We start from the raw sequence: 456,449 nt of genomic DNA, 5'->3' as shown, positions 1-456,449 counted from the left end.
CACCGAGATCACGGCGTCGAGCGGTCCGCCCGCAGTGACGGCGCCGGCATCGGGGTCGTCGTCGAAGGACTCGTCCGACGTGCGCACGGCTTGCCAGCCCCAGAAGCAGAACAATGCTCGGAAGCGCTTGCCGCCGCTGAGAAAATCCCTTGAGAACCCTGCGACGGGAGCGAGCTCGTCAGCGATGGAGACGAGAATGGACGCACGTGCATCGAAGAATCCATCGATTCTTGACTGGATGAGGTCGACGAATCGGATGCTTTCTGACACACGCCTAGCCTAGCCAGACCGGCGAGGCTAGAATCAGGCTCACCAAGCCTCGAACCCGCCAGAAAGAGGGGGAATCGGATGCCGCTTTCGGAACATGAGCAGCGCCTCCTCGAAGAGATGGAACGCAGTCTCTATCAGAACGATGCAGACTTCGTCGCAAAGGTCGGCGGGAAGCGGGCACGGCCGGCATACCGGTCGATCGTCCTCGGCATCTTGCTCGCCGTCGTCGGCGTCGGCGTGCTCGTGGTCGGCGTCTATTTCCAGCAGCCGCTTGTGGGCATCCTGGGCTTCGTGGTGATGTTCGTCGGTGTTCTCGTCGCGATCGCACCGGGCAAGCGCGTCGCCGTCGAGCCGGGCGCTCCGGATCAGAAGGGCGCGAAGGTCCGTGGCGGCAAGTCCGGCTTCATGGACCGCATGAACGACCGCTGGGAGAAGCGTAACGACGGCGGCGAGAGCTAGCCTCCACTCCGCTCCACCAGCACTCAGACGTAGGGCCGATCTTCGGATCGGCCCTTTTTTCTTGCCTTCCTGGCTTCCCCGGTACTCCATTTTCCTCCACCCGTGAGATCGGCGTGATCTCGGGGGTGAACGTACCCATTTCGGGGCAATAGCGGTCGATTGCGCGACATTGTGGATGAGAGTGGAGTAAAGTGGAGGCACACCGCAACCTGGGCCGGAGAGTGGGGGTGGCAGCCGATGTTCCTCGGTACGCATGCCCCGAAGCTCGACGAGAAGGGGCGCATCATCCTTCCGGCCAAGTTCCGGGACGAGCTCGCGTCCGGGCTCGTCCTGACCCGCGGCCAAGAGCACTGCGTCTACGTCTTCTCGCAGCGCGAGTTCGAAGCGCTGCACGAGAAGATCCGCCAGGCGCCGGTGACGAGCAAGCAAGCCCGTGACTATCTGCGCGTCTTCCTCTCGGGGGCGAGCGCCGAGGTCCCGGACAAGCAGAATCGCGTGACCGTCCCCGCCGCGCTCCGGTCCTACGCGGGACTGGATCGCGACCTGGTCGTGATCGGCGCGGGCAGCCGCGCGGAGATCTGGGACGCCAGCGCCTGGGAGACCTACCTGACCGAGCAGGAAGCCGCATTCGCGAACACGGAGGAGGAGGTGATCCCGGGACTCTTCTGAGCCGCTGAGTCCCTGACGCCGGACTCCCAGCCATACGCCCTGACACCACTTCCCCGGTGTCAGGTCGGAATGGATGGGGATCCGGAACCAGGGGCGGCGGCCGGTCCCGAACAGTTATGGCCGACGACAACTCCCGCATCCACACTCCGGTCCTTCTCGAGCGCTGCATCGAATTGCTGGGCCCCGCCCTGCTTCGGCCGGGCGCTGTCTTCGTCGACGCCACGCTCGGGATGGGCGGTCATTCCGCCGGCATCCTGGAGCGGTTCCCGGAGGCCACACTGGTCGGCCTCGACCGCGACCCGGAGGCGCTGGCGATCGCGGGGGAGCGCCTGGAGCGCTTCGGCGACCGCGTGCACCTCGTGCACACGGTCTACGACGGTATCCGCGAGGCAGTGGAGGGCCTCGGGTTCGAGACGGTCGACGGCGTGCTGTTCGACCTGGGCGTCTCGTCTCTGCAGCTCGACCGCGTCGAGCGCGGGTTCTCGTACTCGAAGGACGCCCCCCTCGACATGCGGATGGACTCCACCAGTGAGCTGACCGCCGAGACGGTGCTCGCCGAGTACTCCGAGGCCGACCTCCGCCGCATCTTCCGCGAATACGGCGAGGAGAAGCTCGCCGGCCGCTACGCGTCGCGGATCGTGGAGGCGCGCGAGCAGGAGCCGCTGACGCGCTCCGGTCAGCTCGTCGACCTCATCACCAAGGCGACCCCGGTCGCGGTGCAGCGCCAGGGGCACCCGGCGAAGCGGGTCTTCCAGGCCCTCCGCATCGAGGTGAACCAGGAGCTCGCTGTACTGCAGCGCGCCATCCCCGCGGCGATCGACGCGCTCAACGTGGGCGGCCGGATCGTCGTCGAGGCGTACCAGTCGCTCGAGGACCGCATCGTGAAGCGCGAACTCCAGGCGCGATCCACGTCGAGCGCCCCGGCCGGGCTGCCGGTGGAGCTGCCGGAGCACCGGCCCGAACTGAAGCTTCTGATCCGCGGCGCCGAGCTCGCGGACGACGACGAGAAGGCCGCGAACCCGCGGGCCACTCCGGTGCGCCTGCGGGCGGCCGAGCGGGTGCGTCCCGCGAACACCGGCAACAAGACCGCCACCACCACCGATCAGACGAGGAGGCGCCCATGAGCACCAACCTGGCAGCAGCCGTTGCGGCGCCGAACCGCAGGCGCCCCGCCGCGTTCTGGAGCGGCGGTGCACTCCCGGCGCCGGTCGAGGAGCCGAAGCGGACGCACCTCGAAGTCGTGCCGACCCGGTCGCAGCGCCGGGCGCGCCCGCGGGCGCTGTACGCGGCGATCTCCGTCGGCGCGCTCCTCGCGATCGTGGTGGCCCAGCTCCTCCTGAGCATCGGGATCTCGCAGGGCGCCTACCAACTGAACTCCCTGCAGGCGCAGCAGACGCAACTCCAGCGGTCCTACCAGGCCGTCTCGGAAGACCTCAACCGGGTGTCATCGCCGCAGAACCTGGCGGCGAACGCCAACGCGCTCGGGATGGTCAGCAACAGCAGTCCCGCCTACCTGCGTCTATCGGACGGCGCTGTGCTCGGCGCTCCGCTGCCCGCCAACGGGGCGGCCGGAACGGTGACGGGAACCCAGGGCAACCTGGTGCCGAACGCCTTGCTCGCGGGTGTCCCGCTGGTCACGCAGACGCAGCAGCAGGCGGCCGCTGCGGCTGCCGCCGCGGCTGCCGCGAAGACGGCGCAATCTGGGAATTCCGCAAGCGCGGGTGCGGCTTCCGCGCCCACGACCGCGCCGACCGTACCGTTGCAGGGAGCGTTGCCGACCCCGGTGACGCACTGACGACGGAACGGGCGCGGGCATGGTAGCCAAGAAGATGCTGCGGCGGAGGACCGCCGTGACGGTTCTCGCAGTCGCCGCGACCGTCGCGATCCTGGGCGCCAAACTCGTCGACATCCAGGTGGTCCGCGCAGACGACCTGCAACGCGAGTCGGTGAAGGCCAAAGAGGTGTCCAGCCCGCTGCTGGGCAACCGCGGCGACATCGTGGACGCCGACGGCACGGTCATGGCGACCACGATCTACACCTACACGGCCGCTGCCTCCCCGTCGGACGCCGTCGCCGGCGGCCGAGACAAGATGGTCGAGGCTGCAGCGAAGATCGGCGCCGTCACCGGCCAGGGCGGCGACGCCGTCGTGGCGCTGCTCGACGGCGCACTCAAGGACAATCCGAAGTCGAAGTACGTCCTCATCAAGTCGGGGATGGATGTTGCCGCCTTCGACAAGCTCGACAAGCTCCCATATCCCTGGCTCACCTTCACAAAGAAGCAGGCGCGCAGCTACCCGAACGGTGCGGTCGCCGGCAGCCTGCTCGGCTTCCTCTCCGAGGGCGGCAAGGCGGGCCTGGAGGAGAGCGAGAACGGCTGTCTGGCCGGGGTGGACGGCGAGGAGACTTACCAGCGCGGAGCCGACGGCGTCGCCATTCCGGGCAGCACCGTCGTCCAGAAGCAGGCGAAGGACGGCGGCACGCTCAAGCTGACGCTCGACGGCGACCTGCAGTGGTTCTCCGAGCAGACCCTGGCCCAGCAGGTCAGTGCGACCGGGTCGAAGTTCGGCTTCGTCACGGTGGCGGAGGCCAAGACGGGCAAGATCAAGGCGATCGCCCAATGGCCGCCGCTCGACCCCAACAACATCGGTGCGTCCGACCCGTCCGATTGGGGTCTGAAGCCGTTCACGACCCCGTACGAGCCCGGCTCGACGTTCAAGGCGCTCACCGCGGCGATGCTCGTCGACCAGGGGAAGGCGTCCCCGACGTCGCAGGTCGTCGCGCCCTACTCCTGGCAATCGGGCAACGGCGCCGACCTGCACGACTCCGGATATCACGCGCCTCTGCGGCTGACCCTCACCGGTGTGCTCATGATGTCGTCCAACACCGGTATGTCGCAGCTCGGACGCGCCCTCACCGACCAGACCCGCTACGACTACCTCCAGAAGTTCGGGATCGGCGAGCCGTCCGGCCTGCCCTACCCCGGGCAATCCGACGGCCTCCTGAACCCCGTGAAGGACTGGGACGACCAGACCAAGTACGCCACCATGTTCGGCCAGGGCGTCTCGGCGACCCAGTTGCAGATGGTGGATGCGTACCAGGCTCTGGCGAACGGCGGCACGCGCATCCCGCTGTCGATCGTGGAGGGCTGCGAGCACCCGGACGGCTCCGTCACGGACATCCCGAGCGGCAAGCCGACTCAGGTCGTCTCGGCGACGGCCGCCGGTACGACGCTCGGGATGATGGAGTCGATCGTGACCAGCGGCGAGCTCAAGAAGCAGCTTCAGATCCCCGGCTACCGCATCGCCGCGAAGACCGGAACCGCCCAGCAGCCGGACGGGAAGGGCGGCTATCTGCCCTCGTACTACGTCTCCGTGATGGGCGTCGCTCCGGTGGACGACCCGCAGTACGTCGTTTCGGTCAACCTCGGGTTCCCGACTACCATTACTTCGTCGGCTGCCGCCGCTCCACTGTTCCACACGATCATGAGTCAGGTGCTGAAGACCTACCGGGTGAAGCCCTCGACGTCGAGCCCGGCCGACTATCCCCCCTACTACTGAAACCCGTCTACGGAAAGTGAGCCTCGTGACAGGACCGGCGCCCTCCTCTCTGCGCCCTGAGCATCCCGTCGCCCGCCCGCTCGCCCAGCTGGTCGCGGAGTTCGGGCTGGATTGCCGCGGCGACCTCGACGGCGTCGAGGTGACCGGCGCTGCGCTGGCGAGCTCCGCCGTCGAGCCCGGCGATCTGTACGTCGGCGTTCCCGGTCGAAACTCCCACGGTGCGAGCTATTCCGCTGCCGCCGCCGAGGCGGGAGCGGTCGCCGTGCTCACCGACGAGGAGGGCGCGACGCTCGCGGCCGACTCCGGGCTGCCGGTCATCGTCACTCCGGACCCCCGCGCCGCGCTCGGCGCCGTCTCCGCCTGGATCTACCGCACCGACGAGAATTCGGCCACCCTGTTCGGCGTCACGGGCACCAACGGCAAGACCAGCGTCGTGTACCTGCTCAACGCCATCCTCGGCCAGCTGGGCGTCGTCTCGGGGCTGAGCTCGACTGCCGAGCGCCGCATCGGCGACACGGTGATCACGAGCAAGCTCACGACGCCGGAGGCGAGCGAGCTGCACGCCCTGCTGGCGCGCATGCGCGAGGAGGGTGTCCGCGCCGCCGCAATCGAGGTGTCCGCGCAGGCTCTCAGCCGTCACCGCGTCGACGGGATCGTCTTCGACGTCGTCGGGTTCACCAACCTGAGCCACGACCACCTGGACGACTACGCGGCGATGGACGACTACTTCGCAGCGAAGCTGGAGCTGTTCCAGCCCGACCGCGCCCGCCGCGGTGTCGTCACCGTCGACTCCGACTGGGGGAGGCAGCTCGTCGAGCAGTCGCGCATCCCGGTCGCCACGCTCACCAGCTCTCCCGGCACCGATGCCGAGTGGATGCTGACCGTGCTCGAGGAGTCGCTGGAGCAGACCTCGTTCGCGCTGGAAGGCCCCGACGGTCGTCGGCTCGAGACGAGCATCCCGCTCCTCGGCGCCTACAACGCCGCGAACGCGGCCCTCGCGATCGTCATGCTGGTGGAGTCGGGCTACGACCTGGACGCGATCGGTGCGGCCTTGGAGCGCGACGGCGGCATCGACGCCTACATCCCCGGACGCGCTGAGCGCCTCTCCGGTGACCGCGGCCCGGTCGTCTTCATCGACTACGGTCACAGCCCGGATGCCTTCCTCTCGATGCTGAGCGCGCTACGCAAGGTGACCGACGGGCGCATCGTGATGGTGTTCGGCGCCGACGGCGATCGGGACACCACCAAGCGCACCGATATGGGTGCGATCGCGGCCCGCGGCTCGGATGCCGTGGTCATCACCGACTTCCACCCGCGCTGGGAGGACCCGGCCACCATCCGGGCCGCGCTTCTGGAGGGCGCACGCGCCGCCGTACCGGAGCTGGAGCTGTACGAGGTCCCGGACCCGCGCGCAGCCTTCCGCACCGCGCTGTCCCTGGCGGGCGAGGGTGACGTCGTCCTCTACGCCGGCCCCGGACACGAGGACTACCAGGAGGTCGCCGGCCAGCGCCTGCCGTACTCCGCCCGGGAAGACGTGCGCCTCGCGTTGCGAGAGGCCGGGTGGCTCTGATGATCGCCCTCACCCTTGCCGAGGTCGCGGCCGCCACGCGCGGAACGCTGCTCCTCGACGGAACCGGCGCCACGCCCGAGACCGCCGTGTCCGGGCTGTCCACCACCGACTCGCGGGAGGTCGTCCCCGGCACCATCTTCTTCGCGAAGCCCGGCGAGGCCACCGACGGTCACCTGTTCGCCCCGCAGGCCGTGGAGGCGGGGGCCGCGCTCGTCGTGGTCGACCATCCCCTCGACCTCGCGGTGCCGCAGCTGCTGGTCGAGGACACCGTGGTCGCGCTCGGCGATCTGGCAACCGAGGTCATCGCTCGTGTGCGCGCCCTCGGGCGGCTGAAGATCGTCGGAATCACGGGCTCCAACGGCAAGACGACCACCAAGAATCTGCTGCGTGCCGTGCTCGAGCAGGTCGGCCCGACCATCGCGCCCCGCGCCTCCTTCAACAACGAGGTCGGTGCGCCGGTGACCATGCTGCAGGTGACCGAGGAGACGCAGTTCCTCGTCGCCGAGATGGGCGCCAGCGGCATCGGCGAGATCGCCCGCCTGGTGCGGATGGCGCGACCGGATGTCGGCGTGGTGCTCAAGGTCGGACTTGCCCACGCGGGCGAGTTCGGCGGCATCGAGAAGACGCTGCAGGCGAAGACCGAGATGGTCACCGACCTGCTGGAGTCGGATGTCGCGGTGCTCAACCTGGACGACCCGCGCGTGGTGACGATGGCGGACAAGACCGCCGCCCGCGTGCTGTGGTTCGGCCTCGACGAGCGCGCCGACGTCCGTGCCACCGACGTGGTCTCCGACCGCCGCGGCACCTCGTTCACGCTCCACCTGCCGCCGCGCGACGGAAGCGACGGGCAGGGGTCGCAGACGCAGTCGCGCCCGGTCCGGTTCCAGGTGCTCGGCGAGCATCACGTCATGAACGCGCTGGCCGCCGCGGCGTCCGCGCATGTCCTCGACGTGGACATCGACACCATCGTGTCCGCCCTGCAGACCGTGAAAACGGCCGAGCGCTGGCGGATGGAGGTCCTCGGCAACGACGAGGTCACCGTCATCAACGACGCGTACAACGCGAGCCCGGACTCCATGGCGGCGGCCCTCAAGACGCTCGCGCAGATCAGGGAACCCGGGAGCCGCACGATCGCCGTTCTCGGCGAGATGAGCGAGCTCGGGGAGTTCTCGGGCGAGGAGCACGACCGCATCGGGCTGCTCGCCGTTCGTCTCGGCATCGACGAGCTCGTGATCGTGGGACCCGAGGCCCGCCGCATGCACATCACGGCGATCAACGAGGGCTCCTGGGACGGCGAATCCCTCTACTTCGAGACGCAGGACGCCGCGTTCGAGCACCTGCAGGGTGCCCTGCGCCCCGGCGACACCGTGCTCGTGAAGTCGTCGAACTCGGCCGGGCTGCGCTTCCTGGGCGACCGACTGGGAGAATCCTTCTCGTGAAAGCACTGCTGACCTCCGGTGCGCTGTCGATGGCGTTCACGCTGTTCCTGACCCCGCTGTTCATCCGGCTGTTCCGGCGACTGCAGTGGGGGCAGTTCATCCGCGACGACGGACCGCAGAGCCACCACGCCAAGCGCGGCACGGCCACCATGGGCGGCATCGTCGTCATCCTGGGCACGCTGTTCGGCTACTTCACCGCGCTGCTGCTGACCGGAGACGGGACGAGCGTCTCCGCGCTGCTCGTGCTGTTCCTGATGGTCGGGCTCGGCGTCGTCGGCTTCATCGACGACTTCCTGAAGACGCGGCGGGAGCGGAGTCTCGGCCTGACCGGCTGGGCGAAGGTGGCGGGCCAGGTGATCGTGGCCTCCGTCTGGGCTTTCCTGGCGATCCGGTTCCCGAACGGCAACGGCTACACGCCGGCGACCATGAGCGTCTCGCTCATCCGCGACCTGCCCGCCATCGACTTCGGATCGATCACGAAGTTCGGCGTGATCGGTGTGCTGGTCGGATACGGCCTCTACCTGATCTGGATCAACTTCCTGGTCGCCGCGACCTCCAACGGCGTCAACGTGACCGACGGCCTGGACGGGCTCGCCTCCGGAGCGTCGATCCTCGCCATCGGCGCGTACATCATCATCGGGTTCTGGCAGAACATCCAGTCGTGCTCGAGCCTCAAGCTGAGCGCCGAGAACGTGGCCAAGTGCTACGACGTGCGCGACCCGTTCGACCTGGCCATCGTCGCGACGGCGATCGTCGGCGCCGTGGTCGGCTTCCTCTGGTGGAACACCTCTCCCGCCCAGATCTTCCTCGGCGACACCGGTTCGCTCGCGCTCGGCGGCGCTGTCGCGGCCCTCGCCATCCTGAGCCGGACCGAGCTGCTGCTCGTCCTGGTCGGCGGCATCTTCGTCATCGAGGCCGGGTCGGTGATCGTGCAGCGGGCGTACTTCAAACTCACGCACGGCAGACGCATCTTCCTGATGAGTCCCATCCACCATCACTTCGAACTGAAGGGATGGGCCGAGGTGACGGTCGTCGTGCGCTTCTGGATCATCGGCGGGCTGCTGGTCGCCGCGGGCGTCGGCTCCTTCTACCTGGAGTGGCTGGCCACGTGACCGCGCTGCAGGAGCGCCTCGCCGGGCTGACGAGCTGGCACGCCGACTGGAGCGGGCTGCGGGTGGCCGTGTACGGCCTCGGCGTCACGGGCTTCTCGGTCGCCGACACGCTGGCCGAGCTGGGCGCGGAGGTGGTCGTCGTCGCCGCGAAAGCGGACGAGGAGCGGCGGATGCTGCTGGAGGTGATCGGCGCCGACCTGATCGAGCAGGCCGACCTTTCCACTCCGCCCGAGCGTCTCGCAGCATTCGATCCCGAGCTCGTGATCGCCTCGCCCGGCTTCCACTGGGACCACCCTCTGCTGCTCTGGGCGCAGGAACGCGGCACCGCGGTCTGGGGCGACATCGAGTTGGCGTGGCGCCTGCGCGACAAGGTCGCACGGCCGGACGGCGCCGATGGCCCGGCCGACTGGATCTGCGTCACCGGCACCAACGGCAAGACCACCACGGTGCAGCTGACCGCGACGATGATCCTCGCCGGCGGCAACCGCGTCGCTCCGTGCGGCAACATCGGTGTGCCGGTGCTCGACGCCATCCGCGACCCCGAAGGCTTCGATGTGCTGGTCGTGGAACTCTCCAGCTACCAGCTGCACTGGGTCAACCGGAACGCAGGCGGCCAGCTCTCTCCGTTCTCCGCCGCGTGCCTGAACATCGCCGACGACCACCTCGACTGGCACGGCTCGCTGGAGGCGTACATCGCGGCCAAGGCGAAGGTGTACGACAACGCGCAGGTCGCCTGCGTCTACAACAAGGCGGACGACAACACCCTCCGCATGGTCGAGGAGGCCGAGGTCATCGAGGGCGCCCGCGCCATCGGCTTCGGTCTGGGCGTTCCCGGCCCGAGCGACTTCGGGATAGTGGACGGCATCCTGTGCGACCGCGCCTTCCTGGAGGACCGCGCGAACTCGGCGATCGAGCTGACCACGCTCGACGAGCTGCACGAAGCCGGGCTCGATGCGCCGCACGTCGTCGCCAACATCCTGGCCGCCAGCGCCCTCGCGCGCTCGTACGGCGTCGCCCCGCAGGTGATCCGGGATGTGCTCACCGCCTTCCGGCTGGATGCCCACCGCATCGAGCTGGTGCGCGCACAGGCGGGCGTGAACTGGGTGGATGACTCCAAGGCGACCAACCCCCACGCGGCAGACGCCTCGCTCCGCGCCTACCCCTCGGTCGTCTGGCTGGTGGGCGGGCTGCTCAAGGGGGTGGATGTGGATGCCCTCGTCGGCAAGCACATCGGCCGCCTCCGCGGTGCCGTGCTGATCGGGGTGGACCGGGAGGCGCTGCTCGCGGCATTCCGGCGACACGCGCCCGAGCTTCCCGTGCTGGAGGTCGTCGCCGACGAGACTGATCAGGTCATGCCGACGGCGGTGCGGCTGGCCGGCGGTCTCGCCCGCGAGGGCGACACCGTGCTGCTGGCTCCGGCGGCGGCGTCGATGGACCAGTTCGCCGACTACGCAGAACGCGGCCGCCGTTTCCAGACGGCCGTCCACGAGTACTTGGGAGGTGAGGCGGATGACGACGAATCCGCCCCGCATCCCGACCCGCAGCAGGACTGATCGTCCGCCCGCGGACGAGCCCGCGGAGTCTCGTGCCGCCCTGCAGAACCGCCTGAGCGCGCTGACCACGCGCATCCAGCTGGGCCGTTCGATGACCTCCGAGTCGGCCAACTACTTCCTGCTGCTCGGCGTCACGCTGTTCATGGTCGTCTTCGGGCTCGTGATGGTGCTGTCGTCGTCGGCGGTGGAGTCGCACAACGACAGCGACAACTTCTTCTCCCGCTTCTGGTCGCAGGGGGCTTACACCCTCGTCGGCCTGCCGCTGATGTTCGTGGTGTCGCGCATCCCGCGCGGGTTCTGGAAGAAGTCGATCTGGTTCTTGCTCGCCGCCGCCTGCTTCCTGCAGGTCCTGGTGCTGCTCACCCCGCTCGGAATGGAGATCGGCGGCAACCGCAACTGGCTGAAGATCGGCTCGCTCACGGTGCAGCCGTCGGAGGCGATCAAGCTCGCCCTGGTGGTCTGGCTGGGCGTCGTCCTCGCGCGGAAGCGCGACGTCCTCGACCAGTGGAAGCACGTGGCGATCCCCGTCGTGCCGATCGCAGGCGGCGCTGTCGCCCTGGTGCTGCTCGGCGGCGACCTGGGCACGACCATGATCATGGCGGCGCTGATTCTGGGCGCCCTCTTCTTCGCCGGGGTGCGAATGCGCTTCCTCGTCACCGGGGTGGTCGTGGTCGGCGTGATGGCGTTCTTCGTCGCGATCTCCAGCGCCAGCAGGCTCGGTCGTATCGCGGCCCTGTTCGGCGGGGCGAGCGCGGCCAACCCCGACGTCAACTGGCAGATCGACAACGGCTTCTACGCGCTCGCGTCCGGCGGGGTGTTCGGCGTCGGCCTCGGCAACTCGCACTCCAAGTGGTCGTGGCTGCCCGCCGCCGACACCGACTTCATCTTCGCCATCATCGGCGAGGAACTCGGGCTGATCGGCGCGATCGTCGTGCTCCTCCTGTTCGTCATGTTGGCGGTCGTCTTCCTGCGCATCATCCACTCGTCGACCGACCCCTTCGCCCGGGTCACCACGGCCGCGATCATGGTCTGGCTGATCGGGCAGGCGTTCGTCAACATCGCGGTGGTGCTGGGCGTCATCCCGGTGCTCGGCGTCCCGCTCCCACTGATCTCTGCGGGAGGGACTGCGATGATCAGTTCCATGATCGCCATCGGAATCGTGCTCTCGTTCGCGCGGCAGTCCCATCGAGAGTCGCTGGCCGCGCCGGAGATCGCCCGGGCGGGTGCACGCCGGTGACGCGGTACCTGCTGGCCGGTGGGGGGACCGCCGGCCACGTCAATCCGTTGCTCGCCGTCGCCGACCGTCTTCGTCGTGACGACGTGGACGCCGAGGTGCTCGTGCTCGGTACCGCGGAGGGGCTGGAGGCACGGCTCGTGCCCCAGCGCGGCTATGAGCTGGCGACCATCCCGAAGCTTCCGTTCCCGCGCCGCCCGAACGGGGCCGCGCTGCGGTTCCCGGGCGAGTACCGGCGCTCGATCCAGACGGTGCGCGACCTGGTCCGCACGCGCGGGATCGACGCCGTGGTGGGCTTCGGCGGCTATGCCGCGGCGCCCGCGTACTCGGCCGCCCGCAAGGAGGGCGTACCGCTCGTGCTGCACGAGGCGAACGCCCGCCCGGGGCTCGCGAACCGGCTGGGGGCGCGGTACACGCCGTGGGTCGGTGTCGCCTTCGAGGGGACGCCGCTGCCGCACGCCACCTTCGTCGGCATGCCGCTGCGTGTGGAGATCGAGGAGCTCGACCGGGCTGCCGCGCGGCCCGAAGCTGCTGCCGAGTTCGGCCTGGCCGCCGACCGGCCGACGCTGCTGGTCACGGGAGGCTCGCTCGGCGCGCGCCGGATCAACGAGACGATCGCGGCGCGCGCCGCGGAACTGACCGCGGCGGGCTGGCAGGTGCTGCACATCCAGGGCGGTCGAGGCGAGCTCTCCGACCCGGGCATCGACGGCTACCGTCTGCTCGACTACTGCGACCGGATGGACCTCGCTCTCGCCATCGCCGACTTCTCCGTCGCCCGAGCCGGCGCCGCCACCGTGAGCGAATTCGCCGCGCTGGGGCTGCCCGCGGTGTACGTGCCGTTCCCGATCGGCAACGGCGAGCAGCGCTACAACGCCGCGGGCGTGATCCGTGCCGGGGGAGGACTGCTCGTCGACGACGCAGCCTTCGATCCGTCGTGGGTGGATGCATCCCTCCTGCCGTTGCTGTCCGACCGCGCCGCTGTGGACGACATGGGCCGCCGGGCGGCGTCCGCGGGAGTCCGCGACGGCTCCGACCGCATGGTCGCGCTCGTGCGGAGCGCCCTCGGCTGATCCGGACGTTCGCCGCGTAGCCTCATACTTGATGGAGACCTTCTCGCGTAACCGAAAGCTGCACCCGTGACGATCAAGCCCGACCTGTCCCTCGCCCTCCCGGAGGAGCTCGGAAAGCTCCACTTCGTCGGCATCGGCGGCTCCGGGATGAGCGGCATCGCCCGCCTGTTCCTGGAGGCCGGCTACCCCGTGACCGGCTCCGACGTCCGGCACTCGGCGAACATCGACACGCTGCGCGGCCTCGGCGCGACCATCGCGATCGGGCACGACGCGGCCAATGTCGGAGACGCCGACACGTTGGTCGTCACCGGCGCCCTGTGGCAGGACAACCCGGAGTACCAGCTCGCCCTCTCGAAGGGGATGCCGGTGTTGCACCGCTCGCAGGCCCTCGCCTGGCTGATCAACCGCTCGCGCCTGGTCGCGGTGGCCGGAGCTCACGGCAAGACCACGTCCACCGGCATGATCATCACCGGTCTCCTGGGCCTCGGCGAAGACCCGAGCTTCGTCAACGGCGGCGTGATCGCCTCCCTCGGCAAGAGCTCGCAGACCGGCAGCGGCGACCTGTTCGTGGTGGAGGCCGACGAGTCCGACGGCTCGTTCCTGCTGTACGACACGGCCGTCGCCCTCATCACCAACGTCGACCCGGATCACCTCGACCACTACGGCTCGCTGGAGGCGTTCGAGGATGCGTTCGTCACGTTCGCCCGCGAGTCCGACGAGTTCGTCGTCGTGTCCTCCGACGACGCCGGGGCGGTGCACGTCACCAACAGGTTGCGCGAGCAGGCGCCGGAGAAGCGCATCATCACGTTCGGCGAGGCAGAGGATGCGGAGGTGCGCGTCCACTCGATCGTCACCGACGGTCCGGTCGCCTTCGCTGTCCGCTACCAGGGCGCAGATTACACCGCCCGGCTGCGCGTGCCCGGCCGCCACAACGCCATCAACGCGGGCGGTGCGTTCGCCGTGCTGACCGGCCTCGGCTTCGACCCGGCCGCGGCACTTGCTGCCATCGCCGAGTTCGGTGGTACCGAGCGCCGCTTCGAGTTGCACGGGACCGTCAACGGCGTGAGCGTGTACGACGACTACGCCCACCACCCGACCGAGGTCGCCGCCGCTCTGTCCGCCGCGCGCACCGTGGTGGGCGATGGGCGCATCATCGCCGTGCACCAGCCCCACCTGTACAGCCGCACGCGTCTGTTCGCGAAGGAGTTCGCCGAGACGCTGGAGCAGTACGCCGACGAGACAGTGGTGCTCGACGTGTACGGAGCCCGCGAAGACCCGGAGCCCGGCGTCACCGGCGCCCTCGTGGCCGACCGCTTCGAGCATCCCGAGCACGTCGCGTTCATCGCCGACTGGCAGAAGGCGGCCGATCACACGGCGCAGATCGCGCGCGAGGGCGACTACGTCATCACCCTCGGCTGCGGCGATGTCTATCGCATCGTGCCGCAGCTGCTCGACGCGCTGCGCCGGGAGCACCCGGAGGGCGCCGAGGCGTCCGCAGCGGCGGCGGAGTGACGAGGGCACTCGGTGAAGCGTCCCCAGGGTTTCGACCGGTCGGCCGCGCCGGCCGGTCCTCCGCCGGCTGCCGCGCCGACGGGGTCGTCGTCGCGCGCTGATCCCGGCGGAGCAGAGTCGGCGGCACGCGAGTCCGCGCGCGCCGTCGGAACGGTGACGGCGCCGATCCCCGTGCAGATGCCGGAGACGCCGGCCGGGACCCGGATACCGGGCGACGCAGCGCGGACCGGCACGTCGCCCTACTCGCGGCTGCCGAGCAACCGCGAGATCGACAAGGCGCTGCGCGCCGCCCGGCGGGAGCGGAAGCGCCTGGAACGCGGAGAGGTGCGGCGGTTCACCAAGCGGTCACGCCGCCGGCGCTACGCGTGGCTGGGCGCTCTGGCAGTCGTCGCGGCTCTGGTGCTGGCCGTCGTGCTCGTGGCATTCTCGCCCCTGCTCGCGCTGAAGCACATCCAGGTGACCGGCACATCCCGGCTGGATGCGGCCGCTGTCGAGAAGAAGCTCTCCGACCAGCTCGGGACCCCGCTGCCGCTGCTCGACCAGGCCGGCATCTCGAGCGATCTGGCGGCCTTCCCGCTGATCCGCAGCTACACGGTGGAGAGTCACCCGCCCGACTCGATCGTCGTCCGCGTGGTGGAGCGGCAGCCGGTGGGCGTCATCCAGCGCGGCAGCGCGTTCACCCTGGTGGATGCCGCCAAGGTCCCGATCGCGAGCAGCGAGAAGCGGCCGGACGGCTTCCCCCTGATCGCGGCCGGCGGCGGTGCGGCCGACGTGGACGCGGACTCCGGGTTCGCGGCAGCGGCCAACGTGCTGAGCGCGCTGCCCGCCGACGTGCTGGCGCAGGTCGACACCATCTCGGCGAAGACGAAGGACGACGTGAGCTTCACCCTCCGGGGAAGCCGCGCAACGGTGGTGTGGGGGAGTGCGGAGGACTCGTCGCTGAAGGCGGCGGACCTCGCGGCACTGCTGAAAAGCGCGGCGGGTTCATCCCGCTACGACGTGTCCTCGCCGCACAGTGTGACGACGGGTTAGGCCCCGAATCGGCGGGACTTTTCCGACACGCCTGTCCGGTTCCAGGAGCCGGGCGCATGCGCACCTAACGTCGAATCAAGAATTGCATACTCAGCAAGACTTTAAGCCTCAACTTGAGGTTGAAGGTTCCCGTGGAGGCCGGACGTGACAGCACAACAGAACTACCTCGCCGTGATCAAGGTCGTCGGCATCGGCGGAGGCGGCGTCAACGCCGTGAACCGCATGATCGAACTCGGCCTCCGCGGCGTCGAGTTCATCGCCATCAACACGGACGCGCAGGCGCTGCTGATGAGCGACGCCGACGTCAAGCTCGACGTCGGCCGGGAGATCACTCGCGGCCTCGGCGCCGGGGCCGACCCCGAGGTCGGTCGACGCGCTGCCGAAGACCACGCTGAAGAGATCGAGGAGGCGCTCGCGGGCGCCGACATGGTCTTCGTGACCGCGGGCGAGGGCGGCGGCACCGGCACCGGCGGCGCACCCGTCGTCGCGCGGATCGCCAAGTCGATCGGGGCGCTCACCATCGGTGTCGTCACCAAGCCGTTCTCCTTCGAAGGCAAGCGCCGCCAGCAGCAGGCCGAGTCCGGCGTCCAGCGCCTGAAGGAAGAGGTCGACACCCTCATCGTCGTCCCGAACGACCGGTTGCTGGAGATCAGCGACCGCGGCATCAGCATGCTGGAGGCGTTCTCCACCGCCGACCAGGTGCTCCTCGCCGGTGTCCAGGGCATCACCGACCTGATCACGACCCCGGGACTGATCAACCTCGACTTCGCCGACGTCAAGTCGGTCATGCAGGGCGCGGGCTCCGCGCTCATGGGCATCGGCTCCTCGCGGGGCGCCGACCGTGCCATCAAGGCCGCGGAGCTGGCGGTCGCCTCACCGCTGCTGGAGGCATCCATCGACGGTGCGCACGGCGTGCTGCTCTCCATCCAGGGCGGATCGAACCTCGGCATCTTCGAGATCAACGACGCTGCGCGCCTGGTGCAGGAGGCGGTGCACCCGGAGGCCAACATCATCTTCGGTGCGGTCATCGACGACACGCTCGGCGACGAGGTGCGCGTGACCGTGATCGCGGCCGGCTTCGACGGCGGCGAGCCGAACTCGCGTCCGGTGACGGCGGACTCGCGACGCGCGAGCTTCGTCGAGGCCGGCTCCGAGCAGTCCCAGATCGCCTCCTCGGCCGAGGTTGAAGCGGGCGAGATCCCCGCTCCGGAGACCTCGACCTGGCAGACCGGCGAGAGCCCAGTCGCCGAGGCGGCCCCGCAGAAGGACCCGGCGTTCGACGACGAGAATGACGACCTCGACATCCCCGACTTCCTCAAGTAACGGGCTGGCCGAGCGGCTCGCCGCGGTCCGGGAAGGCGTCGCCGGCGCCGCCCGGGCCGCGGGCCGTTCGCCCGAGGAGCTCACGACCATCGTCGTGACGAAGTTCCATCCCGTGTCGCTGGTGCGCGAGCTCGCGCAGCTCGGCGTCACCGACGTGGGGGAGAACCGTCACCAGGAGGCCCAGGAGAAGGCGGCCGAACTCGCCGACCTCGACCTGACCTGGCACTTCGTCGGCCAGCTGCAGAGCAAGAAGGCGCGGCAGGCGCGGCGGTACGCCTCCGTGATCCACTCGATCGACCGTGTGTCGCTCGTGGATGCGCTGGCCTCCGATGAGAACTCCGTCGACGCGTTCGTGCAGCTCAACCTCACCGACGATCCCGGCCGCGGTGGCGTCACCGACCACGACCTCGAGCCGCTGGTGGAGCACGTCCTCTCGACGCCCGGCTTGCGGCTCCTGGGCGTGATGGCCGTCGCGCCTCTCGGCGAAGAGCCCGCGCGCGCCTTCGAACGCGTCAGGATCGCCTCGGACCGCGTCCGCTCGATCGCCCCCGACGCGCGCTTCATCTCCGCCGGGATGTCGCAGGACTACCGCGAAGCGATCGCGGCAGGCGCGACACACCTTCGGATCGGGACCGCCATTACCGGGAATCGGCCGGAGCTTCGTTAATCTCGAAACAAGAGTTCGAAACGCGTGGCGAGCGTCGACGCGCAGGTCTGTACGGAGGAACCATGGCCAACCCGCTGAAGAAGACGATGGTCTACCTGGGCCTCGCCGACGAGGAGCTGGAGTACGAGGAGCAGCAGGAGCAGGTCCAGCACCAGCCCCGCCGCGAGGCACCCGTCCACACGCCGGCCGCGTCGCCCGTCCAGGCCGTCCCCCACCCCGCACCGGTCGCCCCCGCGCCCGGCCGCGCTCCGGTCACACCGCTGCGCAAGACGTCATCAACCGCACGGAATGCATCGGTACAGGAAATGAACGAGATCCTCACGGTCCACCCCCGCCAGTACCGCGACGCCCAGGCGATCGCCGAGTCGTTCCGCGAGGGCATCCCGGTGATCATCAACCTCTCGCAGATGAGCGAGGGCGACGCCCGCCGCCTCATCGACTTCGCCAGCGGCCTCTCGCAGGGCCTCTACGGCAAGATCGAGCGGGTCACCCCGAAGGTGTTCCTGCTCTCGCCCAGCCACGTCGTCGTCTCCGGCGAGCACGGCGGGCAGGACGCGGAGGTCGACGCCTCCTTCTTCGCCCAGGCCTGACCGCCGGCCACTCGACGCTCGAAGCGCACCGGGTCCCCTCAGCATCCACTGTGATGGAGCGGGGAGCCGGTGCGCTTTCGTCCATACTGGGGGAGTGCTTGTCGTCTCCATCCTCGCGACCGTCCTCTATTACGGGCTCCTGATCTATTTCTTCGTGCTGTGGGCCCGTTTCGTGCTGGATCTGGTGCGCGTGTTCGCGCGGCAGTGGCGACCGCGCGGCTTCGGTCTCGTGCTCGCGGAGTCGACGTACGTGGTCACCGATCCGCCCATCCGGTTCTTCCGCCGCATCATTCCGCGGGTCTCGATGGGTCCGGTCGCGATCGACTTCGGTTGGAGCCTGACGATGCTCGTCGTCATCATCGGCTTGTACGTGACGCTGGGATTCCGCTGAGCGTCGTTCACCGTCCGGCGGGATGCGTCGTTGTATCGTTGACGAGCCGACGCGCCGAGGTGCGGCGGCGTGCGCGACCGACGCTCGCTTTGCTAGCGTTGGCCTGCACGCGTTCGAGTTCCAATTTCACGATCTAAGGTGGCTTGCCATGGCGCTGACTCCGGAAGATGTAGTCAACAAGCGGTTCCAGCCGACGAAGTTCCGCGAGGGCTACGACCAGGACGAAGTCGACGACTTCCTCGATGAGGTCGTCGTCGAGCTGCGTCGCCTGACTCAGGAGAACGACGAGCTCAAGCAGCGCCTCGTGGCCGCCGACTCGCGGATCGCCGAGCTGCAGCGCAGCGCGGGCCAGGGCGGCGCCCCGGTCGCGGCAGCTGCCGCGCAGGGCGACAACGCCGAGGCCGAGCGCCTCCAGCGCGAGAACGAGGAGCTCAAGCAGCGCCTCGCCCAGGCCCAGCAGGAGGCCGCACAGGCCAAGCAGCAGGCCGATCAGCAGGCGCAGGCCGCTCCCGCCGCCTACCAGGCGCCGGCTGACGACGCGAACGACCCCAACGCCACCAACAACCTGCTCCAGCTCGCCCGTCGCCTCCACGAGGAGCACGTGCGCGAGGGCGTGGAGAAGCGTGACCAGCTCATCGCCGAGGGGCACGCCACCGCCGCCCGCATCGTCGCCGAGGCCGAGTCGAAGCAGCGTGCGCAGATCAGCGCGCTCGACTCCGAGCGCACCGGCCTCGAGCGCCGCATCGACGAGCTGCGCACGTTCGAGCGTGACTACCGCAAGGGCCTCAAGACGTACATCGAGAGCCAGCTGCGCGACCTCGACGCACCCGTCCAGGGTGGCGCCGCAGGCCGCTCCGCCGCCCCGGTGAGCGCAGGCAACTCTGTCCCCGCCCCGGTTTCCGCCGGTGCCTCCGACGAGTCGAACAACCAGGGCCAGCCCCCGGTCTTCCCCGGTTTTGGAGGCTAGTCCCTCCCGCCCCAAGGTCAGCATCAAGGCCTTGGCGGTCCTGGCGGTGGTCGCGCTGTGCGTGTACCTCATCGATCAGGTCGCCAAGGTCTTGGTCGTCTCTAACCTGTATGAGGGCCAGCAGCTCGAAGTCCTCGGCCAGTTGCTTCAGTTCCATTTCGTCAAGAACGCGGGTGCAGCCTTCTCCATCGGGAGCGGCTCCACCTGGATCTTCTCCATCGTCGGAGTCGGTGTCCTCGGCTTCGTGATCTGGTACGCCCCGCGCATCCGCTCGACGGCCTGGGCGGTGCTGTTCGGTCTGCTCCTCGGCGGACTGCTGGGCAACCTGACGGACCGACTGTTCCGCGCGCCGGGCTTCGGCGTCGGTCATGTGGTCGACTTCCTGCAGATCCCGCTCCTTCCGGCCATCTTCAACCTGGCCGACGTGGCGATCGTGTCCAGCATGGTGCTGTTCCTCATCCTCACGCTCCGCGGGATCGGCCTGGACGGCCGGCACGGGGCGGACGAGGAGGACGTCGCAGTGGACGACGCGAACGTCGCCGACCAGCCGGCAGCCGATCAGCCGGCAGCCGATCAGCACGACAAGCCGCAGAGCTAGATGGAGTCGCGCAGCTTCCCGATCCCGGACGGGCTCGACGGCTCGCGGGTCGACGCCGGGCTCGCCAAGCTCCTGGGCTTCTCACGCAGCTTCGCCGCCGAGATCGCGGAGGCGGGTGGTGTCACCGTCGACGGGCGTGAGGCGGGCAAGTCCGACCGTCTGGGCGCCGGCTCCTGGCTCGAGGTCTCGTGGCAGCCGAAGTCGGACGTCGAGATCGTCCCCATCGCCGTTCCCGAGCTGACCATCGTTCACGACGACGATGACATCGTCGTGATCGACAAGCCGGTCGGCGTCGCGGCGCACCCCTCCGTCGGGTGGGAGGGCCCCACCGTGCTGGGCGCGCTGGCTGCCGCCGGCTTCCGTATCTCCACCTCCGGGGCCGCCGAGCGCGCGGGCATCGTGCACCGGCTCGACGCCGGCACCAGCGGTCTCATGGTCGTCGCAAAGTCGGAGCGCGCGTACACCGTGCTGAAGCGCGCGTTCCACGACCGCACGGTCGAGAAGATCTACCACGCGGTCGTGCAGGGCCACCCGGACCCGCTCACCGGGACCATCGATGCTCCGATCGGCCGGCATCCGCGCTCGGACTGGAAGTTCGCGGTGGTCGCGGGCGGCAAGCCGTCCGTCACCCATTACGAGACGATCGAAGCCTTCCCGTCCGCGAGCCTCCTGGAGGTGCACCTGGAAACGGGACGCACCCACCAGATCCGGGTCCACATGGCCGCACAGCGGCACCCGTGCGTCGGCGACGCCATGTACGGCGCAGATCCCACCCTGAGCGCCAAGCTCGGGCTCACGCGGCAGTGGCTGCACGCCGTCCAGCTGTCCTTCGACCACCCGGCCACGGGGGAGTGGGTCACCTTCACGACGACCTACCCGGCCGACCTGCAGAACGCCCTCGACATCCTCCGAGAGGCCTAGCCCGTCGTCGTGCCCCGGCGTCGAAAACGGAGGAATTCGGTCCCGCTCGTCGCACCCTCTCCTCCCTTCCCCACGACCTCACGGCGTGTCGCGGGCGACCTCCTCCGTTTCCCACAGGCACCCCGAGAGTCGGGCCTCGAACGTCGGCAGTGGGCTTTAGGCTGAAGGGGTCATGAGCGACTCTTTCGTCCACCTCCACGTCCACAGCGAGTACTCCATGCTCGACGGGGCCGCGCGCGTGAAACCGCTGGTCGAAGCGGCTGCCGCGCAGGGAATGCCCGGCGTCGCGATCACCGACCACGGCAACATGTTCGGTGCGTTCGACTTCTGGCGCACCGCGACCGATGCCGGCATCAAGCCGATCATCGGAACGGAGGCGTACCTCACGCCGGGCACGCACCGGACGGACAAGACCCGCATCCGCTGGGGCGACGGCGGGGGCGACGACGTCTCCGGCTCCGGCGCGTACACGCACATGACGCTGCTCGCGGCCACGACCGAGGGCATGCAGAACCTCTTCCGCCTGTCGTCGATCGCGTCGCGGGAGGGGTACTACTTCAAGCCGCGCATGGACCGCGAGATCCTGAGCACCTACGCGAAGGGCATCATCGCGACCACCGGATGCCCGTCCGGCGAGGTCCAGACGCGCCTCCGTCTCGGCCAGTACGAGGCGGCCCGCGCCGCAGCCGCTGACTACCGCGACATCTTCGGCAAGGAGAACTTCTTCGCCGAGATCATGGACCACGGACTCGGCATCGAGCGACGCATCATGTCCGACCTGATCCGGCTCGCGAAAGATCTGGGCCTGCCGCTGGTCGCGACCAACGACCTGCACTACACGCACGCCGAAGACGCCAAGAGCCACGCCGCCCTGCTGTGCGTGCAGTCCGGATCCACGCTCGACGACCCCAACCGGTTCAAGTTCGACGCAGACGAGTTCTACCTCAAGACTCCCGAGCAGATGCGGCAACTGTTCCGCGACTATCCCGATGCCTGCGACAACACGCTCGCCATCGCGGAGCGCTGCGACGTGCAGTTCGACACTGCCGCCAACTACATGCCGCGCTTCCCGGTGCCCGAGAACGAGACCGAGCAGACCTGGTTCGTCAAGGAGATCGAGAAGGGTCTTCAGGAGCGCTACCCGGAGGGCATCACCCCGGAGGTGCGCAAGCAGGCCGACTACGAGATCGGCGTGATCTCGCAGATGGGCTTCCCCGGCTACTTCCTCGTCGTCGCCGACTTCATCAACTGGTCCAAGAACAACGGCATCCGGGTCGGTCCGGGCCGCGGCTCCGGCGCGGGCTCGATGGCCGCCTACGCGATGCGGATCACCGACCTCGACCCGCTCCAGCACGGCCTCATCTTCGAGCGCTTCCTGAACCCCGACCGCGTCTCCATGCCCGACTTCGACGTCGACTTCGACGACCGCCGCCGTGGCGAGGTCATCAAGTACGTGACCGAGAAGTACGGCGAGGAGCGGGTCGCCCAGATCGTCACGTACGGCACGATCAAGGCCAAGCAGGCGCTGAAAGACTCCTCCCGCGTCCTCGGCTTCCCGTTCGGGATGGGCGAGAAGCTCACGAAGGCGATGCCCCCGCCCGTCATGGGCAAGGACATCCCGCTGACCGGGATCTTCGACAAGGACCATCCCCGGTACAAGGAGGCCGTCGACATCCGGGCGGTCGTCGAGAGCGACCCGGAGGCCAAGACGGTCTTCGACACAGCGCTCGGCCTCGAGAACCTGAAGCGCCAGTGGGGTGTGCACGCCGCCGGCGTCATCATGTCGTCCGACCCGCTGATCGACATCATCCCGATCATGAAGCGGGAGCAGGACGGCCAGATCGTCACGCAGTTCGACTACCCGGCCTGCGAGTCCCTCGGGCTCATCAAGATGGACTTCCTGGGGCTCCGCAACCTCACCATCATCAACGACGCGCTCGACAACATCCGCGACAACCGGGGTCAGAACCTGGTGCTCGAAGACCTCGAGCTCGACGATCGGCCCGCCTACGAGCTCCTGTCGCGCGGTGACACGCTGGGCGTCTTCCAGCTCGACGGCGGCCCCATGCGGTCGCTGCTGCGGCTGATGAAGCCGGACAACTTCGAGGACATCTCGGCGCTCATCGCGCTGTACCGGCCCGGCCCCATGGGCGCGAACTCGCACACCAACTACGCGCTCCGCAAGAACGGCCTCCAGCCGATCACGCCCATCCACCCGGAGCTCGCCGAGCCGCTCGCCGAGATCCTCTCCACCAGTTATGGCCTGATCATCTATCAGGAGCAGGTCATGGCGATCGCGCAGAAGGTCGCCGGATTCTCGCTCGGCCAAGCAGACATCCTGCGCCGCGCGATGGGCAAGAAGAAGAAGTCGGAGCTCGACAAGCAGTTCGAGGGCTTCTCGCAGGGGATGCAGGCCAACGGCTACTCGATGGACGCCGTCAACAAGCTGTGGGAGATCCTGCTCCCGTTCTCCGACTACGCGTTCAACAAAGCCCACTCCGCCGCGTACGGGGTGATCTCGTACTGGACCGCCTATCTGAAGGCGCACTACCCGGCGGAGTACATGGCGGCGCTGCTGACGAGCGTCGGCGACTCCAAAGACAAGATGGCTCTGTACCTGAACGAGTGCCGCCGAATGGGCATCAAGGTGCTCGCTCCCGACGTCAACGAGTCGAACCTCTACTTCGCCGCCGTCGGGTCGGACATCCGCTTCGGCATGGGCGCGGTGCGCAATGTCGGCGCGAACGTCGTCGAGGGCGTCCGCGAGGCGCGTGAGAGCAAGGGGCGGTTCGAGTCGTTCCACGACTTCCTGAACAAGGTCCCCATCCACGCGGCGAACAAGCGCACGGTCGAGTCGCTGATCAAGGCCGGTGCGTTCGACTCGCTCGGCCACACCCGCCGCGCCCTCGTCGAGGTGCACGAGGATGCGGTGGAGTCGGCGGTCAAGATCAAGCGCAACGAGGCCAACGGCGATGTCGGTTTCGACTTCGACAGCCTCTGGGGCGCGGACGAGCCGGGTCAGGCTCAGCACCACATCCCGACGCGACCGGAGTGGGCGAAGCGGGACAAGCTGGCGTTCGAGCGCGACATGCTCGGGCTTTACGTCTCCGACCATCCGCTCGCCGGGCTCGAACTTCCGCTGGCGAAGCTGGCCAGCACCGGCATCGCCGAGCTGGTCGGTTCGGAGAACATCCAGGACGGCGAGACGGTCACCATCGCGGGCCTCGTGACCAGCGTCCAGCACCGCGTGGCCAAGGCCTCCGGCAACCAGTACGGCATGATCCAGGTCGAAGACTTCGGCGGTGAGCTGACCGTCATGTTCATGGGCAAGGCGTACCAGGAGTACTCGCACGCCCTTCAGAGCGACGCGATCGTCGTGGTCCGGGGGCGCGTGAGCCTCCGGGACGACGGCATGAACCTGCACGCCTTCTCGCTGATGACTCCCGATCTCGGGCAGGCGAACGACACCGGACCGCTCCTCATCACCATGCCGGACCAGCGGGCGACGACCGATACGGTGACGTCCCTCAGCGAGGTGCTGGCGCGCCATCCCGGTGAGAGCGAGGTGCGGCTGCGCCTGGTGAAGGGCCAGGTGGCGCGGGTGTTCGAGGTGCCGAAGCCGGTCACGGTGAGTGCCGACCTCTACGGAGAACTGAAGGGCCTCCTCGGCCCCAACTGCCTGGTCTGAGCCGAGCTCAGAGTTCGGGGTTCAGACGGCGGTCCCGGGGCGCCAGTACGTGCGCTCGTGGTAGACGAGCGGAGCGTCGTCCTCGCCGAGGGCGCCCTGCTCGATCTGCACCACGACGAGCGCGCTGTTGTGCACCTGCACGCGCTCCAGGATGCGGCCGACCATCCACGCCGTCGTGTCCTTGATCACCGGGAGCCCGTGCGGGCCGCGGTACCAGTGGTCGCCGACGAAGCGCTGCTGGTTGTCGCCCGAGAGGATCTGCGCGACAGCGCGGTTGCGCACCCCGAGCGTGTGGATGACGACCCGCTCGGTCTCGGCGATCGCCGGCCAGCTGGAGGCCGACAGTGCCATGTTGAACGTCGCGAGCGGCGGCACGGCCGCCAGTGACGCCAGAGACGTGGCAGTGAATCCCACGGGGGTTCCGTCCGGACGCTGCGCGGTCACGACCGCGACCCCGGCCGCGTGGCGGCGGAACGTCTGCCGGAACGCTGCGAGGTCGGGAGTGGCGTCGGTGACCGGGCCGTCGGTGGGGTCGGGGGATGCGCTGTTCATACTGTGGTTACAAGCTCGGCTCTGCGTCAGTCATTCCGGTAGGCCATTCACGGAGAGAAGATCTCCAGCGGATAGGCTTGACGGGCCATGATCCAGACCATCGACCTCCGCGGCGTCCAGCCTACCCGGGCCGCCTTCCAGCGCCTCGTGCCCCGTCCTGTCGTCGATGTGCAGGTGGCGATGTCCGTGGCGGCCGACCTCATCTCCGACGTCCGCGAACGCGGCGTTGCGGCGCTCCGCGAGCAGGCGGTGCGGTTCGACGGCGGCGCCCCCGCCTCCCTGCGCGTGCCGACCGCCGACATCGACGCCGCCGTTTCGGCGCTGCCCGCCGAGGTGCGCGAAGCGCTGGAGGAGGCGATCGCTCGCGTGCGCGAGGCGACGGCCGCGCAGGTCCCGCCTGCGGCCGAGACCACCATTCGCCCGGGTGCGACCATCGTGCAGCGCTGGGAGCCGGTCGAGCGCGCCGGCCTCTACGTGCCGGGCGGCAAGGCCGTCTACCCGTCGAGCGTCGTCATGAATGCGGTGCCGGCACAGGTCGCCGGCGTCGCGTCGGTCGCACTCGTCAGCCCGCCGCAACGCGAGTTCGGGGGAGCGGTCCACCCCGTCATCCTGGGCGCCGCGGGGCTCCTCGGCATCGACGAGGTGTACGCGATGGGAGGTGCCGGCGCGATCGGTGCTCTCGCGTACGGCGTCGAGGAGCTGGGCCTGGACCCCGTGCAGGTCATCACCGGTCCCGGAAACATCTACGTCGCGGCCGCCAAGCGCGTGGTGCGCGGCCAGACCGGGATCGACTCGGAGGCCGGGACCACCGAGATCCTCGTCATCGCCGACGATTCGGCGGACGCGGGCTACGTCGCGGCCGACCTCATCAGCCAGGCCGAGCACGACGAGGCCGCCGCCTCCCTCCTGGTCACGGACAGCCCGGCGTTCGCCGAGCGGGTCGTCGCAGAATTGGATCGACTGGCGGCGGTGACGAAGCACGCCGAGCGCGTGCGTACGGCGCTCGGCGGTCCGCAGTCCGCCATTGTCCTGGTCGACGACCTGGCCGCGGCAGCCGCGTTCAGTGACGCCTACGGGCCGGAGCACCTCGAGCTGCAGACAGCCGATCCGGATGGGCTGCTCGCGTCCATCCACAACGCCGGCGCCATCTTCCTGGGGCCGACCTCCCCGGTCAGTCTCGGCGACTACCTCGCCGGGTCGAATCACGTCCTCCCGACCGGTGGCCAGGCGCGTTTCTCGCCGGGGCTCGGCGCCTACTCGTTCCTCCGGCCGCAACAGGTCGTGCGCTACGACCGGGATGCTCTGCAGGAGGTGGCTGACCGGATCGTGGCCCTCTCCACCGCGGAGGACCTCCCGGCCCACGGAGAAGCGGTCACTCAGCGGTTCCGCACTCGCTGAGCGATAGAATCGCAGCATGTTCTGCCCTTTCTGCCGCCACCCGGACTCCCGCGTCATCGACTCGCGGACCAGTGACGACGGGCTCTCCATCCGGCGTCGTCGGCAGTGCCCGGAGTGCGGTCGCCGTTTCTCGACGACCGAGACGGCCAGCCTCAGCGTGATCAAGCGCAGCGGCGTGGCGGAACCGTTCAGCCGCGAGAAGATCGTGCTCGGTGTCCGCAAGGCGTGCCAGGGCCGCCCGGTCACCGACTCCGACCTGGCCGTGCTGGCGGGGAAGGTCGAAGAGACCATCCGGTCGACCGGAGCGTCGCAGATCGAGGCGAACGACATCGGCTTGGCGATCCTGCCGGAGCTGCGAGAACTCGATGAGGTCGCGTACCTGCGCTTCGCGAGTGTCTACCAGGCCTTCGACTCGCTCGACGACTTCGAGTCGGCGATCCGATCGCTACGCCTGGCGCACCACCCCGAGCCGGTCGCGGCGAAGTGAGTTCTGGCGAACCTCTGTTGTAGGGCCGCTTCGCGCTGCTCTGAGCTCCAGCGCGCGGTATTCTCCAACCAGCATGTATCGCGTACTCTTCGACCTCGTCCTCTCCCGTCTCGACCCTGAGCGGGCCCATCACCTGGCGTTCGTGGTGATCCGTGCCCTCCCGGCCGTGGGTCTCGGCGGCCTCGCGCGCCGCTTCACCGCGCCCGACCCGTCGCTCGCGGTGAACGCGCTGGGGCTCCGCTTCGACTCTCCTTTCGGCGTCGCGGCCGGTTTCGACAAGGACGGAGAGGCGGTGCTGGGCTTGGGCGCGCTCGGCTTCGGTCACGTCGAGGTCGGTACGATCACCGCCCTCGCACAGCCCGGCAACGACAAGCCGCGGCTGTTCCGTCTCGTTCCCGACCGCGCGGTCATCAACCGGATGGGCTTCAACAACCACGGCGCGGGTGCCGCCGCGAACCGGCTGCTGCGCGTGCGCCGTGCCACGCGGCGTCCCGTGCTCGGGGTCAACATCGGCAAGTCGCGCGTCGTCGCCGTCGAGGACGCGACCGCCGACTATCTGACGAGTGCCCGCGCTCTCGCTCCGGTCGCCGACTACCTCGTCGTGAATGTCAGCTCGCCGAACACGCCGGGCCTGCGGGGGCTCCAGGAGCTCGAACTCCTCTCGCCGCTGCTGGCCGCGGTGAAGGACGTGGCGGGAACCGTCCCGCTGCTGGTGAAGATCGCTCCCGACCTGACGGATGAGCAGGTCGAGCGGATCGCGCGTCTGGCGGTCGAGCTCGAACTGGCCGGCATCATCGCCACCAACACCACCATCTCCCGCGACGGGCTGTCGACCGACGCGTCCGTGGTCGAAGCGGCCGGGGCCGGCGGACTCAGCGGTGCTCCGCTCGCCGCGCGCTCGCTCGAGGTGCTGCGGCTCATCCGCGCCGTCGTGCCGGCCGACCTGTGCGTCATCTCGGTCGGCGGCGTCGAGACCGCGGAGGACGTCCAGGAGCGACTGGATGCGGGAGCCACGCTGGTGCAGGGCTACACGGCATTCCTCTACCGCGGCCCGCTGTGGGCGCGGCAGATCAACCGCGGGCTGCTACGCCTCCGGCGTGCCCTGGTGGAAGCGTAGGCGCCAGCGTCCTGAACTGCGCACCCAGAGCGAGCTGCGCAGGGTCGCGCCGCGCGCATCCATCGTCCGGGCGGTGAGGAGAAGCGCGTCTCCGGCGACGCGGTCGACGCCGAGCACCTCGATACCTGCCGTGGGCGCTTCGTCGACCGCGAGCTCGGAGACCAGGGCGTCGCGGCCCCACAGCCGACCCGAGCGGCCGATCTCCTCGAAGGACGGATGCAGCAGCTCCGCCAGTCGGGACGCATCCGAACGGATGGACGGTTCCAGCAGTTCGCGTTCGAGGCGCGCGACCACCTCTTCGTCCGTCTCCTCGGGCGGGAGGGCGTCGAAGAGGTCGAACTCGAGCGGGGCGTCGGAGGGGGAGGCAGCCGTCGCGACCGCGAGCTCGGGGGCCGGCTCGGCGACGCGGGGGCTTGCGGGGGTGTCGGCTTCAGCGGGCGCGGTCACTCCAGCAGCAGCCGGGCCGTCGGGCCATCCGGGACCGATCGGGATGGCGTCGCCGTTCTGATACGCGGTCGCGGCGGCGCGGGCGCGATCGTCGGCGGCCTCGTTGAGGTCATGCCCGGCGTGGCCCTTCACCCACTCGAAGCGGTAGCCCCGACCCTGCAGGGCGCGATCGAGCCGCTCGAGCAGCTCACGGTTGAGGACCGGGGCGCCGTCGGCCTTGCGCCAGCCTTTGCGCTTCCAGCCCGGCATCCACTTGGTCACCGCGTTGATCACGTACTGGCTGTCGCAGAAGATGTGCAGGTCTTCACCCAGGTGCGCCGTCGCCTCCAGGAGGTCGATGACGGCCATGAGCTCGCCCTGATTGTTCGTGCCGTGCGGCCATCCACCGGCGGACCAGTGCTCGTCGTCCACGTACCAGGCCCAGCCGGCCGGGCCGGGGTTACCGAGGGCGGAGCCGTCCGCTGCCGCGACGATCGTCACGTCAGCTCGGGAACTGGCCGCGCTTGACCTGCGGCTTCGGGAGGCGCATGACGCGCAGCTGCAGCGCGCGCATCGCGCCGTACCAGCGCAGACCGCGCTCGACCTTCGTCGTGCCGAACTTCGCGCCGATGCGGCGCTGGATGAGGAAGCCAAGCACCACGCAGTCGATCACGGCGATGGCGAAGAAGCCCCACAGCGCGAACAGGCCGTACACCTGCATGGCCGGCCACGGCAGGAACGTCAGGATGATGACGATCAGCATGACGGGGATGAGGAACTCGCCGATCGAGAAGCGGGCGTCCACATAATCGCGGACCCAGCGCCGCTGCGGGCCACGGTCACGCGCGGTCAGATAGCGGTCATCGCCGGCGGCCATGCCGATGCGCGCCTTCTCGCGCGCCTCGGACTGCTTGGCGCGGGCGTTGCGGGCCGCCTCCTTGCGGTCGGTCGGCACCAGGGGACGCTTGCGGGCAGCCTCCTGCTCGCGGCGCGAGGGCGTCGGAGCGCCCTTGCCCTGCTTCAGCCGGGCGGCCGTCTCTTCGGGGGTCTCCGCCGCGGGCGTCTCCGCCTCGGACGGGTTCTGTCGCTTTGCCAACTTCGTGCCTTCGATCGGGGGTCCGTTTAAGATTACCCGTATGACAGACAGCCAGCAGACCCCTGTTCCGTCCAGTTCCTCGGAAGCCGAGGCTTCCGCAGCGGAGGGCGCCGAGCAGAAGGTGCGTACCGCGGTCGAGGCGGGGCTGCCGTCCGCCGTCGCCGACCTCTCTCAGCTCGTCCGCATCCCCTCGGTGTCCTGGTCGGCTTTCGACCCGGCAAACGTCCGTCGGAGCGCCGAGGCCGTCGCCGCCCTGCTGACCGACACCGGCGCGTTCGACTCCGTGGAGATCAAGCAGGCGCCCATCGGCTCCGGCGACACCCTGGGTCAGCCCGCCGTCCTCGCCACACGCGCCGCCCGCAATGGCCGCCCCACCGTCCTCCTGTACGCGCACCACGACGTGCAGCCGCAGGGCGACGACGCCGGTTGGAACACGCCGCCGTTCGAGCCGACCGTGCGCGGCGACCGCCTGTATGGCCGCGGCGCCGCGGACGACAAGGCGGGCGTGATGGCGCACGTCGCCAGCGTGCGGGCGCTGCGCGAGACGTTCGGGGACGACCTCGAACTGGGTCTCGCGGTGTTCATCGAAGGTGAGGAGGAGTTCGGCTCGCGGTCGTTCGCGAACTTCCTGGAGCAGAACACGGAGGCGCTGGCCGCCGACGTGATCGTCGTCGCCGACTCCGACAACGTCGACGTGAACACCCCAGCCCTCACCGTTTCGCTGCGCGGCAACGTGACGTTCCGCCTCACCGTCTCGACGCTCGAGCACGCCTCCCACTCGGGCATGTACGGGGGCGCCGCCCCGGATGCGATGCTCGCTCTGGTGAAGCTGCTCGCCACCCTGCACGACGAGAACGGAGCGGTCGCGGTGGAGGGCCTGACCTCGTACACGGCCGCCGAGGAGCCGCCCGCGTTCAGCGAGAAGCAGCTGGCCGAAGATGCCGCGTTCCTCGACGGCGTCACCAGCGTCGGGACGGGCCCGATCCTGTCCCGGATGTGGTCCCAGCCGACCATCACGGTCACCGGAATCGACGCGCCGACGGTCGCCAACGCGTCCAACACCCTGCTGCCGAGCGTCGCCGTCCGCATCAGCTCGCGCGTCGCCCCCGGGCAGCCCGCGCGCGAAGCGTACGAGGCGCTCGAACGGCACCTGCGGGCGCATGCCCCGTTCGGCGCGCACGTCGCGATCGACGACGTCGACCTCGGCGACCCGTTCTTGGTCGACACCGCCGGCTGGGCGGCCACCGAGGCCAAGCGCGCCATGACCGACGCGTGGGGCACGGAGGCGGTCGAGACGGGCATCGGCGGGTCCATCCCGTTCATCGCCGACCTGGTGCGCGAGTTCCCGGAGGCGCAGATCCTCGTCACCGGCGTGGAGGACCCCGACACGCGCGCGCACAGCCCCAACGAATCGCTGCACCTCGGCGTCTTCAAGCGCGCGGTCCTCTCCGAAGCGCTGCTGCTTGCGCGGCTGAACGCGCGCGGTGCACACTGAGCGAATTCTCGTCTGAGAGACGTACAATCGATCCAGATTTCGTTTCGAAGTCCGAAACATCTTCGTAAGGAGACCCATGACCGACACAACGCTGACCGCGACCAAGGCTCACGGAGTCGGCCTGACCGACACCGCGGCGTCCAAGGTCAGGAGCCTGCTCGAGCAGGAGGGCCGCGACGACCTGCGTCTGCGCGTCGCCGTCCAGCCCGGTGGATGCTCCGGTCTGATCTACCAGCTGTACTTCGACGAGCGCATGCTCGATGGCGACGCGACGGTCGATTTCGACGGCGTCGAGGTCATCGTCGACAAGATGAGCGTCCCGTATCTCGACGGTGCGTCCATCGACTTCGAGGACACCATCCAGAAGCAGGGCTTCACGATCGACAACCCCAACGCGACCGGTTCGTGCGCCTGCGGAGACTCGTTCCACTGAGCCATATAGCACACGATTCGACATGGAGCCGCCCCCTCGTGGGGCGGCTCTTTTGTTCGGATCAGGGTGTCAGTCGGAGTAGGGTGGAGACAGCCACATACAGTTACATGTGAACTGTCCCAGTAGTCACTCGAAAGGTCACCGGTGCGTCACAATCGCCGTCTCCGATGGGCTGCCATCCCGATTGCCGCGGCGCTCGTCGTAGCTCTCGCGGGCTGCACTCAGGCCCAGCTGCACGGATTCCTCCCGGGCTTCGTCGAGGGCGAGCCGCCCGTCACGAACCACACCGAGCGCATCAGCGGCCTGTGGGTGACCAGCTGGATCGTCCTCCTCATCGTCGGCATCGTCGTGTGGGGTCTGATCCTGTGGGCGGTCATCGTCTACCGCCGCCGGAAGGGCCAGACCGGCCTCCCGGTGCAGCTGCGTTACAACATGCCGATCGAGATCTTCTACACGATCGTGCCGCTCATCCTCGTGCTCGGATTCTTCGCCTTCACCGCGCGTGACCAGGCCGCGATCGAGAAGCCGTACGCCAACCCCGACCTCAAGATCCAGGTCTACGCGAAGCAGTGGGCGTGGGACTTCAATTACGTGACCGACAACGTCTACGACCCGGGAGTCCAGGTCCAGCCGGATGACAACAGCGCCACCCCCGGCTCGGTCCAGGAGGGCAAGGTCCCGACCCTGTACCTGCCCGAGAACAAGAAGATCACCATCCAGCTCGATTCGCGCGATGTGATCCACTCCTTCTGGGTGCCGGCGATGCTCTACAAGAAAGACGTCATCCCGGGCAAGACCAACTACCTCTACTTCGAGACGACGTCCCGCACCGGCACCTTCGTGGGCAAGTGCGCCGAACTCTGCGGCGAGTACCACTCGGCGATGCTCTTCAACGTGAAGATCGTGTCGCAGGACGAGTACGACGCCCACATCCAGAGCCTCAAGGACCAGGGATACGAGGGCCAGCTGGGCTCCGAGTACGACCGCAACCAGAACCTGCCGGGAAGGGGCGCCCCTTCGGGCCCCCAGGGCGGCAACGAGTAGGACGCACTGATGACGACGACAGCACCGGCGCCGGGAGCGACCACCGCCCCCAAGCCCACGCCAACGTTCCTCACCGCGAACGGTGTGGAGCGCAAGGGCAACATCCTCGTGAACTACATCACGTCGACGGACCACAAGACGATCGGGTACATGTACCTGATCTCGTCCTTCATCTACTTCCTGATCGGCGGCGTGATGGCGCTGATCATTCGCGCTCAGCTGTTCGAGCCGGGCCTCAACATCGTGGCGACGAAGGAGCAGTACAACCAGCTCTTCACGATGCACGGCACGATCATGCTGCTCATGTTCGCGACGCCGCTGTTCGCGGGCTTCGCCAACGTGCTCATGCCGCTGCAGATCGGTGCGCCTGACGTCGCCTTCCCGCGACTCAACGCACTGGCTTACTGGTTCTACTCGTTCGGTTCGCTGATCGCGGTCGCCGGCTTCCTCACCCCGCAGGGCGCCGCCTCGTTCGGGTGGTTCGCCTACGCCCCCCTCTCGAGCACGACGTTCTCACCGGGAATCGGCGGCAACCTCTGGGTGCTGGGCCTCGGGCTCTCGGGCTTCGGCACCATCCTCGGTGGCGTGAACTTCATCACGACGATCATCACTATGCGCGCTCCGGGCATGACCATGTTCCGCATGCCGATCTTCACCTGGAACACCCTGGTGACCTCGATCCTCGTGCTGATGGCCTTCCCGGTCCTCGCGGCCGCTCTGTTCGCCCTCGCCGCCGACCGCGTCTTCGACGCTCACATCTATGACGCCGCAAACGGCGGAGCCCTGCTCTGGCAGCATCTGTTCTGGTTCTTCGGGCATCCGGAGGTCTACATCATCGCGCTGCCGTTCTTCGGCATCGTGTCCGAGATCTTCCCGGTCTTCAGCCGGAAGCCGATCTTCGGGTACAAGACGCTGATCTACGCGACCATCTCGATCGCCGCCCTGTCGGTCACCGTGTGGGCCCACCACATGTACGTCACCGGTTCGGTGCTGCTGCCGTGGTTCTCGCTCATGACGATGCTGATCGCGGTCCCGACCGGTGTGAAGATCTTCAACTGGGTCGGAACGATGTGGCGCGGGTCGCTCACGTTCGAGTCGCCGATGCTGTGGTCCATCGGCTTCCTGATCACGTTCACCTTCGGTGGCCTGACCGGCGTGATCCTGGCGTCGCCGCCGCTCGACTTCCACGTGTCCGACACCTACTTCGTCGTCGCGCACTTCCACTACGTGGTGTTCGGCACCGTCGTCTTCGCGATGTTCGCCGGGTTCTACTTCTGGTGGCCCAAGTGGACCGGCAAGATGCTCAACGACCGGCTGGGCAAGTGGCACTTCTGGCTGCTGTTCATCGGTTTCCATACGACATTCCTGATCCAGCACTGGCTCGGTGTGGTGGGCATGCCGCGTCGGTACGCGACCTACCTGCCGTCCGACGGGTTCACCTGGATGAACCAGGTCTCGTCGATCGGCGCGGGCATCCTTGCGATCTCGATGATCCCGTTCTTCGTCAACGTCTATCTGACCGCGCGGAACGCGCCGAAGGTCACCGTGAACGACCCCTGGGGCTACGGCCGTTCGCTCGAGTGGGCGACCAGCTGCCCGCCACCGCGGCACAACTTCACGTCGATCCCGCGCATCCGTTCCGAGTCCCCGGCGTTCGACCTGAACCACCCCGAGGCGGGCATCCCGATCGGTGTGGGTCCGGCGAAGGACGCCCCCGACGCCCCCGTGCACGATGTCGCAAAGGACGAGGTGAAGTAACCATGCGCGCCAATGCCATCCTGTTCTGGATCCTCTCGGCCTTCTTCGTCCTCTCGGCCGTCGTCTACACGCTGTGGAACCTGCTCGACGAGTTCCACCGCAACGTGGAGTGGGTGGGGACGGTCGGTATGCTCCTCGCAGCCGTCCTCTCCGCGTTCATCGCCTTCTACGTGGGCCGATCGCACTCGGCTCAGGGCGGCGAGCTGCCGGAGGACCGCCTCGACGCCAACATCGACGACGGTGACGCCGAGCTCGGCCACTTCAGCCCGTGGAGCTGGTGGCCGTTCGCTCTGGCGCTCGGCGCCGGTCTGGTCATCCTCGGCCTCGCCGTGGGCATCTGGATCTGCTTCATCGGCGTCGCGTTCAGCCTCGTCTGTATCGTCGGCTGGGTCTACGAGTACTACCGCGGCTACTTCGCCCGCTGACCCACCCGCATCACCCACGCGAGAGGGCCGCTTCCCCCGGGGAGGCGGCCCTCTTGCCGTCTGGCCGGCGGTGGTGTTCGACCGTCGGCACTTCGCTGCATCCGGTGGTCCCAACATGCCGTTCTGACGCTTTCCAAGCGGCATGTCGGGACCAGTCGATGCCCGGCGGCAAGCGTGTGTAGCGGACGCGGCCGCGTCAGCGGCGCGTGAGGCGGAGGACGTCAACGGAGACGCGGGTTTCGTCCGGTCCAGCCGACTGTAGGCGGTCGGCGGCCGCATGGCGCGCCGACGGGCCCATGCCCACGAGGGCGTCGCGAAGGTCGGGCGTGAGCGGTAAGTCGTACGCGACCGATTCTCGGCTGTGGAGGGCGTACAGGGGCTCCGAGGTGCTGATCACGTCGTCCGCCTTGTCGGACGGGATGTCGAGCATCGCCCCGCCCGCCCGCAGCGAGCCGAGGTGGTCGGCGCGCGGCACGACCACGACGAGCTCGCCGTGCGGGCTGAGGACGCGGTGGAACTCCGGCAGGTTACGCGGCGCGAAGACGTCGAGAATCGTATCCGCTGTTCCCGATCGTGCAGGGAGCGGGCGCCAGGTGTCCGCGACCAGCCCGTCGACCCGCTGGGACGACCGCACGGCGCGCGTCACCGCTTGCGGTGACAGATCCATGGCGAGGCCCAGGGACGCACCGGCGGCTCCGAGAGCGGCGCGCAGGTAGTAGCCGGTGCCTGCGCCCGCGTCGAGGATGCGGTCGCCACGGGCAGCGGACGCGACCGCGGTGGCGATGGGGGAGTAGGCGCCGCTTTCCAGCACCAGTTCGCGCGCATCCAGCATGTCGGCGGTGTCGCCGAGGTGCTTCGTGCCTCCGCCCAGGAGCGAGACGAAGCCGCGCTTGTTGACGTCGTGGCGATGTCCGTTGGCGCACGCGAGTGTCAGCGGTGCGAACGGCTCCAGGTCGGCGGAGCAGACGGGACAGCGCAGCCAGGCAGCGAGCCGGGGGAGGTCGAGGGGCATGGCGGGAGGCCTCAGCTAAACGGGAGCGACGAGCAGCGGATGGTGGATACGCGAAAGCGCCGGCGCGAATGTTCGCACCGGCGCTTGTCGCGAGGTCGGGCCTCAGTGGTGGTCGTGACCGGACTCGAGCTCGCCACGGTTCGGCGGGACCAGGCGGTCCTCGAAGAACCAGCGGGACAGCCCCGCGCGCACCCGGTTGGCCGCCGTGATCTTGCCGCGACGGTTCGGGCGGAGCATCAGCGGCTCGTACGACTCGAACGAGACCAGGCGCCAGCGCTCGTAGTCGCTCAGCTGCTCGTGCACCTCGATGTACTCGCCGCCGGGCAGCTTCACGATGCGGCCGCTCTCGTACCCGTGCAGGGCGATCGAGCGGTCCTTCTTCTGCAGAGCAAGGCAGACGCGCTTCGTGACGACGTACGCGATGAGCGGGCCGATGAAGAGCAGCGCCTGGAGGGTGTGGATCACGCCCTCCATCGTCAGCTTAAAGTGCGTCGCGATGATGTCCGAGCTCGCCGCGGCCCAGAAGACCGCGTAGAACGTGACGCCGGCTGCACCCACCGCGGTGCGGGCTGCGGCATTGCGCGGGCGGTCCAGGATGTGGTGCTCGCGCTTGTCGCCGGTGATCCAGGCCTCAAGGAACGGGTAGAACATGACCGTCACGATGAAGACCCCGAGGATCGCGACCGGGACGATGATGTTGAACGACCAGGTGCGGTCCAGCCAGACGAACTCCCAGCCCGGCGGCACGAGACGCAGCGCGCCGTCCGCGAACCCGATGTACCAGTCCGGCTGGGTGCCGGCGGAGACGGGGGAGGGGTCGTACGGACCGTAGTTCCAGATCGGGTTGATGGTGAACAGCGACGCCATGAGCGCCACGACACCGAACACGATGAAGAAGAAGCCGCCGGCCTTGGCCGCGTACACCGGCAGCACCGGGTACCCGACGACGTTGCCCTGCGTGCGCCCCGGAGCCGCGTACTGCGTGTGCTTGTGGATGACCACGAACATCAGGTGCAGCGCGATGAACGCGACGACGAGCGCCGGCAGCAGCAGGATGTGCAGCGTGTAGAGGCGTCCGACGATCGCGGTTCCCGGGAACTCGCCGCCGAAGAGGAGGAAGGAGATCCAGGTGCCGACCACCGGCAGGCCCTTGATGAGGCCGTCGATGATGCGGAGGCCGTTGCCCGAGAGCAGGTCGTCCGGCAGCGAGTATCCCGTGAAGCCCTCGGCCATCGCGAGGATGAACAGCACGAAGCCGATCACCCAGTTCAGCTCACGCGGCTTGCGGAACGCGCCGGTGAAGAAGATGCGAAGCATGTGCAGGCCGATCGCGGCCACGAACAGCAGAGCCGCCCAGTGGTGGATCTGACGCACGAGCAGGCCGCCGCGGATCTCGAACGAGATGTTGAGCGTGGACTGCATCGCCGACGACATCTCGATGCCCTTGAGGGGCACGTACGAGCCGTTGTAGACGACCTCCGCCATGGAGGCCTGGAAGAAGAACGTGAGGAAGGTTCCCGACAGCAGGATCACGATGAAGCTGTAGAGCGCGACCTCGCCGAGGAGGAAGGACCAGTGATCGGGGAAGATCTTCCTGCCGAACTCCTTGACGGCGCCCGAGATGCTGGTGCGGTCTTCGAGGTAGTTCGCGGCTGCTGCCGTGAACCCGCCCTTCGAAGCCGTCGTCTGTGCCGCTGGTGGTGCGGCGGTCGTGGTGCTCAATGGCGCTCCCAGAAACTTGGGCCGACGGGCTCGTGGAAGTCGCTGCGGGCGACCAGGTAGCCATCGGCGTCAACGGTGATCGGCAGCTGCGGCAGGGGCCGCTTCGCCGGTCCGAAGATGACCTGCGCTTCGTGCGTGATGTCGAACTGCGACTGGTGGCACGGGCAGAGCAGGTGGTGCGTCTGCTGCTCGTAGAGCGCCACCGGGCACCCGACGTGCGTGCAGATCTTGGAGTAGGCGACGATGCCGTCGTAGTTCCAGTTCTCACGGCCCTTGGACACGTGCAGGTCCTCGGGCTTGAGGCGCATGAGGAGCACGGCCGCCTTGGCCTTCTCCTCAAGCATGTTGTCGGCCTCGTTGAGGCCCTCGGGGATGACGTGGAACGCGCTGCCGAGGGTGACGTCGGAGGCCTTGATGGGCGTACCGGTTGGGTCGCGGGTCAGGCGCACGTTCTTGGCCCACATGGTGTTGGCGAGCAGCTCCACCGGGTCTTCGTTCTGGGGAGCGAAGCCGCGGAACAGGATGACCGCGGGGAGCGGGAAGGCGATCAGCGCACCGATGAGACTGTTGCGCACCAGCGTGCGGCGGCTGAAGCCCGACTCCTCGTCGGCCTGGCGGAAGATCTCCGCGGCCCGCTCGGTCGTGCCCTCGCTGCCGCGCACGGGGTGCCGGAGGTCTACGCCCTCCTTCTCGTGCATGAGCGCCTTGCCCCAGTGGACGGCGCCGATACCGATGGCGAGGAGCGCGAGCGTGCTGCCGATTCCGATGAACAGGTTGTTCAAACGCACCGAGCCGGGATCGCCGTCGACGATCGGGAACGCCAGGTAGGCGGCGACCGCCCACACCGAGCCCACGATCGACAGGTAGAACAGCGTGTAGACGACGCGCTCGGCGCGCCGTTCCTTCCGCGGGTCGAGGTCGGTGACGCGCGGGCGGTGCGGCGGGAACCCGGGGTTCTCGACCGCATCGCGGATGACCACCGCGGTCCCGGGGTCTCCGGTCCGGTGCTCCTCAGGCGAACGGGCGGGCGTCAGCTCGTGACCACCGTTCTCGTCCTGTGCCATTGTTCTCCTTCTTACGCTGTGTTCGTGCCTGTGTGCCGGTGGTTGGGCCGTGCGCCTAGTTGGACTTCGCCGTGATCCACACGGTCAGGGCGACGATGGCGCCGAGACCGAAGATCCAGAGGAAGAGACCCTCGGCCACCGGGCCGAGCGAGCCGAGCTCGATACCGCCCGGGGACGGGTTGTTCTGGATGTATTTCAGGTACGTGATGATGTCGGCCTTGCCCTGCGGCGTGATGTTGAGGTCGTTGAACACGGGCATGTTCTGCGGACCGGTCACCATGGCCTCGTAGATGTGCTGAGCGCTGACGCCGGTGAGCGGCGGGGCGTACTTGCCCTCGGTGAGAGCGCCGCCGGCACCCGCCACGTTGTGGCACATGGCGCAGTTGATGCGGAACAACTCGGCTCCGTGGGCGGCGTCGCCCTTTCCTGCGAGGTACTTCTGCTCGGGGATGGACGGCCCCGGTGCCAGCGACGCGACGTAGTCGGCCAGCGCCTTCACCTGGTCGTCGGTGAACTGGACCGGCTTCTCCTGGGCCTGAGGACCCTGCATCTGCATCGGCATACGGCCGGTGCCCACCTGGAAGTCGACGGCGGCTGCGCCGACGCCGATGAGGCTCGGGGCGACGGAGCTGCCCTGCGCGCTGAGGCCGTGGCACGTGGCGCAGTTGGCCTGGAAGAGCTTCTTGCCCTCGTCGACCGTGCTCTGGCTGGCAGCGGCGACCTGTGGCTCGTCGGCGGACGCGGTGGTGGTGGTGAACGCGGCGTAGGCGCCGCCGGTCAGCCCCAGACCGATCGCGAGGAGCGCGACGGTGGCCAGCGGGTGACGACGGCCGGCCTTGCGAGAGGCCTTGGCTCGAGGGGCCGGCTTGGCCGTGCTGCGGTTTTTCGGACGCATGGGGTGAAGAACGCTCCTGTTTCCTTATCGGATGATGTAGATGACCGCGAACAGTCCGATCCACACGACGTCGACGAAGTGCCAGTAGTACGAGACGACGATGGCGCTGGTCGCCTCCTTGTGGCCGAAGATCTTGACCGCGAAGGCGCGGCCGATGACGAGGAGGAAGGCGATGAGGCCGCCCGTGACGTGCAGGGCGTGGAAGCCGGTCGTCAGGTAGAACGCCGAGCCGTAAGCGTTGGAGCTGAGGGAGATGCCCTCGGAGACGAGCGTCGCGTACTCGAGCACCTGGCCGGAGACGAAGATCGCGCCCATGAGGTAGGTGAGCGTGAACCACTCGACCATGCCCCAGCGCCAGAACTGGGCGACGCCGCCCGCACGACGGGGCTGCATGCGCTCGGCGGCGAAGACGCCGAACTGGCAGGTGACGGAGCTGAGCACCAGGATCAGCGTGTTCGTCGCCGCGTACGGGATGTTCAAGTGCTGGGTCTCCGCGGCCCACAGATCGGGGGACGTCGACTTGAGAGTGAAGTAGATCGCGAAGAGACCCGCGAAGAACATCACCTCGGAGCCGAGCCAGACGATCGTGCCGACGGCCACGACGTTGGGCCGGTTGATCGCCGGCGCACTCGTGGCAGGAGAAATTGAGGTGCTCGTCACGTAACCCATTATGGCTGAAAAGAAGCCATGGTTTTCCCACCCATGGGGCTTGAATCGGCCTGATTTCTGGTTAGGACAGCCTCATTTCGGGCTCATCGGCCGGTATCGCCGTGGCGTGTCGCCCGCCGATAGGATCGCTTCATGGTCCTCACGCAGTCCTGGTCGTCCGTGCTGACGGCTCTCCTCGCCGGAGAGCACCTGAGCGTGGCGGACGCGGCGTGGGCCATGGACCAGGTGATGAGCGGCGAAGCGACCGACGCCCAGCTGGCCGCATTCCTCATCGCGTTGCGTGCGAAGGGCGAGACCGTCGATGAGATCGTCGGCTTCCGCGACGCCATCCTCGACCACGCCATTCCGCTGCGGGTGGACCCGATGGCCCTCGACATCGTCGGCACGGGCGGCGACCGGTTCGGCACCGTGAACGTGTCCACCACCGCCTCGATCGTGGCCGCAGCTGCCGGGGTCCCGGTCATCAAGCACGGCAACCGTGCGGCGAGCTCCTCGTCGGGGTCGTCGGATGTGCTGGCCGCGCTCGGAATCGACCTGACCCTGTCGGCCGACCGCGTCGCCGAAGTGCTGCATGTCGCGGGCATCACCTTCGCCTTCGCGAGCGCGTTCCACCCCGGCTTCGCCAATGCCGGTCCGGTGCGCGCCCAGCTCGGCGTCCCCACCGTCTTCAACTACCTCGGACCGCTGTGCAACCCGGCGCGCCCCGAGGCGTCCGCGGTCGGAGTGGCGACGCTCGACCGCATCCCGCTCATCGTCGGCGTGTTCCAGACCCGTGGCGCGACCGCGCTGGTCTTCCGCGGAGACGACGGGCTCGACGAGCTGTCGACCACCGGTCACAGCCACGTCTGGGAGGTCTCCCGGGGCCTCGTCACCGAGCACGACATCGATCCGCGCGATCTGGGCATCCCCCGCGCACGGATCGACGACCTGCTCGGGAAGGACGCCGCGTACAACGCGGCGGTCGTGCGTGCCGTGCTCGCGGGAGAAGAAGGCCCCGTGCGCGACATCGTCCTGCTCAACGCGGCAGCCGGGCTCGTGTCCTACGAGCTCGCGTCCGACCCGTCGAGGGTCCAGGTGTCCATCCTGGATCGTTTCCGTTCGCAAATGGCGGTCGCTGCCCAGGCGATCGACTCCGGGGCCGCGGCCGCGAAGCTCGACCAGTGGGTGGCGGCGACGCACTGACAGCAGTGGATGCTCCACTGCACGTGGAAGGAAGGGTTTCGATGAAGAAGCTCATCAACGACGTACCCGACGTCGTGACCGAGTCCCTCGCGGGGTTCGGCAGGGCTCACGCGGACATCGTCCGTGTGTCGCAGGATCCGAAGTTCGTCGCACGAGCCGACGGCCCGGTGAAGGGCAAGGTCGGCTTGGTCAGCGGCGGTGGCAGCGGCCACGAGCCCCTCCACGCCGGTTTCGTCGGAAAGGGGATGCTGGACGCGGCTGTGCCGGGCGAAGTGTTCACCTCGCCGACTCCCATGCCGATCGTCGAGGCCACCAAGGCCGCTGACGGCGGCGCCGGCGTGCTCCACATCGTCAAGAACTACACGGGCGACGTGCTCAATTTCGAAACCGCGGCCGATCTGGTCGGCGCCGAGGGCATCTCCGTGCGCTCGGTCGTGATCAACGACGATGTCGCGGTCCAGGACTCCCTCTACACCGCGGGTCGCCGCGGCGTCGCCGGAACCGTCCTGGTCGAGAAGATCGCGGGCGCCGCCGCGGACCGCGGTGACGACCTGGACGCCGTCACGGCCATCGCCGAGAGGGTGAACGCCAACGTCCGCTCCATCGGCCTGGCGCTGACCGACGGCACCGTGCCGCATGCCGGCGAGCCCGGCTTCGTGCTGCCGGAGGACGAGATCGAATTCGGAGTCGGCATCCACGGCGAGCCGGGACGTGAGCGGATCAAGCTGGAGCCCGCCGACCGTCTGGTCGACCGGATGATGGACGCGATCCTCACCGACTTGTCGTTCGACGGTTCGCCGGTGCTCCTGTTCGTCAATGGGATGGGCGGAACCCCGCTGTCGGAGCTCTACATCCTGTTCCGGCGCGCCGCCGAAATCCTGGACGAGCGCGGCATCACGCTGAGCCGGTCGCTGGTGGGCAACTACGTCACCTCGCTGGAGATGCAGGGCGCATCCATCACGGTCCTGAAGCTGGACGACGAGTTCACTCAGCTGTGGGATGCGCCCGTCCACACCGCCGCGCTGCGCTGGGGACTGTAGAGAACCGGAACCGACGAAGAGGAGGAGGCGTCGATGACGCTGGACACGAACTGGGTGGTGGAGTGGATCTCCGCGGCCGCGGATTCCATCGGCGAGCACAAGCACGAGCTGAACACGCTCGATCGCGAGATCGGCGACGGCGACCACGGCGAGAACATGGACCGCGGGATGCGTGCGTCCGTCGCGGCGCTGGAGAAGCTCCCCGACGACGCGACCCCGAACGCGGCCCTGCGCTCGATCGCCATGACCCTGATCTCGACGGTCGGCGGAGCGTCCGGTCCGCTGTACGGGACGGCGTTCCTCAAGGCGGCGGATCCCGTGGGCGACGCTCCCGCGATCGACGAGAAGACGCTCGTGGCAGTCCTGGCGGCCGCCCGCGACGGCATCGTGTCCCGCGGCAAGGCCGAGTCCGGCGACAAGACGATGATCGACGCGTGGACGCCTGCGGTGGACGCGGCGCGCACGGCCCAGGAGTCCGGGGCCTCGGCCTCGGACATCCTGGCCGCCGCGGCGGACGCCGCGGAGAAGGGCGCTCAGGCGACTGAGCCCCTGGTGGCGAGGAAGGGCCGCGCGAGCTACCTCGGCGAGCGGTCGGCCGGGCACCGCGACCCGGGTGCGCAGTCGACCGCCCTGCTGTTGCGCGCGGCAGCCGGAGCGGCCGGATGAGCGGGAAGGTCGGGATCGTCTTCGTCTCGCACAGTCCGCAGATCGCGGCGGGGATGGTGGAGCTCGCCGGTCAGATGGCGGGCTCCGTCCGCTTGGTCGCCGCGGGCGGCACCGATGACGAGGGGATCGGGACCAGCTTCACGAAGGTCATGTCCGGCGTCGCGGAAGCGGACAGCGGCGACGGAGTCGTGGTCGTCAGCGACCTCGGGTCCGCCCTGCTGACCGCCGAGACCGTGCTCGACATGCTGGACGAGGAGCAGCGCAGCCGCGTCCGCGTGGTCGACGTGCCGTTCGTCGAAGGCGGCGTGGCCGCCGCGGTCGCCGCCGAGTCCGGGAGTCCGCTCGACGCGGTGGCCGCGGCGGCGCGGGGCGCGGTGGATGCGTGGGCGGGCGGGAGAGAGCAAGCCCCCGCTGAGCCGCAGACGGCGCCCGCGGGCGGCCCCTACGAGCGCGAGGTGCTGGTCCGCAACCCCGAGGGCCTGCACGCGCGCCCAGCGGCCGAGTTCGTCAAGCTGGCGAACACGTTCCCGGTGAAGGTGACGGTCAACGGAAAGGACGCCAAGAGCCTCCTGGGCATCATGTCGCTCGGCCTGACCGCCGGTTCGACCGCCCGGATCGCGTCCGAGGACGCCGACGGTCGAGCTGCGGTCGATGCGCTCGCCGACCTGGTCGACACCGGCTTCGGCGAGGTCTGACCGGTTCGTGTCGGAGCGCGCCTAGAAGCTCCGAAAGCGTTCCTCGGTGCGGGGGCGGCCGGCGGCAAGCGGGAGCGCCATCTCCCGCTCGTTCGCCGTGCGGTCCAGCGGATACGGCTGCGTCCGTCCCGTGAAGACGAAGCCACGGCGCAGGTACGAGCGGATGGCCGGCTCGTTGTCCTCGTGCACCTCGAGCAGGAGCCGATCGCTGCGTCCCTGGGCCCAGTCGATGACCGCGTCGAGGAGGGCATCCGTCACCCCCCGGTCGCGGCCGCGCCAGGCGGGCGTCACGTAGACGCCGACGAGGTAGGGGTCGTGGGACGTGGCGGACTGGAACCCGCCCATGCTGCCCAGCCAGCGTCCATTCTCCGCCACCGCCGCGAACAGTCGGGTGCTGCGGTTCACGTTGGATGCGCGCCGCTGCCAGTGCTCGTCGGGGTGCCGGCGGGCCTGCTCCAGCGTCTCAAGAAAAGCGATCGGCGCGTCCTCGAGCATCTCGAACCGGAGGGCGCGGTACGCCTTCCAGTCGTCCTCGGTGCTCGCGCGGACGACCCAGCCGCCCACGGTCAGTCCCGGTCGGCGAGCAGGGCCTCGGCCGAGGCGAGCAGGATCGCCGTGCACAGTCCGTCGAGCGCCGTCGTCAACTCACCCAGCGGCGGGAAGGTCGGCGCGATGCGGATGTTCGCGTCGCGCGGGTCGTCGCCGTACGGGAAGGTGGCTCCGGCGGGCGTGACCGCGATCCCGGCCTCCTTCGCGAGCTGCACGGCGCGCTTCGCCGCGCCGTCGGCGACGTCGAGGCTGACGAAGTATCCCCCGGCGGGCAGCGCCCACGACCCGGCGCCCCACGGCCGGAGGCGCTCGGTGAAGGCGGCATCCACCGCGGCGAATTTCGGCTCCAGGATGGCGCGGTGCTTCTCCATGTGGGCGGCGAGGCCGTCCGCGTCCTTCAGCAGTTCGACGTGGCGGAGCTGGTTGAGTTTGTCCGGACCGATGCTCTGGGCGGAGAGCTGGTGCAGCATCCACTCGACGTTCGCGGGTGAGGCACCGAAGAACGAGACGCCGGACCCCGGGTAGGTGACCTTCGAGGTGGAGGCGAAGACCAGCGGACGGTCGGGGTTGCCGGCCTCGGCGGCCAGCGCGAGCACGTCGAACGGCTCGGGGCGCTCGTCCGTCAGGTGGTGGACCGCGTACGCGTTGTCCCAGATCAGGCGGAAGTCGGGGGCAGCGGGCAGCGAGACGAGGGCGCGCACCACCTCCTCGGAGTAGACCGCGCCGGTCGGGTTCGAGTACACGGGGACGCAGAACATCCCGCGGATGCTGTCGTCGGTTTCGAGCAGGGAGGCCACGGCCTCGATGTCCGGGCCGTTCTTGTCCGTGGGCACCGGGATGAGCCTGATGCCGAACCGCTCCGCGATCGTGAAGTGACGGTCATAGCCGGGAACCGGCGCGAGGAACGAGATGCCTGTGCTGCTCCACGGCAACTCGCCGCCCGGGACGCCCTGCAGCAGCGCGAACGCGATGGTGTCGTGCATCAGCGTGAGGCTGGAGTTGCCGAGCGCGAGGAGCTGGTCGACCGGGACGCGCAACGCGTCCGAGAAGATCGCCCGCAGCTCCGGCAGTCCGGTCGCTCCGCCGTAGTTGCGGAGGTCGGTGCCTGCCGCGTCGCGGAAGCGGCCGTCCGGCAGGTGCAGCAGGTCGTTCGACAGATCCAGCTGCTCGGCGGACGGCTTGCCCCGCGTCAGGTCGAGCTTCAGGCCGGCGGCCTTCAGCTCGTCGTAAGCGCGCGCGAACGCGGAGTGCGCCTCACGGAGCGCGGCGGTGTCGAGGTCGGCCAGGGGCGAGGGCGAAACGGTAGCGGACGTCACGTCATCGATCGTACCGGCGTGCTGGCCGGGCCGCTCGGCCGACGTGTGCGAACATCCGAAGTGTGACCGACGAACTGAAGCGCCGCCGCGGGCGCACCCGCATCAAGATGTCGACGGCGCTCGCCGCAGGCCTGGTCGTCGGTGTGGGGGTCGGCATCCTCAACGCCTGGCATTACGCGATCATCGCGGGATGGGCGGCGGCCTGTCTGGTCTACGTCACCTGGGTGTGGGGCGCGGTCTGGCGCCTGGACGGCGAGTCGACCAAGAGCCACGCGACCCTGGAGGATCCGGGACGTCGCACGGCCGATCTCATCCTCATCCTCGCCGCTGCCGCCAGCGTGGTGGCCGTGGTCTACATCCTCGTCGACGCCAAGCACCTCAGCGGCGGGAAGCAGCTGGGCGTCGCTCTGCTCGCCGTCGTGTCGGTGGCTTTGTCGTGGACGCTGGTGCACACCCTGTACGCGCTGCGCTATGCCCGGCTGTTCTACCGTTCCGGAGGCGGGATCGACTTCAACCAGAAGGAGCTGCCGCAGTACAGCGACTTCGCCTACCTGTCGTTCACGCTCGGGATGACGTTCCAGGTGTCGGACACGGACATCTCCAGCTCGTACATCCGCCGCTCGATCCTGCACCACGTGCTGCTGTCGTACCTCTTCGGGACGGTCATCGTCGCGGCGACGGTGAACCTGGTGGCCGGCCTCGGCTGAGGGCGCTGAGGTCGGAATGCCGGGGCGGTCAGCGGGTGTAGGTGAGGAAGCGGTAGCGCAGGCCGTTGGCGGCAGTGCGCCATTCACCGGCGTCGATGCTCCAGCCGGGGCCGGGGTCGGGCGCCTGCGCGTCGCCTTCGACGGCGAGGTCGATCTCCGTGACCTCCAGCCGGTCGGCGATCGGCAGAGTCTGGCCGTAGAGCTCGGCGCCGCCGATCACCCAGACGATGGAGGTGTCACCTGCTGCCGCTCGAGCGTCGTCGACAGAATGCACGACGGTCGCGCCGGGGGCTTCCCAGTCCTGCTGGCGGGTGACCACCACGTTCTCGCGTCCCGGAAGGGGACGGTAGCGCTGAGGGAGCGATTCCCAGGTGCGACGCCCCATGATCACCGGATCGTTCCCGGTCAACGCGCGGAAGTGGCGGAGATCCTCTGTCAGGTGCCACGGCATCACGCCGTCCGCCCCGATGACGCGGTCGTGGGCCTGCGCCCAGATGAGCGCGAGCGTCATACGGCGACGGCGGCGCGGATCGCGGGATGGTGCTGGTAGTCCTCGACGACGAAGTCCTCGAAGCGGTAGTCGAAGATGCTGTCCGGCGTGCGGGCGAAACGCAGCGTCGGCGCGGGGAAGGGGTCGCGCGTGAGCTGTTCCGTGACCTGCTCCACGTGGTTGTCGTAGATGTGGACATCGCCGCCGGTCCAGACGAACTCGCCCGGTTCGAGGCCCACTTGCTGGGCGACCATGAGCGTCAGGAGCGCGTAGCTCGCGATATTGAACGGGACGCCGAGGAACATGTCGGCGCTGCGCTGGTACAGCTGGCACGAGAGCTTGCCGTCGGCGACGTAGAACTGGAAGAACGCGTGGCACGGCGCGAGGGCCATGTCGGGGATCTCGGCGACGTTCCAGGCCGAGACGATGATGCGGCGGGAGTCCGGGTCGGTGCGCAGAGTGTCGATGACCTGTTGGATCTGATCGATGTGGCGCCCATCCGGCGTCGGCCAGGAGCGCCACTGCACGCCGTAGACCGGGCCGAGTTCCCCATCCTGATCGGCCCATTCGTCCCAGATGGTCACGCCGTTGTCGCGCAGCCAGCCGACGTTGCTCTCGCCGCGGAGGAACCACAGCAGCTCATAGGCGATCGACTTGAAATGGACGCGCTTCGTCGTGATGAGCGGGAAGCCGTCCGCGAGGTCGAACCGCAGCTGGCGGCCGAAGACGCTGCGCGTGCCGGTCCCGGTGCGGTCGGATTTATGCGTGCCGTTCGCCAGAACGTCGCGCAGTAGGTCCTCGTACGGGGTGGGAATCTGGCTCACGTTCCGATGGTACTTCGCCGGGCAGGTCGCCTCTCCACCCGGGGGTGCGGCGCGTCGTAGTCTGGCGTCATGGACGGGGCAGCGCGCGAGCGGCACAGCGGTGAGCGGCACAGCGATGACCGGCACAGCGATGACCGGCACAGCGATGACGAGCTCGCCAGCGCGCTGGAGGAGGAGGTGGCACGGATCACGTCCGCCATTCCGATCGTCGTCCAGCGGGATCCCGTGACGGAACACGCGTCCGGGGAGGGGGAAGCACAGGATGCGGACGACGACGACGGGGACGGCAGGGGCGAGCCGTCGACCGGGTTGATCAGCTTCGACGACCTGCCGGTCAGGCGCGAGCAAACCGGGCCCGAACCGACGTTCAGTCCGTGGGTGGCGACCGCGGCGATCCCGATCCAGCGAGCGGAACCGGTCGCAGAGCCGGAGCCGGAGCCGGTGGAGCCGCCCACGTTCCAGCCCGTCGCCCGGGCGGAGCCCCTCGGCCTGGTGCCGCCGGAGCTGGCTCCACGCGACTCCGAACCCGTACCTCTGCTCCCCGTCGTCGCCCTGGAGACCCCGCCGCACGCGGAGTCGGTAACCGAAAGAGAATCTCCGGCCGCCGACCCGCCTCGCGCCGCCGACGACCCCGCGAAGACGTCCATCCCGCAATCCACTCCGCCCGCGCCCGCGCCGCCCTCCGACGCCCGCGAACCCCTCGGCGGTCGCCACGTCCGCCGGAGCATCTTCGCGCCCGAGTCGGCCGACCTCGAGCCCGCACCCCTGGAGCGCCGGGTGGGTCGCGCCTCGCGGATGTTCTGGCTCTGGTTCGCGGGCACCTCATCCCTCATCAGCGTCGGCGTCGGCGCCACCCTGTTCGTCCTGGGCCTCAGCCTGCGGCAGCTTCTGGTGGCGACGCTCGTCGGAGTAGCGCTGTCGTTCCTTCCACTCGGAGTCGGCACCCTGGCGGGCAAGTGGAGTGGTCAGCCCACCCTGGTCGCGTCGCGCGCGTTCTTCGGATTGCGGGGGAATGTCATCCCGACCGTCCTCGCCCTCGTCGTGAAGCTGTTCTGGGGCGCGGTGCTCCTCTGGCTGGCGGGGTCGGCGGCCGGTTCGCTCACCGAAGGGGAGCAGTGGCCCGGCAACGCGGTCGGCGCGACATCGGTCGCGCTCGCCGCGACCATCGTCGTGGCCGCCGCCATCGCGTTCGTCGGCTATGCGCTGGTCGCGCGGGTGCAGCTGGTGCTCACCATCGCGTCCGCCGTCCTGATAGTGCTGATGGTGATGGCGACCTGGCGGCATGTGGATGTGACGAGTGCTCTCGTCGCCCCTGACGCCATCTGGACCCACGTCGTCACCGGCGCCGTGCTGGTGTTCAGCTACGTCGGGCTGGCCTGGGCGATGAGCAGTTCGGAGGTGGCGCGCTACCAGCAACCGCTCTCGTCGGGCGGCGCCGCGATGCTGTGGGCGACGTTCGGTGCGGCGGTGCCGCCGTTCATTCTGGTCTCGTACGGCGGCCTGCTGGCGGCATCCAACCCAGAGCTGGCGGGAGAGCTGGCCCAGGATCCCGTCGCCGCTCTCGTCGATCTCGGGCTGCCCGGCTGGTATCCGGTTCCGCTCCTGCTCGCCGTCGGGTTGTCGCTCGTCAGCGCTCTCGTGCTGACGCTCTACTCGACCGGTTTCACGATCGACGCCCTCGGTGTGCGGCTCGGGCGGCGGTGGAGCACCCTCGCGGCAGGTGTGGCGGTCGCGATCGCGGGCGGGGTGCTGGCGGCGAGCGTGACCGATCTGTCCGCGGTGATCCGGGGCGTTCCGACGGCGCTGTCCGTGCCGGTGGCCGCCTGGGTGGGCGTCTTCTCGGGCGAGATGATGCTGCGGACGCGGCGCCTCCACCAGCAGTCGCTGCTGACGCGTGGCGGTGTGTACCCGGATTGGCGCTGGACGAATCTCGCGCTGCTCGTGGCCGGCACCGTGGTGGGATGGGGGACCATCAGCTCACGGCTGCCCTGGCTGCAGTGGGAGGGGTATCTCTTCCGCTGGGTGGGCATCGATCCGCAGGCCGGCATCGGCACGAGCAACATCGGAGTCGTGATCGCGCTCGTGATCGGTCTGTTCGGCGTGCTGGTCTCGGCGGCTCCCGCCGTCCGCCGACAGGAGCTGGCGGCGGATCGGGAGTTGTCCACAGCCTGACCGCCGTCCACAGAACCGATTCCGTCGGTCCTCGGCCGAGACCCATCCCGTAGGCTGATCGACGTGCCGAAAACTCTCGCCTCCGTCCGCGACACCGTGGAGCAGCTCTGGCCCCTCGCGGGTGCCGAGAGCTGGGATGCGCCGGGTCTCGTCACAGGCGATCCGGCGGCCGAGGTCGGGCGCATCCTGCTCGCGGTGGATGCGGTGGCCGCCACCGTCGACGAAGCGGTCGAGCTCCGCGCAGACCTGCTCATCGCGCACCATCCGCTCCTCCTGCGCGGGGTGACGAGCATCGCGGAAGACCGCTACAAGGGCGCCCTGCTCGCACGGTTGATCCGGGGCGGGGTCGCCCTGTACGCCGCCCACACCACGGCCGACGTCGTCGCCGACGGCACCAGCGACGTGCTGGCCGCCCGGCTCGGCCTGCGCAACACCCGTCCCATCGCGCCGTCGTCAGACGGCGTCACGGGGATCGGCCGGGTCGGCGATCTCCCTCAGCCCACGACTCTCGGGCTGCTGGCCCGCGCGCTCGCCGACATCCTCCCCGCCACCGCCGGCGGTGTCCGCGCGGCGGGCGATTACCACCAGCCGGTGACCCGCGTCGCCGTCTGCGGTGGCGCTGGCGACTCCCTGCTCAGCAATGAGGCCGTCCGCGGAGCCGACGTGTACATCACCGCCGACCTCCGGCATCATCCGGCATCCGAGGCGCGAGAACAGGCCACCCTCGGTGGTGGCCCCGCCCTCCTCGACGTGTCGCACTGGGCCAGTGAGTGGTTGTGGCTCGACACCGCGGCTGAGCAGCTGCGCGCGGCCCTCCCCGGCACCGAGGTCGTCGTGAGCGAGCTGCGCACCGACCCCTGGGATTTCGCCATCCTGCAATGACCACCCCGCACGAAGGAAGCACCGCATCGTGAAAGCCAGTCCCGCCGACCAGAACGAACTCCTACGCCTTCAGGCCGCCGATACCCGCCTGGCGCAGCTCGCGCACGCCCTCAAGAACCTCCCGCAGGCGGCAGAGCTGGCGAAACTGCAACCGGAGGTCGACGCCTTGCGCGCCCGGTGGATCGCCGCCACCGGTGAGCTGGAGGACGCCCGCGCCGAGCTGAAGCGGGTGGAGTCCGACGTCGAGATCGTCGAGGCGCGCGTGAAGCGCGACAGCGACCGCGTGCAGCAGACCTCCTCCGTGAAAGACGTCCAGGCGCTCGAGGCCGAACTCGCCTCGCTCGCCAAGCGCAAAGACGACCTCGAAGAGATCGAGTTGACCGTCATGGAACGCGTGGAGGGTCTCGAGGAGACGCTCGCGGCCGTGGAGGCGGAGCGCGCGGGACTGAACAGCCGGGTCGAAGCCCTGGAGGCGCAGCGCGCCGACGAGGGCGGCAAGGTCGAGGTGCAGCGCAAGGCGGTGGCGGCCGACCGTGCCACGATCGCCGATGCGCTCCCGGCCGACCTGGTGGAGCTGTACGAACGGCAGCGTGCCCGTTACGGTCTCGGGGCCGCGGCGCTGGTCCGCGGGGTGTCCCTCGGCTCCAACGTGAAGCTGACCGAGTCCGACCTCTCCGACATCCGTCGAGCGGCGCCCGACGACGTCGTGCTGTGCCCGGACAGCAGTGCGATCCTCGTCCGTGGAGAAGACTCCGGCCTCTGATCCGCACCGGGGGCGCCTGCGCTAGGGTTGAGCCCGGAATGGGTCGGCAAGACGGTCGCGTCGGTCCGCGTCAGCGGGCCGCCGAGGAACGTCCGGGCTCCGCAGAGCAGGGCGGTGGGTAACACCCACCCGGGGCAACCCGCGAGAAAGTGCAACAGAAAGTAGACCGCCGTGGGCTCACGCCCGCGGTAAGGGTGAAACGGTGGTGTAAGAGACCACCAGCGGCCGGGGTGACCCGGCCGGCTGGGTAAACCTCGCCCGGAGCAAGGTCGGACAGGGGACCATGAGGCTGCTCGTCTCGTCCCCGGGTAGACCGCTGGAGGGCGGCGGTAACGTCGTCCCGAGATAGATGGCCGTCCGCGGTGCACGCACCGCGACAGAACCCGGCGTATCAGCCGGCCCATTCCCTTCGCGTATCGATCGACGCCTCGCTCAGGCGGGGTCCGGCGAGAAGCGGTATCCCATCCCGGGCTCGGTGAGCAGGTACCGCGGCCGCGAGGGTTCCGGCTCCAGCTTCTTGCGCAGTTGCGCGAGGTAGAGCCGCAGGTACCCGGTGTCGCTGGTGTACTGGGGACCCCAGACCTGCGTGAGGACCGCCTGCCGGGTCACCAGGCGGTTGGGGTTGCGCAGCAGCACCTCGAGGATCGTCCACTCCGTGGGGGTCAGCCGCACGGTTTCGGTGCGCTCCCCGACCTTCCGGGTGACCTGGCGCGCCGCCAGGTCGACCGTCACGTCGCCGAAGGCGACGACCGGCTCATCCGCGACTGCCTGCTGACGACGGGTCAGCGCGCGGATGCGGGCGAGGAGCTCGTCGGCGGCGAACGGCTTGGTCACGTAGTCGTCCGCGCCGGCGTCGAGTGCGTCCACCTTGTCGCCGGAGCCGGTGCGGCCGGAGACGACGAGGATCGGGACGCTGGTCCAGCCCCGCAACCCCTCGATCACCTCGATGCCGTCGAGCTCCGGCATCCCGAGGTCGAGCATGACGAGGTCGGGGTGGTGTTCGACCGCCTGAGTCACGGCCTCCGCGCCGGTGCGCGCGGTCAGCACCTCGTATCCCCGAGCCGTCAGCAGGATGCGCAGCGCGCGAAGGATCTGCGCGTCGTCGTCGGCGATCAGCACCTTCATGCGACGTCCTCTCCGGATGCGGGGAGCGCGATCACCATGGTGAGGCCGCCGCCCGGGGTGTCCTCGGCTTCGAGCGAGCCGCCCATGCCCTCCACGAACCCTTTCGAGAGAGCGAGGCCGAGGCCGATCCCGCTCTCGTTGTCGGTGTCGCCGAGCCGCTGGAACGGCGCGAAGACGGCCTCCCTGCGCTCGATCGGGATGCCGGGGCCGTGGTCGATCACCCGCAGCTGCACAGTGCCGGCGAACTCGCTGGCCGCGAGCGCGGGACGCGTGCCCGCTGGGCTGAAACGGAGCGCGTTTCCCAGCAGGTTGACCACGACACGTTGCAGCAGGACGCCGTCCGCGAGGACCGACGACACGTTCTCCGGCAGGTCCAGTTCGACGTCGGCAGGGCCGATCCCCAATTCGTCGAGGGCGGGAAGGATGACGTCGTCGAGCTCGGTCGAATTCAGCGACACGGCGAGGACTCCGGCCTGGATCCTGCTCGCGTCGAGCAGAGCGGTGACGAGGCCGGCCAGCCCGTTGAGGCTGTCCTCCGCAGTTTCCAGCAGTGCTTCCCGATCGTCGGCATCGAGTCGGAGATCGGGCTGACGCAGGGTGGTGACGGCGGCCGTGGCTGCGGCGAGCGGCCTGCGGAGGTCATGCCCGACCGCGGCGAGCAGTGCTGTTCGCACGCGGTCGGCCTCCGCGAGTGGGCCCAGCTCGGATGCGGTGGCGGCGAGGTCGCGGTGCTCCAGCGCAGCGTCGAGTTGCGCCACGATGGCGGCCAGAAGCCTGCGATCGCCTGCCTCCAGATCGCGGCCCGCGAGTTCCAGCACGGCTCGCGTCCCCACCGGGAGCCGCTCGGTGCGTGATTCCTCCGCTTCCGCAGACTCTGCTTCCGCCGACTCCGCTTCCGCCGGCTCCCCGTCGGCCGCGAGCAGCTCGTCGCCGTCGACGGACCACAGTCGCACCGCGCTCAATCCGAACGCCTCCCGGGTGCGCGCCACGAGCGCGTGCACCGAATCCTCGCCGCGGATGACACCGCCGGCGACGGTCGCCAGCAGCTCCGCCTCCGCTGCGGCCCGCCGTGCCTCGCGTGACCGTCGGGCGGCGAGGTCGACGACCAGGCTCACCAGGGCGGCGATAACCACGTAGAGGATGAGCGCGATCAGGTGCAGGGGCTCGCCGACCGTGATCGTGTACAGCGGCTCGACGAAGAAGTAGTCGAGCGTGAGCCCGGACAGCAGCGCGGCGAACAGGGCCGGCCAGATGCCGCCGACGAGTGCGACCACCACGGTGAGCAGCTGGTAACCGAGCACGTCCGCCGTCATCGACTCCGGGGAGCGCGTGTTCGCCAGTACCAGCGTCAGCAGGGGGCCGCCGACCAGCGCGAGGGCGAATCCGTACACCCGGCGGCGCACGGTGAGTCCGCCGCGGGGCCGCGGCAGCGAGAAGCGGCCGCCGGCCCGGGCATGCGAGACGATGTGGACGTCGATGTCGCCGGATGCGCGGATGACCGTCGCTCCGATCCCCGGCCCGGTGAGGAGGGCCGCCAGCCGGCTGCGCCGGGACACCCCGATGACGAGCTGGGTCGCGTTCTCGCCGCGAGCGAACTCCACCAGTGCGCGCGGAATGTCGTCGCCGACGACCTGGTGGTAGCTGCCGCCGAGCTGCTCGACCAGCGCTCGCTGGGCGGCCAGGGCGCCGGGAGCCGCCTCGCGGAGGCCGTCCGGGCTGGTGACGTGCACCGCCAGCAGCTCGCCGCCGCCACTCCGCGCAGCGATCCGGGCGCCGCGCCGCAGCAGCGTTTCGCCCTCCGGGCCACCGGTGAGCGCCACCACGACCCGTTCGCGCGCCTCCCAGGTTCCCGCGATCCCATGTTCGGCGCGGTACCGCTGCAGCGCACTGTCCACCTCGTCGGCCAGCCAGAGCAGGGCCAGTTCGCGCAGGGCGGTCAGGTTGCCCAACCGGAAGTAGTTCGACAGAGCGGCGTCGATGCGCGCTGCCGGGTAGACGACGCCGTCGGCGAGCCGGTCGCGCAGCGCCTGCGGGGCCAGATCGACCACCTCGATCTGGTCCGCACGTCGGAGGACCGCGTCGGGGATCGTCTCGCGCTGTTGCACGCCGGTGATCTGCTGCACCACGTCGCCGAGCGACTCGATGTGCTGGATGTTGACCGTCGACATGACGTCGATCCCGGCGGCGAGCATGGCGTCCACATCCTGCCACCGCTTCTCGTTGCGCGAACCGGGAGCGTTGGTGTGCGCGAGCTCGTCAACCAGCGCGACCTGTGGGGAGCGCCGCAGCACGGCATCCAGGTCGAGTTCGTCCAGGGTGACACCCCGGTGCTCGGTCACCGCGCGGGGGATGACCTCCAGCCCGTCGAGCATCGCGGCCGTGGCGGCGCGGCCGTGCGTCTCTGCGACCGCGACCACCACATCCGTGCCGAGCGCTCTCAGCCGTCTGCCCTCTTCGAGCATCGCGTACGTCTTCCCGACGCCGGGGGCGGCGCCGAGCATCACCCTGAGGTGACCACGAGGCATGCGTCCGCCCTCTGCTATCGGTCCAGACGCGCCGCGTCAGGCGCCCGGAGCGGCGCCGGCGGGGGTGAGTGCGTCGTCCGGTGTGCCGACCTCGCCGCTGCGACCACGGTGCCCGGCGTCACGGCGCTCGCCGCGGACCGCGAGGGCTGCCGCGCCCAGGATGCCCGCGTTGTTGCGGTGCACCGCCGGAACGATCGGCGTCTTCAGCTTCAGCAGCGGGAGGAACTCCTGGTAATTCTTCGACACTCCACCGCCGACGATGAAGAGGTCGGGAGTGAACAGGAACTCGACGGTCGAGTAGTACTTCTGCAACCGCTTGGCCCACTTCTCCCAACTGAGGTCTTCGCGCTCCTTGGCGGAGTACGCGGCACGCGACTCGGCGTCGTGCCCGTCGACCTCGAGGTGGCCGAGCTCGGCGTTCGGGATGAGGATGCCGTCGTAGATGAGGGCTGAGCCGATCCCCGTGCCGAGTGTCGTCATGATGACCAGGCCGTCCTTGCCCTTCGCCGCACCGAAGCGGGTCTCGGCGTAGCCGGCAGCGTCCGCGTCATTGACGAAGTGGATGTCGCGACCGAGCGCCTTCTCGAACAGGTTCTCGGCGTGGAGCCCGATCCAGTCCTTGGCCACGTTCGCCGCGGAGAGCGTCACGCCGTGGCTGACGATCGCCGGGAAGCAGACGCCCACCGGCGCGTCCGGCTCCGCCTTCGCCAGCTGGTCGACGATCTCCTTGGTGGTCTCCACGATGTCGTCGGGCTTGCCCCCGTCCGGAGTGGGGAGCTTGACCCGGTCGCTGACCAGCTCACCGGTCGTCAGGTCGACCAGCCCTCCCTTGATCCCCGTACCGCCGATGTCGATGCCGATCGCGTGATTCTGCGAAGTCATGACACGAATCTACCGCGCATTGGAGGAGGTCAGGGGAGGGTGAGGATCTCCGCCCCGCGCTCGGTCACGACCAGCGTGTGCTCGAACTGGGCCGTGACACTGCGATCCCGCGTGACGACCGTCCAATCGTCCGGCCACATCTCCCACTCGTGCGTACCGAGGGTGAGCATCGGCTCGATGGTGAACACCATCCCGGGCTCCATCACGTCGTCGTGGCTGGGCGCCGCGTCGTAGTGCGGGATGATCAGCCCCGAGTGGAAAGCCGCCCCGACACCATGCCCGGTGAAGTCGCGGACCACGCCGTAGCCGAAGCGCTTGGCGTACGACTCGATCGCACGCCCGATGACGTTGACCTGGCGTCCCGGCGCGACCGCCTTGATGCCACGGTTCAGCGCCTCGCGGGTGCGGTCGACGAGCTGCGTGACCTCCGCCGAGGCCGTACCCGCGATGAAGGTCTGGTTGCTGTCCCCGTGGAAGCCGTTCTTGTACGCCGTGATGTCGATGTTGACGATGTCGCCGTCCTCGATCACCGTGTCGTCCGGGATGCCGTGGCACACCACCTCGTTGACCGAGCTGCAGATCGACTTGGTGTAGCCGCGGTAGCCGAGCGTGGAGGGATACGCGTCGTGCGCGAGCAGGAACCCGTGCCCGATGATGTCGAGCTCCTCGGTCGTCACGCCCGGTCGCACCGCCTCGCCGACCAACGCGATCGCCTGCGCGGCGATCCGCCCCGACTCGCGGATCAGCTCCACCTCGTCGGGGGTGTAGACGTCGCCCCGCGTGTACGGCGCCGGTCCCGGGCGGCCCACGTACTCCGGTCGCGGGATGCGGCTGGGGACCGGGCGCATCGCGCTGACGCGGCCCGGGATGAGGTGACCGGTGGAATCCTTGGGCATACGATCAACTCTATGACGAGCGACGAGTACGGCATCAAGCAGGACGCCGAGCACAAGTACTGGTACAACATGAAGACCGGCGAGGTCGAGCAGGGCTTCCTGTCTCCTGCGCCGAACCGCGTCGGCCCGTTCGACACCCGCGAGGAGGCCGAGCACGCGCTGGAGAAGCTCCGCGAGAACTCGGCCAAGTGGGCGGAAGAGGACGCCGAGGACAACCGCTAGAAGCTGTGCTCCTGGGTCGGGAACGACCCCTCCTGCACGTCCGCCTTGTAGGCGCGCGCGGCATCCGACAGCACCGTCTTGAGGTCGGCGTACTGCTTGACGAAGCGAGGGATGCGCCCGGTCGTGAACCCGGCCCAGTCCGTCCACACCAGCAGCTGCCCGTCGACGTGCGGACCTGCGCCGACCCCGACGGTCGGGATGCGGAGCTCGGCGGTGACCCGCTTCGCGGCCTCGGCCGGCACCATCTCGAGCACGACCGCGAACGCACCGGCCTCCTCGACCGCGTGGGCGTCGGCGAGCAGCTCCTCGACGCTGTCCCCGCGCCCCTGCACGAGGTGCCCGCCGAGGCCGTGCTCACTCTGCGGCGTGAAGCCGATGTGCGCCATGACGGGGATGCCCGCATCCACGATGCGCCGGATCTGCTCGGCGCTGCGCCGTCCGCCTTCGAGCTTCACCGCGTGGGCGCCGGTCTCCTTCATGAACCGCACTGCTGTGTGGAGCGCCTCCAGCGGCCCGGTCTCGTACGAACCGAACGGCATGTCCGCCACGACGAAGGCGCGCTTGACCGCCTTAGCGACCGCGCGCGTCAGCGGGATGAGGTCGTCGACCGTCACCGGCAGGGTCGTGTCGTAGCCGAGCACGTTGTTTCCGGCCGAGTCGCCGACGAGCAGGAAGTCGATCCCGGCCTCGTCGAAGATCTGCGCGGTCAGCATGTCGTAGCTGGTCAGTCCTGTGAACGGCGCCCCCTCTTCCTTCGCCGCCTGGAAGTGGCGAGTGCGCACCCGCTTCAGCGCCTGCATCGACGAGGTGGTGGGGTGGACGGAGGGCACCGGTGACTGCTCGCTCATGCGGTCAGTCTAGTGACGGAGCGGAAGTCCGGACTCAGACGGGCACTGGCTCGAGGAGTCCCCGTTCCGACGCGGCCGAAGCGAGTTGCGTGTCGAACGTGACCAGAGGGATGTCGTTGCCCACCGCTACAGCGAGGGCGCATGCGTCGGGCATGCGGAGGCCATGTTCGGCTCGGATGCGCGCGAGGATCAGTGGTTCGTTGGGGCCGAGCGTCGTCAGCGTGACGCCGAAGCGGCGAAGGTCCTCGAACGCCTCGAGGGCGTGGCCCTCCCGTTCCGGATTGATGAGGGCTTGGGCCACGTTGACCGGGTGCACCAGATACCGGGTTCCCACGGCGAATACTTCAGTCGCCGCTGCGTGGTGGATATCCCAAGGATCAAGAATTGCGATCAGGACCCCTGCGTCCACGGCGAGGGTCACTCGGGCCAACCTTCGCGGATCGAAGCGAGGCTCTCGGTGAACATGCCTGCGTATCGAGCGCTCATGCGCTCCAACTCGGCGCGGCGCTCGTCGATCTGTTGCGCGCGCTCCTCGCGGATGCGCTGCTCGCCCGCCTCGATGAGATGCAACAGGAGTCTGCTGTCCGAGTCGTCATGCCACCGCCGCTGTCCCACTAGTCTGGAACCGGCCGAGGAAAGGGGCAGGATGGACAAGCAGCGCGACTTCGTTCTTCGCACGATCGAGGAGCGTGGCGTCAAGTTCGTGAGGCTGTGGTTCACCGACGTGGTGGGCACGCTCAAGTCCGTCGCCATCGCTCCGGCCGAGGTCGAAGGGGCCTTCAGCGAGGGGCTCGGCTTCGACGGCTCCGCCATCGAAGGCCTGACGCGCAACTACGAGTCCGACCTCCTCGCGCTGCCGGATGCGACCACGTTCCAGATCCTGCCGTGGCGAGGCGAGATCGACCCGACCGCCCGCATGTTCTGCGACATCACGACGCCCGACGGCCAGCCCGCGGTGTCCGACCCCCGCAACGTGCTGAAGCGGACGCTCGAGAAGGCCGCTGACCGCGGCTTCACCTTCTACACGCATCCCGAGATCGAGTTCTACCTGCTGAAGTCGTCGTCGTTCGGCGAGGACGGCCCGGATCCCGTGGACTCGGCCGGCTACTTCGACAACGTGCCCGGCGGCACCGCACACGACTTCCGCCGCCGCTCCGTGCGCATGCTGGAAGACCTCGGGATCTCGGTCGAGTTCAGCCACCACGAGGCGGGCCCGGGGCAGAACGAGATCGACCTGCGGTATGCGGACGCTCTGACCACGGCGGACAACATCATGACGTTCCGCACGGTCATCAAAGAGGTCGCCATCGAGCAGGGCGTCTACGCGACATTCATGCCGAAGCCGCTCTCCGGGCACCCGGGATCCGGGATGCACACCCACATGTCGCTGTTCGAGGGCGACACCAACGCCTTCTTCGAGGCGGGCGCCCAGTACCAGCTGTCGAAGATCGGCCGCCAGTTCATCGCGGGCCTGCTGCGCCACGCGCCGGAGATCACCGCGGTCACCAACCAGTTCGTGAACTCCTACAAGCGCCTCTGGGGCGGTGACGAGGCGCCCAGCTTCGTCAGCTGGGGGCACAACAACCGCTCCGCACTGGTCCGCGTTCCGCTGTACAAGCCGAACAAGGGCCAGAGCTCGCGCGTCGAGTACCGCGCGATGGACTCCGCCGCCAACCCGTACCTCGCCTTCTCTCTGCTGCTCGCGGCCGGGCTCAAGGGCATCGAGGGGCAGTACGAGCTGCCGCCGGAGGCGGAGGACAACGTCTGGGCTCTCTCCGACGGGGAGCGCCGCGCGCTCGGCTACAACCAGCTGCCGGCAAGCCTCGATCACGCCATCTCGCTGATGGAGGATTCCGAGCTCGTCGCCGAGACGCTGGGGGAGCAGGCGTTCAACTACGTGCTCCTCAACAAGCGCCGTGAATGGGCGGAGTACCGGGCGCAGGTCACCCCGTACGAATTGCGCACCAACCTCGAGATCCTCTGACCGCTTCGTCGTGACCCGGCAGCAGCTCTCCCTCACGGCCCTGGCGCGTGCCGGGTTCGTGGGGCTGAGCTCTGTCCGGGCGGAGCTCGATGAACTCGCCGACCTGACCGGCCTGGCTCCCGAGCAGCTGACGAGCGCCATCTCCGTGGCCGCCGACCCCGACACGGCCCTCGCTTGGGCCCTCCGCTTGGTGCGACACGCGCCTGCACAGGCAGCGGAGTCGTTCCGGACCGAGGAGGACGCGCGGCGGCTGTTCCGCGTGATCGGGGCATCGGAGGGCGTCGCCGAGTTCTTCCTCCGGCAGCCGGACCAGCTGGATGCGTTGGCCCGGCCGGTCGGCGGCCTCCCGTCGGCGGACGAGTTGCGCGCGGATCTCCTCGACGCGGTCGGCGCGACCGACGGCGTCGCCGCCGACGCCGAGGAAACCGCATGGACCGCTCTGCGGATCCGCTACCGCCGCCGCCTCGTGCAGCTCGCGAGCGTCGACCTCGAGCAACCTGATCCCGTCGCCGGCTTCGACGCGGTGGCCGCCGCGCTCAGCGACCTGGCGGCGGCGGCACTGGAGGCATCCCTCGCCGTCGCACGACGCATGACGATGGGCGCAGGGCCGGGCCGCTACCCCGAGGAACAGGTGCGTGCCACGCCCTTCGCGGTGATCGGCATGGGTAAGGCGGGCGCGCGCGAGCTCAACTACCTCAGCGACGTCGACGTGATCTTCGTCACGGAGGGTGTCGAGAGCGCGGGTCTCGAGCCGGGCCGCGCCGTCGACATCGGGACCCGGCTCGCGATGCTGACGATGCGCGGGATCTACGAGCCCGCGGTCGAGCCGGGGCTGTGGGAGGTCGACCCCAACCTGCGACCGGAGGGCAAGGACGGCGCCCTCGTCCGCACGCTCGAGTCGCACGTCGCGTACTACGACCGCTGGGCGAAGGGATGGGAGTTCCAGGCCCTGCTCAAGGCGCGCCCCCTCGCCGGAGACCACGGACTGGGGCAGCGCTATGTCGACGCCCTCGCTCCCAAAGTCTGGAGCAGCGCATCCCGCGAGAACTTCGTCGAGTCGGTGCAGCGGATGCGCGTCCGCGTGACCGACAACATCCCGGACGATGAGGTGCACTACCAGCTGAAGCTCGGTCCGGGCGGACTGCGCGACGTCGAGTTCACCGTCCAGCTGCTGCAACTCGTCCACGGGCAGATCGACGAGCAGGTGCGCCAGCGTGACACCCTCTCCGCCCTGGATGCTCTGGCGGCGCAGGGATACATCGGCCGGGAGGAGTCCGCGGCCTTCTCCCACGACTACCGCTCCCTGCGCCTCATGGAGCATCGCCTGCAGCTGCGACGCCTCACGCGTACACACCTGATGCCCCGCGACGAAGCGGACGTCCGCATCCTCGCCCGCGCCACGGGGCTTGCGCCCAACGCCGACCAGCTGCTGGTCACCTGGAACGAGATCAAGCACCGCGTGCGCGGGCTGCACGAGCGGCTGTTCTATCGCCCTCTGCTCAGCGCCGTCGCGGCCACGTCCACCGAGGATGCCCGCCTCGCCGGGGGAGTCGGCCTGACCAGTGTGCAGGCCGAGGCCCGACTTGCAGCGATCGGCTTCCGCGACCCCCGCGGTGCTCTCGCCCACATCGGTGCGCTGACATCCGGCGTCTCGCGCCGCGCGACCATCCAGCGGCACCTGCTCCCCGTCATGCTGCAGTGGTTCGCGGACGGCCCCGACCCGGATTACGGGCTGCTGACCTTCCGCCGGCTGAGCGAGGAGCTCGGCGGCACCCACTGGTACCTCCGGATGCTCCGCGACTCCAGCGGCGCCGCCGAGCGTCTCACGCGCGTGCTGTCGGGATCACGGTTCGCCGGGGAGCTGCTGGGTCGCATCCCCGAGTCGGCGGCGTGGCTCGAGTCCGAGGACGAGCTGCGGCCACGACCGGCGGCGCTGCTGCGGGACGAGACCGCCGCGATCCTGGCGCGCCACGAGTCGGTGGACACGGCGGCCGCCGCGCTGCGCGCCATGCGCCGACGAGAAATCCTCCGGCTCGCGATCTCCGGCATCCTGGGCTTCGCCACGATCGAGCAGCTCGCGCACGGGTTGAGCGACGTCAGCGAGAACATCATCGGCGGCGTCCTTCAGGCGATCCGGTCGGCTCGCGGCGACGCCGACCAGCTGGAGTTCGCGGTGATCGGGATGGGGCGCTTCGGCGGGAGAGAGCTGGGGTTCGGCTCCGATGCGGACGTGATGTACGTGTTCCGCCCGCTCGCGGCGGATCAGGAGGCCGCGAACCGCAGCGCCCTGGCGATCGTCTCCGAGCTGAACCGACTGACGGAGGACAACCGCCTCCCGCTCGATCTGGACATCGGCCTGCGCCCGGAGGGCAAGAACGGTCCGCCCGTCCGCTCGCTCGAGTCGTACCGCGCCTACTACCGGCGCTGGTCGCTCACGTGGGAGGCGCAGGCGCTGCTGCGGGCCCGCGGCATCGCTGGGGACGCGGCACTCCTCGCCGACTTCGAGGAGCTCGCCGACGAGGTGCGCTACCCGCACGATATCGGCGAGCAGCAGATCCGGGAGGTCAAGCGCATCAAGGCCCGAGTCGAGAACGAGCGCCTGCCGCAGGGCGCCGACCCGTCCCGTCACCTCAAGCTGGGCCGTGGCTCGCTGAGCGACGTGGAGTGGTTTGTGCAGCTGATCCAGCTCCAGCACGCGGCCGACGTGCCCGGGCTGCGCACCCCATCCACTCTGGACGCCCTGGCTGCGGCAGCCGAGCATGGCTTCGTCGCCGACGAGGACGCGGCGCGGCTGCGCGAGGCCTGGATCTTCGCCTCCCGCACCCGCTCGGCGATGACGCTCTGGACGGACAAGACCGCCGACGTCCTGCCTTCCGACCGTGTCGCGCTCGACGGCGTCGCACGGCTGATGGAGTACCCGCCCGGCTCGGCTTCACGCCTGGAGGAGGACTACCTGGCGGTGACGCGGCGCGCCCGACAGGTTTTCGAGCGCGGGTTCTACGGCCCGCCGCAACGCCCCGTGCCGACCGGTTGAGCGGGTGCCGCGGGCACGACCTCGGCGTTTCAGGCAGGTAAATTCCGGACCGGAACCGTTGCAACCCTCCTCAGTGACCCCCACACTGGGGCCACCCGGTCCCCGACGATGTGGATGTGCCCCCTCCCGACCTGGAGGTCACTCATGTCGACCCGCGCACCCCGATTCTGGGCCCGCAGCAGAACCAACGCCCGTATCACCGCGGTCGCCGCAGCTGCCCTGACCGCCTGCCTCATCGCCGTGTCCTGGTTCGTCTGGTCGACGCCGGAGAACCCCGTGCGACGCGTGGCGGACAGCGTCATCGCCGCAACGAACCCCCTGGCTACGCAGAACATCCTGCTGAAGCGTCAGCTGACCGCGACCAGGGGCACGGTATCCGCGCAGAACACCAAGCTGAAAAGCCAGGCCGCCGCAGCAGCGACGGCTGCGGCCGCGCACGTCAAAGAGCTCGCCGCCGCCCAACAGCAGCTGGCGGCGGCGCAGGGGGAGATCGCGCAACTGAAGGCGCAGGGGACCGGCGGCGGACTATCCGGGTCCGGCGGCGCGGGCTCGTCGGCCGGAAGTACTCATCCCTCGCCCGGCGGCGGTTCCCCCGGCACGCAGCCCGCGGCGATCACCGCGCCGACGCGCGACAGCCTCCTCCACCCGGAGAAGCGCTACTTCGGGATGTACACGGAGCAGGCGCCATTCAACTGGGCGACGTTCGACGCCACCTCGAAGAAGGTCGGCGTGCAGCCGAACGTCGTCGGCTACTTCAGCGGGTGGGATGAGAACTTCCGGGCCAGTGCGGTCACCAGGGCCTGGCAGCAGGACCGACTGCCGCTGCTCACCTGGGAGTCGCGTCCCATCGCCGCCGGGAACAACTCCAACTCGGCGCCGGAGTACTCGCTGCCCACCATCATCGGCGGCGGCTTCGACGCCTACCTGCACCAGTACGCGAAGGACATCATCGCGACCGGGCTGCCGGTCGCAATCCGCCTCGACCACGAGATGAACGGAACCTGGTACCCCTGGTCGGAACGGAACGGCAGCAACAAGCCCATCAACGGCAACAACGTGGGCGATTATGTGAAGATGTGGCGCCACGTGCACGACATCTTCCAGCAGGAGGGCGCGAACAACCTCGTCATCTGGACGTGGGCGCCGAACATCATCAACAACATGCAACCGCCGTCGCACGCGACCCAGGAGTTTCTGGCCGGCTACTACCCGGGTGACGCCTACGTCGACTGGGTCGGGCTCTCGGGGTACCTGCGGCCACCGTGGCGCGCCGGCAACGATTTCACCTTCTCGTACACCTACGACTCCAGCCTGGCCCAGCTGCGCGCTCTCACCTCCAAGCCCATCCTGCTCGCCGAGGTTGGTGCCTCGGAGACCGACGGCCACAAGCCGGCCTGGGTGAAGGGCTTCTTCGACGGCTTCGCCGACCCGAAGAACGCGGACATCATCGGGTTCAGCTGGTTCAGTCTCGCGATCACGAGCTACGTCGGCGGGGAGCGCTCGACGAACGACTGGCGCATCGACTCCCGCTCCGACTCGCTCGCTGCCTTCTCCCGGGGCATCTCGCAACCGGGGGCGAACTTCGCCCTCATCCCGGCCGACTGATCCCCGGCCCGGATCGTCGGCGATTCGCAGTGCGCTTTAGTAACGTTTGACGTTAATCACGCCACGCGTTATTATCGCATATGCTCCACTCTTTCGCCGACCGCGACACCGAGGCGATCTGGCAGGGGATCGCCGTGAGGCGGTTCGGTCCCGACCTCAGACGGATCGCACGACGGAAACTCACCATGCTGAATGCGGCCGCCGATCTCAACGACTGCCGAGTGCCACCAGGCAACCGATTGGAGAAGCTCAGCGGTGACAGAAGCGGCCAGTTCAGCATCCGCATCAATGACCAGTTCCGCATCTGCTTCATCTGGACTCCAGGGGGTCCTGCGGATGTAGAGATCGTCGACTACCACTGAACCGTATTGACGATACGCACCACCGAGGAGGGCGCCATGAATGACTTCATCACACCTGGCGAGGTACTACACGAGGAGTTCATGCGGCCCCTTGGCCTCACCAAGTACGCCCTCGCCAAGGCGGTGCACGTGCCTGCCCAGCGCATCGGCGACATCGTTGCGGGCAAGAGGGCCATCACGCCGGACACCGCGCTGCGGTTCTCGCGGGCGTTCGGGACGACAGCAGAGTTCTGGCTGAACCTCCAGGCGCACTACGACCTCGAGCGGGCACTCGCTTTGCACGCCTCCGACTTCGACGAGATCCGGCCGCTGCAGGCCGGCTGACCAGTGGGGCCGCTACCGATGCTTAAGCGATTGACCACACGAACGTGATCCTAGCGCCGCCATGTAAACGTCCAGCGCGGCCCTCACCCCTCGCGAAGTCTGGCGGCCTTGTCCAGCAGCACCTGCCGCTGACGGTCGTTCGCGACCAGCGCGGCGGCCGTCGTGAGCTCAGAGACGGCCTCCTCCGTCCGTCCGAGGCGCGCCAGCAGCTCGCCGCGCACGCTCGGGAGCAGGTGCGAGCCTCGGAGTGCGCCCTGTGCGGCCAGTTCGTCCGTGATCCGCAGCGCGCTGGCCGGACCGGTCGCCATCGACACGGCGGCCGCCCGGTTCAGCTCGGCCACCGGGCTCGGCGCGATGCGTCCGAGCGCCTCGTAGAGGACGACGATGCGGTCCCAGTCGGTGTCCTCTACCGTCGGCGCGATGGCGTGGCACTCCGCAATCGCCGCCTGCAGAGCGTACGGACCGCGCCCCCGTCCGAGAGCGTCCGCCCGCGCGAGTGCGGCCCGACCGCGCACGATCTGCGAGCGGTCCCACCGGGTGCGGTCCTGATCGGCGAGCAGGATAGGGGCGCCATCGGGATGCGTGCGGGCGGCGAAGCGGGCCGCCTGCAACTCCATGAGCGCGACCAGGCCGTGCGCTTCAGGCTCTCGCGGGAGGAGCGCCGCAACCATCCGGCCGAGCCGCAGCGCTTCGTTGGCCAGGTCGGTGCGCATCCATTCGGACCCGGTCGTCGCCGCGTATCCCTCGGTGAACACCAGGTAGACGACCGCGAGAACGCCCGCGAGGCGCTCCTTCCATTCGGAGGGCTCCGGCGAGGCGAAAGGGATGCGCGCGGCCGCGATCGTCTTCTTCGCGCGGACGATCCGCTGCTGTACCGTCGCGACAGGCACGAAGTACATCCGCGCGATCTCCTCCGTGCTGAGCCCGGCGACGATGCGCAGAGTCAGCGCGACCTGCGCCTCACGCGAGAGGACGGGGTGGCATGCGGTGAAGACGAGCCGGAGGACGTCGTCGTCGATCGGCTCCCAGTCGGCGTCCGTCGACTCCTCGAGCGTGGCTGCTATCGCACGGTAGCGGTCATCGAGTCGGTCCCGTCGGCGCCACTGGTCGATCGCGCGCCGCTTGGCGACCGCGGTCAGCCAGCCGCCAGGGTTGTCCGGAACGCCATCCCTCGGCCACTGCCGCAACGCCTCCACGAGCGCTTCCTGCGCGAGATCCTCAGCCAGGCCGACGTCGCCGGTCATCTTGGCGAGCGTCGCCACGACGCGCGCGCCATCGATGCGCCAGACGGCGTCGACCCGGGCCGGGATCCCGTTCACCGGACTGCGTCCCCTCCTGCGGCGACCGTCACGCCTTCTCGGCGGCTGCGCGCCACTCGGCCTCCTTCTGGATGTACTCGTTGTCGGCGAACGCGGCGAAGTCGCTCTCATCGGTGACCCGGCGCACCTCCAGCTTGGACCCCGGCGTCAGCGGGCAGCGGCTCGCCCACTCGGCGGCCTCCTCCTTGGAGCTCACCTCGAGAATCCAGAACCCGTTGAACAACTCGTGCGTCTCTCCGTAGGGGCCATCGGTGATCGCGGGCGGCGTGGTCGAGAAGTCGACGACGAAACCGGTGGTCTCGACGTCATCCGCGAGGCCGTCGCCGGCCAGCAGTACGCCGGCGTTGATGAGCTGCTCGTTGTACTGGCCCATCTTGGTGATGACTTCGTTGAAGTCCATCCCCTCGTAGGCCTGCTTGGCAGCATCGTTCGAGCGCATGATCAGCATGTACTTCATGGGTGTCTCCCTCAACGTTCCGGGTGCGTTCCTCGCACCCTCCTATCTTCGTGTCGAACGGCACGAGCGGAGGTCGACATGGCTCCGGAATCTTTTTTCGGGAATGAGGCGGTAGACGGCAAAAGGGGCCGCCTTCCGAACGGAAAGCGGCCCCTCTGCGGTGCGTCTGGCGATCAGACCCCGTAGTACAGCTCGTACTCGAAGGGGTGCGGACGCTGTGCGAGCGGCTTGATCTCCTTCTCGCGCTTGTACTCGATCCAGGTCTCGATGAGCTCAGCGCTGAACACGCCGCCGGCGAGGAGGAAGTCGTGGTCGGCCTCGAGCGCGTCGAGGGCCTCGCCGAGCGACGCCGGAACCTGCGGGATGTTCTTGGCCTCCTCCGGGGGAAGCTCGTACAGGTCCTTGTCGACCGGCTCGTGCGGCTCGATGCGGTTCTTGATGCCATCGAGGCCGGCCATCAGCTGGGCGGCGAAGGCGAGGTACGGGTTGCCGGAGGCGTCGGGCGCACGGAACTCGATGCGCTTCGCCTTCGGGTTGCTGCCCGTGATCGGGATGCGGATCGACGCGGATCGGTTACCGGCCGAGTAGACCAGGTTGACCGGGGCCTCGAAGCCGGGGACCAGGCGGTGGAACGAGTTCACCGTCGGGTTCGTGAAGGCGAGGACGGCGGGGGCGTGCTTCAGCAGGCCGCCGATGTACCAGCGCGCAACGTCCGAAAGGCCGCCGTAGCCGGCCTCGTCGTAGAAGAGCGGCTTGCCGTCGCTCCACAGCGACTGGTGGGTGTGCATGCCCGAGCCGTTGTCGCCGAACAGCGGCTTCGGCATGAACGTCGCCGTCTTGCCCCACTCGTTCGCCGTGTTCTTGACGATGTACTTGAACTTGAGGATGTCGTCCGCCGCGTGGACCATCGTGTCGAAGCGGTAGTTGATCTCGGCCTGGCCGCCGGTGCCCACCTCGTGGTGCGCGCGCTCCAGGATGAGACCGGCGTCGATCAGCTTGAGCGAGATGTCGTCGCGCAGGTCGGCCTGCTTGTCGACGGGGCTGACGGGGAAGTAGCCGCCCTTGTAGGGGGTCTTGTTCGCGAGGTTGCCGCCCTCTTCGACGCGGCCGGAGTTCCAGGCGCCCTCCTCCGAGTCGACGGAGTAGAAGCTGGAGTTCTGCTTCACCTCGTAGCGCACGTCGTCGAAGATGTAGAACTCCGCCTCCGGAGCGAAGTACGCGGTGTCGGCGATGCCCGTCGACGCGAGGTACTTCTCGGCCTTCTTGGCCACCTGGCGCGGGTCCTTGGCGTAGATCTCGCCGTTCCGCGGGTTGTAGATGTCGAACACCATGATGAGCGTGCGCTCGGCGCGGAAGGGGTCGACGTAGGCCGTCGACACATCCGGGATGAGCTGCATGTCGGACTCGTGGATCGACGCGAATCCGCGGATCGAGGAGCCGTCGAAGAGCTGGCCGACGGAGAAGAACTCCTCGTCGACGGTCGCGGCGGGGATGTTGAAGTGCTGCTGCACACCGGGCAGGTCGGTGAAGCGGATATCAAGGAACTTGACGTCGGTGTCCTTGATGAACTTGAGCACCTCGGAAGAATCACGGAACATGCGGACGACTCCCAAATGGCTTTGTGCGGGTGAGGGACTGCGCGTGCAGTCCACGGGTCAACCGTACGGGGAGGCCGTTTCCCGGGGGTGACGCAAATGTTTCGAGCATGTTACGCGTACCCGGGCCGGGGATGGGCGTGCTCAGGATGGGTTCGGTCGCGCTCGGTAGACTCGGCGCGTGCCGCAGAACCCCGCCAACCGTCCCGCGAACGTCGCCCCCAGTCGCTACCCGGGGGAGCGTCTCGGTCTTCCCGAGACGGGTCCGCGCTCGGTGGGTCGGGTAGGTCGCCGCATCGGAGCGATCGTGGTGGACTGGGCGATCGCGTCGTTCCTGTCGTTTGCGTTCTTCCGCTACGACTCGTGGGCGACGATCGGCATCTTCGCCCTCCTGCAGATCGTCTTCGTCCCGACCATCGGCGGGAGCCTCGGGCACCGCATCTTCGGGATGCGCGTGGTCGCGGTCCGCGGCGGCTGGGTCGGGATCTGGCGTCCCGTCGTCCGCACGCTGCTCCTGTGCATCGCGATCCCCGCGCTCGTCTGGGACTCGGACCAGCGCGGCTTCCACGACAAGATCGCCGGGACCGTTCTCATCCGCGCCTGACGGGCGCCGAACCAGGGTCAGCGGGCGCGCTGCGCGCGAACCTTCATCGGGTCGATGCCCTTCGGGATCGGCATCTGGTTCTCGATCGACTGGAGCCGGTTGCTGATTGCCAGCACCTCGGCCTTGGTCAGTGTCGGCTTGATCCTCGCGAGGGTGCGCGGGACCTTGTGCAGCGCGACCGAGTTGGCATCCGGCCCGACGGAGATCACGGTCACGGGCACGTTCGGGAGGATGCGGTTCACCTTGCGGCGCTCCTCGTCGACCATGCGCTTGGTCCGCGTCACAGGGCCCTCACTGATGAGGACGACGCCGCCGCGGCCGGTCGCCCGGTAGACCGCATCCTGCGTCTTGCCGTTGACGGCCACGGGCATCTCGGAGCCGCGCCAGCTGCGCTTCAGCGACGACCGAAGAACGGCCCCGACCGCGCCAGGCTGGCCCTCGATCTGCGAGTAGGCGGCACGCTCGGCGCGTCGGCCCAGGATGATCAGTGCGATCAGGACACCGGCGAGCACGCCCGCGAGGATCCACAGCACCATCGTGAAGACGTTGCCGCCCGAGAAGAACACGGCGACGACGACGCCGACGATGATCGGAAGGACAGCCCCGAGGGCGATGTAGAGCACCGCGCGGTTGTCGTACCGGCGGGTCATCTGGAACACCTGCCACATCTGCTTCAGACGGCCGGGCTCCTTGGTGGACTTGTCCTTTGCCATAGGTCCAAGGATACCGGCTCTGCAGCGTTCCAGACGACCCGTTCGCTACGGGGGGAGGGCCCTCAGGAGACGGCCTGCGCGAAACCGAGCGACGCGTCCGCGAGGTGCTGGAGTTCGTCCGGGACAGGGCGACCTTTCGCCTGCATCGACTGTGCCCACAGCCGCCCCGCGCGGTACGACGAGCGGACCAGTGGGCCGGCGAGGACGCCGAGGAAGCCGATCTCCTCCGCCTCCTGCTTCAACTCCACGAACTCGTCAGGATGCACCCAGCGCGCAACGGGAAGGTGACGGGGACTCGGCCGCAGATACTGCGTGATGGTGATGATGTCGGTGCCCGCGTCGTGGAGGTCCCGGAGGGCCGTGCTCACCTCGTGACGCTCCTCGCCCATCCCGAGGATGAGGTTGGACTTGGTGATCAGCCCCGCCGCGCGTCCCTGCGTCAGGACGTCGAGAGACCGTTCGTAGCGGAAGGCCGGCCGGATCCGCTTGAAGATGCGGGGAACCGTCTCGACGTTGTGCGCGAACACCTCGGGAGCTGCCGAGAAGACCTCGCCGAGATGGGCCGGGTTGCCGGAGAAGTCGGGCACGAGGATCTCGACACCGGTTCCGGGGGACTGGCGGTGGATCTCGCGGATCGTCTCCGCGTACAGCCAGGATCCCTCGTCGGGCAGGTCGTCGCGCGCGACACCGGTGACGGTGGCGTAGCGGAGACCCATCCGCTGGACGGACTCCGCGACCCGCCGCGGCTCGTCGCGGTCGAAGTCCGCGGGCTTGCCGGTGTCGATCTGGCAGAAGTCGCAGCGACGAGTGCACTGCGAACCGCCGATGAGGAACGTCGCCTCCCGGTCCTCCCAGCACTCGTAGATGTTCGGGCAGCCGGCCTCCTGACAGACCGTGTGCAGCTCCTCCGACTTCACCAGGCTCTGCAGCTGGCGGTACTCGGGACCCATCTTCGCCTTCGTCTTGATCCACTCGGGCTTGCGCTCGATGGGGGTCTGGGCGTTGCGGACCTCGAGGCGCAGCATCCGGCGCCCCTCGGGTACGGCGCTCACGCGACGGCCTCGGCAGTGGTGAACTCCAGGTCGAACGCGTCCATCACGAGCGGCGCCACATCCTGAGGAGTCACCGTGCGGCCGAGAACGCGGGAGATCGTGGTCACTCCGGCGTCGCGGATGCCGCAGGCGACGATCCTCTCGTACGCGTCGAGACTGTTGGAGCAGTTCAGCGCGAAGCCATGCATGGTGACGCCCTCTGCGACACGGATGCCGATGGCGGCGATCTTCTCGTCGGTCCGGGCCCCCGGGTTGTGCGCGGGACGCATCCACACGCCCGAACGACCCTCGATCTGCTCACCGGTGATGCCCAACCGGGCGAGGACGTCGATGAGCACCCGTTCGAGCGCGCGGACGTAGCCGACGACGTCGATGGGGTCGTGGAGGCGGAGGATCGGGTACCCGACGAGCTGCCCCGGCCCGTGCCAGGTGATCTTGCCGCCCCGGTCGACGTCGACGACGGGGGTTCCGTCGGTCGGACGTTCGTCGGGGTCGGTTCGCTTGCCCGCGGTGTACACCGGCGGGTGCTCGAGGAGGATGACGGTATCGGGCGCCCGGCCTGCGACGACGGCGGCGTGCAGGGCACGCTGCTGTTGAAGGGCCTCGAGATACGGCACGGAGTTGGCGCTTAGCCCCGTGACGTCATACGTGGTCACAGCGCCAGTCTATGCGAGACCGCGTTCGTGCTCACAGGTGGGGCCACTGGCCGGTTCTGCACAGATCTGTCGGAGGCGCCGCGCGCGATCGCACTGTCGTCTGGAATGGGGTGCATGACCCGTACGTCGCGCTTCGCTCGCTCCCTCGTTCCGACTTCTACCGATCTCCGGCGCGCGGCGCGGTTCCACGCCGATGCCGAAGGATGGAAGCTGCTCGAACTCGGCGACGTGCGGCCGGGCGACGGCGGTGCGCCGGGCGAAGTGCGGGCTGTGGTCTCGGGGACCGGGTTACCCGGGCTATGCACACTGCGGGTGCGCGAGCGGCTCGGCGCGGATCCGCCGAGAGACGCACGCGTCCGACGCGACGCTGCCACCGAGCATGTGGTCGGAGTGGTGCGCGAGCTTCCCCCACGGCGCGTGCGGCAGCGGGAATGGGATGCCGTGCTCCTGCAACATGCGCCGATCGGACTCGACACACTCCTGCTGCGGCAGGGCGGGTTGCGCGGCGGGGAGGCTTCGACCATCCTCCTGGGGGTGGCTGCGGGTGTCGCGGCGCTCCACGCGAGCGGTTGGGCGCGCCCTGACTTGTCGGCTTCGGGTGTGGTGTTCGCGACCGACGGCTGCCCGGCGCTCGATGCGCTGGATGCGACGGTGTCCTGGGAGCCGGAGGCGGCCGTAGCCGACGCCGGCGCGTTCTACTCGCTCGCGCACCGGGTGTGTCTCACGGTGACGGACGGTTCCGGGATGCGGTTGCTCTCCGCGATTGAAGCGGGACTACGACGGGGAACGTGGCGTGCGCTGGAGGAGGCGGTGCTCGCGGTGGCCTCACCGGAGCCGGTCGCCCTGAGCGCTGCAGGCGGACAGCCGCTCAAGCCGCCCGTCGAGAATCGCCCAGGGGCGGTTTGGCTGTCGCCGAGTACCTGGCGGCGCACCTCGGATGCAACCGGCGGCGCTGCCCCCAGCCGTGCCGGGCGCGCGTCGGTGGGACGAGTGAAGGGGCGCGCTGCCGCTTCCGTTGCTGCGGCGATGGCCTTTTTGGATGGTGAGCCGGCTCGAGTCGTCGGCCGTCGGCTGGGTGTGTGGCTTCGGCGGCGACCAGCCGTGGTGATCGCCGGTCTGGTGCCGCTGGCGGCGGCATTGGCCGTTGTAGCGCTCGTGCCGGCCGCCCCCGCCGACAGCGCGACGGCAGCCGATCGGGCCGGCGACAGGTCAATGGGGGGCAGTCCGGCGGCGGGTGTGGCGAGCGGAGGAGGCGCGGTTGCGCCGCAGAGGTCGTCGGCGACGCCGTCGCCGTGGCCGTCGGTGCGGGCGGTCGACGGCCCGATTCCGTCATCCCCTCCCGCGCCTCCCACGAAACCCCCGGCCGCCGGTACGCCTGGTACCGGTCCGGATGCCGCGGTGGGAACGCAGGCAGACGACCCTGTGGTGGCGGCCGGTTCCCTCCTGGAGGCGCGGCATGCCTGCTTCACCGCCCGGCCGACCGCTGCCGAGTGCTTGTCGACGGTCCTCGATGGTGAGCCGGCCTTCATCGCGCAGGAGACGCAGGCGCTGAAATCGACGGGAGCGGCCGAGGCACGCGACTACGGGGGCGCGGCATTGAGCCTCGTCGAGCGATGGGGCGACGCGGCACTGATCGGAGTCGTGCCGGATCCGGCCCGCACCCCGCACAGCGAGCACGCCTCGTTTCTCCTGGTGGAGAGCGATTCGGGGTGGCGGCTACGGGCGGTGTTCCCCTGACGCGGCACCGATACCGGGTCGCGGGAACTCCACTGGTCACCGGCCGCGGAGTGCCGCATCGCTGACTCCCGGTTTCGGGCAGGCCGGAAACGGAGGAGATGCGGGCAGCGGCCCCCGTGATGTGCAGGAAACGGAGGAGGTTCGGACCCGCTGGAAGGCGCGAGGCCTCCGTTTCGCGTTGTCTCCTCCGCGGAGAACGCAGAAACCGTACGGAGCCCGCACAGCGAACCGGCCCCGCTGCTGGTCAGGAGCGGGGCCGGTTGACGACTGCGGGCGGTGTTCCCGCGACGGTCTAGAGACCGAGGTTGCCCTCGAAGTTGCCGCCCTCGAGACGGTTCTTGACCGCGACGAGGAAGCGGGCCGCGTCGGCGCCGTCCACGATGCGGTGATCGTAGGAGAGCGCCAGGTACACCGTCGAGCGGATCGCGATGGAGTCGGAGCCGTCAGCCGAAACGACGACCGGCTTCTTGGTGACGATGCCGGTTCCGAGGATCGCGACCTGCGGGAGGAAGACGAGCGGGGTGTCGAACAGCGCACCGCGCGAACCCGTGTTCGTCAGCGTGAACGTGCCACCGGCGAGCTCGTCCGGCTTGAGCCGGTTGTCGCGCGTGCGGCCGGCAAGGTCCGCGATCTGCTTGGCGAGGTCGACCAGGTTGAGCTCGGACGCGTTGCGCACCACGGGGGTGAGCAGGCCGCGCTCGGTGTCCACGGCGATCGAGATGTTCTCGTGGTCCGGGTAGACGATGCTGTCACCGTCGACCGTGGCGTTGATGACCGGGTAGGTCTTCAGGGCCTCGGCGGCAGCGAGCGCGAAGAACGGCAGGAAGGACAGCTTCACGCCCGTCTTCGCGACGAAGTCGCCCTTCACTCGGTCGCGGAACGCGGCCACCTTGGTGACATCGACCTCGACCACGCTGGTGAGCTGGGCGGTCGACTGCATCGACACGACGGCGCGCTCGGCGACCACCTTGCGAAGACGCGACATCGGCTGCGTCGTGCCGCGGAGCGGCGAGACCTCGGGGGCCGGTGCCGCAGCGGCGGGAGCGCCCGGCGCGGAAGCGGCCGGGGCCGCCGCCTGGAGGATGTCCTCCTTGCGGATGCGTCCACCGACGCCGGTGCCCGTAACGGTCGACAGGTCGACGCCCTGCTCGTTCGCAAGCTTGCGGACGATCGGGGTGACGTACCCAGCGTTGCCGGCGTGAGCGCCGCCCGATGAAGCAGGGGCAGCGGGGGCCGCCGCAGCGGGAGCCGGCGCGGCCGGAGCCGCCTGCGCGGGCGCGGCAGCCTGGGTGGGCGCAGCAGCCTGGGGGGCGGGGGTCTCCTGTGCCGGGGCAGCCTGTGCCGGCGCGGCAGGTGCCTGCGGGGCGGCCTGAGCCGGTGCAGCCTCCTGAGCGGGGGCGGCCTGGGCCGGTGCAGCCTCCTGAACGGGAGCCTCCTGAGCCGGAGCAGCCTCCTGAGCCGGTGCAGCTTCCTGAGCCGGTGCAGCCTCCTGAGCCGGAGCAGCCTCAGCCGGCGCAGCCTCCGCCGCGGGCGCGGCAGGCGCCTCGGCACCTGCACCGGACCCGTCGCCGATGGTCACGAGCGCCGTGCCCACCTCGACGGTCTCGTCCTCCTGCACCAGGATCGCCTCGATGACGCCGGCGACCGGCGACGGGATCTCGGTGTCGACTTTGTCGGTCGAGACTTCGAGCAAGGGCTCGTCCACCTCGACACGGTCGCCAACATTCTTCAGCCAGCGGGTGACCGTGCCTTCCGTGACGCTCTCTCCGAGCGCCGGGAGGCTGACGGATTCGCTCATGAGCTTCTCTCCTTCAAAACCTGATCGTTCAGTAGCTTATTGCAGGCGGGTCCGCGCACGGCGGACCCGCCTCGTGGTCTTAGAGCGTGTGCAGCGGCTTGCCCGCGAGGTACAGGAACGCCTCGCCGAGGGACTCGTTCTGCGTCGGGTGCGCGTGCACCAGCGGCGCGATGTCTTCCGGGTATGCCTCCCAGTTGACGACCAGCTGCGCCTCGCCGATCAGCTCTCCCACCCGAGCGCCGATCATGTGCACGCCGAGCACGGGACCGTCGTTCAGGCGGACGACCTTCACGCTTCCGTTGGTGCCGATGATCTCGCTGCGCGCGTTGCCCGCGAGGCTGTAGTCGTAGCTCGAGACGCTGTCGGCGCCGTACTTCTCGGCGGCCTTTGCCTCGGTCAGGCCGACCGACGCGACCTCGGGGTCGCAGTAGGTGACCTTCGGGATGTTGACGTCGGGGACGATGATCGGGTTCAGGCCCGCGATCTCCTCTGCCACGAAGATGCCCTGCTGGAAGCCGCGGTGCGCGAGCTGCAGGCCGGGGACGATGTCGCCGACGGCGTAGACGCCGGGGACGTTGGTGTGCAGACGCTCGTCGGTGATGACGAAGCCGCGGTCCATGGTCACACCGACCTCGTCGAAGCCGAGCCCCTGGGTCAGCGGGCCACGACCGACGGCGACGAGCAGCAGGTCGGCCTCGACGGTGTCACCGTTCTCGAGGGTGACGACCACGCCGTTCTCGTCCTGGGTGACGCCCTGGAAGCGGATGCCCAGACGGTAGTCGATGCCGCGGCGGCGGAATGCGCGCTCCAGCGACTTGCTGATCGACTCGTCCTCGTTCGGGACCAGGTGGGGGAGCGCCTCGATGATGGTGACGTCGGAGCCGAACGACTTCCAGACGCTGGCGAACTCCACGCCGATGACACCGCCGCCGAGGACGGCGACCTTCTTCGGCACGAAGTCGAGCTCGAGTGCCTGCTCGCTGGTGATCACGCGGCCGCCGATCTCGAGACCCGGGAGGGAGCGCGAGTAGGAGCCGGTGGCGAGGATGACGTTCTTGCCGACGATCTTGTCCTCGCCGACCTGAACGGTCGTGGGGGAGACCAGACGGCCCTCGCCCTCGATGACGGTGATGCCGCGCGCCTTGACCAGGCCCTGCAGGCCCTTGTACTTCTTGGCGACGATGCCCTGGCGGTACTGGGTCACGCCGTTGATGTCGACGCCCTGCAGCTCCGTGAGGATGCCGTACTTGGAGGATTCGCGCGAGTAGTCGGCGATCTCAGCCGCGTGGAGCAGCGCCTTCGTCGGGACGCAGCCGCGGTGCAGGCAGGTGCCGCCGACCTTGTCCTTCTCGATCATGCCGACGGTGAAGCCGAGCTCGGCCGCACGCAGCGCTGCTGCGTAGCCTCCGCTCCCACCGCCGAGCACCACAACGTCAAAGTTCTGCTCAGACACCCAGTTACTCCCTCGCGCATCAGGATCTTGTGACACGAAGCCGCCCAGAGGGGGATCACTGATGGGGATCGCTCCGGGAGACATGTTGATGGGCGGTTTTTTCCGCCCATACGACCCTACTACTTCCCGGAAATGGTCTCGGCCAGGCGGATGAGCGCCCTTACGCTGACGGCGGACGGTCCCTTCCCGGTGAACCCGTACGGCGCGGCCGGGCTCTTGGCCGGGCCGGCGATGTCGAGGTGCGCCCAGGGGATGCGCGGCGCGTCGTCCTCTTCGCCGGTGCGACCGACGAACTCCTGCAGGAAGACACCGGCCAGCAGGGCGCCACCCGCGGTGTTCCCCGGGTTCGCGTTCGCGATGTCCGCGACGTCGGAGTTGATGGTGGCGCGCAGCTCGCCCGGCAGGGGCATCGGCCAGAGCAGCTCGCCGGTCTCCTTGGCGGCGGTGAGCACCTCGTCCACCAGGGCGTCCGACCCCATGACCGCGGCGTACCGCGTGCCCAGCGCCACCATGGCGGCGCCGGTCAGCGTCGCCACGTCGACGATCGCGTCCGGCTGCTCCTCGCTGGCCGCGACGAGGCCGTCGGCGAGGACGAGCCGGCCCTCGGCGTCGGTGTTGAGCACCTCGACGGTGCGCCCTCCGCGGATGCGGAGCACGTCGTTGGGGCGGATGGCCGAGCCGGACGGCATGTTCTCGGCCAGGCAGAGCCACGCCGTGACGCGCACGGGCAGCGCAAGGCGCGCAGCTGCGAGCGCGACGGCGAGCACCGTCGCTGCGCCTGTCATGTCGTACTTCATGCCGACCATCCCGGTGGCGGGCTTGAGCGACAGGCCGCCCGAATCGAACGTGATGCCCTTCCCGACCAGCGCCAGGTGGCGCGCGGCCCCCTCCGGTGCGTACGTCACCTTCACCAGGCGCGGCGGGCGGGTGGAGCCCTGCCCGACGCCCAGGATGCCGCCGAAGCCGTCGGCCGCGAGCTTCTCCTCATCCCACACGGTCACCGTGACGGGCAGGTCGGAGGAGGCGGCGATCGCGCGCTCGGCGAACGTCTCGGGGTAGAGGTCGAGCGGCGGCATGTTGACCAGGTCCTTCACCAGCGAGGCCGCCTCCGCCACCGCGTTCGCCCGCGCGACCAGAGCGTCGGTATCGTCGTCCGAGGCCGCGCCGAGCACCTCGATCGAGCCGACCGGGTCCTTGGCCGCGGCGCGACTCTTCTCGCGGTACTCCGTGAAGGCGTACGCGCCGAGCGCAGCCCCTTCGAGCACCGCACCGAGCAGCGAGCCGCTGTCGGCGGGCAGGTCCAGCGCGACAGCCGCCGTACCCGCGAGTTGGCGCACCGCGCTGCCCGCGGCGTACCGCAGGGCGTCCTCGCCGCCCTCCGGCAGGCCGATCACCGCCAGTGCGGGTCCGTCGCCCTGCCCGGGAAGCCGCACCAGCTCGTCCTTGCCGCCCGCGAACCCGACGTCGCGCAGCTGCCGCGCAAGCTCGTCCGTGCGAGAACCGGAGAGCACGCTGATGCCGTCTCGTGCGACCCGCGCGGCGACCACCAGGACGTCGGGGGAGGTCGCAGGAGTGGTGGAATCGGTCACGGTCAGCGTGGGAAGGGTCATATCTCGACCCTAACGCGGCTGTTCGCTGTGGGCGTTGCCGCTGGCCGCCGTCGACCGGCGTCGTCCGGCGAGGTCCGCTCTAGAGTTGAATCATGCGTGACCCCCGCCAACTGTTCGAGCTCAATCCGGCACTCCCGGTGCCGGAGGGGCTTCCCCTGGTCGCGGGCCTGACCGGCTTCGCCGACGCCGGTTCGGGCGTGAGCCAGCTCGGCACCTACCTGCTCGGAACGCTCGACAGCGAGGTGGTCGCCACCTTCGATGCCGACATCCTGCTCGACTACCGCGCGCGCAGACCGATCATCTACTTCGATCAGGACCACCTGACCGACTACCAGCCGGCCACTCTGAAGCTGTACCTGGCGTACGACGAGCTGCGCCAGCCCTTCCTCCTCCTCTCGGGATTCGAGCCCGACTTCCGCTGGGAGGCGTTCACGGAGGCTGTGCTCGGCTTGATCGAGCAGTACAAGGTGAAGAGCATCACCTGGGTCCACTCCATCCCCATGCCAGTGCCCCACACGCGCCCGATCGGCGTGACCGTGAGCGGCAACCGGCAGGAACTGATCGACTCCATGTCCATCTGGAAGCCGAACACGCAGGTCCCCGCGAACGCACTGCACCTGCTGGAGTACCGGCTGCAGCAGCTGTCATACCCGATCGCGGGATTCATCCTGCTGATCCCGCACTACCTCGCCGACACCGAGTACCCGGCTGCGGCGGTCGCCGCTCTCGATTCGATCAGCGCGGCGACGGGTCTGATCTTCCCGACCGACCGGCTGCGTCAGGAGGACCGCGACTTCATCGCCAACATCGACGAGCAGGTCGCCGGGAACACCGAGCTGGGCCGGCTGGTCGGCACCCTGGAGGAGCGTCACGACTCCTACATGGAGGACACGCAGCTGCGCTCGCCGCTGACCGACAGCGACGGCGAGCTTCCGACCGCCGATGAGATCGCTGCCGAACTGGAGAACTTCCTGGCCTTCCGCCGTCACGGCGACGAGGAGAACGGGCGCGGCGACCGCTGAGCGCATACCGCGCGAGCCGTCGGCCAGTCGGGGTGCATAGCCAGGCGTAGGATCGTTCGGTGAATTCACGTCGCTCCTGGGTCGTCTACGGGATCGGCGTCTTCGCCTACCTGATCGCGGTCATGCAGCGCACGACGATCGGAGTCGCGGGAGTCGCGGCGACCGATCGCTTCCACGTCTCGGCGTCGGTTCTCTCGTCGCTGGCGGTCCTCCAGCTGATCGTCTATGCCGGCATGCAGGTCCCCGTCGGCGTCCTCATCGACCGCATCGGCTCCCGCGTGCTCATGCTCGTGGGGACGGCGTTGATGGTGGTCGGGCAGGTGGCTGTGGCATTCGCGCCGACCATCACTATCGCGATCGTCGGCCGCATCCTGGTCGGGGCCGGGGATGCGACCGTCTTCACCTCGCTGATGCGACTGGTGAACTCCTGGTTCCGCGGGCGCATCGTGCCCCAGCTGTCGCAGTGGATCGGCAACGTCGGTCAGCTCGGGCAGGTGCTGTCGGCCATCCCGTTCGCGCTCCTCCTGCACCTGTCGGGGTGGACCGTCGCCTTCCTGTCCGCCGCCGCCCTGTCGGTGGTCGCCCTGATCGGGATCGCGGTGGCCGTCTCCGACCGGCCGGTCGGTGCGACCGAGGGCCCGCGGCCGGCGACGTGGTCGGACTCGCTGCGCCAGCTGCGGATCAGCCTGGGCCGCCCGGGCACCCAGCTCGGCTTCTGGTCGCACTTCGTGACCCAGTCGTCCGGCACCGTCTTCAGCCTGATGTGGGGCATCCCGTTCCTCGTCTTCGCCCTGGGAATCGAACCGGCGGAGGCGTCGGCGCTGCTCACCGTGCTGGTCGGGGCCGGTCTCATCTCCGGTCCGATCCTCGGCATCCTGACCGCCCGTTTCCCGTTGCGGCGCAGCAACCTGGTGCTGGGCATCGTCGCCCTCATGGCGCTGGCGTGGTCGCTCGTGCTGCTCTGGCCGGGCACGCCCCCGCTCTGGACGGTGATCGTCCTCATCGCGGCGATCGGCATCGGCGGTCCGGGATCGCTGATCGGGTTCGACTTCGCGCGCACCTTCAACCCGCTGCACAGCCTCGGGTCGGCGAACGGCATCGTGAACGTGGGCGGGTTCCTGGCGAGCTTCGTGATGATGTTCCTGATCGGTGTCTCCCTCGATCTGCAAGCGCACGGCGGGGGCGGCGACGCCGAGCTCTACCAGTTGGACCACTTCCGCTGGGCGTTCGCCATCCAATATGTGATCGTCGGCATCGGCGTCGGGTTCCTCATCCGCTCGCGCCGCCGCACGCGCCGCCGTCTGCAGGAGGAAGAGGGAATAGAAGTGGCCCCGTTGTGGGTTGCACTTGTCGGAGCGTGGAGGAGGCGCCGCGGTCACGAAGCGCTGTAATGGGCGCGGAGGGCGACGACGCGGATCCGGATCCGAATGGCCGAACGTGGTCGGGGGCTGACCGGGAACGTGCAATAATTGGTGATTAGACCCTTTCATGTCCCTGGGTCGGAGCATTAGACGATGCCCGACGCCACCACCAGGACTTGACTTGGGTCTTAGTAGTGTCCGCACGCAACCCTGAGCCAGGCTCGGCCGTCAGGATCCCGGCCCCTCTGCTTGGTATGAAAGGTGTTCACATGGCAACCCGTGCAGCAACGAAGACCCGCGAAGCGGAGGTCGAGGTCGACGAGACCACGACCGTCGCCGCGGACGAGACGACGAAGCCCGCAGTAAAGAAGGCGGCAGCGAAGAAGACGACGACGGCGAAGGCCCCGGCCCAGGCGGCCGCGAAGAAGCCGACGGCGGCTGCGAAGAAGCAGACCTCCGCCAAGGGCAAGGGTCGCGCTGCGGACGATGACGACGCGGAGGTCGACGACGACGCCGAGGTCGAGATCGAGGCTGAAGAGGTCACCGAGGAGGCCGAGGCGACGGACGACACCGAGTCGGACGAGACCGAAGACTCCGACGGCGACACCGAGGGCAAGACGCCCGCGGTCGCCGCTCCCATCGGAGACCTGCCCCTGCCGACCGACGCGCTCGTGCTGCGCGCGGTCGACGAGGACGACGACATCCCCGTCTACTCCAGCACCATCACCGGAGCGACGGCGGACCCGGTCAAGGACTACCTGAAGCAGATCGGTAAGGTCCCCCTGCTGAACGCGGCCGAAGAGGTCGAGCTCGCCATGCGGATCGAGGCCGGACTCTTCGCCGAGGACAAGCTCGCGAACATCCCGAACCTCACCAAGGAGCTGGAGCGCGAGCTCAAGTGGGTCGCCCGCGACGGTCAGCGTGCGAAGAGCCACCTGCTGGGCGCCAACCTGCGACTCGTCGTCAGCCTCGCCAAGCGTTACACCGGTCGAGGGATGCAGTTCCTCGACCTGATCCAGGAGGGCAACCTGGGCCTGATCCGTGCCGTCGAGAAGTTCGACTACACGAAGGGCTTCAAGTTCTCCACCTACGCCACCTGGTGGATCCGTCAGGCGATCACGCGTGCGATGGCCGACCAGGCGCGGACCATCCGCATCCCGGTCCACATGGTCGAGGTCATCAACAAGCTGGCCCGGGTGCAGCGCCAGATGCTGCAGGATCTGGGTCGCGAGCCCACCCCCGAGGAGCTGTCGAAGGAACTCGACATGACTCCGGAGAAGGTCATCGAGGTCCAGAAGTACGGCCGCGAGCCCATCTCGCTCCACACCCCGCTGGGTGAGGATGGCGACAGTGAGTTCGGCGACCTGATCGAAGACACCGAGGCGGTCGTTCCGGCCGACGCCGTGGGCTTCACCATGCTGCAGAAGCAGCTGGAGAGCCTGCTCGACTCCCTGTCGGAGCGCGAGGCGGGCGTGATCCGCATGCGGTTCGGCCTCGGCGACGGGATGCCGAAGACCCTCGACCAGATCGGTGACACGTTCGGCGTGACGCGCGAGCGCATCCGGCAGATCGAGTCGAAGACGATGGCGAAGCTGCGTCACCCCTCGCGTTCGCAGTCGCTGCGCGACTACCTCGAGTAAATCGGTGCGCTACCGACTGGCGGTCATCGCCGGCCGCCTCGCCCGCTGGCTTCTGCGCTTGCGGGGAGGCGGCTCCGCGGTCCCCGGCCGTGTCGCGCTGGCGATCGCTCCGAAGTTCCTTGAGCGCGCGGTCAGCCGGCTTCCGCTCGGCGTCGTGTTCGTGTCCGGCTCGAACGGCAAGTCCACGACGACGAACATGCTCACGGCGATCCTGCGCGAGCACGGCCTGGATGTGTTCACCAACCCGTCCGGCGGCAACCTGCCGCAGGGCATCGCCTCCGCTCTGCTCGCCGACGTGCCCCTGGACGGCTTCGTTCGCGGCGACGTCGGCGTGATCGAGGTAGATGAGGCGTACGGCGTCGACCTGGCGCGGGTGCTCAAGCCGCGCGGGTCGCTGCTGCTCAACGTGCAGATCGACCAGCTGAACCGCTTCTTCGAGCCGACCCGGGTGATCGGGATGCTGCGCTCGATCGCCGAAGGATCGTCCGAGTTCGTCGTGGTGAACGCCGACGACGACAGTCTCGCCCGCGTCGGCGCGGAGCTGACGGCGCAGGGCCGCGACGTGACCACCTTCGCCGTGGCTCCCTCCCTCATCGAGGCGTCCCCGAACGGTCTTGCGAACGTCAAAGACCTGTCGGGCGTCGCCACAGGCAGCCTCCCGATCCCGTCGGTGTTCGTCAGCAAGCTCGAAGTTCAGAGTGCGCAGCTCACGATCGGCGGCGAGAGCGTCCGCATCGGCCTTCCCGCCAGGGGACTCCACTACGCGGTGGATGCGGCAGGAGCGACCGCGATGGCCCGCCGGCTCCTCGGCGACCGCTTCCAGCCGAACGGCGTGGTCGCAGCAATGGCGGCCCTCCGGACGGTCTACGGCCGCGGCGAGACGCTGCGAGTCGGGGATGAGGACGTCGAGATCATCATGATGAAGAACCCGCCGAGCCTCCAGCTCAACCTCGACTATCTGAGCGAATCGCCCGAGCAGGTCTTCGTGGCCGTCGACGAGGGCACGCCCGATCCCTCCTGGGTGTACGACATCGACCTGTCGAAGCTGACGCACGTCGACGTGGTCTCCGGGACCAAGGCGTGGCAGTTCGCAACCCGGTTCGCGTATGCGGGCATCGAGGTGGATCAGGTGCTCCCCGAGCTGAAGCCCGCGCTGCAGGCGTTTCTGGCCCTCCCGAAGCCGACGCGCGGCACCAAGACGATGATCGTGAACTACGAGCAGATGATGCTCATCCGGAAGCAGCTGGGCTTCCTCGACCTGGAGGGCGGCGAGCGATGACCGTCCTGCGCGTACTGCATCTGTACCCCGCCGAGCTCGGGATCAACGGCGACGCCGGCAACGTGCTCGCCCTGGCCGAGCGTGCTCGCTGGCGGGGAGTCGACGTCGAGGTCGTCGCTCACGCGAGCGGTGCCGAACTGCCCAAGAGCGTCGACATCGTGCACATCGGTTCCGGCCCGCTCTCGGGCCAGCGCGCCGTCCACGACGACGTGCTCCGTATCGCGCCACGCCTGCGGGAGTGGCGGGATGCCGGCGTGCCCTTCCTCGCGATCGCGGGTGGGTGGCAGCTGCTGGGCACAGGACTCGAGACGCCGGAAGGCGACCTCCTTGCCGGAGCGGGCGTGTTCCCGACCCGGGCTGCACTGGGGGCCAAGCGTCACGTCGGCGAGATCGTCGTGCGGCTCGCGGACGGTTCCTCGGTGGCCGGATTCGAGAACCATTCGGCGCGCACGGTGCTCGACGGCGCCGAGCCCCTGGGTCGTGTCGCCAGCGGGACGGGCAACGGCGACGGTACCGAGGGCGTGGTCGTCGGCTCGTCGATCGGCACGCACCTGCACGGTCCCGTGCTTCCGATGAACCCGGCGCTGGCCGACCGGCTGCTGAGCGCGGCCCTCCGCGGCGAGGTGCCGCCGATTCCCCAGACGGAGCGGGTCGACCGCTACGCCCTGAACGCGCGTCGCGCGATCGCCGACCGACTGGGCGTCTCGCTCTAGTTCCGCCGCAGTGCCGCGTCGCGCTCGGTCAGTTCACGTAGACGCGGGGGACGCGCGCGGCGACGCCGGTGACCATCTCGTCTGCGATCGTCTCGGCCCAGTCGGCATACTTTTCGGCGGTCGGTTCGCCGTCGGTGCCGGGTCCGAACAGGATGGCCGTGTCGCCGACCTCGACGCGGTGCGCCCCCGCGTCCACCAGCATCGTGTCCGCCTCCACCGCGATCACCGGGCAGCGCCGGCCGTTCAGTTGGATGGACGTCTTGGCGATCCCGAGCGTCGGCACGCCGTCTGCCCAGCCGATAGCGAGCCGCACCTGCGTGGTCCCGCCAACGTGCACCTCGGTGACGGGAGCCTCCAGCCGCATCGCCGGGATGAGGCCGAGTTCGGCGCCGGTCGAGTCGTCGAAGGGGGAGAAACCGTAGGCAGCGATCCCGAACCGCACGAACGAGAACCGCGCCTCCGGCATCCGGATGCCCGCTGAACTCGCGGCGAGGTGCAGGGCCTCGAACTGCGCGCCGAGCGCCTCCGCTTCGGCGACCGCGTCCCGGAACTCCGCCAGGGCTGCTTCGTCGTCGGCGATGGACGCGTCGGCGAGATGCGACCAGGCGGCGCGGATGCGGACGACACCGCGTTCTTCGAGCTCGAGCGCTGCCTGCACGAGTCCCGGCCACTCCTCACGGGTAGCGCCGTTGCGGCTGAGGCCGGTGTCGACTTTCAGGTGCACGATCGCCGGACGGTCGGCGCCTGCGGCGGCGATCGCCTCCAGCTGCCAGACGGCGGAGACGCCGAGCTCGATGTCAGACTCGATTCCGGCACGCCAGTCCGTCGCCTGGCCGTGCAGCCAGGCGAGGATCGGTACGGTCACGCCGGCATGCCGCAGTACCAGGCCGGCCGGGATTTCGAGTACGGCCAGGGAGGTCGCTCCCGCGGCCAGTCCCGCCTCGGCGACCGGGATGAGTCCGTGGCCGTAGGCGTCGGCCTTGACGGCCAGCATGGTCTGCGCCGGGGCGATGAGCCGGGTCAGATGGGCGACGTTGTGCCGCAGCGTGCCCAGGTCGATGACGGCGCGGGGGAGAGGCTCAGCGACGGCGTCCACGATGGTCATGCGGGCGTCCTCATCACGTGTATGTCCTCTCGATGCGGCGGCCGAGCCGGCTGGTGATGACCGGCGCCGCGACGCCGAGGGCGTCCGCCCAATCGAGAACGGTCGGCTCGCCGAGCGCGGGGTCGCCGAAGAGGACCACGGAGTCGCCGGGCGCGGCGGAGTCGTCGCCGATGTCGACGACGAACTGGTCCATCGCTATGCGGCCGGTGATGCGGCCGGTGGTGTCCCCGACCCTGACCGGAGCCTTGTTGGACGCGACGCGAAGGATGCCGTCGGCGTAGCCGAGCGCGACGAGCACCAGCGTGCTCGGCCGCGAGGTGCGGTAGGTGTAGCCGTATGACACGCCGCGGTCGGCTGGGACCCGCCTGACGGAGACGACCTCGCCTTCCAGGCGCATCGCCGGAGCGGTCGGATGCGTGGGGTCGAGACCGAAGAGCTCCGGTCCCAGATAGCCGTTCTCCTCGATGGACGACGCATTGTCGACGACCGCGAGGCGCACGGGGAGGCCTTCGTCAGCGATGCTGACCGCATCCTCCACCCGGGAGACGAGAAAACCGCCGACCCCCGCATCCGTCAGCGCACGAGCCACGGGGATGAGCCCGTGTCCGTACGCGTCGGCGCGGAGATCGGCGGTGCAGTCGGGGAGCACGGAAGCGGCTGATGCCGCCGTCGAGCGAATGGCGTCGAGATCGATGTGGACGCGTCGGCGCACACCCGTCCTCTTCACCATGCTCAGATCAGCTCGTCTCGGTCAGCTCGCGCTTCGCGACGCGGCCCGGGTCAGGCGCGCTGGTCTTCGAACAGGCGAGCGGTCTCGTCGTGCCAGCTGTGGGCGATCTGCGAGAGCTTCTCCTGGTGCTTCTTGCCGTGGTGGGCGCAGAACAGCAGCTCGCCGTTATTCACGACGACCCTGATGTAAGCCTGTGCCCCGCAGCTGTCGCAACGGTCCGCAGCAGTCAGTTGCGGCCCTGATGCGAGCTCGTCAACGGCCCCGTTCTCCGAGGTAAGTGTCGACATGTGATGCTCCTTCCGTCGCAACCGGTGAACTCGGTACGTCTATAGAACCACGGATACTCGGCAACGAGGCGCGTGTTGGCTGCTATTTCGCTCAACGCGTAGCCTCCGGGAGCCAGGGTGTCGGTGGCGTAGGGTCCGGCATCCGGCGCTTACGCTTGAGAGTGAGCATGCGCCTGCTGGGCGCCATCGATCCTGCAAGGAGCGCCCGTGGCGAGTTCGGACTATTCGGCCAGGCACCTCTCGGTGCTCGAGGGGCTCGAGGCCGTCCGCAAGCGACCGGGCATGTACATCGGCTCCACGGACTCCCGCGGGCTCATGCACTGCCTCTGGGAGATCATCGACAACTCGGTGGATGAGGCCCTCGCCGGGCACGGCGATGCGATCGACGTCATCCTGCACGCCGACGACAGTGTCGAGGTGCGCGACAGCGCACGCGGGATCCCGGTCGACATCGAGCCGAAGACCGGCCTGTCGGGTGTCGAGGTCGTGTTCACCAAGCTCCACGCCGGCGGCAAGTTCGGCAGCGGATCGTACGCCGCATCCGGCGGCCTGCACGGCGTCGGCGCGTCGGTGGTCAATGCGCTCTCCGAGCGACTCGACGTCGAGGTCGATCGCGACGGCAAGACGTGGGCGATGTCCTTCCACCGCGGTGAGCCCGGGATCTTCGACGACAAGGCCGGAGTACCGAGCCCGGACAGCACCTTCACGCCCTTCGTCAGCGGCAGTGAGCTGAGAGTCGTCGGCAAGGTGCGCAAGGGTGTCACCGGCACGCGCATCCGCTACTGGGCCGACCGGCAGATCTTCACCAAGGGTGCGGAGTTCTCCACGTCCGACCTCGTCGGCCGCGCCCGCCAGACCGCTTTTCTGGTGCCCGGGATCTCGATCTCGATCGACGACAAGCGCCCGGCAGCGGACGGCGCCGAGCCGAGCGGGCTCACGACCTTCCGCTACGAGGGCGGGATCTCGGAATTCGTCGACTTCCTCGCACCCGACAGCCCGATCACCGAGACCTGGCGTCTCACCGGTGCCGGACACTTCACCGAGACCGTGCCGGTGCTCTCCGATTCGGGCGCGATGGTACCGACCGAACTGAAGCGCGACTGCGAGGTCGACATCGCGCTGCGCTGGGGCACGGGCTACGACACCGTGATGCGCAGCTTCGTCAACATCATCGCAACGCCGAAGGGCGGCAGCCACCAGGCCGGGTTCGACCAGGGGATGCTCAAGTTCCTGCGGCAGCAGGTCGAGCAGAACGCACGCCGCCTCAAGGCGGGGAACGACAAGCTCGAGAAGGACGACGTCATGGCGGGCCTCACCGCCGTTCTCACCGTGCGCCTCCCCGAGCCGCAATTCGAGGGCCAGACGAAGGAGATCCTCGGAACGCCGGCCGTGCGGGCGATCGTCGCCAATGTGGTGCAGAAAGCGATGGCGGAGCGCTTCGGTTCGTCCAAGCGCGACGACAAGACGCAGTCGGCCCTCGTGCTCGACAAGGTCGTCGCCGAGATGAAGTCGCGGATCTCCGCGCGCGCCCACAAGGAGACGCAGCGCCGCAAGAACGCGCTGGAGACCTCATCCCTCCCCGCAAAGCTGGTCGACTGCCGATCCAACGACGTCGCCAACAGCGAACTGTTCATCGTCGAGGGCGACTCGGCGCTCGGCACCGCCCGGCGCGCCCGCGACAGCGAGTATCAGGCGCTGCTGCCCATCCGTGGCAAGATCCTGAACGTTCAGAAGGCATCCGTCTCGGACATGCTGTCCAACGCCGAGTGCGCGGCCATCATCCAGGTCATCGGCGCGGGCTCCGGCCGCAGCTTCGACCTGTCGACGGCCCGCTACGGCAAGGTCATCATCATGTCCGACGCGGATGTCGACGGCGCGCACATCCGGACGCTGCTCCTCACCCTCTTCTTCCGGTACATGCGGCCGATGATCGAGGAGGGTCGCGTGTTCGCCGCGGTGCCACCGCTGCATCGCGTCGTCGCGGTCAACCCGGGGTCCAAGCCGAACGAGACCATCTACACCTACTCGGAGGCCGAGCTGCAGGCCGTGCTCGCCGACCTGAAGAAGCGCGGCAAGCGGTACCAGGAGCCGATCCAGCGCTACAAGGGTCTCGGTGAGATGGATGCGGACCAGCTGGCGACCACCACGATGGATCGTGCCCACCGCACGCTGCGCCGGGTGCGCGTCCCCGACGCCGAGGCTGCCAACCGCGTCTTCGAGCTGCTCATGGGCAACGACGTCGCGCCGCGCAAGGAGTTCATCATCGCCGGCGCCGACGACCTGAGCCGGGCCCGCATCGACGCCTGACCTGAGCTTCGCGGGCTGCTGTCCGCGTCCCTCCTGAAAACGGAGGAGCTCGTCCTGAGCCGGTCCACGGGTGCCTCCGTTTCACGAGGGCAGGCGGCGTGTCGGCCGGAAGATCCTCCGTTTCCCGCAGCACGGGAAACGGAGGAGAAGTGGATGGAACCGTCCCGGATCCGCGGGAAACGGAGGAAGCCGTAGCCCGCGTCGCGCGAACGTCCTCCGTTTCAGATGCAGCGGGTCAGCCGACGCGGCGGCCGATCGAGCCGACGACCGTGTCGAGGGGTGTGCCGGAGCCGTCGCGGCGGGAGCCGCCTTCGGGCAACGTCCGGGCGGCGCCGTCGGGCGCGACGGCCAGCGCCGGACCTCGGCCCGCCCACGCGAGCACGAGTTCGCTCTCGCCCTTGAGAAACCGCTGGGCCCGCACGCCTCCGGTCGCCCGGCCCTTGGCCGGGTATTCGGCGTAGTCGCTCACCTTGGCCGTGCCCGGGTCTGCGCCCGGCAGCGTGGCGTCGCTGGCGGCGATGGTGGCGACGACAGCCTCCTCCGCGTCGGCGGCGGCGATGCTCCCGAAATAGACCACGCGCGCGTCCGCGCCGAGGTTGATTCCTGCCATGCCGCCCGCCGCGCGCCCCTGCGGGCGAACGCTGGAGGCCGCGAACCGCAGCAGCTGTGCGTCGCTGGCGATGAAGACCAGTTCGTCCTCATCCGTCACCGTCGTAGCCCCGACGACCTCGTCGCCCGGCTTGAGCGAGATGACCTCGAACTCGGGCTTGTTGGCCCAGTCGCCCGCGGTCACGCGCTTCACGACGCCCTGCTTCGTCCCGAGCGCGATCGTGCGATCGGAGTCGAGGGAGGCCAAGGCCAGGATGCGTTCCTTCTTGTCGGCGAGAGCCAGGTAGTCGCCGACCCGGACGCCCGCGCCGAGTTGGATGGAGTTGGCCGGCACACCGGGGAGGTCGACGGGGGAGAAGCGGATCAGCCGCCCCCGGTTCGTCACTGCACCGATCTCGCTGCGACTGGTCGTGTCCAGCTGGGACAGGATCGCGTCATGCTTGCTGCGCCGGACCGGCGGCTGGATGCGATCGAGTCCGCCCTCGGAGCCGTCGGCGCCGGGGACCGCGTCCACACGCAGGATCCGCCCCGTCGTCGAGAGGTAGACGCGCGTCGGCACGTCGGCGACCTCGAGCTGCACGCCCGCGGCCTTGCTGCGCGACGTTCCGGCGATGGACGGCTTCGCCTCGGTGAGGAGGGTGCGGCGCGGGGTCCCGAAGGTGGTGGCTACCCGCTCCAATTCGTCCGACACCGTGTCGTGGATGCGCTGGCGCGACGCCAGCAGCGCCTCCAGCTCCTCGATCTCCGCCCGCAGCTGGTCGCGCTCGGTCTCGAGCTCGATGCGGCTGAACTTGGTCAGTCGCCGCAGCCGCAGCTCCAGGATGTAGTCGGCCTGCAGCGTGCTCAGGTCGAAGACCTGCATCAGCCGGCCGCGCGCCTGCTCCGTGTCGTCGGAGGTGCGGATGACCTGGATGACCTCGTCGATGTCCAGGATGGCGACGAGCAGGCCTTCGACGAGGTGCAGTCGTTCCTTGCGTCGCGCCAGGCGGAACTGCGACCGTCGGGTGACCACGCTGATGCGGTGGTCGAGGTAGACCTGCAGCAGGTCGCGCAGGCCGAGCGTCTGCGGGCCGCCGGCGACGAGGGCGACGTTGTTGATCGCGAAGCCCTCCTCCAGCGGGGTGTGCCGGTAGAGCAGCTCGAGCACCGCGTCCGGGCTGAATCCGGTCTTGATCCCGATGACGAGACGCAGGCCGTGCTGGCGGTCGGAGAGGTCGGTGACGTCGGAGATTCCGTTCAGCTTCTTGGCGTTGACGCCGTCCTTGATCTTCTCGATCACCTTCTCGGGGCCGACGCCGTACGGGAGCTCAGTGACGACGAGCCCGCTCTTACGGGCCGTCACCGACTCCACCGCGACCTTGGCGCGCATCCGGAAGCTGCCGCGGCCGGTCGCGTACGCATCGCGCACGCCGGCCAGCCCGGCGATGGTACCGCCGCTGGGGAGGTCGGGACCGGGCACGTACGCCATCAGGTCGTCGAGGGTCGCCTCCGGGTTCTCGAGCAGGTGGCGGGCGGCGCCGACGACCTCGATGAGGTTGTGCGGCGCCATGTTGGTCGCCATGCCGACCGCGATGCCGCTCGCGCCGTTCACCAGGAGGTTGGGGAAGGCTGCGGGCAGCACATCCGGCTGCATGAGCTGGTTGTCGTAGTTGGGGACGAAGTCGACGACGTCCTCGTCGAGATCCTCCGTTATCGCCAGGGCCGCGGCGGCGAGGCGAGCCTCCGTGTAGCGGGCGGCGGCGGGGCCGTCGTCGAGGGAGCCGAAGTTGCCGTGCCCGTCGACCAGCGGCACGCGGAGCGTGAAGTCCTGCGCCATTCGGACCAGCGCGTCGTAGATGGCGCTGTCGCCGTGCGGGTGCAGCTTTCCCATCACCTCGCCCGTGACGCGCGCCGACTTGACGTGGCCGCGGTCGGGGCGCAGGCCCATCTCGGTCATCATGTACAGGATGCGGCGCTGCACCGGCTTCAGGCCGTCGCGGGCGTCCGGGAGGGCGCGCGAGTAGATCACCGAGTAGGCGTATTCGAGGAACGAGCCCTGCATCTCGGTGGTGACGTCGACGTCTTCGATGCGTTCCGTCGTTCCGGCGGGCTGGTCGTCTGCTGGTGTCATTGGTGCATTCTGTGCAGTGGGGCTCGGGTCGAGCGGAGGATCGGGCGAGCGTGGGGCGGCTCGGCCGGCCGCGTGAGTGCTGTGCCAGACTGGGCCGGATGCCACCCATGCTACCGGCCGCGTTCACCACCCGAGCGAGCCTCGCCACGGTTCTGCCGAGTTCGCTGGCCGCCCTGACCGGTGCGCCGAACGAGCTCGGGCTGCCGAAGCTGGAGCACGTGGTCGTCATCGTGGTGGACGGCCTGGGCGCTGCGGCATTGCGGGCGCGTTCCGGACATGCGCGGACGCTCGCGCCGCTGCTCGGCAAGGCGACGACGATCGACGCGGGCTTCCCGACGACGACGGCAGCCGCGCTGGCCACCCTCACCACCGGGACGACGCCCGGCGAGCACGGACTCGTCGGCTATCGGGTGCGCGACGATGCCGGTCGCCTCACCAACCAGCTCTCCGGCTGGGACGCGCGGATGGATCCCGCCACCTGGCAGCGATCCCGCACCGTATTCGAGACCGCGGCCGAGCAGGGCGTCCGTGCCCGTGCCATCGGCCTGCCGAAGTTCGAGGGCTCCGGCTTCACCGCGGCGGTGCTTCGCGGCGCGGAATTCATAGGCGTGCAGTCGCTGAGCGAGCGATTCGACGCAGCCGCGGAGATCGTGGCCGGTGCCGGGCCCGGACTCACCTACCTGTACGTCGCCGAGCTCGATCAGCTCGCGCATGCGCGCGGGTGGGAGTCCGCGGACTGGACAGCCGCGCTCGAGACGGTGGATGCCCTGGTCGCATCCTTCGCCCGTCGGTTGGGACCGGGACGCGGTGCCCTGCTCACCGCCGATCATGGCGTGGTGGATGTGCCCGAGAGCGGCCACATCCTGTACGACACCGCTCCCGAACTGCTCGACGGTGTGGCCGCGGTCGCGGGGGAGCCGCGGGTGCTGCATCTCTATCTCGACCCCGAAGCGGCCGGAAGCGCAGCGGCCGCGACCGGTGTCGCCGAGCGTTGGCGCACCGCCGAGGGCGACCGCTCTTGGGTGGCCACACAGGGCGAGGCGATCGACGCCGGCTGGTTCGGACCCTCGGTCGACGCTGCGGTCGCGCCACGGATCGGGGACGTGCTCGTCGCCGCCCGCAAGCGCATCGCGTACTACGACGGTCGCGACCCGCAGGGCACCGGCCGCAACATGATCGGCCAGCACGGTTCGCTCACGCCCGAGGAGACGCGGGTACCCCTTCTCCGATTCGGCGCGGCCGGCTGAACCCCGCCACGTGCGGGACGCCGGCTACGCCAGATCGTCGTCCGTGCGCGCGCCGAAGACGATCTCGTCCCAGCTCGGCATGGACGCTCGGCCCTTACGTCGTGTCGACGGCTGCGGTCCCGAGTCGTTCGACGACGAGGCCGGGGGAGCGGGCGGGGCCGGCACATCCAGCGGAAGCGACGGCTGCTCCGCGACCGGAGGACGCTCGTCGATCACCCGGAACGGCGACGGCGCGGACGGCGCCGGAGTGAGGTTCGCGGGCGTCGAGGCCTGGGGCGGGGTCACCGGGTGCTCCGCCGGGACGGGCCGCTCCGGAACGGTGGTGCGGTCCTCGTATGTAGCGGCCTCGCGTTCGCCGCGACGGCGGCGCAGTGCCTCCAGCAGGTCGGCGGTCTGGTGCAGGTCGCGCGGCGCGCCGTCGTCGGCCCGTTTGATGGCCGAGACCGCGATCGAATTGTTCGCGCCAGGTGCGCGTCCCTGCGGCAACGGCTCGATCGGCGTGGTGATCTCCGGTCCGAGGAGGTCGACCGAGGGCGCGGGGAAGGTGAAGGCTCCGCTGTCGAAGCGCGACGTGTCCGGCTCTCCTTCGTGCGGCAGTACCGCACGCAGCCGCGGGATCAGCGCTCCGCCGCGGAGTTCGCCGGCCTGGGAGAGCGTGGTCGCCTCCGAGTTGAGGGGCGCGAGGGAGTGCTTGCGGGCATCGTAGGACCAACGGGCGTCGTGGTCGATCGTGTCCGCGACGAACTCGAGCTTGACGATCCAGCCCGTCTCGCTGTCCTTCCAGCTCGCCCAGCGCTCGCCCGCCACACCGAGGGATGCCAGCCGGTCGCGGATGACCGTGCCGAACGTCTCACCCTCGACCAGCGGATCCACAGCGTCGGTGGTGTGCACGGGCACGCTCAGCGCACTCGCCACGATGTGCTCGCGCTCCGCGAGGATCGGCCCTTCGAACCGCTGGACGTACTCCAGCGGCGCGCCGGTGACCGCCGCGACGTCCTCCGCGGACATCCCGGAACGGATGTGCGCCTGGACTTCGCGCGGTGAGAGTTTGGGGGCGTCGGCCGGCGTCTCCTGACGCACCTGCCGCACTTTCGACTGCAACGCTTCGTCGACGGCGATGCGGAAACGCTCACCGTCGTCGCCGACGGCGACGAGTGCACCGTTCTCGACCCCGATGACCTTCAAATCCTGCATGTGGATTGCCTTCCGAGCTCGTTCGTACCGCCTCAGGATGCCACGCGCAGGAAGGCATTCCGGGGAATACGACGGGCGTGCCGGAAGTTGCACACCAAGCAATCGCTGAGAGGCTCCTGGGTGGTTTTGCTATTCGGGAGCGATTGATGCAAACTATGGCCGCCGATTGCGAGAATCGGCCGTTACGTACGAGAAGTGGATGGGCATGGCAACGGATTACGACGCACCGCGGAAGACCGAGGACGACTCCGAGTCGATCGAGGCCCTCAAGGAGCGTGTCCCGGACAAGATGTCGGGTGTCGTCGACGTTGAGGACGCGGATAATCCCGGGGGTTATGAGCTCCCTGGCGCCGACCTCTCAGACCTCGACCTCGACGTCGTGGTGCTCCCTCCCCAGGCTGATGAGTTCACCTGCGTGAACTGCTTCCTGGTGAAGCACCGCTCCCAGATCGACCACGACACCAAGCTCGGGCCGATCTGCGTGGAGTGCGCCGCTTAGGTCACGCAGAACGTCGAGCCTCACCGAGAACCCGGACCAATCGGTCCGGGTTTCTTGTTGAGAGCAGCCAGTAGGGTGCCGGGTCGTCCTGGTCGAGCAGTGGCACCTTCACGACCGGTTTGATCCAGCCGCGGATGAGCAGCCACGCGCGCGCGTCGAGCAGGCGGCCGCGCTCGAGCGTCGCATCCTCTCCCAGGTACGCGGTCGGGTCGCCGACTAGGGGCAATGGGATGCGCGCATGCCCGGCCACCAGCTCGTCCTCCGTCACGCGGATGACGGGCGCCGTCGTGACCAGGAAGACGGCCCACGCGACGTACACGACGATCGCCAGAAGCACCCCGACGGTGAGGTTGATCGGTGCGAAGACGAGCATGATCGCGGGGATGACGAGCAGTGTGGAGATGAACAGCCAGGGCGTCGCCCACAGCCGCTCTCGGTACAGGTCCATGACCCCTATTCGATCAGACTTCTGCACTACCCTCGACACGTGACCGATACCGTCGATGTCCCGATCATCGCCTCGTCCCCTCCCGCATACGCGCACCCGGGCGACGCCGGGGCCGACCTGAGCGCCGCCGAGGCCGTGGTCCTCGGGCCCGGGGAGCGGTTCACAATGCCGACCGGTGTCTCGATCGCCCTGCCCGACGGGTATGCCGCGTTCGTGGTCCCGCGCAGCGGGCTGGCCATGCGCCACGGCATCACCATCGTGAATGCGCCGGGCACTGTGGACGCGGGCTACCGCGGCGAGATCAAGGTCACCCTCCTCAATACCGACAGGTCGATGCCGTACGATATCGCCGTCGGCGACCGGATCGCCCAGCTGATCGTCATGCCGGTCACGCGAGCCCGGTTCATCCCCGTCGACACCCTCCCGGACAGCCACCGCGGCACAGCGGGCTTCGGCTCGTCCGGGTACACCGTCACCGAGGCAGGAGAACACGCGTGAGCGACATCAGCGACACCCCTCGCGGATCCGAGGAGGGCGCCGAGCTCGAACCGCAGGGCGACGACATCGAGTTCGACAAGTCTGCGCCGGAGGACCGCGAGACGGAGGGTCCGCTCGACGAGAGCGAGGCTAACCCGGTCCGGCCGTACGTCGATCTGGGTGGAGTGAAGATCCTGCCGCGCGAAGGCCTCCACCTGCGGCTGGAGGTCGAGGAGGAGTCGCAGCGCGTCGTCGCCGTCGGCCTCGACTACGCGAACTCGACCCTTCAGGTGCAGCCGTTCGCCGCTCCCCGGTCGAGCGGGCTGTGGCACGAGATCCGAGACCAGATCACCGACCAGATCCAGCGCCAGGGCGGCCGCGTGACGGAGCGCGACGGCGCTTTCGGACCGGAACTCGTCGCCGAGATCCCCGTGGCTGCCCCGCAGGGCGGTGCGGTCGAAACGCGCGTCGCGCGTTTCGTGGGAGTCGACGGGCCGCGCTGGTTCCTCCGCGGTGTGATCGCGGGAGACGCGGCGGTACAGCCGGAGGCCGCGGCGCTCGTCGAAGACCTCTTCCGCAGCATCGTCGTCGTTCGCGGTTCGGTGCCGATGCCGCCGCGCGACCTCATTCCGCTGCGGATGCCGGCCGCTCCAACGGTGGGCAACGAGAACGACTACTCCTCTCTTTAAGGCGCGCGCATGACCGATCAGGACCGCCCGGAGCCCCAGCCGGGCGCCGGCGCACCCGCGGGTGACGCCGCCCCAGAAGCCGATTCCGCTGCGCGCACGGCCGACGGCGTGCCGGCACCCGGTCTCGGCGAGAGCATTGCAGCGGCAGCCCGCCGCTCGGGTCTGGGCCAGCTGGCCGAGACCGAGACGTCCACCGGCGCCGCCCTGCTCGGCGCCCTCGGCGGTGTCCGAGGACTGTGCGAGACGATCCTCCCCGGCCTCGTCTTCCTCGTCCTCTTCACGTTCACGCAGAACGTCCCGCTCTCGATCGGGTGCTCGGTGGCAGTGGCCATCGTCTTCACGGTCGCGCGCATCATCGGCAAGACACCGGTCACGCAGGCACTGGCCGGTCTCATCGGTGTGGGCATCTCGGCCATTCTGGCGCTCATCACGGGCCGCGGGGAGGACAACTTCCTCCTCGGTATCTGGACGAACGCCGCATACGCGGCGGGCATCCTCATCTCGATGCTCGTGCGCTGGCCGGTCATCGGACTGGCCGCGGGGTACCTGATGGGCGACGGCGTCGCCTGGCGCCGCGACAAGCGGAAATTCCGCGTCATGCAGGCGCTGACCTTCTTCTGGTTCCTGCTGTTCGCCGCACGACTGGTGGTCCAAGTGCCGCTCTACCTGGCGCACACAGATGCCGCGACGAGCGCCCTGGCACTCACCAAGCTGCTGATGGGCGTGCCGCTGTACGCGCCGCTGCTGCTAGTGACGTGGTTCGTGGTGAAGGGACAATTTCCCCAGAAGCCCGTCACGAACGAGCCTCGAACCGCGTCTCACAAGTAGAAGCACATCGAGCTCACGGCGACGGAGGGGGACGGATGCTGGAGGCGGGGACACGCGAGGGGCTCACGCCCGCCCAAGTAGCCGAACGCGTCGAGGGCGGCCGGGTCAACACCCAGACGCAGCCCAGCTCGCGCTCGGTGGGCGACATCCTGCGCGAGAACATCTTCACGCTGTTCAACGGCATCCTCACCGTGTGCTTCATCGCGGTCCTCCTCCTCGGCGACCTGCGGGACGGCTTCTTCTTCGGGATCGTCATCGTCAACGCGCTGATCGGCATCGTGCAGGAGTATCGCGCCAAGCGCGTGCTCGACCGGGCGGCGCTGCTGGCGGCCCCGCACAGCCGTGTGCGGCGCGGCGGCGAAGTCGTGACGGTGGCGCTCGAAGACGTGGTGCTCGACGACCTGCTCGTGCTGCGTCCCGGAGACCAGGTGCCCGCCGATGCGGTCGTGGTGGAGAGCACAGGCCTCTCCCTCGACGAGTCGATGCTGACCGGCGAGTCCGATCCGATGTTCAAAGACGACGGTGCGCCGCTGCTCTCCGGCTCGCATGTGGTGACGGGCACCGGCCTGGCGACGGTGACGGCCGTGGGGGCAGACTCCTACGCGAGTCGGCTCACCAGCGAGATCCGCAAGCACTCGCTCGTCCGATCCGAGTTGCGGGAGGCGACCAACCGCATCCTCGTTTATCTGTCCTGGGTGCTCGGGCCGCTCATCCTCATCACCCTCGTCGGCCGCGTGCTGACCTACGGCGGGTTCACCGAGATTTTCGTCGACGACCGTTGGCGGCGGGCGCTTCTCGATGCTGTCGCGGCGGTCGTCGGCATGATCCCCGAAGGGCTCGTGCTGCTGACGAGCCTGGCTTTCGGCGTTGCCGCCATCCAGCTCGCCACAAGGAAGGTGCTGGTGCAGGAGCTCGCCGCCGTCGAAGTGCTCGCACGGGTCGACGTGCTGTGCCTGGACAAGACCGGGACCCTCACCACCGGCGAGCTCTCGCTGCACGACACCGAGTGGGTCGGTTCGGAAGACGGCGCCGGTGCTCGGGCGGAACTCGCGGAGATCGCGCTCGCCGCGTTCGGATCGGACGAAGCGGGCAACGCGACGTCCGGCATCCTCGGCTCGCGGTTCCGCAGCGACCGGTTCCGCGTGACGCGGCGCATCCCGTTCAGTTCGGCGACGAAGTACAGCGCCCTCGCCATGACTGTCGACGGCGACGAGAGTTCCTGGGTCCTGGGCGCGCCGGAGCGCGTGCTGGCGGCGCATCCCGACGCCCTGTCGCGGGCGACCGAACTCGCAGCGACGGGTCTTCGCACCCTTGCGCTGGCGCGGGCTGTCGATCCGTTGCCCGAGGGGGTGCACGTTCCGCTCGCCGGCACGCGCGTCGAGCCGGCGCTGCTGGTGCTGCTGGCCGAGACCCTGCGGCCGGAGGCGCGCGACACCCTCCGCTACTTCCGCGAGCAGGCGGTGCGGGTGGTCGTGATGTCGGGCGACAACCCGGTCACCGTCGCGGCCATGGCCCGGGAACTGCAGTTGGAGGGGGAGACCATCGATGCGTCCACCCTGACTACCGATGAGGAGCTCGCGGGAGCGCTGGAGACTGCTGGGGTCCTCGGGCGGGTCAGCCCGGATCAGAAGCGTGCAGCGGTCCGACTGCTCAAAGAGCGGGGGCGGACCGTCGCGATGACCGGCGACGGCGTCAACGATGCCATGGCCGTGAAAGACGCCGACCTCGGCATAGCGATGGGATCGGGCACCGCCGCGACCAAGGCGGTTTCCCGTGTCGTCCTGCTCGACGACCGGTTCGATCGGTTGCCCGATGTGCTCGCCTCCGGACGGCGCGTGATCGCCAACGTGGAGCGCGTCTCCAACATCTTCCTGGCCAAGACGACCTACGGCATCCTGCTCGCCCTGGTCAGTGCGGTGCTGCTGTGGCCGTTCCCGTTCCTCCCGCGCCAGCTGACGCTCGTCTCGACTCTCGCCATCGGCATCCCCTCGTTCTTCCTCGCCCTGGCGCCCAACAAGCGCATCTACACGCCCGGGGTGCTCGGCCGTGTGCTCAAGTACTCGGTGCCGACCGGCCTGATCGCGGGCGTCACCGCGATCGTCGCCTACGCGCCGCTCTATCGCAGCCTCCCGTTGCACGAAGCGCGCAGCGTCACCACGGTCGCGCTGTTCTGCGTCTCCCTCTGGATCCTGTGCGTGCTCACGAGGCCGCTGACCGGGGTGCGCTGGCTGCTGTTGGCTGCGGTCGCTGCAGCGTTCGTTCTGGTGTGCGTCATCCCGTTCACCGCGTCGTTCTTCGAGATGCATGTGCAGTTCGACGCAGCGCTCGCCTGGGGTGTGGCCGTCGGCGCGGTTGGCGCTGTCGGGGTCGAAGTGTTCTACCGCTTCGCCAAGCGCCGCGCGCTGGTGTTCGACCGGCTCTGAGCGTGATAGATTTATCTCGACGTCAAGATACTTTCCCGCACCGGCGATTTAGGCTTACCTTGCTGGAAAGGCGCTTCGACGGACGACGAAGATGGACGAGGCGTGCGTGAACATCGCCTGCCAACGAAGGAGAGGGCATTGTGACGGCTACGGAGAATTCGGGGCACGGCAGCTTCGGCGCGAAGAAGACCCTGACGGTCGGATCGCGCGACTACACGATCTTCGGGATCGACACCGTGGAGGGGTACGAGCGGCTCCCGTTCAGCCTCAAGGTGCTGCTCGAGAACCTGCTCCGCACGGAGGACGGCGCCAACATCACCGCCGACCACATCCGCGCACTCGGCAGCTGGGACCCGGCGTCCGAGCCGAACACGGAGATCCAGTTCACGCCTGCCCGCGTGATCATGCAGGACTTCACCGGCGTCCCCTGCATCGTCGACCTCGCCACGATGCGCGAGGCGGTGTCCGCTCTCGGCGGCGACCCCAAGAAGATCAACCCGCTCGCCCCGGCCGAGATGGTCATCGACCACTCCGTCATCGCCGACCTGTTCGGCCAGCCGGATGCGCTCGAGCGCAACACCGACATCGAGTACGAGCGCAACGGTGAGCGCTACCAGTTCCTGCGCTGGGGCCAGACCGCGTTCGACGACTTCAAGGTCGTCCCGCCGGGCACCGGCATCGTTCACCAGGTCAACATCGAGTACCTGGCGCGTGTCACCATGACCCGCGAGATCGACGGCGAGCTGCTCGCCTACCCGGACACCTGCGTCGGCACCGACTCGCACACCACCATGGTCAACGGCCTCGGCGTGCTGGGCTGGGGCGTCGGCGGCATCGAGGCCGAGGCGGCCATGCTCGGCCAGCCGGTCTCCATGCTCATCCCCAAGGTCGTCGGCTTCAAGCTGACCGGCGCCATCCCCACCGGTGTGACCGCGACGGATGTCGTCCTCACCATTACGCAGATCCTGCGCAAGCACGGCGTCGTCGGCAAGTTCGTCGAGTTCTACGGAGCCGGCGTCGCCCAGGTCCCGCTCGCGAACCGCGCCACCATCGGCAACATGAGCCCCGAGTTCGGCTCGACCGCAGCCATGTTCCCGATCGACGACGTCACCCTCGACTACCTGCGCCTCACCGGTCGTAGCGAGGAGCAGGTCCAGCTGGTCGAGGAGTACTCCAAGGCCCAGAGCCTGTGGCACGACCCGTCGGTCGAGCCGGTGTTCAGCGAGTACCTCGAACTCGACCTGTCGACCGTCGTCCCGTCGATCGCCGGCCCGAAGCGTCCCCAGGACCGCATCGAGCTCGACCACGCCAAGCAGCAGTTCGAGAAGGACCTCGTCGACTACGCCGACATCTCGCACGACCTGGTCGACCTGACCATCTCCGAGTCCTTCCCGGCGTCCGACCCGGGCGAGCTCCAGCCGGAGGACGACCGCAACACCCACGTGCACTCGCACCACAGCCACGCGCCGAAGACGGCTTCCAGCCCCACGCCGGTGACCCTGGCGGAGAGCGGCGAGAAGTTCGTCCTCGACCATGGCGCCGTCGCGATCGCGGCGATCACGTCGTGCACGAACACGTCGAACCCTTCGGTGATGCTCGCGGCGGGCCTCCTGGCCCGGAACGCGGCCAAGAAGGGCCTGAAGGCCAAGCCGTGGGTGAAGACCACGCTGGCTCCGGGATCGAAGGTCGTCACCGACTACTACGAGAAGGCGGGCCTCACCCAAGACCTCGAGGCGCTCGGCTTCTACACGGTCGGCTACGGCTGCACCACCTGCATCGGCAACTCTGGTCCGCTGATCGACGAGATCTCGCAGGCGGTCAACGACAACGACCTCGCCGTCACCGCGGTGCTCTCGGGCAACCGCAACTTCGAGGGCCGCATCAACCCCGACGTGAAGATGAACTACCTGGCGAGCCCGCCGCTGGTCATCGCCTACGCTCTCGCCGGCTCGATGAACTTCGACTTCGAGGTCGACCCGCTGGGGACCGACAGCGAGGGCAACGACGTCTTCCTCAAGGACATCTGGCCGGACGCCGCCGAGGTGCAGGAGACGATCGACTCCTCGATCAATGAGGGGATGTTCGTCCACCAGTACGCGTCTGTCTTCGAGGGCGACGAGCGCTGGAAGTCGCTTCCGACCCCGACCGGCTCGATCTTCGAGTGGGACGAGAAGTCGACCTACGTGCGGAAGCCTCCGTACTTCGAGGGCATGACGCTCGACACCACCCCGGTCAGCGACATCGTCGACGCACGCGCGCTTGCCAAGCTGGGCGACTCGGTGACCACCGACCACATCTCGCCCGCCGGCTCGATCAAGGCGGAGAGCCCCGCCGGCCAGTACCTGACCGAGCACGGGATCGACCGCAAGGACTTCAACTCCTACGGCTCGCGCCGTGGCAACCACGAGGTCATGATCCGCGGGACGTTCGCGAACATCCGCCTCAAGAACCAGCTGCTCAGCTCGTTCAACGACGGCAACGGCGTCGAGGGCGGCTACACCCGCGACTTCACCCAGCCCGACGCCCCGCAGGCCTTCATCTACGATGCGTCGCAGAAGTACCAGGCGCAGGGCACCCCGCTCGTCATCCTCGGTGGCAAGGAGTACGGCTCGGGCTCGTCACGCGACTGGGCGGCGAAGGGCACCAGCCTCCTCGGCGTCCGCGCGGTCATCACCGAGAGCTTCGAGCGCATCCACCGCTCGAACCTGATCGGCATGGGCGTCGTCCCGCTGCAGTTCCCGGCTGGGGAGTCCGCGGACTCTCTTGGGCTCGACGGCACCGAGGTCTTCTCGATCACCGGTCTCGAGGCGCTCAACGAAGGCACCACGCCGAAGACGGTGCACGTCATCGCATCGCCCAGCGAGCACTCGCCCGAGGGCAAGCAGACGGTCGAGTTCGACGCGGTCGTCCGGATCGACACCCCCGGTGAGGCCGACTACTACCGCAACGGCGGCATCCTGCAGTACGTGCTGCGGAGCCTCGTCTAAGCAGTCGCATGTCACGAGAGGCTCGGAATGGGAACGTTCCGAGCCTCTCTTGATATCCGCGAGCCTAGACTCGAATCCATGGGCATCCTCGAGACCATCCACGGTCCACGCGACCTCGACCGGCTGACGGACGGAGAGCTCGTCCAACTCGCCGCCGAGGTCCGTGCGTTCCTGGTCGCCAACGTGTCGAAGACGGGCGGGCACCTGGGCCCGAACCTCGGCGTGGTCGAGACGACCATCGCCATCCACCGGGTCTTCGACTCCCCGCGGGACGCCATCGTCTTCGATACCGGCCACCAGTCGTACGTGCACAAGCTGCTGACCGGCCGGCAGGACTTCTCGCAGCTGCGCCAGCGCGGCGGCATGGCGGGCTACCCGCAGCGCTCCGAGTCGGAGCACGACATCGTCGAGAGCTCGCACGCCTCGTCGTCGCTGTCGTGGGCGGACGGGATCTCGCGCGCCTTCCAGCTGACTGGGCAGACGGACCGCCACGTGATCGCGATGGTGGGCGACGGTGCCCTGACCGGCGGCATGACGTGGGAGGCGCTCAACAACATCTCCGACGACAACAACAGGAAGCTCATCATCGTCGTCAACGACAACGGGCGCTCGTACGCCCCGACCATCGGCGGCATGGCGCGCTTCCTCAACACGGTGCGGACCCGGAAGAGCTACCGCAGCCTGTACCTGACCTCGCAGCGCGCGTTCGACAAGCTCGGCACACCCGGCCGGTCGTTCTACCGCGGGGTGCGCGGCGGCCTGCACGGCTTCCTGAGCCGCTTCTCCAACAACGAGGCGCTCTACTCGAACCTCGACATCAAGTACATCGGCCCGATCCACGGGCACGACATCGAGGCGATGGAGGAGGCCCTCCGGCAGGCGAAGAACTACGGCGCGCCGGTCATCGTCCACACGATCACCCAGAAGGGGCGAGGCTACGAGCCGGCCCTGCGTGACGCGGCCGACCAGTTCCACTCGGTCGGCCAGATCGACCCCGAGACCGGCGAGCCGATGGCCGGGTCCAGCAAGCCAGCGTGGACGGATGTGTTCGCCGACGAGATCGTCCGGCTGGCCGAGAAGAACCCGAAGATCGTCGGCATCACCGCCGCGATGCTGCGCCCGACCGGGCTGCATAAGTTCGCTGAGCGCTTCCCGGACCGTGTTCACGACGTCGGCATCGCCGAGCAGCACGCCGCGACCAGCGCGGCCGGCCTCGCCTACGGCGGCCTGCATCCGGTCGTCGCCATCTATGCCACCTTCATGAATCGCGCCTTCGACCAGGTGCTGATGGATGTGGGCCTCCACAAGGCGGGCGTCACCTTCGTGCTCGACCGCGCAGGAGTGACCGGCCCGGACGGCCCCAGCCATCACGGGATCTGGGACCTCGCCATCCTGCAGGTGGTCCCGAACATCCGCTTGGCCGCGCCACGCGACGGCACCCGGTTCCGCGAGGAGCTGGGGGAGGCCGTGACGGTCGAGGACGCCCCGACCGTGCTGCGTTTCCCGAAGGGATCCGTTCAGCCGGACATCGACGCCGTGCGCCGCCTGGACGACGGTGTGGACGTGCTGCGCGAGGGCGACCGCAAGGACGTCCTGCTCGTCACTGTGGGACCCATGGCCGACCTGGGCCTGAAGGTCGCCGACCGCCTTGCCGCGCAGGGAATCGGCGCGACCGTCGTCGACCCGCGGTGGGTCGTCCCCGTGCCGAAGAGCATCCTCTCGCTGGCCACGGAGCACCGCATCGTGGTGACCATCGAGGACGGCATCCGGGTCGGCGGGATCGGCACGCGCGTCCGTCAGGACCTGCGCGAAGCCGGCATCGACACCGCCGTGGACGAACTGGGCCTGCCCGACGCGTTCATCGACCACGCGTCGCGCGAGCAGATCCTGGAGGACGCCGGGCTCACCCCGCAGAAGATCGCTCGCGACCTCGTCGCTCAAGTGTTGGGCAGCCGGGTCCCGATCGCGCGTCCTCTCCCGGACGACGCGACGGCCGACGACACGCCGGCCGACGGGGAGTCCCGCGCCAAGAAGCGCCGCGCCTAACCTGTCCCGTCCCGTCCCGTCGAGTGGTGACATGACGTCACCACTCGACCGGAATTCGAGCATCAACTCACTAGTCGCGCAGCCGCGAGCCGCCGAGGGTCAGCGGTTGAGCGGGGTCATGTCGGCGTAACGGTCGCCGACCGCCGCGGCCACCGCGTCGAGGCGTGCCAGCTGCTCGGGGCTGAGGTCGAGGTCGGCTGCCGCAACGTTCTGCTCCAGGTTCTCGACCTTCGTGGTGCCGGGGATGGGCGCGATGTCGTCGCCCTTCGATAGCAGCCACGCCAGGGCCACCTGCCCGGGCTTCGCGCCGGCCTCGCGCGCCACCGCATCCACCTGCTCCACGATGCGGATGTTCGCCTCCAGGTTGTCGCCGGCGAATCGCGGGTTGAAGCGGCGGAAGTCGTCCTCGGACAACTCGTCGAGTGATCGGATCGTGCCGGTGAGGAAGCCGCGGCCCAGCGGCGAGTAGGGCACGAAACCGATGCCGAGCTCGCGCACGGTCGGCAGCACAGCGGACTCGGGGTCGCGCGTCCACAGCGAGTACTCGGTCTGCACGGCCGTGACCGGATGAACGTCGTTCGCCCGCTTGATCGTCTCCGGCGCCGCCTCGGAGAGCCCGTAGTGACGCACCTTGCCCTCGTTGATGAGCTCCTTGAGGGCGCCGACGGTCTCCTCGATCGGCGTGCCCGGGTCCATCCGGTGCTGGTAGTAGAGGTCGATGTAGTCGGTCTGCAGACGTCGGAGGGAGCCCTCGACCGACAGACGGATGTTCTCGGGCGAGCCGTCGAGGCCGCGCTCGTCGTTCTGGCGGTGCAGGATGGTCCCGAACTTCGTCGCGACGACGACGCGTTCGCGGCGTCCGTCCGCCAGGGCTTTCGCCAGCAGCTCCTCGTTCGTGTAGGGACCGTAGATCTCGGCCGTGTCGAAGAACGTCACGCCCAGGTCGATGGCCCGGTGGATGGTGCGGATGGATCCCGCCTCGTCGGCGCCCGCCCCGGTGTAGAAGGCCGACATCCCCATGCAGCCGAGCCCGAGGCGCGACACCTCGAGCTTCTCGGTCCCCAGCGTGATCTTCTCCATGCGTTCCTCCTCGTTACGTCCCCGACACTCGCCACGATACGACCAGAAGGCCCGCCCCGGTGAACCGGGACGGGCCTTCTCGTACCTTTCAGGAGCGGGGATCAGCGGTCGCCGAGGATCGCTTGTGCGATCGAAACCGACGAAAGCGCTGCCCGAGGAAGTACACCCCGGGGCCACCCAGCGCCGTAGCGAGGACAGCTCTCGATGAGGCGTCGATCATCACGAGCACCGCGGCCATCGCGCCGCCTACCAAGACCGATACGAAGAAGTCCGCCACGAGGTTGTACAGCGAAGACTTCGGGTTCTCAGCACTTGACGTCATAGAGGAGTCCCGGTCCTACGTGGGGGATGTTGAGCTGCAAACAGCGTCCTGCTCGCAATGCGTTCACTGCGGCGTTTTTGACGATCTGAAAACCCAGATTCGCGGCGGTGGTGCATGCGGCGCCGGCAAGACCACCCACGATGCAGAGGTACGAGAACATTTGAGCGGTACCCGCGAAGTTCGCGACCTGCCTGGTCTCGGACGTGCTGTATTTGATTGTCCGCCCCCACCACAACCAGGTAACGGATGGGTCGGCGACCACGGGGAAAGCCGTGGCGGCCGTGAAGTCGACCACTTGAGTCAAAGTGTTGCCGCTGACCTCGAAGTGCGTCGACACCGCACGACCGTTGGCATCCTTAGCCCAGGGGACGGCCACAATCGCGCTGATGTTGCCGTCATCGTCCGTAACGATCGCCGCTCCGTTTGCCGTCAGCCGAAGGAGCTGGCCGCGAGGAACGTTGAGAGGATAGTCATAGCGTTTCGGCGCGGAAGCGTCGGATATGACGGTGTTGATCTGCAGCGTGCCATCGTTCAGGACGACTGGAACAGTGGCGGAACCGTTGTTGTTGTCGTAGGAAACCACTCCAGCCTTCTGCCTTGCGGCGTCGTCCGCATGTGACGCGAAAGGCAGCCCTACGGAAACGGCCTGCGTTCCAGTCCCCAGCACGATCCCTGCAGCTGGATCGACGGGTACTGTGACGTTCGTTCCGGCGACATTGGCGTCGATCGCGTGGACACCGGCATCCCTCGTCACGACGTTGGCCGCTGCGGCAACTGCTGACGGAGCCGCACTTTCGACTGCGGTCAAGGCTTCTGAATCTTGGCTGGCAGCGCTAGCCGGGCCAGCGCCCGTTAGAGACAGACTCGCAGCGAACGCGATTACCGTTCCCATCCCGACACGTTCTCGTAATCTCATTATTTCCGCTCTCGATCATCGTTGAGCGTCGTTGACTGCTAGCGTCCTCCACCCGGTAGACCGGAGAGGTCGATGTCATCGATCCGGAGGCAACAGGCCTCAACTACTCAGACGAGAGCCAGCCGCGATCATGACGAAGGCCCGCCCCGGTGAACCGGGGCGGGCCTTCTCGATGAACGGTCGGTGCGCGCTACGCGACGCCCCGGACCAGCGGGTGGTGGAACGTGTCGCCGAACACGCGGTCGGATGCCCCCACACGGTCGAGGTACGGCGTGATGCCGCCCATCTGGAAGGGGAAGCCGGCGCCGAGGATCATGCAGAGGTCGATGTCCTCTGGCGCCTCCACGACGTGGTCGTCCACCAGCATGCGGTGGATCTCATCGGCCAGGCCGTCCTCCAGCGTGCGGAGGATCTGCTCCTTCGTCCAGGGGTTCTTGCCTCCGGAGACGATCTTCGCCGCGCCCTTGTCGAGGCCCTTCACCCGGCCCTTGGCGTCCTTCTCCAGAAGCGTGCCGTACTCGGCCAGCTTGTGGAGGTTCTCGGAGCGGTAGAAGCGGTCAGGGAACGCCGCGTGGTGGGTGTCGAGCACGTGTGCGCCGACCTTCAGCCCGACCAGGTCGAGCAGAGCGGACGGTGCCATCGGGAGGCCGAGCGGCGCGATGGCCTCGTCGACGACCTCGAACGGGGTGCCGTCGTCCACCGCGTGCATCGCGTCCCCGAGGATCTTCGCCAGCACACGGTTGACGACGAATCCGGGGGTGTCGGCGGTGATGACCGCGTTCTTCTTGAGGGCGGCCGCGGTCACCATTGCGGTGGAGAGGGTCGCCTCGTCGGTCTGCGGGGTGTTGACCACCTCGATGAGCGGCATGACGGCGACCGGGGTGAAGAAGTGGAAGCCCACCAGGCGCTCCGGGTGCTTCAGCTTGGCGCCGATCTGCTCCACCGAAAGGGAGGAGGTGTTGGTCGCCAGCACGGCCTCGTCCGAGATGAACTGCTCGACCTGCTCGAACACGTCCTGCTTCACACCGAGTTCCTCGAAGACGGCTTCGATGACCCAGTCGCAGTCCGCGAAGTCGGCTTTGTCGGTGGTGCCGGTGACCAGCGCGCGCAGCCGGTTCGCCTCGTCGGGGGAGATGCGGTCCTTCTCCTGAAGCTTTCCGATCTCGTCGTGGATGTACGCGACACCCTTGTCGACGTGCGCCTGATCGAGGTCGGTGATGACCACCGGCACCCGGAGGCGGCGCACGAACAGCAGGGCGAACTGGCTGGCCATGTAACCGGCACCGATGACGCCGATCTTGGTGACCTTCTTCGCCAGCTTCTTGTCGGGGGCGCCGGCCGGGCGCTTGGCGCGCTTCTGCACCAGGTTGAACGCGTAGATGCTCGCCTGGAACTGGTCGCCCGCGATGAGTTCCGCGAGCGCGTCGTCCTCGAGCTCGAAACCGGCAGCGCGGTCGTTGGCCTTGGCTGCCTTCAGCAGGTCGAGCGCCTTGTACGGCGACTTCGGCACGGTGCCGATGCGGGACTCCAGCATCTTGCGGGCGATGCCGATGGCCGCGTCCCACTTGACCATCCGCTCGATCTTGCCCGGCTCGTTCGGTCGCTTCACGACCACGGCACCGGTGAGGACCTGGTCGGCCCACTTAAGCGAGTCCTCGAGGAAGTTCGCCGAGTCGAAGATCGCGTCCGCGATCCCGAGGTCGAACACCTCCTGGGCTTTCAGCATGCGGTTCTGCTTGAGCGGGTTCTCGACGATGACCTTGAGCGCGTTCTCGATGCCGATGAGGTTGGGCAGGATCGTCGCTCCGCCCCAGCCGGGGATGAGGCCGAGGAAGACCTCGGGCAGGGCGAAAGCGGCCGTGTTGCGGTCGATCGTGCGGTAGTCGGCGTTGAGGCCGATCTCCACGCCGCCGCCGAGCGCCAGGCCGTTCGTGAACACGAACGACGGGACGCCGAAGGTAGCCTGCTTGCCGAGGACGTAGTGGCCCAGCTGGGGGAGCAGCTTCGCCACCTCGACGCTCGGGATGTCGCTCACCCGGCTGAGATCGGCTCCCGCGGCGAGGATGAACGGCTTGCCGGTGACGGCGACCGCGTCGATCTCACCGCGACCCGCGCGCTCGGTGAGCTCGTCGAACACGCGGCCGAGCTCCAGCAGGGTGGCGGGGCCCAGGGTGTTCGGGCGGGTGTGGTCGCGGCCGTTGTCGAGCGTCACGAGGGCGATGGTCTTGCCGCTCGGCAGAGGCACATCCTTCACGAACGCGTGGGTGACCACCTCGTCGCCGGCGACGACCTCGAGTGGGCTGAAATCGATCTTGCTGTAATCCGTCACGGGTGACTCAGCCCTTCCGCGCAGCGCGCTTGTCGTAGTTGGGGTTCTCCCAGATCACGGTGCCGCCCTGGCCGAGGCCGACGCACATCGCGGTGATGCCGTACCGCACCTCGGGGTGCTCGGCGAACTGGGCGGCCAGCTGGATCATCAGCCGCACGCCGCTCGCTGCGAGCGGGTGACCCATCGCGATCGCGCCGCCCCACTGGTTGACCCGCGGGTCCTCGTCGGCGATCCCGAAGTGGTCGAGGAACGAGAGCACCTGGATGGCGAACGCCTCGTTCAGCTCGAACAGCCCGATGTCGTCGATGGTCAGGCCGGCCTTGCGCAGCGCCTTCTCCGTGGACGGGACAGGGCCGAGGCCCATGATCTCCGGCTCGACGCCGGCGAACGCGAAGCTCACCATCCGCATCTTCGGCGTGAGGCCGAGCTCCTTCACCGCGTCGTGCGACGCGAGGAGGGATGCGGTGGCGCCGTCGGTGAGCGGGGACGAGTTGCCCGCGGTGACGCGCCCGTGCGGACGGAACGGCGTCTTCAGCGTGGCGAGGCCCTCCATGGTGGTCTGCGGGCGCATCCCCTCGTCCTGCGAGGCGAGGCCCCAGCCGGACTCGGAGCGGATCGCGACCGGCACCAGATCCGGCTGGATCTTGCCCGCCTCGTAAGCGGCGGCCAGTTTGTGCTGGCTGCGCATCGCGAAGCGGTCCGAGCGCTCCTTGGTGAGCGCGGGGAACCGGTCGTGGATGCGTTCGGCCGTCATGCCCATGTTCAGGGCGTCCTCGGCCACCATCTTCTCGGAGAGGAAGCGCGGGTTCGGGTCGGCGCCGAAGCCCATCGGGTGGCGGCCCATGTGCTCGACGCCGCCGGCGATGACGAGGTCGTATGCGCCGAACGCGACTCCCGAGCCGAGCGTGGTGACGCTGGTCATGGCGCCGGCGCACATGCGGTCGATGGCGAACCCGGGGACCGACTTCGGCAGGCCCGCGAGGAGCGCGGCGGTGCGGCCGAGGGTCAGGCCCTGGTCGCCCTGCTGGGTGGTGGCGGCGATGGCGACATCGTCGATGCGGTCCTTCGGCACCTCGGGATTGCGCTCGAGCAGTCCGATCATCGCCTTCACGACGAGGTCGTCCGCGCGAGTGTTCCAGTACTGCCCTTTTTCGCCGGCTCGTCCGAACGGAGTGCGGACTCCGTCGACGAACACGACTTCGTTCTTCTCGGCCACAATGCCTCCCAAATCAAGGTCGGAAACGATCCTAGGTACACCGCTGTGCACGAACAGAATCGTTTGATCCTTCCTACGAAGCGGGCTCGGACCCCTCGTCGTCGCTTTGGGTACTTTCCACAAAGGCCTGGGCGATCACCTGTGAGGTAGCGGCAACCTGCCACGGCCGGGCGCCGTGCTCGGAAAGCGCTTCGCCGATCGACGCGGGCGTGATCTCCGTGGGCGGATTCCAGGCGACACGGCGCAGGGTGTCGGGCGTGAGGAGGTTCTCCAGGGGGATGGAGCGCTCCTCCGAGACCGCGGTCAGCGCCGTCCGCGCTGCTTTCAGTCGCGCGTCGGCTTCCGGATTCCGGTCCGACCACGCACGGGGCGGCGGGAGGCTGTCGCCGTTCCCGCGCAGCACGGGCAGGTCGGAGGTCTCACGACCGGCCTCGATGGCGGCCCACCAGCGATCGATCTCGGTGCGACTGGCACGGCCGGTGAACTCCCGCATGGCCGCAAGGGCGCGCTTGCTGTCCGGCATGGCCTTCGCGGCGGCGGTGAGGGACGCGTCGGGCACCAGGCGGCCGGGTGCCGTGTCGGTCTCGCGTGCGAGCGCATCCCGGCTCAGCCACAGCTCGCGGGCCACGGCGAGGTTGCGCAGTCCGCGGATCGAGTGGACGCCGGAGAGCCGCCGCCACGGTTCAGTGCGGACAGGAGTCAGCTCGCGGACCAGCTCGTCGGCGAACTCCTGCCGCGCGATGTCCAGCTTGCCCGCCTCGTCGAGCAGTGCGGCGATCGCGTCCCGCAGGTCCGGCAGCAGCTCGACGTCGAGCGCCGCGTAGTTCAGCCAGGGTTCGGGGAGGGGACGCGTCGACCAGTCGGCCGCGCTGTGCTCCTTCGCCAGGTGGATGCCGAGCAGCTCCTCGACGACCGTTCCGAGGCCGACGCGCGGCAACCCGAGCAGCCGTGCCGCCAGTTCGGTGTCGAAGATGATCGAGGGGTCGAGTCCGACCTCGCGCAGGCAGGTGAGGTCTTGGGTGGCCGCGTGCAGCACCCACTCGTCGTCGTGGATGGCCGCGTCCAGCTCGTCGAAGCGTCCGACCGCCGGCGGGTCGAACAGGAACGTCCCCGACCCGCGGCGGAACACCTGGATGAGGTAGGCGCGCTGTGAATATCGGAAGCCGCTGGCCCGCTCCGCGTCCACCGCGATGGGTCCGGTGCCTGCGGCGATGCGGTCGACAGCCGCCAGATAGCCGGCGCGCGTGTCGATGACGGTGTGTTCAGCCACGCGGTGTCCTTCGAGGCGAAGTCGACCGGGCGCTCAGCAGGCTGACCCCCTCGCCGGTCGGCGGCAGCCCGGCGAGCATGCAGAGCAGCTCGCCCCAGCCCTCGACGTGCGCCGAGACGTCCGACTCGAGGGGACTCCAGGATGCGCGCAGCTCGATCTGCGAGCCGTCGCCCTGCGCGGCCAGCTCGCCGAAGCCGGTCGAGATGATCTTGGTGGCCGTGCCGCTCGCGGCGGTGTAGCGCGCGTGGCGCGCATCCAGCGCATCCACCAGCCACGACCACGCCACGTCGGCGAGGAACGGGTCGAGCCCGATGTCGGTCTCGAGCGGCGCCTGAGCGAAGCAGACGATGCGGAACGGGCCACCCCATGCCTCGGGCTCGTCGGGGTCGTAGAGCAGGATGAAGCGCCCGGTCCCGAGGTCCGAATCGCTCCCGTGCCGTGCCGGCCGCACGTCGGCCGCGAGCGCGACGGAGTACGGCGCGAGCTGCGCGGGCGCGGGGATCTCCTCGATCACGAGCTCCGGACGCGACACTGCGGCTCGAATGGACTGCAGCGCCGTGGCGAACTCCGCCGGATGCTGCGGTGGGGATGTCGGTGTCGGCACGCTTCGAACATTAGAAGCCTTTGCCGGGTCCTGGCAGTAAGGCACGCCGCCTGAGGATGTCCTGAGGGCGCGCTCGGGCGGCCGCCGGTACGCTGCCACTATGGCGGAGAACGGCACGGGATCGGCGTTCGGCAAGGTACTCGGCACGGCGGGGGTCGTCGCCGGGGGACTGGTGCTGGCGGTCGCGGCGTGTGCCGCGTGGCTGACCACGCGCGTGGCGCGCACGGTCATCACCCCGGTGCGGCGTCGGCCGCAGAACCAGACCATCCACTCCTTCGACGAGGAGCTCGGCACCGTCACACTGCGGGCGACGCCGGACGCCTCGATGCCCGGCCGCTTCGGCCTGTGGTGGGGGAGCGAGACCAGCTTCGCCAAGGTCGGCGGACTGATCGAGCGCGGCGACGGTACGGTCACGCGCGAGCTGGAGCGCGTCGAGTTCGGAGAATTACGGACCGGACGTGCGCGGATCAGCGGCTACTACTATCTGCAGCCCGCCGAAATCGGGCTCCCGGTGACGAGTGTCGAGATCGAGACCGACCTCGGGGAGACTCCCGCGTGGATCTTCCCTGCACCCGACGACGCGGAGCCGGGGCGCTGGGTGATCCAGGTGCATGGCTGGGGCGCCTCCCGGCAGGAGGGGCTGCGGGCCGTCCGCACCTACCACGACTCCGGCTTCACCTGCCTGCTCGCCTCGTACCGCAACGACGGCGACGCCCCCGAGAGCGTCGACCGCCGCTACGGACTGGGCGGGACGGAGTGGCGCGACATCGAGGCGGCGATCGAGTACGCGGTGGCACACGGTGCCCGCTCGATCGTCCTGATGGGATGGTCCATGGGCGGCGCGGTCGTGCTGCAGACCATCACCCGGTCCCGCGTGCTCGAGCACGTGACCGGCATCGTGCTGGAGTCGCCCGTCATCGACTGGGTCGACACCCTCGAATACCAGGGCAACCTGCTCCGGCTGCCGGATGTGATGACGCGGGCAGCGATGCGCCTCATCGAAGCGGAGTGGAGCGGCCCGCTCACCGGCCAGGGCGCCCCGATCGACCTGCGCAGCATGGACTTCGTCGCTCGCGCCTCCGAGCTCAGCCTGCCCATGCTCATCCTGCACAGCGACGACGACGGCTTCGTGCCGTCGACCGGTTCCCGTGCGCTCGCCGCGGCGCGGAGCGACATCGTCACCCTCGTGTCGTTCGACGTCGCCCTCCACACGAAGCTGTGGAACTACGACGAGGCCAAGTGGACGGCCGCGATCGCGGGGTGGCTGTCCGAGCACATCCCGGCCGCCGCTCCAACGGATGCCGACGCCTCCGTCGGAGATCCGGCCGCCTGAACGGGCGCAGCCGCCGCAGCCGCTACTCGTCGTGGGGCGGCAGTTCGCCCGCGGTGAGCGCGATCATGCGCGAGGTGGAGCGCAGGTACTTCTTGCGGTAGCCGCCGCCGAGCATCTCGTCGTCGAAGACGTCGCTCAGCGGCACCCCGGTCTGCACGACCGGGATCTCGGCGTCGTAGACGCGGTCGATGAACGCGACCAGCCGCAGCGCGGCCATCTGGTCGTGCAGCACCTCCACACCGGTGAGGCCGATCACATCCACGCCGTCGAGCATCTTGATGTAGCGCGAGGGATGCACGGTCGCCAGATGGGCGATCAGGTCCTGGAACCCGTCGCTCGTCACCGTCTCCCCGCGCCCGGACATCGTCGCGACGATGCGCTCGTACGCTTCCGGCTCGACCGTGATCGCGCTGCCGGTGGTGTCGCGGCGGCGGTAGTCCAGCCCGTCGATCCGGATGGTCTCGAAGTTGGCGGACAGCGACTGGATCTCGCGCAGGAAGTCGCTCGCCGCGAAACGGCCCTCTCCGAGCGCGTTCGGCGGGGTGTTGCTGGTCGCGGCGATGCGGGTGCCTGAGGCGACGAGCTCGCCGAGCATCCGGGTCATCATCATGGTGTCGCCCGGGTCGTCCAGCTCGAATTCGTCGATGCAGATCAGGGTTGACCCGCGCAGCAGGTCGACGGCGCCCGCGTAGCCGAGCGCACCGACCAGCGCCGTGTACTCGATGAAGGTGCCGAAGTACTTCGGGCCCGGCGCTTCATGCCAGAGGGCGGCCAGGAGGTGCGTCTTGCCCACGCCGAAGCCGCCGTCGAGGTAGACGCCCGGCTTCATCGCCTCCACCTTCTTGCGGCTGCGGCTGAACAGACCGACCGGACGCTGCGGCTCCCACGTCTTCGCGAACAGCTTCAGCAGCGAGACCGCCTCCGCCTGCGAGGGGTAGTCGTGATCGGGCCGGTAGGAGTCGAAGGTCGCGTGCTCGAACTGAGACGGGGGCACCAGGCTGGCGGCGATCTCGGCGCCGGTGATCTGGGGCGAACGGTCGGCGAGGCGGGGAAGGGCGCCGGTCTGCTCGAGGGTCATGGCGGGGTGTGCACCTTTGTGTCGAAGTCTTACTGCTGCGGTTCGCGGCCGCCTACGCTGGACGTAGGTTCGCAGCAGTCGCAGGCCTCCCAGCCTAGCCCGCGACCCGCGCGGAATCCCTGGACGGACCCCCGAACAACGCCTGGAGGCACATCAGCATGACCATCGAGACCGACCCGTCGCCCGAGTTCGCCGGCTACGCGCATCCCGAGCGCCTGGTGAGCACGGACTGGCTCGCCGAACACCTCGGCGAACCGGGACTCGTGGTGGTGGAATCGGATGAGGACGTGCTGCTGTACGAGACCGGGCACATCCCCGGTTCGGTCAAGATCGACTGGCACACCGACCTCAATGACCCCGTCGTCCGCGACTACGTGAGCAGCGAGCGCTTCGCCGAGCTCCTCGGCTCGAAGGGCATCGCCCGCGACACCACGGTTGTCATCTACGGCGACAAGAACAACTGGTGGGCCGCCTACGCCCTCTGGGTGTTCACCCTGTTCGGCCATGAGGATGTGCGCCTGCTCGACGGCGGGCGCGACAAGTGGATCGCCGAGGGACGCGAACTCACCCGCGAGGCGGCGACCGTCACGCCGGCCGAGTACCCGGTGGTCGAGCGCGACGACACGGTGGTCCGTGCGTTCAAGGACGATGTGCTCGCCCACTTCGGCCAGCCCCTGATCGATGTGCGCTCGCCGGAGGAGTACAGCGGGGAGCGGACCGAGATCCCGGGCTACCCGACCGAGGGCGCCCTGCGCGCCGGGCACATCCCGTCGGCCCAGTCGGTGCCGTGGGCGAAGGCGGCTGCACCGGATGCGACCTTCAAGCGCCGCGCCGAACTCGAGCAGGTCTATCTCGAGGGCGCAGGGCTCAAGCCGGGCGACGAGGTCATCGCTTACTGCCGGATCGGCGAGCGCTCCAGCCACACCTGGTTCGTCCTCACTCACCTGCTGGGCTTCGAGAACGTGAAGAACTACGACGGCTCCTGGACGGAGTGGGGCTCCGCCGTGCGCGTCCCGATCGCGACCGGCGCAGAGCCGGGCGCGGTTCCCGAGCGCTGAGAGCTCGGTGCTGAGCCCCGAGCGCTGAGAGCTCGGTGCACGGCGTTCGGCGCGCATCCAAATCGACGTAGCCTTAAGAGATGATGACCGAACTGACGGGCGCGCTCGCCGAGATCCGCGACGACTTCCAGGCGCTGGAGCAGAACGACCGTCTCCAGCTGCTGCTCGAGTTCGCCGACGAGTTGCCGGAGCTGCCCGAGCGCTACCGCGACCACCCCGACCTGCTGGAGCGGGTGGAGGAGTGCCAGGCGCCGGTCTTCATCTTCGTCGAGGTGGATGCGCAGAGCGTCGTGCACCTGTTCGCCACCGCGCCGCGCGAGGCGCCGACGACGCGCGGCTTCGCGTCCATCCTCGTCCAGGGACTCGCCGGACTCACCGCCGACCAGGTGCTGGCCGTGCCCGACGACTACCCGCAGACCCTCGGGCTGGCGCAGGCCGTCTCGCCGCTGCGCCTCCGCGGAATGTCCGCCCTGCTCGGCCGCGCCAAGCGGCAGGTTCGCCAGAAGCTCGCCGCCTGACATTTCCGCGGCGACTCCCGAGCAGATCGGGAGCATCCCGAAACACAGTGTTTACACGCCGTGGGGATGCGTAACACTCGCGAAACACGAGCAACCCTCTGCCGAAACCTCTCCGTCTCAGACTGGCTGCACCCCGAAAGCGCCCCCCACCCGGATCGGGACGCGTCACCCGCGGGGCACAGCACAGAGAGGTAGACAATTCGCATGGTGCTCCACACAGCAGCGGAATACGCGGAGGCAGGGACGGTCAACGCCCTCTGGCTCCTGGTCGCCGCAGCCCTGGTCCTGCTGATGACTCCCGGTGTCGCCTTCTTCTACGGCGGCATGGTCCGGGCCAAGAGCGTCATCAGCATGATGATGATGAGCTTCGGAGCGATGGCCCTGGTCGGCGTCCTCTGGGTGCTCTACGGCTACGGTCTCTCGTTCGGCAAGCCGTCCATCCCGGGTCTCCTCGGTACTCCGGACTGGTTCCTCTCCAGCCTCATGGGCAAGGACGGCATCACCCCTGACCTCGGCGGCCTCGCGTTCGCGGGCTTCCAGGCCACCTTCGCGATCATCACCGTCGCCCTGATCTCGGGTGCGATCGCCGACCGCGCCAAGTTCAGCTCGTGGATGGTGTTCGCCGGAATCTGGGTCACCGTCGTCTACTTCCCGGTCGCTTTCTGGGTCTTCAACCTGTCCCAGGGCTGGATCGTCGCCGGGCTGCACGTGAACGACTTCGCCGGTGGTACGGCCGTCCACATCAACGCCGGTGCCGCAGGCCTGGCGCTGGCGCTCGTGCTCGGCAAGCGCGTCGGCTTCCAGAAGGGCATGAACAAGCCGCACAACGTGCCGCTGACGCTGCTCGGCGCCGCTCTCCTGTGGTTCGGCTGGTTCGGCTTCAACGCCGGCTCCGAGGCCGCAGTGGATGGCGTGGCCGCCCTCGCCTGGGTCAACACGCTCGCTGCTCCCGCTGCCGCGACGATCGGCTGGCTGGTCGTCGAGAAGATCAAGGACGGCAAGCCCACCTCCATCGGCGCTGCATCCGGAGCCGTCGCCGGCCTCGTCGCGATCACCCCGGCCTGTAACATCCTCACCCCCGGCTGGGCGATCGTCCTCGGCCTGGTCGCCGGTGCGGTCTGCGCCATCGCCATCGACCTGAAGTTCCGCCTCGGCTTCGACGACTCGCTCGACGTGGTCGGCATCCACCTCGTCGGCGGCATCATCGGAACGCTGTGGATCGGCTTCTTCGGCTTCACCCACGTGGACGGCGACGCCTCGAAGCCGTTCTCGAGCCTGCTGTACGGCGGCAGCTTCCAGCAGCTCGGAGTGCAGGCGCTGGGCGCCTTCTCCGTGCTGATCTACTCCTTCGTCCTGGCGTACGTCATCGGCTGGGCCATCCAGAAGACGATGGGATTCCGCATCAAGAACGAGGACGAGCTGGCCGGCGTCGACACCGTGGTGCACGGCGAAGAGGGTTACGCTCTCGAGACGGTCTGATCGGACTCCGACTCCCGACCCGGGACGGGGCGTCGCCTGCGGGCGGCGCCCCGTTCTGTCGTACGAGGCGGTCGTCCGGCACGAGCATCGCTAGGGTGAATGGGTGATTCCAGGGCGAGCGAGCACCATGGTGCAGGCGACTCCGGACCAAGTGGATGCGCTGCTGCTGTTCTTCTGCGGCGCGCTGGTGCTCCTGGCCGCTGTGGGGCTGGCCCTCTTCGCAGGCGGTCTCGCGGGCCGCGCCCGCGCCGCGCGCGCGTTCCGCTTCGTCCTGCTCGGCACCGCCGTCACCGTCCTCCTGGCCGTGCTCGGCGTGTACGGGATGATCGCGGGTGCTCCACTCGTTCCGCACCTGATCGGAACGCCCGACCCGAGTCTGGCGTCGCTCGGCGGGACCGATCCGGCCGGCGCGTCGCCGTATCCTGCAGCCCGAGCCGGCTACCTGATCGCCGTCCTCGTGCTGTGCACCGCCGTCGTCGCGGTGGCGGTCGCCTCGCGACTGACTCTGCGCGCCTGGATCGTGTTCTCGATCGTCTGGCTGGTCCTGGTCGTCTCCCCGGTGGCATACGGCGTGTTCTCGCTGGACGACGGGTGGGCGTCGGGCGCGCTCCAGGTCGTCGACTTCGGGGGGGCGCTGGTGGTGGTCGCCGCCGGCGGGAGCGCGGTCGGCGTTCTCCTCGCCTGCGGTCGCGGCGAGCACCAGCCGACGCGGCCGAGCCGTCCGGGACTGGTGGCGTTCGGCGGGGCGTCACTGTGGGTCGGCTGGCTCGGGCTGGTGGTCGGCTCCGAGGGGGCGCTCGACAGCTACGCTCCGCTGATGGCGGTCGGCGCCTTCGTCGCATCGGCTGCGGGCGTGCTGATGTGGATGCTGGTGGATGCGGTTCTCCTGCGCCGCCCGACCCTGAGCAGCGCGCTGTGGGGAGCCTTCGCGGGCCTCGTCGCGGTGACCGCGGCCTCCGGTGTCCTCACCCTCGGCTGGGCGATGCTGGCCGGCGCGTTGTCCGCGCTCGCGTGCGCCACGATGGTCGACCTGGCGGCGCGAGCCCGGTTCGGGCCGTCGCTCACTCTCTGCGTCGTCACGATCGTCGGCGGTCTGGTCGGTCTCCTGTTCCCGGGGCTGTTCGCCAGCGGGAGCGGTATGATCGACAGCGGCAATTTCGACCTCTTCATCGCACAGGGCGTCGCCGGTATGGCTGTACTGCTGTACGCGACGACGGTATCGCTGCTGCTCGCCCTCGCCCTGCGCTTCACGATGGGGCTGACGCGCATCCGCTATGGTGCCGATCGTGGCCTCCGTGAGAAGCGTCCTGTCCGCACTGACCGCGCTGTTCCGCCCGTCCGGGACGCGGACGGCGTCCCGAGCGCCGGCGCCATCCCGAGCGCCTCGGACGCCGGCTCCGCCCACTGAGCCCGGACGCGCCGGCGCCGGGGCGACTGTGGAGGTCGACCCGCGCGCGCTCGGACGCATCCGCACCTCCTACAACCCGAACCTCGGCGGCAACGCCGACCCGGGCGAGATCGTCTGGACCTGGGTGCCCTACCAGGAGGCGGACGGCCGGGGCAAGGACCGCCCGGTGCTCGTCGTCGCCACCGAGCCGTCCGGCTCCGTGCTCGCGGTCGCGCTGACCAGTCAGGAGCACCCCGGACGCCCGGAATACTTGCCGATCGGCTCGGGGGACTGGGACGGCCGGCACCGCCCCAGCTTCGCGCGGCTCGATCGGGTGTTCCGGGTGCAGCAGTCGGGAATGCGCCGCGAGGCGGCCGCACTCGACTCACGGCGCTTCGGCGCGGTGCGCGCGGCGCTCGCCGGCCGGTACGGGTGGCGCTGACGAGCTCGTGTCGGGCGCGTGAAAGGATTCTTCGGAAAAACCGTTGGTTTTCTCACCGACTTGGCAGCATGATGGTCCGGTGCCCGCAGAATCCGTCGTCACCGGCTCACTGATTCGAGAAGGACGGCCGTGACGACCGCGAGGAGCGTCTCGGCCGCGGTCGTCGCGGCGGCGGCCGTCGTGGCGGTTCTCGCCGGGTGCGTCCCGACCGCAGCGACCGCGGAGCGTCACTCACAGACGCCGACGGCGAGCCCCACCGTCCGCGCAACTCCGACGCCCTCACCGTCCGGTGCTGGAAGCGCGTCGCAGCCTCCGTCGCCGTCGCCGTCGCCGAGCTCGCCACCGCCGCCTGCGCCCTTCATCACACCCGTGCCGGCGGGGACGGTCGTCGCGGAGGGCGCCGTCGCCTCACCGAAGGGCAGCATCCACTTCCACTACCGGATGGTGTCGAACGGGGACGACACCTACTCCGCTGAGTACTCCGGCTTCACGAACACGGCTCCGGTCCCCGTGTCGGCGACGCTCATCGACATCCCTCCTCGGGTCGGAGACGGCCTCACTGATCACGGTGTCGGCGACCACCCGCTCGGCGGCCCGACCAGCTCAGCGACCGCCCCCTCGTCGGCGAACATCGGAACCGCGCCTTCGTACCTGGTCGCCCTCGTCACCTACTCGTCCGTTGCGAGCGCCGACGGTGTGCCGGTCGAGCTCGGCCCTGCCAAAGTTCTGGCCGTCAACACGGTCCACTGGTCGGTTCCCGCCCGGCAGACGAACGTCCGCCCCGCGGACGGGGGAGCACGACCGCTCGCCGGCGGCATGGTGACCGCGAACACACCCTCCGGCGCGCCCAAGAGCTACCGAGTCGGACACGGCGACCTGCCGGCGAATGTTGCGGAGCGATTCGGGATCACACTGCAGGACCTGCTGTGGCTGAACCCGGGCAGCGGCGCGTTCGACCAGCAGGGCAACCTCTACGAGGACGCGATCCTGAACCTGGACCCGCAGATCCTCTAGTCATACAAAAAACCCCCGGATAACCGGGGGTTTCTCTGGGGTGGGCGATACCAGACTCGAACTGATGACCTCTTCCGTGTGAAGGAAGCGCGCTACCAACTGCGCCAATCGCCCTCGTGCTTGCGAGATTCGATACTAGCCGACTCCGGGCCCGCGACGCACATCGACGCGACCCCGTCGACCGACACACCCGACAGGCGTCATCGGTTTTGTCTTGCGCGTATGGATCGGCTAGAGTCTTTCAAGTGCCGCAGGAAACTGCGGAACGAAATGCGGATGTAGCGCAGTTGGTAGCGCATCACCTTGCCAAGGTGAGGGTCGCGAGTTCGAGTCTCGTCATCCGCTCGAGTCGGCCCGGTCTTCGGATCGGGTCTCTCAGGTACGGTACGGTTTTCCGTGTTGTGGCGTTCGGTGGATTGGCCGAGAGGCGAGGCAGCGGCCTGCAAAGCCGTATACACGGGTTCGAATCCCGTATCCACCTCGATCCTGAGCTTCGCGTTCAGGCTCGGGCGATTGGCGCAGCGGTAGCGCGCTTCCCTGACACGGAAGAGGTCACTGGTTCGATCCCAGTATCGCCCACAGAAATAGCCCCGGTCCGCCGGGGTTTTCTCATGCCCGGGCGACGGTCGTGGGAGAGCGACCGCTTGCGACGGCGGTCGCCGACGCCCCCCCTCGCGACGTGACCGGCTTGTGCGCGAGGTATGCGCCGATGCGTGTAGCTCGCGACGACGCCCAGTCTTCACTCTCTATCTGTTCCCGGAACGTTCCCGCCATGTTCCCGGAACAGGGTCACAATCTGTTCCCGATGTTTCCGGGTCTTTAGCCCGGAACACGGAACAAGTGACGTTCGGCACGCGTCATGATCGTTACGGCGCAACGTCGTAAAGGACTCGATCCGACACGCCGCATCCCGTAGTTGTATCGACGAGCGGGATGCATGTTAATCTTCACTCGTCAGCTAGTCCGCCCGCCGCACCGCGGGGGCGGTCGGATCCAACGGAATCTGTAGGGCTGACAAATGGACACTCGCTCCGAACCTCTCGTCTCGATAGACGAACCCGCCGCTCGTCTGGGCGTCTCAACGAAGACAATCCGCCGTGGCATCTCTGACGGCACCCTCAAGGCCGTACGCATCGGCCCGCGTCTCATCCGCATCGACGCCGCGTCGCTCGCGTCCGCCGGTCGCCCGCTCACAGTCGCGAGGGCCGATCGATGAGTCCGATCCCTGCATCCGGTCCCGAGCGCTCAGCGCACTTCGCCGAGGTTGCCCGGGCGCGCTGGAATAAGCCGCGCACGACCGCCGCCGACAAGCGCGTGCGGACCTTCCCCGCTCGCGTATCTCGCCGCCGAGGCCGGGCGATGGCGTGCCCGGGTCGCGCGCGACGAGCACTTCGCACGTGAGCACTTGCGGTTCGTCGGGGCTGCCGAGAGCGAGCTCGCGGACCTCCTTTTCAAGCTCGGGCGGCTCTCGTAAACGTTGCAGGGCGCGCGACCTCACAGAGCTAACGATCGAGCGCGCGCTCAAGTACTATGGCGATTTGCTCGATCTGGTCGACGGCGCAGCGACGATGATCCCGACCGCCGCCCTTCCGCATCGGTCAGATACCGCCGCGCGTGCTCCCCGACCACGACGAGATCGTCGAAGCGCTTATCTTCCGCGCCGAGATCGGCGAGCAGGATCGCAAGAAGTGGGCGAAGAAGGCTCGCAAGCTACATGTTCGCGGGGTCGTCTTCTTCATCATCGGGCACCAGACGCCGACCGATGTCGTAGATCAGGCCGTTGATGCCCTTCGTCTGAGTTGCGAGCGACGTAAGCGATTCCGCGATCGTCTTCATCCTTCCGCGCATTGACGTGCTCGACACCGAGTAAGTCGTCAGCTTCATCGTGTCAGCGGATAGCGCGAATTGGTCGGAGTAGTAGCGAATGCGATTGCCTTTGTAGCGGACGCTGACAGTGACTTCGTCAGGAGTATTCAATCCATTCACGAGCTCGTTTCCGCCCGCCGCAACCCTGCCGCCCCACCATGTGTTGGAAAGCTCACTACCGGGAGGCAAGAGGGGGATCGTTCGGTCATAACGCCGCGCCACGAAATCCGTCCGCGTTTCTTGACGATCTTCCGCGCTAAGCGGTGGATCGAATGTGACGGACAACTCCCGCGCGGCGGACGCCCCGTAGTTCCGCACAACAAGCTCGAATGAGGTGTCGCTGTGTTCGGCTTGTCGGAACATTGCGAACACGAGCGGACGGCTCCGTTCACGGCTATCGTTCGCGGTGCTCCCAAGCGCGATCACGGCAATGATGGCTGTGACGACCGCCGCGAACGCCGCGATGACGTTCGCGTATGGCGCCAAGGCGACAGCGAGGCCCTTGAGCCACTCGACGACCGCATTGACGACGCTGACGATATCCACCATGCCGCGAGCCTAGCGGCGCGGTTTCGAGGGGTGGGTTAGCTACGCCCGGCCGTGATCCTCGCGAGCATCGCGTCGAGCTCTTCGTTGAGCGCGTCGTGCGTCCGCACATCGGCCACGACGGTCGTCGGGGCGTCGAGCCCGAGAAGGCGCGCCTCGCGGGCGTGAACGTCGAGCATGAGTCGCGCAGCGTCTTTGTCGATCCGTCAGCCGGCCGCAGCCTTCGCGAGTGCAGCTTGAGCCAGGCGGGAGAGCTCGTCGAGCTCGGCGATCTGTCGCTCTCGCGCCGTCACGGCGTTCGCCTCCAGATACGGCCGCATGCGCTCGCGGTAGCCGTCGAGCCGTTGCTTGATCAGGTGCTCGCTCAAGCCATAGCCGAGGCCGCCGTCGTCAGCGGCAAGCTTCGACCGGCGAGCCATCTCCCGATAGCTCAAGCGCTGACGCCACGCGCCATACGCCCATCCCTGCTCACGTAGAACGCGAATCGCGATGAGCTCGCTCTCTCTGCCCATAGGGCACCCCTCTCAAAGCCTTTCGGGGGGCGTGCTCAGCTTAACGGGATCGCGGCACTTAGGACGTTAGAAACAGCGATCCGACGCTCGCCGCAGTCGAAATGAGCAGACCGAAGGCCGCGACGACAAACTCGCGGCCTGTCGACTTGAGCACTACCCCCAGTAGCCGGCGAGACTCGTACGCGGCAATGAACGAAAGGTTGCCCCAGGACGCGCGCACGAGATCATGCTCGGTGAACTTTGCCGTCCACTCGGCATTCCGCTGATCAGCAGGTACTGCCCGTCGCGGATGGCTCGGATCCGCCGCTATCGCGTCGTTCTCAGCCTTCTCGGCCTCGCCGAGTTCCTTCATCTTGTCTATCCGCCGCTGTGCGTCCGCGTACTCGCGGCGAGCGCTGACCCATGCGGCGACGAGCCCCCCAAGGGTAATCAGGAAGCCGGCGATTGTTGCGACGACGAGCCATGCGCGAAGATCCACGGCGCGAGCCTAGCGAGCTACGCCGACGCGTCTCGCTTCGCCATGCGGGCGGCGATCTCGGCGTCGCGGTCGGTCGCGTGTTGATAGCGCATGGCGACGGTCATCGACGAGTGCCCGAGGCGACTCATCGTTTCGGCGAGCGTGGCGCCGTGCCGGGCGTATCGGGTGCCCGCGTAGTGCCTGAGAGCGTGAAAGGGCATGTCCGGGCGTCCCGCGGCCGTCCGGGAGTCGTTCCACGTCGGCGTGTGGAAGGTCGATTGCGACAGATGCGACACACCATCCGACGCGGGGAAGAGTAGCGGGTCGCCGAAGCGGGTTACGTGGGCGTCGAGATGGCGCACGATCGCGTCGGCAGCGTCGCCATAGACGTGGATCGAGCGCACGCACGCCTCGCTCTTCGTCGGGCCGCTCACGAAGCCGTCAGCCGTGCGCGTGACGGCGTGCGAGACGGTGACGCGCACGCGCCCATCTTCGACGACGAGATCGGAGCGACGCAGATCCGTCGCCTCGCCATAGCGGAGTCCAGCTTCGGCCGCGAGATAGACGAGCGCCCTGAAACGGTCGGGGATAGCGGCGACTCGTGGGATATCGTGTCCACTCGTGACTCAGCTTAGCGCGCCGAGATCCGCGGAATAGCGGGGGAAGCGCCGAGATCTCGCGGCTGCGGCGGCATCTCCCGTACTAAGTCGATCCCAGTATCGCCCACCAAAGAGAACTCTCGGTCATCCGGGGGTTTTTGCGTTTGAGTTGATCTTCAACCAGACCGCGTGCCACCTGCGAGCCATTTCGGACGCATGCGTGCACCCGCGAGGGTGTCATGTGCACCCGTGTCGGACGTCGCTCGTAAGGTTGCATGGTGCTCTTAGAACAGATTGTTCCGGTCAATTACGGCGAGATCTTTACTCGTAGCTGGGTAGTGGAGACGCTGCTCGACCTTGTGGGATATCGCGCCGATGCCGACCTTGTCAGCCTCAGGCTGCTGGAACCGTCGTGCGGGTCGGGAGCGTTCCTCGGTCCGGCCGTAGAACGCCTCGTCGCAAGCGCTCGCGAGCACGGACGACGGCTAGAAGAATTAGATGATGCGATCCGTGCATACGATTTGCAGGAGCAGCACGTCATCGTGAGTCGTCAGATGTGCGAGCAGATCTTGGAGGCCGCGGGAGTAGATTCAGCCGACGCGGTCCGACTGTCCTCGTCGTGGGTTCGACACGCTGACTTTCTTCTCGACGAGGTGGATGCGCGAGCGGCAGATGTAGTCGTGGGCAACCCGCCGTACATCCGCTATGACGATCTGTCTGCAGATACGGCAGCGGCCTACCGAGCGTCGTGGACCACGATGCGAGGTCGAGGCGACATCTACGTTGGATTCTTTGAGCGCTCGCTGGCCATGCTTACTCCGGGCGGAAAAGTAGGTTTCATTTGTGCAGATAGGTGGATGCGCAACCAGTACGGCGCTGAGCTTAGACGGCTCGTAGCCGCGCGGTATTCCGTCGACCACGTCTGGTCAATGCACGATGTGGACGCATTCGAGGCCGAGGTGTCCGCCTATCCTGCGATCACTGTCATCTCAAATCGCCCACAGGGCAAGGCGATCGCGGCTGACACGACAAGCGTTTTTGGACCCCAGGCCGCTGCCGCACTTGTGACCTGGGCAACAGCGGAAGCGAACGATGAGTTCAGTGCGGATGGGGTATCGGCACATCGTCTCCCACACTGGTTCGAGGGCAGCGAGTTGTGGCCTACGGGTTCCCCTGCGCGTCTCTCTCTCATCGAGCTGCTGAACGAGCGTTTCCCCCCGTTGCATGACCCGGATGCAACTCAGACACGAGTCTCAATCGGGATCGCAACAGGCGCGGACAAGGTCTATGTAACGAAGGATTCTTCGGTCGCCGAATCCGACCGTATGATGCCCCTTGCGATGCGAAGAGACCTCATGTCAGGGACCTTCGACTGGCAGGGGAACTATCTCGTCAATCCATGGCACGATGACGGGTCCCTCGTGTCTCTGGCGGACTACCCGCGCCTCGCTGCATATCTGGAAGGTCACCCGGCTCTTCGGAAACGACACATCGCAATGCGATCGCCGGCCACCTGGTATCGGACCATCGACAAGGCGTATCCCGGCCTCGCTGACAGGCCGAAGCTCCTGCTCCAAGACATGAAGGCGACGATCCATCCCGTGCTCGAGCCGGGTGGATACTACCCGCACCACAACCTGTACTACGTCGTTTCTGACACCTGGGACATGGAAGTGCTTGGGGGCATTCTTCTTTCGCGCATCGCGCAAGCGTTCATCGAGGCCTATTGCGTGCGGATGCGCGGCGGGACATTGCGGTTCCAAGCGCAGTACCTGAAGCGAATCCGCGTCCCAAGGCAGGAAGATCTCGCGGGACCAGTCGCCGAGAGCCTCCGAGCGGCATTCCGGGCACGCGATGTCGATGCAGCTACGCTTGCCGCCGGGAAGGCGTACGGCATTGACGTGCGCGATTACGAGCTAGTTGACAGGGAGATCCTGAATGCCGAGTAGCAGCGACATTGAACCATTGCTGGTCAACTGGTGGGCCGAACGCGGTGCGTCGTCGGCACGGCTTGACGCAGCCGGCCTTGGTAATAGCGGCGCGAATGCGCGGAATGCGCGCCACATGCAGAGCATCGCGGCGTTCGTGCGGCAGATGTTCATCGATGCGGGTCTGGAAGAGTCAGAGGTCACGCTCGACAGAGTGATCCCCGGCTACTATCGCCGTTCGAAGAATTGGGACGTAGTGGCCATACATAAGGGCCACCTCGTCGGGGTAGTCGAGCTCAAGTCACAGGAGAAGAGCCCCAGCAACAACGCGAACAATCGCATCGAGGAGGCGATCGGCAGCGCCCACGACGCACTTGCGGTGCAAGAAATCAGTGAGGCGTTCGGGAAACTCGGTGTTTGGGCCGCGTGGGGGATGACCTTCAACCGAGATTGCGAACCAGTCCGCAGGAACACCCCCAAGTCGCATAATTTTCCACTCGACTTAGCGTTCGTCCCCTTCACGTACGCGCGCCAATACTCGATCGCGATCGAGCGCATGGTGGCACGAAACGTCTACCAGGCAGGCTGGATGGTGGAGACCTGGCTCAACCCGGATCAGACCGTTGGGTTCGACGAGCCGGTGCCCTCTGCAACTGCCGACACCCTCCGGACTCTGATTCACGGACGGGTTCAGTTCGCTCTGACGGCACTGGCATAGACCAGCCTCACTACCAGTCGTGCTTGTCGAGGAGCCGCCGGAGCCCGTCGAGATCGACGTGCGTCCACGGCTCGGCGTTCGGCTGAGCAGCCCCGGTCACTACCCATCCGCATACCCCGCGCAGTTCTGGGTCCGCGGTGCCGCCACCGCGCAACCGGCGGTCGGAGGGACGTACGCGAGCAGCGCGCCAGCCAGTGGTCCGCAGTCGGATGGGAACGGGTCGCTGTGCGCGAGATGGCACGCCGGGCACAGGTGCACGTTCAGTCCGTCGGGGCCGGTGCCGCCCATGCTGCCCGGGGCGATCTTGTGCGCCGTCCACGCCTCCACGTACCGGGGGACCGTCACCGACCCGATGCCGCACCACACACACCCGCCCACCATGAAACCCCCGGAGTTCCGGGGGTTTTTGCGTTTCCGGCCTGGTCGAAGGCGATCGTCCCGGGTCGCGGGTTCCGTCATCGGCCCCGCGGTGAAGGGGCTTCGCCGAGGAGTCCCCGACGGAAACCCTCGGCGACCGCGGCCGCGCGGTCGGCCACACCGAGTTTCGAATAGACGTTCAGCAGGTGTGTCTTTATCGTGGCCTCGCTCACGTGCAGCCGGGCACTAGCCTCGCGGTTTGTCGTGCCCTCTGCCACGAGGGCGAGGACCTGGAGCTCGCGCGGGCTCAGCAGCGCCGTCTCCGGAGCGCGCACTCGGTCGACGAGCCGCGAGGCGACCGAAGTCGCCAGCGCGCTGTGCCCCTTGGCGGCCGCGTGCACGGCGCGCACCAGTTCGTCGCGCGGCGCGTCTTTCAGCAGGTAACCGGTCGCGCCGGCTTCGATCGCCGGTAAAACGTCGGCGTCCGCATCGTAGGTCGTCAGCACGACGACCCGGCTTGGCGACCCCAGGCGCCGAAGTTCCCGGATCGCGCTCACGCCGTCGATTCCGGGCATGCGGAGATCCATCAGAACGACGTCCGGCAGGAGTGCCCGAGCGAGGCCAACGGCCTCGCCGCCGTCCCGCGCCTCACCAACCACCTCGATGTCCGGGTCGGAGGCGACCATGCCGACGATCCCATCCCGGACCACCGGGTGATCGTCGACCACGAGGAGCCGCACGGGGCTCATCCGGGCACCTCGGCCACGACGGACGTGCCCTGCCCTGGGCCGGACACGATCACCACGTGGCCGGCGAGCGCTTCGATCCGTTCGCGCATGGCGATGAGCCCGTAGCCGCCGGCGGAGAAGGACGCTGGCGGCGCGTCGGGTCGGAAGCCGCGACCGTCGTCGCGGACTTCCAGGCGCGCACAACGGTCGTTCTGCCGGAGGGTGAGGGTGACCGTGCGGGCATGCGCGTGGCGTTCGATGTTGGCGAGTGCCTCCTGGGCGGTGCGCAGAAGTGCGACCTCGACCTCTGTCGGGAGCGCGTCGGTCGCATCCCCGATCCGTACGTCGACCGGAATGCCCGTGCGGTCCGACCAGCGCCGCGCCGTCGCCGCGACCGCTTCGGGAAGCGCGGCCGCATCAAGGGCGACGGGGCGCAAGGCCTGCACGGAACGCCGTGCCTCTGCCAGCCCCTCACGGGCGAGGGTGAGGGCGGCGTCCGAATGCCGCGCTCGTGTCTTCTCGTCCGGGGCATGTTCGGCGGCCTGGAGTTGCGTCACGATTCCAGCGAAACCCTGGGCCAGCGTGTCGTGGATCTCGCGGGCCAGCCGGGATCGCTCGGCCTCGGTCGCAGCCCGATCCGATTGTCTGCGCGTGAGTCGGAGCCCCCAGGAGAGGCCGCACATGACGACGATGTTGAGCGCCACCACGATCGCCCGGCCACCGAATCCGGCCGCATCGAGCCCGAAACTCGACGCCTGGGCAAGACCGGCGACCGCAGCGGTGGCCGCGACTGCCAGGAGCTCCCATGGCCAGCGCACGAGCGAGTAGGCCATCGAGAACGTCGCGATCGTGAGGAAAGCGAACCAGCTGTCGAGTTGAACGAGCACCAGGTTGATCACGACGACACCGGTCATCAGCACCGCAATCGCGGCAGGACGGCGATACCACGGGAACCGAAGATCCCGGAACACGACCACCCATGCGCCGTAGCCGACGCAGAGCGCAAGCTCTGAGACCAGCCGAGGCTGGTCGCCCCAGCGCGTGGCGATCGCGAACGCGGCCAGAGCCGCCAGCACCAGGTAGGGCGTGACCGTGAGTACAGTCCGCCACCGCGGATCGACCATATGCAGACCTTACGCGTCCTTCGGGAAGTGCGAGCGGATGTGCGGAAGGTTGACCAGAATCGCCACCGGCAGGACCAGAGCGCCGCAGACGGCCTGCTCGATCCGCACCCAATCGGGCAGGAAGCCGGGAATGGCGACGATGACCACCACCGCGGCGACGACGATCGGACTGATGATCCGGAGGCGCACTAGTGAGGGGCGGGAGCCCCGGGCGGCGCTGCCGGCGATCAGGAGCAGGATAATCGAGCTCGCCAGCACGAGCGAGCAGCGGATCCAGATCGCAATGCCCACGGGGGTTCCCGTCGCGGTCTGGATGACGAGCACCGCCTCCATCGCAGCGCTGACCACGACGAATGCGGTGAGGAGGATCAGGATGGGACGGAGGGCGATGTGGCGTTCCGAGTCGGCACGTGCGCGGACCGCTGCGGGAATGGACGTTTCTGTCATGCGTCCAGCGTCGCGAGCGGCAACGCTCATCGGATCAACCATTCGGCCTGAGACCGTCATCGATCGGTGGATACGTTGCCCGTGGGTCGGAAGGACGGCGTTCCCACTGAATCGCGTGATGCGGCTCTTCGAAGCCGGTTGTGCACATAATTAGCTTTAGCTAAACTTTATGCATGCCCAATCTCATCCAGGCCACCCGACAGCGGCTCGGGATATCGGGTGCCGCCCTTGCCCAGCGATTGGGTGTGACTCAGGGAGCGATATCGCAACTGGAGAAGTCGGAGCGGGAAGGGACCATCCGCGTGGAGTCACTCGAGCGCGCTCTGGCAGCGATGGGTGGTCATTTCGTGTACTCGGTCGTCGAAGAGCACCCGCTCGCACGCTATGGGGCTGAAGCAGTGACCGACGAGATCAACGCGGCGCTCGACTCCGGCAGCGAGGCGTACGCCTTCCGAGTGCTCACCCGCGCCGCGCAAGTCGTGAGGGAGAGTGGCGACGAATTCGGAGAACGCGAGCTGGCGCGCCAATCGGTGATCAAGGATCGCAAATGGGAGACCCTCTTCGCGGCGCTTTACGGACAGGCCATCCCGGTCAAGGAAAAACCTGCCTGGGCGACACCTCGAAAGCTGTCCCGACCCTGGTTCGTCTCTCAGTTCGAGCCGCTCCGCGAGCGCGCTAAGACGTCGACACCTCCCGAATTGAGAGATCTCAACATCTTCATCGACGCGCGATCGTTGACACGTTCGTGAGCCGGGCTCCGCGGCTGCAACTCGATCCCGCAAAGCTCCGTGCGCTGCTCGACGAGTTGGCACGCCGGCTCCGTGCGCGGGGCGTGCAAGGCCACATCCGCATCATTGGCGGCGCCGCCATGGCTCTGCGCTTCCCTGACGATCCGTCCATCAGAGTGACCGCGGACGTCGACGCCGTCTACCTGCCGAGGCCCGAAGTCGACGAGGTGATCGCCGAGCTGGCACAGGAGCACGGCCTTGAGGTCGACTGGGTCAACTCCAGGGGAGCATCGTGGCTGCGCGTTGATCCGCCTTCTCCGGACGGCGAAGACTTCCAGATCATCGTCGCATCGGCCGAGCAACTCATTGCAATGAAGCTCGCTGCGGCTCGGGAGCAAGACCTGCACGACCTCCGTGTGCTGGCACGTCACATCGGCATCGACGATCCGCAGCAACTCGTCGATATCGCGTTCCAGGTCTACGGCGAAGACTCCATCGAACTTCCCGACTCGCGGCAGTCGTATCTGTGGCTCGCCGAAGCGGTCCTCGCCGCGCGGTGAGGGGCACGTCACCAAGCTCTCCCCGTTAGGGCGCTCCGGGGAGACTCTCGCAAGCAATTCCATCGTGGTTTCCATCGAGGCGCGCGACGTCGCCGTAGTACGGGAAGTAGTGCTCGAACCACCATTGCGCGAGCGCCCAGTTGGGGAAGTCCTTGCAGTCGACCGTGTCGCCCGGGTTCGCCGGCGGGACCGGCGCAGGAGGCGGTGGCGGGGCGTCCGACACGCAGTTCGTCTTGTACGCCTGCGCGAAGAACACACGTCCATCCTGAACGGTGCGCAGCGCGAAGGTGTGCGTCGTGTCTTCGCCGGGGTTCAGGATCGCCGAGTTCGTCGATCCTGCCGGGACGCTGAAGGTGCGGTTGCTGCTGCCATCCACATCCACGGAGACGACGACGGGGAATGGGTTTGGGTTGTAGGCGCTCAGCGTCGTCTGGCTGGGGGAGCAGGACGGGTTAAGTGAGCCGCTCAGCGGGGTGATGCAGGGCGTCAGGGACTCCACGGCTGCGCTCACCGAGTTCGGCCCGCCGAGGATGGTCAGTTGCGCCGGATTCAGTGCCTTGATGTCAGCGAGCGTCGACTGCGGCACGCACGTCCCCGGCACCACGTACAGCGGGGCGTGCACGCGCGCCGCGAAGGCGCCACCGGCCAGCGCGTCGGGGAAGTTCAGCCCGGTCGCGACGAACACCTGGTTGGCGGCGGGGAAGGTGTCGTGGTTGATCGTCTGCGACGCCTCGAACCGGTCTGTTCCTGCGAGACGGAGGACTCCGCCCGGAGCGCCCAGCCCGTTGAGCGCCTGCTCGACACCCGCGGACACCGAGTTGGGACCGCCGGCGATCGCGATGTCATCCGGGTGAAGCGACCGGATGAGATCGGCCGCGGCGGGGTCGAGAGTCGCCGCAGCCCCGGGCACCTGAAGCACGGCGCCGCCGCGGGTTCCCGCCGCAGGGCTCGCGGAGAGGGCGTCCGGGTAGTTGGCGCCGGTCGTCACGTACACCCGCGAGGCTCCGGACTCACCGAAGGCGTACTGCACGAGGGCTCGTGACACCGCATAGCGGTCGCCGCCGTCGACCCGGGTGATCTCCGGCGCGAACGTCCCGAGGCGGTTGTAGACGGCGGGCTGCACGGATGCGGTTCCGCCCACGACGACGATCTTCTGCGGCTGCAACCGCTGCAACTCCTGTTCGACGGCGGTCGGGACAGCTGTCGGCGTGACGAGCAGCACCGGGCCGCCCGCCTTTGCTGCCGCCGGGCCAGCGGCCAGCGCGTCCGGGTAGTCGGTGCCCTTGGCGATGTAGACGACGGGGACGCCGGTCGGGAAGTTCTTCGAGACATTGACGGCTACCTGATACCGGTCGGATCCGGCGATCCGGCTGACGGCCAGTCCCGAGGGTGTCGGCGCGGATGCCGTGCCCTTCTGTGGGGCGGTGACCACCGTCGCGCCGCAGGAGCCCCCGAGCAGCCCGTCCAGGGATGCGCGCTCGGTCGGGTCGACGGTCAGGTTCCAACGGAACTTCACGAGCACCCAGTCCACCGCGTACTGGCAGTGAGCCGAAGCAAGCGGCGGGAGCCAGTGCGCCACGTCGTCGTCGCTCTTCGACTGGTTGACGTTGTCGGTCACAGCCACCAAGGTCAGGTCGTATCCGAGATCGTTGGCGTAGTCGCGACGCTGGTCCGCTGTCCACGTCGCGGCTCCGGATCGCCAGGTCTCGGCCAGCGGGACGAAGTGGTCGATGTCCACGTCGGAGGCGTTGGTCCACGTGGCGCCGTCGTACCACGACGTCCACTGGCCGGTGGAGACGGTGCAGCCGTTCCCGAATGCGACGGGGACGGCGGACTCCTCTTGAAGGACCTCCGACCGGGTGTCGCAGCCATCGCTGTCGGCGTCGATCCAGTGCTCGAACAGGGAGCGGTCGTAGGTCGCCGTCTGGTCGGCGGAAACCGTCAGGGCGTCCAGCACCGCGGATGCGGTGGTGCTGTCGCCGGGTGCGACAGCGGTCACCGCTGCAGCGGCCGGGGCGGCCGGCAGTACAGGCCCTGCCAGAAGCGCGCCGACAGTGGCGAGGGCAGCGGACAGGGGAATCCAGAGACGCATGAGCGAACCTTTCGGGTGAGGTCTCTTTGACCTTTGCATGTCCTATGAACGCGCCAGCATCCCCCGTGCGGGGGAGGCCGGTGGTGGGTGTTCGCACAGCGAAGCGAGGCCGTCCCGCGCACCCGACTAGAGTTGGAGGGTTCTCTGACGACCCACGAAATAAGGAGTGGACAGGTGGCCGACGGCTTCGAGCTCTTCACCGACCGTTCCGTTGTCGCGATGCGCGTCAACGGCGAGCTGAAGGACCTCGCGACGACCGTCACGACCACGGACACCGTGGAACCGGTCACCATCGACTCGCCCGACGGCCTCAGCATCCTGCGCCACTCCACCGCGCACGTGCTCGCACAGGCGGTGCAGGCGGTGAACCCCGAGGCGAAGCTGGGCATCGGGCCGCCGATCACCGACGGCTTCTACTACGACTTCGATGTGCTCGACTCCTTCACTCCGGAAGATCTGAAGGCGCTCGAGAAAGAGATGTCGCGCATCGAGCGAGCGGGCCAGCGGTTCGTCCGCCGGGTCGTCACCGACGACGAGGCGCGCGCCGAGCTCGCGGGCGAGCCGTACAAGCTGGAGCTGATCGGCCTGAAGGGCGGCGTCCAGCACGGCGACACCGCCGCGTTCGACGAGAGTGAGAGCGTCGAGGTCGGGTCGGGCGAGCTGACCATCTACGACAACGTCGACCCGAAGACGGGCGAGACCGTCTGGAAAGACCTCTGCCGCGGTCCCCACCTGCCGAACACTCGCATGATCGGCAACGGCTGGGCCCTCACCCGCGTCGCTGCGGCGTACTGGCGCGGCAACGAGAAGAACAAGCAGCTGCAGCGCATCTACGGCACCGCGTGGCCGAGTAAGGACGAACTGCGCGCCTACCAGACGCGCATGGAGGAGGCCGCCAAGCGCGACCACCGCAAGCTCGGCGCGGAGATGGACCTCTTCTCCTTCCCGGAGGAGATTGGCTCGGGACTGGCGGTGTTCCACCCCAAGGGCGGAATCATCCGCAACGAGATCGAGAACTACATGCGCGAGCGCCTCATCGCGAACGACTACGAGCTCGTCAACACCCCGCACATCACCAAGGCGCACCTCTTCGAGACCAGTCAGCACCTCAACTGGTACAAGGAGGGCATGTTCCCGCCCATGCACCTCGATGAGGAGCAGGACGCTGACGGCAACATCACCCGGCAGGGGCAGGACTACTACCTCAAGCCGATGAACTGCCCGATGCACAACCTGATCTACCGGGCGCGCGGACGCAGCTACCGCGAACTCCCGCTTCGCCTTGCAGAATTCGGGACCGTGTACCGGTACGAGAAGTCGGGCACGCTCGCCGGTCTGACCCGCGTGCGCGGCCTGACCCAGGACGACGCGCACATCTACGTCACCGAGGAGCAGATCAAGGACGAGGTCACCCGGCAGCTCGAGTTCGTCCTCGAGACGCTGCGCGGCTACGGCCTGACCGACTTCTACCTGGAGCTGTCGACCAAGGACCCGGACAAGTACGTCGGAAGCGACGAGAGCTGGGAGACCGCCACCGAGACCCTTCGCCAAGTCGCAGTGGAGTCCGGGCTGGAGCTCGTGGATGATCCGGGCGGCGCCGCGTTCTACGGCCCGAAGATCTCGGTGCAGGCCCGCGACGCCATCGGGCGCACCTGGCAGCTGTCGACGGTCCAGCTGGACTTCAACCAGCCGGAGCTGTTCGAGCTGGAGTACAACGCGGCCGACGGCACACGCAAACAGCCTGCGATGATCCACCGCGCACTGCTCGGTTCTATCGAGCGGTTCTTCGCGATCCTGCTGGAGCACTACGCGGGGGCGTTCCCGGTGTGGCTGTCGCCGGTCCAGGTGGTCGGTATCCCGGTCGCCGACCAGTACGCGCCGTTCCTCGACGACGTGATCTCGCGTCTGCGCGCCCGCGGCGTTCGCGCGGAGGTCGACCACTCGGACGACCGCATGCAGAAGAAGATCCGCACCCACACGAAGGCCAAAGTACCGTTCCAGCTGATCGTGGGCGAAGAGGATGCCTCGGCCGGCACGGTCAGCTTCCGCTTCCGCGACGGCACACAGAGCAACGGAGTGACGGTCGACGACGCGATCGAACGGATCGTCGAGAGCATCCGCGCGCACGAGTTGGTCAATACGGCATGGCACGACTGAACCTGGGTTCGCACGACGGGGCGTCCGACGCGGGTGAGCCCGTCCGCGTCGACGACCCGTCCTACCTGGTGGGCGTCCCGGATGAGTTCCAGCGCCTCTGGACTCCGCACCGGATGGTCTACATCCAGAACGGACAGCAGCCCAACAAAGACGACTGCCCGTTTTGCATCGCCCCGACTCTGAGCGACGAGGATGCGCTGATCGTCGCGCGCGGGGAGCACGCGTACGCGCTGCTCAACCTGTTCCCGTACAACAGCGGTCACCTGCTGGTCTGCCCGTATCGTCACATCGCCCTATACGACGAGGCGACGCCGGAGGAGGTCGCCGAGATCGGCAGCATCACCCAGACGGCGATGCGCGTCATCCGCGAGGTGTCGAAGAACGACGGGTTCAACATCGGCATGAATCAGGGGGTCGTCGCCGGCGCCGGAATCGCGGCGCACCTGCACCAGCACATCGTCCCGCGCTGGGCCCAGGATGCGAACTTCTTCCCGATCATCGCCAGGACGAAGGCGCTGCCGCAGCTGCTGGGCGACGTCCGCGAGACGATCGCCAACGCCTGGCCTCAGGACGCCTGACCCGACCGCCAAGCCCACCAGTGGTGTCTGCTGCCTCACGGAACAATTGCGCCTCGGCGCCGCACCGCAGACGTTCCGAAAGGGCGCAGTCGTTTGCGGGCGGGAGGCCCTCAGCGGACCTGACGCACGGGGAACTGCTCGCGCGGGTGCGCGTACGACTCCTGCGACTCGACGAGCTGCAGCTCCCGCTCGCCGGACTCGAGCGTGCGGGTGAGGAGGTCGAACACGCTCGACACCGTCTTGCGAAGCGCGAGCTCGGCATCCCCGGTTCGGACGTAGTGCGCGGTGAACAGCGCAGCCGTGACGTCTCCCGAGCCGTTGGCCTTCATCGGGAGCCGCGGGGTCTGGACGATCCACGCGCCGGCGTCGTCGACGGCCAGCATCTCGATCGTGTCGGCCGGCGCATCGGGACGCTCGACACTGGTCACGAGAACCGTCCGCGGACCCATCGCGCGAGCCGCATCCACCGACTCCAGCGTGGACTCGAGGGTGTCCGGGGAGGTCTCGGTCAGGAAGCCGAGCTCGAACTGGTTCGGCGTGATGATGTCGGCGACCGGCACCACGCGCTCGCGCAGCAGCACCGGGATGGCGGGCGCGACGAAGCAGCCGGACTTCGCGTTGCCCATCACCGGGTCGCAGGCGTAGACGGCGTCCGGGTTGGCGGCCTTCACCCGCGCGACGGCGTCGATGATGACGTCGCCGATGCCCTCACCGCCCTGGTAGCCGGAGAGGACCGCATCCACCTGACCGAGCACACCGCGCTCTTCGATGCCGGTGATGACGTCGCGGACGTCGTCGGGCGAGATCAGGGGACCGCGCCAGGCGCCGTAGCCGGTGTGGTTGGAGAAGTTCACCGTGTAGACGGGGAGCACCTCGACGCCGATGCGCTGGAGCGGGAAGACGGCGGCGGAGTTGCCGACGTGACCGTAGGCGACCGCGGACTGGATCGAGAGGATCTTCATCCCCCGATCCTCTCACCTCGATCGGCGGTCACTTCGCGGCGTCGGCCAGATCGTCGAGGAGTCGTTCCGTCTCGTCCTCGGTGAGATCGTGGACGGTCAGCCGCAGATGGTGGGAGGCGGATGGATGCTCGCCCAGCACGAACTCGTCGCCGGTGCGGGCGAGCCAGCCGCGTCGCGTCAGCCGGTCGGCGACAACCTTCGCCTCGACTCGCAGGTCGACCCAGAGGTTGAGGCCGTCGCCTGCCTCCGTCGGGAGCCCGCGCTCGGTCAGCCGCGCCGCGAAGGCGCGGTTGCGCTCGGCGTAGTGGCGTCCGGCAGCGGCGACCTCACGCAGCGCCGCATCGTCCGTGAGCTGCGCCAGCACGAGGCGCTGCAGGATGTGGCTCACCCACGTCGTGCCCGGACTGAGCCGGAATGAGAGCCGCTCGGCGGTCTCCGGGTCCGTGGCGGCGACCGCGAGACACATGTCCGGCCCGAGTGACTTCGACACCGACCGGACGAGGGCGTAGCGGCGGTGGTCCGGGCCGATGAGCGTCTCGTAGGGGCGCTGCGAGAGCATCGAGAAGTGGTCGTCCTCGATGACCAGCACATACGGATGATCGGCGAGCACTGCGCGCAGGGCGGCGGCCCGGGCGGGGGACAGCGTGGCTCCGGTCGGATTCTGGGCGCGCGGCGTGCAGATGATGGCGCGGACGCCGGCGTCGAGCGCGGCGCGCAAGCCCTCGACGGTCATGCCCTCCGCATCCACCGCCACCGGGATGGCTCGGTAGCCGCCCAGCCGCACGGTGTGGATGCTCGCGAGGAAGCACGGGTCCTCCAGCGCGACCGCATCGTCGCGAAGCAGGGCTTGCGCGAGCAGCCGCTCGACCGCATCCACCGCTCCGTTCGTCACCGTGATGCGGATCGGGCGGTCGGGGAGGTCGTCGCCGACCCAGGCGAGGGCACGTTCTTCGAGCGCCGGGTCGATCACCGGCTCGCCGTAGAGCACCGGGCGCCCGATCGCTCCGGCCAGTGCCGTGGTCAGGTCCGGGATGCGGCCGGGGTCGGGATTGCCGGTACCGATGTCGCGCAGCACGCTGTCGGCGGCGTAGCCCTCCTGCGCGACCGCGGCGAGGCCGGCGACGACGGTCCCGGCACGGCCGCGGGCCGTGACGACCCCGGCCTGGGCGAGCAGGCGGTAGGCGGCGACGGCGGTGTTCCGGTTCACGCCGAGCTGGGCGGCGAGTTCGCGCACCGGAGGAAGGGGGTCGCCGGTGCGGAGCGCGCCGCGCTCATGCAGTGCGCGTACGCTCGCGGCGATCTCGGACGCGGTGGCGCCCGTGATGGTGTGGTCCATGTCCCTCCCGACGCCTGCGAGTCTATCGACAGCGGACCAGGATGCTATCGTTCGGCATAGGCCAAAACAATCTTTGTACTGCACGAGAGGGCGATCATGACTGACAGCGAACAGGGCACCGCGATCGGATCGAGCCGCGTCAAGCGCGGGCTCGCCGAAATGCTGAAGGGCGGCGTCATCATGGACGTCGTCACGCCCCAGCAGGCCCGCATCGCCGAAGACGCCGGCGCCGTCGCCGTGATGGCGCTCGAGCGCGTTCCCGCCGACATCCGCTCGCAGGGCGGTGTCGCCCGCATGAGCGACCCCGACCTCATCGAGGCGATCATCGCCGAAGTCTCGATCCCCGTCATGGCGAAGGCCCGCATCGGCCACTTCGTCGAAGCGCAGGTGCTGCAGGCGCTGGATGTCGACTACATCGACGAGTCCGAGGTGCTGTCGCCCGCCGACTACGTGAACCACATCGACAAGTGGAACTTCACTGTCCCCTTCGTCTGCGGCGCCACCAACCTCGGCGAGGCGCTCCGTCGCATCACCGAGGGCGCCGCGATGATCCGTTCCAAAGGCGAGGCCGGCACCGGCGACGTCTCCGAGGCGACCAAGCACATCCGCACGATCACGTCGGAGATCAACTCCCTGCGTTCGATGGCCAAGGACGAACTGTACGTCGCCGCCAAGGAGCTGCAGGCGCCGTACGAGCTGGTCCGCGAGATCGCCGACACCGGCAAGCTCCCGGTGGTGCTGTTCACCGCGGGCGGCGTCGCCACTCCGGCTGACGCGGCGATGATGATGCAGCTGGGTTCCGACGGCGTGTTCGTCGGCTCGGGCATTTTCAAGTCCGGCAACCCGGAGCAGCGTGCGGCCGCGATCGTGAAGGCCACCACCTTCTACGACGACCCGTCGGTCATCGCTGAGGTGTCGCGCGGTCTCGGCGAGGCGATGGTCGGCATCAACGTGTCAGACCTCCCGGCGCCGCACCGCCTGGCCGAGCGTGGCTGGTAGGGCACAGAAGGTCGGCGTCCTCGCCCTGCAGGGCGACTTCCGCGAGCACCTCGCGGTCCTGCGGGGGCTGGGCACCGACGCTGTTCCGGTGCGCCGTCCGGCCGAGTTGGAGGAGATCGGCGGCCTGGTCATCCCGGGTGGCGAGTCGAGCGTCATGGACAAGCTGTCCCGATCGTTCGGGCTGGCCGAGCCGTTGCGGGCGGCCATCGCCGGCGGGCTGCCGGTCTACGGCACGTGCGCCGGCCTGATCATGCTCGCCGACCGCATCATCGACGGCATCGCCGGGCAGCAGACCCTGGGCGGTCTGGATGTGGCGGTGCGGCGCAATGCGTTCGGCTCGCAGCTGGACTCGTTCGAGACCGACCTTCACATCCCGGCGGTCGGCGACGCGCCCATGCACGCGGTGTTCATCCGCGCGCCCATCGTCGAAGAGGTGGGTGGCGGGGCTACCCCGCTCGCACAGGTGGCAGACGGGCGCGTGGTGGCGGTGGAGCAGGGCAACCTGCTCGGCACGTCGTTCCATCCCGAGATCACCGGCGACACGCGGTTCCACGAGTACTTCCTCGCCAAGGTGCGCGCCGCGGGCTGACCGCCATGGTGCACCGCGTGTGTTGCCCCCTATGATCGCGGCGTGACCCTTGTCGCCCAGGCCGCCGCCGCATCCTCGTCCCGGATTCCGCGTGGCTGAGCGCCCGCCGTTCCGTGTCCCCGTCGGCACCGCCGCCAACCCCGTCCTGGAGCGGGACGAACTCGACCGGCTGCTCGCGCTGGGTAACTCCGAGGAGCGGGCCGAGGGCGACGTGCTGTTCCAGGCGGGCGACGAGCACCTCGACTTCTTCGTCATGGAGTCCGGACAGGTCGACATCATCCGCGAGGCGACGTCCGATTCGCCCGCGCGGACGGTGGCGCAATGGCATGCGGGGGAGTTCCTGGGCGAGATGAGCATGCTGAGCGGTCAGCGGTCGCTGCTGACGGCGGTGATGACCGAAGCCGGGCGGGTGCGCCGCATCCCGAACGCCGCCTTCAAGCAGGTGATGGCGACCGACGGTGCCCTGTCGGAGGCTCTGCTCGACGCGTTCCGAGCTCGCCGCCGCCTGTTGATGGCCGCTGCCGACAGGGCCGTGGAGATCGTCGGCGACGAGGCGTCGGGCGCATCGCTCGCCCTCCGCCGGTACGCGGCGCGGATGGAGTTGCCGCACCGCTGGATTGACGCCTCCACCGAAGCCGGCCGCCGGCTCCTCGAGAGCACTGGTCACGGCGAGGGCGACCTCCCCCTGGTGATCACGCGGGGCACGGCGTTGCCCTCCGCAACGCCCCTGGCTCTCGCGGAGGCGGTCGGCCTCGCCTACCGGTACCGCGATGGGGATCGTTTCGACCTGGTCGTGGTCGGGGCGGGGCCCGCGGGCCTGGCGGCGGGCATCTACGGCGCCTCCGAGGGGCTGTCGACCCTGGTGGTGGATGCCCTGGCTCCGGGGGGCCAGGCGGCGGCGAGCTCCCGGATCGAGAACTATCTGGGCTTTCCGGCCGGCGTCTCCGGGGCCGAACTGACCGAGCTCGGGCTTGTCCAAGCGCTCAAGTTCGGGGTTCGGGTGTCGGCGCCGACCCAGATCAGCGAACTGACGCGCACCGCGGACGGGCTCAGACTCCGGCTCGCCGAAGGCGACGACCTGATTGCCCGGGCGGTGGTGATCGCGACCGGTGCACGCTACCGTCGCCTGCCGCTCGACCGCTGGGCGGACTTCGAAGGCGGCAGCATCTTCTTCGCCACCACCGATTTGGAGGCGCGAGCCGTCGACCGGCGACCCGCCGTGGTGGTCGGGGGCGCCAACTCGGCCGGACAGGCCGCGCTGTACCTGGCGGGGCTCGGGAGCGAAGTGAGCCTCGTCGTCCGCGGCCCGGCCATCGAGGCCAAGATGTCGGCGTACCTGGTCGAGCGGGTGACGTCGCACGCGCGCATCCGCGTCCACACCTCCTCCGATGTGACGGCGCTGCACGGGGATACGCAGCTGGACGGGGTCACCCTCGCTTCCTCCGGCGTCGAGACGGTCGTGCCCGCGGCCGCGCTGTTCTGCTTCGTCGGGGCGCAACCGCAGGCCGACTGGCTGACCGGCGTCGCCGTCGACGCGAGCGGCTTCCTGCTGACCGACGTCGACGTGCCTGCCGGGGAGGACGACGTTCGGCGACCGTTCCCGTACGAGACGAGCATCCCCGGGGTGTTCGCCGCGGGGGATGTTCGGCACGGGTCGATGAAACGCATCGCGGCCGCCGTCGGCGAGGGCGCCAGCGCCGTCTCGTCCGTGCATCGCGCGCTGGCGGCGCGCTGACCCGTTCCGCAGACCGGATCACGCGGAGCCGAGGCATTACTATGGTCAGGTTCGAAACGTAATCCGAGGGAGCACCAGTGTCCGGGCATTCCAAGTGGGCGACGACCAAGCACAAGAAGGCGGTCATCGACTCCCGCCGCGCGAAGTCCTTCGCCAAGCTCATCAAGAACATCGAGGTCGCGGCGAAGACCGGCGGCGCCGACATGTCCGGCAACCCGACGCTCGTCGATGCGGTGCAGAAGGCCAAGAAGACCTCCGTCCCGAACGACAACATCGACCGCGCGATCAAGCGCGGTGCCGGCCTCACCGGTGAGTCGATCGACTACACGACGATCATGTACGAGGGCTACGGTCCGGGCGGTGTCGCCCTGCTGATCGAGTGCCTCACCGAGAACAAGAACCGCGCGGCGGCCGAGGTCCGCACGGCCATGACGCGCAACGGCGGCACCATGGCCGACCCGGGTAGCGTCGCCTACAACTTCCACCGCAAGGGCGTCATCCTGGTCCCGCACGCCGACGGGGTGGATGAGGACACCGTGCTCGCCGCCGTGCTCGACGCCGGCGCCGAAGATGTGACCGACCGCGGTGAGAGCTTCGAGGTGCTGACCGAGGCCTCCGACCTCGTCGCCGCGCGCACCGCGCTGCAGGAGGCCGGAATCGACTACGACTCGGCCGACGCGGAGTTCGTCGCCACGGTCAACGTCGACGCCGACGCCGAGGTCGCCCGCAAGGTCTTCCGCCTGATCGACGCGCTCGAAGACTCGGACGACGTGCAGAACGTCTACACGAACCTCGACATCAGCCCCGAGGTGCAGGCGCAGCTCGACGACGACGACGAGTAGGACGCGACCGTGACGATCCGGGTGCTCGGCATCGACCCGGGTCTGACGCGCTGCGGCGTGGGGATCGTGGATGTGCGTCCCGACCGCCGAGCGACCCTCGTCGACGTCACCGTGATCCGGACGCCTCCCGGTATGCCCCTCGAGGAACGCCTCCTCGCCGTCGGCAACGGAATCGAGGAACTGCTCGAGCTGCACCGCCCCGCGGTCGTCGCGATCGAGCGCGTCTTCGCGCAGCACAATCTCCGCACCGTCATGGGGACGGCCCAGGTGAGCGGCGTCGCTCTGCATTCCGCAGCGAAGCGCGGTCTGCCCGTCGGGCTGCACACCCCGAGCGAGGTGAAGGCCGCGGTCACGGGATACGGCTCCGCCGACAAGAAGCAGGTGCAGGTCATGGTCGCCCGCATCCTCGGGCTCGCCGAGGTGCCGAAGCCGGCCGACGCGGCAGACGCCCTGGCCATCGCGATCTGCCACGCGTGGCGTGGCGGCCCGGTCGCGGCGGACGCCGGCGGCGCGAGCGGCACGGCGCTCACGCCGGCGCAGGCGGCGTGGCGCGCCGCGGAGCGCTCCGGTCGGGCGTCGGCGGCTCCCCGTAGGCTGGCACAGTGATCTCCTCCCTCCGCGGTACCGTGCTCTCGGCGAGCGGCGGCACCGCCGTCATCGAGGTGGGCGGCGTCGGCTTCGCCGTGCAGCTCACGCCCGACCACGTGCTTTCCCTCCGCGTCGGAGACGAGGCGTTCCTCTACACCGCGTTGATCGTCCGTGAAGATGCGCTTCAGCTGTTCGGGTTCTCCGACCGCGAGCAGCTGGAGGTGTTCGACCTGCTCACCGGCGTCTCGGGCGTCGGGCCGAAGTCGGCGATCGGTGTGCTCTCCGTGCTGTCGCCGGATGACATCGCGGGCGCCGTCGCCGCTGACGACGACGCGCCGTTCCGGAAAGTGTCCGGAATCGGGCCGAAAACGGCCAAGCTCATCGTCGTGTCCCTGACCGGCAAGCTCGCCGCAGTGCGGCGCCCTGCGCCCGTCGCCCAGACCGCGGGGAAGCCGTCCTCGGTCGCCGACAGCGTGCTGGTGGCGCTCGTCGGGCTCGGCTGGCAGGAGCGCACTGCGTCCGAGGCCATCGCCGACGTGATCGCTGACACCGCCGAGACGGAGCGCGACAGTGTCCAGACGCTGCTGCGGCTGACCCTCGCGCGCCTCGGGCCTGCGCAGGTGACGCGGTGAGCGATGACGACCTGACCACCCCCGAGCTCGAGTCGGAGTCCGAGCTCGCTTTCGAGGGCGCCCTGCGTCCGCGGAGCCTCGCGGAGTTCGTCGGGCAGTCGAAGGTCCGCGGCCAGCTGCAGCTCTTGCTGACCGCGGCGCGGATGCAGGAGCGGACAGCCGACCACATCCTGCTCGCCGGCCCTCCCGGGCTCGGGAAGACGACGCTCGCGATGATCGTCGCGCACGAGAGCGAGCGGCCGCTCCGGCTGTCGAGCGGACCGGCGATCCAGCACGCGGGCGACCTCGCGGCGCTCCTGTCGTCCCTCACGCCCGGCGAGGTGCTGTTCATCGACGAGATCCACCGCATGGCGCGGTCCGCGGAGGAGATGCTGTACCTCGCGATGGAAGACTTCCGCATCGACATCATGGTCGGCAAGGGAGCGGGCGCCACGTCGATCCCGCTCGACCTGGCACCCTTCACGCTGGTGGGCGCGACGACGCGTTCGGGGCTGCTGCCCAATCCACTGCGCGACCGCTTCGGTTTCACCGCCCACCTGGAGTTCTACGACGAGGCCGAGCTCACGCAGGTGCTGACGCGGGCCGCGACCATGCTCGATTTCGAGGTCGACCGGGAGGCGCTGGCCGAGATCGCCGGACGCTGCCGCGGTACCCCGCGCATCGCGAACCGCCTGCTGCGCCGGGTGCGCGACTATGCGCTCGTGCACGGCGGACGAGCGGACGTGGCCGCGGTGCGCGCCGCCCTCGAGCTGTACGACGTCGACGCGCTCGGCCTCGACCGACTCGACCGTGCCGTGCTGCAGATCATCCTCGAGCGCTTCGACGGGGGACCGGTGGGTCTCAACACCCTTGCAGTGTCCGTCGGCGAAGAAGCGGAGACGATCGAGTCGGTCGTCGAGCCGTTCCTGGTGCGCATCGGATTGCTCACGCGCACGCCGCGCGGGCGCATGGCGACGGCCGCCGCATGGCGGCACCTGGGGATCCCCAGCCGGAAGCTGGATTCCTCCCAGCCTCCGACGCTGGTGGATGACATATAATCCAAGCTGGCCGTTCGGCCAACCCCTTGCCCCCCATTGAAAGGTTCGGCAACTCCCCATGGCCTTTGACCCGTTGACCATCGTGATGGTCGTCATTCTGGCGGCCCTCGTCTTCTTCATGTTCCGGAACAGCCGCAAGCGGCGTCGGGACCAGGACGAGACCCGCTCGAAGATGGTGCCGGGGGCTGAGGTCATGACCAACTTCGGTCTCTACGGAACCCTCCTCTCCGTCGACGAGAGCGACAACACCGCCCTCATCGAGACCAGCCCGGGCCACGTCGTCAAGGTGCACCGTCAGGTCCTCGCCCGCGTGGTCGAACCCACGGTCGCCGAGCCCACCGAGACCGACGGCGACGTCGTCGCCGGACCTGCCGTCGAACTGAACGAGGATCACGCGATCCCCGCCGACTCCGATGCAGCGCAGCCCGAGTACGGCGAGCGGCTCGATGACTCGTCGAAGAAGCGCTCACAGAACGACGACTGACACATTTTCCTGTGCTCCGGTGCCCGAGAGGCGCCGGAGCACTCGTAGAAAGCTGAGTACCTAGGTGGCAAAGTCGACCCCGGTCAAGAAAGCCTGGCGTTCGCTGACGTGGCTCGGCGTCCTCGTGGTGGTGCTGCTCGGCACCCTCACCGCGGGCGTCCTGTTCTCCAACGCGACCTGGCTGCCCAAGCTCGCCCTCGACCTCGAGGGCGGCACCCAGATCATCCTCTCGCCGCAGGTGGAGAACGGTCAGTCGGTGCAGCAGGAGCAGCTCGACCAGGCGGTGTCGATCATCCGCCAGCGCATCGACGCGTCCGGCGTCTCCGAGGCGCAGATCTCGACCGAGGGCTCGCGAAACATCGTCGTCTCGCTGCCCGGCAAGCCGGACCAGGCGACACTCGACCGCGTCAAGTCGAGCGCGCGTCTCGACTTCCGCCCGGTACTCGTCGCCGGCGGTCCGACCAACGAGGTCGTCGGAGCGGACGGTAAGTCCACTCCGGCTCCGACCCCGGCTCCCGGTCTGCAGTCCACGCCGTCCACCAAGCCGACGAACGGCAGCGACCTCGCGTGGGTCACTCCGAAGCTGCAGGCGGAGTTCGACGCCTACGACTGCAAGGCGAACGCGAACAAGACCTCGAGTTCGGCTCCGACCGATCAGCCCCTCATCACCTGTGACGACCAGAACCAGGTCAAGTACCTGCTCGGGCCGGTCGAGGTCAAGGGTCAAGACATCAAGGACGCCAGCGCGGGGCTGGTGCAGAGCTCGCAGGGCGTGACCACCGGCCAGTGGGCCGTGAACATCGTCTTCAACGACGCGGGCACCAAGGCGTTCTCCGACGTCACCACGCGCCTGGTCGCCCTGCAGGGCTCGCAGAACCAGTTCGCCATCGTGCTCGACGGCAAGGTCATCTCGGCGCCCACGACGCAGGCGGCGATCACCGACGGCAAGCCGCAGATCACGGGTAACTTCACCGAGACCACGTCGAAGGCGCTGGCCGATCAGCTGAAGTTCGGCGCGCTGCCGTTCAGCTTCAAGGTGCAGAGCCAGGACACGATCTCGGCCACGCTCGGAACCGCTCAGCTGCTCAGCGGTCTGATCGCGGGGCTCATCGGCCTCATCCTGGTCGGCATCTACACCTTCTTCCAGTACCGCCTGCTCGGCCTCGTCACGATGACCTCCCTCGTGGTGGCCGGTGTGCTGACCTGGCTGACGATCTCCCTCCTGTCGTGGCACTACGACTACCGGCTCTCGCTCGCCGGTGTCGCGGGCCTGATCGTCGCGATCGGCTTCACGGCCGACTCGTTCATCGTCTACTTCGAACGAATACGAGACGAACTGCGCGACGGCCGTGGTCTCGAGTCCGCCGTCGAAGCCGGGTGGGGCCGCGCACGCCGCACCATCTACGCGTCGAAGGCGACCAACCTCCTGGCCGCAGTCGTGCTGTACGTCCTCGCGGCAGCCAACGTCCGCGGGTTCGCGTTCACCCTGGGGCTCACGACGATCATCGACGTCATCGTGGTGCTGCTGTTCACCCACCCGACGCTGCAGCTGCTGGCGCGCACGAAGTTCTTCAGCTCCGGCCACCCGCTGTCCGGGCTCGACCCGGAGGCGCTCGGCGCGGTGTACCGCGGTGCGGCGAAGTTCCGGGCTCCGACGGTCCCCGTCGGCGCCGGCACGGCCGCCCGCAGCAGCAAGGAAGCGGCACGCCGCCAGACGATCGCCGAGCGCAAGGCGGCAGAGCTCGCCGGCGCCTCGACGTCCTCGGATCGTTCGACCGAGGGGAAGGATTCCTGATGGCCAGCCGTCTCGTGAAATTCGGTAACGACCTCTACACCGGGGCGCGCTCGATCGACTTCGTCGGCCGACGCAAGATCTGGTACTCGATCGCCGCCGTCATGGTGGTGCTCTCGATCCTCGTCCCGGTCATCAAGGGAGGGTTCAACTTCTCCATCGAGTTCCGCGGTGGTTCGCAGTTCCAGGTGAGCGAGGTGTCCAGTACGGACACCGACAAGGCCCAGGCCGCGGTCACCAGTGTCGTGCCGAGCGCTGTCTCGCACGTGAGCGTGGTCGGTAACAACGCGGTTCGCGTGCAGACCGACCAGCTGTCCGAGTCGCAGACGCACGACGTCTCCGAAGCCCTGGCGAAGGCGTACGGCGTAGACCCGTCGGAGGTCTCGGCGACGTTCATCGGGCCGTCGTGGGGTGCGGACGTGACCCAGCAGTCCATCCAGGGCCTAGTGGTCTTCCTCCTGCTCGCGTTCATCGCGATGGCGCTGTACTTCCGGACGTGGAAGATGTCGGCGGCCGCGATCGTGTCGCTGTTCCACGACCTCATCATCACGGCGGGCGTCTACGCGCTGGTCGGGTTCGAGGTCTCGCCTGCGACCATGATCGGCTTCCTGACGATCCTCGGCTACTCGCTGTACGACACCGTCGTGGTGTTCGACAAGGTGCGGGAGAACACCAAGGAAGAGCTGGAGCTCACGCGGCGGACTTTCGCGGAGTCGGTGAACCTGGCGGTCAACCAGACCCTCGTGCGGTCGATCAACACGGCCGTCGTTGCCGTGCTGCCTGTCGCGTCCATCCTCTTCATCGGTGCCTACGCTCTCGGCGCCGCGACGCTGCGCGACATCTCGCTCGCACTGCTGATCGGCATCATCGTCGGTACGTATTCGACGATCTTCCTGGCGGCTCCGATGTACTCGCAGTTCCGCGAGGGCGAGGCGGCGATCCGCAAGCACGACCAGAAGGTCCGCTCGATCCGGCCCAAGGCCACGATCAAGACCGATGCCGTCGCCACGGCCGCGGAGTAGTCGAACCGGATGACCGACGCCTCCGCATCCACCGGTTTCCTGGCCGAGGACGAGGTGTCCGCCGCGCTCGCGCGCGAGCTGACCGATGCCGGCTCGGCCTGGCTGCTCGATGTCCGCGAGGCCTACGAGTGGGAGGCCGGCCATGCGCCGGCCGCCCATCACATCCCGCTCGGCGAGCTCGGGGCGCGCCAGCACGAGCTGCCCGAGGACCGGCAGATCCTCGTGGTCTGCCGCAGCGGCGCCCGATCGCGAACGGCGACAGACGCTCTCAACGAGGCGAACTACCCGGCGGCCAACGTCGCGGGCGGAATGGGCGCGTGGCAGGCGGAAGGGTCTCCCGTCGAACGGGACGACGGTACGCCAGGAGCGATCGTCGAGCCCGAGCGGCGTTGACCGTGACAGAGGGGTGGCCGAAAGCGGCCATAATGGACGACAGGAGGCGCGCGAATGGTTGATACGACGACATCGCAGAGCGCTTCCCTGCGCCGTCTGGTGCCGCGCATCTTCTCGCGGGCCCAGCCCTCGGGCGCCGTCGAGACACTGATGCGCACGGTGCGCATGCACCATCCGAAGGCCGACCTCTCCCTGATCGAGCGGGCTTACACGGTCGCCGAGCGAGCTCACCGCGGTCAGAAGCGCCGCTCGGGTGAGCCGTACATCACGCATCCGGTCGCCGTCGCGCAGATCATCGCGGACCTCGGCATCGGTGCCAAGACGATTGCCGCAGCGCTGCTGCACGACACAGTCGAGGACACCGAGTACACCCTCGACGAGCTGCGCGACCAGTTCGGCGACGAGATCGCCATGCTCGTCGACGGCGTGACCAAGCTCGACAAGGTCAAGTACGGCGACAGTGCCCAGGCCGAGACCGTGCGCAAGATGATCGTGGCGATGTCGAAAGACATCCGTGTCCTGATCATCAAGCTGGCCGACCGCCTGCACAACGCTCGGACATGGGGCTTCGTGCCGGCCGCTTCGGCGACCCGCAAGGCGACGGAGACGCTCGAGATCTACGCTCCGCTCGCACATCGCCTCGGAATCCAGGCGATCAAGTGGGAGCTCGAAGACCTGTCGTTCGCGGTGCTCTACCCGAAGCTGTACGCCGAGATCGAAAGCCTCGTGAAGCAGCGCACACCCGAGCGCGAGCGGCTGGTGCAGCAGGTCATCGACGCGATCAACGACGACCTGAAGTCGGCGAAGATCCGCGGCAAGGTCGTCGGCCGGCCGAAGCAGTATTACTCGATCTATCAGAAGATGGTCGTGCGCGGTCGTGAGTTCGACGACATCTATGACCTGGTGGGTATCCGCGTACTCGTGAACACCGTGCGCGACTGTTATGCGGTGCTCGGGCAGATCCATGCGCGCTGGACTCCGATGCCTGGTCGCTTCAAGGACTACATCGCGACCCCGAAGTTCAACCTGTACCAGTCGCTCCACACCACCGTCATCGGCCCGCAAGGGCGCCCGGTCGAGATTCAGATCCGTACCGAGGAGATGCACCAGCGGGCGGAGTTCGGTGTCGCCGCGCACTGGAAGTACAAGGAGCAGACCACCGGCAAGAGCGCGGGTGGCCCAGGAAAGAACGACACGGACCTCGCCTGGCTCGCGCACATTTCGGACTGGCAGGCCGAGACCGCCGACCCGAGCGAGTTCCTCGACTCGCTGCGCTTCGAGATCGGCGCGAAAGAGGTCTACGTCTTCACCCCGAAGGGGCGGGTCATCGGCCTCCCCGCGGGCGCGACGCCGGTCGACTTCGCGTACGCGGTCCACACCGAGGTCGGCCACCGCACCATGGGCGCGAAGGTCAACGGGCGGCTGGTCCCTCTCGAGAGCAGCCTCAACACGGGCGACGTCGTTGAGATCTTCACATCGAAGAACCCGGACTCCGGCCCCAGCCAGGACTGGCTGAACTTCGTCAAGAGCCCCCGCGCGCGGAACAAGATCCGCCAGTGGTTCACCAAGGAGCGCCGCGACGAGGCGATCGAGCAGGGCAAGGATGCGATCGCCCGCGCGATGCGCAAGCAGAACCTGCCGCTGCAGAAGCTGATGACGCAGGATGCCCTGGGCGAAGTCGCGTCGTCGCTCAAGTACCCCGATGTGTCGGCGCTCTACGCAGCGATCGGCGAGGGACATGTCTCGACCCAGTCGATGATCGAGAAGATCGTCGCGTCGCTGCAGACCGAAGTCGAGTCGGACAGCGAGCTGGAGATCCCGGTCAAGGGGCGTCGGCAGCTGCGCAACAGCGACTCCGGCGTCCTCGTGCGCGGTGCGCCAGACATCCTGGTCAAGCTCGCCAAGTGCTGCACGCCGGTTCCCGGTGACCCGATCGTCGGCTTCATCACTCGGGGGCAGGGCGTCTCCGTGCACCAGGCGAACTGCCACAACGTGCAGTCGCTGCTGCAGGAACCCGAGCGGATGATCGACGTCGAGTGGGCGCCGAGCTCGAAGAGCATCTTCCTGGTGCAGATCCAGGTCGAGGCGCTCGACCGCTCGGGCCTCCTCAGCGACGTCACGCGTGTGCTGTCCGAGCACCATGTGAACATCCTCTCTGCAACCGTCACAACGTCGAACGACCGACTGGCACTGAGCCGCTTCGTGTTCGAGATGGGCGACACCACCCACCTCGACCGGGTTCTCAACGCCGTGCGCCGTATCGACGGCGTCTACGACGTCTACCGCGTCAGCGGAGGCTGACCCCGGCGCTCGGCAGTGTCGCGCGAGCGACCGTCGGCACGCGGCTCCGCGCCAGCGCGCACCCCTTCCGGCGGCTCGCCCGCAGGTGGTCGTCGAACTCCGCCGGGGTGACGTCCGCGAGCGCGAGCAGATGACGCACCTCCAGCGCGTGGCAGGCGTCGAACGCACCGGGCACGCTGATCAGGTCGACAGCGGTTCGGAGAGGCGTCGTCACCCGCGTGGGCCCCAGCACGACCGAGTCGTCTGCCTCGAGGGTGCGGTGGCACGCGTCGATCATGGGGGACGAGACCCGGCCTCGGCGTTTCGACGGCACGCACACCTGGGGGATCGGCGGCGGGGATGACCGCGTGCCATGGATCCACGCAGCGGAGCCGCGGTCGGCGACGGTCCACGTGGGCGCGGAAAGAGCGAACGCGTGCGCGCGCAATTCGGGCCCATCAGGCGTTTCCGCCGTCGCGAAGGCATCGCCGACGCGGTACAGGTGGCCGTCGAGACAGAGGGCGAGCAGCTCCACCATGGGGAGCACGCTCGCGTCGAGCAGGGGCGCGGATACCGAGGTCATGCCTCCAGCATCGCCGAGCGTGCCTCCGGGCGGTCCGGCGCGACGGAACCGGGGGAGAACCCGTCGCTCAGCGCAGCTGTGGACGGATCAGCCGAGCCGACTCAACCGAGCGCGTCCAACCAGACTTTGCGGGCGTCGAGCGCCTCCTGGGCCGCCTTCACCTTCGAGCTGTCGCCGGATGCCTGCGCTTCTGCCAGCTCGTGCTCGAGCTTGGCGATCGCCGCGTTGAGCTGGCTGGCCAGACCCTCCGAGCGCGCCTTCTTCTCTGGGTTGTTCTTCTCCCAGTGCTCCTCATCGAGCCGGCGAACCGCAGTCTCGATCCGACGGAGGCGGTCTTCGATCGGGCGGACCTGCTCGCGCGGAACGCGACCGATCTGATCCCACCTCTCCTGGATGGACAGCAGCTGAGCACGAGCGGTCTCGCGGTCGGTCGCCTTGAGCAGCGGCTCCGCCTCGTCGAGAAGGGCGAGCTTGGCCTGGAGATTGGCGTCGTACTCGACGCTGTCGCGCGCATCCACTTCGGCCTTGGCGGAGTAGATGGCGTCGCCGGCCGCCTTGAAGCGGGCCCACAGGGCGTCGTCGTTCTTCTTGCCGGCGCGGCCAGCAGCCTTCCACTGGTCGAGCAGACGGCGGTACTCCGGCACTCCGTCGGCGCCGAGGGGAATAAGCTTCTCGGCCTCTTCGATGAGCGCGTTCTTGCGGTTGCGGACGTCGCGGTGCTGCGTGTCGAGCTCCGCGAAGAACGCCTTGCGGTTGTGCTCGATGGTCGCGCGGGCGGCGCGGAACCGCTTCCAGAGCTCGTTGGCTTCGTTCTTGGGGAGGCGCGGGCCGTCGTGCTGGTGCGCCTGCCAGCGGGCGAAGAGAGCGTCCAGCTCTGTGCTCGTCGTCTTCCACTGGGTGCGGGCAGGGTCTTGCGCGGCCAGTGCCTCGGCCTGCTCGACGATGGTCGTGCGCTCGGCGATCGCAGCGTCCACCGCAGCTTTCGCCTCGGCGGTCTGCTGCTCGGTCAGTTCTTCGACCGTGCCGCCCAGCGCATCCAGTCGCGCCAGAAGGGAGGCGAGATCGCCGACGGCATTGGCGCCGTCGACGGCCTTGCGCAGGTTGGCGACGGACTTCGCGATATCCGCGGCGGGAGCGCCGCGGCGCGCCCGCTGCTCGAGCAGGCCCACCTGGCCGGCAAGGTCGGTGTACTTGCGCGTGAAGTAGGCGAGCGCCTCTTCGGCCGAGCCGTCGGGGTATTCGCCGACGACGCGTTCGCTGTCGCCCTCGCGGACGTACACGGTCCCGGTGTCGTCGACACGTCCCCAGGGGTGCTGTTCAGAAGTAGCCAAGAGCCTCACCTTGCTGCTGCGCGATGCGGGCGGGATGCCGCCCCACGTGGGAATCAGCCTATTGCACGTGCCGCGGTCACTGCAGGGTGAAGGTCTCGATCGTGGTGGCGACGGCCGGCTTGCCGTCGGTCGAGCCACCCTGGACACCCTTGTCGGTGACCTGCTTCTTGAGCTCGTCGAGGCCGGAGGTCACGTGCCCGATGACCGTGTAGCCGCCCGCCTGATCGGCCGGGATGGTCGTGTCGTCGTAGACGATGAAGAACTGGCTGCCCTGGCTGCTCGCGTTGTTGCTCTGCCGCGCCATGGCGATCGTTCCCGCCTTGTAGACGTTGTCGGTCGGGGCGTTCTCGATCGGGCCGTACTCGTAGCCGGGGCCGCCGCTGCCGGTGCCCTCGGGGTCGCCGCACTGCAGCACGTAGAAGCCGCCGTTCGTGAGGCGGTGGCAGGTGAGCCCGTCGTAGAACTTCTTCTGCACGAGGGACACGGTGGACGAGACGGCCTGCGGGGCGGCGGCACCATCGAGGGAGACACCGAGCGGGATGCCGTTGATCGTCATCGTTCCCGTCCAGGTGCGGCCCTCGGCGAGTGTCTTCGGCGGTACGGCGCCGGCGGACGCCGTCGCGCTGGGCGTCGGCGAGGGCGACCCGGATGCCTTGGCGAGCCCCGGTCCGGCGGAGAAGTAGAGGAGCTGCGTGCCCACGGCCAGTGCGACGATGACGATGGCGGCGATTCCGGCCACCCAGTTGTCACGCTTGCGTCGCTTGACCTTGTGCTCGTGGACGGTCTGTCGCGCCTGGTAGGCGCGGAGCCGCTCGCGGGCCTGTCGCGCTTCGCGGTCGTTCTGCTTCGGTGCCAACTCAAGTCCTCCGGCGGTCCGTACGGGGGAAGTCCGCGAGGCCTCGCCCGCTGGATCATGGAGAACCTTATCCGCCGCGCCTATGGAGGACAAACCCGGCCTTTCCCGACGATGAGCGTCCCGGGCAGGAGTGTCAGAGGTCGCGACTACTCTTGACGAGTGGTCGACGTGCAACCTGGGCTCCGGACGGGAGCGACTCCGCTCGCGGTGCGCATGCGCCCGAAGTCGCTCGACGAGGTCGCCGGTCAGCGTCACCTCCTGAAGCCCGGCTCGCCGCTCGTCGCCCTCGCCTCCGACAAAGAGGGGCAGTCCGGTTCCGTCTCCGTCATCCTCTGGGGCCCTCCCGGCACGGGCAAGACGACCCTCGCACAGGCGATCGCGCACTCCTCGGGGCGGCGCTTCGTCGAGCTGTCGGCGGTGACCGCCGGCGTGAAAGATGTCCGGCTGGTGATGGACGAGGCGCTCTCGACGCGCGATCTGTACGGTGTCTCGACAGTCCTCTTCCTCGATGAGATCCACCGTTTCACCAAGGCGCAGCAGGATGCTCTGCTTCCGGGCGTTGAAAACGGCTGGGTCATCCTTGTGGCCGCGACCACCGAGAATCCGTCGTTCTCGGTCATCTCGCCTCTGCTCTCGCGCAGCCTGCTGCTGACGCTGGAGACGCTCAACGACGACGACCTCGGTGTCGTCGTCGATCGCGCGGTGAGCGACGAGCGCGGACTCGGCGGTCAGTACACGCTCGACCCGGAGGCTCGTGCCGCCCTGGTCCGCCTGGCGTCGGGCGACGCACGGCGTGCGCTGACGGCGCTCGAGGCCGCTTCGGTCACCGCCGCGTCGTCGACGCCGGCCACCTCCAAGAAGAAGCCGGTGATCACGGTCGAGCTGGTCGCGCAGGCCGTCGACCGAGCGCTCCTGCGCTACGACCGCAACGGCGACGAGCACTACGACGTGATCAGCGCCTTCATCAAGTCTGTCAGGGGCTCCGACGTCGACGCCTCGCTGCACTATCTCGCCCGCATGATCGAGGCGGGGGAGGACCCGCGCTTCATCGCCCGGCGCATCATCGTGCTGGCGTCGGAAGACATCGGGATGGCCGACCCGCAGGCGCTCGTGATCGCGATCGCCGCCGCCGACGCCGTGCAGATGATCGGGATGCCCGAGGGTCGCATCCCTCTCGCTCAGGCCGTCGTGCACCTGGCGACCGCTCCCAAGTCGAACGCGGCGTACATGGCGTTGGATGCGGCGATCGCCGACGTGCGCGCCGGCAAGATCGGCCGCGTGCCGAAGCACCTGCGCGACGCGCACTATTCGGGCGCGAAGCGGCTGGGACACGGCAAGGGCTACAAATACCCGCACGACGACGCGCTCGGGGTCCTCGAACAGCAGTACCTGCCCGACGAACTCGACGGTACGACCTACTACACACCGACGGAGCACGGCAATGAACGGGACGTCTCCGCGCGGCTCGCGAAGCTGCGCCGCATCGTGCGCGGACGCTGATCGTCCTCTGCTATTATTGATCCGCCTAGAAGTGTGTCCGGGGTGCGGCTGCCACGTTCACATCTTCGACGGGACTGGCCCTGTAGCCGGGCGTCCCTGGCGACAATCCCTCTCTCTGCGGGCGATGCGTCATTAGACGCGCGTGCGCCCGCGTCCACATACTTCAGAGAGAAACCGAAAGGAAACCGTGTCTTCACGTTCCCGCAGCAAGACCCGCGAGTCGCGGGCCCTGGGCATCCCGCTCACCCCGAAGGCGGCGCGCTACATGGAGAAGCGCCCCTACGCTCCGGGTGAGCACGGCCGCACCAAGCGCAAGGCCGACTCCGACTACGCGGTGCGTCTTCGCGAGAAGCAGCGCCTGCGTGCCCAGTACGGCATCCGCGAGAAGCAGATCAAGATCGCCTTCGAAGAGGCCCGCCGCACCAAGGGCCTGACCGGTGAGAACCTGGTCGAGCTCCTCGAGATGCGTCTCGACGCCCTCGTGCTCCGTGCCGGCTTCGCCCGCACCATCACGCAGGCCCGTCAGTTCGTCGTGCACCGCCACATCCTCGTGGACGGCCAGCTCGTCGACCGCCCGTCGTTCCGCGTCAAGCCGGGTCAGCTCATCCACGTCAAGGCCCGCTCCGAGGGCACCGAGCCCTTCCAGGTCGCGGCCGCCGGTGGCCACCTCGACGTCCTCCCGAAGACCCCGGGCTACCTCGAGGTCGAGATCGACAAGCTCCAGGCGCGCCTCGTTCGCCGCCCGAAGCGTGCCGAGGTCCCCGTGACCTGCGAGGTCCAGCTGGTCGTCGAGTACTACGCGGCCCGCTAAGGCTCAGCGTCTTCACTCCCGGAACGGGGTCGCGGCATCATGCCGCGGCCCCGTTCCTCGTTCCGCCGTCCGTTCCCGAGACCCGCGCATACGGCTACGCTTGACCGGTATGCCCGTGGCGGAATGGAAGGAGCCCACATGTCCGGTGGAGACATCGCAGGGTTGATCGCGGCCGTCGTGTTCGCGGTCCTCGTCGGCTTCATCGCCATCCCGCTGCTCAAGCTGGGGCGCGTGCTCGACTCGACGCGTGACGCGATCAAGGAGGCGAGCGACGGCATCACGCCGATCCTCGACGAGACCGCGACGACGCTGCAGGAGACGAACAAGCAGCTCGCCCGGGTCGACGTGATCACGAAGAACGTCGCGGATGTGACGGGCAACGTCTCCTCGCTGGTCGCCCTCTTCGCCGCGACGGTCGGCGGTCCGCTGATCAAGCTGGCCGGATTCAGCGCGGCCGCGCGTGCGGCCTTCAAGGCGGCAGGCGGGTTCGCCTCGCGTGACTCCGCCTCTTCCCGGAGCAGGCGCGGCGACTCCCACTAGACTTGATTCTCGTGCGCCGCGCGCCCGCGCGTGGCGTCGTCCAGAGAGGGAGGATCAGCATGAAGAGTTTCCTGTGGCTGCTCATCGGTGTCGCCATCGGCTTCACCGTCGCCCACCAGGTCAACGAGACCAAAAAAGGTCGCGAATTCTTCACCAACATGGACCAGAAGGCGCGCGATTTCGGCGAGGCCATCTCCGACGGCTACCGGCAGCGCGAGGCCGAGATCCGTTCGGCCATTCAGGGCGACTGACGCCCCGTCCTCCTCACCCAGACCCGATCGACCGGAAACCATGCAGACTGCTGAAATCCACCGCCGCTGGCTCGACTTCTTCGCGCAGCGCGGTCACACCGTCGTCCCCTCCGCCTCCCTGGTCAGCGACGACCCGTCGCTGCTGTTCACGGTCGCCGGAATGGTGCCGTTCGTCCCGTATCTGACCGGCGTCGTCCCCGCGCCGTTCCCGCGTGCGACGAGTGTGCAGAAGTGCATCCGGACGCTCGACATCGACGAGGTCGGAAAGACGCCCCGCCACGGCACGTTCTTCCAGATGGCCGGCAATTTCTCGTTCGGCGACTACTTCAAGGAGCAGGCCATCACGTTCGCGTGGGATCTGCTGACCACGTCGGAGGACGAGGGCGGCCTGGGCTTCGACCCGAAGGATCTGTGGGTCACGGTCTACGAGGAGGACGACGAAGCGCGCGAGATCTGGCAGCGCGTCTCCACCCTCCCGCCCGAGCGCATCCAGGACCTCGGCAAGGACACCAACTACTGGTCGACCGGCCAGCCGGGTCCTGCCGGACCCTGCTCGGAGATCTTCTTCGACCGCGGCCCCGCCTACGGCATCGACGGCGGCCCGGCGACGGACGACGACCGCTATGTCGAGATCTGGAACCTCGTCTTCATGCAGTACCTCCGCGGCGAGGGTGACGGCAAGAAAGACTTCGACATCCTCGGCGACCTGCCGAAGAAGAACATCGACACCGGCCTGGGGCTCGAGCGCGTCGCGTTCATCAAGCAGGGCGTCGACAACATGTACGAGATCGACCAGGTGCGGCCGGTGCTCGACCGCGCTGCCGAGCTCGCCGGCAAGCCGTACGGCAACGAGGCGCACGAGGACGACGTGCGGCTCCGGGTGGTCGCCGACCACGTCCGCAGCGCCCTGATGCTGATGGCCGATGGCGTGACGCCGTCGAACGAGGGCCGCGGTTACGTGCTGCGCCGCCTGATGCGCCGCACGGTGCGCGCGATGCGCCTGCTCGGTGTCGAGACGGCGACGTTCCCGGAGCTGTTCCCGGCCTCGCGCGACGCCATGAAGGCGGCGTACCCGGAGGTCGGGACCGAGTTCGATCGGATCTCGCAGCTGGCGTATGCAGAGGAGGAGACGTTCCTGCGCACGCTCGCCGCGGGCACGAGCATCCTCGACACCGCCGTCGCGACGACGCAGAAGGAGGGCCGCAAGCAGCTGGCCGGCGACACCGCGTTCCTGCTGCACGACACCTACGGCTTCCCGATCGACCTCACGCTGGAGATGGCGGAGGAGGCGGGCCTGACCGTCGACCGCACCGCGTTCGACAAGCTGATGTCCGACCAGCGCTCGCGCGCCAAGGCGGACGCGAAGGCGAAGAAGACCGCCTTGGCCGACCTGTCGGTCTACAGCGCCTTCCGCTCGCTCGGTGAGACGGTCTTCACGGGCTACACGGAGCTGGAGACGGAGTCGAGCGTGCTCGGGCTCATCGTCGACGGTCGCTCGGTCGACCGGGCGCGCGAGGGTCAGGTCGCGGAGATCATCCTCGGCGCCACCGCGCTGTACGCGGAGTCCGGCGGTCAGGATGCGGACGCCGGAACGATCGTCGGCCCCGGCTACGAGCTCGAAGTGCTCGACGTGCAGAAGCCCGTCAAGGGCCTGATCAGCCACAAGGTCCTGGTCCGCAACGGCGAGGTCGGCGTGGGCGCACCCGCAACGAGCCTGGTGGACGCGGATTACCGCCGCGGTGCGCGGCAGGCGCACTCCGGCACCCACATCATCCACGCGGCGCTGCGTCAGGTGCTCGGCTCGAACGCGCACCAGTCCGGCTCGTACAACAAGGCCGGCTACTTGCGGCTCGACTTCTCGTGGAACCAGGCGCTCTCCGCCGAGACGCGCAGCGAGATCGAGGAGATCTCGAACAGCGCCATCCGGCAGAACCTCGAAGTCACCACGCGCGAGCTGCCGCTGGCCGAGGCCAAGTCTCTCGGCGCCATGGCCCTGTTCGGGGAGAAGTACGGAGACGTCGTGCGCGTCGTCGACATCGGCGGCCCCTGGTCGCGCGAACTCTGCGCGGGCACCCACGTCTCGACGAGCTCCGAGATCGGGATGATCAACCTGGTCAGCGAGTCGTCGGTCGGTTCCACGAACCGCCGCGTCGAGTCGCTGGTCGGCTTGGAGGCGTTCAAGGACCTCGCGGTGGAGCGGACCATCGTGTCGCAGCTGTCGGGCTCGCTCAAGACGCCGCGCGAACAGCTCCCGGAGAAGATCGCCGACCTGATGGCGAACCTCAAGGCGGCCGAGAAGCGCATCCAGGCGTTCGAGGCACGCGCAGTGCTCGACAAGGTGCCGGGGCTCGTGCAGTCGGCGACGCGTCGCGGCTCCGTGATGGTCGTGGCGGAGGATGCCGGCTCGCTCAACACGGCGGACGACCTGCGCCTGCTGGTCACCACGGTGCGCGAGCGGCTCGGGTCGGATGCGGCGACGGTCGCCCTGGCTGCTCGGGCCGGCGGAAAGCCGGTCGTCATCGTCGCGACCAACCAGGCGGCACGTGACGCAGGCGTCAACGCGGGCGCGCTCGCCAAGTCGGCGGCCGGTGTGCTCGGTGGCGGTGGCGGCGGAAAGGCCGACCTGGCTCAGGGCGGCGGCACGGACGCGGACGCGATCCCGGCGGCGTTGAGCGCGGTCGTGTCGGCGATCGGATAGCACCGCGTGCGCAACGGGGTCCGGATCGGCGTCGACGTCGGGAAGGTGAGGATCGGTGTGAGCCGGTCCGACCTCCACGGGATGCTGGCCACCCCGGTGGAGACGGTCGCCCGCTCCAAAGATGCTGCGGATCGGCGCCGGATCACGGAGATCGTCGGGGAACTCGGAGCCTTCGAGGTTATCGTCGGGTTACCGCTGGCGCTCTCCGGCGCGCACACCGCCTCCACGGCGGACGCGATCGGTTTCGCCGAGGCGCTGGCCGCCGAAGCCGGCGTTCCTGTCCGTCTGGTCGACGAGCGCCTGTCGACAGTGTCGGCGACCCAGGCGCTACGCGCGTCGGGCAGGAACACGAAGAAGGCGCGTCCGGTGGTGGATCAGGTCGCGGCCACGATAATTTTGCAGCACGCCCTCGACGCGGAACGGGCCACAGGCCGTCCGCCGGGTGACACCGTCGAAACGAGCATTGGACAGTAGCTTGTCTCAGAACCCCCAGGAGCGGCCGGAGCCGCCCGTTTTCCCGGCCGTGAACCGTCCGCCGGCGCCCGAGCAGGCACCCGCACCGGACGCGACCCCGGGTGACGAGCGTCCGCCGATGACCAGGCGGGAGGCCCGCGCGGCCCGCGAGGCGCAGGCTCGTGAGGCGCAGGAGCGCGAAGTGCAGACGGCACCCGACAACCCGTCTCTCGCTCCCGAGCCGATCCACGACGGAGCCCCGATCTCCTCTCCGACGCCGACCATGGAATCGTCGGCCGACCGCGCCGCCCTCGCCGGCCTCGATTTCGATGCGGTCATCACCGGTCCGATTTCGCAGGTCGAAGAGCCGCAGCCGGTCGGTGTGGCGGCCCGTCACGGGGCCGACGAGCACACGTCCTCGCACCACGACCATCCTGCGCGTACTGTGTTCGGAGTGCTCGAGGACACCGAAGACGAGACCGCTCAGGACGGGCATCCGCTCGCGTGGCGGCAGCAGAACTACCTGTCGCATGACGAGCCGCCGAAGAAGAAGCGGCGGTGGATCAAACGCCTGATCGTCACGATCGTGATCCTCGGCATCCTGGGCGGCATGGCCGGTGGCGCGTACGCCATCTTCCAGCCCCAGATCGCCAAGGTGCAGAATGCGCTGTTCCCGCCCGAGAACGACTACAAGGGCAGCGGCACGGGCGAGGTCATGTTCACGATCAAGTCCGGAGACGATGGCTCGACGATCTCGGACAACCTGGCGAAGGCCGGCGTGGTGAAGACGTCCGACGCCTTCTACTCCCTCCTGCTGCGGCAGAAGCCCGAGGCGCAGTTCCAGCCCGGGGTGTTCAAACTCGCCAAGCAGATGAGCGCCGCAGCGGCACTGGCCGCGCTGCAGGATTCCAGTTCCCGGGTCGAGAACACGGCCGTCATCCCCGAGGGGACGGCGGAGAAAGACATTCTGCAGACGGTCGCGGACTCGACCAAGATCCCGCTGGCCGACCTCCAGGCCGCCTCCGCGAACCCCGCGGCCTACGGCCTGCCGCCCGAGGCCAAGTCGTTGGAGGGCTTCCTCTTCCCGGCGACGTACACCTTCGCTCCCGGCACAACGGCGCAGCAGGCGATCAAGACCATGGTCGACCGGATGTTCCAGTCGCTGGACGAGGCGGGTGTCGCGCCCGCGAACCGGTGGAACACCGTCGTACTGGCGTCGGTCGTGCAGCGAGAGGCCGGCCTCAAGGACGACTACCCCAAGGTGGCACGGGTGTTCCTGAACCGGATAGCGCAAGGCTGGGACCTCCAGTCCGACGCGACGGTCGCCTACGGCACGGGCCACACGGACAGGGTGACGACGACGGACGCCGAGAGGGCGGACCCGGCCAACCTGTACAACACGTACGTTCACCCGGGGCTGCCGGTCGGGCCGATCTCGAACCCGGGCGACCTGGCGATCAACGCGGTGCAGCATCCCGCCGACGGCACGTGGATGTACTTCGTGACGTGGAACCTCCAGACGGGCGAGACGATCTTCTCCACCACTCAGGCCGAGCATGACGCCGCAGTGGAGAAATGGCAGCAGTGGATGAAGGACAACCCCGGCTATGAGTGACTCCAGCAAGCGTGCGCGCGATGAGGATGCGGCCGAGCCGATCGTGCTCGAGGACGACGCGGTGCCGGAGACGGACGAGGTCGTGGACGGCGAGGCGGCCGTCGAGGACGGTCTGTCGGAAGCCTCGGCGGAGGCCGGGATCGCGCAGCTCGTCGAGGCGGAGCGCCAGGCGCAGGCCGAGGAGGCTGCCGTCGCTGAGGCGGAGGAGGCCGCCGAGCGCGAAGAGCCGGAGGACGAAGCCGAACCCGAGGCGGACGCCGCGGTCGCGACCAAGCCCGCCCCGGCCAAGGCTGCAGCCAAGACGCCGGCGAAGCCGCGCAAGCCCAAAGCTCCCGGCCGCCGCCTCGCGGTGCTGGGCTCGCCGATCGGACATTCCCGGTCTCCGGAGCTCCACCGCGCCGCTTATGACGCTCTGGGCCTCGACTGGTCCTACGAGGCCGTCGACGTCACCGAGGAGGGGCTTCCGGACTTCATCGAGGGTCTCGGGCCTGAATGGCGCGGCCTCTCCCTGACGATGCCGCTGAAGAAGGCCGTCCTTCCACTCCTCGCGGAGACGGACCGCATCGCCGGTCAGACCGGAGGTGCGAACACCGTCCTGCTCGACGGCGAGAACCTCCGGGGCTTCAACACCGATGTCGCCGGGATCGTCCGCGCCCTGCACGCCGCCGGACTCGACGGCGCGCGCTACGTGCACATCCTCGGCGGGGGAGCGACGGCCGCGTCGGCTCTGGTGGCTGCCGCCGAGCTCGGCGCCGAGCGCGTGGACGTGCACGTCCGCGACCTCGCCCGCAGCGAGTGGATCGACCCGCTCGCCAACGAGCTCGGCCTCCGGGTGCGGGTCCGTCCGTTCTCGCAGGCGGACCGTTCGCTCGACGTCCCCGATGTCGTCCTCAGCACCCTGCCGGGCGGCACGATCACGGAAGCCGTGTACACCGACTCCACCCGCCGCCGGTCCCTGCTGTTCGATGTGGCCTACGAGCCCTGGCCGACTCCGCTGGCGCGCCAGTGGGAGTCGGTGGGCGGCCGCGTCGTGTCGGGTCTCGCCATGCTGGCGCACCAGGCGCTGCTGCAGGTCCGGATCTTCGTCTCGGGCGACCCGCTCCAGCCGCTGCAGGACGAGGCGGAGGTTCTCGCGGCCATGCTGGACGCGGTCGGCATCGACGAGCAGGGCGCCCCGCTGGAGGACTGACCGGGCGGGTAGCTTCAGCGCATTGTGCCAGAATCGAAGCATGCTTCGTTGGCTCACCGCCGGGGAATCCCACGGCCCCGAACTCATCGCCGTCCTGGAGGGTCTTCCCGCCGGGGTCCCGGTGTCTCTCGACGCCATCCGCGGCGACCTGGCGCGCCGCAAGCTCGGCTACGGCCGGGGCGCGCGTATGAAGTTCGAGCAGGACGCGCTGGACATCTCCGGCGGTGTGCGCCACGGCTTCAGCCTCGGCAGCCCGATCGCCCTGCGCGTCGGCAACACCGAGTGGCCCAAGTGGGTGGATGTGATGAGCCCCGAGCCTGTCGACCCGGCCATCCTCGATTCCGGTCGGGGCGCCCCGCTGACGCGTCCGCGTCCCGGGCACGCCGACCTGGTCGGGATGCAGAAGTACGGTTTCGACGAAGCCCGTCCCGTCCTGGAGCGCGCCAGCGCCCGCGAGACGGCCGCCCGCGTCGCCCTGGGCGCGATCGCCAAGGCGTTCCTGAACGAGCTCGGCGTCACCCTGGTCAGTCACACGCTCGCGATCGGCCCTGTCCGGGTGCCGGAGGACGCGCCGCTGCCGCGCCCGTCCGACGTCGACACGCTCGACGCCGACCCGCTGCGCTGCTTCGACCCCGCGACCTCCGAGCGGATGGTCGAGGAGGTGGACGCCGCCCACAAGGACGGCGACACGCTCGGCGGCGTCGTCGAGGTGCTCGCGTACGGCCTCCCGCCGGGACTCGGCTCGCACGTGCACTGGGACCGCAAGCTCGACGCGCAGCTCGCCGCCGCCCTCATGGGCATCCAGGCGATCAAGGGTGTCGAGATCGGCGACGGGTTCCTGACCACCACCCGTCGCGGTTCGCAGGCGCATGACGAGCTGCTGGCCGAGGACGGCACGATCGTCCGCACCAGCGACAAGGCGGGCGGCACGGAAGGCGGGATGAGCACCGGTGGCGTGCTCCGTGTCCGTGCCGGCATGAAGCCGATCGCGACCATCCCGCACGCGCTGCGCACGGTGGATGTGTCCACCAGCGAGGCCGCGCCGGCGCACCACCAGCGGTCCGACGTCTGTGCCGTCCCGGCTGCGGGCGTGGTCGCCGAGGCCATGGTCGCCCTCGTGCTGGCGAACGCGGTGCTCGAGAAGTTCGGCGGCGACTCCGTCACCGAGACGGCACGCAACCTCCGCGGCTACCTCGACAGCATCCCGCAGAACCTCACGACGGAGCGCACGAGCGCTCCGTACGCCTGAGCGCCGTGACCTCGCGGGACACCATCGCGCTCATCGGTCCGCCGGCCGCGGGCAAGTCACGGGTCGGAAAGAAGCTCGCGAAACGGCTCCGTCTGCCGTTCGTCGACACCGACGCCGTCGTGGTCGCGGCGCACGGGCCGATCCCCGAGATCTTCTCCGCCCACGGCGAGCCGTACTTCCGCGAACTCGAGCGCGCCGCGGTGGCGCAGGCGCTCCGCGAGCCCGGCGTCATCTCACTCGGCGGCGGAGCCGTGCTCGATCCGGAGACTCAGGCCGACCTCGCTGAAGCACGGGTGGTGCTGCTCACCGTCCGCCCGGAGGCCATCGCCCAGCGCATCACCAACGGCAAGCGTCCGCTGGTGACGGACCTGGAGTCGTGGAAACGACTGGTCGCGTCGCGCAGCGACCTCTACCGCTCGCTCGCCGACTACACCGCCGACACGTCGTCCCGGCCGATCGACACCATCGTGGCGGAGATCGCCGCCTGGGTCACCGGCGCGGAGAAAGAAGGACACGCATGACCGACGCACCCACCGAGATCGTCGTCTCGGGAACGGAGCCCTACCCCGTCCTGGTGGGGCGTGGGCTGCGCTACGACCTCGCCCCCTTCCTCGGCACCGGAGTCCGGAAGGTCCTGGTCGTGCACCCGCCGACGTTGGGCGCGGCGGCAGCCGAACTGCGCGAATCGCTGGTCGACCGGTACGAGGTGCTGCTGGCGGAGATTCCGGATGCGGAGGCCGCCAAGCGCGTCGAGGTCGCCTCGTTCCTCTGGCAGATCATGGGCCAGGCCGACTTCTCCCGCTCCGACGCTGTCATCGGCTTCGGCGGGGGAGCGGTCACCGACCTCGCGGGTTTCGTTGCGGCCACCTGGCTGCGCGGTGTGAAGCTCATCCAGGTTCCGACGACGCTGCTGGGGATGGTGGATGCGGCGGTCGGCGGCAAGACCGGCATCAACACGGCAGAGGGCAAGAACCTGGTCGGCGCCTTCTACGCCCCTGCCGCCGTGATCTGCGACCTGGACACGCTCACGTCGCTCCCGCGCAATGAGTTGCTCGCCGGCTTCGCCGAGGTCGTCAAGTACGGCTTCATCGCGGAGCCGGAGATCCTGGACACCCTGGAAGCGGACGTCGAGCGGGCGACCGACCCGGAGTCGCCGGAGTTCCGCAGACTCGTCGAACTGTCCATCGGCATCAAGGCACGGGTCGTCGGGGAGGACTTCACGGAGCAGGGCCTGCGCGAGATCCTCAATTACGGTCACACGCTCGGCCACGCGATCGAACACGCCGAACGCTACCAGTGGCGGCACGGCGCGGCGGTCTCCGTCGGGATGGTGTTCGCCGCCGAGCTGGCGCGCCTGAGCGGCCGCCTCGGTGACGACGCCGTGGACCGGCACCGCCGCATCCTGGAGTCGCTCACCCTGCCGGTGTCGTATCCACTCGGCCGCTGGCAGACGCTGCTCGCGACCATGCAGCGCGACAAGAAGACGCGGGGCAGTATGCTGCGCTTCATCGTGCTCGACGATGTGGGCCGCCCGACCGTGCTGGCCGGCCCGGACCAGAGCTTGCTGTTCGCCGCATACCAGGAGGTGGGTTCATGACCACGACGGGCATTCTCGTTCTCAACGGCCCGAACCTGGGCAGACTCGGCACGCGCGAGCCCGACGTCTACGGCTCGGGAACGCTCGACGACCTCCGCGCGCTGCTGCAAGAAGACGCCGAGGGCGACGCCATCGACCTCCGGCAGACCGACGACGAGGGCGAGCTGCTCGGCTGGCTGCACGAGGCCGCGGACTCGGGTGCCCCCGTCATCCTGAACGCCGGCGCCTGGACGCATTACAGCTTCGCGCTGCGGGATGCGGTCTCCCTCGTCACGAAGGCCGGGGGCACCGTGATCGAGGTGCACCTGTCGAATCCGCACGCCCGCGAGGAGTTCCGGCACACCAGTGTCATCAGCGCGGTGGCGACCGGCGTCATCGCCGGGTTCGGCTTCGAGTCATACCGGCTGGCCCTGGCGTTCATTCGCCGAAACGGGCGCTGACGTCTAGAATCTTGTGGGGCCGCTGCGCGCGCCCCGTCGTGGGCCGCCCCTGAGGGAGCGCGGCGACCACCTGAATCTTCCCACCGAACGAACGGAACATCCTCTTGGCCTCAACCGCTGACATCAGAAACGGCGTCGTCCTCAGCATCGACGGGCAGCTCTGGAGCGTGATCGAGTTCCAGCACGTCAAGCCGGGCAAGGGCGGCGCGTTCGTCCGCACGAAGCTCAAGAACGTCACGACGGGGAAGACCGTCGACCGTACGTACAACGCGGGCGCCAAGATCGAGATCACCAACGTGGACCGCCGCGACTACCAGTACCTGTACCAGGACGGCGCGGACTTCGTCTTCATGGACACGTCCGACTACGACCAGATCACGATTCCGGGCGCTGTCGTCGGCGATGCCGCCAACTTCATGCTCGAGAACCAGAACGTCACGGTCGCGCTCCACGAGGGATCGCCGCTGTACGTCGAGCTCCCGGCCTCCGTCGTGCTCGAGATCACGTACACCGAGCCGGGCCTGCAGGGCGACCGCTCCACGGGCGGCACGAAGCCGGCGACCGTCGAGACCGGCTACCAGATCCAGGTCCCGCTGTTCCTCGAGACCGGCACCAAGGTCAAGGTCGACACCCGCACGGGCGACTACCTCGGCCGCGTCAACTAGATGAGCGCTCGGACGAAGGCGCGCAAGCGCGCGCTCGACGTGCTGTACAGCGCCGACCTGCGGCAGACGCCGCTCCGTCAGGCGCTCGCGACCGAGGCGGAACGCGCAGCGACGCAGCCGTCGCGTGAGGCCTCCTGGCTCTACGCCCGCGAGATCCTCGACGGTGTCATCGAACACCAGGACGAGATCGACGAGCAGATCGAGACGTACGCCCAGGGGTGGACGCTCACGCGCATGCCCGCCGTCGACCGCGCCATCCTGCGCATCGGCGTCTGGGAGGTGCTGTTCAACGACGAGGTGCCGGAGGGCGTCGCGATCTCCGAGGCGGTCGAGGCCGCGACGGTGCTCTCGACCGACGACTCCGCTGGTTTCGTGAACGGGCTGCTCGCCAAGATCGCGCAGAGCAGGACCGCGTGAGCGGGCGGCTCCGCCGGGCCGCGGCTGCGCTCGTCCTGGCCATCGGCGTGGTGACCGGCGTGGCGGCGTGTTCGCTGCTGGGCGGAGCATCGAATGTCCCCGTGGCGACGGATGCGCCACCGAAAGGGACGGACGGCGCCGTGGACTTCGACGGGGGCTTCATCACTGTCGGCGACGGCGCGAAGAAGGTCGACATCTGGTTCGACGCGATGTGCCCGGTGTGCGGTGCGTTCGAGCAGACGAACGGTGCGACCCTCGCGGGAGCGGTGGACGACGGATCGATCACTCTGCGACTGCACCCGCTCACCTTCCTCGACGCCGCCTCCAATGGCACGGGGTACTCGACGCGCGCGGCCGCTGCCCTGACCTGCGTTGCTGTGACGGATGAGAACGCTGTTCTGCCGTTCTATCAGGCGCTGTTCACGGACCAGCCTGAGGAGAACTCCTCCGGCCTCACCGACAAGGAACTCGCGAAGCGTGCGGCCGATGCGGGTGCCGGCGACATCTCCTCCTGCCTGTCCGACAGCGGCCCGTACCAGGCGTGGGCGCAGGCCAACACGGCAAACTCGCAGAAGGGCCCGATCGAGGTCGATGGCAAGAAGGCCCTCGACACGATCAAGGGCACGCCGACCGTGCTCGTCAACGGCAAGCAGTATCCCGGCGGCGTGACCGACAAGAAGGCGTTCACGGCGTTCCTCGCCGACAACTGACTTGTGAGAGCGCGAGCGGGGGAGGGCGTGCTGGTAGGGTGGGAACAAGGTAGACATCCTTTAATAGCCGTCCTGTGAGGCGGGGAAGGAGGTCGGCATGACAGCGCGAACCGTGCTGCAGCAGGCTGACATAGCCCGGGCGTTGACTCGGATCTCCCACGAGATCCTGGAGTCCAACCGGGGAACGGACGACCTGGTGATCCTCGGGATCCCGACCCGCGGCGTCGTGCTCGCGCGGCGGATCGCCGAGAACATCCAGCGCATCGAACCGGCGGCGGTCGCGTCGCCGACCGAGATCGTCGGCGCACTCGACGTGACCATGTACCGGGACGACCTGTCGCGGCATCCCACCCGCACCCCGCAACCAACTTCTCTGCCGGGCCCGATCGACGGCAAGACGGTCGTGCTGGTCGATGACGTGCTCTTCTCGGGCCGCACCATCCGGGCCGCGCTCGACGCCCTCAGCGACCTCGGCCGTCCGCGCGCCGTCCGCCTCGCGGTGCTGGTCGACCGAGGCCACCGTGAGCTACCCATCCGGGCGGACTTCGTGGGCAAGAACCTGCCGTCGGCGGCGTCCGAGCGCATCTTCGTCCGGCTGAACGAGGTCGATGGCGAGGAGTCGGTGACCATCGACGAGCCCGGGGCCGCCGACGACGAGGCGACCGGGGGTGAGACCGCATGAGGCACCTGCTCTCGACCCGCGACCTCCCGCGCGACGAGGCCATCCGTCTGCTCGACGTCGCCGAGGACATGGCGGACGTGCAGGGGCGCGAGGTCAAGAAGCTCCCGACGCTGCGCGGCAAGACGGTGGTGAACCTGTTCTTCGAGGATTCGACCCGCACCCGCATCTCGTTCGAGGCGGCCGCCAAGCGCCTCTCGGCCGACGTCATCAACTTCTCCGCCAAGGGCTCCAGCGTCTCCAAGGGCGAGAGCCTGAAGGACACGGCCCAGACCCTGCAAGCGATGGGCGCGGACGCGGTGGTCATCCGTCATGGCTCGTCCGGCGCCCCGCACACCCTCGCGGCGAGTGGATGGATCGACGCGGGCATCCTCAACGCCGGCGACGGCACCCACGAGCACCCGACGCAGGCGCTGCTGGACGCGTTCACGATGCGTCGTCGCCTCCATGGCACGGCCTCCCGCGGCAGAGACCTCGACGGGGTCGGTGTCGCGATCGTCGGCGACATCCTGCACTCCCGGGTGGCCCGCTCCAATGTCTGGCTGCTGCGCACCCTGGGCGCGCACGTCACACTGGTCGCGCCTCCGACGCTGCTGCCGGTGGATGTGTCCGGCTGGCCTGTCGAGGTCGGCTACGACCTCGACGACGCGATCGCCGCCGGGCCGGACGTCGTGATGATGCTGCGCATCCAGGCGGAGCGGATGAACGCAGCGTTCTTCCCGACCACGCGCGAATATGCGCGCCGCTGGGGGCTCGACGAGGAACGGCTGGGGCGGCTTCGGGCCGATAGCATTGTGATGCACCCTGGACCGATGAACCGCGGGCTGGAGATCTCGGCCGCGGCCGCGGACTCCCCGCGCTCGACGGTCCGGGAGCAGGTCGCGAACGGCGTCTCCGTGCGGATGGCGGCCCTGTACCTGCTGCTGTCGGGTAGCGGTCCCGAGCAGGTGTACGGCCAGGTGGTGTGAGGTGAGTGTGGACAGATTCCTGATCGGCGGCGCGACGCTCGCCGACGGCTCCCGAGCCGACCTGCTGGTCGACGGCGGCCGGATCGCCGAAGTGGGCTCGGGCCTGAGTGCCGCCGGCGCGACGGTGATCGACGCGGACGGGCTGCTCGCGCTTCCCGGCCTTGTCGACCTCCACACGCACCTGAGGGAGCCCGGCTTCGAGCAGAGCGAGACGGTCCTGACCGGAACGCGGGCCGCCGCGGCGGGTGGATTCACGGCGGTGTTCGCCATGGCGAACACCTCGCCGGTGGCCGACACCGCCGGAGTGGTCGAGCAGGTGCTGAGCCTGGGGGAGGCCGCCGGTTACGCGACCGTCCGCCCGATCGGCGCCGTCACCGTCGGCCTCGAAGGCGAGCGGCTGGCCGAGCTGGGCGCGATGGCGCAGTCCCGTGCCCGCGTCCGCGTCTTCTCGGATGACGGCAAGTGCGTCTCCGATCCGCTGCTCATGCGTCGCGCGCTGGAGTATGTGAAGGCGTTCGACGGCGTGATCGCCCAGCACGCGCAGGAGCCGAGGCTGACGCAGGGCGCGCAGATGAACGAGGGCGCGCTCTCCGGCGAGCTCGGACTGACCGGATGGCCGGCCGTCGCCGAGGAGTCGATCATCGCCAGGGATGTACTCCTCGCCGAGCATGTCGGCTCGCGCCTGCACGTCTGCCACGTCTCGACCGCCGGCAGTGTCGATGTGATCCGGTGGGCGAAGGCCCGCGGCATCGACGTCACCGCCGAAGTCACGCCGCATCACTTGGCTCTCACCGAAGAGCTGGCGACCGGCTACGACGCGCGCTACAAGGTCAACCCGCCGCTGCGCAGCCGCGAAGACGTGGAGGCGCTCCGTGCCGGACTCGCGGACGGCACGATCGACATCGTCGCGACCGACCACGCGCCGCATCCCGTGGAGTCGAAGGACTGCGAGTGGGACGCCGCCGCGTTCGGTATGGTCGGGCTCGAGTCGGCACTGTCCGTCGTGCACGCGAGTGTCGTGGAGAACGGGATGCTCGGCTGGGCGGATGTCGCCCGCGTGCTTTCGGCGACCCCGGCCCGCATCGGTCGCCTGGACGGCCATGGCGGTCCGTTGGCGGCGGGTGCTCCCGCGAATCTCTTCCTCTACGACCCGACCGCGTCCCGCACGTTCGCGACGACGGACCTCGCCGGGAAGGGCGTGAACTCGCCGTACCTGGGGCTGACCCTGCCGGGCCGCGTCATCGCGACCTTCCACCAGGGCCGGCCGACCGTCCTCGACGGCGCCGTGCTTGCGGCCGAGGAGGTGGGCGCGCGTGGATAAGCTGCTCCCCACCCTGGGCATCCTGGCGATCGTCATCGTCGTGCTCGCCCTCGCGATCGTCGGCTGGCGCCGTCGCGTTCAGCGCGACAGGGCGTCCGGCGGCGGCTACTCCACCCCCGGAACGCTGAGCGCGCCGACCGCCGAGGCGGAGGTGCTCTACGTCGCCACGACGAAGGCCGGTCAGCATCTGGAGCGCCTCGCGCTGCCGGGTCTCGCCTATCGCGGTTCGGCCACCGTGACCGTCCGGCCGGAGGGCGTCGCCCTCGCGGTGACCGGCGAGCCGCCGGTGTTCGTGCCGGCGGCGGTCGTATCCAGCATCGGCACGGCCAGCGTCGCGATCGACCGTGCGGTCGAGCGCGACGGCCTGCTCCGACTGGGGTGGACCACCAGCGGCGGCACGGCCGCCGACAGCTACTTCCGGGTCGTCGACCCGGCCGGCCGCGCGCAGCTCGCCGCGGCCATCGAACAGATCGTCCCGCGGGCGGATGCCCCGGATGAGGCGGGCCCGTCCCGCCCGAACGACAAGGAGGTGTGACGTGCTCGCAGCAGAACCAGCCGTGCTCGTCCTCGAAGACGGAAAACGGTACGTCGGCCGGGCCTACGGCGCGCGCGGACGCACCCTCGGTGAGGCCGTCTTCGCGACCGGCATGACCGGCTACCAGGAGACCCTGACCGACCCGTCGTACGCGGGGCAGATCGTCCTGCAGACGGCGCCGCACATCGGCAACACCGGCACGAACGACGAGGACATGGAGTCGCGACAGATCTGGGTCGCCGGCTACGTGGTCCGCGAGCCCAGCCGCGTCGTGTCCAACTTCCGCGCGCAGCGCAGCCTCGACGACGACCTCGTGTCTCAGGGCGTTGTCGGGATCAGCGGCATCGATACGCGCGCCGTGACCCGTCACATCCGGTCCGCGGGTGCGATGCGCTCGGGGATCTTCTCAGGCGACGACTTCGACCTGAGCGACAGCGAGCAGCTGGAGCTGGTGCAGACCGGCGCGAAGATGACGGGCCGCAACCTGTCGGCCGAGGTGTCCACGGTCGAGCCGTACACGGTCCCGGCCGTCGGCGAGAAGGTCGGCTCCGTCGCGGTCCTCGACCTCGGCGTGAAGAAGTCGACTCTCGAGAACCTGGCCGGGCGCGGCCTCGACGTGCACGTGCTCCCGCAGCAGGTGTCCGCGCAGGATGTGCTCGGGCTGAATGTCTCGGCGCTGTTCTTCTCGAACGGCCCCGGTGACCCGCAGGCCTCCGACAAGCACGTCGCGCTGCTGCAGGAGACGCTGCGGGCCGGTCTGCCGTACTTCGGCATCTGCTTCGGCAACCAGCTGCTCGGCCGCGCTCTGGGCCTCGACACCTACAAGCTGCCGTTCGGTCACCGCGGGATCAACCAGCCGGTGCTCGACAAGCGCACCGGCCGGGTGGAGATCACCGCGCAGAACCACGGCTTCGCGGTGAAGGCGCCGATCGACACGACGTTCGACTCGCCGGCCGGTTTCGGCCGCGTCGAGGTGAGCCACTTCTCGCTCAACGACGACGTCGTCGAGGGGCTGAACTGCCTCGACCTGAACGCATTCAGCGTGCAGTACCACCCCGAGGCAGCGGCCGGCCCGCACGACGCCAACTACCTCTTCGACCGGTTCCTGGACATGATCAGGGAACAGCACGCGGGGCAGTCCGCCCCTGAGAGCCAGGAGAACGCCTGATGCCCAAACGCGACGACATCAACTCCGTCCTCGTCATCGGCTCCGGGCCGATCGTCATCGGCCAGGCGGTCGAGTTCGACTACTCCGGCACCCAGGCCTGCCGCGTGCTGAAGGCGGAGGGCGTGCGCGTCATCCTCGTCAACTCGAACCCGGCGACGATCATGACCGACCCCGACTTCGCCGACGCGACTTATGTCGAGCCGATCACGTGGCAGGTCATCGAGACGATCATCGCCAAGGAGAAGCCGGACGCCATTCTGCCGACCCTGGGCGGCCAGACCGCGCTCAACGCGGCCATGCAGTTGCACGAGCACGGCATCCTCGAGAAGTACGGTGTCGAGCTGATCGGCGCCAAGTTCGAGGCCATCCAGAAGGGTGAGGACCGCCAGATCTTCAAAGAGCTGGTCATCGAGGCCGGCGCCGAGGTGGCGCGCTCCCACATCGCGCACACGGTGGATGAGGCCCTCGAGTTCGCCGAAGACCTCGGCTACCCGCTCGTCGTCCGGCCGTCGTTCACCATGGGCGGCCTCGGATCGGGCTTCGCTTACACGCCGGAGCAGCTGCGCCGGATCGTCGGCGACGGTATCCACCAGAGCCCGACCAGCGAGGTGCTCCTGGAGGAGTCCATCCTCGGCTGGAAGGAGTACGAGCTCGAGCTCATGCGCGACACGGCCGACAACACGGTCGTCGTCTGCTCGATCGAGAACGTCGACCCGGTCGGTGTGCACACGGGCGACTCGATCACGGTCGCTCCGGCCCTGACGCTGACCGACCGCGAGTACCAGCGGATGCGCGACATCGGCATCGACATCATCCGTGCCGTCGGCGTCGACACCGGCGGCTGCAACATCCAGTTCGCGGTGAACCCGGAGAACGGCCGGATCATCGTCATCGAGATGAACCCGCGTGTCTCCCGCTCGTCGGCGCTCGCCTCGAAGGCGACCGGCTTCCCGATCGCCAAGATCGCGGCGAAGCTGGCCATCGGCTACCGCCTGGACGAGATCCCGAACGACATCACCAAGGTGACTCCGGCGAGCTTCGAGCCGACGCTCGACTACATCGTCGTGAAGGTGCCGCGGTTCGCGTTCGAGAAGTTCCCGGCCGCCGACCCGACCCTGACGACGACCATGAAGTCCGTCGGCGAGGCGATGGCGATCGGCCGTTCGTTCACCAGCGCACTGCAGAAGGCGCTGCGCTCGCTCGAGAAGCGCGGATCGTCGTTCCACTGGGGCGCTCAGGCACGCACCGTGGATGAGCTGCTCGCCTCCATCTCGACGCCGACCGACGGCCGTATCGTCGACGTGCAGCAGGCGCTCCGCCTGGGCGCGACGGCGGAGCAGGTATTCGAAGCGACCAAGATCGATCCCTGGTTCATCGACCAGATCGTCCTCATCAACGAGGTGGCCGAACAGCTCCGGGATGCGCCGACGCTCGACACCGAGACGTTGCGCTTCGCCAAGGACCACGGCTTCTCCGACGCCCAGATCGGCGAGCTGCGCGGATTCGGGGAGGCGGACGTGCGCGAGGTGCGCCACATCCTCGGTGTGCGCCCGGTCTACAAGACGGTCGACACGTGCGCGGGCGAGTTCCCGGCGCTCACGCCGTACCACTACTCCAGCTACGACCTGGAGACCGAGGTGGAGCCGAGCGACAAGCGCAAGGTCGTCATCCTGGGCTCCGGGCCGAACCGCATCGGGCAAGGTGTCGAGTTCGACTACTCGTGCGTGCACGCGTCGTTCGCGCTGCACGACGCCGGGTTCGAGACGATCATGATCAACTGCAACCCGGAGACCGTGTCGACGGACTACGACACCAGCGACCGGCTCTACTTCGAGCCGCTGACGCTGGAGGACGTGCTGGAGGTCATCCACGCGGAATCGCAGTCCGGCGAACTGGTCGGCGTGGTCGTGCAGCTCGGCGGCCAGACCGCACTCGGGCTCGCCAAGGGATTGGAGGCCGCGGGCGTCCCGATCCTCGGCACGACCCCGGAGGCGATCGACCTGGCGGAGGAGCGTGGGCTGTTCTCGGGCATCCTCGACGCCGCCGGCCTGGTGGCCCCCCGCAACGGCACCGCCGTCGACTACCCGTCGGCCGCCCACGCTGCCGAGCAGATCGGCTACCCGGTGCTGGTGCGCCCGAGCTTCGTCCTCGGCGGTCGCGGGATGGAGATCGTGTACGACACCGCCTCCCTCGCCGACTATTTCGAGCGCGTGGCCGGTCAGGGGATCGTCGGCCCGTCGCATCCACTGCTGGTGGACCGGTTCCTCGACGACGCGATCGAGATCGACGTCGACGCGCTGTACGACGGCGAGCGGCTCTACATCGGCGGCGTGATGGAGCACATCGAGGAGGCGGGCGTCCACTCCGGCGACTCGTCGTGCACCCTCCCGCCGATCACGCTCGGCCGTCGTGAGATCGATCGCGTGCGCGAGGCGACACTCAAGATCGCCGAGGGGATCGGCGTGCGCGGCCTGCTGAACGTGCAGTTCGCGGTCGCCGCGGGTGTGCTCTACGTCCTGGAGGCGAACCCGCGCGCGTCGCGGACCGTGCCGTTCGTGTCCAAGGCGCTCGGCATCCCACTGGCGAAGGCGGCGTCGCGGATCATGGTCGGCGAGACCATCGAGAGCCTGATCGCCGAGGGGCTGCTGCCCGACGAGGACGGCTCGCGCATCCCGATGGACTCACCGGTCGCCGTGAAGGAGGCCGTGCTGCCGTTCAAGCGGTTCCGCACCGCTGAGGGCACCGTGGTGGACTCGGTGCTCGGCCCGGAGATGCGCTCGACGGGCGAGGTGATGGGCATCGACAAGGACTTCCCGACCGCGTTCGCGAAGAGCCAGTCCGCTGCCTACGGTGGCATGCCGCTGGAAGGGACCGTGTTCGTGTCGGTCTCCGACCGCGACAAGCGCGCCGTCGTGCTGCCGGTGCTCCGCCTCCACCAGCTCGGCTTCGGGATCGTCGCGACTGAGGGCACCGCCGAGGTGCTCAACCGCAACGGCATCGCGGCCCGCATCGTGCGTAAGCACAGCGAAGCCCAGGAGAGCGGCGGCGACTCGATCGTCGACATGATCACGCGGTCGGAGGTGGATGTGGTGATCAACACCCCGAGCGGGGGTTCGTCGCGCGCGGACGGGTACGAGATCCGCGCGGCGGCCGTAGCGGGGGACAAGCCGTTGTTCACGACCATCGCGGAGCTCAGCGCCGCGGTCGCGTCCCTGGACGCGATCCGTGAGGGCTTCGACGTCAAATCACTGCAGGAGTACGCGCTGGACCGGGCCGCCAGAGCATGACGTTCGGCGACCGGCTCGCGCGCGTCTTCGCCGAGGGCGGCCGGCTCTGCGTCGGTATCGACCCCCACGCCCACCTCCTGGAGGCGTGGGGGCTGCCCGCCTCGGCCGACGGCTTGCGCTCCTTCGGGCTGACCGTGGTGGAGGCCGTGGCCGTCCGTGCCGGGATCGTCAAGCCGCAGGTCGCCTTCTTCGAACGCTTCGGCGCGGCCGGGTACGCCGCGCTGGAGGAGGTGCTCGCGGCCGCACGCGCGGCCGGTCTGCTGGTGATCGCGGACGCGAAGCGCGGCGACATCGGCACCAGTGTGACGGCGTACGCGGAAGCGTGGCTGACGCCGGGGTCGCCCCTGGAGGCGGACGCGATGACGGCGGCGGCCTATCAGGGCGTCGGTTCGCTCGCCGATGCGATGGAGCTGGCGGAGCGCGCCGGCAAGGGCATCTTCGTGCTGGCCGCGACCTCCAATCCGGAAGCGGCCGCCGTGCAGCAGGCCATCGTGCAGACGGGGCCGCGAGCGGGACAGTCCGTCGCACGTGCGATCATCGAAGACGTGCATTCGTTCAACCAGGAGCAGACGGGGTCTCGCCCGTTCGGGTCGATCGGGCTGGTGCTCGGCGCGACCGTCGAGCTGGCCGACTACGGGATCGACGTGACGACAGCGGGGGAGCGGATGCCCGGACTGCCGGTGCTCGCGCCCGGCTTCGGGCACCAGGGCGCGCGGGTGGAGGACGCCTCGCGCCTGTTCGGCTCGCTGGCGGGCGGCGTCATCGTGAGCGAGTCCCGTGGGCTGCTCAGTGCGGGCCCGCGCGGTCTCGGGGATGCCGTGGCGCGTCGTGCCGAGGAGGTGCGCGCCGCGCATGTCTGATGCTTCCAAGTCCCTGCGTTCCGAAGCTCGCGCCGAGTCCAATCGCCCCGCAGCCAGTCGCCCCGCGCCTCCCGACGTCGACCGTCAGGCCGCATCGCAGGCCGCCGTCGCCGCACGCCGGGCGCGTGCCGCCGTGAAGGCGTCCATCGCCTCGCGCGAGGTCTCGCCCCTGACCGTCCTCGACCACGCCACCGCCGATCCCGACGGTGTGGAGGGACGGCTGCGCGTGACCGAGTTCCTGCTCAGCGTCCCGGCCATCGGGGCGACGAAGATGCAGGATGCGCTCGACCGGCTCTCCATCTCTCCCGCGAAGCGGCTCGGCGGCCTCGGCCGTCACCAGCGGCTGCGCCTGCGCCAGTTCCTGATCGAGCGGGAGAACCGCAGCGCCCGCCAGCGCAACCGCCTCGTCGTGCTCGCGGGACCGACCGCGGTCGGCAAAGGCACGGTGTCCACGTACATCCGCGAGAACTACCCGGACGTGCTGTTGTCGGTCTCTGCGACCACTCGCAAGCCGCGGCCCGGCGAGGTCGACGGCGTCAACTACTACTTCGTCGACGACGCCGAGTTCGACCGGATGATCGTCGAGGGCGAACTGCTGGAGCACGCCACCGTCCACAACGCCTACCGTTACGGCACGCCGCGCGCGCCCATCGAGAAGGCGCTGGCCGCCGGCCGCAGCGTCCTGCTCGAGATCGACCTGCAGGGCGCGCGTCAGGTGCGGGCGTCGATGCCGGAGGCGCGGCTCATCTTCCTGCTCCCGCCGACGTGGGAGGAACTGGTCCGGCGGCTGATCGGCCGCGGCACGGAAGAGGCGGCGGAGCAGCAGCGCAGACTCGAGACAGCGAAGGTCGAATTGGCCGCTCAGGACGAGTTCGACTACAAGGTCGTCAACCACGACGTCGCAGAGGCGGCGCGCGAGGTCGTAGACTTGATGAAGGTCCGCGCGGCGCCGTCGCGTCCGTGAGCCTTCTCTCCGCGCCCTCACCGGCGCGCCCACCGTCCCCGGTCGCGTGAAGCGGCCGTTGATCGGGGCACCGCGCCCGATCGCCCAGAGCAAGGAGCAGCCCGCATGGCAACCAACAACAAAGGCATCATCGACCCGCCCATCGACGAGCTCCTGTCGCGCGTCGAGTCGAAGTACGCGCTCGTGATCTTCGCCTCCAAGCGGGCCCGCCAGATCAACGACTACTACGCCGACCTGCACGAGGGCAGCCTGTTCGACAACGTCGGCCCGCTGGTCGACTCCTCCGTCGACGACAAGCCGCTCTCGGTCGCGCTGCACGAGATCAACGAGGACAAGCTCGTCGTGAAGCCGATCGCCGCCGAGTAGGCAGCATCCCGATCACGCAGCAGTAGAGCCGCAGACGACCGCAGCCGGGCAGCGCCCCGGCCGAGGAGAGGTGCCGCCGTTGAGCCCACGATTGACCATCGTCGTCGGAGTGACCGGCGGCATCGCTGCGTATAAGGCCGTTGGGGTCATCCGGGCGCTGGTCCTCGAGGGTCACTCGGTGCACGTGGTCGCCACCGAGGCCGCCCTCCGATTCGTGGGGCGGCCGACGCTGGAGGCGATCAGCCGCAACCCGGTGGCGACGGACCTCTACGAGGGCGTCGCCGAGGTGCGGCACGTGGCGATCGGTCAGTCCGCCGACCTGATCGTGATCGCGCCGGCGACCGCCAACACGATCGCCAAGCTCGCCGCCGGCATCGCCGACGATCTGCTCGGCAACACGGTCCTCGCCTCCACGGCACCGCTGGTCATCGCACCGGCCATGCACACCGAGATGTGGCGCAACGCGGCGACCGTGGCGAACATCGCGACCCTCCGCAGCCGCGGCGTGACCGTCATCGGCCCTGCCAGCGGCCAGCTGACCGGCGCAGACTCCGGTCCCGGGCGGATGGAGGAGCCCGAGGTCATCGTTCGTGCGGCCTTGCGTGCCGCCGGGGCGTCGCCGCGCGCGGTCGAGGCTCCAGCGCCCCGCGCGCTGCCCGCCGAATCCGGAGCCGCCGCCAACGACGTGGTCGTGCTCTCCGAGCGGCGCCGTGCCAACGAGGCCGCGCGCCGTCCTCGGGGCGGCATCGACCTGGTCGGCAAGCGCGTGGTCGTGACGGCAGGAGGCACGCGCGAGCCGCTCGATCCGGTGCGGTTCCTGGGGAACCGCTCCAGCGGCCGCCAGGGCGTCGCCATCGCCAGCGCCGCGCAGGCCCGGGGGGCCGACGTCGTGCTGGTCGCCGCCCACCTTGAGGTGGAGCCGCCGGAAGGCGTTGAGGTCATCGAAGTGCAGACCGCGCTGGAGCTCCAGGAGGCGGTCGAGGAGGCCGCTCGTGCGGCAGACATCGTGGTGATGACCGCGGCCGTCGCCGACTACCGGCCCGCCGAGACGCGCGACGCGAAGATCAAGAAGTCCGAGCAGGGCGACACCTTGACCCTCGAGCTGGTCGCCAATCCCGACATCCTCGCCGGCCTCGCCGCCCGCAAGCGCGACGGGCAGGTCGTCGTCGGCTTCGCCGCCGAGACCGAACCGGACCCCCAGGCGCTCATCGAGCTGGGCCGCGCCAAGCTGCAGAAGAAGGGCAGCGACTTCCTGGTCCTGAATCAGGTCGGCTGGTCGCAGGGCTTCGCAACGGAGAGCAATGAGGTCGTGGTCCTGCGAAAGGGCGGCGATATAGTGATGGAGGCCTCGGGCAGCAAGCTGTCGGTGGCCGACCGTATCCTCGACGTCATCGCATAACAGACGCGGTGGAGCTTGGGGAAGCGCGAAGCGGTTCCGCGACCCCAGCGCCGAGGGAGCCTGCGAGCGAGGTAACATCCACCACCCAGGGAGAACCATGGCAGATCTGCGTCTCTTCACGTCCGAGTCCGTCACCGAAGGGCACCCGGACAAGATCTGCGACCAGATCTCCGACAGCATCCTCGATGCGCTCCTCACCGTCGACCCGCACAGCCGCGCCGCGGTGGAGACGCTCGTCACGACGGGCCTGGTGCACGTCGCAGGCGAGGTCACCTCGAAGGGTTACGTGGAGATCCCGGCGCTCGTCCGCAACAAGCTCGTCGAGATCGGCTACGACTCGTCCGACGTGAGCTTCGACGGCACCCAGTGCGGCGTCTCCGTGTCGATCGGCGCCCAGTCGCCCGACATCGCGCAGGGCGTCGACAACGCTCTCGAAACGCGCGCGGAGCAGAGCATCGACGACCTCGATCGTCAGGGTGCCGGCGACCAGGGCATCATGTTCGGCTACGCGACCACCGAGACCCCGCAGTACATGCCGCTGCCGATCTGGCTCGCGCACCGGCTGGCCGAGCGTCTCGCCGAGGTCCGCAAGGACGACACGCTCGACTATCTGCGACCGGACGGCAAGACGCAGGTCACCATCGGCTATGAGGGCGCCGTTCCCAAGTCGGTGCAGACGGTGGTGCTCTCGACGCAGCACGCGCCGGAGGTCTCCAACGAGCAGCTGCAGGCGGAGATCGTGGAGGAGGTCATCAATCCCGTCCTCCACGGCGCGGGGCTCGAGACTTCGCACGTGCGCACGCTCATCAACCCGACCGGACGGTTCGAGATCGGCGGGCCGAAGGGTGACGCCGGTCTGACCGGCCGCAAGATCATCGTCGACACCTACGGCGGCGCGTCCCGTCACGGCGGCGGCGCCTTCTCGGGCAAGGACCCGTCGAAGGTCGACCGTTCGGCCGCGTACGCCATGCGCTGGGTCGCCAAGAACGCCGTCGCGGCGGGGCTCGCAGACCGGCTCGAAGTCCAGATCGCCTACGCGATCGGCAAAGCCGCGCCGGTCGGGCTCTACGTGGAGACGTTCGGCACGGCGAAGGTGCCGGAGGAGCGCATCATCGGCGCGATCCGCGATGTGTTCGACCTGCGTCCAGCGGCGATCATCCGCGACCTCGACCTGCTGCGCCCGATCTACGCGCGGACCGCGACCTACGGCCACTTCGGACGTGAGCTGCCGGAGTTCACCTGGGAGCGGCTCGACCGCGTCGACGACTTGCGCTCGGCCGCGGGGATCTAGCGGTGGCGGCGGCCGCACGGGTCGCCCGGGTGGTCATCGACTCGCCGCTTCCGCAGCTCGACCACCTCTTCGACTACGCGATTCCCGAGGAGCTCTCCGCTGACGCCCTGCCCGGTGTGCGCGTACGCGTGCCGCTGCGCTCCGCCGGCCGCGTCGCCGACGGGTACATCGTCGAAGTCGGAGAGCCCGACGGCGGTTTCGAGGGCACGCTGAGTCCACTGGAGACGGTGGTGTCGCCCGCGCGGGTCCTGACCCCCGGGGTCTGGCGCCTGGCTCGGCGTCTGGCCGACCGGAGCGCGGGGACGGCGAGCGACATCCTGCGCCTCGCGGTGCCCGGCCGTATGGTCCGCGTCGAGAAGGCCTGGCTTGCGGCGCGCGCCGACGCTTCCGCAGCTGCACCGAGCGGTGAGTCGTCGTCGGAATCGGCGCCGAGTGGCGAGCAGAAGTCGCACGTCGGGGTGGGTGTGGTGCGCGGGTACGAGGGCCGGGTGCTGCAGGATGCGGTGGCCGCGAACGAGCGGATCGCCCTGCGCGCGATCCCGCGGCTCGTTCCGCTGCCCGACGGAACCTGGGTCGGGGAGTGGGCGGTGACCGTGGCGGCGCTGGCCGCAGACTGCTGGCGGGGCGGGCGAACGGCCATCGTCGCGGTTCCGGACCACCGCGATTTGGAGCAGCTCGCGGCGGCCCTCGCGGCATTCGCGCCGCCCGAGGCCGTGGTTCGCGCCGACGCCGGGCAGGCCAATACCGACCGCTACCGCGGCTTCCTGGAGGCGCTGTCCGGTCCGCGCATCCTGATCGGCAACCGGTCCGTCGTCTACGCGCCGGCCGAGCGGCTGGGCCTGCTCGTCGTCTGGGAGGACAGCGACCCGCTCCATGCCGAGCCGCTCAGCCCGTACGTGCACACCCGCGATGCGGCGCTGGTCCGGCAGGAGCTCGAAGGGTGCGCGCTCGTCCTGAGCGGCAACATCCGGAGCGTGGAGGCGCAACGCCTGGTCGAACTCGGCTGGCTGCGCGACATCGGGCCGGAGCGTGCGCTCACGGCGAAGGTCATCCTGACCGCCAACCAGCAGGCGCAGGAGCCGATGGCCCGCGCCGCGCGCATCCCTTCGACGGCCTGGCGCGCGGCCCGGGAGGCCCTGAACGGCGACAGCGGCCGCCCGCGCGGACCCGTGCTCGTGCAGGTCGCCCGGCCAGGGTACGCACCGGTGATCGCCTGCGCGAAGTGCGGTCAGGCGGCACGCTGCACCCACTGCAAGGGCCCCCTGCACCAGACGCGGGCGGGCGCGCCGCCCTCATGCACCGTCTGCGGGCGTCTCGCCACGGACTGGCAGTGCGAGCACTGCGAGCACCGCACCTTCCGCATGGTGACGGTGGGCTCAGGGAGGACGGCGGAGGAACTGGGGCGCGCGTTCCCCGGAACCCGGGTGATCCTCGCCGACGGCGACCACCCCGTCCAGCGCATCGGCGCCGCTCCGGCCCTGGTCGTCGCGACCCGCGGTGCCGAGCCGATCGCCGAGGGCGGCTACCAGGCGGTCCTGCTCCTCGACGGCGAGCGGATGCTGGCGCGCGAGAGCCTGCACGTGGCCGAGGACTGCCTCCGCTGGTGGCAGAGCGCCGCCGCTCTCGCCGCTCCCGGCGCACCGACCGTGCTGGTCGGCGTGTCCGGACCGCTCGCGCGGGACTTCGCAACCGGGCGGGTGGTCGAGTTCGCGCACGAGGAGCTGGTCGACCGGCGCGAGTTGCGCTTCCCTCCCGCCGTCCGGTTGGCGTCGGTGACCGGCACCGAGGCGACGGTGACGGAGGTGCTGGAGGCGGTGGATCGCTCCCTCCTGATCGATGTACTCGGTCCCGCGCCGGTCGAGAACGATCGTGCGGCCGCTCGCTCCGGACCGGACCTGGTTCGGGCCGTGCTGCGGTTCGAGTACGCGCACGGCACGGAGGTCGCGGCGGACGTCCGCGCCGTCGTCGTCAAGAACGCGACCCGCCGCCGCCGCGCGCCGGCCGGCAAGGCGGGGTACCGGCCGGCGCCGACGCTGCGCGTCCGCTTCGACGACCCCGAGATCCTCTGACGCATCGACTGGTCCCGACACGCCGTTTCGTGCCCGGCATAACGCCAATTCGGGACCAGTCGATGAGCGGGCACGATCGTCAGACCGCGCGGAGTAGGCTGGATGGTCGTCCCAACCGAAAGAACCTTCCCCATGCGCATCGTCTTCGCCGGCACCCCGGCCGTCGCCATCCCGTCGCTGGAGGCCGTCGCGGCCCGTCACGAGGTGGTCGCCGTCGTCACCCGTGAGGATGCGCCGCTCGGCCGGAAGCGCGTCATCACGCCGTCCCCGGTCGCCGAGGCCGCCGACCGTCTCGGTCTTCCGGTCATCAAGGCGAACCGCCTGGGCGACGACGTGACCGAGCGCATCCGGGCACTCGCGCCCGACCTCGGCGTGGTCGTCGCCTACGGCGGTCTGGTGCGCGAGCCGCTGCTGTCGCTGCCGCGCCTGGGATGGGTCAACCTGCACTTCTCGCTCCTTCCGCGCTGGCGGGGGGCCGCACCCGTGCAGCACGCCGTCATCGCGGGCGATACCGAGACGGGCGCCGCCGTGTTCCACCTGGTCCCGGAGCTGGACGCGGGCGCCGTCTATACCGAGCTGCGGCATCCGATCGGCCCCGACGAGACCGCGGGCGAGCTGCTCGCAGCACTTTCGATCGACGGCGCGACCCTGCTCGCCGATACGGCGGATGCGCTGGCTGCGGGCACCGCGGTGGCGAGCCCCCAGCAGGGCGAGGTCACCCTCGCGCCCAAACTGACGATCGACGATGCCCGGCTCGACCTCACTGAGCCCGCCGACCGGGTGTACGCGCGCCTCCGCGGCGTCACCCCGGAGCCCGGGGCCTTCGCCCTGTTCGGCGCCGAGCGGTTCAAGATCCATGCTGCGCGCCGCACCGACGGCGATACCCCACTGGAGCCGGGAGCCGTGGAGGCCCGCAATGGCCGCGTCCTGGTCGGCACCGGCACCGACCCGCTCGAACTCGTGACCGTTCAGCCCGCCGGGAAGCGCGCGATGTCCGCTGCCGACTGGCTACGCGGCGCGGCGCAGGCCGCCGGTGACGCCGGGGTGGTGCTGTCATGAGCTCGCCCCGCCGCGGCCCGTCCGGACACCCGGGCCACCAGAAGCGCTCGAATCAGCCGCCGCAGACCCCGGTCCAGCCCGCGCGGCGGGTCGCGCTCGACGTCCTCCAGGCCGTCAGCGAGTCCGACGCCTATGCGAACCTGCTCCTGCCGACCCGCATCGCCCGTGCGGCGCTGTCGCCGGCCGACGCCGCCCTCGCGACCGAGCTCACCTACGGCACGCTGCGGATGCAAGGCTACTACGACCGTGTCATCGCGATCGCCGCCGGGCGCTCCGTCGACAGGATCGACCCTCCGCTGCTGGACGTGCTCCGTCTGGGGGCCCACCAGCTCCTCGCCACGCGCGTCGCCCCGCACGCGGCGGTGAACGAGTCCGTCGGCCTCGCCCGCACGGTCGGCAGCCGCTCGGGCACCGGTTTCGTCAACGGTGTGCTGAGAGAGATCGGTCGCCACACCCCGGACGAGTGGCGGGAGGAGGTCGCCGCCCGTGCGAAGAATGAGGACGACCGTCTCGCTGCGCTGTACTCGCATCCCGTCTGGGTGATCCGCGCGTTCCGGCGATCGCTGGACGCCGAGGGACGCGTGGACGAGCTCGAGGCACTGCTGGAGGCGGACAACACCGCCCCGCGCGTCAACCTGATCGCATTGCCCGGTCTGGTCGACGCGCCGGAGGACGCGAATCCGGACCGGTTCTCGCCTCCCGGTTTCACCGTCGGCGGGGGAGACCCGCACGGCCTGGTGGAGGAGTCGGGCGGCCGCATCCGGGTGCAGGACGAGGGATCCCAGCTGGCGGCTCTGGCGCTGACGCGTGCCCAGCCGGTCGTGCCAGGGGAGCGCTGGCTCGACCTGTGCGCGGGACCGGGCGGCAAGGCGGCGCTGCTTGCCGCGGAGGCCCTGGCGGGCGGCGCCGCCCTGGTGGCGAACGAACTCATCCCGGCACGTGCCGAACTCGTGCGTCGTGCGCTCGCCCCTGTACCGCTGGACGTGCCCGTCTGGGAGCTGGACGGACTGACGGTCGGCGACGAGCATCCCGAGGCGTTCGACCGCATCCTGCTGGACGCGCCCTGCACCGGTCTCGGTGCGCTGCGTCGCCGGCCAGAGGCCCGCTGGCGCAAGACGCCACGCGACGTCAGCGAGCTCACGACCCTCCAGGCCGGGCTGCTCGACTCGGCCATCCGCGCGCTGAAGCCCGGCGGGCTTCTCGCCTACGTCACCTGCTCGCCGCACGTCGCGGAGACGCGCGGGATCGTGGCGGATGCGCTGGAGCGGCATGCCGACGTGCTGGAGCAGGAGGAGACGGCCACCGTTGTCCAGGGCTTCGTGACCGAGCGCCTCGACCTCGCCGGCGACCCGGCGACCGTCCAGTTGTGGCCGCACCGGCACCTCACCGACGCCATGTTCATCGCGCTGCTCCGCAAGCGGTCCGCCTAGGCTGGGGGCATGGGACACGTGCGCATCAACCCGAGCATCCTGGCGGCCGACTTCGTCAACATGCAGAGCGAGCTGCAGCGGATCGCGACCGCCGACCTGGTGCACGTGGACGTCATGGACAACCACTTCGTCCCCAATCTGACCTTCGGTCCGCAGATGGTGGGGCGGATCCAGGATGTGAGCCCGGTGCCGCTGGACGTGCACCTGATGATCGACGACCCGGACCGCTGGGCCCTGGGTTACGCAGAGCTCGGCGCGTACTCGGTGACCTTCCACGTCGAAGCGGCGCACGACCCGATCTCGCTCGCCCGCCGCCTGCGGGCGATCGGGGCGCGGGCCGGTATCGCCGTGAAGCCGGGAACCTCCGTCGAGCCGTACCTCGCCGTGCTCGAGGAGTTCGACCAGGTGCTCGTGATGACGGTGGAGCCGGGCTTCGGCGGTCAGTCGTTCATGCCCGGGATGATGTCCAAACTGCAGTCGCTGCGGGAGGCGGTGGAGGCCCGCGGGCTCGATGTCTGGCTGCAGGTCGACGGCGGAGTGACCGAGGAGACGATCGTCACGGCGGCCGCCGCCGGCGCGGACACGTTCGTTGCCGGTTCGAGCGTGTTCCGCGGTGAGCCGGCGGAGCGCATCGCGTCCCTCCGCGACGCCGCCTCGGCGCACGTGCACTGAAGTCACCGCTACGCTAGAACGGTGAAAACCTTCGACGACCTCTTCGCCGAACTCGACGAGAAGGCCCGTACCCGACCTGAGGGTTCCGGCACGGTCCGCGAGCTCGACGCGGGCGTGCACGCCATCGGCAAGAAGATCGTCGAAGAGGCCGCCGAGGTCTGGATGGCCGCCGAGTACGAGTCCGACGAGGCGCTGGCCGAGGAGGCCTCCCAGCTGCTCTATCACCTGCAGGTCCTCCTGCTGGCCAAGGGGCTGACGCCGGCCGACGTGTACCGACATCTGTGATGGCCCAGCCTTGTCACGTAACGAGGCCATCCACTCGTCCGATCACACGAAAGACTTCTCGATGCTGAAGATCGCCGTCCCCAACAAAGGTTCCCTCTCCGAGACCGCGGCGCAGATGCTGCACGAGGCCGGGTATTTCGGCCGTCGCGACCCGAAGGAACTGATCGTCACAGACGCCCGCAACGGCGTCGAGTTCTTCTATCTGCGCCCGCGCGACATCGCGACCTACGTCGGTTCCGGCGCGCTCGATGTCGGTATCACCGGCCGTGACCTGCTCCTCGACTCCGGCTCGCCGGCGGCCGAGATCGACGCCCTCGACTTCGCCGCGTCGACGTTCCGGTTCGCGGGCCCGGCCGGTGTGTTCAACGAACTCGCCGACCTCGAGGGCAAGCGGGTCGCCACGAGCTACCCGGGTCTCGTCGGAGCGTTCCTCGGCGAGCACGGCGTGAGCACGTCCCTCATCAAGCTCGACGGCGCGGTGGAGTCGGCCGTCCGGCTGGGCGTGGCCGATGCGGTCGCCGACGTGGTCGAGACCGGGTCGACGCTGCGCAAGCAGGGCTTGGAGATCTTCGGGCCGGTGATCCTCGAGTCGGAGGCCGTGCTCATCTCGTCATCGTCGCCGGCCTCCGGAGTGGACACGCTGGTCCGCCGCCTGCAGGGCGTCATGGTCGCGCGCCAGTACGTACTGATCGACTACAACCTCCCCGTCGCGCTGCTCGAGAAGGCCGTCGCGCTCACGCCCGGTGTCGAGTCGCCGACGGTGTCGCCGCTGGGCGAGCCCGACTGGGTGGCCGTCCGCGTGATGATCAAGCGCGAGCAGACCAACCACATCATGGACGACCTGTACGAGCTGGGCGCCCGTGCCATCCTGGTCACCTCGATCCACGCGGCGCGGATCTGATGAGCGTCTCCGTCCGGGTGATCCCCTGCCTCGATGTGGCCGCCGGCCGGGTCGTGAAGGGCGTCAACTTCCAGAACCTGCGCGATCAGGGCGACCCGGTCGAGCTGGCCGCGCGCTACTTCGAGCAGGGCGCGGACGAGCTGACCTTCCTCGACGTGACCGCCACCGTGGACGACCGGGCGACCACCTACGACGTGGTGCGCGCGACGGCAGAGCAGGTCTTCATCCCGCTTACCGTCGGCGGCGGCGTGCGGAGCCCGGAGGATGTGGCCAAGCTTCTCGGCCACGGAGCCGACAAGGTGGGCGTCAACTCGGCCGCCATCGCACGACCGGAGCTGATCGCCGAGATCGCGGGCCGCTTCGGCGCCCAGGTGCTCGTGCTGTCGCTGGACGTGAAGCGGTCGGCGGCGACGCCGTCCGGGTTCGTCGTCACCACCCACGGCGGTCGCACCGAGACCGACCTGGACGCGCTGGAGTGGGCGACGCGGGCGATCGAGCTGGGTGCCGGTGAACTGCTCGTCAACTCCATCGACGCCGACGGCACCAAGGAGGGCTTCGACCTGGAGCTCATCCGTGCAATGCGCGCGTTGAGCACCGTCCCGGTGATCGCGTCGGGCGGTGCCGGCCGGGTGGAGGACTTCGTGCCCGCGATCCAGGCGGGGGCGGATGCCGTCCTCGCCGCGAGCGTGTTCCACCAGGGGCAGCTCACGATCGATCAGGTGAAGGACGAACTGGCCGCGGCCGGGATGGAGGTCCGCCGATGAGCGCGACGAACACAGGGAACGCGATGAACCCGACGTCGACCGCTGCGGTGCTGGAGCGCATCCGCTTCACCGACGCCGGGCTGGTGCCGGCGATCATCCAGCAGTGGGACACCCGCGAGGTGCTCATGATGGGCTGGATGGACGCGGAGGCCTTCCGTCGCACGATGAGCGAGGGCCGGGTCACCTTCTGGTCCCGCTCGCGCAAGGAGTACTGGCGGAAGGGCGACACGTCCGGCCACGTGCAGTATGTGAAGGGCGCAGCGCTCGACTGCGACGGCGACACCTTGCTGGTGACCGTCGACCAGATCGGCGCGGCGTGCCACACGGGCACCCGCACCTGCTTCGACGCGGATGTGCTGGAGCCGTCCGTCGGCGCGAGTCCTGAGATCGAGGCGGCCGACCTGTGAGCGTGGGCGTTTCGAGGATCGACACGACGGCTGCGACGACGACGCGTGCGAGCTTCGACGCCCTCGTCGCGGATCACCGGGTCGTGCCCGTCGTCCGGGAGCTCTTCGCCGATGGCGAGACCCCGGTCGGCATCTACCGCAAGCTCGCCGCCGGTCGCCCGGGCACCTTCCTGCTGGAGTCGGCGGAGCAGGGCGGCATCTGGTCGCGGTTCTCGTTCGTCGGCGCGGCCTCCTTCGGCGTGCTCACGCAGGCCGGGGAGGAGGTGCGCTGGCTCGACTACGGACTGCCGGCGGAGCGCGCGCTCGGCACCGCCGCATCCCAGCGCCCGCTGGATGCCCTCGCCGCACTGCACGCGCGGTGGCAGACGCCGCGTATCCCGGGCCTCCCCCCACTGACAGGTGGCCTGGTCGGCTTCATCGGCTGGGAGGCGATCCGCCAGATCGAGCGGCTGCCCGATGCGCCGCCGGCCGACTACGACGTGCCCGGGCAGGCGCTCGCGTTCGTCGCCGACCTCGTCGTCGTCGACCACCGCTCCGGCACCGTGAAGCTGGTGGCCAACGCACTGGCCGACGGCACGGATGACGGGGATGCCCTGTGGGCGGATGCCCAGAAGCGCCTCGACCGCATGCAGCGCGAACTCGCGCAGCCCTCGGAGGCCTGGCTGGAGGACGTCGATCTCGGAACGCCCGCCGAGCCGGAGTCGCGGACGCTCCGTGAGGACTTCCTGGCGTCGGTCGTCACCGCCAAGCAGCGGATCGTCGAGGGCGACATCTTCCAGGTGGTCATCTCGCAGCGCTTCGAGCTGGAATGCACCGCGCCCGCCTTGGACGTCTACCGCGTCCTGCGCGCGCTGAATCCGAGCCCGTACATGTACCTCCTGTCGCTGGAGAAGCCCGCCGGCGAGCCGTACCACATCGTGGGCTCCTCGCCCGAGGCGCTGGTGAAGGTGCAGGAGGGACGCGCGTTCACGCATCCCATCGCCGGTTCGCGCCCCCGCGGCGCCACCCCGGAGGAGGACCTCGACCTGGAGGCCTCGCTGCTCGCCGACGACAAGGAGCGCGCCGAGCACCTCATGCTCGTCGACCTGGCCCGGAACGACCTGCTCAAGGTGTGCGAGGCCGGTTCCGTCGAGGTGACGGAGTTCATGCGGATCGAGCGGTTCAGCCACATCATGCACATCGTGTCGTCCGTCGAGGGCGACCTTCAGCCGCAGGCGACGGCGATCGACGTCTTCCGGGCGACCTTCCCGGCCGGCACGCTCTCGGGGGCGCCGAAGCCGATGGCTCTGCGCATCATCGACGAGCTGGAGCCCGCGCAGCGCGGCGTGTACGGCGGCGTGATCGGCTACTTCGACTTCGCCGGGGATGCGGACCTCGCCATCGCTATCCGGACCGCCACGATCATGGACGGGGTCGCTCGCGTGCAGGCGGGCGGGGGACTGGTGGCGGACTCCGTCCCCGAGAGTGAGTTCCAGGAGTCGCAGAACAAGGCGGCCGCCCCGCTGCGGGCGGTGGCCGTCGCGAACGCGATGAGGCGAGTCCATGGCGACTGATCCCGGCGTCGGCCGGCGCGCCAAGTACCTCACCATGCTGCTCCTCGTCGTGGGGAGCGGACTCGTGCTGCTCGCGGCGACGCAGACCTGGTTCACCATCCGTCTGTCCGACACGGCCAACCATTCGAGCACCATCGAGGTCGCGGGCTCCGTGGCGGCGCCCGCGCTGACCGCACTCGCGCTGGCGGGCCTGGCGCTCACGGCGGCCCTGGCGATTGCCGGCCCGGTGTTCCGGATCGTGCTGGCTCTGCTGGGCGTGTTGCTCGGCGTGTCGGTGCTGATCTCGGCCATCACGGCCGTCTCGGACGCGGTGCGGGCATCGGCTTCCGCGATCACGACGGCGACGGGTGTTGCCGGGAACGCGTCCATCCGGCACCTCGTGCACTCGGTGGAAACCCAACTCTGGCCGTGGCTCGCGATGGTCGCCGGTGCACTGATCATCCTCGCCGCCGCGGCCGCCGTGGTGTTCTCCCGGCTGTGGCCGGGGCCCTCGCGCAAGTACCAGACGCGGTTCGCCGGAGAGGATGGACGCCCGGCCGAGGAGGTCGTCGCCGAAGCGTCCGAGGAGGGCGCGGTGCCCGCGGATGCCGCGGCCGACGAGACCGCCGACGACACGCCCGACGGCACTTCAACCCTCGACCGCGACACGGCGATCGACAGCTGGGACGAGCTCACCCGGGGCGACGACCCGACGCGGTGAGCCACTAGACTGGTCCCGTTCCATCCCCCGTGCGCGCCGCCCGGCGCGCACCCGACGTGCAGGAGTCCCATGAGCAGCGAGTCAGTCGAGCACGGTTCGACGGAGCCCGGCCACGGTCACTCGCCGGCGGCCTGGACCGCCGTGATCATCATGCTGGTCGCGTTCACCATCGGCGCGGTCGCGTTCTTCTACGACGCCCCGATCATCGTCTGGGCGGCAGCGGGACTCGCGATCATCGGCCTGATCGTCGGCGGGATCATGAAGCGCATCGGCTACGGAGTGGGCGGCACGAAGTACACCCCGAAGGGCCACTGATCCGTGCTCGCCGACCTCGTCGCCGGCGCGCTCGAAGACGCTGACCGGCGGCGCACCGAGCGTCCGCTCGCCCAGGTGGAGGCGGAGGCTCTCGCCCGTCCTGCCGCGCTCGACGCCCTGGCGGCTCTCGCCCCGGCGGACCGCGTCAAGATCATCGCCGAGGTGAAGCGCGCGAGCCCGTCGCGCGGGTCGCTCGCCGCCATCCCGGATCCGGCCGCACTCGCCGTCTCGTACGAGACCGGCGGGGCCAGCGCGATCAGCGTGCTGACCGAGGAGCGGCGGTTCCACGGTTCGCTCGCCGACCTCGAGGCCGTCCGCGACGCCGTGTCGATCCCGGTCCTGCGCAAAGAGTTCGTCACCGATCCGTACCAGGTGTTCGAGGCCCGCGCCGCGGGCGCCGACCTGGTACTGCTGATCGTCGCGGCGCTCGACCAGCAGCGTCTGGTCGAACTGCACGAGCTGATCACTCAGCTCGGCATGACCTCGCTGGTGGAGGCGCACTCGGCGGACGAGCTGAGCCGCGCGCTCGACACCGGCGCGGGGCTCGTGGGCGTGAACGCCCGCGACCTCACAACGTTCGAGCTGGATCAGGATCTGTTCGGCCGTCTGGCCGTCCGCATCCCGTCCGGCGTCATCCGCGTAGCCGAGTCCGCCGTGAAGACGGCAGACGACGTTGCGCACTACCGGGCGGCGGGCGCCGATGTGGTGCTCGTCGGCGAGGCGCTCGTCACGAGCGACCCCGTCGCGACGCTCGGAGAGTTCCTGGGAGTCTGATGTCCCTCCGCACTGAGCAGGGTCCGTACTTCGGCGACTTCGGCGGGCGCTTCGTCCCCGAGTCGCTGGTCGCAGCGCTCGACGAGCTGTCGGCGGCGTGGGAGGAGGCGAAGGCCGACCCCGCGTTCCATGCCGAGTTGGATGAGCTGCACCGCAGTTACACCGGCCGTCCGTCGATCATCACGGAGGTGCCGCGCTTCGCCGAGCACGCGGGCGGTGCGCGCATCATCCTGAAGCGCGAAGACCTGAACCACACCGGCTCCCACAAGATCAACAACGTGCTCGGCCAGGCCATCCTCACCAAGCGCATCGGCAAGACGCGCGTCATCGCCGAGACCGGAGCGGGCCAGCACGGCGTCGCCACGGCGACCGCCGCCGCGCTCTTCGGCCTTGAGTGCACCATCTACATGGGCGAGGTCGACACCGAGCGCCAGGCGCTGAATGTGGCGCGGATGCGTCTCCTGGGCGCCGAGGTGGTCGCGGTCAAGACCGGCTCGCGCACGCTGAAGGACGCGATCAATGACGCGATGCGCGACTGGGTCACCAACGTCGAGCACACCAACTACATCTTCGGGACCGTCGCCGGGCCGCATCCTTTCCCCGCAATGGTCCGCGACCTGCAGAAGATCATCGGCGAGGAGGCGCGCGAGCAGGTGCTCGCGCTGACCGGTCGCCTCCCGGACGCGGTCGTCGCGTGCGTCGGCGGCGGTTCGAACGCCATGGGCATCTTCCACGCGTTCCTCGACGACGAAGACGTGCGCTTGGTCGGGTACGAGGCCGGCGGCGAAGGCGCGGACACCCCGCGGCACGCGGCAACGATCACGAAGGGCCGCCCCGGCGTGCTGCACGGCGCCCGGTCCATGCTGCTGCAGGATGAGGACGGCCAGACCATCGAGTCGCACTCCATCTCGGCCGGCCTCGACTACCCGGGCGTGGGCCCGGAGCACGCCTGGCTGGCGAAGATCGGCCGCGCCGAGTACCTGCCGGTCTCCGACGCCGATGCCATGGAGGCGCTGCGCCTCCTCAGCCGCACCGAGGGCATCATCCCGGCCATCGAGTCGTCGCACGCCCTGGCCGGCGCCCTGGTGCTCGGCCGGCAGCTCGGGCCTGAGAGCACCATCCTGGTGAATCTCAGCGGTCGTGGCGACAAAGACATGGAGACGGCGGGCCGCTACTTCGAGCTCCTCGACCCGGACGCGGTGCAGTCGTGAGCGCGGTCGTGGAGAGCCGGGTCGCGGACACGATCGCCCGCCGCAACGCGGAGTCCGCGGGCGCACTGATCGGGTACCTGCCCGCCGGTTTCCCCGACCTCCGCACCAGTGTGGACGCAGCGGTCGCGCTGGCCGAGAACGGTGTCGACGTCATCGAGCTCGGCCTCCCGTACTCCGACCCGGTGATGGATGGCACGGTCATCCAGGCGGCGACGCAGCAGGCGCTGAGCGCCGGCTTCCGCCTGCGCGACGGCTTCACGGCGGTCCGCGAGATCACGGCGCGGGTCGACATCCCGGTGCTGGTGATGACGTACTGGAACCCGGTGCTGCAGTACGGGGTCGACCGATTCGCCGACGACCTGGTGGAGGCCGGGGGAGCCGGCCTGATCACGCCCGACCTCATCCCGGACGAGGGCGCCGACTGGCTCGCCGCCTCCGACCGTGCCGGACTTGACCGCGTGTTCCTCGCCGCCCCGAGCTCGACAGACGCACGGCTCAAGCAGGCCGTCGACGCGAGCCGCGGCTTCGTCTACGCGGTGTCGACCATGGGCATCACCGGCGCCCGGACGGATGTGGATGCGGCGGCGCGCACGCTCGTCGGCCGGCTGCGCGAGGCGGGCGCCACGAGCGCCTGCGTCGGGCTCGGAATCTCCTCGGCGGCCCAGGTGGCCGAGGTGCTGGAGTACGCGGACGGCGCCATCGTCGGCTCCGCCCTCGTCAAGGCGCTGGGCGACGGCGGCGTCGCCGAAGCCGGTCGCGTCGCCGCTTCCCTGGCTCGCGGCACGATCCGCCCCTGACGGCGTCCTAAACTGATGTGGCGCGCGACGAGTCGTGTGCATCCCCAACCTGATCGAAAGAGAGTCCTCGGGTGACCCTGACCATGAGCAGCTGGTACGCCAGCATTCCCAGCCCCGGGCCGGAGTGGCAGCAGATCCCGATCGACATCTTCGGGTTGCACTGGCGCATCCAGACGTACGCGATCATGATCCTCATCGGGATCGTCATCGCCGCCATCTGGACGTCGCGGCGCCTGACGAAGCGCGGCGCCGAGCCCGGCGTGGTGCTCGACATCCTGATTCCGGTCGTGGTCCTCGGCATCGTCGGCGCGCGGCTCTACCACGTGTTCACCCACCCGGGGGACTACTTCTACCCGGGCGCCGACCCGTGGAAGGTCTTCGCGATCTGGGAGGGCGGCAACGCGATTTTCGGCTCGCTGCTCGGTGGCGCCGTCGGCGCCTGGATCGGCTGCCGGTGGACCGGGATCCGGTTCTGGACCTTTGCGGACGCCCTCGCACCGGCTCTCCTCTTCGCACAGGCGGTCGGCCGCCTCGGCAACTGGTTCAACCAGGAGCTGTTCGGCCTGCCGACCGACCTCCCGTGGGGGCTTCAGATCGACTCCGGCAACAAGGCCATCCCGGTCGGCCTGCCTGACGGCACGCTGTTCCAGCCGCTGTTCCTGTACGAGATCATCTGGAACGTCATCGGCGTGGTGCTGCTCGTCCTGATCGAACGCAAGTTCCGCCTGCAGTGGGGCAAGCTCTTCGCCCTGTACCTGATCTGGTACGGCATCGGCCGCTCCTACCTGGAGTCGATCCGCATCGACCCGAGCGAGTTCTCCTTCCTGGGCATTCCGACCAACGTCTGGGCGGCCTTCGTCGCCATCGTGCTCGGGCTCGTGATCTTCTTTGTGCAGTCCCGCCGGCACCCCGGCCTCGAGCCCAGCCCGTACCGTCCGGGTCGTGAATGGGTCCGTCCGGATGCTGAGGTAGACTCTGACGACACGGACCTGGAGGATGAGGACACCGCCGACGCAGACGGTGTGCCTGCCGGGTCCGCTTCAGCCAAGGCCACAAGCCCCACGAACGGATGATTCCCGACGGTCTGAAGTAAGAACCGTCGAGGCGATCCCACGCACCTGACCGCACGAAGAGCCTGGCCGCACCCGGACCAGGCGAGCGGCGGAACCCTCCCAGCATCGGGCCGAAGGCGTCCCCGCACCCAACATCCCCACATCCACGACACTGTGAGGACGGTCGACAGATGGCGCTCACGCCTCCCCATTCCCGCTTCGGGACCGTGCCTGGCCCGCAGGGCCTGTACGACCCTGCCCACGAGAAGGACGCCTGTGGCCTCGCCATGGTCGCGACGCTCCGCGGCACCGCCGGGCACGACATCATCGACGCCGCGCTCGAGGCGCTGCGTCACCTGGAGCACCGCGGCGCGATCGGCTCCGACGCCGGAACGGGCGACGGTGCCGGGATCATCACCCAGGTCCCGGACGCGTTCCTGCGCGCCGTCGCCGGTTTCGAGCTGCCCGTGGCCGGACGGTACGCGGTCGGTAACGCGTTCCTGCCGAGCAGCGAAGACGACCGGGCCGAGATCAAGGCTGCACTGGAGACGATCGCGGCCGAGCACGAGCTGACCGTCCTCGGCTGGCGTCCGGTCCCGGTCCGTCCGGATGAGCTCGGCACCCTGGCGCGCCAGGCGATGCCGGTCATCGAGCAGCTGTTCGTCGCGTCGACTCGGGTCGACGACGACGGTGAGCCGGCTTCCGGGATCGCCATCGACCGGCAGACGTTCTTCCTGCGCAAGCGGGCCGAGCGCGAGCTCGACCTGTACTTCTCGTCCCTGTCGAGCCGAACGCTCGTCTACAAGGGGATGGTGACGACCCTCCAGCTGGAGCCGTTCTACCCCGACCTCTCCGATGAGCGCTTCGTGTCGAAGCTGGCGCTCGTCCACTCCCGCTACTCCACGAACACCTTCCCGTCCTGGCCGCTCGCCCAGCCATTCCGCATGATCGCGCACAACGGCGAGATCAACACCGTTCAGGGCAACCGGAACTGGATGCGCGCACGCCAGTCGCAGCTCGAGAGCGAGCTGCTCGGCGACCTGAGCCCGATCCTGCCCGTGGTGACGCCCGGCGCCTCCGACTCCGCCTCGTTCGACGAGGTGGTCGAGCTGATCTCGCTGAGTGGACGCCCCCTCCCGCACGCCGTCATGATGATGGTTCCGGAGGCGTGGGAGAACCAGACCGAGATCGACCCGGTCCGCCGCGCGTTCTACGAGTACCACTCGATGCTCATGGAGCCGTGGGACGGCCCCGCCGCGATCGTCTTCACCGACGGTTCCCTCGTCGGCGCGACGCTCGACCGCAACGGGCTCCGTCCGGGCCGCTACGTCGTCACGAACGACGGACTCGTCGTGCTCGCGTCGGAGATCGGCGTGCTCGACATCGACCCGAGCCGCGTCGTCCGTAAGGGCCGCCTCCGCCCGGGCCGCATGTTCCTCGTCGACACGGTGGCCGGCCGCCTCATCGAGGACGAGGAGATCAAGTCGGAGCTCGCCTCCGCCGCGCCCTACGACGAGTGGCTGGATGCGGGCCGCATCAACCTGAAGGACCTCCCGGAGCGCGAGCACATCGTCCACACCCCGGCGTCGATCGTGCGCCGGCAGCGGACGTTCGGGTACACCGAGGAGGAGGTCCGCATCCTCCTGAAGCCGATGGCCACCACGGGCGCGGAGCCGCTCGGTGCGATGGGATCGGACACGCCGGTCGCGGTGCTCTCCGAGCGCCCGCGCCTGCTCTTCGACTACTTCACGCAGCAGTTCGCGCAGGTCACCAACCCGCCGCTCGACTCGATCCGCGAGGAGGTCGTCACCTCGCTCAAGCTGGGTCTGGGCCCGGAGCGGAACCTGCTCGACGCCGGTCCCGAACACGCCAAGCAGGTCGTGCTCGACTTCCCGGTGATCGACAACGACGAGCTCGCGAAAATCCAGCACATCGACCCGCGAATCGGCAGCACGCTCACCACGACCGTTCGCGGACTGTACCGTTCCGACGCCGGGCCCGATGCGCTAGAGCGCCGGCTCGCGGAGATGTGCGACGAGGTCGACGCGGCCATCGCCGCGGGCGCCCAGTTCATCGTGCTCAGCGACCGCGACTCCACGAAGGACCTCGCGCCCATCCCATCGCTGCTGATGCTGGCCGCTGTGCACCACCACCTCATCCGCTCCGAGACCCGCATGAAGGTCGGTCTGATCGTGGAGGCCGGCGACGTCCGCGAGGTGCACCACGTCGCGCTGCTCATCGGCTACGGCGCCTCGGCGATCAACCCGTACCTGGCGATGGAGACCTGCGAAGAACTCGTCCGCAGCGGAATGATCACCGGCGTGACGCCCGAGAAGGCCGTCAAGAACGTCATCAAGGCGCTCGGCAAGGGCGTGCTGAAGATCATGTCCAAGATGGGCATCTCGACGGTCTCGTCCTACGCGGGAGCGCAGGCGTTCGAGGCGGTCGGCCTCAGCCAGGAGTTCGTGAACCAGTACTTCACGGGCACCACGACGAAGCTCGGCGGCGTCGGGATCGACGTCATCGCGGCCGAGAACCTGGCGCGCCACGAGAGCGCCTACCCGTCGGAGGGTGCTGCCCTGGCGCACGAGCGCCTCGCGACCGGCGGCGAGTACCAGTGGCGCCGCGACGGCTCGCCGCACCTGTTCAACCCCGAGACGGTGTTCCGCCTGCAGCACGCCACGCGCACGCGGCGGTACGACGTCTTCCGCGAGTACACGAAGCTCGTCGACGACCAGGCCGAGTCGCTGATGACACTGCGCGGGATGTTCGCCCTCAAGGAGGGTGCGCGTCCGGCGGTGCCGATCGACGAGGTCGAGTCCGTCTCGTCCATCGTCAAGCGGTTCTCGACCGGTGCGATGAGCTACGGCTCCATCTCCCAGGAGGCGCACGAGACCCTCGCCATCGCCATGAACCGGCTCGGCGCCAAGTCGAACACCGGTGAGGGCGGCGAAGACCTCGACCGCCTGCTCGACCCGGAGCGCCGCAGCGCGATCAAGCAGGTCGCCTCCGGCCGGTTCGGCGTCACGTCGATGTACCTGACGCACGCCGACGACATCCAGATCAAGCTCGCCCAGGGTGCGAAGCCCGGCGAGGGCGGTCAGCTGCCGCCCACCAAGGTGTACCCGTGGGTCGCCCGCACCCGGCACGCCACCGCGGGAGTCGGCCTCATCTCGCCGCCGCCGCACCACGACATCTACTCGATCGAAGACCTCAAGCAGCTGATCTTCGACCTGAAGCGCGCCAATCCCGGCGCCCGCATCCACGTCAAGCTCGTCTCCGAGTCGGGCATCGGCGCGGTCGCGGCGGGCACGGCGAAAGCGCTGGCCGACGTCATCCTGGTCTCCGGCCATGACGGCGGCACGGGAGCGTCCCCGGTGAACTCGCTCAAGCATGCGGGAACGCCGTGGGAGCTGGGCCTCGCCGAGACGCAGCAGACGCTGATGCTGAATGGGATGCGCGAGCGCGTCGTCGTTCAGGTCGACGGGCAGTTGAAGACCGGCCGCGACGTCATCGTCGGTGCGCTGCTCGGCGCGGAGGAGTTCGGCTTCGCCACCGCTCCGCTGGTGGTCTCGGGCTGCGTCATGATGCGTGTCTGCCACCTCGACACCTGCCCGGTCGGCGTCGCGACGCAGAACCCGGAGCTTCGGGCGCGGTTCGCCGGAAAGCCGGAGTTCGTCGTCAACTTCTTCGAGTTCATCGCGGAGGAGGTGCGCGAGTACCTCGCAGCCCTCGGCTTCCGGACGCTCGAGGAGGCGATCGGCCACGCCGAACTGCTCGATGTGGACCGCGCGATCGACCACTGGAAGGCGTCCGGGCTCGACCTGGCGCCCATCCTGCACGGTCCGGCGTTCGGTCCGGAGGCGCCCCGGCGTAACGGGCGCAAGCAGGACCACGAGCTCGAGCAGCATTTCGACGTGCAGCTGATCGAGGCGGCGCAGGACGTGCTCGCCGGCGGCAGGCCCCTGGAGCTGAGCCTCCCGATCCGCAACACCGAGCGCGCCGTCGGCACCATGCTGGGGCACGAGGTGACCGTCCGTCACGGAGAGAACGGCCTCCCCGCCGGGTCGATCGACATCACGCTGATCGGGTCGGCCGGCCAGTCGCTGGGAGCCTTTCTCCCGTCCGGCATCACGCTGCGGCTCGAGGGCGACTCCAACGACTACGTCGGCAAGGGGCTCTCGGGTGGACAGATCGTCGTCCGGCCGCCGCGCGACAGCGTGTTCCCGGCCGAGGACAACGTGATCGCGGGCAACGTGATCGGGTACGGCGCCACCCAGGGCAGCATGTTCATCCGCGGCATCGTGGGGGAGCGCTTCCTGGTCCGGAACTCGGGTGCGACCGCGGTCGTCGAGGGCGTGGGCGACCACGCGCTCGAGTACATGACCGGCGGCCTGGCTGTCATCCTCGGTGGCACGGGCCGGAACCTCGGCGCGGGCATGTCGGGCGGAACGGCGTACGTGTACGACCTCAAGCAGGAGAGGGTGAACCGGGAGTCGCTGGCCAGCGGAGAGCTGGAACTCCTGCCCCTCGGCAGTGCGGACATCGAGATCGTCCGCGACCTGCTCGAACAGCACGCCGTCGAGACCGGCTCGACCCTCGCGGAGCGCATGCTGGAGGACTTCGACGTGACCGTCGGGAAGTTCGTGAAGGTGCTGCCGCGGGACTACGCCGCAGTGCAGCAGATGCGCCAAGAGGCCGTGGACGAAGGTCTCGACCCCGACGGCGACATTGTGTGGAACCGTATCTTGGAGGTGACCGGTGGCTGACCCGAAGGGTTTCTTGAAGACGACCGAGCGGGAGCTGCCGAAGCGCCGTCCCGTCTCCGTCCGCCTGATGGACTGGAAAGAGGTCTACGAAGCGGGCGACCCGGCGCAGCTGCGCCGGCAGGCCGGCCGCTGCATGGACTGCGGCGTGCCGTTCTGCCACTCCGGCTGCCCTCTGGGCAACCTGATTCCGGAATGGAACGACCTGATGTGGCGCGGGGAGGGCCGCCAGGCGATCGATCGTCTGCACGCGACCAACAACTTCCCCGAGTTCACCGGCCGCCTCTGCCCGGCCCCCTGCGAGTCGTCGTGCGTGCTCGGCATCAACCAGCCGGCCGTGACGATCAAGCAGGTCGAGGTTTCGATCATCGACCAGGCGTGGCAGAACGGCTGGGTGCAGCCGCACCCGCCGGAGCGCCTCACCGGTAAGACGGTCGCCGTCGTCGGCTCGGGCCCCGCCGGCCTCGCCGCCGCACAGCAGCTCACCCGCGCGGGCCACACCGTCGCCGTGTACGAGCGCGACGACCGGATCGGCGGCCTGCTCCGCTACGGCATCCCCGACTTCAAGATGGAGAAGAAGCACCTCGAGGCGCGCCTCAACCAGATGATGGCCGAGGGCACCCGCTTCCGCGCGGGCGTCAACATCGGCGTCGACATCACGTGGGACGACCTGCGCGCTCGGTACGACGCGGTCGTCGTCGCGACCGGCGCGCTGGTGCCGCGCGACCTGCCCATCCCCGGCCGCGAGCTCTCCGGCGTGCACTACGCCATGGAGTACCTGGTGCAGCAGAACAAGGCGGGCGCCGGCGACCAGATCGCCGCCCAGATCACCGCGGACGGCAAGCACGTCGTCGTCCTCGGCGGTGGCGACACCGGCGCGGACTGCATCGGCACCGCCCACCGCCAGGGCGCTGCGAGCGTCACCAACCTCGCCATCGGCACCCAGCCGCCGACGGAGCGTCCTGGGCACCAGCCGTGGCCGATGACCCCGACGCTGTTCGAGGTCTCCTCGGCCCACGAGGAGGGCGGCAAGCGCGAATTCCTGGCGTCCACCGTCGAGTTCCTCGCCAACGAGTTCGGCGAGGTCCGCGCCCTGCGCGTGGCCGAGACCGAGTACCTCGATGGACGCCGGGTGCCGAAGGCCGGAACCGAGCGGGAGATCCCGGCAGACCTGGTGCTCCTGGCGCTCGGTTTCACCGGTCCGGAGCAGGAGGACATCTCCACTCAGCTCGGCCTCCCGTTCGACCAGCGGGGCAACGTCGTGCGCGACAGCGACTACCAGACCTCCAACGAGGGCGTGTTCGTCGCCGGCGACGCAGGCCGCGGTCAGTCGCTCATCGTCTGGGCGATCGCGGAGGGCCGGGCAGCGGCGGCCGCCGTTGACCGGTATCTTGAAGGGGAGACGCAGTTGCCGTCTCCGATCCGTCCCACCGACCGCGGCATCCTCGTCTGAACGAGGAGATGCCCGCACGACCGGGCGCCCACCACGAAACCACGCGCACACGGCGCAGAATCACGGAGCGAACAGACAGTATGAGAAGGGCGAAAATCGTCGCGACCCTCGGGCCGGCGACTTCCAGCTACGACAACATCCGCGCGATCATCGACGCGGGCGTTGACGTGGCGCGGATGAATCTCAGCCACGGCAGCTACGAGGTGCACGAGGGGGTCTACGCCAACGTGCGCAAGGCCGCCGACGACGCCGGGAAGCCGGTCGCCGTTCTCGTCGACCTCCAGGGCCCCAAGATCCGCCTCGGCAAGTTCGAGGCCGGTCCCTACGAGCTCGCCGAAGGCGACATCTTCAAGATCACCACCGAAGACATCATCGGCACCAAGGAGATCTCCTCGACGACGTTCAAGGGCCTCCCGAACGACGTCAAGGCGGGCGACTTCCTGCTGATCGACGACGGCAAGGTCCGCGTCCGCGTGGTCTCGGTCGATGGCCAGGTCGTCACGACCGAGGTGATCGTCGCGGGGCCGGTGTCCAACAACAAGGGCATCAACCTGCCGGGCGTCGCCGTCAACGTGCCCGCCTTGTCCGAGAAGGACGAGGCGGACCTCCGCTGGGGTCTGAAGCTCGGTGCCGACCTGATCGCGCTGTCGTTCGTGCGGAATGCCGCCGACATCGAGCGCGTGCACGAGATCATGGCGGAGGAGGGCCGCAAGGTGCCCGTCGTCGCGAAGATCGAGAAGCCGCAGGCGGTCGACGCGCTGGAGGAGATCATCGAGGCGTTCGACGCCATCATGGTCGCCCGTGGCGACCTGGGTGTGGAGCTGCCGCTGGAGGCTGTCCCGATCGTGCAGAAGCGCGCGGTCGAGCTGGCCCGCCGGGCGGCGAAGCCCGTGATCGTCGCCACCCAGATGCTCGAGTCGATGATCTCCAGCCCGGTCCCGACCCGCGCAGAGACCTCCGACGTCGCGAACGCGGTGCTCGACGGCGCGGACGCGGTCATGCTCTCGGGCGAGACCAGCGTCGGCGAGTACCCGACCGTCACGGTGCAGACCATGGCGAAGATCGTGACCTCTACTGAGGAGCACGGTCTGGAGCGCATCCTGCCGCTCGGCACCCGCCCGCGCACGCAGTCCGGTGCGATCACGCTGGCCGCCGTCGAGGTGGCCGACTTCGTCGAGGCCAAGTTCCTCTGCGTGTTCACCGAGTCGGGCGAGTCCGCCCGCCGCATGGCGCGCCTGCGCAGCCGGATCCCGATCCTGGCCTTCACGCCGGAGGAGTCGGTCCGCCGTCGCATGTCGCTGTTCTGGGGCGTCGAGTCGTTCGTCGTCGGCCGTGTCACCCACACCGACCAGATGGTCGCGCAGGTGGATGAGGCCCTCAAGTCGACCGGCCGTGCCGTCGACGGCGACAAGGTGATCATCATTTCCGGTTCCCCTCCCGGAATCCCCGGGACCACGAACGACATCCGCGTGCACCGGGTCGGCGACGTCCTGTAGCACCCGGAAGGGCCCCGCTTCGTGCGGGGCCCTTTTTCGTACCCGGCCTCGGGTCCCCGGTCCCCGGTCCCCGTTCCTCAGGTTCGGGTCGCCGGTGCCCCCACGCCGCGAAAACGGAGGACATTCGGCTCTGGTTCGGCCTGATCCCCTCCCTTCCCTCCGCGTGTCTGGCGTGTCCAGTGCAAAGTCCTCCGTTTCCGTCGGGACGGGCGCGGGAGCCGCGCCCGGTGGCGTCTGTACGCCGACGGTATGACGCGGCGTACGACCACGGGATGAACTCCGGTTCTCCCATGGAATCCGGAGGGTCGGATGGGGTGGCTCGCGCGTATCCTCAGGCTATGGAACACCGTTGGATGCGCTGGGCGCCGGCCGTCGTGATCCCGGCAGCCATCGCTGCCGCTGCGATCGTGACGCCACTGGCCGCGGGCGCCGCAGACCTGCCCGTGAAGTCGCCCGCCGATGTGCTGCGCCTGGTTGCCGCCAGCGATACCCGGTCGTTCTCTGGCACCGTCGAGCAGAGCTCGGAGCTCGGCCTCCCGAGCCTCCCCTCCACCTCTTCCGGCTCGCAGGACGCGAGCGCAGCCGACATGCTAGAGCTGGCCCTCGCCGACCACACCGCGAAGGTGTGGGTCGACGGCCCCACGCAGGTGCGTGTCCAGGTGCTCGACAGACTGGCCGAACGGGACGCGATCCGCAACGGCTCGGATCTGTGGCTCTACCAGTCGTCGGGCAAGAAGGTGTCGCATGCGACCCTCCCTGCGCACGATGAGGCGGCGCCGACTCCGGATGCGACCTCTTTGACGCCCTCGCAGCTTGCGAAGCGCTTCCTCGACGCGGTCGACCCCACCACGAGCGTGACGCTCGGTGACAGCGTGTCCGTCGCCGGCCGCGACGCCTACGACCTGGTGCTCACGCCGAAGGCCGACGAGACGCTGGTCGGCCACGTGTCGATCGCGGTCGACGGGAAGACCGGCATCCCGCTGAAGGTCGCCATCACGGCGCGCGGGGCGAGCGCTCCCGCGTTCGAGGCCGGGTTCACCCAGTTCAGCGACCAGAAGCCGGACGACTCGGTCTTCTCGTTCACTCCGCCGAAGGGCGCGACGGTCGACGAGCAGAAGCTGCCGACCGGCGGCAAGCCGGCGCACGCCACGGGGACGCATCCGCGACCGACCGTGACGGGCGAGGGATGGGCGACCGTCGTCGCGCTCCCCGCGGGCTCCGCGCCCGCGGCGGTCGCCGACGATCCGCTGTTCGCCCAGCTGACCCAGCCGGTCGATGGGGGCCGGGCGCTGAGCTCGTCGCTGATCTCTGTGCTGATCACCTCCGACGGCCGGGTGCTGGCGGGGTCCGTTCCCGTCTCCGCGCTGCAGGCGGCGGCGAACGCAGCCGGACAGTGACCGACGCGGCCATCGCGACCGGCGGTCTCACCAAGCGCTTCCGGTCGCGGGCGGTCGTCGATGGCCTCGACCTGCACGTTCCGCGGGGCTCGGTATTCGGGTTCCTCGGGCCGAACGGCTCAGGCAAGACGACGACGATCCGGATGCTGCTGGGCTTGGTCTCACCGTCTGCGGGCTCGATCCAGGTGCTCGGCGAGGCGATGCCCGACCGTGGCGCGCGCGTGCTCCCGCGCGTCGGGGCCCTCGTGGAAGGTCCCGCTTTCGCGCCGTATCTGTCCGGCACCGCGAACCTGATGCGTCGGGACACCGCTGATCGGTACGCGCCCGGCGCAACACGAAAGGCGCGCGTCGAGGCCGCCCTCGAACGGGTCGGCCTCTCCCATGCCGCCGGCAAGCACGTGCGGGCCTATTCGCTCGGGATGAAGCAGCGGCTCGGCATCGCCGGGGCGCTGCTCACCGACCGGGACTTGCTCGTGCTCGACGAACCCACCAACGGACTCGACCCCCAGGGCACCCGCGAGGTGCGGACGCTCGTCCGGTCCCTGGCCGACGAGGGGACGACGGTGTTCGTCTCCAGCCACCTGCTCGCCGAGATCGAGCAGGTCTGCACGCACGCTGCGATCATGCGTACCGGCAGGCTGGTGGCGCAGGGGTCGCTGGACGAGCTCCGGCGTGGCTCCGGCCCGCGTGTTGTGGTGGAGACGCCGGACGCGCCCCTTGCGATGTCCGTGCTCGCTCGCTTCGGGTTGCACGCGGAGGCGGCGCCGTCCGGCGTCGAGGCGTCGCTGTCCGACTCCGCCCCTGCCGCCGAGCAGCTGGCGGCGGCGTTGGTGGGCGACGGCGTCCGGCTGCGTGGTTTCGCTGTGCGGGCATCCAGTCTCGAGGAGCGGTTCGTCGAGCTCACCGGGGAGGGCTTCGATGTCGAGCAGTGAACTCACCGAGGCGCCGCCCACAGCCCAGGCAGCCGTCACCGCACGGCGCGAGCGGCCGTCCGGGGGCTGGGCGTTGCTCGGCTCCGAGATCTCCGTGATGTTCCGCCGGTGGCGCACCTGGGCGATGCTCGCGGCACTGGCCGCTGTGCCCATCCTGATCGCCGTCGCGGTGCGGATCACCGGCGGGAGCTCCCGCGGGCCGGCCTTCCTCAGCGAGATCAGCAGCAACGGCCTGTTCGTCGCGTTCACCGCCCTGGTCGTGTGCGTTCCGCTGTTCCTGCCGCTGACGATCGGCGTGGTGGCCGGCGACACGATCGCGGGGGAGGCGAGTCACGGGACGCTCCGCTACCTGGTGATCGCTCCGGCCGGCCGGTTCCGCCTGCTCGCCGTGAAGTACGCCGGCTGCGCCGTGTTCTGCGTCGCGGCGGCGCTCGTCGTCGGTCTTGCCGGCGCGCTGATCGGGATGCTGCTGTTCCCCATCGGACCGGTGACGCTGCTGTCGGGCATTCAGGTGAGCCTCGGGGATGCGTACCTGCGGCTGCTCCTGATCGCCCTGTACATCGTGGTGTCGCTGCTCGGGCTGTGCGCGATCGGGCTGTTCCTGTCGACGCTGACCGACGTCCCGGTGGGCGCGATGGCGGCAACCGCCGTGCTCGCCGTCTTCTCGCAGGTGCTGGATCAGCTCCCGCAGCTGGAGGGCCTGCACCCCTGGCTGTTCAGCCACTACTGGCTGGGGTTCGGGGACTTCCTCCGCGACCCGATCTCGTGGGACTCGTTCGGCGACAACGCGCTGCTGCAGCTCGGTTACGTCGCGGTCTTCGGCGCACTCGCAATCGGCCGGTTCACGACGAAGGACATCCTGTCCTGATCGCGCGGATCAGGGGACTGCTTCGGCGGTCTGCTCCAGGTCCGAACGGGGCGTGTCCCGCTGCGTCGCGATGGTGAGCCCTGCCGCGGCGCAGACGACCAGAATGCCGACCAGCTGGACGAGCGAGAAGTGCTCGCCGAGCACGATCACCCCGAACACGGTCGCGATCACCGGTCCGAAGCTCGTGATGACGGCGTACAGGCGCGCGGTGAGCCGGCGCAGGATGAACGTGTCGAGACTGTAGGGCACCGCCGACGACAAGACGCCGAGCGCCAGCAGCATGAGCAGGATGCGCAGGTCGAGCCGGCTGTAGTCGACGACGATCAGGGCGAGCGGCACGGTGAGCACGGTGGACACGACGCTTGCCACGCTGAGACCTTCGAGGCCCGGGAGTCGCGTCGCGACCTGGCGGGTCAGCAGGATGTATGCGGCCCAGGCCGCTGCGGCGGTGAGGGCGAGTACCACGCCGAGCGGGTCGATGGCGCCTTCCGTCGCGGTCAGCAGGAACACTCCTGCCGCGGCGGCGACAGCGCATCCCGCATCCAGCAACCGACGGGAGCCGACCAGCGCCAGAGCGAACGGGCCCAGGAATTCGATCGTCGCGGCGATGCCGAGCCCGAGTCGCCCGACCGCCTCGTAGAAGCTGAGGTTCATCGCCGCCAACACGACCCCGAGCGCCAGGGCCGGCCAGAGCCGCCGCCAGGTCAGCTCGGCGCGCTTCGGACGGTAGAACGGCAGCACTGCGGCGGCCGTGACCACCTGCCGGGCGGCGACCACCACGATCGACCCGACGACGGGGATGAGGAGGCCGGCCACCGAGGAGCCGAAGTTGATGCTGACTTCCGTCGCGACCTGGGTGCTCGCGCCGACGAGGCGGTCGCGACGGGTGGAGCTCACCGGTCGAGCCTACCGGGCCGCCGGGGGATGATCCGTCAGACCGTGCGGCGCATGATGGCGCGGATCGCACTCGGGCGCCGCACCACCTCGAAGCCGCCGTCGCGGAACAGCGAGACCGTGCCGTGGTACCGCTCAGCCGTGGAGATCGTCGGCCGCATCTCTGGATCGACGGGATAGCCCTCGAGCACCTCGGCGCCCCGCGCGCGGGCGAGCTCGATGGCCCCGTCGAGGAGGGAGCGGGCCACGCCCTGACGCCGGAACTCGGTCCGCACGACGAAGCACGTCACCGCCCACGGGTCGGCCGGGTCTCCCTCGATCCGCTTGGTGATCGGCGAGCGCGCCAGATTCGGGTAGGCCGTGTACGGCTCCACTGCCGCCCACCCCGCGGGCTCGCCGTCGACCCATGCGATGACGCCGGGGGAGCCGTCGCGCACTTGATCGTGCAGCCGCTCGCTCCGGTCGCCGACCGAGAGCTTCTCGAATCCCGAGCGGGGCACCCGGAACCATTGGCACCAGCACCCTGCCGGGTCACCGGGGGTGCGGAACACCGTCTCGAGGTCGCCCCACACGGCATCGTCGACCGGGCGGACCACTGTGTCGCTCATGGGACGACGCTAGCGCGCACCTCCGACACCGGCCAAGCGCCGACCGGCCCAGCGCCCAGGCACAGGCGCGCGACGAGCGACGGATGCTCGACATGCGCGAAGTGCCCGGTGGCGGGCAAGACCACGGTCCGGAGCCCGCGGATCACCGACGCCAGCCGCAGATCGTCGGACGGCGGGACGAACACATCCCGGTCCCCGCGGATCGCCACGACCGGACAGCGGATGCGTCCCCAGCGCCCGGCGGCCGGGTAGTGCCGGGCGATCGCGACCGCCTGCACGAACGCCGCGGGCCGCACATCCCGGGCCAGCTCGTGAGCGATTCCCGGCACGCGCCGCGCGAACAGGGGAGCCACCAGATGCGCCAGCAGACCGCCGCGGTCCAGCACACGTACGACCCGCGGCCCGAGCGGCCCGAGCGCGGCGAGCACGCGCATCCCGACATCCAGGAGCATCAGCGGTGCGTACGCCGCGAACAAGCGCAGACCGCTCACCGTGTCGGCCCGCCCACCGAAGGCGGTCGCCGAGACGAGGGTGACCGACTCGGTCGCGTCCGGCTCACGGGCGGCCAGTTCCAGCGCGACAAAGCCGCCGAGGGAGTGTCCGACCAGCCGCCACCGCTGGTAGCCGAGGGCGCGCGCGACGGTCGCCACCGCATCCGCCAGCACTCCGGCGTCCAGCAGAGAGGGATCGGCGGGGGAGTCGCCCCAGCCCGGCAGATCGGGCACCACCAGGTCCGCGATCGGCGCCCCGCGTTCCGCCTCCGCTGCCTCGATCAGTGGAGCCCAGGTCGTCCACGACCCCGCAGCTCCGTGCAGAAGGACGGTCGCGACGGCGGCGCGCCCGCCGGATTCACCCGCCGTTCGGCGCACGGCCACCCTCCCGGCACCTGTCTCGACGATCGTCAATTCCACTCCTGTTCTTCGGAGCGGACCGGCCGTAGGCTTGCCCGACAAGCCACCCGGCACCCGGACGCGACCGCGCGCAGCCAGGGGCGACCGGAGGGAGCAGGATGACCGACACGACCACCGCGTCCAGCGGACAGGACCTGAGCGAGGAGATGCTCGACCGGCTGGACGCCTGGTGGCGCGCGGCCAACTACCTCTCGGTCGGACAGATCTACCTGCTCGACAATCCGCTGCTCCGGCGGCCGCTGTCGCGCGACGACATCAAGCCCCGGCTGCTGGGCCATTGGGGAACCACGCCGGGCCTCAACTTCATCTACGCGCACCTCAACCGCGCGATCCGCGAGCGGGACCTGGACACCCTGTTCGTCGCCGGTCCCGGACACGGCGGCCCCGGCGTCGTCGCGAGCGCGTACCTCGACGGCACGTACAGCGAGGTCTACAGCGCCATCGACCAGAGCGAAGACGGCATGCGCCGCCTTTTCCGGCAGTTCTCCTTCCCCGGCGGCATTCCGAGCCATGCGGCGCCGCAGACGCCCGGCTCGATCCACGAGGGCGGCGAACTCGGTTACGCGCTGTCGCACGCGTACGGCGCGGCCTTCGACAACCCGGACCTGCTCGTCGCGGCGGTGGTCGGCGACGGCGAAGCGGAGACCGGACCGCTCGCGACAGCCTGGCACTCGAACAAGTTCGTGAACGCCGAGCAGGACGGCGTGGTGCTGCCGATCCTGCATCTCAACGGCTACAAGATCGCCAACCCGACCGTGCTCGCGCGCATCCCGGAGTCCGAGCTCCTCGACCTCATGCGCGGCTACGGACACGAGCCCTACCTCGTCTCGGGCGGCTTCGACGGTGAAGACCCGCGTGAGGTACACAAGCGGATGGCGGCGACGCTCGACGTGATCCTCGACCGGATCGCGGAGATCAAACGCGCCGCGCGCGCAGGCGAACTGGACGGGCGTCCCTCCTGGCCGATGCTCATCCTGCGCACGCCGAAGGGATGGACGTGCCCGGCTGAAATCGACGGCCACCCGACCGAGAACAACTGGCGCGCCCACCAGGTGCCGCTCGGGAACGCGCGCGACACCGAGGCGCACACCCGGCTGCTCGAGAACTGGATGCTCTCCTACCGGCCCGAGGAGCTGTTCGACGAGCAAGGGCGCCCGGTCGAGCTCGTCACCGCGCTCGCACCGGAGGGGGAGCGGCGGATGAGCGCCAATCCGGTCGCGAACGGCGGGCTGCTGCGCCGCGACCTGCGGCTGCCGGACTTCCGCGACTACGCCGTCGACGTGTCCAAGCCCGGCGACACGGTCGCCGAGGCGACCCGCGTGCTCGGCGAGTGGTTCCGGGATGTGATGGTCGCCAACCCGCACGACTTCCGGCTGTTCGCTCCCGACGAGCTCGCGTCCAACCGGTTGCAGCCGGTCTACGACGTGACCGGCAAGCAGTGGAACGCCGAGTACCTGCCCATCGACTCGGACAACCACCTCGCACCGCGCGGCCGGGCGATGGAGGTGCTGAGCGAGCACCAGTGCCAGGGCTGGCTGGAGGGGTACCTGCTGACCGGACGCCACGGCGTCTTCACGTCGTACGAGGCGTTCATCCACATCGTCGACTCGATGTTCAACCAGCACGCCAAGTGGCTGAAGTCGTCCGGTGAGGTGTCGTGGCGTCGTCCCGTCTCCTCGCTCAACTACCTGCTCAGCTCGCACGTGTGGCGGCAGGACCACAACGGCGCCTCCCACCAGGACCCGGGCTTCATCGACCACGTCGTCAACAAGAAGGCCGACGTCGTGCGCGTCTACCTCCCGTTCGACGCGAATACCCTCCTCTCGACCTACGACCACTGCCTGAAGTCGGTGGACTACGTCAACGTGGTCGTCGCGGGCAAGCAGCCGTCACCGCAGTGGCTGAACATGGAGGATGCCGTCGCGCACTGCACCCGCGGCATCGGCATCTTCCCGTGGGCAGGCACCGAAGTAGAGGGGGAGGAGCCGGATGTCGTGCTCGGCTGCGCGGGCGACATCCCCACGCTGGAAACCCTGGCGGCCGCGGACATCCTGCGCCGCCGTCTGCCCGACCTGAAGGTGCGGGTGGTCAACGTCGTCGACCTGATGCGTCTGCAGGACGCCCGCGAGCACCCGCACGGCCTGAACGACCGGGAGTACGACTCCCTGTTCACCACCGACAAGCCGGTCATCTTCGCGTATCACGGCTATCCCTGGCTGATCCACCGGCTGACTTATCGCCGGCACGGCCACGACAACCTGCACGTGCGCGGCTACAAGGAGGAGGGCACGACGACCACGCCGTTCGACATGGTCATGCTCAACGACCTCGACCGGTACCACCTGGTCATCGACGTGATCGACCGGGTGCCCGGGTTGGCGTCCCGCGAGGCAGGGCTCCGTCAGGAGATGCAGGATGCGCGGCTGCGCGCCCGCCAGTACACACGCGAACACGGAGAGGACATCCCCGAGGTCGCCGAGTGGAAGTGGGGCGGCGGCGAGCGGACGACGCGGATCGACACCACCGGCGGCGACAACGACTGACGTTCGCCGGGCGGGTCAACCGGAGGGCTGTTCGAGCCGGAATCCCACCTTGAGGGTGACTTGGAAGTGCGCGACTCGTCCGCCCTCCACCTCGCCCCGGGTGTCGGTCACTTCGAACCAGTCGATTTCGCGGATCGTCATCGCCGCGCGCTCGATCCCGTTGCGTATCGCTGCATCGGTCCCGTCCGGCGACGTGCCCACGATCTCGATCACTCTGTAGGTGTGATTAGTCACGATTGAGCTCCCAACGTTTGATCCGCACCCGGCTACGCTCAGTGTGCCCCGCGGTCGGCTATCGCGGCTACCCGCATGCTCGCCGGCGGAGCGTTGACGAACTCGTACCAGCTGCGTTGACCGCGCTGCACGGGTTCGGCCGCGAGATTGTGCCCGGCGCGGTAGGCGCGTCCGATCGCCCCTGGGATACGGATCGGAAGGCCGTGCCTGGGATGGCCGTCGGTGCCTTCCACGTACGCGTCGGCAAGCTGCCGGATGTCGAGCACCTCAGGTCCCGCGATGTCGGCGACGCGACCTGCCGGGTCGTGCAGGGCGAGGTCAGCAAGCCGGGCCGCCACCTCGTCCACGTGGACCGGCTCGAAGCGCACGCCGCTGGGAACCGGGAGCAGGGGAAGCCTGGTCAGCCTTCGCACGACGGGAAGGACGAACTCGTGCAGTTGCGCCGCACGGAGCACCGTCCAGGGCACACCCGATTCGGCGATGGTCCTCTCGGCCGCAGCCTTGGCGCGGAAGTAGCCTATGGGCATCTGGTCCGCGCCGACCACGGAGATGAGGATGAGGTGGCGAACGCCGGCATCCTTCGCTGCACCGCCGAGATTGCGGGACGCGATGTCATCACCCTTCGCCCCGCCGGCCAGGTGCAGGACAACATCCACACCGTCGAGCGCCTCCCGCAGGCCGCGGCCGGAGACGGTATCTCCTTCGACATGCTCAATTCCTGGCTCATTCCCGCGCGGGTGACGCGTGAGGATCCGCAGGTCGCGGCCCGCCTCGCGCAGCCTCGGCACCACACGACTTCCGATGGTGCCGGTTCCACCGGTCACGAGCAGAGGTGCATTCATGGTTGTTTCCTGTTCTGTCACAACGGGGGAAGCTCCCTCGTCAGGATCATGACGAGTGAGACCGAGGGGATGTGACATGACCGATCAAGGAAGTCTTGCCCGGCGTTTCGAGATCGAGCGTCCACGGCTTCGTGCCATCGCGAACCGGCTGCTCGGCTCGACGGCCGATGCGGATGACGCAGTACAAGAGACCTGGCTTCGGCTGCAACGCGCGGATTCCGCCGGAATCGAGCAGCTGGAGGCGTGGCTCACCACGGTCGTCTCACGGGTGAGTCTCGACATGTTGCGAGCTCCGCGCCGGACTCGCGAGCACTCGTGGCAGGTCGAGCCGTGGCGAGACGAACCGGTCGCCCGCGGGGTCGACCCTGCGGAGATCACCGCCCGAACCGACCGGGTGAGCGTCGCCCTTCTCATCGTCTTGGAGACCCTCAGCCCCGCGGAGCGAATTGCGTTCGTGCTGCGAGACGTCTTCGGTCAGCCATTCGACGAGATCGCAGTGGTGCTGGAGCGCTCGCCTGCAGCCGCGCGGCAACTGGCTTCACGCGCGCGGCGGCGCGTCCGCGGCGCGCAGGAGCCGGCCCGACCGAATCGCGATCGCGGGCGGCGGATCGTCGACGCCTGGCTCGCTGCCGCTCAAGACGGGAACATCGACGCGCTCCTTTCCCTCCTCGACGATGGCGCCGTCCTGCACGCCGACTACGGCACCTCCGTCCAGGTCGTCGAAGGGGCAGCATCCATCGCCCAGCAAGCTGTGTTGTCCGGACGCCTCGCCGCCCATTCGACACCGATCCTGATTGACGGCAGGCCCGGCGTCGCGGCGGTGATCAACCAGCATGTGGCCTCGATCATGGCGTTCGAGATCGAAGACGACCGCATCGTGAGGCTAGAAGTGCTCGCCGATCCCGCACGGCTCACGACACTCGGCGTGCAGCAGATCATCGCCTCTCTGCAGCGGCGCGTGCCCCGATAGCTCGTCGCGCTCGGTCAGGGGGCATCCACCCAGCGCTCGATCCGGCGGTGATCCGGGGTGAAACCGTGGTCGACTCCCCAGAGAACGGCCTGGGAGCGGCTTTCGGCTCCGATCTTGCGGTAGACGCTGCGAATGTGCGACTTGACCGTGTTGGGACTGAGATACGTGAGCTCGGCAACCGCCGCGTTGCTCTTGCCTTGCGTGATCAACGCGAGGATCTCCGACTCCCGATCGGTGATCCCTTCCTGCTTGCCGGGCCAATCGAGTCCCTGTGCGCTGCGCGCGCGTGCGGGGGACTCGCTCACCACGAGCTCACCCGCATGCACCGCTTCGAGGGCGGCAACCAGCTCCGGGGCCGTCAGGGTCTTCGACAGGTACCCGTGCACCCCTTGACGTCGGGCGCTCTCGATCAGCTCGGGATGGAAATTCCAGGTGTACACCACCACATGGCGCGCTCGCGGATTCTTCACGAGTTCGCCGATCTGCTCGTGACTGGACTCCGGTTGAGCGAAGGCGTCGTAGAGGACGACATCGATCGTCTCGTCGAGCGGGGCGTTCGCGTCGATTTCGGCTACGACCAGCCGGTCGTGGTAGTCGTCGAACATGTGCGCCAAGCCGAGGAGGACGACGTCATAGTCGTCCACGAGCGCGATCGTGAAGGGCTTGGTGGCTGGTGGGGAGGCCGCCGACATGCCGTCACATTACACCCCTAGGGGTGAGGCGACCCGCCCCCGCCGGTGGTTGCCTGGAGCCAACATCCCATTCACCGGAAAGAGAGTCCGCTCATGAATATTCTTCTGATCATCGTCGCTGTGATCGCCATCATCCTCCTGCTCACGGGAGGCTTCGTCTCGTCCCTGAACTTCCTGCTCTGGGTGGGAATCGTGCTGCTCGTCCTCGCTGTGATCGTGTTCCTCGTGCGGATGCTCACCGGAAGCCGTCGCGTCTGACACCGGCACTTCGACCGCCGGTCAGTCGTGGGGAGGGCGACGCAGCCGCTTGACGTCGGTGCGTCGCTTCTTCGCTTCCAGACGCCGTTGCTCGGCCCCGCGGCTCGGCTTCGTGGGCCGGCGCGACGGTGCCGGCGGCCGGAGGGCTTCGGCCACCATCTCGGCCAGGCGGGCACGCGCTGCCTCCCTGTTGCGCAATTGCGCCCGGTGTTCCGATGCCGCGATCGTCAGCGACCCGTCGACAAGGCGGCCGCTCAGACACTCGAGGATGCGCTCGCGCTGAAGCGGCGTGAGAACGGCGGAGCCTGCCACATCCCACACGAGCTCCGCCCGAGAGTCGGCAGTGTTCACACCTTGCCCACCCGGACCCGATGACCGCGAGAAACGCCACGACAGCTCAGACTCGGGGATCGTGAGCCCGGCGCCGACCCGAAGGCCCGGACGGTGCGCAGCGGGCATGGCTCACACCGGGGCGAGGGGCTGCTTCTGGCCCGTCGGCAATTCGACGCGAATCCTGTCCCCTCCACGGACGGTTCCCCCCGTGACGACGACGGCCATGACACCGCCCTTGCGCTCGACGGAGCCGTCCTCTGCGCGGCCGAGCACCTCCCGTAGGAGGCCCGGCTCGAAACCGTTGATCTGCTGGCACGGGTTCCGCAAACCGGTGACACGCACGCACGCGTCGTCGCCGAGATGCAGCAGGGCTCCTGTCGGCAGGCTGAGGAGGTCGATCCCGAGGGTCGTCACGTTCTCGCCCAGCTGCCCCGGCTGAACCCGGAAGCCAACTTCGGCGACCTCGGCGAACAGCTCCGAGTGGATGAGGTGCACCTGACGCAGGTTCGGCTGCGACGGATCCCGGGCGACGCGGGAGCGGTGCTGGACGGTCGTTCCGGCGTGCGCGTCACCGTCGACACCCCAGCCCTCGACGAGGACGACCTCGTCCACCACCGACTTGCTGAACCGATGGTCGCCGTCCTTGCTCACGGCGACGACCTCAGCCTTCCCGGACTCTGTTGGCGCCGTCATGCGCAGACCCGCAGCCTGCGCCCGTCGAAGCTGACGATGTCGCCGAGTTGGAGCTGCCGCCCGCGTCGACGGTCGACCTCGCCGTTCACGGCGACGAAACCGTCGATGATGGCCTCTTTCACGTCTCCGCCGGAGTCGAGGAGCCCAGCGAACTTCAGGAACTGTCCGAGGCGGATGGACTCACCACCGATGGCCACGTCGTCGATCGGAGCCGCTTTCGTCATCCTCGAATGCTAGCCGACCGATCCCTCGCTGGAGTCGTCGAACGCGCGCCGCAGATACTTCGGGGCTTGTACCCGCCATGCCTCCGTCACCAGCTCGGCGAGGTGGTCGTCGTCGATGCCGGCCATGCGGAACGCGACCTTCGGCTCTCCCCAGTGCGTCGTAGTGCGCAGGAACACCGTTGGCGCCATTTCGATGAGGGCGAGGGCATCCAGCCGGTCGGCGACCTTCACTCCGACCACCAGCTCGGCCGCGATGATCTCCCGCATGTCCTCGGGGATACTCGGCCACGGATGGCACTCCCATGCGTATGGCTTTCCGCGGACGAACCACGCTGCGCCGCCGGTCGTCGCGCGCTCGACGCTGCCGGGCAGCCGCACGGCGGTCCGGCGCACGTCGTCGAGAGTAGGCACGCTGCGACCCTAGGGCGCACCACCGTCAGGGCGCTCGGCGCGCCGGGTGAAGGCGGCCTAGAGCGGGTGAGCGCCCTCGGGGTCGACTACCGTCAGCTCGGCGATCTTCGCGGCCCGGTGGTCACCCGAGGAGCGCCCGGTCAGTCGGCGTCCCACCCACGGCAGCACGTAACGGCGGTAGTAGTCGGCGGTCCGTCGCGTCTTCTCGCCCGGGGGCGCGGCGGCGACCTCCTCAACACCCCACTCCGCGGGCACCGGGATGCCGAGAGCGGTCAGCACGTTGCTCGCGACGCGGGCATGGCCGAGCGGGCCGAGGTGGAGACGGTCCTCCGACCAGTAGCGGATGTCTTCGAGGCCCTCGTCGGCCCAGTTGTCCACGAACGTGATGCCGTCGCGCGGCAGCATCGCACGGACGGCGACCGCCAGCTCCTCCCCGCGGCGGCGGACCAGGCCGCCGAGGGGGAGGTGCGCACTCGGGTTCGCACCGCTCAGCAGCAGCATGTGGCTGCCGGATGCGACCACGCGGTCCGCCGCATCCATCAGGGTCGTCGCCACGCCCTCGATCGAGACGCGCGGGCGCATGATGTCGTTGCCGCCGCCGTTCAGGCTCACCAGGTCGGGGCGCTGCGCGATGGCCGGGTCGACCTGCTCCGCGACGATCGGTCCGAGCTTGCGGCCGCGGACCGCCAGATTGGCGTAGCGGAACGGGCCGTCGAAGGCCGCGGCCATCCCGAGCGCCACGAAGTCGGCCCAGCCCCGCACGCGCCCGTCGGGCAGATCGTCGCCGACGCCCTCCGTGAAACTGTCCCCGATGGCGATGTAACTGGAGAATGCGGTGCTCGACACGGAGGCAACGCTACTCCGCCCGGAGCTGCCCGCCGAACGCCCGCCGCGGCTACCATGGCGGCATCGACGACGGCGTCCGGAGGGGGATCCCATGCAGAAGGTCAGCACGTTCCTGTGGTTCGAGAGCGGCGTGGAGGAGGCAGCGGAGCTGTACACGTCCCTCATCCCGGACTCGCGAATCCTCGACGTCCAGCGTTTCGGGGAGGGGATGCCGAACGGGCTGGTGGTGCTGCGGTTCACCCTTGCCGGGGTCGAGTACCAGGCGATGAACACCGGCCCGGCCGGCGGGTTCACCGAGGCGTTCTCCCTCTCTGTGGTCTGCGACGACCAGGCCGAGGTCGATCGCCTCTGGGACGCCCTCACGTCCGACGGCGGCGAGGAGAGCATGTGCGGGTGGCTGAAGGATCGCTGGGGGGTCAGCTGGCAGATCGTGCCGCGCCGGCTGCTCGAACTGCAGGCCGACCCGGACCGAGAACGCGCCGGGCGGGCGAACCAGGCGATGCTCGGGATGCGGAAGCTCGACATCGCCGCGCTGGAAGCGGCAGCGGACGGGCGCTGAGCGCGCGGGCTACGGGCGGGCGAGGAGGTCCTGCCAGCTGAGCAGGTGCTCGACGGTCACCCCGCCGTAGCCGCGGAGGGAGGACAGCTGGGTGCGGACCTTCGCCGTCTCCGTCTCGAGCAGCGCGGCCGTGTCGTCGCCGAACGTCGCCGCCGGGCCGCCTGCGACCTCCGGGGTGTCCGTCTCGACGCCGATGGTGAACGGGATGCGCTTCGCCGCGGCCGCTGTCGCCGCCTGTTTTGCGAGCGCGACGATCCCGTCGGATCCGGCCGCGTGGTCGCTGAACGCGACGATGGCGACCGACTTCAGCCGGGGGAGGAGGGCGTCGAAGGCGGTTCCGCCGCCGGCCTGCGGCTTGGCGGCGAGCCACCAGGGCAGGTCCGCACCGATCGGTACGGTTCCGGCCGCCGTCTTCGCGCGGTCGTACATCGTCTGCAGCTTGGTGACCACGGCGGGAAGCTCGGCGTCGGATGAGACCACCCACGGCTCCACGTCGAATTGGATCGCGTCGAAGGGCGCGGCGCGGAGGGCGGCGGTCGTCCAGGCGGCCGCGAGCGAGGGGTCGTCGGCCCAGGCGGCGTCCCCGCCGAGCGCCGCGACCTTGGTGACGCCGGCCGCGTGCAGCGCCGCGACGGCGTCGGTCAGCCAGCCGGAGAACGGACCCTCGTCGGCCGCCCACGGCACCGAGAGGAACACGGTGCGCAGCTTGTGCGCCGCGGCGAAGTCGGCGAGCGCCTGCGGCTCGAACTGCGGCTGCCCCTGGCCGCGCGCATCCACCGCCGGATCGATCGGATTGCCCCACGCCCACATGCCGGTGATCGCGGAGGTCGGCGCACCGCCGTCGGTCCGCGCGGTCACGGCCGCTGCCGGCGCGCTGGCGACGAGCGCCGACCCGCCGATTGCCAGGGCGAGCGCCGACGCAGCGACAGCGGAGCGGAGACGCGGAGCTCGCATGGCACACCCTTCGAACGCGGAACAGTACGGTCACCGCAGATTCGGGTGTGCGGTTCCCCCATCATCCCAGTCCTCGCTGGTGCGTCTACGCCTCGTTCGGGGTACATATGCCCGCAGTGTGCGCTATTCGCGCCACCCGAGTGCGGGGGCGATCTGCGTGACGATCGTCTCCAGGAGGTGCGCGTTGTAGTCGACCCCCAGTTGGTTCGGCACGGTCACCAGGAGGGTGTCCGCGTCGGCGACCGCCGCATCCTCGCGCAACTCCTCGACGATCTGCTCGGGATCGCCCACGTAGCTCTTGCCGAAGCGGGCCAGTCCGCCGTCCAGGTGGCCGACCTGGTCGTGTCGTTCGGCGAGCGCGGACGCGCCGAAGTAGCGGCGGTCGAGGTCGGTGGTGATCGGCAGGATGCTGCGGCTCACCGACACGCGCGGCTCGCGCTCCCAGCCGGCGGCGGCCCAGGCCTCGCGGTACTGCTGCAGCTGCTCGGCCTGCAGGTCGGAGAACGGAATGCCGGTGTCCTCTGTCAGCAGGGTCGAACTCATGAGGTTCATCCCCTGCTCGGCCGCCCAGACGGCGGTCGCGCGAGTCCCGGCTCCCCACCAAATCCGGTCGTCCAGGCCGGGGGACTGGGGTTCGATGGCGAGGGCGCCGCGCTGGCCGCCGGTCATCGCCGGATTCGCCTCCGCTACGCCTGCGCCGGAGATGGCCGCGCGGAACAGCTCGGTGTGGCGCCGGGCCATGTCGGCATCCGTCTCGCCCTCGGCCGGAACGTAGCCGAACGACTCCGAGCCGCGCAGCGCCGTCTCGGGTGATCCGCGGCTCACGCCGAGCTGCAGCCGGCCGCCGCTGATCAGGTCCGCCACCGCCGCATCCTCTGCCATGTACAGCGGATTCTCGTAGCGCATGTCGATCACGGCGGTGCCGATGTCGATGCGGCTCGTGCGGGCGCCGATCGCTGCGAGCAGCGGGAACGGGGATGCCAGCTGCGGCGCGAAGTGGTGGACGCGGACGAACGCGCCGTCCGCTCCGAGCTCCTCCGCCGCCACGGCCAGCTCGATGGTATGGGTGAGGGCGTCGGCCGCGGTGCGCGACACGGAGCCGGGGATGGGCTGATAGTGCCCGAAGCTGAGGAACCCGATGCGTTTCACATCCACTCCAATCGGTCCTCGTCGCAGCCTATTCCGCCGCGCTAGAGTCCGGGTGTGGCGGAGTGGCTGTGTGCGACATGTGCGGTGGAGACGACGGCGGTCGTCGGGCTCGAGGGTGAGCATCCACCCGCATCCTGCCCGATCTGCGAGGACGAGCGCCAGTATGTGCCGTCGACCGGTCAGGAGTGGACCACCTTGCAGCGCCTCCAGCGCCAGGGGGAGCGGGTCGTCGTGACGGAGCTGGAGCCGGACCTCTACGGCCTGCGCAGCGAGCCGCGGGTCGGTATCGGCCAGCAGAGCATCCTGCTGCGCACGCCGGACGGCAACCTGCTGTGGGACCCGACCGGGTACGTCGACGAGGCCGCCGCGACGGCCGTGCAAGACCTGGGCGGCGCCGCCGTCATCGCGACCAGTCACCCGCACATGTTCGGTGCGCAGGTTACCTGGTCGCGGATGCTCGGCGACCCGCCGGTGCTCGTCAACGCCGCCGACCGGCACTGGGTGCAGCGCGAGGACCCGGCCATCGAATCCTGGATCGGCGAGACGGAGGTGCTGCCGGGGGTGACCCTGCGCACCATCGGCGGGCACTTCCCGGGTAGTGCGGTCGTGCACTGGGATCGAGGTGTCGTTCTCAGCGGCGACACGGTGTTCCCCGGCCCGTCCCAGAGGTGGGTGACGTTCCAGCGCAGCTTCCCGAACGACATCCCGCTCTCCGCGGCCGTGGTGCGGCGCGTCGCCGACGCCGTCTGCGACCGTCCCTTCGACCGGATGTACGGCAACCTCGGCAACGTCGTGCTCGAGGATGCGCGCGGTGCGGTCCTGCGGTCCGCCGAGCGGTACATCGGCTGGGTGAGCGGCGCGTTCGACCACCTCACCTGAGGGCGGAGGCGCTCGTCACCCGCTCAGAGGAACGGCGCGAGCTCCAGTTCCATCGCGGGCTTCGGCTTGGCGCCGATGATCGTCTTCACAACCTCCCCGTCCCGGAACACCTTCATCACCGGCAGCGCGAGCGCCTTGTAGGCGACGGTGGTCTGCATGTTCTCGTCGGCGTTGATCTTGACGATGCGGATGCGGTCGCTGTGCTCCTCCTGCAGTTGCTGCAGAATCGGCGACAGCGCCCGGCAGGGACCGCACCACTCCGCCCAGAACTCGACGATGGTGGTGCCCGGTGCCGCGAGCACATCCTCCTGGAAGCTGGCGTCCGTGACGCTCTCGATCGTGGTCATGCGAGCACGTTAAGCCCTGACCACAGGGGCAGGGTCAAGCGGTGAGCCGCGAATCCTGTGCGAGCATGGGAAGCAGGAGGTGCGCATGGAGATCCTGAGCCCGCAGCAGATCCGCGACTCGTTCGTCAACTGCTCCCGCAGCGAAGCCGAAGAGCTGCCGTTGCCGCCCGGCCTGCACGAGGTGGACTGGGCCCGTCGCGAGTACCTCGGCTGGCGCGACCCTCGTCTGCCGCAGCGCGGCTACATCGTCGTGCCCACCGAGGACGGGCCGGTGGGCGTCGCGCTCCGTGCGTCGGAGGCGTCGATGCGGTCGCACGCCCCCACCATGTGCGGCTGGTGTCAGGATGTGCATCTCACCAACGACGTCTGGTTCTGGTCGGCGCGGCGCGCGGGCCAGGCTGGCCGCAATGGCGACACGGTCGGGACATTGGTGTGCGGCGCCTTCGAGTGCAGCGCCAACGTGCGGCGGACGCCGCCGGCGTCGTACGTCGGCTTCGACGCGGACCTGATCGTCGAGGAGAGGATCGCCGGGCTGGCCGTGCGCGCCCGCCGCTTCGCCGCAACCGTCGTCGGTGCGCGCATCTGAGTGCGCGTCTGATCGTCGTGCCGCCGGTGGGACTCGAACCCACACGCCCTTCCGGACAAAGCATTTTGAGTGCTCCGCGTCTGCCATTCCGCCACGGCGGCGCACAACAACACCTGAACAATACCGTAGGCTTTTGTGCGTGACTGACCAGGAACCGACCCCCACCGCACCTCGCCGCGTCGTCGTGGCCGAGGATGAGTCCCTCATCCGCCTTGACATCGTCGAGACCCTGCGCGACAACGGGTTCGAGGTCGTCGGTGAGGCCGGCGACGGCGAAACCGCCGTCGCGCTCGCAACCGAGCTGCGTCCCGACCTGGTCATCATGGACGTCAAGATGCCGCAGCTGGACGGCATCTCCGCCGCAGAGCGCCTGTCGAAGGACCACATCGCGCCCGTCGTGCTCCTGACCGCGTTCAGCCAGAAGGAGCTCGTCGAGCGCGCGACAGAGGCCGGCGCCCTGGCATACGTCGTCAAGCCGTTCACGCCGAACGACCTGCTGCCCGCCATCGAGATCGCCCTCGCGCGGTACGCCCAGATCATCGCCCTCGAAGCTGAGGTCGGCGACATGGTTCAGCGCTTCGAGACCCGCAAACTGGTCGACCGCGCCAAGGGCCTCCTGAACGAGAAGATGGGCCTGTCGGAGCCGGAGGCGTTCCGCTGGATCCAGAAGGCGTCGATGGACCGCCGCCTCACCATGCACGACGTCGCCCAGGCGATCATCGAGCAGCTCGCGCCGAAGAAGTAGCCCCGGCGCCCGCGGCGCTACAGCTCCTTGATCAGGTTCGTGATCCGGATGGTGGAGCAGCGGCGACCGCGGTCGTCCGTGACGGCGATCTCGTGGGTGGTCAGCGTGCGCCCGAGGTGGATGGGCGTGCAGACGCCGGTGACGTATCCACTGGTCGCCGAGCGGGTGTGCGACGCGTTGATCTCGATGCCGACCGCGAGGCGGCCTTCGCCGGCGTACAGGTTGGCCGACATCGAGCCGAGGGACTCGCCCAGCACCACGTAGGCGCCCCCGTGCAGGAGGTCCGCGGGCTGCGTGTTGCCATCGACCGGCATGCGCGCCACGGCGCGTTCCACGCTGAATTCGAGCATCTCGATGCCCATCTTCTCGGCCAGTCGGCCGAGTCCCCTCTGCTGCACGTACGCGAGCGCGTCGTCGGTCATCCTCGGCCTCTCCTGACGGTCGTCTGGACTGTCACCGGCCCCTTGTAGGCTGTCCTGGTGTCAGACTCCGAAAAGCCTACCCTCCTGATCATCGACGGCCATTCGCTGGCATTTCGGGCCTTCTACGCTCTCCCCGTCGACAGCTTTGTGAACCGCGAGGGGCAGCACACCAACGCGATCCATGGCTTCATCGCCATGTTCATCAACCTCCTGCAGCAGCAGAAGCCGACCCACCTCGCTGTCGCGTTCGACATCTCCCGTTACTCCTTCCGCACGCGCGAGTACCCGGAGTACAAGGGCACCCGCGGAGAGACGCCGTCGGAGTTCGCCGGCCAGGTCCCGCTCCTCGAAGAGGCCCTGCACGCGATGAACGTGACGACGATCGCGAAGGAGGACTACGAGGCCGACGACATCCTCGCCACGCTGGCGCGTCAGGGCGCCGAGCAGGGCTTCAAGGTGCTCATCGTCTCGGGGGACCGCGACACCATCCAGCTCGTCAACGATGACGTGACACTGCTCTACCCCAACGTTCGCGGCGTCTCCGAGCTCAAGGTGTACGACCCGGCGGCCGTGCGCGAGAAGTACGGCATCGAGCCGCATGAGTACCCCGAGATCGCCGCCCTCGTCGGCGAGACCAGCGACAACCTGATCGGTATCGACAAGGTCGGCGAGAAGACGGCCGTCAAGTGGGTGCAGCAGTACGGCACGGTCGAGAACATCGTGGCGCACGCCGACGAGATCAAAGGTGTCGTGGGGCAGAACCTGCGCGACCAGAAGGAGAACGCGCTCCGCAACCGTCGACTCAATCAGCTGCTCGACGACGTGGAGCTGCCGGTCGGGCCGGCCGACCTCGAGCGCAAGCCGCTGAACGAGGGCGCAGTGCGCGACATCTTCGCCCGGCTGCAGTTCAAGACCCTCCTCGACCGTCTGATGAAGACGGCGGCAGAAGAGGGGATGCTCGACGGCGTCGCCGCGGCGACGCAGGTGGGCGACGCCGGAGCGGTCAGCGCTCCGGCCGTCCGCACGATGGTCGACGAAGAGCTCGAGAACTGGCTGTCGAAAGCCTCCGCCGGGGGCACGGCGGTCGCGGTGCAAGTGGAGGTCGGCCCGGCGGGCATCAGTGGATTCGGACTGGCTGTCGCCGACGACAGCGTCTACGTCCCGTGGACCGCCGGCCGCAAAGACTACGAAGCGCTGGAGACGTGGCTCGCGAGCAGCGCGCCCAAGTACTTCTTCCACGCGAAGCCGCAGTTCAAGTCCCTCAGCCGAGCGGGTTTCGTGGTCGACGGCCTGGCCTTCGACACGCGCATCGCCTCCTGGCTGGTGAAGCCGGGCGCTGCACCGCAATCGCTCGCCGAGCAGGTCTACGAAGTACTGGGGGAGACCCTCCCGGTCTCCGATCCCAACCAGCTGGTCCCGATCAATGACGCCGTGAGCCCCGCCACCGAGGCCTGGTTCATTCGTCGCGTCGCCGAGGGTCAGATGATCGCGCTCGATGAGGGCACGCGTGCCGTTCTCGACGACATCGAGCTGCCGCTCGTCGCCGTGCTGGCCGAGATGGAGCTGAGCGGCGTCTCCATCGACTCCGAGGTGCTGGCGCGCCTGCGCGGTCAGCTCACCGACAAGGCCAACGACTTCGCCGCACAGGCGTACGCGCAGATCGGTCACGAGATCAACCTCGGTTCCCCCAAGCAGTTGCAGCAGGTGCTCTTCGAAGAGCTCGGGATGCCGAAGACCCGCGCCACGAAGACCGGGTACTCGACCGACGCCGGTTCGCTGGCCGACCTGCAGGAAAAGAATCCGCATCCGTTCCTCGGGCTCCTGCTGCAGCACCGCGACGCCACGAAGCTCAAGCAGATCGTGGAGACGCTGGAGCGGTCGGTCGAGAGCGATGGACGCATCCACACGACGTACGACCAGACGGGCACCAGCACCGGCCGCATCTCGTCGAACGACCCGAACCTGCAGAACATCCCGATCCGGACGGAGGAGGGGCGCGAGATCCGCTCCGCCTTCACGCAGGGCGGCGGTTTCGAGACGCTGCTCACGGCGGACTACTCGCAGATCGAGATGCGGATCATGGCGCACCTGTCCGGAGATCCCGGCCTGATCGAGGCGTTCAATGCGGGAGAAGACCTGCACCGCTTCGTCGGTTCGCGCGTGTTCGGCGTTTCGCCGGCCGAGGTGACCTCCGCGATGCGCACCAAGGTGAAGGCGATGTCGTACGGTCTCGCCTACGGGCTCAGCGCGTTCGGACTCTCCAAACAGCTCCGGATCGAAACGTCCGAGGCCCGGCAGCTGATGACGGACTACTTCGAGCGGTTCGGCGCGGTGCGCGACTACCTGCGCAACGTCGTCGAGCAGGCCCGCGTCGACGGGTTCACCGAGACGATCTTCGGGCGAAGGAGGCCGTTCGCCGACCTGACATCGACCAACCGCGTCCTGCGCGAGAACGCCGAACGCCAGGCGCTGAACGCGCCCATCCAGGGATCGGCGGCCGACATCATGAAGGTCGCCATGCTGGGGATCGCCGGCGACATCATCGATCAGCGCCTCGAGTCGCGGATGCTGCTGCAGGTGCACGACGAACTCATCTTCGAGGTCGCGACCGGCGAATGGGACGCTCTCGAGGCCATCGTCCGCACGCGGATGACCGGAGCCGTCGACCTGCAGGTGCCCCTCGATGTCCAGGTCGGTCGCGGCGCGAACTGGGACGCCGCGGCGCACTGACACGACTTATCCACAGGTCGGATTTTGTCGTGCCCTGCGGCGGCCGTCGTCGATAGGGTCGAATCATGACCAACGATCAGAAGCGCGAACCCACCCCGGTCGACACGATCGCCGAGGAGTGGGTAGACACCCAGCTCGAGCTGTACCCGGAATTCCACGTGTGGCTCGGGCGTCCCGGCCGCGAGGGCGAGTACGCCGACTACTCACCGGCGGGCGCCGAGCACGCCATCGCGAAGGTGAAGGAGACGCTCGCCCGCATCCAGGCGGCCGAGTCGGTCGACGAGATCGACCGCATCACCCAGATGGACCTGGCGCGCGAGCTGCAGCTCACGATCGAGAAGCACGAGGCAGGCTTCGCCCAGCGCGACCTCAACGTCATCGCCTCGCCGGCGCAAGAGCTGCGCGACATCTTCGACCTGGTCCCGACCGACACCGAAGACGACTGGGCCAACGTCGCCAAGCGCCTCCACAACCTGCCCGCTGCGATGGACGGCTACATCGAGACGCTGCGCAGCGGCATCCAGGCCGGCAACGTCCCGGCGATCCGCCAGGTGCGCGAGGTGCTCGCGCAGGCCCGCAAGCAGGTCGCCGACACCGGATTCTTCTTCGGCTTCACCGCCGATGCGAAGCCGCTCAACGGCGAGCTGCCCGAGTCTCTGAAGGCCGACCTGGCCGCGGGGGCTCAGGAGTCCGCCCAGGCCTATGCGACGCTCGCCGACTTCTTCGAGAACGAGCTCGCCCCGCACGCTCCCGAGAAGGACGCGGTGGGGCGCGAGCTCTACGCTCTCGCTTCGCGCGGATTCCTCGGGGCCACCGTCGACCTCGACGAGACCTACGAGTGGGGCATCGAGGAGTTGGCGCGGATGCGCTCCGAGCAGGAGTCGATCGCGAACGAGATCAAGCCGGGTGCGAGCGTTCACGAAGCGATCGCGTTCCTCGACGGCGACGCGAGCCGCAAGCTGCATGGCACCGACGCCCTGCAGCGCTGGATGCAAGAGACGAGCGACCGCGCAATCGAGGAGCTCGGTAAGTCGCACTTCGACATCCCGGCCGAGATCCGCCGCCTCGAATGCATGATCGCCCCCACCCAGGAGGGCGGCATCTACTACACCGGCCCCAGCGACGACTTCGCTCGTGCGGGCCGCATGTGGTGGAGCGTTCCGGAAGGCGTCACCGAGTTCGACACCTGGCGTGAACTGACGACCGTGTATCACGAGGGCGTTCCGGGCCACCACCTGCAGATCGCGCAAGCGACGTACAACAAGGCGCAGCTCAACTCGTGGCGCCGCATCGCGGGCACGTCCGGCCACGCCGAGGGCTGGGCGCTGTACGCCGAGCGCCTCATGGAGCAGCTCGGCTACCTCGACGACCCGGCCGACCGGCTCGGAATGCTCGACGGCCAGCGGATGCGCGCTGCTCGCGTGGTGCTCGACATCGGTGTGCACCTCGAAAAGCCGCTTCCCGACGCATCGCGCCCCTGGACCGGGGAGGACGCGTTCCCGTTCCTCCGCGAAAACGTCAACATGAACGACCCGTTCGTGCGCTTCGAGGTGAACCGCTATCTCGGGTGGCCGGGCCAGGCGCCGTCGTACAAGATCGGTCAGCGCATCTGGGAGCAGCTGCGCGACGAGTACGCCCGCCGCGAGGGTGCTTCGTTCGACATCAAGGCGTTCCACAAGAAGGCGCTCGACATCGGAGGCGTCGGCCTCGACACGCTGAAGGCGGCGCTGCTCGACTGAGCGGCGCACCTTCACCAGCGGTGACCTCCCCGTATCGCGCCGTGCTGGGCGCGGCGTTCGATGAGCTCCACCCGCGACTGCGGGCGTACTTCGACGCGATCCCGGCCGGCGCGATCGGCCGGGGGAGCGGCGTGTTCGATACGGTCGGCACTCCGCGGCGGTGGTTGTGGCCGGTACTGGCGATCTTCGCGCGGGCGCACGTGATGTTCCCCGTGTGGGAGCGGGCGGTGCCGTTCACGGTGGAGAACCAGCCGCTGACGACCGCTGACGGGTCGCCGGCGGTGGCGGCAGTCCGCGTGTTCGAGCTCCGCAACCGACGGGAGGCCATGATCGACGAGATCGGTGTCTCGGACGGGGCGCTGCTCGACCGGCTCGGTCGGCCCGTCCGCACGGAGGCCCGCTTCGCCGCGACTGTGCGCGATGGCGGGCTGCGCCTCCGGTCGACCGCGGTCTGGCTCGTCCTCGGCGGGCGGCGGGTCCGTGTCCCGCGTCCGCTCGCTCCGGTGGTGGTGCTCACCGAACGCTGGGACGACACCGCAGAAGTCCAGTCGGTATCCATCACCGTGGCCGCGCCCGTCATCGGCAGGGTCTACCAGTATCGAGGGCGGTTCCACTATCGGATCGCAGAAGAGGGAGAGCAGTCGCCGTGAGCGAGCGCATCGTGATCACCGGGGCGTCCGGGTTCGTCGGCCGGTACCTGGAGCAGCACTACCGGGCCGCCGGCGCGGAGGTCGTGCTAGTGGGGCGCAGCGGGCCCGACGTCCGCTGGGATGACGCAGCCGGTCTGCGCGCGGCGGTCTCCGGCTCGGCCGCGGTGATCAACCTCGCCGGAAAGAGTGTGAACTGCCGTTACGGCGACGCCAACCGTGCCGAGATCTTCCGGTCACGGCTGGCGACCACGAGAGCGGTACGGGAGGCGATCGCCACGAGCGATGCACCGCCGCCGGTCTGGTTCAACGCTTCAACGGCGACGATCTACCGGCACGCCGAGGACCGGCCGATGACGGAGTCCACCGGCGAGCTCGGCACCGGCTTCTCCGTCGAGGTGGCCAAGGCGTGGGAGCGGGAGCTCTTGGAAGGCGAGCTGCCCGCCACCCGGCGGGTCGCCCTGCGCATGGCCATCGTGCTCGGTGACGGCAGCGCGCTCACCCCGCTGGTCAACCTGGTCCGCTTCGGACTCGGCGGTCCACAGGTGGACGGCCGATGGTTCGCGACGACGGCGCGCCGCAACGCCGGCACCTTTCACGAGTTCCGTGCGCGCGGAGGGAGTCAGCGGTTCAGTTGGGTGCACATCGCCGACGTCCTCGGAGCGATCGAATTCCTCCGTGAGCGCGCGGAACTCGACGGCCCCGTCAATCTCGCGGCTCCGCATCCCACCGACAACCGCACGCTCATGGCGACGCTACGACGGCTGCTCGGCGTGCGGATCGGCCTCCCGGCGCACCGCTGGATGCTCGAGATCGGCTCGGCCGCGATCCGCACGGAGACCGAATTGGTGCTGAAGAGCAGGTGGGTGGTGCCCGAACGGCTGCTCGAAGCGGGGTACTCGTTCGCCTATCCCGAACTGGAACCCGCACTGCGTGACATCCTCGCCGGCCGCGACTTGCTGCACGCGTCCGCAGCCCGGTAAACTAGAACGTCACTTCTGTGACACCTCTATCCGCCTGCCGTTCGCGGAAAACTACACATCATCATCGCGACCGGCCTGAATCCTGTCCATTACGGAGCACCCACTACATGACAACCGCAACGACCGACAAGGCACCCAAGCAGGTCGCCGTCAACGACATCGGATCTGCTGAAGACTTTCTTGCCGCGGTCGAAAAGACGCTGAAGTTCTTCAACGACGGAGACCTGATCGAAGGCACCGTCGTCAAGATCGACCGCGACGAGGTCCTCCTCGACGTCGGTTACAAGACCGAGGGTGTCATCCCCTCGCGCGAACTTTCCATCAAGCACGACGTCGACCCCACCGAGGTCGTCGAGGTCGGCGACACCGTCGAGGCCCTCGTTCTCCAGAAGGAGGACAAAGAGGGTCGTCTCATCCTGTCCAAGAAGCGTGCGCAGTACGAGCGTGCGTGGGGTGACGTGGAGAAGATCAAGGAGGCCGACGGCGTCGTCACCGGTACGGTCATCGAGGTCGTCAAGGGCGGCCTGATCGTCGACATCGGCCTGCGCGGCTTCCTGCCGGCTTCGCTCATCGAGCTGCGCCGTGTCCGCGACCTCACCCCGTACCTGGGTCAGGAGATCGAGGCCAAGATCCTCGAGCTCGACAAGAACCGCAACAACGTGGTGCTCTCCCGCCGCGCGCTGCTGGAGCAGACCCAGTCGGAGTCCCGCACCACGTTCCTCAACAACCTGCACAAGGGCCAGGTCCGCAAGGGCGTCGTCTCGTCGATCGTCAACTTCGGTGCGTTCGTCGACCTCGGCGGCGTCGACGGTCTCGTCCACGTGTCGGAGCTGTCCTGGAAGCACATCGAGCACGCCTCCGAGGTCGTCGAGGTGGGCCAGGAGGTCACCGTCGAGATCCTCGAGGTCGACCTCGACCGCGAGCGCGTCTCGCTGTCGCTGAAGGCGACGCAGGAGGACCCGTGGCAGGTCTTCGCCCGCACCCACGCGATCGGTCAGGTCGCACCGGGCAAGGTCACCAAGCTGGTTCCGTTCGGTGCGTTCGTCCGCGTCGCGGACGGCATCGAGGGCCTCGTGCACATCTCCGAGCTGTCCGGCAAGCACGTCGAGCTGGCCGAGCAGGTCGTCTCGGTGGGCGACGAGGTGTTCGTCAAGGTCATCGACATCGACCTGGAGCGCCGCCGCATCTCGCTGTCGCTGAAGCAGGCGAACGAGGGCGTCGACCCCGAGGGCACCGAGTTCGACCCGGCGCTCTACGGCATGGTCACCGAGTACGACGACCAGGGCAACTACAAGTACCCGGAGGGCTTCGACGCGGAGACCAACGAGTGGAAGGAAGGCTTCGAGTCGCAGCGCGAGGAGTGGGAGCAGCAGTACGCTGCCGCTCAGGCGCGCTGGGAGGCGCACAAGCGCCAGGTCGCCAAGGGCCTCGAAGAGGCCGCTGCCGACACCGGCTCGTCCACCTTCTCGTCCGAGTCGGCCAACGCCGGAACCCTCGCCGACGACGAGTCGCTCGCGGCTCTGCGCGAGAAGCTCAGCTCTAACAACTGAGCATCTGATGTCAGAAACGGCCGGCCCTTCGGGGCCGGCCGTTTCGTCGTTCCCGGACCCGCCGCGGGTAGTCTTGGCGGGTGCAGCTGATCGGACTCACCGGCGGGATCGCCTCCGGAAAATCGACCATCGCCTCCCGCCTCGCCTCCAACGGGGCCGTCGTTGTGGACGCCGACCGCATCGCCCGCGAGGTCGTCGAGCCGGGCACTCCGGCGCTGGCGGAGATCGCGCAGCGCTTCGGTGAAGGGGTGATCGCAGCCGACGGCTCCCTGAACCGGCCGGCCCTCGGGGCGATCGTCTTCGGCGACCCCGAGGCGCTGCAGGCGCTGAACGGAATCACTCACCCGGCCGTGCTGGCCGCCTCGACCGCCCGCTTCGAGGCCGCCGGCGCAGCCGACCCGGACGCGATCGTGATCTACGACGTGCCGCTGCTCGTCGAGTCGGCCAACGAGTACCCGTTCGACCGGGTCGTGGTCGCTCACGCTGACGCAGCCACGCGCATCCAGCGGCTGGTCACGCTCCGCGGCATGGACGCGGGGGAGGCCGAGCGCCGGATCCGCTCGCAGGCGTCCGACGACGAACGGCTGGCCGTCGCCGACGTGGTGATCGAGACCGGAGGAACGCTCTCGCACACCCTCGAACAGGTCGACGCGCTCTGGACCGAGCTCACCGGGCGTTCCTGACGCGCCACCTTCCGCTGCGCGAACGGGAGGAGACCCGCTTTCGAAGAGCGGAAAGTCCTCCGATCGCGGCGTTTCACGACGTTGACGGGCAGGCGTCCTCCGTTTCCGATCTCAAGCGCGCGGCCCGGCCCCGGAATCGGTTCCGCTGTGAGCGAGAGCCGAACGCAGTGTCGGTGGTCCTTCCTAGACTGGAGGCATGCTTCCCACGCGCTCCGTCCGTCCCTTCGAGGTCGTCAGCGAGTACTCGCCCAGCGGTGATCAGCCGCAGGCGATCGCCGAGCTCGCCGGTCGCATCAACGCCGGCGAGACCGATGTCGTGCTGTTGGGCGCGACGGGCACCGGCAAGTCGGCGACGACGGCGTGGCTGATCGAGCAGGTGCAGCGTCCGACGCTGGTTCTCGCCCACAACAAGACGCTGGCAGCCCAGCTGGCGAACGAGTTCCGCGAGCTCATGCCGAACAACGCGGTCGAGTACTTCGTCTCGTACTACGACTACTACCAGCCCGAGGCATACGTCCCGCAGACGGACACGTTCATCGAGAAGGACTCCTCGATCAACGCGGAGGTCGAGCGGCTCCGCCACTCGACGACGAACTCGCTGCTGAGTCGGCGTGACGTCATCGTCGTGTCGACCGTGTCGTGCATCTACGGTCTCGGCGCTGCAGAAGAGTACCTGGAGGCGATGGTCGCGCTGCAGGTCGGCCAGAGCGTCGGGCGCGATGCGCTGATCCGCCGGTTCGTCAACATGCAGTACGAGCGCAACGACGTCGACTTCTCGCGCGGCAAGTTCCGCGTGCGTGGCGACACGATCGAGATCATCCCGGTCTACGAAGAGCACGCGATCCGGATCGAGCTGTTCGGCGACGAGATCGAGGCGCTGTACTCGCTGCACCCGCTGACCGGAGACGTGATCAGCAAGATGGACGCGGTGTCCGTGTTCCCGGCGACGCACTACGCCGCGAGCCCGGCCACGATCCAGCGGGCCATCGGCACGATCCAGGAGGAACTGGGCGAGCGGCTGCAGGAACTCGAGCGCGAAGGCAAGCTCCTCGAGGCTCAGCGACTCCGCATGCGGACTCAGTTCGATCTGGAGATGATGGAGCAGATCGGCTTCTGCTCGGGCATCGAGAACTACTCGCGCCACATCGACGGCCGCAGGCCGGGTGAAGCTCCGCACTGCCTGCTCGACTATTTCGCTGACGACTTCCTCGTCGTGATCGACGAGTCGCACGTCACCGTGCCCCAGATCGGCGCCATGTACGAGGGTGACGCGTCGCGCAAGCGGACGCTGGTGGAGCACGGCTTCCGCCTCCCGAGTGCGCTCGACAACCGCCCGCTGAAGTGGAACGAGTTCAAGGACCGCGTCGGTCAGACCGTGTACCTGTCCGCCACCCCGGGCAAGTATGAGCTCGGCATCGCGGACGGCGTCGTCGAGCAGATCATCCGACCGACCGGTCTGGTCGACCCTGAGATCGTCGTCAAGCCGACGAAGGGCCAGATCGACGACCTCCTGGAGGAGATCCGTCTCCGGGTGGAGCGCGACGAGCGCGTGCTGGTCACGACCCTGACCAAGAAGATGGCGGAAGAGCTCACCGACTTCCTCGGGGAGGCCGGGGTCCGGGTGCGCTACCTGCACTCCGACGTCGACACCCTTCGACGCGTCGAACTGCTCACCGAACTCCGCGCCGGCGTCTACGACGTGCTGGTCGGCATCAACCTGCTGCGTGAAGGACTCGACCTTCCGGAGGTGTCGCTGGTCGCCATCCTCGACGCCGATAAGGAAGGCTTCCTGCGGTCGTCCACCTCTCTCGTCCAGACGATCGGTCGTGCGGCGCGAAACGTCTCGGGTCAGGTGCACATGTACGCCGATGTGCTCACCGACTCGATGAAGAACGCGATCGAAGAGACCGAGCGCCGGCGGGACCGGCAGATCGAATACAACCGAGTCAACGGCATCGATCCACAGCCGCTGCGCAAGCGCATCGCCGACATCACGGACATCCTGGCGCGCGAAGAGGCCGACACGGCACGGATGCTTGCCGGGCGAGACCAGAAGCGCAAGAGTCCGACCCCGAACCTGCGCAACGGAGGAATCGCGGCCCAGGGCGCAGCCGAACTCGAAGGGCTCATCGCCGACCTCAATCAGCAGATGCTGGCGGCGGCGGGCGAATTGAAGTTCGAGCTCGCAGCGCGGCTGCGCGACGAGTTGTCCGACCTCAAGCGCGACCTGCGGCAGATGGATAAGGCCGGGCACCTGGGCTGACTTCGCCGCGCGCCCGTGGGTGCGTCCCGCGGCGAGCGCGAGCGGGCTACGGTGGCAGGGTGGCAGCGAGGACGACGGGACGGTGGCGCTGGACCCTCGCGGTGTGCGCCGTGCTGGTGGGCGTCGCGGTGATCGCTGTCGCCTTCCAGGGGGCTCCCGAGTTCACGGGACCGCGGGTGCTCCTCCCACAAGGACCGGCGCTCACCGGCCGGCCGCAGCCACCGGTGAGCGGGAGTCCTGCGCCCCAGCAGGACGTCCAGCAGATCCGGATCGACCTGTCCTGGGTACTGGTCGCCCTCACCGTGCTCGCCATCGTCATCGCGCTCGCGCTGCTGTGGCGGTTACGACGTCGCCCGGCACCCCGACCCGAGCTGCCGCCCCTCATCGACGTCTCCTCGGCGGAGGTCTCCGAGGCACCCCAGGACACGGCGAACGAGCCGGAGCCGGAGCATGTGCGCCGTGGGCTGGACCGCGCCTCGGCCGAGCTCTCCGAAACCCGGGAGCCTCGCGACGCGATCGAGCGCGCCTGGGTCGGGTTGGAGGAGGGCGCGGCCGACTCCGGCGTCCGGCGGCTCCCGGCGGAGACTCCCGCCGAGTTCGCGACGCGTGTCGTCGCCCGCGTCGCGGCCGACCGTGACGCGGCCCAGCGCTTCCTCGCCCTCTACCTCCGTGCGCGCTTCAGCAGCGCGGTCGTGACACCGGACGACGTGAAGAATGCGCGCGGTGCGGTCGAAGCGCTGCGCGCATCCTGGGGCGCAGAGCCGCCGCGCAGCCGACCGTCGACGTCCGCAGACCGCTTCGGAGCCCGGCCGTGAGGCGCCGCTTGCCCCCGCGGATGCTGCGGAGACTCATCCTCAGCGCGGCGCTCGGGATCGCGCTCGGCTTCGCCGCCTGGTACCTGGGCATGGATGCGGCGCACGCGATCGGCCTCGGCGCGGCAACCTTCGCGTTCGCCGCCTGCCTCTCCGCGCTGGGCGAGGCGGCCGATATCACCTGGGCGGTTCCCGCCCCGCAACCCCGGCTCGGCGCCCGGCGCGACCTGTCCCAACTGGGGTGGTCTCTCGGTGCCCGGGGTGGCCGCGCGTCACCGGAGGGGGTCCGCCGGCTCCGCTTGGTGGCCGAACGCGCACTGTCGTTGCGAGGGCTCGACCTGGAGGATCGCGCGTCCGACCAGGAGCTCGAACGGCTGCTCGGGGCGGAAGCGTTGCGGCTGCTCCGTCGCGGCTCGGGAGTGGCCCCGCCGCGCACCGCCGCGGTGGCTGCCGCGCTCGCCCGGCTGGAGGCCCTCGATCCCGCGTCGCCCGCGCCAGCGTCGTCCCCGCCCCCGGCGCCTGCACCACCCGCAGCATCCGCATCCAGACGATCCGCACCCGCCCCGACCGACCAGGAGCCGCCCCGTGCCCGCTGACCCGACCACCCCGACCACCCGGTCCGCCCCGCCTCTCGCGATCCCCGACGTCGCACGCCTCGGCGCTGACGTCCTCGAACGGGTGAGCAGCGTCGTCGTCGGGATGCGCGAACCGCTCCGCATCGCGTTCGCCACCATCCTCGCCGGCGGCCATGTCCTGTTCGAGGACGTCCCTGGTCTCGGCAAGACCCTCGCGGCGCGGAGCATCGCGGCCGCGGTCGGCCTCGATTTCCGACGGCTGCAGTGCACGCCCGACCTGCTCCCGTCCGACATCACCGGCTCGTTCGTCTACGTGCCGAGCGCCGCGGATTTCGAGTTCCGTCCGGGACCCGTCTTCACCGGCCTCTTTCTTGCGGACGAGATCAACCGGACCTCGCCGAAGACGCAGTCGGCCCTTCTGGAGGCGATGGCGGAGGGGCAGGTGTCGGTCGAGGGCCGCAGCTTCCCGCTCCCGTCGCCTTTCCACGTCGTGGCGACGGCGAACCCCATCGAGTCGGAGGGCACCTATGCGCTGCCGGAGGCCCAGCTCGACCGGTTCATGGTCCGGCTGAGCGTCGGCTACCCCGACGAGGAAGGGGAGTCCCGCGTCCTGCTCGCCCGCGTGGCGCGCCGTCACGAGGTGGCGACGGTCGAGCCGGTGATCGACGCGCCGACGCTTGCGGCCATGCAGGCGGGAGTCGAAGTGGTCGATGTCGACCCGGACATCGTCGAGTACTGCGTGCGCCTGGCCGCCGCGACGCGCCACCATCGGTCGGTCGAGGTGGGCGCGTCGCCGCGTGGGTCGCAGGGACTCCTGCTGGTCGCGCGTGCGCTGGCGGTGCTGGATGGACGGGATTTCGTGATTCCGGACGACGTGAAGTCGGTCGCCGTGCCGGTGCTCGCCCACCGCCTGACGCTGACCGTGCAGGCCTGGACCAGCGGCGTTCGGGCCGAGCAGGTGGTGTGGGAGGTGCTCAACACGGTCGCGGGTCCCCCTGCTGTCGGCGCCGCGCAGCGCGCGGAGGCCGCCGGCCGATGAGCGGCGGGAGCAGTGGCCGATGACCGAGCACACGCCCGTCGCCGATGCGCCGGCGGCCCGCACTCGGACCGACCACACGCGAACGGAGACCGCGACCGGCTGGATCGCCAGCCCGGCCCTCGCGGGCGCCGTGGTGGTGGGGATCGTCGCCGTGGTCGCCGCGTTCGTGATGACGCGCGTCGAGCCCGCGCTCGTGGGCGCGCCCCTGTTGCTGGCGGCGGCGCTGGGGTGGGACCGGCGACCGCGAAGGACAGCCGGAACGGCGGACCCTCAACCCGCGGACCCCGACGGGATCATCGTGGACACCTCCGTGACCTCCGAAGGAGCAGCCCATCCTGCCGCTGACGGCACGACCGCGCTGGCGGTCAGCATCCATTCCGCCGTAACCCAGCACTCCGATGCCCTGCAACTGCGGCTCGAGTTGGGCGGCTCCGCGCCGGTGGATGCGGTCCTGACCCCGCGCACCGCCGCCGAGACGACCGGCGAGGTGCCGGTCGTGCATTCGGGCCGACAGCGCGTCGCGGCCGTCGCTGCGCGCGCGATCGGCGCGGACGCCGCCTGGGTCGGCACTCCCGGTGAAGACGCGTCGGTCGAACGCGTCGTGCGACCGCGCCGCATGCCCGTCCGCAGCCTGCCGCTCCCGGCACGCCTGCTCGGCTTGACCGGGCAGCACATCTCGACTCGGGCCGGTGATGGCGGCGAGTTCCGCGATATCGATCTGTTCCATCCCGGCGACCGGCTGCGGCGCATCGACTGGCGGGCGACCGCACGGGCCGGGCGGGCGGGGGAGTTGTACGTGCGCCGCACCACGGCCACCTCCGACGCGGCGGTGCATCTGGTGGTGGATGCCCGAGACGACGTCAGCGGGATCGTCGCGGACTGGCCCAAGGCCCACCCGCGCCCCGCGATCTCGTCGCTGGACGTGGCGCGCGAGGCGGCGTCGTCGCTGGCGGGCGCGTACGCAGCGGCGGGCGATCGCGTCGGTTTCGACGATCTGGGGGAGTCGCGCCGGGTGCTGCCGCCCCGCGCCGGTGCGCGGCACCGCGAGCGGGTGCTGCGGGAGATCGAGCTGACGTCGGCCACCGGAACGACGTTCCAGCGCGTCCGCTCCCCGCGACTGTCGCCGGGGGCGATCGTCTACGTGCTGTCGACGTTCCTCGACGACCAACCGTCCACCCTCGCCCTGACGTGGCGCGCAGCAGGCCACCGCGTCATCGCCGTCGATGTGCTGCCGGCGCGGGACGCGCGCGACCTGACGGCCCGCGAACGGCTGGCGTTGCGCACGATCGAGCTCGAGCGCAGACTCCGCCTCCAGCAGTTGCAGGGCGGTGGGGTGGAACTCCTGCCGTGGGAGGACCCGGTGGCGCGCGAGGCGGGGCTGCGCGCACTGACGGCGGGGAGGCGCCGGCGATGAGCGTGGGCGACGGCTCCGCTGGCCCCGATATCGGCACCAGGACCGTGCCCGGCTGGTCGCTCCGCGTCCTGTTCGCCGCGATCGCGTTCCCGCTGCTGCTCGTCGGGCTGCCGCAGGGACCGTGGACGGTGATCGCGAGCCTCCTGGTCGGGGTCGCGGTGTGGCGGCCGCGCTGGCTGACCGCGTGGGTGCTGATGGGCGTGCTGGTGCTGTCGTCGCTGGTGGAGCCGGGCATCCTGACCGCGCGCCTCCTCGCACTCATCGCGGGGGTGCACGCGCTGCATCTGGTCGGCGCGTGGATGCTCGCCGTGCCCCCGACAGCCCGTCTTCAACCGGCCGTGCTCCTGCCGACGCTGCGCCGTTTCGTGGCGATCCAGGTGCCCGTGCAGGTTGTCGCAGTCGCCGTTCTGCTGCCCGCCGGTCGTCCGTCCCTCCCGGCGCTAGCCATCGTGTCCGGGCTGGCGCTTGCGGGGATTGTCGGGATGCTCGTTCCCCCGCTGCTGCGCCGACCGCGGCGCTGACCTCGCCTCGCTGACCGACGCTTTCCGGCTGCCCCGGTACGAATGTCGGTGGTCGCGCCTAGACTCGCGCGTGCAGGGGGTGCCTGCGTCCGACCCGCTAGAATCGAACACACGTTCGAGGTCTCGGGCGCGGTGCGCGGTGGGCGAACAGCCCCCGAAATCACAGCATGGATGGCGGAGAATAGAGCGAGTGAGCAGCGGGCGAGTGAACAACGATCGAATGCACGGGGAGACCGGCGACATCACCGGCAACATCAGCAGAGTGACGGGGTCGCACCTGAGTGTGCGCGGGGCGCGCGTGCACAACCTCCACAACGTCGACCTCGAGATCCCGCGCGACTCGATGGTGGTCTTCACGGGTCTGTCCGGATCGGGCAAGTCGTCGCTCGCGTTCGACACGATCTTCGCGGAGGGGCAGCGCCGCTACGTCGAGTCCCTGTCCGCCTACGCTCGGCAGTTCCTCGGCCAGGTGGACCGGCCGGATGTCGACTTCATCGAGGGTCTGAGCCCGGCGGTGTCCATCGACCAGAAGTCGACCAACCGCAACCCGCGTTCGACGGTGGGAACGATCACCGAGATCTACGACTACATGCGTCTGCTGTGGGCGCGCATCGGCGTGCCGCACTGCCCGATCTGCGGTGAGCGCATCCAGCGCCAGACCGTCCAGCAGATCGCCGATCAGCTGATGGAGCTGGAGGCGGGCACCCGGTACATGGTGGTCAGCCCGGTCGTCTCGCAGAAGAAGGGCGAGTTCGTCGACCTCTTCAAGGAGCTGGCCGCGAGCGGCTACTCCCGTGCGCTGGTCGACGGCGAGCAGGTGCAGCTGTCCGACCCGCCCACGCTGAAGAAGCAGGTCAAGCACGACATCTCGGTCGTCGTCGACCGCCTCGTCGCCGGCCCCGACATCCTCGGCCGACTCACCGACTCGCTCGAGACCGCTCTCCGCCTCACGGATGGCCTCGTTCAGATCAACTACGTCGACCGCGAGGGCGCAGCCGCGTGGCAGAACTTCAGCGAGAAACTGTCCTGCCCCAACGGCCACCCCATCCAGCTCACCGAGATCGAGCCGCGGACGTTCTCGTTCAACGCTCCCTTCGGCGCCTGCCCCGAGTGCTCAGGACTCGGCACACGCATGTCGGTCGACGACGACCTGCTGCTGGGTGACGACTCCCTGAGCATCTCCGAGGGTGTCATCGTGCCGTGGACCACCCAGGGCAAGGGTCTCTTCAACTATTACGAGAAGCTGCTCGACGGCCTCGCGCGCGACCTGAAGTTCTCGCTGAAGACGCCGTGGGGCAAGCTCCCGGACAACGTGAAGGACGCCGTCCTGCACGGCGACAACTTCGAGGTCAAGGTCAAGTGGAAGAACCGCTACGGCCGCGAGATGTCCTACACATCCGGCTTCGAGGGCGTCGTTCCCTACATCGAGCGTCAGTACCTCCAGGCCGAGACCGACACGCAGCGCGCGCGCTGGTCCGAGTACCTCCGCGAGGTCCCGTGCCCGGTCTGCGGTGGCAAGCGTCTCAAGCCCGAGGTGCTCGCGGTGCTCGTGCACGGCGCGAGCATCGCCGACGCCTCCCTCCTGAGTCTGAGCGACGCGCGCGCATTCATGGAGAAGCTGCACCTGACCGAGCGCGAGCAGAAGATCGGCGCGCAGGTGCTGCGCGAGATCAAGGTCCGCCTCGACTTCCTCATCCAGGTGGGCTTGAGCTACCTCGACCTCGCGCGCGCCGCCGGCACGCTGTCCGGTGGTGAGGCCCAGCGCATCCGGCTGGCGACCCAGATCGGCTCCGGTCTGACCGGAGTGCTCTACGTGCTCGACGAGCCGAGCATCGGTCTGCACCAGCGCGACAACCGCCGCCTGATCGACACCCTCGTGGCCCTGCGCGACCTGGGCAACACACTGATCGTCGTCGAGCACGACGAAGACACGATCCGGACGGCCGACTGGGTGGTCGACATCGGTCCCGGAGCCGGCGTCAACGGCGGACACGTCGTCCATTCGGGCTCCTACGACCAGCTGCTGAAGAACACCGACTCGCTGACCGGCGACTACCTGGCCGGAAGACGCGAGATCCCGACCCCCGCGAAGCGTCGCAAGATCGACAAGAAGCGGATGATCCGGGTGGTGGATGCGGAGGCCAACAACCTGAAGAAGGTGACGGTCGACTTCCCGCTCGGCACGTTCGTCGCCGTCACCGGTGTGTCCGGATCCGGCAAGTCCTCGCTCGTGAACGACATCCTGTATCGGGTGATGGCCAACAAGCTCAACGGCGCCCGCAAGGTGCCAGGTAAGCACCGCACGGTGACCGGGCTCGAGAACCTCGACAAAGTCGTGCACGTCGACCAGGCGCCGATCGGCCGTACCCCGCGATCCAACCCGGCGACCTACACCGGCGTCTTCGACCGCATCCGGACCCTGTTCGCGGAGACCCCGGAAGCCAAGGTCCGCGGGTATCTGCCCGGTCGGTTCAGCTTCAACGTGAAGGGCGGACGCTGCGAGGCGTGCTCGGGTGACGGCACGATCAAGATCGAGATGAACTTCCTGCCCGACGTGTACGTCGCGTGCGAGGTGTGCGGGGGAGCGCGGTACAACCGCGACACGCTCTCCGTGCACTACAAGGGCAAGAACATCGCCGAGGTGCTCGACATGCCGATCAGCGAGGCGGCGGAGTTCTTCCGCCCGATCTCGGCCATCCACCGGTTCCTGCAGACCCTGGTCGACGTGGGCCTCGGCTACGTCCGCCTCGGGCAGAGCGCCACGACGCTCTCCGGTGGTGAGGCGCAGCGCGTGAAGCTTGCGACCGAGCTCCAGCGCCGCTCCAACGGACGCAGCGTGTACGTGCTCGACGAGCCGACGACAGGTCTGCACTTCGAAGACGTCCGCAAGCTCCTCCTGGTGCTGAACGGCCTGCTCGACAAGGGCAACACCGTCATCGTCATCGAGCACAACCTCGACGTCATCAAGTCGGCCGACTGGATCATCGACATGGGGCCGGAGGGCGGCTCCGGCGGCGGCGAGATCGTCGCGACCGGGACGCCGGAGCGGGTGGCCGAGGCGCCAGGCAGCCACACGGGCTTCTTCCTCAAGGAGATCCTGCAGGGCGAGTCCGCCCGGGGCGCCGCGTAAGGCGCACCGTGGCAGACACCGTCAGCTACCGGCCGAAGGCCGGCGAGATCCCGACGCAGCCAGGCGTGTACCGGTTCCGTGACAAGAACCGGCGCGTGCTCTACGTGGGCAAGGCCAAGAACCTCCGTGCGCGGCTGAGCAACTACTTCCAGCCGCTGCGCAGTCTCCACGAGCGCACCCGGCGCATGGTCACGACCGCGTCGAGCGTCGAGTGGACCGTGGTGGGCACCGAGTTCGAGGCCCTCCAGCTCGAGTACACCTGGATCAAGGAGTTCAACCCGCCGTTCAACGTCAAGTTCCGCGACGACAAGACCTACCCGTATCTCGCGGTCACGCTCGGCGACCGCGTCCCGCGCGTGATGATCACCCGCAACCGCAACATCAAGGACGCGCGGTACTTCGGGCCGTACACGAAGGTCTGGGCGATCCGCGAGACGGTCGATCTCATGCTGAAGGCCTTCCCGATGCGAAGCTGCTCGGACGGCGTGTACCGTCGCGCCGAGCTGACCGGCCGTCCCTGCCTGCTCGGTGACATTGGCAAGTGTGCGGCGCCGTGCGTCGGCCGGATCACGCCGGAGGACCACAAATCGCTGGCGATCGACTTCGCCTCCTTCATGGCGGGAAACGACAGCGGCTACCTGCGCGATCTCAACGACAAGATGAAGCAGGCCGCGAGCACCATGGACTACGAGTCCGCCGCTCGGCACCGGGATGCCATCCAGGCGCTCGAGGGCGTCCTCGGCAAGAGTGCGGTCGTGCTGACCGACAGCGTGGACGCCGACGTCTTCGGCATCGCGCACGACGAGCTCGCCGCAGCGGTGACCCAGTTCATCGTGCGCGGCGGTCGCGTCCGCGGTGTCCGCAGCTGGGTGGTCGACAAGGAGCTCGACGTCGACCTCGGCGAGCTGGTGGAGACCGTCGTCCAGAACGCGTACGACGGACCGGACGCACCGCCGCGGGAGATCATCGTCCCCGAGCTTCCGGAGGACACGGCCGAGCTGGAGCAGTGGCTCACGCAGCGCCGCCGGGAGACCCCCGACCCGTCGGCTGCGCGCGGCCGGCACACCGGCCGTGTCGAGCTGAAGACCGCGCAGCGCGGCGAGAAGGCCGCCCTGGCGCAGACGGTCGCGATGAACGCGAAGAACGCGCTCATCCTCTACAAGACCCGGCGGAGCTCCGACTTCGTGGCGCGTTCGAAGGCGCTCAACGACATCCAGGACGCCCTCGGAATGGACGATGCTCCGCTTCGGATGGAGTGCTACGACGTCTCGCACCTCAGCGGCACGAACATCGTCGCCTCGATGGTCGTGTTCGAGGACGGCCTGCCGCGCAAGGACCAGTACCGCCGCTTCAGCATCCCCGAGTCCACGGACGACACCGAGTCGATCTACCAGGTCATCTCGCGACGGCTGGCCTACCTGAAGGATGCGCCCGTCCCGGCCGGGGCGGCCGACGCGGCCGACTCCGCAGACGAGGCGGGGCAGTCCGATCAGGTGGACGAGGACACCGCGCTTGACGCGGAGGGCGCGGCCGGGGCCGACGAGGTGGTCGAGGAGGCCGCCGAGCGACGGCGACGCAAGTTCTCGTACCCGCCGAACCTGCTCATCGTGGACGGCGGACAGCCTCAGGTCGCCGCAGCCAAGCGGGCCCTCGACGAGTCGGGCGTGACAGGCATCCAACTCGCCGGCATCGCCAAGCGCCTGGAGGAGATCTGGCTCCCCGACTCCGATTTCCCGGTCATCCTGCCGCGCAACAGTGACGCGCTGTTCCTCATCCAGCGCCTCCGCGACGAGGCGCACCGGTTCGCGATCACCTACCAGCGGGCGCGCCGCAAGCGCGACATCGGCACGGTGCTGGGCGAGATCCCGGGTCTCGGGCCGTCGCGCGTCAAGGAGCTGCTGAAGCACTTCGGGTCGGTGGCGCAACTACGCAAGGCGACCCCGGAGCAGATCGCGGAGGTGCGCGGAGTCGGCATCAGGACCGCCACCGCCGTGTTCGAGCGGCTGGCCGAGACCGGTCGTGGCGACGGCGACCGCGCGGATGTGCGTGCCGAAGACGGTCAAGCGGCGGCCACCAGTCGCTAGGCTGGAGACACACCAGGCAGCGGAGGAGACCGGTCCATGGCCACCGACGGCGACACAGTCGCAGACGCCCAGCAGCAGCAAGAAGTACTCATCGTCACCGGGATGTCGGGCGCCGGCCGCTCGACGGTCGCCAACGCGCTCGAGGACCTCGACTGGTACGTGGTCGACAACCTCCCGCCGCAGATGTTGCGCCCCCTGGTCGAACTCGCCAACCGCGCGGAGTCGGGGCTGCCGCGCATCGCCGCCGTCGTGGACGTCCGCGGACGCAACTTCTTCGCTGACCTGCGCGAGATGATCCTGAGCCTCCGCGAGGGCACCAAGGTGCGCGTGCTGTTCCTGGAGGCGTCGGATGCGGTGCTCGTGCGCCGCTTCGAGCAGGTGCGCCGCCCGCACCCGCTGCAGGGCGACGGCACCATCCTCGACGGGATCTCCGCCGAGCGGACCCGCCTGCGCGAGATCCGGGAGGCCGCCGACATCATCGTCGACACCTCCGACCTCAATATCCACCAGTTGGCCACCAACATCACCGACACTTTCGCCGCTGAGGATGCGGCCGACGTGCAGGTCACCGTCATGAGCTTCGGATTCAAGTACGGGCTGCCCGCCGACGCCGACATGGTGGCCGATGCGCGGTTCCTTCCGAACCCGTTCTGGAACCCCGAGCTGCGGCCGCACACCGGCCTCGACGAGGTCGTCCGCGACTTCGTGCTCGAGCAGAACGGCGCCGAAGAGTTCATCCGCGGATACGTCTCTGCGCTCCGCCCGATCATGGCGGGCTACCAGCGCGAGAACAAACGACACGCTCTGATCGCGATAGGCTGCACTGGCGGAAAGCACCGGTCCGTCGCGATTGCGGAAGAGCTCGCGGCACGGTTGCGCAGTTTCCCGGGTCTGGCGGTGAACACCAAACACCGCGACCTCGGCCGTGAATGATCCCGGCCCATCCATCCACGGCACCATCCCCGCCATGAGACAGTAAGGAATCCGATTGGCTCTCACCTCCGACGTCAAGGACGAGCTCACGAAGGTCGAGGTCAGCAAGACCACGGTCCGCGCGGCAGAACTGGCCACGATCCTCCGGTTCTCGGGCGGCCTGCACCTCATCGGCGGGCGGATCGCGGTGGAGAGCGAGCTGGACACCCCCGAGCTCGCGCGTCGGGTGCGCAAAGACCTGGCCGAGCTCTACGGCGTCCGCAGCGATGTATCCGTGATCTCGGCATCCGGCCTCCGCCGCACCAGCCAGTACCTGGTGCGGGTGCTCGACGGCGGCGAGACGCTCGCGCGCCAGACGGGGTTGCTGGATGCGCGCCGCCGGCCGATCCGCGGCCTCCCGAACCGCCTGACCACCGGCTCCCGCGACGAGCTGGCCGCCGTATGGCGCGGCGCGTTCCTCGCGCACGGCTCGCTCACCGACCCGGGCCGCTCTGCAGCTCTCGAGGTCACCTGCCCGGGCAACGAGGCCGCCATGGCGCTGGTCGGCGCTGCCGGCCGGCTGGGCATCGCCGCGAAGGCGCGGGAGGTCCGCGGCGTCCACCGGGTGGTCATCCGCGACGGCGAGGCGATCAGCGCGATGCTCGTCGCGATGGGCGCCGTCGAGACGGTCAAGAACTGGGAGGAGTTGCGCCAGCGCCGCGAGGTGCGCGCCAACGCCAACCGCCTCGTCAATTTCGACGACGCGAACCTGCGTCGCTCGGCTCAGGCGGCCGTCGCCGCGTGCTCCCGCGTGCAGCGCGCGCTGGAGATCCTCGGCCCCGACGTTCCCAAGCACCTGCAGTACGCGGGCGAGCTGCGCCTCGCGCACCGTGACGCCAGCTTGGACGAGCTGGGGCACCACGCAGACCCGCCGATGACCAAGGATGCGGTCGCCGGCCGGATCCGCCGCCTCCTCGCGATGGCCGACAAGCGCGCGAGCGACCTGGGGATCCCGGGGACGGATGCGAACCTCCCCGCAGATCTGGACGAGGTGTAGTTTTTCTAAGGTCGAACAACAACAACAGTGGAGATGAGTAATGGCTGACTACACGCTGCCGGACCTTCCGTACGACTACTCGGCTCTCGAGCCGAACATCAGCGGCCGGATCATGGAGCTGCACCACGACAAGCACCACAAGACGTACGTCGACGGCGCCAACACGGCGCTCGCGAAGCTCGCGGAGGCCCGCGACGCCGACGACCTGACCTACGTCAACAAGCTGGAGAAGGACCTGGCGTTCAACCTCGCCGGCCACGTCAACCACACCGTGTTCTGGAACAACCTGTCTCCGGACGGCGGCGACAAGCCGGTCGGCGAGTTGGCGGCCGCGATCGACGAGTTCTTCGGCTCGTTCGACAAGTTCCGCGCGCACTTCACGGCGTCGGCACTCGGCATCCAGGGCTCCGGCTGGTCGATCCTGGCCTGGGATTCGCTGGGCCAGAAGCTCATCATCGAGCAGCTCTACGACCACCAGGGCAACCTCGCCGCTGCGACCGTCCCGCTGCTCATGCTCGACATGTGGGAGCACGCCTTCTACCTCGACTACGTCAACGTGAAGGCCGACTACGTCAAGGCGTTCTGGAACATCACCAACTGGTCCGACGTCAACGACCGCTTCGTCCGCACTCGCGAGAAGACCGCGGGTCTCCTGCTACTGTCGTAACCAGGATGGCGTCCCGGGAGGGAGCCTCCCGGGACGCCGACGTCCGCAACAACCACCAACAAAGTGCGCCGTGCGGCGCCCATCGAGTAACTGGAGACATCTGTGTCCGTAAAGATCGGAATCAACGGGTTCGGTCGCATTGGTCGTAACTACCTGCGCGCCGCCCTCGCGAAGGGCAGCGACCTCGAGATCGTCGCGGTGAACGACCTCACCGACAACAAGACGCTCGCGCACCTGCTCAAGTACGACTCCATCACGGGCCGTCTGGATGCCACCGTCGAGCTCGACGGAGACAACATCGTCGTCAACGGAAAGCCGATCAAGGTCCTCGCCGAGCGCGACCCCGCCAACCTCGGTTGGGGCGACCTCGGCGTCGACGTCGTCATCGAGTCGACCGGCCGCTTCACCAAGGCCGACGACGCGCGCAAGCACATCGAGGCGGGCGCCAAGAAGGTCATCATCTCCGCTCCGGCCACCGGTGAAGACGCCACCTTCGTGATGGGTGTCAACGAGCACCTGTACGACCCGGCGTCACACAACATCATCTCCAACGCGTCCTGCACCACGAACTGCCTCGCGCCGCTCGCGAAGGTCTTCAACGACGAGTTCGGCATCGAGCGCGGTCTGATGACCACGGTCCACGCATACACCGCCGACCAGAACCTGCAGGACGGCCCGCACTCCGACCTCCGCCGCGCCCGCGCCGCCGCGATCAACATCGTGCCGACCTCCACCGGTGCCGCGAAGGCCATCGGCCTGGTCCTCCCGGAACTGAAGGGCAAGCTCGACGGCTTCGCCCTCCGCGTCCCGGTGCCCACCGGTTCCATCACCGACCTGACGGTCACCGCTTCGCGCCCGGTCACGATCGACGAGGTCAAGGCCGCGTACAAGAAGGCCGCCGAGGGTCCCCTCAAGGGGATCCTGAAGTACACGGAGGACGAGATCGTCTCCAGCGACATCGTGTCCGACCCGCACTCGTCGATCTTCGACTCGGGTCTGCTGCGCGTCCTCGGCGACCAGGTCAAGCTCTCGAGCTGGTACGACAACGAGTGGGGCTACTCCAACCGCCTGGTCGACCTGACCGAGTACGTGGCCGAGCGCCTCTAACGACAGGGAACCGACGTGACGCTCCGCACTCTCGACTCACTCGGTTCGCTCGCCGGACAGCGTGTCGTCGTCCGCTGTGATCTGAACGTGCCCCTCGAGGGCACGAAGATCACGGACGACGGTCGCGTGCGAGCGTCGATTCCCACCCTGAACGCCCTGATCAATCAGGGCGCGAAGGTGGTCGTGATCTCCCACCTCGGGCGCCCTGACGGCGCGCCCGACGCGAAGTACAGCTTGGCGCCGGTTGCCCAGCGGCTCTCCGAGCTGCTGGGCAAGCCGGTGACCTTCGCCCGCGACACGGTCGGCCGCGGCGCGAAAGATGCCGTCGACGGTCTGAAGAACGGTGACGTCGCCCTGCTCGAGAACCTCCGGTTCAACCCGGGGGAGACCGCGAAGGACGAAACCGAGCGCAAGGCGTTCGCCGAGAAGCTCGCCGCCTTCGGCGACGCGTTCGTGTCCGACGGCTTCGGCGTCGTGCACCGGAAGCAAGCCAGTGTCTACGAGCTCGCGCAGCTGCTGCCGAGCGCGGCGGGCACGCTCATCCAGGCCGAGCTCGAGGTACTCGACCGGCTGACCGAGAACCCCGAGCGGCCGTACGCGGTCGTCCTCGGCGGCTCCAAGGTCTCCGACAAGCTCGGCGTGATCGGCCACCTGCTGCCCAAGGTGAACTCGCTCCTCATCGGCGGCGGGATGCTGTTCACGTTCCTCGCGGCGCAGGGGTTGAAGGTGGGCTCGAGCCTGCTGGAGTCCGACCAGATCGACACCGTGAAGGGCTACCTGGCGAAGGCCGAAGAGCTGGGCGTCGAGATCGTGCTGCCACGCGACGTCGTGGTGGCGTCGAAGTTCGGCGCCGACGCGGAGCACGCCGTGCGCCCGATCGATGCCATCGAGGACACCGACTGGGGAGACAAGGGCCTGGGGCTCGACATCGGTCCCGAGACGGCCGAGCTGTTCTCCGAGTACGTGCGCAACTCGCGGACGGTGTTCTGGAACGGTCCCATGGGTGTCTTCGAGCTCGCGCCGTTCGCGGCCGGCACCAAGGCGGTCGCCCAGGCATTGACGGAGGTCGACGGTCTGAGCGTCGTCGGCGGCGGCGACTCGGCCGCAGCGGTCCGCGCCCTCGGCTTCCGCGACGACCAATTCGGTCACATCTCGACGGGCGGAGGCGCCAGCCTCGAGTTCCTCGAGGGTAAGCGACTCCCCGGACTGGAGGTCCTCGGATGGCAGCAGTGAGCCCCTCGGTGCGGCGCGTTCCGCTCATCGCCGGCAACTGGAAGGTGAACCTGGACCACCTCCAGGCCATTGCGTTCGTGCAGAAGCTGGCGTGGACGCTGAAGGACGCGAGCCACGACTTCTCTGCGGTCGAGGTGGCGGTCTTTCCGCCGTTCACCGACCTGCGCAGCGTGCAGACGCTGATCTCGGCCGACAAGCTCCCGCTCGCCTTCGGCGGACAGGATGTCTCCGAGCACGAGTCCGGCGCCTACACGGGCGAGATCTCGGCGGCCTTCCTGGAGGCGCTGGAGTCGCGCTACGTGATCATCGGCCACTCGGAGCGGCGTACGCTGCACGCCGAGACCGACGAGCAGGTGGCAGGAAAGGTCGCGGCCGCCCTGAAGCACAACATCGCACCGATCATCTGCGTCGGCGAGACGGCGGAAGACCTGGAAGTGCACGGGGCGAGTGCCGTCCCGGTCGCCCAGCTGCGCGCCGCACTGGCGAAGGTCGACTCCGCAGCCGACTTCGTCGTGGCGTACGAGCCGGTCTGGGCCATCGGATCCGGCCAGGCGGCGACTCCCGAGCAGGCCGAGCAGGTCTGCGCGGCGCTGCGCGCGGTGATCGTCGAGCTCCTGGGAGAGGACGTCGCGGCGAAGACGCGCATCCTCTACGGCGGATCGGTGAAGTCGGGGAACATCGCTGGCTTCATGCGCGAGCCGAATGTCGACGGCGCACTGGTCGGCGGCGCGAGCCTCGACGTGGCCGAGTTCGCCGCGATCGTCCGTTATCAGAAGCACGTCGGGCTCTGACCGGTATCACACGGTATACTGGCCGTTGGCTTTCCCCGGGCTCGGCCCGGACGCTTTCCCGAAAGGTTCCCTGTGCTCATTCTCCAGGTCGTCCTGCAGGTGCTGCTGGGCATCACCAGCCTCCTGCTGACGCTGCTCATCCTCCTGCACAAGGGCCGCGGTGGCGGCCTCTCCGACATGTTCGGCGGCGGTGTCACCTCGAACCTCGGTGCATCAGGCGTTGCCGAGCGCAACCTCAACCGAATCACGGTCATCCTGGGTCTCATCTGGATCACCTGCATCGTGGTGCTCGGCCTGATCACCAAGTTCAGCGCGTAAGCGCGTCACTGTAGAAGGAGAACAGCATGGCTTCCGGAGGCAGTGCAATCCGTGGCTCGCGCGTCGGCGCGGGCCCCATGGGCGAGCAGGACCGCGGTTTCCACGCGGAGCGCATCGCCGTCTCATACTGGGACGCCCTCGGCAATGAGACCGTCCGCTACTTCGCGGCGAACCTCCCCGAGGAGGAGATCCCAGACGTCATCGATTCGCCGTCGACCGGGCTCCCGGCTGGCCGCGACAAAGAGAACCCGCCGTCGGTGGCAAAGGCCGAGCCGTACAAGACGCACCTCGCGTACGTGAAGGAGCGCCGCAGCGAGGAAGAGGCCGAGCAGCTGCTCGAAGACGCCCTCAACCAGCTGCGCGCCCGCCGCGGTCGCCCCACCACGAACTAGCCGTCACCTCACGGAGGCCGTCCACCCCTCGGGTGGGCGGCCTTTTTCGTCGTTGCGCCCACAAGGGCTCGCGATGCGCCGCATCCGTGTTTCGCCCACGCCAAGCCGCGATTTGGCGCAAATCGAGGTTCTAGCGCCGCAGTAGCGGCGATTTGGCACAAATCTCCGGCGGCTTGGGCGGCTACACTGCGTGTCAGGCCAGGAGGTGGGGATGCGCGGATCACGGGACGACCGGGCCGACACGCCGCGCGCTCTCGGCGACGAGGTGAGCCGGCTGAGCCTGGTGGCGTTGCTGGAGGAGTCCGTCACCGCCGCTGAGAAGGCCGACGACCTCCTTGCACGCTGCGATGACATCGACGTGACGACAGCAGCGGATGCGCGGCGCGCTCTCCGCCTGCGAGTGTCGTTCGCGGATCTCCAGCGCTGGGTCGACGAGCTCGAGCTCGACGGCAGCGACGCGGAGCTGCGCGACGAGGCAGACAGGCTCCTTGCGTTCTACCTGCACCTCCTGACGCACGCTTTCGACCGCCGCATCGCCTCGGCGGGGCACGGCCGCCGCACGCTCCGCAGCCGCGGCCCATTGACGGGCGCGCCTCGCGCCAGGCTGACGCTGCTGCGCGACCGCCTCCGCGCCAGCGACGCGGGCTGACCCCCAGCGGCAGCCGATACGCGACTGCGGTCGTTCGTCACGTCTGCTGCGCGGCGCGCAGGCGCAGACGTGACGAACGACCGCAGAGACACCCGCAATCGAGCGGGTCAGTACGACGGAGCGATGAGGTTCTCGGGTACGTCGACGGCGGCATCCTTATCGACGAAGAACACCGTGCGCTTCCGGCCCTTGGCTCCCGCCACCGGTACCTCCGTGTAGCTCGCGCCCGCGAGCGCGAGGCCGAGGGCGCTGGCCTTGTCGGTGCCGGAGAGCACCAGCCAGATGCGGTCCGAGGAGTTGATCACCGGACGGGTCAGGCTGAGCCTCTGCGGCGGCGGCTTCGGCGACTCGCGCTCCGCGATCACGGCGAGCTCGGTCTCCCGGATGCCCGGCCGATCGGGGAACAGCGACGCGATGTGGCCGTCCGGTCCGACCCCGAGGAACATGATGTCGAACTTCGGGATGGGCAGGCCGTCAGTACCGAACGCCTCGAGCTCGGCCGCGTATACGCGGGCCGCCTCGTCGATGTCCGGGATCTCGTCCGACGAGGGGAAGGGATGCACGTTCTCCGGCGGCACTGCGATGTGGTCCAGCAGGGCCTCGCGGGCCTGGCGCTCGTTGCGGTCGGGGTCGTCGCGCGCCACGAACCGCTCGTCGCCCCACCAGAAGTGCACCTTCGACCAGTCGATGGTGTCGCGGGCGGGGGAGGCGTTGACCGCCTCCAGCACCGCGATGCCCATCGTCCCCCCGGTCAGCGCGATGTTCGCGCGGCCGAGGTCGTCGAGGATGTCGATCGTCTTGGTGAGGAAACGCGCGGCCACCGACGCCGTCAGAGCCTCTTTGTCCGGGTGAACGAGTACCCGCCGTTCATTCGTCATGCCCTGGCGCCTGCTCCTTCGTCAGAGGTCTCCAACAGTGCGAGACCCTTCGTGATGACCTCACCGTAGAGGTCGTCCGGGTCCAGCCTACGCAGTTCCTCCGCGAGGCAATCGCGCAGGCTGCGGCGTGGCAGCGAGAGATCGTGCGTGGGCTGCCCCGGCTGCGACAGTCGCGCCACGTTGGGGACCTCGCGCGCGAGCTCGATCACGCCGGACGCACGCTCCATTTTGACGCCGTGGATGCCGCCGGAGCCGATCGCGCGCGAGGCGAGGTCGTACTTCACCGGCACCTGCAGCTGCAGACGCAGCCACGCGGCGAGGAGCAGCGTGGAGGGGGAGTCTGCTGCACCGGCCACGTCGACGCCCGTGATGGGCTCGTACGGAGGCTGGTCGAGGACCGCAGCGAGCTGGGCCCGCCACAGGGTGAGCCGGGTCCAAGCGAAGTCCGTGTCGCCTGGGGCGTACGTCTGCCCCAGGTGGAACAGGAAGTCCTGGGGATTCGGCTGCGCCGACGCATCCGTGATCCGGCGGGTCGCAATACGGCCCAGGGGGGAGGTGGATGCCTTCTCGGGTGCGATCCCCGGCCACCAGACCACGACCGGGGCATCGGGGAGGAGCAGGCCGGTGACCAGTCCCTCCTCGTCGCTCGCGGTCTCGCCGTAGGCGCGGAGCACGATGACCTCGCTGGCCCCGGCGTCGCCGCCGACACGGATCTGGGCGTCGAGACGCGCCTCGTCGCCCTTGTGAACGCCGTCGTCGTCGGTCGAGACCACGATGACGCGCATGGGGTGCTCGCGGGAGGCGTCGTTGGCGGCCTCGATGGCCTCCTCCTCCTGCCCGAGGTGGGTGGCGATGATGAGGGTCAGGACGCGGCCCAGGGCCACGGCGCCGCCCTCCTCACGGATCTTGACGAGCGCCTTCGAAATGTTGCTGACGGTCGTCGCGGGAAGATCGACGATCATGGACGCCTCCAAACGCGGCCGTCACGGGCGAGGAGCTCGTCGGCTGACTTCGGGCCCCAGGTGCCGGGGCGGTACTGCTCGGGCTGGCCTTGCGTGGCCCAGAAGTCCTCGATCGGGTCGAGGATCTTCCAGGAGAGCTCGACCTCCTCGTGGCGGGGGAACAGCGGCGGGTCGCCGAGCAGCACATCCAGGATGAGTCGCTCATAGGCCTCGGGGCTCGCCTCGGTAAAGGCGTGGCCGTAACCGAAGTCCATGCTGACGTCGCGCACCTGCATGCCGGCGCCGGGGACCTTCGAGCCGAAGCGGATGGTCACGCCCTCGTCGGGCTGCACGCGGATGACGAGCGCGTTCTGGCCGAGGGCACTGGTCTGCGACTCCGCGAAGAGCTGCTGCGGAGCGCGCTTGAAGACGACCGCGATCTCGGTGACGCGGCGACCGAGGCGCTTGCCCGCCCGCAGGTAGAACGGCACTCCGGCCCAACGCCGGGTGCCGATCTCCAGCTTGATGGCCGCGTAGGTCTCGGTGGTGGACTGGGGATTCATCCCGTCCTCCTCGAGGAACCCGACCACCTTCTCGCCGCCCTGCCACCCGCTGCCGTACTGGCCGCGGGCGGTGGAGGTGGCGAGGTCCTTGGGCAGACGTACGGCCGCGAGCACCTTCTCTTTCTCCGCACGCAGGTCCGCGGCGTTGAACGAGATGGGCTCCTCCATCGCGGTGAGCGCGAGGAGCTGCAGCAGGTGGTTCTGGATGACGTCGCGCGCTGCGCCGATGCCGTCGTAGTAGCCGGCTCGGCCGCCCACTCCGATGTCTTCCGCCATGGTGATCTGCACGTGGTCGACGTAGTTGGCGTTCCAGATCGGCTCGTACAGCTCGTTCGCGAAGCGCAGCGCCAGGATGTTCTGGACCGTCTCTTTGCCGAGGTAGTGGTCGATGCGGAACACCGAGTCCGGCGGGAACACCGTCTCGACGACGGCGTTCAACTCGCGCGCCGACTGCAGGTCGTGCCCGAACGGCTTCTCGATGACGACTCGACGCCAGCCCTCACCGGACTGGTCGGCCAGGCCGGAGCGCTTCAGCTGCTCCGTGACGATCGGGAAGGCCTTCGGCGGGATGGACAGGTAGAACGCGTGGTTTCCCATGGTGCCGCGTGCGACGTCCAGCTCTTCGACGGTCTGCTTGAGACGCTGGAACGCCTCGTCGTCGTCGAACTCTCCCGGCACGAAGCGGATGCCTTGCGCCAGCTGCTGCCACACGTCGTCGTCGAACGGCGTGCGGGCGTACTGCTTGACCGCGTCATAGACGACCTTTTCGAAGTCCTGGTCCTCCCAGTCACGTCGGGCGAACCCGACGAGGGAGAACCCGGGCGGCAGGAGGCCGCGGTTCGCGAGGTCGTACACCGCGGGCATCAGCTTCTTACGAGACAGGTCGCCTGTCACTCCGAAGATGATGAGGCTGCTGGGCCCCGCGATGCGATTGAGACGGCGGTCGGAGGGCAACCGCAGCGGATTGAACTCCGGGGTGATATCCACCGGTGACAAGTGACTGATCTCCTTAATCGGACTCAGTTGACGGCCTCGAACAGCGAGACGACATCCGCCTCGGGGTTCGTGAGCGTCAGAGTCAGCACCGGGCGGCCGTGGTCACCGAGGACGCTGGCGTCGCCGGCGGCCTGGGCTTGGATGAGCTGCCCGAAAGTGAAGGGACGACCGGGGATTTCGAGGTCCTCGGACGCGGCGGCCGTGATCTGAAGGAACACGCCGACTGCGGGGCCGCCCTTGTGGAACTGGCCCGTCGAGTGCAGGAAGCGCGGACCCCAGCCGAACGTGACCGGGCGGTTCGCCTTCGCCGCCAGCAGGTCGCGGATGCCCGCGAGCTGGGGGAGGGCGATGCGGTTGACGTACGCCTGAACCGCCACGTAGCCGTCCGGGCCGAGCTGCGCGAGCAGCGCATCCACCGCGGCGTCGAGCGTGGTCGCCGATCCCAGGAACGAACCGGTGGTCCGCACCTCGATGCCCCCCGCTGTGAATGCCGGGGTGACGGGCTCGGGCCGGTTGTCCAGCAGCGAACGAGCGGCGACCTTCGCGGCCTCCACGTCGGGCTGGTCGAACGGGTTGATGCCGAGGAGGCGACCGGCGACGGCCACGGCGTACTCCCACACGATCAGCTGCGCGCCCAGGCTGCCGGAGACGAGAATCTCGCCCTCGTGCCGGTCGGCCGGGAACAGGTGGTGGGCTTCCGCGTTCGCGACGAGGCGCACGACCTGCAGGTCGGCGGGCTTCGACTCGAGCTCCGGCGCCAGCTTGTCGAGCACGACCGGGAGCAGGCCGGTGCCCTCCTTGCCGGTGGACTCGGCGATCAGCTGCTCCGCCCAGTCCGCGAACCCGACGATGTGAGTGCCGTCCGAGACGATGCCCAGCTTGTCCTTGAGCGGGGTGGTGCCGGCAATCGCGGCGCCCAGCACGAGGCCCGGGTTCTGCGCGTTGTCCACGGCGAGCTCGATCAGCGTCGCCTCCGCCTCGTCGAGCAGTTCGGAGATGTTCACGCCGGCGAGACCGGACGGCACCAGGCCGAACGCGGTCAGCGCCGAGTAGCGGCCTCCGACGTTGGGGTCGGCATTGAAGACGTGGTAGCCGGCCTCACGGGCGGACTGGTCCAGCGGCGAGCCGGGGTCGGTGACGACCACGATGCGCTCGCGCGGGTCGATGCCCGCATCCTGGAACCACTTCTCGTACACGCGGCGCTGGCTGTCCGTCTCGAGCGTCGAGCCCGACTTGGACGAGATGACCACCGCGGTGGCCTCCAGCCGGTCGCGCAGCGCGGCAAGCACCTGACCCGGGTCGGTGGAGTCGAGCACGGTCAGCTCGGCCTCGGCCGTGCGCGTGATGACCTCTGGCGCGAGCGACGAGCCGCCCATGCCACCCAGCACGATGTGGTTGATTCCCTTGGCGTGCAGTTCGCCGCGGAGCGCGTCGATCTCGGCGACCAGGGGCCGCGAGATGGCGACCGCTTCGGTCCAGCCGAGTCGCTTGCTGGCCTCGGGCTCGGCGGCCGGGCCCCAGAGCGCGGGATCCTGTGCCGTGATGCCGGACGCCACCTTGTCGGCGACGAGCTGCGGGACCACGGTGCGGACGGCCTCGGCCGCCGCACCGGTCACGTGGATACGGAACGTCACTTGGACGCCCCCTCGAGAGCGTTCTTCACGGTCTCGACGAGCTCGCCCCACGACACGTTGAACTTGTCGACACCCTCGCGCTCGAGGGTCTCGGTGACCTCGTCGTAGCTGATGCCGAGACCGGCCAGCTTGTCGAGGACATCCTGCGACTCGGCGTAGCTGCCGGTGACGGTGTCACCGGTGATGCTGCCGTGGTCGAAGGTCGCGTCGAGCGTCTTCTCCGGCATGGTGTTCACCGTGTTCGGAGCGACGAGGGCCTCGACGTAGAGCGTGTCGGAGAGGCTCGGGTCCTTGACGCCGGTGGACGCCCACAGCGGGCGCTGCTCGTTGGCTCCTGCCGCGACGAGGCGCTTGGCCCGGTCGGTGGCGAACTCCTGCTCGTACACCTGGTAGGCGAGGCGGGCGTTGGCGATGCCGGCCTTGCTCTTGAGCGCCTCGGCCTCGTCCGTGCCGAGAGCCGACAGCTGCTTGTCCACCTCGGTGTCGACGCGGGACACGAAGAACGACGCGACCGACTGGATGCCGGAGAGGTCGATGCCGGCCTTCTGGGCCCGCTCGAGGCCGGTCAGGTAGGCGTCGATGACCTGGCGGTAGCGGTCGAGGCTGAAGATCAGGGTCACGTTGACGCTGATGCCTTCCGCGATGGTGTCGGCGATGGCGTCGATACCCTCGACGGTCGCGGGGATCTTGATCATGACGTTGGCCTTGTCGACCTTCGCCCTCAGCTTCTTGGCGGTCTCGACCGTCGCTGCGGCGTCGTGGGCGAGGCCCGGCTCCACCTCGATGGAGACGCGGCCGTCGACCCCGTTCGAGCGCTCGTACACCTCGTGGAAGATGTCGCTCGCGTTGGCGACGTCGTCGGTCGTGATCTCGAAGATCGCCTCGTCGACGCTGGCGCCGGCGGCGGCGAGCTGGCGGACCTGCTCGTCGTACGCCTCACCCTTGGCGAGGGCCGCGGCGAAGATCGTCGGGTTCGTGGTCACGCCGACCACGTTCTTCTCGGCGATCAGCTTCTGCAGGCCACCGCTGTTGATGCGCTCACGCGAGAGGTCGTCCAGCCAGATGCTGACACCGGCGGCGGACAGAGCGGCCGTCGGGGTCTGGGTGGTGGAAGTGGTGTCAGTCATTTCGTTTTCTCCTCTGGTGCCCGCGCTCAAAGCGACGCGAGCGATTCTTTCGCGGCGGACACGGCGTGCTCGGTGGTCATCCCGAACTCGCGGAACAGCGTCTTGTAGTCGGCCGACGCTCCGAAGTGCTCGATCGAAACGCTGCGGCCGTGGTCGCCGACGATCTTGTCCCAGGCGAGCGCAAGGCCGGCCTCGATGGAGACGCGAGCCTTGATCTCGGAGGGGAGCACGTGCTCCTGGTACTCGGCGGACTGCTCGGCGAACCACTCCAGGCTCGGGGCGGACACGACGCGGGCGTTGACGCCCTCGCCGCGGAGTACCTCGCGGGCCTCGAGCGCGATCTGCACCTCGGAGCCGGTCGCGATGAAGATCACGTCCGGCGTGCCGCCGGGCGCCTCGGCCAGGATGTACGCGCCCTTGGCGACGTTCTTCGCCGACGCGAGCGTGTCGCCCTCGGCGTCGCCCTCGCCACGCTCGAACACCGGGATGTTCTGGCGGGTCAGTGCGATTCCGGCCGGTCCCTTCCGGCGCTCCAGGATGGTCTTCCAGGCCCACGCGACCTCGTTGGCGTCACCCGGGCGGACGACCGCGAAGTTCGGGATGGCGCGCAGCGTGGAGAGCTGCTCGATCGGCTGGTGCGTCGGGCCGTCCTCACCGAGGGCGACGGAGTCGTGCGTCCAGACGAAGATCGACGGGATGTCCATGAGCGCCGACAGGCGGAGGGACGGTCGCTGGTAGTCGCTGAAGATCAGGAACGTGCCGCCGAACGGGCGGGTCGGGCCGTGGAGCACGATGCCATTGATGATCGCGGCCATGGCGTGCTCGCGGATGCCGAAGTGCAGAACGCGACCGTAGGGGTTGCCGGTCCACTCGTGGGTCGAGCGCTCGCTCGGCACGAACGACGCAGCGCTCTCGATGGTGGTGTTGTTCGACTCGGCGAGGTCGGCGGAACCGCCCCACAGCTCAGGCATGACGGGGGCGATCGCGTTGAGCACCTTGCCGCTCGCGGCGCGGGTGGAGACGTCCTTGCCCGGCTCGAAGACCGGCAGGGCGCTCTCGATGTCGGGAGCCTCGCCCGAGAGCAGACGGTCGAGCAGCTGCTTGCGCTCGGGGTTCGCCTTGGCCCAGGCGTCGAAGCCCTTCTGCCACTCGGCGTGCTCTTCGGCACCGCGCTCGACGGCCTTGCGGGTGTGCGCGAGGACCTCGTCGGCGACCTCGAAGGTCTGCTCGGGATCGAAGCCGAGCACCTCCTTGACGGCGCGAAGCTCGTCCGCACCGAGGGCGGATCCGTGGATCTTGCCGGTGTTCTGCTTCTTCGGCGACGGCCAGCCGATGATCGTCTTGAGGATGATCAGCGACGGCTTGTCGGTGACCTCCTGGGCGTTCACGATCGCCTGGTGAAGCTCCTGCACGTCCTCTTCATAGACGCCGGTCTTCTTCCAGTCGACGACCTGCACATGCCAGTGGTACGCCTCGTAGCGCGCCTTGACGTCCTCCGTGAAGGCGATGTCGGTGTCGTCCTCGATCGAGATCTGGTTGCTGTCGTAGATCGCGATCAGGTTGCCGAGCTCCTGGTGGCCGGCGAGAGAGGAGGCCTCCGAGCTGACGCCCTCCTCCAGGTCGCCGTCGGACGCGATGACGTACACGTGGTGGTCGAACGGGCTGGCGCCGGGGGCGGTGTCGGGGTCGAACAGCCCGCGCTCGAAACGCTGGGCATATGCAAAACCGACGGCGGAGGAGATGCCCTGACCGAGAGGTCCGGTGGTGATCTCCACGCCGTCGGTGTGTCCGTACTCGGGGTGGCCGGGGGTGAGGGAGCCCCACGTGCGGAGCGCCTTCAGGTCGTCGAGTTCGAGACCGTAGCCGCCCAGATAGAGCTGGATGTACTGGGTCAGCGACGAGTGGCCAGCCGAGAGGACGAACCGGTCGCGTCCGAGCCAGTGCTGGTCGCGCGGGTCGCGGCGCATCACCTTCTGGAAGAGCAGGTACGCGGCGGGGGCGAGGCTCATAGCGGTGCCGGGATGCCCGTTGCCCACCTTCTCCACCGCATCGGCCGCGAGGATGCGAGCCGTGTCTACTGCCTTGTTGTCAATGGGATCCCACTGCAGTGCTGCCACGTGAAAACTGACCCTTCGTAGAAATGGTGAGGGTCGTCTGTGGTAACCCGCACCGGTTGAGGTAGTGCGCGCCGTGGACGTCATCGGCGCCGGGCCCCGACAGGGCTTCGGCTGGCGAGCATTTCAAGTATAGGTAACACGCACGAAACGTGGGGTGTTCCCCCAGATGGTTGTGCTTCAGGCGGACACGGGGTAGCCGCCCGGCCGCGCCTCTACGTGACGTAGACTTCAGCCGGGGCTTTTCGCACCCATCCGCCGACACCACACGAGGAGCAATGGACGTCGCTGTAGAGAGCCGTGTCGAACCGGGCCGCATCGGCTTCGCACGCAAGGCGAGGGCGTACTTCGCCCTCACCAAGCCGCGCGTCGTCGAATTGCTGCTCGTGACCACGGTCCCGACGATGATCCTCGCGGCGAACGGCATCCCCAATCTCTGGCTGGTGCTCGCCACCGTCATCGGCGGCTACATGAGCGCGGGGTCCGCCGGCGCGTTCAACTGCTACATCGACCGCGACATCGACCGGGTGATGCGCCGCACGAAGAATCGTCCGCTCGTGACGGGCGAGCTCTCCGACCGCGAGGCGCTCGTCTTCGCCTGGGCGCTGGGCGTCGCGTCGGTGCTGGTCCTAGGATTCTTCACGAACTGGCTCGCCGCCGCCCTGTCGGTCGCGGCCATCCTGCTGTACGTCGTCTTCTACACACTCATCCTCAAGCGCCGCACCCCGCAGAACATCGTCTGGGGCGGCGTCGCCGGCTGCATGCCGGTGCTGATCGGCTGGGCGGCCGTGACAGGGTCGCTCGACTGGGCTCCGTTCATCCTGTTCGGGATCATCTTCCTCTGGACGCCGCCGCACTACTGGCCGCTGTCGATGAAGTACCGTTCCGACTACCAGGAGGCGGGCGTCCCGATGCTCGCGGTGGTGCGGGGCCGGGCCGTCGTCGGCCTGCAGGTGATCCTGTACGCATGGGCGATGGTCGCCTGCTCGCTGCTGCTGATCCCGGTCGCCCATATGGGTCTGCTCTACATCGCGGTCTCGCTGGTGGCGGGCGGCTGGTTCATCTACGAATCGCACCGCCTCTACAACCTCGCCATCCGGCACGAGGCCGTGTCGCCGATGCGCGTGTTCCACGGCTCGATCGCCTACCTGACGCTGATCTTCCTCGCCGTCGCGATCGACCCGCTGCTCCCGTTCTGATCGTTTTTTCGGCACAAGATGCGTGCCGTGCGGGCCCGGTCGCCCCTAACATGTGCGCATGACGGCACCGTTGCTGACTACGCACCTTGCGACCGCTCGCCTTGTCCTCGATCGACCGACGGACGACGACATCCCGGATGTGCTGGAGGCCTGCCAGGACGCCGAGACGCAGGCCTGGGTGCCGTTGCCGTCCCCCTATACGCGTGAGAGCGCCGAATTCTTCGTCCGGGCGTACTGCCCTCACGGGATCGCCAGCAAGAGATATACCGTCTGGGCGCTGCACCTGCGAGACGGCGGCCGGCTGCTCGGCGCGCTGGAGGTGCGGCGTGACGACCGTGCGGGCTCCGCATCGCTGGGATGCTGGTCGGGGCCCTGGGCGCGCGGCAACGGTTACATGCGCGAAGCGCTCGTGGCCGTATCCCACCACGCCCTCGCCCCGGCAGGACTGGGTTTCGAGCAACTGAACTGGGAGTACGTACCCGGGAACGAGTCGAGCAGACGGCTCGCCGTGGCGGCCGGTTTCGGGTTCGACGAGGGCATCCGCACGATCGTCGAGCTGCACGGCATACAGCGCGAGGCGCGGGTCGGGACGCTACGCCGCGACGACGTCTGAGGCCGCGTCCGCGAGGGGTTCGAATCGCTCGACCGGCGCGGTGAGCGACAGCAGGATCGCGGTCATGCAGGCCGCGAGGAGTGCGGCGAGGGTCATGTGCACACCGACCAGGATGCCCGGCAGGCCGGTGTTCGCCTGGAAGAGACCCACCGCGATCTGCAGCAGCTCGACAGCGAGCAGGTACTGCGTGAAGCGATGCACCGGGGTGGTGGTGCGGTAGCGGAACGACCCGACGACGAGCACGAGCGTCAGCGCGAAGGTGACGTAGGCCGGGATCGCGTGCACGTGCTGAAGGATCTCCGGATTCAGCCCGCTCCGCGGAGTCTTCGCGTCGCCCGCGTGCGGTCCTGCTCCGGTCGTGACGATGCCCACGACGATGGTGACCAGGACGACGACGCTGGTGACCCAGGCCACCGCGGCGAACCATCCCGGAACCGCACGAAAGCGCGGACCGGGGACCGCGTAGACGCGCACCAGGTAGGACGTGGTGATCGCGACCAGCGCGATCGACGTCACGAAGTGCATCCCGACCACCCACCAGGTGAGTCCGGTCAGCACGGTGATACCGCCGAGGATCGCCTGGAAGGGGACGCCGAGCCCAGCGACGAGGGCGAGCCAGAACAGATCGCGACGTGTGCGATACAGCTTGACGACCTGGAGGAAGGCGATGATCGCCAGGATCGCCAGGACGCCGCCGAGCACCCGGTTGCCGAACTCGATTACCCCGTGGATGCCCATCTCGGGCGTGTTGACGAGCGAATCGGCCGTGCACTTCGGCCAGGTGGGGCAGCCGAGGCCGCTGGAGGTGAGGCGGACCGCTCCGCCGGTCGCCACGAGGAGCACTTGCGCGGCCAGGTAGATCCACGCCACGACGCGCGTTCGCCCGTCCACGTGGTCGGGCAGCCAGGCGATGATGCGCTTCATGGTCTCGGTCTTCCTCGGTGCTGAACCGGTGTCGGGATGCGGATACTCGGGCAACGCGCAGCCGCGCCTCTACTTTTACCGCGCCGCACCTGTAGAATTGGTGGGTTCGAAGAACGCGCCATCGTGCGCGTGCCGGCGGCCGGTTTCTCCGTCCGTGGCCGAGGCATTGTGGCCCGTGTCCTCGATCAGTTTAGGTACGCGCGTGTTGGTACATGCTGTGTTCAGGCACAGACTGTTCATACACACACTGCCACTCGTACAACCACGAAGCTCGAAGCGACCGGCACCAGCCGTGCGCAGCTGAGGGGAATGGGCCGGACTGATATCCGGTTACGAGTGGAAGGAAACGAGGTAGATATGTCAGACATCCTGATCGATCGGCCCGAGCTCGCCTCATTGGGGCAGTATGAGTTCGGCTGGGCGGATTCCGATGCCGCAGGCGCGTCCGCGCGTCGTGGTCTCTCGCCCCAGGTGGTGAAAGACATCTCCGGGCTCAAGAACGAGCCCGATTGGATGCTTCAGCGCCGCCTGAAGGCTCTCCAGCTGTTCGAGCGGAAGCCGATGCCGACGTGGGGTGCCGACCTGTCGGAGATCGACTTCGACAACATCAAGTACTTCGTCCGCTCCACCGAGAAGCAGGCGCAGAGCTGGGAAGACCTCCCCGAAGACATTCGCAACACCTACGAGAAGCTGGGCATCCCGGAGGCGGAGCGTCAGCGTCTTGTCGCGGGTGTTGCAGCCCAGTACGAGTCCGAGGTCGTTTACCACCAGATCCGCGAAGACCTCGAGGAGCAGGGCGTCATCTTCCTCGACACCGACACCGCGCTCCGCGAGTACCCCGAGATCTTCCAGGAGTACTTCGGAACGGTGATCCCGGCGGGCGACAACAAGTTCGCGGCGCTGAACACGGCCGTCTGGTCGGGCGGATCGTTCGTGTACGTCCCGAAGGGCGTCCACGTCGAGATCCCGCTGCAGGCCTACTTCCGTATCAACACGGAGAACATGGGCCAGTTCGAGCGGACGCTGATCATCGCCGACGAGGACAGCTACGTCCACTACATCGAGGGCTGCACGGCGCCGATCTACAAGTCCGACTCGCTGCACTCCGCGGTGGTCGAGATCATCGTCAAGAAGAACGCCCGTGTGCGCTACACGACCATCCAGAACTGGTCCAACAACGTCTACAACCTCGTCACCAAGCGGGCGACCGCGGCCGAGGGCGCGACGATGGAGTGGATCGACGGCAACATCGGCTCCAAGGTGACGATGAAGTACCCGTCGATCTACCTGATGGGGGAGCACGCCAAGGGCGAGACCCTGTCCGTCGCCTTCGCGGGCCCCGGCCAGCACCAGGACGCCGGCGCCAAGATGATCCACATGGCGCCGTACACGCAGTCGTCGATCGTCTCCAAGTCGATCGCACGCGGCGGCGGCCGGGCCGGCTACCGCGGCGAGGTGCGGATGGACACGAATGCGCATCACTCGGCGAACACCGTGCGCTGCGACGCGCTGCTGGTCGACACGATCTCCCGCTCCGACACATACCCGGCCATCGACATCCGGGTGGACGACGTCCAGCTCGGGCACGAGGCCACCGTGTCGCGCGTCAGCGAGGAGCAGCTCTTCTACCTGATGTCCCGCGGCATGCCGGAAGACGAGGCGATGGCGATGATCGTCCGCGGCTTCATCGAGCCGATCGCCCGGGAACTCCCGATGGAGTACGCACTCGAACTCAACAAGCTCATCGAGATGGGCATGGAAGGCTCCGTCGGATGACGCAGACCCAGCAGACGCCGACCCCTCAGATTCCGGAGGCCTCGGCGGCTCCTACCCACATGCGCGCGCCCGTCCCGGTGCAGTCCCGTGCCGAACGGTTCACGTCGACCGACGTCTCCGCGTTCCCGGCTGTCACCGGGCGCGAGCCGATGTGGAAGTACACGCCGATCGCGCGCATCCAGGAGCTGATCGCCGGCGACCTCGACGGCTCCCCGTACGTCTACGACGCGACAACGGCCACAGGGTTCTCGACCCTGTGGGTCGGTCGCGGTGACTCGCGAATCGGATCCGCCGGCAAGCCGGAGGACCGCGCATCCGCCAACGCCTGGACGGCGTTCGAGCAGGCGCTCCTGATCAGCATCAGTGCGGACCTCAGCGGTGACCACCGCGAGATCACCCTGACGCGGTCCGGTCTCGGCAGCGCGCCGCGCGCTGCGCACACGATCGTCGAGGTGGCTCCGGGAGCGACCGCGACGCTCATCCTGCAGAACACCGGCGCCGCCCACCTGACCGAGAACGTCGAGTTCCTGCTCGGGAAGGATGCAGACCTCACGGTGGTCTCCCTCCAGGAGTGGGACGACGACGCCCTGCACCTCGCAGCCCACTTCGCCGAGCTGGCAGAGGGCGCTCGCCTCAAGCACGTCGCCGTCACCCTCGGTGGCGGGGTCGTCCGGCTGAACCCGTCGGCGCACCTCGCCGGCGCCCGGTCGGATGCCGAACTTCTCGGCGCCTACTTCGCCGACGCGACGCAGCACCTCGAGCAGCAGGTGTACGTCCACCACGACGGCCCCGAGACCCGCAGCCGCGTCACCTACAAGGGTGCGCTGCAGGGCGCGGGCGCCCGGACGGTGTGGATCGGCGACGTGCTGATCGGACCGGCGGCCGTGGCCACCGACACCTACGAGCAGAACCGCAACCTCGTCCTCACCGACGGCGCGCGCGCCGACTCCGTCCCGAACCTCGAGATCGAGACCGGCGACATCGTCGGCGCGGGTCACGCGAGCGCGACCGGGCGGTTCGACGACGAGCAGCTCTTCTACCTGCAGTCCCGTGGCATCACGGAAGACGAGGCGCGCCGCCTGGTCGTGCGCGGCTTCCTCTCCGAGATCGTCCAGCAGATCGGTTCGCCGGCGCTCCAGGAGCGCCTGCAGGCCAAGATCGAAGACGAGCTCGATTCGACGTCCGTCGCGGCGCCGGCCGCACCCGCCGCCGGGGCCGAGAACTGATGGCGGGTCAGCGCGTCGCCGCAGTCGCGGAACTCGTCGAGAACCAGGCCACGCGCGTGGTGCTCGACGGCGTCCCCATTGCGGTCGTCCGAGACTCCGCGGGCACCGTCCACGCCATCGGCGACACCTGCACGCACGGCGAGATCTCGCTGTCGGAGGGCTTCGTCGAGGACGAGACCCTCGAGTGCTGGGCGCACGGCTCCCAGTTCTCGCTGGTCACCGGCAAGCCCCTCAACCTCCCGGCTTACGAGCCGGTCCCCGTCTTCAGCGTCGAGATCATCGACGGAGACGTCTACATCGACCCCAGCGTTCCGAAAGAGACCAAGTAACCATGTCAGTCCTCGAGATCCGCGACCTCCACGTCACCGTCGAGACGGACCAGGGCACCAAGCCCATCCTGAACGGCGTCGACCTCACCATCAACGAGGGTGAGATCCACGCGATCATGGGCCCCAACGGCTCCGGCAAGTCCACCCTCGCCTACACGATCGCCGGCCACCCGAAGTACACGGTCACCCAGGGCACCATCACGCTCGACGGCGAGGACGTCCTCGCCATGACCGTCGACCAGCGCGCCCGCGCCGGCCTCTTCCTGGCCATGCAGTACCCGGTCGAGATCCCCGGTGTCACCAACACAAACTTCCTCCGCACCGCCAAGACCGCGATCGAGGGACAGGCGCCGTCCATCCGCACCTGGGTCAAGGATGTGCGCGAGTCGATGAACGCGCTGCGGATGGACTCCTCCTTCGCAGAGCGCAACGTCAACGAGGGTTTCTCGGGTGGCGAGAAGAAGCGCAACGAGATTCTCCAGCTCGAACTGCTCAAGCCGAAGTTCGCGGTGCTCGACGAGACCGATTCCGGACTCGACGTGGATGCGCTGAAGGTCGTGTCGGAGGGTGTGAACCGCGCCAAGGCGAACACCGGTCTCGGCATCCTCCTGATCACGCACTACACGCGCATCCTCCGTTACATCAAGCCGGACTTCGTGCACGTCTTCGTCGCCGGCCGGGTGGCGGAGCAGGGCGGTCCCGAGCTCGCCGACCGCCTGGAGGAAGAGGGCTACGACCGTTACGTCGACGCCCCCGAGCCCGCCTCGGCATCCGCCGCCGAACTGGCCGAGGCCTGAGAGGTAGAATCGGACTATGCCCGCCACGCTGAGCCCCGCGCTCTTCGACCAGGTCGAGGAGGCGCTGAAAGACGTCATGGATCCCGAACTCGGGATCAACGTCGTCGACCTCGGTCTCATCTACGATCTGGCCTGGGACGACGAGAACAACGCGCTCATCATCTCGATGACGCTGACCAGCGCCGGCTGCCCGCTCACGGACGTGCTCGAAGAGCAGACCGCCGAGAGCCTGGACGGCATCGTCGAAGCGTTCCGCATCAACTGGGTGTGGATGCCGCCGTGGGGTCCCGAGCGGATCACCGACGACGGCCGCGACATGATGCGCGCCCTCGGCTTCGCCATCTGACTTACTTTTACCCCAGCCATCCCTTCCTCGGTTGATCCGCGCTCGCTTGGTGTGTCGCCGGATTAATCGAGGAGGGGATGGCTTCTGAACGAACGGATTCACAGTGCTTGCCGTGCACGGCCTTGAACTGCGCGTAGGCGCGCGCCTCCTGATGGAGGACGTGAGCTTCCGCGTCGCCGACGGCGACAAGATCGGACTGGTCGGGCGCAACGGCGCGGGCAAGACCACCCTGACGAAGGTGCTCGCCGGCGACCTCCTGCCGAATGCGGGCACCGTCGACCGCTCGGGTGAGCTCGGCTATCTGCCGCAGGACCCACGGTCCGGAAACCTCGACGACCTGGCGCGCACGCGCATCCTCGACGCCCGGGGACTCGGCTCGATCGTGCTCGGGATGCAGCAGGCGACGCACGACATGGCGAGTACGGACACCGCTGTGTCCGAGGCGGCGATGAAGACGTACGGCCGGCTGGAGGAGCGCTTCCACCTGCTCGGCGGGTACGCGGCGGAGGCGGAGGCGGCATCGATCGCGTCCAACCTGAACCTGCCCGATCGCATCCTCGACCAGCCGCTGAAGACCCTCTCGGGCGGCCAGCGCCGTCGCATCGAGTTGGCGCGCATCCTGTTCTCCGATGCCCGCACGATGATCCTCGACGAGCCGACCAACCACCTCGACGCGGACTCGGTGATCTGGCTGCGCGACTTCCTCAAGAACTACACCGGCGGCTTCATCGTCATCTCGCACGATGTCCAACTCGTCGGGGAGACGGTCAACCGGGTTTTCTACCTGGACGCGAACCGCCAGTCCATCGACATCTACAACATGGGCTGGAAGCATTACCTGCGCCAGCGCGCCGCCGACGAGGAACGCCGCAAGAAGGAGCGCGCGAACGCCGAGAAGAAGGCGGGTGCGCTCCAGCTGCAGGCGGCCCGGTTCGGCGCCAAGGCGAGCAAGGCGGCGGCCGCACACCAGATGGTGGCGCGTGCCGAGAAGCTGCTCGCCGGGCTGGACGACGTGCGCCAGGTCGACCGCGTGGCGAAGCTGCGCTTCCCGACCCCGGCCGCGTGCGGCCGCACGCCGCTGCAGGCGAGCGACCTCTCGAAGAGCTACGGCTCACTGGAGATCTTCACGGCTGTCGACCTCGCGATCGACCGCGGCTCGAAGGTGGTCGTGCTCGGGCTGAACGGCGCAGGCAAGACCACGTTGCTCCGGATGCTCGCCGGCGTCGACCGACCCGACACCGGGCAGGTGGAGCCGGGCCACGGCCTTCGTATCGGGTACTACGCGCAGGAGCACGAGACCATCGACGTCGAGCGCAGCGTGCTGCAGAACATGGTGTCGTCGTCGCCGTCGCTGACTGAGATGGAAGCGCGCAAGGTGCTCGGCTCCTTCCTCTTCATCGGTGATGACGCGCACAAACCGGCGGGAGTCCTGTCTGGTGGCGAGAAGACGCGACTCGCGCTGGCGATGATCGTCGTCTCGGGCGCCAACGTCCTCCTGCTCGACGAACCCACAAACAACCTCGACCCGGCGAGCCGAGAAGAGATCCTGGATGCGCTCGCGCACTACGAAGGCGCCGTCGTGCTGGTCAGCCACGACGAGGGCGCGGTCGAGGCGCTCAATCCCGAGCGCGTCCTCATCCTCCCCGACGGCGTCGAGGACCACTGGAACCCCGACTACCTCGACCTCATCTCCCTGGCCTGACACCCACCGTCGAGTCCGCGAAGACTGACGGATCACCTGCGTGAAACGTGCAGTCTTCGCGGACTCGGTGGTGAGGTGTCAGCTCCAGAAGGGGGCGAGGCGCGGCGCCAGGGATGGAGCCTGGGCGTAGCCGGCGCGGGCGGCGGCGGGCCGGAGCGACGGGTTCATTGCGTTCGGACCGAACAGGTGCTCGGCGTCGGCATCGGGGAAGACCGTCTCAACACGGCTTCCGCCTGCCCGGAGCGCATCGACCTGTGCGGCCAGGTGTGTGCCCCATCCTTCTGGTGCCAATGACCTGCCGCCGAAGGGGGCCAGCACGACCACACGGGCGTAGCCCCCGGCGAGGTCGGCGTTCTCGGCGCTCGATCGGAACCCGCCGTCGAGGTACCGTGCATCCCCGATCCGGTAGGGCAGGCCACTGGAGCAGCTCGCGGCGATGGCGTCCGCGAGCTTCACCCCGCTGTTGCGGTCGAACAGGACCGGCTCGGTGGTCCGGGCGTCGACGGCGGTGATGACAATCCGCTGGTCCGGCCACTCCTGACGGGACAGCCGCGCGGCCACGGTGGCGGCCCACTGGGCCGACCAGGATCCGTCGGATTCTGCATCCAACTCGAGCGCGGACGCGCACAGCCGACGCCGGTAGTCATCGGCATCCGCCGACGAAGCGACCAGGGCGACGAGACGGTCGAGGCCGCTCACCACCGGTCGGGCTGGCGCCGGTCGGCCGACGGATGCGACGGGTGCGCTCTGCCGCGGGGTGGGAGCGGTGAGCGCCGCGCCGTACAGGTCGGCCACGTCGTCGCCGGCGATCTGCGCTGCCGCCGTCGAACCGGCCGACGTTCCGATCGTGAGGTCGGCTGTCGTCAGGTCGACCCCGGCGTCAGAGAGACCGGCGATGACACCGATGAGCCACGCGTTGCCGGTCGAACCGCCGCCGCCGAGGACGAGCGCCCGATCCCGCGTCGCGGGGACGGAAAAGGGCAGGGGAGAAGAAGATGTTGTGTTCATGGGAGTCGCCTTTCGTGCGATGCCGTCTCGGCGCTCCCGGTGGCGACTACCTCAGCCGCGCGATCGTGGACTGCAGGGAGCGCCCACTGATGATGCTGCGTACATGGGTCTCACCTCCTGACGGTCGAACACGATCGGCAGAACACTAGCACGCGTGCTGCGCGGGGCGCGCACTCGCGGTCAGCGGGTGGCGTCGAGCAGTTCGTCCTCGACGTCGGAGTCGGTCCGTTTGGCTCGCCGGCGACGGTCTCGTTCGGCGGCCCGCGCCTGCTCGGCAGGGTCGTGGGAGTTGAGCTTGCGGTACTCGGTGATCAGCGCGTATCCGAGACCGAAGAAGCCGATCAGCGCGAAAATGATCCACTGAATCATGTACGACCAGTGCAGCCCCTCGTCCTGCGACGGGGGAGACGTGACGGTGGGAGTCGGGGCGGTCGCCGGCGCCGGGTCTTCGGTGTCGAGCAGCCCGTAGGCGCCCGTGTACACGTCGGCGCCGTCCAGCTTCTGCTTGACGACCGAGAGTTGGATGGTTCCCACCTGGTCGCCGGTCGCCGAGCGTCCCGCAATGGCGGGCTCGCTGCCCTTGAGTCGTGCGACCACGGTCACGGTGCCCGCCGGGGCAGCAGGCACGTGATCGGGTGCGTCCGTGGTGTTGCCGGTGGGGACCCATCCCCGGTCGATGATGAAGAGCGAGCCGTCGGCTGTGCGCAGTGGCGTCAATACCTCGAACCCGGGGTTCCCGTTGAACGGGCGGTTGCGGGCCATCAACTGCTGGTCGCGCTCGTACGTGCCGGTGACCGTCACGCGCGTCCACTCCTGTTTCGGCGAGTACGAGCCGAGCGTCGGCAGTTCGTCGGCCAGGGCGACCGGCTGGGAGTCGAAGTTCTGCGTCACCAGAGCGTTCGCCGCGGCCGCCTCTTTACTGCGGGCCAGCTGCCAGTTGGAGAGGAACGCGCAGGCGATCGCGAACACGATCGCGAAGGCGAGGTAGCCGAGCCAGCGGCGCGAGAAGGCGAACCGCCAGCCGGCGGTCTTCGAGTCGGTCACGCGATCGTCCTCGCGTCGTTCGGCTCGGCATCCGGCTCGGCAGTCGACACCACACGGAGCGGGAAGTCGCGCGCCGCCAGGAATTCGCGGAGGAACTCCTCGTGCTCGTCACAGGCCAGCCAGACCTTCACTCGGTCCTCCGAGTGGATGCGCGGGTTGCGCCACTCGATCCGCCACGATGCCGTCTCCCGGCAGCCCGCGCGCGAGCAGGTCAGCGGCGCCGGCTCGCCCATCCCGATCACTGGCCCTCCCGGTCGTCCTCACGCGGCCCCGGGGGCGGGGGCGCCATAGGAACGATACTGCCTGGACGCTGGACGTCGCCTCGACCCTGCTCGACCGAGACATTGGCGACCACGACGGCGAAGTACGGCAGGAAGATGGCCGCGATCAGCGGGACGGCTGCCCACCAGCCCGGCACGATGACCGCCAGGATCAGACAGAGCACGCGAACGCCCATGGCCACCGAATACTTGATCATCCGGTGCCGTCGCTCCTCATCGGGCGAGAGAGGGAGACTCGTGATGGATGGCGCTGAGGGCTTCTTCATGTTCGTTGAGTCCAGCGTACGTCCATAAACTGAGGCGCGACCCCGTTCGGGTCGAATCCGAAGAAAGCTGTTCGAAGGGAAGCGCATGACCACGCCACGCACCGTTCTCGTCACCGGGGGCAACCGGGGGATCGGCTACGCCATCGCCGAAGAGTTCGTGGCGCAAGGCCACCGGGTCGCCGTCACCGCGCGCTCCGGAGAGGGTCCCGCGGGGTCGCTGACGGTGCGCGCGGACGTGACCGACGCCGCCTCCGTCGACGCCGCGTTCGCCGAGGTCGAGGAGAAGCTCGGCCCGGTGGAGGTCGTGGTCGCGAACGCCGGCATCACCAAGGACACACTGCTCATGCGGATGACGGACGAAGAGTTCGATTCGGTCGTCGCAACGAATCTCGGCGGCGCTTTCCGCGTGGTGAAGCGGGCCAACAAGGGGATGCTGAAGGCCCGTTTCGGGCGGATCGTCCTGATCTCGAGCGTCGTGGGCCTGTTCGGTGGCGCCGGTCAGGTCAACTACGCGTCGTCGAAGGCGGGGCTGGTCGGCATGGCCCGCTCAATCACGAGGGAGCTCGGCGCCCGCGGCATCACGGCGAACGTCGTCGCGCCCGGCTTCATCGAGACCGACATGACGGCCGCGCTGCCGGAGGCGCAGCAGGCCGAGTACAAGAAGAGCATCCCGGCCGGCCGCTTCGCGTCCCCGACCGAGGTCGCGAAGGTCGTCACCTGGATCGCGGGCGACGACGCGGGCTACATCTCCGGCGCGGTCATCCCGGTCGACGGCGGCCTCGGGATGGGCCACTAGCCCCATCCCTCTGGCGTGGAGGTCAGCCGCGGAGGCCGAGCAGGGGGAGGACCTGCGAGAGGTCAGGGTGGTCGATGACCAGGTCGGCCTCGTCGCGCACCTTCGGCTTGGCATTGAAGGCGATCGCGAGACCGGCCTCGGCCATCATCCGCAGGTCGTTCGCGCCGTCGCCGATCGCGACGGTCTGCCGCAGGTGGACACCGGCGGCCGCGGCCCAGAACAGCAGGGCCTGCGCCTTCGCTGCGGCGTCGATCACCGGGCCGTCGACCTCGCCGGTGAGCACTCCATCCCGCACCACCAGGCGGTTCGCGCGCCAGTGATCGAGTCCGAGCCGTTCGCCGATCGGATCGAGGAGCTCGTGGAAGCCGCCGGAGACGACGCCGACGACTCCGCCGGCTGCCTGAACCCCCGCGATCAGTTCCGGCACACCGTCGGTCACCCGGATCCGCTCGCCGACGTGCTGGAACACCGACGCCGGCAGACCCTTCAGAGTGCGGACGCGCTCACGCAGGCTCCGCTCGAAGTCGAGCTCGCCGCGCATCGCACGCTCGGTGATCTCGGCGACCTCGGTACGCGAGCCCGCCTCCTCGGCGAGCAGCTCGATGACCTCGTCCTGGAGCAGGGTGGAGTCGGCGTCGAGGACGACGAGGACGGACGCTGTTCTGCTGGCCGGGCCGCTCATGGAACGACGTGCACGCCCTTGCCGACCACGGTGATCCCCGACTCGGTCACGGTGAACCCGCGCGCCCGGTCGCGCTCCGGGTCGACGCCGATCTGAGCGCCCTCCGCGACCACCACATCCTTGTCCAGGATGGCGCGGCCGACGAACGCGTTCGGCTCGATGATCGCGCGCTCGAAGACGACCGAGTCGATCACCTTCGCGCCCGAGTCGACCTTCGCCCACGGCCCGAGCACGCTGCGCTCGAGGTGCGCGCCCGAGATGACGGAGCCGAGCGAGACGATGGAGTCGATGGTCGTGCCGAGCGCGCCGCGCCCGTCCCGCACGATCTTGGCGGGCGGCGAGTTGACCACCTGGCTGAAGATCGGCCACCGGTTGTTGTACAGGTTGAAGACCGGCAGCGCGGAGATGAGGTCCTGGTGAGCCTCGAAGAACGAGTCGATCGTTCCGACATCCCGCCAGTAGTACCGATCGCGGTCGGTCGAGCCGGGCACATCGTTGTTGCTGAAGTCGTACACGGCTGCTTCGCCGCGCGCCACGAAGTCGGGGATGATGTCGCCGCCCATGTCGTGGTTGGAGTCGGGCTTGTCGCCGTCGCGCACCACCGCGTCGATCAGGGCGTCGGCGTCGAAGACGTAGTTGCCCATGGAGGCGAGCACCTCGTTCGGCGAGTCGGGCAGGCCGATCGGGTCGGTCGGCTTCTCGCGGAAGGCGTCGATGCGGGTGGGCCGCTCGGCCTCGACCTCGATGACACCGAACTGGTCGGCGAGCCCGATGGGCTGGCGGATCGCTGCCACCGTGGCAGGCGCCCCGGAGTCGATGTGGGCCTGGATCATCTGACCGAAGTCCATCCGGTAGACGTGGTCGGCGCCGACGACGACCACGATGTCCGGCTTCTCGTCGCGCAGCAGGTTGAGGCTCTGCAGGATGGCGTCCGCCGACCCGCTGAACCAGCGCTTTCCGAGGCGCTGCTGGGCGGGCACGGAGGCGATGTAGGAGTTCGTGATGCCGTCGAGACGCCAGGTCTGCGAGACGTGGCGGTCGAGGCTGTGCGACTTGTACTGGGTGAGTACGACGATCTGGCGCAGCTGCGAGTTGATCAGGTTCGACAGGGCGAAGTCGATGAGGCGGTACTGCCCGCCGAACGGGACGGCGGGCTTCGCCCGGTCCGCCGTCAACGGCATCAGCCGCTTTCCCTCTCCGCCCGCGAGGACGATGCCGAAGATCTTCTTACCTGGTGCCATGCCCCTAACAGTAGAGGCGAAGTGATGCCTGTACTAGCGTTTCGGTCATGCGCGTCGACCTACTGACCCGGGAGTACCCGCCGGCCATCTACGGCGGAGCCGGGGTGCACGTGACCGAACTGGTGCGAGCCCTCCGGGCCGACACCGAGGTGATCGTGCGCGCCTTCGGCGAGCCGCGCGACGAGCCGGATACCGCGTCGTACCGCGTCCCGGCGGAGCTCGCCGACGCGAACGGCGCGCTCGCCACGCTCGGCGTCGACCTGCAGATGGCGCAGGACTGCGGGGGAGCGGACGTCGTCCACTCGCACACCTGGTATGCGAACGGAGCCGGCCACCTGGCGAAGCTGCTGCACGGCGTCCCGCACGTCGTCACCGCGCACAGCCTCGAGCCGCTGCGACCCTGGAAGGCCGAGCAGCTGGGTGGCGGCTACCGAGTGTCCAGCTGGATCGAGAAAACCGCGTTCGAGTCCGCCGACACGGTCATCGCCGTCAGCGAGGGGATGCGGCGCGACATCCTGGCCTCCTACCCGGCCCTCGACCCGACCAAGGTCGTCACGATCTACAACGGCATCGACCTCGACCGCTGGCAGCCGCTGCGCGATGACGACCGCGCGCGTGCGCTCGGAATCGACCCGGACCGCCCTGCCGTCATCTTCGTCGGCCGGATCACCCGGCAGAAGGGTCTGCCGTACCTCCTGCGCGCCGTTCGGCAGCTGCCCCCGGAGGTGCAGATCATCCTGTGCGCGGGGGCGCCCGACACTCCCGAGATCCTCGCGGAGGTCACCGGCCTGGTCGAGCAGCTGCAGAGCGAGCGGGACGGAGTGGTCTGGATCGACCGCCTCCTCCCGAACGACGAGCTGCGGATCGCGCTCACCGCGTCCACCGTGTTCGTCTGCCCGTCGATCTACGAGCCGCTCGGCATCGTCAACCTGGAGGCGATGGCCTGCGGGCTTCCGGTGGTCGGCACTGCGACCGGCGGCATCCCCGAGGTCATCGTGGACGGCGTCACCGGCCGGCTCGTGCCCATCCAGCAGTTGCAGGACGGCACGGGCACGCCGATCGACCCGGAGCAGTTCGTGGACGACCTGGCGGCGGCGCTCATCGAGGTCGTCAGCGACCCCGGGCGAGCAGCCGAAATGGGCCGGGTCGGGCGTGAACGCGCCGAGACGTCGTTCAGCTGGACGACGATCGCGGAGCAGACGCGGGACGTGTACCGCTCACTGGCCAACCGTCACTGATCGCCGCTCGGCGCAGGTAGGCTGGAAGACATGGCCGACAGCGTTCTCCGACTTTCCGACGTGTCCGTTGTGCGGGACGGCAACCCCGTCCTCCAGGGAATCGACTGGACGGTCGAGTCGGACGAGCGGTGGGTCATCCTGGGCCGGAACGGCGCCGGAAAGACGACGCTCCTGCAGATCGCGGCCGCCGCGATGCACCCCAGCTCCGGCGAGGCGCTCGTGCTCGGCGAGTCGGTCGGCCACACCGACCTGGCGGAGCTGAGGCCGCTGCTCGGCTTCGCTTCGAGCGCGCTGGCCCGGCGCATCCCGCGCAACGAGCGCGTGCTAGACGTCGTGATGACGGCCGCGTACGCCGTGACCGGCCGCTGGAACGAGCTGTACGAGGAGATCGACGAGCGTCGCGCGCGTCGCGTGCTCTCCGAGTGGCACCTCGAGCACCTGGCCGAGCGCAGCTTCGGCAGCCTCTCCGACGGCGAGCAGAAGCGCGTCCAGATCGCCCGCTCGGTCATGACCGACCCCGAGATCCTGCTCCTGGACGAGCCCGCCGCCAGCCTCGACCTGGGTGGGCGTGAGGAGCTCGTGAAGCTCCTCGGCGGCTACGCGCGAGACCCGAAGTCTCCCGCCATCGTCATGGTGACGCACCACGTGGAGGAGATCCCGCAGGGCTTCAACCGCGCGCTGCTGCTGAAGGATGGGCAGATCGCCGCCCACGGACCGATTGCCGAGGTGCTCACCAGCGAGAACCTCAGCGAGACGTTCGGCATCGAGGTCGAGCTCAGCGAGACCGACGGCCGGTACACGGCGCGCGCCACCAGCAACGAATGACCGCGACGCGCCCGGCCATCTGCTAAACTCGATAGCTGGCCCCGCCGGGCCGAAAGCTTTCCGTCCTCACGCCGACCGGCGCGGACACGACCGAATACGACACGCAACAAGGAAGTCCTGATGAAGACTGGCATCCACCCCGACTACGCCCCGGTGGTTTTCCGCGACCTGGCCTCGGGTGCGACGTTCCTCACCCGCTCCACGGTCTCGAGCAGCAAGACCATCGAGTGGGAAGACGGCAACACCTACCCGGTGATCGACGTCGAGATCTCGTCCGAGTCGCACCCGTTCTACACGGGCAAGCAGCGCATCATGGACTCGGCCGGCCGCGTCGAGAAGTTCAACTCGCGCTACAAGGCGTTCGGCAAGTAAAGCTCGCCGAGTCTCCGATACTCGCACGAAGGCCCCCGTCCACCGGACGGGGGCCTTCGTCGTTGTCTGGCTCAGGCTCGAAGGAGATTCGGAAGTTCTGCGGCCGAATCTCCTGCGGGACTGCCCATCGAAGGAGATTCGACGCCCGATCTCCTTCGATGGCGGCAGCGGTCAGGAGCCCTGGTAGTAGACGGCCGAGTTGGCGGCCGCGACGACGACGATGATCGTGACGACGATGCCGAGGATCAGGGCCACGAAGCCGATGATGATCGCGGCCAGAGCGAGGCCGCGGCCCTGTTCGCCGGTGCGCTTGATCTGCGACAGGGCGATGAAGCCGAGGATGATGCCGACGATGCTGATGAAGAAGGTCGCGATGAACGCGACGATGGCCATCGTGTTCCAGCCGGGCTGCGCGGGGGCGCCGTAGGGCTGGGAGTACTGGGGCTGCTGCTGCGGCGGGAGGGGCTGCGGGTTCAGATTGGAGTCGCTCATGTGGCAGACGATAGCGGTCGGAGCCGACGCACGAGTAGCCCCCAGGTAGAGGGATGAGTAACGTCAGCCGTCAGCGCAGCGGCCACGCGCCGGAGGTGGTGAACTGCGGGTCGCGCTCGCGCCGCATGTACTCCTGGAAGTCCGCAGCCTGCTCCCGGCACCAGTCGACCTGCCGCAGGTGCAGCTCGGCCGCCTCCAGCGCCAAGGCGTCGGTGTGGATGCGCGCGAGCGCCTGGGCGACCCGGCCCGCGGCGATCGCGTCGGCTCCGGCGTCGTGCGCCGCGAGCAGGTCAACGCCGTAGTGAGATGCCGTCACGGTCAGGGTCCGCTTTCCGCGGCGGAACTTGTCAACGGCTTTGTCGATCACCAGCGGGTCGATGATCGGGCCGGGGGAGACGAGCGGCGCGACCGAGTAGCGATGGGCCTCCCGGTCGAGCAGGGTGAAGTCGTAGGGGGCGTTGTACGCGACGACCGGGATGCCGCGGTCGAACAGGCTGCGCAGCTGCGCGACGATCGCCGCGACCGCACGTGCGGGGTCCATCCCGAACTCGCGGGCGTTCTCGGTGGTGATGCCATGGACGGCCGTGGCCTCCGCCGGGATCTCCACACCGGGGTCGACGATCCAGTCGCGGCGGTGGAGCACCTCGCCGGTCTCGTCGAGGAGGCCGACGTGGGCGGTGACGATCCTGGCCGATTCGACGTCGATACCGGTGGTCTCGAGATCGAAGACGCCGAGACGGTGATGCCAGGTGCTCATGTCCCCACGCTAAGCACGACCACCGTCATCACCCCGGACGGCACGCCGAGTGGTGAGTAGGTGGTCTAATCCCGGTCGAGTGGCGACATGATGTCACCACTCGGCGGGAGGGGCGGGACAGGGGCGGGACAGGGGCGACTCAGTCGCGGCGCGGCTCGATGTGCAGCCAGTAGAAGTTCTGCGTGCCGAGCGTCAGGGTGAACCGGCCGTCCTCCGCGACGGTCGGGAACTCCGCCCCGCCGAACAGGTCGTACAGCGCGCGCCCGGCGAACTCCGGAGCTTCGAGCGTGACGGACACGGGATTGTGCGCGAACGAGAACACGCACAGCACGTCCTCCGGCTGGTCGCCGAAGTGGGTGCCGCTGCCCGCATAGGTGCGCACGAAGGCCAGTACCGACTCGTGGTCGGTCGGGAGCACGCGGATGTCGCCGAGTCCGAACACGGGATGCGCCTTGCGCACGTGGATGACGTTGCGGACCCAGTGCAGCAGCGAGCGGGACTGCGCGAGCTGCGCCTCCACGTTCACCTGGTTGTAGTGGAAAACCAGCGACTGCACGACCGGCAGGTAGAGCTTGCCCGGGTCGGCGCTGGAGAAACCCGCGTTGCGGTCCGGCGTCCACTGCATCGGCGTGCGGGAGCTGTCGCGGTCGGGCAGCCAGATGTTGTCACCCATCCCGATCTCGTCGCCGTAGTAGAGGAAGGGGCTGCCCGGCAGCGAGAAGAGCAGCGCGTGCGCGAGCTCCAGTTCGGCGCGGGAGTTGTCGAGCAGTGGCGCGAGCCGGCGCCGGATGCCGATGTTGGCGCGCATCCGCGGGTCGTACGCGTACCAGCCGTACATCGCCTGCCGATACTCCTCGCTCACCATCTCGAGCGTCAGCTCGTCGTGGTTGCGGAGGAAGACACCCCACGCCGAACCCTCCGGCACATCGGTGGTCTCCGAGAGCACACGGACCAGCTCGCCGGCCTGCTGCGAACGCAGCGCGTAGAAGATTCGCGGCATGACGGGGAAGTCGAAGGCCATGTGGCACTCCGGCTCGTCCTCGCTGCCGAAGAAGGCTGCGACCTCGCGGGGCCACTGGTTCGCCTCGGCGATCATGATGCGGCCCGGGTACTCCCGGTCGACCCACTCGCGCAGCTTGATGATGAACTCGTGGGTCTTCGGCTCGCCCTCGCCGTTGCCCTCGTCGGATTCGTAGAGGTAGGGGATGGCATCCAACCGGAACCCGTCGACGCCGAGGTCGAGCCAGAACCGGATCATGTCGTACATCGCCTCGTGCACGGCCGGGTTCTCGAAGTTGAGGTCCGGCTGGTGCGAGAAGAAGCGGTGGAAGTAGAACTGCCGACGCGCCTCGTCGAAGGCCCAGTTGGAGTCTTCCGTGTCGACGAAGATGACGCGGATGTCCGGCCACTTGTCGTCCGTGTCGTTCCACACGTAGAAGTCGCCGTACGGGCCGTCGGGGTCGGACCGCGACTGCTGGAACCACTCGTGCTGGTCGGAGGTGTGGTTGATCGGCAGGTCGATGATGATGCGCATGTTGCGTTCGTGCGCCTTGGTCACCAGCTCGCGGAACTCGTCGATCGTTCCGAACTCCGGCAGGATCGCCGTGAAGTCGGAGACGTCGTAGCCGCCGTCGCGCAGCGGGGACTGGAAGAACGGGGGCAGCCAGAGCGCGTCGATCCCGAGCCACTGCAGGTAGTCGAGCTTGGAGGTGAGCCCGGCGATGTCGCCCGAGCCGTCGCCGTTGCTGTCGACGAAGGACCGCACCATGACCTCGTAGAAGACCGACCGGCGGTACCACTGCCGGTCGAGGGCGAGACCGGGCAGCGTGATGGGCGCGGTGAAACTCACGGTTCTCCTTGTGGCGACAGCGAAAGGCGGGGGATGGGACGCGTTCACAGGGTGTGCAAGCGATTGCACTCAGCCGAGTCTAGGGCGTGCGCACCGTGGCCTGTCCAGTCCTCTTCCGGGCGCGCCGCTTAGACTTACAGGCGATGTCTGTCACCTCACCCTACGCAGCCGCTCTCGAGCGGGTCGCTGTGCGCGAGGGGGCCCTGAGCATCCTCGGTTCGACCACCCGGTTCTGGGACTACGGCGACCCGGATTCGGCCACCACGCTGGTGCTCGTGCACGGTTTCCGGGGCGATCACCACGGCCTGGAGCCGGTCGTCGCGCAGCTCGGCGGCCTACGGATGGTGTCGCCCGACCTGCCGGGGTTCGGCGAGTCCACTCCGATGACGGAGGCACCCCACGACATCGACGGTTACGGCCGTTGGCTGGGGGAGTTCGTCGCCGGTCTCGACCTGCCGGCCGGGGGTCGCGTGATCCTGCTCGGGCACTCGTTCGGATCGATCGTCGTCGCCGGTTCGCTGGCGGAAGGATCGGGCGCTGGGCGATCGGGCGCCGGGGCGCGGCCGGATGCCGTCGTGCTGGTCAATCCCATCGGGCAGCCGGCGCTGGAGGGCCCGCGCGGCGTCTTCACGCGGCTGGCGATCTTCTACTACTGGCTGGCTGCCGCGCTTCCCGAGCGACTGGGGTTCGCCCTGCTGCGCAATCGGGTGATCGTCAGAGTCATGAGCATGGCCATGGCGAAGACGAGGGATGCGTCCCTGCGCCGCTGGATCCACGACGAGCACGACCGCTACTTCTCGGCTTTCAGTGACCGACGGGTGGTGCTGGAGGCATTCCGCGCCTCCGTGTCGCACGATGTGAGCGAGTACGCGGCGCGCATCCCGGAGCGGACGCTGCTGGTTGCGGCCGACAAAGACGACATCACACCGATTGCGGCCGAGTACCGGTTGCAGACGCTGTTCCCGCAGGCGGAGCTCGTCGTCATCCCCGATGTCGGGCACCTCATCCACTACGAGACGCCGGTGACGGCCGCCGACGCCATCCGTCGCTTCCTGGCAGAGGGAGCGGACGCGTGAGGGTCCTCTTCGACTGCCGCTACACGCGCATCGGGCGCCACGACGGCATCAGCCGCTACACCGCCGGCCTCGTCACCGCCCTCGCCGAGCTGCACCCCGTCACCATGCTGATCAGTGACCACAGGCAGTTGGAGCTCCTTCCCGATCTGCCGTGGGAACTCATCCCTTCTCCGACCTCCGCCCGGGAGCCGTGGGTCGCGCGCACGGTCAACAAGCTGAACCCGGACATCGTCTTCACGCCCATGCAGACGATGGGCGGCTTCGGTCGCAAATACCGGCTCGTGCTCACCGTCCACGACCTCATCTACTACCGGCATCCGACACCGCCGCGCGACCTACCGGCGTTCGTGCGCGGGCTGTGGCGGCTCTACCACCTGGCCTGGTGGCCGCAGCGGATGCTGCTCAACCGCTCCGACGCCGTCGTCACGGTCTCGGAGACCACCAAGGGCCTCATCGCGGAGCATCGGCTGACCAAGCGGCCGGTGTCCGTGGTTCCGAATGCCGCAGACATGCCGGCGCTCGCGCCGGGCCGCGCAGAGCGCACGACGCCCGAGACCAAGAGCCTCGTCTACATGGGCTCCTTCATGCCCTACAAGAACGTGGACACGCTGGTGCGGGCGGTCGCGCTGCTGCCCGACTACACGCTGCACCTGATGAGCCGGGTGTCCGATGCGGAGCGGCGACGGCTGAGCGAGCTGGCGCCGGGTGCGCGACTGGTGTTCCACAACGGAGCGAGCGACGAGGAGTACGCGGAGACGCTGGCAGCGGCGACGGCGTTCGCGTCCGCCTCGCACGACGAAGGCTTCGGCATTCCGCTTCTGGAGGCCATGACGGTCGGGACGCCGGTGCTCGCCAGCGACATCCCCATCTTCCGCGAGATCGGTGGGGAGGCGGCGCTGTACTTCGCGCCCGACTCCGCCGACGAGGTCGCGGCCCGCGTACGTCAGCTCGAGGAGGACGGTGTGTGGGCGGCGCGCTCGGCCGCGGGCCGCGCCCAGGCCCAGCGCTACACCTGGGCGAACTCCGCGGCCCGGCTGCTCGCCGTCCTCACGGCGACGGAGTCGCGCCGCCGCTGACCCGCCTGGGGCGCCAATTCAGCGATCTGATGGTCCCAACGTGCCGTCCTCGTCGCGGCGAGACGGCATGTCGGGACCACTCGATCACGGGTTCGAACCCGTCACATGACGGAGGCGGTGAAGAGGTCGCGGTCCTCGGGGCCCAGGTTGAAGCGGTCGAGTGTCAGGGCGCCGTCGTCGTAGATGAAGCGGTGCACTGAGCCGTTCGGGATGAGTTCGCCCGGCCCCGGCAGTGCGTGGTCGGTGACGTGACGGACCAGCGACGAGATGACGCCGCCGTGGCTCACCACGATGATGTTCTCGCCGGGATGCTGCTCGCCGAGTTCGCGCAGCACCGGCAGCGCACGCGCGACGACCTGCTCGCGGCTCTCGCGACCGGGGACGGGCGTCCCTTCCGGCCAGCGGGCGAGGATCTGTGCGCCGGTCATCCCCTCCGCCTCGCCGTAATTGCGCTCGGCCACTGCGGGCAGGCGGTCGGGGTCGCCGAGGCCGACGTGTTCGGCGATGATGCGCGCCGTCTCCACCGCACGGGACAGCGGGCTCGCGTAGATCGCGTCGAACTGTCCGCCCGCGAGCGCACGGCCGGTCGTCTCGGCCTGGGCGCGCCCGGTGTCGTTGAGCGGGATGTCGCTGGAGCCCTGGATGCGCTTGGAGAGGTTCCAGTCGGTCTGTCCGTGCCGAACGAGGGAGATGAGGGTCACGCGCGTCCTTTCGCTGCGGGACGCGGTGAGGCCGGATCGAACGGCCGCCGGTCAGCTCAGCCGCTTGGCCAGCTCGACCAGTGTCTCCGTCGTCCCGCCATCCAGCTTAATGGTCGCGCGGCCGTCGCCCTTGGTCTGGCCGCGGTTGACGATGACGACGGGCAGGCGGCGGCGGCGCGCCTCCTCCAGCAGCCGGATGCCGGAGTTGACCGCCAGCGACGAGCCCGCGATGATCAGCGCGTCGGCGGACCGCACCAGCGCGCTCGCCTCGCGGTACTTCTCGGCGGGCACGAACTCGCCGAAGAACACGACGTCAGGCTTCAGGCGTCCGCCGCAGACGGTGCAGTCCGGAACGATGAAGGCGTCGATGTCGGACACGATCGCGTCGCCGTCGGGCGCGATCTCGACTGCGCCCTCGGTGTCGAGCCACGGGTTCGCGGCGTCGATGCGCGCCGTGATCGCCTCGCGTGCGAAGATCTGGCCGCAGACCAGGCATAGCACCCGATCCATCGCGCCGTGCAGGTCGACGACGCGCCGGGATCCGGCCTCCTTGTGCAGGCCGTCGACGTTCTGGGTGATCACGCCGTTCGCGACCCCGGACGCCTCCAGCTGAACCAGAGCGCGGTGCCCGTCGTTCGGGTGAGCGGCGGCGAAGCGCCGGTAGCCGAGGTGGCTGCCCGCCCAGTACCGCTTGCGGAAGCGGTCGTCGGCCAGGAACTGCTGGAAGGTCATCGGCGTGCGCTTGGGCGCGCCCTCGCCCCGGTAGTCGGGGATGCCGGAATCGGTGGAGACCCCGGCCCCCGTCAGCACCGCGAAACGGCGCCCGGAGAGCAGCTCCACGGTCTGGTCGATGCCGCGTGCGAGTTCCGCCGGCAGCGCGGTCGTCAGAGTGGTCACATCCACCTCCAGATCCCTCTGAAGTCTAAACACCGCAGTTTTCCGATTTGTTTCGTCGGCCTGGCAATGTTGAGGCCATGCTCCTGCACCGCATCCATGATCTGGAGGCCGACGGCCTCGCCGACTACTCGCGCCTGACCGACGTGGCTCTGCGTCGCGTCACCGAGCCGGAGGGCGGTCTGTACATCGCGGAGTCGACGAAGGTGATCACGCGGGCGCTCGCGGCGGGGCACCGGCCGCGGTCCGTTCTGCTGCAGGAGCAGTGGCTTCCCGACATCGAACCGCTGCTCGAGCCGTACCCTGACGTGCCGGTCTTCGTCGGGGACTCCGCCGTGCTCGAACGCCTCACCGGCTACCACCTGCACCGCGGGGCCCTGGCGGCGATGCACCGGCCCGAGCTGCCCGAACCCGCCGACCTGCTGCGGGATGCGCGGCGCGTCGTCGTGCTGGAGGACATCGTCGACCACACGAACGTCGGCGCGATCTTCCGCGCGGTCGCCGGTCTCGGGGCGGACGCCGTGCTGGTGACGCCGCGCTGCGCCGACCCGCTGTACCGGCGGAGTGTGCGCGTGAGCATGGGCACGGTGCTGCAGGTGCCGTGGACCCGGCTGCCCGAGTGGGATGCGGCGGTGCCGCTGCTGCACGACGCCGGTTTCGACATCGCGGCCCTGGCCCTCGCGGACGACGCGGTCACGCTCGACGACTATGCGGCCGACCCCCCGCAGCGCGTCGCGATGGTGTTCGGGGCGGAGGGCGACGGTTTGAGCAGGCGAGCGCTGGCGGCCGCGGACACGGTGGTCACCATCCCGATGCTGCACGGCGTCGACTCGCTCAATGTCGCGTCCGCGTCGGCGGTGGCATTGTGGGCGCTGCGCGCGCGTTCTCAGCCGTCGCATCGGTAGGCCCGGGTAAAATCCGAGGGTGCCCCAGCAAGTCTCGACCGATCCGCCGCGCCGTGTTTCACGGAAGGTGTACCGCCGCCGGCGGATCGTCGTCTTCAGCCTGCTGACCGCGATTCTGGTGGCCTTCGTGTACGTCGTCGGCTCGCTCGTGGCGCCCGTTCCTGCGACGGCCGCGGTGACGGCGCACGACAAGACGCTGACGCAGCCGGCGGTGCAGCTGGCGTGGCCCGGGTACGGTTCGTCCGCGATCGTCGCGCCCGACTATCCCGGAGCGGCGGCATCGCACGGCAGCGACGCCAGCGTGCCCATCGCGAGCATCACCAAGACGATCACCGCACTGGTGGTGCTCGAGAAGAAGCCGCTGAATGGCGACGAGCAGGGTCCGACCATCTCGTTCACGCAGAAGGATGTCGACATCTGGAACCAGGTCATCGGGGCCGGAGGGTCGTGGGCGCCGGTCGTCGCGGGCACCTCGATGACCGAGAAGCAGGCGCTGGAGGCGATGCTGCTCCCGTCGGCCAACAACTATGCGATCTCGCTCGCCAACTGGGCGTACGGCTCCACCGCGGCCTTCGAGAAGGCGGCGAACGGTTGGCTCGCACAGAAGGGTTTCACGGGGACGAAGCTCGTCACGCCCGACGGACTCGACCCCGGCAACGTGAGCACGACGAAGGACTTGATCGGGATCGGCAAGCTGGTGCTCGCCTCCCCGGCGCTGTCGTCGATCGTGTCGCAGAAGAACGCGAACCTTCCGGGCGCCGGATCGCAGGACAACACCAACACCCTCCTCGGCTTCGAGGGGATGGACGGCATCAAGACCGGCAACACGGACGAGGCCGGCAACTGCCTGCTGTTCTCGGCGCAGGTGCCGGTCGGGACGACGAAGGTGCGGGTGATCGGCGTGGTGCTCGGCGCGCCGACGCACGACGACATGTGGGCCGGGGTCAAGGCGCTCCTCAGCAGCGTGCAGGGCGGGTTCCACCAGGTGACGCCGGTTGAGAAGGGTCAGGTGTTCGGCACCTACACGACCGCGTGGGGTGCCGCATCCACACTGATCGCGACGGAGACGAAGTCGTTCGTGGTGTGGTCGGACACGCCGATCCAGGTAGACCTGCAGACACGTCCGCTGTCGTCCGGATTCACCGGCGACATCCTCGGCCAGGGCACGTTCACGCTGAACGGCAAGACCGCAACGGTGCCACTCGCGCTGGCGAAGGACGTGCCGGACCCCGGCTTCGGCTGGCGCCTCGCGCACCCGGGCGGCCTGGGCACGTAGCGGCCTCGGCACGCAGTGGTCAGGCGCCGCCGGGGAGGAACGGGCCGGCTTCGGGGCGCTTGGCCGTGACGTGGTCGCCGGACGACTGGTGCCGGATGCGGCGGACGACCCACGGGACGAGGTACTCGCGCGCCCACGAGAGGTCTTCGGCGCGCGCGCCGCGCCAGGTCCGCGGCGGCAGCGGCTCGGGCTCCATCGGCTGCAGGTCGTTCTCGACGTTGAGCGCGGCGAGCACCATCCGCGCGACCGTGTGGTGTCCGAGAGGGGCGAGATGGAGGCGGTCGGGCGCCCACATCCGCTGGTCCTGGATGTCGGTCAGCGCCCACTGGTCGGCGACGATGCAGTCGTAGCGCGCCGCGACCTTCCGGATGTTCTCGTTGTAGATCGCGACCTTGCCGCGGATCCCACGGAAGACCGGCGAGAAGCCGACATCCGCTCCGGTGAAGACCACGACCGTGGCACCGTCGACACTCAAGCGCGACACCGCCTGGTCGAAGAGTTCCGCGATCACGTCGGGATCGGTGCCGGGCCGGATCACGTCGTTGCCGCCCGCGGCGATCGTGATCAGGTCGGGGCGCAGGGCGACCGCCGCATCCACCTGCTCGTCCAGGATCTGCTTGATCAGCTTGCCGCGCACGGCCAGGTTGGCGTACGCGAAGTCTTCGGTCTGCCGACTGAGGACCTCCGCCACCCGGTCCGCCCACCCGCGGTGTCCGCCGGGGCTGCGGGCCTCCGGGTCGCCGATGCCTTCGGTGAACGAATCGCCGAGGGCGACATAGCGGGACCAGGGATGCCGTGCTTCAGCCATTGCTCCATTCTGCATCGGATGGTGGTGTCGGTGGGCTCGGGTAGATTTGATCCAAGTGGAGACGACAGCAATACCCGAGCCGGATGAAACCGATGAGCGGCCTGGCGTGCACGCCGGAAGCTTCGCGGCGGAGCACCTGTCGCCGTCCTTCCCCGAGCGCGCGGCGTGGGGGACCGCCGGCAAGCTGCGCGCCTGGCAGGCGGAGGCGCTCGACGCGTACTTCGTCCATGAGCCGCGCGACTTCCTCGCAGCGGCGACCCCGGGCGCCGGCAAGACCACCTTCGCGCTGCGCCTCGCCACCGAGCTCCTCTCGCGCCGCATCGTCGAGCGCGTCACCGTTGTCGCCCCGACCGAGCACCTGAAGCGGCAGTGGGCCGAGGCCGCCTCGCGCGTCGGCCTCCACCTCGACCCCGACTTCAAGAACTCGGACGGACGCTACGCCCGCCACTACCGCGGCGCCGCCGTCACCTACGCGCAGGTCGCGATGCGCCCCTCCCTCCACAAAGACATCACCGAGTCGCACAAGACGCTGGTCATCCTCGACGAGGTGCACCACGGCGGCGATGCGCTCAGCTGGGGCGACGGCATCCGGGATGCGTTCGAGCGCGCAACGCGCCGGCTGTCGCTGACGGGTACGCCGTTCCGGTCGGACACCGCACCCATCCCGTTCGTGACCTACCTGCCCGACAAGCAGGGCATCCGCACGTCGCTCACCGACTACAACTACGGCTACGGCCGGGCGCTGGAGGACGGCGTCGTCCGCCCGGTGATCTTCATGGTCTACGCCGGTCACATGCGCTGGCGCACCAAGACGGGCGACGAGATGGAGGCGCGGCTCGGCGAAGGCAACACGAAAGACATCACGTCGCAGGCGTGGCGCACCGCCCTCGACCCACGCGGCGAGTGGATCCCGGCGGTGCTGTCGGCCGCCGACCGTCGACTGACCGAGGTGCGCAACTCCATCCCGGACGCCGGCGGGCTCGTGATCGCGACCGACCACTACACCGCTCGCGCCTACGCCGACCTGCTGCACCAGATCAGCGGCGAACCGGTCACCGTCGTGCTCTCCGACGAGAAGGAGGCGAGCGACCGGATCGAGGCGTTCGCGAAGAGCGAGTCGCGGTGGATGGTCGCCGTGCGGATGGTGTCGGAAGGCGTCGATGCTCCCCGCCTCGCGGTCGGCGTGTACGCGACCAGTGCATCCACACCGCTGTTCTTCGCGCAGGCGATCGGCCGTTTCGTGCGGGCCCGGCGCCGGGGCGAGACGGCCTCGGTGTTCCTTCCGAACGTGCCGATGCTGATGGCGCTCGCCAACGCGATGGAACTGGAGCGCGACCACGCCCTCGATCGGGTCACCGACGAGAACGCCGAGGGCGACCTGTGGAATCCAGAGGATGCGATGGTCGCGGAGGCGAACCGCGAAGAGCGTGCGTCGGAGGCGCTGACTGAGGAATTCGCGTTCGAGGCGCTCGGGTCGGAAGCCAACTTCGATCGCGTGCTCTACGACGGCAAGGAGTTCGGCGGTTTCGCGGTGCCCGGCACGGACGAGGAGCAGGACTTCATCGGCCTGCCCGGCATCCTCGAACCCGACCAGGTGCACGAACTGCTCCTGCAGCGCCAGCAGCGTCAGGCGCGCCGTCACTCGTCGCGGCCGGCCGCGGCGGAGGGGCACCCACCGGCCCCGCTGCACCGGACGCTCAAGGAGCAGCGACAGCTGCTCAACAGCCTGGTCGGGCTCTACTCGAAGAACTCCGGTGAGGCGCACGGCCTGATCCACGCCGAACTCCGGCGGGTGTGTGGGGGACCGGCGGTCGCCCAAGCGAGTGTCACCCAGCTGCAGGCGCGCATCGACTTCCTGCGGAAGCGGCTCGGGCCGCACTAGGCGATCGACGGGAGCGTCCGGCCGACGCTCGCTTAGGGTCGCCGTACCTTCGTGGCGCGCGAGGGCTGCGGTTCCTAGGCTGGGCGCATGAGCGACATGACGGGAAACGCGGGCGCGGTACCGGAGCAGCATGCGGATGAGCCGCATCGTGCCGGGCTGGCGCAGCGGCTCAACTGGTTGCGAGCCGGCGTCCTGGGCGCGAACGACGGCATCGTCTCGGTTGCGGCGGTGGTCGTCGGTGTCGCCGGTGCGACCAGCTCCATCCCGGCGATCGTCACCGCCGGGCTCGCCGCCCTGGTCGGCGGTGCGATCTCGATGGCGCTCGGAGAGTACGTCTCGGTGAGCAGCCAGCGCGACAGCGAGCGGTCGCTCATCGCCAAGGAGCGGCGGGAGCTCGCCGAGATGCCCGAGGAGGAGCTCGACGAGCTGACCGGCCTGTACGAAGCCCGGGGACTCTCACCTGCGACGGCGCGCCAGGTCGCGGTCGAGTTGACCGAGCACGACGCTCTGGCCGCGCACCTGTCCGCCGAACTCGGCATCGACCAGGACGACGTGGTCAGCCCCTGGCATGCCGCACTGGCCTCGGCGGTCGCGTTCACGTGCGGTGCGGTGCTGCCGATGCTCACCATCCTGCTTCCGCCGACGCTCCGGATTCCGGTCACCTTTGTGGCCGTGCTGTTCGCACTGGCGGTCACCGGCTACGTTGCCGCGTGGATCGGGGGCAGCTCGCGCGGCCGTGCCATGGTACGAGTGGTGGTGGGCGGCGCGCTGGCCCTGGCGGCCACGTTCCTGGTCGGCTCGCTGCTCGGAACGACGGTCGCGGGCTGACGGCCACGCGGACAGCAGCGGAAGGATTCGGGACATGGTGGATGCGGAGAACACGGTCGACACGGCCGCGGCAGCGGTGCCCCCGGCGGCCCTCCGGGACAAGGCGGCGATCGTCCACGACTGGCTGCCCCGCTACACCGGGACGCCGCTCGAGGAGTTCGGCGACCACATCCTGCTCACCAATTTCGGCGACTACGTGGAGCGGTTCGCCGAGTGGTACGGCACGGAGGTGCGCGGACTCGACCGGTCGATGCCGAACGCGACCGCGGACGGCATCACCATGGTCGACTTCGGGATGGGGAGCCCCAACGCAGCGACGATCATGGACCTGCTCTCCGCGGTGTCGCCGAAGGCGGCGCTGTTCCTGGGCAAATGCGGCGGGGTAAAGCGCAAGAGCCAGCTCGGCGACCTGGTGCTCCCGATCGCGGCGATCCGCGGAGAGGGCACCTCGAACGACTATCTGCCGCCGGAGGTGCCCGCGCTTCCCGCGTTCCAGTTGCAGCGGGCGGTGTCGTCCACCATCCGCGACTTCAAGCACGACTACTGGACCGGAACGGTCTATACGACCAACCGTCGGGTGTGGGAACACGATGAGACGTTCAAGGAGTACCTGAGACGGACCCGGTGCATGGCGGTGGACATGGAGACGGCGACGGTGTTCGCGGCCGGCTTCGCCAATCGCATCCCGAGCGGCGCGCTGCTGCTCGTCTCGGACCAGCCGATGACTCCGGAGGGTGTGAAGACGGCGGAGAGCGACCGCGGGGTGACGCGCGACTTCGTCGAGCGGCACATCCGGATCGGCGTGGAGGCGCTGCGTCTGGTGCGTCGCAACGGTCGCAGCGTGCGCCACCTGCGATTCGAAGACGACTGACCGAGGGGAACATTCGTCACGAATTGTCGCTTTGGCGCCGCGAAAGCGACAATTCGTGACGAATGTGGCGCGGGGGCGAGGGTGCGTCAGCGGAAGTCGCGCGAGACCGTTCGGATGCCGGTGTCGAGCGCCTCGAGCTTGTCGGCGACGATGTTGACCACACCCTCCTCGCTGCGTTCCAGGATGCCGCGGACGATCATCGCCGGAGCCTGCCGCGCCACACGCCGGTAGCGGTTCCACACGCCGACCGGGCACACCACGTTGACCATCCCGGTCTCGTCCTCGATGTTGAGGAAGGTCACCCCGGCCGCCGTCGCCGGCCGCTGCCGGTGCGTGACCACGCCGCCGACCTCGATGCGCCGCCCCGACTCCCCAGCCGCGAGCGTGTCCGCCGGGTGCACTCCGCGCGCCGCAAGGGCCGGACGGAGGAAGCGGATGGGATGGTCGTCGGTCGAGATCCCGGTCGACCACAGGTCGCTGGCCAGCTGCTCGGCGGGGGAGAGCATCGGCAGGAGTGGCGGCTGCACGGTGATCGCGGTGCCCGCCAGGAACTCGGGCCGCTCCTGCGCGGCGTTGCCCGCCTCCCAGATCGCCTGCCGCCTGCTCAGGTCGAAGCCCTCGAATGCGCCTGCGGCGGCGAGCGCCTCCAGCTGCGCGGTGTTGAGCCCGGTGCGACGGGCGAGGTCGCCCAGGTTCCGGTACGGGCCGTACGCTTCCCGCTCGGCGACGATCTTCTCGGCCAGCTTCTCTCCGATGGAGGTGACGCCCGCGAGTCCCAGCCGCACGGCGTGGGCGGCGTCCCGCCGGTGCGCGGTGAAGTCGAGGGGGACCGCGGGGTCGAACGGGGCGATGGGAGGCTGGTCCGCCTCCCTGCACGGGTCCGAGCCGGTGGGGCCCTGCGCCTCATTCGGGCCGGAGTCGTCCAGCGGCTCCAGCAGTGGGAACACACCCGACCGCTGGATGTGCGGCCGCTGCACCACGACGCCGTGCCGCCGAGCGTCGGCGGTGAGCGTCCGCGGCGAGTAGAAGCCCATCGGCTGAGCGCGCAGCAGCCCGGCCAGGAACGCGCCAGGGTAGTGCAGCTTCATCCACGAGCTGACGTACACGAGCAGCGCGAAGCTGATCGCGTGGCTCTCGGCGAAACCGAAGCTGGCGAACGCCTCGATCTTCCCGTAGATCGCGTCGGCATCGTCGCCGGTGATGCCGTTGTGCGCCATCCCCTCGTACAGCTTCGCCTTCAGCGCGTCGATCTTCTCCACCCCGCGCTTGGAGCCCATCGCCCGGCGCAGCTGGTCGGCGTCCTCCGCGGTGCAGTCGCCGACCGCGACCGCCATCTGCATCAGCTGCTCCTGGAAGAGCGGAACGCCCATCGTCCGCTCCAGCACCGGCACCAGGGCCGGGTGCAGGTAGGTGACCTTCTCCTTGCCGGTCTTGCGGCGGATGTACGGGTGCACAGCACCGCCCTGGATGGGGCCGGGCCGGATGAGCGCGATCTCGATCACCAGGTCGTAGAAGCTGCGCGGCTGGAGGCGCGGCAGCGTGCCGATCTGGGCGCGGCTCTCCACCTGGAACACGCCGATCGAGTCGGCCCGGCAGAGCATGTCGTACACGCCAGCCTCCTCTTTCGGGATGGTCTCCAGCGTCCACTTCTCGCCGAGCGACGCCTCGATGGTGCGCATCGAGTAGTCGAGGGCCGACAGCATCCCGAGACCCAGCAGGTCGAACTTGACCAGTCCCATCCACGCGCAGTCGTCCTTGTCCCACTGCAGCACCGTGCGGCCGTCCATGCGGGCGTGCTCGATCGGGCACACCTCGCCGACGGGCCGGTCGGTCAGCACCATCCCGCCCGAGTGGATGCCCAGGTGCCGCGGGAACTTCAGCACCTGCTCCGCGAGCCCGACCACGTCGTCCGGGATGTCGTTCTCGTCGCTGGTCTGCACGGAACCCCATGAGTCGATCTGCTTGCTCCAGGCATCCTGCTGGCCGGTGGAGTAGCCGAGCGCCTTCGCCATGTCGCGCACTGCGTTCTTCGGCCGGTAGGTGATGACGTTGGCGACCTGTGCGGCGTTGTGCCGGCCGTACTTGCGGTAGACGTACTGGATGACCTCCTCGCGCCGGTCGGAGTCGAAGTCGACGTCGATGTCGGGTTCCTCCTCGCGCATGCTGGAGAGGAACCGCTCGAACGGCAGGTTGTACTTGATCGAGTCGACCGCGGTGATGCCCAGCAGGTAGACGACCGCCGAGTTCGCCGCCGAGCCGCGGCCCTGGCAGAGGATGCCCTGGCTGCGGGCGAAACGCACGATGTCGTGGACGATGAGGAAGTAGCCGGGGAAGTCCTTCGCCTCGATGACATCCAGTTCGCGTTCGATGCGCTCCCGCTTGGCCGGGTTGCGGTCGAGGTCGGGGTAGCGTTCGGCAGCTCCCCGCCAGGTCAGCTCGCGCAGCCAGCTCATCGGCGTATGCCCTTCCGGGACGTCCTGCCGGGGCAGCCGCGGCCGGGCGCTGCGGAGACGGAAGGCGAGGTCGTCGGCGATCTCGACCGTGCGCTCGACGGCGCCCGGGTAGCGGGCGAAGCGGCGGGCCATCTCGGCGCCGCTGCGCAGGTGGGCGGCCCCGGAGGCGGGCAGCCAGCCGTCGAGCTCGTCCAGGCTGCGCCGGGCGCGCACGGCTGAGACCGCGGTCGCGAGCGGGTACTGCGCCGGGCTCGCGTAGTGGACGTTGTTGGTCGCGACCGTCGGAAGTCCCAGCCTGCCGGCGATCCGGGTCAGGATGTCGTTCTCGGTGGAGTCGCGCGGCGCGCCCTGATCGATCAGCTCGACGAGCACGTTGTCGTGGCCGAACAGCTCGGTCAGCCGGGCGACCTCGCGCTCTGCGGCCCGCTCGCCGTGCTCCGTGAGGGCTCGGCGGACCTCGCCCTTCCGGCAGCCGGTCAGCACCATCCACTCGCCGCCCGCCTGCTCGGACAGCTCGTCGAGGCGGTACAGTGGGCGGCCCTTCTCTTCGCCGGCGAGCTGCCCGGCGGTGATCGCCGCGGCGAGACGGTGGTAGCCCTCCTGGCGGCGGGCGAGCAGCACGAGGTGGCTGCCCTCCGGATCGGGCTCGCCGTTCTGCGGCTTGCTGAGCGAGAGAGACAGCTCGGCGCCGAACACGGTCTTCACCCGGTCGTACGCCTCCGCGGCCTCGGCCAGGTGGACGACGCCGTAGAGCCCATCGTGGTCGGTGAGCGCGAGCGCGTGCAGGTTCAGCCGGGTGGCCTCCTCCAGCAGCTCCTCCGGGGAGGAGGCGCCGTCAAGGAAGCTGAAGTTGCTGTGCGCGTGGAGCTCAGCGTACGGGACGGCATCGGCCGGGGTGTCCGGGATGGGCGCCGGCACGTACTTCTGCCGCTTGCGCGACGATGGCCGCTCGTCAGTCGGCTGCGCCGTCCGCCGCCCCGACAGCTTCCGCTCGAACTCGGCCCACGGAATCGGCGGATTATCAAACCCCACGCTCACTCACCTCCCTCGCCCCACCATCGGTTCCTCGATTAATCCGCTGTTTCGACCCCATCCGGCGGATTAAGCGAGGAAGCGATGGGGTGGGACCGGGGTCAGTCATAGCGGGCCTCGGCGAACCAGCCGGTGCCGGCGAGTGCGAGCAGCCACGCCGTCCCGTCAGCGTCGACCAGCTGGAAACGGAACAGCGCGCGGGAGAGGGACGCATCCCACCACCGCTCCCGCACCGGCCACGGGCCCGCCCACGACCCCACCGGGCGCGCATCCCGTGTCTGACCGGTGGGGGAGAAGCGGACGATCGGCGCCGTCACGTCACCGCGGTCGGTCACCTCGACCGGGGTGCCCTCCTCGGTCAGCACGGCGACGGGACGCGGCACCTCGAACACGGTCGACGGCGCAGGGGCGGGCAGGGACCCGGGCCACGGGCGGTCGGCGCGGGCGACCCCCACCGGACGGTCGCCCCACGGCACCAGCACCTGCCGCTCGGCGGGTGCCCTCCCACCCGCGATCGTCGCGGTGAGCACGGCGTCGTGCCCGAGCATGCTCTGCACGCGGGTGAGGCCGTGGTGGATGCGCTCATCGGCCCCGCCGCCCCACAGGCCGTCCTCGTGGTGGCCGATGTCGTCGACCGCGGCGGGCTCCAGCACGACGCGGGCGATCGGCGACGCCAGGCCCGAGTCGATCGAGCCTGCGCCCTGCAGCTGCCAGCGCACGCGGTCCACCACATCCGGGGCCGAGAACAGCCGCGGGTGCAGCCAGGTGCGCTCGCCGACGCGGCCGGATTCGTCGGTCACCTCGATCCGCAGCGACGTGCACACGAGCCCGGCCTTGGTCAGGGCGGCCACGAACTGCTCGGCCGTGCCGCGGACGGCGAACGTCACCTGGTCGACCCGGTCGAGGGGAGGCTCGAACTCGATGGCGCGGTCGAGCTGCTTCGGTGGGGTGCGCGGCACCACTGCGGCGCCGTCGAGCCCGCTGGCGAGGGTGTGCGCGTGCTCGCCCCTCTCGCCGAACCGCTCCCGCATGTCGACGCGGGAGAGCGCGGCGATGTCGCCGAGGGTGTGCAGGCCGAGGCGGCGCAGCAGCGGGGTCAGGTCGGCGAGACCCAGCTGGGCCACCGTCAGGGGCGCCAGGAACGCGGGGGAGTCGCCGGCCGGGATGACGCGCACGCGGGAACGGCCGGTGGAACGGGCGGCCTGCTCGGCCGCGAACGGTCCGTCGGCGATGCCGACCCGCGCGTCCGGCAGGCCCAGTCCCTCCAGGCAGCGCAGCAGCTCGGCGGCCGCCTCCTCCTCGCCGCCGTAGTAGCGAGCGGGGCCGCGTGCCCGCAGCACGCAGGTGCCGGGCCGCACCGGCTGCACGCCGGGCGTGATCTCCTCGATGGCGGCGAGCACCGGCTCGAAAGCGCGCGCATCCAGCACGGGGTCGTACGTGATCACCTCCAGCTGCGGGCAGCGCGCCTGCGCCTCGCGCATCCGCAGCCCGCGCTTCACGCCGTCGGCGCGCGCAGCGTCAGAGCAGGCGAACACGAGGCCCTTCTCGACCAGCGCCAACGGCAGGTCGGCGGCGAGGTCGAGCGCCTGCCGGGCAGCGATCACCGGCCAGTCGGGGCACCACAGCACGATCGTGCGGGTGACGGCGGGCTGGTGCGCGGTGTTCCTGCTCATCGTCGTGCCCCTGTGGTATGGGTGCCCACATTCGTGCCGAATGTCCCGTTTCCCGGGGCGAAAAGCGACATTCGGCACGAATGTCGCGGGGTGGTGCGGGCGGCTGCGTCGCGCATCAGCTCACCGCCTCGAGGCGGGTGGGAGCGGACGCGCGGAAGCTCTCATCCACCGCAGGCAGCCACAGGTCGGCGGTGCGCCGCGGTCCGGCGCCGCCGCGTGGCGCGGACTCCACCGTCACCCGGCGTGACGAGAGGTAGCCGTTGCCGGCGCCGAGCCCGTCCCAACCGCTGCGCGCGACCGTCAGGGTCGCCTCCACCTGGGGCCAGTCGCCCGCGACGATGAGGGTCGACTCGCGCTGCCGCAGCCGGGCGCTGAGGCGGGCGACGTCGCCGTCTCTGGCGCGGGACGGCGGCGCGACCACGACCACGCTGAGCACGTCGACGATGGCAGCGGTCACGGTCAGCCAGTCGTCGCCGGGATGCGGCACAAGCACCAACCTCTCCAGGTCGATGCCGAATCGCCCGGCCGCCTCGGCTCCGAAGTCGGGCATCCCGACCACCCCGCACCACGCGCCGGCTGCGCTCGGGCCGGCCAGCATGGCCATCAGCAGTGTGGTCGACCCCCGCACCGAGTAGGCCGCGCCGGCCTTGAGCGCGCCGCCGGGAAGCAGCAGGGAGAGCGCGGGATGCGTCTGCAGCGTCCGGCTCTCGAGCTTGGTGGCCTGCATCTGGCGGATGCGGGTCTGCAGCTCGTGCACCTGCGCCCGGTCGACGACCGGTTCGCTGAGGTGCTGGGCTGCGAGTGACACCCTCCTATTTTCGAACACATGTTCGAAACTCGCAAATGTATTTTGGAGCGTTCGTGCCTAGGCGGAGATGTTCGGAAGTGTACGCCGCGGGTCCGACAGCGTCCGGTCTCCGGCGTCGAAAACGGAGGACAACCCGTCCCCTCCGGCGCCGCGCCTCCTCCCTTCATGGCGATCGCACGCACGCCGGACCGTGACTCCTCCCGTTTCCCGACGCCTCCTCACCCACCCGAAACGGAGGAGATTCGGCCGCAGGGAGGGGCAGAACGTAGGGAACGGAGGAGAACTGGGCCCTTCTTCGCCGAGACTCCTCCAGGCCCCGACAATCAGGGCTGCGCCGAGCCCGGATCCGGTCAGGCTTGCCTGGCCGTCAGGGCTCGGTGACGAAGTCGATCAGCTGCTCGACGCGGCCGAGAAGCTCCGGCTCCAGGTCGGAGTACGACCGCACCTGACCGAGGATGCGCTTCCAGGCGCGGGCGATGTCGGCCTGGGACGCGTGCGGCAGTCCGAGCGCAGCGCAAATGCCGTGCTTCCACGGCACCGACCGCGGGATCGTCGGCCATTCCGAGAGTCCGACGCGAGCGGGCTTCACCGCCTGCCAGATATCGACGAACGGATGCCCGACCACGAGGACGTGCGCGCCGTAGGGGCCGCGCGCCACCTGATCCGCGATCCGGCTCTCTTTGGAGTTCGGGACGAGGTGGTCGACCAGTACGCCGATCCGCCGGTCGCGGTCGGGGCGGAACTCCTTCACGATCGCGTCCAGGTCGTCGACACCCTCCAGGTACTTGACGACGACGCCCTCGACGCGCAGGTCGTCGCCCCAGACGCGTTCGACGAGTTCGGCGTCGTGCCTGCCCTCCACGAAGATGCGGCTGGCCCGGGCGACACGGGCCTTCTGGCCGTCGACCGCGAACGACCCGGACGCCGTCCGGGACGGGCCGGACGGCGCGCGCGACGGCGCGACGAGCCGTACCGGCTCGCCGTCGATGAGGAAGGAGCCGGTCAGGGGGAACACGCGCTTCTTGCCGAAGTAGTCCTCCAGCTCGATGGTCTGCGCTTCGAGTCGGCTCACGGCGCCGCAGAACCCGGTGGCGGCATCTTCGACCACCAGATCTCTCACCGCTTCCACTGTCGGGACGGGCTTGCGCCCGGCGTTCTTCCAGTCGCCGGCCAGCACATCCGTTCCGTAGCGGTCGTCCATCACTCGATGGAGGCTATGCGACCCGACCCGGCAGGCGAGGGAGCCACGCTGCGCTCGACGCCAAACCGGACCGCTCAGCCGGACCCGCAGGAGCTCAGTCGAACACCCGCACCAGCTGCCAGGACCGGTCGATTGCGTCGTGGCGGACGTCGAACACGTGGGCGACGCCGTCTTCATCCGTTCCCTGGAACCGCCAGCCGCCGATCTCTCGGGGAAGGCTCCCGACGGTGTACCGATGCTCGCCGAACGGCCGCCACCACGTGCAGATCTCCGCCCAGACGGTCGGGGTGTCGGAGACCCGGTAGCGGGTGGATCGCCACACCAGCCTCGTGGGGATTCCCTCGTCGGTCGTCCACACGGCGACCGCCTCATTGATCTCGGTCATGCTACTCACCTCGCCTATCGAACATATGTTCGAGTCGAGTGTAACCGTGCACGGCCGACACCGCACCCGCGCTGCGGACTCAGGTTGCGGAGCGGAAGCGTCTGACGACCTGCCACAGGGCGAGACTCCCGACCACCGCCAGCACCCCTGCGCCCGAGTACGTCAGCAGGTCGGAGCCGAGGCCGCCGGTCAGGGGGATGACCGGCACCGGCAGTTGCTTATTGACGACGTCGGGGAGCGTTACCGTCAACGTGCCCGCTGTGATGGTGACGGGGATCGGCCTCGGATCGAGTACGAAGCCCACGGGCGCCCGGGTCTCGACCAGGTGATATGTCCCCGGCCCGAATCCCGTCAGCTGGAACAGCCCGCCCATCGGATCTCTGTCAGGCCCGGTGCAGAGCGCAGCTGACTCTTCGCTGCAATCCGGCACGACGATGTCCGGCGCCGTCGGTCGCCCTGCGTCATCGACCGGCGTCACGGTCCAGGCGGCGCCGGCGAGCAGATTGCTCGCCCCGGTCGCGTCGACCTTGCGCCACACCAGGTCGGCGACCAGGACCTCCACGGCGACGGTGCACGCCGGATCGTGTGTGTCGGGAGGACAGTTGTTGCCGCGCGTCGGTGAGACGACGGTGTTCTCGAGCCGGTGGTCTCCGAGGTCGGGGCTGATGACCGTGGCCGAGTAGGTGATCGTCGCCGACGCACCCGGCGCGAGGGCCCCTGACCAGGAGAGGACTGGACGGGCATAGGAGACCGAGCCTGTGGATGCCGCATGGTCGCCGTTGTACGTCGCCTCGGCGAGAACGTCGGTCAGGTCGTCGGTGAACGCTGCCCGGTCATAGGCCTGCGAGCCCGTATTGCGAACGGTGATTTCGAAGGCCGCTCTCTCGCCCGGCCGAACCGATTGTTGCGGAGAGGTCTTCGCGACGGCCAGCGAGCACTGGGAATCGTCCGCCTGCACGGCGAAGATCACCGGCCCCGTCCCATTCCCTCCTGGACCGTCGGTGCCTGTCGCCGAGTTCAGGATCGACCACGCCTGGTTCCACAGCCCTGTCGGGGCCGCATCGCAGGCGCGCGGCGGCACGACGGTCTGGAAGCACAGCTGCAAGGGGTCGCCCTTCCAGCTGACGGAGATCTGTGCGTGCGCCGCAACCGCTGCATTCGTGACGTCGATCAATGTCACGGTGGCCGTCAGGGAGGTCACCGCCGACGGGATGGACGCGAGACTCAGCTCCGCTCCGGCCGCCATCCGTATGTTGTCGTAGCCGGCGAGCACCGCACCGTTCTGATCGCGGATGGTGATGAGTGCGCTCGAGTAGGCCGCCGAGGCGATCCCCGGAAGCGTGAGCGTGTCCCATCCACGGAACGATTCGGCCCCGCTGCCGCAGTAGTACGCCGCGGGGGTGACCGCGACGGTCTGGGGAACGGAGTTCGTGCAACCCCCGCCGGTGCGCGCGCTGAAGAACCGGATCTGACCGGAGTCGGCGGTGGCGACCAGGCAGTCGGGTCCCAGTTCGGTGACCGGCATGACCGTGTAGTTCTTCGCGTTGGGGACGTTGTTGAAGCCGACGCACGACGGCACCGCTCCCGAACCCGAGTAGGTGGCAAAGTCGCGGCACATGACCTGGTCACCGTTCGACACGTAGACCTTCGTGCCGGTGACATACGGGCTGCCGGGCGAGCCGTAGCCCGCAGTGAAGTTCGCCCCCGTGCCGGCATACGGATTGGTCGACAGGGACACCCCCGAGAGATCCCAGCAGGAGGAGGAGGTGCCTCCACCGTTCGTGACCGTGCACACGCCGGTCAGCACGCCGGCCGCCGAAAGCACGGGCACGAACGGGGTGCCGCCGGGAAACGCAGCAGGCGAACTCGGCCGCGGCCACAGTCCCGGGCACAGACCGGTCTTCACGTTGTAGCAATAGGTGCTCCATGGCGTGGTGGCCGTCTGCTGGACCGTGATGAACACGTAGTCGCCGAACGGGGCCGCGCTGAGCACGTTGGCGCTGGTGACGCCCGACATGAGGGTGCCGACGCCTGCACAGAGCTCGCCGTCAGGGGTCAGGCACGTGAGGGAGGCCGATCCGTTGCTGACCGAGGCACTGTAGAAGTTTCCATCCGATGCCGGCAGGCCCATGCCGCCGATCTGGGCCGAGAACGAGTTGCTCACCACCGGTCCCGACCGCGGGAGGTAGCCGCAACTCGTCGGTGTCACGGTGGACAGGTCGAGACAGGCCAACCCAGCGCTGGTCGCGTCCGAAGGACCGGCGTACCAGTACATCCGGTCTCCTGAGATCCAGGTGCCGTTCGCCGACGCGGTGACACCCGCGAAAGAGGTCCCTGTCCCGATCGGTGTCCCGATCGCCGCCGACCACTGCTGTACATTGCTGTCGGTCGGCCAGCCGGGACACGTCGCACCGTTGAACTGTGCGCAGAACACGATTCGGCCCCCGCTGTGGTGATAGATGGCGTAGACGAGTCCGTTGTGGACGACAGCGTTGAACGCATCCCCTCCGGTCGTGGCGAGATTGACCGTCGGCGCGGCGGTGAATGGCAGAGAACGCTGCTGCTTGCCTCGCGGTACCAGCGTTCCGCTGAGTCCCACCCCGGTCACGGTGGCCGGGGGAGTACCCGGCTTCCAGTCCGTTGCGTCGTCGGTCGAGTATTGCGGGCTCAGTGTGCCCGCGGGGTTGGGGTTCGGTGGCAACTCCAGCGAGCCGGGGACATAGGTTCCGGCGTTCGCGAGGAAGTCGAGCACCGAGAGCGCTGCGTCGTCGTTGGCTTTGTTCTCATAGCTGAGCGTCCATTTCAGCGTGTCGCCCGGCTTGGCGGTGCCCGTCACGGCGCCGCCCGGTGCGTCGGCGGAGGCCGCCGTCGAGCCGTTCGTGAGATTGACGGCAGTCTTGTAGAACGTCGACACCGCGGTGTCCGCCGCGTTCGAGTAATACTGCGGCAGGATCAGGGCGGCCGTCGCTGAGCCCACCGCGAGGCAGGCCAGCACCGTGACGATGCCCCAACGTCGTCGTCCGACGGTCCGGGATGTGGAACGACGTGCCATGACCGGCTTCCTCTCTCGTGCCCTCGGGCTGTGCGGGATGGGGTACGAAGACCCCAATATGAGGACGAGGACGGAAGCCGCGCTGTGACGGCAGGCTGCGTCCTATGCAGGCAACCACAGCAAAGCAGGCGGTCGGAGACGCGGACGTCCCCTCCACCACGGACGCACCCTCCTGGCATACTGACGGCATGGCCGACATCGCGGATCCGTCCGGCGCTTCGCTGCGCCTCAGCAACGACGAACGGGAGCGTGCCGTCGCGGCACTGCAGTCCCATGCCGGCGAGGGGAGGCTGACCGACGATGAGTTGCAGACGCGCATCATCGCGGCGCGGTCAGCGGTCACTCGCGGCGACCTCACGCCACTGTTCGCCGACCTCCCGGGCGGCCTGCGCCTCGACCCCTCGCACTTCGGCGGGCACCCCGCGCAATCAGGGCCGGCGCAACAGGCACCCGGGCAACCCGCGCCAGGCCCCCAGTACCCGCAGCAGTCCTACCCGCAGCCGCCATACGCCCAGCAGCCGTATGACACTGGCACCAGCGCCGGTTGGGGCGGAGGCAGCCGCGAGCCGTCCAGCCGTTGGGGCCTGCTCATCGTGTCGGTCATCCCGTTCGTGTCGCTCATCCTGTTCTTCGTCACGGGGATGGCGTGGGGCTACCAGTACAGCTGGCTCTGGTTCCTGCTGATCCCGCTGGTCGGCGCGATCGCGTACGGATCGGGTCCCAGCCGGCGCAGATGAGGGCGCGTCAGCCGATCGTCGCGCCGAACAGCAGGCCGAGCAGGTACGTCGCCGCGGCAGCCCCATAGCCGATGAGCAGCTGACGGACGGCCCGCTTGAGCGGCGAAGCTCCGGAGAGCAGCCCGACGACGGCTCCGGTCCCCAGCAGAACGATGCCGACCAGCACGGCAGCGACGATGATCGCCGGTGTCCCGGTCATGCCGAAGAGGAACGGCAGGATCGGGATCAACGCCCCCGACGCGAAGAAGCAGAAGCTCGACAGCGCGGCATTCCACCCGGTGCCGATCGCTTCGTGCTCGTCGTCCGACCCGTCCGAGGCAGTGGGTGCGATCGGGATGGGCGAGGTCACCGCCTGCAGTTGGGAGAGCACTTCGCGGGCGTGCTCGGCTGCTTCCTCGGGCGACATCCCACGCGCCCGGTAGACCAGCGTCAGCTCATTCGCATCCACGTCGAGGTGAGGGAGGGCGGATCCGGTCTCCGGATTGGGGGAGGAGGCTTCGAGCAACTCGCGCTGCGACCGCACCGAGACGTACTCGCCCGCACCCATGGAAAGGGCTCCCGCCAACAGCCCGGAGATGCCGGTGAGCAGCACGACGTGGCTTGCGACGCCACTGGCGCTCACGCCCAGGACGAGCGCCAGGTTGCTGACCAGGCCGTCGTTGGCGCCGAACACGGCCGCGCGGAACGTTCCAGAGAGGCGTTGCCGCCCGCGCGCGGCGAGAGCGCGCACGACCTCCTCGTGCACCTGCTCGTCCGCCGCCATCTGCGGGGTCGCGTCGCTGTCTTCGGCGTACGGCGAGCGGGCCTCCGCTCGCTGCGCGAGCGCGAGCACGAAGACGGAGCCGAACCGGCGGGCCAGCCAACCGAGCATCCGGGTGCGGACGTCGCCGCGGAGCGGCCGGCCCTCGCTCTCCCCGAGCAGGTCGACCCAGTGCTGTTCATGACGGCCCTCCGCCTCGGCGAGCGCGAGGAGGATCTCTCGCTCCTCGCCCTGCCGGCGGCTGGCGAGGTCGCGGTACACCGAAGCCTCAGCCCGCTCGTCGGCGAGGTAGCGACGCCACCTCTTGATGTCGGAGGGGGTCGGGGTGCGGGCTGCGGTCGTCATCTCTTCGAGTTTAACGGGGGCGGGACGCATTTCCTTCCGAGCCGCCCGCTGCAGCGCTCGCCGCTGAGGTGCTCGCTCCGCCGTCCATTGTCAGCGCGGCCGCCGACCGGGTGAAGCGCTCGCCCCAGTCCGCCGCGGCCAGCACCGCCTCTTCCGGTCCGACGATCCGGAAGGGCGCATCCACCGCGGCCAGACCGAACAGTGCCCACTCCGCGCTTTCCGCGGTGATGTGGACGGCGCTGGTCCCGTCGCCGTTGGCCTCGACCGTGCACCAGCGTCCCAGCACCTCGACGACGCGGTCGTACGGCGCCTCGACCGTTGCGTCCACCACCATCGGCTCGACGATGCTGTGGAGGGATTCGCGCACGTACTCGGCGGCGTCTTCCGCGGGCAGCGCGCGCGGGCGGAACCGGGTGCCGGTGGGGCGCGGTTCGGCGATGCGGTCGAGCCGGAAGCTGCGCCAGTCGAATCGGGTCAGGTCGTACGCGACCAGGTACCAGCGCCGCTCGATGGAGACGAGGCGGTGGGGCTCCACCGCGCGCGTGGATGCCTGCCCGTCCCGTGCGACGTAGGCGAATTCGATCCTCTCCTCGTCCCGGCAGGCCTGAGCGAGGGCGGTGAGAACACCCGCGTCCGCGATGGGCGACGGTCCGAGGCTGGTGGAGAGCGTCGTCATCCGCAGCGCGTCGACGCGGCGGCGCAGACGTGGCGGCATCACCTGCACCACCTTGGCGAGGGCGCGGACGGAGGCCTCGTCGATCCCCGCGATGCCGCTCTGGGCCGCGGTCCGCAGGCCGACCGCGAGCGCGACGGCCTCGTCGTCGTCGACGACGAGCGGGGGGAGGGACGCGCCCGCCGCCAGCTGGTAGCCGCCCGCCACGCCGCGGGTCGCATCCACGGGATAGCCGAGGTCGCGCAGGCGCTCGACGTCGCGCCGCAGCGTGCGCGGCGAGACCCCCAGTTGCTGTGCGAGCTCCTGACCGGGCCAGTAGCGGTGGGTCTGGAGCAGCGAGAGGAGTTGGAGTGCTCGGGAGCCGGTGCTTGCCATGCTTCAATTGTGGCGAGGATGCGGTCGCATAGTGTCCGCTATGGCCGCAATCTGGAACGCGCGGCGTCAGTCACCGCTTGTGGTCGCCGGCACCAGCGCCTCCGCCCCCGGTCGCGACAGGGTGAGCACCGCCTCCGTCACCCATGGCGACTGCTCGAGCTGCTCCTCGATGTCCTGAAGATCGGCCGCGACATCCGACTCGGGGTCGTCGCCCCTCAGATCCACCGCGGCCACCAGGTAGAACCGCTCCGGACCGACGTACTCGATGTGCAGGTACGTCACCCGCTCGACCTCGGGATGCCGCAGCAGCGTCGTCAGGACGATCTGCCAGGCGCGATCAGACCCGGGCTCGCCCAGGAGGAACCGCCGATTCCGCTCGATGAGTACGACGGCCACGATGGCCAGCAGCACGCCGATCAGGATGGAGCCCAGCGCATCCCAGAACGCATTGCCCGTCAGCTCGTGCAGCAGCAGACCGAGGAAGGCGATCACCAGCCCGACGAGCGCCGCCGAGTCCTCGGCGAAGACCGCTCGCAGGGTCGGGTTCGAGGTGCTGAACACGTGCTCCAGGGTTCCCGTGCCGGTCGACGAAGCCTTCTCGTGCCGGACGGTACGACTGGAAGAACGAGATGCCTTCGAAGACGAAGGCCGCCGCCAGCACGAGGTAGCCGATGAGGTACTCGGTCTCCTCCTCCTGGGAGTTCAGCGCGGAGACGCCGTGCATGATCGAGACGACCGCTCCCGCGGTGAACAGACCCACCGCCGCGAACAGGCTCCAGACGTACGCATCGCGGCCGTAGCCCCCGGGATGGGATGCGTCGCGTGGCTTCGCGGCCGAGCGTTCCGCCTGGATCAGGAAGATCTCGTTGCCCGCGTCGGCCCACGAGTGCGCCGCTTCGGCGACCAGGGACGCTGAACCGGTGATCACCGCGGCGACGGTCTTCGCGAGCGCGACCAGGATGTTGGCGACGAAGGCGAGCACGACCGTGAACAGGCTCGACGAGGATCGCTTCTTCTCGGGCATGGCGACACCATATCCCCGCCGCCGGACGGCCGAGCCCGAGCGTGTACAGACCGCCTGGCACAGCAAAAGGCCCCGGTCGCCGACCGGGGCCTTTTCGTTCTGTGTCCGAGGGGGGACTTGAACCCCCACGCCCTATACGGGCACTAGCACCTCAAGCTAGCGCGTCTGCCATTTCCGCCACCCGGACTCAGGTGTGCGGCCTCCGGACTTCTCCGGCTGCCGAAGAAAAACCCTAGCATGGATTCTCCGAGCGGGATCACCTCGAACGGAACCCCGGGCGTGGCGGCGCGCGGCCATTCGAGGCCCGGTAGCGTACAGGGATGACCGACGAACTCCGCACCCCCGCGTCCACTCCTGACGAGACCGTCGGCCTCGACGAGACCGCGGTCATCGCCCGCGATCTGATCCGCTTCGACACCACGAACTACGGTGAGGGGCGGTCGAACGGCGAAGCCGACGCCGCAGAGTACGTGGAGGCGAAGCTCGCCGAACTGGGGCTGAGGCCGCAGGTCTTCGAGTCGGATCCCGGCCGCGTGAGCGTCGTCTCGCGCGTCGAGGGCGCCGACCCGAGCAAGCCGGCGCTCGTCGTTCACGGTCACCTGGATGTGGTGCCCGCCGACCCCCGCAACTGGACGGTCGACCCCTTCGGCGGCGAAATCAAGGACGGCCTGCTCTGGGGTCGCGGTGCCGTCGACATGAAGAACATGGATGCGATGATCCTGACCGCGGTCGGCGACATCCTGAACGCGGGGGAGCGTCCGGCACGCGACCTGGTCGTGGCCTTCTTCGCCGACGAGGAGGACGGCGGCCGTCGCGGTTCGCACCACCTCGTCGACAACCACCCGGAGCTGTTCGCGGGAGCGACCGAGGCGATCAGCGAAGTCGGCGGCTACTCCATCGACCTGGCCGGTCGGCGCGCCTACCTGCTGCAGACCGGCGAGAAGTCGCTGGTCTGGATCAAGCTGATCGCCCGCGGACGCGCTGCTCACGGCTCGCGACTCATCCGCGACAACGCGATTACCAAGCTGGCTGAGGCCGTCGTCACGATCGGTCGCGAGGAGTGGCCGCTCCAGCTCACCGCGACGACGATGCGCCTGATCGGCGAACTCGGCCGGCTCCTCGACGTCGACCCGCAGCGCATCGGCCCGGACGAGGTCGTCATCCGCACCGGCACGGCGGCCGGTTTCATCCTCGCCACACTGCGCACCACCACCAACCCGACCGTTCTCGAGGCGGGTTACAAGCACAACGTCATCCCGGATACGGCGGAGGCGTTGATCGACATCCGCACGCTGCCCGGCGAAGAGGATGCGGTGCTCGCCCGGGTCCGGGAGCTGATCGGCGACGACGTGGAGATCCAGGTCATGCACCGCGACATCGGCCTCGAGGCCGAGTTCGGCGGTGGCCTCGTCGATGCCATCACGGGCACGCTGCAGCGGCACGACCCGGAGGCGCCCGTGCTGCCGTACCTCCTCTCGGGCGGCACCGACAACAAGGCGCTGAGCAAGCTCGGGATCACCGGATACGGCTTCGCGCCGTTGCGCCTGCCCGCGGATCTCGACTTCCCCGGTATGTTCCACGGAGTGGATGAGCGGGTGCCCCTCGACGCGCTAGTGTTCGGAAGGACCGTGCTCCGCGACCTTCTGCGCTCCTACTGACCCCGGGAACCTCATCACCGTATGGACTTCATCAACGCTCTGATCCTCGGCCTCGTCCAGGGGCTCACCGAGTTCCTCCCGATCTCGTCGTCGGCCCACATCCGAATCGTCGGGGAGCTGCTCGGGACCGGCGCCGACCCCGGCGCCCGCTTCACCGCGATCATCCAGCTCGGCACGGAAGCAGCGGTGCTGCTGTACTTCTGGCGCGACATCGTACGGATCGTCGCGCAGTGGTTCCGCGCGCTGTTCGGCCGCATCCCACGGAACGACCCGGACGCACGGATGGGATGGCTCGTCATCCTGGGCAGCATTCCGATCGTGGTGCTCGGCCTGTTCTTCCAGAACCAGATCGAGACGACGTTCCGTTCGCTCTGGATCGTCGCCACGACGCTCATCGTCTTCGGCATCCTGCTCGGGATCGCCGACTGGGTCGGGGCCAAGACCAAGCGCCTGCGGGAGCTCTCGTGGGTGGATGGCATCATCTTCGGCTTCGCGCAGGCGCTGGCGCTGATCCCGGGTGTCTCGCGCTCGGGCGGCACCATCACCGCAGGGCTGTTCATGGGCTACCAGCGCCGTGCCGCCGCGCGCTACTCGTTCCTCCTGGCGCTCCCCGCGGTCTTCGGCAGCGGCTTCTACCAGCTGTACAAGGCCGTCAAGGAGCCGTGCACGCAGGCGCTCGCAAGCGCCGGCACCTGCACGCCCGAGGTCTTCGGCCCGGTAGAGACGGCCGCAGCGACCGTCGTCGCCTTCGTGGTGGGACTGCTGGTCATCGCGCTCTTCATGGGTTACATCTCGCGCCGCAGCTTCCTGCCGTTCGTCATCTACCGCATCGCGCTCGGCGCACTGCTGATGGTCCTGCTCGCCACCGGCGTCCTGCAGGCCTGATCCGGCCGCTACGGTCGCGGGATTTGGCGCAAATCGCGGTTATGCGCCCGCCACAACCATGATTTGGCGCAAATCGCGGCGTCGCCACAACCGCGATTTGGCACGAATCGTCGTTCTGCCGTCGCGACAGCGCACATTCGGCACGAATTGTCGTTATGCCGTCGCCGAAGCGCACATTCGGCACGAATCTCTGGAGCCGGCCAGGCGCGCGGCGCGGTCAGCCGCGGCGCGGGTCGTCGGGCGCGCGGCCCGCTGTGCCACCATCGCGTCCGTCGCCCCGGCGGCGGAGGTAGCGCTCGAACTCCTGCGCGATCGCCTCGCCGCTCGCCTCGGGGGAATCGACGGTGTCCCGCGCCTGCTCCAGCTGCTGGATGTACGACGCCATCTCTTCGTCGTCCGCCGCGAGCGCGTCGATGCCCGCCTCCCAGGCGGCCGCCTCATCGACGAGCGTCCCGCGCGGGATCGTCACGTCGACCAGTTCTTCCAGCTTGTCGATCAGCGCCAGCACCGCCTTCGGGCTGGGCGCGTTGTGCACGTAGTGGGGGACCGACGCCCAGATCATGATGGTCGGGATGCCCACGTCCTCCGCCCCTTCGGCGAGCGCGCTGAGGATCCCGACCGGCCCCTCGTAGTTGGAGCGCTCGACGCCGAGCTCGGCCCGGACCGCGGCGTTGTCGCTGGACGCGAAGACCGAGATCGGGCGCGTGTGCGGAACGTCGGCGAGCATGGCGCCGAGGAAGACGACTGCGCCGATGTCGGCGGCGAGGGCCACATCCATGACCTCGGCGGTGAAACTACGCCAGCTGCGGGACGGTTCGGTGCCGAGCAGCAGGAAGATGTTCCCCGCATTGTCGCCCGTGACGGTCAGCTCGGCGTCACCGGCGAGGTCTTCGGGGACACGCCCGGGCAGGGAGGGGCCGTATACAGCCGCGGACGGCCAGATCAGGCGGCGGCGCCCATCATCGTCGGTCACCACGGGCCGGTTGAACTGGAAGTCGAAGTAGAGCTCAGGGTCGACCTCCGCGATGGGGACCACCTCGAGCTGTTCCTTGAGCGTCTTCACCGCACCGCTGGCCGCTTCGCCCGCGTCGTTCCAGCCTTCGAACGCAACCACGAGGATGCGGCCGCCGAGGATGTTCTGTCCGTCAGTCACGAAGTCGTCCCTCGTCCTTCCCGGCGACCGGTCGGAGCGCCATCCCTCAAGGATAGGCCCGTGCCTCTGCCGATAGACTTGCCCGTTGTGACCGCGTCTTCCCCCCGCAGCGAACAGGCCCCCATCGAACAGGATGCGGCCGGGCTCCCCGCTGCCGTCCTGTGGGATATGGACGGCACCCTTGTCGACACGGAGCCGTACTGGATGGCCTCCGAGCAGGAGCTCGTCGGCTCCTTCGGCGGCACCTGGACCCACGACGACGGTCTGCTGCTCGTCGGGCTGGGCCTGTGGAACTCGGCAGAGATCCTGCGTTCGCGCGGTGTCGACCTGGACGCTGACGAGATCGTGCAGTGGCTGACCGACCGCGTGCAGCAGAAGCTCGACCAGGATGGCGTGCCATGGCGGCCCGGCGCCCGTGAACTGCTGGAGTCGCTGCGGCAGCGCGGCATCCCCACCGCCCTGGTGACCATGTCGGTGCGCCGGATGGCGGAGCAGATCGTCGGGCACATCCCCTTCGACGCGTTCGACGTCATCGTGAGCGGCGACGAGGTGGATGAGCCGAAGCCCGCACCCGAGCCGTACTTGCGAGCTGCTCGCCTGCTCGGTGTGGACGCGGCGGACACCGTCGCCATCGAGGACTCCCTGGTCGGCCTGTCGTCGGCGGTCGCCTCGGGCGCCGCGACGATCGGTGTCCCTCACATCGTGCCGTTGCCCGAGTCGGATGCGCACACCCTGTGGGGGTCGCTGGAAGGCCGGACCGCCGACGACGTCGTCGCGGTGGCCCGCGCCCGCCGAGAGGCGGTCGGACGATGAACGAGACGCGACGCAGCTCCGGCCCGTTCCGCGCGGGCGATCGCGTGCAACTGACGGGTCCGAAGGGCCGCATGAACACCATCACCCTGGAGCCCGGCAAGCTGTTCCACAGCCACCGCGGCGTCCTGGAGCACGACGCGATCATCGGTCTCCCGGACGGCTCGGTCGTCAGCAACAATGCCGGTGTCGAACACCTGGCGCTTCGCCCGCTTCTGACCGACTTCGTCATGTCGATGCCGCGCGGTGCGGCGATCGTCTACCCGAAGGATGCGGCGCAGATCCTCGCCCTGGCGGACATCTTCCCGGGCGCGACCGTGGTCGAGGCGGGCGTCGGCTCCGGCGCCCTGTCGCTCTGGCTGCTGCGCGCCATCGGTCCGGAGGGGCAGCTGCTGTCGTTCGAGCGGCGTGAGGAGTTCGCCGAGGTCGCCCGCGCCAACGGGGCCACCTTCCTCGGGGCCGACCCTGAGAACTGGACGCTGACCGTCGGCGACCTGCAGGATGCCCTGCCCGCCGCCGTCGAACCGGGGACGGTCGACCGGGTCGTACTCGACATGCTGGCCCCGTGGGAGACGCTGGATGTGGTCACCCAGGCACTCAAGCCCGGCGGAGTCGTCATCTGCTACGTCGCCACTGTCACGCAGCTGTCGCGCGTCGCGGAGGCGATCCGCGCCTCCGGAGACTTCACTCACCCGCAGTCGAACGAGACCATGGTGCGCGGCTGGCACGTCGAGGGGCTGGCGGTGCGACCCGATCACCGGATGATCGCGCACACCGGCTTCCTGATCACGGCCCGGCGGCTCGCGCCCGGGACGGTCCTGCCGGAGCTCAAACGGCGTCCCTCCAAGTCCGACTATTCCGATGCGGACGTCGAGGCATGGACACCCGGCGCGCTCGGCGAGCGGCAGTCCAGCCCGAAGAGTCTCCGCAAGCGCATGCGCGAAGCCACCGCGAGCGCCGATCTGGCGAAGTCGCGTGGTTCCGATGAGGACGCTGATGCTCCGCTGGACACGGACGAGGACGCTCCGAGCGTCGGCTAGCATGAGTCACCGGGACACCGCGCGTCGACGACGGCTGTCCCGCGCCCCCACCGAACGCACCGAAAGAGGACCCGTGCCTGGAGCAGTCCGCCGCGCAACCGCCCGCACCCGAGCGACCGTGCTCGGTCGTGCAGCCGCCGTCATCGGAGCCTCCGCCCTGGTGGCCGTGGCCCTGACCGGATGCTCCACGAATCCGAACGCAGACTGCGGCACGGCGCTCCCATCGGGTTCGGCGTCGCAGCTGGTGGAGGCCACGGGCAAGATCGGTGCCAAGCCGAAGATCACGGTGCCGACGCCGCTCGACACGAAGAAGTCCGAGCGCACCATCATCACCGAGGGCACCGGCGAGCAGGTGCACCAGGGCCAGGTCGTCGAGATCCAGTACACGATCCTGGACGGTGCGACCGGCGCGGTGCAGCAGACCTCCTACGGCAGCGGCGACACGTACCCGCTAGCGCTCGGTGCCGGCAACGCGGCGCTGAGCAAGGGGCTCCAGTGCGCTCCTGTCGGCTCGCGCGTCGCCGTCGTGATCTCCCCGAAGGACGCGGGCGGTTCCGGTGCGACCAGCTCCGGAGTGATCGTGGTCGACATCCTGAAGGCCTACCTGGCGAAGGCGAACGGCGCCGTCCGGCCGTCCGCGTCCGGGTTCCCGACCGTGGTGCTCGCACCGACCGGCCAGCCCGGCATCACCATCCCGTCGTCCGGCTCGACTCCGAAGTCGTTGCGCACGGAGCAGCTCAAGGCGGGCGACGGCGCCACGGTCAAGAAGGACTCGCTGGCGATCCTGCAGTACACCGCAGTGGGCTGGGACAATAAGAACATCGTCTTCTCCAGCTGGCAGTCCGGCTCGCCCGACCTCGTGTCCATCGGCACCGGTCAGAGCCAGCTGAACCAGGCGCTCCCTCAGGCCGTCCTCGGCCAGCTCGTCGGCAAGCAGGTCGGCTCGCAGGTCGTCATCGAGGCGCCTACCGAGGGCCAGGTTCCCGCGGCCGCGTGGGTCGTCGACATCCTGGGGATCCGCTAGCCCGCGCACTAGGATGGACGGGTGTCCCGTTCCTCGTCCTCGCCCGCGCGCGTCCCGGTCGAGGAGCGTCTGTTCAGCCTCGTGCTGGCGCTGCTCGCCACCGAGAACGGCCTGACCAAGAGCGAGATCCTGTCGACCGTGCAGGGATACCGCCAGCGGTACGAGGCGCACGGTGACAACAGCAGCCTGGAGCGCCAGTTCGAGCGCGACAAAGACGACATCCGTGAGCTCGGGGTTCCGCTGGAGACGGTCGAGGCACCGGAAGCATCCGGCAACAATCAGCTGCTCCGCTACCGCATTCCGAAAGGCGCATACGACCTGCCCGCCGACGTGGTCTTCTCGCCGGAGGAGCTCACGCTGCTGGGCCTGGCCGCCGCGGTGTGGCGCGAAGGCTCGTTGTCGGGGGAGTCGCGTCGCGCCCTCATGAAGCTGCGGTCGCTCGGCGTCGAGGCGGACGATCCGGTGGTCGGCTACGCTCCCCGGCTGCGGGTGCGCGAGACCGCTTTCGAGCCGTTCAGCCAGGCGCTCGAGCGGCACGTCGTGGTCCAGTTCCCGTACCTCAAGCCGGGTGAGAGCGCCTCGCGGCAGCGCACCGTCGCTCCACTCGCGCTGGTGCAGCACCAGGGTCGCTGGCACCTGCAGGGCATCGACCAGGAGGCGAACGGGTCGCGTACGTTCCTGCTGTCCCGCGTCGTCGGTCCCGTGAAGCTGACCGCACGGGTGTTCGACCCGGAGCAGTATCGCGTCGGCGGCGAGGCGTTCGCCGATCGAGCGCTCCTCGAGCTGGAGCGGATCTGGGAGTCGAACGTCGCCGAGATCGAGGTGACGGCCGGCACGGATGCGGCCACTCGGCTCGGAAAACGTTACGGCGATGCCGTTCCCGTCGGCGCCGAAGGGCAGCCGATGCGCCTGACCGTGAACTTCTCCGACAGCAACATCCTCGCGGACCAGCTGGCCTCGTTCGGCCCGGAGGTCCTGGTGCTCGCGCCGCAGGAGCTGCGCGACCAGGTGCTGCAACGACTCGAAGCGGTCGTCGCCGGGCACGGCGGCACACCGGACACCGCGGGGGAGAGTGCGCATGGCTGAGCGCCGCAAGCCGATGCAGGCGCAGGACAAGCTCGCGTTCCTGCTTGCTCTCGTGCCGTACCTGATGGACCGCGACCGGGTCAGCGTCGCCGAGGCCGCCGAGCACTTCGGCGTCGAGCAGGAGCAGCTGCGCGACGCGGTGCGCCTGATCGCTGTCTCCGGCATCCCCGGCGAGACGAACGCGTACCAGCCCGGCGATCTTTTCGACATCGCCTGGGACGACTTCGAGGAGAACGACCAGATCGTCCTCACCCACCAGGTGGCGATCGACGACTCGCCGCGCTTCTCGGCGCGCGAAGCGGCAGCACTGATCGCGGGCCTGCAATACCTGACGGCCCTGCCCGAGAATGCCGACCGGGATGCGATCGGCTCGCTGATGGCCAAGTTGGCGCGCGGCGCATCCGCCGCCCCGAGTCAGCTCGCGGTGGCTCGATCCGAGACCGACGAGGTCCTGGCGACCATCCGCGACGCCGTCATCGCCGGTGTGCAGGTGGAGTTCGACTACCTGAGCTCGCGCGGAGAACACGAGCGCCGCCGCGTCGACCCGTTGCGGATCGAGTCGGTCGATCAGGACTGGTATCTGCGCGGTTGGGACCACCTGCGTACGGCCATCCGCACGTTCCGGCTGGATCGCATCGACGACCTGGTCGCGACGCAGGAGTCGATCACCTACCGGCCGGGCGACGTGAAGCTCCCCGAGACGCTGTTCACCGGCACCGACGAAGATCAGCTGGTGACCGTGGATGTGTCCGCGTCCGCGATCCGCCTCATCGAGGACTACATCCCCGAAGGTGCCGAGCGCGAGGACCGGGGAGGCGTCATCCGCACGAGCGTCCGTGTCGCCCACTTCCACGGCCTCAAGCGGCTGGTCGCGGGGCTTTCCGGCGTGCTCACGGTGCTCGACCCGCCCGAGGCACGTCAGGTGGTCGCCGGCTGGGCGCGTGCCGGTGCCGAGCGGTACACCGGCAGCCAGAACGTTCAGCGCTAGGCTGGGCACGTGCCCTGGTGGTCGTGGCTGCTGATCTGGACCGTGCTCGTGCTCGGTCTCCTCGGCATGCTCGGCTTCTTCGCCTGGTGGCTGTTCCGCAAGGTCGTCGCGGCCGGGCGCGAGGCCGCTGCGCTGATGGAGAAGGCGGAGGTGCTGTCCCGCCGGTCCGACGAACTGCACGAACGCTTCGAGCCGGCCGTGCTCAAGGATGCCGAAGAACTGCGCGCCGAACGCTACGACCTGCTTACCGCTCGCGCGTACGCCCGGCAAGCTCGCAGGGATGCGCGGGTCAGGCGCGGTAGACTACTGGTCGATGTGGACCCGGCAACGGTTCCCAACCGCTTCGCCCACCTTTTGAGAAGGACCTGATCTCATGTTCGCAGGACTGACCGGATGGCATCTGCTCATCATCCTCGCCGTGATCCTGCTGCTTTTCGGTGCGCCGAAGCTTCCCGGACTCGCTAAGAGCATCGGCCAGTCCATGCGGATCTTCAAGGGTGAGGTCGACGAGCTGAAGAAGGACGGCAAGGGCGACAAGGCCGACCCGGCCGCCGACGGTACGGTTCAGAACACCGTCGCGCCCAGCGCACCCGCCCCGGCTCCCGTAGCGCAGGCTCCAGTTGCCCCGGCTCCCGTGCCGCCGGCTCCGGTCGACCCCTCGACCGAATCCAAGCCGAAGTCCTAGTCCGGTGGCCTCCACCAAGCGAGGCAAGACCCGCGAAGGACGGATGACGCTCGCCGAGCACTTCATCGAGCTTCGCAAACGCCTCTTCCGTTCGGCGCTGGCCCTCTTCGGTGGCGCCGTCGTCGGGTGGTTCCTGAGCGACTACGTGATGAACGCGATGCGCGGTCCGATCACCGACATCGCGAAGCAGCAGGGCCGTGAGGCGATGCTGAACTACGACAGCATCACCGGCGCCTTCGACCTCAAGATGCAGGTGGCGATCACCATCGGGGCGATCATCTCCAGCCCCATCTGGCTGTACCAGATCTGGGCCTTCTTCGTTCCCGCCATGACGCGCAAGGAGCTGAAGTACGGGTTCGGCTTCTTCTTCACGGCCGTCCCGCTATTCATCGCTGGGGGAGTGACCGGCTGGCTGCTCGTTCCGCACATCGTCAGCCTGCTGACGAGCTTCGCCCCGGAGGCCGATTCGGCGATCATCGGTGCGAAGACGTACTTCGACTTCATCCTCAAGCTCGTCCTTGCGGTCGGTATCGCGTTCGTTCTTCCGGTCTTCCTCGTGCTGCTCAATTTCGTGGGTGTTCTGAGCGCGAAGTCGATCATCGCCTCGTGGCGCTGGGCGCTCATCCTGATCGCCCTGTTCACGGCGATCGCGACCCCCGCGGCCGACGTGCTCTCGATGTTCCTGCTGGCGATCCCGATGGTGGCGCTGTATTTCGCCGCCTACGGGGTCGCCTGGCTGCACGACCGCCGCGCCGTCAAAGTGGCGAACCGGCTGGAGGCCGAGCTCGCCGCGTAGCGGCACCAGGCGCCGGTCGGAGCTCCGGTCCCGGCTTACGGTCGCCGAGCGGGCATAGGCTGGACAGGTGACCGATCAGACGCTCTCGCCGGCGGAGCGGTTCGCCGCCTCGCGCGACCGGGCCCGCCAGCCCCTGCTCGAGACCTTTCGTGAGGGACTCCGCTTCGACCTCGATCCGTTCCAGCGCGAGGCGTGCGCCTCCCTGGAACGCGGAAGCAGCGTCCTGGTCGCCGCCCCGACGGGTGCGGGCAAGACCATCGTCGCCGAGTTCGCGGTGTTCCTGGCGATGCGGGAAGCCAACGCGAAGGTCTTCTACACAACGCCGATGAAGGCCCTGAGCAACCAGAAGTTCCAGGAGTTCGTCGACGCGTACGGGCCGGAGTCCGTCGGTCTGCTGACCGGCGACACCAACATCAACTCGCGCGCCCGGATCGTCGTCATGACGACCGAAGTGCTGCGCAACATGCTGTACGCCGACTCGGACCTGCTTACCGACCTCGCGTACGTCGTCATGGACGAGGTGCACTACCTCGCCGACCGGTTCCGGGGGGCCGTGTGGGAGGAGGTCATCATCCACCTGCCGTCGGAGGTGCGGATGGTGTCCCTCAGTGCCACCGTGTCCAACGCCGAGGAGTTCGGCGACTGGCTGCAGGCGGTGCGCGGGGACACGGAGGTCGTGGTGTCGGAGGAGCGTCCGGTGCCGCTGGAGCAGCACATCCTGATGCGCTCGAAACTGATCGACCTGTTCGACTCGTCGGGCCTGGCCGCGACGAACAGAGTGAATCCTGAGCTGGTGCAGATGGCCCGCTACGGCGGCCGGGTGCTCAGCAGCCGGCAGATGCGGGACGTGGGCCGCTACCACTCCAAGGGCGGTCGTCCCGACGGGTACCGGATGAACCGGGCAGACCTCGTCGGGTTGCTGAACGACCGCAATCTGCTCCCCGCCATCTTCTTCATCTTCAGCCGGAACGGGTGCGACGCGGCGGTCAAGCAGGTGCTGCGCGCCGGCGTGCGGCTGACCGAACAGCACGAGCGCGACGAGATCCGCGAGATCGTGGAGGATCGCTGCCGCACACTCCTGGATGAGGACCTCGCCGTGCTCGGCTACTGGGAGTGGCTGGAGGGACTGGAGCGCGGTGTCGCCGCGCACCACGCGGGAATGTTGCCGGCCTTCAAGGAGGTCGTCGAGGAGTTGTTCCGCCGTAAGCTCGTAAAGGCGGTCTTCGCGACCGAGACGCTCGCGCTGGGAATCAACATGCCCGCGCGAACGGTCGTGCTCGAGAAGCTGGAGAAATTCAACGGCGAAGCGCGTGTCCCGATTACCCCGGGGGAGTACACGCAGCTGACCGGTCGCGCCGGCCGTCGCGGCATCGACGTCGAGGGCCATTCCGTCATCCAGTGGGAGGACGGCCTCGACCCGCAGTCCGTCGCGTCGCTCGCCTCCCGGCGCAGTTATCCGCTGAACTCCAGCTTCCGCCCGACCTACAACATGGCCGTGAACCTGATCGACCAGTTCGGGAGGCCCAGGACGCGGGAGATCCTGGAGTCGTCGTTCGCGCAGTTCCAGGCCGACCACGCGGTGGTCGACCTGGCGCGCAAGGCGCTCCAGCAGGAGCAGTCGCTCGCCGGTTACGAGGAGGCGATGACCTGCCACCTGGGTGACTTCCGGGAGTACTTCGGCATCCGGCGCGAGCTGACCGACCTCGAGCGCAGGGGCTCCCGGATCGAGTCGTCCTCCAGCAGCGACCGCGAGAAGCGCCAGCGGCAGCTCGCGGCGCTCCGCAAACGGATGAAGGACCACCCCTGCCACCGCTGCACCGAACGCGAGCAGCACGCCCGCTGGGCGGAGCGCTGGTGGAAGCTGAAGCGCGACACCGACAAGCTGCGGTCGCAGATCCAGTCGCGGACCGGCGCGGTCGCGAAGGTGTTCGACCGGGTGTCCGACGTCCTGCTGGAGTTGGGCTACCTCCAGGAGGAGGACGGCGAGGTTGCGTTGACGGTCCATGGACGCACGCTCAAGCGCATCTACGGCGAGCGGGATCTGCTGGTCGCCGAGTGCCTGCGCCGCAACGTCTGGAAGGACCTCGACGCCCCCGGACTCGCCGCGATGGCGTGCGCTCTGGTGTTCGAGCCCCGTCGGGACGACGGACTTGCCAGCGAGCGCACCCTGCCGCGCGGGGCGTTCCGGCCCGCCCTGGAGCGGACGGTCGAGCTCTGGAGCAAGCTGGACGACCTGGAGCAGGACAACCGCCTGCCTGGCAGCGAGCCCCCGTCGACGACCATCGCGCTGGCAATGTGGATGTGGTCGCGCGGTTCGGGCCTCGATGCGGTGCTGTCGGAGGCGGACATGGCGGCTGGAGACTTCGTCCGGTGGGCCAAGCAGACGATCGACCTCCTCGATCAGCTGTCGCTCGTCGCACAAGGGAACGTCGGGCGCGTCGCGCGGCAGGCGCTCGAGTCGATCCGCCGGGGAATCGTCGCCTACTCATCAGTGGCGTGAGTCGGCGGCGTGAGTCGGCGGCGTGAGTCGGCGGCCTGAGCGGCAGGTTTCACCGGGCTGGATGACATAGGCTCTTCACTCGTGCAGATCGTCCCGCGAGCCCCGCTTCCGCTCTGGCTCGCGGTGGTGCTGGCCGTCGGCGCCGGGCCGGTCCTCGACGCCGGGTTCCCGGCGCTGGACTGGTGGCCGCTCACGTTCCTCGGCATCGCCATGGTGCTCCTCGCGCAGCGCGGCCGAAGCACCGGTTCGGCATTCCTGGTCGGCTTCATCGCGGGGGAGTCGTTCTACCTCGTCCACATCGCCTGGACGGCGCTCTACCTGGGCCCGGTGCCGTGGATCGCACTTGCGACCCTGGAGTCCCTGTTCTGGGGTGTGGGTGGCATCCTGATCACCCTCGCGTACCGCTGGGTGCCGCGGGCGTTTCCCACCACGCTCGGCCGGCTCGGGCTGCTCCCGGTCATCGTCGCCGGCTTGTGGGTGCTGCGCGAGTTCGTGACCGGCACCTGGCCGTACGGCGGCTTCTCGTGGGGACGGGTCGCCGAGTCGCAGTCGACCAGCCCGCTCGCGCCGCTGGTGGCCTGGCTGGGGATCTCGGGTCTGAGCTTCGTCATGGTCTGGCTGGTGGCCCTCCTGGTCGAGCTGCCCGGCGCGTTGGACGTCCGCACCGACGCGCGCGCGCTGCTCGCGGGCATCGCCGTCGCGCTGGTGTTCGCAATCCCGGCCTGGCCGGCGACGACCGACGGCACGACCCGCATCGCCGCGGTACAGGGCAACGGGCCGGCGGGCTACTTCGACAATGCGCCTCCCGGAGCCGTGTTCGAGAGCCAGGTCGCCGAGACGCTGCGCATCCCGTCGGCCCAGGTCACCGGCGCGAAGAAGGTCGACATGGTGGTGTGGCCGGAAGGGTCCGCACTGCCCGACCCGACCCGTGATCCGGACAACGCGGCGATCCTGGATGCGCTCAGCCGCAAATTCGGGGCGCCGTTCGTGATCGGAACGATCACCCAGCGCGACGACAAGCTGTTCAACACGTCCTTGCAGTGGGAGGCGGGGAAGGGCGCCGTCGATTACTACGACAAGAAGCATCCCGTGCCATTCGGCGAGTATGTGCCCGACCGTGCCTTCTGGCGGCCGTTCGCCCCGGATCTGATCGACCTGATCGGGCGCGATTACACCCCGGGGACGCGCGACAACGTCTTCGACATCGGCGGTGTGCGGGCCGGCATCTCCATCTGCTTCGACATCGTCGACGACCAGCTGCTGACCGACATGATGCGCGGGGGAGCGCAGGTGATCCTCGCGCAGACGAACAACGCCGACTTCGGGGAGACGGACGAGAACCAGCAGCAGCTGGCCATCGCGCGGCTTCGCGCGATCGAATCGGGGCGGGCGCTCGTCAACATCTCGACGGTCGGCAGCAGTCAGGTCGTGGGCCCGGACGGCCGCACCATCAGCTCGATCGCTCCGTTCAAGCCGGGCCACATGGTCGCGGATGTGCCGCTCGGGACGACAACGACGCCCGCGACTCTGCTCAGCCGGGGGATCGAGTTCCTGCTCGCGGGTCTCGGCCTGTTCGGGCTGCTGGTCGCCTCCACCGCGCGTCGCTCCCCGGCGCCGACCATCCATCGGCCCCTGGACATGAGAAGGCCGTCCTCACCTCGACGGTGAGAACGGCCTCGGGTGCGCCCGAATCAGGCGCTGTGCTTGCGCTCGCTGGTGCCGCGACGGGCCCGCAGGTACTGAAGGCGCTCCTCGAGGAGCTCCTCGAGCTCGGCGCGGGTGCGGCGCTCGAGCAGCATGTCCCAGTGGCTGCGCGGGACCTTCGCGTCGGAGTGGTCGACCTCGACGGGGATGTCATCCACGAGCAGGCGAGCCTCGTGCCCGCAGTGCTTGCACTCCCACGTGTCGGGGGCGTCGGCCTCGGCCGAGAACACGACCTCGGACTCCTGGCCGCAAACGGTGCATAGGTATGTGTAACGGGAGCGCGGAGAGTAGACGACGCCTTCTTCGCTTTGTAAGCTTTGGGCGCCGAGTCTCATGCCGCGCAAGCTGCGATCTGCCATTGTGTGGTCTCCTCTAGTGCGCGCGAATCCTCACAGTTATAAACCGTCAAGCTGGGGATTCTCTTTCCGGGAGCGCGTTTCTCCCAGTGCCCTCTCAGAGTCGCCGTTCCCCAGCCGGTGTCTGTGGGTGCCTCAATGACGCGCGTCGACCACCCGGCGCAGCACATCGCAGCGGTCCGTGACGATGCCGTCGACGCCGAGGTCGAGGAGACGCACCATGTCGCCCGGATCGTTGACGGTCCACACGTGCACTTCGGCTCCGGCCGCATGGATGCGCTCGACCGTCCGCCGGGTGACCAGCTGCAGCGGGCCGCGGCGCTCGGGGATCTGGACGGCGGCGAAGCCGCGGAGCGAGCGTTTGAGCAGCGGTCTGAGGCCCAGCTTCGCGCCGGTGAGGACCGGGAGGAACTCGGAGACGGCTGGGGAAGTGGCGACGCCCGGGAGCTCGTCGGTCACGGCCCGACGCCGCGCAGGCGCGAAGCTGGTGATCAGCACACGGTCGACGGCTCGGGCGGCGCGGATGGCGTCAACGGCGGGCGCGGCGGCTTGCGCATCCTTCACGTCGATGTTGAACCGGGCATCCGGGAACGTGTCGAGGGCCTCCGCCAGGGTGCAGAATCCCTGACCGTGACCCAGCTCGATGCGGCGAAGCTCCGACATGGTCAGCTGACCGATCGGCACCTCGCGACCGGCGACTCGGGACAGTGTCGGGTCGTGCGCGATGACGGCGACACCGTCCGCGGAGGCGTGGATGTCCGTCTCGAGGTGCGTCGCGCGCGCGGACAAGGCGCGGGCGAACGCCAGCAGGGTGTTCTCGGGCACGTCGAGGGCCAGGCCGCGATGCGCGATGACGCGAGGCGGCCGTCCGTCGAGGAAGCTCACGTCGTGGTCGGAGGTGCGGGCGGTGTCGGAGCAGTCGGCCCGGCGGCAGCGACAGCAGCCGCACCTCCCGGAGCGAATGCCGTTCCGATGCCCTTCAGTGCTTCGGTCAACTCGCTCGGGATGATCCACAGCTTGTTCGCCGGCCCCTCAGCCAGCTTCGGCAGAGTCTGCAGGTACTGGTAGGCGAGCAGCAGGTTGTCCGGGTTGCCCTCGTGGATGGCCTCGAACACCGTGGTGATCGCCTTCGCTTCACCCTCGGCTCGGAGCACCGCTGCCTTCGCGTCTCCCTCGGCGCTGAGGATGGCGGCCTGCCGCCTGCCCTCCGCGTTCAGGATCTCGGACTGCTTGTTTCCCTCGGCGGTGAGGATGACAGCGCGGCGATCCCGCTCGGCGCGCATCTGCTTCTCCATCGAGTCCTGGATGGACGCGGGCGGGTCGATCGCCTTGAGCTCCACCCGGGAGACGCGAATGCCCCACTTGCCGGTCGCGTCGTCGAGGACGAGCCGCAGCTGGCCGTTGATGTTGTCTCGGCTGGTCAGGGCGGCTTCGAGGTTCAGGCCGCCGACCACGTTGCGGAGAGTCGTGGTGGTCAACTGCTCGACAGCACCCAGGTAGTTGGCGATCTCGTACGTGGCTGCGCGCGCATCCGTCACCTGGAAGTACACGACGGTGTCGATGGAGACCACCAGGTTGTCTTCGGTGATCACCGGCTGCGGTGGGAAGGACACGACCTGCTCGCGCAGGTCGATCAGCGGTCGCACCTTGTCGATGAACGGCACGACCACGTTCAGGCCCGGCAGCAGCGTCTTGTGGTACTTGCCCAGCCGCTCGACTACGCCGGCCCGCGCCTGCGGAATGATCCGGATGGCGCGGAACAACGTGACCAGCACGAAGATCGCGACGATCAGAATGACCACGCTGACGACGATGGTCACAACGAGTTGGGTGACATCGTTCATGGGGCGATCCTCTCGGTCAGTCCGTCGGTTCCTGTGGCGACCGGCGCCGGCGCCACGACGGCGGTGGCTCCCTCGATCGAGATGACGACTACATGTTCGCCCGGCACCAATTCCGGCGGAGAGGAGTCGGGGGCAGCGAGCCGTGCTGTCCAGGTCTCCCCGGCCTGCAGCTTCACCAGCCCCGCGTTGCGCGTGACAGTGGAGACGACGATGCCGCCCATCCCGATCAGCCGGTCGACGTTGCTCTTGGCCGGGTCGCCGCCGCGCTTGAGCGCGTGCAGCAGCGGGGGCCGGATGAAGAAGATCAGAAGGACGGAGACGATGGCCGCAATGAGGATCTGGAGCCACCACGGCGCCCCGAAAAGGCCCGAGAGGAGGCCGCCGAGGCTCCCGATGGCGATCATCAGGAAAACGAAGTCGAACGACAGCATCTCGATGATCACGAAGACGAGGATGAGGACAAGCCAGACGATCCAGGCGAAGGACGTGATGTCCATGACGTCCCCCTTTCACTGCTTTGATACGACCATAACAGTCGCCGCCGACGCCGCGTCCGACCCACTTGGTAGTCTCAGGATGCTAGACATCGACGCCGAGGAGTTTTCGTGGCCAACCCCCTTTCCGCTGGTTCGCTGACGGGCAGACGCGCCCTCGTGACCGGCTCGTCGCGCGGCATCGGAGCCGACACCGCGCAGTACCTTGCCGACGCAGGAGCGAGCGTCGTCATCAACTACCGCAACAAGGAGGCGCGAGCGGTCAAGCTCGTCGACTCCATCGTCGAGAAGGGCGGAACGGCCATCGCCGTCGGTGCCGACCTGACCGACTCCGCCTCGGTCGCCGGGATGTTCCAGACGGTCGCCGATGCCTGGGGCGGTCTCGACATCCTGGTGCTGAACGCCTCGGGAGGCATGGAGTCGGGTATGGCGGAGGACTACGCCATGCAGCTCAACCGCGACGCGCAGGTGAACGTCCTGACGGCGGCGCTCCCACTGCTCGGAGCCGGTTCCCGTGTGGTCTTCGTCACGAGCCACCAGGCCCACTTCATCCAGACCACGCCGACGATGCCCGAGTACGAGGCCGTCGCCCTGAGCAAGCGAGCCGGCGAGGATGCCCTGCGGGCCCTCCTGCCGACGCTGAAGGAGAAGGGCGTCGAGTTCGTCGTCGTGTCCGGCGACATGATCGAGGGCACGATCACGGCCACTCTTCTGAACCGTCTCAACCCGGGTGCGATCGACGCGCGCAAGGAGGCCGCAGGCCGACTCTACAACGTGAGCGAGTTCGCCGCCGAGGTCGCCGCGGCGGTGGTCGACCCGATCCCCGCCGATCACACGCGCCTCGTGGGCGACGTGTCGAGTTTCACCCCGGTCGTCGAATCCGAGATCACCGAGTGAGGGCCGCCGACCTCGATCTGCTGGTCGGCGTCTCGACGCCGACGGTCCATCCGGGTGGCGGTCGCGCCGTCGTCGCGGTGACGCACCCGTCTCTCTCCGCCGACGCGACCGTCGGTCAGCTGTGGACCATCCCGCTGAGCGGGCACGCCGCCCCGAAGCTGTTCACGCGCGGGTTCCGCGACACGGCCCCGCGGTTCTCGCCGGACGGCCGTCTTCTCGCCTTCCTGCGAGCCGAGCCGAAGCGTCCGCCGCAGCTGTTCGTCGTCGACGCAGCCGGGGGAGAGCCCGTCGCAGTGACCGACCGCACGCTCGGCGTGACCGAATTCACGTGGTCACCCGACGGCCGGACGCTCGCCTTCGTGAGCCGAGAACCCGAGCAAGGACGCTACGGCACGGTCGAGGGCATCGACCCGAACGGGGAGCCTTCGCGCCGGATCGACACGCTGAAATATCAGGCGAACGGACTCGGCTACACGATCGACCGGCGCGCGCATGTCTTCGTCGTCGCGGCGCCCGACGTATGGTCGGTGCCGTCGCCCGTTCCCGTTCCGCTGCCCGACGGCACCACGGACGGGGGAGCGGCTGTCGCAGAACCCCGACAGCTGACGGACGGGCCGTGGGATGACGGCTCGATCTCGTTCTCACCCGACGGCAAGCGGATCGCCTTCGTCTCGGCACGTCACGCCAGCCGCGATGTCGACCTGCGCTCCAACGTGTTCAGTGTTGCGGTGGAGGGCGGAGACGCCCGCGATCTGACGGGGCCCCACGGCTCGTACAGCGTCGTCGACGCCCAATTCGCGAACAACGGCGTCCTGTTCTTCACCGCACAGGACGTGGGGGAGAGCGGCAGGGACTTCGTCGGTCGCAACACGGCCCTCTTCGCCATCGACGTCGACGGTGATGCACCGCGACGACTGAGCGATCCCGAGACGGTCGACTTCACCGAGTCGGTCATCACGGCATACCGCGACGACGCGGTTCTGGTGCACGACCGGAGCCGCGGGGCGCTGGTGCTCACCGAGGTGAACGCCGCGGGGGAGAGCCGTCGCCTGACCGACGACCAGACCGTCGTCGGTGGCGCCGGCGTCGCAGGCGACACGATCGTCGTCACCTTCGCCGACGCCCGCACCACCGGCGATGTCGCGCTGGTCGATGGGGAGGGTCTGCACCGGCTGACCGACCTGTCCGCACCGCTGCGGGCGAAGGGCGTCCTCGCGCCGACCGAGCTGACGGTCACCGGCCGCGACGGCTACCCGATTCATGGCTGGGTGGTCGCGCCGGACGGCGAAGGACCTCATCCAGTGCTCCTCAACATCCACGGGGGCCCCTTCGCCGCCTACACCGGCGCGTTGTTCGACGAGGCGCAGGTGTACGCCGCAGCCGGCTACGCGGTCGTCATGTCGAATCCGCGCGGCTCGGCGGGCTACGGGCAGCAGCACGGTCGCGTCATCCGTCAGCGGATGGGAACCGTCGATCTGGACGATGTCCTCGACTTCCTCGAGGGCGCGATCGAGCAGGTCCCCGGACTCGACGGAGAACGGGTCGGAATCATGGGAGGCTCCTACGGGGGCTACCTGACCGCGTGGACGATCGCGCACGACCACCGTTTCGCGGCCGCGATCGTGGAGCGCGGGTTTCTGGACCCGGAGGCGTTCGTCGGCACCAGCGACATCGGTAGTTTCTTCGGCGACGAGTACACGGGAACAGATCCGGAACTGATGCGGTCGCAGAGCCCGCAGGCGGTCGTCGACCAGGTGCGGACGCCGACGCTCGTTCTCCACTCGTCGGCTGACTTGCGCTGCCCGTTGGGCCAGGCGGAGCGGTACTACACCGCGCTGAAGCGCCGGGGGGTCGAGACGGAACTGGTGATCTTCCCGGGGGAGGACCACGAACTGAGCCGCAGCGGGCGCCCACGTCACCGTCGGGAGCGATTCGACATCATCCTGGACTGGTGCGCCGACCACCTGCCCAGCCGCAGCAACCGTCGCTGACTCCGCAGGGAAACGGAGGAAGTCCGCCGCGGGTGGGCAAGGAGCGCCTCCGTATTCCGCGGTGAGTCGGGTGTGCTGAGCGTTCTCCTCCGTTTGCGCGCGCGTGGGGGAAACGGAGGAGCTGGGGGTCGACCCGCCCGGACATCACAGGAAACGGAGGAGGCCCGGCCTGATGCAGGCCGGACCCCCTCCGTTTCCTGTCGACTTACGCGACTCGCGGCGCGGCCGGTGCGGTGTCGGTCGCCTTGAGGATGTCCCGCCCGAATGTGAAGGCGCGGACGATTCCGATGATGCCGAGCACGATCAGAGCGATCGCGGCGAACAGCAGCAGGAACGCTGCCGACGACACAGGCAGCACCAGGACGACGATTCCGGCCAGGATGCTGAGGATGCCGAAGGCGATCGACCAGCCGGACGACGCGGACCGCCCAGACTCGGCGAGGGCCATGACGCCCTCGATGATCCAGCCGACGCCGATGAAGGCGACGGCGAAGATCACCAGGGTGACGGCCGCGGTGGAGACGTTCTTCAGCGCGAGGACGCCCACGAAAATCAGCAGTACTCCGAGAATGATGTTGAGTGCTCGCGAGCCTCCGCTCATTCCGCGGCTGAAGATTCCGACGCCGAGACGCAGCACGCCGGCGACGAGGAAGTAGATCCCGAGGAAGATCGCCAGCACGGCGATCGTCTTCTCGGGCCAGAACAGCAACACGACCCCGAGGATCAGTCCGACGGCGCCGCTGATACCCAACGCCGTTCGGACGGCGTTGATGGCGGAACGCGTCATGTGACGGGCATCCAGAGAGAACTCGTGCAGCATCGGGTCGGTGGGGTCATTGGCGCTCATTGCTTCATCCCTTCGCAGTGGCGGCCGCCGACGTGGCGGTTGCTGCTGACATTAGCGCCGGGAGGCTCCGGTGTCAGGAGCCTGCTTCAGAGTGTCCGACCTGCATGTCGGCCATCTCGTTCATTCCTTTCTAGTGCCAGGTCAGTGCGAATTTCGTGTCGCTCCCTGTGGTGGTGCCGTTCGCGGTCAGCTCGCCGATACCCGGGGATTTCACGTAGCGCCCGTTGAGTACCGATCGGAGACTGTGGGTGCCGTCGCTGTTCCACGTGAGTGTGAACTTCTCAGCGGTTCCGATGGTGCTGCGGTTGGCGATCAATGTGTTGGCGCCGGCGTTGTCCGCAGTCACGTACCTGCCGTTGGCCCAGGATTTCAGACTGACCGTGTTGTCCTCGTTGAAGATGAGCGTGAATTTCTCCCAGGGCCCTATTGCCGTGCGGTTCGCCACCAGCGTGCTCGCGCCGCCGTTTTCTGCCGTCACGTAATGGCCAGAGGTGATGTTCTTCAGCGACACGACCGACAGTGCGTTCCACGTGGCGGTGACAGTGGCAATTCGGTTCGTGCCCTCCCACAGGCCAGGCAGCGCGCGGGTGCTGCTATCGGGGGCGATCTCGATGATCTGCTTCTTCCCCTCGTCTGCCACATACACGGTTCTGTGAATGTCTACGGTGACGCCGAGAAGGTCGGCGGTCGGCGACACCTGCGAGAGGGTGGAGACGACGCCTGAGGGAACGATCTTCGAGATTCTGAAGTGTGCGCGGTCGCCAACGTAGATGTTGCCGTCCAGATCGGCGGCAATTCCTCGAGCCACTCCTCCGTCTGGAAGCGGGACGGCCGACTGCGCCCCCGTCGCGGTGGTCTTGGTGACGGCGCCCGTGTCGTAGTTGACCGTGAAGATGTCGCCGGCCGGGGTAACAGCGATGGCGTCCTGTACGTCCCGATAGGTGGCGACCGTAGACTGGGCCCCTTCTCGGGTGATCTTTTGGACGCGCTTCTTCCAGCCATCTGCAACGTAGATGTTGCCCTCAAGATCGAGGGCGATGCCCCCTCGGTCGCCGGCAAGCCCGGTGGAGATCTTCTCGCTTCCGCCCCGCGAGGGGTACTTCCACAGGTCAGAGCCCTGGATGGCGTACACGTTCTGGTTGTAGTCCACCGCGAGTGGAGACTGGGCCAACGGTGGCGTCACGACAGTCTTCGTGCCGTCCGCGAAAGCCTTGACGACCCCTTGCGCAGTCCACGAGTACACGGGCCCGCTGAGGTCCAACGCATGCGCCTGACCACCACCAGTGACCGGGAGGAGCGCCCCCACGATAACCGCGCCGGCCGCAAGTGCTGGCACCCTCCACCTCGGTGACCGTCGCCTCCCAAGCGGAGGGCCAGTCCGGGTCGTGCTCTGGTGCGTCGGGTGTGAGGGGGCGGTCAATTCCTGTGGTGTAAACATATCTATAGATATACCGCATCCCTCTGACATCAATCATCCTTCCTTCGGATGATCCCGTCCACTCGACCACAGTGGGCTGGGGGTGGGTCAGATCAGAACCGGGTAGTGCGCCAGGATGATCGTCCCGATGATGGCGATCACGATTGCAAGGCCGAGGAGGAACCAGTCGACCCAGGGGAAGCGGTTGCGGCTGGACATCGCGCTGAAGAAGAGGACCAGAGCGAACAGGACCGTGAGCAGTGCGTAGTTGTCTCCGCGCTGGTTGCTGTGAAGTGCGGCGTCGAAGGTCGTGGTCGCCCTCGTCGCAAGATCCTCGGATTCCACCTGCCCATTTGGTACGTAGCTGGGTTCCGCGAACGGTGATGGCAGTGCCTCGCCGGTTCGCTCCCAGTTATCGAAGGCCACCCTGAACGCCGGCGTGAAGCGGCCCTCGATGTAGCCAGCAAGGGCTTCATCGCCTGTGGCGCGGGCGTCGATCCATTGCGCGTAGACCGTCAGGTCGATCGATCGCGCCTCTCGAGCGTCGTTGGATGCATTCAGGGATTGGATCCGGGCGGACGATGCCTCGCTGAATTCGATCGACATTTCGCCGCTCCACTTCGACGATTCGAAGCCGCACCATGCGGTGAGGATCGCGGTGGCCGAGAGCACGAACACCGCGATGATTTCGCGAAGCTCGGAAGGCCACGTGCGAGCGGAGCTGGGGTGGGGGTCAGATTCCGGCATCGCACCCTCACATCGAAGAAGCCTGCATCAGATGCAGGCAACCTACGACAGTGCGGATATCGGCCGCAAGACAATGAGATCCAACTCACGTGCGTCTGGGATCCCGCACCTACGATCGTCGCTCGAGTTCTTGTACGTCCCAGTAGACGCAGGCGACGAGCGAATGCGCTGGGCACACCGGAGCGCCGGAGCTGTCCGGTGTCGCGATGCGATCGAATTCGCCCCGCGCTTTGGTCAGCAGCATCGTGAACTCAGCCTCGCTCACGATGCACTGGTCGGTGGTGAGCCACTCGCGGAGCAGCGTCTCCACATCCTGGTGATAGACGCGGGAGTCGGCCCACACGCGTTGGACGATGCCTGCGATCTGGTCCTCTCGCGGGGCTGGTTGAGCGCCGTCCATCACCGGGAAGTGCTGCGGTTCCTTGTGCTTTCTGGAATTCATGTGATTCACCTGCCGTTGCGCGGTTGTCTGTGGTTAATGGGCTCGTTCTCTCGGCGGGCTTTCCGGAGGCCGGGGAGCTTCGGGTCGATCAGATCGCGGTACTCGGGACTGCGGTCGATGAAGGCCCAGACGATGGGGCACAGGATCGTGACCGTGTTGCCGCGGCTGCGCACGTCGTCGAGGACCTGGCGGATCAGCTCCGTGGCGACGCCTTGCCCGCGGTATTCGGGGAACACAGCTGCAGCGACCAGGACCACGCGATCCTGTGCGGCGACGTCGTAGGTCAGGCCGCCGATCACGGTGTCCCCGGAGATCGCTTCATAGGTGGAAATCGGTTCGTTGCGGGAGACGAAGAAAGGGATCGTGGGGGAGTGGTCGTCCTGCAGCTCGTCGATGAGAACGACCTGGTCCTGGGTGAGTGTCCCGACGCCGTCGGGGTATCCGGCTTCATCGGGGTACTCGAAGTCTGCGCTGCTCATGGTGGTTCCTCAATGGGGTCGACGGTGATCTCAGGAGTGGATGCTGATGACGGTCTTGCCGTTCCGCCGCCGCGACGGGTTCAGAGCTGCGACAGCGTTCTCGAGCGTTGCCACCTCGTCGATGTTCGTGCGAAGCCGGCCATCCCGAACCCGCTCGACGATCTCGGTGAGCTGGGACGGCACGGACTCGACGACGAAGTCGACGGAGAGTCCCTCGACCGGCCGCACATTTCCCAGACCGGTCACGGTGACAAGGGTCCCACCCGCCCGGATGAGGGCGGCAGACCTCTCCTGGATTGCGCCACCGATGACGTCGAACACCAGGTCGACCTGGCCGACGTCCTCGAGGGGCTCGTTGTCGAGGTCGACGAACTCGTGCGCCCCGTAGTCCAGTGCCTTCCCACGGTCGGCGGCGCGCCCGGTACCGATGACGTGAGCGCCGGCCTCTCGTGCGAGCTGCGTCACCATGGTGCCGACGGCGCCGGCTGCGCCATGGGCGAGCACCGTCTGTCCCGAGCGGAGTCGGCCGTGCTGGAACAGACCTTGCCATGCGGTGAGGCCGGAGATCGGAAGGCTCGCACCGACAGTGAATTCCACATCGCCAGGCAGCGGCGCGAGGTTGCGGGACTCGACGGCCACGTATTCGGCGAGCGTGCCGTCGCGGTGCCAGTCCGTGATGCCGAAGACCCGCTGGCCGACCGTGGGGCCAGTCGTGCCATAACCCAGCGCGCTCACCACGCCGGCGACATCGTGACCCGGGATCGCCGGCGTCCTGCCGCGGCCCGCGCGGTCGGCCCAGGTGGACGGCCAGTCGATCTCGGTGGGCACGTACGCGGCCGCATGCACCTCGACGATCACGTCGTTGATGGCGGGCTTCGGCTCGGGCCGCTCCGTGAGCTTCATTCCGGCTGGTCCTTGAGCCTGATCGGTCACCGCTATCGCCTTCATGGGCATCTCCTTGCATTGCCGACCGCGAGGAGGGTCGCGCACTTCCAGGTTCGACCACATGGTCGAATTATGGAACATGGTAATCATGAACAGGACTAGAAAGTCCAGTTGGATGCGCCATCACGGTCAGTGATATTCGCGCGACAGGCGCTCCGATTCGCGTCAAACTCTGGACTCGAAAGTCCCATTCTTCCGTGGTCGGGCGGAGCTGCTCAGGAGGTCGACAGGCTCTCGATATGTCTGAGCGCCATGTCGATCGAGGTCGCCATGGGCGTCACGTCTCGGGCAGTCTGCGCCAAGACGTAGCCGCCCTGGAGAGCGCCGAGCAGGCCTGTCGCAAGCTCGTCGATGGGCGCTTCACGCGGAAGGGCTCCGTGCTCCTGCAGCCGGCGGATCGCCCCGGCCAGAAGATCCTTCCACTCGGCGAACAGCGACAGGAGCATCTGCCGCGCCACGACGTCATGGTCGGCTACCTCCGAAGCGAACGAGCCGAGCGCGCAGCCATAGGCCCCGTGACGGAGCGCGTTGTTCTTCACCAGAGCGTCCCGCCAGCGGCGGAGTCCCGCGATGGTGGAGACGCGACCGAGCGCATTCTGTTCACGCTCGATCACCCGCTGGCCCATGAGCTGGATGACAGCTCGGACGATTTCATCCTTGTTTGCGAAGTGGCGGTATAGCTGTGACTTGCTGACGCCACTGGCCTCGAGCACGTCGTCGAGAGTGGTCGCTCCGACGCCCCGGACATACATCAGATCGGCCGCGGCAGTGACGATCCGCTCGCGGGTCATCGCGCCGCGCGCGGTCAGGCGCGTCGTTGTCGTCTCGCCAGTCACGGACACCTCTTCATCGTACGTCTCGGAACCGCTTCCTCGCCTCAGCGCTCAGCGGCAACACGACGCCCACGGCATCGACAGGTTACGTAGATCCGATCGCTGATAATGCACATTATGTCATCTGCGCTGCAAAGCCTCGGCTAACTGCTCTGACCACCCAGTACCGGTCCCCACCTCCCCTGGCGCTCGCAGACCAAGCAGACGCACCCGACGCAGTCGTCTCTCCCCGCCATACTTAGGGTCGTGTCGGATCACTCCCGCGGATGATGTGAAGGCTCACAGAATACTGGAGCATTGAAACATCACCCCGTTCCTGTGAGAAAGAGACGATCAATGAGGCTTTTCACCGCGATCGCCATCGCCACCACCCTCACTGTCACCGCGACAGCATTTACGCCGGTCCCCAGCACGAACGAGGTCACCCAGGATCTCCGCCAAGCGCTCAGCTCGGTTCCGGCAAGCGTTTCGGAGCCCCCGCTGGGGCGCCCCCGTGTCGAGGTGGTCAACGGTGTCGTTGAACTGTCGGCAGCACACACCGCCGCGCTGACCCTTCCTGGGAGCGCCACGGCGCATCGGCCCAACGGGGACCTAATGGTGGGTACCACCTACGGCCCGAGCTTTACGACCTCTGTGCAGGACGCCGGCGGCGGGGCTTATCGGGCGTTGATCCACCTGGAATCAGCCGCCGCCTCAGGCGAATTCCCATTCACGTTCGGACCGACCGTGGACCTGATCGGGCTGGAGGACGGCGGTGTCGCGCTCCGTGACGCCGACGGCAACTTGACCTCTACGATCGCGCCTCCCTGGGCAGTGGATGCGACCGGTTCACCGGTGGATACGTACTTCAGCATCGACGGCAACACGATCACCCAGCACCTGCGCCCCACGTCGGCGACCGTGTACCCCGTCGTCGCTGACCCGTTCTGGATCCCGGCCCTGTTTGTCGTCGCTCACCTGACCCGGCACGTCCTCACCCAGGCTGCCGCACGTGGCATCAGCCAAGCCATGATCAAGCAAGTCGTTCAGAATGGCGCGAAGACCGCTGGGAACAAAGGCACCTCGGTTTTCACACAGGGCAAGGGCGCGAGCCGTATCCGCGTCATCGTTGATAACAAGACGGGCAACATCATCACCGCGACGAAGGGCTGACCATGAAGATCACCTACGACCCCGAAGCCAACGCCGCCTACATCAGCGTCCTCGACCCCATCCCGGACGGGGCCGCCACCACCCAAATCCACTCGATCATGACCCCCGGCGACCGCGGCGAGATCATCCTCGACTTCGACACCGACGGTCACCTCCTTGGAGTGGAAATCCTCCAAGCAAACGAAGTACTCCCACCCTCCGTCCTCGCCACCGCACCAACCAATGGGCCAACAGCGACGTCGTAAGCCACGGCGTTCAGGCGAAAGTCAGCCCTTCAGAGTTGAGCGCGACCTCTGCAAGTGTGAAAGAGAGGAGCGGCAAACCTGTCACCCGGTCGTTCACACCGGGACGATCGTGTTCTTGTCGACACTCCGCGGGCGCGTCGGTCTCGCCATCCTTTCCAACTCCGGCGACGGTGCGCGCGAAGAGGAGGAGCGTCGTTATCGGTTCTCTGAACTGTTCGACCCCATCTGCTACAGCCACGAGATCGGTGTCACCAAGCCAAATCCGTTGGCGTTTGAGATCGCGCTCGGTCAGATGAGCACGCAACCAAGCAACGTCTTCTTCATCGACGACGTTACTGAGAACATCGCAGCCGCGCAGGAGCTGGGCATGCGAGCCCACCTGCATGTCGATACCAAGAGCACGATTGATGCGATCCAGCGGACCCTGCGCGTCACCTAGGAGTCCGCGCGTCAGAAGCGGGCCATCTGACGTCGTACGGATCGGCGAAGAAATCGATCGGTTCCGGTGCCAAGTGCCACGGGTACGATGCGGATCACGTGCGGCAGGTGCGCGAGTCACCAACTGCCGTGTCCCAGAGGCAATCGGCGAATCGGGATTCTGGACGGATTGTGAACGTCGCGAACGACACGGCAGGACGGCCGGTGCTCATACTCTTCTGCGGGCTCCCTGGCTCCGGCGAGACGACCCGGGCGCCATCCATTCGTCGGTACTGAACCGGATGGCGGCGGATTCCCGTTCCCGTTCCCGACTCGAACAATCGATTCGCAGGTTCGAGAGACCGGATGAAGCAGAGCTCGCCTTGTTCGATCGCCATACCGTCCACCACGGCTGAGAACGGCGCTGCGTAGATCAGCTGGACCGCATCAGCCGCGCCAGCGCCAGTCCGGCCGCGGTCACCAGCGGAGCCGCGGCGATGATCACCGCGACCGGATTCGGGCGGAACCTCGGCCCATGGGGCCCACCGATGTAGGCGCCGATCGGTATCGCATAGCCGCCGCCACCGCCGCCGCTCCCCTCGCCACGTCCGGTACCGTCCGGATCCTCGCCAGACCCCTCGCCGCCGCCGAAGCCGAAGGCGACGATCGCGACGGGGACGATGTCGTGCCCGTCGAGCGTGGTCTTTTCGCCGTAAGTGAGTCGCGCGCCCCAGGCGGGCACGGAGTCAGTCAGTCTCTCAATGAGGTTCGTCATGGAAGAAGACCGTAAGCGCGACCGTGGCCCGCGACCACACCCCTGGGTCAACCCGAACGCAGCGCAGGAGGTCTCCGATGCCGCCCCTGCGCCGGCATGCGCTCGGAACGGTCACCGCAGGGTATCGATCCGTACGCCCACACCACCGATCCGCCACACTTGGGCAGAACGCTGAAACCTGTGGGGCGCTCACGATAGGGTGGCGCACGCCGAGATCATCGTCCTCGCGGATCGGAAGGATTCCGATGCTCTTCACTCACCTGGGCTCCACCGACATACCGGACCGGCTGGTGACGGACGAGTTCATCCTGCGGCCGATCATGGCGGCCGACGTCGCGTTGGATTACGCCGCCGTGATGGCGAGCAAGGAGTATCTGCGTCCGTGGGAGCAGACAGGTTGGCCGGCAGACGATTTCACTGTGGAGGACGACCTCGCTGACGTCGAGATGCTGGAACAGCGGCATGCAGAACGACGCGCGTTCACCTACACGCTGATGAACCCGGATGAGTCCGACTGTCTGGGATGCGTCTACATCTTGCCGCCCGACGCGCGCCACTACGCGGATGCGCGGATCACGCCCGTCGATGCGAACGAGTGGCAGAGCTACCGCGCTCTCGTGAGCTTCTGGGTGCGCACGTCCCGTCTGTCCGACGGCCTCGACGAGCGATTGCTGGATGCGCTCCGAGCGTGGCTTGCTCGGGACGCCAATCTCGGTCGGCATCTCTTCGTGACGAATGAGCAGGTCGCCCAGCAGGTGGGGCTTTTCGAGCGTTCGAACCTGCAGCTGCGCTTCCGGATCACCAAGCCGACGCACGCCGGCACCTATCTGGCTTACGAGTGATCGCCGACGATGACCGGCCCTCCACTCGCCCGTGCTCGCCTTCTGCCCGGGTCGCGGAGGACTGAATACCGCAGTCAGAAGCCGCCAGCCGATGTCGCAGGCTCAGTGACGTCGTCGACCTCTGTCAGGACGAATGCGGCACCGCTGCCGACGGCAATCGTCACCGAGTGCGTTGAGCCGGCAGGTACAAAGTCGAACAGGACACCACTGACAGCTAGCCCGGTTTCGTAAACCCTCCGGAGGCGGCGGTGATCCTCGGCCGTGAGCGGAAACTCTTGACCGTCATACCGCAGCAGGTGCGAGACATTCGACATGCACACAGAATATCGAGCAATCAGCTCGGGTCTTACGGTGAAGGCGGCACTAGCTACGGCCTGATGACGACGCTTGGCTGGCGACATTCGGGGTAGTCACCCGCCAGGAGAATAAACGGCGACCCTCCCTTGTTATTGAGAATAGATTTCAACAAGGGAGGTCCGTCATGAAGGTACGCAACTCATTGAGCTCGCTCAAGTCGATGCCCGGCGCTCAGGTGGTGCGCCGCCGGGGCCGCACGTTCATCATCAACAAGAAGAACCCGCGGATGAAGGCCCGCCAAGGCTGAGTAGCACCCGAAACGAAGGGCGCAGGGTCATCGACCCTGCGCCCTTCCCTCTAGCCGGGAAAGACAAGGAAATCTCATGATTGGCACAAGGGCGTTGGGGGCGTTCGTGTCGAGGCATCGGCGGAGGGACTCTCATGAGACGGATTGCAGCGCTTGCACTCTCAATCGCGCTCGTGACGACCGGCTGCGCGATCGCAACACCCCGGTCTGCTGCAGCGCAGCCGGGGCTCCAACCGCATACGGGTGTTCATAGCTGCCCCGACGACACCACGAGGATCGGCACCTACTCGGAGACCGACCTCGAAGCCGAGTACAACGAAGACCTCGTGCTCTGTGACTGGGGACCCCAGGAACCCGGGCATTTCCAGTTCACCTTCACGAATGAGTCGCCGGTCGTCTGGGCATTCAAGGACCGCATTCAGACCGCGTATGTCCCCGAGAACAATTCGATCTATCACGAACCGACGGGCATCGCTCCCCTGTTCTCGACCTTTGCGATCGAAGCAGGGATCGCGGGGAACGATTGGATCGTCGCCCCGGGCGAGCGCGTGTCGATTGCTTCACTCGACACGCTCGCGTGGGGCGTCGCGACGCCCCTGATCACCTCCAGCTGGCTGCTGTACAAGCAGCAAGCCGACACGATCGTCAAGCTGGGTAAGCAGTATGCGAAACGAATCGCCACGACCGGGTACGCATCCCGAACGCGCACTTTTCTCTGGAACTGCACCGAAGCCGGCGTGACGACGCGGAACGCCCTCCGTGTCGACAGCAACGATGATGCGGTGGATGTGGCGGCCAGCTGGCTGAGCACCGCGAAGACGGACAGCGCCTGCGTGAAGTCCTTCTCCGATCTGTTCGCCAAGAAGTCGAGCAAGCTCCCTCCGGCCACCTACAGCATCAAGAAGTGGTTCAACACGGGAGGCATCTCGGAAGCGAGCGCATTCGTCGGTGAGATCATGACGTCACGCGAGTGGATCAGGGATCTGACCGGATTGGTTCGCAGTTTCCGGCCCTGATCGCTGAGATCCTCACTCCTGGTTCGTGCCGGGCGCGAACAGCTTCTTCGCCACGGTCATGGCCGACATGGCCTTGGGCCAGCCGGCGTAGAAGGCGAGGTGCGTGATCGCCTCGATGAGCTCCTCCTCGGTCGCACCGTTCTGCTGGGCGAACGCGAGGTGGAAGTCGAGCTGCTCGGTGTTCCCGCCGACCAGGAGAGCAGCGACGGTGATGAGGCTGCGATCGCGCTTGGAGAGCTCGGTCCGCTCCCACACCTCGTCGAAGAGCACTCGATCGGTGTAATGGACGAGCGCGGGCGCGAAGTCTCCGAACGCGCGCTGTCCCCCTGTCCAGCCGGTTGTCGTGTTGTGCTCCTCGGGTGTCCAATCAGTCATGCCTCCATCGAAGCCCTCCTTACGCTCGGGTGAGAGACGCTGCTGATACGGGTACTGAGAGAGACTCCCTGCGTTCGGGATGCGGACGTAGCGTGGTGCACATGGACAACCGCACCGAGGTCCGCGAGTTCCTCGCCTCGCGCCGGGCCAGACTCACCCCCGAGCAGGCCGGGCTGCCCTTCTTCGGCGGATCCCGGCGCGTACCGGGGCTGCGGCGTGAGGAGGTCGCCCTGCTCGCCGGCGTCTCGGTCGAGTACTACACGAAGCTGGAACGCGGCTCGCTCGCAGGCGTGTCCGAAAGCGTGCTGGAGTCGCTCGATCGCGCTCTGCACCTCGATGAAGCCGAACGCGATCACCTGCAGGATCTCGCCCGCGCCGCCTCCCCGGCGGCGCGTCCTCGTCGGAAGCCGGCCGTCGCGGTCAGCGCGAGCATTCAGCGCCTGCTGGATTCGATGGTCGGCGTTCCGGCGTTCGTCCGGAACGGTCGACTGGATGTGCTGGCGATCAACGATCTCGGACGCGCCCTGTACTCCGAGGCTTACGGGGGCGCCCCCCGCCCGATGAACCTGGCCCGATTCCAGTTCCTCGACCCGCGCTCGCACAACCTCTACCCGGACTGGGACACGGCCGCCGACACAGCCGTCGCGATCCTCCGAACCGAAGCCGGGCGCGACCCCTTCAACAAGGCCCTCACGGACCTCGTCGGGGAACTGTCGACGCGCTCCGACGCCTTCCGTGCGCGGTGGGCTCAACACGATGTTCGGCTGCACCGTGGAGGCCACAAGGACTTCCGCCACCCGGTGATCGGTGAACTGCACCTGGCATTCGACGCGCTGGTGATGCCCAATGAACCCGGCCTCACCCTCACCGCGTACAGCGCCGACCCCGGGACGCCGTCAGAGGACGGCCTGCGCCTGCTCGCCAGCTGGGCGGCAACCGAACTCGCTTCCGAAACACGCAAGGAGAACGCATGAACATCGAACCGAGCACCCCCACCACCAAGAATCCGCCCGAGCAGTTCGCCGGAGGCGTCTGGCTGGACCCCATCGCACTCCCCCACGAAGCCGACCAGCGGATGACCGTCGCCACAGTCCGCTTCGCCCCGGGTGCCCGCACAGCCTGGCACTCCCACGCCCGCGGCCAGTATCTGCGCGTCACCCAGGGCGTCGCCCGGTTCGGCGGTCGCGACGGAACCATCATCGAGGTCCACGCCGGTGAGACGCTCTACACGCCGCCCGGCGAGGAACACTGGCACGCCGCAGCGCCGGGATGCTTCATGGAGCACATCGCCATGCTCGAAAGCGCCGACGACCCGGCGACGACCACCACCTGGCTCGAGCACATCACCGACGCCGAGTACAACGGCGACTCCCCCGCGTAAGGCATCGCCCAGCGTATCCGCGAGGAGACGGCGCCTACTGAACCGCCGGGGCCGCGGCGATGTCCGCAAGGACGAGGTCGGCGTTCACCGCGCCGGCGATCAGGGCGCCGAGCCCGAGGGAGACGGAGACGTTCGCCCGCAGGTCGACGACGTTGCCGACCGCCCACACTCCCGGTACCGAGGTACGGCCGTCGGCATCGATGTCGACCCACGATCCGTTCGGACCATCGGATGAGGTCGCCCCGAGCGAACGAAGGAGCGCGTCGTTCGGCCGCAACGTCGGCCCGGTGAAGATGACGTCGACGGGAACCGTGTGCCCGTCTACCTCCACTCCGGTCACTTCGTCCTCGACGATCTGCACTGCCGCAACCGTGCCGTGCTCGATGCGGATGCCTCGTCGCACCAGCGCGTCCGCCGCCTCAGGGTCGGGTTCACCGATGGCGTTCGGGAAGTAGACCACGCGATCCGACCACTGCCGGAGGAGCTGCGCCTGCCGGACGCTTTCCGGCGAAGTCGCGATGACGCCGATCACATCGTCGCGATGCTCCCATCCGTCGCAGTACGGGCAGACCACGGCGCCCCTCCCCCACTGCTCCCGCAATCCGGGGTTGTCGGGCAGCTCATCTGCGAGTCCGGTCGCGACGACGAGTCGGCGAGCCCTGAGGGTACCGGCTGTCGTGTCGATCTCGACGCCGCCGTCCACGACGCGGGCGAGGGTGGCGGTTCCCGGGACGATGCGAACGCCGTAGCCGACCACCTCCCGGCGCCCCTTCTCGAGCAACTCCAGAGGGGGAAGGCCGTCGTGCCCCAAGACGCCGTGCATGTGCGGGGCGGGGGCGTTTCGTGGTCGGCCGCCGTCCACCACGACGACACGCCGGCGTGCACGGCCGAGCGAGAGAGCGGCACTGAGACCCGCGGGGCCGCCCCCGATGATGACGACGTCGGCCCGATCCGTCTCAGCGATGATCTCCATAGGGCCATGCTGGTGCTGACGCGCCTGAAATGACAACATGGTTTGCTGAAACGACAAAGAGGAGGCGCGATGGCGATCGACGAAGAACTGGCGGGAATCGGTCCGAGACTTCGCGCCATCCGGGAATCGCGCAAACTGACCCTCAGCGCGGTCAGCGACGCCACCGGAATTTCGATCAGCACGCTGTCCCGGCTGGAGTCGGGCGCGCGCCGGGCGCAACTGGAACTGCTCCTCCCGCTGGCACGGCTCTATCACCTGCCCTTGGACGACCTGGTGGGTGCGCCGGCGCTGGGCGACCCGCGCATCCATCCCCGCCCCCGGGTCCGGGACGGTGTGGTCACGGTCCCTCTCTCCGGGGGCGCGGGGTCGTGGGAGGCGTTCAAACAGGTGCTCCCGGCGACCCCCGACAAGCCCATCCCCCAGTGGGTACACCCGGGCTGGGACTGGATCTACGTGATCTCCGGCCGCATGCGGCTGCTTCTCGCGGCCGACGATCTCGTCCTAGAAGCCGGCGAGGCCGCCGAGTTCGACACGCTTGTTCCGCACGGCTTCGCCAATCCCGGACCGGGGGTGCTCGAGGTGCTGTGCCTGTTCAACGCGGAAGGCGCACGCCTGCACACGCGCGCATCCGCGTAGTCAGTGGCGTGCCGGCGGGACGCCGACTCCGCCGAGCCGTCCCGAAGCCTATGGGCGACCCCGACGGATCCGCGACCAGCCTCCCCAGTCCGTCGCATCGATGACGCAGAAGCGGTTGCCTTCCGGGTCCTCCATGATGACGTAGTCCGCATCCTCCGGTCGCCGGTCCCAGTGGACCTCCCGCGCGCCGAGAGCGGTGAGCCTGCGAACCTCCACAGCCTGGTCCTCGGCGTAGAGATCGAGGTGGATGCGAGGCGGCAGCACCCGTTCGGAGCGGGCGGCATCGAGTGAGACGTTCGGCCCCTCCCCGTCGCGCGGATGCAGCAGGACGAAGTCGGTGTCGGCCGGCTCGCGCGCCACATAGTCGAGCGCAGCCGACCAGAAAGCGCGCTGCGACGAGATGTCGTCGACACGGATCACAATCGAACCCACCACCAGCATGCGCCGATCATAGGCGCGTGCACCCGGCCCGCGCGGGTGGCTCCAGGCTGGTCACAGCATCGGACGAGAAGAATGAGCGCGCCGACCATCACCTCGACAGGAGCTGATCACGCCGCCACTGTCCGTGTTCCTCAACACGTGGTCCTTCGACCCCTTCGCCGCCGCGCTGCTCGTCCTCGCAGCCACGGTTTACCTCGGGGGTGTCCTCCGGCTGCGGTCGCGGGGTCACCACTGGCCGCGCCGGCTCACCCTCGCCTACCTGGGGCTCGGCCTGGGGTCGTACGCCGTCGTCTCTTTCGGATTCCTGGGAGCCGAGAGCACCGAGCTCCGCTGGGCGTTCACGACGCGCATCGCCCTGCTGCTCTTCGTCGTCCCGGCCCTGGTCAGCCTCGGACGCCCTGTCGCGCTGGCCCGCGTCGCCCTGGGGCCTGACGGTCGCCGTCGTGTCGACCGGGCCACCCGTTCCTGGCCGGCACGGGTGTTCGGCAACGCGATCTTCGCGCCGGCGTTCGGCTGCGTGGTCTTCCTCGTGTTCCTCACGCCGGTGTCCGCGATCCTGCGCGACTCCCCCGCCTCCGAGTGGTCGATCTCCGTGCTGACGCCGCTGTGCGGCCTGCTGCTGGTGCTGCCGATCGCAGCGCACTCGGTGGTCCGCACCGCCTTCTTCATCACCGTGGAGTTCCTGCTCGCGTTCGTCGAACTGCTCCTCGATGCGATCCCTGGGCTGCTCCTGCGGCTGAACGACGGCATCCTCGACCACGCCCCTGTGATTCTCGGGCGGCTGCCGCTGTGGTTCCCGTCTCCGCTCCACGATCAGCACCTGTCCGGTGACTTCCTCTGGTTCATCGCCGAGGTCGCCGACGTGCCGGTGCTGGTGCTGCTCTTCGTTCGATGGATGCGGCTGGATCGCCGCGAGGGCAAGCGTCTCGACGAGCTGAGCGATGAGGAGATGGCCGAGCTGACCCGTCGGCACCTCGATCAGCGCAGCTGAGCCCTCCCCCGGGACGGTCGAAATCGGCCTGCAGAATTCTTTGTATTCGGTGTTGCTAAGTACCGGTACTCAGTGTTACTTTGTACTGGTAGTCAACATCACTGAGTAGGAGGTGACCCGATGGGCAACCAGATGACCGAGATGCTGAAGGGCACTCTCGAAGGAATGGTTCTGGCGATCCTCGCCGGCCGTCCGGCGTACGGATACGAGATCACCACGCGGCTGCGCGACCAGGGCTTCACCGACCTCGTCGAGGGCACGGTGTACGCGCTCCTGGTCCGGATCGAGCAGCGGGGCTTCGTCGACGTCACCAAGGTGCCGTCCGAGAAGGGGCCGCCGCGCAAGGTCTACCGGCTCAACGACCAGGGTCGCGAGCAGCTCACGGAGTTCTGGAAGACGTGGGGCTTCCTCTCCGAGCGGATCGAACAACTCCACGACAGCAACGGAAGCAGCACCGCAACCAGCAACAGCGAAGGGAACGACTGATCATGGCAGCGAAGTGGATCGAGGCCCTCACCGGGTCGCTCGAGCAGAAGAAGCAGTACCGGCAGGACATGGCACGCATGGATGCTCTGCCCGAGCCCTACCGGAGTTCGGCCAAGGCTTGCCACCGATACCTCATGTACCAGGGCGGAGTTGTGAACGGCGACGTGCTCGTCACGATGCTCGGCGACTTGGTCGACCTATGGGAGCGCGCCGCAGCAGATGGAACACCAATCCGCGACATCACCGGAGACGACCCGGTCGAGTTCGCCGACTCGTTCGCCGAGGCCTACAGCGGAAAGCGCTGGATCGACAAAGAACGTGAGCGCCTCTCGAAGGCGATCGACTCTGCCGTCGACGACGAAGGGAAGGGACGGAAATCATGACCACCACCACCACTCTCGACCCGGCCATCCGGGTGCAGGGCATCACGAAGTCCTTCAAGGACCTGGAGGTGCTGCGCGGTGTCGACTTCGACGTCGCCCCCGGCACGATCTTCGCCCTGCTCGGCTCCAACGGGGCCGGCAAGACCACGCTCGTCCGCATCCTCTCGACCTTGCTCAAGGCCGACGGCGGCAGCGCGAGCGTGCACGGCTACGACGTGTCGACCTCTCAGGCGGAGGTGCGCAGCTCGCTGAGCCTGACCGGCCAGTTCGCGGCGGTCGACGAGGTGCTGACCGGGCGGGAGAACCTCATCCTGGTCGCCAAGTTGCGGCATCTGAAGAACCCCGGTGAGATCGCGGACCGGATGCTCGCCCGCTTCTCGCTCAGCGACGCGGGTGCGCGCAAAGCGGGCACCTACTCGGGAGGGATGCGTCGCCGGCTCGACATCGCGATGAGCCTGATCGGCGACCCGCCGGTCATCTTCCTGGACGAGCCGACCACCGGCCTCGACCCCCAGGCGCGCATCGAGGTCTGGGACACGGTGAAGGAGTTGGCCCGCACCGGGACGACCGTCCTGCTCACCACGCAGTACCTCGACGAGGCGGAGCAGCTGGCCGACCGGATCGCGATCCTGCACAAGGGGACCATCATCCAGAACGGCACCCTCGCCGAACTGAAGAAGCTCCTTCCGACGGCCACGGTCGAGTATGTGGAGAAGCAGCCCACCCTCGAAGAGGTCTTCCTCGCCCTCGTCGGCGACGACGACACCAGCGCAGAGACAGAAAGGGAACTCCGATGAGCACCTACGTCCTGAGCGACACGCGTACCCTCACGGGCCGGTCGCTCCGCCACATCCTCCGCAGTCCCGACACGATCATCACCACGGCGGTCACCCCGATCGCCCTGATGCTGCTCTTCGTGTACGTGCTCGGCGGGGCCATCCAGCTCGGGTCGAACGAGTCGTACATCGACTACATGCTTCCCGGCATCCTCCTCATCACCATCGCCTCCGGCATCGCGTACACCTCGTACCGGCTGTTCCTGGACCTGCAGGGCGGCATCTTCGAGCGCTTCCAGTCGATGCCGATCGCCCGGTCGTCGGTGCTGTGGGCGCACGTCCTCACCTCGCTGGTGGCGAACGTCGTCTCCGTCGCGCTGGTCATCGGCGTCGCACTGATCATGGGCTTCCGCACCGGAGCATCGGTTGCGGTGTGGCTCGCCGTCGCGGGCATCCTGATCCTGTTCACGCTCGCGCTGACCTGGATCGCTGTCATCGCCGGCCTCTCGGCGAAGACAGTGGATGGGGCGAGTGCGTTCAGCTACCCGCTCATCTTCCTGCCGTTCATCAGCTCCGCATTCGTGCCGACGGACTCCATGCCCGCACCGGTCGCCTGGTTCGCGGAGAATCAGCCGGTCACCTCCATCGTGGACACCATCCGGGCACTCTTCGCCGGGCAGCCGGTCGGCACGGACATCTGGGTCGCCCTCGCCTGGCTGGTCGGCATCCTGATCGTCGCCTACGCGTTCGCGATCGCCAAGTACCGCCGCAAGTTCAACTGAACATGCACCAACGGCGCCCGTCTCCCTGCGGAGGCGGGCTCTGCCGTACCCCGGGATCAGCGAGTGCGGCGCTCAGCCGGCCGGCTCCCACAGCTCGATGGGGAGCCCCTCCAGATCGTGGATGCGCGCGAATCGCCCGTACTCCCCCTCCCACTCGGGACGCCGCTCGACCGGGATGCCTGCGGATTCGAGCGAGGCCACCAGCGCGTCCAGACCGCTGATCCGCAGATTCAGCATGAACGGCTGGTCGGCGGCGAAGTAGTCGGAATCTGCCGGAAACGGCGCGAATACGGTCATGCCGGACGCCTGCGTCCACACCGCGTCCTGGCCGGCGTCGATTCCGAGGTGCTCCCGATACCAGGCCGCCCGCGCCTCCGGGTCGCGACTGCGGAAGAACAGCCCGCCGATGCCCGTCACTGCCATGTCATCCCCCGATCGTGCGTCGCTGACTCTGTCAGCACATCACCGACCATGGTGCGCGCGCAGCCTCCCCGTCAACTGTTGACGGTTTCTGTCCCCGAAATTGAGGACCTGGGTTTGCTTCCCTTAGCGTTGTCCTGGCCCGGGGATGCCGAACCAGACGTGGAAACGACTTCGTAAGCGAAAACGTCTCAACCCGACGCGAACGGAACGGCATCCCGGGGGAACCACTCACCCCGCGGAGTGATCCACCAGCGGTTGCACCTGGACTCCGCTGTGGTCGTGCCGGGTCTCGGCCAGCACCGAGGCGAGCGCGACCGCTGCCTCCACATCGGGGACGTCGAGCAGGTAGAAGCCGCCGACGACCTCCTTCGCTTCGGTGAACGGTCCGTCCACGGTGACCGGTTCGCCGCTGTCTCCGCGCCGGACGGTCACCGCTGTTTCCGGGCCCTGCAACTCGCCGGAGGCCCGGATCGCGTCGCCGGCCCGCCGGCGGAATTCGCCGTGTGCGGTGTCGATCTCCGCTCTCTCGTCGTCCGTCATCGTCTCCCAGCGCTTCGGGTCGCCCTGGATCAGGATCATGTATTCGCTCATCGTGCACTGCCTCCTGTTGTCGAGGATCATCTCCTGACCAGACGTCGAACGGAAAGCCGCAGGATCGACACCTGTGCTCGCGCGGATGGCGGCGGCGTCGGGTCAGTCGGTGCGGGCGAGCACGATGAGCGGCGTGAGGTAGTGCTCGGTCACGGTGCCACCGAGGTCGCGAGCGGCCTCGGCCGCCTGCTCAGCTTCTGCGACCGACCAGTCGCTGAAAGTGGTGAAGAGGCCGCGCACCGCATCCTCGTCGAGCTCGATGCTCCAGTGGAAGTCCTCTAGGTGCACTGGCTCGAAGTAGCCGCCGGCCTGAAGCAGCGTGGCCCAGCGGGAGGTGTCCGCTTCGTCCGGGAGCCGCCGCGGCGGTGCACCGCGACGAGCGACGATTTGACCGATGCGGTCGCGGAACGGCGTCACGGGCACGGACCGGTCGCCGTAGGCGTTGCGCCACACCGCCAGCCGACCACCGGGCACGAGGGCCGTGTGCAGCTTGGGCAGCACCACATCCAGGTCGAACCAGTGCACCGCCGTCGCAGCCGTTGCCAGGTTAAACGATGCGGGCGGCAGCTTTACGGCCTCGGCGGTATCCCGCACGACGTGGACGTCGGGGAATCGCTCACGGAGTCTGGCCGCGAGAGCCGGCCCGGGCTCGACCGCGGTCACGTCCATCCCCGCGTCGACCAGGATGCCCGTGGCCTGCCCGGTGCCCGCGCCCAGGTCGACCGCCCGGTGGCTGGCGACAAGAAGCCCGAGCTCGGCGAGCCTCTTCCCGAGCGCGTCAGGGTACGGCGGCCGGGCGCGATCGTAGAGGTCGGCGTGCCGGTCGAAATGCTGCGGGTCGGGCATGCCCGCGACACTAGTCGCCACCACCGTCGAGATTCGTGCCGAATGTCGCCTCTGGAGCCGCCATAAGTGACATTCGTGCCGAATGTCGTCGGCGCTGACCACGGGAGATTCGTGCCGAATGTCGTTTTCGGAGGCACTAATAGTGACATTCGTGCCGAATGTGCGGCGGCCCTCAGCGCGAGACCCGGTTGCGTCCCGTGTTCTTGGCGCGGTACATCGCGGCGTCGGCCGCCGAGAGGAGTTGCTTCGCAGTCAGGCCCGGCTCGATCGGGATGATGCCACACGAGGCGGTGACGCTCATCGGGCCACGAGCCGTATCGATCGGCTGGGCGATCTCCTGGACCAGACGGGCGGCGAACCGCTCGCCGTCCTCCGGGGTGGCGCCCGCGCTGAGCACGACGAACTCATCACCGGCCAGCCGCGAGATGACGTCCGTCACCCGACTGCCCCGGGTGAGCCGCTCGGCGATGACGCGCAGCACCGCATCCCCGGTCTCGTGCCCGTGGCGATCGTTGATGGCCTTGAAGCCGTCCAGGTCGAGGAACAGCAGCACGCCACCCTCGACCTCGGTGACGGACTTCTCGAGCAGGTGCTCGAACGACCGACGGTTGTGCAGGCCGGTGAGGTGATCGACGAGTGCCAGCTGCGCGAGGTGCGCCTCGCGGCGCCGGTCGAGCGCTCGCGCGAGATCGCGGCCCAGCTCGCGCGCCTCCCCCGCGGTCGATCCCCAGGGCAGCGACGAGCCCCCGACGCTCTGGCGCCACTCCGAGAACGAACGACGCGGCGAGAGCGCCGTGTCGCGGTTGGCCGCCGTCTGGTCGCCCAGCCAGCGGATGACCCGCGTGACTTCGTGCCGGAAGAACAGCAGGACCCCGTGGGCGCCGACCGGCACGACCATCAGGCCGGCGAACCCGGGCATCAGCACGGCGAGTGCAGGATGCGTGCGGCCGAGTTCCTGCGAGCTGAGCGGCTCGATCCCGGCGGCCGAGAGCAGCAGGCTGCGATCGGTGAGCGGGACGGATCCGACGCTACGGCTTACGCCGTCGATCGCCAGAATGGCGCCGTCCGCACCGACCAGCCGGCAGAGCTCCAGCCCGTTCTCCGCGAGCGTCAGCAGCGGATCGTCGGACGACGGGATGCCCGCGAGCACGGCGGCCCGCTGCTCCCGGACGGCCAGATCACGGCGCAGCTGAGCGATCGACTCGAGTGCCGCCAGCTGAAGGGTCACCTGCGTCGTCAGCACCTCCAGCGCGCGACGCAGCAGGATCGGCATGCGCCGTTCGGTGCGGTGTGCACAGGTGATCATGCCGATGAGCCGATCGTCCTGGATCATCGAGAAGGACACGGTCGAGGCCTGGCCCATGTTCCGCATGAACTGCAAATGGTGCGGTGAGACGGCGCGCAGCTCTGCGCTGCTCAGATCCAGCGGCGCGGACTCGTGGACGGAGAGGAGCGGAGTTCCTTCGTCCTCGGTGCTGACGATCTGCCGCGAGAGCTTGGTCAGGTACAGCGACCGCGCCTGCTGCGGGATGTCGGAGGCCGGGAAGTGCAGGCCGCGGTACGCCTCCATATCGGGCTCGGACGCTTCGCCCGCGACCTCGCCGTGTCCGTCTTCGAAGAAGCGGTACACCATGACCCGGTCGAAACCGCTGATGCGTTTGACCTCCTCGGCGACAGCCTGCCGCAGCTCATCGGCTCCGGCCAGCATCCCGAGCGAGCGGATCGCGCCGACGACCGAGGCGGTCGGAAGGTCCGGGGTTCCGCCCGTGGGCTCCAGCTCTATGAGAACGCGGTCACCGAGGCTGTGCGTGACCGCGTCGAAGGTCTCGTCGCCGACCTCTACCCGGATCGGGGCGCCGTGGGTCTCTGCGGTGACGCTCCACTCGAGCGTCGGGCTGGCGAGGACGGAGACCGACTGCCCGAGCCATGGAGCGGCGTTCTCGCTGACGGTCACGATCGTGTACGTCGCCACGTCGACGACGAGGAGCATCCCGAACGACTGGATTCGGCCCGGGGTCCGGATCGGCTCTGTGACGCACTCCTCGAGCCTGCGGCGCTCCGATTCGTCGGGCACCACTCCACTTTCCACCACCACTTGACCCTAGTGCACGCGTCGATCGGGGCTGTTCTGACCGGCGTCCCCGGTGGATGATTTCCAGAACGGATCCAAGGAGGAGCGAGATGGCCGATTCAGAAGAAGTCGGGGCGGATGGGACGCGCGGGAGCGAGTACCCGGACGACGCGGGCTACCCCGACGGCGAGGGCACGCTCGACGAGGGTACGGGCGCGTTTCACACGGGTCCCTCGGGAGACGAGGCGGCCGACGACGGCGGCCGCGACGACACCGGCGACGAAGGTGAAGCCGTCGTCGAGGAGCTCACCGAGTTCGACGCTCCGGACGCCCGCGACGAGTAGGCGCCGTCAGCGGGGCACAGCGGCCACGGCGTCGATCTCGACCAGGGCGCCCGGGCGTGCCGGGGCGACCGCGAGCACGGTCACCGAGGTCCGCTGATCACCCCACACCGTCCGCGTCGCGGCGTAGCCGTCCGTCGGGTCGATGCCCGGTGCGAGATAGATGTTCAGCTTCACCACGTGCTCCGGCCCGCTGCCCGCCTCGGCGAGCACCGCGAGCAGATTGCGTAACGCCTGCTCGGTCTGCTGCCGGAGCCCTTCGAGCAGCGCGCCTTCCGCATCCACCCCGTTCTGACCGCCGATGAACAGCACGGGACCCTCCGGCAGGATCATGCCCTGGGCGAAGGCCGGGCTTCGGTAAAGCTGGGGCGGGTCGACAGGTGTCGGTGTTCCGGTCATGACGTTCCCCTCTCGGTTGCCAGCCAGTCTGCCTGGGACCGCCGACACCCGCACCGGTGGATTCGCCGCGCCGGGTTAGAGTGGATTCGTGAATCCGCTCATCTCGCAGCCCGCCGCGCTCGCGGAAGCCGGGCGTCTGGAGGTCGTCGGCGCGCTCAGCGCCGGCGCGAGATAGCGCTGTCCCCTTCTCGGTGATCCCGCGCGCCCTCGGGCGCGCTCCCCCGTCGATCCGGCGTGCCCGGCGGCGGTTCCGCGGACGACTCGTCCGCTCACGACCGATTCACGACAGTCAGGCGTTCTCCATGCTTCCCCTTACCGAGCAACAGCTCAGATCCTCCTTCGTCAACGCGTCGCAGCGCGAGCGCAAGGAGCTCACCCTCCCCGACCTGGCGCAGCTGCGCTGGGACGACCTCGACTACCTCGGCTGGCGCGACCGCAGGCAGCCCGCCGTCGGGTACGTCGTCGCCGAGGTCGATGGATCGCCGGTCGGCGTGCTCCTGCGGCAGGCCGACGGCCGCATCCGCTCCCGTCCGCAATGCTCCTGGTGCGAAGACGTGCACCTGCCCAACGATGTGGTCTTCTTCATCGCGAAGCGCGCCGGAAAGGCCGGACGCAACGGCAACACGCTCGGCACGCTGGTCTGCGCCGAGTTCGAGTGCTCGGCGAACGTCCGGAAGCGCCCGCCCACGGCCTACGTCGGATTCGACGTCGAGGCCGCGCGGCAGCACCGGATCGACGCCCTCCGCACGCACGTCGACGCCTTCCTCCGCCGGGTCCAGGACGGCGACTGACCGCCCGGAGCGGGCGGCGCCTCAGGCCGCCGTCCGCTCCAGGAACGGTTCGTGGTGAAACCCGGAGTCGTCGAGCACCGCCACGGTCGACTCCGGGAGCTCGACGAACGCACCGGGCAGGTCGGTCAGGGGCTCAGAGACGACGACCTTGGCCTTCTCGCCGAAGACGTTCAGCCGTGCGGCGTCCGGGTACAGCTCGCGCAGCTCCGGGATCGCCGCCGAGTGGTACAGGCTCCGGCTCTTGAGCGACGTGGAGTACCGGAAAGCCCACAGGGTGTTCCCGTCGGACACGGCGACAGTACCTTGCATCGGGAAGTGGATGCCCTTGCTCTCGCCGACCGACTCCACCATGCGGATCGCCCGCCCGAGGCCGGCGATCGGGTCGTCCTGCAGCCCGAGTGTGATCGCCAGGTAGAACAGCACCTCGGTGTCCGTCGTACCGTGGATCAGCGGGAACAGCGACGGGTCGATGGCGAGCACCAGGTCGCGCTTCATCTCCAGGAAGCCGTCCAGGAAGCCGTTGTGCATGAACAGCCAGTTCTCATGCCGGAACGGATGGCAGTTGGACTGCTGGATGGGCGGCCCGGCCGCGGCGCGGACGTGCCCGAAGAACAGTGGGCTGGCGATCGAGCTGGTCAGCTCGCGCAGGTTCTCGTCGTGCCAGGCAGGCTCGATGCTGTGGAAGAGAGCGGGAGTGTTGCCGTGGCTCTTGTCTTCGGGATACCAGCCGAAGCCGAACCCGTCGCCGTTCACGGTCTCGGCGCCGAGCGGCGAGTTGAGTGACATGGCCACCAGCGAGTGCTGGGTGTCCAGGATCAGTTCGGATGGCCGGAGCGGCTCCCCCGAGTATGCAAGCCAACGGCACATGACGACCTCCTCGACGTCCCGGATGCGGACGGCTGAACCCTAACTCGCGGCGGTGCCTCGCGGGAATACAGGATCTCGTGCGCCTGCCCACACTCACGAGAACCCGCTGTCAAGGCCTGTCGGTAGACGGGAGCGTCCACTTTCATTGAGCTATGAAGACGCACGAGAGCTTCCTCCGGCAGGGACTGGAGGTGTCGGAGATCTCGGACCGGGAGTGGCGGGTCAGTGACGCCCGGGTCGCCGAGCTCGGTGCGCCTCCCGTGGTGGGCTTCATCCTGCAGCTCGACGGGATGTTCGAGGTGACGCAGATCGGCAAGCCGGGGCACCGCACGTACTTCCGGTCGTTCGAGGCGGCCCTCACCGAACTGCGCGGCTGAACTACGCAGCGACGAAGCGCGGCACACGGGCGTTCAGGCCAGGGTGGGCGTCGACTGCCCCTTCGCGGTCACGGGGACGACGACGACCGGTCGCCACTGGTCGTGGGTCAGCCGTGCACTTACCGAACCCGCGAGCCAGTTCTCCACCGTGTTCGAGAAGCCTCGGCGATGCGTCCCGACGACGATGAGCCGGGCGTCCGTCTCGCCGGCCAGCCGCCCGAGCGCCTTCGCCGGATCGCCCGCCAGAAGCCGGAGCGACCACGACTCCGGCGGCGTATCGATGTCGTTCAGCGCTGCGTCGATCGCCGCCGTGAGCGCAAGGACGGCGTCCCGCTCCCCCGCGCCGACCTCGCTGGGGTGCAGGGATTCGCCGGCGACCGTGTCGGGCTTGTCCCATTCGGTGAGGTAACTGTCCTCCGAGACGTAGGCGCAGAGCAGCGGTCGCCCGAGCTCCGCGGCCAGCTGCGCGGCTTCGAGGAGCACGGCCTGCGACTGACCGCGGTGGAGCCCGACGATCACCGGTCCGACGGCGGGATCGTCGCCGGCCGGTTCCGCCATCAGCCCGCCGCCTCCTGCGGTGCGCCCGCGATATTCACGAGCCACTGCACACCGAATCGGTCGACCGCCATGCCGAAGCTGTCGCCCCACGGAGCCTTCGCGAGCGGCTCGATCACGTTGCCTCCCTCGATCAGCTTCTCGTAGTAGCCGGTGAGCTCCGACTCGTCGTCGCCGCTCAGCGAGATCGAGATGTTGGAGCCCTCGTTGAGGTCCATGTGCGCGGGAACGTCTGCGGCCATGATGGTGAAGCCGCTGGGGCTGGTCAATTGCGAGTGCATGATCAGGTCGTTGTCGGCCGGGTCTTGTGCCATCTGGAACTCGGCGAACGTGCTGCGCTGCACCTCCCCGCCGAACACGGACTGGTAGAAGTCCATCGCCTCGCGCGCCGAAGCGCGGAAGTTGAGGTACGGGTTCAGGATCGACGGCATGGTGTCCTCCTCGTGAGAGCTGGGTGTCTGGCCGTTTGCCGCCCAGCGTAGCGAGCGGTGCGATCAGCGGCGATAGGCGGCGACGAACAGCTCCCCGCGGATCTCCCCCAGCCGCGCCAGGATGCGCTCCACCAGGGCGTCCGTGATCCCGCCCGCTGCGACGTCGTAGGGGCCGATCGGCTGGAGCTTTCCCGCCCGGACGCGGACCACTTCCCACCCCGCCGCTCGGAGCAGCCGGTCTTTGCGCCGGTCCGACTCCTCCCGCGGCCCGACGTGCTCGAGGCCGTGCCGCCCGGTCGTGTCGTACTCGATCGCGACCTTCAGCTCGGGCACCAGAATGTCGGGCCACACTTCGAGGTGCGCGTGGAAGGGCTTCGCGACCCGAACCGCGTTCATGCCGAGGTCGACGTCGAGCCGCTGGGCCAGCCGGCGCTTCAACTCGGGTTCCGCGGCCGACGCCGGGACGGGCGCCCAGCGGCTGACGAATGCCTCCCCCACATCGACCTGGTCGGCACCGCCGCGGGCGTGCCGGCAGATCGGACACCGCCTGCCGCCCAGGATGTGCTCGATACTCGTCTGGAACGAGGGATGGCCGGCTTCGCACTGCCACGAGTATTTTCCGGCCGTACCGTTCTCGGTCGACACTGCCACGCGCGATCCCGGCGCCGCCATGCTCACCAGTTGCTCGCGCGTCATGGTCTCGCGGTCGAGCCGTCGGCAGAGGTAGCAGCGGTCATCGTTCGGGTCGGCTTCGATGCGACGCGGGTCGCGCGCGTGACCGCATTGATGCATCCCCGCCTCCGGCTCCGGAGCGCGAACCGGCCGGGGAGCCGCCGCTTCCGCGCACTGCGGGCACCACACCGAACGTCGTCGCGTACCACCAGGGCGTGCACGCTGCTCGCCCGGCGTCGCGACGAAACGGTGGCCGGAGTCGCACTCCCACACCAGGTAGACGTCGGCCGCGGGCGGCACCTGCGTCAGCGTGATCCCGTGATTCAGGTCCGGGTGATACTGCCGCACCAGCACCGGGTAGCGCTCCCAGTCGCTCCGGTAGCGGCCGACCGGGTAGGGAACCGCCTCGCCCTTCGACCACTGGCGGCGCGACCACCACTGCTCGACGCTCTCCGGCACACGCCATCCCTTCTCTCGAACGACAGCGTAGGCACGACCACCGTCATCGCGGGGAGGTGGATGCCATCCTCAGAGCACGAAAGGGATCAGCGCCCGCCGCTCCGGCGGATAGTCGGCGAAGGTGTCGCGGTACCAGCGGTGGTTGGAGATCGCCCGCGGCGCCAGGTTGGCCACCGTGTACAGCGCGAACGCCGTTCCCGCCAGCGACCAGGTGGCGATCGCCCAACCCGTCCACTCGACCATCTCGCCGAGGTAGTTCGGGCTCGACACGTACCGGAAGCCGCCGCCCTGCGGGATCCGGTACCCGCCCGATCCGTCCCCGCGGAGTCGACGCAGTGTCCGGTCCGACCGCACATTGAGGGTGAGGCCGAGTGCGAACAGCGCCAGCCCGATCCAGAACCGGGGATCCCCCAGCCAGGCGACCGGGTATGTCCCGTACTCCGAGATCCAGCGCGCGTTGACCCATGCGTTGAGGAGGTTGAAGACGATCGCCAGGGTCATCACCAGCACCGGCATCCTCGACCCCGACCGCATGAGAAACGGGTAGACGAACGCCCGATAGACGTAGTGCACCAGCCACAGCGCGAGGAACAGCAGCGGGACCGGCTCGAACCGATGCGTGCCGAGCAGGTAGAAGACGACGAAGAGGATGGACGCGGGCGCCTCCATCACGACCCAGCCGACCCGGGCGGGTACGGTCGGGCCCCAGCCACCGCGCCCATGACGGCCGCCGTACGGAGCCACGATGAAGAGCAACGCGACGAACGTCACAGCGGCCAGCGCCAGCTCGGCGTACACGAACCAGCGGTACGGTCCCTCGGGCATGCGGTCAGGCTAGCGCGACGAGTGGTCCCGACACGCCGTGGCGGGATGGGCCCACGCGGCGTGTCGGGACCACTCGGTGCGCCTTACTGCTGGGGGGCGTTGGCAGCCGCGATCAGTCCGTCGATCATCTCCGGCGTGACCTGGCCGCCGGCCATCATGCCGATGCGGCCGATCGGGAACGAGCCCATCATCTTGTCCATCGACACGCCCTCCGGCATGATCGCCGACGCACCCTCCATCATCTGCGCCATTCCGGCTAGAGCCGCCTGCACCATGGGACCGGCGACGGGATGCGCCATCACCTCCGCCAGTGACGACTCGCGCGTGAGCGGGAGCCGCACCTCGTCACCGGTGACGGCCACGGTCGCGGTCGTACGCAGGTCGCGACTGGACGCGCCCACCTCGACCATGTAGTCGCCGCCCTCGACGACCCACCGCTGCGCCCGGACGTCCCAGTAGGCGAGATCGGCGCGACGGACCAGGATCGTCACCTCTCGCGACTCGCCGGCCGCGAGCGCGACCGACGCGAAGCCCTTGAGTTCCCGCGGCGCGCGCTGCACGGTCGATCCGGGAAGGGACGTGTAGACCTGCACGATCTCGTGCCCGTCGCGGTCGCCCGTATTGGTGACGGTCACACGCACCTCGACATCGCCGAACGTCGTCGTCGCTGCAGCGTCGCCGTAGCCGAACGTCGTGTAAGACAGGCCGTGCCCGAACGGGTACGCCACGTCCATCCGGCGGGCGTCGTACCAGCGGTACCCCACGAACAGCCCTTCGCCGTAGCGGACGTGCCCCTCCTCGCCTCCGAAGTTCAAGAAGGCAGGGGTGTCCTCCAGCCGGCGCGGGATGGTCTCCGTCAGCTTGCCCGACGGGTTGACGGCGCCGAACAGCACGTCGGACGTCGCGGATCCGCCCGCCTGGCCCAGCAGCCAGGCTTCGACGATCGCGGGGACCGCGTCGGCGAACGGCAGCGCGACCACTCCGCCGTTCGACAGCACGACCACGGTGCGCGGGTTCGCTGCGACCACCGCATCGATGAGAGCCAGCTGATCGGCCGGGAGGTCGATGTCTTCGCGGTCGTAGCCCTCCGACTCCAGGCGCGCCGGCAGCCCTGCGAAGACGACGGCGACGTCGGCGGAGGACGCCGTCGAGACCGCCTCGTCTCGCAGGCGGGCCGTCTCCTCCGACGACACGTCGATGGCGACCGAGAACCCCCGGGCGAAGACCACATCGCCGGCGGCCGCGCGGATCGATGTGAGCGCATCATCCAACCGCGTCGGCCGGATCATCGACGAGCCCGCGCCCTGGTACCGCGGCTTCTCGGCGAAAGCTCCGATCACGGCGATGGACTGGTCCGGCCGGAGAGGAAGGATCGACCCGGCCGCACCCTCCGGAGCGTCATTCTTCAGCAGCACGATCGACCGTGCGGCGGCCTCCCGTGCCAGACCATGGTGGGCGTCCACATCGAGCGGGCCCTCGGCCCGTGGAGTCGCTGCCCAGCGAACGGCGAGGTCCGCGTTGCGCTGTGCCGACGCGTTCAGCACCGCTTCGTCCAGGGTGCCGTCGGCGACCGCAGCGGCCACCTGGGCGTCGGTCTGGCCGCCGCTGCCCGGCATCTCGAGGTCGAGCCCCGCCCGGAGCGCGGCCACGCGGTCGTTGACGGCGCCCCAGTCCGAGACGACCAGGCCTTCGAAGCCCCACTCCGTACGGAGCACGTCCGTCAGGAGCCACGGGTTCTCAGACGCGAACACCCCGTTGATGCGGTTGTAGGAGCACATGACCGTGTGCGGCTGCGCGTCCTCCACGACCCGTTGGAATCCACGCAGGTAGAGCTCGCGCAACGGCCGCTCGTCCACGTCGGAGGAGGAGCGCATCCGGTCGCCCTCCTGGTTGTTGGCGGCGAAGTGCTTCAGCGATGCGCCGACGCCCTGCGACTGGATGCCCCGCACCAGTGCGGTGCCGAGCACGCCCGAGACGATCGGGTCCTCACTGAGGTACTCGAAGTTGCGGCCGCAGAGCGGGGAGCGCTTGATGTTGATGCCAGGGCCGAGCAGGACGGCCACGTCCTCGATTGACGACTCGACGCCGAGAGCGGCTCCGACGCGCTCGGCAAGCTCGACATCCCAGGACGACCCGAGCGCGACGGCCGGCGGGAAGCACGTCGCAGGGACGCTGTCGCCGATCCCCAAGTGGTCGCCACCCTCCCGCTGCTTGCGCAGGCCGTGCGGCCCGTCCGTGAGCATGACGGAGGGGATGTCGCCGACGGCTTTGGTGCGCCAGAAGCTCTCGCCGCTGGTCAGTGATGCCTTCTCTTCGACGGAGAGGCCAGACAGGGCGGCGCGGACCGTCGTCGTGGTGGAGTCGGTCATGTGATTCCTTTCGTGGAAGACGTGAGTGGACGTCGTGAGTGGAAGTCGAGAGGTCAGCGGGTCGCCTTGATCGGCCACACGGCCAGGGCTCCCAGGATGCCGAGCACGATGGCCACAGGGAAGAGCGCGCCGTAGCCGAAGGCGAGGATGATGACGCCGGCGACGCCCGGAGCGAGCGTCTGCGGCAGGGTCGCGGCGATGTTGACGACCCCGAGGTCCTTCGCGAACGACCTCGCCGACGGTAGTACCTCGCTCATCAGCGCGGTGTCGACAGCCTGGAACATCCCGAACCCGAAACCTGCCACGACGGTCATGATGATCCACGAGGTCAGGTCCGGCCACAGCCAGGGCAGAAGGAAGGCGAGGCTGACGACGGCCGCCGAGGCGAAGACGAACGGCTTGCGGCGGCCGACGCGGTCGGAGAGCGGACCGGCGATCACGGTCGAGACGATGATGCCGACCAGGCTCAGCAGTCCGAGCAGCGGTATGACCTGCTCCGGGTGGGCGACGTGGAAGTAGTCGCTGAGCAGGAAGAGTTGATACCCCGTCACAGCGAAGTAGCCGGTGTACAGCAGCAGGCGGCCGGTGAAGGCCCAGAAGAAGTCGGGATGAGCGACCGGGTTCACCCAGAAGGTCTTGAGGAAGTCGAGCACCGTGAACGGCTCGCGTTGCAGGTTCTTGCTCGAGTAGTCAGGGTTCATCACCACGAACAGGGTGAGGACCACCAGGGAGAACACCGCGAAGAACACGTAGCCGACCGTGATGCTGTTGAAGAACATCGCGCCGACGATCGAGCCGCCGAGTGCGCCCACCATGAGCCCGATCCCGGACAACGCAGCGAACGTGCCGCGACGCTTCACCGGCACGCGATCCGGCATCACCGCCGTCAGCGGACCCTGCGCGATGTTGTAGCCGACCTGCACCAGCGTCCAGGCGATGATCACGCCGACGAGCGAGTCGGCGAAAGCCAGACCGATCAGGGAGAGGCCGCCGGCGAGTGAGCCGATCAGGATCAATGGCGCCCGACGCCCGAAGCGCGATCGCGTGCGGTCGGAGATCCGCCCAGCGATCGGCTGCACCACCATGGCGGCGAAGGCGCCGATGGTCGCGACGATCGCCAGGTTTGCGACATGGTCCTTCTGGCCGAAGAGCACGGTGATCTGCTGTGGCAGCAGGATGCCCGGCAGAGCGCCCCAGATCATGTAGATGCCCAGGTTGGCGGGGATGATCCACACCATCAGGCGGCGAAGCCCCCGGATCGGCGCGGGCGGGTCGTCGTTGCCGGAGGCGGTGCCGACGAACGTATTCGTGGTGATGGGGGTCACCGATTCGGCGGCGCGATCGCCGGTCGGGACGGAGGTGTCTGACGTCATTGTCGAAGGGGGTCCTCTCGCCATCCACCGTGGATGGTGGCAAAACCTTACGTCACTCGGTTTTCGGAAATCAAGCGACGTTCGGTTTATCCTCGGGGCATGGCACAGCGAGGAGCGTACGCGAAGGGCGTGGCTAAGCGGGAGGAGATCCTGGAGCGCGCGCTCGAGGTGATCGCCCGCGAGGGATACCGAGGAGCCTCGGTCAAAGAGCTGGCCGACGCGGTCGGCCTCAGCCAGGCCGGCCTCCTGCACTACTTCGACAGCAAGGACGAACTCTTCACGGCCATCATCCGCAAGCGCGACGAGGTCGACTCCCGCCGGTTCGGCGACGTCGACCAGGATCCGAGCCCCGATCGGCTGCGCGATGGATTCGTCGGTATCGTCCGGCACAACGCCGAAGTCCCGGGACTGGTCCAGCTGTTCTCCCGGCTGGCGGTGGAGGCCGGCGACACCGAGCATCCCGCCCACGCGTACTTCGTGGAGCGGAGCGCGCTCCTCCGGGAGATGTTCGCCCGGTCGTTCGCTCGCCAGCAGCAGGGCGACGAGCTCACCGATCGCGTCGACCCCGAGACGCTGGCACGAATCGTTCAGGCCGTGTCCGACGGTCTCCAGTTGCAGTGGCTGCAAGACCAGACGGTCGACATGCCGGCGACGATGGATGCGCTCTTCGCATTGCTCGCGCGGGACTGACCGCCGCGATCACAGGCGGATCGCGGGCCGTTCGTCGATCTCCAGCGGGTCGCTGGCACGCCACCCGAACAGCACGGCCAGCGCGCAGACGGTCGCGAACGCGAGGGTGCCGACGATCCACAGCGGCATCGGCCCGAAGGGCAGCCCCCACCACCACTCGATGTTCTTGTCGAGGTTGGGCCAGAACTCGTCGAGCCCCGTGGTGAACCGGCGGATGGTGAGCCACTGGATCGAGAGGTTGCCCAGGAAGACGGCCGTGGCGACCAGCACCATGTGCACGCGACCGAGCCCGGCGCTCGCCGTGTGGAAGCCCAGAAGGCTCACGCCGGCGAGGATGATGAGCAGCGGGTACAGGTAGCGCGGCTGCACCTGCTGCCCGACCAGGATGTGGTCGCGCATCAACCACAGCATCGGCAGCAGCACCAGCAGGGCGACGATCATCGCCATGCCGAGGCCCTTCCTCAGGTTGAGGCGTCGGAGGCCGAGGAATACGACGCCGCCGAATGCGAGCGCCACGGGGAACCACACCAGACCGGGCGCCGTCGCGCCGAGCCACAGCGCGCGTCCATTCACCGGGGCCCCGAACGCGCCGGCCCAGAGGTCGGGCAGGCGGATCAGGTTGTTCCACAGCAGGTCGATGAAGCTCTGCGGCACGTTGCCGAGCGGGCTGGAGATGTTCTCCCCCACCGGGTTGACGGCCCGCGTCTGCCCGGAGGTGAGGTAGCTCGCACCCGCGATCGCTACCAGCACGATCGGGAAGACCGCGAGCCTGAGGAAGGCGCGCGTGCGTTTGACCGTGAGCACGCCGACCAGCACGATTGCCACCACCGCGTACGCGGCCGAGTCGGCTCGCGACCCGGCGCCGATGACGGTGGCGAGCAGTGCGAGCGCCGCGAGTCCGATCCGGCGGCCCCGGCTCTCCGTCTCGAAGTACCCCAGCAGCGCGAGCCACAGGGTCGTGGCGGAGAGGACTCCCCAGCCGCTGGGGTTGATGCTGGCGATCAGGAACATCCCGAACGGCACGATCGTGACCAGCGACGCCCACACCATGAGCCCGCGGCGGGCACGCGGAAGCAGAAGGAGCAACGCCGACATCATCGCGACGTACAGCAGCGAGTTGAAAGCCCGCATCGCGATCACGGAGACCGAGATGTTCGGGCTCGCGAACATCCCCATGGCGGCGTAGAACACGGGCGGATACGAGCCGTCGAAGTTGCCGCGGTCGGTGTCGGCGAGGACGGATGACGGTATCGCTGGGCACGAGGCGGGCTGCTCCGGGTGGCCGTCGAAGCACCGATTCGCCTGGAGCAACTGCTCGGGCACCCGCCGGTGGTCCGCGTCGGACCCCGCCTCGCAGAGACCGTCGCGGAGTCCGTCGCCGCACCATGCGCTGGTGAGGTGGAAGTCTTCGTCAGCGCTCGAGGCGACCGGCGAAGACACGCTCCACGAGAGAAGGGCGACGAGCAGAGCCAACGGGGCCAGACAGTAGGCGACGATCCGCAGAGTCCTGGTGCGTTGCTCAGTCATGTCGATCGATCATTGCATGGCTCTTCGCGCATGCCCGAATTGCGGTGGGCCCTGCCGGGATCGAACCGACGACATCCACGGTGTAAACGTGGCGCTCTACCAGCTGAGCTAAAGGCCCGGGATGTCGACCAGCCTAGTGGAACCGGTCAGACGTGCGCGGGCAGGCGGTCGAGCGCGGCGCGGTACGTCTCGATCGAGCGGGCCTCTCCCGGCGCGGTGATGAAGGAGGCTCGGATGATGCCGCGCTCGTCCACGAGGAAGGTCGCACGGTTCGCGAACCCCTTCTCGGGCAGGAAGACGCCGTACTCCTTGGCGATGTCGCCATGCGGCCAGAAATCGGCCAGCAGCGAGAAGGTGTAGCCCTCCTGCTCTGCCCAGGCGCGAAGCGTGTACTTGGAGTCGACCGAGACGCCCAGCAGCTCGACCCTGTGGTCCTCGAACAGGCCGAGGTTATCGCGGAGAGCGCACAGCTCACCGGTGCAGGTGCCGGAGAACGCCAGCGGGAAGAACACGATCGCCACGGCCTTGCGGCCACGGAAGTCACTGAGTCGCACCGTCTCGCCGTACTGGTTCAGCAGTTCGAAGTCGGGGGCGAGCGTGTCGTTCTCGAGGGCCATGGTGTCGTCCTTTCACGCCCGCGTCGCGCGGCACACCGGCGGGCACGAGGACTGAGCCTAGACCTCTGCGCTCGGAGTGCCAAGTGAAGGTCAACGACTCCTCCGGAGTGCGGCTAGGCTGAAGGATGGTGTCCGCGCTTGTCGAGAACCGACAGCCCAGAGGCACGTCCACGATCCATCCGACACAAGAAAGAGGTCGAGGGTGACTGTAAACGACCAGGACCCGTACTCGGTGAACAACATCGATTCGGACCCGGAGGAGACCGCCGAGTGGCAGGAATCCCTCGACCAACTGGTTGCGGCCCATGGCCACGAGCGGGCGCGCGAGATCATGCTCAGCCTGCTGAAGCGCTCAAAGGACCTGCATGTCGGCGTCCCGATGGTGCCGACCACGGACTACATCAACACCATCTCCCCGGATAACGAGCCCGAGTTCCCGGGCGACGAGGAGATCGAGCGCCGTTACCGCGCCTGGATCCGCTGGAACGCGGCCGTCATGGTGCACCGCGCGCAGCGTCCCGGCATCGCGGTCGGCGGCCACCTCTCCAGCTACGCCTCCAGCGCCACGCTCTACGAGATCGGCTTCAACCACTTCTTCCGCGGCCAGGACCACCCGGGCGGCGGCGACCAGGTCTTCTTCCAGGGCCACGCCTCCCCCGGCCCGTACGCCCGTGCGTTCCTCGAGGGCCGGCTGAGCGCCGACCAGCTCGACGGCTTCCGTCAGGAGAAGTCGCACGCCGGCGGCGGGCTCTCCAGCTACCCGCACCCGCGGCTCATGCCGGAGTTCTGGCAGTTCCCGACCGTGTCGATGGGCCTCGGCCCGATCAACGCGATCTACCAGGCGCAGCTCAACAAGTACCTCACCAACCGTGGCATCAAGGACGCGAGCGACCAGCACGTCTGGGCGTTCCTCGGCGATGGCGAGATGGATGAGGTGGAGTCGCGCGGCCAGCTCCAGGTCGCGGCCAACGAGAAGCTCGACAACCTCACCTTCGTCGTCAACGCGAACCTGCAGCGCCTCGACGGCCCGGTCCGCGGCAACGGCAAGATCATCCAGGAGCTGGAGAGCTACTTCCGGGGCGCCGGCTGGAACGTCATCAAGGTCATCTGGGGCCGCGAGTGGGACGACCTGCTCGCCCGCGACAACGACGGCGCGCTCGTCAACCTCATGAACCAGACGCCGGACGGCGACTACCAGACGTACAAGACCGAGAACGGCGCCTACGTGCGCGAGAACTTCTTCGGTCGCGACCCGCGCACCCTCGAGCTCGTCAAGGACTACTCGGACGACCAGGTCTGGGGTCTCAAGCGCGGCGGCCACGACTACCGCAAGGTGTACGCGGCGTTCAAGGCGGCCGTCGAGCACAAGGGTCAGCCCACCGTCATCATCGCCAAGACGATCAAGGGATACGGCCTCGGCCCGTCCTTCGAGGGCCGCAACGCGACCCACCAGATGAAGAAGATGACGCTCGACAACCTCAAGGCGTTCCGCGACGCCATGCGCATCCCGATCACGGATGGGCAGCTCGAGGAGAACCCCTACCTCCCGCCGTACTTCAACCCGGGACCCGACGACGAGGCGATCCAGTACCTGCACGACCGTCGCCGCGCTCTCGGCGGCTACGTGCCGGAGCGCCGCGCGAAGTACACGCAGCTCAACCTGCCAGAGGACTCCGCGTACGCGATCTCGAAGAAGGGCTCCGGCACGCAGGAGATCGCCACCACCATGGCGTTCGTCCGCCTGCTGAAAGACCTCCTGCGCTCGAAGGACTTCGGCCACCGCATCGTCCCGATCATCCCGGACGAGGCGCGAACCTTCGGCATGGACGCGTTCTTCCCGAACGCCAAGATCTACAACCCGAACGGCCAGAACTACACCTCGGTCGACCGCGAGCAGCTCCTGGCGTACAAGGAGAGCCCGCAGGGTCAGATCATCCACGTCGGCATCAACGAGGCGGGCGCGCTGGCCGCGTTCACCAACGTCGGCACGTCGTACTCGACCCAGGGCGAGCCGCTCATCCCGGTCTACGTCTTCTACTCGATGTTCGGCTTCCAGCGCACGGGCGACGCCCTGTGGGCGGCCGGTGACCAGATGGCGCGCGGCTTCCTCATCGGCGCCACCGCCGGTCGCACCACGTTGACCGGTGAGGGCCTGCAGCACGCGGACGGTCACTCTCCGATCCTCGCGTCGACGAACCCGGCGGTCGTTCAGTACGACCCCGCATACGGCTACGAGATCGGCCACATCGTCCGCGCGGGCCTCGAGCGGATGTACGGCGGCAACCACCCCGACCCGAACGTCATGTACTACCTCACGGTGTACAACGAGCCGCTCGTCCAGCCGGCTGAGCCCGAGGGCGTGGATGTGGACGGCATCGTCCGCGGCCTCTACCGGCTGCGCGCCGGAGAGGGCGAGGGCCCGAAGGCCCAGCTGCTCGCGTCCGGCGTCTCCGTGCCGTGGGCTCTGGAGGCTCAGCACCTGCTCCAGCAGGACTGGGGTGTCTCCGCCGATGTGTGGAGCGTCACCTCGTGGGGCGAGCTGCGCCGCGACGGCCTGGCGGCGGAGGAGCACAACTTCCTCTACCCGCAGCAGGAGAAGCAGGTCCCGTACGTCACCCGCAAGCTGGAGAGCGCCGACGGCCCCTTCGTTGCGGTCACCGACTACTCGCACGCCGTGCCGGACATGATCCGTCAGTTCGTGCCCGGTCAGTACGCGACGCTCGGAGCCGACAGCTTCGGCTTCTCGGACACCCGTCCCGCCGCCCGCCGGTTCTTCAAGATCGACGGACCGTCGATGGTGGTTCGGACGCTGGAGCTGCTCGCCGAGCAGGGCAAGGTCGACCCCAACGCACCGGCCTGGGCGATCGAGAAGTACCTGCTGCACGACGTCAACGCCGGCACGACCGGCTCGGCGGGCGGCGAGGCGTAACCGCCCCGTGGCCGGCCGCCCGGTAGAGAGGACCAAGCCCGAGACGCTCGCGTGGCTGCGCAAGATCTCGGGTGAGCTGGCGACGACCACGCTCAAGAGGCTCGAAGACACCCTCCCCTGGTACCGCGACATGCCGCCGGGCCGACGCAGCGCCGTCGGCCTGGTGGCCCAGGCGGGCATCTCGTCGTTCATCTCCTGGTACGACGACCCCCGCTCGACGCCGTGGATCGCTGCCGACGTGTTCGGCGCCGCCCCGCGCGAACTGCTCCGCAGCGTCAGCCTCCAGCAGACCCTCCAGCTGATCAAGATCACCGTGGAGGTGGTCGAAGAGCGCGTGAAGAGCGCGGGCGGAGAAGACCTGCGCGAGGCCATCCTCCTGTATTCCCGCGAGATCGCTTTCGCCGCCGCCGATGTCTACGCGCGTGCCGCCGAGGCGCGCGGGTTGTGGGACGCGCGCCTGGAAGCCCTGGTCGTCGACAGCATCCTGACCGGCGAGTACGACGACGAACTGCCCAGCCGCATCGCCGCCCTCGGCTGGCACGGTCACGGCGAGGTCAGCGTCCTGGTCGGCACCGCGCCGAAGATGCTCGACGTCGACCAGGTGCGTCGAACCGCCCGGCACATGTCCGCGGATGTGCTGATCGGCGTGCAGGGCAGCAGGCTGGTCCTCGTCATCGGCCGGGCGTTCCCGAGCAACAGCGCGCCGGATGACGCGATCGGACCGATGCCGGTCGTGTCCTTTCTCGAGATCGCACAACACCTGGAGCCGGGCTTCGGAGCCGGCCACCTGGTGCTCGGTCACGAGGTGCCGAGCCTGGTGGATGCGTCCAAGAGCGCCAAGGCGGCCCTGGCCGGTTTCGCGGTGGCGAAGGCCTGGCGCAACTGCCCACGCCCGGTGCACGCCGACGACCTGCTGCCAGAGCGGGCTCTCGCGGGCGACGGACTGGCGCGCGCGACGCTGATCAGCCGTATCTACCGCCCGCTGCAGGCGCACTCCACCGAGCTGCTGACGACGCTGTGGTGCTACCTCGACAACGGCCGGTCGCTGGAGGCGACCGCCCGCGAGCTCTTCGTGCATCCCAACACCGTGCGCTACCGCCTCAAGCGGGTCTCCGAGGTGATCGGGTGGGATGCGACAGGCGCTCGCGAGGCCCTCATCCTGCAGGCAGCCCTCATCGTGGGCTCGATCAACGAGCCGGATTCGCCCCGGCGCGGCGGCTGAGTTGTAGACAACCACAAAGCATCTTCGAATACTTCGTACCCAACCGACACATCCGCCCCGCGGAAGATTGGCAGACTGGATACCGTGATCGTCATCGTGTGCCCGGGACAGGGATCCCAGACCCCCGGGTTCCTTACTCCCTGGCTCGCTGAGTCCTCGTTCCGCGATCAGCTGACCGGCATCTCCGACGCCGTCGGCATCGACCTCGTCGCGCACGGCACCGTGAGCGACGCGGACACCATCCGCGACACCGCAGTGGCCCAGCCACTCATCGTGTCGGCGGGACTGCTCACCCTCTCGGCGCTGTTCGCCGACGGGCGCCGTGACCGCGTCGGCGGCATCGCCGGCCATTCGGTCGGCGAGCTGACCGCCGCCGCGGGTGCGGGCGTCCTCAGCGAGACGGACGCCGTCGCCTTCGTGCGCGAGCGCGGTGCCGCCATGGCTCGCGCAGCCGCAGAGGTGCAGACCGGGATGAGCGCCGTGATCGGAGCCGACGAGTCCGAGCTGCTGAGCCGTCTCGACGAGCTCGGCCTCTCCCCCGCCAACTACAACGGCGGCGGTCAGATCGTGGTGGCCGGGGCTCTGGATGCGCTGGCCCAGCTGGGCGAGAACCCGCCGGCCCGCGCCCGGGTGATCCCCTTGCAGGTCGCCGGTGCGTTCCACACCCGCTACATGGCGCCGGCCGTTCCCGCCCTCGAGGCGTTCGCCGGCACCCTCAGCACCAGCGACCCGACACTGCGGCTGTGGACGAACAAGGACGGCTCCGAGATCACCGACGGCGCAGAGTTCCTCCGGCTGCTCGTCGGCCAGGTCTCCTCGCCGGTGCGCTGGGACCTCGACATGGCGGCGTTCCAGGAGGCCGGGATCACCGGTCTGATCGAGGTCGCGCCCGCCGGTGCCCTCGTCGGCCTCGCCAAGCGCGGCCTCAAGGGCGTCCCGACCGTCGCCATCAAGACGCCGGACGACCTGCCTGCCGCCTTCGACCTCATCGACCAGGCCGCGTAGGCCCCCAAGGAGCTCCCCGATGACTCACCCCACCCTTCAGCAGTCCCACGGCCCGCAGTACACGCGCATCCTCTCCATCGGAGCGGCCCGCGGCGATCTCGTCGTCCCGAACGACGACCTCGTCGGCCCGATCAACTCCTCCGACGAGTGGATCCGCCAGCGCACCGGCATCATCACCCGCACACGGGCCAGCCGCTCCATCCTGGCCGTCGACCTCGCCACCGAGGCGTCGAAGGAGGCGATCGAGAAGTCGGGCGTCGACCCGAAGCTGATCGACGCCGTCATCGTCGCCACCGTGTCCAATGTCCAGCAGACGCCGTCCATCGCAGCGGTACTGGCCGACCGCGTCGGGGCCAACCCCGCCGCGGCGTACGACATGAACGCTGCGTGCGCCGGCTACGCGTACGGCATCGCCCAGGCGGATGCGCTGATCCGCACCGGTGCCGCCCACTACGCGCTCGTCGTCGGCGCCGAGAAGCTCTCGGACATCGTCGACCCCACCGACCGCACCATCTCGTTCCTGCTCGGCGACGGCGCAGGCGCCGTCGTGATCGGCCCGAGCGACTACCCCGGCATCGCCAAGACCGTCTGGGGCTCCGACGGCTCCAAGGCCGACGCGGTCGGGATGGGCAACACGCTCATCGAGTACCGCGACGAGGGCGCGCCGTGGCCGACCCTCCGCCAGGAGGGCCAGACCGTCTTCCGCTGGGCCGTGTGGGAGATGGCGAAGGTCGCCAAGCAGGCTCTCGACGAGGCCGGGGTCACCCCCGACCAGCTCGCCGCGTTCATCCCGCACCAGGCGAACATGCGGATCGTCGACGAGTTCGCCAAGCAGCTGAAGCTGCCCGACACCGTCGCAATCGCCCGTGACATCGAGACGACCGGCAACACGTCCGCCGCCTCCATCCCCCTCGCGACCCACCGCCTGCTCCAGGAGAACCCGGAGCTCAGCGGCGGCCTGGCGCTGCAGATCGGCTTCGGTGCCGGTCTGGTCTTCGGCGCGCAGGTCGTCGTGCTGCCCTAGACTGTTCCACGGTCAAAAACGACACCCCCTCAAGGAGAAAACACCATGGCATTGTCCACCGAAGAAGTTCTTGCCGGCCTGGCTGAGCTCATCAACGACGAGACCGGCATCGCGACCGACACGGTCGAGCTGGACAAGTCGTTCACCGATGACCTCGACATCGACTCCATCTCGATGATGACCATCGTGGTCAACGCCGAGGACAAGTTCGACGTCAAGATCCCGGACGAGGAAGTCAAGAACCTCAAGACCGTCGGAGACGCGGTCGAGTTCATCGTCAAGGCGCAGGACGCCTAGCGCTAAGCCCAAGAATCTTCCGCATGGGCGGCGGCCCTGAGTCGCCGCCCGTGCGCGGCGGGCATGCGATGAGTACGCCGCCGTCGTTTCTCTAGAGAGTTGCCGTTATGACCAAAAAGATCGTCGTCACCGGTATGGGCGCGACCTCGCCCCTCGGTGGCACCGCCCCGGAGAGCTGGGCGGGCCTGCTCGCCGGAGTCTCCGGCACCCGCACCCTCGAACACGAGTGGGTCGCCAAGTACGAGCTCCCCGTCACCTTCGCCGCCGAGGCCAAGGTGCGTCCGGAGGAAGTGCTCGAACGACCGGTCGCGAAGCGCCTCGACCCGTCGAGCCAGTTCGCGCTCATCTCCGCTATGGAGGCATGGGAGGACGCCGGACGGCCGGATGTCGCCCCCGAGCGGCTCGGCGTCGACTTCGCCACCGGTATCGGCGGCGTCTGGACGCTGCTCGACGCCTGGGACACCCTGCGTGAGCGCGGTCCCCGCCGCGTGCTGCCGATGACCGTCCCCATGCTCATGCCGAATGCGGCTGCTGCAGCCGTGTCCATGCACTTCGAGGCCCGGGCGTTCGCCCGCACGGTCGCCTCCGCATGCGCGTCGAGCACCGAGTCCATCGTCAACGCCTACGACCACTTGCAGGCGGGCTACGCCGACGTGGTGATCGCGGGCGGCACCGAGTCCGCCATCCACCCGATCACCGTCGCCTCGTTCTCATCGATGCAGGCGCTGTCCCGCCGCAACGACGACCCCGCTCACGCGTCGCGCCCTTACAGTGTCGACCGCGACGGCTTCGTCATGGGCGAGGGTGCGGCCAGCCTCGTGCTCGAGACCGAGGAGCACGCGCTCGCCCGCGGCGCCCGCATCTACGCGGAGCTCGCCGGCGGCGGCGTGACGGCCGACTCGTACCACATCACCGCCAACGACCCCGAGGGACGCGGTGCCAGCCGCGCCGTGAACCGCGCGCTGGCGCAGGCGGGTGCGTCGCCGGACGACGTGACCCACATCAATGCCCACGCGACGAGCACGCCGGTCGGCGACCCCTCGGAGTACGTGGCGCTGCGCGAGGTGTTCGGCGACCGCATCCACAGCATCCCCGTGTCGGCGACCAAGGCGTCGACAGGCCACCTCCTGGGCGGCACCGGTGCGCTGGAGGCCGTGTTCAGCATCCTCGCGATCCGCGACCGTCAGGCCCCGCCGACGATCAACATCACCGAGATGGATCCGGCGATCCCGCTGCAGGTGAAGGGTGAACCCCAGCCGCTCGGCGACGGTGCGCAGCTGGTGATCAGCAACTCGTTCGGCTTCGGCGGGCACAACGCCGTCGCCGCGTTCCGGAGCTACTGAGCCCTGTAGGCACTGCAGAAGGCCCCGGTCCTCGGATCGGGGCCTTCTGCGTGTCACCGCGGGCGGGCGGCCGGAGCCGGGCCCGCCGCGGGAGGTCAGTGCGAGTGCGCTGTCTGGGGACGACTGCGGCGGTGCGCGCAGGCGGAGTCGTTACGAGACACCGCAGTCAGCCGACGTTGTGGAGCCAGATGACCGACGTGTCGTCGTGGGCGTGACGGAACGGCTCGAGCTCGTCATCCCACGCCTGCCCCAGGGCCAGCCGGAGTTCGCGGTGCAGCTCTGTCGCGTTGGCGCCGGCGATCTCCATGGCGTAGCGGATACGGTCCTCCGGCACGACCATGTTGCCGGCGGTGTCGACCTGCGCGAAGAAGATGCCGAGGTCGGGCGTGTGCATCCACCGGCCACCGTCGGTGCCGTGCCCGGCGTCCTCGGTGACTTCGTAGCGCAAGTGCTCCCACCCGCGCAGGGCGGATGCGAGGCGCGCTCCGGTTCCCGGGGGGCCGTCCCAGAAGAACTCGGTCCTCTGGGCGCCCTTCAGCACGGGCTGTGGTTCCCAGGTGAAGTTGACTGCTCGCCCGAGCGCGCGTCCGGCCGCCCACTCGATGTGGGGGCTGAGCGCGCCGGGAGAGGAGTGCACGTAGAGCACCCCTCGAGCTGCGTGTGCCGACATGGTTCTCCTCCGTTCGTTGGTGCGTCTTCCCCTACGACCAGGAACGGGATGGAGTGCTTCGGCGTATGAAATTGGTTGCGCTGATGCGCGTTGCCACGATTATGCCTGAGAACCGCGGGTAGTTACAAGATTGTGATTCGGCGATTCACTCGCCCAGCGAACGCCGAAGCGGAATAGCATACCGAGTATGTCGGTGCAGAATGGTTTCCTGGCTCTGCTGACGCAGGGTCCCGCCTACGGCTCGCAGCTCCAGAGCGAGTTCCTCTGCCGTGCGGCCCACCGTCGGCAGCTCAACCCCGGGCAGGTGTATTCCACCCTCGATCGAATGACCGACCAGGGCCTCGTCGCCTCCGCCGGTGCCACCGACGACGGGCTGCCGCTGTACGCCCTGACCGACACCGGACGTCTCGCCGCCGGCGTCTGGCTGACCGACGGCCCCGCAGACGGACGGCCCGACTGGGATGAGATGCAGGACCAGGTCCTGATCGCCGCGTCGCTCAGCGGGGTGGATGCGCTGACGATCGTCGACGGCTACCGCGAGGCGTACGCGGAACGCATCCGCTACCTCTCGCACGAGGCGGACTCTCGGGCGCTCCTCGCGGCGAACCGCGCGGCCGAGCTCGGCGCGAGAGCTGCCATCGAGTGGCTGGACGAGGTGGCCGCGACGCTGGCCGCGCATCCCACGGCCCTGGTCCAGCAGCGCTCCCCCGAGCGTCCGCGTCGCGGGCGCCGGCCGTCCGCTGAGACGGCGTCCGCCGCCGCTCCCGCCGAGTAGCGGACACGCCGTGCGCGACGGGGAACGGCGGAGCGTCCACCGGAACTCGGCGGAGGTTCCTTCGATTTCGGTGGGGCGCGTCGGCGCCGGTGGCGAGAGCGCTAGTGAAGCAGCTCGCCCTGCTTGTTCAGGACGTTCTTCTCGCCCGCCTCGATCGGGACCGCAAAGCGGTTCTGCGCCGGAGGCAGCGGGCAGTTGAAGTTGTAGCTGAACGCGCACGGCGGGAGCACGGCCAGGTTGAAGTCGAGCGTGACCGTCCCGTCCTCGTTCGGCACCACGAACAGGAACCGGCCGACGGAGTAGGTGTTGTCACCGTTCGTCGTGTCAGCGAACACGAGCTGCAGCGCGCGCCCGGCCTTGAAGGCGGCCAGGTTGTAGTCGACGCCGTCCTTCGTGAAGGTGATCTCGCCCGGGATGACCATGTCGCGGGTCGCGCCGTCATCCTTCAGGTGCTCGAAGCCGATCGTCTTGCCGCCCTCGATCGGGCTGAACGAGGCCGTGATGATCCAGTCGCGGTTGAACGGGAAGGCGTCGATGGATCCGAACTCCTGGATCGCCTCGGAGTTCGCGTCCCAGACTCGCAGGGCGTAGTCGCCGTCCTCGCTGGCGATGACGAAACCGGTCTGCGTGTCGCTGAAGCGGATCGCGCTCGGGTTGGGGTCGTTCTTTCCACGGACGATCGCGGAACCGTCGACGAGAACGTCGTCGACGACGATGTTGTCGGCCGCGGACGCAGTCACCTTGAGGCCCGACTCGCCCTTCGGCAGCGGTGACCACAGGCCGGGAACGCCCCAGATCGGCTGCTCCGACTCCGGGTCGCCGGTGATCCACTGCGTGTTCACCAGCGCGAGGTTCCCCTGGGGCGCGGTGACGGCCTGCTCGCGGCGGGCGCGATAGCGGGCGAGCACGGCGTCCGGGTCGGTCCTGTTGGCGTCGTCGCGGGCGGTGGCGGTGTCGGTCATGGTGTCCATCCTCGGTCAGGTCTCCCGTGACAACCAACTCCGACACTCGGGCATTCCGCTCGGTGCATCATTTGGCTTCCGCGTAGCTGTCGACGATCGCCGCGGTCACCGGGAACTCGACCGGGAAACCCCCGAAGAGCAGACGACCGGCCTGCTCGGCGGACGCGCGCACGGCCGCGGCGACCTCCTCCGCCAGCAGTGCCGGGGTGTGGACGATCACCTCATCGTGGAGGAAGTACACGAGATGCGGCGCCTCCACGAGCGCGGCGTCGGGAGCGAGCGCCGTCAGCCGGTTGCGCAACTCCGCCATCCAGCAGAGCGCCCACTCCGCCGCGCTGGCCTGAACGACGAAGTTGCGGGTGAAGCGGCCCCAGTCGCGCGCCTGACTGCGAGCCCGGCGCTCATCCGCGTCCGTCGAGTCGGCCGCCGACGCCGCCGACTGCGTACTGGCCCAGGCGGGCCCGGGGAGCGGGGAACTGCGCCCCAACCGGGACGTCACCTTCTCGCCGCGCTCCCCGGCGCGCGCGGCATCCTCGACCAGCCGGATCGCCCGGGGGAAGGCGCGGGTGAGGCGCGGCATCAACCGGCCGCTCTCCCCCGTCGTCGCGCCGTACATGGCGCCCAGCATCGCGACCTTGGCCTGGGCGCGCTCTTCGACGGCCCCCGATGCCACGATGCCTTCATAGAGGTCTTTCCCGCGTCCAGCCGCCGCCATCGCCTGGTCGCCCGCCAGCCCCGTGAGCACACGCGGCTCCAGTTGGGCCGCATCCGCGACCACGAGTTTCCAGCCCGGATCGGCGACGACAGCGCCGCGCACCTGCTTGGGCAACTGCAGTGCGCCGCCGCCACGGGTGGCCCAGCGGCCGGTGACCACGCCACCCGGTACGTAGTCGGGACGGAACCTCCCGTCGCGAACCCATGCGTCGAGCCACGTCCATCCGTTGGCCATGAGCAGCCGGGAGAGCTTCTTGTACCGCAGCAGCGGCTCGATGACGGGATGCTCGAGGCGGCGCAGTTCCCACGATCGGGTGGAGGTCGCCATCACTCCCGCGCGCTGCAGGGCTTTGAGGAGGTCGGGCGGGCTGTCCGGATTGAGCTCCGGCGCGTCGAGGTGCGAGCGGATGTCGCGCGAGAGCTCCTCCAGGATGGTCGGGCGGCCGTGTGCCGGGCGGGAACCGAGCAGCGCCGTCAGCAGCTCGTCGTGACGCTGAACGCTGTACGGGAGGCCGGCGTGCTGCAGTTCGACGCCGACCAGCGCCCCAGCGGACTCGGCGGCGAGAAGGAGGCGGAGCCGTCGCGGATCGGTGCTGCCGGCCACCGCGTCTTCCTGTGCCGCGAATTCGGTGCGGGCGGAGCGGACGGCCGATCCGGCATCCGGCACCGGCTCGTCGAGGTCGAAGAGGGTCGTGTGGACCGCGGGGGTCTCCTCCACAGGATCGGCGATCGCATCCCAGGGCCCGGGGGCGGCGGCCGCGAGAGCCGAGCCGGCCGCCAGTGTGGAGTTGCGCAGAATGGCGTGGCACAACCTCAGATCGATGCAACGTTCGACGCGCACGCCGGCAGCCAGAAGGGCCGGGTACCAGAGGCGGGTGTCGTCCCAGACCCAGCGCGGGCGATCCTGGCGGCCCTCCTCCGCCGCCACGAGGGCGGGCAAGCGAGCGATCTCCACGACCGATGAACGTTCCTCGCCCGCGTCCTCTCGCACGTCCGCCGACGTGTCGAGCCACGTCACGCGGGCGCTGCCGCGGACGTCGCGCTCGAGGAGGATGTGCATCCACCCATTCTCGTGGCGTCCGCCGACACCGGCGCGTCGCTTGCACGTACGGGCCGACGTGAGGATAATTCATTCAACGACGATGCCGACCCGAAAGGCATGATCGACGATGACCGTATACCTGCATGACAGTCAGGGAGTGTGGATAGCGTTCCGGACCGAACCGAGGTCCCGGGATCTGTTCAATCCGGATGGCGACTGGATCGGCTGGTTCCCGTGGAGCGATGACGATGCCGTCACCCCCGACGGGAACTACCTCGGCACGATCCGCGGCGACCGGCTGTTCACTCAGAGCACCCACGCGTACCGCGGGTCGCCGGGCTATCCCGGCGCGCCCGCCTACCCCGGCGCCGCGCCGTACCCCGGGGCGGCGTCGTACACCGGCCTGCCGGACGGCTGCGACGACGTCCCCAGCTCGCTGCTCTGGCCGCGCCTCGTATCCTGACCCGACGACCGGTCGCCCCTCTCCCGGCGTCAGTCGGAGAGGGCGGTGAGGCGGGCGCGCAGGGCGGGCCACGACCCGGCGAAGCCGGGGTGCAGCGGTAGGGCGACGACCTCGTCGACCGGCACCCAGCGCAGCTCGATGCTCTCGACGTCGGCCATGCGCGCCTCGAACGACCGCACGGCCTGGGCGACGACCGTCGTGTAGGACCAGAAGCCGAGATCCAGAACGCTCTCGAAGAGCACCTGCACGGCGTCGGGAGGCACCGCGGCCTCTTCGGCGGCCTCGCGCAGGGCGCCGTCGACCGCACTCTCGCCCCCGTGACGCGCTCCACCGGGCAGACCCCAGGTGCCGCCGAAGTGGCTCCAGTCGGCTCGGTGCTGCAGCAGCACACCGCGCCGCAGGTCGTGCACGAGCAGCCCCGCGGCGCCGAACCGACCCCAGAACCGCTGGCCGTCCGGCCCTTCCACCCACGCGTCACCCGAGTCCACACCTCCACGTTAGTCGGGCGGAGGGCCGCATCCCGACGCGCAGTCACGCGGCGACGTCTAGTGGGAGGCTGTCCTCATGACCGTGCGCAGTGCCGCCCTGCTCCTCTACCGCCGTCGTACCGACGTGGAGGTGTGGATCGCCCACATGGGCGGACCGTTCTGGGCCCGGAAGGACGAAGCAGCCTGGTCGGTGCCGAAAGGGATCGTGGAGGAGACCGACCTCGGTGACGAACTCGCTGCGGCCCGGCGGGAGTTCGCCGAGGAGATCGGCACGCCGGCGCCCGACGCCGACTACCGCCCCCTGGGCGAGTTCCGCGGGTCGGGCAAGACGATCGTCGTATTCGCCGCGGAGAGCGAGTTCGAGCCCGAGGCGATCCGCAGCAATACCTTCCCACTCGAGTGGCCGCCGCGTTCGGGCCGGATGCAGGAGTTCCCTGAGGTGGATGACGCCCGGTGGTTCCCGGTCGAGCAGGCGCGGCTGAAGCTGACGAAGGCGCAGCGGCCCATTCTGGACGCGCTGCTCGCGCGCCTCGCGGAGGACGCGAAAATCCACTAGCGCGCACAGCGTCCCGCGCCCGTATGGTTGGGCCCACGAGGGCGTGACCCGCAAGGAGGCAACCGTGGCGAAGAGCAAGGCCGAGAAGGCCGCCGAGCACGCGCTGGACACCGCACGCGTCGCGGTCGGCGACGCGGAGAAGGCGGTCAAGAAACTCGACAAGAAGACCAAGCGGCAGGCCGAGGACCTCCACGACCGGCTGGCGCAGGCCGCGAAGGACGCCAAGAAGGCGGTCCGGCGTGCGAACAAGACGGCGGATGATGCGCGGGTGTCGGCGAAGTCCGTCGCGGAGCACGTCGCCGCTCCGGCATCCGACACCGGCATCCCCACCTTCCGGGAGCTTCGGGATCGGGCGAAGGGTCGCGGAATCCAGGGGTACTCCCGCATGAACAAGGCCCAGTTGCTCCACGCGCTCGGCGAGGGCTGACGGGGCCGCCACGGTCGCCGTTCACCGGCGCTTAACCCGCCGCCCGTAGCGTGCCGTCGTGCCCGACGCCACAGAATCGCAGCCCTCCGCTCGGCAGGCGGCGCCCGACCCGCAGCCGGCCCCGACAACGCCCCCGGGGCTGCTGCTGCGCGGCGACGCGGCGCCGGCGGCCCGGACGCTGATCGACATCCTGAGCGAGTCCGCCCGGCGATATCCTGATGCGTCGGCCCTGGAGGATGCGGCGGGTGCCCTGAGCTACCGCGAACTGCTCGCCCGCGCCGGCGCCGGGGCCGCCCGCCTGCGTGAGAGCGGAATCCGCCGCGGAGACAGCGTCGGGGTACGGATGTCGTCCGGATCCCGGGAGCTGTACCTGGCCATCCTGAGCGTGCTCGCGGCGGGTGCGGCGTACGTGCCGGTGGATGCCGACGACCCGGAAGAGCGCGCGGAGCTCGTCTTCGGCGAGGCAGCGGTCCGGGGCGTCCTGACCGATCGCGGGCTGCTGCTGCGCGATGAGCAGGGGGCGCGCCCGGTCTTCACGGCGGAGGCGCCGCATCCCAGCACCGCCGCCGTGTTCGTCGTCGAGCCTCCCGCGCCGGAGGACGACGCGTGGATCATCTTCACGTCCGGTTCCACCGGAACGCCGAAGGGCGTCGCCGTGCGGCACCGCTCGGCCGCCGCGTTCGTGGATGCCGAGACGCGCCTCTTCCTGCAGGACGAGCCGATCGGACCCCAGGATCGGGTCCTGGCCGGTCTCTCCGTCGCCTTCGACGCCTCATGCGAGGAGATGTGGCTCGCCTGGGCCCACGGCGCGTGTCTCGTGCCGGCCCCGCGTTCCCTGGTCCGCACGGGAATGGACCTCGGGCCGTGGCTCTCCGCCCGCCGCATCACCGTCGTCTCCACCGTGCCCACCCTGGCCGCGCTGTGGCCGGTGGATGCGCTGGACAACGTCCGCCTGCTCATCTTCGGCGGCGAGGCGTGCCCGCCCGAACTGGTGAGCCGTCTCGCCGTACCGGGCCGCGAGGTGTGGAACACCTACGGGCCGACGGAGGCCACGGTGGTCGCGTGCGCGGCCCGGCTCTCGATCGGCGAACCCGTCCGGATCGGGCTGCCACTCGACGGCTGGGACCTCGCGGTCGTTGACGCGGCGGGCCACCCTGTCGCCGACGGCGAGAGCGGCGAGTTGGTCATCGGCGGCGTGGGCCTCGCCCGCTACCTCGACCCGGCGAAGGACGCGGAGAAGTACGCGCCCATGCCCACGCTCGGCTGGGAGCGCGCATACCGGAGCGGAGACCTCGTCCGCTTCGACCCGGAGGGACTGTTCTACCTGGGCCGCACGGACGACCAGGTGAAGCTCGGCGGGCGGCGGATCGAACTCGGCGAGGTGGAGGCCGCCCTCCAGGCTCTGCCCGGTGTCTCCGGCGCAGCCGCGGCGGTACGCCGGTCGGCCGCCGGCAACGACGTGCTCGTGGGCTACCTGGCGATCCCCGATCTTGACGCCTTCGATCGCGCGGCGTCCCTGGCGCACCTGCGCAAGACTCTCCCCGCTGCCCTTGTGCCGCTCCTCGCCGTCGTGGACGAGCTTCCGGTGCGCACCTCGGGCAAGGTCGACAAGGCGGCCCTCCCCTGGCCGCTGGAGGATGCCGCGAGCGGCGAGGGAGCCGTGACGGACGATCCCGTCGCGCAGGGCCTGGCAGAGGACTGGCGCAACGTTCTCGGGCTGCCGGTCTCGGGTCCCGACGACAACTTCTTCGACCTCGGCGGCGGCTCTCTCGCGGCCGCTCAGCTGGTCTCGCTGATCCGCCGGCGGCATCCCGACATCACAGTGGCCGACATCTACGCGACGCCCCGGTTCGGCGCTCTCACGCAGACTCTGGCCGAGAGCTCGCCGTCGTCGTCCGCCGCATCCACCCATGTGGTCCCGCCCACACCGTTCCGAATGCGAGCGCTGCAGACCGTACTCGGTGTGCCGCTCTTCATCCTGGGCGGCATCCGCTGGCTGCTCTACCTGCTCACGGCCTCCCTTCTCCTCCGTCCCCTCGGCGGTTTCGACGTACTGCCTGCGGTCGATCCCGTCTGGTTGGTGGTCGGCCTCCTCGTCTTCGTGACGCCGTGGGGCCGGATGGCGATCGCCGTCGTCGCCGCCCGGCTCCTCCTCCTCGGGGTGAAGGCGGGCGACCATCCCCGCGGCGGGGGCGTGCACCTGCGGTTGTGGCTCGCCGAGCAGGTCGCTCATCAGGTGGGCGCCGCGAGCCTCGCCGGCGCGCCATGGATCCTGTACTACGCCCGCGCGCTCGGCGCGACGATCGACCGCGGAGTCGATCTGCACACGCTGCCCCCGGTGACCGGCATGCTGCGCATCGGTGCCGGTGCGTCCATCGAGCCGGAGGTCGACCTGGCCGGTTACTGGATCGACGGAGATGTGGTGCGCATCGGCGAGATCCGGATCGGCGCGGGCAGCTCCGTCGGCGCGCGGAGTTCCCTCATGCCGGGGACGAAGATCGGACGGAACGCGACGGTCGCGCCGGGGTCGGCGGTGTTCGGCCGGGTGCCGGCGCAGCAGAACTGGTCGGGCTCCCCCGCGGTCCGGGTCGGCCGCGCCCACGACTGGTGGCCGGCGGAGCGCCCGCCGCGGCGCACCCGCTGGGTCGCGGCGTACGCCGTGGCGTCGCTGGTCGTCTCGCTGGTTCCGGTGGTCTCCCTCGCCGTCGGTGCGGGCGTCGTCGCGGCCTTCGTCCGGGGTGCGGACAGCTGGGGTGACGTGGTCGCGCGGGCTGCGGCCGGCCTCATCCCCGGCACTCTCGCCGCCGGCGTCGTCCTCGCAACACTCGTCGTCGTGTTCGTCCGCCTGCTCGGCATCGGGATGCGCGAGGGCGTCTACCCGGTGCGCAGCCGCGTCGGGTGGCAGTCCTGGTCGACCGAGCGGCTCCTCGATCTCGCCCGCACCATCCTGTTCCCCCTGTACTCGAGCCTGTTCACTCCCGTCTGGCTCCGGATGCTGGGGGCCCAGGTCGGGAAGGACGTCGAGGCCTCGACCGTGCTGCTCCTCCCCCGCATGACCCGCATCCGGGACGGTGCCTTCCTCGCCGACGACACGCTCGTCGCGTCGTACGAGCTGGGCGGCGGCTACGTCCGCATCGCGAACGTCGACATCGGGGCACGCGCGTTCCTGGGCAACTCGGGAATGGCGGGCGCCGGCAATCGGGTCCCGCGCGACGGTCTGGTGGCGGTGCTCTCGTTCGCGCCGCGCAAAGCGAAGGCGGGCTCGTCGTGGCTGGGCTCTCCCCCGGTCCGGCTCCGGCGCCAGGTGCAGGATGCGGACCTCTCGCGCACCTTCGAGCCTCCGACCGCGCTCCGCGTGGCCCGCACCGCGTGGGAGCTGCTGCGCATCGTGCCCGTGTTCGTCACGTGCGCGATCGGCCTGGGCGTCGTGATCGCCCTCGGCGCCATCGAGACGGCGTGGGGCCCCGTCTGGGCGGTCGTGCTGGGCAGTCCGGTCCTGCTTGTCGCGGGCGCGGTCGCAGCGGCCGTGAGCACCGCCGCCAAGTGGGCGCTGCTCGGGAGGCTGCGCGCGGGCGAGCATCCGCTCTGGTCGTCGTTCATCTGGCGCAGCGAGGTCTCCGACACGTTCACCGAGATGGTCGCCGCGCCGTGGTTCGCCTGGGCCGCCTCAGGCACGCCGGCGCTGGCCTGGTGGCTGCGCAGCCTGGGGGCGCGCATCGGCACCGGCGTCTGGATCGACAGCTACTGGCTCCCGGAGGCGGATCTGGTCACGCTGGGCGACGCATCCACCGTCAATCGGGGCTGCGTTGTGCAGACCCACCTGTTCCATGATCGAATCATGAGCATGGACCAGGTCACGATCGAGCGGGGCGGCACGCTCGGCCCGCACAGCGTCATCCTGCCCGCCGCCGACATCGGCGCCGAGGCCACCGTGGGACCGGCGTCCCTGGTGATGCGCGGCGAGACGGTGCCGGCCGGCAGCCGCTGGAGCGGCAACCCGATCGGACCGTGGCGCGAAGTGGTCGTGCGCGAGTACCGGGCACGGGTCGGCGGATGACGGACCCGGCACGGCACGCGTATCTGCCCCGGTCCGGAACCCCGGACTTCTCCGTCCTCAGCTACGACCTCGACCTGAACTACCGGGTGGCGACGAACCGGTTGGATGCGACGGCGGTGATCCGCGGGCGCGCGTCCGTCCGGCTGTCCGCGATCGTTCTCGACCTGGTGCACCTGAAGGCCAAGCGCGTCCGGGTCGACGGGCAGAAACGGGTCCGCTTCACCCAGACACCGACGCACCTGCGGATCGTGCCTCCTGCCCCTCTGCCCGCCGGGAGCGAATTCACCGTCGAGGTCGCCTACGACGGCTCGCCGGTGCCGCGCCGCACCCGGTGGGGAACGCTCGGCTGGGAGGAACTGACCGACGGGGTCATCGTCGCGTCACAGCCGTCCGGGGCGCCCAGCTGGTTCCCCTGCAACGACCGGCCGTCGGACAAGGCCGCCTACCGCCTCCGCATCACTACCGAGCAGGCGTACACCGTGCTCGCCACCGGGGAGCCGACCGGGCACAGCGTCGTCGGTGGCCGCGGCTCGTGGACGTTCGACCGCGAGGAGCCGACCGCCACCTACCTGGTGGCCGTCCAGATCGGCCGGTACATCGTCGAACGGCGGTACTCGGACGGCGTCGAATGGGCCGTGGCATACCCGCCCGCGCTGCAGACCCGGGTGCTCCACGACTTCGAGCCGGTCGGCCGGATGCTGGAGTGCTTTCAGCGGCTGTTCGGGCCGTACCCGTTCCCGTCGTACTCGGTGGTCGTGACCGCGGACCCGCTGGAGATCCCGCTCGAGGCGCAAGGGATGGCGACGTTCGGTTCCACGCACGTCGACGGTCGGGGCGGTTCGGAGCGGCTGATCGCCCACGAACTCGCACACCAGTGGTTCGGCAACAGCGTCGGCCTCTCCGTGTGGGGCGACATCTGGCTGAACGAAGGGTTCGCCTGCTACGCCGAATGGCTGTGGTCGGAGGCGTCCGGAGGCCTGAGCGCCAACGCGCACGCGCGGGTGCATCACGCGGGTCTGCTCCTCGCATCCAAGGATCTGCTGCTCGGCGACCCCGGGCCGGACTCCATGTTCGACGACCGCGTCTACAAGCGGGGCGCCTGCCTCCTGCACGCGCTGCGCCTGCGGCTCGGCGACGAGCGGTTCTTCGACCTCCTCCGCGAGTGGACGCGTGTGCACCGCTTCGGCACGGTCACCAGCGCCGACTTCGAGTCGCTCGCGGCGCGGTATGCGGACGAGCCGCTCGACAGGTTCTTCGACGCCTGGCTGCGCCAGGCGCGCCTGCCGTCCCTCACGGCGTGACTTCGCCCGCTCCCGTCCGCCTCACGTCCGGCCTTCCCAGGCGCCTCCGCCCGTGAGAGGTGAGTAGATGCTGTTATTCGCGCCGAATAGCGACCACAAGGCGCACCTCGCGGGGTCAGGGTCTGCGTTCGGCGACCGTGACGACGCACGCGACCGCGCGGGCCGTCGCGAGGTGGTAGCGGACGCCGTGCAGGTGCGCGCTGCGGGGTCCGATGCGAACGGCGTCCGGCGACAGGCGCAGTCCGCCGCCGTCGGCCTTGAGTACCGCCTCGATCGCCGTCCACCGTCGGAGGGCGTTGCCGCGCCCGGGCGCGAGTGAGTCGATCGCCGCGTGCCTGTCGGCAGACCCCGACACGGGTTCGGCGTCGATCCCGACGGGACGGCGCGCCGCCACCGCGAACGCAGAGCCGGCAGCATGCGAGAGAGCCAGGTGGACGGGTGACCCACCACCCAGCGCGAGCGGGCGGCCGTGCGCCAGCCCGCAGTCCGGGCACCGCGCGTCGATCCGGATGTCCCGCTCGCCGAGACGATCCGCCGCGGCGAACAGGGCCGCACGACCGGCGAGGAAACGTTGCCGTGCGAGGACATCCCCGTCGAGCGAGGTCAAGCGCGCGCGATCGCTTTCCGACAGACGGGCGACGACGCCCGAGCCTGCGGAGGCGTGAGGCACGACGACGAAGGCGGGCATCCATCCTCCGTCCCTCGGTACCGACGAATCGATGCTAGCCCGCCGAACCTCAGGGAAAGAGCGAGCGCCGACAGGCCGTCGGGCCGGCGTCGGCGCTCGCCGTCGAAGTGGGTGCTACAGCTCAGCGAGCCGAGCGGTCGCTTCCGTCGTCGAAGCGGGGTGCCTCGTGACGAGCGGTGTGAGGAGTGGTGTCGTCCACCGGAGCTGCGGTCGCCTCGGGCGCGGCGGTGCCAGCGGTACCGGCCGCAGCGGCATCATGGGTGTCCGCGTCACGACGGGTTCCGTCGTCGACCCGGTTGCCCTGGCGGTCGGTGCGCACGTCGGGGTCGACACGGTCGGCCTTGCGCATCGCCTCTTCCGACTCGGTACGGGCCGAGGCCGCAGCCGACTCGCGCTCCTGAGCCTCCTGACGCAGGCGCGCCGCGTCGACCTCAGCCTGCTTGGCGTCGGCGGCGGCGCGGGCGGCCTTCGCCTCGCGCTCACGCGCATCCAGTTGGGTCTGAGCCGCGGACTGCCGCATCTCTTCAGCACGGCGACGGTCGGCCTCGCGCTTACGGTTGCGGCCGACGGTCAACGCGATGATGGCGATCACGATGATGACGACCACGACGACGATCAGGATGATCCATCCAGTTGTATTCATGACGCGTTACGGTACCCCTGCGACGCGGAATAGCTAGGGGATTGAAGTGTTATCGGGTCGCTGCTTGCGGCACCATCTATAAAGTAGGGCGGACGGGACTTGAACCCGTGACCGAGGAATTATGAGTCTCGGGCTAATCCTCCACTCACGGCGGGACTTCCGCGGAATTCCGCGGAATTTCTAGAGATCGCCGGCGCTGTGACGTTCCCAGCAACTGCATGCAACTCCCAACGTAGGTACCACTGTAGGTACCACTGATCGGTCGATCGCGAGCAAGATATCCAGGACGCCTAGTGCGCCATACGGCATGTCGGCTCAGATCCTTGCGACTCCGGATAGGCACCACCGACGCGAAGTCGGGTACCACCAGAAAAGTACCCACGGGACCCCGGACGGCGGCCGGGGCCGTTTCGTCGTTGTATCGGCGCTACCGACGCGACTTCCGGACGTAGGCGCGCCATTGCCTGTCGGTCATCGCTGCTACCTTCGCCCGCTCCGCAACGGCCGCACGCTCCTGCTCCCGAAAGTGCTCCAACTGGGCCACGCCCTGCTTGTACGTCCCTTGAGACTGCATCCGCCATTGCGGCGAGTGCGCATCTAGGACGTCCGCCTCCGCGACGCCGATAGCGGCCTCGGTCCCCGAAATGGCCTGGCGGATGCCGAGCAACTGCCTGTCGATCTCGGCGATGCCGGCTGCGTGGCTCGGTATCGGCTTCCGCTCGGCCGCCCCTCTCGTCAGCACGAGCCCGGTGAGCGATGCGCCGATGAACGCGCCGCCGAGAGCGCCTCCCAGGAACGGGACGATCGGGAAGTCGGGAGTAGCCACCCACAGGAGATAGGCCAGCGCCAGCGCCACGAGCCCGGCCAAGCCGAACACGACATTCCACCAGGACGCTCTAGTCATGGCCGAATCCTAACGATGCGAAGTAGGGCGGGCCGGACTTGAACCCGTGACCGAGCGATTATGAGTGTCGAGTTAATCCCTCACTAACGGCGCAGTTGCCCCGGAAATCCGCGGAACTTCTGGGATCCGCCGGGAGCAACGTAGGTACCACCACAGCCCTGTGAGTCACCCGCCCTCCTGCGGACTCGGGACTGCTCGAAAGGAAGAAAGCTGTCGGCTTCTGCCACGCATGTTGGGTACCACTAGAGCGTTATAGGTACGACTCGGCGAGACCCGATCGTGAGGGGCGAGGTTGCGGTGGGCGCGGCGAAGTCAGACGAGCGTGCCCAGTTCAAGAACTGGTGCCTTACGCAGGATCCCGATGAGCTCCCTCGACGTCGTTCCCCGCACGGGCTCCACATCGCCGCGAGTCTGCTTTGCGACGAACAGTCCGTCTTCGAAATCTAGGACGCTGATCCGCTGCTTGAGTCGGGAACCCGAGAATTGGCTGAGGTCCAGCATGTAGGCCTCAAAGCGCGCGCCCGCTTGATTTGGATCTGAAACTCCCGCATCCACGAGGTGAATGAGGCGCACGTCCATTAGGTCCGTCAGCAGACTGTATGGGCCGACGTTCTTTTCCTTGTCGCGGTAGCCCACAAGGAAGTAGGTGAAGGCTTGCTCATCCAGGCAGAACCGCCGGACGAGATCTAGAGTCTCAAGAGTCCGTTGCGCCACCCCACTGTTGGCCGCCATGTCCTCTTCGAGCTCTTGGATTTTTGCGCTCGCCGCGTCACCTGCCGCCTGGTTGACGTCCTGGACGCCGGCGAACTTGGCGTTCGGCCGACGGACCGCCCTTCCAATCGCGCTCACGGCCAAGACCATGTAATCCCGAGGGACAGCGCCAGAGGCCAGCACGAGGCGATCCAGCGCCGGCCGGCTGAAGACTCGTGAGAGAGCCGGTATCCCGACCTGGCGAGCGTAAGCACTCAATATGCCCTCCAGGAAGGCGCTGGCTCGCTGCGGATTTTGCAGGGTGACGTCAAGGTCGATGAGATCGGCGTCTTGTCCACTTTGCAAGCCCGTTGGCGGGGAGGCCTGCCACCAGTTGGTGAGGTGGCGGATCGAGGCGATTTTGAGCCAAACCTTGGAATCGCGAATGCTGCCGTGCAGCATGTCCAGGATTAGCGGCTGTGAATCGCGGGATACGTAGTAGAAATCATCAACGAATACGAACAGCCGGACGTCCTCGACCTCGAGATACTGAACGATGGCGCGCTGCACGCGTGGCACGAGCCTCTCGGCATCCCGAAGTTCGGTTTCGGCTAGCCCCAGCAAGTCCTCAACCTTCTCCAGGATCTCCGAGAGCGCGAGGGAGAGGCGCGACGTCGGCGACACACTCTTTCGCCCACTAATCAGCGCGGTCAAGACGTCGTTCAAGACGTACAGGAAGACTCGTTGAGGGCTCTCGCGACGCAGAGTTTGGATATTCGTCCACGACACCAATGCCCCTTCGCTCTCTACCCCGCGCCGCGCCTCCATGAGCAGGGCCGACTTGCCTGCTCCCCGACGGCCGAAAACCAAGTGATGCCTGCCCGCTGCGATAGTTGAGAGACTCGCACGTGCGTCGGGCACGTACACCAAGCTGGGCTCAGCGCTGGAAACCCTGGACTTCGCGCTCAGCAACCGGACGAGATCAGCAACTTTCTGATCCTGAACTCCCGATACTTTCGCCGGCGCTGAGGTGGACCTTGTGTTTCCGGCGTCCGCTTTTCGCACAATTAGGAAGCGCACGGGGCCGCCGTCGACCTGGATCCCACGCTCGATGTCCGAAGAGGCCTCGAGAGCGCGAGCGAAGTCCAGGTCGTTCACGTAAGCGACAAGATTGACCTCATCCGGATACGGCTTTACGTCGACTTGTATGGTCTCCACCCCGGCCTTGAAGAACGCATCACGGACGGCGCTCGCTGGATCCGTGCTAGTCGTCATGCGTGTGGGTTTCCCTTCGATCGAACGTACGAGCGCGCCTTTGATACATAGTCAGCCGCGGTGGGCGCTACTAACTTGGCGTACGCCCTGAAATACGACGACGAACTCGGATACGGGTCGTAGTCTGCCTCGTTCCGGACTAGGCGGGCGTCTTTCAGTGCATTGGATGCATTGGCTTGATCTGGAAAGTCGCGAGGTATGAAACCGGGAAGCTTTGAGTGTTCCTGATGGTCGTCCCCCCGTCCCGCCTGATAGGCGACCGCGCGGAAGGCGTGGTACATGGCGTAGTAGTAGCGAGCCACAGCTGCACGCGCTAAATCCGAACGGGAACGTCGCAGACGATCCGCCATGGTTAGGAAGTCGTCGGCAAGGGACAGCCGATCTGCGATCGCCTGATCCATAGCGTCATCGATGCTGCGACCGAGCGCAGATTCGATTGATACGCCCTCCTTTAGCAGCCCGATGTCCCGCGCGAGCATTTCAGAGAGCCGTTGCAGTCGCGATTCGTGTGGCAGCAAGACGGGCTCCTTTCGAATGCGTAGTAGGAACACTACTGAAAGCACGCGTTTTCGTGCCGCATCGAAAGGAGTGTCGCCACGCAGCGCCTCGGACGGACCTTTGCAGTGACTTGAGTAGGGCGGACGGGACTTGAACCCGTGACTACCCGATTATGAGTCGGGGGCTCTAACCAGCTGAGCTACCGCCCCGAGTCGACACGAGCGCCGACACGGCTTTAGACCACTTCGAACATACCGGATCTGCGGATTATCGAGCGACGACGCGTCTCAAGAGTGGAACGGAAAATCCCTGGGTTACTAGCCAAACGCGAAGGTACCACCGTAGATACCACTTGACCCGCCCACCCCTGCAAATGCTGCATTCTCAGGCGACGGTTGTGGGATTATGAGTTCCCTGCTCTGACCAGCTGAGCTACCGCCCCGATCGTGCGCTTATCCGGTCACTCCGGAGCGGGCACGCTGGGGGCCGCGTCCGTCACCGGGTCGGCCACCGGCTCACCACGATACAGGCTTTCGAAGGTGCTGATCGTGGTCTGGATGTCGTGCGCGGCGACGATGCGGAGCGATCCGCGCTTGAGCGTGTCGAGTTCGTCCTGGGGCAGCGTGAGGACGCTCTCCAGTTTGTCCGCGAGGTCCTGCGCGTCGCCGGGGCGGAACAGGTGGCCGTTCTCGCCGTCGTGCACCAGGTGCGGGAGAGCCATCGCGTCAGCGGCTACGACCGGCAGGCCGGAGGACATCGCTTCCATGGTCGCGATCGACTGCAGCTCGGCGATCGACGGCATGGCGAAGACCGTCGCCCGCGTGTACGCCTGGCGGAGTTCCTCGTCGCTCACGTAGCCGAGGAACTGCACCCGGTCGGCGATGCCCAGGTTCTCCGCCATGGCCTGGAGGTTCTTGAACTGGTCGCCGCCGCCGACGATCTGGAGGCGCGCGTCCAGGCTCTCGGGCAGCAGTTTGACGGCGTTGAGGAGCACGTCGATGTGCTTCTCGCCCGTGATCCGGCCGACGAAGAGGATGGTGTTGCCTGTGCGCGGAGAGAAGTCCGGCGTGTAGTTGTGCGCATCGATGCCGCAGGAGACCGCGTGGATGCCGCGGTCGCCGATCGCGGACACCAGGAATTCGGCTGCCTTCCGGGTGGGCGTGGTGATCGACTCCGCACGGTCGAAGCTCTTGCGCGCGTCGGCCCACGCCAACCGCACGAAGGTCTTCCGGAGGAACTTCGGAAGCAGCGTGAACTCGACGATGTTCTCGGGCATCACGTGGTTCGTGGCGACGATGCGGATGCCGCGCTTCTGCGCCTCGGCCGCGAGACCCCGGCCGATCACGATGTGGGACTGGAAGTGCACGACGTCCGGTTGGACAGAATCCAGAATCCGTCGTGCGTTCGCCTTGCTCGTCCAGGGGAGGGCGAAACGCAGCCAGTCGTGCGGGTACCAGCGCCAACTGCGGAGGCGGTGGGCCGTCATCTTGCTGCCCTCGTGCTCCTCCACCCAGGTGCCGTGCTTGCGGCTCGCGGCGGGGGCGACGATGTGGACGTCATGGCCGCGCTCCGAAAGGCCGGCGGCGAGACGCTCGGCGAAGCGGGCGGCACCATTGACATCGGGCGCGAACGTGTCGCATCCCATGACGATGGTCAGCGGCTTCTGGGCTGCCGGGGCGGGCGGGGTGGGATGCGGTCCGCTCGTATCAGGCACGTGGTTCGTTCCCTACGGTCGTGGTCGTCGGCTGGTGGATCCGGCGACGGCGTTCGCGGTCCGGGCTGTGGATGCGCCCGGTCGATTCAACGGCCTAGTCTAGGCGGCTTTCCCCGGCGACGTCCGCAATGCGGTCGGCCACCGGCGCGTCCGTGGACGACTGCGGGTGGTACTTCGCGAGCTGGAACACACCGAATATGGCCACCAAACCGGTCAGCGCGAAGCCGACCATCGCCCACCAGGGCGCACCGGCCGCCTCGTCGAGCACCACGATGCCGATGGTCACGGCGACCAGCGGGTCGATGACCGTGAGTCCAGCGATGACGAGATCCGGCGGGCCTGACGAGTAGGCGTTCTGCACGAAGTAGGCGCCCAGCACGGCAGCGAGCAGGAGTGCCACGATGCAGGCGACCAGGAGCCAGTCCCACTCCTGGAGCGAGATGCGCTCGATCGCGACCTTGGCGAGCGTTGCTACGAACCCGTAGAGGACGCCGGCACCGACGATGTACATGATCGCCTTGAACCTGTGTCGCAGGAACGCGAACAGCACTCCGAAGGCGATCAGCACCACCGCCAGGATGATCAGGATGACGACAAGGGCCCGCGTCGTCACCGGAAGGTCGCGTGCGAACACCGCGGCCAGCAGCACGAAGGCCCCGACACCGCTGACGCACAGCGTCACAGCGATCACCGACTGGTGATTCAGCTTCACCCCGCTGACGCGCGCGTTCAGGATGCTCGTGATCACGAGCCCGACCACGCCGAGCGGCTGCACCAGAATGATCGGCGACAGCTTCAGGCTGACCAGCTGGAAGACGATGGCGAGGCCGAGGAGCAGCGTCCCGATTACCCAGGACGGGCGGGCGAGCAGCAGACCCAGCTGGCGGAAGCTCAGTCCGCTCTCGGCGTGGCCTGCCGTGGCCTCCACCTTGGTGACGCCGTGATGCTGCAGCTGCGCGCCGACAGACAGGAAGCACGCACCGACGAGCGCGACCGGGATGCCCAGGAGCTGGCTGGGCTGATACGAGAGGTCGAAAGCGTCCATCAGTTCCGTACCCACCCCACGACCCTACCGGGAATGATCCGGATAGTCTTGCTGAATGGCCGTCCTCCCCATCCGGATCTCCGGTGACCCCGTGCTGCACTCCCCCGCACGCCCCATCGAAGAGATCGATGACGAACTGCGGACGCTCGTGGCAGACATGTTCGAGACGATGGACGAGGCACCGGGAGTTGGACTCGCCGGGCCGCAGGTCGGCGTGCCGCTGCGTCTCTTCGTGTACGGCTGGACGGATGACGACGAGGTGCAGCACCGCGGCGTCGCGATCAACCCGACGCTGTGGCAGAGCCCGCTGACGGTGGACGAACTCGACGAGGACAACGAGTCCGAGGGATGCCTGTCGTTCCCCGGCGAGCGATTCCCGCTTCGCCGCGCCGAACGCGTCATCCTGGAGGCCACCGACCTCGACGGCGAGAAGTACGAGGTACACGCCGACGGCTGGCTGGCGCGCATCTTCCAGCACGAGTACGACCACCTCGACGGCGTGATCTACGTGGACCGGCTGACGCATCCCTTCGGGAAGGCCGCGCAGAAGGTGCAGCGCAAGAACAGCTGGGGTGTCCCGGGGCTCAGCTGGCTGCCCGGGCGCGACCACCTGGAGGACTGAAGCCGCAGCAGGGCCGCCCACGCGGCTCGCTGGCGGTCACCGGCGCAGGTCGACGCCGTGCACGCCGTTGTGGTGCCGCAGGGCCGGGAATACGGCTGACAGGGTGAACCCGACGCCGGGGACGGTCTGCGCGTTCACCGTGCCGCCGAACAGGACCGCGCGCTCGCGCATCTCGATGATGCCTGCGCCCTCGTAATGCTCGGTGAGCGCACGGACGTCGTCGGCGATCGTGTAGGCGGTCGCCTGATCCACGCCGTCGCGGTCGAGGCCGAGGCGGCGCGCCGCCGCGCGGATACCGTCGTCTTCCACACTGACCTGGAGACCGTCGGCCGTCCATGAGAAAGCGACGGACGCGTTTGTGCCCGGTCCGCCGTGCTTGAGTGCGTTCTCCAGGCTCGTCTGCAGGATGCGGAAGACCGCGAGTTCTGCGCCCTGCCGGAGTTCGAAGCGGTCGCCGTTCTCGGTGAACGTGACGGCGAGCCCCGCATCCCGGAGCACGCGGAACAGATCGCGGGCGGAATGGAGGCTCGGCTGCGGGAGGGACGCGTCCTGCGCCTCGCGCGCGACAGCCTGGAGACGGCGCAGATCGCCGAGGGCATCGCGTGCGGTCGTCTCGAGTACGCCGACGGAGCGGACGGCGGCGGCCGGATCGGCGTCGGCCGCGAAGCGGACCCCCTCCGCGTGCGACACGAGCCGCGAGACGGACTGGATCGCGACGTCGCCCAGGTCGCCGATGATTCGGAACCGCCCGGCCTGCTCGGCCAGGTCGAGTTCGCGGTCGATGCGGTCCCACTCCGACTCCTGGCGGGTGTCGCGCAGGCGGATGCGGCGGGTGCGCTCCGCGAGCCACAGGCCGAGGAAGACCAGCGCGGCGACCAGGGCCACCACGGCGGCCACTGGGGCGATGACGTCCATCTTCCGTCCTTCCTGCCGCACGCGCCGCGCGGCCCGGTCGATACTACCGGGCGGCGCGGGGCCGAATCGCGGCGCGGCCGCCGCTGTGGAGAGCGGCGGCCGCTGTGCACAACTGTGACGGGATGGGCGCCACGGCGGCTGACTCAGGCCGTGTCGCGGTTGGCCCGCAGCACCTCCAGGCGTGCTCGGTACTCCTGCTCGTCGATGTCGCCGTTGGCGTACCGCTGCGCCAGCGTCTGCTCCGCCGAGCGTGTGCCGGCGTTCGGGCCCCAGCCGTTGTAGCCCCCGCGAGCCATGGCGGCGCGACGCCACCGTCGTCCGGCGAAGCCGAAGATCAGCACGAAGACGAGGATCCAGAAGATCGGGATGAAGATCCACCACCAGCCGACGAACGGCGGCCCGTACCCGACGTAGCAGGGCGCCGTCGTGACGGCGGTGGCCAGTGAGCTGAGCATGATGTGTCCAATCGGTGAGCGGTCCGCGCCAGTCGCGGACGGTGCTGCCAGCCTCGTCCGCCCGCCGCTCCCGCGAATCCGCCACCGGGAGCGTTCCCGCCTACTCCGGCGGGAGCACACGCCGTCGCGCCACTGACTCCCGAGTCGGCCCGACCGCAGTCACCCATCGCGGGAGAATCAACGTCTGGTCGCCTGAATCTCCTGCCGGACTGCCAATCGAAGGGGATTTCAGCCCGATTCTCCTTCGTTCTTCGTCGACGCCAAGCGCCCCCTGTCGGTACACCGCCCGCCGGACGTACGATTCCCGCATGGAGCAGGATGACGGACGCCACGACGCCCGCAACGACAACGACGACGGCGATCCGGACGACCCGCTGAGCCAGTACGAGAACGACCAGGCGGAGGACCGAGCGTCGCTGGAGCGCGAGGCCGGCCTCACGGCGTTCGGCGGCCCCACCTTCGGTCACCTCTTCGACCAGGCTCCGCGTGACGACGGTGGTTTCGACGCCGAGCACAACCCGTGAGTCGCCCGGGTGGCCGCCGGGTACTCCCCGGGGAGTAGCCCCGAGACGCCCCTCGGCGGACGTCCCGGCCGTGTGCCCTGATTAGCATGAGGAGATGCCCTGGAACACGCCCGCCGACAACGGCTCGGGCGCGCGCCCGGGGCGAACCGACAGCACGCGTGGCGCCGGCGCTGAAGGAATAAGCGCGGGCCCCACCCCCGAGACGGGATCGTGGCCCCGCCCACCGTGGTCCGGCCCGTCGTGGTCGGGCCCGTCGTGGTCCGGGCGCGGCCGCCCGCACGGCGCGCGCTGGTTCGCCGTGATCGTCGCAGCCCTCTTGCAGTTGCCGGGCCTGGTCATCGCCGCCCGGGATGCGACATACGACCCGGTCGCTCTCGGGTTCACCCTTCTTGCATTCGCGGCATCATTTGTTCTGCTCGCCGCGCGGAGTCATCCCGGCATCACCGTCGCGGTGGTGGCCGCTTTGTGCGCGCCGGCGATCGCGGTGACGACGGGGCCGCCCTTCTCCGCCGTTCCCCTCGCGATCGCCGTGGTGAGCGCTGTGGTCCGCGGAGCCCGGGTCTGGGTCTGGTGGACGCTCGCCGGATTCGCGGTGGTCGGGCCCGTCGCCGCCTATCTCATCCGCTCCCAGCCTGCGGCCATGATCCGGCCGCTCATCATCGCGCTCGTGTTGTGCCTGCTCGTCGGTGTCGGGGAGGCGTTGCGCAACCGGGGTGAGCGCTACCGGGAAGTCGCACGCACGATCGCCGCCCGACGTGAGGCGGCCGCCGAAGCCGAGCGGTTGCGCATCGCACGCGAACTGCACGACGTGCTCGCGCACTCGCTGTCGCAGATCAGTGTTCAGGCAGGGGTCGGACTCCACTTGTTCGACTCCCGGCCGGAGAAGGCCCGCGAAAGCCTGGAGGCGATCAAGATGACGAGCGGCCAGGCGTTGGAGGAGGTCCGCGGCGTGCTCGGGTTCCTGCGGGGCCCCGACGGGTACGCCGCCCGCTCCCCCGAGCCGGACCTCGCGCGCATCCCCGTCCTCGTGGAGACCTACCGCAAGGCAGGACTCGGTATCACGTACGAGAACGACCTGATGTCGACACCGTCCGCCGCGGCGCAGCTGGCGCTCTACCGCATCGTCCAGGAGTCGCTCACGAACGTCGGACGCCACGCCCAGGCGACCAGCGTGACGATCCGCCTCTCCGAAGGCGACGGCTGGTACGTGCTCACCGTCCAGGACGACGGCCGCGGACTGCCGGCCGACGCGGAATCCCGAACGACCGGCAGGGGCATGCTCGGGATGCGCGAGCGCGCCGAACTGCTCGGCGGCCGTTTCGAGGCGCAGACGCCCGACGGCGGCGGTCTGTTCGTGGAGGCGCGCATCCCTTCGACTGTGCCCCCTGCTCCCGCGACCGCGGAGGAACCATGATCCGGGTCCTGCTCGCCGACGATCAGCACCTGGTCCGGGCGGGTTTCCGTGCGCTGCTCGAAGCGGAGGACGACGTCGAGATCGTCGGCGAGGCGAGCACCGGGCGTGAGGCGGTGGACATCGCCGGCCGCACCCATCCCGATGTCGTGCTCATGGACATCCGGATGCCGGACGGCGACGGCCTGTGGGCCACCGGCGAGATCGTGGCCGATCCCGCCCTGGCCGGGACGCGCATCGTGATCGTGACCACGTTCGAGCTCGACGAGTACGTCGCCCAGGCGATCCTCGCCGGGGCGAGCGGGTTCCTGGTGAAGGACACCGAACCCGTCGAGCTGATCCGCGCGGTCCGCGTCGTGGCCGCCGGAGACGCCCTGCTCTCCCCCGGCGTCACCCGCCGCCTCATCGAGCGCGTGTCGGGCGGCCTGCGCCCCGCGCCGGACACCGCCCGCCTGGAGCAGCTCACCGAGCGCGAGCGCGAGGTGCTCGCTCTGGTGGCTCACGGACTGACGAACACCGAGATCGGCGAACGGCTCTACCTGAGCCCGCTGACCGCCAAGACGCACGTCTCGCGCATCATGAGCAAGTTGGATGCGCGCGATCGCGTGCACCTCGTGGTCCTCGCCTACGAGACGGGCCTCGTCCAGCCCGGCTGGCAGTAGGCGGGACACAGGCCGACACGCGCGCCTGCAAACACGGAAACCCCCGGCCTTCCGTAGAAGGCCGGGGGTTCCGGATGTGCTCCCCGACTTGGACTCGAACCAAGAACCTGCCGGTTAACAGCCGGCTGCTCTGCCAATTGAGCTATCGAGGAATGCTTGATCAGCGAAGCCACTCTAGCAAGGTTCGCGGCCGCTCCGGAAATCGGGCCACGATCCCGCGCGCGTCGAGTGTCAGTACCCCGCCTCGGTGTCGACGACCCCCACGAATCGCCCGTCGTCGAGGAACGCCTGCACGTTGAGTCGGATGCGCTCGGCGAGCAGTGGCGCCGTCATTTCGGGCGTATCGGCCTGATGCGGAGTGATGATGACGGCGGGTTCCTCCCAGAGCGGGTGGCCGTCCGGCAGCGGCTCCGGATCGGTGACGTCGAGTCCCGCACCCGCGATCTCGCCGCTCCGCAGGGCCGCGAGGAGCGCATCCGTGTCGACGAGGCCGCCGCGCGCGATGTTGACCAGGTAGGCCGTCTGCTTCATCGCGGCGAACTCCGGGGCGCCGAAGAGCTTGCGGGTTCCGCCGGTCAGGGCGGCCGCCACGACGACCAGGTCGGCAGACGGCAGCACCTCCCGGAGCTCGGCCGAGCTGACGGTCCGGGATGCGCCGGGCACCGGTGCGTCGGACCGGCGGACGATCGTGACCCGCGCACCGAACGGCTCGAGCAAGCGCATCAGCTCCAGTGCGATGCCGCCGGCGCCGACGATGACGACGTCGAGGCCGTACAGCGAGCGACCCTCGGGCTCGGTCGCCCACGATCGGGCGCGCAGCCGCGTCGGCAGCACCCGGAGCAGGGCCAGGCTCAGCACCAGCGCGTGCTCGGCGACCGGCTGGGCGTATGCCCCCTTCGCGCTGGTCCAGACGAGGCCTGGTCGGCTCTCCGACGCCAGGATGTCCGCGAACGCGTCGACCCCGGCGAATGGCAGCTGCACCCAGCCGATGGCAGGATGCGCCTCCAGCACGGCCGGGAACGACGCGGCATCCTTGTTCGACAACCACACCACGCCGCGCGTCCGGTCGGACAGCGGCTCGACCGTGCCGCCCGCCGCTTCGACAGCGTCGACGAACTGCTGCTCCGCTTGCGGGAGGACCGCGATCGGCCCAGCCTCTGGGCGCCGGTCAGCGGGAACCGCCGTGACCTCGTCCGCCATCACAGCGCGGTGCCTTGGCGCCGAGCTCTCTGTCCTCTGCTCCGAACCCACTGTGTCTCCGCTCATCCGTTGTCCTTGGTCGCCCGTCGGGTGGCCGCCCGCTGCGGGCGCCGTTCGGTCCGCGGCTGCGGCGGCTTCAGCGCACGGGCCAAGCCGGCGACGTAGGGGTGCGTCGGGTCGGCAAGCACCTCCTCGATCGGGCCGAAGCCGACCGGCCGGCCGCCCTGCAGCACGAGAGAGGTGTCGGTCGCGCGCCGCAGCACGGCGAGGTCGTGACTCACCACGACGGCGGAGAAGTCGGGGTGCGAGCGCAGCTGCGCGAGCAGGTCGATCACCGCATCCCGCACGGTCGCATCGATCCCGGCCGTCGGTTCGTCGGCGATCAGGATGCTGGGGCCGAGCACCAGCGCCCGGGCGAGCGCGACGCGCTGCCGCTGGCCGGAGCTCAACTCGTACGGGTACTTGTTCAGCACGCTGAGCGGGAGGTGGACCGTGTCCAGCATGGTCGCCGCCCGCTCCCCCGCCGCCCGCCGCGGGTAGTGCTCATCGCGCTCGAAGATCGGCAGGGTCACGTTGTCCTGCACCGAGAGCGACGGCTCCAGGGTCGCGGCCGCCTCCTGCGGCAGGTAGCCGACGTGGAACGTCACCTCCGCCAGGTCGCGCTTGCGCGCCTTCCGGAGGCGGTGACCCAGAACCGACGCCTCGCCGCCGCTGATCCGCGGACCCGGATCGGAGGCACGCGGCGCGAGGACGTGCCCCGCCAGCACCTGCGCGAGGGTGCTCTTGCCCGAGCCGGTTTCGCCGAGGACCCCGAGCACCTGCCCGTGTTCGAGGCGGAAACTCACCCCGCGCAGGGCCACGCACGACGCGCTGGGGCCCCGCGCGGGATATTCGACGGACAGGTCGCTGACGACGATGGCGGGCTCGGAACTCACACCTTCGACCCTATGCGGTCTCCGTCTGCAAGCGGTGCAGTTCCTTCCGCCGGTCGGCCTGTTCGATCGGATCCGGCACCGGAAGGGAGGCGAGCAGTCGCTGCGTGTAGGCCTCCTGGGGGTTGCCCAGCACCTCGGCGCCGGTGCCCTCCTCCACCAGGCGGCCGCGGTGCAGCACCGCGATCCGGTCGGCGAGCAGGTCGACGACGGCGAGGTCGTGGCTGATGAACAGCGACGCGAAGCCGAACTCCTTCTGCAAGTCCGCGAAGAGCTCCAGCACGCGCGCCTGCACCGAGACGTCGAGGGCCGAGGTCGGCTCGTCGGCGATCAGGAGGCGCGGCTCGAGCGCGAGGGCCCGCGCGAGGCTGGCGCGCTGGCGCTGGCCGCCGGAGAGCTCGTGCGGGAACCGGTCACCGTAGGCGCGGGGTAACTGCACCGCTTCCAGGAGCTCGTCGACGCGGTGTCGCGCGTCGGCGGCCGACGATGCGCGTCCATGCACCACCAGCGGCTCCGCGACGCAGTCGGCAATGCTGAGCAGCGGGTTGAAGCTCGACGCCGGATCCTGGAACACGAACCCGATGTCCCCGCGCACCTTGCGGAACTGACGCTCCCGCACGCCGTTCATCTCCTGGCCGAGCACCTCCAGCGAACCGCCGGTGACCCGGTTGAGTCCCGCGATGGCCCGCCCGATGGTCGTCTTGCCGGAACCGGACTCGCCCACCAGGCCGAGCACCTCGCCCGGACGGATCTCGAACGAGACACCGTCGACCGCCATGAACCCAGGGCGGCCCAACCGGCCCGGGTACTGGATGCGCAGGTCGCGCGCCTGGACGACGGGCGCCTGCTCGGGCCGCTCGGCACGCGCGATGGCGCGGTCCTGGGTGGCGACGAGTCCCTGACCGATCTTCGGCACCGCGGCCAGGAGCTGCTGCGTGTACTCGGCCTGCGGCGACGCGAACAGCGTCTTCACATCCGCCTGCTCCACCAGCTTGCCCTGGTACATGACTGCGACCCTGTCGGCCAGATCGGCCACCACGCCCATGTTGTGGGTGATGAGCACGATGGCCGCGCCGAACTCGTCGCGGCAGCGGCGCAGCAGGTCGAGGATCTCGGCCTGCACCGTCACATCCAGCGCCGTCGTGGGCTCGTCGGCGACGATCAGGCCCGGGTTCAGCACCAGCGCCATCGCGATGACGATGCGCTGCTTCTGGCCGCCCGAGAACTGATGCGGGTAGTACTTCACCCGCAGCTCCGGTTCCGGGATGCCGACACGGTCGAGGATCTCGATCGCCTTCGCCCGCGCCTCCTTCTTCGACATCTTCGAGTGGGCGCGCAGGCCCTCCGCGATCTGCCAGCCGACCGTGTAGACGGGGTTCAGCGCCGTGGACGGCTCCTGGAACACCATCGCCACGTCCGTCCCGCGCACCGCCCGCAGCTGACGCTTGCTGAGACGGACGATGTCCGCCTCGCTCGCGCCGTCCCGGCTGCGGAGGATCACGGCACCGGCCGCGGTCGCAGTCTCCGGCAGCAGCCCGAGGATGGTCTTCGCGGTCACCGTCTTTCCCGAGCCGGACTCGCCGACGATCGCCAGGACCTCCCCCGGCGACACCTGCAGCGAGACGTCGTCGACCGCCTTCACGGCGCCGGCGTCGGTTGCGAAAGACACCGACAGGTTCTTGATCTGTACGACATCGCTCATGGCCTGACCTCGATTCCGTGCTCGTCGAACGTCTCGCCGCTCTCCAGTCCGTCCAGTCCGCCCGGACCCGCAGTCAGCGGACCACCGGGGACGACTGAGGTCTCGGCGACTTCACCGGACGCGACCGCGGCGCGCCGGCGCCCGCGCAGACGCGGGTCGGCCAGGTCGTTGAGGCTCTCGCCGACCAGGGTGATGCCGAGCACCACCAGCACGATGGCGAGGCCCGGGTAGATCGAGGTCCACCAGATGCCGCTCGTGACGTCATCCAGGGCCTTGTTCAGGTCGTAGCCCCACTCGGCTGCGGCCGTCGGCTCGATGCCGAAGCCGAGGAAGCCCAGCGCCGCGAGCGTCAGGATGGCCTCCGACGAGTTCAGCGTGAAGATCAGCGGCAGTGTGCGGGTGGAATTGCGGTAGACGTGACGGAACAGGATCCGGCTGCTCTTGGCGCCGATGACCTTCGCCGCCTCGACGTACGCCTCGTTCTTGATCCGCACGACCTCGGACCGGATGACCCGGAAGTACTGCGGGATGTAGACGACGGTAATCGAGATCGCCGCCGCGAGGATGCCGCCCCAGAGGCTGGACTGACCGCCGCTGATCGCGATCGCGATCACGATGGCCAGCAGCAGCGACGGGAACGCATAGATCGCGTCGCAGACGACCACGAGGACGCGGTCGAGCCAGCCGCCGAAGTAGCCGGAGACCAGTCCCAGCAGAACGCCGATGAAGATCGAGAAGACGACCGCGACGATGATCACCAGGATGGCGGTCTGGGTTCCCCAGATGACGCGCGAGAACACGTCGTAGCCGCCGGAGGTGGTGCCCCAGATGTGCTCGGGACTCGGCGGCTGCTGCGCGCCGAACGACCCCTGCGCATCGCGGAGCTGGGCGAACCCGTACGGGGCGATGAGTGGCGCAAAGATGGCCACCAGGATGAACAGCACGGTCAGGATGAGTCCGGTGACCAGCATCCCGCGCTGGAGACCGACGCTCTGTCGCAGCTGGTGGACGACCGGGAGCCGGTCGCGGAGCCTGCGCTTCTTCTGTGCAGGGACCGTCTGAGTGGTTTCCGTCCGGGTCATGTCAGTACCTCACCCTCGGGTCGATGAGCGCGGCGATGACGTCCACCACGAAGTTCGTCAGCGTGACGATGACCGCGAGGAGAACCACCATGCCCTGCACGGCGACGAAGTCGCGGGCCTGGACGTAGTGCACCAGCTGGAAGCCGAGGCCCTTCCACTCGAAGGTCGTCTCGGTCAGCACGGCGCCGCCGAGGAGCAGGGCGATCTGCAGGCCGATCACCGTGATGATCGGGATGAGCGCCGGGCGGTACGCGTGCTTGCGCACCAGGCGGAACTCGCTGACGCCGCGCGAGCGCGCCGCATCCACGTAGTCGGTGGACAGCGTCCCGATCACGTTCGTCCGGACCAGGCGCAGGAAGATGCCGGCGGTCAGCAACCCCAGCGTGATGGCCGGGAGGATGGCGTGCGTGAGCACGTCGCTGATCACAGCCGGGTCACCGGTCTGGAAGGCGTCGATCAGGTAGATGCCGGTCTTGTTCTCGAGCGTCTGGAGTTCGAGCTCCGAGCTCGTGGAAGCGCGGCCGGCGACGGGGAGCCAGCCCAGCCAGATGGAGAAGACCAGCTTCAGCACCATTCCGGCGAAGAAGACCGGTGTGGCGTAGCAGAGGATCGCGAAGATGCGGAGAGTCGCATCCTGCCCCTTGTCGCGGAAGTAGCCCGCGACCATCCCGAGCGGGATGCCCACGATGAAGGCGACGATGAGGGCGTAGAAGGCCAGCTCGAGAGTCGCCGCGCCGTAGTGGATGAGCACCTGGGTGACCGGCTGGTGGTCGGAGAACGTGGTTCCGAAGTCGCCGCGCAGCAGCTGTCCGAGGTACTCGAAGTACTGCACGAGGAGCGGGCGGTCGAAGCCGGCCTGTGCGATGCGCTCGTGCAGCTGCGCCGGCGGGAGCTTTCCGCCGAGGGAAGCGGTGATCGGGTCACCCGTCGACCGCATCAGGAAGAAGACGACGGTGACCAGGATGAAGATTGTGGGGATGATGAGGAAGGCGCGGATGATCAGGTAGCGGCCCAGGCCGCCTCCCGACCGTCGCTTCGCCTTCGTCCGCTCGGGACCGGGGGCGGTCCCCGCGCCCGCGGTGCTGACAGTCGCTGTCATGGAAGCCAATCGTGGTGGTTCGTGGAAAAGGGGTGGCTCGCCGCGTGAGCGAGCCACCCCCCGGTACGGCTCAGAGCGTGTTGCTCGTCGCCGAGGTTACTTCGAAAGCGCCGCGTAACGGAACTTGAACGAGGCGTCGAGCGTCTTGTCGGCGCCGGAGACGTTCTTGCCCACGATCGCGATCTGCGAGCCCTGCAGCAGCGGCAGGGTGCTCAGGTCGGCGCCCACCTTGGCCTGGATCTCCTCGATCAGCTTGGTGCGCGCGTCCTTGTCGGTCGTGCCCGCCTGCTTCGCGATGAGGTCCTGGACCTCGGCGTTGTCGTAGTGGTTCGCCAGGAAGTTGTCCTTGATGAAGAACGGCGACAGGTAGTTGTCGGCGTCGGAGTAGTCCGGGAACCAGCCCAGCTGGTAGGCCGGGTAGACGTCCGCGGTGCGGTCCTTCGAGTACTGGACCCACTCGGTCGACTGCAGGTTGACCTTGAACAGGCCGCCGTTCTCCAGCTGCTCCTTCACGAGCGCGTACTCGTCACCGGAGGACGGACCGTAGTGGTCCGGGTTGTACTGGAGGTTCAGCGCCACCGGGGTGGTGACCCCGGCCGCCTGCAGAGCCGCCTTCGCCTTGTCCAGGCTCGGACCGCCGTTGCCGTCGCCGTACAGGTCCTTCAGCACCGTGGTGGCGCCGGTCAGACCGTCCGGAACGAACGAGTACAGCGGGGTGTAGGTGCCCTTGTAGACCTGGTCGGCGATGGCCGCGCGGTCGACGAGGTCGGCTGCCGCCTGACGCACCGCGAGAGCCTTCTTCGGGTCTGCCTCTGGCGTGGTGGCGCCGAAGGGCTGGGTGTTGAAGTTGAAGACGATGTAGCGGGTCTCGCCGCCCGGTCCCTTCACGACCTTGACCTTGTTGTTGCCTTCGAGGCTTGAGATGTCGGTCGCCGACAGGCTGCGGTAGGCGACGTCGATGGCGTTCTTCTGGATGTCGAGCTTCAGGTTCGACGACTCCGCGTAGTACTTGACGTTGACCTTGGCGGTGGCCGGCTTGCCGAGGATGCCCTTGTAGCCGTCGAACGCCTTGTACGCGATCAGGTTGTTGAAGTCGTACGACGTGATGTCGTACTGTCCGGCGAACGCGTGACCCTTCACGATGGTGTTGTCGGCGGTGACCTTGTCTGCCGAGAAGACCTGCTCGTCGACGATCGGGCCGGCCGGGCTGGAGAGCACCTGCGGGAAGGTCTGGTCGTTCGGGACCTTGAGCTTGAAGACGACGGTGGTCTTGTCCGGGGCGGACACACTGTCGAGGTTCGCCAGCAACGACGCAGGACCGTTGGGGTCGTTAATCTTGATCTGGCGGTCGAAGGTGAACTTCACATCAGACGAGGTGAGGTCGTGGCCGTTGGCGAACTTGAGGCCCGGCTTGAGCTTCACCGTGTACTCGGTCGGCGACGTGTAGTCGGCGCTCTCGGCGATGTCCGGCTTGACGTCCGGGCTCCCGTAAGGGGTGTTCAGGAGGAACGGGTAGACCTGGTTCATGACGGCGAACGAGCCGTTGTCGTACGAGCCGGCCGGGTCGATGGACGTGATCTTGTCGGTGGTGCCGACCGTGATCGCGCCGCCGCCGCCGGAGCCGTTGTTGCTACCCGAGCAGCCGGCGAGCACCAGCGCCGCGGCCGCGAAAGCGGCGGAGACGGCGAGTATGCGCCGACCGCCGTTGTGTGCGGATGTCATATCCGAGTACCTCTTCCTGGTGTGGGATGCGCGTGAACGTCGCCGCAGACATGCGTGATCGCCATTCGCGTGAGAACTTCCTAGCACGGAATGCTCATGGAACACGCATTCTGATGCGGATCCGGCCGCGATCTTTACACAGGCGCAACAAAAGAGCGCTTGTCGTTGCGCAGGGCGATGGAATCCGCAGTCGGCCGTGTCGCGCTATTCGCCGCGGAGGCGGCGTCGTTCGGTCTCGATCGCGACCATGGCGAAGGAGATCTGGCGGCGCACCTCCGGATCTTCCGTCCGGCCCAGCCGTGACGTCAGTTCGGCCTTCTCGCGCAAGAGGTCACGGTCGATCAGCCCGTCCACGATCGATCGCGCGTAGCGTCCGGGGTCACCGCCCTGAGGCAGCGCAGCGACGGCGAGGGCGTTCACGGTCTGCGCGTACGCCTGCGGCACCTCGGTGAGGACGCGATCCACCCATCCGGGCGCCGACATGGTCGCGAGCTGACTGGCGATGGCGTCGCGGACGACCGCGTGCGTCGGATTGACGAACGGCACCTGCACGGCGCGGGCGGCGCGTTCGGCGCCCACCTCGCCGGGGAGCTGCAGGAGGACCATCAGGCTCTCGCGCTCGGTGCGCTGCGTCGGGTCGGTGAGGTCGGCCTGCGGAAGACGCTGCGGTTCGGGGGCGCCGTCCGGTGCGCTCGCGTTCCGGTTGCGCGGGTCTCCGTTCTCCCGTCCAGCGTTCCGCCCGTCGCGAGAGCCTGTGCTGCGTTGTGCCGCGCGGACGGCGCGGATCGTGTCCTGCAGGTCCGCGCCGGAGAGCCGGGCGAGTTCGCGCGTGTAGCCGTTCTGCGAGGCCGGATCGCGGATCGTCGCCACGATCGGTGCTCCTGCACGCAGGGCGGCGGTGCGGCCCTCCACGGAGTCGAGGTCGAAACGCTCCACCACCTGGCGGATCATGAACTCGAACATGGGCTTGCGGCCATCGATCATGCGACGGACGGCGTCGTCGCCCTTGGAGAGTCGCAGGTCGCAGGGGTCGAGGCCGTCCGGACCGACCGCGACGTACGTCTGGGCCGAGAATCGCTGCTCTTCGCCGAACGCGCGGGTGGCTGCCTTCTGGCCCGCCGCATCCGGGTCGAAGGTGAAGATGACGGACCCTTGGCTGGAGTCGTCGCCCATCACCCGGCGGATCACCTTGATGTGGTCGACTCCGAACGAGGTTCCGCAGGTGGCGACGGCCGTCGTGATCCCGGCCAGGTGGCACGCCATGACGTCGGTGTAGCCCTCGACGACGACCACCTGGTCCTGGCGCGAGATGTCGCGTTTGGCGAGGTCGAGCCCGTACAGCACCTGGGCCTTCTTGTAGACCGGGGTCTCGGGGGTGTTGAGGTACTTCGGGCCCTTGTCGTCGTCCAGCAGCCGGCGCGCACCGAAGCCGATGGTCTGTCCCGTGACATCGCGGATCGGCCAGATCAGGCGACCGCGGAACCGGTCGTAGACGCCGCGGTCGCCCTGCGACACGAGGCCCGCGGTGGCCAGCTCCTCCTGCGTGAACCCCTTGCTGCGGAGGTGCTTGGTGAGCTCGTCCCAGCTCTTGGGGGCGAAGCCGACACCGAAATGCGAGGCCGACGCGGAGTCGAACCCGCGATCCCCCAGGAAGCGGCGGCCCGGTTCGGCGTCAGGCGCGGACAGGCGGTCGCGGAAGAACTCCTCCGCCGCGGAGTTCGCCGCCAACAGGCGCGCACGGTTGCTGGAGCCGTCTGACGGTCCGCCGCCGCCCTCTTCGTAGTGCAGCTGATAGCCGATGCGGGCTGCGAGCCGTTCCACTGCGTCCGTGAACGTGACGTGGTCCATCTTGAGCAGGAACTCGTAGACGTCGCCGCCCTCGCCGCAGCCGAAGCAGTGGTAGCGGCCGACGCCCGGACGGACGTAGAAGCTGGGGCTCTTTTCGTCGTGGAACGGGCAGAGCCCCTTGAGCGCACCGACGCCGCCCGTCTTCAAGCTGACGTAGTCGCCGACGATGTCGCCGATGTTGGTACGGGCCTTGACCTCTTCGATGTCGCTTTGTCGAATCCGGCCTGCCATGCTCTCGATTCTAGTGAGCCGGACCGACGCTCATCCCCGATCCACCCGATAGGACTCCGGGCGGACTGAGTCACTCCCCCGGCGGGCGCCTCCGTCGCGTGTTCTGCGCGATCTCGATGATGGCGCAGAAGACCTCGATGCCGACCCGGAGGAGCAGCACGGAGAGCATCGCGCCCACGAGCGTGATCAGCACACCGAAGAGGAAGACGAACGCACCGATCGGGGCGTGCGTGGCGATCGCGGACGTCAGCGAGTTCGCGAAACCCACCACGATCCCGAGGCCGATGAGCACGAGACCGACGACGTAGACGGGCCCAGCGAGCTTGCGGGTGACGTAGTTCGTGAAGCTGAAGTCGAACAGCGACGAGAAGAACCGGGAATCGTCGAGCCGGTCGGCGAGCTCGTTCACCGTGCGTCCGTGCGACGCCTGGTACGCGCCTGCGTCGGCGGAGGTGCCGTCGGCAGACGCGGAAGGGGCGTCAGCGTGCTCTGCCGTTGCAGAGGCCGGGAGGTCGGAGCCGGTGACCGACGCAGCGCCGGCGAGGCGCTCCGTCTCGACGGTCGTAGCGTCGGGGGTCGCCGGGGCGGATGACGTGCTCGCCGCCTCGACGGTGCCGAGCGTCTCGCTTGCAGTCGCATCCACTGGGGGCTGCTCCGGTGTGGCGGCCGACGCGCCCGCGTACACCTCGGCGGCGGTGGGCAGACGCTTCGTCGCTGCGGTGTCGGTCTCCTCGAGCGGCTCGGCCGGGGAGGACGACGTGTCGCCGGAGACGGCAGCGGCAGCGGCCGCGGCCCCGGCCGCAGGAACTGCGGCGGCTGCGGATTGCGTGGATGCGCCCGCGAGCGGTTGACGGGCTCCGAGCGTGGCGTCCATGATGTCGGGCGCCTCGCCCTCGGGAGCGATCGCGGCGGGCCTGACGGTCGTGCGTCTGGTGCGCGGCGTCGACGGCTTCTTGGCGGCAGGCTTAGCGGCGGCCGGCTTCGCGGCGGCGGGCTTCGCGCCGGCGGGCTTCGCGCCAGCAGCGGGCGCCGCAGCGGCGGCCGACTTCGCACCCGTTGCCGGCTTCGCACCGGTTGCGGCCTTCGCACCGCCTGCCGTCTGAGCCGTCGATGCGGACTCGGTTCCGGCGGAAGCGCGCGGCGCGCGGCGGGGAGTCTCCGGCGTTGCCGGGATCGCCTCGGTCGACGCGCCCTCTGCTGGGCGGTCGTCGTCCGACGGCGGTAGTGCGCTGCTCATTGGTTTCCTCCCGGGGGCCTGGTCTCCAGCATTCTGCACAGCGCCCCGGTATTCAAGCCCGGTTGTGCGCGCATCCGCTCGTCGCCGTTCATCAGTGCTGGACGAGTCGTTCGTACCAGCTGAGGGCCGACTGGTCGGTGAGGCTGGCCACCTGGTCGACGACCACGCGCCGCCGTTCCCGGTCGGTTCCGGCGTCGCGCCAGTCTTCGGCGAACCCCGGGTCGAGCTCGGCCGGCCCGCGCTGGTACAGCAGGTCGGCGAGGGTCGTGAGGATCTGCCGCTGCTGCGCGTAGATCGGCTGACGCGTGTTCTTCGACATGACGAAGGTGGCGACGATGCCCTTGAGCACGGCGATCTCGGCCCGGATGCCGAGCGGAACGACGACGTCGGCGCCGAAGCGGATCAGGTCGGTCCGCTCCGCCGACTCCTTCGTCGCATGCACGGCCGCGTGCGCGAAGCGCCCGATCAGCTGGCTGGTGAGGTTCTTCAGCCGCGCCTGCGAGCGGCGGGAGCCATCCCAACCGTCGAGCCAGATATCCATGCTGTCGAGCCGGTCGAAGGCCTCGATCAGTTGCTGGTGGCTGACCTCTCCGCCCACCCACTCGTGCATGGACTCGACGAGGTCTTCGTGATCGACCCTACTGCCGAGCGCAGCGACGTCGATGTAGCCGTTGACCACGGCGTCTTCGAAGTCGTGAACCGAGTAGGCGATGTCGTCGGAGAGATCCATGACCTGCGCCTCGATGGAGCGCTGCCGTTCGGGCGCGCCGGCGCGCATCCACTCGAACACGGCGTGGTCGTCGTCGTAGAAGCCGAACTTGGCGCGGCCGCTGGGGTCGGGGATCGAGGAGGACGCCGGCCACGGGTACTTGCAGCTCGCGTCGAGGCTCGCCCGGGTGAGGTTGAGGCCGTAGGGGCGCCCGTCACGGCCGAACACCTTCGGCTCGATCCGGCTGAGCAGGCGAAGGGTCTGCGCATTGCCTTCGAAGCCCCCGATGTCATCCGCCCAGGAGTTGAGCGCGCGTTCGCCGTTGTGACCGAAGGGAGGGTGCCCGATGTCGTGGGCGAGGCACGCGGTGTCGACGATGTCGGGGTCGAGCCCCAGGCTGTTCGCGAGCTCGCGGCCGACCTGCGCAACCTCAAGCGAGTGCGTCAGGCGGTTGCGGGCGAAGTCGAGCCCGGCCGTCGGACTGAGCACCTGCGTCTTCGCCGCCAGGCGGCGGAGCGCGCTCGAATGCAGCAGGCGGGCGCGGTCGCGCGCGAAGTCGCTGCGCCGGTTCGAGTGGTGTTCCGGCAGCCAGCGCTCGCGATCGTGCTCGCTGTAGTCGGGGGTCGACTCGTCGCGTGGGCCGTGATCGTGCCTGCTCGCATCGTTGCGCGTGCTCGCCGCGATGTCATCCGCCACTGTTGTGCACCTCCGCCTCGGAGACCTCAGCGCGCTGGACGCCGTCGAGCTCGCGGCTCTGCAGCCAGCCGTCGGGCAGGGCGGGGCGCTTCGGGGACCCCGCGCGACCCCGCTGGCCCTCCGCGGCCTCGCCCGGATACTCCTGGTCCCAGTCGAGGGTGGCGAGCAGGTCGTCGAGGTGCTGAAGAGTGTCGACGGTCGCCAGGCCGGCGCGCAGGTCGCCTCCGACCGGGTATCCCTTGAAATACCAGGCGACGTGCTTGCGGATGTCGCGACAGCCGCGCTCCTCGCTGTCGAAGAACTCGACGAGGAGTTCGGCGTGCCGTCGGAACGTCTGTGCGACCTGCCCGAGCGTCGGGTGCGCTTGGGCGGCCTCCGCCTCGGCTGTGCTGATCTCGCCCGCCCTGGCACGGAACGCGGCGGCCAGGTCGCCGAACAGCCACGGCCGCCCGAGGCAGCCGCGGCCCACCACGACGCCGTCGCAGCCGGTCTCATCCATCATCCGGAGCGCATCGGCCGCCGACCAGATGTCGCCGTTGCCGAGCACAGGAGTGGAGGTGATCGTCTCTTTGAGCTTCGCGATGGCCGACCAGTCGGCGTGACCCGAATAGAACTCCGCGGCCGTGCGGGCGTGCAGTGCCATGGAGGCGACGCCGGCGCCTTCTGCGATGCGCCCGGCTTCGAGGTAGGTCAGGTGGTCGCCGTCGATGCCCTTGCGCATCTTGATGGTGAGCGGGATGTCGCCCGCGGCCTCGACAGCCCCCTCGATGATCTCGCGGAACAACCCCAGCTTCCAGGGGAGCGCTGCCCCGCCGCCTTTACGCGTCACCTTCGGCACCGGGCAGCCGAAGTTGAGGTCGATGTGGTCGGCCCGGTCTTCCGCGACCAGCATGGTCACCGCTTCGCGGACCGTCACCGGATCGACGCCGTACAGCTGGATGGAGCGCGGGGTCTCCGACTCGTGGTGCGTGATGAGCCGCAGTGACTCGGGGGTGCGCTCGACGAGGGCGCGCGACGTGATCATCTCGCTCACGTAGAGGCCCGCGCCGAACTCGCGACACAGCCGCCGGAACGCGGTATTGGTGATCCCGGCCATCGGCGCGAGGACCACGGGCACGTCGAGCGCCAGCGGACCGATGGTCAGCTGGGGGGCGTGGCTTATCGTTGCAGTGGTAGACATCTCACTCGATTCTCCCAGAAAGCGTGCTGAGCTATGGCCGAGAGCCCGGAATCTGTGGACTACTCCCCCGACGGTGGAGAACTGCGCCCCGGTCGTGAGCGTGTGACGGCGGATGCGGAGGCGCGCGACATCGACATCCGCATCGTCGAGCGGCCTGCCGCGCGGAGCCTCGCGGAGGCGGCGGAGCTGCTCGGGCTCCAGCCCTCGGACATCGTCAAGACGCTGGTCGTCAAGCGGAGCGACGATACGTTCGTCTTCGCGCTCGTCCCCGGTGGACGCAAGATCGCCTGGCCGAAACTGCGCTCGATACTCGGCGTGAACAAGCTGCAGCTGCCGGACGCATCGGTCGCCCTCGCCGCGACCGGTTACGAGCGCGGCACCATCACGCCGTTCGGGAGCACGACCGCGTGGCCGGTCATCGCGGACGCGACGATCCCCGGCCGCACCATCGCCATGGGCGCTGGCGAGCACGGCTACTCTCTCTTCGTGTCGGCTGACGCGGTCATCGCCGCCTACGGCGCCACCGTCGCCGATATCACCGACCCCGAGTAGCGACCTAGTTGACACAACACGCCGTCTGCCATGGCGATGGGACGACGCGTTGCGTCAACCACGTCGTGGCCTGTGGATAACCGCAGGCGCCGATTGCGGAAGCGTGACAGCCTGTCGCGATGCAAGAGATCGGGCTCGGGACGCATTTCACCACCTCCGCAGCACAGCAGGCGGGGGCCTCCCGTTCGCGACTTCGCCGGTCCGATCTGGTGGCGCCGCATCACGGTGTACGCGCCACCCAGAGCCCCGACGACGTCGTGAGTCGATGTCGTGCCTTCCTGCCTGCCATGTCCAGTCGAATGGTGTTCAGCCACGTGACCGCGGCTCAGCTGCACGGGTTGCCGCTACCTCGCGACGTGCTGCGGAACGACGACCTTCACGTGTCGGCGCGGGCGCCGACACGTGCTCCGCGTCATCGGGGGGTCAGAGGCCACCAGGCGCACTTAGGGGATGGCGATGTGGTGTTCGTGCACGGTCTTCCGGTTGTCACACCCGTCGAATCGTGGTGCCAACTCGCTTCAACGCTCGACGAAGGCGCGTTGGTCGTTTACGGCGATGCGCTGGTCCGCCGCAAGTCCCCGTTGGCCACCGTGAATGAGCTCGCAGCAGCAGTGAACGCGGGTCCGGGTCGGCCGGGGGTGCCGCGCTTACGTCGCGCGTTGGCTCAGGTCCGGTCGCGTACGGATTCGCCGTTGGAGACGATCCTCCGTCTCGCCATCATCCGCGCCGGCTTACCGGAGCCGCTCGTGAACTACCAGATCCTCACCGGCGAAGGCGAGGTAGTGGCGCACGGTGACCTCGTTTACCCTCAGGCGCGCGTCGTGATCGAGTACGACGGCGACCATCACAGGACCGATGCTCGCCAATATCACCTGGACGTCGACCGTCTTTGGAAGATTCAGTCGCTCGGATGGAAGGTGGTGCGCATCAACAGCACGCACCTCGCATCTGACGCGGCGGAGGCCGTCCGAAGGATCCGGCTTGCATTCTCCGTCTAGCTGACGCAACGCGCCGCCGCGACCGCAGGTACGGCGGCGTGTTGTGTCAACCAGATCACGGGAGGGCGCAGGTGTCGCCGTCGCAGACGGCGGCGGGGGCGCCGAGTCGGATGAGCGTGGGGCGCGGGGCGGGCGCCGCCGGCGCCGCCGACGCCTCCGGGGCGGTCACGCGGTCACCGCGGTGCGCTCGGTCCAGACCTGCTCCAAGACCTGGGCGAACGTCTGCGCGTCCTGGGCACCGGAGACGCCGTACCTGCCGTCGATCACGAAGAAGGGGACTCCGTTGATTCCGTACTCGCCGGCCGTCTGCTGGTCGGCCCGCACCGCAGGCAGGTATTGCGACGACTCGAGAGCCTCGAGCGCCTCCGCGCGGTCGAGGCCGACCTCGGCGGCCAGGTCGGCCAGGTCGGCGCTGCGGCCGACGTGGCGGCCCTCCACGAAGTAGGCGCGGAACAGGCGCTCCGCCAACTCCAGCTGCTTGCCGTGCGCCTTCGCGAAGTGCAGCAGCTCGTGCGCCTTGACCGTATTGGTGTGCTTGAGGGTGTCGAAGTCGTAGTCAAGTCCGACCGACGACGCGATACCGGTGACGCGCTCCAGCATCTGCTCGACCTGGCCCGCGGGCATACCCTTGTGGCCGGCCAGGAAGTCGACCTCGCTGCCCTCGAAGTCGACCGGGGTGTCGGGCGACAGCTCGAACGAGTGGTACTCGACCTCGACGCCACGGCCGTCACCGGCCCCGGCGAACAGGCCGCTGCCGGCCTCGAACTTGCGCTTACCGATGTAGCACCACGGGCACGCGATGTCGGACCAGATGTCGATCTTGATGGGTTCGCTCACACCAGGGGCAACATGCTGCAGCGCTGCACTTATTCCGTGGCACCTATCCCGCGATACCTACTCCGCTGCGGAACCGGCCGTAGGCGCATCCACCGCTCCCCCGAATCTCCGACTACGCCGCAGGTAGAGGTCTACCGCATCCCACAGGTCCTTCCGGCTGAAGTCCGGCCAGAGCGTGTCCAGGAACACCATCTCGGCGTAGGCGCTCTGCCAGAGCAGGAAGTTGCTGGTCCGCTGCTCGCCCGAGCTGCGCACGAACAGGTCCACGTCGGGCATGTCCGGGAGGTAGAGGTGACGTTGGATGGTCTTCTCGCTCACCGCGGACGGCTTCAACCGACCGGCGGCCACGTCGTCCGCAATGGAGCGCACCGCGTCAGCGATCTCGGTACGGCCGCCATAATTCACGCACATGGTCAGCGTCAGCACGTCGTTGCCGGCCGTGAGCTGCTCGGCGTACTGCAGCTCCTTGATGACCGAGGACCACAGCCGCGGCTTCCGGCCCGCCCAGCGGACGCGCACACCCCACTCGTTCAGCTGGTCGCGGCGGCGATGCAGCACCTCGCGGTTGAAGCCCATCAGAAAGCGCACTTCGTCGGGCGAGCGCTTCCAGTTCTCGGTGGAGAACGCGTACACGCTGAGGTGCTTGACGCCCGCCTGGATGGCGCCGGCCACCACATCCAGCAGGGCGGCCTCTCCGGCGCGATGGCCCTCGATGCGCGTGAGGCCCTGCCGGTTGGCCCAGCGTCCGTTGCCGTCCATGACGATGGCGACGTGCGATGGGACGCTCCCCTTCGGAAAGGCGGGCGGGTACACCCCGGTCCAGTCGAGGGGGCGGTACTCGACCGCATCCTTGTGCGTGTAGGCCTTGGGGCTCATCCACTCGCCTTCTGATCGGTGCGGTCGGCGCTGGCGCTGCCATCTACTCGGTCGTGCTGCACGTGCTGCAATGAACGCAGCCCGCGCTCCAGGTGCCACTGTGTGTACGCCGCGACCACGCCGTTCGCCCGATTGCGGGTCGTCTCGGGTGCCGCTTCTGCCTCATCCCAGTCTCCGCTCAGCAGCGCACCGAGCAGGGCGATCGTGTCGGCGTCGACCCGCGGCGCGCCCTGGGGGGCGCAGTCGTCGCACACGACCCCGCCGAGCTGGACGACGACGGACGTGTGAGGACCCGGGGCACCGCACCGCGAGCAGTCCTGGAAGCTGGGAGCCCATCCCGCGAGGGACAGCGCGCGGAGCAGGTACGAGTCGAGGGTCAGCCCGGGGCCGTGCTCGTGCCGGGACAGCGACCGCAGCGCTCCGACGAGCAGGAGGTACTGCTGCAGGGACGCCTCAGCATCCGTCAGCCGGTCCGCCGTCTCGACCATCGCGTTCGCGGCGGTGTAGCTGGCGTAGTCGTCGGCGATCAGAGCACCGTACGCGCCGAGCGTCTCGGCCTGGGTGACGATGTCGAGGCTGCGGCCCTCGTACAGCTGGACGTCGGCGACCATGAACGGCTCCAGCCGCGACCCGAAACGCGAGGCGGTGCGCCGCACGCCCTTCGCCACCGCGCGGATCTTGCCGTGCTGGCGGCTGAGCATGGTGACGATACGGTCGGCCTCGCCCAGCTTGTGGGTCCGGAGCACGACGGCTTCATCACGATAGGTGGGCACACTCCAGTATCGCGCCTGCGGCTGACAACGAGGCGGATGCGCGGCCGTCGCGCCGTCGGCGCCTTGCGCTCCACCGCGCATGGTACATATGGGAGGTGAGCACCACCGCCCTGGCCATCCCCCTCTGGGGCGACCTCATCGCCGTGGGCGTGGGCAGTCTCCAGGGCGCGATGTTCGCCTCCGGTTTCCGCGACCGCCGCCTCGACCTGCTCGGCATCGCGATCATCGGTGTCGCCACCGGCGTGGGTGGCGGTCTGCTGCGCGACATCCTGCTCAACGTCACGCCGGTGGCGCTGCAGTCGAACTGGTACCTGCCCAGCACCATCGTCGCCGCACTGCTCGGGATGCTGCTGATCCGGCTGTTCCGCCGGCTCGACCCGATCATCACCTTCCTCGATGCGCTGACGATCGGGCTGTTCGGCGCGATCGGGGCGACGAAGGCGCTCGCGCTCGGCCTGCCGGAGGTGCCTGCCGTCTTCGTGGGCGTGGTCTCGGCGGTCGGGGGCGGCATCCTGCGCGACCTGCTGCTGAACCTGCCCATCGCGGTCATGCACGTCGGCTCGCTATACGCGGTCGCGGCCGGCGCCGGCACCATCGTGCTGGTGGTGATGGTGGGCCTGGGCGTGCCGATCATCCCCGCCGCGATTGTCTGCGTCGTGGTGACGCTGGCGATCCGGCTGCTCGCCGTCCGCTTCGGCTGGAGCCTGCCGGAGCAGCGCGAGCTGGGCCGGCTCCCCCGGATGCGCTGGCCGCGGCTGCGTCCGCCCGCGCGAAGTGACGACAGCATCACCGAACGCACGGATACAGGCACCATCCCGCGCTATCGCATCGACAAGGGCGAATAGGAAACGGAGGTGGTCACGACCCGAGCGAGTCGTGACCACCTCCGTTTTCGCGGAACGGGACAGCCCGTCAGGCGGAGACGAGCTCCGGAGCCGGCTGCGCGGTGCGGACCGCGCGGTTGACCGCCGAGACGACCGCCTTGAAGGATGCCGTGGTCGTGTCCGCGTCGATGCCGACGCCCCAGCGGCGCTGGCCGTCCACATCCAACTCGATGTAAGCGGCAGCCAGGGCCGACTCGCTCGCGGACAGGGTGTGCTGCGAGTAGTCGTACAGGTGAGCGTCGACGCCGTGCTGGTGCAGGATGTCGAAGAGCGCCGCGATCGGGCCGTTGCCTTCACCCGTGGCCTTCGAGACGGTGTCCCCGTCGCGCAGCGTCACCGTGAGGACGACGTGCTCGCCGGTCTCGTTCGCGGTCGTGGTGCTGCCCAGCTCGAACCGGCCCCACTTGGCATCCGGGTCGGAGGTGGGAGCGGGCAGGTACTCGTCCTGGAAGACCTCCCAGATCTGCTCGCTGGTGACCTCGCCGCCCTCCTGGTCCGTCTTCGCCTGGACGACGCCGGAGAACTCGATCTGGAGCTTCCGCGGCAGGTCGAGCGAGTGATCGCTCTTCAGCAGGTACGCCACACCCCCCTTGCCGGACTGCGAGTTGACGCGGATGACCGCCTCGTAACTGCGTCCCAGGTCCTTCGGGTCGACCGGCAGGTACGGCACTGCCCAGACCAGGTCGTCGACGGACACGCCCTCGCGCTCGGCGCGGACCTCCATCGCCTCGAAGCCCTTCTTGATGGCGTCCTGGTGGGATCCGCTGAACGCGGTGAACACCAGGTCGCCGCCCCACGGGCTGCGCTCGCCGACCGGCAGCTGGTTGCAGTGCTCGACCGTGCGCTTGATCTGGTCGATGTCGCTGAAGTCGATCTGCGGGTCGATCCCCTGCGTGAACAGGTTGATGCCCAGCGTCACCAGGTCGACGTTGCCGGTGCGCTCGCCGTTGCCGAACAGGCAGCCCTCGATGCGGTCGGCGCCGGCCATGTAGCCGAGCTCTGCGGCGGCGACGGCCGTGCCGCGGTCGTTGTGCGGGTGCAGCGAGAGGATGACATTCTCGCGGTGGTTCAGGTGGCGCGACATCCACTCGATCGAGTCGGCGTAGACGTTCGGCGTCGCCATCTCGACCGTGGCCGGGAGGTTGATGATCACCTTGCGCTCGGGCGTCGGCTCGAAGATGTCCAGCACCTGGTTGCAGATGTCGGCTGCGAACTCCAGCTCGGTGCCGGTGTAGCTCTCGGGCGAGTACTCGTAGTAGATCGTCGTGCCGGGCACCATCTCCTCGAACCGGCGGCACAGCCGGGCACCGGCCAGGGCGATGTCGACGATGCCCTGCTGGTCGGTGCGGAACACCACTTCGCGCTGCAGGATGCTGGTCGAGTTGTAGAGGTGCACGATCGCCTGCTTGGCGCCGACCAGCGACTCGTAGGTGCGCTTGATCAGGTGCTCGCGCGCCTGGGTCAGGACCTGGATGGTCACGTCGTCGGGGATCGCACCCTCTTCGATCAGGCTGCGGACGAAGTCGAAATCGGTCTGGCTGGCCGACGGGAAGCCGACCTCGATCTCCTTGTAGCCCATCCGGACCAGCAGGTCGAACATGATGCGCTTGCGCTCGGGGCTCATCGGGTCGATGAGGGCCTGGTTGCCGTCGCGCAGATCGACGGCGCACCAGCGCGGCGCCTCCGTGATGCGGGTGGACGGCCAGGTGCGGTCCGGCAGATCGACGCGGATCTGCTCGTGGAACGGCCGGTACTTGTGGATCGGCATGGCGCTCGGCGCCTGTGCGTTCTTCATGGTCTTCTCGAATCCTTCACTCGTGTGCTGGGGAGAGCCGACGGCGAACTCCGCGACGAGTGAGGCCCGAGATTAGGACTCGTCGCGGCAGCTAAGGAGGAGCAGACCGTACACAGCATCGAGGGTACCACGCGCGGTGGAGCTCAGAGCAGCGCGGAGCGATGCCGCGACCCCAGCGCCGAGGGAGCCTGCGACCGAGGTCACGACCGCCCCCTCACGAACGTCGCCGCCTGGCGCACCGAGAGCTCCGGGAGGTACGCGCGGACCAGTGCGATGCCGATCGCGGGCAGCGCCACCGGGTCCGGGTAGGCCATGATCAGCGGGTGCAGCTCGGGCTGGAACTTCTGCTTGAACTTCAGCAGCGAGCGGAAGCCGTAGACCGGTTCGAGCGACGAGCTCAGATAGCCGAGCACCCGATCCATCGTGTCCCTGTCGCCGGCGCCCGGCGCCGCGGTGTGCGCGAGCGGGGCGGCGGAGAGCGACATGAACTCGATGCCGTCCTCCTTCATCCGCGTCGCGGCTTCGGCGATGAGAAACTCCATGACCCCGTTGATGCTGTCGGGCCGGCGGCGCATGAAGTCGAGTGTCCAGCCGACGACGATGCCGTTGCGGTAGGTCGGCAGCCAGCTGGTGACCGCCTCGATGCGGCCGTGCTCGGGGCCGTCGCTTTCGTTGACGGCCAGCATGAGCCGCACCTCGGGGTCGCGGAGCTCATCCAGGCCACCGAGGGTGAAGCCCATCTCGGGCAGGTCCTTCTCGGCCACCCACTGCTCCGAGATGTCGGAGAGCTGCACGGCCGCGGTGAGTGAGAGCCCGGCGTAGGTGGTCCAGTCGGCTCGGATCCCGGCGCGCTGGGCGCGGTTGATGGAGGAGCGGACGTCCTGCCATTTCTTGCCCGTCGTCGCCCACAGCTGCGGCCGGATCACTGTCTCCTCGGCGACGGTCATCGTGGACCAGCCGAGGCGCTCGAAGAGCCCGGCGTAGCGGGACTCGACGCTGTAGAACACGGGGATCCACCCGTTGTCGTCGCAGAACCGTGCGAAACCCTGGATCGCGCCGTCGTGTGGGGTCGGCGCGCCGAACGGTCCGCCCGTCGTCAGGGCGACGCGCCCCTCCACGCGGTACGCGATGGCCCCTCCGCCGACCGGGTCGAACCAGTAGGAGTTGCCCGGCCAGGTCGCCATGAACGAGATCGCATCCCCCCCTCCGCGGTGCAGTAGCTCGCGGACGTGGGCCGACTCCCCGGTGCCGCGCCTGCGCAGCCCGCGGCCGAGCACCGCAGGCACCGCCGCAACGATGGCGACCAGCCAGAACACCGTTCCGATGTTGTGATAGACGATCGTGGCGAGCGGGGTCGTCGGCAGGTATTGGGCCGGCTCACGTCGGAGGAAGCTGACGGGGACGAAGCGTTCGAGCACATCGGCCAGGAGGTCGCTGAGGTCGATCGGCCGGGTGAAGCCGGTATCTTTTTGCAGCCAGCCGACCAGCACGTAGACCCCGATGAGGCCGAGACCCGTTGCGAGGACGAGCACCACGTAACGGCGAACGGCACGCGCCGACGGCATGACGGTGAAGTGCCTCCGGAAGACGACCAGCAGGATCGCCATGGCCAGCGGCACCAGCGTCGAGAGCGCGAGGATCGCCGTGATCTCCCAGTAGCGCATCGAGACGACCGGCCGTGCTGAGGCGACGGGCAGAATGCCGTAATACAGCGCGGAGAGGAGCGCGAGCAGCCCGTTCACTGCGACCGCGAGCCACACCGCGAAGCGGCGCCCGCGGAGCAGCCCGTACGCCGCCACCAGCAGGAGCAGGAGGGGCAGCACGGAGAGGAGAACGGGACCGAGCCCGTTGATGCGCTCCAGGGTCAGGTCGCGGATGCACTCCCGGGTCACCGCGAACGCCTGGCAGCGCTCGATGACGGACGACGCGCTCGGGGCCTCGTTGCTGAACAGCAGGCCGACCGGCGACAGCATCCCGTAGCGGGTCGAACCGAGCAGGCCGATCACCGGTCCGAGCGCCGTGATCGTCACGGCCGAGGCGAGGAGCACCCGGACCTCGTGGTGGGAGCTGCGCAGCCAGTCCCCGACGATCTTGCGCTGGCGCAGCAGCGGCCCGAGGGCCAGTCCGGTGAGCACCGCGAGCAGGCGGTAGAGGTCGGACGGCAGGCCCGAGTACAAGAGGTACATGATCGCCACCAGCAGGGTGATCACACGGATGCGGCGTCGCCACAGCGTGCCGGCGAACGCGCTCGCCGTCATGATCGTGCCCCCGATGGCGGTGAAGACGTCGAGGACGAGGAGGCCGTGCACATTGCGCGCCCAGAGTTCGCCGATGTCGTTGGCGAGCACCTGCACCGTTGCCCCGACGACGACGCCGACGACGGCTGTCCCGAAGAAGGCGAGAGCAGTGCGCCAGGTGCCCATCAGCCGTTCTGAGGCGCCCACGAGCGCGACCGTGAGGATGAGGACCACGATCAGCTCGAGCAGGTCGTCCGTGAAGAGCACGGCCGTGAATGGCGACCACCAGTGGCCGTCGAGCAGTTGCACCGCGCCCGCACCGAGCCAGCCCCGCAGCGGGCGATGCGGACCGCGGATCGGGCCGGTCGCCAGCGCCAGCACCAGGATGAGGAGGGTCACCGCGGTCGTGAACGGGTGCTGCGCGATGAGCCGACCGGTTCGGCGGATCAGTGCCTTCGGGCTCACAAGCCGAGTCCGAACTGCTCCGCGATCGCCGGGAAGCCGTGCGCGAGGACGTAGCGGACGGTCTTCCAGTCATGCGCCGTGCCCGGCGAGCTGAGGAGCTCGGCGTGCACCCCCGCCCGCTTGGCCTCGTCGTACAGCCGGCGCGCGAACCCCGAGTACTTCGCGTCGTTCGCCCCGGCGCCGAGGACCATCACCGAGTCCGCGTACGGCGTGTGCGCCTTCAGCTGCGCGGCCGGTTGCGCGCGCTCGTATGCGGCCTTCGACCCCCCGAATCCCGTGCTGATCGTCAGCGCCTCATTCCCCAGTGTCGGTCCCAGCTCACTCGACGAGGCCAGCGCCGAACCGAAGATGTCGGGACGCGCGCTGGCGAACTGCACGGCGCAGGTCGCGCCCTGCGAGTAGCCGAACACGCCCCATCCTGCCGGGTCGTCGCTCACGCGGAGGTGGGATCGAGCCCAGTTGCGCACATCCGTCAGAAGATACGTCGCCGAGTTGCCGTAGTCCCGGGAGTCGACGCACATCGGGTTGCGGCCAGGGCCTCCGAGCTGATCGGGCGCGACCACGATCGGGGCGTAGCCGCCGTGCTTGGCCGCGAACGCATCCATCGCGCCGGCGATGCCCGCTGCGGTGAACATGTCGGCAGGTGCGCCAGGCTGTCCGGAGAGCGCGTAGAGCACCGGGAGTGCGGGCGGATTCGCGGTGAGCGCGATGGGCGGGAGATAGACGACGGCCTCGCGCGCGGGGAAACGCGAGACGGTCGCGGGGATCCGGACCGTCCCGACCTCACCATGGGCAGGGACGGCGAGAGAGTCGGCAGGAGGGTCACCCGCGGGCGCCTCGGCGGTCGCGCGCCAGTCGGTGCCGCCGACCACCTCTCCGCGCTCCGAGTGCAGCTGGAGCGCCTTATACGGGACGACGCCGATCGCGTCGTTGAGGTTCCGGTACGCGCCGAAGTCGGCGTTGATCCCGCAGAAGGCGGCAGCGAGGAAGACGGGGATGCTGACCGCGGCGATGAGCTTTCGCCACCAGCGGGAACGGAACAGATTGGCTACTGCGAGGCTGACCCCGCCGAAGCCCAGGGCCGTCCACAGCGTGGTCACCGGCGTGAGTGCGACACCGAACAGGTCGAGCACGTCGGTCAGCAGCCACACCAGGAACCATCCGGCGAACCCACCGAGAAGGGCCGTGATGAGTCCTGCGAGCGTCCGCTTCCACGTGGGACGGACGAGCAGGTACAGCGCGAGGGCGGCGGCTACGACATCGAGCGCGATGAGGAACGGCGGCTTGTCGATCCTCAGGGTCAGGAGCCAGTTCAGGGGAGGTTCCTCTCGGATGCGGTCAGGATCGGTGCGCTCGGCGGCGGACCCTTCATTATTCAGTGCTCAGTTCGTCGATAGCTGAGGCTCCGTGAGAGTTCAGGAAACTTCCAGCGCCGGTCACTCGACCGCCAGCGCCTCCACCGGCGAGAGCCGGGTGGCGCGACGGGTCGGCGCCAGCGCCGCGGCGACCGCTAGTGCCGCTGCGGCCAGCACGATCGCGACCAGGAACGGCCACGGCAGGACGGGAGCGAGCAATGCGCCTCCTGGAATCCCGCCGAGCAACGACTGCGCGCCGATCCAGCCGTACAGGGTGCCGAGGACGAGACCCGTCAACACCGAGGCAACGGTCAACTGCGCGCTCTCGGCCAGAATCATCCGCCGCACCTGCGCGGCGCTGAATCCCAGCGCGCGCAACAGGCCCAGCTCACGTCGTCGCTGCAGGACGCTCAGCGACAGGGTGTTGACCACACCGCAGGCGGCGATGACGGCGGAGAACCCGACGAGCACGGTGAACACGGCCAGGACCCCGCCGATGATCTCCGAAACGCCGTCATACAGGCCCGGTTCCCGCGCGGACGCATCCCGAATCAGCTCCAGCCAGGTGGACGCGGCGACGACGAACATCGTAATCAGCGTCACGCCGATCACCAGGCCGATTGCCGTGCGCGAGCTGCGCTCAGGGTTCCGCACCGCGTTCGCGGCCGCCAGGCGCCCCGCAGCGCCGCGACCGAACAGCAGCCCGACACCACGGAGAACCGTCGGCAGGAAGAACGGCGCTGCCAGCACCACCCCGGTGAACGAGAGGATGCCTCCCGCCATGGCGACGAGCACACCGTAGGGCGAGATCCTGGCGAAGAACGCGCTCAGCGGGGCGAGCACGTGGAGACCGAGCAGCAGCCCCAAGGTCAGCACGGCGCCGCCGCCAACGATCAGGACCAGCGAGACGGTGAGGCGACTGCGGCTTCGGACGACCCGCGCCGGACGCTCCTCTGCCGCGCCGAGCGCCTGCACCGGCGTCACCGAGAGGACGCGGCGGCTGCCGATCCACGACGCCAGCCAGGTGGTGAGCACGACGACCACGACCGGGCCGACCATGGACGGTGTCAGCACCGGATAGGACGCATCCGGCAGCATCCCCGTCGCCACGAACACACGCGCGGCCGCCAACGCGAGCACGGCGGCGACTGCGCCGCCGATCACCCCGCCGATCAGCCCGACGGCCAGGCCCTCTGCCGCGACCGAACGGCGCTGAGCGCGAGCGCTCGACCCGATCAGCCGGAGCAGCGCGATCGTACGCGTGCGACCGGCGATCACCGTCGAGAAGGTGTTGGTCGTGACGATCGCCCCGACGTACACGGCCACCACGAAGAAGATTCCGGCGACGATCGCGAGGGCGAGCCTCACGCTGCCGCGCTCCCCCACCTGCGACGCGCCGATGTAGGCGCCCAGGATGTTCACCCCGCCGACCAGTGCGACACCGAACGCCGCGCTGAGGGCGGCGACGAGGATGCCCGCGCGGTGGTCACGGGCGTTCGCCCGGAACGCGGAGAAGGGACGGCTCACGCGTGGGCCTCCATTCCGAGCATGAACGACGAGATCTCCTCGGCCGTGGATTGCGGCCGCTCGGCGACGACGCGGCCGTCGGCCAGGAAGACGATGTGGTCGGCGTAGCTCGCGGCGATCGGATCGTGGGTGACCATCGCGATGCTCTGGCCGAAGGTTCGCGCGGCATCCTGCAGCACGGTCAGCACCTCGCGGCCGGTGCGGGAGTCCAGGTTCCCGGTCGGCTCGTCGGCGAAGACCAGGTCCGGGCGCGTCGCCAGCGCGCGCACGATCGCGGCGCGCTGCTGCTGGCCGCCGGACAGCTCGTGCGGCCGGTGCGTGAGGCGGTCGCGCAGGCCGAGCGTGTCGATGAGGTGGTCGATCCACTCGGACTGCTCCCGCGTCGCCCGGCGCCCGTCCAGCTCGAAGGGGAGCAGGATGTTGCCCCGCACATCCAGGGTCGGCACCAGGTTGAAGGACTGGAAGACGAACCCCACGCGGCGGCGGCGCAACAGCGTCAGGTCGGCATCCCGCAAGTGCGTGATCTCGGTGTCCCCGAGGAAGACGCGTCCGCTGGTGACCGAATCGAGACCCGCCATCACATGCATCAGCGTGGACTTGCCCGAGCCGCTCGGGCCCATGATGGCGGTGAACCGGCCGGCCGGGATGCCGATGGTGACGTCGTCGAGCGCGCTGACACGCCCAGCGCCGTGGCCGTAGGTCTTCGTGGCCGCTTCGACGCGCGCCACTAATTCGGTGAGAGTGAACTCCATATCCCCCACGCTAGGAGCGGGCGACGCGCTCCGGATCGGGCGGCGGGCCGATCCTGTGTCCTCCCTGAGGATGACCCCGACGTCCCGGCCGCCAGGAGGTTCGGCGGCCCCACGTGCGAATCTCCTGCACAACTGCTAACCGAAGGAGATTTCGGACGCATTCTCCTTCGAACGGAAGGGCTATTCGGCGGCGGTCAGTCCGTGCTCGAACGCGTAGACGACCATCTGCACCCGGTCGCGCAGTCCGAGTTTGGCGAGGATGCGCGAGATGTGCGTCTTCACGGTCGCCTCGCTGAGGAACTCGGAGCCCGCGATTTCGGCGTTGCTGAGTCCCCGGGCGGCGAGCACGAAGATCTCCCGCTCGCGTGAGGTGAGGGAGGTGAATTCGGCCGGCTCGGGCCGGACCGGCTGAGCGGAGGAGAAGTACTCGAACAGTTCTCGCGTCGCCCCGGCGGCGATGACCGCGCTGCCGGCGTGGACCGTGCGGATCGCCGCGAGTAGGAATTCCGGCTCCGCATCCTTCAGCACGAAGCCGCTCGCTCCCCCGCGGATGGCCCGGGCGGCCGCCTCGTCGAGGTCGAACGTCGTCAGGACGACGATGCGCGGCGGTGTGCGACCGGCGCGTTCGGCATCGGCGATGATCGCGCTGGTCGCGGCGATCCCGTCCATGACCGGCATCCGGATGTCCATGAGCACGACGTCCGGCCGCGACTCGGCGGCCAACCGCACGCCCTCCTGGCCGTTGCCCGCCTCCCCGGCGAACTCGAGGTCCTCCTGCGAGCTCAACAGCATCCGAACGCCCGCACGGAACAACGGCTGGTCGTCGACCAGCAGCACCCGGATGCGGGTGCCGGTGGCAGCGCCGCTCACGCCGCCGCTCCCGGGAGGAACGCGGTCACGACGAACTCGCCGTCGTCCAGCCCCGCCGTGAGCGACCCGCCGGCGAGGGACGCGCGCTCGCGCATCCCGGGCAGTCCGTGTCCGATCCTCGGCAGCGCACCGGTCGCGGTGGGCTCTGCGGTGGTGTCTCTCATGGTGTTCCTCACGGTGATGACGAGGCCGGGGCCGCGGTCGGCGCCCAGGTCGGCCGGGGTTTCGGCCAGCACGACGCTCGCTGGTCGGCTGGTGTCCCCGTGCCGGAGCGCATTGGTCAGCGCCTCCTGCACGATGCGGAAAGCGGCGAGCTGCTGTGCGGAGCCAAGGCCTTCGACCGCACCGCTGCGTTCGAGGGTGACGGCCAGCCCGGCTGAGCGGATGTGCTCGACGGTCTGGTCCAGATCGGCCAGCGACGGCTGGGGCCCGTCGTGAGCCCCCGGTGCACGAGCGGAATCGGCGGGATGCGACTGCCGCAGTTCGGCGAGGAGCACGCGCACATCGCCCAGGGCGGAACGGGCGGTGGACGCGATGGTCGCCAGGGCCTCATCCACCGCGTCCGGATCGGTGTGCCGGGCATAGCGGGCGCCGTCCGCCTGCGCGATCACCACCGCGAGGGAGTGCGCGACCACGTCGTGCATGTCGCGGGCGATCCGGGTGCGCTCCTGCTCGACCACGACGTCCTCGACGGCGCGGTCGCGATCGAGTTCGGCCGCGTCGCGCGCCCGGCGTGCGATGCGTGCATTCCGCCACGTGCGCACCAGGAGGCCGAGCACCCACGACAGCCCGAGAACGGTCACGCTCACCACGAACAGGAAGGCGAACTGGAGCGCGACACTCGCGATCGCGCTCGACAGCAGGTTGTAGTAGCCCTGCGCGACGGCGGCGGTCACCGTCAGGTAGAGGGCCGCGACGAACGCGCCGATCCCGGCCGAGATGAGCCCGGCGGCGCGGACGACGCGGTCGCCGTAGGCCGCCGTCGCATAGAGCACGATCAGAACGCCGAGGTCGCTCACCAGGATGCTGTGGCCGGTCGTCATCTGCAGCACGGCCGCGAGCCAGGCGATCGACAGCGCGACCGCCGGAGACATGCGGCGCAAGGCGACGGCGACGGCGTAGGCGGTCAGCACCACGAATGCCCCGCGGTCCTGTTCGCCGACGATCAGGCAGAAGACCAGGAAGGCGACGGCGCCGATGATGTCGGCGGTCAGCTGCGTCCGCGTCAGTCGCCGCACGAGCTGGGCCCGGTCGGCGTCGTCCTCGGTGACCTCCGCTCCCCCGCTGGAGGCGAGCCAGACCAGGACGGACGGGCCCTGTCCGCCGATCACGCGGCCGGGATCCGGTGCGACACCTGAGCCGGCGGCCTGGGCCGCCCGCTGCCGGGCAACGAGGAAGCCGAGGAGCCACGCCGCCACGAAGATCACCGCGAGCAGCAGGCTCATCAGGACGAACCCGACACCCTGGCTGGTGTAGTACCCGCCGATGACCGGGCCGAACTGCGGGAACTTGAGATCGCCGCGCACGGTGAACAGGTACGCGAGCGCCGGCGCGAGAAGGATCGCGGAGGCGAAGTCCAGCCAGCGCAGCACGCGCCCGCCGTGGGCGGCCACCCCGACCAGCGCGACCACCACAGCGATCGCCGCGATCGCGCGGAACGCTCCGCCGTAGGACTCCTGCTCGGTCAACTCCAGCACCGCCGCGACCCAGACCAGTCCGAGCGCGACCCCCGGCAGGATGCGCGAGACCGCGACAGCGGCGCAGTAGAAGACGACCGCCAGGGCGGCGGCTACGCCGAACGGCAGCCCCGTGACGAACCACGCCGCGAACAGCGCCACCGCCAGCGCGGGCTCCAGCACCCAGCGGTGCGGCGCGAGCGCGCTCAGGAGTCGACGGCGGAAGGGCATGCCTCTACCGTACGGTCCGGGCTGCCCCCGGGTCGCACCGAGCGGCCGGAATCATCCTCGGGATGTAGGGCCGCTCACACAGCGCCGGATCAGAACCCGAGCCGCCCCAGTTGCTTCGGGTCGCGCTGCCAGTCCTTCGCGACCTTCACCCGGATCGAGAGGAAGACGTGCCGCCCGAGCAGCTCCTCGATCGGCTTCCGGGCGGTCGCTCCGACGTCGCGGATGCGGCTCCCGCCCTTGCCGATCACAATGGCCTTCTGGCTGTCGCGCTCGACGAACAGGTTGGCGTACACCTCGACGAGGTCCTTGTCGTCGCGCTCGATGATGTCGTCGATCGTCACCGCGAGCGAGTGCGGCAGCTCATCCTCGACGCCTTCGAGCACGGCCTCTCGGATCAGCTCCGAGATGCGGTCCTCGAGGCCCTCGTCGGTGATCGCTTCCTCCGGGTACAGCGGCGCCGGGGACGCCGGCAGCAGCCGCATCAGCTCCGAGGTCAGCGTGTCCAGCTGGATGTTGCTGGTCGCCGACACCGGAACGATCGCTTCCCACTCCCGCAGCGCCGATACCGCGAGCAGTTGCTCGGCGACTTGCGCTTTGCCGGTGGTATCGACCTTGGTCACGATCGCGACCTTCTTCGCCCGCGGGTACTCGTCGAGCTGCTCGTTGATGAACCGGTCGCCCGGGCCGATCTTCTCATCGGCGGGGATGCAGAAGCCGATCACATCCACATCGCCGAGCGTCGACTGGACCAGGCTGTTCAAACGCTCCCCGAGCAGGGTGCGCGGGCGGTGGATGCCCGGCGTGTCGACCAGGATCAGCTGGCCGTCCTTCTGATGCACGATTCCTCGGATCGCGCGGCGGGTCGTCTGCGGTTTGGAGCTGGTGATCGCTACCTTCTCGCCGACGAGGGCGTTGGTGAGCGTCGACTTCCCGACATTGGGTCGGCCGACGAACGAGGCGAATCCTGCATGGTACTCGGTCACGATCTGCTCTCCTGTGCGGTGTGGCGGTGGTCGCCGCGACGACCGTGGAAGTCGGGGCGGTCCTCGTCTTTGGGCATCGGCACGCTGTCGCCGTCGGGTTGGGGAAGCAGCGCGACATCCCGTTCGACCAGCACGGAGGCGACGTGCTTGTGACGGCCCTCGATGCGGTCGACGGTGAACTGCAGTCCGTGCACCTTGACGGTCGAGCCGACCTCGGGAAGCCTGCCGAGCGCCTTGGTGACGAGGCCGCCGACGCTGTCGACGTCCTCCTCCTCGATCTCGATGTCGAACAGCTCGGCCAGGTCGTCGATCGGCAGGCGGGTCGCCATGCGATAGCGGCCCTCGCCGAGCGGCTGGATGAGCGCGACCTCGTGGTCGTACTCGTCCGAGATGTCACCGACGAGCTCCTCGATGAGGTCCTCCAGCGTCACCAGACCCGCGATGCCGCCGTATTCGTCCACCACCATCGCCAGGTGGTTGGACTCGCGCTGCATCTGCGCCAGTAGGGCGTCGGCCTTCTGCGATTCGGGTACGAACAGGGCCGGGCGCGCCAGGTCGCGGACCGTCAGATCGTCGGCGCCGAGCGGGCGTTCGAAGCTGAGCTTGGCCGTATCCCTCAGGTAGAGGATGCCGACGACATCGTCCGGGTCGCCGCCGTCGATGACGGGCATGCGGGACACCCCGGTCGAGAAGAACAAGCCCATCGCCGTGCCGAGTCCGGCCGTGGCGTCGACGGTGATCATGTCGGTGCGCGGGATCATCACCTCGCGCACCACGGTCTCGTTGAACTCGAAGATCGAGTGGATGAGCTCCCGGTCGTCCTCTTCGAGCACGTCGAACTCGGTGGCCTCGTCGACGATGCTGAGCAGCTGCTCCTCACTGGTGACCGGCGCCGACCGGGCGCGCGACGGAGTCACGCGGTTGCCGAGCGCGACCAGGCCGCCGGGGATGGGGCCGAGGACCACCCGCACGAAGCGGACGATGGGCGCAGCGACCCGGAGCAGGACCGTGGAGTTCGCCCGGCCGACGCTTCGCGGACTCACTCCGACGAGCACGAACGAGACGGCCGTCATGATGATGGCCGCGAGGATGAGCGAGACCCACCACTCCTCGAAGATCTGCTCGAACGCCAGAGTCACCAGCACGGCCGCGGTCGTCTCCGCGAGCAGCCGGGTGAAGCTGACGGCGTTCAGGTACGCGCCCGGGTCCTCCGCGATCGCCCGGAGGGAGTTCCTCGCGCGCGACGTCTCCGCCAGATCGGCGATGTCGCCGCGCGACTGCACCGCGAGGGCGGAGTCGACGGCGGCCATCAGGCCGCCGAAGGCAACCAGCAGGAACGCGACGATGAAGAACAGCGCCTGCAGCATCGCGAGTCCTAGCGCTGTCGGTCGTAGCGGGCGAAGCCGACGAGGATGTCGCGCTGGATCGCGAACATCTCGCGCTCCTCCGCCGGCTCCGCGTGGTCGAAGCCGAGGAGGTGCAGGATGCCGTGCGTCGTCAGCAGCAACAGCTCGTCCATGAGGGTGTGCCCGGCGGTCTCCGCCTGCACCTGGGCGACCTGCGGGCACAGCACGACGTCGCCGAGAAGGCCCGCCGGAGACGGCTCCTCTTCGGTTCCCGGCCGCAGCTCGTCCATGGGGAAGCTGAGCACGTCCGTCGGACCGGGCTCGTCCATCCACTGCACGTGGAGCTGCTCCATCGCGGCCTCGTCGACGAGCACGATCGCCAGCTCGGCGTCCGGGTGCACGTGCAGGATGTCGAACGCGTACGTCGCCAGCCGCTGGAGGGCGGCCTCGTCGACCTCGATGGTCGACTCGTTGTTGATCTCGATGCTCACTGCGGCCCTATCGTCGCTTCCGTGTCGTTCTATCGGCGCTTGGGGAGGTGGTCGCGCGGGCTCCCGCCGCGGCGTTCGGCGCGGTTGGCGAACTCGGCCGCCTGCTCCCGCTCGTAGTGCCGGGCCTGCTGGCGCGCGTCGTAGTCGGTGTAGGCGTCGACGATCCGTCCGACCAGGCTGTGCCGCACGACGTCTTCGCTGGTGAGGCGGGCGAAGTGGATGTCGTCGATGTCGTTCAGCACGCGCGTCACCAGACGGAGTCCGCTGGCGGCGTTCGGAAGGTCGACCTGGGTGATATCGCCGGTGACGACCATCTTCGAATTGAAGCCGAGGCGCGTCAGGAACATCTTCATCTGCTCGGGCGTCGTGTTCTGCGCCTCGTCGAGCACGATGAACGAGTCGTTCAGGGTGCGGCCGCGCATGTAGGCGAGCGGCGCGACCTCGATGGTGCCCGCGGCGAGCAGCTTGGGGACGAGCTCCGGATCCATCATCTCGTTGAGCGCGTCGTACAGCGGGCGGAGGTACGGGTCGATCTTGTCGGTGAGCGTGCCGGGCAGGTAGCCGAGGCGCTCGCCCGCCTCAACGGCGGGGCGGGTCAGGATGATCCGGTTGACCTCTTTGCGCTGCAGCGCCTGCACGGCCTTCGCCATCGCGAGGTAGGTCTTTCCCGTACCGGCCGGGCCGATCCCGAACACGATCGTATTGTGGTCGATCGCGTCGACGTACTGGCTCTGGCCCAGGGTCTTGGGCCGGATGCTCTTGCCCCGCGCGGTCAGGATGGCTTGGCCGAGCACATCCGACGGGCTCAGGTTCAGGTCGGTGTCGAGCATCCGTGCCGAGCTGGTCACTTCGGCCGGCGAGAGGTCTTGACCGTTGCGGACCATCTCGAGCAGCTCCTCCACGAGTCGCTGTGCGGCCGCGACCTGCGTCGGGTCACCGGACAGGGTGATGTCGTTGCCGCGCACGTGCACGCTGACGAGCGGATACTGCCGCTCGAGTGTGGTGAGGAGGCGGTCCTGGGGTCCGAGCAGACGCACCATCTGGATGCCGTCGACGCTCAGGCGCGCTTCGGCGCCCGCCTGCTGTTCTCCCGGGTTCGCAGAGCCCGGAGTCGGTTCAGAGTTGGTCAAGAGTTCCTTCCTGGAGGCTGTGACCACGGTCATTGGCGCTCATAACGTGTGCGTGGACGTGGAACACGGTCTGGCCCGCACCCGCGCCGGTGTTGAAGATGAGGCGGAAGTCGCCGTCCGAGTGCTCTTCGGCCAGGTGCTTCGCGGTGGCGACGAGCTCGGCCAGCAGCTCCGGGTCGCCGGCGGCGAGTTCCGCGACATCGCGGTACTCCTCCGTCTTGGGCACGACGAGGAGGTGCACCGGCGCCTTCGGTGCGATGTCGCGGAAGGCGATCAGCCGCTCCGAGTCGTACACCACGTCAGCCGGGATCTCGCCCGCAATGATGCGGGAAAAGATCGAACGCTCCGTCTCTGCCATATCTCTATCCTATTCGCGCCCGCTGACAACGCGGCTGGGTCACCAGCGCCCCAGCGCCGCGTTGAGGACGGCGAGGGCGGCGGGACCGGCGGTCGAGGTGCGGAGCACCGTCTCGCCGAGGCGGACCAGCTCGGCGCCGGCCTCCCGGAACGCCGCGAGCTCCTGCGGGGCGATGCCGCCCTCGGGGCCGACGACGAGCACGAGGTCCCGTCCGTCCGGACGGACCGCCGTCAGCGGCGCGTCCGCATCCGGCTCCAGTACGAGCACCCGAGCGCCGGACGCCAGCGCCGCGACCTGCTTCGTCGTCGACAGCTCGCCGACCGCGGGCGTCCACGCGCGGATGGACTGCTTGGCTGCCTCCCGCACGATGGCCGCCCAGCGCTCGCGGCCCTTCGCGACCTTGGCGCCCTCCCACCGGGAGACCGAACGGGATGCCGCCCACGGCACCACCGCATCCACGCCCAGCTCGGTCGCCGCCTGGATGGCAAGCTCGTCGCGGTCGCCTTTGGCGAGCGCCTGCACGAGCGTGATCGCGGGCGTCGCCCGCGGAACGCGCGACACGGCATCCACGTCGATGGTCAGCTCCGCGTTGGTCGCGACGAGCACCTCGCCCGACGCCACCAGCCCGCGGCCGTTTCCGATCAGAACGGACTCGCCGGGACGCGTCCGGTTGACGGTCGCCGCATGCTTCGCCTCGGCGCCGGTCAGCGACAGGCGGGCGCCGACCTCGACGTCGTCGAGGTCCTCGCGCAGGTAGAGGGACGCCATCCGGCTTGCCTAGAGGTTGAGGAACCGGTCGCGCAGCTTCGCGAACAGCCCCTGCTGGAACCGTGCCAGCGACGGTTCGGGCGCCTTGTGGGCTGCCGCGAACTTCTTGATCAGGTCCTTCTCTTTGTGGTCGAGCTTCGTCGGTGTGACCACCTGGATGCCGACCCTCAGGTCGCCACGGCCGGAGCCCCGCAGGTGGGTGATCCCGCGATCCTTCACGCTGATGATGTCGGCTGACTGCGTGCCGGGCTTCAGCTCCAGGCGGATGTCGCCGTCGAGCGCCTTCACCGTCGCGGTCGTGCCGAGGATCGCATCCGTCATCGACAGTTCCAGGGTGCAGAGCAGGTCGTCACCGTCGCGGCTGAAGATCTCGTGGTGCTTGACCTTGATCTCGAGATAGAGGTCGCCATTGGGGCCACCGGCGGGGCCGGCCTCGCCGCTGCCCGGCATCTGGAGGCGGAGGCCGGTGTCGACGCCCGCGGGGATGTCGACCGGCACCGAGCGCCGGGCGCGCACGCGGCCCTGGCCCTGGCACGTGACGCACGGCGTGGCGATGACGGTGCCGTAGCCGCGGCACGTGCCGCAGGGGCTCGAGGTCATGACGTTGCCGAGCAGCGAGCGGACCGAGCGCTGGATGCTCCCGGTGCCGTGGCAGATGTCGCAGGTGACGGGCTGGGTGCCCGGCTGGCAGCAGGATCCGTTGCAGGTCTCGCAGACGACGGCCGTGTCGACCTCCAGGTCGCGGTGCGTGCCGAAGATCACCTCGTCGAGGTCCACCTCGACGCGGAGCAACGCATCCTGACCGCGCTCACGGCGTGACCGTGGTCCGCGGGTCGCTCCCCCGCCCCCGCCGAAGAAGGTCTCGAAGATGTCGCTGAATCCGGCGAAGTCTGCCCCGCCCGCGCCTCCGCCGAAGCCTCCCGAACCGCCCAGGTCGTACTGCTGGCGCTGCTGCGGATCGCTGAGGACGTCGTACGCGTGCGTGACGAGCTTGAACCGTTCCTGCGCCTCTGCGCTCGGGTTCACATCCGGGTGGAGTTCCCGTGCGAGCCGGCGGTACGCCTTCTTGATCTCGTCGGGGCTGGCGTCGCGCTCGACGCCCAGGACTTCGTAGTGGTCGGCCACGTGGGCTGTTCCTTCTTCTTCTCTATCGCGTGCTGTCAAATGGATGCGGTGGCGGCGTTACTGCTCGCCGAGCAACCGGGAGAGGTATCGGGCGACGGCGCGGACGGCCGCCATGTTGCTTGAGTAGTCCATGCGGAGCGGTCCGAGCAGGCCCAGGCGAGCCACATCCGATCCTGCCGCACTGTAACCGCTGGCGAGGATGGATGCTTCCGTCAGACCCGAACCGGCGTTCTCGCGGCCGATGCTCACCGCGACGCCGTGCTGGTCGGTCGCCATCTCGTCGAACAGACGGAGCAGCACCACTTGCTCCTCGATCGCTTCGAGCACCGGGGTGATGGTCCCCGGGAAGTCGAGTTCGGTGCGCACCAGGTTGGCCGCTCCGGCCATGACCAGCTTCTCCTGCCGATTGGCGGCGATCTGGTCGAGCAGTGCGCCCGCGACCGGCTCGACGAGGACGCGCGTGCGCTCGGTGAGGGCACCGGGAAGGTCGCGCAGCCGCGCCGTCGCCTCGGCGAGGGTGAGCCCGGCAGCCGCGCCGTTGATGGCGCCGCGGATCTCGGCGACGTCTTCGTCATTCAACTCGGCCGACAACTCGATCACGCGTTGTTCCACGGCACCGGAGTCCGTGATCAGGACGCTGAGCAGCCGCCGCGGTGACAGGGCCACCAGCTCGATGTGACGGATGCGCGAACGCGCGACCGAGGGGTACTGGACGAGCGCCACCTGGTTCGTGAGCTGGGACAGCAGACGGACCGTGCGCGACAGGACGTCGTCGAGGTCGACCGAGTGACCGAGGAACGTCTCGATCGCCGTCCGCTGCGCGGGCGTGAGCGGCCGCATCTCTGCGAGGTGGTCCACGAACAGGCGGTAGCCCTTGTCGGTGGGGACACGGCCCGACGAGGTGTGCGGAGCCGCGATCAGCTCCTCCTCCTCCAGCAGCGCCATGTCGTTGCGGATGGTCGCCGCCGACACGCCGAAGGAGTGCCGCTCGACGATGCTCTTCGACCCGACCGGCTCGCGCGACGCCACGTAGTCCTGGACGATCACACGAAGCACCTCGAGGCTGCGCTCTGAAACCATTCCCGCCTCCCGCCGACCGATTAGCACTCGCTGTTCCTGAGTGCCAATCCTACCGCGAGGAAACGCGACCAGGATGATTGCTGCCTGTGACACGGCGGCAGTACCTTATGTGCAACGGTTCGACACGCTCGCAACCGATCATGAAAGGGTTCCGCCGATGACAGACCCGAACCAGCCCTCCGACCCTGCCGGAGGCGTCCCGCCGCAGCAGCCCGGCAACGTCCCGCCGCAGCAGCCGTACGCCGCCGCGGCGCCGCTCGACGCCGCGCAGGACAAGCAGTGGGCATCGTTCGCCCACCTCGGCGGAATCCTGTGGATCCTGCCCTCCCTCATCATCTGGCTCGTCTTCAAGGACCGCGGACGGCTCACCGACCAGGAGGCCAAGGAAGCCCTCAACTGGCAGATCACCTGGATCATCGCGTGGGTGGCGTCGCAGATCATCGGGATCATCATCGGGAGCTTCACCTACGGCATCGGCTACCTGCTCTTCGGGCTGCTGATCCCCTGGGCGCTGTACATCGTCAACCTGGTGTTCTCGATCCTCGGCTTCGTCCGCGTGAACAGCGGAGGAACATACCGCTACCCGGTCAATTTCCGCTTCATCAAGTAACCCTGGCGTTCAGGCTCTTTTCAGACTCGGGCTCCGCGCCCTAGGCTGGGGCCGTCCACGTCCACCCTCACTCCTGTCAGACACAGAGGAGAACCGCACCATGTCCGCGACACCACCGCCCCCTCCGCCCCAGCAGCCGTACGGGGGCTCGGCGCCGCAGCTGAGTCCGGCCGACGAGAAGCTCTGGGCCACCCTCGTCCAGGTCGGCGGAATCCTGTTCAGCTGGATCCCCGCGCTCATCGGCTACCTGGTGCTGAAGGACCGCGGGCCGTTCGTCCGCGCCCACACCGCGACGGCGCTGAACTTCCAGATCACGATCTTCATCGCCTACGTCGTGGGCGGCATCCTGTCGATCGTCGTCGTCGGCATCTTCATCGTCATCGCCGCGTGGGTGCTCGACATCGTGTTCAGCATCATCGCAGCGGTGAAGGCCAACCAGGGCGAGTACTACACGTACCCGATCGCGATCCGCTTCGTCAGCTGAGCGACGATCTCGGCCGGGTCGCCGGATCCGCTAGGCGGCTTCGTCCGCCAGTAGCCGACGCACCACCGCGTCGGCCAGGAGCCGCCCCCGCAGGGTCAGCACGATCGACCCGCGGAGGGCGGCTCGTCCGTCTACGAGGCCGTCGGCGATGAGCGCGGGGACTTCGTGGCGGCCGGCGTCGGTGAGCTCGGTCGTCCCGACGCCCTCGCGGATGCGGCTGAGCAGCAGCACGCGTTCGACGTGCCGCGTCTCCGCGTCGAGTGTCTCGCGTCCCGCCGCCGGCGACTCGCCGGCGAGCACGCGCTGGGCGTAGGCGGCCGGATGCTTCACGTTCCACCAGCGCACGCCGCCCACGTGGCTGTGCGCGCCGGGGCCGATCCCCCACCAGTCGTGCCCCAACCAGTAGGCGAGGTTGTGACGGGACCGATGGGCCGCATCCGTCGCCCAGTTGCTGACCTCGTACCAGTCGTATCCAGCGTCGGCCAGCCGCTGGTCGGCCAGCTCGTACATGTCGGCCTCGAGATCGTCGTCGGGCTCCGGCACCTGACCGGACCGGATCTGGCGGGCGAGCTTCGTACCCGCCTCGACGATGAGTGCGTATGCAGAGAGGTGATCGGGCCGGCACGCGAGCGCGGTGTCGAGGCTCTGCGACCAGTCCTCGAGCGACTCCCCCGGGGTGCCGTAGATCAGGTCGAGGCTGACCTGCAGGCCGGCTTCCCGCGCCCAGCCGACGACGAGCGGGACGCGCGCGGGGTCGTGGGTGCGCTCCAGCGTCTCCAGTACGTGCGGGACTGCGGACTGCATCCCGAACGACACCCGGGTGAAGCCGGCATCCGCCAGGCGGCGCAGGTCGTCCGCATCCACCGAATCCGGGTTGGCCTCGGTCGTCACCTCGGCGCCGTCGGCCAGACCCCAGGCGTCGCGGACGGCGCCCAGCATCGAGGCGAGGTCCCCCGGAGGCAGCAGCGTCGGTGTCCCGCCACCGAAGAAGACCGTCGACACCGGCCGATCGGCCACCCCGCTCGCGCGCAGAGCATCGGCCGCGAACTCCACTTCACGCACCGCATGGCCGGCGTAGTCGGACTGGGACACCCCGCGCAGCTCTGTCGCCGTGTAGGTGTTGAAGTCGCAATACCCGCAACGGACCCGGCAGAACGGGACGTGCAGGTAGACGCCGAAATCACGGCTGTCCGCGGCATCGGCCGCCGTCGCCGGCAGCAGGCCGTCGGCGGGCGCGGGGTCTCCGAGGGGCAGGATGCTCGGCATCAGGCGGAGCTGGCCGGGTGGAGGGCGCGCAGGTACTTCGCGGTGTAGCGGCGTTGCACGGCGGACAGGATGGGCGCGACGATCCGGTAGAACGCGTTGGACGGCCGGGACAGTGCCCGCAGGATGAACCAGACCGTGCCGTCGTCGCGCCGTTCGACCAGGAACAGCTCCTCGCCGCTCTCCGGGTGCCCGTGCAGCGTCCCGTAGGCGAAGCCGCGGCGGTGCGGCTCGTCGACGACGTACACGACGCGGATGGGCGCCGAGACGCGGAACGGTCCGAACGGGATCTTCAGGAGGGCGGTCATCCCGTTGCGGACGAAGGGCGTGCCGTCGTCGGCGAAGACGTCCTCCTCCGGCCGGTTCTCGCGCATCCGCATCGGGGTGCCGTCGGGACCGAACTCGACTCCCTCGTACTGGACGCCGGTGCCTTCGCGCACATCCGTGACCAGGATGCCGCTGCCCTTCTGCACGCCCCAGGCCATCAGCGCGGTTGCCGCGGTGTCGAATCGCTCGTCTCCGCTGCCGAGCCGGATGCTCCGCTCCAACGGCTTGTAGCCCTTCGGCGGGTAGTAGAGCAGATCCGCCGCCTGGGTGGCGCCGACCGCCCCGTACGTGACGGGTTGGTCGGTGAAGCTGGAACGGCGCATGTATTCATCTTCCGCCATGGCGCGGGGGTTCGCGAAACGGGCCTCCCCTCGGTCCCACGGGAGTGGTGTACTCGTCGGAACGGAAGGGGTCCGACGATGGGCGCGATCGTGGTGCAGGCTTTCATCAGTCTCGACGGTGTGGTGCAGGGTGGAGGCGGCCCCGACGAGGACCGTGAGGGAGGGTTCGAGCTGGGCGGCTGGGCGATGGACTACGACGCCAGGCATGACGACGGGGCCGCTGGCGAGCTCGTCATGGACTGGGAGAGCCGGACGACCGCGCTGCTGCTGGGGCGGAAGACCTACGATATCTGGGCGCGGGCGTGGGGCGTCTGGGATGAGGACGCGCCCGGGCTGGAGGGTGAGCTGACCCGGCGCTACAACCGAGTCCCGAAGTTTGTCGCCTCGCGGACGCGGACTGAGCTCGCCTGGAAGAACTCCTTCCTGCTCGGCCCGGATGTGCCGGAGGAGGTGAAGCGGCTCCGCGAGGAGATCGACGGCGAGATCCGCATCTGGGGCAGCACGGAGCTGGTGCGCACACTCGCTGGCAGCGGCCTCATCGACGAGTACCGGTTGTGCGTCTACCCGCTGCTGCTCGGGACGGGCAAGAAGCTGTTCCCGGACGGGTTCCCGCAGGCGCGGCTCGCGCTCGCGGAGTCCCGGCGGCTGGCGTCGGGTGTTCTGGTGAACACGTACCGGCGCGGGTGACTACTTCTTCTCTTTTTTCTCCGTGTCGCCGGAGAGCGCGGCGATGAACGCCTCCTGGGGGACCTCGACGCGGCCGACCATCTTCATGCGCTTCTTGCCCTCCTTCTGCTTCTCCAGGAGCTTGCGCTTGCGGGTGATGTCGCCGCCGTAACACTTGGCGAGAACGTCCTTCCGCATCGCGCGGATGTTCTCGCGGGCGATGATGCGCGCGCCGATGGCCGCCTGGATGGGCACCTCGAACTGCTGACGCGGAATCAGCTCCCGCAGGCGGGAGGCCATCATGGTGCCGTAGGCGTAGGCCTTGTCGCGGTGGACGATCGCGCTGAACGCATCGACCGCCTCGCCCTGCAGCAGGATGTCGACCTTCACCAGGTCGGATTCCTGCTCGCCGAAGGGCTCGTAGTCGAGCGAGGCATAGCCGGCGGTCTTCGACTTGAGTTGGTCGAAGAAGTCGAAGACGATCTCGCCGAGCGGCATCGTGTAGCGGATCTCGACGCGGTCCTCGCCGAGGTACTCCATGCCGAGCAGGGTGCCACGGCGGCCCTGGCAGAGTTCCATGATCACGCCGACGTAGTCCTTCGGGGCGAGGATGGCCGCCTTGACGACCGGTTCCTCCACCTTCTCGATCTTGCCGGTGGGGTACTCGCTCGGGTTCGTGACGGTGATCGTCTTCTTGTCCTCCGTCGTCACCTCGTAGATCACGCTGGGCGCGGTCGTGATGAGGTCGAGGTCGAACTCCCGCGAGAGCCGCTCGGTGATGATCTCGAGGTGCAGGAGGCCGAGGAAGCCGCAGCGGAAGCCGAAGCCGAGTGCGACCGAGGTCTCGGGCTCGTAGACGAGGGCCGCATCCGACAGCTTGAGCTTGTCGAGCGCTTCGCGCAGCTCCGGGTAGTCGCTGCCGTCGAGCGGGTACAGGCCGGAGAAGACCATCGGCTTGGGCTCGGTGTAGCCCGGGAGGGCAACGGTCGCGGACTTCGCCGCCGAGGTGATCGTGTCGCCGACCTTCGACTGGCGCACGTCTTTCACGCCGGTGATCAGGTAGCCGACCTCTCCGACGCCGAGACCCTTCGACGGGGTCGGCTCGGGCGAGGAGACGCCGATCTCGAGGATCTCGTGGGTCGCCTTGGTGGACATCATCTGGACCCGCTCGCGCGGGCGCAGGGTGCCGTCGACCATACGGACGTAGGTGACGACGCCGCGGTAGCTGTCGTAGACGGAGTCGAAGATCATGGCGCGGGCGGGAGCGTCGGCGACGCCGACCGGCGCGGGGATCTCGGCGACGACGCGGTCGAGCAGCGCCTCGACGCCCATGCCCGTCTTGCCCGAGACGCGCAGGACGTCTTCCGGACGCCCGCCGATGAGGCTGGCGAGCTCGGCAGCGTACTTGTCCGGGTCTGCCGCGGGCAGGTCGATCTTGTTGAGCACCGGGATGATCGTGAGGTCGTTCTCGAGCGCCAGGTAGAGGTTGGCCAGCGTCTGCGCTTCGATGCCCTGGGCCGCGTCCACCAGCAGGATGGCTCCCTCGCACGCGGCGAGGGAGCGGGAGACCTCATAGGTGAAGTCGACGTGCCCGGGAGTGTCGATCATGTTGAGGGCGAACGTCTGCCCCTCGATCGCCCACGGCATCCGCACGGCCTGGCTCTTGATGGTGATGCCACGCTCGCGCTCGATGTCCATGCGATCGAGGTACTGCGCCCGCATGTCCCGGTCGGAGACCACGCCGGTGATCTGCAGCATGCGGTCGGCCAGGGTCGACTTTCCGTGGTCGATATGCGCGATGATGCAGAAGTTACGGAGGGAGGCCGGGTCCGTCGCGGCGGGCTCGAGGGCCTGAAGAGCTCGTGGTGACATCGTTCGGCCATTCTTCCATGAACGCCCGGGCGCCGGGCGCGCGGGCTCGGGTCAGCCCCGGGAGGGGTCAGGCGAAGCGCTCGCTGCGCTCCACAACGCGACCCTGGCCGTCTTCCCAGCTGTACACCTCGGCGCCGCCGATGAACACGCGCTCCGCACGGGAGTTCACGTCGAGGGGATCGCCGGACCACACGACGACATCGCCGTCGAGGCCGGGAGTGAGCGAGCCGACCCTGTCGTCGAGGCGCAGGAACGCTGCCGGGTTGACGGTGAGCGCCTCAAGCGCGGTCTGGCGAGGCAGGCCGTCTTTGACCGCGAGGGCTGCCTGGTAGATGAGGAAGTTGATCGGGACCACCGGGTGGTCGGTGGTGATGGCGACCCGGACCCCGGCCTGGGCGAGGACAGCAAGGTTGGCGATGGCGCGGTCACGCAGCTCGACCTTGGATCGTGAGGTGAACATCGGCCCGAAGATCACCGGGATGTCGCGCTCGGCGAGCACATCGGCGATCTTGTGTGCCTCGGTGCCATGGTTGACGACCAGCCGGTAGCCGAACTCGTCGGCCAGGCGCAGGGCCGTGGCGATGTCGTCGTGGCGGTGGGTGTGCTGGTCCCAGGCGAGTTCGCCGTCGAGCACGCGCACCAGAGTCTCTTTGGACAGATCTCGGTCGAACGGCTTGCCCTCGAGCTCGGCGTTGTCGCGTTGCGTGCGGTAGTTCTGTGCGGCGACGAACGCCTCGCGGATGATCATGGCGACTCCCAGCCGAGTGCTGGGAGTCTGGTTCTTGCCGCCGTAGACCCGCTTCGGGTTCTCGCCGAGAGCGGACTTGACGCTCACGGCCTCATGGATCACCTGCTCGTCGATGATCCGGCCTCCCCAGGTCTTGATCGCGACCGTCTGACCGCCGATCGGGTTGCCGGACCCTGGCTTCACGACGACCGATGTGACGCCCCCCGAGAGCGCGTCGCGGAAGCCTTCGTCGTCGATGTTGATGGCGTCGATCGCGCGAACCGCTGCCGTGTTGGGCGTCGTCATCTCGTTCGTGTCGTCGCCCGCGGGCCCGTTCGCCTCCTCGTGGATGCCGACGTGACCGTGCGATTCGATGAAGCCGGGCAGCACCCACTTGCCCGCCGCGTCGATCACTGGGACCCCGTCCGGCACGCGCACATCGCCCGCGGCACCGACCGCCTCGATGACGCCGTCCCTGACGACGACGACCCCGTTCTCGATGGGCTCCTGAGAGACCGGCACGACGTAACCGTTGACGATGGCGATGGTGGTGGAAGTCATGGATCGAGCCTACGCGCGTCGGGTCCGCCGTTCAGCGAAGTAGGCGATCTGGGGAATGCCTGGGGATCACACGCGTTGTGGACGGATATGAACATCCTCCTGACCGGCGCGACCGGTTTCATCGGATCCTCCGTCCTCCCCCGCCTTCTCGACGACGGCCACTCCGTCACCGCGCTGGTCCGGGACGCCGACAAGGCGGCCGCTGTCGAAGCCGCCGGCGCCACAGCGCTCATCGGCGACGCGGCGGACGGCCGCCTCGTGGAGCAGGCTTCGCGCCAGAGCGACGGCGTCATCCACCTGGCCTCGGGAAAGGACGTGGACGCCGTCCTGGTTCCCGCGGTGCTGGCGGGTCTCGCCGGTTCGGGCAAGCCGTTCGTCCACACCGGAGGCATCTGGACGTACGGTTCCAACGACGACATCGCCGAAGACTCCCCGGTGGACCCGCCGGCGTTGACGGCGTGGCGCGGTGACGCCGAGGCGCTGGTACGCGCTGCCTCCGACGTGCGCGGAACGGTCGTCGTCCCGTCGATCGTCTACGGATACGGCAAGGGCCTCCCGAACGTGATCGTGGACGCGCCCCGCGACTCCGGCACGGTGCCCTCGCTGCGTCTGATCGGCGACGGGTCGCAGCACTGGGCGACCGTTCACGTGGACGACCTCGCCGCCCTGTACGTGCTCGCGCTGGAGAACGGAACGGCCGGATCGACCTACATCGGTGCGGGCGGTCAGAACCCGACGGTGCGCGAGCTGGGGGAAGCCGCGGCCCAGGCCGCCGGAATCGCGGGCGGCGTCGCGGCGGAATCGCTCGACGTGACGCGCTCTCGGCTGGGCGAGGGTCTGGCGGATGCCCTGCTGCTGGACCAGCAGGCTCGCGGGACGAAGGCGCGTATCGACCTCGGCTGGGAGCCGAACGGTGTGACCCTGCTCGAGGAGCTGCTCGTCGGCTCGTACGCCCCCGCGCGCGTGTGAACACCACCCGGATCGGCGGGCTCCGTCGGCCGATCCGGTGATTTTGGCGAGATGCGGGCCACGCTGGTAGAGTTGTTTGTTGGCTTGCGTGTGGATGTGTCCGCACGAAACGCCGCAAGGCGCCCTCTCCGCTGAGCGGCACATCCCTAATTCACAACAACGAAAGTGACCACTCGTGGCAAACATCAAGTCGCAGATCAAGCGCAACGGCACCAACAAGAAGGCGCAGGAGCGCAACAAGGCCGTCAAGAGCGAGCTCAAGACCGCCATCCGCGCCACCCGCGAGGCTGTCGTGGCCGGCGACAAGGACAAGGCGAGCGCGGCGCTGCGTACCGCCGCGAAGAAGATCGACAAGGCGGCCAGCAAGGGCGTCATCCACAAGAACCAGGCGGCGAACCGCAAGTCGGCAATCGCCAAGCAGGTCGCCGCGCTCTAAGCGACGACCGACCGCGGGCCCTGCCCCGCGCCGCTAGCGAGCCCCCGCTCCAGGACTTCGGTCCGGACGGGGGCTCGCTGCATGTGCGGAACGTTTCCGGGTCAGTCGCGTCCGCGGGCGCTGATGACGCGGATCATCCGCTCCAGCGCGAACACCGGGTCGCGGCCTCCGCCCTTGACGTTCGCGTCGGTCTCCGCGAGGAGTTCGATGCAGCGGCCGAGCCCGTCTTCGGTCCACCCCTGCAGGTCGCGACGCGCACGGTCGACCTGCCACGGCGCCAGACCGAACCGCTGGGCGAGCTGGCCGGAGCCGCCCCGTGTGCCGGAGATCTTGGCCATCGTGCGGATCTTGCTCGCGAACGCGGCCACCATGGGGACAGGATCGGCGCCGGACGCGAGCGCGTGCCGCATCGTGACCAGGGCTTCCCCGTGCCGGCCGGCGATCGCCGCATCGGCGACCTGGAAGGCGTTCGTCTCGACGCGCCCGCTGTAGTACTTGTCGACGGTCGCTTCGGTGATCTGCTCGGCCGAATCGGACAGCAGCTGCTGGCAGGCCGCGGCGAGTTCGGCGAGGTCGTCGGAGAACGCGGACGTGATGGCGCGCAGCGCTCCGGGGGTGACCTTGCGTCCGGCCGCCGCGAACTCCGCCTGCGCGAAGTCGTACTTCTCGGCGTCCTTCTTCAGCTCCTGGCACACTACTTCCACGCCGCCACCGGTGCCGGCACGAATCGCGTCGAGCAGCTTCTTGCCGCGCACGCCACCAGCATGCCGGAGGGTGACGACCGTCTCGTCAGCCGGTGCGTTCAGGTAGTCGAGCATGTCGGCAAGGAACGCGTCGTTGCACTTCTCGACCGCCTCGACGCGGATGAGCCGCGGTTCCCCGAACAGGGAGGGGCTCGCGAGGGTGAGCAGCTCTCCCGGCGCGTAGTCGCCCGCGTGCAGGTCGCTGATCTCGAGGCTGGGATCATCCGCCTTGAGGGAGTCGCGCAAGGAGCGCACCGCCCGGTCGGCGAGGAAGCCTTCCGGCCCGGTGACGAGCACGACGGGTGCCGCTCGGATCTGGCTCCACGGGAGCTGCGGGATCGCGCTTGCGACGGCGCGCGTCTTGCCCGCTCCGCCTCTACTGCCGCCTCGGGTCGCCACGTGCCTCCTCGTTCGAGTGCGGGTCGGCGGTCACCGGAACCCACCTGTCCAGGATACGGGCGACCACTGTCATCGCTTGCCGCGTTCCGCTCGCTCCACAGTCTGACGCCGGGCGATCCGGGCGAAACGAGCAGCATCCCTTCCTGGTCGGTCCGAGCGACCGCGGTGCCGCTTTCCGCCAGCATCCGGAGGGCCCGGGCAGTGGGATGACCGTAGCCGTTGCGCACGCCGACCGAGACGAGGCCCAACGGGGCGCTGAGTGCACCGTAGAGCGCTGGGCTCTGGTCGGCGGAACCGTGGTGGGCCACCTTGACCACGTCCACCGGGCGCACGCTGCCTGTGGCGAGCAGGGCACCCTGTGCCTCCTCCCCCAGGTCGCCGAGGAAGATCGATCGCATACCGTGGCCTTCCGCCTCGAGGGTGAGGCTCCCGGCGTTTCCGGTGTCGCTGTCCGATGATTCGCCCGTGACGGGTGCGGGGGGCCAGAGCAGTCGCCAGTCGATCGCGCCGATCCGTCCGCAGAGGCCGGCATGCCCCTGCTCGACGGGAACACCCGAGGCGGCGAGCACGGCCAGCGTGCGCTGATCGGCGTCGCGGACAGGCCGCTGGACGATCGCACGTTTCGCCCGGGCCGCCACCCCGCTGATGCCGCCGACATGGTCGGCGTCGAAGTGCGTGAGAACCAGCAGGTCGAGTTCGGAGACGCCTAATCGGTCGAGGCAAGCGGTCGCGGGAGCGGGTTTCCTCCCCACGTCGATCATCGCGACCGTGTCTCCGTCGCGCAGGAGGACCCCGTCCCCCTGCCCCACGTCGCACGCGGCCACCTGCCAGTCGCCCGGGATGGCGAGCGCACGGCCGATCGTGCTCCCACCCCAGACACCGACGTAGACGAGGGCGCCCGCGCACAGCGCCAGGACTGCCACAGCGGACACGATGCGAGGCGCACTGCGCGCAAGGACGAGCGCGGCGACAGCAGCGAGCACACCGGCGCTGAGCAGCACCCCCAGCACACCATCGGCCCACGGAAGAGCGACGCCTGGCAGGTCGCTGGTGAATGTCGCCACCTGAGCGATCCAGGCGGAGGGCACCCAGGCGAGCCCGACGATCAGCTGGCCCAGCGCGGGCGCCCACGGAAGCACCGCACAGGCGAGGCACCCGAGCACAGTGGCCACGGGTGCCGCCGGTTCCGCGAGCAGGTTGGCCGGGATGCCGAACAGCGGAAGTGTCGGCGACAGGAGGACCAGCACCGGTTGGCAGGCCACCTGGGCAGCCGTCGGCACGGCGATCGCCAACGCGAGCGACCGCGGCATCCACCGTGCGAGCAGGCCGCTGAGTGGACCGGCCAGCACGAGGAGCCCAGCGGTGGCAAGGATCGAGAGGGCGAAACCGTAGTCCCGTGCGAGCCACGGATCGTGAACGAGCAGCAGCACCATCGCCAGGGACAGCGCCGGGATCCCGTCCGCCGGGCGCCCTCGTGCCAGACCGATCAGCAGGACGGCTGCCATCGCGGCGGCACGGATGACGCTCGGGCCCGGTCCGACCAGCGCGACGAACGCCAGCAGGGCGAGGCCGGCGACCACGATCCGCGTCCGCCGGCCAAGACCAACAGCGCGGGCGACGAGGAACACGAGCCCGATGACCAGCGCACAGTTCGCGCCGGAGACGGCGGTGAGGTGGCTGAGCGAGGATGCGGTCATCGCCTCGTCGAGCTCCGGCGAAACGGACGTCTCGTCGCCGATGGCCAGCCCGGGAAGGAGGGCGCCCCCGTCGCCGGGTGTCTCGCCCGCGGCCAGAGCGAACACCGTCCGCGCGGCGGCGGCCCACGCGAGCCACGGTGGCGGCGGTTGCACGATAGACGGCACGTCTTCACCCGACGTGCGGATCGTGTAGCTGGTCGCTTCACCGGCATCCTCGACGAGCGACTGCCCGGTCGCACGCAGGACCGTCCCGACAGCGAAGGTGCGCGCCGTGGCCACGTCCGCCCCGAACTGCAGGGAGACCGGAATCTCCGCCTCACCGCCGACCGTCCGACCACGCACCGTCCATCGTGCCCCGCCCCCGAAGCCGGTCGCCGCCATCCGGTTGGGGGTGCGCTCGACGCGGATCAGCACCTCCACCGAGTCCGTCTCGCGGGCCGCCCGGTCCAGAGCCTCGCTCACGCGACCGGGTGCGTCGATGGCCACCACCGCCGAACCGAGGGCGGTCGCACCCAGCAGCGTCGCCACCAGCGGGAGGAAACGCAAGCGCGTCACCGAAGCTCGTCCCCTCGAGTGCTCTCCTCGCGCCGCCCCGGCCGCTACCGACGCCGTACCGGCAGCCATCGCTCCCGCCACCACGGCCACGACACCGGCCGGGGCGGGCATTCCGATCAGCACCGCACACGCGACCCATAACGCGACCGCCGGAAGGGCCAGGCGAAGATCGGGCATCAGACCACCACCCGGTCCTTGAGGCCGTCGAACAGTTTCTGCGCGATCCCGGTCACCTTGAGCAGGTCCGCAGGCTGAGCGAAGCGCCCGTTCGCCTGCCGCCAGTCGAGGATGCGCTGGGCGAGGGCCGGGCCGATCCGGGGCAGCGTCTCGAGTTCGGCTTGCGTCGCGGTATTGAGGTTCACCACGGCACCCGTTGCCGCACCGCCACCTCCCGTCCCGGCAGCAGCCCCCGTCCCGGCTGCCGCCGGAACCTCGCCCACGCGCGGGACGACCAGCTGCTCCCCGTCTGCGACAGGTCGCGCCAGGTTCACCCCGGCGGCATCGGCGTCATCCGTCAGCCCGCCCGCCGCTGCCACGGCATCCACGACGCGCGAGCCTGCAGACAGCGACACGAGACCGGGTTTCCGAACCGCCCCGGTGACATGCACGAGGAGGCCGCCGGTCGACACGCTGGTCGACGCGGGCGGCCCGAACGGCGTCGCGGTACCGGACGGAAGGGTGAAGCTGGTCCCGCCTTGCGCCGTCGCCGACACGAGGACGGCGACCACCGCAGCGGCGATCAGGAGAACGACGGCCGCGCCCACGCCCACGCGGAGGCGTCCGCCTCGGCGATCCGCCACCTCCTCGAAGCGGTCGGCCTCACCCAGCTCGAACGCACTCGAACCCGCACCCGCACCCGCACCCGACGCACGCGTATCCCGCGCACCCTCCCCGGGCACGCCCGGAGCGGAGGGATCGGCTCGGTGTCGCATCCCTTCACGCTAGGAAACGACGGCGACCCTCACCCGACGCCGACCAAACCCGTGGAGAGACGCCGAAGGCGCCGGGTTGTGCACGACAACCCGACGCCCTCGCACTGCATACTCAGCCGCGCGGCTTGGTCGCGATGTTGACCAGTCGCGGTGCGCGCACGATCACGTTGACGACCTCGCGGTCTCCGACCGACCGGACCACGGCCTCCGACTGACGCGCCAGAGCCTCCAGCTCGTCGGAGCCGATCTTCGGCGAGACCTCGAGCCGGTCGCGGACCTTGCCGTCCACCTGCACGACGGCGGTGACCGACTCCTCGATCAGCAACGTGGGGTCGGGCTTACGCCACTGCGCCAGCGCGACGGACGGCTCATAGCCGAGCTTGCTCCACATCTCCTCGGCCGTGTAGGGCGCGAAGAGGTTCAGGGCCATGGCGATGACCTCGGCCGCCTCGCGCACCGCGGCGTCCGCGGGGCCGGCACCGGTGTCGATCGTCTTGCGCGTCGCGTTGACCAGCTCCATCAGCCGCGCCACGACGACGTTGAACTTGAACGACTCCACCAGGCCTGGTGCGTCCGCCAGGAAACGATGCGTGACGCGCCGCAGCGCCGCATCACCCGTCTTCCACACCACGTCGGGAGCGCTGGTCACGTCGTCCGCGATCCGCCAGGCGCGCGCCAGGAACTTCGCGGACCCCGACGGGGAGACGTCCGCCCAGTCGATGTCGTCCTCCGGAGGACCGGCGAACGCCATGGTCAGCCGCACCGCATCGACACCGTGCTCGTCGAGCTGCTCGGACAGCTTGACCAGGTTGCCGCGCGACTTCGACATCGCCGAGCCGTCCATGAGCACCAGGCCCTGGTTCAGCAGCGCCGTGAACGGCTCCGTGAAGCTGATGTACCCCAGGTCGAACAGCACCTTGGTGATGAAGCGCGCGTACAGCAGGTGCAGGATGGCGTGCGTCACGCCGCCGACGTACTGGTCGACGGGCGCCCACTTCTCCGCCTCACGCGGGTCGAACGCCTGGCTGTCGTCCTTCGGGGACAGGAAGCGCAGGAAGTACCAGGAGCTGTCGACGAAGGTGTCCATCGTGTCCGTGTCGCGCTGGGCGGGCCCACCGCAGTTCGGGCAGGAGACGTTGACCCAGTCGGTCGCCGCGCCCAGCGGGCTGGTGCCCTTCGGCTGCAGGTCCAGGCCCTCCGCCGGCGGCAGCAGCACGGGCAGCTCCGACTCCGGCACCGGCACCTCGCCGCACTGCTCGCAGTGGATGATCGGGATGGGCGTGCCCCAGTACCGCTGGCGCGAGATCAGCCAGTCGCGCAGTCGGAAGTTCTTCGCCGGCGCTCCCAGGTGGGATCCCTGCAGCGCCTCGGTGACGCGGCGGATCGCGTTCGACTTGCTCAGCCCGTCGAACGGGCCCGAGTTGACCAGACGGCCTTCCCCGGTCAGGGCGACGCCGGTCTCCGACGGGTTCTCGAGCGCTGCCTCCTCCGGCAGGATCGGCTCACCGGTCTCCGGGTGCGTGTGGATCACCGGGATGGCGCCGGTCACCGGCTGCGTCGTGTCGACGACCACGCGCACGGGCAGGTCGAACGCGCGCGCGAAGTCGAGGTCGCGCTGGTCGTGCGCGGGCACGGCCATGATCGCGCCGTGGCCGTAGTCGGCCAGCACGTAGTCCGCCACCCAGATCGGCAGCTTCTCGCCGGTCAGCGGGTTGATGGCGTGCCGCTCCAGGAAGACGCCGGTCTTCTCGCGCTCACTGCTCAGACGGTCCATCTCGGTTGTGCCCCGAACGACGGCGAGGTAGTCGTCGAAGCGCTTCCGGACCTCCGGACGGGCGCCCTCGACCAGCTCGGCGGCCAGGTCGGAGTCGGGCGCGACCACCATGAAGGTCACGCCGTACAGGGTGTCGGGACGGGTCGTGTAAACGGTCACCGGCTCGTCGCGTCCCTCGATCGCGAAGGTGACGTCGGCACCGGTCGAACGCCCGATCCAGTTGCGTTGCATGGAGATGACCTTGGACGGCCAGGCGCCCTCCAGCTGATTCAGGTCATCCAGCAGGCGGTCCGCGTAGTCGGTGATGCGGAAGTACCACTGGGTCAGCTTCTTCTTGGTCACCAGGTTGTCGCAACGCTCGCAGCGGCCGTTGACGACCTGCTCGTTCGCCAGCACGGTCTGGTCGAAGGGACACCAGTTGACCTGGCTCGCCTTGCGGTACGCCAGGCCCTTCTCGTACAGCTTCAGGAACAGCCACTGGTTCCAGCGGTAGTAGGACGGGTCGCTGGTCTGCAGCACCCGGTCCCAGTCGAAGCTGGGCGCGTAGCGGCGCATGCTGGCCTTCTGCTGCGCGATGTTGTCGTTCGTCCAGCCGGCCGGGTCGAGCCCCCGCTTGATGGCGGCGTTCTCGGCGGGCAGGCCGAACGAGTCCCAGCCGATGGGGTGCAGCACGTTGAAACCCTGCTGACGCCAGTACCGGGCGATGACGTCGCCCAGGGCGTACGCCTCGGCGTGACCCATGTGCAGGTCGCCCGAGGGGTACGGGAACATGTCGAGGATGTACTTGCGCGGCCGCTTGTCCGCTGCGTCGTCCGTGGCGAAGGGTCGCAGCTCGTCCCAGCGCGGGAGCCACTTGTCCTGGATCGCGGTGAAGTCGTACTGCGCGCGCTCGTCGTGTGCGCGGTCATCCTGCGGGTGCTCGTGTGCCACGTGACTCTCAATCTCGGTTCCGTCGTGCCGCGTCGGGATCCTGACGGCACGGAAGAGGTCCGGGCGAGGAGCCCGGGTCTCCAGAGTACTAAACGTCGGAGTCGTCCAGACCGTTCCCAGCAGGGGCGTCAGTTCGCCGCGGGCGTGACCGGGCCTGCGACCGGAGGTGCGGAGGCGACGAGCCCGGCTGCCGCGAGCATCGCTGCCGCCTTCACCCGCACCTCCTCGAGCTCCTCCTCGGGCATCGATAGCGCTGTGATCCCGCCGCCCGCGCCGACGGTCGCCACACCACCGGCGAAGTGGATGCTGCGAATCACCATCGCGAGATCGGCGGTGCCGTCGAGCCCGAGGTACCCGAAGCATCCGGCGAATGCGCCGCGCGGTCCGCCTTCCAGCCGGTTCAGGATGTGCATCGCGCTCAGCTTCGGCGCACCGGTCATCGAGCCGGCCGGGAAGCACGCCGCCACCGCATCCACCGCGCCGAGCCCCGGCGACAGCATCCCCTCGACCGTCGACACCAGCTGGTGCACCTGCGCGTAGCTCTCCACGGCGAGCAGGTGGCTGACCTCGACGGAGCCGACCTTGCACACGCGGCCCAGGTCGTTGCGCATGAGGTCGACGATCATGACGTTCTCGGCGCGCTCCTTCTCGCTCGCCTCCAGTTCCGCCCGCAGCTCGACGTCGGCCGCGACCGTCGCCCCCCGGGGTCGGGTGCCCTTGATCGGCCGGGTGCGGACGCGCCCGTCGGCCCCCACGCGCAGGAACTCCTCGGGCGACGAACTCACCAGTACCTCTCCCGCGATGCGCAGGTATCCGGCGTGGGGAGCGGGGCTCGCCTGTCGCAGCCGCAAGTGCACGGCGAGCGGATCGGCGTCGGTGCGGCCCCGCGCGGTGTTGGTCAGGCACAGCTGGTAGGCGTCGCCGGCGCGGATGGAGTCCTGGCAGGCGACGATGGCCGCGAGGTACTCCGCGTCGTCGTGGCGCCAGGAGACCCTGGTATCGGGGATGGGATGGGCGAGCTGGTAGACCCGCGCGGCTCCCGACGAACTCGTCAGGGCGCGCGCTGTGGCGGAGGTCCACGCCTCGCCGTCGGCGTCATCGGGCGCAACGACGGTCACCGTGCGGGTTTCGTGATCGAAGGCGACCATACGATCCACCAGCAGCAGCGCGGCATCGGCCATGCTCGTCGCCGCGACGGGCGCTCCGGCCTCCGCAGCTCCCGCCTCGTACCCGAGGCGACCCCACCATCCCACCGGGTAGCCGGAGGGCTCGGGGTGCGCCCGGGTGGCGAGGTCGCGCCGCACGGCGTCGAGGATGCCGCCGCTGCGGGTCGATTCGCCGACGGAGACCGTGCCGTCGGCGACGGACGACGTCGCCGTGACCCGACCGGTCCCGATGAAGCTGCGCCCGGATACCGTGTCCGACCCGCCGTCCAGCCAGACGGCGTCCTCCACGACGCCGCCGAACAGGGTCACGAACGCGTCCGCCGGGTCGACCCAGGTGTCGAGCCGGAGCACGCGGAGCGGGAGGGCCACCCGACTAGCCTAGGCGAGTGGATGCACGCAGTACCGAGCCCTTGAACACCCTCGCCGACTGGGCGGACGGCGAACTGCGCGTGCGTGACGACTGCGAGCTGGTCGAGACGGAGCTGCTGGCGGCCGACTCCTTCCTCGTTCGCGACGGCCGCGCGCTTGCTCTCCGGCTGCACGGGGCGCGATTCGCCGAGGCGTCGCGCGAACAGGGGTACACGAGCTCCGACCTGGACAGGTTCTGGGAGGCCGGGATCGCGTCCCTCCCCCGGGACGGCGAATGGTTCCCACGGTTCGAACTCGTCCGGGCGCGGGACGCAGTGCGCCTGCGGTTCCGGCTTCGGCCGGCTCCCGAGCTGACGGCGACCCTCGTCGTGGCCACCGCGGATGGCGACCCTCGGCAGCTTCCGTACCTCAAGGGACCCGACATCGACCGGCTCAGCGCGCTCCGCCAGCGCGCTCAGCGCCACGGTGCCCAGGAGGCGGTGATCCTCGACCAGGGCCGGGTGTCCGACGGCGCGACGACCGCGCTGCTCTGGTGGCGCGGCGACACGCTCTTCGCTCCCCCGTTCTCGCTCCCCCGGGTCGACAGCGTCGCTGCGCGGACGGTACGCGGGATCGCTGCGGCCCTCGGCACGCCCGTCGAGGAGGAGGAGGTCCGTCCCGCCCAGCTCGACGGCACGGCGCTGTGGGCCGTGAACGCGCTGCACGGCATCCGGGCGGTCACGGCGTGGGTCGACGGCCCGGCGCTGGCGCAGGATCCGGCCCGCACAGAGGCCTGGCGGGCCCGCTTCGCCGCTCTGACGCGGCCGCTGCCCTAGCGACCGCGTAACGGCTCCTCCGACTCACCCGTCCGTGAAGCTGGCCAACGGCCTGTCGGGACTGACGATGTAGGTGGACAGCATCCGCCCCGTCCCTGGCCCCAGATCGCGCGCGTTGTGCGGCGTGTCCGGCGGGATCAGGAACCCGTCGCCGGTGTGCAGGAGGAGGGTGTCCCGATCCCGGATGCGCATCTCGACTGTGCCTGCCATGATGTAGCCGACCTCCTCACCGGGATGCGTGTGCCAGCCGGATTCCACGCCCTCGGGGATCTCAGTGAGAACCTGCACGATGACTCGGCCGGCGATGGACGAGTCCGCGCGCTGGACCTCGGTGCGTTTCAGAGTGCCTGCGAGGTCGTCCTGCTGCCCGTCCGGTGTACCTGCCATCACGCCACCGTCTGGAGCGCGCGGAGGATGACGTCGGCGACCCTCTGCGGCTGGGAGATCATGATGAGGTGCGAGCCCTCGAGTTCGGTGAGGTCAGCGCCCGCGTTGCGAGCCATTGCGAGGAGCACGTCCGAGCCGGCGGCCTTGTCCCCCGTCGCGACGACCGCCCACGATGGCAAGCCTTTCCAGGCCGGCGCTCCCGACTTCTCGTCGAAAGCCGCGGCAGCGACCGGCCGTTGCGCAGAGCCCAGGACGGCTCCCTGGGTGTCGGAGAGGTCGCCGGCGAAGACCCGCGGGAAGTCCCGTTCGTTGACGAACAACTCGACCGCGGTCTCGTCTCCGTTTCCCGTCGGGTACATCTTCTGGACGAGGGCGGGCGCGAGCGCACTGTCCCGGGACGTGCCCTCCACTTCTCCCAGCGTCTGCCCCTCCTCGGGCGCGAACCCGGAGACGAACACCAGACCCTTCACGTTGCCGGCCCCGGTAGCGGCGTTCGTGATGACGGCGCCGCCGTACGAGTGCCCGACGAGGAGAACCGGGCCGTCGATCTGCGCGACCACGCTCCGGAGGTACGCCGAATCCGAGAGCAGACCACGCAGCGGTACGGCCGGGGCCAGCACCCGCACGCCTTCCGCCTGCAGGACCTCGGTCAACGCCGCCCAGCTGCCGGCATCTGCGAACGCACCGTGCACCAGCACGACCGTCGCTTCGCCCTTCGAACCATCGGTCATCATGTCACCTATCTCGTGTGACGTCAGCGGATGCGGCTCGCTGACGGGTCGCCGCTGAACGCCCGCCGGTGCCGGGTGAACCGGACGATGGCCACAGTGTAGGGGTACCAAACCTAGACAAGCTAGAGGAACGAACCGATCCGTGAGGCGGTCAGCGGCGCGCCCGGCGCTCCTTGCGCGCCGCTCTGTTACGCGCCAGTACCCAGCCGGTTATCGCGCCGATGAGGAACACGACAACGATCAGGAGCCAGGTCGGCAACTGCACCTGCCCCCAGAACACGAAGATGGTGGCCTGATCGTTCGCGACACCGTTCTGCACGGCGATGACGACCAGCAGCAGCACCAGCAGGATGGCGAGCCACTTCCGTTTCAGGAAGCGCACGAATGCGCTGTCCTCGGTCGGCTGCCCCACTGCCCTGTCGCTCATGCGGTCAGTATGGCGCGCGATGGTCCGTCACGAACAGCACCTCACGGGGTGAGGCGGCCGTGCTCGAGGCGCAGCACCCGGTCCACGAGGCCGGCGGGAACGTCGCTGTGCGAGATCAGCAGCACGGTGCGGCCATCCTCCGCGGCGGTCTCCAGCACGTCTCGCACGAGAGCGTCACCGGCGGTCGCATCGACGTTCGCCGTCGGCTCGTCCACCACGAGCACGGGAAAACCGGCCAGCAGAGCACGGGCGAGTGCGATGCGCTGGGCCTGGCCGCCGGAGACGAGTGCCCCACGCTCACCCACCGGCGCCGACAGACCCCCGCGCGAGACCGCCCAGTCCCGGAGCCCGACCCGCTCCAGCACGTCGAGGAGCTCGTCGTCGGTGGCCGTTTCGCGGGCGAAGAGAAGGTTCTGACGCAGGTCGGAGTCGAAGAGGTACGGTCGCTGCTCGACCAATCCGACGACGCTCCGTACATCGTCCTGACGAAGCTCTCGCGTCTCCACGCCGTCGAGGCGGTACGCGCCGGAGTGGTCGAGCAGGCGTGTCAGGACGTGCGCGAGCGCGGTCTTGCCCGCTCCCGTCGGTCCGGTGAGCAGCACACGCTCCCCCGGCTGCAGCCGAAGCGTGATGTCGGACAGGACGGCACCAGCCTCGCCCGGCCAGTGCGCCGAAACGCGCTCCAGTCGCACCTCCGGAACCCCGCTCGCCGGGATCCGGGACGCGCTGGCAGCATCCACCGGGACTCCGGCCGGAACCCGCACGGGCGCGGTGGAGGCGATGCGCTCGGCGCTCGCGTGCACCCGACGCCAGGCGCCGAACGCGAGGGGGACCGCCCCGAACACCTCGAACACCGCCAGCGGCAGCAGCGCGATGACGGCCAGCCCCGGGCCGTCGAGCACGCGGTCGCCGAGCGCCGGGATGCCTGCCGCCAGCGCCGCGGCCGTGGCGGCGCCTGCGAGCAGCGACACCGCGCCTGCCGTGAGTCCGAGCCCGGCCGCGCGGGCGCGGACGGCCGCCGTCAGCCGCGCGCTCGCCCGGCTCACCCGGTCCTGAGCGGCGGGAAGGGCGCCGTACGCCGTGAGCACATCGAGGTTGCTGACGAGATCGTGCAGGGCATCGTTCACTTCGGCGCGCAGGGGCGCGATCCGTCGCTCGGCGGCGCCCGACGCCCAGCGGTCGACGAGCGCTCCGGCGACGAGCGCCGCGATCAGCGTCGCGAGGAGCGCGACACCTGCGGCGGGGAGCACCAGGAACGCTGCCACGACGCTCGCCATGACGACGATCCCGGCACTGACGGCGGGCTGGATGACCCGCAGGGACAGATTCTGCAGCTCGTCGACGTCGTCGGCGAGCCGAGCCAGGAGGTCGCCGGACCGGACCCCGCGCAGACCGTCCGGCGCAAGCGGCTCCAGCCGGGTGTACAGCCTGGAGCGCACCGTACCGAGCTGGCGGAACGCCGCGTCATGACCGGCGAGCCGCTCCAGGTAGCGGAAGAAGGCCCTGCCGAGCGCGAACGCCCGCACGCCGACGACAGCCATCGACAGGTACAGCATCGCCGGCTGTTCCGACGCGCGGGTGATGAGCCAGGCCGACACCCCGAGCAGCGCGACGGCACTCCCGCCGCTCAGCACGCCGAAGGCGATGGCGGTCCACAGCCGGCGCGCCGGGGGAACGGCCAGTCGGAGGATGCGACGCACCTCGGCCGGGTCAGCCTTCTCGGCCGGGATCGCGACATCGGGGGCACCGACTCGACCAAGCGTGTCAACGGACACCGGACACCTCCTCCATCGCGACGGCGGCTGTCCCCCGGCTGCCCTCGCCCAGCCCTGGCAGGGTCAGAACGAGGTCGGCCGCCTCGGCGACCGCCTGGCGGTGACTCACGACGAGCACAGCCGTGCCCCCGTCCGCCACCCGCCGCAGCGATCGCAGCAGTTCCCGCTCGGTGGCCGCGTCGAGCGCCGAGGTCGGCTCGTCGAGGACGAGCGCCGCGCAACCGCGGGAGCGCAGTCGGTACAGCGCCCGCGCGACGGCCACGCGTTGCGCCTGACCACCCGACAGACCGGTGCCTCCCGGTCCGAGCAGCAGGTCGGGATCCACGTCGCCCGCCGCCGCGTCGCGCAGGGCCGCCGCGACGCGATCCGGATCGGCTGGTTCTCCGAGCGCGACGTTCTCGGCGATCGTGCCCGCGAGCAGTCCCGGACGCTGTCCCGACCAGGCGACGGCGTCCCGACGCCCAGCCGGGTCGGTGCGTCCGCCGGCCTGGATGCGTCCCTCCGCCGGCGCGAATCCGAGCATGGCGGCGATGACGCTCGACTTCCCCGCTCCGCTCGGCGCCTGCAACACCGCGAAGGTCCCGGGCGGCACAGAGGCGCTGAAACCATCCACCACCGCGCGTCCGTCATAGCTCACGGACACGTCGGCGAACGCCAGCCCGGCGGACGCCGCAGAGGGTGTGACCGCGCTCACCGCGGGCGCTTCCCCCGCCGCCTCGATGATCGCGAACGCGTTCGCCGCCGCCTCGATGCCCTCCGCGGCCGCGTGATACGCAGCGCCGACATTGCGCAGCGGGAGGAACGCCTCCGGGGCGAGCAGCAGCACGAAGAGCCCCACCGAGAGGTCGAGCGAGCCACTCAGCAGGCGCAGCCCGATCGTGACCGCGATGACCGCCACCGACAGGCTCGCAGCCAGCTCCAGCACGAAGCCGGAGAGGAACGACATCCGGAGCACCCGCATGGTGTGCACGCGGTACTGGTCGCTCACCTGCCGGATCCGGGTCTCCTGCCGGTGCTGCCGCCCGAACAGCTTGAGGGTGGCGAGGCCGGCGACCACGTCGAGGAAGCCACTCGACAGGGCGGAGAGGGCACGCCACTGGCGCTTCTGCGCCTCCTGCGTGGCCCAGCCGACGAGCACCATGAACACCGGAACGAGCGGCAGGGTGACCGCCAGGATGATCCCGCTGGTCAGATCCCGCCACCCGATCGTCAGCACGAGCAGCGGCATCGCGACCGCCGTCCCGATCAGCTGAGGAAGGTACTTGGCGAAGTAGCCGTCGAGCGCGTCCATCCCGTGCCCGGCCACCAGCGTCACGTCCGCCGCGCTTCGGTGCGAGACCCATCCCGGGCCCAGCCGACCGATGGATGCGACCAGCCGCTCGCGAAGCTGGCCGACCACCCGCGCCCCGCCGCGTGCCGCCACGGCCTCGACGGCCCACATCAGCACGGCCCGCAGCACGACCACCAGAGCGAGCAGCGCGAGGGTCCCGCTCAGCGCCGCGAGCGACTCCCCCGCGATCGCTCGCACGATCAGGTCGGTGACCAGCCAGGCGAAGGCGACGATGGAGGCCGTCTGCAGCAGCGCGAGCGCCGCACCGGCGACGAGGGTGCCGCGCGTCGCCGCCGCGTAGCGGAGCAGGCGGGGGTCGAGCGGCCGCATGTCAGGCCGTCACAGGGCGCTGAGGGTCGCCGGGCGCCTCGCCGGACGATGCGGCATCGTGGGCGTCCTCTGGGATGTGATCGCGGGTCACGCGCTTGCGGAACACCCAGTAGGTCCAGCCCTGGTAGACCAGAATGAGCGGCAGGGAGAACGCCGCGACCCAGGTCATGATCGTCAGGGTCAGCGGCGAGCTCGACGCGTTCGCGATCGTCAGACCGTTCTCCGGGTTCGGCGACGACGGCATCACGTTCGGGAAGAGCGCAGCGAACAGCGACACCACGGCAAGCGCGATGGTGGCAGCCATGAACGCGAACGACCACCCTTCCGCTCCCCGCAGGTTGGCGATCCAGGATGCGAGCAGCGCCACCGCCGCGAAGATCGCCAGCGCCAGGAACACCGGAGAGAAGTGCGAGAGCGCCGTCCAGCCGAGGAACGAGGCGGCCACGACGATCGCGAGCGCGCCCGACCGGGCCGCGAGCCTCCTCGCACGGCGGCGCAGCTCGCCGTCGGTCTTGAGCGAGACGAAGACGACCCCGTGGGTGAAGAACAGCAGCAGCGTCGTCAGACCGCCGAGCAGCGCGTAGCCGTTGAGCAGGTCGAACAGGGTGCCGGTGTAATCGTGGTTCGCATCCAGCGCCACGCCCTGCACGATGTTCGCGAAGGCGACGCCCCAGAGGAACGCGGGAACGGCCGAGCCGACCACGATCATCCCGTCGAACCACTTCTTCCACCGGGCGCCCGCCCGCTGATGCCGGTACTCGAACGAGACGCCGCGGAGGATCAGCGCCAGCAGGATCAGCAGCAGCGCCAGGTAGAACCCGCTGAACAGGGTTGCGTACCACTCGGGGAACGCGGCGAAGAGCGCGGCGCCGGCGACGATGACCCACGTCTCGTTCAGGTCCCAGACCGGGCCGATGGTGTTGATCATCACTCGGCGGTCGACGTCGTCGCGGCCGAGGAACGGCAGGGCCATTCCGACCCCGAAGTCGAACCCGTCGAGCACGAAGTAGCCGACGAAGAAGAAGGCGACGATTCCGAACCAGAGAACTGCGAGATCCATTGTCGTGCTCCTTCTAGTAGACCGTTGTGACGGGGATGGGCTCGCCCGCGTCGTCGAGGTGCTTCGACGCGTCCTCCGGGCCCTTCTGCGCCGCGCGCTTGATCAGCTTGAATTCGACCACCGCGAGCGTTCCGTAGATGGCGGTGAAGGCGACGAGCGAGATCAGCACTTCCAGCCCGCTGGTACCCGGCGACACCCCATCCGCTGTCTTCATCAGGCTGAACACGATCCACGGCTGCCGGCCCATCTCGGTGAAGATCCAGCCGACGATCATCGCCAGGAGCGAGAGGGGCATCGCCCAGATCGCGATCCGCCATACCCAGGGTCGGGCCGGCGCCCGGCCCTTGCGGGTCAGCCACAGTCCGACCACCGCGATCAGGATGTGCAGGGAGCCGAGCCCGATCATCCACCGGAACGCCCAGTACGTGATCCAGATGACCGGCGTGTAGTCGCCCGGTCCGTACAGCTGGGTGTACTGCGCCTGCAGGTCGTTGATGCCCTCGACCGTGCCGGTGAGCGTATGGGTGGAGAGGAACGACAGCAGATAGGGGATGCGGATGCTGAACAGCTCGTGCACGCCGTCCGGCGTTCCGAGGGTGAAGATCGAGAACGAGGCATCCGCTCCCGTCGACGTCTTGTACAGTGCTTCCGCTGCCGCCATCTTCATGGGCTGCGTCTCGACCATCGCCAGCCCCAGCTGGTCGCCGGAGAGCACGGTTCCGATGCCCGCCCCGACCATCAGCCACAGCCCGAACCGGAGTGCCGGGCGCATCGTGTCCAGGTGGCGGTTGCGATACAGATGCCACGCGGCGACCGCGATGATGAGGCCGGCGGAGACCATGAAGCAACCGAAGATGGTGTGCGGGAACGCGGCCAGGGCCACCTTGTTGGTCAGCACCGCCCACAGGTCGGTGAGCTCCGCACGCCCCTTCGCCTGATTCAGGTGATAGCCGACCGGATTCTGCATGAAGGCGTTGGCGGCGAGGATGAAGTACGCCGAGAGGATGCTGCCCACCGAGACCACCCAGATGGTGGCGAGGTGCAGTCGCTTGGGCAGGCGGTCCCAGCCGAAGATCCAGAGGCCGATGAACGTCGCCTCGAGGAAGAACGCGAGGAGTCCCTCCAGTGCGAGCGGAGCACCGAAGATGTCGCCGACGAATCGGGAGTAGTCGGACCAGTTCATCCCGAACTGGAACTCCTGCACGATGCCCGTCACCACGCCCATGGCGAAGTTGATGAGGAAGATCTTCCCGAAGAAGTGGGTCAGCTGCAGGTAGTGCGCCTTGCCCGTGCGGTACCAGGCCGTCTGGAAGATGGCGGTACAGGTGACCATGCCGATGGTGAGTGGCACGAACAGGAAGTGGTAGATCGTGGTCAGCCCGAACTGCCAGCGTGACAGCAGGAGCGGGTCGAGCAGTTCGTTCACGTCATTCCTCCGACAGTGTTCTACGCTTCGTAGAATTCAACTTCTACAGAGTGTAGAACATTCCCAGCCTGTTCGCGCTACCCTGGAACCGTGGCCAATCTGGGAGAGCTCGAACGTGCGGTGATGGACGCATTGTGGGACGGCGACGCTCCCATCACCGCGGGCGAATTGCGCGACAAACTAGCCGCTGCGCGCGCCGGCGGAAAGACACCGGCGTTGACGACCGTCCTCACCGTGCTCTCCCGGCTCGAGTCCAAAGGCTTCGTCGGCCGTGACCGGGATGCCCGCCCGCACCTCTACTACGCCGCCCTCACCCGGGCCGGGCACGTCGCCGACCTCATGCGCGAGGTGCTGGAGTCCTCCTCGGACCGCACCGAGGCGCTGGCCTACTTCGTCGGCTCGGTCGACGAGTCCGAGGCCGAGGTGCTGCGCCGCCTGCTCGACGCGCGCAGCGTGTGAGCACCGACCCGATCGCACCGCTCGCCGGGGCGATCGCCCTCGGCGTGCTCGCGATCGCCCTGGCGTGGCCCGTACCCCTGCTGCTGGCGCGTGCGAAATGGCCGGCCGCCGCGCCCGTCCTCGCCGTCGCGCTGTGGCAGTCCATCGCGCTCGCCGGAGGCATCTCGATGATCGGCTCGCTGCTACTGGCCGGGCTGATCCCCTTCGGCGACGACCTGTGGACCCGAATCCAGGGCGCCGCCGCCTCACTGTTCCACGGGCCGTTGCCCCCGGCGGCCAGCCTCCTGAACGCATTCCTGCTCAGCGCCGCGATCCTGCTCGCCGCTCACCTCATCCTGAACCTGGCGCTCACGTCCGTGCGCAGCCGCAACCAGCGTCACCGGCACATGGAGTTGCTGCGGCTGCTCTCCTCTCCCCTGCCGGACACCCCGAGCACCCGCGTCATCGACCATCCCGCGCCCGCCGCGTACTGCCTGCCCGGCGCCCGCAGCGTGACGGTGCTGTCGGAGGGCATGATCGAGCTGCTCTCGCCCGCCCAGCTGGATGCCGTGGTCGCCCACGAGCGCGCGCACCTGCGGCAGAAGCACCACCTGCTGCTGGACGCGTTCCGCTCCTGGAAGCGCTCCCTGCCGTGGTTCCCGATCGCCACGCGGGCGCAGGACGCCGTGGCGTTGCTGCTGGAGATGCTGGCGGACGACACGGCGCGTAAGACGTCCGGCGATGCCGTGCTCGCCGAGGCGATCCGCCTCGTCGACGAGACCGGACCCGCGGGTGCCGCGCTGGGCGCCCCGAAGGACCGCCGAACGCCCGAGCAGCGCCGCGCAGCCCTCCTCGCCCGCGAGGAGCGGCTCGTTCCCGGCGGCCGACGTGTCGGCCCGGTGCTGCGGGCCGCGGTCGTCACCGCCACGGTGGTCCTGGTCGTGGTGCCGCCGCTCGTGGTGCTGCTGAGCTGACGCTCGCCGCTGCCCCGTCCTCCGCCCCCGTCCTCCGCGGCGATTTGCGCCAATTCGCGGTTCTGCCGGCGTCAGAACCGCGAATTGGCGCAAATCTCACGACGGTCCTGCTCGAGATGTCGAAGGTCCTCGGCAAGCGGGAAGGTCGGCACAGGGAAGGTCGGCACAGGGAAGCGGCGGCCCGGGAATCCGAGCCGCCGCTGAGTGAAACCGAGTAGTCGCCCTACTTGATGGGGTGGTCCTGCAGCCACTTCTTGGCGAGCGCGTCGGGCTGAGCCTTGGTGTCGCCCTGGTTCTCGCCGTTCAGGTCGATCAGGTCAGACGTGGTCAGCTCCTTGGAGACCTTGTCGAGCACGCTCTTGACCTTGTCGGACGCCTTGGAGCTGTTGATCAGGGGCACGATGTTCTGTGCCGCGATCAGGTTCTTCGGGTCCTTCAGGGTGACGAAGCCGTTGTCCTTGATGGCCGGGGTCGTCGTGTAGATGTCGGCGAGCTGTACGTCGCCGTTCTTCAGCGCCGCGACGGTCAGCGGGCCGCCCGAGTCGCTGATCGGCTTCAGCGTCGCAGTGACGCCGTACGCCGACTTCAGGCCCGGGATGCCGTAGGGCCGGGTCGCGAACTCGGGGTTGGCCCCCACGGTCAGCGGGTCGGTCACCTTCTTGAGGTCGTCGAGGCTCGTGACGCCCCACTTCTCGGAGAACTCCTTGGTGACGTTGTACGAGTCGGCGTCCTGCGCCTCCGACTGGTCGAGCACCTCGTAGCCCTTGGGGAGGGCCTTGCCGAGCGCGGTGAAGACGTCCTCGCTGGAGGTCGCGGTGCTGCTCTTGTCGTAGAACTGGAGCAGGTTGCCGCTGTACTCGGGAATCAGGTCGATGGAGCCGTCCTGCAGCGCCTTGAGGTAGACGTCGCGCTGACCGATGCTCGGCTTGTAGGCCACCTTGACACCGTTGGCCGCAAGAGCCTGGCCGTAGATCTGCATGAGGATCTCGGACTCACCGAACGCGGCCGAGCCGACCGTGACGGTGTCGGAGGATGAGGACGCCTTATCGCTGCTGAATGCGCCACCACTGGACGAGCAGGCACTGAGAGCGACGAGCGCCCCAGCGGCGAGCACGCCGGCCGCGATGCGGCTCTTCTTCGATGCGAACATGATTTCTCTTCTCTTGGGTTTTCCCGCTGTGACGGGATTCTCGGTGTGCGTGGAGTGGAAAACGGGTCAGGTAGTGGGGGCGCTCTCGACCGGAGCGGTCCGACCGCTGCGGCGGCCATCGCCCTCGCTGGTGTCGCGGACGCGCCCGGCGAGCACGCCGCGAGGGACGACGAGGCGCTGGGTGATCGCGAACAGGCCGTCGGACACGAGCGCCAGCGCGACGACGATGATCGAGCCTCCGAGCATTTCGGGGTAGTTCTGCACGGCGATGCCGTCGAACAGGAACCGTCCGAGACCGCCGACCGGCAGGATGGCGGCGACCGTCCAGGTGGCGATCACCTGCAAAGCGCCGGAGCGGATGCCGCCGATCACCAGCGGCAGGGCGAGCGGCAGCTCCACCTTGGCGAACACCTGCCAGCCCGTCATCCCGATGGCACGCGCCGCGTCGATCGGCGCGCGGTCGACGGACTCGAGCCCGGAGTAGGCTCCGGCCAGGATCGGCGGGATAGCCAGGATGGTCAGCGCGATCAGCGGCGGGACGATCGTCAGGTTCGTCGTGATCAAGGCCAGATACACGACCAGGCCCAGCGTCGGGAGCGCGCGCAGCGCTCCGGAGACTCCCACCGCCAGCCCGCGGAACCGCCCGGAGTGGCCGATGGCGAATCCGATCGGCAACGCGATGATCGCCGCCAGCAGCAGCGTCAGCAGAGAGTAGACGATGTGCTCGCCCAGACGGATCGGGATGCCATTCGGACCGGACCAGTTCACCGGGTCGAAGATCCAGCCGAAGGCGGCGAGGATGTCGGTCATGCGCCGGTCACCGCCCTCATCGCCGCGCGGCGGCTCAATCGGCCGGAGCGCCGGTCGGCGCGCGCCCACGGAAGCAGCAGGCGCCCCAGCCCGACCAGGATCAGATCGAAGACCAGCGCCACGATCATGATCAGGATGATGCCCACCGCCACTTCCTCGGTGTACGAGCGGTTGAGGCCGTCGGTGAACAACTGGCCGAGGTTCGCCACTCCGAGCAGGGCGCCGACGCTCACCAGGCTGACGGTGCTCACGGAGACCACGCGCAGTCCGGCGAGGAGCACCGGCCCGGCGAGCGGCAATTCGACCGACCAGAACCGGCGCCACCCGGAGAAACCGATCGCTGTCGCCGACTGCTTCACGTCCCCCGGCACGGAGGCCAGCGCATCCGCCACCGTGCGCACCATCAGCGCGACCGCGTAGATGCTCAGGGCGACGACCACGTTGACCGGCGAGAGGATCTGGGTCCCGATCAGGGCGGGCATCGCGAAGAACAGGGGCAGCGACGGGATGGCGTACAGGATGCCGCCGATCGTCAGGAGCACGCCGCGACTCAGCCGGTAGCGGTTCGCCACCCAACCGATCGGCAGCGACACCACGAAACCGATGACGATGGGGAGCGCCGCCAGCCACACGTGGGAGACCGTGAGATTCCAGACCTGGCCGAGATTCGACCATAGAAAACTCACGACGCGTCCTCACCCTGCGCCGGAGCACCCGCGACCGAAACGGTCACGGCCTTTGCTTCAGAGGAACCGGCGACGCCGCGCGGCGAGTCGGTGAGCACACCGGCGGCACGCCCGTCGCTGTCGACCAGCACCGAGCCGGAGGGGGTCTCCTCGACGTGCAGGGCACGGCGTCCACGATCGGCGCCCACGAAGGAGGCGACGAATTCGTCGGCGGGGTCGGCCAGGATCTCGGCCGGCGTGCCCTTCTGCGCGACGATGCCGCCCTTCCGGAAGATGACCACCTGGTCGCCGAGCTTGAAGGCTTCGTCGATGTCGTGGGTCACGAAGACCACCGTCTTGTCGAGATCGCGCTGCAGGTGCAGCAGCTCGTTCTGCAGGTCGTCGCGCACGATCGGGTCGACCGCGCCGAACGGCTCGTCCATCAGGAGGATGTTGGGATCGACCGCGAGACCGCGGGCGACGCCGACGCGCTGCTGCTGCCCGCCGGAGAGCTGGCTGGGGTAGCGATCGGCCAGCGAACGTTCAAGACCGACGGTGTCCATCAGCTCGAGGGCGCGCTCGCGCGCATCCTTCTTCTTCGCGCCCTTGAGCAGCGGCACGGTCGCGATGTTGTCTACGACCTTGCGGTGCGGCAGCAGCCCGGAGTTCTGCATCACGTAGCCGATCGAGCGCCGCAACGCCACGGGCTTCAGCGCCAGCACATCTTCTCCGTCGATCTCGATGTGCCCGGAGGTCGGGTCGACCATGCGATTGATCATGCGCAGGATGGTCGTCTTGCCGCTGCCGGACGAGCCGACGAGCACGGTGATCTTGCGCGACGGGATCACGAGGGAGAAGTCGTCGACGGCCAGCGTGCCGTCGGGGAACCGCTTGGTGACGTCGCGGAACTCGATCACGACACCGCTCCCGTCGAACGGGTCGCTGCGCGGCGGTCGTCGCGAGAAGGTGCGGGGACTGAGTCAGCCATCTCTCTCAGCCAAACAGCGATTGGCCGATTTGGCAACGAAATGCGTCGAATCGTGACGTTCAGGGTCGGTCGCATGCCGGCCCCCCTTCATTCGGTGTCGTGGCCGTCCGGCGGCGTTCGCACTCTGTTCGGAGCACTCAGCCGTATGGATGCCAACCTGCCACCGACCACCGACATTCCCGGAATTCAGCCTTTGCGGTCGAATCGTCGCTCGAGGTACTCACGCGCCACGGTCCGCGCCTCGGCGATGTAACGCTCGTCGCCGTTCGGGTCCTCAACGAAGGCCCGGTTGATCAGCGAGTCCATGATCTCGACGACGACCTCGAGCCGGAACGCCAAGTCCTCCCCCGCAGGCAGGCCGTACTCGTCGGAGAGGATGCGGGCGAACTGCTGCGCGAAACCGGCGTCGCGGACCACCTCGTCCTCGGGGGCACCGGCACGCTCGGCGTCGGCGAACCGGATGATGCGGAAACCGCGCTCGGTGCGGAACATGTCGACGAACGCGTCGATGGCGGCCTCCACTGCGTTCCACCAGTGCTCAGGCGCCTGCGCGTGGATGGCGGCGACGACGGAGTGGCGGTAGCGGAGGAGGGCCCGGTCGCGCAGAGCCTGGAGCAGCACGATGCGATCGGGGAAGTAGCGGTAGACGGTGCCGATGGATGCGCCGGCTCGCTCAGCCACCATCGCGGTGGTGAGCCGGTCGAAGCCGATCTCGTCGACCACTTCGGCGGCGGCGTCGAGCAGCGCGTCGATGCGGGCGGCGCTGCGCTCCTGGATCGGCTCCGTGCGCACGAGGGGTGCTCCGACGGGGCTCTGTCCGGCCACCAGATCGTTGATGGGCACGAGGGCGACTCCTTCTTTCGGTCGATTAAGGCGGTGTTGCGGGTCCCCAGCCCGGCGACGGATAACCGTCGCACTGACGGAATCATATTCGTGGAAACCTCACTTCCGCTGGGGATTGACCTGTGACGCGCCGCAGAAATGTCCCCCAGATCTGGGGGATGCATTCGTATGAACGTTCACTCCATGAGAAAATGGACCAGATGCTCTCCCCCGAATCGCGCCCAGAGAAGGTTTCCGGCGACTCCGTCAGCCGCCGCGGCGCGGTCTCCGAGCCGATCATGCACCGCGCAGCCCGCATCGAAGATGCGTTCCACGAGTTCCGCGCGCGCCGCGCCCGCAAGCGGGGCTTCCTCGCCACCGTTGTGCCGTACACCGGCTACGGTGCGCCCACCTGGGTGCGCATCCTGGGCCGCGTCGTGCTCGCGAAGGATCCCCGACCGGGCAGCCGGGCCGAGCGGCTGCATCGCCGACGCGAAGAGTCTGTCCGCGGCTGGCGGTCGTTCGTCAGTGTTCCGCTGGCCGGAACGACGGTCACGGTCGAGATCGAGGGCGAGCGGCACACGGTGACGACGGATCGCGGCGGCGTCATCGACACGGTCATCCCAGCTCGGCTCACTCCGGGGCGGCACACCGTCCGCCTCACCACGGCCGATTCGACGCGCGTCTTCGAAGCGCCGGTGTTCATCATCGACCCGGCGGCGACCTTCGGCGTCATCTCCGACGTCGACGACACCGTCATGGTCACCGCGCTCCCCCGCCCGCTCCTGGCCGCCTGGAACACGTTCGTCCTCGACGAGCACGCCCGCGTGCCCACCCCCGGGATGTCGGTGCTGCTGGAGCGTCTCGCATCCGCGCATCCCGGGACACCGGTCGTCTACCTCTCCACCGGAGCCTGGAACGTCGCGCCGACACTGACGCGCTTCCTCTCACGCAACCTGTTCCCTGCGGGGCCGCTGCTGCTCACCGACTGGGGACCGACGCACGACCGGCTGTTCCGCAGCGGGCGGGAGCACAAGCGCACCAGCCTCGAACGGCTGTCCGAGGAGTTCCCCGGCGTGAAGTGGCTGCTGATCGGCGACGACGGCCAGCACGACGAAGACCTCTACGGCGAGTTCACCGTGGCGCACCCGGAGAAAGTGTCGGCGGTCGCCATCCGACAGCTGTCGAGCGGCGAGGCGGTGCTCGCCGGTGGCCGCTCCAAGGCCGAGAAGCACAGTGAGCTGTCCGGGACGCCGTGGGTGTACGCACCGGACGGCGCCGGACTCAGCGAGCAGTTGACGGAGCTCGGCTTGCTCTGACGGGTCAGCGCCGGTCACCGTCGGTCAGCGCTGTTCGGCGCCGTTCGCCGCGTGTCGGCCGTCACTGGCAGGCTGGACCCATGCCCGCCAGCCGAACGACCCGCGCCAGCCGTGCCGACCTGCTCCGCTTGCGTCGCCTGGCGCAGGCGATCGACGGCCCGCGCGAACCGGACCCCGCCGCTGTGGCGCGCCGGCTGCTCGCCGTGCAGGGCCAAGACTTCGCGGCGGGATGCTGGGCTCTCGCCCTCCGCACCACCGGCGCAACGCAGTCCGACGTGCTGGCGGATCTCGATGCCGGCCGCATCATTCGCTCGTGGCCGATGCGCGGGACGCTCCACTTCGTCCCGCCGGAGGACCTGCGCTGGATGCTGTCGGTCACGATGGACCGCATGGTGGCCGGTCTCGGGCGACGACAGCAGCAGCTGGGACTCGAGGCCGCCGACTTCGCCCGAGCCGCAGACGTCGTCACCGCCGCTCTGACGGGTGGCCGGAGCCTCAGCCGAACCGAAGCGATGGAGCTGTGGGAGTCGGCCGGAATCGCGACCACCGGCCAGCGCGGCTACCACCTCATCTACTTCCTCGCGCAGACCGGCCTGCTGTGCTGGGGGCCCGTCGTCCGCTCGGGTAACGGCAATCCGGCCCAGGCGCTCGTGCTGCTCGACGAA

433 protein-coding genes, 9 tRNA genes, 1 other RNA gene and 2 pseudogenes (2 of these 445 cut by a window edge) are annotated in these 456,449 nt (G+C 68.8%); 247 read left to right on the top strand and 198 right to left on the bottom strand.

Annotated features, from left to right (window positions below; translation table 11 throughout):
- Positions 1–270 carry the 5' end (the start) of a polyprenyl synthetase family protein gene (locus tag AB4Y74_RS10065; RefSeq protein WP_441798945.1) on the bottom strand. 861 nt of this gene lie to the left of the window's left edge, so only the first 270 of its 1,131 coding nucleotides appear in the window; its start codon is at positions 268–270; the stop codon falls past the left edge of the window.
- A gap of 78 nt (positions 271–348) precedes the next feature.
- Here AB4Y74_RS10065 and AB4Y74_RS10060 point away from each other — a divergent pair, with 78 nt between their 5' ends.
- The 21 genes from AB4Y74_RS10060 (at position 349) to dnaE (ending at position 24,622) form a co-directional block, all read left to right on the top strand.
- Positions 349–729: a DUF3040 domain-containing protein gene (locus AB4Y74_RS10060; RefSeq protein ID WP_441798944.1), complete on the top strand. Its 381-nt coding sequence runs from the start codon at positions 349–351 to the stop codon at positions 727–729.
- A 237-nt stretch (positions 730–966) separates the two neighbouring features.
- Positions 967–1,398, top strand: a complete 432-nt coding sequence (gene mraZ / locus AB4Y74_RS10055; protein WP_441798943.1) for a division/cell wall cluster transcriptional repressor MraZ — start codon at positions 967–969, stop codon at positions 1,396–1,398.
- Between the two features lie 116 nt (positions 1,399–1,514).
- Positions 1,515–2,522, top strand: a complete 1,008-nt coding sequence (rsmH, locus tag AB4Y74_RS10050; RefSeq protein ID WP_441798942.1) for a 16S rRNA (cytosine(1402)-N(4))-methyltransferase RsmH — start codon at positions 1,515–1,517, stop codon at positions 2,520–2,522.
- Complete coding sequence (locus tag AB4Y74_RS10045; RefSeq protein ID WP_441798941.1) at positions 2,519–3,193, top strand: hypothetical protein; 675 nt, start codon at positions 2,519–2,521, stop codon at positions 3,191–3,193. Before rsmH ends, AB4Y74_RS10045 begins: the two co-directional genes overlap by 4 nt.
- A 55-nt stretch (positions 3,194–3,248) precedes the next feature.
- Entirely contained in the window at positions 3,249–4,955 is a 1,707-nt protein-coding gene (locus AB4Y74_RS10040) for a peptidoglycan D,D-transpeptidase FtsI family protein (protein WP_441798940.1), read from the top strand.
- Positions 4,956–4,980: 25 nt separating this feature from the next.
- Positions 4,981–6,525: a Mur ligase family protein gene (locus tag AB4Y74_RS10035; protein WP_441798939.1), complete on the top strand. Its 1,545-nt coding sequence runs from the start codon at positions 4,981–4,983 to the stop codon at positions 6,523–6,525.
- The gene (locus AB4Y74_RS10030; RefSeq protein WP_441800431.1) at positions 6,525–7,964 is read left to right on the top strand and encodes a UDP-N-acetylmuramoyl-tripeptide--D-alanyl-D-alanine ligase; all 1,440 of its coding nucleotides are present in this window, start codon (positions 6,525–6,527) and stop codon (positions 7,962–7,964) included. Before AB4Y74_RS10035 ends, AB4Y74_RS10030 begins: the two co-directional genes overlap by 1 nt.
- Entirely contained in the window at positions 7,961–9,076 is a 1,116-nt protein-coding gene (mraY, locus tag AB4Y74_RS10025; RefSeq protein ID WP_441798938.1) for a phospho-N-acetylmuramoyl-pentapeptide-transferase, read from the top strand. The genes AB4Y74_RS10030 and mraY overlap by 4 nt, the downstream gene beginning before the upstream one ends.
- Positions 9,073–10,629 (top strand): UDP-N-acetylmuramoyl-L-alanine--D-glutamate ligase, encoded by a 1,557-nt coding sequence (gene murD, locus AB4Y74_RS10020; protein ID WP_441798937.1) that lies wholly within the window; start codon positions 9,073–9,075, stop codon positions 10,627–10,629. Before mraY ends, murD begins: the two co-directional genes overlap by 4 nt.
- Positions 10,586–11,866 (top strand): putative lipid II flippase FtsW, encoded by a 1,281-nt coding sequence (gene ftsW, locus AB4Y74_RS10015; protein ID WP_441798936.1) that lies wholly within the window; start codon positions 10,586–10,588, stop codon positions 11,864–11,866. Before murD ends, ftsW begins: the two co-directional genes overlap by 44 nt.
- Positions 11,863–12,933, top strand: coding sequence for a UDP-N-acetylglucosamine--N-acetylmuramyl-(pentapeptide) pyrophosphoryl-undecaprenol N-acetylglucosamine transferase (locus tag AB4Y74_RS10010; RefSeq protein ID WP_441798935.1), 1,071 nt, complete (start codon positions 11,863–11,865; stop codon positions 12,931–12,933). Before ftsW ends, AB4Y74_RS10010 begins: the two co-directional genes overlap by 4 nt.
- A 66-nt stretch (positions 12,934–12,999) precedes the next feature.
- Entirely contained in the window at positions 13,000–14,445 is a 1,446-nt protein-coding gene (murC, locus tag AB4Y74_RS10005) for a UDP-N-acetylmuramate--L-alanine ligase (protein WP_441798934.1), read from the top strand.
- 12 nt (positions 14,446–14,457) lie between these two features.
- A complete protein-coding gene (locus tag AB4Y74_RS10000; protein WP_441798933.1) occupies positions 14,458–15,477 on the top strand; it encodes an FtsQ-type POTRA domain-containing protein in 1,020 nt (339 codons plus the stop codon).
- A gap of 144 nt (positions 15,478–15,621) precedes the next feature.
- Complete coding sequence (gene ftsZ, locus AB4Y74_RS09995; protein WP_441798932.1) at positions 15,622–16,800, top strand: cell division protein FtsZ; 1,179 nt, start codon at positions 15,622–15,624, stop codon at positions 16,798–16,800.
- A complete protein-coding gene (locus AB4Y74_RS09990) occupies positions 16,766–17,467 on the top strand; it encodes a YggS family pyridoxal phosphate-dependent enzyme (RefSeq protein WP_441798931.1) in 702 nt (233 codons plus the stop codon). The genes ftsZ and AB4Y74_RS09990 overlap by 35 nt, the downstream gene beginning before the upstream one ends.
- 62 nt (positions 17,468–17,529) lie before the next feature.
- On the top strand, positions 17,530–18,057 hold the full coding sequence (locus AB4Y74_RS09985; RefSeq protein ID WP_441798930.1) for a cell division protein SepF: 528 nt from the start codon (positions 17,530–17,532) through the stop codon (positions 18,055–18,057).
- Between the two features lie 94 nt (positions 18,058–18,151).
- Complete coding sequence (locus AB4Y74_RS09980) at positions 18,152–18,448, top strand: YggT family protein (protein WP_441798929.1); 297 nt, start codon at positions 18,152–18,154, stop codon at positions 18,446–18,448.
- A 148-nt stretch (positions 18,449–18,596) separates the two neighbouring features.
- The gene (locus tag AB4Y74_RS09975) at positions 18,597–19,415 is read left to right on the top strand and encodes a DivIVA domain-containing protein (RefSeq protein WP_441798928.1); all 819 of its coding nucleotides are present in this window, start codon (positions 18,597–18,599) and stop codon (positions 19,413–19,415) included.
- A gap of 31 nt (positions 19,416–19,446) precedes the next feature.
- Positions 19,447–20,013, top strand: coding sequence for a signal peptidase II (lspA, locus tag AB4Y74_RS09970; RefSeq protein ID WP_441798927.1), 567 nt, complete (start codon positions 19,447–19,449; stop codon positions 20,011–20,013).
- A complete protein-coding gene (locus tag AB4Y74_RS09965; RefSeq protein WP_441798926.1) occupies positions 20,014–20,934 on the top strand; it encodes an RluA family pseudouridine synthase in 921 nt (306 codons plus the stop codon).
- Positions 20,935–21,106: 172 nt separating this feature from the next.
- Positions 21,107–24,622, top strand: a complete 3,516-nt coding sequence (gene dnaE, locus AB4Y74_RS09960) for a DNA polymerase III subunit alpha (RefSeq protein WP_441798925.1) — start codon at positions 21,107–21,109, stop codon at positions 24,620–24,622.
- Between the two features lie 21 nt (positions 24,623–24,643).
- On the opposite strand, the gene AB4Y74_RS09955 is transcribed toward dnaE, so the two are convergent.
- Positions 24,644–25,174, bottom strand: a complete 531-nt coding sequence (locus AB4Y74_RS09955) for a flavin reductase family protein (protein ID WP_441798924.1) — start codon at positions 25,172–25,174, stop codon at positions 24,644–24,646.
- Positions 25,175–25,261: 87 nt separating this feature from the next.
- Here AB4Y74_RS09955 and hisD point away from each other — a divergent pair, with 87 nt between their 5' ends.
- The 3 genes from hisD (at position 25,262) to AB4Y74_RS09940 (ending at position 28,176) form a co-directional block, all read left to right on the top strand.
- On the top strand, positions 25,262–26,572 hold the full coding sequence (gene hisD, locus AB4Y74_RS09950) for a histidinol dehydrogenase (RefSeq protein ID WP_441798923.1): 1,311 nt from the start codon (positions 25,262–25,264) through the stop codon (positions 26,570–26,572).
- A gap of 16 nt (positions 26,573–26,588) precedes the next feature.
- The gene (gene nrdR / locus AB4Y74_RS09945; protein ID WP_441798922.1) at positions 26,589–27,059 is read left to right on the top strand and encodes a transcriptional regulator NrdR; all 471 of its coding nucleotides are present in this window, start codon (positions 26,589–26,591) and stop codon (positions 27,057–27,059) included.
- Between the two features lie 73 nt (positions 27,060–27,132).
- Positions 27,133–28,176, top strand: a complete 1,044-nt coding sequence (locus AB4Y74_RS09940) for a quinone-dependent dihydroorotate dehydrogenase (protein WP_441798921.1) — start codon at positions 27,133–27,135, stop codon at positions 28,174–28,176.
- Here AB4Y74_RS09940 and AB4Y74_RS09935 read toward each other — a convergent pair.
- Positions 28,144–29,103: an RNase H family protein gene (locus tag AB4Y74_RS09935; RefSeq protein WP_441798920.1), complete on the bottom strand. Its 960-nt coding sequence runs from the start codon at positions 29,101–29,103 to the stop codon at positions 28,144–28,146. The genes AB4Y74_RS09940 and AB4Y74_RS09935 overlap by 33 nt on opposite strands.
- 1 nt (position 29,104) lies before the next feature.
- Positions 29,105–29,698: a DUF3043 domain-containing protein gene (locus tag AB4Y74_RS09930; protein ID WP_441798919.1), complete on the bottom strand. Its 594-nt coding sequence runs from the start codon at positions 29,696–29,698 to the stop codon at positions 29,105–29,107.
- Positions 29,699–29,738: 40 nt separating this feature from the next.
- Between AB4Y74_RS09930 and AB4Y74_RS09925 the strand changes: the two genes are divergently transcribed.
- The 5 genes from AB4Y74_RS09925 (at position 29,739) to AB4Y74_RS09905 (ending at position 34,853) form a co-directional block, all read left to right on the top strand.
- Positions 29,739–31,193: a dipeptidase gene (locus AB4Y74_RS09925; protein WP_441798918.1), complete on the top strand. Its 1,455-nt coding sequence runs from the start codon at positions 29,739–29,741 to the stop codon at positions 31,191–31,193.
- Positions 31,194–31,269: 76 nt separating this feature from the next.
- Positions 31,270–31,626 carry an iron-sulfur cluster insertion protein ErpA gene (gene erpA, locus AB4Y74_RS09920; protein ID WP_441798917.1) on the top strand — a complete coding sequence of 119 codons (357 nt, stop codon included), beginning with the start codon at positions 31,270–31,272 and terminating at the stop codon, positions 31,624–31,626.
- 144 nt (positions 31,627–31,770) lie between these two features.
- On the top strand, positions 31,771–32,670 hold the full coding sequence (gene ctaC, locus AB4Y74_RS09915; protein ID WP_441798916.1) for an aa3-type cytochrome oxidase subunit II: 900 nt from the start codon (positions 31,771–31,773) through the stop codon (positions 32,668–32,670).
- A gap of 9 nt (positions 32,671–32,679) precedes the next feature.
- Positions 32,680–34,428 carry an aa3-type cytochrome oxidase subunit I gene (gene ctaD / locus AB4Y74_RS09910; protein WP_441798915.1) on the top strand — a complete coding sequence of 583 codons (1,749 nt, stop codon included), beginning with the start codon at positions 32,680–32,682 and terminating at the stop codon, positions 34,426–34,428.
- A 2-nt stretch (positions 34,429–34,430) separates the two neighbouring features.
- The gene (locus AB4Y74_RS09905; RefSeq protein ID WP_441798914.1) at positions 34,431–34,853 is read left to right on the top strand and encodes a cytochrome c oxidase subunit 4; all 423 of its coding nucleotides are present in this window, start codon (positions 34,431–34,433) and stop codon (positions 34,851–34,853) included.
- Positions 34,854–35,049: 196 nt separating this feature from the next.
- Here the strand turns inward: AB4Y74_RS09905 and AB4Y74_RS09900 are convergent, their stop codons facing one another.
- From AB4Y74_RS09900 to ctaE, 5 genes are all read right to left on the bottom strand, one after another.
- Complete coding sequence (locus AB4Y74_RS09900) at positions 35,050–35,865, bottom strand: putative RNA methyltransferase (RefSeq protein ID WP_441798913.1); 816 nt, start codon at positions 35,863–35,865, stop codon at positions 35,050–35,052.
- Positions 35,866–35,967: 102 nt separating this feature from the next.
- Complete coding sequence (gene qcrB, locus AB4Y74_RS09895; protein ID WP_441798912.1) at positions 35,968–37,587, bottom strand: cytochrome bc1 complex cytochrome b subunit; 1,620 nt, start codon at positions 37,585–37,587, stop codon at positions 35,968–35,970.
- Positions 37,584–38,651: a cytochrome bc1 complex Rieske iron-sulfur subunit gene (gene qcrA / locus AB4Y74_RS09890; RefSeq protein ID WP_441798911.1), complete on the bottom strand. Its 1,068-nt coding sequence runs from the start codon at positions 38,649–38,651 to the stop codon at positions 37,584–37,586. Before qcrA ends, qcrB begins: the two co-directional genes overlap by 4 nt.
- Before the next feature lie 55 nt (positions 38,652–38,706).
- Positions 38,707–39,546 (bottom strand): cytochrome bc1 complex diheme cytochrome c subunit, encoded by an 840-nt coding sequence (qcrC, locus tag AB4Y74_RS09885; RefSeq protein WP_441798910.1) that lies wholly within the window; start codon positions 39,544–39,546, stop codon positions 38,707–38,709.
- Between the two features lie 24 nt (positions 39,547–39,570).
- Positions 39,571–40,215, bottom strand: coding sequence for an aa3-type cytochrome oxidase subunit III (gene ctaE, locus AB4Y74_RS09880; RefSeq protein ID WP_441798909.1), 645 nt, complete (start codon positions 40,213–40,215; stop codon positions 39,571–39,573).
- A gap of 132 nt (positions 40,216–40,347) precedes the next feature.
- Between ctaE and trpD the strand changes: the two genes are divergently transcribed.
- From trpD to dhaM, 4 genes are read left to right on the top strand one after another with little or no spacing between them, the layout of a single operon-like run.
- On the top strand, positions 40,348–41,397 hold the full coding sequence (gene trpD, locus AB4Y74_RS09875) for an anthranilate phosphoribosyltransferase (RefSeq protein WP_441798908.1): 1,050 nt from the start codon (positions 40,348–40,350) through the stop codon (positions 41,395–41,397).
- Positions 41,398–41,438: 41 nt separating this feature from the next.
- Positions 41,439–42,437 (top strand): dihydroxyacetone kinase subunit DhaK, encoded by a 999-nt coding sequence (dhaK, locus tag AB4Y74_RS09870; protein ID WP_441798907.1) that lies wholly within the window; start codon positions 41,439–41,441, stop codon positions 42,435–42,437.
- A 33-nt stretch (positions 42,438–42,470) separates the two neighbouring features.
- Complete coding sequence (dhaL, locus tag AB4Y74_RS09865) at positions 42,471–43,103, top strand: dihydroxyacetone kinase subunit DhaL (RefSeq protein WP_441798906.1); 633 nt, start codon at positions 42,471–42,473, stop codon at positions 43,101–43,103.
- Positions 43,100–43,798, top strand: coding sequence for a dihydroxyacetone kinase phosphoryl donor subunit DhaM (gene dhaM / locus AB4Y74_RS09860; RefSeq protein ID WP_441798905.1), 699 nt, complete (start codon positions 43,100–43,102; stop codon positions 43,796–43,798). Before dhaL ends, dhaM begins: the two co-directional genes overlap by 4 nt.
- Positions 43,799–43,819: 21 nt before the next feature.
- On the opposite strand, the gene AB4Y74_RS09855 is transcribed toward dhaM, so the two are convergent.
- The gene (locus tag AB4Y74_RS09855) at positions 43,820–44,362 is read right to left on the bottom strand and encodes a GNAT family N-acetyltransferase (protein ID WP_441798904.1); all 543 of its coding nucleotides are present in this window, start codon (positions 44,360–44,362) and stop codon (positions 43,820–43,822) included.
- 2 nt (positions 44,363–44,364) lie between these two features.
- Positions 44,365–45,672 carry an aminotransferase class I/II-fold pyridoxal phosphate-dependent enzyme gene (locus AB4Y74_RS09850; protein ID WP_441800430.1) on the bottom strand — a complete coding sequence of 436 codons (1,308 nt, stop codon included), beginning with the start codon at positions 45,670–45,672 and terminating at the stop codon, positions 44,365–44,367.
- A 53-nt stretch (positions 45,673–45,725) separates the two neighbouring features.
- Here AB4Y74_RS09850 and AB4Y74_RS09845 point away from each other — a divergent pair, with 53 nt between their 5' ends.
- The gene (locus AB4Y74_RS09845; protein WP_441798903.1) at positions 45,726–46,370 is read left to right on the top strand and encodes a DUF1345 domain-containing protein; all 645 of its coding nucleotides are present in this window, start codon (positions 45,726–45,728) and stop codon (positions 46,368–46,370) included.
- A gap of 28 nt (positions 46,371–46,398) precedes the next feature.
- Here AB4Y74_RS09845 and AB4Y74_RS09840 read toward each other — a convergent pair whose 3' ends face one another.
- Positions 46,399–46,881: a dihydrofolate reductase gene (locus AB4Y74_RS09840; RefSeq protein ID WP_441798902.1), complete on the bottom strand. Its 483-nt coding sequence runs from the start codon at positions 46,879–46,881 to the stop codon at positions 46,399–46,401.
- On the bottom strand, positions 46,878–47,684 hold the full coding sequence (locus tag AB4Y74_RS09835; protein WP_441798901.1) for a thymidylate synthase: 807 nt from the start codon (positions 47,682–47,684) through the stop codon (positions 46,878–46,880). Before AB4Y74_RS09835 ends, AB4Y74_RS09840 begins: the two co-directional genes overlap by 4 nt.
- 69 nt (positions 47,685–47,753) lie before the next feature.
- On the opposite strand from AB4Y74_RS09835, the gene AB4Y74_RS09830 reads away from it, so the two are divergent.
- The 4 genes from AB4Y74_RS09830 to rnpB all read left to right on the top strand — a co-directional run bounded on the left by AB4Y74_RS09830 (position 47,754) and on the right by rnpB (position 51,908).
- Positions 47,754–49,856 carry a purine-cytosine permease family protein gene (locus AB4Y74_RS09830; protein WP_441798900.1) on the top strand — a complete coding sequence of 701 codons (2,103 nt, stop codon included), beginning with the start codon at positions 47,754–47,756 and terminating at the stop codon, positions 49,854–49,856.
- Positions 49,857–49,919: 63 nt separating this feature from the next.
- The gene (locus tag AB4Y74_RS09825) at positions 49,920–50,738 is read left to right on the top strand and encodes a Nif3-like dinuclear metal center hexameric protein (protein WP_441798899.1); all 819 of its coding nucleotides are present in this window, start codon (positions 49,920–49,922) and stop codon (positions 50,736–50,738) included.
- A 28-nt stretch (positions 50,739–50,766) separates the two neighbouring features.
- Positions 50,767–51,501, top strand: coding sequence for a zinc ribbon domain-containing protein (locus AB4Y74_RS09820; protein ID WP_441798898.1), 735 nt, complete (start codon positions 50,767–50,769; stop codon positions 51,499–51,501).
- Positions 51,502–51,540: 39 nt separating this feature from the next.
- Positions 51,541–51,908, top strand: an RNA gene (rnpB, locus tag AB4Y74_RS09815) — RNase P RNA component class A.
- A gap of 25 nt (positions 51,909–51,933) precedes the next feature.
- On the opposite strand, the gene AB4Y74_RS09810 is transcribed toward rnpB, so the two are convergent.
- The 4 genes from AB4Y74_RS09810 to map are packed head-to-tail and all read right to left on the bottom strand — an operon-like array spanning position 51,934 to position 56,929.
- Positions 51,934–52,626 carry a response regulator gene (locus AB4Y74_RS09810; RefSeq protein WP_441798897.1) on the bottom strand — a complete coding sequence of 231 codons (693 nt, stop codon included), beginning with the start codon at positions 52,624–52,626 and terminating at the stop codon, positions 51,934–51,936.
- Positions 52,623–55,151: an ATP-binding protein gene (locus AB4Y74_RS09805; protein ID WP_441798896.1), complete on the bottom strand. Its 2,529-nt coding sequence runs from the start codon at positions 55,149–55,151 to the stop codon at positions 52,623–52,625. The genes AB4Y74_RS09810 and AB4Y74_RS09805 overlap by 4 nt, the downstream gene beginning before the upstream one ends.
- A gap of 36 nt (positions 55,152–55,187) precedes the next feature.
- The gene (gene ppgK / locus AB4Y74_RS09800; protein ID WP_441798895.1) at positions 55,188–56,033 is read right to left on the bottom strand and encodes a polyphosphate--glucose phosphotransferase; all 846 of its coding nucleotides are present in this window, start codon (positions 56,031–56,033) and stop codon (positions 55,188–55,190) included.
- Positions 56,034–56,062: 29 nt separating this feature from the next.
- The gene (gene map, locus AB4Y74_RS09795) at positions 56,063–56,929 is read right to left on the bottom strand and encodes a type I methionyl aminopeptidase (RefSeq protein ID WP_441798894.1); all 867 of its coding nucleotides are present in this window, start codon (positions 56,927–56,929) and stop codon (positions 56,063–56,065) included.
- Positions 56,930–56,941: 12 nt separating this feature from the next.
- Between map and AB4Y74_RS09790 the strand changes: the two genes are divergently transcribed.
- Positions 56,942–57,151, top strand: coding sequence for an SPOR domain-containing protein (locus AB4Y74_RS09790; protein ID WP_441786075.1), 210 nt, complete (start codon positions 56,942–56,944; stop codon positions 57,149–57,151).
- Here the strand turns inward: AB4Y74_RS09790 and panB are convergent.
- Genes panB through AB4Y74_RS09775 form a run of 3 tightly spaced genes read right to left on the bottom strand, consistent with a single transcriptional unit; the run spans position 57,148 to position 58,653 of the window.
- On the bottom strand, positions 57,148–57,999 hold the full coding sequence (panB, locus tag AB4Y74_RS09785; RefSeq protein ID WP_441798893.1) for a 3-methyl-2-oxobutanoate hydroxymethyltransferase: 852 nt from the start codon (positions 57,997–57,999) through the stop codon (positions 57,148–57,150). The genes AB4Y74_RS09790 and panB overlap by 4 nt on opposite strands.
- 34 nt (positions 58,000–58,033) lie before the next feature.
- Positions 58,034–58,420, bottom strand: a complete 387-nt coding sequence (locus tag AB4Y74_RS09780; RefSeq protein ID WP_441798892.1) for a type II toxin-antitoxin system VapC family toxin — start codon at positions 58,418–58,420, stop codon at positions 58,034–58,036.
- Positions 58,417–58,653 (bottom strand): hypothetical protein, encoded by a 237-nt coding sequence (locus AB4Y74_RS09775; protein WP_441798891.1) that lies wholly within the window; start codon positions 58,651–58,653, stop codon positions 58,417–58,419. Before AB4Y74_RS09775 ends, AB4Y74_RS09780 begins: the two co-directional genes overlap by 4 nt.
- Here AB4Y74_RS09775 and glnA (AB4Y74_RS09770) point away from each other — a divergent pair.
- From glnA (AB4Y74_RS09770) to AB4Y74_RS09750, 5 genes are all read left to right on the top strand, one after another.
- Complete coding sequence (gene glnA, locus AB4Y74_RS09770) at positions 58,646–59,983, top strand: type I glutamate--ammonia ligase (RefSeq protein WP_441798890.1); 1,338 nt, start codon at positions 58,646–58,648, stop codon at positions 59,981–59,983. The two genes, AB4Y74_RS09775 and glnA (AB4Y74_RS09770), sit on opposite strands and share 8 nt — an antisense overlap.
- A gap of 10 nt (positions 59,984–59,993) precedes the next feature.
- Positions 59,994–63,017: a bifunctional [glutamine synthetase] adenylyltransferase/[glutamine synthetase]-adenylyl-L-tyrosine phosphorylase gene (locus AB4Y74_RS09765; RefSeq protein WP_441798889.1), complete on the top strand. Its 3,024-nt coding sequence runs from the start codon at positions 59,994–59,996 to the stop codon at positions 63,015–63,017.
- A 144-nt stretch (positions 63,018–63,161) separates the two neighbouring features.
- Positions 63,162–64,622 (top strand): glycoside hydrolase family 26 protein, encoded by a 1,461-nt coding sequence (locus AB4Y74_RS09760; protein WP_441798888.1) that lies wholly within the window; start codon positions 63,162–63,164, stop codon positions 64,620–64,622.
- 80 nt (positions 64,623–64,702) lie between these two features.
- The gene (locus AB4Y74_RS09755; protein ID WP_441798887.1) at positions 64,703–64,984 is read left to right on the top strand and encodes a type II toxin-antitoxin system RelE/ParE family toxin; all 282 of its coding nucleotides are present in this window, start codon (positions 64,703–64,705) and stop codon (positions 64,982–64,984) included.
- Between the two features lie 36 nt (positions 64,985–65,020).
- Positions 65,021–65,308, top strand: coding sequence for a HigA family addiction module antitoxin (locus AB4Y74_RS09750; protein WP_441798886.1), 288 nt, complete (start codon positions 65,021–65,023; stop codon positions 65,306–65,308).
- Between the two features lie 83 nt (positions 65,309–65,391).
- Here the strand turns inward: AB4Y74_RS09750 and AB4Y74_RS09745 are convergent, their stop codons facing one another.
- From AB4Y74_RS09745 to glnA (AB4Y74_RS09735), 3 genes are all read right to left on the bottom strand, one after another.
- Positions 65,392–66,627 (bottom strand): RNA polymerase sigma factor, encoded by a 1,236-nt coding sequence (locus tag AB4Y74_RS09745; protein ID WP_441798885.1) that lies wholly within the window; start codon positions 66,625–66,627, stop codon positions 65,392–65,394.
- Positions 66,628–66,655: 28 nt separating this feature from the next.
- Positions 66,656–67,084 carry a YciI family protein gene (locus AB4Y74_RS09740; protein WP_441798884.1) on the bottom strand — a complete coding sequence of 143 codons (429 nt, stop codon included), beginning with the start codon at positions 67,082–67,084 and terminating at the stop codon, positions 66,656–66,658.
- Positions 67,085–67,257: 173 nt separating this feature from the next.
- Positions 67,258–68,682, bottom strand: coding sequence for a type I glutamate--ammonia ligase (gene glnA, locus AB4Y74_RS09735; protein ID WP_441798883.1), 1,425 nt, complete (start codon positions 68,680–68,682; stop codon positions 67,258–67,260).
- 178 nt (positions 68,683–68,860) lie between these two features.
- On the opposite strand from glnA (AB4Y74_RS09735), the gene AB4Y74_RS09730 reads away from it, so the two are divergent.
- On the top strand, positions 68,861–69,283 hold the full coding sequence (locus tag AB4Y74_RS09730) for an RDD family protein (RefSeq protein WP_441798882.1): 423 nt from the start codon (positions 68,861–68,863) through the stop codon (positions 69,281–69,283).
- 17 nt (positions 69,284–69,300) lie between these two features.
- On the opposite strand, the gene AB4Y74_RS09725 is transcribed toward AB4Y74_RS09730, so the two are convergent.
- The 3 genes from AB4Y74_RS09725 to lipB all read right to left on the bottom strand — a co-directional run bounded on the left by AB4Y74_RS09725 (position 69,301) and on the right by lipB (position 71,704).
- Positions 69,301–69,996 (bottom strand): DUF4191 domain-containing protein, encoded by a 696-nt coding sequence (locus AB4Y74_RS09725; RefSeq protein ID WP_441798881.1) that lies wholly within the window; start codon positions 69,994–69,996, stop codon positions 69,301–69,303.
- A 62-nt stretch (positions 69,997–70,058) separates the two neighbouring features.
- Entirely contained in the window at positions 70,059–71,048 is a 990-nt protein-coding gene (lipA, locus tag AB4Y74_RS09720) for a lipoyl synthase (RefSeq protein WP_441798880.1), read from the bottom strand.
- Positions 71,045–71,704 (bottom strand): lipoyl(octanoyl) transferase LipB, encoded by a 660-nt coding sequence (lipB, locus tag AB4Y74_RS09715; protein ID WP_441798879.1) that lies wholly within the window; start codon positions 71,702–71,704, stop codon positions 71,045–71,047. Before lipB ends, lipA begins: the two co-directional genes overlap by 4 nt.
- 114 nt (positions 71,705–71,818) lie before the next feature.
- On the opposite strand from lipB, the gene AB4Y74_RS09710 reads away from it, so the two are divergent.
- Entirely contained in the window at positions 71,819–73,441 is a 1,623-nt protein-coding gene (locus tag AB4Y74_RS09710; protein WP_441798878.1) for a hypothetical protein, read from the top strand.
- Positions 73,442–73,733: 292 nt separating this feature from the next.
- On the opposite strand, the gene sucB is transcribed toward AB4Y74_RS09710, so the two are convergent.
- The 3 genes from sucB to AB4Y74_RS09695 form a co-directional block, all read right to left on the bottom strand.
- Entirely contained in the window at positions 73,734–75,239 is a 1,506-nt protein-coding gene (gene sucB, locus AB4Y74_RS09705; RefSeq protein ID WP_441798877.1) for a 2-oxoglutarate dehydrogenase, E2 component, dihydrolipoamide succinyltransferase, read from the bottom strand.
- Between the two features lie 79 nt (positions 75,240–75,318).
- Entirely contained in the window at positions 75,319–76,692 is a 1,374-nt protein-coding gene (gene lpdA / locus AB4Y74_RS09700) for a dihydrolipoyl dehydrogenase (RefSeq protein ID WP_441798876.1), read from the bottom strand.
- Positions 76,693–76,811: 119 nt separating this feature from the next.
- A complete protein-coding gene (locus AB4Y74_RS09695) occupies positions 76,812–78,302 on the bottom strand; it encodes a leucyl aminopeptidase (protein WP_441798875.1) in 1,491 nt (496 codons plus the stop codon).
- A 92-nt stretch (positions 78,303–78,394) separates the two neighbouring features.
- On the opposite strand from AB4Y74_RS09695, the gene AB4Y74_RS09690 reads away from it, so the two are divergent.
- The 5 genes from AB4Y74_RS09690 (at position 78,395) to AB4Y74_RS09670 (ending at position 84,317) form a co-directional block, all read left to right on the top strand.
- Positions 78,395–79,324: a proteasome assembly chaperone family protein gene (locus AB4Y74_RS09690; protein WP_441798874.1), complete on the top strand. Its 930-nt coding sequence runs from the start codon at positions 78,395–78,397 to the stop codon at positions 79,322–79,324.
- Positions 79,325–79,383: 59 nt separating this feature from the next.
- On the top strand, positions 79,384–80,715 hold the full coding sequence (locus AB4Y74_RS09685; protein ID WP_441798873.1) for an MFS transporter: 1,332 nt from the start codon (positions 79,384–79,386) through the stop codon (positions 80,713–80,715).
- A gap of 239 nt (positions 80,716–80,954) precedes the next feature.
- On the top strand, positions 80,955–82,325 hold the full coding sequence (locus tag AB4Y74_RS09680; protein WP_441798872.1) for an RNA polymerase sigma factor: 1,371 nt from the start codon (positions 80,955–80,957) through the stop codon (positions 82,323–82,325).
- A gap of 4 nt (positions 82,326–82,329) precedes the next feature.
- Positions 82,330–83,604 carry a MurT ligase domain-containing protein gene (locus AB4Y74_RS09675; protein WP_441798871.1) on the top strand — a complete coding sequence of 425 codons (1,275 nt, stop codon included), beginning with the start codon at positions 82,330–82,332 and terminating at the stop codon, positions 83,602–83,604.
- Positions 83,601–84,317 carry a type 1 glutamine amidotransferase gene (locus AB4Y74_RS09670; protein WP_441798870.1) on the top strand — a complete coding sequence of 239 codons (717 nt, stop codon included), beginning with the start codon at positions 83,601–83,603 and terminating at the stop codon, positions 84,315–84,317. Before AB4Y74_RS09675 ends, AB4Y74_RS09670 begins: the two co-directional genes overlap by 4 nt.
- Positions 84,318–84,345: 28 nt before the next feature.
- On the opposite strand, the gene alr is transcribed toward AB4Y74_RS09670, so the two are convergent.
- From alr to AB4Y74_RS09655, 3 genes are read right to left on the bottom strand one after another with little or no spacing between them, the layout of a single operon-like run.
- Positions 84,346–85,422, bottom strand: coding sequence for an alanine racemase (gene alr / locus AB4Y74_RS09665; protein WP_441798869.1), 1,077 nt, complete (start codon positions 85,420–85,422; stop codon positions 84,346–84,348).
- A gap of 13 nt (positions 85,423–85,435) precedes the next feature.
- A complete protein-coding gene (locus AB4Y74_RS09660) occupies positions 85,436–86,152 on the bottom strand; it encodes an alanine racemase (protein WP_441798868.1) in 717 nt (238 codons plus the stop codon).
- A gap of 50 nt (positions 86,153–86,202) precedes the next feature.
- Complete coding sequence (locus AB4Y74_RS09655; RefSeq protein WP_374010344.1) at positions 86,203–86,439, bottom strand: DUF7455 domain-containing protein; 237 nt, start codon at positions 86,437–86,439, stop codon at positions 86,203–86,205.
- Positions 86,440–86,646: 207 nt separating this feature from the next.
- Between AB4Y74_RS09655 and AB4Y74_RS09650 the strand changes: the two genes are divergently transcribed.
- A complete protein-coding gene (locus tag AB4Y74_RS09650; protein WP_441798867.1) occupies positions 86,647–88,746 on the top strand; it encodes a DNA gyrase/topoisomerase IV subunit B in 2,100 nt (699 codons plus the stop codon).
- A 235-nt stretch (positions 88,747–88,981) separates the two neighbouring features.
- Here the strand turns inward: AB4Y74_RS09650 and AB4Y74_RS09645 are convergent, their stop codons facing one another.
- Positions 88,982–91,465: a DNA gyrase/topoisomerase IV subunit A gene (locus AB4Y74_RS09645; protein WP_441798866.1), complete on the bottom strand. Its 2,484-nt coding sequence runs from the start codon at positions 91,463–91,465 to the stop codon at positions 88,982–88,984.
- Between the two features lie 98 nt (positions 91,466–91,563).
- Here AB4Y74_RS09645 and AB4Y74_RS09640 point away from each other — a divergent pair, with 98 nt between their 5' ends.
- Positions 91,564–92,712 (top strand): alkaline phosphatase family protein, encoded by a 1,149-nt coding sequence (locus AB4Y74_RS09640; RefSeq protein WP_441798865.1) that lies wholly within the window; start codon positions 91,564–91,566, stop codon positions 92,710–92,712.
- Between the two features lie 24 nt (positions 92,713–92,736).
- On the opposite strand, the gene sepH is transcribed toward AB4Y74_RS09640, so the two are convergent.
- Positions 92,737–93,906 carry a septation protein SepH gene (gene sepH / locus AB4Y74_RS09635; RefSeq protein WP_441798864.1) on the bottom strand — a complete coding sequence of 390 codons (1,170 nt, stop codon included), beginning with the start codon at positions 93,904–93,906 and terminating at the stop codon, positions 92,737–92,739.
- Between the two features lie 205 nt (positions 93,907–94,111).
- Here sepH and AB4Y74_RS09630 point away from each other — a divergent pair, with 205 nt between their 5' ends.
- Entirely contained in the window at positions 94,112–94,405 is a 294-nt protein-coding gene (locus tag AB4Y74_RS09630) for a DUF4193 domain-containing protein (protein ID WP_285116440.1), read from the top strand.
- Position 94,406: 1 nt separating this feature from the next.
- Here the strand turns inward: AB4Y74_RS09630 and AB4Y74_RS09625 are convergent, their stop codons facing one another.
- Complete coding sequence (locus AB4Y74_RS09625; protein ID WP_441798863.1) at positions 94,407–94,853, bottom strand: DUF3093 domain-containing protein; 447 nt, start codon at positions 94,851–94,853, stop codon at positions 94,407–94,409.
- 39 nt (positions 94,854–94,892) lie between these two features.
- Between AB4Y74_RS09625 and dut the strand changes: the two genes are divergently transcribed.
- The 6 genes from dut to dxs all read left to right on the top strand — a co-directional run bounded on the left by dut (position 94,893) and on the right by dxs (position 104,303).
- Positions 94,893–95,351, top strand: a complete 459-nt coding sequence (gene dut, locus AB4Y74_RS09620; protein WP_441798862.1) for a dUTP diphosphatase — start codon at positions 94,893–94,895, stop codon at positions 95,349–95,351.
- 65 nt (positions 95,352–95,416) lie between these two features.
- Positions 95,417–96,019, top strand: coding sequence for a DUF3710 domain-containing protein (locus tag AB4Y74_RS09615; protein WP_441800429.1), 603 nt, complete (start codon positions 95,417–95,419; stop codon positions 96,017–96,019).
- 9 nt (positions 96,020–96,028) lie between these two features.
- A complete protein-coding gene (locus AB4Y74_RS09610) occupies positions 96,029–96,847 on the top strand; it encodes a DUF3159 domain-containing protein (protein ID WP_441798861.1) in 819 nt (272 codons plus the stop codon).
- 35 nt (positions 96,848–96,882) lie between these two features.
- Positions 96,883–99,270 (top strand): HAD-IC family P-type ATPase, encoded by a 2,388-nt coding sequence (locus AB4Y74_RS09605; RefSeq protein ID WP_441798860.1) that lies wholly within the window; start codon positions 96,883–96,885, stop codon positions 99,268–99,270.
- 140 nt (positions 99,271–99,410) lie between these two features.
- Positions 99,411–102,257, top strand: coding sequence for an aconitate hydratase AcnA (gene acnA / locus AB4Y74_RS09600; RefSeq protein WP_441798859.1), 2,847 nt, complete (start codon positions 99,411–99,413; stop codon positions 102,255–102,257).
- Between the two features lie 78 nt (positions 102,258–102,335).
- Positions 102,336–104,303 (top strand): 1-deoxy-D-xylulose-5-phosphate synthase, encoded by a 1,968-nt coding sequence (gene dxs, locus AB4Y74_RS09595; protein WP_441798858.1) that lies wholly within the window; start codon positions 102,336–102,338, stop codon positions 104,301–104,303.
- Positions 104,304–104,402: 99 nt separating this feature from the next.
- Here the strand turns inward: dxs and AB4Y74_RS09590 are convergent, their stop codons facing one another.
- The 6 genes from AB4Y74_RS09590 to AB4Y74_RS09565 all read right to left on the bottom strand — a co-directional run bounded on the left by AB4Y74_RS09590 (position 104,403) and on the right by AB4Y74_RS09565 (position 112,040).
- Positions 104,403–105,383, bottom strand: a complete 981-nt coding sequence (locus AB4Y74_RS09590) for an aldo/keto reductase (protein ID WP_441798857.1) — start codon at positions 105,381–105,383, stop codon at positions 104,403–104,405.
- A gap of 305 nt (positions 105,384–105,688) precedes the next feature.
- Entirely contained in the window at positions 105,689–106,513 is an 825-nt protein-coding gene (locus tag AB4Y74_RS09585; RefSeq protein WP_441798856.1) for a hypothetical protein, read from the bottom strand.
- Between the two features lie 298 nt (positions 106,514–106,811).
- A complete protein-coding gene (locus AB4Y74_RS09580; RefSeq protein ID WP_441798855.1) occupies positions 106,812–108,950 on the bottom strand; it encodes a 3-hydroxyacyl-CoA dehydrogenase NAD-binding domain-containing protein in 2,139 nt (712 codons plus the stop codon).
- 7 nt (positions 108,951–108,957) lie between these two features.
- Positions 108,958–110,166 (bottom strand): thiolase family protein, encoded by a 1,209-nt coding sequence (locus tag AB4Y74_RS09575; RefSeq protein ID WP_441798854.1) that lies wholly within the window; start codon positions 110,164–110,166, stop codon positions 108,958–108,960.
- A 73-nt stretch (positions 110,167–110,239) separates the two neighbouring features.
- Complete coding sequence (locus AB4Y74_RS09570) at positions 110,240–111,436, bottom strand: HRDC domain-containing protein (RefSeq protein ID WP_441798853.1); 1,197 nt, start codon at positions 111,434–111,436, stop codon at positions 110,240–110,242.
- A complete protein-coding gene (locus tag AB4Y74_RS09565) occupies positions 111,429–112,040 on the bottom strand; it encodes a DUF3000 domain-containing protein (protein WP_441798852.1) in 612 nt (203 codons plus the stop codon). The genes AB4Y74_RS09570 and AB4Y74_RS09565 overlap by 8 nt, the downstream gene beginning before the upstream one ends.
- 100 nt (positions 112,041–112,140) lie before the next feature.
- Between AB4Y74_RS09565 and AB4Y74_RS09560 the strand changes: the two genes are divergently transcribed.
- Positions 112,141–113,373: an alpha/beta hydrolase family protein gene (locus AB4Y74_RS09560; RefSeq protein ID WP_441798851.1), complete on the top strand. Its 1,233-nt coding sequence runs from the start codon at positions 112,141–112,143 to the stop codon at positions 113,371–113,373.
- A 22-nt stretch (positions 113,374–113,395) separates the two neighbouring features.
- On the opposite strand, the gene zapE is transcribed toward AB4Y74_RS09560, so the two are convergent.
- On the bottom strand, positions 113,396–114,451 hold the full coding sequence (zapE, locus tag AB4Y74_RS09555; RefSeq protein ID WP_441798850.1) for a cell division protein ZapE: 1,056 nt from the start codon (positions 114,449–114,451) through the stop codon (positions 113,396–113,398).
- A 158-nt stretch (positions 114,452–114,609) separates the two neighbouring features.
- On the opposite strand from zapE, the gene AB4Y74_RS09550 reads away from it, so the two are divergent.
- The 6 genes from AB4Y74_RS09550 to AB4Y74_RS09525 all read left to right on the top strand — a co-directional run bounded on the left by AB4Y74_RS09550 (position 114,610) and on the right by AB4Y74_RS09525 (position 120,349).
- The gene (locus AB4Y74_RS09550; RefSeq protein WP_441798849.1) at positions 114,610–115,509 is read left to right on the top strand and encodes a sulfurtransferase; all 900 of its coding nucleotides are present in this window, start codon (positions 114,610–114,612) and stop codon (positions 115,507–115,509) included.
- Positions 115,510–115,592: 83 nt separating this feature from the next.
- A complete protein-coding gene (locus AB4Y74_RS09545) occupies positions 115,593–116,027 on the top strand; it encodes a SufE family protein (RefSeq protein WP_441800428.1) in 435 nt (144 codons plus the stop codon).
- A 204-nt stretch (positions 116,028–116,231) separates the two neighbouring features.
- Entirely contained in the window at positions 116,232–117,506 is a 1,275-nt protein-coding gene (locus tag AB4Y74_RS09540; RefSeq protein ID WP_441798848.1) for an ammonium transporter, read from the top strand.
- Positions 117,507–117,609: 103 nt separating this feature from the next.
- Positions 117,610–118,914, top strand: coding sequence for an ammonium transporter (locus AB4Y74_RS09535; protein ID WP_441798847.1), 1,305 nt, complete (start codon positions 117,610–117,612; stop codon positions 118,912–118,914).
- Positions 118,915–118,942: 28 nt separating this feature from the next.
- The gene (locus AB4Y74_RS09530; protein ID WP_441798846.1) at positions 118,943–119,335 is read left to right on the top strand and encodes a type II toxin-antitoxin system PemK/MazF family toxin; all 393 of its coding nucleotides are present in this window, start codon (positions 118,943–118,945) and stop codon (positions 119,333–119,335) included.
- Positions 119,336–119,464: 129 nt separating this feature from the next.
- Positions 119,465–120,349: a LysM domain-containing protein gene (locus AB4Y74_RS09525; RefSeq protein ID WP_441798845.1), complete on the top strand. Its 885-nt coding sequence runs from the start codon at positions 119,465–119,467 to the stop codon at positions 120,347–120,349.
- A gap of 41 nt (positions 120,350–120,390) precedes the next feature.
- Here the strand turns inward: AB4Y74_RS09525 and AB4Y74_RS09520 are convergent.
- Positions 120,391–120,463 (bottom strand) — tRNA-Val (locus AB4Y74_RS09520).
- A gap of 158 nt (positions 120,464–120,621) precedes the next feature.
- Here AB4Y74_RS09520 and AB4Y74_RS09515 point away from each other — a divergent pair.
- The 4 genes from AB4Y74_RS09515 (at position 120,622) to AB4Y74_RS09500 (ending at position 121,565) form a co-directional block, all read left to right on the top strand.
- A tRNA-Gly gene (locus AB4Y74_RS09515) sits at positions 120,622–120,694 on the top strand.
- 65 nt (positions 120,695–120,759) lie between these two features.
- Positions 120,760–120,830 (top strand) — tRNA-Cys (locus tag AB4Y74_RS09510).
- Positions 120,831–120,856: 26 nt separating this feature from the next.
- Positions 120,857–120,928: transfer RNA gene (locus tag AB4Y74_RS09505), tRNA-Val, on the top strand.
- Between the two features lie 439 nt (positions 120,929–121,367).
- A complete protein-coding gene (locus AB4Y74_RS09500) occupies positions 121,368–121,565 on the top strand; it encodes a helix-turn-helix transcriptional regulator (protein WP_441798844.1) in 198 nt (65 codons plus the stop codon).
- A 494-nt stretch (positions 121,566–122,059) separates the two neighbouring features.
- On the opposite strand, the gene AB4Y74_RS09495 is transcribed toward AB4Y74_RS09500, so the two are convergent.
- From AB4Y74_RS09495 to AB4Y74_RS09475, 5 genes are read right to left on the bottom strand one after another with little or no spacing between them, the layout of a single operon-like run.
- Positions 122,060–122,764: a hypothetical protein gene (locus AB4Y74_RS09495; protein ID WP_441798843.1), complete on the bottom strand. Its 705-nt coding sequence runs from the start codon at positions 122,762–122,764 to the stop codon at positions 122,060–122,062.
- Between the two features lie 35 nt (positions 122,765–122,799).
- Positions 122,800–122,940: a hypothetical protein gene (locus AB4Y74_RS09490; RefSeq protein WP_441798842.1), complete on the bottom strand. Its 141-nt coding sequence runs from the start codon at positions 122,938–122,940 to the stop codon at positions 122,800–122,802.
- Between the two features lie 27 nt (positions 122,941–122,967).
- Positions 122,968–123,273, bottom strand: coding sequence for a hypothetical protein (locus AB4Y74_RS09485; RefSeq protein WP_441798841.1), 306 nt, complete (start codon positions 123,271–123,273; stop codon positions 122,968–122,970).
- A 58-nt stretch (positions 123,274–123,331) separates the two neighbouring features.
- Positions 123,332–123,751, bottom strand: coding sequence for a hypothetical protein (locus tag AB4Y74_RS09480; RefSeq protein WP_441798840.1), 420 nt, complete (start codon positions 123,749–123,751; stop codon positions 123,332–123,334).
- 17 nt (positions 123,752–123,768) lie between these two features.
- The gene (locus AB4Y74_RS09475) at positions 123,769–124,320 is read right to left on the bottom strand and encodes a tyrosine-type recombinase/integrase (RefSeq protein ID WP_441800427.1); all 552 of its coding nucleotides are present in this window, start codon (positions 124,318–124,320) and stop codon (positions 123,769–123,771) included.
- 284 nt (positions 124,321–124,604) lie between these two features.
- Here AB4Y74_RS09475 and AB4Y74_RS09470 point away from each other — a divergent pair, with 284 nt between their 5' ends.
- Together AB4Y74_RS09470 and AB4Y74_RS09465 are read left to right on the top strand one after the other, a co-directional pair.
- Positions 124,605–126,278: an Eco57I restriction-modification methylase domain-containing protein gene (locus tag AB4Y74_RS09470; RefSeq protein ID WP_441798839.1), complete on the top strand. Its 1,674-nt coding sequence runs from the start codon at positions 124,605–124,607 to the stop codon at positions 126,276–126,278.
- Entirely contained in the window at positions 126,268–126,975 is a 708-nt protein-coding gene (locus tag AB4Y74_RS09465; protein WP_441798838.1) for a PaeR7I family type II restriction endonuclease, read from the top strand. The genes AB4Y74_RS09470 and AB4Y74_RS09465 overlap by 11 nt, the downstream gene beginning before the upstream one ends.
- A 99-nt stretch (positions 126,976–127,074) precedes the next feature.
- Here AB4Y74_RS09465 and AB4Y74_RS09460 read toward each other — a convergent pair whose 3' ends face one another.
- The 4 genes from AB4Y74_RS09460 to AB4Y74_RS09445 form a co-directional block, all read right to left on the bottom strand.
- Positions 127,075–127,320: a hypothetical protein gene (locus tag AB4Y74_RS09460; protein ID WP_441798837.1), complete on the bottom strand. Its 246-nt coding sequence runs from the start codon at positions 127,318–127,320 to the stop codon at positions 127,075–127,077.
- 110 nt (positions 127,321–127,430) lie between these two features.
- The gene (locus tag AB4Y74_RS09455; protein ID WP_441798836.1) at positions 127,431–128,081 is read right to left on the bottom strand and encodes a response regulator; all 651 of its coding nucleotides are present in this window, start codon (positions 128,079–128,081) and stop codon (positions 127,431–127,433) included.
- A complete protein-coding gene (locus tag AB4Y74_RS09450; RefSeq protein WP_441798835.1) occupies positions 128,078–129,184 on the bottom strand; it encodes a sensor histidine kinase in 1,107 nt (368 codons plus the stop codon). Before AB4Y74_RS09450 ends, AB4Y74_RS09455 begins: the two co-directional genes overlap by 4 nt.
- Positions 129,185–129,193: 9 nt before the next feature.
- Positions 129,194–129,631, bottom strand: a complete 438-nt coding sequence (locus tag AB4Y74_RS09445; protein WP_441798834.1) for a hypothetical protein — start codon at positions 129,629–129,631, stop codon at positions 129,194–129,196.
- A gap of 173 nt (positions 129,632–129,804) precedes the next feature.
- Between AB4Y74_RS09445 and AB4Y74_RS09440 the strand changes: the two genes are divergently transcribed.
- Together AB4Y74_RS09440 and AB4Y74_RS09435 are read left to right on the top strand one after the other, a co-directional pair.
- Entirely contained in the window at positions 129,805–130,380 is a 576-nt protein-coding gene (locus AB4Y74_RS09440) for a helix-turn-helix domain-containing protein (RefSeq protein ID WP_441798833.1), read from the top strand.
- A complete protein-coding gene (locus AB4Y74_RS09435; RefSeq protein ID WP_441798832.1) occupies positions 130,377–130,919 on the top strand; it encodes a nucleotidyl transferase AbiEii/AbiGii toxin family protein in 543 nt (180 codons plus the stop codon). Before AB4Y74_RS09440 ends, AB4Y74_RS09435 begins: the two co-directional genes overlap by 4 nt.
- 25 nt (positions 130,920–130,944) lie before the next feature.
- On the opposite strand, the gene AB4Y74_RS09430 is transcribed toward AB4Y74_RS09435, so the two are convergent.
- Positions 130,945–133,011, bottom strand: a complete 2,067-nt coding sequence (locus tag AB4Y74_RS09430; RefSeq protein ID WP_441798831.1) for a cell wall-binding repeat-containing protein — start codon at positions 133,009–133,011, stop codon at positions 130,945–130,947.
- A 174-nt stretch (positions 133,012–133,185) separates the two neighbouring features.
- On the opposite strand from AB4Y74_RS09430, the gene thrS reads away from it, so the two are divergent.
- Complete coding sequence (gene thrS / locus AB4Y74_RS09425) at positions 133,186–135,168, top strand: threonine--tRNA ligase (protein WP_441798830.1); 1,983 nt, start codon at positions 133,186–133,188, stop codon at positions 135,166–135,168.
- Positions 135,156–135,746: an HIT family protein gene (locus AB4Y74_RS09420; RefSeq protein ID WP_441798829.1), complete on the top strand. Its 591-nt coding sequence runs from the start codon at positions 135,156–135,158 to the stop codon at positions 135,744–135,746. Before thrS ends, AB4Y74_RS09420 begins: the two co-directional genes overlap by 13 nt.
- Positions 135,747–135,856: 110 nt before the next feature.
- Here the strand turns inward: AB4Y74_RS09420 and pdxY are convergent, their stop codons facing one another.
- Positions 135,857–136,708: a pyridoxal kinase PdxY gene (pdxY, locus tag AB4Y74_RS09415; protein ID WP_441798828.1), complete on the bottom strand. Its 852-nt coding sequence runs from the start codon at positions 136,706–136,708 to the stop codon at positions 135,857–135,859.
- Positions 136,709–136,736: 28 nt separating this feature from the next.
- The gene (locus AB4Y74_RS09410; protein ID WP_441798827.1) at positions 136,737–138,044 is read right to left on the bottom strand and encodes an aminotransferase class I/II-fold pyridoxal phosphate-dependent enzyme; all 1,308 of its coding nucleotides are present in this window, start codon (positions 138,042–138,044) and stop codon (positions 136,737–136,739) included.
- A 96-nt stretch (positions 138,045–138,140) separates the two neighbouring features.
- On the opposite strand from AB4Y74_RS09410, the gene pdxS reads away from it, so the two are divergent.
- From pdxS to AB4Y74_RS09350, 12 genes are all read left to right on the top strand, one after another.
- A complete protein-coding gene (gene pdxS / locus AB4Y74_RS09405; protein ID WP_441798826.1) occupies positions 138,141–139,043 on the top strand; it encodes a pyridoxal 5'-phosphate synthase lyase subunit PdxS in 903 nt (300 codons plus the stop codon).
- Positions 139,033–139,632: a pyridoxal 5'-phosphate synthase glutaminase subunit PdxT gene (gene pdxT / locus AB4Y74_RS09400; RefSeq protein ID WP_441798825.1), complete on the top strand. Its 600-nt coding sequence runs from the start codon at positions 139,033–139,035 to the stop codon at positions 139,630–139,632. Before pdxS ends, pdxT begins: the two co-directional genes overlap by 11 nt.
- 91 nt (positions 139,633–139,723) lie before the next feature.
- Positions 139,724–141,367: an FAD-dependent oxidoreductase gene (locus tag AB4Y74_RS09395; RefSeq protein ID WP_441798824.1), complete on the top strand. Its 1,644-nt coding sequence runs from the start codon at positions 139,724–139,726 to the stop codon at positions 141,365–141,367.
- A 77-nt stretch (positions 141,368–141,444) separates the two neighbouring features.
- The gene (locus AB4Y74_RS09390; RefSeq protein ID WP_441798823.1) at positions 141,445–142,209 is read left to right on the top strand and encodes a YebC/PmpR family DNA-binding transcriptional regulator; all 765 of its coding nucleotides are present in this window, start codon (positions 141,445–141,447) and stop codon (positions 142,207–142,209) included.
- Positions 142,210–142,224: 15 nt separating this feature from the next.
- Positions 142,225–142,815 carry a crossover junction endodeoxyribonuclease RuvC gene (gene ruvC / locus AB4Y74_RS09385; protein WP_441800426.1) on the top strand — a complete coding sequence of 197 codons (591 nt, stop codon included), beginning with the start codon at positions 142,225–142,227 and terminating at the stop codon, positions 142,813–142,815.
- The gene (gene ruvA, locus AB4Y74_RS09380; RefSeq protein WP_441798822.1) at positions 142,812–143,429 is read left to right on the top strand and encodes a Holliday junction branch migration protein RuvA; all 618 of its coding nucleotides are present in this window, start codon (positions 142,812–142,814) and stop codon (positions 143,427–143,429) included. Before ruvC ends, ruvA begins: the two co-directional genes overlap by 4 nt.
- Positions 143,426–144,466: a Holliday junction branch migration DNA helicase RuvB gene (ruvB, locus tag AB4Y74_RS09375; protein ID WP_441798821.1), complete on the top strand. Its 1,041-nt coding sequence runs from the start codon at positions 143,426–143,428 to the stop codon at positions 144,464–144,466. The genes ruvA and ruvB overlap by 4 nt, the downstream gene beginning before the upstream one ends.
- 58 nt (positions 144,467–144,524) lie before the next feature.
- Positions 144,525–144,950, top strand: a complete 426-nt coding sequence (locus tag AB4Y74_RS09370) for a preprotein translocase subunit YajC (RefSeq protein WP_441798820.1) — start codon at positions 144,525–144,527, stop codon at positions 144,948–144,950.
- 64 nt (positions 144,951–145,014) lie between these two features.
- Positions 145,015–146,745 carry a protein translocase subunit SecD gene (secD, locus tag AB4Y74_RS09365; RefSeq protein WP_441798819.1) on the top strand — a complete coding sequence of 577 codons (1,731 nt, stop codon included), beginning with the start codon at positions 145,015–145,017 and terminating at the stop codon, positions 146,743–146,745.
- Positions 146,745–147,764: a protein translocase subunit SecF gene (gene secF, locus AB4Y74_RS09360; RefSeq protein WP_441798818.1), complete on the top strand. Its 1,020-nt coding sequence runs from the start codon at positions 146,745–146,747 to the stop codon at positions 147,762–147,764. The genes secD and secF overlap by 1 nt, the downstream gene beginning before the upstream one ends.
- Before the next feature lie 9 nt (positions 147,765–147,773).
- Complete coding sequence (locus AB4Y74_RS09355) at positions 147,774–148,157, top strand: rhodanese-like domain-containing protein (RefSeq protein WP_441798817.1); 384 nt, start codon at positions 147,774–147,776, stop codon at positions 148,155–148,157.
- 54 nt (positions 148,158–148,211) lie between these two features.
- Positions 148,212–150,458 carry a RelA/SpoT family protein gene (locus tag AB4Y74_RS09350; RefSeq protein WP_441798816.1) on the top strand — a complete coding sequence of 749 codons (2,247 nt, stop codon included), beginning with the start codon at positions 148,212–148,214 and terminating at the stop codon, positions 150,456–150,458.
- Here AB4Y74_RS09350 and AB4Y74_RS09345 read toward each other — a convergent pair.
- The 3 genes from AB4Y74_RS09345 to AB4Y74_RS09335 form a co-directional block, all read right to left on the bottom strand.
- Entirely contained in the window at positions 150,445–151,020 is a 576-nt protein-coding gene (locus AB4Y74_RS09345) for a type IV toxin-antitoxin system AbiEi family antitoxin (protein ID WP_441798815.1), read from the bottom strand. The two genes, AB4Y74_RS09350 and AB4Y74_RS09345, sit on opposite strands and share 14 nt — an antisense overlap.
- A 101-nt stretch (positions 151,021–151,121) precedes the next feature.
- Positions 151,122–152,351: a DUF349 domain-containing protein gene (locus AB4Y74_RS09340; RefSeq protein WP_441798814.1), complete on the bottom strand. Its 1,230-nt coding sequence runs from the start codon at positions 152,349–152,351 to the stop codon at positions 151,122–151,124.
- Between the two features lie 76 nt (positions 152,352–152,427).
- Positions 152,428–153,207 (bottom strand): peptidylprolyl isomerase, encoded by a 780-nt coding sequence (locus AB4Y74_RS09335; protein ID WP_441798813.1) that lies wholly within the window; start codon positions 153,205–153,207, stop codon positions 152,428–152,430.
- A gap of 159 nt (positions 153,208–153,366) precedes the next feature.
- Here AB4Y74_RS09335 and AB4Y74_RS09330 point away from each other — a divergent pair, with 159 nt between their 5' ends.
- From AB4Y74_RS09330 to AB4Y74_RS09100, 47 genes are all read left to right on the top strand, one after another.
- Positions 153,367–154,707: a replication-associated recombination protein A gene (locus AB4Y74_RS09330; RefSeq protein ID WP_441798812.1), complete on the top strand. Its 1,341-nt coding sequence runs from the start codon at positions 153,367–153,369 to the stop codon at positions 154,705–154,707.
- 187 nt (positions 154,708–154,894) lie between these two features.
- Entirely contained in the window at positions 154,895–155,518 is a 624-nt protein-coding gene (gene rpsD / locus AB4Y74_RS09325) for a 30S ribosomal protein S4 (RefSeq protein ID WP_441786164.1), read from the top strand.
- A gap of 138 nt (positions 155,519–155,656) precedes the next feature.
- On the top strand, positions 155,657–156,058 hold the full coding sequence (locus tag AB4Y74_RS09320; protein WP_441798811.1) for a DUF948 domain-containing protein: 402 nt from the start codon (positions 155,657–155,659) through the stop codon (positions 156,056–156,058).
- Between the two features lie 59 nt (positions 156,059–156,117).
- A complete protein-coding gene (locus AB4Y74_RS09315; RefSeq protein ID WP_441798810.1) occupies positions 156,118–156,309 on the top strand; it encodes a hypothetical protein in 192 nt (63 codons plus the stop codon).
- Between the two features lie 40 nt (positions 156,310–156,349).
- Complete coding sequence (gene alaS, locus AB4Y74_RS09310) at positions 156,350–159,007, top strand: alanine--tRNA ligase (RefSeq protein ID WP_441798809.1); 2,658 nt, start codon at positions 156,350–156,352, stop codon at positions 159,005–159,007.
- 6 nt (positions 159,008–159,013) lie between these two features.
- On the top strand, positions 159,014–159,481 hold the full coding sequence (gene ruvX / locus AB4Y74_RS09305; RefSeq protein ID WP_441798808.1) for a Holliday junction resolvase RuvX: 468 nt from the start codon (positions 159,014–159,016) through the stop codon (positions 159,479–159,481).
- Between the two features lies 1 nt (position 159,482).
- Complete coding sequence (gene mltG / locus AB4Y74_RS09300) at positions 159,483–161,075, top strand: endolytic transglycosylase MltG (protein ID WP_441798807.1); 1,593 nt, start codon at positions 159,483–159,485, stop codon at positions 161,073–161,075.
- Entirely contained in the window at positions 161,068–162,264 is a 1,197-nt protein-coding gene (locus tag AB4Y74_RS09295) for a shikimate dehydrogenase (protein ID WP_441798806.1), read from the top strand. The genes mltG and AB4Y74_RS09295 overlap by 8 nt, the downstream gene beginning before the upstream one ends.
- A 40-nt stretch (positions 162,265–162,304) precedes the next feature.
- On the top strand, positions 162,305–163,513 hold the full coding sequence (gene aroC, locus AB4Y74_RS09290; RefSeq protein WP_441798805.1) for a chorismate synthase: 1,209 nt from the start codon (positions 162,305–162,307) through the stop codon (positions 163,511–163,513).
- A gap of 5 nt (positions 163,514–163,518) precedes the next feature.
- Complete coding sequence (locus tag AB4Y74_RS09285) at positions 163,519–164,034, top strand: shikimate kinase (protein ID WP_441798804.1); 516 nt, start codon at positions 163,519–163,521, stop codon at positions 164,032–164,034.
- A complete protein-coding gene (gene aroB, locus AB4Y74_RS09280) occupies positions 164,031–165,110 on the top strand; it encodes a 3-dehydroquinate synthase (RefSeq protein WP_441798803.1) in 1,080 nt (359 codons plus the stop codon). Before AB4Y74_RS09285 ends, aroB begins: the two co-directional genes overlap by 4 nt.
- Positions 165,107–165,550 (top strand): type II 3-dehydroquinate dehydratase, encoded by a 444-nt coding sequence (locus tag AB4Y74_RS09275; protein WP_441798802.1) that lies wholly within the window; start codon positions 165,107–165,109, stop codon positions 165,548–165,550. Before aroB ends, AB4Y74_RS09275 begins: the two co-directional genes overlap by 4 nt.
- Before the next feature lie 104 nt (positions 165,551–165,654).
- Positions 165,655–166,215, top strand: a complete 561-nt coding sequence (efp, locus tag AB4Y74_RS09270; RefSeq protein ID WP_441798801.1) for an elongation factor P — start codon at positions 165,655–165,657, stop codon at positions 166,213–166,215.
- Positions 166,216–166,632, top strand: a complete 417-nt coding sequence (nusB, locus tag AB4Y74_RS09265; protein ID WP_441798800.1) for a transcription antitermination factor NusB — start codon at positions 166,216–166,218, stop codon at positions 166,630–166,632.
- Positions 166,629–167,342: a DsbA family protein gene (locus AB4Y74_RS09260; protein WP_441798799.1), complete on the top strand. Its 714-nt coding sequence runs from the start codon at positions 166,629–166,631 to the stop codon at positions 167,340–167,342. The genes nusB and AB4Y74_RS09260 overlap by 4 nt, the downstream gene beginning before the upstream one ends.
- A gap of 97 nt (positions 167,343–167,439) precedes the next feature.
- Positions 167,440–168,024: a bifunctional pyr operon transcriptional regulator/uracil phosphoribosyltransferase PyrR gene (pyrR, locus tag AB4Y74_RS09255; RefSeq protein WP_441798798.1), complete on the top strand. Its 585-nt coding sequence runs from the start codon at positions 167,440–167,442 to the stop codon at positions 168,022–168,024.
- The gene (locus tag AB4Y74_RS09250) at positions 168,021–168,989 is read left to right on the top strand and encodes an aspartate carbamoyltransferase catalytic subunit (RefSeq protein ID WP_441798797.1); all 969 of its coding nucleotides are present in this window, start codon (positions 168,021–168,023) and stop codon (positions 168,987–168,989) included. The genes pyrR and AB4Y74_RS09250 overlap by 4 nt, the downstream gene beginning before the upstream one ends.
- A gap of 1 nt (position 168,990) precedes the next feature.
- Positions 168,991–170,310 carry a dihydroorotase gene (locus AB4Y74_RS09245; protein WP_441798796.1) on the top strand — a complete coding sequence of 440 codons (1,320 nt, stop codon included), beginning with the start codon at positions 168,991–168,993 and terminating at the stop codon, positions 170,308–170,310.
- Positions 170,303–170,845, top strand: a complete 543-nt coding sequence (locus AB4Y74_RS09240; RefSeq protein WP_441798795.1) for a PH-like domain-containing protein — start codon at positions 170,303–170,305, stop codon at positions 170,843–170,845. Before AB4Y74_RS09245 ends, AB4Y74_RS09240 begins: the two co-directional genes overlap by 8 nt.
- On the top strand, positions 170,805–172,013 hold the full coding sequence (carA, locus tag AB4Y74_RS09235; RefSeq protein ID WP_441798794.1) for a glutamine-hydrolyzing carbamoyl-phosphate synthase small subunit: 1,209 nt from the start codon (positions 170,805–170,807) through the stop codon (positions 172,011–172,013). The genes AB4Y74_RS09240 and carA overlap by 41 nt, the downstream gene beginning before the upstream one ends.
- Positions 172,013–175,300: a carbamoyl-phosphate synthase large subunit gene (carB, locus tag AB4Y74_RS09230; RefSeq protein WP_441798793.1), complete on the top strand. Its 3,288-nt coding sequence runs from the start codon at positions 172,013–172,015 to the stop codon at positions 175,298–175,300. The genes carA and carB overlap by 1 nt, the downstream gene beginning before the upstream one ends.
- Positions 175,297–176,160, top strand: coding sequence for an orotidine-5'-phosphate decarboxylase (pyrF, locus tag AB4Y74_RS09225; protein WP_441798792.1), 864 nt, complete (start codon positions 175,297–175,299; stop codon positions 176,158–176,160). The genes carB and pyrF overlap by 4 nt, the downstream gene beginning before the upstream one ends.
- Positions 176,153–177,124 (top strand): guanylate kinase, encoded by a 972-nt coding sequence (gene gmk, locus AB4Y74_RS09220; RefSeq protein WP_441798791.1) that lies wholly within the window; start codon positions 176,153–176,155, stop codon positions 177,122–177,124. The genes pyrF and gmk overlap by 8 nt, the downstream gene beginning before the upstream one ends.
- A gap of 105 nt (positions 177,125–177,229) precedes the next feature.
- A complete protein-coding gene (rpoZ, locus tag AB4Y74_RS09215; RefSeq protein WP_431221387.1) occupies positions 177,230–177,490 on the top strand; it encodes a DNA-directed RNA polymerase subunit omega in 261 nt (86 codons plus the stop codon).
- 91 nt (positions 177,491–177,581) lie between these two features.
- Positions 177,582–178,889, top strand: a complete 1,308-nt coding sequence (locus AB4Y74_RS09210) for a bifunctional phosphopantothenoylcysteine decarboxylase/phosphopantothenate synthase (protein ID WP_441800425.1) — start codon at positions 177,582–177,584, stop codon at positions 178,887–178,889.
- A gap of 97 nt (positions 178,890–178,986) precedes the next feature.
- Positions 178,987–180,180 (top strand): methionine adenosyltransferase, encoded by a 1,194-nt coding sequence (metK, locus tag AB4Y74_RS09205; protein ID WP_441798790.1) that lies wholly within the window; start codon positions 178,987–178,989, stop codon positions 180,178–180,180.
- Between the two features lie 2 nt (positions 180,181–180,182).
- The gene (locus AB4Y74_RS09200) at positions 180,183–182,249 is read left to right on the top strand and encodes a primosomal protein N' (RefSeq protein WP_441798789.1); all 2,067 of its coding nucleotides are present in this window, start codon (positions 180,183–180,185) and stop codon (positions 182,247–182,249) included.
- Between the two features lie 132 nt (positions 182,250–182,381).
- Complete coding sequence (fmt, locus tag AB4Y74_RS09195) at positions 182,382–183,308, top strand: methionyl-tRNA formyltransferase (protein WP_441798788.1); 927 nt, start codon at positions 182,382–182,384, stop codon at positions 183,306–183,308.
- Positions 183,305–184,738: an RsmB/NOP family class I SAM-dependent RNA methyltransferase gene (locus tag AB4Y74_RS09190; RefSeq protein ID WP_441798787.1), complete on the top strand. Its 1,434-nt coding sequence runs from the start codon at positions 183,305–183,307 to the stop codon at positions 184,736–184,738. The genes fmt and AB4Y74_RS09190 overlap by 4 nt, the downstream gene beginning before the upstream one ends.
- A gap of 9 nt (positions 184,739–184,747) precedes the next feature.
- Positions 184,748–185,410, top strand: coding sequence for a ribulose-phosphate 3-epimerase (gene rpe / locus AB4Y74_RS09185; RefSeq protein ID WP_441798786.1), 663 nt, complete (start codon positions 184,748–184,750; stop codon positions 185,408–185,410).
- A gap of 21 nt (positions 185,411–185,431) precedes the next feature.
- Positions 185,432–185,695 (top strand): phosphoribosyl-ATP diphosphatase, encoded by a 264-nt coding sequence (locus AB4Y74_RS09180; protein ID WP_441798785.1) that lies wholly within the window; start codon positions 185,432–185,434, stop codon positions 185,693–185,695.
- Between the two features lie 61 nt (positions 185,696–185,756).
- Entirely contained in the window at positions 185,757–186,596 is an 840-nt protein-coding gene (hisG, locus tag AB4Y74_RS09175; RefSeq protein WP_441800424.1) for an ATP phosphoribosyltransferase, read from the top strand.
- On the top strand, positions 186,596–187,360 hold the full coding sequence (hisF, locus tag AB4Y74_RS09170) for an imidazole glycerol phosphate synthase subunit HisF (protein WP_441798784.1): 765 nt from the start codon (positions 186,596–186,598) through the stop codon (positions 187,358–187,360). Before hisG ends, hisF begins: the two co-directional genes overlap by 1 nt.
- Before the next feature lie 23 nt (positions 187,361–187,383).
- The gene (gene hisI, locus AB4Y74_RS09165) at positions 187,384–187,767 is read left to right on the top strand and encodes a phosphoribosyl-AMP cyclohydrolase (protein ID WP_441800423.1); all 384 of its coding nucleotides are present in this window, start codon (positions 187,384–187,386) and stop codon (positions 187,765–187,767) included.
- On the top strand, positions 187,764–189,320 hold the full coding sequence (locus AB4Y74_RS09160; RefSeq protein WP_441798783.1) for an anthranilate synthase component I: 1,557 nt from the start codon (positions 187,764–187,766) through the stop codon (positions 189,318–189,320). Before hisI ends, AB4Y74_RS09160 begins: the two co-directional genes overlap by 4 nt.
- Positions 189,310–190,020 (top strand): Trp biosynthesis-associated membrane protein, encoded by a 711-nt coding sequence (locus AB4Y74_RS09155; RefSeq protein WP_441798782.1) that lies wholly within the window; start codon positions 189,310–189,312, stop codon positions 190,018–190,020. The genes AB4Y74_RS09160 and AB4Y74_RS09155 overlap by 11 nt, the downstream gene beginning before the upstream one ends.
- A gap of 69 nt (positions 190,021–190,089) precedes the next feature.
- On the top strand, positions 190,090–190,335 hold the full coding sequence (locus tag AB4Y74_RS09150; protein ID WP_441798781.1) for a DUF6704 family protein: 246 nt from the start codon (positions 190,090–190,092) through the stop codon (positions 190,333–190,335).
- A gap of 3 nt (positions 190,336–190,338) precedes the next feature.
- The gene (gene trpC / locus AB4Y74_RS09145) at positions 190,339–191,109 is read left to right on the top strand and encodes an indole-3-glycerol phosphate synthase TrpC (protein ID WP_441798780.1); all 771 of its coding nucleotides are present in this window, start codon (positions 190,339–190,341) and stop codon (positions 191,107–191,109) included.
- Positions 191,109–192,320: a tryptophan synthase subunit beta gene (trpB, locus tag AB4Y74_RS09140; RefSeq protein ID WP_441798779.1), complete on the top strand. Its 1,212-nt coding sequence runs from the start codon at positions 191,109–191,111 to the stop codon at positions 192,318–192,320. The genes trpC and trpB overlap by 1 nt, the downstream gene beginning before the upstream one ends.
- The gene (gene trpA, locus AB4Y74_RS09135) at positions 192,317–193,117 is read left to right on the top strand and encodes a tryptophan synthase subunit alpha (RefSeq protein WP_441798778.1); all 801 of its coding nucleotides are present in this window, start codon (positions 192,317–192,319) and stop codon (positions 193,115–193,117) included. Before trpB ends, trpA begins: the two co-directional genes overlap by 4 nt.
- 83 nt (positions 193,118–193,200) lie before the next feature.
- A complete protein-coding gene (lgt, locus tag AB4Y74_RS09130) occupies positions 193,201–194,190 on the top strand; it encodes a prolipoprotein diacylglyceryl transferase (protein ID WP_441800422.1) in 990 nt (329 codons plus the stop codon).
- A gap of 170 nt (positions 194,191–194,360) precedes the next feature.
- Positions 194,361–198,938 (top strand): glutamate synthase large subunit, encoded by a 4,578-nt coding sequence (gltB, locus tag AB4Y74_RS09125; RefSeq protein WP_441798777.1) that lies wholly within the window; start codon positions 194,361–194,363, stop codon positions 198,936–198,938.
- Positions 198,931–200,388 (top strand): glutamate synthase subunit beta, encoded by a 1,458-nt coding sequence (locus AB4Y74_RS09120; protein WP_441798776.1) that lies wholly within the window; start codon positions 198,931–198,933, stop codon positions 200,386–200,388. The genes gltB and AB4Y74_RS09120 overlap by 8 nt, the downstream gene beginning before the upstream one ends.
- Positions 200,389–200,468: 80 nt before the next feature.
- Positions 200,469–201,884: a pyruvate kinase gene (gene pyk / locus AB4Y74_RS09115; protein ID WP_441798775.1), complete on the top strand. Its 1,416-nt coding sequence runs from the start codon at positions 200,469–200,471 to the stop codon at positions 201,882–201,884.
- Between the two features lie 353 nt (positions 201,885–202,237).
- A complete protein-coding gene (locus AB4Y74_RS09110; RefSeq protein ID WP_441800421.1) occupies positions 202,238–203,281 on the top strand; it encodes a LolA family protein in 1,044 nt (347 codons plus the stop codon).
- Complete coding sequence (locus AB4Y74_RS09105; RefSeq protein WP_441798774.1) at positions 203,278–204,213, top strand: ABC transporter ATP-binding protein; 936 nt, start codon at positions 203,278–203,280, stop codon at positions 204,211–204,213. The genes AB4Y74_RS09110 and AB4Y74_RS09105 overlap by 4 nt, the downstream gene beginning before the upstream one ends.
- Entirely contained in the window at positions 204,200–205,081 is an 882-nt protein-coding gene (locus AB4Y74_RS09100; protein ID WP_441798773.1) for an ABC transporter permease, read from the top strand. The genes AB4Y74_RS09105 and AB4Y74_RS09100 overlap by 14 nt, the downstream gene beginning before the upstream one ends.
- Positions 205,082–205,090: 9 nt before the next feature.
- Here the strand turns inward: AB4Y74_RS09100 and AB4Y74_RS09095 are convergent, their stop codons facing one another.
- From AB4Y74_RS09095 to AB4Y74_RS09085, 3 genes are read right to left on the bottom strand one after another with little or no spacing between them, the layout of a single operon-like run.
- Positions 205,091–205,978, bottom strand: a complete 888-nt coding sequence (locus AB4Y74_RS09095; RefSeq protein WP_441798772.1) for an EamA family transporter — start codon at positions 205,976–205,978, stop codon at positions 205,091–205,093.
- A gap of 35 nt (positions 205,979–206,013) precedes the next feature.
- Positions 206,014–206,583 (bottom strand): GNAT family N-acetyltransferase, encoded by a 570-nt coding sequence (locus AB4Y74_RS09090; protein WP_441798771.1) that lies wholly within the window; start codon positions 206,581–206,583, stop codon positions 206,014–206,016.
- Complete coding sequence (locus tag AB4Y74_RS09085; protein ID WP_441798770.1) at positions 206,580–207,488, bottom strand: alpha/beta fold hydrolase; 909 nt, start codon at positions 207,486–207,488, stop codon at positions 206,580–206,582. Before AB4Y74_RS09085 ends, AB4Y74_RS09090 begins: the two co-directional genes overlap by 4 nt.
- 104 nt (positions 207,489–207,592) lie before the next feature.
- Here AB4Y74_RS09085 and AB4Y74_RS09080 point away from each other — a divergent pair, with 104 nt between their 5' ends.
- Positions 207,593–210,037, top strand: a complete 2,445-nt coding sequence (locus AB4Y74_RS09080) for a phosphoketolase family protein (RefSeq protein WP_441798769.1) — start codon at positions 207,593–207,595, stop codon at positions 210,035–210,037.
- 15 nt (positions 210,038–210,052) lie between these two features.
- On the opposite strand, the gene AB4Y74_RS09075 is transcribed toward AB4Y74_RS09080, so the two are convergent.
- Positions 210,053–210,271, bottom strand: a complete 219-nt coding sequence (locus AB4Y74_RS09075; protein ID WP_441798768.1) for a dodecin — start codon at positions 210,269–210,271, stop codon at positions 210,053–210,055.
- Positions 210,272–210,309: 38 nt separating this feature from the next.
- The gene (locus AB4Y74_RS09070; protein WP_441798767.1) at positions 210,310–211,113 is read right to left on the bottom strand and encodes an SDR family oxidoreductase; all 804 of its coding nucleotides are present in this window, start codon (positions 211,111–211,113) and stop codon (positions 210,310–210,312) included.
- 76 nt (positions 211,114–211,189) lie between these two features.
- Here AB4Y74_RS09070 and AB4Y74_RS09065 point away from each other — a divergent pair, with 76 nt between their 5' ends.
- Entirely contained in the window at positions 211,190–212,083 is an 894-nt protein-coding gene (locus tag AB4Y74_RS09065) for a sigma-70 family RNA polymerase sigma factor (protein WP_441798766.1), read from the top strand.
- Positions 212,084–212,097: 14 nt separating this feature from the next.
- Here the strand turns inward: AB4Y74_RS09065 and AB4Y74_RS09060 are convergent, their stop codons facing one another.
- Positions 212,098–212,775 (bottom strand): response regulator transcription factor, encoded by a 678-nt coding sequence (locus tag AB4Y74_RS09060; protein ID WP_441798765.1) that lies wholly within the window; start codon positions 212,773–212,775, stop codon positions 212,098–212,100.
- Positions 212,776–212,868: 93 nt separating this feature from the next.
- Here AB4Y74_RS09060 and AB4Y74_RS09055 point away from each other — a divergent pair, with 93 nt between their 5' ends.
- Positions 212,869–213,033, top strand: coding sequence for a hypothetical protein (locus AB4Y74_RS09055; protein ID WP_441798764.1), 165 nt, complete (start codon positions 212,869–212,871; stop codon positions 213,031–213,033).
- A 21-nt stretch (positions 213,034–213,054) separates the two neighbouring features.
- Here the strand turns inward: AB4Y74_RS09055 and arfB are convergent, their stop codons facing one another.
- From arfB to AB4Y74_RS09030, 5 genes are read right to left on the bottom strand one after another with little or no spacing between them, the layout of a single operon-like run.
- Positions 213,055–213,492 (bottom strand): alternative ribosome rescue aminoacyl-tRNA hydrolase ArfB, encoded by a 438-nt coding sequence (gene arfB / locus AB4Y74_RS09050; protein WP_441798763.1) that lies wholly within the window; start codon positions 213,490–213,492, stop codon positions 213,055–213,057.
- 3 nt (positions 213,493–213,495) lie between these two features.
- The gene (locus AB4Y74_RS09045) at positions 213,496–214,059 is read right to left on the bottom strand and encodes an MOSC domain-containing protein (protein ID WP_441798762.1); all 564 of its coding nucleotides are present in this window, start codon (positions 214,057–214,059) and stop codon (positions 213,496–213,498) included.
- The gene (locus AB4Y74_RS09040) at positions 214,056–214,283 is read right to left on the bottom strand and encodes an RNA-binding S4 domain-containing protein (RefSeq protein ID WP_441798761.1); all 228 of its coding nucleotides are present in this window, start codon (positions 214,281–214,283) and stop codon (positions 214,056–214,058) included. Before AB4Y74_RS09040 ends, AB4Y74_RS09045 begins: the two co-directional genes overlap by 4 nt.
- Before the next feature lie 9 nt (positions 214,284–214,292).
- Complete coding sequence (locus AB4Y74_RS09035) at positions 214,293–214,694, bottom strand: MmcQ/YjbR family DNA-binding protein (protein ID WP_441798760.1); 402 nt, start codon at positions 214,692–214,694, stop codon at positions 214,293–214,295.
- A 57-nt stretch (positions 214,695–214,751) separates the two neighbouring features.
- Entirely contained in the window at positions 214,752–215,540 is a 789-nt protein-coding gene (locus AB4Y74_RS09030; RefSeq protein ID WP_441798759.1) for an SGNH/GDSL hydrolase family protein, read from the bottom strand.
- Positions 215,541–215,631: 91 nt separating this feature from the next.
- Between AB4Y74_RS09030 and AB4Y74_RS09025 the strand changes: the two genes are divergently transcribed.
- A complete protein-coding gene (locus AB4Y74_RS09025) occupies positions 215,632–216,099 on the top strand; it encodes a VOC family protein (protein ID WP_441798758.1) in 468 nt (155 codons plus the stop codon).
- A 9-nt stretch (positions 216,100–216,108) separates the two neighbouring features.
- On the opposite strand, the gene AB4Y74_RS09020 is transcribed toward AB4Y74_RS09025, so the two are convergent.
- Together AB4Y74_RS09020 and AB4Y74_RS09015 are read right to left on the bottom strand one after the other, a co-directional pair.
- Positions 216,109–217,053: a hypothetical protein gene (locus AB4Y74_RS09020; protein ID WP_441798757.1), complete on the bottom strand. Its 945-nt coding sequence runs from the start codon at positions 217,051–217,053 to the stop codon at positions 216,109–216,111.
- A gap of 123 nt (positions 217,054–217,176) precedes the next feature.
- Positions 217,177–218,208: an LLM class flavin-dependent oxidoreductase gene (locus AB4Y74_RS09015; RefSeq protein WP_441798756.1), complete on the bottom strand. Its 1,032-nt coding sequence runs from the start codon at positions 218,206–218,208 to the stop codon at positions 217,177–217,179.
- Between the two features lie 48 nt (positions 218,209–218,256).
- Here AB4Y74_RS09015 and AB4Y74_RS09010 point away from each other — a divergent pair, with 48 nt between their 5' ends.
- Complete coding sequence (locus tag AB4Y74_RS09010; RefSeq protein ID WP_441798755.1) at positions 218,257–219,081, top strand: hydrolase; 825 nt, start codon at positions 218,257–218,259, stop codon at positions 219,079–219,081.
- A 23-nt stretch (positions 219,082–219,104) separates the two neighbouring features.
- Here the strand turns inward: AB4Y74_RS09010 and AB4Y74_RS09005 are convergent, their stop codons facing one another.
- Positions 219,105–219,428 (bottom strand): thioredoxin family protein, encoded by a 324-nt coding sequence (locus AB4Y74_RS09005; protein ID WP_441798754.1) that lies wholly within the window; start codon positions 219,426–219,428, stop codon positions 219,105–219,107.
- 85 nt (positions 219,429–219,513) lie between these two features.
- On the opposite strand from AB4Y74_RS09005, the gene AB4Y74_RS09000 reads away from it, so the two are divergent.
- Positions 219,514–220,014, top strand: a complete 501-nt coding sequence (locus AB4Y74_RS09000) for an FBP domain-containing protein (protein ID WP_441798753.1) — start codon at positions 219,514–219,516, stop codon at positions 220,012–220,014.
- A gap of 18 nt (positions 220,015–220,032) precedes the next feature.
- Here AB4Y74_RS09000 and AB4Y74_RS08995 read toward each other — a convergent pair.
- A tRNA-Leu gene (locus tag AB4Y74_RS08995) sits at positions 220,033–220,115 on the bottom strand.
- Positions 220,116–220,153: 38 nt separating this feature from the next.
- On the opposite strand from AB4Y74_RS08995, the gene AB4Y74_RS08990 reads away from it, so the two are divergent.
- Positions 220,154–220,759, top strand: coding sequence for an ANTAR domain-containing response regulator (locus AB4Y74_RS08990; protein WP_441798752.1), 606 nt, complete (start codon positions 220,154–220,156; stop codon positions 220,757–220,759).
- Positions 220,760–220,776: 17 nt separating this feature from the next.
- Here the strand turns inward: AB4Y74_RS08990 and AB4Y74_RS08985 are convergent, their stop codons facing one another.
- A complete protein-coding gene (locus AB4Y74_RS08985; RefSeq protein WP_441798751.1) occupies positions 220,777–221,181 on the bottom strand; it encodes a hotdog fold thioesterase in 405 nt (134 codons plus the stop codon).
- Positions 221,182–221,238: 57 nt separating this feature from the next.
- Between AB4Y74_RS08985 and polA the strand changes: the two genes are divergently transcribed.
- The 23 genes from polA (at position 221,239) to AB4Y74_RS08870 (ending at position 248,477) form a co-directional block, all read left to right on the top strand.
- The gene (polA, locus tag AB4Y74_RS08980) at positions 221,239–223,911 is read left to right on the top strand and encodes a DNA polymerase I (RefSeq protein WP_441798750.1); all 2,673 of its coding nucleotides are present in this window, start codon (positions 221,239–221,241) and stop codon (positions 223,909–223,911) included.
- A gap of 65 nt (positions 223,912–223,976) precedes the next feature.
- Complete coding sequence (locus tag AB4Y74_RS08975) at positions 223,977–225,650, top strand: DUF885 domain-containing protein (protein WP_441798749.1); 1,674 nt, start codon at positions 223,977–223,979, stop codon at positions 225,648–225,650.
- Positions 225,651–225,670: 20 nt separating this feature from the next.
- On the top strand, positions 225,671–226,300 hold the full coding sequence (locus AB4Y74_RS08970; RefSeq protein WP_441798748.1) for a DUF4166 domain-containing protein: 630 nt from the start codon (positions 225,671–225,673) through the stop codon (positions 226,298–226,300).
- A complete protein-coding gene (locus AB4Y74_RS08965; RefSeq protein WP_441798747.1) occupies positions 226,297–227,280 on the top strand; it encodes an epimerase in 984 nt (327 codons plus the stop codon). Before AB4Y74_RS08970 ends, AB4Y74_RS08965 begins: the two co-directional genes overlap by 4 nt.
- A 107-nt stretch (positions 227,281–227,387) precedes the next feature.
- Positions 227,388–228,830, top strand: coding sequence for a 30S ribosomal protein S1 (gene rpsA / locus AB4Y74_RS08960; RefSeq protein ID WP_441798746.1), 1,443 nt, complete (start codon positions 227,388–227,390; stop codon positions 228,828–228,830).
- A gap of 80 nt (positions 228,831–228,910) precedes the next feature.
- Positions 228,911–229,513, top strand: coding sequence for a dephospho-CoA kinase (gene coaE / locus AB4Y74_RS08955; RefSeq protein ID WP_441798745.1), 603 nt, complete (start codon positions 228,911–228,913; stop codon positions 229,511–229,513).
- A gap of 196 nt (positions 229,514–229,709) precedes the next feature.
- Positions 229,710–231,776 (top strand): excinuclease ABC subunit UvrB, encoded by a 2,067-nt coding sequence (uvrB, locus tag AB4Y74_RS08950; protein ID WP_441798744.1) that lies wholly within the window; start codon positions 229,710–229,712, stop codon positions 231,774–231,776.
- Between the two features lie 59 nt (positions 231,777–231,835).
- Entirely contained in the window at positions 231,836–232,591 is a 756-nt protein-coding gene (locus AB4Y74_RS08945) for a DUF4129 domain-containing protein (RefSeq protein WP_441798743.1), read from the top strand.
- Positions 232,588–233,184 (top strand): hypothetical protein, encoded by a 597-nt coding sequence (locus AB4Y74_RS08940; protein WP_441798742.1) that lies wholly within the window; start codon positions 232,588–232,590, stop codon positions 233,182–233,184. Before AB4Y74_RS08945 ends, AB4Y74_RS08940 begins: the two co-directional genes overlap by 4 nt.
- Positions 233,174–234,202: an AAA family ATPase gene (locus AB4Y74_RS08935; protein WP_441798741.1), complete on the top strand. Its 1,029-nt coding sequence runs from the start codon at positions 233,174–233,176 to the stop codon at positions 234,200–234,202. Before AB4Y74_RS08940 ends, AB4Y74_RS08935 begins: the two co-directional genes overlap by 11 nt.
- Positions 234,203–234,221: 19 nt before the next feature.
- A complete protein-coding gene (locus tag AB4Y74_RS08930; protein ID WP_441798740.1) occupies positions 234,222–235,616 on the top strand; it encodes a DUF58 domain-containing protein in 1,395 nt (464 codons plus the stop codon).
- On the top strand, positions 235,613–236,137 hold the full coding sequence (locus tag AB4Y74_RS08925; protein ID WP_441798739.1) for a hypothetical protein: 525 nt from the start codon (positions 235,613–235,615) through the stop codon (positions 236,135–236,137). The genes AB4Y74_RS08930 and AB4Y74_RS08925 overlap by 4 nt, the downstream gene beginning before the upstream one ends.
- A 220-nt stretch (positions 236,138–236,357) precedes the next feature.
- On the top strand, positions 236,358–239,267 hold the full coding sequence (gene uvrA / locus AB4Y74_RS08920) for an excinuclease ABC subunit UvrA (protein WP_441800420.1): 2,910 nt from the start codon (positions 236,358–236,360) through the stop codon (positions 239,265–239,267).
- An 8-nt stretch (positions 239,268–239,275) separates the two neighbouring features.
- On the top strand, positions 239,276–241,351 hold the full coding sequence (uvrC, locus tag AB4Y74_RS08915) for an excinuclease ABC subunit UvrC (RefSeq protein ID WP_441798738.1): 2,076 nt from the start codon (positions 239,276–239,278) through the stop codon (positions 241,349–241,351).
- A gap of 36 nt (positions 241,352–241,387) precedes the next feature.
- Positions 241,388–242,284 carry an RNase adapter RapZ gene (gene rapZ, locus AB4Y74_RS08910; RefSeq protein WP_441798737.1) on the top strand — a complete coding sequence of 299 codons (897 nt, stop codon included), beginning with the start codon at positions 241,388–241,390 and terminating at the stop codon, positions 242,282–242,284.
- 55 nt (positions 242,285–242,339) lie between these two features.
- Positions 242,340–243,320, top strand: coding sequence for a DNA-binding protein WhiA (gene whiA, locus AB4Y74_RS08905; RefSeq protein WP_441798736.1), 981 nt, complete (start codon positions 242,340–242,342; stop codon positions 243,318–243,320).
- A 40-nt stretch (positions 243,321–243,360) separates the two neighbouring features.
- The gene (locus tag AB4Y74_RS08900; protein ID WP_374010476.1) at positions 243,361–243,987 is read left to right on the top strand and encodes a superoxide dismutase; all 627 of its coding nucleotides are present in this window, start codon (positions 243,361–243,363) and stop codon (positions 243,985–243,987) included.
- 102 nt (positions 243,988–244,089) lie between these two features.
- Positions 244,090–245,094, top strand: coding sequence for a type I glyceraldehyde-3-phosphate dehydrogenase (gene gap, locus AB4Y74_RS08895; protein WP_441798735.1), 1,005 nt, complete (start codon positions 244,090–244,092; stop codon positions 245,092–245,094).
- Positions 245,095–245,109: 15 nt separating this feature from the next.
- Entirely contained in the window at positions 245,110–246,327 is a 1,218-nt protein-coding gene (locus tag AB4Y74_RS08890) for a phosphoglycerate kinase (RefSeq protein WP_441798734.1), read from the top strand.
- The gene (gene tpiA / locus AB4Y74_RS08885) at positions 246,315–247,118 is read left to right on the top strand and encodes a triose-phosphate isomerase (protein WP_441798733.1); all 804 of its coding nucleotides are present in this window, start codon (positions 246,315–246,317) and stop codon (positions 247,116–247,118) included. The genes AB4Y74_RS08890 and tpiA overlap by 13 nt, the downstream gene beginning before the upstream one ends.
- A gap of 72 nt (positions 247,119–247,190) precedes the next feature.
- The gene (secG, locus tag AB4Y74_RS08880) at positions 247,191–247,436 is read left to right on the top strand and encodes a preprotein translocase subunit SecG (protein WP_018191139.1); all 246 of its coding nucleotides are present in this window, start codon (positions 247,191–247,193) and stop codon (positions 247,434–247,436) included.
- A 26-nt stretch (positions 247,437–247,462) separates the two neighbouring features.
- The gene (locus tag AB4Y74_RS08875; RefSeq protein WP_441798732.1) at positions 247,463–247,828 is read left to right on the top strand and encodes an RNA polymerase-binding protein RbpA; all 366 of its coding nucleotides are present in this window, start codon (positions 247,463–247,465) and stop codon (positions 247,826–247,828) included.
- A gap of 211 nt (positions 247,829–248,039) precedes the next feature.
- On the top strand, positions 248,040–248,477 hold the full coding sequence (locus tag AB4Y74_RS08870) for a hypothetical protein (protein WP_441798731.1): 438 nt from the start codon (positions 248,040–248,042) through the stop codon (positions 248,475–248,477).
- A gap of 107 nt (positions 248,478–248,584) precedes the next feature.
- Here the strand turns inward: AB4Y74_RS08870 and pgl are convergent, their stop codons facing one another.
- The 6 genes from pgl to tkt are packed head-to-tail and all read right to left on the bottom strand — an operon-like array spanning position 248,585 to position 256,733.
- Positions 248,585–249,355 carry a 6-phosphogluconolactonase gene (gene pgl, locus AB4Y74_RS08865; RefSeq protein WP_441798730.1) on the bottom strand — a complete coding sequence of 257 codons (771 nt, stop codon included), beginning with the start codon at positions 249,353–249,355 and terminating at the stop codon, positions 248,585–248,587.
- The gene (locus AB4Y74_RS08860) at positions 249,352–250,317 is read right to left on the bottom strand and encodes a glucose-6-phosphate dehydrogenase assembly protein OpcA (protein WP_441798729.1); all 966 of its coding nucleotides are present in this window, start codon (positions 250,315–250,317) and stop codon (positions 249,352–249,354) included. Before AB4Y74_RS08860 ends, pgl begins: the two co-directional genes overlap by 4 nt.
- Positions 250,314–251,855, bottom strand: coding sequence for a glucose-6-phosphate dehydrogenase (gene zwf / locus AB4Y74_RS08855; protein ID WP_441798728.1), 1,542 nt, complete (start codon positions 251,853–251,855; stop codon positions 250,314–250,316). The genes AB4Y74_RS08860 and zwf overlap by 4 nt, the downstream gene beginning before the upstream one ends.
- Before the next feature lie 23 nt (positions 251,856–251,878).
- Positions 251,879–253,489, bottom strand: a complete 1,611-nt coding sequence (locus tag AB4Y74_RS08850) for a glucose-6-phosphate isomerase (protein WP_441798727.1) — start codon at positions 253,487–253,489, stop codon at positions 251,879–251,881.
- Positions 253,486–254,616 carry a transaldolase gene (gene tal / locus AB4Y74_RS08845; RefSeq protein WP_441798726.1) on the bottom strand — a complete coding sequence of 377 codons (1,131 nt, stop codon included), beginning with the start codon at positions 254,614–254,616 and terminating at the stop codon, positions 253,486–253,488. The genes AB4Y74_RS08850 and tal overlap by 4 nt, the downstream gene beginning before the upstream one ends.
- Before the next feature lie 26 nt (positions 254,617–254,642).
- On the bottom strand, positions 254,643–256,733 hold the full coding sequence (tkt, locus tag AB4Y74_RS08840; protein ID WP_441798725.1) for a transketolase: 2,091 nt from the start codon (positions 256,731–256,733) through the stop codon (positions 254,643–254,645).
- Positions 256,734–257,008: 275 nt separating this feature from the next.
- On the opposite strand from tkt, the gene AB4Y74_RS08835 reads away from it, so the two are divergent.
- Positions 257,009–257,929, top strand: a complete 921-nt coding sequence (locus tag AB4Y74_RS08835) for a heme o synthase (protein ID WP_441798724.1) — start codon at positions 257,009–257,011, stop codon at positions 257,927–257,929.
- Between the two features lie 58 nt (positions 257,930–257,987).
- Positions 257,988–258,542, top strand: a complete 555-nt coding sequence (locus AB4Y74_RS08830) for a GNAT family N-acetyltransferase (protein ID WP_441798723.1) — start codon at positions 257,988–257,990, stop codon at positions 258,540–258,542.
- Here the strand turns inward: AB4Y74_RS08830 and AB4Y74_RS08825 are convergent.
- On the bottom strand, positions 258,522–259,466 hold the full coding sequence (locus tag AB4Y74_RS08825) for a COX15/CtaA family protein (protein ID WP_441798722.1): 945 nt from the start codon (positions 259,464–259,466) through the stop codon (positions 258,522–258,524). The genes AB4Y74_RS08830 and AB4Y74_RS08825 overlap by 21 nt on opposite strands.
- A gap of 357 nt (positions 259,467–259,823) precedes the next feature.
- On the opposite strand from AB4Y74_RS08825, the gene sufB reads away from it, so the two are divergent.
- The 6 genes from sufB (at position 259,824) to AB4Y74_RS08795 (ending at position 265,642) form a co-directional block, all read left to right on the top strand.
- Complete coding sequence (gene sufB, locus AB4Y74_RS08820) at positions 259,824–261,242, top strand: Fe-S cluster assembly protein SufB (protein ID WP_441798721.1); 1,419 nt, start codon at positions 259,824–259,826, stop codon at positions 261,240–261,242.
- A complete protein-coding gene (gene sufD, locus AB4Y74_RS08815) occupies positions 261,239–262,468 on the top strand; it encodes a Fe-S cluster assembly protein SufD (RefSeq protein ID WP_441798720.1) in 1,230 nt (409 codons plus the stop codon). The genes sufB and sufD overlap by 4 nt, the downstream gene beginning before the upstream one ends.
- Complete coding sequence (locus AB4Y74_RS08810; RefSeq protein ID WP_441798719.1) at positions 262,468–262,797, top strand: non-heme iron oxygenase ferredoxin subunit; 330 nt, start codon at positions 262,468–262,470, stop codon at positions 262,795–262,797. The genes sufD and AB4Y74_RS08810 overlap by 1 nt, the downstream gene beginning before the upstream one ends.
- 2 nt (positions 262,798–262,799) lie before the next feature.
- Complete coding sequence (sufC, locus tag AB4Y74_RS08805; protein WP_441798718.1) at positions 262,800–263,594, top strand: Fe-S cluster assembly ATPase SufC; 795 nt, start codon at positions 262,800–262,802, stop codon at positions 263,592–263,594.
- Between the two features lie 16 nt (positions 263,595–263,610).
- Complete coding sequence (locus AB4Y74_RS08800; RefSeq protein WP_374010495.1) at positions 263,611–263,940, top strand: metal-sulfur cluster assembly factor; 330 nt, start codon at positions 263,611–263,613, stop codon at positions 263,938–263,940.
- A gap of 103 nt (positions 263,941–264,043) precedes the next feature.
- Entirely contained in the window at positions 264,044–265,642 is a 1,599-nt protein-coding gene (locus AB4Y74_RS08795) for an ABC-F family ATP-binding cassette domain-containing protein (protein ID WP_441798717.1), read from the top strand.
- A 78-nt stretch (positions 265,643–265,720) separates the two neighbouring features.
- On the opposite strand, the gene AB4Y74_RS08790 is transcribed toward AB4Y74_RS08795, so the two are convergent.
- The 4 genes from AB4Y74_RS08790 to AB4Y74_RS08775 all read right to left on the bottom strand — a co-directional run bounded on the left by AB4Y74_RS08790 (position 265,721) and on the right by AB4Y74_RS08775 (position 268,241).
- A complete protein-coding gene (locus AB4Y74_RS08790; protein ID WP_441798716.1) occupies positions 265,721–266,650 on the bottom strand; it encodes a patatin-like phospholipase family protein in 930 nt (309 codons plus the stop codon).
- A 180-nt stretch (positions 266,651–266,830) separates the two neighbouring features.
- Positions 266,831–267,694, bottom strand: coding sequence for an SURF1 family cytochrome oxidase biogenesis protein (locus tag AB4Y74_RS08785; protein ID WP_441798715.1), 864 nt, complete (start codon positions 267,692–267,694; stop codon positions 266,831–266,833).
- The gene (locus tag AB4Y74_RS08780) at positions 267,691–267,927 is read right to left on the bottom strand and encodes a hypothetical protein (protein WP_441798714.1); all 237 of its coding nucleotides are present in this window, start codon (positions 267,925–267,927) and stop codon (positions 267,691–267,693) included. The genes AB4Y74_RS08785 and AB4Y74_RS08780 overlap by 4 nt, the downstream gene beginning before the upstream one ends.
- Positions 267,928–267,932: 5 nt before the next feature.
- Entirely contained in the window at positions 267,933–268,241 is a 309-nt protein-coding gene (locus AB4Y74_RS08775; RefSeq protein WP_441798713.1) for a DUF3099 domain-containing protein, read from the bottom strand.
- Positions 268,242–268,326: 85 nt separating this feature from the next.
- Here AB4Y74_RS08775 and fabG point away from each other — a divergent pair, with 85 nt between their 5' ends.
- Positions 268,327–269,037, top strand: coding sequence for a 3-oxoacyl-ACP reductase FabG (gene fabG, locus AB4Y74_RS08770; RefSeq protein ID WP_441798712.1), 711 nt, complete (start codon positions 268,327–268,329; stop codon positions 269,035–269,037).
- A gap of 22 nt (positions 269,038–269,059) precedes the next feature.
- Here the strand turns inward: fabG and serB are convergent, their stop codons facing one another.
- Positions 269,060–269,719, bottom strand: coding sequence for a phosphoserine phosphatase SerB (serB, locus tag AB4Y74_RS08765; RefSeq protein WP_441798711.1), 660 nt, complete (start codon positions 269,717–269,719; stop codon positions 269,060–269,062).
- A complete protein-coding gene (locus AB4Y74_RS08760) occupies positions 269,716–270,960 on the bottom strand; it encodes a glucose-1-phosphate adenylyltransferase (protein WP_441798710.1) in 1,245 nt (414 codons plus the stop codon). Before AB4Y74_RS08760 ends, serB begins: the two co-directional genes overlap by 4 nt.
- Before the next feature lie 47 nt (positions 270,961–271,007).
- Between AB4Y74_RS08760 and glgA the strand changes: the two genes are divergently transcribed.
- The 3 genes from glgA to AB4Y74_RS08745 all read left to right on the top strand — a co-directional run bounded on the left by glgA (position 271,008) and on the right by AB4Y74_RS08745 (position 273,395).
- The gene (gene glgA, locus AB4Y74_RS08755) at positions 271,008–272,198 is read left to right on the top strand and encodes a glycogen synthase (RefSeq protein WP_441798709.1); all 1,191 of its coding nucleotides are present in this window, start codon (positions 271,008–271,010) and stop codon (positions 272,196–272,198) included.
- Between the two features lie 30 nt (positions 272,199–272,228).
- Entirely contained in the window at positions 272,229–273,023 is a 795-nt protein-coding gene (locus AB4Y74_RS08750; protein ID WP_441798708.1) for an ABC transporter ATP-binding protein, read from the top strand.
- Between the two features lie 120 nt (positions 273,024–273,143).
- Complete coding sequence (locus AB4Y74_RS08745; RefSeq protein ID WP_441798707.1) at positions 273,144–273,395, top strand: type B 50S ribosomal protein L31; 252 nt, start codon at positions 273,144–273,146, stop codon at positions 273,393–273,395.
- A gap of 171 nt (positions 273,396–273,566) precedes the next feature.
- Here AB4Y74_RS08745 and AB4Y74_RS08740 read toward each other — a convergent pair whose 3' ends face one another.
- The 3 genes from AB4Y74_RS08740 to treS form a co-directional block, all read right to left on the bottom strand.
- Positions 273,567–273,887, bottom strand: coding sequence for a DUF4190 domain-containing protein (locus tag AB4Y74_RS08740; RefSeq protein ID WP_441798706.1), 321 nt, complete (start codon positions 273,885–273,887; stop codon positions 273,567–273,569).
- Positions 273,888–273,957: 70 nt separating this feature from the next.
- Positions 273,958–274,644 carry a 3'-5' exonuclease gene (locus AB4Y74_RS08735; RefSeq protein ID WP_441798705.1) on the bottom strand — a complete coding sequence of 229 codons (687 nt, stop codon included), beginning with the start codon at positions 274,642–274,644 and terminating at the stop codon, positions 273,958–273,960.
- A 139-nt stretch (positions 274,645–274,783) separates the two neighbouring features.
- Complete coding sequence (gene treS / locus AB4Y74_RS08730) at positions 274,784–276,493, bottom strand: maltose alpha-D-glucosyltransferase (protein ID WP_441798704.1); 1,710 nt, start codon at positions 276,491–276,493, stop codon at positions 274,784–274,786.
- A 143-nt stretch (positions 276,494–276,636) separates the two neighbouring features.
- Here treS and AB4Y74_RS08725 point away from each other — a divergent pair, with 143 nt between their 5' ends.
- Positions 276,637–277,569 (top strand): alpha/beta fold hydrolase, encoded by a 933-nt coding sequence (locus tag AB4Y74_RS08725; protein ID WP_441798703.1) that lies wholly within the window; start codon positions 276,637–276,639, stop codon positions 277,567–277,569.
- The gene (locus AB4Y74_RS08720) at positions 277,566–278,645 is read left to right on the top strand and encodes a glycosyltransferase family 4 protein (RefSeq protein ID WP_441798702.1); all 1,080 of its coding nucleotides are present in this window, start codon (positions 277,566–277,568) and stop codon (positions 278,643–278,645) included. The genes AB4Y74_RS08725 and AB4Y74_RS08720 overlap by 4 nt, the downstream gene beginning before the upstream one ends.
- A 101-nt stretch (positions 278,646–278,746) precedes the next feature.
- Here the strand turns inward: AB4Y74_RS08720 and AB4Y74_RS08715 are convergent, their stop codons facing one another.
- The gene (locus AB4Y74_RS08715) at positions 278,747–279,346 is read right to left on the bottom strand and encodes a histidine phosphatase family protein (RefSeq protein ID WP_441798701.1); all 600 of its coding nucleotides are present in this window, start codon (positions 279,344–279,346) and stop codon (positions 278,747–278,749) included.
- 51 nt (positions 279,347–279,397) lie between these two features.
- A complete protein-coding gene (locus tag AB4Y74_RS08710) occupies positions 279,398–280,243 on the bottom strand; it encodes a Sir2 family NAD-dependent protein deacetylase (RefSeq protein ID WP_441800419.1) in 846 nt (281 codons plus the stop codon).
- Between the two features lie 77 nt (positions 280,244–280,320).
- Between AB4Y74_RS08710 and AB4Y74_RS08705 the strand changes: the two genes are divergently transcribed.
- A complete protein-coding gene (locus AB4Y74_RS08705) occupies positions 280,321–281,145 on the top strand; it encodes a TrmH family RNA methyltransferase (protein ID WP_441798700.1) in 825 nt (274 codons plus the stop codon).
- 19 nt (positions 281,146–281,164) lie between these two features.
- Positions 281,165–282,421 (top strand): D-alanyl-D-alanine carboxypeptidase family protein, encoded by a 1,257-nt coding sequence (locus tag AB4Y74_RS08700; RefSeq protein ID WP_441798699.1) that lies wholly within the window; start codon positions 281,165–281,167, stop codon positions 282,419–282,421.
- Positions 282,422–282,440: 19 nt separating this feature from the next.
- On the opposite strand, the gene AB4Y74_RS08695 is transcribed toward AB4Y74_RS08700, so the two are convergent.
- Positions 282,441–283,229, bottom strand: a complete 789-nt coding sequence (locus AB4Y74_RS08695; RefSeq protein ID WP_441798698.1) for an SGNH/GDSL hydrolase family protein — start codon at positions 283,227–283,229, stop codon at positions 282,441–282,443.
- A 106-nt stretch (positions 283,230–283,335) separates the two neighbouring features.
- Here AB4Y74_RS08695 and AB4Y74_RS08690 point away from each other — a divergent pair, with 106 nt between their 5' ends.
- From AB4Y74_RS08690 to AB4Y74_RS08680, 3 genes are all read left to right on the top strand, one after another.
- On the top strand, positions 283,336–285,111 hold the full coding sequence (locus AB4Y74_RS08690; protein ID WP_441800418.1) for a DEAD/DEAH box helicase: 1,776 nt from the start codon (positions 283,336–283,338) through the stop codon (positions 285,109–285,111).
- 87 nt (positions 285,112–285,198) lie between these two features.
- Positions 285,199–285,939, top strand: coding sequence for a VIT1/CCC1 transporter family protein (locus AB4Y74_RS08685; RefSeq protein WP_441798697.1), 741 nt, complete (start codon positions 285,199–285,201; stop codon positions 285,937–285,939).
- Between the two features lie 34 nt (positions 285,940–285,973).
- Positions 285,974–286,810 carry an AMP nucleosidase gene (locus tag AB4Y74_RS08680; protein ID WP_441798696.1) on the top strand — a complete coding sequence of 279 codons (837 nt, stop codon included), beginning with the start codon at positions 285,974–285,976 and terminating at the stop codon, positions 286,808–286,810.
- An 86-nt stretch (positions 286,811–286,896) separates the two neighbouring features.
- On the opposite strand, the gene AB4Y74_RS08675 is transcribed toward AB4Y74_RS08680, so the two are convergent.
- The 6 genes from AB4Y74_RS08675 to AB4Y74_RS08650 all read right to left on the bottom strand — a co-directional run bounded on the left by AB4Y74_RS08675 (position 286,897) and on the right by AB4Y74_RS08650 (position 297,414).
- On the bottom strand, positions 286,897–290,295 hold the full coding sequence (locus AB4Y74_RS08675) for an error-prone DNA polymerase (RefSeq protein WP_441798695.1): 3,399 nt from the start codon (positions 290,293–290,295) through the stop codon (positions 286,897–286,899).
- A 101-nt stretch (positions 290,296–290,396) separates the two neighbouring features.
- Positions 290,397–291,968, bottom strand: coding sequence for a DNA polymerase Y family protein (locus AB4Y74_RS08670; RefSeq protein ID WP_441798694.1), 1,572 nt, complete (start codon positions 291,966–291,968; stop codon positions 290,397–290,399).
- Between the two features lie 115 nt (positions 291,969–292,083).
- Positions 292,084–292,776: a hypothetical protein gene (locus AB4Y74_RS08665; protein WP_441798693.1), complete on the bottom strand. Its 693-nt coding sequence runs from the start codon at positions 292,774–292,776 to the stop codon at positions 292,084–292,086.
- A gap of 367 nt (positions 292,777–293,143) precedes the next feature.
- Positions 293,144–293,977 (bottom strand): DUF3097 domain-containing protein, encoded by an 834-nt coding sequence (locus AB4Y74_RS08660; protein WP_441800417.1) that lies wholly within the window; start codon positions 293,975–293,977, stop codon positions 293,144–293,146.
- 94 nt (positions 293,978–294,071) lie between these two features.
- Positions 294,072–294,362 (bottom strand): DUF6504 family protein, encoded by a 291-nt coding sequence (locus tag AB4Y74_RS08655; protein ID WP_441798692.1) that lies wholly within the window; start codon positions 294,360–294,362, stop codon positions 294,072–294,074.
- Between the two features lie 79 nt (positions 294,363–294,441).
- The gene (locus AB4Y74_RS08650; protein WP_441798691.1) at positions 294,442–297,414 is read right to left on the bottom strand and encodes a DUF7927 domain-containing protein; all 2,973 of its coding nucleotides are present in this window, start codon (positions 297,412–297,414) and stop codon (positions 294,442–294,444) included.
- Between the two features lie 104 nt (positions 297,415–297,518).
- Between AB4Y74_RS08650 and AB4Y74_RS08645 the strand changes: the two genes are divergently transcribed.
- Positions 297,519–298,151, top strand: coding sequence for a DUF1707 domain-containing protein (locus AB4Y74_RS08645; RefSeq protein ID WP_441798690.1), 633 nt, complete (start codon positions 297,519–297,521; stop codon positions 298,149–298,151).
- Between the two features lie 7 nt (positions 298,152–298,158).
- On the opposite strand, the gene AB4Y74_RS08640 is transcribed toward AB4Y74_RS08645, so the two are convergent.
- From AB4Y74_RS08640 to AB4Y74_RS08625, 4 genes and pseudogenes are all read right to left on the bottom strand, one after another.
- A complete protein-coding gene (locus tag AB4Y74_RS08640; RefSeq protein ID WP_441798689.1) occupies positions 298,159–299,256 on the bottom strand; it encodes a VIT1/CCC1 transporter family protein in 1,098 nt (365 codons plus the stop codon).
- Positions 299,257–299,266: 10 nt separating this feature from the next.
- The gene (locus tag AB4Y74_RS08635; protein WP_441798688.1) at positions 299,267–300,304 is read right to left on the bottom strand and encodes a helix-turn-helix transcriptional regulator; all 1,038 of its coding nucleotides are present in this window, start codon (positions 300,302–300,304) and stop codon (positions 299,267–299,269) included.
- Between the two features lie 66 nt (positions 300,305–300,370).
- Positions 300,371–301,328 (bottom strand): annotated as a pseudogene (locus tag AB4Y74_RS08630) (cation diffusion facilitator family transporter).
- A gap of 102 nt (positions 301,329–301,430) precedes the next feature.
- Positions 301,431–301,515: transfer RNA gene (locus AB4Y74_RS08625), tRNA-Leu, on the bottom strand.
- Positions 301,516–301,648: 133 nt separating this feature from the next.
- Here AB4Y74_RS08625 and AB4Y74_RS08620 point away from each other — a divergent pair.
- Together AB4Y74_RS08620 and AB4Y74_RS08615 are read left to right on the top strand one after the other, a co-directional pair.
- Positions 301,649–302,986, top strand: a complete 1,338-nt coding sequence (locus AB4Y74_RS08620) for a M20/M25/M40 family metallo-hydrolase (protein WP_441798687.1) — start codon at positions 301,649–301,651, stop codon at positions 302,984–302,986.
- A gap of 21 nt (positions 302,987–303,007) precedes the next feature.
- Positions 303,008–303,871: an undecaprenyl-diphosphate phosphatase gene (locus AB4Y74_RS08615; protein ID WP_441798686.1), complete on the top strand. Its 864-nt coding sequence runs from the start codon at positions 303,008–303,010 to the stop codon at positions 303,869–303,871.
- A gap of 217 nt (positions 303,872–304,088) precedes the next feature.
- On the opposite strand, the gene AB4Y74_RS08610 is transcribed toward AB4Y74_RS08615, so the two are convergent.
- Complete coding sequence (locus AB4Y74_RS08610) at positions 304,089–305,024, bottom strand: proteasome assembly chaperone family protein (protein ID WP_441798685.1); 936 nt, start codon at positions 305,022–305,024, stop codon at positions 304,089–304,091.
- Between the two features lie 87 nt (positions 305,025–305,111).
- On the opposite strand from AB4Y74_RS08610, the gene AB4Y74_RS08605 reads away from it, so the two are divergent.
- From AB4Y74_RS08605 to lnt, 10 genes are all read left to right on the top strand, one after another.
- On the top strand, positions 305,112–305,837 hold the full coding sequence (locus AB4Y74_RS08605) for an HAD family hydrolase (RefSeq protein ID WP_441798684.1): 726 nt from the start codon (positions 305,112–305,114) through the stop codon (positions 305,835–305,837).
- Positions 305,834–306,874: a tRNA (adenine-N1)-methyltransferase gene (locus tag AB4Y74_RS08600; protein ID WP_441798683.1), complete on the top strand. Its 1,041-nt coding sequence runs from the start codon at positions 305,834–305,836 to the stop codon at positions 306,872–306,874. Before AB4Y74_RS08605 ends, AB4Y74_RS08600 begins: the two co-directional genes overlap by 4 nt.
- 73 nt (positions 306,875–306,947) lie before the next feature.
- Entirely contained in the window at positions 306,948–307,898 is a 951-nt protein-coding gene (locus AB4Y74_RS08595; RefSeq protein WP_441798682.1) for a peptidylprolyl isomerase, read from the top strand.
- Between the two features lie 21 nt (positions 307,899–307,919).
- Entirely contained in the window at positions 307,920–308,984 is a 1,065-nt protein-coding gene (locus tag AB4Y74_RS08590; RefSeq protein WP_441798681.1) for a helix-turn-helix transcriptional regulator, read from the top strand.
- On the top strand, positions 308,977–309,972 hold the full coding sequence (locus AB4Y74_RS08585; protein ID WP_441798680.1) for a helix-turn-helix transcriptional regulator: 996 nt from the start codon (positions 308,977–308,979) through the stop codon (positions 309,970–309,972). Before AB4Y74_RS08590 ends, AB4Y74_RS08585 begins: the two co-directional genes overlap by 8 nt.
- A gap of 9 nt (positions 309,973–309,981) precedes the next feature.
- Complete coding sequence (locus AB4Y74_RS08580) at positions 309,982–310,341, top strand: hypothetical protein (RefSeq protein ID WP_441798679.1); 360 nt, start codon at positions 309,982–309,984, stop codon at positions 310,339–310,341.
- Between the two features lie 4 nt (positions 310,342–310,345).
- Positions 310,346–310,657, top strand: coding sequence for a Sec-independent protein translocase subunit TatA (gene tatA / locus AB4Y74_RS08575; RefSeq protein ID WP_441798678.1), 312 nt, complete (start codon positions 310,346–310,348; stop codon positions 310,655–310,657).
- A 43-nt stretch (positions 310,658–310,700) separates the two neighbouring features.
- Positions 310,701–311,453: a twin-arginine translocase subunit TatC gene (gene tatC / locus AB4Y74_RS08570; protein WP_441800416.1), complete on the top strand. Its 753-nt coding sequence runs from the start codon at positions 310,701–310,703 to the stop codon at positions 311,451–311,453.
- A 67-nt stretch (positions 311,454–311,520) separates the two neighbouring features.
- Positions 311,521–313,953, top strand: a complete 2,433-nt coding sequence (locus AB4Y74_RS08565) for a DEAD/DEAH box helicase (protein ID WP_441798677.1) — start codon at positions 311,521–311,523, stop codon at positions 313,951–313,953.
- Positions 313,954–314,034: 81 nt separating this feature from the next.
- Entirely contained in the window at positions 314,035–315,621 is a 1,587-nt protein-coding gene (lnt, locus tag AB4Y74_RS08560) for an apolipoprotein N-acyltransferase (protein WP_441798676.1), read from the top strand.
- Positions 315,622–315,644: 23 nt separating this feature from the next.
- On the opposite strand, the gene AB4Y74_RS08555 is transcribed toward lnt, so the two are convergent.
- The 4 genes from AB4Y74_RS08555 to AB4Y74_RS08540 all read right to left on the bottom strand — a co-directional run bounded on the left by AB4Y74_RS08555 (position 315,645) and on the right by AB4Y74_RS08540 (position 318,354).
- Positions 315,645–316,016 (bottom strand): RNA polymerase-binding protein RbpA, encoded by a 372-nt coding sequence (locus tag AB4Y74_RS08555; protein WP_441798675.1) that lies wholly within the window; start codon positions 316,014–316,016, stop codon positions 315,645–315,647.
- Between the two features lie 132 nt (positions 316,017–316,148).
- Entirely contained in the window at positions 316,149–316,898 is a 750-nt protein-coding gene (locus tag AB4Y74_RS08550; protein WP_441798674.1) for a glycerophosphodiester phosphodiesterase family protein, read from the bottom strand.
- Positions 316,895–317,857, bottom strand: coding sequence for an SPFH domain-containing protein (locus AB4Y74_RS08545; protein ID WP_441798673.1), 963 nt, complete (start codon positions 317,855–317,857; stop codon positions 316,895–316,897). Before AB4Y74_RS08545 ends, AB4Y74_RS08550 begins: the two co-directional genes overlap by 4 nt.
- On the bottom strand, positions 317,854–318,354 hold the full coding sequence (locus tag AB4Y74_RS08540; protein ID WP_441798672.1) for an NfeD family protein: 501 nt from the start codon (positions 318,352–318,354) through the stop codon (positions 317,854–317,856). Before AB4Y74_RS08540 ends, AB4Y74_RS08545 begins: the two co-directional genes overlap by 4 nt.
- Positions 318,355–318,462: 108 nt before the next feature.
- On the opposite strand from AB4Y74_RS08540, the gene AB4Y74_RS08535 reads away from it, so the two are divergent.
- Both AB4Y74_RS08535 and AB4Y74_RS08530 read left to right on the top strand, forming a co-directional pair.
- Positions 318,463–319,248: an SDR family oxidoreductase gene (locus AB4Y74_RS08535; RefSeq protein WP_441798671.1), complete on the top strand. Its 786-nt coding sequence runs from the start codon at positions 318,463–318,465 to the stop codon at positions 319,246–319,248.
- Positions 319,245–321,239 (top strand): S9 family peptidase, encoded by a 1,995-nt coding sequence (locus AB4Y74_RS08530; protein ID WP_441798670.1) that lies wholly within the window; start codon positions 319,245–319,247, stop codon positions 321,237–321,239. Before AB4Y74_RS08535 ends, AB4Y74_RS08530 begins: the two co-directional genes overlap by 4 nt.
- Before the next feature lie 205 nt (positions 321,240–321,444).
- On the opposite strand, the gene AB4Y74_RS08525 is transcribed toward AB4Y74_RS08530, so the two are convergent.
- The 7 genes from AB4Y74_RS08525 to AB4Y74_RS08495 form a co-directional block, all read right to left on the bottom strand.
- Positions 321,445–322,086, bottom strand: a complete 642-nt coding sequence (locus tag AB4Y74_RS08525; protein ID WP_441798669.1) for an HdeD family acid-resistance protein — start codon at positions 322,084–322,086, stop codon at positions 321,445–321,447.
- A gap of 130 nt (positions 322,087–322,216) precedes the next feature.
- Complete coding sequence (locus AB4Y74_RS08520) at positions 322,217–323,422, bottom strand: DUF7910 domain-containing protein (protein WP_441798668.1); 1,206 nt, start codon at positions 323,420–323,422, stop codon at positions 322,217–322,219.
- A gap of 189 nt (positions 323,423–323,611) precedes the next feature.
- The gene (locus AB4Y74_RS08515) at positions 323,612–324,250 is read right to left on the bottom strand and encodes a hypothetical protein (RefSeq protein ID WP_441798667.1); all 639 of its coding nucleotides are present in this window, start codon (positions 324,248–324,250) and stop codon (positions 323,612–323,614) included.
- Positions 324,251–324,359: 109 nt separating this feature from the next.
- Positions 324,360–324,692: a hypothetical protein gene (locus AB4Y74_RS08510; protein ID WP_441798666.1), complete on the bottom strand. Its 333-nt coding sequence runs from the start codon at positions 324,690–324,692 to the stop codon at positions 324,360–324,362.
- A 5-nt stretch (positions 324,693–324,697) separates the two neighbouring features.
- On the bottom strand, positions 324,698–325,171 hold the full coding sequence (locus AB4Y74_RS08505; RefSeq protein WP_441798665.1) for a GNAT family N-acetyltransferase: 474 nt from the start codon (positions 325,169–325,171) through the stop codon (positions 324,698–324,700).
- 30 nt (positions 325,172–325,201) lie between these two features.
- Positions 325,202–326,119 carry an NADP-dependent oxidoreductase gene (locus tag AB4Y74_RS08500; RefSeq protein ID WP_441798664.1) on the bottom strand — a complete coding sequence of 306 codons (918 nt, stop codon included), beginning with the start codon at positions 326,117–326,119 and terminating at the stop codon, positions 325,202–325,204.
- A 212-nt stretch (positions 326,120–326,331) separates the two neighbouring features.
- On the bottom strand, positions 326,332–326,958 hold the full coding sequence (locus AB4Y74_RS08495) for a TetR/AcrR family transcriptional regulator (protein ID WP_441798663.1): 627 nt from the start codon (positions 326,956–326,958) through the stop codon (positions 326,332–326,334).
- A 327-nt stretch (positions 326,959–327,285) separates the two neighbouring features.
- On the opposite strand from AB4Y74_RS08495, the gene AB4Y74_RS08490 reads away from it, so the two are divergent.
- Genes AB4Y74_RS08490 through AB4Y74_RS08480 form a run of 3 tightly spaced genes read left to right on the top strand, consistent with a single transcriptional unit; the run spans position 327,286 to position 328,785 of the window.
- Positions 327,286–328,101, top strand: coding sequence for a DUF4258 domain-containing protein (locus tag AB4Y74_RS08490; RefSeq protein WP_441798662.1), 816 nt, complete (start codon positions 327,286–327,288; stop codon positions 328,099–328,101).
- Between the two features lie 2 nt (positions 328,102–328,103).
- Positions 328,104–328,346, top strand: coding sequence for a DUF2283 domain-containing protein (locus AB4Y74_RS08485; protein ID WP_441798661.1), 243 nt, complete (start codon positions 328,104–328,106; stop codon positions 328,344–328,346).
- Entirely contained in the window at positions 328,324–328,785 is a 462-nt protein-coding gene (locus AB4Y74_RS08480) for an HAD family hydrolase (protein WP_441798660.1), read from the top strand. Before AB4Y74_RS08485 ends, AB4Y74_RS08480 begins: the two co-directional genes overlap by 23 nt.
- Positions 328,786–329,196: 411 nt before the next feature.
- On the opposite strand, the gene AB4Y74_RS08475 is transcribed toward AB4Y74_RS08480, so the two are convergent.
- Entirely contained in the window at positions 329,197–329,538 is a 342-nt protein-coding gene (locus AB4Y74_RS08475; RefSeq protein ID WP_441798659.1) for a hypothetical protein, read from the bottom strand.
- A gap of 245 nt (positions 329,539–329,783) precedes the next feature.
- Between AB4Y74_RS08475 and AB4Y74_RS08470 the strand changes: the two genes are divergently transcribed.
- Positions 329,784–330,380 (top strand): GNAT family N-acetyltransferase, encoded by a 597-nt coding sequence (locus tag AB4Y74_RS08470; protein WP_441798658.1) that lies wholly within the window; start codon positions 329,784–329,786, stop codon positions 330,378–330,380.
- A 74-nt stretch (positions 330,381–330,454) separates the two neighbouring features.
- Here AB4Y74_RS08470 and AB4Y74_RS08465 read toward each other — a convergent pair whose 3' ends face one another.
- A complete protein-coding gene (locus AB4Y74_RS08465) occupies positions 330,455–330,694 on the bottom strand; it encodes a hypothetical protein (RefSeq protein WP_441798657.1) in 240 nt (79 codons plus the stop codon).
- Positions 330,695–330,861: 167 nt separating this feature from the next.
- Between AB4Y74_RS08465 and ykgO the strand changes: the two genes are divergently transcribed.
- On the top strand, positions 330,862–330,984 hold the full coding sequence (gene ykgO, locus AB4Y74_RS08460; protein ID WP_064108940.1) for a type B 50S ribosomal protein L36: 123 nt from the start codon (positions 330,862–330,864) through the stop codon (positions 330,982–330,984).
- Positions 330,985–331,118: 134 nt separating this feature from the next.
- On the top strand, positions 331,119–332,000 hold the full coding sequence (locus tag AB4Y74_RS08455; protein WP_441798656.1) for a hypothetical protein: 882 nt from the start codon (positions 331,119–331,121) through the stop codon (positions 331,998–332,000).
- Between the two features lie 12 nt (positions 332,001–332,012).
- Here the strand turns inward: AB4Y74_RS08455 and AB4Y74_RS08450 are convergent, their stop codons facing one another.
- The gene (locus AB4Y74_RS08450; RefSeq protein ID WP_441798655.1) at positions 332,013–332,375 is read right to left on the bottom strand and encodes a carboxymuconolactone decarboxylase family protein; all 363 of its coding nucleotides are present in this window, start codon (positions 332,373–332,375) and stop codon (positions 332,013–332,015) included.
- 101 nt (positions 332,376–332,476) lie between these two features.
- On the opposite strand from AB4Y74_RS08450, the gene AB4Y74_RS08445 reads away from it, so the two are divergent.
- Positions 332,477–333,349: a helix-turn-helix transcriptional regulator gene (locus tag AB4Y74_RS08445; protein WP_441798654.1), complete on the top strand. Its 873-nt coding sequence runs from the start codon at positions 332,477–332,479 to the stop codon at positions 333,347–333,349.
- The gene (locus AB4Y74_RS08440) at positions 333,346–333,756 is read left to right on the top strand and encodes a (R)-mandelonitrile lyase (protein WP_441798653.1); all 411 of its coding nucleotides are present in this window, start codon (positions 333,346–333,348) and stop codon (positions 333,754–333,756) included. Before AB4Y74_RS08445 ends, AB4Y74_RS08440 begins: the two co-directional genes overlap by 4 nt.
- 34 nt (positions 333,757–333,790) lie before the next feature.
- Here the strand turns inward: AB4Y74_RS08440 and AB4Y74_RS08435 are convergent, their stop codons facing one another.
- Entirely contained in the window at positions 333,791–334,729 is a 939-nt protein-coding gene (locus tag AB4Y74_RS08435) for an NAD(P)/FAD-dependent oxidoreductase (protein WP_441798652.1), read from the bottom strand.
- 69 nt (positions 334,730–334,798) lie between these two features.
- Here AB4Y74_RS08435 and AB4Y74_RS08430 point away from each other — a divergent pair, with 69 nt between their 5' ends.
- A complete protein-coding gene (locus tag AB4Y74_RS08430; RefSeq protein WP_441798651.1) occupies positions 334,799–335,365 on the top strand; it encodes an XRE family transcriptional regulator in 567 nt (188 codons plus the stop codon).
- A gap of 48 nt (positions 335,366–335,413) precedes the next feature.
- On the opposite strand, the gene AB4Y74_RS08425 is transcribed toward AB4Y74_RS08430, so the two are convergent.
- Entirely contained in the window at positions 335,414–335,806 is a 393-nt protein-coding gene (locus AB4Y74_RS08425; protein WP_441798650.1) for a VOC family protein, read from the bottom strand.
- 124 nt (positions 335,807–335,930) lie between these two features.
- Between AB4Y74_RS08425 and AB4Y74_RS08420 the strand changes: the two genes are divergently transcribed.
- The 5 genes from AB4Y74_RS08420 (at position 335,931) to AB4Y74_RS08400 (ending at position 339,224) form a co-directional block, all read left to right on the top strand.
- On the top strand, positions 335,931–336,797 hold the full coding sequence (locus AB4Y74_RS08420) for a cytochrome c oxidase assembly protein (RefSeq protein ID WP_441798649.1): 867 nt from the start codon (positions 335,931–335,933) through the stop codon (positions 336,795–336,797).
- 120 nt (positions 336,798–336,917) lie between these two features.
- Positions 336,918–337,283: a PadR family transcriptional regulator gene (locus AB4Y74_RS08415; RefSeq protein ID WP_441798648.1), complete on the top strand. Its 366-nt coding sequence runs from the start codon at positions 336,918–336,920 to the stop codon at positions 337,281–337,283.
- A 2-nt stretch (positions 337,284–337,285) separates the two neighbouring features.
- The gene (locus AB4Y74_RS08410) at positions 337,286–337,666 is read left to right on the top strand and encodes a DUF1048 domain-containing protein (protein WP_441798647.1); all 381 of its coding nucleotides are present in this window, start codon (positions 337,286–337,288) and stop codon (positions 337,664–337,666) included.
- Positions 337,663–338,463, top strand: a complete 801-nt coding sequence (locus AB4Y74_RS08405; RefSeq protein WP_441798646.1) for an ABC transporter ATP-binding protein — start codon at positions 337,663–337,665, stop codon at positions 338,461–338,463. Before AB4Y74_RS08410 ends, AB4Y74_RS08405 begins: the two co-directional genes overlap by 4 nt.
- On the top strand, positions 338,460–339,224 hold the full coding sequence (locus AB4Y74_RS08400) for an ABC transporter permease (protein WP_441798645.1): 765 nt from the start codon (positions 338,460–338,462) through the stop codon (positions 339,222–339,224). Before AB4Y74_RS08405 ends, AB4Y74_RS08400 begins: the two co-directional genes overlap by 4 nt.
- 72 nt (positions 339,225–339,296) lie before the next feature.
- On the opposite strand, the gene AB4Y74_RS08395 is transcribed toward AB4Y74_RS08400, so the two are convergent.
- The 4 genes from AB4Y74_RS08395 to AB4Y74_RS08380 all read right to left on the bottom strand — a co-directional run bounded on the left by AB4Y74_RS08395 (position 339,297) and on the right by AB4Y74_RS08380 (position 343,176).
- Positions 339,297–339,647: a VOC family protein gene (locus tag AB4Y74_RS08395; RefSeq protein ID WP_441798644.1), complete on the bottom strand. Its 351-nt coding sequence runs from the start codon at positions 339,645–339,647 to the stop codon at positions 339,297–339,299.
- A 228-nt stretch (positions 339,648–339,875) separates the two neighbouring features.
- Positions 339,876–340,238, bottom strand: coding sequence for a YciI family protein (locus tag AB4Y74_RS08390; RefSeq protein ID WP_441798643.1), 363 nt, complete (start codon positions 340,236–340,238; stop codon positions 339,876–339,878).
- Positions 340,239–340,340: 102 nt separating this feature from the next.
- Positions 340,341–341,084 carry a class I SAM-dependent methyltransferase gene (locus AB4Y74_RS08385; RefSeq protein ID WP_441798642.1) on the bottom strand — a complete coding sequence of 248 codons (744 nt, stop codon included), beginning with the start codon at positions 341,082–341,084 and terminating at the stop codon, positions 340,341–340,343.
- Between the two features lie 172 nt (positions 341,085–341,256).
- Complete coding sequence (locus AB4Y74_RS08380; RefSeq protein ID WP_441798641.1) at positions 341,257–343,176, bottom strand: diguanylate cyclase domain-containing protein; 1,920 nt, start codon at positions 343,174–343,176, stop codon at positions 341,257–341,259.
- Positions 343,177–343,265: 89 nt separating this feature from the next.
- Between AB4Y74_RS08380 and AB4Y74_RS08375 the strand changes: the two genes are divergently transcribed.
- Positions 343,266–343,499 (top strand): hypothetical protein, encoded by a 234-nt coding sequence (locus AB4Y74_RS08375; RefSeq protein ID WP_441798640.1) that lies wholly within the window; start codon positions 343,266–343,268, stop codon positions 343,497–343,499.
- Positions 343,500–343,505: 6 nt separating this feature from the next.
- On the opposite strand, the gene AB4Y74_RS08370 is transcribed toward AB4Y74_RS08375, so the two are convergent.
- Positions 343,506–343,895: a RidA family protein gene (locus tag AB4Y74_RS08370; protein WP_441798639.1), complete on the bottom strand. Its 390-nt coding sequence runs from the start codon at positions 343,893–343,895 to the stop codon at positions 343,506–343,508.
- A 302-nt stretch (positions 343,896–344,197) separates the two neighbouring features.
- Between AB4Y74_RS08370 and AB4Y74_RS08365 the strand changes: the two genes are divergently transcribed.
- The gene (locus AB4Y74_RS08365; RefSeq protein ID WP_441798638.1) at positions 344,198–344,686 is read left to right on the top strand and encodes an FBP domain-containing protein; all 489 of its coding nucleotides are present in this window, start codon (positions 344,198–344,200) and stop codon (positions 344,684–344,686) included.
- A gap of 21 nt (positions 344,687–344,707) precedes the next feature.
- On the opposite strand, the gene AB4Y74_RS08360 is transcribed toward AB4Y74_RS08365, so the two are convergent.
- On the bottom strand, positions 344,708–345,553 hold the full coding sequence (locus AB4Y74_RS08360; protein WP_441798637.1) for a class II glutamine amidotransferase: 846 nt from the start codon (positions 345,551–345,553) through the stop codon (positions 344,708–344,710).
- A gap of 152 nt (positions 345,554–345,705) precedes the next feature.
- Between AB4Y74_RS08360 and AB4Y74_RS08355 the strand changes: the two genes are divergently transcribed.
- Positions 345,706–345,930: a hypothetical protein gene (locus AB4Y74_RS08355; RefSeq protein WP_441798636.1), complete on the top strand. Its 225-nt coding sequence runs from the start codon at positions 345,706–345,708 to the stop codon at positions 345,928–345,930.
- Between the two features lie 33 nt (positions 345,931–345,963).
- Here the strand turns inward: AB4Y74_RS08355 and AB4Y74_RS08350 are convergent, their stop codons facing one another.
- From AB4Y74_RS08350 to AB4Y74_RS08325, 6 genes are all read right to left on the bottom strand, one after another.
- A complete protein-coding gene (locus AB4Y74_RS08350; protein ID WP_441798635.1) occupies positions 345,964–346,488 on the bottom strand; it encodes a universal stress protein in 525 nt (174 codons plus the stop codon).
- Complete coding sequence (locus tag AB4Y74_RS08345) at positions 346,488–346,916, bottom strand: VOC family protein (protein WP_441798634.1); 429 nt, start codon at positions 346,914–346,916, stop codon at positions 346,488–346,490. The genes AB4Y74_RS08350 and AB4Y74_RS08345 overlap by 1 nt, the downstream gene beginning before the upstream one ends.
- Positions 346,917–346,979: 63 nt before the next feature.
- Positions 346,980–348,047, bottom strand: coding sequence for a zinc-ribbon domain-containing protein (locus AB4Y74_RS08340; protein ID WP_441798633.1), 1,068 nt, complete (start codon positions 348,045–348,047; stop codon positions 346,980–346,982).
- 69 nt (positions 348,048–348,116) lie between these two features.
- Positions 348,117–348,872: a DUF1295 domain-containing protein gene (locus tag AB4Y74_RS08335; protein WP_441798632.1), complete on the bottom strand. Its 756-nt coding sequence runs from the start codon at positions 348,870–348,872 to the stop codon at positions 348,117–348,119.
- A gap of 83 nt (positions 348,873–348,955) precedes the next feature.
- Positions 348,956–351,241: a glycoside hydrolase family 3 C-terminal domain-containing protein gene (locus tag AB4Y74_RS08330; protein WP_441798631.1), complete on the bottom strand. Its 2,286-nt coding sequence runs from the start codon at positions 351,239–351,241 to the stop codon at positions 348,956–348,958.
- 53 nt (positions 351,242–351,294) lie between these two features.
- The gene (locus AB4Y74_RS08325) at positions 351,295–352,614 is read right to left on the bottom strand and encodes an MFS transporter (protein WP_441798630.1); all 1,320 of its coding nucleotides are present in this window, start codon (positions 352,612–352,614) and stop codon (positions 351,295–351,297) included.
- Between the two features lie 99 nt (positions 352,615–352,713).
- Here AB4Y74_RS08325 and AB4Y74_RS08320 point away from each other — a divergent pair, with 99 nt between their 5' ends.
- Positions 352,714–353,304, top strand: a complete 591-nt coding sequence (locus AB4Y74_RS08320; protein WP_441798629.1) for a TetR/AcrR family transcriptional regulator — start codon at positions 352,714–352,716, stop codon at positions 353,302–353,304.
- Positions 353,305–353,313: 9 nt separating this feature from the next.
- On the opposite strand, the gene AB4Y74_RS08315 is transcribed toward AB4Y74_RS08320, so the two are convergent.
- The 3 genes from AB4Y74_RS08315 to AB4Y74_RS08305 form a co-directional block, all read right to left on the bottom strand.
- Positions 353,314–354,831, bottom strand: a complete 1,518-nt coding sequence (locus AB4Y74_RS08315; RefSeq protein ID WP_441798628.1) for a DUF2142 domain-containing protein — start codon at positions 354,829–354,831, stop codon at positions 353,314–353,316.
- A 45-nt stretch (positions 354,832–354,876) separates the two neighbouring features.
- Positions 354,877–354,949 (bottom strand) — tRNA-Val (locus AB4Y74_RS08310).
- Between the two features lie 28 nt (positions 354,950–354,977).
- Positions 354,978–355,448: a peroxiredoxin gene (locus tag AB4Y74_RS08305; RefSeq protein ID WP_441798627.1), complete on the bottom strand. Its 471-nt coding sequence runs from the start codon at positions 355,446–355,448 to the stop codon at positions 354,978–354,980.
- Between the two features lie 202 nt (positions 355,449–355,650).
- Between AB4Y74_RS08305 and aceE the strand changes: the two genes are divergently transcribed.
- From aceE to AB4Y74_RS08275, 6 genes are all read left to right on the top strand, one after another.
- Positions 355,651–358,377, top strand: coding sequence for a pyruvate dehydrogenase (acetyl-transferring), homodimeric type (gene aceE / locus AB4Y74_RS08300; protein WP_441798626.1), 2,727 nt, complete (start codon positions 355,651–355,653; stop codon positions 358,375–358,377).
- A gap of 7 nt (positions 358,378–358,384) precedes the next feature.
- Positions 358,385–359,599: a PucR family transcriptional regulator gene (locus AB4Y74_RS08295; protein WP_441798625.1), complete on the top strand. Its 1,215-nt coding sequence runs from the start codon at positions 358,385–358,387 to the stop codon at positions 359,597–359,599.
- 84 nt (positions 359,600–359,683) lie between these two features.
- Positions 359,684–360,604, top strand: coding sequence for an ACP S-malonyltransferase (locus AB4Y74_RS08290; protein ID WP_441798624.1), 921 nt, complete (start codon positions 359,684–359,686; stop codon positions 360,602–360,604).
- Between the two features lie 19 nt (positions 360,605–360,623).
- Entirely contained in the window at positions 360,624–361,628 is a 1,005-nt protein-coding gene (locus tag AB4Y74_RS08285) for a beta-ketoacyl-ACP synthase III (RefSeq protein ID WP_441798623.1), read from the top strand.
- A 45-nt stretch (positions 361,629–361,673) separates the two neighbouring features.
- The gene (locus tag AB4Y74_RS08280) at positions 361,674–361,925 is read left to right on the top strand and encodes an acyl carrier protein (RefSeq protein ID WP_021765217.1); all 252 of its coding nucleotides are present in this window, start codon (positions 361,674–361,676) and stop codon (positions 361,923–361,925) included.
- Positions 361,926–362,032: 107 nt separating this feature from the next.
- Positions 362,033–363,268, top strand: coding sequence for a beta-ketoacyl-[acyl-carrier-protein] synthase family protein (locus tag AB4Y74_RS08275; RefSeq protein ID WP_441798622.1), 1,236 nt, complete (start codon positions 362,033–362,035; stop codon positions 363,266–363,268).
- A 166-nt stretch (positions 363,269–363,434) separates the two neighbouring features.
- Here the strand turns inward: AB4Y74_RS08275 and AB4Y74_RS08270 are convergent, their stop codons facing one another.
- Positions 363,435–363,938 (bottom strand): DUF3145 domain-containing protein, encoded by a 504-nt coding sequence (locus tag AB4Y74_RS08270; protein ID WP_441798621.1) that lies wholly within the window; start codon positions 363,936–363,938, stop codon positions 363,435–363,437.
- A 187-nt stretch (positions 363,939–364,125) separates the two neighbouring features.
- Here AB4Y74_RS08270 and AB4Y74_RS08265 point away from each other — a divergent pair, with 187 nt between their 5' ends.
- Positions 364,126–364,713 carry a PadR family transcriptional regulator gene (locus AB4Y74_RS08265; RefSeq protein ID WP_441798620.1) on the top strand — a complete coding sequence of 196 codons (588 nt, stop codon included), beginning with the start codon at positions 364,126–364,128 and terminating at the stop codon, positions 364,711–364,713.
- Positions 364,714–364,814: 101 nt separating this feature from the next.
- On the opposite strand, the gene AB4Y74_RS08260 is transcribed toward AB4Y74_RS08265, so the two are convergent.
- The gene (locus tag AB4Y74_RS08260) at positions 364,815–365,675 is read right to left on the bottom strand and encodes a DUF1684 domain-containing protein (RefSeq protein ID WP_441798619.1); all 861 of its coding nucleotides are present in this window, start codon (positions 365,673–365,675) and stop codon (positions 364,815–364,817) included.
- A 67-nt stretch (positions 365,676–365,742) separates the two neighbouring features.
- Positions 365,743–367,449 (bottom strand): bifunctional 3'-5' exonuclease/DNA polymerase, encoded by a 1,707-nt coding sequence (locus AB4Y74_RS08255; protein ID WP_441798618.1) that lies wholly within the window; start codon positions 367,447–367,449, stop codon positions 365,743–365,745.
- A 109-nt stretch (positions 367,450–367,558) separates the two neighbouring features.
- On the opposite strand from AB4Y74_RS08255, the gene AB4Y74_RS08250 reads away from it, so the two are divergent.
- Positions 367,559–367,894, top strand: a complete 336-nt coding sequence (locus tag AB4Y74_RS08250) for a hypothetical protein (RefSeq protein ID WP_441798617.1) — start codon at positions 367,559–367,561, stop codon at positions 367,892–367,894.
- Positions 367,895–367,923: 29 nt separating this feature from the next.
- Here the strand turns inward: AB4Y74_RS08250 and AB4Y74_RS08245 are convergent, their stop codons facing one another.
- The gene (locus tag AB4Y74_RS08245) at positions 367,924–368,382 is read right to left on the bottom strand and encodes an NUDIX domain-containing protein (protein WP_441798616.1); all 459 of its coding nucleotides are present in this window, start codon (positions 368,380–368,382) and stop codon (positions 367,924–367,926) included.
- A gap of 76 nt (positions 368,383–368,458) precedes the next feature.
- Between AB4Y74_RS08245 and AB4Y74_RS08240 the strand changes: the two genes are divergently transcribed.
- From AB4Y74_RS08240 to AB4Y74_RS08225, 4 genes are all read left to right on the top strand, one after another.
- Positions 368,459–368,938 carry an NUDIX domain-containing protein gene (locus AB4Y74_RS08240; protein ID WP_441798615.1) on the top strand — a complete coding sequence of 160 codons (480 nt, stop codon included), beginning with the start codon at positions 368,459–368,461 and terminating at the stop codon, positions 368,936–368,938.
- Between the two features lie 64 nt (positions 368,939–369,002).
- Positions 369,003–369,365, top strand: coding sequence for a hypothetical protein (locus tag AB4Y74_RS08235; protein ID WP_441798614.1), 363 nt, complete (start codon positions 369,003–369,005; stop codon positions 369,363–369,365).
- A 58-nt stretch (positions 369,366–369,423) separates the two neighbouring features.
- Positions 369,424–373,422, top strand: coding sequence for a Pls/PosA family non-ribosomal peptide synthetase (locus AB4Y74_RS08230; protein ID WP_441798613.1), 3,999 nt, complete (start codon positions 369,424–369,426; stop codon positions 373,420–373,422).
- Positions 373,419–374,723: a M1 family metallopeptidase gene (locus AB4Y74_RS08225; protein WP_441798612.1), complete on the top strand. Its 1,305-nt coding sequence runs from the start codon at positions 373,419–373,421 to the stop codon at positions 374,721–374,723. The genes AB4Y74_RS08230 and AB4Y74_RS08225 overlap by 4 nt, the downstream gene beginning before the upstream one ends.
- A gap of 115 nt (positions 374,724–374,838) precedes the next feature.
- Here the strand turns inward: AB4Y74_RS08225 and AB4Y74_RS08220 are convergent, their stop codons facing one another.
- The 7 genes from AB4Y74_RS08220 to AB4Y74_RS08190 form a co-directional block, all read right to left on the bottom strand.
- Positions 374,839–375,411, bottom strand: a complete 573-nt coding sequence (locus AB4Y74_RS08220) for a 4'-phosphopantetheinyl transferase family protein (protein WP_441798611.1) — start codon at positions 375,409–375,411, stop codon at positions 374,839–374,841.
- Between the two features lie 121 nt (positions 375,412–375,532).
- On the bottom strand, positions 375,533–376,054 hold the full coding sequence (locus AB4Y74_RS08215; protein ID WP_441798610.1) for a hypothetical protein: 522 nt from the start codon (positions 376,052–376,054) through the stop codon (positions 375,533–375,535).
- A gap of 427 nt (positions 376,055–376,481) precedes the next feature.
- Positions 376,482–376,958 (bottom strand): hypothetical protein, encoded by a 477-nt coding sequence (locus AB4Y74_RS08210; protein WP_441798609.1) that lies wholly within the window; start codon positions 376,956–376,958, stop codon positions 376,482–376,484.
- 312 nt (positions 376,959–377,270) lie between these two features.
- On the bottom strand, positions 377,271–378,923 hold the full coding sequence (locus tag AB4Y74_RS08205) for an AAA family ATPase (RefSeq protein WP_441798608.1): 1,653 nt from the start codon (positions 378,921–378,923) through the stop codon (positions 377,271–377,273).
- A gap of 633 nt (positions 378,924–379,556) precedes the next feature.
- Positions 379,557–379,630 (bottom strand) — tRNA-Ile (locus AB4Y74_RS08200).
- A 251-nt stretch (positions 379,631–379,881) separates the two neighbouring features.
- A complete protein-coding gene (locus AB4Y74_RS08195; RefSeq protein WP_441798607.1) occupies positions 379,882–381,135 on the bottom strand; it encodes a glycosyltransferase in 1,254 nt (417 codons plus the stop codon).
- A 94-nt stretch (positions 381,136–381,229) separates the two neighbouring features.
- A complete protein-coding gene (locus tag AB4Y74_RS08190; protein WP_441798606.1) occupies positions 381,230–382,195 on the bottom strand; it encodes a multidrug DMT transporter permease in 966 nt (321 codons plus the stop codon).
- 40 nt (positions 382,196–382,235) lie between these two features.
- On the opposite strand from AB4Y74_RS08190, the gene def reads away from it, so the two are divergent.
- Positions 382,236–382,802, top strand: a complete 567-nt coding sequence (gene def, locus AB4Y74_RS08185) for a peptide deformylase (protein ID WP_441798605.1) — start codon at positions 382,236–382,238, stop codon at positions 382,800–382,802.
- A 36-nt stretch (positions 382,803–382,838) separates the two neighbouring features.
- On the opposite strand, the gene AB4Y74_RS08180 is transcribed toward def, so the two are convergent.
- Together AB4Y74_RS08180 and AB4Y74_RS08175 are read right to left on the bottom strand one after the other, a co-directional pair.
- Positions 382,839–383,717 carry a sensor histidine kinase gene (locus AB4Y74_RS08180; protein WP_441798604.1) on the bottom strand — a complete coding sequence of 293 codons (879 nt, stop codon included), beginning with the start codon at positions 383,715–383,717 and terminating at the stop codon, positions 382,839–382,841.
- 143 nt (positions 383,718–383,860) lie between these two features.
- Complete coding sequence (locus AB4Y74_RS08175) at positions 383,861–384,172, bottom strand: SHOCT domain-containing protein (protein WP_441798603.1); 312 nt, start codon at positions 384,170–384,172, stop codon at positions 383,861–383,863.
- A 308-nt stretch (positions 384,173–384,480) separates the two neighbouring features.
- Here AB4Y74_RS08175 and AB4Y74_RS08170 point away from each other — a divergent pair, with 308 nt between their 5' ends.
- The 3 genes from AB4Y74_RS08170 (at position 384,481) to AB4Y74_RS08160 (ending at position 386,769) form a co-directional block, all read left to right on the top strand.
- Positions 384,481–384,696, top strand: a complete 216-nt coding sequence (locus AB4Y74_RS08170; RefSeq protein WP_441798602.1) for a hypothetical protein — start codon at positions 384,481–384,483, stop codon at positions 384,694–384,696.
- 94 nt (positions 384,697–384,790) lie between these two features.
- Complete coding sequence (locus tag AB4Y74_RS08165) at positions 384,791–386,110, top strand: sensor histidine kinase (protein WP_441798601.1); 1,320 nt, start codon at positions 384,791–384,793, stop codon at positions 386,108–386,110.
- Positions 386,107–386,769, top strand: a complete 663-nt coding sequence (locus AB4Y74_RS08160; protein ID WP_441798600.1) for a response regulator — start codon at positions 386,107–386,109, stop codon at positions 386,767–386,769. Before AB4Y74_RS08165 ends, AB4Y74_RS08160 begins: the two co-directional genes overlap by 4 nt.
- Before the next feature lie 79 nt (positions 386,770–386,848).
- Here the strand turns inward: AB4Y74_RS08160 and AB4Y74_RS08155 are convergent.
- The 11 genes from AB4Y74_RS08155 to dusB all read right to left on the bottom strand — a co-directional run bounded on the left by AB4Y74_RS08155 (position 386,849) and on the right by dusB (position 400,407).
- Positions 386,849–386,921 (bottom strand) — tRNA-Asn (locus tag AB4Y74_RS08155).
- Positions 386,922–387,000: 79 nt separating this feature from the next.
- The gene (locus AB4Y74_RS08150; RefSeq protein WP_441800415.1) at positions 387,001–387,969 is read right to left on the bottom strand and encodes a D-isomer specific 2-hydroxyacid dehydrogenase family protein; all 969 of its coding nucleotides are present in this window, start codon (positions 387,967–387,969) and stop codon (positions 387,001–387,003) included.
- A 62-nt stretch (positions 387,970–388,031) separates the two neighbouring features.
- Positions 388,032–388,904 (bottom strand): ATP-binding cassette domain-containing protein, encoded by an 873-nt coding sequence (locus tag AB4Y74_RS08145; RefSeq protein ID WP_441798599.1) that lies wholly within the window; start codon positions 388,902–388,904, stop codon positions 388,032–388,034.
- Between the two features lie 10 nt (positions 388,905–388,914).
- Positions 388,915–390,603, bottom strand: coding sequence for an ABC transporter ATP-binding protein (locus AB4Y74_RS08140; RefSeq protein WP_441798598.1), 1,689 nt, complete (start codon positions 390,601–390,603; stop codon positions 388,915–388,917).
- Entirely contained in the window at positions 390,600–391,685 is a 1,086-nt protein-coding gene (locus tag AB4Y74_RS08135) for an ABC transporter permease (protein WP_441798597.1), read from the bottom strand. The genes AB4Y74_RS08140 and AB4Y74_RS08135 overlap by 4 nt, the downstream gene beginning before the upstream one ends.
- A gap of 1 nt (position 391,686) precedes the next feature.
- Complete coding sequence (locus AB4Y74_RS08130; protein ID WP_441798596.1) at positions 391,687–392,784, bottom strand: ABC transporter permease; 1,098 nt, start codon at positions 392,782–392,784, stop codon at positions 391,687–391,689.
- A 96-nt stretch (positions 392,785–392,880) separates the two neighbouring features.
- On the bottom strand, positions 392,881–394,506 hold the full coding sequence (locus AB4Y74_RS08125; protein WP_441798595.1) for an ABC transporter substrate-binding protein: 1,626 nt from the start codon (positions 394,504–394,506) through the stop codon (positions 392,881–392,883).
- 204 nt (positions 394,507–394,710) lie between these two features.
- Positions 394,711–396,585 (bottom strand): DNA primase, encoded by a 1,875-nt coding sequence (gene dnaG, locus AB4Y74_RS08120; RefSeq protein WP_441798594.1) that lies wholly within the window; start codon positions 396,583–396,585, stop codon positions 394,711–394,713.
- A 70-nt stretch (positions 396,586–396,655) separates the two neighbouring features.
- On the bottom strand, positions 396,656–397,822 hold the full coding sequence (locus AB4Y74_RS08115; RefSeq protein ID WP_441798593.1) for a DUF4282 domain-containing protein: 1,167 nt from the start codon (positions 397,820–397,822) through the stop codon (positions 396,656–396,658).
- A 91-nt stretch (positions 397,823–397,913) separates the two neighbouring features.
- Positions 397,914–399,227: a deoxyguanosinetriphosphate triphosphohydrolase gene (locus AB4Y74_RS08110; RefSeq protein WP_441798592.1), complete on the bottom strand. Its 1,314-nt coding sequence runs from the start codon at positions 399,225–399,227 to the stop codon at positions 397,914–397,916.
- A complete protein-coding gene (gene dusB, locus AB4Y74_RS08105) occupies positions 399,217–400,407 on the bottom strand; it encodes a tRNA dihydrouridine synthase DusB (protein WP_441798591.1) in 1,191 nt (396 codons plus the stop codon). Before dusB ends, AB4Y74_RS08110 begins: the two co-directional genes overlap by 11 nt.
- 33 nt (positions 400,408–400,440) lie before the next feature.
- Between dusB and AB4Y74_RS08100 the strand changes: the two genes are divergently transcribed.
- Positions 400,441–400,959 carry an aminoacyl-tRNA deacylase gene (locus AB4Y74_RS08100; protein ID WP_441798590.1) on the top strand — a complete coding sequence of 173 codons (519 nt, stop codon included), beginning with the start codon at positions 400,441–400,443 and terminating at the stop codon, positions 400,957–400,959.
- A gap of 119 nt (positions 400,960–401,078) precedes the next feature.
- Positions 401,079–401,957, top strand: a complete 879-nt coding sequence (locus AB4Y74_RS08095) for a DUF559 domain-containing protein (protein WP_441798589.1) — start codon at positions 401,079–401,081, stop codon at positions 401,955–401,957.
- A gap of 165 nt (positions 401,958–402,122) precedes the next feature.
- On the opposite strand, the gene AB4Y74_RS08090 is transcribed toward AB4Y74_RS08095, so the two are convergent.
- The 3 genes from AB4Y74_RS08090 to recO are packed head-to-tail and all read right to left on the bottom strand — an operon-like array spanning position 402,123 to position 404,443.
- On the bottom strand, positions 402,123–402,794 hold the full coding sequence (locus tag AB4Y74_RS08090; protein ID WP_441798588.1) for a DsbA family oxidoreductase: 672 nt from the start codon (positions 402,792–402,794) through the stop codon (positions 402,123–402,125).
- A 57-nt stretch (positions 402,795–402,851) separates the two neighbouring features.
- Positions 402,852–403,670, bottom strand: a complete 819-nt coding sequence (locus tag AB4Y74_RS08085; protein WP_441798587.1) for an isoprenyl transferase — start codon at positions 403,668–403,670, stop codon at positions 402,852–402,854.
- Positions 403,667–404,443 (bottom strand): DNA repair protein RecO, encoded by a 777-nt coding sequence (gene recO / locus AB4Y74_RS08080; RefSeq protein ID WP_441798586.1) that lies wholly within the window; start codon positions 404,441–404,443, stop codon positions 403,667–403,669. The genes AB4Y74_RS08085 and recO overlap by 4 nt, the downstream gene beginning before the upstream one ends.
- A gap of 95 nt (positions 404,444–404,538) precedes the next feature.
- On the opposite strand from recO, the gene AB4Y74_RS08075 reads away from it, so the two are divergent.
- On the top strand, positions 404,539–405,288 hold the full coding sequence (locus tag AB4Y74_RS08075) for a trimeric intracellular cation channel family protein (protein WP_441798585.1): 750 nt from the start codon (positions 404,539–404,541) through the stop codon (positions 405,286–405,288).
- Positions 405,289–405,355: 67 nt separating this feature from the next.
- Here AB4Y74_RS08075 and leuA read toward each other — a convergent pair whose 3' ends face one another.
- The 15 genes from leuA to hrcA form a co-directional block, all read right to left on the bottom strand.
- The gene (gene leuA, locus AB4Y74_RS08070) at positions 405,356–407,122 is read right to left on the bottom strand and encodes a 2-isopropylmalate synthase (RefSeq protein ID WP_441798584.1); all 1,767 of its coding nucleotides are present in this window, start codon (positions 407,120–407,122) and stop codon (positions 405,356–405,358) included.
- A 200-nt stretch (positions 407,123–407,322) separates the two neighbouring features.
- The gene (locus tag AB4Y74_RS08065; protein WP_441798583.1) at positions 407,323–409,824 is read right to left on the bottom strand and encodes a bifunctional lysylphosphatidylglycerol flippase/synthetase MprF; all 2,502 of its coding nucleotides are present in this window, start codon (positions 409,822–409,824) and stop codon (positions 407,323–407,325) included.
- Positions 409,821–410,975: an alpha/beta hydrolase gene (locus tag AB4Y74_RS08060; protein WP_441798582.1), complete on the bottom strand. Its 1,155-nt coding sequence runs from the start codon at positions 410,973–410,975 to the stop codon at positions 409,821–409,823. The genes AB4Y74_RS08065 and AB4Y74_RS08060 overlap by 4 nt, the downstream gene beginning before the upstream one ends.
- Positions 410,976–411,260: 285 nt before the next feature.
- The gene (locus AB4Y74_RS08055; RefSeq protein ID WP_441798581.1) at positions 411,261–412,706 is read right to left on the bottom strand and encodes an FtsX-like permease family protein; all 1,446 of its coding nucleotides are present in this window, start codon (positions 412,704–412,706) and stop codon (positions 411,261–411,263) included.
- A complete protein-coding gene (locus AB4Y74_RS08050; RefSeq protein ID WP_441798580.1) occupies positions 412,703–413,458 on the bottom strand; it encodes an ABC transporter ATP-binding protein in 756 nt (251 codons plus the stop codon). Before AB4Y74_RS08050 ends, AB4Y74_RS08055 begins: the two co-directional genes overlap by 4 nt.
- A gap of 180 nt (positions 413,459–413,638) precedes the next feature.
- Positions 413,639–414,328, bottom strand: coding sequence for a response regulator (locus tag AB4Y74_RS08045; protein WP_441798579.1), 690 nt, complete (start codon positions 414,326–414,328; stop codon positions 413,639–413,641).
- Positions 414,325–416,235 (bottom strand): sensor histidine kinase, encoded by a 1,911-nt coding sequence (locus AB4Y74_RS08040; protein WP_441798578.1) that lies wholly within the window; start codon positions 416,233–416,235, stop codon positions 414,325–414,327. The genes AB4Y74_RS08045 and AB4Y74_RS08040 overlap by 4 nt, the downstream gene beginning before the upstream one ends.
- 89 nt (positions 416,236–416,324) lie before the next feature.
- Positions 416,325–417,218 (bottom strand): GTPase Era, encoded by an 894-nt coding sequence (era, locus tag AB4Y74_RS08035; protein WP_441798577.1) that lies wholly within the window; start codon positions 417,216–417,218, stop codon positions 416,325–416,327.
- The gene (locus tag AB4Y74_RS08030) at positions 417,215–418,585 is read right to left on the bottom strand and encodes a hemolysin family protein (RefSeq protein WP_441798576.1); all 1,371 of its coding nucleotides are present in this window, start codon (positions 418,583–418,585) and stop codon (positions 417,215–417,217) included. Before AB4Y74_RS08030 ends, era begins: the two co-directional genes overlap by 4 nt.
- Positions 418,586–418,593: 8 nt before the next feature.
- On the bottom strand, positions 418,594–419,055 hold the full coding sequence (ybeY, locus tag AB4Y74_RS08025) for an rRNA maturation RNase YbeY (RefSeq protein ID WP_441798575.1): 462 nt from the start codon (positions 419,053–419,055) through the stop codon (positions 418,594–418,596).
- Between the two features lie 29 nt (positions 419,056–419,084).
- Positions 419,085–420,185 carry a PhoH family protein gene (locus tag AB4Y74_RS08020; protein ID WP_441798574.1) on the bottom strand — a complete coding sequence of 367 codons (1,101 nt, stop codon included), beginning with the start codon at positions 420,183–420,185 and terminating at the stop codon, positions 419,085–419,087.
- Entirely contained in the window at positions 420,172–420,543 is a 372-nt protein-coding gene (locus tag AB4Y74_RS08015; protein WP_441798573.1) for a histidine triad nucleotide-binding protein, read from the bottom strand. The genes AB4Y74_RS08020 and AB4Y74_RS08015 overlap by 14 nt, the downstream gene beginning before the upstream one ends.
- Positions 420,544–420,582: 39 nt before the next feature.
- Positions 420,583–421,311 (bottom strand): 16S rRNA (uracil(1498)-N(3))-methyltransferase, encoded by a 729-nt coding sequence (locus AB4Y74_RS08010; protein ID WP_441798572.1) that lies wholly within the window; start codon positions 421,309–421,311, stop codon positions 420,583–420,585.
- A 9-nt stretch (positions 421,312–421,320) separates the two neighbouring features.
- A complete protein-coding gene (dnaJ, locus tag AB4Y74_RS08005) occupies positions 421,321–422,436 on the bottom strand; it encodes a molecular chaperone DnaJ (protein ID WP_441798571.1) in 1,116 nt (371 codons plus the stop codon).
- 57 nt (positions 422,437–422,493) lie between these two features.
- Positions 422,494–423,516 (bottom strand): heat-inducible transcriptional repressor HrcA, encoded by a 1,023-nt coding sequence (gene hrcA, locus AB4Y74_RS08000; RefSeq protein WP_441798570.1) that lies wholly within the window; start codon positions 423,514–423,516, stop codon positions 422,494–422,496.
- Between the two features lie 157 nt (positions 423,517–423,673).
- On the opposite strand from hrcA, the gene AB4Y74_RS07995 reads away from it, so the two are divergent.
- Both AB4Y74_RS07995 and AB4Y74_RS07990 read left to right on the top strand, forming a co-directional pair.
- Entirely contained in the window at positions 423,674–424,126 is a 453-nt protein-coding gene (locus AB4Y74_RS07995) for a DUF4870 domain-containing protein (protein WP_441798569.1), read from the top strand.
- A 100-nt stretch (positions 424,127–424,226) separates the two neighbouring features.
- Positions 424,227–424,610, top strand: coding sequence for a DUF4870 domain-containing protein (locus AB4Y74_RS07990; RefSeq protein WP_441798568.1), 384 nt, complete (start codon positions 424,227–424,229; stop codon positions 424,608–424,610).
- A gap of 30 nt (positions 424,611–424,640) precedes the next feature.
- On the opposite strand, the gene hemW is transcribed toward AB4Y74_RS07990, so the two are convergent.
- Positions 424,641–425,876, bottom strand: a complete 1,236-nt coding sequence (hemW, locus tag AB4Y74_RS07985) for a radical SAM family heme chaperone HemW (protein ID WP_441798567.1) — start codon at positions 425,874–425,876, stop codon at positions 424,641–424,643.
- On the bottom strand, positions 425,876–426,523 hold the full coding sequence (locus AB4Y74_RS07980) for a DUF1990 family protein (RefSeq protein ID WP_441798566.1): 648 nt from the start codon (positions 426,521–426,523) through the stop codon (positions 425,876–425,878). The genes hemW and AB4Y74_RS07980 overlap by 1 nt, the downstream gene beginning before the upstream one ends.
- A 96-nt stretch (positions 426,524–426,619) precedes the next feature.
- Here AB4Y74_RS07980 and AB4Y74_RS07975 point away from each other — a divergent pair, with 96 nt between their 5' ends.
- A complete protein-coding gene (locus AB4Y74_RS07975) occupies positions 426,620–427,228 on the top strand; it encodes a dihydrofolate reductase family protein (RefSeq protein ID WP_441798565.1) in 609 nt (202 codons plus the stop codon).
- Here AB4Y74_RS07975 and lepA read toward each other — a convergent pair whose 3' ends face one another.
- Together lepA and AB4Y74_RS07965 are read right to left on the bottom strand one after the other, a co-directional pair.
- Positions 427,229–429,079 (bottom strand): translation elongation factor 4, encoded by a 1,851-nt coding sequence (gene lepA / locus AB4Y74_RS07970; RefSeq protein ID WP_441798564.1) that lies wholly within the window; start codon positions 429,077–429,079, stop codon positions 427,229–427,231. It lies immediately after the preceding gene.
- 67 nt (positions 429,080–429,146) lie between these two features.
- The gene (locus tag AB4Y74_RS07965; protein WP_441798563.1) at positions 429,147–430,367 is read right to left on the bottom strand and encodes an amidohydrolase; all 1,221 of its coding nucleotides are present in this window, start codon (positions 430,365–430,367) and stop codon (positions 429,147–429,149) included.
- Positions 430,368–430,454: 87 nt separating this feature from the next.
- On the opposite strand from AB4Y74_RS07965, the gene AB4Y74_RS07960 reads away from it, so the two are divergent.
- Both AB4Y74_RS07960 and rpsT read left to right on the top strand, forming a co-directional pair.
- The gene (locus AB4Y74_RS07960; protein WP_441798562.1) at positions 430,455–431,336 is read left to right on the top strand and encodes an NAD-dependent epimerase/dehydratase family protein; all 882 of its coding nucleotides are present in this window, start codon (positions 430,455–430,457) and stop codon (positions 431,334–431,336) included.
- Positions 431,337–431,511: 175 nt separating this feature from the next.
- Positions 431,512–431,772, top strand: coding sequence for a 30S ribosomal protein S20 (gene rpsT, locus AB4Y74_RS07955; protein ID WP_374010644.1), 261 nt, complete (start codon positions 431,512–431,514; stop codon positions 431,770–431,772).
- 101 nt (positions 431,773–431,873) lie between these two features.
- Here the strand turns inward: rpsT and holA are convergent, their stop codons facing one another.
- From holA to AB4Y74_RS07930, 5 genes and pseudogenes are all read right to left on the bottom strand, one after another.
- The gene (gene holA, locus AB4Y74_RS07950) at positions 431,874–432,914 is read right to left on the bottom strand and encodes a DNA polymerase III subunit delta (protein WP_441798561.1); all 1,041 of its coding nucleotides are present in this window, start codon (positions 432,912–432,914) and stop codon (positions 431,874–431,876) included.
- 635 nt (positions 432,915–433,549) lie between these two features.
- Positions 433,550–434,992, bottom strand: a pseudogene (locus AB4Y74_RS07945) (ComEC/Rec2 family competence protein); the annotation flags it as partial.
- A gap of 350 nt (positions 434,993–435,342) precedes the next feature.
- On the bottom strand, positions 435,343–436,098 hold the full coding sequence (locus tag AB4Y74_RS07940) for a helix-hairpin-helix domain-containing protein (protein WP_441798560.1): 756 nt from the start codon (positions 436,096–436,098) through the stop codon (positions 435,343–435,345).
- Positions 436,099–436,210: 112 nt separating this feature from the next.
- A complete protein-coding gene (gene leuS / locus AB4Y74_RS07935; RefSeq protein WP_441798559.1) occupies positions 436,211–438,802 on the bottom strand; it encodes a leucine--tRNA ligase in 2,592 nt (863 codons plus the stop codon).
- A 128-nt stretch (positions 438,803–438,930) separates the two neighbouring features.
- Positions 438,931–440,337 (bottom strand): anthranilate synthase component I family protein, encoded by a 1,407-nt coding sequence (locus AB4Y74_RS07930; protein WP_441798558.1) that lies wholly within the window; start codon positions 440,335–440,337, stop codon positions 438,931–438,933.
- 17 nt (positions 440,338–440,354) lie between these two features.
- Here AB4Y74_RS07930 and AB4Y74_RS07925 point away from each other — a divergent pair, with 17 nt between their 5' ends.
- Positions 440,355–441,152, top strand: a complete 798-nt coding sequence (locus AB4Y74_RS07925; protein ID WP_441798557.1) for an aminotransferase class IV — start codon at positions 440,355–440,357, stop codon at positions 441,150–441,152.
- A gap of 24 nt (positions 441,153–441,176) precedes the next feature.
- On the opposite strand, the gene AB4Y74_RS07920 is transcribed toward AB4Y74_RS07925, so the two are convergent.
- From AB4Y74_RS07920 to AB4Y74_RS07890, 7 genes are all read right to left on the bottom strand, one after another.
- Positions 441,177–441,539, bottom strand: a complete 363-nt coding sequence (locus tag AB4Y74_RS07920) for a cupin domain-containing protein (RefSeq protein ID WP_441798556.1) — start codon at positions 441,537–441,539, stop codon at positions 441,177–441,179.
- A complete protein-coding gene (locus tag AB4Y74_RS07915) occupies positions 441,539–442,270 on the bottom strand; it encodes an alpha/beta hydrolase (protein ID WP_441798555.1) in 732 nt (243 codons plus the stop codon). Before AB4Y74_RS07915 ends, AB4Y74_RS07920 begins: the two co-directional genes overlap by 1 nt.
- 151 nt (positions 442,271–442,421) lie before the next feature.
- A complete protein-coding gene (locus AB4Y74_RS07910) occupies positions 442,422–442,697 on the bottom strand; it encodes a LapA family protein (protein WP_441798554.1) in 276 nt (91 codons plus the stop codon).
- 41 nt (positions 442,698–442,738) lie between these two features.
- Complete coding sequence (cydC, locus tag AB4Y74_RS07905; protein WP_441798553.1) at positions 442,739–444,472, bottom strand: thiol reductant ABC exporter subunit CydC; 1,734 nt, start codon at positions 444,470–444,472, stop codon at positions 442,739–442,741.
- On the bottom strand, positions 444,462–446,132 hold the full coding sequence (cydD, locus tag AB4Y74_RS07900; RefSeq protein ID WP_441798552.1) for a thiol reductant ABC exporter subunit CydD: 1,671 nt from the start codon (positions 446,130–446,132) through the stop codon (positions 444,462–444,464). Before cydD ends, cydC begins: the two co-directional genes overlap by 11 nt.
- A 1-nt stretch (position 446,133) precedes the next feature.
- Positions 446,134–447,192, bottom strand: coding sequence for a cytochrome d ubiquinol oxidase subunit II (gene cydB / locus AB4Y74_RS07895; RefSeq protein ID WP_441798551.1), 1,059 nt, complete (start codon positions 447,190–447,192; stop codon positions 446,134–446,136).
- Positions 447,193–447,205: 13 nt separating this feature from the next.
- Positions 447,206–448,618 carry a cytochrome ubiquinol oxidase subunit I gene (locus tag AB4Y74_RS07890; protein WP_441798550.1) on the bottom strand — a complete coding sequence of 471 codons (1,413 nt, stop codon included), beginning with the start codon at positions 448,616–448,618 and terminating at the stop codon, positions 447,206–447,208.
- 90 nt (positions 448,619–448,708) lie between these two features.
- Here AB4Y74_RS07890 and AB4Y74_RS07885 point away from each other — a divergent pair, with 90 nt between their 5' ends.
- A complete protein-coding gene (locus tag AB4Y74_RS07885; RefSeq protein WP_441798549.1) occupies positions 448,709–449,077 on the top strand; it encodes a BlaI/MecI/CopY family transcriptional regulator in 369 nt (122 codons plus the stop codon).
- Positions 449,074–450,030 carry a M56 family metallopeptidase gene (locus AB4Y74_RS07880; protein ID WP_441798548.1) on the top strand — a complete coding sequence of 319 codons (957 nt, stop codon included), beginning with the start codon at positions 449,074–449,076 and terminating at the stop codon, positions 450,028–450,030. The genes AB4Y74_RS07885 and AB4Y74_RS07880 overlap by 4 nt, the downstream gene beginning before the upstream one ends.
- Before the next feature lie 223 nt (positions 450,031–450,253).
- Here the strand turns inward: AB4Y74_RS07880 and AB4Y74_RS07875 are convergent, their stop codons facing one another.
- From AB4Y74_RS07875 to AB4Y74_RS07855, 5 genes are all read right to left on the bottom strand, one after another.
- Entirely contained in the window at positions 450,254–451,180 is a 927-nt protein-coding gene (locus AB4Y74_RS07875; RefSeq protein ID WP_441798547.1) for an ABC transporter substrate-binding protein, read from the bottom strand.
- Positions 451,181–451,246: 66 nt separating this feature from the next.
- Entirely contained in the window at positions 451,247–451,990 is a 744-nt protein-coding gene (locus AB4Y74_RS07870; protein ID WP_441798546.1) for an ABC transporter permease, read from the bottom strand.
- Positions 451,987–452,676, bottom strand: a complete 690-nt coding sequence (locus AB4Y74_RS07865) for an ABC transporter permease (protein ID WP_441798545.1) — start codon at positions 452,674–452,676, stop codon at positions 451,987–451,989. Before AB4Y74_RS07865 ends, AB4Y74_RS07870 begins: the two co-directional genes overlap by 4 nt.
- Positions 452,673–453,572: an ABC transporter ATP-binding protein gene (locus AB4Y74_RS07860; RefSeq protein ID WP_441798544.1), complete on the bottom strand. Its 900-nt coding sequence runs from the start codon at positions 453,570–453,572 to the stop codon at positions 452,673–452,675. The genes AB4Y74_RS07865 and AB4Y74_RS07860 overlap by 4 nt, the downstream gene beginning before the upstream one ends.
- Positions 453,573–453,829: 257 nt before the next feature.
- Positions 453,830–454,486, bottom strand: coding sequence for a TetR/AcrR family transcriptional regulator (locus tag AB4Y74_RS07855; protein ID WP_441798543.1), 657 nt, complete (start codon positions 454,484–454,486; stop codon positions 453,830–453,832).
- 200 nt (positions 454,487–454,686) lie between these two features.
- On the opposite strand from AB4Y74_RS07855, the gene AB4Y74_RS07850 reads away from it, so the two are divergent.
- Both AB4Y74_RS07850 and AB4Y74_RS07845 read left to right on the top strand, forming a co-directional pair.
- Entirely contained in the window at positions 454,687–455,784 is a 1,098-nt protein-coding gene (locus AB4Y74_RS07850) for an App1 family protein (RefSeq protein WP_441798542.1), read from the top strand.
- Between the two features lie 80 nt (positions 455,785–455,864).
- Positions 455,865–456,449: the 5' portion of a winged helix DNA-binding domain-containing protein gene (locus AB4Y74_RS07845; RefSeq protein ID WP_441798541.1), read on the top strand. It continues 522 nt past the right edge of the window; 585 of the gene's 1,107 nt are visible here — the first part of the coding sequence; its start codon is at positions 455,865–455,867; its stop codon lies off the right edge, out of view.

Source organism: Leifsonia sp. RAF41 (genome assembly GCF_052114085.1).
Taxonomy (GTDB): domain Bacteria; phylum Actinomycetota; class Actinomycetes; order Actinomycetales; family Microbacteriaceae; genus Leifsonia.
The sequence above is the reverse complement of the archived record's forward strand: the minus strand, read 5'-3'. Positions and strand labels throughout refer to the sequence as shown.

What these genes read in the sequence shown, in the direction of transcription:
- AB4Y74_RS10060 (WP_441798944.1), top strand. Translation starts at nt 349, where the DNA reads ATGCCGCTTTCGGAACATGAGCAGCGCCTCCTCGAAGAGATGGAACGC.
- mraZ (WP_441798943.1), top strand. Translation starts at nt 967, where the DNA reads ATGTTCCTCGGTACGCATGCCCCGAAGCTCGACGAGAAGGGGCGCATC.
- rsmH (WP_441798942.1), top strand. Translation starts at nt 1,515, where the DNA reads ATGGCCGACGACAACTCCCGCATCCACACTCCGGTCCTTCTCGAGCGC.
- AB4Y74_RS10045 (WP_441798941.1), top strand. Translation starts at nt 2,519, where the DNA reads ATGAGCACCAACCTGGCAGCAGCCGTTGCGGCGCCGAACCGCAGGCGC.
- AB4Y74_RS10030 (WP_441800431.1), top strand. Translation starts at nt 6,525, where the DNA reads ATGATCGCCCTCACCCTTGCCGAGGTCGCGGCCGCCACGCGCGGAACG.
- ftsW (WP_441798936.1), top strand. Translation starts at nt 10,586, where the DNA reads ATGACGACGAATCCGCCCCGCATCCCGACCCGCAGCAGGACTGATCGT.
- AB4Y74_RS09990 (WP_441798931.1), top strand. Translation starts at nt 16,766, where the DNA reads ATGACGACCTCGACATCCCCGACTTCCTCAAGTAACGGGCTGGCCGAG.
- AB4Y74_RS09985 (WP_441798930.1), top strand. Translation starts at nt 17,530, where the DNA reads ATGGCCAACCCGCTGAAGAAGACGATGGTCTACCTGGGCCTCGCCGAC.
- AB4Y74_RS09975 (WP_441798928.1), top strand. Translation starts at nt 18,597, where the DNA reads ATGGCGCTGACTCCGGAAGATGTAGTCAACAAGCGGTTCCAGCCGACG.
- AB4Y74_RS09965 (WP_441798926.1), top strand. Translation starts at nt 20,014, where the DNA reads ATGGAGTCGCGCAGCTTCCCGATCCCGGACGGGCTCGACGGCTCGCGG.
- dnaE (WP_441798925.1), top strand. Translation starts at nt 21,107, where the DNA reads ATGAGCGACTCTTTCGTCCACCTCCACGTCCACAGCGAGTACTCCATG.
- AB4Y74_RS09955 (WP_441798924.1), bottom strand. Translation starts at nt 25,174, where the DNA reads ATGAACAGCGCATCCCCCGACCCCACCGACGGCCCGGTCACCGACGCC.
- hisD (WP_441798923.1), top strand. Translation starts at nt 25,262, where the DNA reads ATGATCCAGACCATCGACCTCCGCGGCGTCCAGCCTACCCGGGCCGCC.
- nrdR (WP_441798922.1), top strand. Translation starts at nt 26,589, where the DNA reads ATGTTCTGCCCTTTCTGCCGCCACCCGGACTCCCGCGTCATCGACTCG.
- AB4Y74_RS09940 (WP_441798921.1), top strand. Translation starts at nt 27,133, where the DNA reads ATGTATCGCGTACTCTTCGACCTCGTCCTCTCCCGTCTCGACCCTGAG.
- AB4Y74_RS09925 (WP_441798918.1), top strand. Translation starts at nt 29,739, where the DNA reads ATGACAGACAGCCAGCAGACCCCTGTTCCGTCCAGTTCCTCGGAAGCC.
- erpA (WP_441798917.1), top strand. Translation starts at nt 31,270, where the DNA reads ATGACCGACACAACGCTGACCGCGACCAAGGCTCACGGAGTCGGCCTG.
- ctaD (WP_441798915.1), top strand. Translation starts at nt 32,680, where the DNA reads ATGACGACGACAGCACCGGCGCCGGGAGCGACCACCGCCCCCAAGCCC.
- AB4Y74_RS09905 (WP_441798914.1), top strand. Translation starts at nt 34,431, where the DNA reads ATGCGCGCCAATGCCATCCTGTTCTGGATCCTCTCGGCCTTCTTCGTC.
- AB4Y74_RS09900 (WP_441798913.1), bottom strand. Translation starts at nt 35,865, where the DNA reads ATGCCCCTCGACCTCCCCCGGCTCGCTGCCTGGCTGCGCTGTCCCGTC.
- qcrA (WP_441798911.1), bottom strand. Translation starts at nt 38,651, where the DNA reads ATGGCACAGGACGAGAACGGTGGTCACGAGCTGACGCCCGCCCGTTCG.
- qcrC (WP_441798910.1), bottom strand. Translation starts at nt 39,546, where the DNA reads ATGCGTCCGAAAAACCGCAGCACGGCCAAGCCGGCCCCTCGAGCCAAG.
- ctaE (WP_441798909.1), bottom strand. Translation starts at nt 40,215, where the DNA reads ATGGGTTACGTGACGAGCACCTCAATTTCTCCTGCCACGAGTGCGCCG.
- trpD (WP_441798908.1), top strand. Translation starts at nt 40,348, where the DNA reads ATGGTCCTCACGCAGTCCTGGTCGTCCGTGCTGACGGCTCTCCTCGCC.
- dhaK (WP_441798907.1), top strand. Translation starts at nt 41,439, where the DNA reads ATGAAGAAGCTCATCAACGACGTACCCGACGTCGTGACCGAGTCCCTC.
- dhaL (WP_441798906.1), top strand. Translation starts at nt 42,471, where the DNA reads ATGACGCTGGACACGAACTGGGTGGTGGAGTGGATCTCCGCGGCCGCG.
- dhaM (WP_441798905.1), top strand. Translation starts at nt 43,100, where the DNA reads ATGAGCGGGAAGGTCGGGATCGTCTTCGTCTCGCACAGTCCGCAGATC.
- AB4Y74_RS09840 (WP_441798902.1), bottom strand. Translation starts at nt 46,881, where the DNA reads ATGACGCTCGCGCTCATCTGGGCGCAGGCCCACGACCGCGTCATCGGG.
- AB4Y74_RS09830 (WP_441798900.1), top strand. Translation starts at nt 47,754, where the DNA reads ATGGACGGGGCAGCGCGCGAGCGGCACAGCGGTGAGCGGCACAGCGAT.
- AB4Y74_RS09810 (WP_441798897.1), bottom strand. Translation starts at nt 52,626, where the DNA reads ATGAAGGTGCTGATCGCCGACGACGACGCGCAGATCCTTCGCGCGCTG.
- AB4Y74_RS09805 (WP_441798896.1), bottom strand. Translation starts at nt 55,151, where the DNA reads ATGCCTCGTGGTCACCTCAGGGTGATGCTCGGCGCCGCCCCCGGCGTC.
- ppgK (WP_441798895.1), bottom strand. Translation starts at nt 56,033, where the DNA reads ATGACTTCGCAGAATCACGCGATCGGCATCGACATCGGCGGTACGGGG.
- map (WP_441798894.1), bottom strand. Translation starts at nt 56,929, where the DNA reads ATGCCCAAGGATTCCACCGGTCACCTCATCCCGGGCCGCGTCAGCGCG.
- AB4Y74_RS09790 (WP_441786075.1), top strand. Translation starts at nt 56,942, where the DNA reads ATGACGAGCGACGAGTACGGCATCAAGCAGGACGCCGAGCACAAGTAC.
- panB (WP_441798893.1), bottom strand. Translation starts at nt 57,999, where the DNA reads ATGAGCGAGCAGTCACCGGTGCCCTCCGTCCACCCCACCACCTCGTCG.
- glnA (WP_441798890.1), top strand. Translation starts at nt 58,646, where the DNA reads ATGGACAAGCAGCGCGACTTCGTTCTTCGCACGATCGAGGAGCGTGGC.
- AB4Y74_RS09760 (WP_441798888.1), top strand. Translation starts at nt 63,162, where the DNA reads ATGTCGACCCGCGCACCCCGATTCTGGGCCCGCAGCAGAACCAACGCC.
- AB4Y74_RS09755 (WP_441798887.1), top strand. Translation starts at nt 64,703, where the DNA reads ATGCTCCACTCTTTCGCCGACCGCGACACCGAGGCGATCTGGCAGGGG.
- AB4Y74_RS09750 (WP_441798886.1), top strand. Translation starts at nt 65,021, where the DNA reads ATGAATGACTTCATCACACCTGGCGAGGTACTACACGAGGAGTTCATG.
- AB4Y74_RS09740 (WP_441798884.1), bottom strand. Translation starts at nt 67,084, where the DNA reads ATGAAGTACATGCTGATCATGCGCTCGAACGATGCTGCCAAGCAGGCC.
- glnA (WP_441798883.1), bottom strand. Translation starts at nt 68,682, where the DNA reads ATGTTCCGTGATTCTTCCGAGGTGCTCAAGTTCATCAAGGACACCGAC.
- AB4Y74_RS09725 (WP_441798881.1), bottom strand. Translation starts at nt 69,996, where the DNA reads ATGGCAAAGGACAAGTCCACCAAGGAGCCCGGCCGTCTGAAGCAGATG.
- AB4Y74_RS09710 (WP_441798878.1), top strand. Translation starts at nt 71,819, where the DNA reads ATGACCCGTACGTCGCGCTTCGCTCGCTCCCTCGTTCCGACTTCTACC.
- sucB (WP_441798877.1), bottom strand. Translation starts at nt 75,239, where the DNA reads ATGAGCGAATCCGTCAGCCTCCCGGCGCTCGGAGAGAGCGTCACGGAA.
- AB4Y74_RS09695 (WP_441798875.1), bottom strand. Translation starts at nt 78,302, where the DNA reads ATGACCCTTCCCACGCTGACCGTGACCGATTCCACCACTCCTGCGACC.
- AB4Y74_RS09690 (WP_441798874.1), top strand. Translation starts at nt 78,395, where the DNA reads ATGCGTGACCCCCGCCAACTGTTCGAGCTCAATCCGGCACTCCCGGTG.
- AB4Y74_RS09680 (WP_441798872.1), top strand. Translation starts at nt 80,955, where the DNA reads ATGGCAACCCGTGCAGCAACGAAGACCCGCGAAGCGGAGGTCGAGGTC.
- AB4Y74_RS09670 (WP_441798870.1), top strand. Translation starts at nt 83,601, where the DNA reads ATGACCGTCCTGCGCGTACTGCATCTGTACCCCGCCGAGCTCGGGATC.
- alr (WP_441798869.1), bottom strand. Translation starts at nt 85,422, where the DNA reads ATGACCATCGTGGACGCCGTCGCTGAGCCTCTCCCCCGCGCCGTCATC.
- AB4Y74_RS09660 (WP_441798868.1), bottom strand. Translation starts at nt 86,152, where the DNA reads ATGGTGAAGAGGACGGGTGTGCGCCGACGCGTCCACATCGATCTCGAC.
- AB4Y74_RS09655 (WP_374010344.1), bottom strand. Translation starts at nt 86,439, where the DNA reads ATGTCGACACTTACCTCGGAGAACGGGGCCGTTGACGAGCTCGCATCA.
- AB4Y74_RS09645 (WP_441798866.1), bottom strand. Translation starts at nt 91,465, where the DNA reads ATGACACCAGCAGACGACCAGCCCGCCGGAACGACGGAACGCATCGAA.
- AB4Y74_RS09640 (WP_441798865.1), top strand. Translation starts at nt 91,564, where the DNA reads ATGCCACCCATGCTACCGGCCGCGTTCACCACCCGAGCGAGCCTCGCC.
- sepH (WP_441798864.1), bottom strand. Translation starts at nt 93,906, where the DNA reads ATGCAGGATTTGAAGGTCATCGGGGTCGAGAACGGTGCACTCGTCGCC.
- AB4Y74_RS09630 (WP_285116440.1), top strand. Translation starts at nt 94,112, where the DNA reads ATGGCAACGGATTACGACGCACCGCGGAAGACCGAGGACGACTCCGAG.
- AB4Y74_RS09625 (WP_441798863.1), bottom strand. Translation starts at nt 94,853, where the DNA reads ATGGACCTGTACCGAGAGCGGCTGTGGGCGACGCCCTGGCTGTTCATC.
- AB4Y74_RS09610 (WP_441798861.1), top strand. Translation starts at nt 96,029, where the DNA reads ATGACCGATCAGGACCGCCCGGAGCCCCAGCCGGGCGCCGGCGCACCC.
- AB4Y74_RS09605 (WP_441798860.1), top strand. Translation starts at nt 96,883, where the DNA reads ATGCTGGAGGCGGGGACACGCGAGGGGCTCACGCCCGCCCAAGTAGCC.
- dxs (WP_441798858.1), top strand. Translation starts at nt 102,336, where the DNA reads ATGGGCATCCTCGAGACCATCCACGGTCCACGCGACCTCGACCGGCTG.
- AB4Y74_RS09590 (WP_441798857.1), bottom strand. Translation starts at nt 105,383, where the DNA reads ATGGAGAAGATCACGCTGGGGACCGAGAAGCTCGAGGTGTCGCGCCTC.
- AB4Y74_RS09560 (WP_441798851.1), top strand. Translation starts at nt 112,141, where the DNA reads ATGGCGGAGAACGGCACGGGATCGGCGTTCGGCAAGGTACTCGGCACG.
- zapE (WP_441798850.1), bottom strand. Translation starts at nt 114,451, where the DNA reads ATGACCCTCGAGCAGACCGGCGCCCTTCCCCGCCTCGCCGACCGTTCG.
- AB4Y74_RS09550 (WP_441798849.1), top strand. Translation starts at nt 114,610, where the DNA reads ATGACCATCGAGACCGACCCGTCGCCCGAGTTCGCCGGCTACGCGCAT.
- AB4Y74_RS09545 (WP_441800428.1), top strand. Translation starts at nt 115,593, where the DNA reads ATGACCGAACTGACGGGCGCGCTCGCCGAGATCCGCGACGACTTCCAG.
- AB4Y74_RS09540 (WP_441798848.1), top strand. Translation starts at nt 116,232, where the DNA reads ATGGTGCTCCACACAGCAGCGGAATACGCGGAGGCAGGGACGGTCAAC.
- AB4Y74_RS09500 (WP_441798844.1), top strand. Translation starts at nt 121,368, where the DNA reads ATGGACACTCGCTCCGAACCTCTCGTCTCGATAGACGAACCCGCCGCT.
- AB4Y74_RS09495 (WP_441798843.1), bottom strand. Translation starts at nt 122,764, where the DNA reads ATGGTGGATATCGTCAGCGTCGTCAATGCGGTCGTCGAGTGGCTCAAG.
- AB4Y74_RS09490 (WP_441798842.1), bottom strand. Translation starts at nt 122,940, where the DNA reads ATGCTCGACGTTCACGCCCGCGAGGCGCGCCTTCTCGGGCTCGACGCC.
- AB4Y74_RS09485 (WP_441798841.1), bottom strand. Translation starts at nt 123,273, where the DNA reads ATGGGCAGAGAGAGCGAGCTCATCGCGATTCGCGTTCTACGTGAGCAG.
- AB4Y74_RS09470 (WP_441798839.1), top strand. Translation starts at nt 124,605, where the DNA reads ATGGTGCTCTTAGAACAGATTGTTCCGGTCAATTACGGCGAGATCTTT.
- AB4Y74_RS09465 (WP_441798838.1), top strand. Translation starts at nt 126,268, where the DNA reads ATGCCGAGTAGCAGCGACATTGAACCATTGCTGGTCAACTGGTGGGCC.
- AB4Y74_RS09455 (WP_441798836.1), bottom strand. Translation starts at nt 128,081, where the DNA reads ATGAGCCCCGTGCGGCTCCTCGTGGTCGACGATCACCCGGTGGTCCGG.
- AB4Y74_RS09450 (WP_441798835.1), bottom strand. Translation starts at nt 129,184, where the DNA reads ATGGTCGATCCGCGGTGGCGGACTGTACTCACGGTCACGCCCTACCTG.
- AB4Y74_RS09445 (WP_441798834.1), bottom strand. Translation starts at nt 129,631, where the DNA reads ATGACAGAAACGTCCATTCCCGCAGCGGTCCGCGCACGTGCCGACTCG.
- AB4Y74_RS09440 (WP_441798833.1), top strand. Translation starts at nt 129,805, where the DNA reads ATGCCCAATCTCATCCAGGCCACCCGACAGCGGCTCGGGATATCGGGT.
- AB4Y74_RS09430 (WP_441798831.1), bottom strand. Translation starts at nt 133,011, where the DNA reads ATGCGTCTCTGGATTCCCCTGTCCGCTGCCCTCGCCACTGTCGGCGCG.
- AB4Y74_RS09420 (WP_441798829.1), top strand. Translation starts at nt 135,156, where the DNA reads ATGGCACGACTGAACCTGGGTTCGCACGACGGGGCGTCCGACGCGGGT.
- pdxY (WP_441798828.1), bottom strand. Translation starts at nt 136,708, where the DNA reads ATGAAGATCCTCTCGATCCAGTCCGCGGTCGCCTACGGTCACGTCGGC.
- AB4Y74_RS09410 (WP_441798827.1), bottom strand. Translation starts at nt 138,044, where the DNA reads ATGGACCACACCATCACGGGCGCCACCGCGTCCGAGATCGCCGCGAGC.
- pdxS (WP_441798826.1), top strand. Translation starts at nt 138,141, where the DNA reads ATGACTGACAGCGAACAGGGCACCGCGATCGGATCGAGCCGCGTCAAG.
- AB4Y74_RS09370 (WP_441798820.1), top strand. Translation starts at nt 144,525, where the DNA reads ATGGCCTTTGACCCGTTGACCATCGTGATGGTCGTCATTCTGGCGGCC.
- secF (WP_441798818.1), top strand. Translation starts at nt 146,745, where the DNA reads ATGGCCAGCCGTCTCGTGAAATTCGGTAACGACCTCTACACCGGGGCG.
- AB4Y74_RS09355 (WP_441798817.1), top strand. Translation starts at nt 147,774, where the DNA reads ATGACCGACGCCTCCGCATCCACCGGTTTCCTGGCCGAGGACGAGGTG.
- AB4Y74_RS09350 (WP_441798816.1), top strand. Translation starts at nt 148,212, where the DNA reads ATGGTTGATACGACGACATCGCAGAGCGCTTCCCTGCGCCGTCTGGTG.
- AB4Y74_RS09345 (WP_441798815.1), bottom strand. Translation starts at nt 151,020, where the DNA reads ATGACCTCGGTATCCGCGCCCCTGCTCGACGCGAGCGTGCTCCCCATG.
- AB4Y74_RS09320 (WP_441798811.1), top strand. Translation starts at nt 155,657, where the DNA reads ATGTCCGGTGGAGACATCGCAGGGTTGATCGCGGCCGTCGTGTTCGCG.
- AB4Y74_RS09315 (WP_441798810.1), top strand. Translation starts at nt 156,118, where the DNA reads ATGAAGAGTTTCCTGTGGCTGCTCATCGGTGTCGCCATCGGCTTCACC.
- alaS (WP_441798809.1), top strand. Translation starts at nt 156,350, where the DNA reads ATGCAGACTGCTGAAATCCACCGCCGCTGGCTCGACTTCTTCGCGCAG.
- AB4Y74_RS09295 (WP_441798806.1), top strand. Translation starts at nt 161,068, where the DNA reads ATGAGTGACTCCAGCAAGCGTGCGCGCGATGAGGATGCGGCCGAGCCG.
- aroC (WP_441798805.1), top strand. Translation starts at nt 162,305, where the DNA reads ATGCTTCGTTGGCTCACCGCCGGGGAATCCCACGGCCCCGAACTCATC.
- aroB (WP_441798803.1), top strand. Translation starts at nt 164,031, where the DNA reads ATGACCGACGCACCCACCGAGATCGTCGTCTCGGGAACGGAGCCCTAC.
- AB4Y74_RS09275 (WP_441798802.1), top strand. Translation starts at nt 165,107, where the DNA reads ATGACCACGACGGGCATTCTCGTTCTCAACGGCCCGAACCTGGGCAGA.
- nusB (WP_441798800.1), top strand. Translation starts at nt 166,216, where the DNA reads ATGAGCGCTCGGACGAAGGCGCGCAAGCGCGCGCTCGACGTGCTGTAC.
- pyrR (WP_441798798.1), top strand. Translation starts at nt 167,440, where the DNA reads ATGACAGCGCGAACCGTGCTGCAGCAGGCTGACATAGCCCGGGCGTTG.
- AB4Y74_RS09250 (WP_441798797.1), top strand. Translation starts at nt 168,021, where the DNA reads ATGAGGCACCTGCTCTCGACCCGCGACCTCCCGCGCGACGAGGCCATC.
- carA (WP_441798794.1), top strand. Translation starts at nt 170,805, where the DNA reads ATGAGGCGGGCCCGTCCCGCCCGAACGACAAGGAGGTGTGACGTGCTC.
- carB (WP_441798793.1), top strand. Translation starts at nt 172,013, where the DNA reads ATGCCCAAACGCGACGACATCAACTCCGTCCTCGTCATCGGCTCCGGG.
- pyrF (WP_441798792.1), top strand. Translation starts at nt 175,297, where the DNA reads ATGACGTTCGGCGACCGGCTCGCGCGCGTCTTCGCCGAGGGCGGCCGG.
- gmk (WP_441798791.1), top strand. Translation starts at nt 176,153, where the DNA reads ATGTCTGATGCTTCCAAGTCCCTGCGTTCCGAAGCTCGCGCCGAGTCC.
- rpoZ (WP_431221387.1), top strand. Translation starts at nt 177,230, where the DNA reads ATGGCAACCAACAACAAAGGCATCATCGACCCGCCCATCGACGAGCTC.
- metK (WP_441798790.1), top strand. Translation starts at nt 178,987, where the DNA reads ATGGCAGATCTGCGTCTCTTCACGTCCGAGTCCGTCACCGAAGGGCAC.
- fmt (WP_441798788.1), top strand. Translation starts at nt 182,382, where the DNA reads ATGCGCATCGTCTTCGCCGGCACCCCGGCCGTCGCCATCCCGTCGCTG.
- AB4Y74_RS09190 (WP_441798787.1), top strand. Translation starts at nt 183,305, where the DNA reads ATGAGCTCGCCCCGCCGCGGCCCGTCCGGACACCCGGGCCACCAGAAG.
- rpe (WP_441798786.1), top strand. Translation starts at nt 184,748, where the DNA reads ATGGGACACGTGCGCATCAACCCGAGCATCCTGGCGGCCGACTTCGTC.
- hisG (WP_441800424.1), top strand. Translation starts at nt 185,757, where the DNA reads ATGCTGAAGATCGCCGTCCCCAACAAAGGTTCCCTCTCCGAGACCGCG.
- hisF (WP_441798784.1), top strand. Translation starts at nt 186,596, where the DNA reads ATGAGCGTCTCCGTCCGGGTGATCCCCTGCCTCGATGTGGCCGCCGGC.
- hisI (WP_441800423.1), top strand. Translation starts at nt 187,384, where the DNA reads ATGAACCCGACGTCGACCGCTGCGGTGCTGGAGCGCATCCGCTTCACC.
- AB4Y74_RS09155 (WP_441798782.1), top strand. Translation starts at nt 189,310, where the DNA reads ATGGCGACTGATCCCGGCGTCGGCCGGCGCGCCAAGTACCTCACCATG.
- AB4Y74_RS09150 (WP_441798781.1), top strand. Translation starts at nt 190,090, where the DNA reads ATGAGCAGCGAGTCAGTCGAGCACGGTTCGACGGAGCCCGGCCACGGT.
- trpB (WP_441798779.1), top strand. Translation starts at nt 191,109, where the DNA reads ATGTCCCTCCGCACTGAGCAGGGTCCGTACTTCGGCGACTTCGGCGGG.
- lgt (WP_441800422.1), top strand. Translation starts at nt 193,201, where the DNA reads ATGAGCAGCTGGTACGCCAGCATTCCCAGCCCCGGGCCGGAGTGGCAG.
- gltB (WP_441798777.1), top strand. Translation starts at nt 194,361, where the DNA reads ATGGCGCTCACGCCTCCCCATTCCCGCTTCGGGACCGTGCCTGGCCCG.
- pyk (WP_441798775.1), top strand. Translation starts at nt 200,469, where the DNA reads ATGAGAAGGGCGAAAATCGTCGCGACCCTCGGGCCGGCGACTTCCAGC.
- AB4Y74_RS09110 (WP_441800421.1), top strand. Translation starts at nt 202,238, where the DNA reads ATGCGCTGGGCGCCGGCCGTCGTGATCCCGGCAGCCATCGCTGCCGCT.
- AB4Y74_RS09100 (WP_441798773.1), top strand. Translation starts at nt 204,200, where the DNA reads ATGTCGAGCAGTGAACTCACCGAGGCGCCGCCCACAGCCCAGGCAGCC.
- AB4Y74_RS09090 (WP_441798771.1), bottom strand. Translation starts at nt 206,583, where the DNA reads ATGAGCGACACAGTGGTCCGCCCGGTCGACGATGCCGTGTGGGGCGAC.
- AB4Y74_RS09080 (WP_441798769.1), top strand. Translation starts at nt 207,593, where the DNA reads ATGACCGACACGACCACCGCGTCCAGCGGACAGGACCTGAGCGAGGAG.
- AB4Y74_RS09070 (WP_441798767.1), bottom strand. Translation starts at nt 211,113, where the DNA reads ATGAATGCACCTCTGCTCGTGACCGGTGGAACCGGCACCATCGGAAGT.
- AB4Y74_RS09065 (WP_441798766.1), top strand. Translation starts at nt 211,190, where the DNA reads ATGACCGATCAAGGAAGTCTTGCCCGGCGTTTCGAGATCGAGCGTCCA.
- AB4Y74_RS09060 (WP_441798765.1), bottom strand. Translation starts at nt 212,775, where the DNA reads ATGTCGGCGGCCTCCCCACCAGCCACCAAGCCCTTCACGATCGCGCTC.
- AB4Y74_RS09055 (WP_441798764.1), top strand. Translation starts at nt 212,869, where the DNA reads ATGAATATTCTTCTGATCATCGTCGCTGTGATCGCCATCATCCTCCTG.
- arfB (WP_441798763.1), bottom strand. Translation starts at nt 213,492, where the DNA reads ATGCCCGCTGCGCACCGTCCGGGCCTTCGGGTCGGCGCCGGGCTCACG.
- AB4Y74_RS09045 (WP_441798762.1), bottom strand. Translation starts at nt 214,059, where the DNA reads ATGACGGCGCCAACAGAGTCCGGGAAGGCTGAGGTCGTCGCCGTGAGC.
- AB4Y74_RS09040 (WP_441798761.1), bottom strand. Translation starts at nt 214,283, where the DNA reads ATGACGAAAGCGGCTCCGATCGACGACGTGGCCATCGGTGGTGAGTCC.
- AB4Y74_RS09025 (WP_441798758.1), top strand. Translation starts at nt 215,632, where the DNA reads ATGCAGAAGGTCAGCACGTTCCTGTGGTTCGAGAGCGGCGTGGAGGAG.
- AB4Y74_RS09020 (WP_441798757.1), bottom strand. Translation starts at nt 217,053, where the DNA reads ATGCGAGCTCCGCGTCTCCGCTCCGCTGTCGCTGCGTCGGCGCTCGCC.
- AB4Y74_RS09005 (WP_441798754.1), bottom strand. Translation starts at nt 219,428, where the DNA reads ATGACCACGATCGAGAGCGTCACGGACGCCAGCTTCCAGGAGGATGTG.
- AB4Y74_RS09000 (WP_441798753.1), top strand. Translation starts at nt 219,514, where the DNA reads ATGGAGATCCTGAGCCCGCAGCAGATCCGCGACTCGTTCGTCAACTGC.
- AB4Y74_RS08985 (WP_441798751.1), bottom strand. Translation starts at nt 221,181, where the DNA reads ATGACCGACGACGCGCTCGCGTACGTGCAGCAGAGGGGACTCGGCCGA.
- AB4Y74_RS08975 (WP_441798749.1), top strand. Translation starts at nt 223,977, where the DNA reads ATGACCAACGATCAGAAGCGCGAACCCACCCCGGTCGACACGATCGCC.
- rpsA (WP_441798746.1), top strand. Translation starts at nt 227,388, where the DNA reads ATGACAACCGCAACGACCGACAAGGCACCCAAGCAGGTCGCCGTCAAC.
- uvrB (WP_441798744.1), top strand. Translation starts at nt 229,710, where the DNA reads ATGCTTCCCACGCGCTCCGTCCGTCCCTTCGAGGTCGTCAGCGAGTAC.
- AB4Y74_RS08930 (WP_441798740.1), top strand. Translation starts at nt 234,222, where the DNA reads ATGACCGAGCACACGCCCGTCGCCGATGCGCCGGCGGCCCGCACTCGG.
- AB4Y74_RS08925 (WP_441798739.1), top strand. Translation starts at nt 235,613, where the DNA reads ATGAGCGTGGGCGACGGCTCCGCTGGCCCCGATATCGGCACCAGGACC.
- uvrA (WP_441800420.1), top strand. Translation starts at nt 236,358, where the DNA reads ATGCACGGGGAGACCGGCGACATCACCGGCAACATCAGCAGAGTGACG.
- rapZ (WP_441798737.1), top strand. Translation starts at nt 241,388, where the DNA reads ATGGCCACCGACGGCGACACAGTCGCAGACGCCCAGCAGCAGCAAGAA.
- AB4Y74_RS08900 (WP_374010476.1), top strand. Translation starts at nt 243,361, where the DNA reads ATGGCTGACTACACGCTGCCGGACCTTCCGTACGACTACTCGGCTCTC.
- tpiA (WP_441798733.1), top strand. Translation starts at nt 246,315, where the DNA reads ATGGCAGCAGTGAGCCCCTCGGTGCGGCGCGTTCCGCTCATCGCCGGC.
- AB4Y74_RS08875 (WP_441798732.1), top strand. Translation starts at nt 247,463, where the DNA reads ATGGCTTCCGGAGGCAGTGCAATCCGTGGCTCGCGCGTCGGCGCGGGC.
- AB4Y74_RS08870 (WP_441798731.1), top strand. Translation starts at nt 248,040, where the DNA reads ATGCGCGGATCACGGGACGACCGGGCCGACACGCCGCGCGCTCTCGGC.
- pgl (WP_441798730.1), bottom strand. Translation starts at nt 249,355, where the DNA reads ATGACGAATGAACGGCGGGTACTCGTTCACCCGGACAAAGAGGCTCTG.
- AB4Y74_RS08860 (WP_441798729.1), bottom strand. Translation starts at nt 250,317, where the DNA reads ATGATCGTCGATCTTCCCGCGACGACCGTCAGCAACATTTCGAAGGCG.
- tal (WP_441798726.1), bottom strand. Translation starts at nt 254,616, where the DNA reads ATGACTGACACCACTTCCACCACCCAGACCCCGACGGCCGCTCTGTCC.
- AB4Y74_RS08835 (WP_441798724.1), top strand. Translation starts at nt 257,009, where the DNA reads ATGGACGTCGCTGTAGAGAGCCGTGTCGAACCGGGCCGCATCGGCTTC.
- AB4Y74_RS08830 (WP_441798723.1), top strand. Translation starts at nt 257,988, where the DNA reads ATGACGGCACCGTTGCTGACTACGCACCTTGCGACCGCTCGCCTTGTC.
- AB4Y74_RS08825 (WP_441798722.1), bottom strand. Translation starts at nt 259,466, where the DNA reads ATGAAGCGCATCATCGCCTGGCTGCCCGACCACGTGGACGGGCGAACG.
- sufB (WP_441798721.1), top strand. Translation starts at nt 259,824, where the DNA reads ATGTCAGACATCCTGATCGATCGGCCCGAGCTCGCCTCATTGGGGCAG.
- sufD (WP_441798720.1), top strand. Translation starts at nt 261,239, where the DNA reads ATGACGCAGACCCAGCAGACGCCGACCCCTCAGATTCCGGAGGCCTCG.
- AB4Y74_RS08810 (WP_441798719.1), top strand. Translation starts at nt 262,468, where the DNA reads ATGGCGGGTCAGCGCGTCGCCGCAGTCGCGGAACTCGTCGAGAACCAG.
- sufC (WP_441798718.1), top strand. Translation starts at nt 262,800, where the DNA reads ATGTCAGTCCTCGAGATCCGCGACCTCCACGTCACCGTCGAGACGGAC.
- AB4Y74_RS08800 (WP_374010495.1), top strand. Translation starts at nt 263,611, where the DNA reads ATGCCCGCCACGCTGAGCCCCGCGCTCTTCGACCAGGTCGAGGAGGCG.
- AB4Y74_RS08790 (WP_441798716.1), bottom strand. Translation starts at nt 266,650, where the DNA reads ATGAACACAACATCTTCTTCTCCCCTGCCCTTTTCCGTCCCCGCGACG.
- AB4Y74_RS08780 (WP_441798714.1), bottom strand. Translation starts at nt 267,927, where the DNA reads ATGGGCGAGCCGGCGCCGCTGACCTGCTCGCGCGCGGGCTGCCGGGAG.
- AB4Y74_RS08775 (WP_441798713.1), bottom strand. Translation starts at nt 268,241, where the DNA reads ATGAAGAAGCCCTCAGCGCCATCCATCACGAGTCTCCCTCTCTCGCCC.
- fabG (WP_441798712.1), top strand. Translation starts at nt 268,327, where the DNA reads ATGACCACGCCACGCACCGTTCTCGTCACCGGGGGCAACCGGGGGATC.
- serB (WP_441798711.1), bottom strand. Translation starts at nt 269,719, where the DNA reads ATGAGCGGCCCGGCCAGCAGAACAGCGTCCGTCCTCGTCGTCCTCGAC.
- AB4Y74_RS08760 (WP_441798710.1), bottom strand. Translation starts at nt 270,960, where the DNA reads ATGGCACCAGGTAAGAAGATCTTCGGCATCGTCCTCGCGGGCGGAGAG.
- glgA (WP_441798709.1), top strand. Translation starts at nt 271,008, where the DNA reads ATGCGCGTCGACCTACTGACCCGGGAGTACCCGCCGGCCATCTACGGC.
- AB4Y74_RS08750 (WP_441798708.1), top strand. Translation starts at nt 272,229, where the DNA reads ATGGCCGACAGCGTTCTCCGACTTTCCGACGTGTCCGTTGTGCGGGAC.
- AB4Y74_RS08745 (WP_441798707.1), top strand. Translation starts at nt 273,144, where the DNA reads ATGAAGACTGGCATCCACCCCGACTACGCCCCGGTGGTTTTCCGCGAC.
- AB4Y74_RS08740 (WP_441798706.1), bottom strand. Translation starts at nt 273,887, where the DNA reads ATGAGCGACTCCAATCTGAACCCGCAGCCCCTCCCGCCGCAGCAGCAG.
- AB4Y74_RS08735 (WP_441798705.1), bottom strand. Translation starts at nt 274,644, where the DNA reads ATGAGCACCTGGCATCACCGTCTCGGCGTCTTCGATCTCGAGACCACC.
- AB4Y74_RS08725 (WP_441798703.1), top strand. Translation starts at nt 276,637, where the DNA reads ATGTCTGTCACCTCACCCTACGCAGCCGCTCTCGAGCGGGTCGCTGTG.
- AB4Y74_RS08705 (WP_441798700.1), top strand. Translation starts at nt 280,321, where the DNA reads ATGCTCCTGCACCGCATCCATGATCTGGAGGCCGACGGCCTCGCCGAC.
- AB4Y74_RS08695 (WP_441798698.1), bottom strand. Translation starts at nt 283,229, where the DNA reads ATGGCTGAAGCACGGCATCCCTGGTCCCGCTATGTCGCCCTCGGCGAT.
- AB4Y74_RS08685 (WP_441798697.1), top strand. Translation starts at nt 285,199, where the DNA reads ATGAGCGACATGACGGGAAACGCGGGCGCGGTACCGGAGCAGCATGCG.
- AB4Y74_RS08680 (WP_441798696.1), top strand. Translation starts at nt 285,974, where the DNA reads ATGGTGGATGCGGAGAACACGGTCGACACGGCCGCGGCAGCGGTGCCC.
- AB4Y74_RS08670 (WP_441798694.1), bottom strand. Translation starts at nt 291,968, where the DNA reads ATGAGCAGGAACACCGCGCACCAGCCCGCCGTCACCCGCACGATCGTG.
- AB4Y74_RS08660 (WP_441800417.1), bottom strand. Translation starts at nt 293,977, where the DNA reads ATGGACGACCGCTACGGAACGGATGTGCTGGCCGGCGACTGGAAGAAC.
- AB4Y74_RS08655 (WP_441798692.1), bottom strand. Translation starts at nt 294,362, where the DNA reads ATGACCGAGATCAATGAGGCGGTCGCCGTGTGGACGACCGACGAGGGA.
- AB4Y74_RS08650 (WP_441798691.1), bottom strand. Translation starts at nt 297,414, where the DNA reads ATGGCACGTCGTTCCACATCCCGGACCGTCGGACGACGACGTTGGGGC.
- AB4Y74_RS08645 (WP_441798690.1), top strand. Translation starts at nt 297,519, where the DNA reads ATGCAGGCAACCACAGCAAAGCAGGCGGTCGGAGACGCGGACGTCCCC.
- AB4Y74_RS08640 (WP_441798689.1), bottom strand. Translation starts at nt 299,256, where the DNA reads ATGACGACCGCAGCCCGCACCCCGACCCCCTCCGACATCAAGAGGTGG.
- AB4Y74_RS08635 (WP_441798688.1), bottom strand. Translation starts at nt 300,304, where the DNA reads ATGGCAAGCACCGGCTCCCGAGCACTCCAACTCCTCTCGCTGCTCCAG.
- AB4Y74_RS08620 (WP_441798687.1), top strand. Translation starts at nt 301,649, where the DNA reads ATGACCGACGAACTCCGCACCCCCGCGTCCACTCCTGACGAGACCGTC.
- AB4Y74_RS08615 (WP_441798686.1), top strand. Translation starts at nt 303,008, where the DNA reads ATGGACTTCATCAACGCTCTGATCCTCGGCCTCGTCCAGGGGCTCACC.
- AB4Y74_RS08600 (WP_441798683.1), top strand. Translation starts at nt 305,834, where the DNA reads ATGAACGAGACGCGACGCAGCTCCGGCCCGTTCCGCGCGGGCGATCGC.
- AB4Y74_RS08585 (WP_441798680.1), top strand. Translation starts at nt 308,977, where the DNA reads ATGGCTGAGCGCCGCAAGCCGATGCAGGCGCAGGACAAGCTCGCGTTC.
- tatA (WP_441798678.1), top strand. Translation starts at nt 310,346, where the DNA reads ATGTTCGCAGGACTGACCGGATGGCATCTGCTCATCATCCTCGCCGTG.
- tatC (WP_441800416.1), top strand. Translation starts at nt 310,701, where the DNA reads ATGACGCTCGCCGAGCACTTCATCGAGCTTCGCAAACGCCTCTTCCGT.
- AB4Y74_RS08555 (WP_441798675.1), bottom strand. Translation starts at nt 316,016, where the DNA reads ATGGCAGATCGCAGCTTGCGCGGCATGAGACTCGGCGCCCAAAGCTTA.
- AB4Y74_RS08545 (WP_441798673.1), bottom strand. Translation starts at nt 317,857, where the DNA reads ATGAACGATGTCACCCAACTCGTTGTGACCATCGTCGTCAGCGTGGTC.
- AB4Y74_RS08540 (WP_441798672.1), bottom strand. Translation starts at nt 318,354, where the DNA reads ATGGACATCACGTCCTTCGCCTGGATCGTCTGGCTTGTCCTCATCCTC.
- AB4Y74_RS08525 (WP_441798669.1), bottom strand. Translation starts at nt 322,086, where the DNA reads ATGAGCGCCAATGACCCCACCGACCCGATGCTGCACGAGTTCTCTCTG.
- AB4Y74_RS08515 (WP_441798667.1), bottom strand. Translation starts at nt 324,250, where the DNA reads ATGCCGGAATCTGACCCCCACCCCAGCTCCGCTCGCACGTGGCCTTCC.
- AB4Y74_RS08510 (WP_441798666.1), bottom strand. Translation starts at nt 324,692, where the DNA reads ATGAATTCCAGAAAGCACAAGGAACCGCAGCACTTCCCGGTGATGGAC.
- AB4Y74_RS08505 (WP_441798665.1), bottom strand. Translation starts at nt 325,171, where the DNA reads ATGAGCAGCGCAGACTTCGAGTACCCCGATGAAGCCGGATACCCCGAC.
- AB4Y74_RS08500 (WP_441798664.1), bottom strand. Translation starts at nt 326,119, where the DNA reads ATGAAGGCGATAGCGGTGACCGATCAGGCTCAAGGACCAGCCGGAATG.
- AB4Y74_RS08490 (WP_441798662.1), top strand. Translation starts at nt 327,286, where the DNA reads ATGAGGCTTTTCACCGCGATCGCCATCGCCACCACCCTCACTGTCACC.
- AB4Y74_RS08485 (WP_441798661.1), top strand. Translation starts at nt 328,104, where the DNA reads ATGAAGATCACCTACGACCCCGAAGCCAACGCCGCCTACATCAGCGTC.
- AB4Y74_RS08480 (WP_441798660.1), top strand. Translation starts at nt 328,324, where the DNA reads ATGGGCCAACAGCGACGTCGTAAGCCACGGCGTTCAGGCGAAAGTCAG.
- AB4Y74_RS08475 (WP_441798659.1), bottom strand. Translation starts at nt 329,538, where the DNA reads ATGACGAACCTCATTGAGAGACTGACTGACTCCGTGCCCGCCTGGGGC.
- AB4Y74_RS08470 (WP_441798658.1), top strand. Translation starts at nt 329,784, where the DNA reads ATGCTCTTCACTCACCTGGGCTCCACCGACATACCGGACCGGCTGGTG.
- AB4Y74_RS08465 (WP_441798657.1), bottom strand. Translation starts at nt 330,694, where the DNA reads ATGTCGAATGTCTCGCACCTGCTGCGGTATGACGGTCAAGAGTTTCCG.
- ykgO (WP_064108940.1), top strand. Translation starts at nt 330,862, where the DNA reads ATGAAGGTACGCAACTCATTGAGCTCGCTCAAGTCGATGCCCGGCGCT.
- AB4Y74_RS08455 (WP_441798656.1), top strand. Translation starts at nt 331,119, where the DNA reads ATGAGACGGATTGCAGCGCTTGCACTCTCAATCGCGCTCGTGACGACC.
- AB4Y74_RS08450 (WP_441798655.1), bottom strand. Translation starts at nt 332,375, where the DNA reads ATGACTGATTGGACACCCGAGGAGCACAACACGACAACCGGCTGGACA.
- AB4Y74_RS08445 (WP_441798654.1), top strand. Translation starts at nt 332,477, where the DNA reads ATGGACAACCGCACCGAGGTCCGCGAGTTCCTCGCCTCGCGCCGGGCC.
- AB4Y74_RS08440 (WP_441798653.1), top strand. Translation starts at nt 333,346, where the DNA reads ATGAACATCGAACCGAGCACCCCCACCACCAAGAATCCGCCCGAGCAG.
- AB4Y74_RS08435 (WP_441798652.1), bottom strand. Translation starts at nt 334,729, where the DNA reads ATGGAGATCATCGCTGAGACGGATCGGGCCGACGTCGTCATCATCGGG.
- AB4Y74_RS08430 (WP_441798651.1), top strand. Translation starts at nt 334,799, where the DNA reads ATGGCGATCGACGAAGAACTGGCGGGAATCGGTCCGAGACTTCGCGCC.
- AB4Y74_RS08425 (WP_441798650.1), bottom strand. Translation starts at nt 335,806, where the DNA reads ATGCTGGTGGTGGGTTCGATTGTGATCCGTGTCGACGACATCTCGTCG.
- AB4Y74_RS08415 (WP_441798648.1), top strand. Translation starts at nt 336,918, where the DNA reads ATGGGCAACCAGATGACCGAGATGCTGAAGGGCACTCTCGAAGGAATG.
- AB4Y74_RS08410 (WP_441798647.1), top strand. Translation starts at nt 337,286, where the DNA reads ATGGCAGCGAAGTGGATCGAGGCCCTCACCGGGTCGCTCGAGCAGAAG.
- AB4Y74_RS08405 (WP_441798646.1), top strand. Translation starts at nt 337,663, where the DNA reads ATGACCACCACCACCACTCTCGACCCGGCCATCCGGGTGCAGGGCATC.
- AB4Y74_RS08400 (WP_441798645.1), top strand. Translation starts at nt 338,460, where the DNA reads ATGAGCACCTACGTCCTGAGCGACACGCGTACCCTCACGGGCCGGTCG.
- AB4Y74_RS08395 (WP_441798644.1), bottom strand. Translation starts at nt 339,647, where the DNA reads ATGGCAGTGACGGGCATCGGCGGGCTGTTCTTCCGCAGTCGCGACCCG.
- AB4Y74_RS08390 (WP_441798643.1), bottom strand. Translation starts at nt 340,238, where the DNA reads ATGAGCGAATACATGATCCTGATCCAGGGCGACCCGAAGCGCTGGGAG.
- AB4Y74_RS08385 (WP_441798642.1), bottom strand. Translation starts at nt 341,084, where the DNA reads ATGCCCGACCCGCAGCATTTCGACCGGCACGCCGACCTCTACGATCGC.
- AB4Y74_RS08375 (WP_441798640.1), top strand. Translation starts at nt 343,266, where the DNA reads ATGGCCGATTCAGAAGAAGTCGGGGCGGATGGGACGCGCGGGAGCGAG.
- AB4Y74_RS08370 (WP_441798639.1), bottom strand. Translation starts at nt 343,895, where the DNA reads ATGACCGGAACACCGACACCTGTCGACCCGCCCCAGCTTTACCGAAGC.
- AB4Y74_RS08365 (WP_441798638.1), top strand. Translation starts at nt 344,198, where the DNA reads ATGCTTCCCCTTACCGAGCAACAGCTCAGATCCTCCTTCGTCAACGCG.
- AB4Y74_RS08360 (WP_441798637.1), bottom strand. Translation starts at nt 345,553, where the DNA reads ATGTGCCGTTGGCTTGCATACTCGGGGGAGCCGCTCCGGCCATCCGAA.
- AB4Y74_RS08355 (WP_441798636.1), top strand. Translation starts at nt 345,706, where the DNA reads ATGAAGACGCACGAGAGCTTCCTCCGGCAGGGACTGGAGGTGTCGGAG.
- AB4Y74_RS08350 (WP_441798635.1), bottom strand. Translation starts at nt 346,488, where the DNA reads ATGGCGGAACCGGCCGGCGACGATCCCGCCGTCGGACCGGTGATCGTC.
- AB4Y74_RS08345 (WP_441798634.1), bottom strand. Translation starts at nt 346,916, where the DNA reads ATGCCGTCGATCCTGAACCCGTACCTCAACTTCCGCGCTTCGGCGCGC.
- AB4Y74_RS08335 (WP_441798632.1), bottom strand. Translation starts at nt 348,872, where the DNA reads ATGCCCGAGGGACCGTACCGCTGGTTCGTGTACGCCGAGCTGGCGCTG.
- AB4Y74_RS08330 (WP_441798631.1), bottom strand. Translation starts at nt 351,241, where the DNA reads ATGACCGACTCCACCACGACGACGGTCCGCGCCGCCCTGTCTGGCCTC.
- AB4Y74_RS08325 (WP_441798630.1), bottom strand. Translation starts at nt 352,614, where the DNA reads ATGACGTCAGACACCTCCGTCCCGACCGGCGATCGCGCCGCCGAATCG.
- AB4Y74_RS08320 (WP_441798629.1), top strand. Translation starts at nt 352,714, where the DNA reads ATGGCACAGCGAGGAGCGTACGCGAAGGGCGTGGCTAAGCGGGAGGAG.
- AB4Y74_RS08315 (WP_441798628.1), bottom strand. Translation starts at nt 354,831, where the DNA reads ATGACTGAGCAACGCACCAGGACTCTGCGGATCGTCGCCTACTGTCTG.
- AB4Y74_RS08305 (WP_441798627.1), bottom strand. Translation starts at nt 355,448, where the DNA reads ATGGCCCTCGAGAACGACACGCTCGCCCCCGACTTCGAACTGCTGAAC.
- AB4Y74_RS08285 (WP_441798623.1), top strand. Translation starts at nt 360,624, where the DNA reads ATGACTCACCCCACCCTTCAGCAGTCCCACGGCCCGCAGTACACGCGC.
- AB4Y74_RS08280 (WP_021765217.1), top strand. Translation starts at nt 361,674, where the DNA reads ATGGCATTGTCCACCGAAGAAGTTCTTGCCGGCCTGGCTGAGCTCATC.
- AB4Y74_RS08275 (WP_441798622.1), top strand. Translation starts at nt 362,033, where the DNA reads ATGACCAAAAAGATCGTCGTCACCGGTATGGGCGCGACCTCGCCCCTC.
- AB4Y74_RS08270 (WP_441798621.1), bottom strand. Translation starts at nt 363,938, where the DNA reads ATGTCGGCACACGCAGCTCGAGGGGTGCTCTACGTGCACTCCTCTCCC.
- AB4Y74_RS08265 (WP_441798620.1), top strand. Translation starts at nt 364,126, where the DNA reads ATGTCGGTGCAGAATGGTTTCCTGGCTCTGCTGACGCAGGGTCCCGCC.
- AB4Y74_RS08260 (WP_441798619.1), bottom strand. Translation starts at nt 365,675, where the DNA reads ATGACCGACACCGCCACCGCCCGCGACGACGCCAACAGGACCGACCCG.
- AB4Y74_RS08255 (WP_441798618.1), bottom strand. Translation starts at nt 367,449, where the DNA reads ATGCACATCCTCCTCGAGCGCGACGTCCGCGGCAGCGCCCGCGTGACG.
- AB4Y74_RS08250 (WP_441798617.1), top strand. Translation starts at nt 367,559, where the DNA reads ATGACCGTATACCTGCATGACAGTCAGGGAGTGTGGATAGCGTTCCGG.
- AB4Y74_RS08240 (WP_441798615.1), top strand. Translation starts at nt 368,459, where the DNA reads ATGACCGTGCGCAGTGCCGCCCTGCTCCTCTACCGCCGTCGTACCGAC.
- AB4Y74_RS08225 (WP_441798612.1), top strand. Translation starts at nt 373,419, where the DNA reads ATGACGGACCCGGCACGGCACGCGTATCTGCCCCGGTCCGGAACCCCG.
- AB4Y74_RS08220 (WP_441798611.1), bottom strand. Translation starts at nt 375,411, where the DNA reads ATGCCCGCCTTCGTCGTCGTGCCTCACGCCTCCGCAGGCTCGGGCGTC.
- AB4Y74_RS08215 (WP_441798610.1), bottom strand. Translation starts at nt 376,054, where the DNA reads ATGAATACAACTGGATGGATCATCCTGATCGTCGTCGTGGTCGTCATC.
- AB4Y74_RS08210 (WP_441798609.1), bottom strand. Translation starts at nt 376,958, where the DNA reads ATGACTAGAGCGTCCTGGTGGAATGTCGTGTTCGGCTTGGCCGGGCTC.
- AB4Y74_RS08205 (WP_441798608.1), bottom strand. Translation starts at nt 378,923, where the DNA reads ATGACGACTAGCACGGATCCAGCGAGCGCCGTCCGTGATGCGTTCTTC.
- def (WP_441798605.1), top strand. Translation starts at nt 382,236, where the DNA reads ATGGCCGTCCTCCCCATCCGGATCTCCGGTGACCCCGTGCTGCACTCC.
- AB4Y74_RS08180 (WP_441798604.1), bottom strand. Translation starts at nt 383,717, where the DNA reads ATGGACGTCATCGCCCCAGTGGCCGCCGTGGTGGCCCTGGTCGCCGCG.
- AB4Y74_RS08175 (WP_441798603.1), bottom strand. Translation starts at nt 384,172, where the DNA reads ATGCTCAGCTCACTGGCCACCGCCGTCACGACGGCGCCCTGCTACGTC.
- AB4Y74_RS08170 (WP_441798602.1), top strand. Translation starts at nt 384,481, where the DNA reads ATGGAGCAGGATGACGGACGCCACGACGCCCGCAACGACAACGACGAC.
- AB4Y74_RS08165 (WP_441798601.1), top strand. Translation starts at nt 384,791, where the DNA reads ATGCCCTGGAACACGCCCGCCGACAACGGCTCGGGCGCGCGCCCGGGG.
- AB4Y74_RS08160 (WP_441798600.1), top strand. Translation starts at nt 386,107, where the DNA reads ATGATCCGGGTCCTGCTCGCCGACGATCAGCACCTGGTCCGGGCGGGT.
- AB4Y74_RS08150 (WP_441800415.1), bottom strand. Translation starts at nt 387,969, where the DNA reads ATGGCGGACGAGGTCACGGCGGTTCCCGCTGACCGGCGCCCAGAGGCT.
- AB4Y74_RS08140 (WP_441798598.1), bottom strand. Translation starts at nt 390,603, where the DNA reads ATGAGCGATGTCGTACAGATCAAGAACCTGTCGGTGTCTTTCGCAACC.
- AB4Y74_RS08135 (WP_441798597.1), bottom strand. Translation starts at nt 391,685, where the DNA reads ATGACCCGGACGGAAACCACTCAGACGGTCCCTGCACAGAAGAAGCGC.
- AB4Y74_RS08130 (WP_441798596.1), bottom strand. Translation starts at nt 392,784, where the DNA reads ATGACAGCGACTGTCAGCACCGCGGGCGCGGGGACCGCCCCCGGTCCC.
- AB4Y74_RS08125 (WP_441798595.1), bottom strand. Translation starts at nt 394,506, where the DNA reads ATGACATCCGCACACAACGGCGGTCGGCGCATACTCGCCGTCTCCGCC.
- dnaG (WP_441798594.1), bottom strand. Translation starts at nt 396,585, where the DNA reads ATGGCAGGCCGGATTCGACAAAGCGACATCGAAGAGGTCAAGGCCCGT.
- AB4Y74_RS08115 (WP_441798593.1), bottom strand. Translation starts at nt 397,822, where the DNA reads ATGAGCAGCGCACTACCGCCGTCGGACGACGACCGCCCAGCAGAGGGC.
- dusB (WP_441798591.1), bottom strand. Translation starts at nt 400,407, where the DNA reads ATGTCTACCACTGCAACGATAAGCCACGCCCCCCAGCTGACCATCGGT.
- AB4Y74_RS08100 (WP_441798590.1), top strand. Translation starts at nt 400,441, where the DNA reads ATGGCCGAGAGCCCGGAATCTGTGGACTACTCCCCCGACGGTGGAGAA.
- AB4Y74_RS08095 (WP_441798589.1), top strand. Translation starts at nt 401,079, where the DNA reads ATGCAAGAGATCGGGCTCGGGACGCATTTCACCACCTCCGCAGCACAG.
- AB4Y74_RS08085 (WP_441798587.1), bottom strand. Translation starts at nt 403,670, where the DNA reads ATGAGCCCCAAGGCCTACACGCACAAGGATGCGGTCGAGTACCGCCCC.
- leuA (WP_441798584.1), bottom strand. Translation starts at nt 407,122, where the DNA reads ATGAAGAACGCACAGGCGCCGAGCGCCATGCCGATCCACAAGTACCGG.
- AB4Y74_RS08050 (WP_441798580.1), bottom strand. Translation starts at nt 413,458, where the DNA reads ATGGAGTTCACTCTCACCGAATTAGTGGCGCGCGTCGAAGCGGCCACG.
- AB4Y74_RS08040 (WP_441798578.1), bottom strand. Translation starts at nt 416,235, where the DNA reads ATGCCCTTCCGCCGTCGACTCCTGAGCGCGCTCGCGCCGCACCGCTGG.
- AB4Y74_RS08030 (WP_441798576.1), bottom strand. Translation starts at nt 418,585, where the DNA reads ATGCTGCAGGCGCTGTTCTTCATCGTCGCGTTCCTGCTGGTTGCCTTC.
- AB4Y74_RS08015 (WP_441798573.1), bottom strand. Translation starts at nt 420,543, where the DNA reads ATGGCAGAGACGGAGCGTTCGATCTTTTCCCGCATCATTGCGGGCGAG.
- AB4Y74_RS08010 (WP_441798572.1), bottom strand. Translation starts at nt 421,311, where the DNA reads ATGGCGTCCCTCTACCTGCGCGAGGACCTCGACGACGTCGAGGTCGGC.
- hrcA (WP_441798570.1), bottom strand. Translation starts at nt 423,516, where the DNA reads ATGGTTTCAGAGCGCAGCCTCGAGGTGCTTCGTGTGATCGTCCAGGAC.
- AB4Y74_RS07995 (WP_441798569.1), top strand. Translation starts at nt 423,674, where the DNA reads ATGACAGACCCGAACCAGCCCTCCGACCCTGCCGGAGGCGTCCCGCCG.
- AB4Y74_RS07990 (WP_441798568.1), top strand. Translation starts at nt 424,227, where the DNA reads ATGTCCGCGACACCACCGCCCCCTCCGCCCCAGCAGCCGTACGGGGGC.
- hemW (WP_441798567.1), bottom strand. Translation starts at nt 425,876, where the DNA reads ATGCCGAGCATCCTGCCCCTCGGAGACCCCGCGCCCGCCGACGGCCTG.
- AB4Y74_RS07980 (WP_441798566.1), bottom strand. Translation starts at nt 426,523, where the DNA reads ATGCGCCGTTCCAGCTTCACCGACCAACCCGTCACGTACGGGGCGGTC.
- AB4Y74_RS07975 (WP_441798565.1), top strand. Translation starts at nt 426,620, where the DNA reads ATGGGCGCGATCGTGGTGCAGGCTTTCATCAGTCTCGACGGTGTGGTG.
- lepA (WP_441798564.1), bottom strand. Translation starts at nt 429,079, where the DNA reads ATGTCACCACGAGCTCTTCAGGCCCTCGAGCCCGCCGCGACGGACCCG.
- AB4Y74_RS07965 (WP_441798563.1), bottom strand. Translation starts at nt 430,367, where the DNA reads ATGACTTCCACCACCATCGCCATCGTCAACGGTTACGTCGTGCCGGTC.
- AB4Y74_RS07960 (WP_441798562.1), top strand. Translation starts at nt 430,455, where the DNA reads ATGAACATCCTCCTGACCGGCGCGACCGGTTTCATCGGATCCTCCGTC.
- AB4Y74_RS07940 (WP_441798560.1), bottom strand. Translation starts at nt 436,098, where the DNA reads ATGCGACACCGAGCCGATCCCTCCGCTCCGGGCGTGCCCGGGGAGGGT.
- AB4Y74_RS07920 (WP_441798556.1), bottom strand. Translation starts at nt 441,539, where the DNA reads ATGGCAGGTACACCGGACGGGCAGCAGGACGACCTCGCAGGCACTCTG.
- AB4Y74_RS07915 (WP_441798555.1), bottom strand. Translation starts at nt 442,270, where the DNA reads ATGACCGATGGTTCGAAGGGCGAAGCGACGGTCGTGCTGGTGCACGGT.
- AB4Y74_RS07910 (WP_441798554.1), bottom strand. Translation starts at nt 442,697, where the DNA reads ATGAGCGACAGGGCAGTGGGGCAGCCGACCGAGGACAGCGCATTCGTG.
- cydD (WP_441798552.1), bottom strand. Translation starts at nt 446,132, where the DNA reads ATGCGGCCGCTCGACCCCCGCCTGCTCCGCTACGCGGCGGCGACGCGC.
- cydB (WP_441798551.1), bottom strand. Translation starts at nt 447,192, where the DNA reads ATGGATCTCGCAGTTCTCTGGTTCGGAATCGTCGCCTTCTTCTTCGTC.
- AB4Y74_RS07875 (WP_441798547.1), bottom strand. Translation starts at nt 451,180, where the DNA reads ATGTTCGCATCGAAGAAGAGCCGCATCGCGGCCGGCGTGCTCGCCGCT.
- AB4Y74_RS07870 (WP_441798546.1), bottom strand. Translation starts at nt 451,990, where the DNA reads ATGACCGACATCCTCGCCGCCTTCGGCTGGATCTTCGACCCGGTGAAC.
- AB4Y74_RS07850 (WP_441798542.1), top strand. Translation starts at nt 454,687, where the DNA reads ATGCTCTCCCCCGAATCGCGCCCAGAGAAGGTTTCCGGCGACTCCGTC.